This is a genomic window from Nitrospirillum amazonense, assembly GCF_007828035.1.
Classification (GTDB): domain Bacteria; phylum Pseudomonadota; class Alphaproteobacteria; order Azospirillales; family Azospirillaceae; genus Nitrospirillum; species Nitrospirillum amazonense.
In genome coordinates, this window is record NZ_VITV01000004.1 from 71,460 (window position 1) to 515,989 (window position 444,530).

The window sequence follows — 444,530 nt, forward strand, 5'->3', positions numbered from 1 at the left end:
CACAGCCGGCCGTGGACCAGCACCGCCTTGTCCGGCACGATCAAGCGGCGGCGGGGGGCGGACTGCAGTTCCCGCAGCTTGGCATCCGCCTCGGCGCGGGTGGCGCGCAGGGCGGCGACCGCCTCCTCCAAGCCGGCGACCTCGCGGGCGCTGCCCTCGGCCGTGGCCTTGGCCTCGTTGGCGGCGGCGGTGGCGTGGCCCAACTCCTCCTCAAGCCGACCCAAGCGGCGTTCCCGCACGCGGCGATCATCCTCGATGTTGCGCGCCGTCAACGCGAACTGGATCAGGGAATAGAGCAGCAGGATGATGAGGCCGATATTGGCGAGAAGGGCTGCCGACATCAGGAGGCCACCGCCTGCTGGGCGGCACCATCCGGCGCCGGCAGCATGCTGGACAGGATGAAGCCCGCCAACTCGGGAAAGGCTTGGCGGGCCAGGCGCATGGCCTCCGCCTGGTTCTCGGCCCACACCTCCACCACGTGGGGACAGCCGCGCAGATGGCTGTGGGTGGTGGCCGTCTGATTGATGGTCAGCGTCGGGCCCAGGGCCAGGCTGCCGGCGTACAGACGGCGGCCGGTGCCCGGCTCACCCACCTCATGGATCAGTTCGAAATTATCGGCCTGGGCGGCGATCAGCCGGCGCTGCGCTTCCGCCAACTGGTTCTGGATCATGCGCCGCTCCTCCGCCAGGTCGCGGCCCCGGGCCAGGTTCTGGTCGTGCGCCTTCACCGCCTGATCCAAGGCGGTGCGCGTCCTGGCCACCTTGCCCTCAAGTTCCGCCACCGCGTTGCGGGTAGCGTAGAGCAGGGTCTGGCGGAACAGCACCATGGCCACCATGCCGACCGCGCCGAGCAGCGCGATCACGAACAGGCTGATGCTGAATTCCTCAAGCACGACCGCGGCGATCCTTTCGGCGTTCCCATAGAGCCTAGCATTGCCGACAATTTTCCACAAATTGTCGATGGCACCGCCAAGCCGATCCGCCGAGCATAAGAGGCCGGCCGTTCACAAATGGTTATCATCGGTAACGATACAGGTCGACTAGGCCAAAAGCAACCTAGGCGGGAGATTATAGTATTACCTCACGCAGCGCTTTGTGAGAATCCCCGCCCCGCGATCTCCCTCAGGAAGGCGCGGTCCACGGCGGGATAGCGTGAGGGCATCTCCCGCTCGATCGTATCAAGCAGTGTGCGCGCCGCGTCACGGCCGTTGATCTCGGCATACAGCAGGAACCAGGCGGCATAGGTGCGGCCCAGGCCCACGGCGGCCGGGCCGACGGCGACGTCACTGTCCGTCGGCATGACCCAATAGCCCAGGGCGCCGTCGCGGCGCAGCCCAACGAAGGGCAGCTTGGCCAGTGGCAGCCGGGCCGGGGTGCCAGAAGGGGGGGCGGCTTTGGACGGGGGTGGGACGGGGGCCATCGCTTGCCATGACAAGGAATGGTTCAGGCCCCAAGAATTGAGGTGCGGAGCCAGAGAACCTACTTGCCCTGGTATAACGTGGCGAGTCGTGGCCCGCTATCGATGCGGAAGAATAGGTCCCCGCGCCAGGCGGCCGGACAGGGCCGGCGCCCTGGCGCGTGGAAACCGGGCCGGTCGGCCTGACCGGGTGGCGGCCCGACCGGTGGCGGCCGGCTTAGTGGCCGTGGCCGGCGTGGGCCTTGCCGGCCTCGGACAGGACGAAATGGCGGCCGCAATAGGGGCAGTCGATCTTGCCTTCCTTTTCCATGGTCAGATAAACTAGCGGATGGCCCAGGGCGCCGCCCCCGCCATCGCACCCGACGGACGGGGTGTCGACATAGATCGTCTCAATCGGCTGCATGGCCTGCGGCGCTCCATAATAAAGGTCCAGGGCGGGACGAACGTCCCGCCGACGCCGGATCATAGCCAAGCGCGCCGCCGGATCAAGCGTGAGGCGCGGCGCCCGGTTCCCCCTTGGGCGGACCTCCTTGGTGGGGGTGTGACGGCCGTGGTTGACCGTGGTCAAGGCGGGGGTGTACGCCTTTTTGGCCCCGGCTTTCCCGGGCTTTCCCCTTTTTCGGGCCCGCATGTTTCCCGGCCCCGTCATCATGGACCGTCCCGACCCCCATGCCCGACACGCGCGCGCCCGACACCCATCCCGCCCCGTCCGCCTCCGGCGGCAGCCCGCCCGAGCTGGCGATCGAGCTGCGGGGGCTCACCAAGACCTACAAGGCCTCCGGCAAGGCCCCGGCCAAGCTGGCGCTGAAAGGAATCGACCTGGCCATCCCTCGCGGCTCGGTCTATGGCCTGCTGGGCCCTAATGGCGCCGGCAAGTCCACCATGATCAACATCCTGGCGGGCCTGGTGACCAAGAGTGGCGGCACCGCCAAGATCTGGGGCATCGACATCGACCAGGATCCGCGGGCCGCCCGCGCCGCCATCGGCGTGGTGCCCCAGGAACTGAACATGGACCCCTTCTTCACCCCGCGTGAGCTGCTGGACCTGCAGGCTGGCCTGTACGGCGTGCCCAAGCGCGAGCGGCAGACCGACCGCCTGCTGGAAGCGGTGGGCCTAAAGGACAAGGCCAACGCCTACGCCCGCACCCTGTCGGGCGGCATGCGCCGCCGCCTGATGGTGGCCAAGGCCATGGTGCACACCCCGCCGGTGCTGGTGCTGGACGAGCCGACGGCCGGTGTGGACGTGGAACTGCGCCAGTCGCTGTGGGCCCATGTGCGCGAGCTGAACCGCGCCGGCACCACCGTGGTGCTGACCACCCATTACCTGGAAGAGGCGCAGGAGCTGTGCGACAGCATCGCCATCGTCAACCACGGCCAAGTGGTGGCGTGCGACAGCACCGACCGCCTGCTGCGCACCCTGGACCGCAAGGATCTGGTGGCGGTGGTGGACCAGGATCTGACCGAGGTGCCCGGCACGCTGGCCGGCTTTGAGGTCACATTGAAAGGCCGCCAGCTGACGGTGCAGTACCCGCCCAGCCGCGTGAAGGTGGGGGAGGTGCTGAACGCCATCGCCGCCGCCGGCCTGACCATCGTGGACCTCAGCACCAAGGAATCGGACCTGGAGGACATCTTCCTGCAGCTGACCCGCGCGCCCGCCGCCGGCAATGGCGCAGGCTGAGGAAAACGCCCTTTCCCCCACCGCACCGCGCTGGCGCCCCCGCTGGCTGGCGGCGGTAGCACTTGGCCTGTCCGTCACGGCCTGCGCCCCCACCGCCCGGGTGGCCGGGCCGCCGGTGGTCGTCACCCCTCAGCTGACGACGGCGGGGATCACCGCGCGCGACGGCGCCGTCCTGCCCACGCAGTCCTGGCTGCCCGCGGAGGGTCCGCCGCGCGCCGTCATCCTGGCCCTGCACGGCTTCAATGACTACGCCAACTCTTATGACGCCCCCGGCCGCTGGTGGGCGGAGCATGGCGTGGCGACCTACGCCTATGACCAGCGGGGCTTCGGCCGCAACCCCCACCCCGGCGTATGGGCTGGCAGCGACGTCATGGTGCGCGACATGTGGGACGCCGCCGCCGCCCTGCACGACCGCTATCCCGACACGCCGCTGTTCCTGACGGGGGAAAGCATGGGCGGGGCCGTGCTGATGACAGGCCTGGCGGGGCACGCCCTGCCGGCGGGCTTCAAGGGCGTCATCCTGACCGCGCCGGCCGTGTGGTCGCGCGGCACCATGCCCTTTTACCAGCGCTGGGCCCTGGCCATCGCCAACTGGACCGTGCCCTGGCTGAGCCTGACGCCGCCGCGCGGCCTGATCCATGTGCAGGCGTCGGACAACATCCCCATGCTGATCGCCCTGGGCCGCGACCCCCTGGTGGTGAAGGCCACCCGCGTGGACGCGCTGGAGGGCCTGACCGACCTGATGGATGCCGCCATGGATGCCGCCCCGCGCTTCAAGGTGACGTCGCTGGTGATGTACGGCCAGCATGAGGAGCTGATCCCGCGCGAGCCCATGTGCAAGGCCCTGGCCCGGCTGCCGGACACCAGCCAGGGCGGCCCGCGCATCGCCTTCTACCCCACGGCCTGGCATATGATGCTGCGCGACCTGCACGCCCAGATCGTCTGGCAGGACATCCTGGCCTGGGTCACCGACCCGGCCGCCCCCCTGCCCAGCGGCATGGACACCAACCCGGAAATCCCCACGCTGCTGGCCGAGGGGCGCACGCCATGACCGCGACCATTGTTCTGAACGCCGACGACTACGGTTTGTCCCCCGGTGTTTCACAGGGCATCCTGGCCCTGATCCGCCAGGGGCGCCTGTCGGGCACCAGCTGCATGACCGCCACGCCCTTTTGGCCGCAGCACGCGCCCTGGCTGGCGGAGGTGGCGGACCGGGCGGACATCGGCCTGCACCTGACCCTGACGGACCAGGAACCGGCCGGCCCCTGCCCGGCCCTGGCACCCAGTGGTCGCTTCGGCAGCGTGGGCGACCTGATGATGCGGTCCCTGACCGGCCGGCTGATGGACGCTGCATCCCAAGCCGACCTGAAGGCGGAGATCGGGCGCCAGCTGGACCTGTTCGAGGCCCATGCCGGCCGCCCGCCCTCGCATGTCGATGGGCACCAGCATGTGCACCTGCTGCCGGGCGTGCGCGGCCTGGTGCTGGACGCCGTGGCCCGCCGCTACCCCCGCGGCGGCGTCTATGTCCGCGATTGTTCCGAACCGGTGGCCGCCGTGCTGGCGCGCGGGGTGGACAGCGTGAAGGCCCTGATCATCGCCAGCCTGGCGCGGGGCCTGCGCGCCGCCGCCGCCAGGCGCGGCATCCCCACCAACAGGGGCTTTCGCGGCGTCTATGACTTCGGCCCCGGCCGCGATTTCCCGGGGCTGATGGCCAGGTTCCTCGCACCCGCCCAAGACCGGGCCCTGGTCATGGTGCACCCGGCCCTGCCGGATGAGGTGCTGGCCGGGCTGGACCCGGTGGTGGCCAGCCGGCAAGTGGAACAGGCCTATCTGTCGGGCGACGCCTTCGCAGCGCTGCTGGACCGGACCGGTGTGCGGCTGGGCCGCCTGCTGGGTTGACACAAAACGGGTTGACCCCACAAAGCCCCGCGCGCTTCATGCGGCCCCATCACAGCCATTCGCGATCGAGGACCAGGGATGCCGGACCCCCGCAGCGCCAAAGGGCCGTCCAAGGCCGCCCCCAGCAAGCCCGTCCCCGCCGAAGGCGCGGTGGGCGAGAACACCCGGCGCAAGACCTTCCGCATCCTGGGCCTGCCGGCGGTGGCCGCCCTGTTCGCGCGCGACCCCGGCCGGGTGGAGCGGCTGTTCTTCGATGACCGCATGAAGGAAAAGGTGGGCGCCTACTGCGCCGGCCTGGCGCAGGCGCGCAAGGTCTATCGCCTGCTGCCGGCGGAGGAGATGGAGAAGGTGGCGGGCACGCCCCTGCATGGCGGCGTGGTGGCCGTGGCCGCTCCCCGCCCCGTCCTGCCCCTGGATATCGACGAGGCGGCGCGATGGGCGGCGGCGGGCGAGCCGCTGATGATCCTGGACGGCGTGGGCAACCCGCACAACCTGGGCGCCATCGTCCGCACCTGTGCCTTCTTCGGCATCAACCGCCTGGTGCTGTCCGACCACGCCGAGCAGGCCCTACCCTCCGAGGCCGCTTACCGCGTGGCCGAGGGCGGGTTCGAGTATGTGACGCTCCACCAGCTGCCGCGCTTCGCCCAGAGCCTGCGCCACCTGCGCGCCCATTACCGCATCGTCGGCACCGCGCTGGGCGACCATCCCGACCCGGCCGCCGCACTGTCGGCGCCGAACGCCAAGCCCGCCGCCCTGATCCTGGGCAACGAGGAGGTGGGCCTGCCCGCCACCACGCTGCAGGCCTGCCACCAGCTGGTGACCCTGCGGGGCAGCGGCCAGGTGCAGTCGCTGAACGTCTCGGCCACCGCCGCCATCCTGGTGCACGCCCTGGCGACCCCTGGGGCGGCGCCCCCCGGGACCCGGCGGGGCTGATATGCCCCGGCTGATCCTGTTCAACAAACCCTATGACGTGCTGTCGCAGTTCAGCGATGACAGCGGCCGGGCAACGGTGAAGGACTACGTCGACGTACCGGGCGTCTATCCGGCAGGTCGGCTGGACCGGGACAGCGAGGGCCTGCTGGTCCTGAGCGACGACGGCCCCTTCATCCACCGCATCGCCGACCCCAAGCACAAGCTGGCCAAGACCTATTGGGCGCAGGTCGAGGGCGTGCCGGACGAGGCGGCGCTGGCGGCCCTGCGTCGGGGCGTCATGCTGAAGGATGGCCCCACCCTGCCCGCAGGCGCGCGGCTAATGGAGGAACCGGCCGCCCTGTGGCCCCGCGACCCGCCCATCCGCTACCGCGCCGCCATTCCCACCAGCTGGATCGAACTGACCTTGAGGGAGGGGCGCAACCGCCAGGTCCGGCGCATGACGGCCGCGGTGGGTTTCCCCACCTTGCGCCTGGTGCGCTGGTCCGTGGGCGATTGGACGCTGGACGACCTGGCGCCCGGCGCGTGGCGCGACGCGCCATTCCCGGCGGCACCGAAGGCCGCGCCGGTCAGGGCGTCTCGACGATCAAGGTGACGCGCCGGTCGGCGGCGCGGTCATGGTCCGGCGCGTTCGGGTCGGTATTGGCCCCCGGGGGCGACACATGCGGCCGGGTGTCGGCATAGCCCACCGCTCGCAGGCGGTTGGCCGGCACGCCGTCGCTGATCAGCATGCGCACCACCGCGGCGGCGCGGGCGGCCGACAGTTCCCAGTTGCTGGGGAAACGGGCGGTACTGATGGCGTTGCTGTCGGTGTGGCCTTCCACCGTCACCATACCCTTCAGCGATTGCAGAACCGGCACCAGGCGCGACAGGATCTGCTGCCCCTCGTCACCCAGGTCGGCGCGGCCGGAGGCGAACAGCACCCGGTCCTTGATCTCGATGGACAGGCCCTTGCCCCGGGGCGTGACCTGCACATCGGGCGGCAGGTCCTGCGCCTCCAGATCCTGGGCCAGGCGCTTGGCCTCCTCCGTCGGTTCCTCCGCCGGGCCAGCCCCAGGTAACGTATCGGGGGGCAGGGCATCCTGGGGCGGGCGCTGCGGCGGGTAGGGAGGTACCTGCGGTAAGGTGGGGCTGGACATGGACGCCGCCGTCGGGTTCTTCGCCATGTCGCGGGCGGGGGCGCCCACCGGATTGGCCGAGACGGCCACGCGGCCGGCGCCCGGCTGATTGTTGTCGGACTTCAGCTTCAGCCGGCCGTTGATGCCCAGGATGGCCACCATGCCCAGGAACACGATCATCAGCAGCGTGACCATGTCCATGTAGCTGATGACCCACTCCTCCGACTCCTCCGCCGGTTCGCCGGGCATGCGGCCAGGGACGGTGCGGTGCTGGGTTGGGCGGCCGCCGCGGGCATGGCCTCGGACATGCCCGCCCGGGCGGCCGGCGGGCTTGGCCGGAACCGGCGGCGGCACGGTGGCGGTGCCCGGCATCACCGGCGGCGGTACGGGAAGGCCGGAGGCATAGACGCGGGCGGTGTGCCGGGGCTTGGGCGGCGGAGGGGGATCGCCGCCACCGCCGGCCCCGCCACCGGACTGGTCACTAGGCGCCACCCCAGTCCTCCTCCCGCGCGTCGCGCAGGTAATGGTCCAGGCTGTCCTGGATGATGGTGGGGGAGCGGCCGAGGTGGGTCAGCACCACTCCCTCCAGCAGCACGTTCATCAGGGCGACCCGGCGGCCGGTGCGCTGTTCCAGCTTGATGGCGATGGGCTTGAACACCAGGTTGGCCAGCACCAGACCATAGAGGGTGGCCAGCATGGCCACCGCCATGCTGCCCCCGATCAGGCCGATATCGCCCTCGCCCAGGTGCTTCAGCATGCCGACCATGCCGGCCAGCGTGCCCAGCAGGCCGAAGGCGGGGGAGAAGGTGGCCAGGGTGCGGAAGAATCGCGACTGCCCGGCCTCCAACTCCATCTGTTTCTGGATGCGCCAGTTCATGACCTGCAGCAGGTCTTCCAAAGGCTGGGCGTCCACCACCATCTGCAGGCCCAGCCGCAGGAAGGGGTGGGCCACGCGCTGGGCCCGTTCGTCGGCCGCCTGGATGCGCTTCTCATGCAGGTGGCGGGCGACCTCCATCAGTTCGGCAACATCGGCGCGGATGCTGTCGCGGTCGCGCACGATGCCGACCAGGGCGCCCAGGGCGGCGCGGATCTCATCCCCGCGGAAGGCCAGCAGCGCCACGCAGACGACGCCGCCCAGCACGATCAGCAGGCCCTCGGGATTGTAGTAGAAATGCCAGTTGCCGCCGGCGGAGACGACGAACCCCAGCAGGGCGACAGTGGCCAGCACACCCGCCAGCGTCGTGCCGATGAAGCGGGAGGTGACGCCCCCCTTGGCGGGTCCCCGATTGCCGGGCCCGCGATTGCCAGACCCGGGCCTGGCGGCCGGTGCGCTGCGCACCGGGCGCGCGCCGCGTTCATTCACAGTCACGCCCTTGCCCCTAATAACAACGGTATAGGTGCCGCCTGCCCCGGCGGTGCTAGCCACACATTAACCGAGTGGCTCCGGCGAAAACACCCCGCTCAGAAGATCAAGGATTTAGGCGGCAAAACGGCAACGGCCCCGCCCGGGAGATCCAGGCGGGGCCGTATGGTCAGCCGAACCGGTGTGGTTGTTGGGGCGGGATCAGCGGCCCTGGATGGTGATAGTGAGGGTGTCGGTGTAGCTGCCGGCGATGGCCTGGGCGTTGGCGGGGACGGTGACGGCGACGGTGGCGGTCTTGTTGAACTGGGCGGAGGAGCGGACGACGTTGACGCTGCTGCCGCTGGACTGGCCGTCGTAGATGGGGGTGTAGCTGATGGGCTGGGCGCCGGTGGCGGAGGACTTCAGGGTGCCGCCGTTGGCGGAGGAGACGCTGATCTGGTAGCCGGCGCCGTCGTTGCAGGTCTCGACGACGCTGCCGACGGTGACGGCGTTGGAGCCGGTGAGGATATTCAGCTGGGTGCCGGCGTCGGTGACGGCGACGGAGCAGGTCTGGGCGACGGTGCTGTTCAGCTGGATGGTGCCGGAGGCGGCGGCCGTGGCGGCGAGGGCGGGGGCGGCGGCCAGGGAGACCGCGGCGACGGTGGTGGCGGCGATCAGGGAGGCGGCGAAGCGGATCATGACGAAGGGTCCTATCGGTTCGGCTGGGCTTGTTGCCCGATTGCTTTGATGTGAGATGTAACAGCAATCGCGGTGCCAGAACCGGGGCCGGGACGGCATTAATCCGTTAACCAATTGACAGCATTGATTTATCTGACTTATCGCCACGAAGGCGGGCCAGGGCACACCGGTACACCGTTGCGCCATGCACCATGCGAAAGGTTAGGAATTCAGCTGAATCAATGCATTAGGATTTGCAGTCCGCCAGATGGCGGACACGCGAAAGGGCGCCCCGGCGTGGGGCGCCCTCTTCCGAACCTTGGTCTGAGGTGACCGTCGCTGGCGGCTTACTTGCCGGCGATGGTGATGGTCAGGGTGTCGGCATAGCTGCCGGCGATGGCCTGGGCATTGGCGGGCACGGTCACGGAGACGTTGGAGGTCTTGTTGAACTGGGCGCTGGAGCGGGTGACGGCGAAGCTGGCGCCGGAGCCGTTGGTGCCGTCGTAGGTGGTGGTGTAGCTGATGGCGCTGGCACCGGTGGCGGACGACTTCAGCGTGCCGTTGTTGGAAGAGGCAACCGTGATGGTGTAGCCGGCGCCGTCGTTGCAGTTCTCGACCACGCTGCCGACGGCGACGTTGCTGGAGCCCGACAGGATGTTCAGGGTGGCACCGGCATCGGTGACGGCCACGGTGCAGGTCTGGGCGACGGAGCTGTTCAGCTGGATGGTGCCCGACGCGCCGGCGGCGGCGAAAGCGGGGGCGGCGGCGAACAGGGCGACAACAGCGGCGGCGGCGGCGATGCGGATCATGATGAGGTTCCTATCGGTTCGGTGGGGGCTTCAGCGGCCCGGTTGGTTCATGCCTGGTTATAAGCACCCGCCGTGCCAGCGGAACGGGGCCGACACCGCACCGTCACTAAAACTCAATGAATTCAATGTATTATTGGAAAATACCTGACCAATGACGGTCATAGGCCTTTTTGCATAGGCCCTTTCCGCCGCCATCAGTTGCTTACCGCATCGCACCCTTGGGATAGGGTCTTTTATTTGTGCATTGCATTACGCAACAACCCCTATATCGCCCGCCTGAGCCTCGCCCGCCGATGGCGGCACTTCTTCTTTCGACGCTCCCCATACGGGTGGGTGATGGGCGAGAACCAAGACTCGTGCTAGGGTCCCGCGGGATATCACGCTCGTAAACACCCCGGTGGGTTCGCCCACCGCATCGCCAAGTACCCTCCGGAGACATGTTCCTATGGCCAAGGCCTCTGCCACCCCCGTCCTCGTTGTCGACGACTACGCCACCATGCGCCGCATCGTGCGCAACCTGCTGACCCAGATCGGCTTCACCCAGATCGAAGAGGCCGCCGATGGCGCGGAGGCCCTGGGCAAGCTGCGCGGTTCCAACGTCGGCCTGGTCATTTCCGACTGGAACATGGAGCCCATGACCGGCCTGCAGCTTCTGAAGGAAGTGCGCGCGGACGTCCGCCTGAAGAGCACGCCCTTCATCATGGTCACCGCCGAATCGAAGACCGAGAACGTCGTTGCCGCCAAGGAAGCCGGCGTCAACAACTACATCGTGAAGCCGTTCAACGCCGAAACGCTGAAAAAGAAGATCGAGAGCGTCCTCGGCACGCTGGAGTAACCCGCATGGGCCAGAAGACGGGTGTGGTTGAAACGGCGGCCATCACGGCCGCCGATTACACGGCCATTGAGGCCGAGCTGCTGAACGATCCGCGGACCCGCGCCTTTCTGGAAAAGCGCGACGCCCACATGCGGAACGTGGGCGCGTCCACCAGCGGGGATTTGCTGGGCATGCTGCGGGCCGAGGTCGGCAAGCTGCAGTCCATGAGCCATCAGCTGAGCGACGGCAGCATCGCCATCGCCGGCCAGCATCCGCATATGCACATGATGCGGCAGGAATTGCGGCAGCTGTCCTCGCATATCGAGCAGACCAAGCAGGAAATCGCCCAGATGGTGCCCAAGGATTCGGCCAACAGCCGCATCCTGGCCGCCACCTCGGAACTGGACGCCATCGTCACCGCCACGGAACGGGCGACCAGCGACATCCTGTCCGCCGCGGAGGCCATCCAGGCCACCACCGAACGTCTGGCCCGCACCGGCCACATCGACGTGATCGAAATCGCCACCGATATCGAAAACCACGTCATGTCCATCCTGCTGGCCTGCAGCTTCCAGGACATCACTGGCCAGCGCACCACCAAGGTGGTGAACACGCTGCGCTATATCGAGCATCGCGTGGCGGCGATGATCGGCATCTGGGGGGTGGAAGGCAACGGCGACCCGATGATGTCCACCAAGCCCGGCGACACCCGCCCGGACGCCCACCTGCTGAATGGCCCGGCCCTGACGGACGTCAGCCAGGACAACATCGACGCCCTGTTCAACGCCGCCGGTGGCGAGGCGCCCAAGCCGGCCAAGCCCGCCGGTCCCAGCAGCCAATCGGACATCGACGCCCTGTTCGATTGAGCCTGTCGCCGCCGGGCGGCACGCCAGCGCCTGAAAGTGGTGAAAGCGGTCCTTCAAAGGCCGCTTTCGCATTTTCGGGCCTTGCGATTTCATCGCCTCGGGCACACCCTGCGACTTGACCATTTGGTCAGGTTATGGCGGTGTCCCCATGCCACTCTGCTGGTACCGCCCTATCCCGCCTTCCGCCCCCGGATCAGGAGACGCCGACGGCCATGACCGCCACCCCGCCCGCCCCGGCCCCCACCCCGGCCCCCACTGCTGCCGTGCCCGAGCTGTTCGCCGCCGCCGCTGCCGCGCGCGGCCATGCCCACGCCCCCTATTCCCGTTTCCTGGTGGGGGCGGCACTGCGCACGCCGGACGGCGCCGTCTTCGCCGGCGGCAACGTGGAAAACGCGGCCTATCCCCAGGGCCAGTGCGCGGAGGCCAGCGCCATCGGCGCCATGGTGGCGGGTGGAAAGAAGCGCATTGCCGAAATCGTGGTCATCGGCGCGCCGGCCGACCCGTCCGCCGACACGTCGGGCCTGTGCACGCCCTGCGGCGGCTGCCGCCAGCGCCTGCGCGAATTCTCCACCCCCGACACCCTGATCCATGTGGCCGGGCCGGAGGGGGTGCGCGCCACCTTCACCATGGACCAGCTGCTGCCCTTCTCCTTCGGGCCGGACAACCTCAGTTTCTAATCTGGTAGCGCCATGACCGATCCCCAGTCGCCAGAAGGACAGGCCCTGGCCCGCCGCGCCCTGCCGCTGCTGGACCTGACGAGCCTGAACGAGGAAGAGGACGAGGCCACGACCGACGCGCTGTGCGCCCGGGCCGTCAGCCCGGCGGGCCGCGTAGCCGCCGTCTGCCTGTGGCCCAGCTTCGTCCCCCAGGCGCGCGCGCGGCTGGCCGGCACCGGCGTGCGCATCGCCACGGTGGTGAACTTCCCCGGCGGCAGCCTGTCACCGGAAAAGGTGGCGGAGCAGACGCTGGCCGCCTTGGCCGACGGCGCCGACGAGATCGACGTGGTCATCCCCTATCACAGCATCATGCACTACCCCAACAGCACCCAGCCGGATGAGGTGCTGGCCGCCACGCGCGAGGCGGCGGGCGATGCCGTCATGAAAGTCATCCTGGAAACCGGCAGCCTGGCCAAGCCCGTCTTCATCGAAAGGGCGGTGGAGATCGCCGTGCGCAACGGCGCCGATTTCCTGAAGACCTCCACCGGCAAGGTGCAGATCGGCGCCACCCTGGGGGCCGCCCGCATCATGCTGGAGGCCTGCCGCGACAGCCTGAAGCCGGACGACGACGGCAATCCTCGCCGGCCCGTGGGCTTCAAGGCCTCCGGCGGCATCCGCGACCTGGATGGGGCGCGGGACTATCTGGCGCTGGCCGACAAGATCTGCGGCCCCGGCTGGGTCAGCCCCGCCACCTTCCGCTTCGGCGCCTCGGGCCTGCTGGACGCCCTGCTGGCAGCCCTGGGCCAGGGCGACGGCCGGTCGGCGACCACCAGCGGGTATTGAACCCCTTTCATCGACCCTTCCCGCGCCGCCCCTCCGGCGGACGCCCCCATATGCGAACGGACCATTCCATGCTTCCCCAAGAAATCATCCGCCAGAAGCGTGACGGCGGCCGCCTGGCCGCTGCGGACATCACCGACTTCGTACGCGGCCTGACCGACGGCCGCGTCACCGAGGGCCAGGCCGCCGCCTTCGCCATGGCCGTCTATTTCCAGGGGCTGGAAATGGAGGAGCGCGTGGCCCTGACCCGCGCCATGACCCAGTCCGGCACGGTGATGGAATGGCGGTCGCAGAACCTGCCGGGCCCCATCCTGGACAAGCATTCCACCGGCGGCGTGGGCGACAAGGTCAGCCTGCTGCTGGCGCCGCTGGTGGCGGCTTGCGGCGGCTTCGTGCCCATGCTGTCCGGCCGGGGCCTGGGCCACACCGGCGGCACCTTCGACAAGATGGAAAGCATCCCCGGCTATGTCGTGCAGCCGGACCTGGAGAGGCTGCGCCAGGTGGTGCGCGAGGTCGGCTGCGCCGTCATCGGCGCCACGTCCGACTTGGCGCCGGCCGACCGCCGCCTCTATTCCATCCGCGACGTGACCGCGACGGTGGAAAGCATTGACCTCATCACCGCCAGCATCCTGTCCAAGAAGCTGGCCGCCGGGCTGGACGGCCTGGTCATGGACGTGAAGTTCGGCAGCGGCGCCTTCATGGCCCAGTACGATGACGCCCAGGCCCTGGCCCGCAGCATCGCCACCGTGGCGCGCGGCGCCGGCCTGCCCACCGTGTCGCTGCTGACCGACATGAATGAGGTGCTGGGCACCACCGCCGGCAATGCGGTGGAGGTGGCGGAGTGCGTGGCCATCCTGAAGGGTGAAGCGCCGGAGGCCCGCCTGTGGGACGTGACGCGGGAGCTGACGGCCGAGCTGGTGCTGCTGGGCGGTCTGGCCGCCGACCTGCCGGAGGCGCGGGCCAAGGTGGACCGGGCCCTGGTCGACGGCAGCGCCGCCGACCGCTTCAGCCGCATGGTGACCGCCCTTGGAGGCCCGTCCGATTTCCTGGAACGGTCGGACACCTACCTGGCGGCGGCACCGGTGGTGCGCGACATCCATGCGGCGGAAGCGGGCATCGTCACCGCCGTGGACACCCGCGCCGTCGGCATCGCCGTGGTGGCCCTGGGCGGCGGCCGCACCCGGCCGCAGGACGGCGTGGACCATCGCGTCGGCTTCACGGGCATCGCCGGCCTGGGCGATCAGGTCGATCCCGCCGGCCGTCCGCTGGCGCGCGTGCACGCCGCCACCGAGGCGGACGCCGATGCCGCCGTCGCGGCTTTGCGCCAGGCCTTCACCCTGGGCGCCGGACCGGCCACGCGCGGCCCCACGGTGACGGAACGCATCCCCGGCTGATCGCCTGACCGATGCCCCGGCCATCATTGGCTAAAGCGGCCGCCGCCCCGTGGCACCCATGTATCAGGGGGCGTGACCGTCCCCTGATTTCAGAACTCGCCGACGAGGAATACCAGCGGGTCTTGGCGGCTTGACGCCACTATCGGGGGCATCCTTTCGGATCCGGCCGCCTGTTCTCGCATTTATTGCATTCTTGACGGTAAACGGCCATGATTCGCCCGCGTCGTTGGGCTGTCGGAATGGCCACCCGCGACTCGCCCCCTGGTCCCCTGAGACGCCGGCCCGCCGGCCCTCGCCGCCTTGAAGTCCGCCGCTCCCATGGCCACCGATCTCAGCAAGATCCAGACCCTGCTGGTTGATGCCGACCTGAACACCCGGCGCATCCTGCGCGCCATGCTGGCCCGCATGGGCATGGACAAGGTGACGGAACACGCCAACCTGACCGACGCCGCCGGCAGCCCGGCCACCATAGACCTGGTCATCCTGGATGCCGACCAGGCTGAGGGAGCCGCCCTGCGCTGGATCCACGCCATCCGCCACGGCCTGACGACGCTGAATCCCTTCGTGGGCGCCATCGTCATGACCTGGAACCCCACCCAGCAGATGATGATCCGCTTCGCCGGTTCCGGCGCGGACGACATCCTGGTGAAGCCCTATTCGCCCAAGCAGGTGCAGGATCGGCTGGTCAACCTGATCGAGAACCGCAAGAAGTTCGTCGTCACCAGCGACTATATCGGGCCGGACCGCCGCCGCAGCCCCCGCGAGGGACAGGTGGTGCAGCTGATCGACGTGCCCAACCCCCTGCGCCTGAAGTGCACGGGGGAGTTCGACCGCGTGAACATCCATGAGCTGACGGCCCACGCCGCCCAGGTCATCGATTCGGAAAAGGTCATCCGCCACGGCTTCCAGGTGGCCTTCCTGGTGGAATTCGCCCTGCCCGGCCTGTCGGTACACCCGCCGGAAAAGCGCGGCGTGGACCACGCCCTGCGGGCGGCCCATGTGCTGGAAGACCTGGAGCGGCGCCTGCCCCCGGGGGATCTGCGCCTGGAGGCCACCACCCACATCCGCCGCATGGAAAACCTGCTGGGCATCCTGAAGACGCGCGGCGCCCTGCCCGCCGACGAGGTGGAGGCGCTGCGCCGCGAGGCCCACGCCCTGATGGGGCTGACCAGCCGGGTGGACGATCCGGAAAAGCGCATGAACGAGGTGCTGGCCGCCGTCGTCGGTTATCGCACCCGGCTGGACCAGCTGACCCTGGCCAAGACCACCGAGGCGGCGGCCTCCGTCGGTGGCGCCGGCGCGTAGCCGCCCTGCGGCCCCCGGAACCCCTGCGGCATAAGCCCGCCGGGACCCAAGCCGGTGGCGCCCCTGGGCCCACCCACGCTATGGTTGCCGCCCGCCCCCATCCCCGAGCCGTCCCCGAACCCATGGCCCCGCACGACCACGACCATCCCAAGTCCGCCCCGGCGCAAGGCCATGACCATGAACATGGCGGACATGAACACGGGCATGACCACGGCTGCACGGGGCATGACCATGGGCACGACCACCACGACCACGGCCCCGGCGGGCATGATCATCACGGCCATGACCATGACAACCATGACGGTCATGACCATGGTCATGACCACGACGGCCACGGTCACGACCACCATGGCCACAGCCATGGGCTGGGCGGCCACCACCACGCCGCCCCGGCCGATGCCGGCACGGCCTTCGCCATCGGCATCGCCCTGAACCTGGCCTATGTCGGGGCGGAGGCATTCTATGGCTTCGTCAGCAACTCGCTGGCCCTGCTGGCCGACGCCGGCCACAATCTGTCCGACGTGCTGGGGCTGGCCGCCAGCTGGGTGGCGGTGATCCTGGCGCGGCGCCGGCCGTCCAGCCGCTACACCTATGGGCTGGGCGGCAGCTCCATCCTGGCGGCGCTGGCCAACGCGGTGGCCCTGCTGCTGGTCACCGGGGGCATCGCCTGGGAAGCCGTGCGCCGTTTCACCGAACCCGAGCCCGCCGCCCCCACCATCATGATGTGGGTCGCGGCCGGCGGCATCCTGGTCAACGGCGGCACGGCCCTGCTGTTCATGCGCGGGTCGGAGCATGACCTGAACCTGCGCGGCGCCTTCCTGCACCTGGCGTCGGACGCCCTGGTCACGCTGGGCGTGGTCATCGCCGGCGCCCTGATCCTGTGGACGGGATGGAATTGGCTGGACCCGGTCATCAGCCTGGTCATCAGCGTGGTCATCGTGCTGGGTACCTGGTCGCTGCTGCGCGAATCGCTGAACCTGGCCCTTGACGCCGTGCCGGCAGGGGTGGACCTTGCCGCCGTGCGCGCCTACCTGACGGCCCTGCCCGGCGTGGCGGAGGTGCACGACCTGCACGTCTGGGCGCTCAGCACCACCGACACGGCCCTGACCGCCCACCTGGTGCGCCCCGACAATCGCGACGGCGACCAGTTGCTGGCGCAAGTCTGCCGCGAGCTGAAAACCCGTTTCCGCATCAACCACGCCACCGTCCAGGTGGAAACCGGCCACGGCGAACCCTGCGCGCTGGCCCCGGACAGCGTGGTGTAAGCGGCAGCGCAACGACCCAGGACGCGACTGCGTCCGCCGCAGGCTTCCGGGAAGCGAAGCGGACCGGAAACCGAGGACAGCCAAGGGCAGGACGGCCCGCCGACGCCTGAGGCAACGGAAAAACTAATCCTCATTCTTATGGCACGACGCCTTGGTCGTGCCGCCAGCCTCGCACAGCATACCGGTGGAGGATCGGAAGTTGCCGCCGGCCACGCGCCGCATGCTGACGCCGTTGCTGAACTGCACCCAGCTGCCGGCCCCCCAATGGGCGGTGATGCCGTTGGAGAAGGACAGGTTGCCATCGGGCTGGCGGGAGACCACCACGCCGTTGTCGTAGTGGATGAGGCCCTTTTCCTCCGTCGCCGACAGGCCGTTGGTGCATTCCACCACCACCGAGGCCGCCACCGGGGCCGCCGCCGCACCCTTCTGCTCGCAGAAGAATTGGGTCTTGCCGCCGGTCAGAACCAGGGCGTAGACGGCGACCTCAAGGACGGTCATGGGGCCTCTTGCGGGAAGAAAGGAAATGGATGCGCTATTTTCCGCCCATCGCCGTTTCCCGTCAATTTCAGCCCGTTAAATTCAGGAAGCCCGGGTGGCCACGATGAACAGCCGGCGGAAGGGGAACAGGGTGCGGCCGTCGGCGCGGCGCGGGTAGGCGGCGGCCAGGGCGGCGCGGTAGCGCTCCGTGAAATCCGCCAGTTCCGCCCCCTGCAGCGTTTCCAGCACCGGCAGCATGGCGGTGGCCTTGGTCCATTCCAGGACGGGGTCGGGGCCATCGAGAACGTGCAGGTACTCTGTCTCCCACACATCCACGTGGGCGGCGATGGGGGCCAGCCAGTCGTAATACTGGGCGGGGTCGTGCACCGGCGCCTCGCGCAGCTTGCCCGCCAGCGCCGCCGCCCAAGGCCCATCCTCCGCCACCTGGCGCAGCAGGGTGTGGGAGGGGGAGGCGAAGTTGCGCGGCATCTGCACCGCCATCACCCCGCCGGGCGCGACACCCCTGAGCAGCCGGGGAAACAGGGTCCCGTGCCCCTCCACCCACTGCAGGGCGGCGTTGGAAAACAGCACATCCACCGGCGCCTTGGGGTTCCAGTGGCGGATGTCGCCCAGTTCCCAGGCGACACGGGCGTCCAGCAGCGCGGCGCGGCCCAGCATGGCGGATGAGCTGTCGATGCCCGCCACCTCCGCCGCCGACCAGCGGTTGGCCAGCGCCATGGTCAGCTTGCCCGCACCGCAGCCCAAATCCACCACGGTGGCGGGCTTGCACGGCGGCAAGGCCGCGATGAGGTCATGCCCCGGGCGGGCACGCGCCGCCTCGAACAATCCATATTGCGCGGGATCCCAGGCCATCGGCGGTTCCTCCTTCTTCTTGGTGCCTCTCTTATAAGTGGGGCTTAATCGCCGAAACGCGACTCACCGGATCACGACTCAGCCCCCCGCCGCCAATGGCGAATCGCCACCGGCACCAGGGCCAGCAGCACCAGCAGGACCAGGGGGCCGCCCACGTCGGGCCGCAGCACCAGCCCCAGGCCCGGCCGCTCCCCCGCCGCCAGCAGCGCCGGCAGCCGCGCGCCCAGCAAGGCATAGAGGAATTGCGGGGGGTAGGCGCCCAGGCCGGTGCCGATGATGAAGATGGGGACTGGCATGCGAATCGCCGCCGCCAGCACGTTGATGGCGGAAAACGGCATGATCGGCAGCAGGCGCAGCACCAGGATGACGGCCCAGGGCCGGTCCGCAACCGGCCGCAGCCAGCCAGGAAGCCGCCCCGCCACCCCACCCACGCCGGCCCGGCGCAGGGCCAGGAAGACCAAGGTGCCGCCAAGGGTGCCGCCCGCCACGGAGAGCAGCGCACCCAGGCCGGCGCCGAAGGCGTAGCCCGCCGCCAGGCTCACCACCGTGGCCGCCGGCAGGGACAAGGCCGCCACCCCCAACGCCACGCCGAACACCGCCGCCGCGGCCCAGGCGGGATGGCCGGCGACCAGGGCGGAGAGATCGCCCAAGCGCCCGGTCAGAGCCTCCACCGTCAACCAGTGGTGCCCGCCGGCCGCCAACACCACAATAAGCCCCACCAGCAAAAGGCCAAGGGGCGCCAGCCGCCCTGTCCAAGACACCAGCGGGCGGGCTGGACGGTCGGCGCCAGAGCTTTCATAATCCTCGGACGCCCTCTCCACAGGCAATGCGGCCATCCTTTCGACGTGGAACAGGCGCATTGACTCTGCGCCGGGCCGCCACTATACAACGCCCTTCCATTTTCCAGTTTTATATCCGGAGTATCAGTCGTGAAGCGTACGTTCCAGCCGAGCAAGCTCGTGCGTGCCCGCCGCCATGGCTTCCGCGCCCGCATGGCGACCCCCGGCGGTCGCAAGGTGCTGGCCCGCCGTCGCGCCCAGGGCCGCAAGCGTCTCTCCGCCTAAGGCAGGGAGATGGCGCCCCGGCGCATAGCCGTGGTGGGGCGCCTCTTGAAACGGTCGGAGTTTCTGGCCGTTGCCGGGGCGCGCCGTAAATGGGCAACCCCCGGCCTGATTTTGCAAGCCCGTGCCCACGACGATCGCCAGCGGCCAGCCGCCGGCGACGTTTTGGTGCGCGTGGGCTTCACCGCCAGCAAGAAGGTCGGCAACGCCGTCAAGCGCAACCGCGCCCGGCGACGCCTCCGCGCCGCCGTCCGTGCCGTGCTGGCCCTTCATGGCAAGCCCAACACCGATTTCGTCGTCATCGCGCGCAGCGAAACCGTGACCCGGCGCTACGCCGACCTGTTGGCTGACCTGACCCTGGCCTTGAAAAAGCTGGGCGCCTGGACCGAGGGCGCCCGGGCTTTCGCCGTGTCCGCAGGCCAGCCAGCCTCGCCGGACGCCGGCCCGGCGGCGTCATGAGCCCCCTGGCCCGGCTCCTGCGCTTGCCCATCCATCTCTACCGGCTGTTGCTGGCGCCCCTGCTGGGCCCACGCTGCCGGTTCGAGCCCAGCTGTTCGGCCTACGCGCTGGAGGCGTTGGCGGTGCACGGCGGGCTGAAGGGCGGCTGGCTGGCGGTGCGGCGCATCGCCCGCTGCCATCCCTGGAGTGACGGGGGACTGGATCCGGTGCCGCCAGCGGACCATATGCCGCCCAAATCATCGCATTTCCGGCGTCATTCGCCTGACATTCAATGCTGCCATATGGACGGGGGACGCGCGGCCCGTTAGGGTCCTGCCGCCGTTTGTTTCCAGAGTTGCCGCCGTGGCCGGCCCGGGTCGTGTGGGAAGTGAATACATGAGCGATCAGAAGAACCTGTTCATCACCATCGGCCTGTCGGCCGCCATCCTGCTGGGCTTCCACTTCTTCTATGAGGCGCCGCGCCAGCGCGCCCTGCAGGAGGCGAAAGCCAGGCAGGAAGCGGCGCAAGCCCTGGCCGCCCCACCAGCCCCCGGGGCCGCCCCCACGGGCGCGCCCGGCGCCGTCGCCTCCGGCGGTGTGGCCGACGCCCTGCGCGACCGCGCCACGGTGCTGGGCGAAGGGCAGCGCATCACCATCCGCACCCCCCGCCTGGCCGGCAGCCTGAACCTGCGCGGCGGCCGCTTCGACGACCTCAGCCTGCAGGACTACCGCGAGACGGTGGACAAGAGCAGCCCGGCCGTCACCCTGCTGTCGCCCAGCGGCGCCCCCGGCGCCTTCTTCGCCGAATACGGCTGGACCGCCAACGGCGCCGCCGTCCCGGGCCCCACCACCGAGTGGCAGGCCGCCGACCAGGGTGATCTGACGCCCGAGCATCCCATCACCCTGCGTTGGGACAACGGCCAGGGCCTGACGTTCGAGCGCACGGTGGCCGTCGACGCCAATTACATGTTCAGCATCACCCAGAAGGTGACGAACAACGGCGCCGCCGCCGTCACCCTTTACCCCTACGCCCGCATCGCGCGGGCCAGCCACCCGACGCTGGTCGGTTCCTACATGCTGCACGAGGGCCCCATCGGCCTGATGGACGGCACGCTGAAGGAGATCAGCTACAAGGATGTGGCGGGCGAAACCTCCAAGTCCTTCGACACCAAGGGCGGCTGGCTGGGCATCACCGACAAGTACTGGCTGGTCAGCCTGGTGCCGGACCAGGCCAAGAGCCTGACGGCCCACGTCACCCATCAGGAAAAGGGCGACCTGTACCAGACCGACTATGCCGAGCCGTCGGTGACGCTGGAGGCCGGGCAGAGCACGGAGAGCAGCGAACGCCTGTTCGCCGGCGCCAAGGAGATGAAGCTGCTGGACAGCTACCAGGATGACCAGCACATCCCGCTGTTCAACCGGGCCATCGACTTCGGCCACCTGTGGTTCCTGACCATGCCGTTCTCGCTGGCGCTGGACTTCTTCGGCCGCCTGCTGGGCAACTTCGGCCTGGGCATCATGCTGTTCACCATCTGCCTGCGCACGCTGATGTTCCCGCTGGCGCAGAAGCAGTTCCGCAGTGCGGCCAAGATGAAGAAGCTGCAGCCGCAGGTGGAGGCCATCCGCAAGCGCGCCGGCGACGACAAGCAGAAGGCGTCCATCGAGATGATGGCGCTGTACAAGAAAGAGGGCGCCAACCCCATGACGGGCTGCCTGCCCGTCCTGATCCAGATGCCCATCTTCTGGTCGCTGTATAAGGTGCTGTCGGTCACCATCGAGATGCGGCACGCGCCCTTCTTCGGCTGGATCCATGACCTGTCGGCGCCTGATCCGACCAGCCTGTTCAACCTGTTCGGCCTGCTGCCCTTCGCCCCGCCCGCCTTCCTGCACCTGGGCGTCTGGCCCATCCTGCTGGGCGGCACCATGTTCCTGCTGCAGAAGATGACGCCCACCCCGGGCATGGATCCGACGCAGCAGAAGGTGATGATGACCATGCCCCTGGTCTTCACCTGGATGATGGGCTCCCTGCCCGCCGGCCTGGTGATCTACTATGTGTGGTCCAACCTGTTCAGCGTGACGCAGCAGTACGTGCTGATGCGCCGCATGGGTGTGAAGCCGACTTAAAGGCGCCCTCAAGCGCCGGGCGGCCGCATCCGCGGCCTTGGCTTCCTCGCTCCGCCCTGCGGTACTCGCTCCGGCGGACGCACTTGCGTCCTACAACGGCATGCGGCGTGGCCGCACACCGTTGATGTAAGACCTGTTTTCATACGGCCGGGGGCATGGGACAAGGTTCCATGCCCCCGCGCCATTTCCAGATCGTGAGAGAGTACGGCCCATGGCCATCCAGCTGCCCCCCCTGCCCGCCCTGACCCCCATCTCGCCCGAGGCGCTGGAGCAGGGACGCCTGCTGTTCGCCAAGGAGTGCGAGTTCAAGTGGGGTGCTTCGGCCAAGGACAACCTGCCGCCGCAGGGCTTGCCGGAAGTGGCCTTCGCCGGCCGGTCCAACGTGGGCAAGTCCAGCCTGGTGAACGCCCTGACCGGCCGCAAGACCCTGGCCCGCACCTCTCACACGCCGGGCCGGACCCAGCAGCTGAACTTCTTCGACCTGGGCGACCGGCTGTCGCTGGTGGACATGCCGGGCTACGGCTACGCCAAGGAAAGCAAGGACAAGGTGGAGGCGTGGAACGAGTTCGTGCGCGCCTATCTGAAGGGGCGGGTGACCCTGCGTCGCTGCTGCCTGCTGATCGACAGCCGCCACGGCTTCAAGCCCATCGACATGGAGGTCATGGGCATGCTGGACAATGCCGCCGTCGTCTACCAGGTGGTTCTGACCAAGACCGACAAGCTGACGCGCCAGGCATTGAACCACGTGCACGCCGCCACCCAGGCCGCGATCAAGAAGCACCCCGCCGCCCATCCCGAGGTGCTGTTCACCAGCAGCGAGACGGGCCAGGGCGTGCCGGAACTGCGGGCCAGCCTGGCGGCTTTAGCCAATCCGTAACACGCACGGACGGCCGGCACCGCTATGCTGGTCCCCATCGCCGCACCGGCCGTAACGGGGGATTGCCCCAGGGCCGGGTCGGGTATAGATACGAACCGCCCTTCCATTCCCGTGACACGGATCCCGAGCCGATGACCGCTGCCACCGCCGCTTCCTCCTCCCTGGCCGCCTCCCGTGAGGAGTGGCTGGGCAAGGCCCTGACCCTGTCGGAAGCGCTGCCCTACATGCGCCGCTACGCCGGCCAGACCTTCGTCGTGAAGTATGGCGGCCACGCCATGGGCGACGAGCGCCTGGGCGAGATGTTCGCCCGTGACATCGTCCTGCTGAAGCAGGTGGGCATCAACCCCATCGTGGTGCACGGCGGCGGGCCGCAGATCGGCCAGATGCTGGACCGGCTGAAGATCAAATCGGAATTCATCGACGGCCTGCGCGTCACCGACAAGGAGACGGTCGAGATCGTCGAGATGGTGCTGTCCGGCTCCATCAACAAGCAGCTGGTGCAGCTGATCAACGACCAGGGCGGCCAGGCCATTGGCCTGTCGGGCAAGGACGGCAACCTGATCGAGGCCCGCAAGGTCATGCGCACCAAGCGCGACCCCGACAGCAACATCGAGCGGGTGCTGGACCTGGGCTTCGTGGGTGACCCCTTCAACGTCAACCCGGGCATGATCCGCCGCATCCAGGACGCCGGCCTGATCCCGGTCATCGCCCCCATCGGCTTCGGCCCGCATGGTGAGACCTTCAACATCAACGCCGACACCGCCGCCGGTGCCGTGGCCGCCGCCATGAACGCCAAGCGCCTGCTGCTGCTGACCGACGTGGCCGGCGTGCTGAACAAGGACAAGGCCCTGATCCCCGAGCTGTCGGTGGAACAGGCCAAGACCCTGATCGCCGACGGCACCGCCAGCGGCGGCATGATCCCCAAGATCGAGACCTGCGTGCAGGCGGTGGAAAAGGGCGTCGATGCCGCCGTCATCCTGGACGGCCGCGTGCCCCACGCCATCCTCATGGAAATCTTCACCGAGGGCGGCGCCGGCACACTCATCGGCCACAAGTAAGCGCCCCCACGGTCCTTGAAGCGTGAAACGCCGGGTGGAGTGATCCGCCCGGCGTTTTGCATTTTGAATAGGCAGCGGCTCAGAATTCCGCCCCCTCGCCTGTGGATAAAGCTCTGCCGTTGCATACAATCAACGGATGAGCTCTGACATCTTTGACTCTCCTCGCCGCAACCCTGTCGCGGAGCTGCCTTTGGAAAGGCTTGAGAGGGCCATGGCCTTGCGCAATGGCCTCATCTCTCTATGCGAAGGGCAGGGGAAAATGGTCGACGAGGTTTATCGGGTCCTTCGTCTAGAATTTATGAATGACCCAACAACAAAAACTTTAGTTCCTCAATTCGTACGGTCAGCCCACGACACGGGATCTATGTGGGCATTCCTGAAATCTCATTCCGGCCAGTGGGCGCCACGCCGCCAATTCGTCCGCGATCAGTTCGTAAGCCTAATCAACTATTTGGAATCCGGTGCGTCTCCTGCGGATTTCCTAATTTCAGACACGCTCATCAGTTTTGACGCTCAAGGCGTTACTGACGCATGGCAGAAGGCACTATCGAGGCGCGAAACTGACCCTAGTGGAGCAGTTACCTCCGCGAGGACGCTTCTAGAAAGTGTATGCAAGCACATACTGGAGGATGACACGGGTGCCGCTCTGTACAGCCCGAATGACGATCTGCCTAAGCTTTACAAGTTCGCATCAGAACGGCTGAATATCGCGCCATCTCAACACTCAGAAGAAGTGTTCCGGCGTATCTTAGGAAGCGTCTCGAGCGTCGTTGAAGGACTCGGCGCACTACGTAATAAGATCGGTGATGCGCATGATCCAGGTAGGAAGCGATTCAAGGTAGCTCCTCGACATGCTGCGCTCGCTGTAAACCTTGCTGGCAGCATGGCGTTATTCTTGGTCGAAACCGCCAACGCTCGCAGTCAGCGCAGCTAGCCGATCACTCAACCCCAAAAAATTCCAGCTGCCACTTCATCTCGTCGTCCGTCATGGGGTATTTGGTACCCTCGCGGGCGTTCAGCACATTGGACGGGGGGATCTGGGCCAGGCGCATCTGCACCTGGCGGGCGGCGCGCATGGTCAGCTTTGCCTTCCAGCACAGGGCGGTGACGCCGCGCGGGCTCTGGCCGGCGATGATCTTTTCCACGATGGGCAGGGGCAGGCCGGACAGCAGCGCCAGCGAGGCCATGACGAAGCCGCGGTCGCCTTGGCCCAGGGCCATCGTCACCGTATCCTCCGTCAGCTTCTTTTCCTTGTGCAGGCGCCGGGCCCGGTCGGCCGGGCGCTCCTTGGGGGCTTCCTCCTCATCCACCAGCCCGTTGCCGGTCGCGTTGCCCGCCTTGGCGGCGGGCAGGCGCTGGCGCACGGCCTGGGTGATCGCCTGGCGGGTTTCCGCCGGCAGGTCGCTGCGGCTTTCCAGCACCTTGACCAGGCTGTCGGTGACGAAGCCGGCGATGCGCGCGGCCGCCGCCGGCGGCAGGTGGGGGCGGCGCACCAGGGGGGCGTGCCAGGGCTCATGCTTGGGTGCGAGATCCAGGATGCGGTCCAGTGTCTCTTCCCGGATCTGGGCGCTGGCGTTGCCCAAGAGGCTGGCCACCGCCGCCTCGCGCTCCGTCTGCACGATGGCGTCGGACACGGCGACGCTGACGTCGGCACGCTCGGCGATGGCGCACAGGCGCTCATCCTCCGGCGCCCCGGCGATGATCTCCAGCAGGTCGTCGTCGGTCAGGATGGGGGAGTGGCGCAGGACGGGACCGGAGATGGAGGCATCCAGGTCGCGGGCCAGCTGCTGGATGACCGTGGGCGGGGCGTTGGGCATGTCCTTCAGCGCCGCCACCATGACGCCGCGCACCGCCACCGCCCGGTCGCGGGCCAGCGTCTCCAGGATCTGCAGGGTCATGCGCTCGATCTGCCCAACCCGGTCGGCGGACAGCGTGGGCACCAGGGCCGCGATCTTGGAGGCCAGGCCGCTGCGCACGCCCTCGTCCACGTCGGTGGACAGCATCATGTCCGCCTGGCGGGGCGTGGAACTGTTCAGCGCGATCTCCCGCCGCACCTCGGCGCTTTTGTCGGTCGCCAGCAGGTACAGGATTTCCGGCTGGGTCTCGGCGCGCGAGGCGACGAAACGCCGGTCGGCCGCGTCGCCGGTGGCCAGCTTCTTGGCGGTATCGTAGTCCAGTCCGCCCATCACTCGTCCTTTTCCCCGGGACCCTCTTTCCCGGTGTCGTCACTATAGGCGGGCGACAGGCAGCGATGGCCCTTGCCCAGACGTTTGGCGGCGTACATGCCCTGGTCGCCGCGGTCCACCAGGCTTTGCACCGGCTCGCCTCCCCCGCCCAGGTGGACGGCCACGCCGATGGAGACGCCCAGCGGCTTCTCCGGGCCGGCCGACAGGGGGCGCAGGAATTCCGCAGCCTCGCGCAGCAGGCGGTCGGCCACCGACAGGGCCTGGGCCTCGTCCACGCGGTCGACCCACAGCACGAATTCATCGCCGCCCAGGCGCCCCGCCAGGTCGCCCGGCCGCGCCATGCGGCGCAGCAAATCGCCCACGGCGCGCAGCACGTCGTCCCCGGCGGTGTGCCCCCGCAGGTCATTCACCGCCTTGAAGTTGTCCAGGTCGAAATACAGCAGGGCCGAGGCGCCACCGGTCTTGGCGCCCAGGCGCTGGCCCAGCAGTTCCATGACCGTGCGGCGGTTGTACAGGCCGGTCAGGCCGTCGCGCTCCGACAGGGTTTTCAGCCGTTCCTGGTAGCGGGCCTGGGCGATGGCGGCGCCGACATGGTCGGCGATGGTGCGGGCCATGGACAAATCGTCGGCCGACCAGCCACCCTCTTTCGCGCCCACCCCAGGCCCATTGTCGGGAACCGTTTCGGGTGTGGGCCGCCATACCAGGACGGCGCCGTTGACCTCATGGCGGAACAGGGTGCGGGCGGCCAGCACGTCATAACCGGCGGCGGTGACCGTCACCGGCCCCTCGCTTTCCGCCGCCCGGTGGGGCAACTCGGCCAGCGTCGCCTCCAGCTCCGCCGGAATGTTTTCCGCCACGCCCACGGGGACGTAGTTGTCCGCCCCTTCGACCCGGGCGCGCAGGGCGGAGCCGGCGGCGCCGGTGGCGTTCACCGCCACGCCGGCCGCGATCTCCAGCGTGCGGGCGGGGTCGACGTCGTCACGGGTGGAGGAGACGATGTAGCCCAGGTAGCGCTCGCGCAGGCGCACCTGGGCCAGTTCCATGGCGCGCAGCCGGGCGTCGGTGATGTCGCGGCAAGCGCCGCGGGCCCCGACCCATTGCCCGTCCGGCCCCGTCAGCGGCAGGGCGGAGGAGATGAGGCAGGCGGGGCGGCCATCCGCCGCGCGCAGCCAGACCTCCACCCGCTCGATGGCGTCCCGCGCCTCGAACGGCGACAGGCCGTCGTCGAACTCCGGCAACAGGAAGTCGTTGGGGTGGCGCCCCACCAGGTCGTCCGGCCGATAGCCGATGGCCCCGGCGGGTGAGACGAAGGCGAAACGCCCGTCCGGCCCGGTTTCCCAGGCGAAGTCGCTGGAGATTTCCACCAGGTCCTTATAGCGCTGGCGCGACTCCGTCAGCGCCTGGCGCAGGCGGCGTTCCAGGGTGGCCATGCGCCCCAGCAGCAGGTACTGCGCGCGGCCCGCCCCGTCAGGGGGCAGCGACAGCGGCGTCCATTCCACCACCTCCTGGTCCGGCAGGGGGCTGGAGTGGGTGCCGGGCTGCAGCACGCCGCCATCCGCCACCCAGCGCGACAGCAGATCCAGCCAGCCGTCGTCACGCAGCAGCAACTGGGCGCCCATCGGATTGGCGGCGGTGACCCGGCCCTCGGCATCGACCGCCAGCCCGGGACCGGCCCACCCCGTCAGCAACGCCTGGCCATCGATCAAATCGGAACCCATGCCCCCGCCTCGCGCGCCCAACAGCCGCCCGCGCCCGCCAAGTCCTTGGGCTCAAATACCTGGACCGGCAAGCCCGCCTCCCCAAAGGAGTAGCTTACTCCCCGGATGGCGGCAACTGGCCCGGACGGGCACCCCGTGCCGCGTCAGGATAGGGTGCGGGCCCCGCCGGTGGTCAGTCGCGGCTTGCCCGGAACGGCCGGCGGGCCCATGGTGGGGGCCATGATGACCGACACCGCCGCGCCCCTGACCGTCACCCCCGCCGACCATGCGCCCATGGGCAGCCCCTTCGCCCATGTCGACACCTGGATCTTCGACCTGGACAACACGCTGTATCCGGCGGCGTGCAACCTGTTCGCCCAGGTCGATGTGCGCATCGGCGCCTATATCGCCGAGGCCCTGGGCCTGGACGCCGACGCGGCCAAGCGCCTGCAGAAAGACTATTTCCGCCAGTACGGCACCAGCCTGCGCGGCCTGATGCTGAACCATGGGGTGCAGCCCGAACCCTTTCTGGACTATGTCCACGACATCGACGTCAGCGCCATTCTGCCGCAGCCGGCCATGGCGGAAAGCCTGGCGGCCTTGCCGGGGCGCAAGATCATCTACACCAACGGCTCGGCCGGCCATGCGGAGAACGTGATGCGGCGCCTGGGCGTGGCCGACCAGTTCCACGCCGTGTTCGATATCGTGGCCGCCGACTTCACCCCCAAACCGACCCCCGCCCCCTACGCCACGCTGATCCAGCGCCACGGCATCGACCCCACCCGCGCCGTGATGGTGGAGGACATCGCCCGCAACCTGGAACCGGCCCGGGCACTGGGGATGGCCACCGTGCTGGTGGAGACGGACTCGCCCTTTTCCCTGCCCAACCCCGACGCGCCGCCCGCGGCGTTGCCCTATGTGCAGCACCGCATCACCGACGTGCCCGCCTGGCTGGCCCAGGTGGTGGCTGACCTGGCCGGTCCCAAGTAGGCCCGCCCACGCAAGAATATGTCCGGGAGAGGCTGCTAAAGTAGGGTCTGGCCTGCCGCCGGGGGCGTTGACAGGGGTCGAAGCCCCCCGCCATTGTCCCCCCGCTTAATCGGACACCTCCGCCCCCAAAGCCGCCGACCAGGCGCCATCCGGACGACGCCCCATGACCGCTTTCACCGACCTGCAGAGCCATATCGAGCAAGCGTGGGAAACCCGCGACACCCTGAACGCCAGCACCACCGGCGCCACCCGCGACGCAGTGAACGAGGCGCTGTCGGCCCTGGACCGGGGTGACCTGCGGGTGGCGGAAAAGGTGGATGGCGCCTGGGTGGTGAACCAGTGGCTGAAGAAGGCCGTTCTGCTGTCCTTCCGCCTGACGGACAGCGCGCCGATGCCCGGCGCGCCGGGGGGCAGCACCTGGTTCGACAAGGTGCCCACCAAGTTTGAAGGCTGGGACGACGCCCGCTTCCGCGCCGCCGGCTTCCGCGCCGTGCCCGGCGCCATCGTGCGCCGCAGCGCCTACATCGCCCCCGGCGTGGTGCTGATGCCCAGCTTCGTCAACATCGGCGCCCGCGTGGGCAAGGGCACCATGGTCGATACCTGGGCCACGGTCGGCTCCTGCGCCCAGATCGGCGCCAACGTCCACCTGTCGGGCGGTGTGGGCATCGGCGGCGTGCTGGAGCCGTTGCAGGCCGGCCCGGTGATCATCGAGGACAACTGCTTCATCGGCGCCCGGTCCGAGGTGGTCGAGGGCGTGGTGGTCGAGGAGGGCGCCGTCCTGTCCATGGGCGTCTACATCGGCGCCAGCACCAAGATCATCGACCGCGCCACCGGTGAGGTCTTCATCGGCCGCGTGCCCGCCTACTCCGTCGTCGTGCCCGGCAGCATGCCTGGCAAGCCCCTGCCCGACGGCACCCCGGGCCCCAGCCTGTACTGCGCCGTCATCGTCAAGCGCGTGGACGAGCAGACCCGGGCCAAGACCTCGATCAACGACCTGCTGCGGGACTGATCCCCATGGCCGCCAGACCCCTTTCCACGCCGCTGGACGCCACCGACCCGGTGGCGCTGACCCAGGCGCTGATCCGTTGCGCCAGCGTCACGCCGGCCGACGCCGGCGCCCTGGGCGTGCTGGAAGGGGTGCTGGGCGCCCTGGGCTTCACCTGCCACCGCCTGCCCTTCACGGAAGAAGGGACAGCGCCGGTGGAGAACCTGTACGCCCGGCTGGGCGACGCCGGCCCCAACTTCTGCTTCGCCGGCCACACCGACGTGGTGCCGGTGGGGGATGAGGCGGCGTGGACGGTGGCGCCCTTTGCCGGGGACATCATCGACGGCCGGCTGTTCGGCCGGGGGGCATCGGACATGAAGGGGGCCATCGCCGCCTTCGTCGCCGCCGTGGCCCGGCACAAGGCCGCCGGACTGCCCATGGTGGGCAGCCTCAGCCTGCTGATCACCGGGGATGAGGAAGGCCCGTCCATCAATGGCACCCGCAAGGTGCTGGGCTGGCTGGCGGAGCGGGGCGAGGGCCTGGACGCCTGCCTGGTGGGCGAACCCACCAACCCGCAGCGCCTGGGCCAGATGATGAAGATCGGCCGGCGGGGCAGCATCACCTTCACCATCACCAGCCTGGGCGCTCAGGGCCATGTGGCCTATCCCCACCTGGCCGACAATCCCCTGCCCCGCCTGGCCCAGGCCCTGGCCCGCCTGTCGGGGGAGCCGCTGGACCAGGGCACGCCGCACTTCCAACCCAGCAGCCTGCAGATCACCACCATCGACGTGGGCAACCCCACCACCAACATCATCCCGGCCAAGGGCACGGCGGTGTTCAACATCCGCTTCAACGACCTGCACAGCCCGGCCAGCCTGGAGGCCCACGTGCGCGGCGTCCTGGCCGACGTGGGCGGGGCGTGGGACGTGAAGGTGACGGTCAGCGGCGACGCCTTCCTGACGCCGCCGGGGCAGCTGAGCGGTATCGTTTCGCAAGCGGTCCAATCCGTCACAGGGCTGGAGCCGGAGCTGAGCACCAGTGGCGGCACCTCCGACGCCCGCTTCATCAAGAACCACTGCCCGGTGGTGGAGTTCGGCGGCGTGGGCGCCAGCATGCACAAGGTGGATGAGCACATCGCCGTGGACGACCTGACCCGCCTGACCGACATCTACGCCCGCGTTCTGGCCGACTGGTTCGCGGCCCACGGCGCCGCCGCGTGATGGGGGAATTGGGCCGCAGCCTGGCCGGCGCCCTTCGTCTGGTCTTCCTGGACAAGACGGCCGCCGCCCGCTTCCCGGCCGACCGCGCCGGGGCGCTGCGCAGCTTCTGGGTATTCCTGGCCCTGCTGCCGGGCCTGGTGGCGCTGGACACGGTGGAGCGTTGGATGGGCCACCCCTTGGTCCTCGTCGGAGAAGCGCCGCCAACCGCACCCATGGCTCCCCTGGCGCGGGCCATCCCGTCCCTGCTCCTGACCTATACCATCAGCACCCTGGCCTATTTCCTGATGGTCGAGCGCATTCTGCATCTACAGGGCAACGGCGCCTTGTTCCCCCGCCTCGTCGCTGGCTTCAACTGGAGCGGGGTCGTCGCGCTGATTGTCGTCTTGCCGCTTGCCGCCCTGGCCCATACCGGTTGGCTGTCCACCCCCATGGCGCTGTCCATCGTGTGGGTGAGCTATTTCTGGAACCTGTTTTACGAGGCTTATGTCGCCCGCGCCGTCCTGGGTACGGGTTGGATTACCGCCACCGGCTTCGTCTTCCTGGACGTTGTCACCACGGAGTTGGCCTCCAACTTGGTGCGCGGGCCTCTCATGGCGGCGGTGGGCTAGACGCGCTTCAGTTACGGGTGGGCTCTACTCGTACCAGGCTTCGGTGAAATACAGCCCGTCCGGCGGGGCGGTCTGGCCGGCGGCGGCGCGGTCGCGGGCCTCCAGCGCCCGGGTCACGTCATCGGGCGTCCACTTGCCCTCGCCCACCAGGCGCAGGGTGCCGATCATGTTGCGGATCTGGTGGTGCAGGAAGGACCGGGCGCGGGCCACCATGTGGATCTCTTCCCCAACCCGGCTCACCGTCAGCAGGCTCAGCGTCTTCACCGGGCTCTTGGCCTGGCAGATGCTGGCGCGGAAGCTGGTGAAGTCGTGGTTGCCCACCAGGCGCTGGGCGCCTTCGTTCATGGCGTCGGCATCCAGGGCCATGGGCACGTGCCAGGCGCGGCCGACGTCCAGCGCCAGCGGCGCCCGGCGGTTGACGATGCGGTAGAGATAGGCGCGGCCCTTGCAGGACAGGCGGGCGTGGAAGTCGTCCGCCACCGCCTCCGCCCTCACCACGGCCACGGGCTCCGGCCGCAGGTGGAAGTTCAGGGCGTCGCGCACCGTGTCGGCCTTGGTCGGCTTTTCCAGGTCGAAATGGCAGACCTGGCCCAGGGCGTGAACGCCGGCATCGGTGCGGCCGGCGGCATGCACCCGCACCGCCTCACCCGAAAACCGGCGGATGGCCTCCTCCAGGCAGGCCTGGACGGAGGGGCCGTGCGGCTGCAACTGCCAGCCCTGGTAGGGCCGGCCGTCATATTCGACGGTGAGCTTCCAGCGCGGCATGGGGTCAGACGGCGGCGATGGGCTTGCCCACCGCGTGTGGGAAGCCGCGCAGGAAGGCCGCCCCCTCGACCGGGCCCTTGCCCGGGCGCTGCACGGTGGTGAGGCGCAAGGCGCCCTCGCCGCAGGCCACGGTCAGGTTGGCATCCAGCAGGGTGCCGGGGGCGCCGGTGCCGGCCACGGGCTCGGCCGCCAGCACCTTGATCTTCTCAATCGCACCACCCTCAAGGGCCGCCTCGAACCAGGTGCCGGGCCAGGGGGTCAGCGCCCGCACCTGGCGATCCAGATCCGCCGCCGGCTTGGTGAAGTCCAGCAGCCCTTCCTCCTTGGTCAGCTTGGCGGCGTAGGTCACGCCTTCCTCCGGCTGCACCGTGGCGGGCAGGTCGCCGGCCGCCAGGCGGTCCAGCGCCGTGACGATCAGGCGGGCGCCCAGGACGGAGAGGCCGTCGTGCAGCTGGCTGGCGGTCATGCGCGGGGTAAGGGCGATGCGCTCCTCCAGCAGCATGGGGCCGGTGTCCAGCCCGGCCTCCATCTGCATGATGGTGACGCCGCTCTCGGCGTCACCGGCCAGGATGGCGCGCTGGATGGGCGCGGCGCCGCGCCAGCGGGGCAGCAGCGAGGCGTGGATGTTGAGGCAGCCCAGGCGCGGCGCGTCCAGCACCGCCTGCGGCAGGATCAGGCCATAGGCGACCACCACCGCGACATCCAGGTTCAGCTCCCGGAACTCCGCCTGAGCCTCCTCGTTGCGCAGGGTGCGCGGCGTGCGCACCGGGATGCCCAGCGCCTGGGCCCGCGCGTGCACCGGCGTCAGCTGCTCCTTGTGCCCGCGCCCGGCGGGGCGGGGCGGTTGGCTGTAGACGCAGGCGACCTGATGCCCGGCCGCGACCAGGGCGTCCAGCACCGGAACGGAAAAGTCGGGCGTGCCCATGAAGGCAAGGCGCAGGCGGGTCATGGCTGCCTCCAACCAAACAAGTGAACCAGGCCTGCGACCGCGGGCCCCGGAGATTTCCGGGGAGCGTAGCGGACTGGAAATCGAGGATAGCCAAGCGGCCGGACGGCCGCGCCCGGCGCCTGAGGGAACAGCGTCAGCGAGCCGCCTTGGTCACCTTGCGCATGATCATGTTGCGCTTCAGCGAGGACAGGTGGTCGATGAACAGCACGCCGTTCAGGTGATCAACCTCGTGCTGGATGCAGCGGGCCAGCAGGTCGTCGCAATCGCGTTCCTGCACGCTGCCGTCGCGGTCGACGTAGCGCACGCGGATCTGCTTGGGCCGCACCACGTCGGCGTAGATCTCGGGGATGGAAAGGCAGCCCTCGTTGTGCACGCAGGTCTCATCCGACAGCCACAGCAGCTCCGGATTGGCCATGGCGATGGGTTCCTTGGCGCCTTCCTTATGCTCGGACACGTCGACGACGATAATGCGCTCCAGCAAGCCGATCTGCGGGGCGGCCAGGCCGATGCCGGGCGCCTTGTACATGGTCTCCAGCATGTCATCCATCAGCTTCACCACGCGGCCGTCGACATTGGCGATGGGCGCGCACTTCTTCTTCAGGCGGGCGTCGGGAACGGTCAGGATGGGCAGGAGGGCCATGGGTGTCGTGTCCGGATCAGGCGGCTGGTGAATGAGGGCGGTGAGTATAAACGCTCGCCCATCTGCGAGATAGGGGAAGCCGGCCGCCAGGGCAAGGCCCGGTTGCGTAGCGGGGGGTATGCGGGTGGATGTGCAGGGGGCGTTCATGGGCGCGGCGCATGCATCCCACCGGTTGCTTCACGATCCTGTTTATTCTAACGCTAAGGCCATGCGTGAACGGGGGAGACGCGCTTGACCATCCAACACCGCCGTTGCGGACACCTGCTCGCCGTCTTGTGCCTGGTTCTGATGCCGGCCGCCGCCGGAGCGGCCGACCAAACCGCCCAACCCGACCCGGCCAAGCCGCGCCTGGACCTCGCCTCGTTCAAGCAGCCGGACTATCCGCCAGAGTCGGCGCACGCGGGCGAGGAAGGCCGTGTGGGCGTCAGCGTCCAGTGCCAGGCGGACGGAAGCGTCACCGATCCCCAGGTGGTGGAGCCCAGCGGCTACGCCCGGCTGGACAATGCCGTGCTGTCGGTCGTGCCTGGCCTGCGCTGCTTCCCCGGCCACGATGCCCAAACCGGCGAGGTCGTCACCGGCCCGGCCAAGTTCCGCTATAACTTCAAGCTGCGCACGCCACCGCCCCCCGCCAGCCTGCACCTGACGTCCGAGGACATCCGCGACCTGGTGGCGGCCGCCCGCGCCGCCAACCCCGGCGTGACCATTCCCGAGCCCACGGACAGCAAGAGCCAGCAGGTCATGTGGAACCTGGCGCTGGACGCCAAGCTGGCCCCCGGCGCCTTCAGGCGCCCCGCCTATCCGGCGGCGGCCCTGGCGCAGCGCGAGGCCGGCACGGTGGCCATCGCCTTTCTCTGCGGCGCGGACAGCCACGTCACCGCCACCCGCGTCATCAACAGCGCTGGCAGCCCCCGCCTGGACGCGGCCCTATCCGACGCCGTGCCTCCGGGCACCGCCTGTCAGCCCACCACCACCGGCGCAGACCATACGCCGGTGGCCTCCTGGGGCTTCGTCGCCCACGCCTTCGTGCCGCCCGAGGCGCCAGTGGGACCCCCGCCAGCGGGCACCCAGCCTTTCTAAGGACCATGGTGCCGACCGCCATCAATTCCGTAACCATCGTCTTGGCAACAACCCGGAGAGAGACATGGCAAGGTGGTATGCCCACATCGGCAGGCTATTGTTTCTCAGCATGATGTATGACGCCTGGACCATGGAGGCCCACGCCATCCCTGCGGACTCGCCATCACCAGCTGGCTCCCCGGTCAAGCTGGACGCGAAGTCCTTCTTCGACGCGCAACCCATCTATCCTCCGGACTCCATTGCCGCGCAGGAGGAAGGACGCCTCGTCTTCATCGTATTGTGCGACGTCGACGGCACCGTCAGCGACGCCGTGATCATGGAAAGCAGCGGCCACGAGCGGTTGGACCAATCCTTGCTGACCGCCGCCCGTGCCCACCGGTGGGGGTGTGCCATCCATGACGCCAACGGCGACCCGCCAGACGGCATTCGGCGGGCCATTTGGGGCAGCACCAAGATAGCGTATCGCTTCCAGCTGCAGATGAGCGATGGAAGCCGCCCCACGCCAAACCGGCCACCACCTCCGGAAGCAGCGGTACAGCTGGAAACGGTGACGCCGCCGGTCTATCCGGCTGCCGCACGCGCCGCCGGGGAGCAAGGCCGGGTCGACCTGCGCTTCCTCTGCCAACCCGACGGCCGGCTGAGTGACATCACGATCGACCATTCCTCCTCACACGCGGATTTGGACCAAGCGACCCTGGCCGCGGCGCAGAGCGGGAAATGGCGTTGCCAGCTGCCGGCGGATAGCCGAGAGGCCACGGTGGGGTCATACAGCCACACGTTCCGCCTCTCCCCGGTGCCGCCGCAGCCAATCCCGCCCCCTCCGCCACCGCCGTCAAAGCCGATGCCGTTCTGGGAACGACAATTCTTGCCGCAGTTGCCGGTTGAGATCAGCAGCGCTGCCCTACCGCGCCTTCCAGTGCCGTATCCCCCTGAGTCCGTAAGACTGAAAGAAGAGGGCCGGGTTCGCTTCACAGCCTTTTGCAACGACGCTGGGATGTTCACGTCCGCGCACATCCAGTCGTCCAGCGGCTATAAAAGGTTGGACGATGCGCTGCTGGCCGCCGTGGACTCTCATCGCTGGCGATGCGCGAATCCCAAATCGGCCAAGCCGCCGCTCACCTCCCTCGTCGAGGCCGAGTATCTGTTCCGACTACCCGCGCGGCAAAAGGGCGGCCCGCGCGTTCGTGACAAGCCACTGCCGAAACCTTGAGCTGCGACAACCCTCTTTCACTTCTGCAACGTTTATCTCTTGGGGATGAGAAGGGGGACTTCATGCGGACTAGCGGAAGCCAGGCGGTCATTAGCGGCATCCTGGTTGCGGTAGCTTGTTGGCCGTTAACTCAAATGTCATCGTTGGCTGAACCACCGGAGAGGGTCTTCAGGCCGGCATGGTCGTCAATAATATCCGACTTTCCTTTCGCGCATGATGAATCGTTCTACTTCGGCTTTGCCGCCATCCCCCAGGGTGCCGCACTCGATGTCCCGTCTTTCCGCCGCTTCCCTCCGGTTTATCCCTTGGAGGCGGTGAGACTGAAGAACCAGGGCCGGGTTAACTTCATCGCGCTCTGTGATGCGAAGGGTGTTGTCACCTCCGCCGAGATCCCGCGGAGCAGCACACATCCTGAATTGGACGATGCCGTACTGGCGGCTGCCCAATCCGGCCAGTGGCGCTGCAAACCAGCTCTCGTAAATGGACTGCCTGAAACCTCATGGGCGAAAGCGAGTTTCCGCTTCCGTCTCAGCGACGTTGGGAAAGCCCGCGCACACCAGGCGGCCGCCGTCCGCACCCCCTCACCCCAGCGTCCGCCGCGCCCGTAACGCCGCGGTCAGCGTGCCGTCGTCCAGGTAGTCCAGCTCGCCGCCCACGGGCACGCCGTGGGCCAGGCGGCTGATGGCGACGTTCAGGCCGGAGAGGCGGTCGGTCAGGTAGTGGGCGGTGGTCTGGCCGCCGGCGGTGGCGTTCAGCGCCAGGATGACCTCGCGCACGGCCACGCCGTCCGTGCCTTGGGCCACGCGGGCCAGCAGGCCGGGGACGGCCAAGTCGTCGGGGCCGATGCCGTCCAGCGCCGACAGGGTGCCGCCCAGCACGTGGTAGAGGCCGCGATAGGCGCCCGTGCGCTCCAGCGCCCAGAGGTCGCCCACTTCCTCCACCACGCACAGGATGGTGCGGTCGCGGGAGGCGTCGCGGCAGACGCCGCAGGGGTCGATCGTGTCCAGGTTGCCGCAGACGGGGCAGGTGCGGATGCGGGCGGCGGCCCCGGCCAGCGCCTCGGCCAAGGGATCCATCAACTGCTCGCGCTTCTTGATCAGGTGCAAGGCGGCGCGGCGGGCCGAGCGCGGGCCCAGGCCCGGCAGGCGCGACAACAGCTGTATCAGGCGGTCGATTTCAGGGCCGATCATGGCCCCAAGATAGGGGCTGTGCCGGCTTTGTTCCAGCCCGGCTTTGTTCCAGCGGGAAAATGAAAACGCCGGGCCCGTCGCCAGGCCCGGCGTTCAAAACCACACCCTGAAGGGCGGCGCCGATCAGAACGGCAGCTTCATGCCCGGCGGCAGCTTCAGGCCGCCCATGAGCTTGTTGGTCTCTTCGGCGATGTGCGCCTCGACCTTGCCCTTGGCGTCGTTGAAGGCGGCGACCAGCAGGTCCTCCAGCACCTCGATGTCCTCGGGGTCGACGACGGACTTGTCGAGCTTCACCTTCTTCAGCTCGCCCTTGCCGTTGACCACGACGCGGACCATGCCGGCGCCGGACTGGCCGTCGGCCTCGATCTCGCCCAGCTTGCCCTGCATTTCCTGCATCTTGGCCTGCATCTGCTGGGCCTGCTTCATCATCTGGCCGATGTTCTTCATGGCCTAAAAATCTCCTTCCCAGTCGCCGTCGCTCATGTCGGGCGGGGCGTCGAAATACGGGTTGTCGGGGGCATCCATACCGCCATCCTCGTAAGAAGGGAAGGCGGGGGTGAGGGCGGCCTCTTCGGCGGCGGCCTTGGCGGCCGCCGCGGCCAGCTGGTCCAGGTCGCGCACCGCCGCCATCCTGGCGCCGGGGAACGCGGCCATCAGGGCCTGCACCAAGGGGTTGGCCGCGGCCTGTTCGCGGGTGCGGTTCTCCGCCGCGCGGTCCTGGTCGCTGAGCGTGGGTTCGCCAGGCGCGCTGGAGACCGTGACGATCCAGCGCCGGCCGGTCCATTCCGTCAGCAGCTGCCCCACGCGGCCGGCCAGGTTGGGCACGGCCATGGCGGTGGGCCGCAGCTCGATCAGCCCCGGCTCGAACTTCACCAGGTGGACCATGCTCAAGAGGTTACCCTGTAGCATGCCCTCGCGCCGGGCGCCGAACAGCTCCGCCACCTCGCGGAAGGATTTGGGATCGGCCGGGGGTAGATCCGGAACGGGCTCCATCACAGGGGTGGGGGCGACCACGGGAGCCGCCTTCACCGCACCGGCCAGGCCGCCGCGCAGGACGGCCATGGGGGCGCCATTCGGGCCGCCGCCGCCGGCCATGGCCATACCGCGCGCCGTGGCGCCGCCGCCCCCCATGGTGCCGCCGCCCATCGGCGCGCCGCCGCCATTCCCGCCCGTGGTGGGCACACCGCCCTCCATCACCTTGCGCACCAAATCACCCGGGCTGGGCAGGTCGGCGGCGTAGGCCAGGCGGATCAGCACCATTTCCAGGGCCTGCATGGGTACCGGCGCCTGCTGCACCTCGCCCAGGCCCTTCAGCAGGATCTGCCAAGCACGGGCCAGGGCCGGCATGCCCAGCTTGGCCGCCAGGTCGCCGCCGCGCACCCGCTCCATCTCCGGGATGCCCTGGTCCTGGGCCGTGCCGGGAACCACGCGGGCGCGGGTGAGGAAATGGGTGAAGTCCAACAGGTCCTGGGCGATGACCACCGGGTCGGCGCCGCGCTTGTGCAGATCGTCCAGCACGGCCAGCGCGTCGGCCGGCCTGCCCGACAGGGTCGACTCGAACAGATCCACCACCAGGGTGCGGTCGGCCAGGCCCAGCATGTCGCGGACCTGCAGGCCGGTGACCGTGCCGCCGCCCAGCGCTATGGCCTGGTCCAGCAGCGACAGGCCATCACGCACCGAGCCATCGGCAGCGCGGGCGATGAGGCTCAGCGCCTCCGCCTCCACCGGCACCGACTCCTGCGCCGCGATACGACCGAAATGGGCCTGCAGCGTACCCTGGTCCACCCGGCGCAGGTCGAAGCGCTGGCAGCGCGACAGCACCGTCACCGGCACCTTGCGGATCTCGGTGGTGGCAAAGACGAACTTCACATGGGGCGGCGGCTCCTCCAGCGTCTTCAGCAGCGCGTTGAACGCGCTGCGCGACAGCATGTGGACCTCGTCGATGACGTAGACCTTGTAGCGGGCACCAGCGGGGGCGTAGCGCACGCCCTCGATGATCTCGCGGATGTTGTCGACCGAGGTGTTGCTGGCCGCGTCCATCTCGATGACATCGACGTTGCGGTCCTGTGAGATGGACACGCACTGCTCACACACGCCGCAGGGGCTGACGGTGGGGCCGCCCTGGCCATCCGGGCCGATGCAGTTCAGGGCCCGGGCGATGATGCGGGCGGTGGTGGTCTTGCCCACGCCGCGCACGCCGGTCAGCATGTAGGCTTGGTGGATGCGCCCCGACTGGATGGCATTGCGCAGGGTGCGCACCAGCGCGTCCTGACCGATCAGCTCATCGAAATTGCGGGGGCGGTACTTGCGGGCCAGAACCCGGTAAACGGCATTACCGGCGGCGGTGTCGGAAGCGGAGGAAAGCGGGCTTTGATCGGTCACGGGATCGCTCAACCCTTCCGGCGCTGGCAGGGACAGGGCGCGCCGGCGGCTAGCGCCGGGTGCCCGCCTAGGGGCTTCTCATTTTATGAGGTGGGAGGCTGGACATGCGACCCGCGCCGAAACTCGTTACGGCTGCTTCCTTCCGGACCTGACCGGGTTGGCGAGGGACACGTCCGCCGCCAACCTCCCGCCGCCATATATCGGCATCGACCCGCCCCATAGCAAGTGAAAAGGCGGCAGGGCCGACCCGCCCCTTCCGATGCGCCGCATGACGAGGGGTGGCCTTGCCCGCTCCGGCCCCATCATGAGACGAATGGTGATCATGACGAACCGGTCCCAGAAAAACTTCTACACCGGCGCCGGCCTGGACCGCGCCACCATCGCCCGCAAGCAGGCCGACTGGCTGGCCCAGCGCCTGGCGGCCCCCGAAAGCCGTTTCCTGGCCGTCTGGCGCGGCCTGTTCCTGGTGGCATCACCGCCGCAAGGGACGCCAGAGGAAGCGTCGGTTCAGCCCGTCTATCTGGACCCAGCCAGCCCGTGGTGGCGCGAGGCCGCGACCCTGGCCCCCGCCTTCCTGGGCGTGGAGGGGGACGTCGCCCACTTCGCCGTCGACTTGTCGGGGCTGGAGGAAGGCCATCCGGACCTGCTGGGCCTGGGCACACCGACGGAGCTGCGCACCTTGGCTCATCAGGTGGACCGGTCCACGGCCAGCCTGCTGGCCTATGTGCGCGGTCTGCTGGGCTGGCATCAGCGTCACCGCTTCTGCGGCGTCTGCGGCACGGTGACAGAGGTGATCGAGGGCGGGCATGTCCGCCGCTGCACCAACCCCGACTGCAAGACGCTGCACTTCCCCCGCACCGACCCGGCCGTGATCATGCTGGTGCACGATGGCGACCGCTGCGTCATGGGCCGGCAGGCCCGATTCGGCCAAGGCATGTATTCCACCCTGGCCGGCTTCGTGGAACCGGGCGAAAGCCTGGAGGAAGCGGTGGCGCGCGAGGTGATGGAGGAGGCCGGCATCCAGGTGACGGACGTGCGCTACCAGTCCTCCCAGCCCTGGCCCTTCCCCTCCTCCCTCATGCTGGGCTTCCACGCCCGCGCCGTGACCACGGAGCTGAAGGTGGATTTGGAGGAGCTGGAGGACGCGCGCTGGTTCACCCGGGAGGAGGTGCGCGAGGCCAGCCTGCGCCGCGGCCCCCTGGACGGATCCTTGCGCCTGCCCCCGGCCGACAGCATCGCCCGCCGCCTGATCGAGGATTGGCTGGAGGGCGAGGTTTAGGCTATCGACCAAATCGGGGGAGGAACCATGTCGGGGGAAACGCAGACCAGCACCTGGCCGCTGCCCAAGTTCTATTTCTCGGTCCAGCTGGGCAACGGCGTCGCCGCCACGTTCCAGGAAGCAGCGGGACTGGATACCGATGCCCAGCCCACCCCGGCATCAGGCCCGCTCGGGAACGTGACCCTGCGTAAGGGCGCCGTCACCAACGGCAGCGCCCTGTGGGACTGGTTCAACCAGATCAAGCTAAACACGATCGCCCACCAGACAGTGGTGATCAACCTGCGGGACGAGGCCGGCGCAGTGGCGATGGGCTGGACCTTGAACAACGCCTTCCCCACCAAGATCACCGGCGCGGACCTGAAGTCCGAAGGCAACGAGGTGGCCGTGGAGTCGCTGGAGGTCGCCTTCGAAACCCTGGTGATCACAGCACCTTAAGGCGTGGTGCAAGAACCCCCATAAGCGTCGGCATAGGGCTTGCCAAAGCAGGCCAACAGGCCATCGACGATTCCCATGTTCATGGGCCAGCTCAGCATCATCATGGAATCGCCTGTGGTGTCCGATTCCAGTGGCGGCCGTGGAACATGGCTCAGGCGATCCCGCGCCGCCTGCAACGCTGGCCGGTCGTGGCGCAGGAAGGCCAAGGTCGCGTCGACGTACGCATTCCACGCCTGGGCCCGGGATGTGTCGCGCGAATCGTGAGACTGTTCCATCAACGTGAGGGCGGCGGTGTCGCCGGCGAGGGCCCGCACCTGTCCCTCGTGCCAGTACAGGATACGTGCCGGCTCCTGCGGATGGGCGGCCCGGTAATCGCGCAGCAGGTCGGCCGCCGCCATCAGACAGCCCGGCTTCTCCGCGATGGGGCGCCATCCCCCGGTGAGATCCTGGTCGAACGCCTGCCCGTCCAAGGCCAGCAGCGCGGCCCGGTCAGGCACGCAGGCATCAGCCGCCAGCGCTGACACGGCAGCAAGGGACAGAGAAACCAGCAGCACGGCCGGACACCACACCTTCATGGGCACACCACCATCGCGATTGACGGGTGGGATGCTAACCCAAAAAGTGTCAGCCGCCCATGATGGCCAGCGCCTGGGCATGCGCGCGGGCGTCGCCGGACGCCACCACCTCACCCACCGCCCCCAGCACTAGGTCGCGGCCCTGCCAGTCGGTCATGCGGCCACCGGCGCCCTCGACCACCGGCACCAGGGCCGCCCAGTCCCAGGGCGCCAGGTCGCGCTCCACCGAGATGTCCAGCCAGCCGTTGGCCACCTGGGCGTAGCCGTAGCAGTCGCTGCCGTAGACGACGTAGCGCGAGGCGGCTTTCAACTGGGCGAAGCGTTCCGCCTCCACGCCCTTGAACATGTCCGGGCTGGTGGTGGTTACCGTCGCCTCCGCCAGGGTGGCGCAGGCGCGGGTGCGAACGGGCGTGCCGTTGAAGCGGGTGGGACGGCCCACGCCGCCGATCCAGCGTTCCCCCAGGATGGGCTGGTCGATGACGCCCAGCACCGGACGGCCGTGGCGCAGCAGGCCGATCAGGGTGCCGAAGATGGGCCGGCCGGTCATGAAGCTCTTGGTGCCGTCGATGGGGTCCAGTACCCAGACATACTCCCGGTCCAGGCCGTGGGTACCCAGCTCCTCGCCCAGGATGCCGTCGTCGGGGCGCTCGGCCGCCAGCAGGGCGCGCAGCGCCTCTTCCGCCTGGCGGTCGGCGATGGTGACCGGCGTCAGGTTGGACTTGGCGTCGATCTCCACATCCGCCCGGAAATAGCGGCGGATGACGGCGCCCGCCGACTCGGCCATGCGATGGACCAGGGCGATGAACTCTTCTGGAACGGGCGTCGTCATGGGTTCTTCCTGGGCTGCGGGACATGCAAAGAGGGGCGGCCCCGGCCGGGACCGCCCCTGCTTTTATACCGGAGAGACCGCCGCCTCAAACCCAAGGCGGCCGGCTATTCCTTAAGCGCACCCGCTTGTCACGGCAGCGGGGCCGGGCTGTCGGCCTGGGCCCGCAAGTAGGCGATGACGTCGGCGCGGTCCTTGACGGACTTGAAGCCGGCGAAGGTCATCTTGGTGCCCGGGGCGTAGGTCTTGGGGCTGGCCAGGAACTCGTTCAGCTTTTCGTAATCCCAGGTGCCACCCAGCTTCTTGATGGCGTCGGAGTAGGCGAAGCCCTCCATATGGCCCTGCTTGTTGCCGATGATGCCCCACAGGTTGGGGCCCACCTTGGCCGGGCCGCCTTTGTCGAAGGTGTGGCAGGCCTGGCAGACCTTGGTCAGCTTGGCGCCGTTATCGGCGCTGGCAGCGGCCAGCAGCGGGCTGACCGGGTCCGGCTTGGCCGGCGCCGCCGGTTCGCCACCCGCGGCCGGGGCCGCCTCCACGCCTTCGATCTTGTACACGTTCTCGGTCAACATCGTCGGGTGCACGGCCTTCTTGGCGATGAACCCCGCCAACAGGGCGATCAGCGCGCCCAACAGAATGGCCATGGAAATCTTGTTGAAGAAGCTACCCGCCATCAGATCAAGCCCTCATGTCCCACGCTGTTTGCCGTTCGCGTGCTGGTTATGGTTCCTGCGCGTCCAGGTTAACGCCAGGTGGTGACGCTTGTCGATGCCCGGGGCCGTTATGGTCCGGCCATCATTCTCCCAAATTCCGGGCGACGATAAGCGGCCTGTTCAACCAGGGCAAGATAGTTCGGCGCCCTGCCTGCAAACCGGCTTGACCATGGGAGGTAAATGTCGCACGCCTGCCCCAGCCATGAGCCAAATCAAATCGTAGGCCGAAGCCCCATGTCTTCAAGCCCCGCCGCCTCGCCGTTGGGCGCGCCCAAAGCCCCCATCGTGATCATTCCGGCGCGGATGGCCTCCACCCGGCTGCCGAACAAGCCGCTGGCCGACATCGGCGGCGCGCCCATGATCGTGCAGGTGTGGCGGCGCGCGGCGGAGGCCGACATCGGCCCGGTGCTGGTGGCGGCGGCGGAAAAGGAAATCGTCGAGGCGGTGCGGGACGCCGGCGGCCAGGCGGTGCTGACCAACCCCGACCACCCCTCCGGCTCCGACCGCATCCACGAGGCGCTGCGCCTGGTGGACCCGGAGGGGCGGCACGACGCCGTGGTCAACGTCCAGGGCGACTTGCCGACGGTGGAGCCGGCCACGGTGCGCGCCGCCTTCGGCCCGCTGGCCAATGGGCAAGTGGACATCGCCACCCTGGCGGTGGAGATCACCGTGGAGGAGGAGCGGCACAATCCCAACGTGGTCAAGGCGGTGATCGAGCTGGCGCCGGGCGCCCGCGTGGGCCGCGCCCTGTACTTCACCCGCACCACCACCCCCTGGGGTGCCGGCCCGCATTATCACCACATCGGCCTTTACGCCTATCGCCGCGAGGCCCTGGCCCGCTTCGTCGCCCTGCCCCCCGCCGCCCTGGAGCAGCGGGAAAAGCTGGAGCAGCTGCGGGCGTTGGCCAACGGCATGCGCATCGACGTGGCGGTGGTGGACGCGGTGCCCCTGGGCGTGGACACGCCGGAGGATCTGGAACGGGCGCGGGCCCTGATCGGCAGCATGACGGCCCCGTAAAACAAGCGGCATGAGCCATGGGTCATGCCGTTGTAGGCTGCGACCCCGATATACGGGAAAGGGCCGCCGGAGCTTTCCGGGAAGCGAAGCGGACTGGAAAGCAAGGAAGCCAAGGCTACGCACGTGGCCGCCCGGCGCTTGAGGGGGAAAAGAATATGTCCGACGCCGCCGAGAACAGCATCGCCTACCAGGGGGCGCCGGGCGCCAATTCCGACATGGCGTGCCGGCAGGTGTTTCCGGACATGGTCCCCCTGCCCTGCCATTCATTCGAGGACGCCTTCGCCGCCGTGACGGAGGGCCGCGCCCGCCTGGCCATGATCCCCATCGAGAATTCGGTGGCCGGCCGCGTGGCCGACATGCACCACCTGCTGCCCCAGGGCGGCCTGCACATCATCGGGGAGCATTTCCAGCGGGTGGTCCATTGCCTGGTGGCGCCTAAAGGGGCCACGATCGAGGGCCTGAAGCAGGTTCATTCCCACATCCAGGCGCTGTCGCAATGCCGAGGATACCTGCGCACCCATGGCATGGCGCCTGTCACCCACGCCGACACGGCCGGTGCCGCCGCCGACGTGGCCAAGTGGGGCGACCTGACCCAGGGCGCCATCGCCTCGGAACTGGCGGCCCAGATTTACGGGCTGGAGGTGCTGGCGCGCGGCATCGAGGATGCGGAGCACAACACCACCCGTTTCCTGATCCTGTCGCGGGAGCCCAAGCCGGCGACGCGCGGGGCAGGCCCCGTCATCACCAGCTTCGTCTTCCGCGTGCGCAGCGTGCCGGCGGCCCTGTACAAGGCCATGGGCGGCTTCGCCACCAACGGCGTCAACATGACCAAGCTGGAAAGCTATATGGTGGGCGGCCGCTTCACCTCCACCCAGTTCTACGCCGACGTGGAAGGCCACCCCGAGGACCGCCCCCTGCGCCTGGCGCTGGAGGAGCTGGACTTCTTCGCCCGCGAACTGAAAATCCTGGGCGTCTACCCCGCCCATCCCTTCCGTTCCGAAAGCAGCCAGCGCGACGACGGGCAGGATTAAGGAGTCTTCCCGATGGCCCTGCTGTTCGTCTCCGCCCACGACCACGCCGCCGACTGGGTGAACGAGCTGAACGCCCAATTGCCTGAGCTGGACGTGCGGGTATGGCCGGAGGGCATGGGCGACCCGGCGGAGATCGACTACGCCCTGGTCTGGAAGCCGCCGGCGGGCCTGCTGGCCAGCCTGCCCAAGCTGAAGGTCATCTTCTCGCTGGGCGCCGGGGTCGATGCCCTGCTGGCCGACCCCACCCTGCCCGACCTGCCGCTGGTGCGCATGGTGGAGCCGGGCCTGACCGAGGGCATGACCGAATATGTCTGCCTGCATGTGCTGCGCTGGCATCGCGACGCCCCCCTGTTCGAGGCGCAGCAGCGGGCGGCGCAGTGGAAGCAGCTGACCCACCAGCACCTGGCGCGGGAACGCAGGGTGGGCATCCTGGGCCTAGGCGCCCTGGGCAGCGACGCGGCGCAGGCCCTGAGGGCCCTGCGCTTCGACGTGGCCGGCTGGAGCCGCTCAGCCAAGCACCTGGACGGCATCGCGACCTATCATGGGGCCGGGGGCTTGGCGCCCTTCCTGGCGCGCACGGACATCCTGGTCTGCCTGTTGCCCCTGACGCCGGACACGGAGAACATCCTGGACGCGGGCCTGTTCGCCCAGCTGCCCCGGGGTGCCGTGGTCATCAACGCGGCCCGGGGGCGCCATCTGGTGGAGGAAGATCTGCTGGCGGCGCTGGACAGCGGCCACCTGGCGGGTGCCACCCTGGACGTGTTCCGTACGGAACCGTTGCCGACTGACCATCCCTTCTGGACCCACCCCAAGGTGACCGTCACCCCCCACGTCGCCGCCATCACCCAGGCGCGCACGGCGGTGGAACAGGTGGTGGGCGGGCTGAAGCGGCTGGCCGCCGGCCAGCCGCTGATCAACCTGGTGGATCGGCGTCTCGGCTATTGAACGAGGCCGGACTGGCCGCCGCCTTCGGACAAGTCGACCAAGGCCTCGATATCCACCAGTTCCACCATCTGATCGGGCAACAGCCGGATGAGGTGGGTGGTCTTGAGCTTGGTGAAGGCGCGAGAGACCGTTTCCATGGTCAGCCCCAGGAAATCCGCGATGTCGGTGCGGGTCATGGGCAGCGGGATGCGGCAATGGTCCTGAGGCTCGGGCGTCACCCGCCGGGCCTGGCGCAACAGGAAGCTGGCCAGCCGCTCCGGCGCGGTCTTGCGCCCCAACAGCAACATCTGCTCCTGTGCCACCTGCAGTTCGGTGGCGGTGGCCGCCAGCAGGCGCAGGCGCAATTCCGGATCCCGGTCCAGCAGCGTGTCGAACTGCGTGCGGGACAGGCGCCGCAGGGTCACGGGCGTGACGGCCTCGGCGGAATAGAGATAGGTGCCGCCTGGGGCCAGCCCCAGCATGTCGCCGGGCTGCAGGAAGCCCACGATCTGCCGCCGGCCGTCGGCCATCATACGCAGGATGCGGACCATGCCGGAGGTGATGATGCGCACGCTGCTGGCCGTATCGCCTTCCGAGAAGATCACCTGGTCCCGGCTGTAGGCGGAAGCCTCGTCCGCCCAGGGGGCGAATGGGCCGGCCGATGCGGCCCGGCTGGCGGACGGCGCCGGCAGGACGGTGAAGACGGCCGGGCTGGGCTGGCGGGGGGCGGTCGGGGCGGTGGCGAGCGATGGCGTCATCTGGGGGCTCCCGTTCATGTCGGGCCTGAACCAGCCCGTCGTCGTTCCGTGAGAGAACCCTAGCGCCCAGCGTTCCACCTGATGAGTTCGGTCTTCTACCTACGTAAAACCCCTTATGGGCGCAAAGCCCCTATGGACGCAAAACCAGGGTCCGTCAGGCAGGGCCGCCCAGCAGCCGCCGCAATTCATCCAGCAGCCGGCCGGTATCGACGGGCTTGTCCAGGAAGCCGGCCACCCCCGCCCGAAGGGCCCGGTCGCGCGTCTCCGCCTCCATGTTCGCGGACATCATCAGGACAGGCACGTCGCGCAGCAGGGCGCGATGCCCCTCGACGAACTCGACGCCCGTCATGCCGGGCATATGCTGGTCAAGCAGCAGGCACCCCGGACCGCCATCGAAATCGGCGGCGAAGTCCTGGCAGGAGGCGTAAAGATCGACCTCAAAGCCGTACAGCCGCAGCAGGAACTTTAGGGAGTCGCGGACGGACTCGTCGTCATCAACGACATGGATCCGTCCCGCCGCGATCTCGGCCACATCAAATCTCCTAGAGGCGTTACACCGGCGGCGGTGATGCCAACCCCGCCGACCCATTGAGGTTAAGGTGTCGACGCCTACAGGAGTAATAAGGGTTTCCCCGTATTCCGGGCGGGTTTGACGCGGATCAACCCGCGTTCGGGCGAATACCTGCCGCCAGCGCCAGCCGCACCAGGTGGGACAGGCTGCTGGCGCGCATCTTTTCCATCACCCGGGCGCGGTGGATTTCAACGGTGCGCGGGCTGATGGACAGGTCGAAGGCGATAATCTTGTTGGGCTTGCCATCGACCAGCCCCTGCAACACATCCAATTCCCGCGGCGTCAGCGCATCCAGGCAGGCCAGCGCCTCCGGCGACGGCGTCTCCGTCCCGGTGGAAGGGGGAGACGCGTCGGCCACGGCACGGGGCCGGGACAGCGCCGCCTGGAGGGACGTGAGCAGCGTCTCCTCCTCGAACGGCTTTTCGATGAAGTCCAGGGCGCCGGCCTTCATCGCCGCCACCGCCAGGGGGACGTCGCCATGGCCGGTCATGACGATGACCGGAAGGGTGGACCCACCCGCGACCAGCCGTTCCTGGACCTCCAGCCCCGTCAGGCCGGGCATGCGCACGTCCACCACCAGGCAGGCGCAGCGTGCGGGCGCGTCGGAGTCCAGGAACTCCAGGGGTGAGGAAAAGACCGCGACCTGGTAGCCCGACGCCATCAGCAACAGCCGCAGCGAATCCCGCACGGCGGCATCGTCATCCAGCACGGCGATGATCGGCTCAGGCGTCATGGTTTCTCTCGGTCTCAGGCAGCAGGGGTAGCGTGAAACGGAAGGTCGCGCCGCCGTGTTCGTTACGTTCGGGCCATAGCCGCCCGCCATGGGCCTCGACGATGGACCGGCTGATCGACAGCCCAACCCCCATGCCCCGTTCCTTGCCGGAAACGAAGGGCTGGAACAGGCGGGCCATGGCGGCCTCATCCAGCCCATGGCCGGTGTCGGCCACCGCGATCTCCATGAACCCCGCGCCATCCGGCATCGCCGTGATGGACAGGATGCGTTCCGGCCGCCCCTCCATCGCCTCGACCGCGTTGCGGATGAGGTTGAGCAGCACCTGCTGGATCTGGATTTTGTCGATGACGGCGCGCAGGTCCTGCCGCTGCAGGCGCAATTCCATGCGCACACCGCTTTCGCGCGCGCCGACCAGGGCCAGGGCGGCCGCCTCCTCGATCAGGCCATCCAGGCTTTCCGCACGCCGGTCGGTACCGCCCTTGGCGATGAAGTCGCGCAGGCGCCGGATGATCTGCCCGGTCCGCAGGGCCTGCGCCGACGCCTTTTCCATGGCCTCCCGCGCCAGGGGCATGTCGATGGCTTCCGGCCGCTCCAGCAGCCGCAGGGACGCCTTGATGTAGTTGACCACCGCCGTCAGCGGCTGGTTCAGCTCATGCGCCAGGGCCGACGCCAGCTGCCCCATGACGCTGACCCGGCTGACGTGCAGCAGTTCCGCCTGCAGCTGCTGCAGCCGCCGCTCCACCGCCTGGTGTTCCGTCAGGTCGTGGATGAAGCCGGTGAACAGACGCTCGCCCTCCAGGTCCACGGCACCGACCGCCAGTTCCATGGGGAACACGGTTCCGTCGCGGCGCTGGCCGGAGACGATGCGGCCCACGCCGATGATCCGCTTCTCCCCTGTGGCGAGATAGCGGGCGATGTACTGGTCGTGCTGCTCCCGGTAGGGCGAGGGCATGAGCATGCTGACGTTCCGCCCCTGCACCTCGGCCTCGGCATAGCCGAACAGGCGCTGGGCGGCCGGGCTGAACGAGCGGATCAGCCCCTGGCCGTCGATAACGATAAGGGCGTCCGGGATGGTCTCAATGATGGAAGCCAGGCGCGCCTCGCGGTTGCGCAGGGCCTGTTCCGCCGCCCGCCGGTCGCTGATGTCGCGGATGATGCCGATATAGGCGGGGGGCCCGTCCTGCAGCGCCTCGCCCACCGACAGTTCCATGGGGAAGGTGGTGCCGTCCCGGCGCAGGCCTGTGACCTCGCGGCCGATGCCGATGATCCGCTTTTCCCCGGTGGCGCGGTAGCGGGCCAGATACTGGTCGTGCTCTTCCTGGTAGGGGGCGGGCATCAGCATCTTGACGTTACGGCCCACCACCTCCGCCGCCGTCCAGCCGAACAGGCGTTCGCAGGCGGGGTTGAAAGACTGAATCGTGCCCTGGCCATCGATGACGATCACGCCATCGGGCACGGTATCCATCAGCGCGCGGAAATGGGGTGAAAGCATGGGGGTCTCCCGTCCGTTCCACCATATGTCGTGGCACAAACGTTTCCCATACCAAACTAATCAAGCCCTACGTCAGGTTGATCTTTTCCGACTGCCCACCCGAGAAACACGAGGCGCCTGACCGTCCGATGCCCTCACCCCAGCCGCTTGACCGCGCTGACGCCCTTGCCCGCCGCCATCCGCGCCAGGACATCGGCCAGGGGTTCGCGCACCGTGGCCATGTGATGGGCATTGGCGTGCACCAGGTGGGTCTCATCCGCCATGATGCCGACATGGCCGGGGAAGAACACCAGGTCGCCGCGCTGGTAGGTGTGGCCGGCGCCATCGGCCGAAACCACGGTACCCAGGGCCGCCTGCTGCTGGTCGCTGTCGCGCGGGCACGGCAGGCCCGCGGCGTCCAGCGCCAACTGGATCAGGCCGGAGCAGTCGATGCCCACGCTGGTGCGCCCGCCCCACAGATACGGCGTGCCCAGCAGGCGCAGGGCGGTGTCCACCGGGTCGGCCTTCACGGTCCCGATCTCCGCCACATGCACCAGGGGGACCCAGCCACCGCCCGCCACGCCGGCGAAGCCGTTGGCCTCTTCCACCACGCACAGCGGCGCGCCCAGGCTGATCATGTCCAGCGGCGGGGTCTTCAGGTCCGGCTCGGGATGGAAGAAGCTGCGCAGGGCCGTCAGCTTGTGCGTCGGCTCCGCCAGCTCGTCATCCAGGGCCTCCAGCTGCAGGTAGCCGACATAGCCGTCGGTGGCGTTCTGGCCCCAGACCCAGCCGTCCTTCTCCTCGAACACCGTGAAGACCTCGCCGAACAGCAGCTGGCTGGACTGGCGGGCGGTGAAGGTGGGTTCTTCCTTCAGGCTGACGTAGCCGGCGCGCACCTGGCAGGGCACGCCGTCGACATAGCGCTCGGCCGTGACCTTGCCGTAAAGGTGGGCGGAGGCGAGGTCGGAACGATAAGGGTTCACGCGCGGGTCGAGAACCGGCGTGGTCTTGGGCTTGCTGGACATCTCACATCATACCGGTGCGGAAACCGGCTCCGAAGCTGACGGGGGGGCGACGGGGGTCGCGGCGGCCGGCCGGGGTGCCGCGACACGTGACCCGTCCAATGCGCCCTGCACGGCGCCCGCGTCAATCACCATCTGCCCGAACTCATGCAGGAAGACGGAGCCCTTGACCGTGCGCTGGACCAGGACGTTGCGCCGATCCTCCGCGTCACGCTTGCGCTTGGTGAAGCCCAGGCGGCCCAGCCGGTCCAGGGCGCGGGTGATGGCGGGCTTGGACACGTTCAGCGTCGCCGCCAGGCCGCGCACCGTGTGGGGCGGCGGGGTCATGTAGACGGTCAGCAGCAAGGCCAGCTGGCGGGCCGAGAGGTCCGGGCTGGCGGCCCGCACGCTGGCCACCAGCGCGCCGCGCCAGAGTTCCAGGGCTTCGAGATTACGCGACATGATGCCCCCCGCACCCGGAAACGTTCATCCGGCCCGCCCGTTGTTCCGGCCCCGCCGTCATTCCGACAGCGTATCGGCCAGCCGCAACTGTCGGGAGTGTGCCGAAAGTCCCGCCCAGCGGCAAGGGCTTGCCACCCCCGAAGGGGTAGCGGAACGCTACATAATTATTTTTTATCCAAGCCGGTGCCTCCCGGTCGTTTCCCGGGAGGCGTCGGTGATTTCAGTCCTTGGCCGGGTACCGGCGGCTCAACATGGCGAAGGCGGCGCGCAGGCCCATGGCCTCGCCCCCCTCCGGCCGGCCGGGCTTGGCGCTGGCATTCCAGGCCATCAGGTCGATGTGGGCCCAGGGCGTGCCCTTGGTGACGAAGCGCTCCAGGTACAGGGCCGCCGTGATGGCGCCGCCATAGCCGCCGCCGGGCGCGTTGTTCAGGTCGGCGATCTTGCTGTCCAGCTGCTTGGCGTAGCCCTGCCACAGCGGCATGCGCCACAGCGGATCACCCGTTTCCTTGGCGGCGGCCAGGATGTCGTCGGCCAGCTGGTCGTCGTTGGCGAACAGGGCCGGCAGCTCGGTGCCCAGCGCGATGCGGGCGGCACCCGTCAGGGTGGCGAAGTCCAGGATCAGGGCGGGCTTGGCACTGTCGGCTTCCGCCAGGGCGTCGCATAGGATCAGCCGGCCCTCGGCATCCGTGTTGCCGATCTCCACCGTCAGGCCCTTGCGGGTGGTGATGATGTCCATGGGACGGAAGGCGTTGCCGGAGATGGCGTTCTCCACCGCCGGCACCAGCACGCGCAGGCGCACCGGCAGCTTGGCCGCCATGACCAGGCGCGCCAGGCCCAGCACATGGGCGGCACCGCCCATGTCCTTCTTCATCAGCAGCATGCCGCCCGCCGCCTTGATGTCCAGGCCGCCGCTGTCGAAGCACACGCCCTTGCCCACCAGGCAGACCAGCGGGTTGGCGGCGTCGCCCCAGGTGAGGTCGATGAAATGGGGCTTCTTGTCCGCCGCCCGGCCCACGGCATGGACGGTGGGGTAGTTGTGGGTCAGCAGGTCGTCGCCGACGATGACCGAAACCTCGGCGCCGAACTCCGCCCCCAGTTCCTTCGCGGTGGCGGCCAGGTCGGCCGGCCCCATGTCCTCCGCCGGGGTGTTGATCAGGTCGCGCACCAGGTAGACGGCACGGGCCATGCTGTCCACAGCCGCCGCGTCCGCGCCGGCGGGCAGCACCAGGCGAGGCAGATCCTTCGTCGCCTTGCGATAGCGGGTGAAGCGGTAGCTGGCCAGCGCCCAGCCGGTGGCGGCGGCCGTCGCCTGCTGGGGCGTCAGGCTGTCGTCCAGGGCGTAGCTGGCGCCAGCCCCTTTTGCCCCGGCGGGCAGCGTCGTGGGCAGGCCGGCGAAGCTCCACAGATCCAGCGTCTCGCCCACACCCACAAGCACCCGGTCCAATTGGCCGTCAGCCGAGGGCAGCAGCGCGGTGGCGCCAGGCTCGGCCGTGAAGCCGACGCTGCGCACCCAGGCGGCGGTGGCGGCCGGGGCCCTTTCCAGCCAGGCGTCCAGCCCGTCTTTACGCATGGGGATCAGGGTGACGGTGTCGGCGGCCTTCTGGGCCAGGAAGCAGGACAGCACGGGCGGAACCTTTCGGCTTCGGAAAGTCAGGCGCGCAGGGTTCCACATCCGGGTCCCGGTTTCAAACGCGGCGGCGTCACACCGGCGGTGACACCGCTGGCGCGAAGGGGCAACCCCCGCTACCCTCACCCGCCCGTCGCTACCGTTCCCGAGGGACCAGCCCCATGTCCGCCGACCTCACCCTGATCCTGGGCAGCAAGACCTATTCCTCCTGGTCGCTGCGCCCCTATCTGGCGCTGCGCCATGCCGGCCTGGCCTTCGAGGAGGTGGTGATCCCCCTGCGGCAGGCGGACAGCAAGGCGCGCATGCTGGCCCACAGCCCGGCGGGCAAGGTGCCGGCCCTGGTCCACCACACGGGGCCCCACCGCGCCGCCGGCGGCGACATCACGGTGTGGGATAGCCTGGCCATCTGCGAATACGCCGCCGAGCTGGCGCCTGAGGCCCGGCTGTGGCCGCAAGACGCCGCCGCCCGCGCCCATGCGCGCTCCATCAGTGCCGAGATGCACTCCGGCTTCATGGACGTGCGCCGCAACCTGTTCATGGATCTGGGCCGCACCATCGACCGTCCGGAGCGCCTGGCCAAGGCCGCCGGCGACATCACCCGCGTCCAGGCCATCTGGGCCGACTGCCTGGACCGCTATGGCGGCCCTTTCCTGTTCGGCGCCTTCACCATCGCGGATGCCATGTACGCCCCAGTCGTCACCCGCTTCCAGACCTGGAAGGTACCGCTGAGCGAAGCGTCCCAGGCCTATGTCGACGCCATCGAGGCCCTGCCCTCCATGAAGGATTGGCGTGCGGACGCCGCGAAGGAAACCGTCGTCCTGGACATGCTGCTGGATTAAGGGGTCAACCCGACGTGGGTCAGCCCGACGTGGCCAGGGTCACGTCGAAACCCTGCTCCCGGTAATAGCGTGCGGCCCCCGGGTGCAGGGGCACGGCCAGGCCGGTCAGCGCCGCTTCCTTGCGGATGCTGTCGCCCCGGGGGTGGCCCGCCACCAGCAGGCGGTGGGTATTGGGATGCCACAGCGCCTTGACGATGCCGTAAGCCAACTCATCCGGCAGGGCGGTGGTGGCCAGCCATTGGGCGCCCACGCCCAGGGTCTTGGTCTCCGGCACGCCGACATAGGCGCCGTCGCCGCCGATGGTGGTCTCGGTGAACAGGGGCAGGCCGGGGCTGAGACGCGGCAGGCGGGCGTCGATGATGGAGATGAGGCGCACGGGCAGGCGCGCCGCCACGTCGGCCACCGCCGGCAGGGGGTAGCCGCCAATGATGAAGAAGGCGTCCAACTGGCCGGAGGCCAGGCGGTCCCCCGCCGTGCCGGGGTTGAGGTAGAAGGGCTGCACCGTCTTTTCCGACAGGTCGTGCGCCTGCAGGATCAACAGCGCGGTAGGCAGGGTGCCGGAGCCCTTCTCGCCCAGGGCCACACGCCGGCCCTTGAGGTCGTTCACCGTCTTGATGGGACTGTCGCCCCGCACCACCAGGTGCACCGTCTCGCTGTACAGGTTGGCGAGCGCGCGCAGCTCGGTGAAGGGCGGCTTGCCGGCATAGGGGCCCTTGCCCTTATAGGCCAGGAAGCCGATGTCGGCCTGCACCAGCCCCGTCTCATACCGGGCGGTGCGCAGGGCCTCGATATTCTCCACCGCGCCGGAAGTGGTCTGCGCCACGGCGATGACGCCGGGAATGCCGCAGCTGCCGCCCCGGTCACAGCCCGGGCTGCCCGGCGGGTTGCTGATGGCGTTGGCCAGGATGCCGCCGATGGGGAAGTAGGTGCCGCCGGTGGTGCCGGTGCCGATGGTCAGGAAGCGGATGGATTCGGCGTGGCCACCGCGGCCGCCGCCGCCCCAGCCCAGCCCAACCGCCGCCAGGGCGCCCAGTCCCCCCACCAGCAGACGCCGCCGCGAGGGGGCGCCGGAGGGTGGAACAGCCCCCACGCGCCCCACCCCTGGGCCCTCCCCTGATGACGGGACGGGATGCCGGCTGTCGGGGACCTCGGACACGGGAAAACATCCTTTGGCGGATGGCGCGGCGGCACCGGGAAACGGGGCACGCTCGGGTAATTATTATCGCGCCCGAGGCAGGTCCCGCGCAACGTTCGAATGCCGCGACCGCACGCTTCCTTCGGCCACTGTGGCCTTAAAGCGCCACCAGCCGCAGCTCGCGCCGCAGCAGGCGGGCGCGATCCTGGAACACCCGCAACCGTACCTTGAAGTTCTCCGGCGTCGGCTGGTAGTGCATGACGATGGCCAGCCGGTCCAGGCTGCCGTCGGCGCCCTGGAAGGGCAGGCCGATGCGGGGCACGTGGTACATCACGCCCTCATCCGTGCCCACCTGGTCCTGGCCGAAGATGGGCTGGGCGTCGCGCACGATGGCCGCCTGAAAGCCCAGCGCCGCCTCCAGCATGTCGGGCGGATAGAATTCGTCAAAGTACCGGCCCGTGGGGTCGCTGCCGGCGGCCAACGCGGAGAGGGAGCCGCAGAACACCACCCGCACCCGGCCATCGGCGCGGAAGGCCGTGGTCACCGCCAGGTGGGGCAGGAAGCTGTCCGGCACCGCCGCCAGATCTAGCGCCGCCGAGGGCGGCGGCACGGCCCCGCCCCCCAGCCCCCGCCACCACGCGTAGGCATGGGCGATGGGACCGTCGGGCAATTCATCGGCACCGATGAAACCCGCGATATCCGGCAAGGGTTGGCAGGCATTCAGTGGCATAATGGAACGACCATACCGTCCAGCCCCGCTGACCGCCAGCCGCAAGACCATCATGCCTGGTCCACCTTTACGGTTAGAGGAGACAGCCCTTGAAACTTTATGGCGCCGCCCTGTCCCCCTACACCGCCCGCGTCGTGCTGGCCATCCGCGCCAAGGGCCTGGAAATTCCCCTGGTGGAGCCTCCGGGTGGCCAGAAATCGGCCGCCTTCCAGGCCATCAACCCGCTGGGAAAGACCCCGGTGCTGGATGCCGATGGCGCCCACATCCTGGAGTCCGCCGTCATTTGTGAATTTTTGGAGGATGCGTTCCCCAAGCCAGCGCTACTGCCGGCCGATCCGGTGGCGCGGGCAACCCAGCGCACGGTGGCGCGCCTGCTGGACCTGTACGTCCTGCCGCCGCTGCTGTCGCTGATGGCCCAACGGGCGACGCCCCAAAGCGGCGACGCCGCCGGCGGCGCCAACCGGGTGGCGGAGCTGACGCGGGGGCTGGACGCGCTGGAGGTGGTGGTGGATCGGGGGCCCCTGCCGGCCCCCTCGCCGGACACGCTGAGCTTGGCCGATTGCGCGCTGGCCCCCACGCTGATCTTCCTGGCGCGATTCCTGCCCCGTTATACGCCGCAGGACATGCTGGAAAAGCGGCCGGCGCTGGCGGCCCTATGGACCGCCTATGCCGCCCACCCCCTGGTCACCCCCATCGCGCGGGACATGGAGGACGCGCTGGAGGCGTTCCGCCAGCGGCGGGGCTGACGCCCCGACCGCCATTGGAGAGCGTTACTTCGCATTCATGCGCACGGCGCCATCCAGGCGAATGGTCTCGCCGTTCAGCATGACGTTGCGGACGATGGTCAGGGCCAGTTCCGCGTATTCCTCCGGCTTGCCCAGGCGCTTGGGGAAGGGGATGGAGGCCGCCAGGCTGTCCTGCACCTCCTGTGTGAAGCCCGCCACCATGGGGGTCCAGAAGATGCCGGGGGCGATGGTCATGATGCGTACGCCCACGCGGGCCAGTTCGCGGGCGATGGGCAGGGCCATGGCGTGCACGCCGCCCTTGGACGCGCTGTAGGCGGCCTGACCCACCTGGCCGTCGAAGGCGGCGACGGACGCGGTGTTGATGATCACCCCGCGCTCGCCGTCCTCCAGCGGGTCCAGCGTGCTCATGTCGGCAGCCGCCAGGCGCAGGATGTTAAAGCTGCCGATCAGGTTGATCTCGATGACCTTGCGGAAGGCGTCCAGGGCCAGCGGGCCCTCTCGGCCCAGCACGCGGCCAGCGGTGGCGACGCCAGCGCAGTTGACGGCGATGCGGGCCGCGCCATGGGCCTCGCGCGCGGCGGCGATGGCGGCGGCGGCGCTGTCGGCGCTGGTGACGTCGCAGCTGAGCGCCAGGCCGCCGATCTCGGCGGCCACCGCTTCCGCCGCGGCCAGGTTCACGTCCAGCAGGGCGACCTTGGCACCCTCGGCCGCCAGCCGGCGCGCCGTGGCGGCGCCCAGGCCCGAACCACCGCCGGTGATGATGGCGGCAACACCTTGAACCTGCATGCTTCTCTCCCAATGGTTAGGCGGGTGACCAGTCTCTCCCGGCTTTTACCCGCCTTTCTGGCAAGGATGGGCCCCCGCGTCCAGCGGGCATCCGGCACGCCGGCTGTGCGCGGGACCGCATGCGACATGGCCCATGCGTACGCACGGTTGAAGAAACCCCTTGCCATTCCGTACGGCACGGCGCAAAGGCACCGATGGGGAATCAAAGCGCGACGACGGCGATGGGGAAGGTGCCATGCGGGTTTTCAGCATGCGGCGACGCATGGCGGCGGCCTTGGCCGGCCTGGGCTTGCTGGCGGCCACGGCACGGGCGGCCACGCCCGCCCCCTTCCCCGCGGCGCAGACGCCCGAGGTGGTGCGCCTGCTGGACCAGAACTGGCCGCAGTCGGTGCGCCAAGGCTTCTACACCACCAGCCAAGGCTCGCAGCTGATGCCGTATAGCTGGTTCAAGGCGCTGGAGCGGCCGGCCTCGACCGAGCTGTTCTTCGCCGACCGGCTGGCACGCTTCAACTATCTGCCCAACGACGTCTCGGCGCAGAACCCGGAGGGGCTGCCCGTGGGCTTCGCCCTGGACCGGGGCACCGGCCCCACCTATATCGGCATGACCTGCGCCGCCTGCCACACCGGGCAGATCACCTACAAAGGCACGGCCCTGCGCGTGGACGGCGGCCCGGCCGACGCCGACTTCCAGGGCTTCCTGGTGGAGCTGTCGGCCGCCCTGGCCGATACGGTGTCGGACCCGGCCAAGTTCAACCGCTTCGCCACCCGCGTCGGCGGCGACAAGGCCGCGTTGAAGGCCAGCCTGGCCGCCTTCTCCACCGCCTGGGGCGGGTTCTTCAGCGCCGCCCTGGACGGTCAGGCGTGGGGCCCGGCGCGGCTGGACGCCTTCAGCATGATCTTCAATCGGCTGACCGGCCTGGATTTCCGCGTGCCGTCCAACGTGCTGCCGGCCCATGCCCCGGTCAGCTACCCCTTCCTGTGGAACGCCCACCAGCAGGACGCGGTGCAGTGGAACCTATCCGCCCCCAACGGCAACTACATCAAGGCGCTGGCCCGCAACGCGGGTGAGGTGCTGGGCGTGTTCGGGGCGCTGAACGTCTGCGTCGCCGGCAAGGACATCGCGGGGCAAAGCTGCCCGGGCGACCGGCGGCGCTTCGCCTCTAGGCTGTTCCCCCACATCCCCTTCTACGACAGCTCGGTCAGCGTTCCGGGCCTGATGAAGCTGGAATGGGCCATCACCCAGCTGGCGCCGCCCGCCTGGCCGTCCACCGTCTTCGGCGCCATCGACGCCGGCAAGGCGGAACAGGGGCGCCAGCTGTTCAACGAGGTCTGCGCCGATTGCCACCACATGACCCGGGCGGCCCTGAGCCAGGACGTCTGGCCCGTGATGGACCAGCGCCCCACCGACACCGACCCCACCACGTACCGCAACGCCCTGCGCTGGGCGAAGACCGGGCCGCTGCAGGGCACCCGCGCCCTGCTGTTCGGCGACGGCGGATCGGTCAGCGTGGGCGACATGCCGGCCGACGCCCAGGCCGTCAGCGTCCTGACCAACGGCGTCATCGGCAGCGTGGTGGACGGCCTGCTGAACCAGAAGGGCGGCAAACTCAACCATGACGACTACGCCAACCTGGGCCTGACGCCGCTGAGCCTGATCAAGCTGGCCATCGACCAGAAGACCGGCTCGGTCAACGACGTCGAGCAGGCCATGGGCCCGGCCTTCAAGGCCGTGCCGCCCGCTGGCCCGCCGGCGCACAAGACGTCCTGCGTCACCAGTGACGGCGCGGCGGGCGACCAGACGCCACCGGTCTATGAGGCGCGGCCCCTGTTCGGCATCTGGGCCACCGCCCCCTACCTGCACAACGGGTCGGTCCCTACCCTGTGGGGGGTGCTGAAATCCTCGGCCCGGCCCGACGCCTTCGCCGTGGGCAGCAGGGAGTTCGACCCCGTGCAGGTGGGCTACGTCAGTGCGGTGGGCACGCCGGGCACCTGGGTCTTTGATACCCGCCTGCCCGGCAACTGCAACCAGGGCCACGACGATTATCGCCGCGCCGACGGCAGCCAACTGACGGATGACCAGCTGTGGGCAGTCCTGGAGTTCCTGAAGATGCTGACCACCAAGGATCAGCTCTGGACCAGCGTATACTGAGGATAAGGGTGCGCCGTCGGGCCCTATGCCGGGCGGCTTACCCCTGAGGAAAAGCCCCTCCTCCGGCCCCTTTCCGTCCCCCGTCGCCGCCTTAGTTCATCCGCCGTAAGCGGCTGAACCAGAGGCGGGAGGGGCGGTGCCTGACAGTTTCTCCAGTCACGCGCCCTTCGCGGCGGCGCCCGGCCAAGCGATGCGCGGCTGGGTCGAGGCCGCCATCCCCGAAGGCCGGCTGCTGATCGGCCCCACCCTGGCCGTGCCCGCCGGCATGCGCCGCTATGCCATCACCCAGCCCTTCCGCCCCTGGCAGGACAACCGCGTCATCCACGCCCTGAACAACCTGGATGAATTCGGGCGCCAGCGGCTGCGCCTGGTGGTGGACGGCGTGGACCATCGCTGCAGCACCGGGCAGCTGATGGGCCGGGTCATGGCCGACTTCGCCAACGGCAGCCTCAGCGCCTATCTCATCCCCCACGCCACGCCGCCCATATCCCCGCCCACCACGCCTCCGCCCCACTCCGGCGCGTATGGACAGCAGGACGGCGACCCACCGGGCCAGCCGGCGCAATGGTCGATGATCGAACGCGTGGTGGGCATGCTCCGCCGCAGCATCCCCTACCTGCCGCGCGACATGCAGCAGGCGGCGAGAAGCCTGTTCACACTGGAGACGCTGTACTGGCTGGCGGGTTTCCTGGCCGCCTGGGCGGTGGGCCACGCCGCCGGCTATGGCGAGGCCATCGACGTCATCCTGCTGGGCGTGGGCTATGCCATGGTGGGCTGGTCGGTGTTCGGCGGCCTGAACGACCTGGGCCACGGCGTGGCCATGGCCACCACCGCCAAGACCGAGCATGACCTGGACGAGGCCGCGAAACGCACCGCCGCCGGCCTGACCGTGCTGACCATCAACGCCCTGATCGCCCTCATCGCCAAGGTGAAGCCGGCCTCCGGCGGCAAGCGCCCGCCGGTGGTCGAGGAAGAACCGCCACCTCCTCCGCCGCCGCCGCCGCCGGACCCGCCAGTGAAGCCGGTTGAGCCGGCGCCCAAGGCCCCAGTTTACCCTGAAAAGCCCACAGCCTATAGCGTGGCTTATGAAATGAAGCTGGACCCTAGCGACTTTGGCAAAAGCCGCTCAGTGCAGTTCAACCGAGCCAATGCGGCGCTGGACAACGCCCTTAAGAGCGATCCTGAATTCGCGGGGCAGATGGAGGAATTGATCCCCGGCGTGCAAAAGAGCGTCTCTTCCGTAGGTGGTAGGGCGACCCCGAAGGATTGGGTTTGGGAACACGCATCGACATCTACCGCCTCGGGACAACAGGGGGTCATGAGACTGGTGCCTGATTTCCAACACACCCCTGGGTCACCTTGGTGGCGCGTCCTGCATCCTGACCCTGGCGCCTCCGGTGGCTATTCCGAGTGGGCGATTCCCAATGGTGCGCCAAAGAACTAAGGATAGGTCATGGATATCAAACGCCTGAACGTCAACTTTGGTGGCACCCCCTCCCCTGGCTATCAGGGGGGCGACGCCGCTTTCAATGACGTGGCGGCGCTGGTTCATAGCGCGCTGCCCTCCAGCTACATCGATTTTATAAAAGAAGCGGATGGTGGCCATCCGGAAATCGGAAGCTTCGCGCCAGTGGGCGGTGATGCCGGCAATCTGTTCGACATCGACCTGTTCTATTCATTCGGCGATAGCCCGGGGATGAACATCAAAGCCGCTCTCGCTCGTTGGGGCAGTATCCTTGGTCAGAACGCTCTTCCCATTGGGCGGGACGGGGGCGGCAATCAAATTTACATCGATCTGACGAATGGCGGCCAATCGGTCTGGATTTTTCTGCACGACGAAGAAAATCATAGACTTAAGATAGCCAATGATTTTGAAGCCTTTATTGACCTTCTGCAGGAAAATCCGGACTTCATCTAGAGGAAGACGATGGACAGGTACACCGGCAAGCCGTTCCTACGCCTGATCGAGTGCTACATTCTGGATCTTATCGACCAGCTTGAAGACAAGCAGCGGGCGACGTTGAAGGCGATGGAGCCCAACCTGCAAAAGACCTACAGCGCGCAAGGAACGTGGCAGGAAATCGTCGCCGCTCAAATGGCGTTTACCGAGTCATTCAACGCACAAGTTCGCACGTTCTGGAACGGATATCTAAACCATGCGAGGGCCAACCACGCCTCCGTACATCCGGAGGAGTTCGTAATCTCCCTAGTCGATCAGAACTTCAACTCTGATCAATCACCCCGCTGAAACGGCGCCCCCGAATGACGACAGAGGGTGATCAATTCCAAGTCTGGCTGATGGATATGAGTGATGCGATCGAGCGCTTCCTTCAGTCCGTCCCCACGCAGGTCGCTACGCGGCTGGACTACTCGGCCGAATCGCTGAACGTGATCGAAAAGTACATTCTGGACAGATACTCCACGATCGACGACATCAAAAAGCAGAGCGAAGCCAAGATCATCGACGGCATGGCGCGCTATGTCGGCCAAGTATTTCGCAAGCACTTCGGCGGGAAATGGATCATCGATTTTTCCGACAAGAAGAATGCGTTCTACGGCCTTCCTCAGTTGTCGGGCATGCAAGAACAGCGGACGGCGTCTTGCCCGCTGACCCTGGTGACGGCGTCCACCGACCGGCGGACGGGGAAATTCATTCGGACCGTCTTTGAAAACTATCGCCAGCGGATCGCCCAGGCCCCGAAATGAACGACGCAGCATCGGCGCTGGTCATCGACCTCGTACAGGAATTCATCACCTTCCTGAACAGCCACAGCCCCGGCTGGATCAAAGGCTATTACCGGTTTCGGGCGGAGGAGGCCCGGCATGGCGCCAACGCCTCCTACACCACCGCTTCGGACGTCCAGCTCATCGGCGCGGTGAAGGCCAGCCCGCTTTACGCGGCGATGAACGAAACGGGATCTGCGCTGCTCCGCGCCCTGGGGAAGGAAACGGGTGTCTTCCTACTGACGGTGGATACCGGCGCTCAATACGACATCCGGTTCGATTGGGATGATCTGGACCGGTGGCGAATCACCAAGCTGGACGGCGGCACGGGTTTGCCAGCGGGGGCGTGACGCCCCCGCCCCTCAGCTCGGGTCCTCGATAAAGGCGATCAGCGGGGCCCAGTCCTGGCGCAGGTCGGCCAGGCGCTTGGCCTTCTGGTCGAACAGGCTGAGGCCGGCGGCGGCCGCGTCGGGGTAGGCCTGGCTGTCGCGCAGGCGGGTCACCACGCGATGGCCCACCGTGCCCAGGAAAGTGTCCAGCCGGTCGGCGGCGCGGGTGCGGGCGCGCACGCGGTTGCCCACCACCGCCACGGCCTTGCGGCTTTTGCGGATGGGCTTCAACTCGTCCAGCTTCTTCAGGAAGCGTTCCGTCGCCTGCTCGTCAAACGCGCCGGGCAGCAGGGGCAGCACGATCACGTCGGCCTCGGCCACCAGCTGTTCCACCTCCTTGGGCTTCAGGGCGGCGGGCGCGTCGATGACCAGCACCTCGGCCCCCTTAGGCACGCCGCCGATCTCCTTGGTCCAGTCCAGGGCGGCGATGACCGGGGCGGTGACCGGCCGGCGGGCCAGCCAGCCCAGGGACGACTTCTGCCGGTCCACATCGGCCAGGACGGTTTGCCGGCCGTCGGCGGCGAAGGCGGCGGCCAAGTGGGTGGCGACCGTGGTCTTGCCGACGCCGCCCTTGATGTTGGCCACGAGGATGGAAAGCATAGGGTGCCGGTTCCTTGAAATGCAGCAGTGAGGAGGGTCAGGAGGGCGGGTGCGGCCAGTGGTCCACCGGCGTCCAGAAGGGGTCAGCGTCCAGGAAGTCGTCCACCGCGCGGCAGAGTGCCTCCTCCCCCACCGCCATGTGGGCGGCGTGCCAGCCCAGCACCAGGCCGGCGCCCATGTCCCAGCCGGCGGGGCTCACGTCCTTGGCGGCGGCCAGGTCGGCCCGCAGCTCCCGGATCAGCGCGTCCATGGTGGCGACGTCGTTCAGGTGGCCCAGCCCGTCCTGCAGGCCGGACAGCCGTTCCAGATACTTGCGCACCGCCTTCTGCGGGTAGATCTCGCGGAAAAAGTCCACGGCGTAGCGCAGCTTCTTCATGGCGATGCGCAGGCCGTGGCGGGCGGGCGCGTCCAGCCGTTCGAAATGGCGGCTGCGCTTGGCGGCGCGGTGGCGCTGCCGGGTCAGCACGGCGTCGGCGAAGGGCAGCAGCGGCTGGCCAAGCCAGGCCAGGCGATCGGCCGGGGCATCATCGCGCCAGCAGCGCCCATCCACCCAGCGGCCCAGGGTCAGCAACAGCTCGGTATAGCCCGGGCCCGACACGGCGGCCCGCGCCGCCGTATGGCCCCGGCCCCGCGCCCCTTGCGCCGCCACAGCCAGCGCCTGCAGGCTTTCCTGCTCCGGCATGGCCGCCGCCACCGGCGTCAGCAATTCCTCCAGGAACACGTCCCAGGACCGGGCGGGGCCCACGGCATCGGCAAGGCCCTTCAGCGCCGTCTTCAGGGTGGTGGCCTGCGCCTCGGGCAGGATGGCCTTGAACAGGGTGAGGGCGGAGCGCAGGCGCCGCACCGCCACCCGCAGCTGGTGCACGCCCGAGGGATCGCCGGCCAGCACCGCGCCCTCGTTCGCCGCCATGTGGTGCAGGCAGGCGCGGGCCACGCCGGCCAGCGCCGCCTCCACCGTATCATCGGGATGGAAGTTCAGGGGGCCGGCCTTCACCGCCTTGGGCGCCGCCGCATCCCCCCGCGCCAGGGCGTAGCCACGCTCCGCCTTGGTGCGCAGTTCCAGGCGCAGGGGCACGGCGCGGTGCAGGGCCAGCGCCAGGTCATAGAGCACGCGGCGGTCCTGGCCCTCGGCCAGTTCAAGCTCCAGCTCCGCGATCGGCTCTTCCCGGCCGTCGGCCGCGCGGGTGACGCCCTGGTCCACCGCCACGTCCACCGCCAGGCCGGCGACGAGCGGGAGGGTGCGGGTCCAGCGCTTGACCTCGTTGCTGAAGACGGGTCCCAGGCGGCGCAGATCGACACCGCCCAGCAGGGCCTGGGCGGCGGCGTCGGTGAAGGCCTGGGGCACCAGATGCCCATCCGGCGCCGGGATTTCCCATTCCGACCGGGCCAGGGCCATGCCCCCACCGGCCGCCGGCCCCTTCAGGGTCTGCAGCACCTTAGCACCCGAGTGGCGCAGGCGCAGGCTGACGCCCCGGGCGGCAAGGTCGCCCTCCGGCGTGTCGAAATAGGTGTTGCGCAGCGTCTTGGTGACGGCGCGCGGGCCGGCCAGAACCGGCGCCGTCTTCAGCCGGCCGAGGTGCCGGGGATCGACCGCGAGCTTGAGCTCGATCTCCTGCGGGGCGGCCGCAGGCACGGAAACGGGCGCACCCTCCGCCGGATTGGCGGGGGGAACGGATGACGTCGACGGGGATTCGGGCATCTAGGCGGGGTCCGGCATTGCCAGGGGCGGCGGCCGCTTGGGGGCGCGCCCTTGTCCCCCAACGCTATAGGACGCCCCGGGCGGCGACAATATGGTGAATGGTTAAACTTTAAGCGCTCACCGGTGCGCCCATTACAAGTGACCATGCCGCACGATGGCCAGGTTGATGGCCAGGTGCACCACCACCGTCAGCACGAACCACAAGGTCCGCGCCGCCGGATACGTCGCCCGCACCGCCCACAGCTGGCCGAAGGACAGCGCCACGTGCAGCAGGCTGGGCACCGACCGCGCCACCAGCACCGTGCCCAGGGCCAGCAAGGGCGGGAATCCCAGGCTGAGACAATGGACATTGCCGGCCGCGCACAGCGGCAGCATGCCGCGCGCCAGCGCCCAGACGGCCACGCCCAGCTCCCACGCCGCCCAGGCATAGCCGGCGCTGACCGCCGCCCGGGTGTCACGGTTGCTGAGCGACAGCAGCAGGTAGCGCCCCGCCTCCTCCACGCAGGCCCCCAGGATCAACAGCAGGGTCACGGGCCCGACATGGCCGCCGGACAGGCCCAGGGCGCCCAGGTCGTGGGCGAACCAATCCTCCATGGCGGTGACCCCGGGCAGGACCAGCAAGCCGGCGGCCAGCACCCGCCCCTCCAGCACGCCCCGGCGGGCCAGCACCAGGGTCACCAGGGCCAGGATGACCAGGAAGAGGATGTAATAGATCACGCGGGCGTTCCCATTTGTTCGAGCGCCAATGAGGTAAAGCGGGCTCCGCCTTTCGGCCAGAGTGGTGTAGCGGGGCGGCTTGTGCGGTTGCAACAGGGTCCCGCCTATGCTTCCTTGGCCCCCGTCTCACGCCATTCCACCTTGATACGGGCCGGGAACCGAAGCCATGACTTTCAAGACCCTAGACGATATCGCCCCCGCCAGCCGCACCGTGCTGGTCCGCGCCGACCTCAACGTCCCCGTGCAGGATGGCCAGGTGACGGACGCCACCCGCCTGGTCCGTCTGGTCCCCACCTTGAAGGAACTGGCGTCCAAGGGCGCCAAGGTCGTGGTGCTGTCGCATTTCGGCCGGCCCAAGAACGGCCCGGACGAGAAGAACTCCCTGCGCCAGGTGGTGCCGGCCCTGTCGGACGCCCTGGGCGCCCCGGTGGCCTTCGCCGGCGATTGCATCGGCAAGCCGGCGCAGGACGCCATCCGCGCCCTGGAAAAGGGCCAGGTGCTGGTGCTGGAGAACCTGCGCTTCCACGCCGGTGAGGAGAAGAACGACCCCGCCTTCGCCGCCGAGCTGGCCAAGCTGGGCGATATCTACGTCAACGACGCCTTCTCCGCCGCCCATCGCGCCCATGCCTCGACCGAGGCGCTGGCCCGCCTGTTGCCGGCCGCCGCCGGCCGCCTGATGCAGGCGGAACTGGTGGCCCTGTCCAAGGCGCTGGGCCAGCCGCAGCGGCCGGTGGCCGCCGTGGTCGGCGGCGCCAAGATCAGCACCAAGCTGGACCTGCTGCTGAACCTGGTGGGCAAGGTCGACATCCTGGCGCTGGGCGGCGGCATGGCCAACACCTTCCTCTACGCCCAGGGCGTGGACGTCGGCGCCTCGCTGGCGGAGAAGGACATGGCCGACCAGGCCCGCGCCATCCTGGCCAAGGCCGAAGCCGGCGGCTGCCAGATCCTGCTGCCCAAGGACGGCGCGGTGGCCAAGCAGTTCAAGGCCCACGCCCCCTCGCGCATCGCCGCCCCCGGCGATATCGCGGCCGATGAGATGATCCTGGATGCCGGCCCGGCCACGGTCGCCTATTACGGCGAGAAGCTGGCCACCGCCAAGACGGTGGTGTGGAACGGCCCCATGGGCGCCTTCGAGATCGAGCCCTTCGACGCCGCCACCAACGCCGTGGCCAAGATCGTGGCCGACCTGACCAAGGCCGGCACCGTCCTGTCCGTGGCCGGCGGCGGCGACACGGTCGCGGCCCTGGAGCATGCCGGCGTGGCCGACGCCTTCAGCTACATCTCCACCGCCGGTGGCGCCTTCCTGGAATGGCTGGAAGGCAAGGAGTTGCCGGGCGTAAAGGCGCTGGAAGAGTAACCCTCAATCGCCGGGCGGCGGCATCCGCCGCCTTGGCTTCCTCGCTTTTCAGTCCGCTGACGCTCCCCAAAAAGCTCCGGCGGACGCGGTCGCGTCCTACAGCGGCATGAGGCGATCTCATGCCGCTGGCGGGTTGAACACCCCTCCCCTATAAAATTAACCAAACCGGTGCAGCTTGGCGCCGTGCGCCTTAAGCCAGGCGCGCGGTTTGTCGACGTCACCGGCCAAGTCCGCGCACAGGGCCCAGAACTTGGGCCCGTGGTTCATCTCCTTGAGGTGCGCCACCTCGTGCGCCACGACGTACTCAACGATCTGCGGCGGGGCCAGGATCAGGCGCCAGGAATAGCTGATGCGGCCGGTGGCGGAGCAGCTGCCCCAGCGGCTGCGGGTGTCGCGCACGGAGACGCCGCTGGCACGCAGTTTGGCGCGGGCAGCCGTCTCGGCCGTCAGGGCCGACAGGTGGCGCCGCGCCTCCGCCTTCAGGAAATCGGTGACGCGGCGGTTCAGAAATTCCGCCTCCCCGCCCACGCACAGGTCCAGGCTGGCCGGTCCCTCGACCAGGCGGGCGCCGCCCCTACGGCCGGGGTCGTGGCGGATGACGGCCGACCGGCCCAGCAGGGGCACCGCCATGCCATCGATGAAGGGCTGGCGCGGCGGCAAGGCTGCCAGGCGGGCGTTCACCCAATCCAGGTGGCGGCCGACGAAGCCCGCGACCTCGGCATCGCCCACGCGCGGTGGAACGGTGACGCGCACGGTGTCGGTGGCGCCGTCGACCTTGAGCGAGAGGCGCCGGGCGCGCGGGCTGCGCCGCACCTCCACCGGCTGGGTTATGCCGGCCACGCGCAATTGCGACACCGTGGTCGGCGCCACCCGCGCCTTCGTCCTGGTTTTCGGCGCTGGCCTTGTCGGGGCCGTCAGCCCCATGCCGCGCAACAGGCCCATCAACCCCATTGGTCCCGGCCCCTCGACATCCTCCGGCGGCCAAACCATGGCCCGCCACTCACCTCTATATAAGGGGTCCCGGCACGAGGCGCACCCCCATATGCGCCGCCCGCCGGTGTGAACGGGACGGGCGGTGGATAATGATGGGTAGATGTCCGGGTAGGATGGGGCATCGGCGCGGCGGGGCCGCCCCCACAAAAGCGAACCCCCGTGCCGGTCAGGGCAACGGGGGTTCTGTTGGCTTCAGTGAAGCTCAGATAGTCCATCGAGCGATACACCGGTCAGTAACCGGCATCAGCAATCGCTATATGTGTGGAGCTGTCACACAGCTCATACAGTACGCATCGGTGGAGTCATGGTTTGACACACCCTCCTGGTTACGGGCAACACATCGAATACTGCATGCATTCGACGATTTACCTGATCTGGTGGGCTAATCTGGTTTCTGATGCCTCCTGAGTGCTTCGGTAAGACAGATGGTGCGCCTGTTACAGTTCGGCGTCAACCCCATTACGCACGCCTTTTCGCCCCCCTTCTGGATAGCTTTTTCCGACCCCGCCGTTGACAGGTCGGCCCCCGCGACGCACCGTCGGCGTACAGCGCACGGGGCAACCAGCGCCGTGATAACAAGACCCTGAGGGAGGGGCCCCGATGCCCGCCGACCTGATCCTGGCCATCGACCAGGGTACCACCTCCACCCGCGCCATCCTGTTCGACGCCAACGGCCGCCCCCTGGCCACGGCCCAGCGCGAGCTGCCGCAGCATTACCCGGCGGATGGCCAGGTGGAGCATGAGCCGGAGGACATTTGGCGCGACACGGTGGCGGTCTGCCGGGACGTGGTGGACCAGGCCGGGGTGGCTGCCGCCCGCGTGGCCGCCATGGGCATCACCAACCAGCGCGAGACCACGCTGGTGTGGGACCGGCGGACGGGGGAGGCGCTGCACCCGGCCATCGTCTGGCAGGACCGCCGCACCGCCGGCCTGTGCCAGGCCCTGCGCCGCGAGGGGGCGGAGGCCATGGTGCGCCAGCGCACCGGCCTGCTGCTGGACCCCTATTTTTCCGCCACCAAGCTGGCCTGGATCCTGGACACCGTCCCCGGTGCCCGTGCGCGGGCCGAGGCGGGGGAGCTGGCGTTCGGCACCATCGACTGCTTCCTGCTGTGGCGCCTGACGGGCGGCCAGGTGCACGCGACCGACGCCACCAACGCCGCCCGCACCCTGCTGTTCAACCTGGAAACCCTGGACTGGGATCCGGAGCTGCTGCGCCTGTTCGGCATCCCGGCGGCCGTCCTGCCCCGGGTGCTGGACAACGCCGGCGCCTTCGGCGTCGCCACCGCCGACCTGCTGGGCCGGCCCATCCCCGTGCTGGGCATGGCGGGCGACCAGCAGGCCGCCGCCATCGGCCAGGCCTGCCTTACACCCGGCATGATCAAGAGCACCTACGGCACCGGCTGTTTCGCCCTGATCAACATCGGCGACACCCCGCGCCCGTCCAACCACCGCCTGCTGACCACCCTGGCCTACCGCCTGGACGGCCGCGCCAGCTATGCGCTGGAGGGGTCGATCTTCGTGGCCGGGGCGGCGGTGCAGTGGCTGCGCGACGGGCTGAAGCTGATCCCGGACGCGGCGTCCAGCCAGGGCCATGCCGAGGCGCTGGCCGACACCGGCGGCGTCTATCTGGTGCCGGCCTTCACCGGCCTGGGCGCCCCCTATTGGGACCCCGACGCGCGCGGCGCCATCCTGGGCCTGACGCGCGACAGCGGCATCAGCCACATCGTGCGTGCGGCCCTGGAGTCCGTCTGCTACCAGACCCGCGACCTTATGGACGCCATGGCGGCCGACAGCGGCTGCGCCCTGACCGCCCTGCGCGTGGATGGCGGCATGGTCGCCAATGACTGGCTGATGCAGTTCCTGGCCGACCAGCTGGACCTGACGGTCGAACGGCCGGCGGTGACGGAAACGACGGCCCTGGGTGCCGCCTTCCTGGCCGGCCTGGCGGCGGGCCTGTTCCCCGGGCTGGACGCGATATCCACCCTGTGGCGGGAAGAACGGCGCTTCGAACCCGCCGCCGATCCGGCCGCGCGGGAGCGCCTGTATGACGGCTGGAAGCGGGCGGTCGGGCGGGTGCGGAGCGGCTGATTGCATGCGGCGTTTCGTCGCGGATTATCGCTATGCGTGCAAATTTTCGAGGAGATTCTTACACAATCATAGCATTCGATGGCGCCGCGCCAGCCCTGGGGCGAAGCCGGCATGGGCGGGGGCCCGGCCATCCTCAACAAGGTGGGGGCGGGTTTTGAGTCGTTTGTTGATGCGCATGGCGACCTTTACAGGAGTGGCCATGGCGGGGGCACTGGGTCTGGCGCTGCCCCCGGAAGGCGTCACCGCCCAAGCCGCGGACGCGCAATGCACCCTGGACCGGTGGATCGTCCCCGTCGTCATGGAAGGCAACCAGCCCCTTATCCCCGGCGAGATTAATGGAACGCCCGTCAAATTCCTGATCGACACCGGCGCCAACGACAGCTTTATCCTGCAAGGTGCGGCCAAGCGATTGAACCTGCCGAAAGGTCGGCTGAAGGGCTATGCCTATGGCGTGGACGGCAAAAGCGACATCAACGACACCATCATCAAGACACTGACCCTGAACGGCAGCAGCGCCAGCGATGTCCCCATTACCATCGCCGGCCAAGGCGACAATTTGGGTCACCCCGATGTCGTCGGCGTATTGGGAGAGCGCTTCTTCAGCCACTATGATGTCGAGCTGGATTTCGCCCATAGCCGGGTGGTGCTGTATACGCCCCATAATTGCGGCGACGCCGACTTGATGACTTGGCAGGGCAGCTACTCCGTGGCGAGTTTCCGCCCCATGACGTCCTTCCTGCCGCAGGTCATCATCGACTTGCAGATCAATGGCACTCCTATACAGGCCTTGCTGGACACCGGTGCTTATTTCTCGGTGCTTACACTGGATGCTGCGCAACGGCTGGGAATGACACCGGCCTCGCCCGACGCTAGACCGGTGGCACCCAGTGGCGGCGTCAACGGCAGGGCCGTTTCCACCTGGGTTGGAACTTTCGACAGCTTCACCCTGGGGGACGAAACTATCCGGCATCCGAAGATGCGCTTCGGCCTTCTGCGCAGTGGTTTCGAATCTTTCAATGCCCGGGATGCGACCACGGTGGCCGGAATGCAAATGCTGCTGGGGGCGGACTTCCTGCGCAGCCACCATGTGCTGATCGCCCATAGCCAGCATAAGCTCTACTTCAGCTATGTGGGCGGCCCGGTGTTTCAGACTGATGCGCCGCCCCCCGCCGTGGCGGCACCCGTCGCCCCGGCGGCCGAGCATCAAAGCGAATAGAACGCTGGCCGGCGCCGGACAGGCGCGCGCATAGTCACGGCAACGCGAAAAAAAAGATGAAGACGGGGGCCTCATGGGGATGATGAAGACGAAAATTCGCGCGGGCGTGTCGGCGCTCGCCCTGATGGCGCTGGCGCTCCTTCCTTCGGTGTCCGCCCAGGCGGCCTCCTCCTGCAAACTGGCCCAGGTCGCGGCCATTCCCCTGGAGATGGACGGCAACATCCTACTGGCCCGCGTCGCCATCAACGGCAAGCCCGCGCGCATGCTGGTCGACACCGGCGCCTGGATGTCGATCCTGACCCGGTCGTCGCTGGCCCCCTTAGGCCTGAAGGCGGTGGACGCGCAAGGTGAGATGATCGGCATCGACGGAACCAGCCGCCTGCTGCAGACCACCATGGACAGCCTGGAACTGGGTACCTGGCATGGCCGCGATGTCCGCGTCTATGTCGGCGGCTATGGGTCCTTGGGGGACAATGCCGTCGGCGCCCTGGGCATGGACCTGCTGGAACGCTACGACATGGAATTCGACCTCGCCCACAACCTGCTGAACCTGTTCAAGCCGGAGAAGTGCGACAACGATGTCCTGGCCTATTGGTCGAACAGCTACAACGTCACAGACATGGATGATGTGCGCGGCAACCGCTCCCGCATCCGCGTTCCCGTGCTGGTCAACGGCCAGACCGTGCACGCCGAACTGGACAGCGGCGCCAGCATCACCGTGCTGGATGAGGGCGTGGCCCGTCGCGTGGGCGTCGATGTCGTCGCCGGTGAGGGCGCGAAAGCCGGGACCCTGCAAGGCGCCAACGGCTATGCCGTCGAGACCCATATCGGCACCTTCGACAGCTTCAGCATCGGCGATGAGACCATCCGTCATGCCAAGCTGCGCGTGACCGACCTCTACAACCGCGTGGGCACGACCTATGTCGGCAGCCGCCTGAGCACTTCGTACGGCGACACCGACATGTACCTGGGGGCGGATTTCCTGCGCAGCCACCGCGTCTACATCGCGTCCAGCCAGCGCAAGGTTTATTTCACCTATCAAGGCGGCCCGGTGTTCCAGGTGGTGGGCCCGGCGCTGACCTCCGCGTCCCGCGGCGCCAAAGCGGACGAGGAGACGGAGCCGTCCGCCGCCGCCCCGACGAAAGCCCAAGGGCAATAGCGGCGGGGCCCGTTTCCCGTCGCGGCGCTTGATCCCTACACCGTTTGCGTGCACTCCTCTATGTGCATAAATGCGAACAACGATGTCGGGCAGGAGATGGGGAAGCGGATGCGCGTGCGATCGCGGGCTTTGCTTGCTGGGGTAGCCTTGTTGGCCCTGTCCATGGTCGCCGGAACGACGGCCTGGGCCGCCGACACCTGCCAGATGATCAAGTCGGATACCCTGCCGGTGGTCATGGATGGCAACCAGCCGCTGGTGAAGGTGGAGGTCAACGGCCACCCCGTCTATTTCCTGGTCGATACCGGCGCTGCCCTCAGCATGATTCTACGCAGCAAGGCGGAGGAGTTGGAGTTGCCAGGCTTCAGCGGCCGCAACGGCACGCTGAGTGGCGTGGGCGGGCGCAGCGACATCCAGACCACGCGCATCAAGACCTTCACCCTGGGCAGGCAGACGGTCACCGACATGGCCCTGAACCTGGCGGGGGAGCGGGCGCTCGGCCGCGAGGATGTGGTGGGCCTGCTGGGCGAGGATGTGTTCCGCAAGTTCGACGTGGAACTGGACCTGGCCCATGAGATCATCAACCTGTACCAGCCGCGCGGCTGCGAGAACGCCTTCCTGGGTTTCTGGGCTGACAACGCCATGACCGCTGACATCCACACGGTGAACCCGCAGAACCCTCATATCATCATGGACGTGACCCTGGGCGGCCAGGCGGTGCAGGCCATGCTGGATAGCGGCGCTACGCATTCCGTCCTATCGTCGCAGGCGGCGGCCCGCATCGGCGTGACGCCAGAGACGCCGGGCGTGGTCATGGCCAACGCCGCCCAGGGCCTGGGTGCCAAGACGGTGCAGGAATGGGTCGGGGTCTTCGATGGCTTCACCCTGGGCGATGAGACCATCAATCACGCCAAGCTGCGCTTCGGCGACTTGTTCGGCAGCGGAACCTACACCGACAGCGGGTCGCGCATCGCCCGAACCACCCAGGCCAGCACGGACATGCTGCTGGGTGCGGACTTCCTGAAAGCCCACCACGTGCTGATCGCCCACAGCCAGAACAGGCTGTACTTCACCTACAACGGCGGCCCGGTGTTCCAGGTAACGGGCCCCGCCCTGAAGCGCGCGGCGGGCGGCGACGGCGCCAACTGACCCACAAACAAAAACCGCCACCGGAATGCCTCCCGGTGGCGGTCGCGTTTTCCGGGGGGCGGTGACGGATGCCGGTCGGCACCCCCTCGCCCCCTCTCCTTCGTCCCTCTTCGTGGGGCTCCCTTCAGGGAAGACGCCCCGATCGAAACCGGGGCGCCCGAGTGGAAAAGGTTACTCGGTGCTGGCCTCTACTCCGCGCTGAGGGCCTGGGGCGGGACAACGGGCACCGCCAGGCGGTGCAGCATTTCCTTCGGCACGACCTGCCAGAAGTGGCCGCGCACCAGCGGCCAGTCGTTCAGCAGGGTCATGGCCCAGCGGCTCTGCGTCCGCGCCACGTGTTCCTCGATCAGGGACACCAGCATGTCCTCGTAATGCTGGACCTCGATGCGCTGGAAGATGACGCTGTCGGGGTTGATGTGCAGCGGCAGGGTACCCGTCTGGTCATAGACGAAGGCCATGCCGCCGGTCATGCCGGCCGCGAAGTTGTCGCCCACGCCGCCCAGGATGACCACCATGCCGCCGGTCATGTACTCGCAGCCGTTGGAGCCGCAGCCCTCCACCACCACCGTGGCGCCGGAGTTGCGGACGGCGAAGCGCTCGCCCGCCTGGCCGGCGGCGAACAGCTTGCCCGCCGTAGCCCCGTACAGCACCGTGTTGCCGATGATGGTGTTCTCGTTCGACTTCAGCGGCGTGGCCGTCATGGGCCGCACAATGATGGTCCCGCCCGACAGGCCCTTGCCGACATAGTCGTTGGCGTCGCCGAACACCTCCAGCGTCAGGCCCTGGACGGCGAAGGCGCCCAAGGACTGGCCGGCGGAGCCGCGCAGCCGCACCGTGCAGTGGCCGGGCTGCAGGCCGCTCATCCCGAACTTGCGGGTGATCATGGCCGACATCCGGGTGCCGATGGCGCGGTGCGTGTTCTGAACGTTGTAGGCCAGCTGCATCTTCTCGCCATCATCGAACAGCTGACGGGCGTCGCGGATCATCTGGGCGTCCAGCGTGTCCGGCACCTCGTTGCGGCCGACCTGGGTGCAGTACCGGGCGCTGTCGCCGGCGGGGTCGGCCTGGGCCAGCAGCGGGTTCAGGTCCAGGTCGTCCAGGTGAACAGCACCGCGGCTGACCTGGTGCAGCAGGTCGGTGCGGCCGATGACCTCCTGCAGCGAGCGGAAGCCCAGGCTGGCCAGGATCTCGCGCACCTCTTCCGCCATGAAGCTGAACAGGTTCACGACCTTTTCCGGGGTGCCCACGAACTTCTGCCGCAGGCTTTCATCCTGCACGCACACGCCCACCGGGCAGGTGTTGCTGTGGCACTGGCGCACCATGATGCAGCCCATGGCGATCAGGCTGGCGGTGCCCACGCCGAACTCCTCGGCCCCCAGCATTGCCGCCATGACGATGTCGCGGCCGGTCTTCAGGCCGCCGTCGGTGCGCAGGGTGACGCGATGGCGCAGGCGGTTCAGCGTCAGCACCTGCTGCACCTCGCTGAGGCCCATTTCCCACGGCAGGCCGGCGAACTTCACGCTGGTCTGGGGCGAGGCGCCGGTGCCGCCGACATTGCCCGACACCAGGATGACGTCGGCGCCGGCCTTGGCCACGCCGGCGGCGATGGTGCCGATGCCCGAGCGGCTGACCAGCTTCACGCAGACCTTGGCGTCCGGGTTGATCTGCTTCAGGTCATAGATCAGCTGCGCCAGATCCTCGATCGAGTAGATGTCGTGGTGCGGCGGCGGGCTGATCAGCATGACGCCGGGCGTGCTGTGCCGCAGTCGGGCGATCAGGTCCGTCACCTTGAAGCCGGGCAGCTGCCCGCCCTCGCCGGGCTTGGCGCCCTGGGCCACCTTGATCTCGATCTCGCGGCACTGGTTCAGGTACTCGGCGGTGACGCCGAAGCGGCCCGACGCCACCTGCTTGATGGCGGAGTTCCAGTTGTCGCCGTTGGCGTCCGGCTTGAAGCGTGCCGGATCCTCCCCCCCCTCGCCGCTGTCGGACTTGGCGCCGATGCGGTTCATGGCGACGTTCAGCGTGCCGTGCGCCTCGGGGCTGAGGGCGCCCAGCGACATGGCCGGGGTGATGAAGCGCTTGCGGATGGCGGTGATGCTCTCCACCTCGTCCACCGCGACCTTGCCCTTTGAGGGGCGGAAGTCCAGCAGGTCGCGCAACTGCAGCGGCGGGCGCTTGTGCACACCTTCGGAGTAGCGCTTGAAGGTGGAATAGCTGTCGTTGGACACCGCCTGCTGCAGCAGGTGGATCAGGCCGCCTTCCCAGGCGTGGCGATCGCCGCCCTTGCGGAACTTGTAGAAGCCGCCGATGGGAAGGGCCACGACCTCCTCGTTCCAGGCCAGCGCATGCTGTTCCAGCACGTCCTTTTGGATGCCGACCAGACCCAGTCCCGAGATGCGGCTGATCATGCCGGGGAAGTGCTCGGCCACCAGCGAGCGGGACAGGCCCACCGCCTCGAAGTTCAGGCCGCCGCGATAGCTGGAGACGATGGAGATGCCCATCTTGGACATGATCTTCAGCAGGCCTTCATTGATGGCCTTCTTGTACCGCTCCAGGCACTTTTCCAGGGGCATGTCGCCGAACAGGCCGCGCCGCTGGCGGTCGGCGATGGCCTCCTGCGCCAGGTAGGCGTTGACCGTGGTGGCGCCCACGCCGATCAGCACGGCGACGTAGTGCACGTCCAGGCACTCGCCCGCCCGCACGTTCACCGAGGTGAAGGTGCGCAGCTGCTGGCGGATCAGGTGGGTATGGACGGCGCCCGTCACCAGGATCATGGGCAGGGCGGCGCGGCCGGGGCCCATGGCCTCGTCCGTCAGGATCAGGTGGGTGGCGCCGCCGCGCACCGCGTCCTCCGCCTCCTGCCGCACGCGGCGCAAGGCGTCGGTCATGGCGAACTCACCACCGTCGGGATCGAAGGTGCAGTCGATCTCCGCCGCCGTGTCGCCCATGTAGCGGCGCATGGCGATGAATTCCGCCGTCGTCAGGACGGGAGTCTCCAACTGCAGCAGGCGGGTCTGGCTGTCATCCTCGTCCAGGATGTTGCCCAGGTTGCCCAGGCGGGTCTTCAGGCTCATCACCCGCTGCTCGCGCAGGCTGTCGATGGGCGGGTTGGTGACCTGGCTGAAGTTCTGACGGAAATAGTGGTGCAGGCCCCGGTAGCGGTCGGACAGCACGGCCAGCGGGCTGTCGTCGCCCATGGAGCCCACGGCCTCCTTCGCGTCCTCCACCATGGGGTGCAGGATGGTCTCCACATCCTCCATGGAGATGCCGTAGGCCACCTGGCGGCGGCGCAGCTGGTCGCGGCTGAGCTCGGCCGTGGCGGCGGGCGCCCCCTTCACCAGGTCGTCCAGCGCCGTGATGTGGCGCACCCAGCTGCCGTAGGGCTTGCTGGCGGCCAGGGTGTCCTTGATCTCGCGGTCCTTGTAGAGGCGGCCTTCGGCCAGGTCCAAGGCGATCATCTGCCCGGGCCCGAGGCGGCCCTTTTCCTGCACCGAATACTCCTCGACCTTGGTCATGCCCGTCTCGGAACCGGCGATCAGCAGGCCGTCGCCGGTGACGACGTAGCGCATGGGGCGCAGGCCGTTGCGGTCCATGCCGCCCACGACCCAGCGGCCGTCATACATGGCCAGCGCCGCCGGGCCGTCCCACGGCTCCATGACCGCGTTGGCGTAGCTGTACAGGTCGCGGTGGTTCTGCGGCATGGTCTCGCGATCGGACCAAGCCTCCGGCACCAGCATGGTCTTGACCATAGGGGCGGAGCGGCCGGAGCGCACCAGCACCTCGAACACGGCGTCCAGGCAGGCGCTGTCCGACCCACCGGCGGGGATGATGGGCTTCACGTCTTCGATCAGGTTGCCGAAGATCTCGTGACCCATGCGGGTCTCGTGCGCCTTCATCCAGTTGACGTTGCCGCGCAGCGTGTTGACCTCGCCGTTGTGCGCCAGCATGCGGAAGGGCTGGGCCAGCCACCAGGTGGGGAAGGTGTTGGTGGAGTAGCGCTGGTGGTAGATGGCGAAGTTGGACTCGAAGCGCTCGTCCAGCAGGTCCGGATAGAAGGACGTCAGCTGCTCGGCCAGGAACATGCCCTTGTAGATGATGGAGCGGCACGACAGCGTGCAGATGTAGAAGTCGCTGATGCTCTCCGCCTTCACCGCCTTCTCGATACGGCGGCGGATGACGTAGAGGTCACGCTCCAGCTGGTCTTCCGGGATGTTGCGCGGGTTGCCCACCATGATCTGCTCGATCTCGGGGCGGGTGGCGTTGGCCTTCTCGCCGATGATCTCGATGTTGATGGGAACCTGGCGCCAGCCATAGATGGTGTAGCCGAACTTCAGGATTTCCGTCTCGACGATGCAGCGGCAGCGCTCCTGCGCCTCCATGTCGGTGCGGGGCAGGAAGACCTGGCCGACGGAGATCAGGCCGTCCGGCGGCAGGTGGCCGCTGCGGGCCACATGCTCGCGGAAGAAGCTCTGCGGGATCTGCAGGTGGATGCCGGCGCCGTCGCCGGTCTTGCCATCGGCGTCGACGGCGCCGCGATGCCACAGGGCGCTGAGCGCCTCCACCGCCTTCTCCACGACGGAGCGGCGGGGCTTGCCGTCGATGGCTGCGACGAAGCCAACGCCGCAGGCGTCATGCTCCATCTCCGGGGACCAGACGTGCGCCGCTTCCAGGCGGGCGGCGCTGGCGCGGTAGCGCTCGACGAACTCGGCGCCGGTCCCGGTTCCATTGGAAACGGAAAGGGGGCTGCCGTTTTCGATCATCTCGCTCATCTCAAATCCCCCTTACTCGGCGGCCAGCGCGGCGGCGGCGCGGGCGGTGATATAGTTATGGATGCCGGCGGCGGCGTCGCGGCCGTCGCGGATGCCCCAGACGACCAGGGAGGCGCCGCGCACGATGTCGCCGGCGGCGAACACGCCTTCCAGGTTGGTCATCAGGGTGCGCGGGTCGGCCATGACGGTGCCCCAGCGGCTGACCTTCAGGCCCGGCTCACCGAACAGGGTGGGCAGCGGCTCGGGATCGAAGCCCAGGGCCTTGATCACCAGATCGGCCTCCAGCGTGAAGGCGGAGCCCTCGATGGGCTGCGGCGTCTGTCGGCCTGAGGCGTCTGCCACACCCATGTGCATGCGGTGGGCGCGCACGCCCGTCACCTGGCGGTCGCCCAGGAAGGCGTCCGGGGCGGCCTGCCACACGAACTCCACGCCCTCTTCCTCGGCATGGGCCACCTCGCGCTGGCTGCCCGGCATGTTGGCGCGGTTGCGGCGGTACAGGCACTTCACCGACTTCGCCCCCTGGCGGATGGCGGTGCGCACGCAGTCCATGGCGGTGTCGCCGCCGCCGATGACGACGACGTTCTTGCCCTTGGCGTTCAGGCGGCCGTTCTCGAAATCCACCACCGTGTCGCCCAGGCCGGTGCGGTTGCTGGCGGTCAGGTAGTCCAGCGCCGGGACGATGCCGTCCACGCCGCTGCCCGGGCCTTCCAGTTCACGCGCCTTGTAGACGCCGGTGGCGATCAGGATGGCGTCGTGCTGTACCCGCAGCTGGCCCAGCGTGGCGTGGCGGCCGACCTCGAAGCCCAAATGGAAGACGACGCCGGCGTCGGCCAACAGCTTGGCCCGGCGCTCCACCACCTCCTTCTCCAGCTTGAAGCCGGGGATGCCGTAGATCAGCAGGCCGCCGACGCGGTCGTAGCGGTCGTAGACATGCACCTGATAGCCCTTGCGGCGCAGCTGGTCGGCCGCGGCCAGGCCGGCGGGGCCGGCGCCGATGATGCCGACGCTCTGCGGCCGCTCGCGCACTGGGGCGGCCGGCTTCACCCAGCCGCGTTCCCAGGCCGTGTCGGTGATGTACTTCTCGACGGCGCCGATGGTGACGGTGCCGTGGGTCGACTGCTCGATGGTGCAGTTGCCCTCGCACAAACGGTCCTGCGGGCAGATGCGCCCGCAGATCTCGGGGAAATTGTTGGTGGCCTGCGAGACCTCATAGGCCTCTTCCAGGCGGCCCTCGGCCGTCAGCTTCAGCCAGTCGGGGATGTTGTTGGAGACGGGGCAGTGCACCTGGCAGAAGGGCACACCGCATTGGGAACAGCGCGAGGCCTGGGTGGCTGCCTGATCGTCCGCGAAACGGGCGTAAATCTCGTCGAAATCCTGCCGGCGCAGCGCGGGCTCGCGTTTGTCAGGCATTTGCTGGTCCGTGTGGACGAACTGGAGCATCTGCTGCTTCTGCGCCATGGCCTTGATCCTTCGTGCTCTGCCCCGACGACCCGTGCGGTGGCCGGCGGAGATGTTCCCCGTCTCGCCCGCGCCGCGGCAAGGCGCCGGGTCACGGGCTTGCGCACAAGCGGGTGCGCCGAGTTCATATAAGTCGTTATGCCCCACCGCTCCAGCACTTTTTTCACGTTATGTCAGCTTAACTGTCCTATTGCACATCAAGCACGTGACTCGCGTGTGGAAAAGCGGTGACCGGTCCATTCGCACCCGCGGTAAATAGTACCAATTTGTTTACTATATGCACTCATATCGTTGATTTTGCTACAAACGCGGAATGAGAATTCCTGTCACGCGACAGCATCCGCTTTCCCAAGCCGCTGTCGCCGCCCGGCGCGACCGCTGCTATAAGCAGGCTGCCATCCAGCGGTCGGGTCCCGTCCGGCCGCCAATCGCCCCTAGACGTTGAGGCGCCATGTCTTTTTTGCAGACCCTGATCTTCGCGATCATCCAGGGCATCACCGAGCTTTTCCCCATCAGCAGCGTCGCCCACGGGGTGCTGACGCCCTTCCTGCTGGGGTGGGGCCTGGACCAGGCCTTTCTTAAGGAACACTTCCTGCCCTATCTGGTGATGCTGCACCTGGGCACGGCGGCGGCCCTGCTGGTGTTCTTCTGGCGCGATTGGGTCAACCTGCTGGCGGGTGTGGTCAAGGGGGGGCCGGACCGCCGTGTGCTGGCCCTGCTGGTTGTCGGCACCATTCCCGCCGCCATCCTGGGCCTGGCCTTCGAGAAGGTGCTGCGCGCCGCTTTCAGCGATCCGTTCAACGCCGCCATCTTCCTGATCGTGAACGGCTTCCTGCTGTTTTTCGGCGAGCGGCTGCGCGGCCGGGGTGAACGCACCCTGGCGGAATTGAGCTTCGTCCAGGCCCTGCTGATCGGCCTGGCGCAGTCGCTGGCCCTGATCCCCGGCTTCTCCCGCTCCGGCGCCAGCATGGTGGCGGGCTTTTGGGCCGGCCTGAAGCATGAGGAGGCCGCGCGCTTCTCCATGCTGTTGGCCACCCCCATCATCGCCGGCGCCAGCCTGCTGGTGGTGCCCAAGATGCTGCGCCAGGCGGAGGGCGATGTGATCCAGAGCGCGCTGGTGGGTGGCGCGGTCTCTGGCGTTTGCGCCCTGGTCGCCGTCTGGGCGCTGATGCGCTGGTTCAAGCGCAACGAGATCGACGCGATGCGCCCCTTCGCCTTCTACTGCTGGGCCCTGGGCGCAGTGGTGCTGGGGATGATTTATATCGGATAAGGAGCGCCTTCCGGGCGTCGCCGAATCGGCAACGAAAAGGGCGCCTCCCGGCCGGGAGGCGCCCTTATTCTTATTCGGCATCAGCCACAAATGGCTCAGGTCAACGGCTTGAGGACTGTCTTATGCCGTTGTAGGACGCGACTGCGTCCGCCGGACCTTTGCGGAGAGCGAAGCGGACCGCAAAGGGAGGAAGCCAAGCCCGCGGATGCGGGCGCCCGGCACCTGAGGGACGCAATCAATAATGCGTGCCGTGGGCGTCGATCTTGGTCAGCGCCGGCAGGGACGGCCCCTGGCGATGGCTGTCGTAACGGCCGGCCAACTGGAAGCGATCCAGGTAGGTCGGCAGGATCACCTCGGCGGCGGTGGGCGTGACACCCAAGTCGGCCAAGCCCGGCAGCTTACCGGACAGGACATTGTCGCTCTTCAGCAGGGTCACCTGGTCGCGGGTCAGCGGCTTGCCGGGCACCATCTCCAGAAAGGTGGCCTGCAGGCTGGCCAGGCCCCAGGGCAGGGACACCAAGCGGGTCTTACGGCCGGTCAGGTCCAGGACCAGCTGGATCAGTTCGCGGAAGCTGTAGGCGCGGGGGCCGCCCAGCTCGAAGGTCTTGCCCTCGGCGCCGGCGCGGGTCACGGCGTTAATGATGGCATCGGCCACGTCACCGACATAGACGGGCTGGAAGCGGGTGGCGCCGCCGCCGATCAGCGGCACGAAGGGCAGCGTCTTGGCCATCCCGGCGAAGCGGTTGAAGAAATTGTCCTCAGGCCCGAAGACGACGCTGGGACGCAGGATGGTCGCCTCGGGGAACACGGCGCGGACCGCCTGCTCCCCCGCCGCCTTGCTGCGGGCGTAGGCGGAGCGGGAATTGGCGTCGGCGCCCAGGGCGGAGACGTGCACCAGGCGGGCGACATCGGCCCCCTTGGCCAGGCGGGCGATGCGGCCGGCGGCCTCGGCATGCACCAGGTCGAAGCGCTGGCGCCCGCTTTCGGCCAGGATGCCCATCAGGTTGATGACGATGTCGGCGCCCTGGATGGCGCGGGCGACGGAGGCGTCGTCGGCGATGTCCACGGCCATGGGGACGATCTGGCCCACGGCGCCGTTCATCTTGAGGAAGGCGGCCTCGCCCGGGTGGCGGGCGGGCACGCGGATGACGCAGCCCGTCTTGGCCAGGCGCCGGATGACATGGCGGCCGATGAAGCCGGCCCCGCCGAACACGGTGGCGATACGAATGCTAGTGCCCATCCTCTTAGACCCTCTGCCCACTAAACGAATGACCCGCCGGACCTGTTGGTTCCGACCATACCCGCATGCGGGGGGTGACCGGGGCCGGCGGCGGCCGGAGACCCAAGCTTATAGCGAAGCCCGCGGGCGAGGGCTAGGCGCTTGGCCAAGGCCTGAAATGCAAGGAGAAGGACGCGCCCATGCACATGCGTGGGCGCGCGCAGCAGGGCGGCGGACGCCCCTTCACAAAAAACGAAAAGGGCCGAAAGAAGAGTATTGACAGGCCCCGGCCATGATCGTAATTAGGCGGCCCGCGCTGCCCAGGTGGCGGAATTGGTAGACGCGCAGGTTTCAGGTACCTGTGGCAGAGATGTCGTGGAAGTTCGAGTCTTCTCCTGGGCACCAATTACAGCGCGGGTTCAACGCAGGGCCGCCGTGTTCCAAATGGAACCGGCGGCCCGCGGCGTTTCTGGGGTCCGCTGACGCGTCGAACAGCGCCATCCTTCCCATCGAATACCTGACTGGTCGCCCCGTCCCCCCCCTCGACCTGGACGGGCGGGATCGGCGCCGTGCATGGGACCATCCCAGCGCCTGGCGCCACCGTCAAAAAAATTCAAAGGCGCCAAAAGAAGGGTGTTGACAGGCCCCGGCCATAATCGTACTTAGGCGGCCCGCGCTGCCCAGGTGGCGGAATTGGTAGACGCGCAGGTTTCAGGTACCTGTGGCAGAGATGTCGTGGAAGTTCGAGTCTTCTCCTGGGCACCAATTCAGCGCGGGTTTAAGGTCGCAGGGCCGCCGATGTTCCGATGGAACGCCGGCGGCCCGCGGCGTTTCTGGGGTTCGCTTTCGCGGGATGCCCCGGCGCCGGCGGGCCTTCCTCGGCAGCCCCTCCAGCATGAAGGACCGGTTTGATGCCCATCGATCTCTATGACGGCGATTTGCCCGACGGCCTGGACCTGGGCCCGGTGGTGGCCATCGACACCGAAACCATGGGGCTGAACCCGCACCGCGACCGCCTATGCCTGATCCAGCTGTCGTCCGGCGACGGGCGCTGCCACCTGGTGCAGCTGCACCAGGGCCAGTACGACGCCCCCAACCTGAAGCGCCTGCTGACCAATCCGGAACAGCTGAAGCTGTTCCACTTCGCCCGCTTCGATATCGCCGTGCTGAACCAGTATCTGGGCATCGTGACCGCCCCGGTCTACTGCACCAAGATCGCGTCCAAGCTGGTGCGCACCTATACCGACCGCCATGGCCTGAAGGATCTGTGCCGCGATCTGCTGGGCGTGGAGCTGTCCAAGCAGCAGCAGTCGTCCGACTGGGGTGCGGAGGAGCTGACGGCAGAGCAGCTGAAGTACGCCGCCTCCGACGTGCTGTACCTGCATGACATCAAGGCGAAGTTCGACGCCGTGCTGGCCCGCGAAGGCCGCACCGAGCTGGCCGAGGCCTGCTTCCGCTTCCTGCCGCACCGCGCCCTGCTGGACCTGAGCGGCTGGGACGAACCGGATATTTTCGCCCACTGAGGCGCCTTTCGGGGAAGGGGTCGCCCCCCTTCCCCCGGGTCCCGCGCGGGCGCGCCGCATGGGTGGGTAGCGCGCCGTCCCCCTGGAAAAAGGGACGGCGCATGACGATTTGACCGTGGAATCACTGCTCAGTTAGATTGGGCCTCAACCGGTGGCGGCAGCCGCCGGACATGCCTGCGCCACAATTGGCGGCCAAACCCCGTGGAACCATGACCCTGCCCCCCCCTTCAGAAAACCCCGGCGCCGGCACCGGCGACGCGGGCGGGATTCGGCAGCCGGCACCCCCGGCCGGTTCCGCGCCCCCTTCCGGCCACCTTTCGGATCAGCGTGCCCCGGACCCGCGCGGTCAGGACCCGCGCGGCGAGGAGCAACGGGGCCGGGGCGCCAGCGCCCGGCACACCCGCCGCGTCAACCAAGCCAAGGTGGTGTTGCCCACCCTGGCCGGCCTGACCATCGCGGCCATCGCGCTTTGGCCTCTGATCAAGGAAACCACCAATCCCCGCCCCGCCGACCCCGGCACCGGCCAGTTGGAAATGCTGGACGCCCATTTTCTGGGAACGGACAAGACCGACCGGCCCGTGGAAGTACGTGCCGACCGGGCCATGCAGGAAAGCAATCAGGACAACCTGATCGATCTTGTTTCGCCCGAGGCGGAGATCACGCTAAAGAATGGGCAGTGGGTGACCCTGAACGGGGACACCGGGCGGTACGACAAGCAGTCTGGCCACCTGACGCTGGAGGGGAGGGTCACGCTGTTTCACGATCACGGCTATGAGTTCACCACCGACAAGGCGGAAGTGGACACCAGCAAGAACATCGCCTGGGGCAACGCGCGCGTGGCCGGCCAGGGCCCGTTCGGCGACATTGACGCCGGCGGCTTCCGCATGACCGACAAGGGCAGCACCATCGTCTTCACCGGCAAGGCGCGCCTGCGCCTGGTGGAGAAGGAGCACCACGCCGACGGCGCCACGCCCGCCGGTCCCATCCCTGCACCCCCCATCATGGCACCCCCCATCACGGCACCGTCGCGGACCGGAGGCAAGAAACCTTGAGTATCCGGTTCACAAAGACGGTCCCGGCGGTGCGGACCCTGATGCTGAGCGGCCTGGCGGTTGCGGCCACGGCCCTGGTCGCCTTGGCCCCATCCTCCCGCGCGGAGGAAGCGGCGGGGGCCAAGCCCGTCGCCGGAAAGCCCGCTGGCGAAAAAGTCGCCAAGGCCAAGAAGCCCGCCGCTCAGCCGGCGCAGAATACCGCCGTCCCCGGCGAGCCTGGCCTGCTGCCTTTCACCCCCGCCGAGGTCACGGCCTCCCCCCCGGGCGCCATCGACATCACCTCGGACGAGACAATGGAGTGGCACAACGACCAGCTGGCCGCCGTGGCCCGGGGCCACGTCATCGTGACGCGGGGGGAGGACACCCTGCACTGCGACACCCTGGTGGTGTACTACCGCAAGGCCAATGACGGCTCGACCGAGATGTACCGCATGGCCGCCGACGGCCAGGTGGTCATGACCTCGCCCAGCCAGCAGGCCTATGGCGACCACAGCGTCTACGATGTGGACCAGGACGTGACCGTGCTGACCGGCGACCATCTGCACCTGGTCACGCGCAGCGACACGGTTTACGCCCGCGACACCCTGGAATACTGGCGCCAGCAGCAGTTGCTGGTCGCGCGCGGCAACGCCATTGCCATCAATGACAAGGGCGACCGCATCCGCGCCGACGTGCTGGTGGGCATCATGGAAGAGAATGCGACTAAGCAGTTGGAGATGACGCGCATGGATGCCAAGGGCAACGTGCTGATCGTCACCCCCAAAGATATCGCGCGCGGCACCGAGGGCACCTATAACGTGAAGACGCGCATCGCCATCCTGACGGGCGATGTGAAGCTGACCCAGGGTCAGAACCAGGTGAACGGCCACCGGGCCGAGGTCAACAACGCCACGGGGGTCAGCCGCATGCTGCCCGACGAGACCGTCAAGGGGGGGCGCGTGCATAGCGTGCTGATACCCAAGAAGTCCGATCAGCCGGCCGCCCCTGCCGCGCCGCCCGCTGGCGGCGCCAAAACCCCCGGCGGCGGAGCGCAGCCATGAGCAAGACATCCGAACCCGCGAAGGCGCCGGCGGCGCCCAGGGAACCCAAAGCGGGAGGCCCGCGCCTGGTGTCAGACAACCCCAACAGCGGCCTGACGGCCACCAAGCTGGGCAAGAGCTATAAGGGCCGCCCGGTGCTGCGCGATGTCAGCGTCAGCGTACGCCGGGGCGAGGTCGTTGGCCTGCTGGGCCCCAACGGCGCCGGCAAGACCACCAGTTTCTACATCATGACCGGGCTGATCATGCCCGATTACGGCACCATCACCCTGGACGGGCTGGAGGTCACCGAACTGCCCATGTACCGCCGCGCGCGCTTAGGGATAGGCTACCTGCCTCAGGAGGCCTCGATCTTCCGCGGCCTGACGGTGGAAAACAATATCCGCGCCGTGCTGGAGGTGGTGGAGCAGGACCGCGACAAGCGTGAAGCCACGCTGGATGAGTTGCTGGCCGAGTTCTCCATCAGCCATCTGCGCCGCACCTCGGCCCTGGCCCTGTCGGGCGGTGAACGCCGCCGCGTGGAAATCGCCCGGGCCCTGGCGTCCCAGCCCAACTTCATCCTGCTGGACGAGCCGTTCGCCGGCATCGACCCCATCGCCGTCAACGACATCCGCGAACTGGTCAGTCATCTGCGCGAGCGCGGCATCGGCGTCCTGATCACCGACCACAACGTCCGCGAAACCCTGGACATCGTTGATCGCGCATACATTCTTCACGATGGTATGGTATTGATGGAGGGTGAACCGTCCGAGATCGTGGCCCACAAGGATGTGCGCCGCGTATACCTTGGCGAACGGTTCAGTCTGTAACTAAGTATAAGCGCGTTCTGCGCAATTCCATTTCGGGCCACTGTTCTTATTCGGGCGGGTGATGGCGCTTCAACAACGCCTTGATCTTCGGCAGACCCAGGCGCTGGTGATGACTCCCCAGCTGCAACAGGCGATCAAGCTGTTGCAGCTGTCTAACCTGGAGTTGGCCGACTACGTCGATCGCGAGATGGAGCAGAACCCGCTCCTGGAACGCGATGATGGCGACCGTAACCGCGATCCCGCCCCCGATGGGGTGGATCGGGAGGAGGTGGTCGCGCGTGGCGACGACCTGCCCATGCGCGACACGGCCGACCTCACGTCTTCCGACCACATGGGCTCCTCCAGCGACGCGCCGCTGGACACGGACTTCGAGAACGTCTGGACCAATTCCAGCGCGGTCGACATGGCGGCCGACGGCATGGGCGAGGGCGGCGAGGCCTTCGGCAACTGGTCGGGACGCGGCGGCAGCTTCGAGGATGACGAAAACTCGTTCGAGCAGACGCTGTCCGGCAGCGTCTCGTTGCGCGACCATCTGACCGAACAGATCACCATGGACATCGCCGATCCCCTGGATCGGATGGTGGCCTTCGCCCTGATGGACTACCTGGACGAAGCCGGCTATTTCACCGGCGATGTCGCCCTCGTGGGGGATCAGCTGGGATGCACCGAATCCCAGGTCGTTTCGGTTCTGGAACGGTTACAGCGCCTGGACCCCGTGGGCATTTTCGCCCGGTCGCTGAAGGAATGCCTGGCGCTGCAGCTGCGGGAGCTGGACCGGCTGGACCCCTGCATGCAGGCCCTGCTGGACAACCTGCCCCTGCTGGCCGCGCGCAACGTTCCGGCGCTGCTGAAGGTCTGCCAGGTGGATGCCGAGGATCTGGCCGACATGGTCGGCGAGATCAAGGCGCTGAACCCCAAGCCGGCCCTGGCCTTCGATCATGAGCCGGTGCAGACGGTGGTGCCTGACATCGTCATGCGCGCCCAGCCCGGCGGCGGCTGGCTGGTGGAGCTGAACAGCGACACCCTGCCCCGTGTGCTGGTCAACCAGCGCTACTACGCCCGCATCCAGGGGGCCGCCCGGAACAAGCAGGACAAGGAGTATCTGACCGAGCAGTTCCAGTCGGCCAGCTGGCTGGTGAAGTCGCTGCACCAGCGCGCCAACACCATCCTGAAGGTGGCGACCGAGATCGTGCGCCAGCAGGACGCGTTTTTCCTGCACGGCCTGCAGTTCCTGCGCCCCCTTATCCTTCGGGATATAGCGGAGGCGATCGGCATGCACGAATCCACCGTCAGCCGCGTGACGACCAACAAGTTCATGGCCACGCCCCGTGGCCTGTTCGAACTGAAATACTTTTTCACATCAGCCATTTCCGGGGCGGATGGCCAGGCCGCGCACTCGGCCGAGGCGGTGCGTTACCGCATCAAGGTGCTGATCGACGCGGAAAAGCCGGACGAGATCCTTTCGGATGATCGCCTGGTCGAGATCCTTCGGGATGAGGGGATCGACATTGCACGGCGGACGGTCGCCAAGTATCGTGAAGCCATGAAGATCCCTTCCTCAGTCCAGCGTCGCCGGGAGAAGGCCCTTGGGATCTGAACCATGCGCCCGATGGATGGCGCATGACGGCTGGCCTTCCCAGCAGCAAAAGGCCGGCCGCGGGCTATTGTAAAGGCCGACGGCAAGGCACAACGCCGCCGCCACTCCTGGCTTCCAACCAAGCGAGACGGACAGGCCATGCATATAATCGTCAAAGGCAAGCAGCTAGACGTTGGCGAGTCCCTGCGCACCCATGTCGAGACCACACTGACAGGGTTGGTGGAGAAATATTTCAGCAGTCCACTTGAGGCGACCGTCGTGCTGTCGCGCGAGGCGCATCTGTACAAGGCGGACATCCAGGCCCACGTCGGCCGCGGCATCCTTCTGCAAGCCTATGCCGAAGCCACGGAACCCTATCCCGCCTTCGATGAGGCGGCGGAGCGCGTCGCCAAGCGCCTGCGACGCTATAAGCGCCGGTTGCGCGACCATCACCAGCGCGTGCATGGCGAGGCCGAGGCCGCCGTGCCGGCCCGAAAGTACATCATCAACGCCGACGCCCACGACGACGAGGCCGATGAAGGCGGTCAAGGGGCCGGCAGCCACAACGGGCACGCGGTGAACGGCAACGGTGCCGACCACCACCCCATGATCATCGCCGAGATGCAGACCAACATCGACATGCTGACGGTCAGCGAGGCGGTGATGCGCATGGACCTGGCGGATCTGCCGGCCCTGCTGTTCCGCAACCGCGCGCATGGCCATCTGAACATGGTCTATCGTCGGCCCGACGGGAACGTCGGCTGGGTCGATCCCTCCGACGGCAAGCCCACGGCCACCCACTGATCGGAACCTGCTGATCAGGATACGGCTTCCAGAGCTATCCCCGCCGACCTTGGCCCCATTGACCTCGGGGCGGGGATAGCCGAAGCTTGGAACCGGGGGTTGGGCGGAAAAGTTTGATAAACCTTTCCGCCCTATAAAACTTCAAGCGAAATGCCCGTGTAAGCGAGTGTGGTGGCAATGCCGTCCCAGTTTTTGTTGACGCCGATGGTCGAGCTTCTGAAGCCGGACGGCATTGTCGCCAATCTCAAGGCCTCCTCCAAAAAGCAGGTACTGCAGGAACTCGCCAAACGGGCCGCCGACCTGACGGGTCAGCATGAGCGGGCCATCTTCGACGTGCTGCTGGAGCGGGAGCGCCTGGGCACCACCGGCGTGGGCCGGGGCATCGCCATCCCCCATGGCAAGCTGCCCACCTTGCCCAAGGTCTGCGCCCTGTTCGCCCGCCTGGAACGGCCGGTGGATTTCGATTCCATCGATGAACAGCCGGTGGACCTGATCTGCCTGCTGCTGGCACCGGAATCGGCCGGCGCCGATCACCTGAAGGCCCTGGCCCTGGTCTCGCGCATGCTGCGCAACCCGCTATTCTGCGAGAAGCTACGCGGCGCCGACACCGCCGACGCCATCTACGCCCTGCTGACGCATACGGAAGCCAGCAACGCGGCGTAGGTCGTTTTCCTCAAGCGCCGGCAGGCCCGTCCGGGCCTTTGGCTATCCTCGATTTCCAGTCCGCTGCCGCTCCCCGGAAATCTCCGGCGGCCGCAGTCGCGGCCTACGGCGGCATCTGATCATGCCCCCGCTTGGGCGGTATTGACTGCCTGGGCCGTGTTGCCTATTGGCCGCTGGTTGCCTCAGCGGCTGGCCCAGAGCAGGTAGTTGACGTCCAGGTCGCGGGCGTCCAGGCGGAAGGTGTCGTTGAAGGGGCTGTAGACCAGGCCCATGACCTCGCGCACCGTCAGGCCGGTGGCGCGCAGGCCGGCGGCCAGTTCCGACGGCTTCAGGAATTTGCGCCAGTCGTGGGTGCCGCGCGGCAGCCAGCGCAGGACGTATTCCGCGCCGATGATGGCCATCAGATAGGATTTGGGCGTGCGGTTCAGCGTCGCCATGACCAGCAGGCCCTCGGGCTTCATCAGGGCGGCCAGGCTGTCCAGGAACAGCGGCACGTCGGCCACGTGTTCCACCACCTCCAGCGACAGCACCGCGTCGAACGTCTCGCCGGCGGCCACCAGATCCTCCGCCGTGGTGTGGCGGTAATCGACGGTAGTACCCGTCTCCATCGCGTGGGTGGCGGCGGTCTTCACGTTGCGCTCGGCGGCGTCGATGCCCACCACGTCGGCCCCCATCCGGGCCAGCGGTTCCGACAGCAGGCCGCCGCCGCAGCCGATATCGACCAGGCGCAGGCCCTGCAGCGGCTGGGGTGCCAGTGGATCGCGGCCGAAATGGGCGCAGATGCGGTCGCGCAAATATTCCAGGCGCACCGGGTTCAGCTTGTGCAGCGGCCGGAACTTGCCCGCCTCGTCCCACCATTCGGCGGCGATGGCGGAAAAGCGCTGGATTTCCCCGGGATCGACGGTGGTCGTGGCGGTCTGGCTCATCGTAGGCACCCTTGAACGGAACGCACCCCAATGGGGAGCGCGGCGGAGTATGTGCCGCCCTCGCGGTCAACTCAACCGCGCCGGCTGAATGGCTGCACCCGGCCGGGCTCGCAGAAAGGCGGGGGACGCGACCGCGTCCGCGGGAACGTTTCAGGGGGCGTCGGCGGGCTGAAACGGGAGGATAAACCCTGCCCGGCGGATGCCGGCGCCCGGCGTTCAAGGGGGGCCATGACCACGAAATAGAAATGCTCTGTCGCCCGGTTTACGCAACCCTGACCTTTTATTGCCCATTTATTGCCTGGACGCGCCCGACAGGGTAAGGATAGCGCGCTTTCCGGAAAGCCTCGCGCCCGGGAGCCCCCTTGCATCCACCGGCTGGCGCCTGCCGGCCTCTCACAAGGCAGACACGGGTTATGGCACGCCTCGTTTTGAAGTTCGGCGGGACATCGGTCGGCACCATCGACCGGATCAAGAATGTCGCCCGCAAAGTGAAACAGGAGGTCGACGCCGGCCATGAGGTGGCGGTGGTCGTCTCCGCCATGTCGGGCGTGACCAACCAGCTGGTGGACTATGTGAAACAGGTCAGCCGCCTGGCGGACGAGCGCGAGTACGACGCCGTGGTCGCCTCGGGCGAGCAGGTGACCAGTGGCCTGCTTGCCATCGCCTTGCAGGAGATCGGCATCCCGGCCCGGTCGTGGCAGGGCTGGCAGATCCCCCTGATCACCGACGATGTGCACGGCAAGGCCCGCATCGAGCGCATCGAGTCCGGCGACCTGGTGGCCCGCATGGCCACCGGCGAGGTGGCCGTGGTGGCGGGCTTCCAAGGCGTGTCCAAGGATGGGCGCATCGCCACCCTGGGCCGCGGCGGCTCGGACACCTCGGCCGTGGCCCTGGCGGCGGCGGTCCAGGCCGAGCGCTGCGATATTTACACCGACGTGGATGGCGTCTACACCACCGACCCGCGCATCGTGACCAAGGCCCGCAAGCTGGGCCGCATCACGTACGAGGAAATGCTGGAGATGGCGTCCCTGGGCGCCAAGGTCCTGCAGACCCGGTCGGTGGAAATGGCGATGAAGCACCGGGTGCGTGTCCAGGTGCTGTCGACCTTCGAGGAAGCGGCCGGCAGCGCGTTGCCGGGAACTCTTGTCGTTGATGAGGACGAAATCGTGGAACAGGAACTGGTCAGCGGCATCGCCTACAGCCGGGATGAGGCGAAGGTGACCCTGGTGGGGGTGGAAGACCGGCCGGGCGTGGCCGCGGCCATTTTCGGCCCGCTCACCGACGCCGCCATCAACGTCGACATGATCGTGCAGAACGTGTCGGAAGACGGCACCACCACCGACATGACCTTCACCGTCACCAAGGCCGATCTGGACCGCACCGTGCAGGTGCTGGAGGGCGCCAAGGACGATTTGAAGTTCCGCCGCCTGATCGCCGACAGCAACGTGGTCAAGGTCTCGGTCATCGGCGTCGGCATGCGCAGCCACGCTGGCGTGGCCCAGCGCATGTTCAAGGCCCTGGCCGACCGCGGCATCAACATCCAGGTCATCTCCACCAGCGAGATCAAGGTCAGCGTCCTGATCGCCGAGGAGTACACCGAACTGGCGTTGCGCGCGCTGCACACCGCTTACGGCCTGGACCAGGCATAAGCATCTGAGCGACACTCTGCCCCGGGGGACTGGAGAGCGTCCCCCGGGGCATTGTTGTTTTCAGGGGTTGTTTAGGTTAGGGATCGGCGTCGTTCCCCGCCGCGGGGCACCGGCCGCCGCATCACGGGCGCGGGTGATACATTTTTTCCGCCAAAAGGAAGCGTTTTTGATGTCGACCACCACCACGATTGGAACCGCTCGCGACAAGCTGGACGCGCTGTGGGCCCGTGGGCGCGATTTCCTGGGCACGGAGCTGGCCGTCATGGGCGGCGCGATGACCTGGGTGTCGGACGCCGGCCTGGTGGCCGCCATTTCCAACGGCGGCGGCTTCGGCGTGCTGGCCTGCGGCGCCATGACGCCCGAGATGCTGGCCCAGGAGATCGACGCCACCCGGGCGCTGACGGCGAAGCCCTTCGGCGTCAACCTCATCACCATGCACCCGCAGCTGGACACGCTGGCCGCCGTTTGCCTGGACCACGGCGTGCACCATGTCGTCCTGGCCGGCGGCCTGCCCCCGGCACCGGTGATCAAGCAGCTGAAGGACGGCGGCGCCAAGGTCGTGTGCTTCGCGCCGGCCCTGATCCTGGCCAAGAAGCTGGTGCGCATGGGCGTGGACGCCCTGGTGATCGAGGGCATGGAGGCCGGCGGCCATATCGGGCCCGTCGCCACCTCGGTCCTGGCGCAGGAGATCCTGCCGGAGATCCGGGACGTGCCCGTGTTCGTGGCGGGCGGCATCGGCCGGGGCGAGGCCATCGTGGCCTACCTGGAGCTGGGGGCCGCCGGTGTACAGCTGGGCACCCGCTTCGTCTGCGCCACGGAGTCCCGCGCCCACCCCAATTTCAAGCGCGCCTTCATCCGTGCCAGTGCCCGCGACGCCATGCCGTCCGCCCAGCTGGACAGCCGCTTCCCGGTCATCCCGGTCCGCGCCCTGCAGAACGAGGGCACCCGCCGCTTCATGGATTTCCAGCGCGAGGTGGTGGAGCGTTTCAACCGCGGCGAGGTGGAGCAGAAGGACGCCCAGCTGGAGATCGAGCATTTCTGGGCCGGCGCCCTGCGCCGCGCCGTCATCGACGGCGACGTGGAGAACGGCAGCCTGATGGCCGGGCAGTCGGTGGGCATGGTGACGCGGGAGCAGCCGACGGCCGAGATCCTGGCCGAGCTGGTGGCCCAGGCGGAGGACGCCCTGGCCGGCCGGTACGGCCATGCCAAGGACACAGGGGAAGCGGGACCGGCGCTGGCGCTGGCGGGAGCGGCAGGCTAGTGGCACCGCATTCCGGAACTCCCCCCATTCTCATCGACCCGGGGCTTGAGGTTCCGGAAACCGGTTCCATCACCACTGATACCGCTACCGAACGCCGCCGGTCCGCCGACGCGGCGGGTGGCGCCCGGCGCCTGCTGGCCCGGCTGCGCGATGTCATGGCCGCCGGCGGCACCGCCCAGTCGCGGCTGGACAAGATCGTCATGCTGATCGCCGCCGAAATGGGGGCGGACGTCTGTTCCTGCTATGTCATGCGGGCGGGCGAGGTGTTGGAGCTGTTCGCCACCATCGGCCTGAACCTGGACGCCGTGCACAAGACGAGGCTGAGGGTGGGTGAGGGCCTGGTGGGCGACATCGCCGCCCACGCCCGGCCGGTGGCCCTGGCCAACGCGCCCAGCCATCCCAATTTCGCCTACCGTCCGGAAACGGGCGAAGACCCGTTCGACAGCTTCATGGGCGTGCCCATCCTGCGCGGCGGCCGCGTGCGCGGCGTGCTGGCCATCCAGCACATCGCGCGCCGCGCCTATGACGAGCAGGACGTGGAGACGCTGGAGACCATCGCCATGGTGGTCGCCGAGCTGGTGGCCACGGGCGAGCTGGTCGACAATCGCGAACTGCAGGTGGCCAACGACCTGGTGCTGCTGCCGTCCCGCCTGGACGGCGTCAGCCTGAACCGGGGCATCGCCATGGCCGTGGCCGTGCTGCACCGGCCGCAGCTGACCATCCGCCAGATGGTGGCCGACGATCCGGAGCTGGAGCTGCGCCGCCTGCGCGAGGCGGTGGACAGCATGCACTCCGCCATCGACCGGCTGCTGATCCTGTCGGGCGAGGCCGGCGGCGAGCATCACGAGATCATCGAAACCTACCGCATGTTCGCCACCGACCGGGGCTGGCTGTCGCGCATCCGCGAGGCCATCCGCACCGGCCTGACGGCGGAGGCGGCGGTGCAGCAGGTGCAGAACGACAACCGCGCCCGCATGGCGTCGGTGACCGACAGCTATATCCGCGAACGCCAGCTGGACCTGGACGACATCACCAACCGCCTGCTGCAGCATCTGGCCGGCCGCCAGGACAAGGCCGACGGCGGCACCCTGCCGGACGAGTTCGTGCTGGTGGCCCGCAACCTGGGGCCCGCCGAGCTGCTGGACTATGACAGCACCCGCCTGCGCGGCCTGGTGCTGGAGGAGGGGGCGGCCTACAGCCATGTGGCCATCGTCGCCCGCGCCCTGGACATCCCGGTGGTGGGCCAGTGCACCGGCGTGCTGAACCGCATCGACCCGCTGGACTTCGTCATCGTCGACGGCGACCACGGCCAGGTCTTCGTGCGCCCGGCGGAAGACATCACCGAGGCCTTCCTGAAAAGCATCGAGGTGGGCGAGGAGCGCAAGCGCGAATTCGCCGCCGCCCGCAAGCTGGAGTCGGTGACGCGCGACGGGGTGCCCGTGCGCCTGATGCTGAACGCCGGCCTGCTGATCGACCTGCCCCACCTGCACGCCACCGGCGCCGACGGCATCGGCCTCTACCGCACCGAAATCCCCTTCATGGTGCGGCACACCTATCCCGACACCGCCGTGCAGAAGGAAACCTACGCCAAGGTGCTGGACGAGGCGGGGGACAGGCCCGTCACCTTCCGCACCCTGGATGTGGGCGGCGACAAGACCCTGCCCTACTTCCCCGATCTGGGCGAAGAGAACCCGGCCCTGGGCTGGCGCGCCATCCGCATCGGCCTGGACCGTCCGGCCATGCTGCGCAAGCAGCTGCGGGCCCTGCTGTGGGCGGCCTCGGGCCGCGACCTGCGCCTGATGTTCCCCATGGTGGCCGAGGTGTCGGAGTTCATCCGCGCCCGTCACGTGCTGGACCTGGAACTGCGCCGGCTGGAGCAGGGCGGCGTGGCCCGCCCCCGGGACCTGAAGGTGGGCGTGATGATGGAGGTGCCGGCCCTGCTGTTCCAGCTGGACGCCCTGCTGCCCCACATCGACTTCATGTCCGTGGGCTCCAACGACCTGCTGCAGTACCTGTTCGCCAGCGACCGCGGCAACCCCATGCTGAACAACCGTTACGACCTGTTGTCACCGGCCATGCTGTCGGTGCTGCGGATGCTGGTGTGGCGGTGCGACGCGGCCGGGGTGCAGCTGTCGCTGTGCGGCGAGATGGCCAGCCGCCCCCTGGACGCCATGGCCCTGCTGGGCTGCGGCTTCCGCACCCTGTCGATGAGCCCTGGCGCCTTCGGCGAGATCAAGACCATGATCCGCTCGGTCGACGTGGGCGTGCTGCAGCGCTTCCTGGACAGCCTGCTGGGGCGCCCCGACCGGTCGTTGCGCCAGCACCTGCTGGCCTTCGCCCGCGACCACGGCGTGCGGCTCTAGCCAATCTAATTAATTCTGACGGCACGATGGTTGCGGTACCGCGGCGCCCTTGATAAGACTCCCCCGTCAACGACGGTTGGGTAATATTCGAACCGGCGGTTGGGACAATTCAAATACGAATTCCGGGTGCCCTCTGGGGCCTTCTGTGCTGGGACCGCCGTCATGACTGAACGCCGCGACCGTTATCGGGACATGATCGACGCTGGCCGCGCCGCCGAACCACAGGCGCCGCGCGAAACCGTGGGCGACATCCTGCGCATGCGGCGCGAGGAACTGGGCTATGACCTGACGGGCGTGGCCAACGTCCTGCGCATCCGCCGCCCCTATCTGGAAGCCATCGAGGACGGCCGTTATGGCGACCTGCCGGGCCAGGCCTACATCCTGGGCTTCCTGCGCAGCTACGCCGACCTGCTGGGCATCGATTCGGGTGACCTGCTGAACCGCTTCAAGGATGAGACGGCGGGCCACGTCCGGCCGGCGGAACTGTACCTGCCCATCCCAGTCAGCGAGAACCGGGTGCCCAGCGGCGCGCTGATCGTGGGCGCCGTCGTGCTGGCCGCGGCCCTCTATGGCGGATGGTACCTCTATTCCTCCGCCGACCGCAGCGCCCTGGACCTGGTGCCCAAGCTGCCGGAGCGGCTGGCCCACCTGACGGGCAACAGCGACGCCTCCTCCCCGCCGCCGGCCAACGTGCTGCCGGCCCCCGCAGTGCAAGCCCTGCTGAACCAGGCGCAGCCCACGGCGCCGGAGGTGGGGGCCGCCCCCGACGCCACCGCGCCGCTGCCCGACGCGATGCCCGGCCCCGTGCCCGCGGCCCCCGCCAATGCCCAGGTCGCCCCGCAGGCGCCGGCGACCAATGCCCCCGCAGGCCAGGGGACCGCCGCGCCGACCGCCGCGCCGGGCAAGATCGCGACGGCGCCGCAGCCGGCCGCGCCCCAGCAAACAACCTCGGCACCGGTGGCGTCCGAGGCGCCGGATGACGAGGCGCCGCAGATGCCCGACCTGGGCCAGCCCAAGACCGCCGCCGCCGATCCGGATACCGCCCCGGCCGACGCCAGCATGCGCCCCGACACCACCGCCCCCGGGACGGCGCCGGCCCCCGCCAAGGGCCGCGTCTTCGGCCAGACCGGTCCCGCCCGCGTGGTGGTGCGCGCCACGGACGAAAGCTGGATCCAAGTGCGCGACGCCAAGGGCACGCTGTGGGCGTCCCGCGTGCTGCACCCGGGCGACAGCTTCCGCGCCCCCGACGTGCCTGGCCTGACCCTGGAAACCGGCAACGCCGGCGGCGTGGTCGTCAGCCTGGACGGCAAGGACCTGGCCGCCCTGGGCGCCAAGGGCCAGGTGGTGCGCAGCTATCCCCTGCAACCGGATGATCTACAGGCTCGGGTGACTCACTGATGGCTTCCCTGTTTCGCAGCAAGGCGGCCGTCGCCGCCTGTCTTTCCGCCTGCGTGGCCCTGGCCGTGGGCGTGGGCCTGGCACCCCAGTTGGCCCAGGCCGAAGGCCGCACCCGCCAGGTCGAGGTGGACGTGGCCAAGGCGACCCAGCCACTGGACCGCTTCTACGACCTGTCCGTCGGGTCCGACTACCCGGGCACCCTGATGCGGCCGGACAGCATGGCGCAGCTGAAGACCACCCAGGACGAGCTGGGCTTCCGCTACATCCGCTTCCACGCCATCTTCCACGACGTGCTGGGCACGGTGAAGGCCGAGAACGGCACCATCACCTATGATTGGAGCAAGATCGACCAGCTGTACGACGACCTGAAGGCGCGCGGGCTGAAGCCTTTCGTCGAGCTGGGCTTCACGCCCAAGGCCATGGCGACGTCGGAGAACAAGATCTTCTATTGGGAGGGCAACACCTCCCACCCCCGGCCCAACGCCTGGCGCGACCTGATCACCGCCTTCGTCCAGCACATCGAAGCCCGCTATGGCCAAGCCGAGGTGCGCAGCTGGTTCTTCGAGGTGTGGAACGAGCCCAACCTGTCCGGCTTCTGGGAAGGCGGCGACCAGCAGGCGTATTTCGCCCTGTACGACCTGACGGCCAACACCATGAAGGCCATCGACCCGGAATTGCGCGTGGGCGGCCCCGCCACGGCCGGCGCCGCCTGGGTCCCGGAATTCCTGGACCATGTGGCCAAGAGCGGCGCGCCCGTGGACTTCGTCACCACCCACACCTATGGCGTGGACGGCGGCTTCCTGGATGAGGCGGGCAAGGCCGACACCAAGCTGTCACCTTCCCCCGACGCCATCGTGGGCGACGTGCGCAAGGTGCGCGAGCAGATCGCCGCCTCGCGCTTCCCCACCCTGCCGCTCTATTTCACGGAGTGGAGCACCAGCTACACCCCGCGTGACCTGGTGCATGACAGCTACGTCAGCGCGCCCTACATCCTGGCCAAGCTGAAGGCCAGCCGGGGCATGGTCCAGGGCATGAGCTACTGGACCTACAGCGATCTGTTCGAGGAACCCGGCCCGCCCACCGCCCCGTTCGAGGGCGGCTTCGGCCTGATGAACCGCGAGGGCATCCGCAAGCCGGCCTACTTCGCTTACAAGTACCTGCACGCCCTGCAAGGCCAGGCGGTGCCGGTGACGGACGGCCAGGCGATGGCGTCCACGACGGAGGGCAAGGCCGCCGCCCTGGTGTGGGATTTCCAGCAACCGCACCAGCCCGTCAGCAACCGGTCCTTCTACAGCAAGATCGTCCCAAACAAGGCCGCCCCGTCGGTCAAGGTCTCGTTCCGGGGCCTGAAGCCCGGCAGGTACCGCCTGGCGGTGCACCGCACCGGCTTCCGCGCCAACGACGCCTATTCCGCCTACATTGACATGGGCGCGCCCAAGTCCCTGTCACCGGAACAGCTGGCCAAGTTGACCGACCTGACGCGCGACCTGCCGGAGGCGGACAAGACCGTGACCGTGGGGGCCGACGGCCGCTTCGCCACCACCCTGCCCATGCACAGCAACGACATCATGCTGGTCACGCTGGACAGGCCCGCCGGGGACCAGGCCGCCGGCGGCAAATAGGTCAACCGCGTCGGCCGCTTAACCATTATGCACCGCGCCGTCCCGCACACGGCGCGGTGAAGCCTTGTGCGATGGCCTCTTGATCCCGGGGCCTTCCGGCAGCACTTTACCGATCAAATTCCCCCATGAGGCCAGTTCCCATGTCCACCTCCCATCGTGCGTATCGCCAGATCCTGCGCCGGACCTCCCGTCAGATTCGTGTCGGCAACGTCCTGGTCGGTGGCGACGCGCCGATCTCCGTCCAGACCATGACCAACACCCTGACCGCCGACGCCAAGGCGACGATCGAGCAGGTGTTGCGGGCAGAAGAGGCCGGCGCCGACATGGTCCGCGTCTCCTGCCCCGACGAGGAATCGACGGCGGCGCTGAAAGAGATCGTGAAGGCGGTGCACGTGCCCATCGTGGCCGACATCCACTTCCACTATAAGCGCGCCATCGAGGCCGCCGAGGCCGGTGCCGCCTGCCTGCGCATCAACCCCGGCAACATCGGTTCCGCCGACCGGGTGCGAGAGGTGGTGCAGGCCGCCAAGGACCATGGCTGCGCCATGCGCATCGGCGTCAACGCCGGCTCGCTGGAGCGCGAGCTGCTGGAGCGCTATGGCGAGCCCTGCCCCGAAGCCCTGGTGGAAAGCGCCCTGACCCACGCCAAGATCCTGGAAGACCATGACTTCCGGGAGTTCAAGATTTCCGTGAAGGCCTCGGACGTATTCCTGGCCGTGGCCGCCTACCAGGGTTTAGCCGAGGCCTGCGACTATCCCCTGCACATCGGCATCACCGAGGCCGGCGGCCTGCGCGCCGGCACCGTGAAGTCCTCGATCGGCCTGGGCATGCTGCTGTGGTCGGGCATCGGCGACACCATCCGCGTGTCGCTGTCCGCCCCCCCGGAGGAGGAGGTCAAGGTCGGCTTCGAGATGCTGAAGTCGCTGGGCCTGCGCCGGCGCGGCGTCACCGTCATCTCCTGCCCGTCCTGCGCCCGCCAGCAGTTCGACGTCATCAAGACGGTCGAGGTGCTGGAGGAGCGGCTGGCCCACATCACCACCCCCATGACCGTGTCGGTCATCGGCTGCGTGGTGAACGGCCCGGGCGAGGCCACCATGACCGATATCGGCTTCACCGGCGGCGGCAAGGGCGTGCACCAGGTGTTCCTGGCGGGCCAGCCAGCCCACCGCCTGAAGGACGAGAGCATCGTCGACCACCTGGTGTCGCTGGTGGAAAAGAAGGCCGAGGAGATCAAGGCCGCCCAGGCCGCCGAAGCCGCCGCTGCCGCCGAGTAACATGGAAGTGTGCGGCATGGGCTTTTGCTCATGCCGCTAGGCCCCAAGTGGGGCCGCCGGAGCTTTTTGGGAAGCGAAGCGGACTGAAAAGCGAGGAAGCCAAGCGGCCGGATGGCCGCGCCCGGCGCTTGAGGGCTTTAGTCAGCCCGGACACGGGATGACGGAACAACCATGACCACCACATTGGAAGAACGGTTCGGGGACACGCTGGCCAAGCTGTCGGCCCGGCATGACGAGCTGCGCGACGCCCTGGCAACGGGCACGCTGGCGGCCGACGCCTACACCCGCATGAGCAAGGAATTCGCGGAGCTGACGCCGGTGGCCGAGTCTATCGCCGAGCTGCGCCGCGCCCGGTCCGACCTGGCCGAGTTGGCCCGCATGGCGGAAGCGGAGTCCGATCCAGAGATGCGGGAGCTGGCGCAGGAGGAACTGATCCAAGCGGAGAAGGCCCTGCCTGGGCTGGAGCGCCAGGTCATGCTGGCCCTGCTGCCCAAGGATGCCGCCGACGACAAGAACGCCATGTTGGAGGTGCGCGCCGGCACCGGTGGCGACGAGGCGGCCCTGTTCGCCGCCAACCTGTTCGACATGTACCGCCGCTACGCCGCCATCCAGGGCTGGCGTTTCGAGGTCATTGAGATCTCGGAGACCGGCCTGGGCGGCTACAAGGAAGCCATCGCCAGCATTTCCGGGCGGGGCGTGTTCCGCCGGCTGAAGTTCGAATCGGGCGTGCACCGGGTGCAGCGCGTGCCGGCGACCGAGACTCAGGGCCGCATCCACACCTCCGCCGCCACCGTGGCCGTGTTGCCCGAGGCGGAGGAGGTGGACATCCAGATCGACGAGAAGGACCTGCGCATCGACGTGTTCCGCTCGTCCGGTCCCGGCGGCCAGTCGGTCAACACCACCGACAGCGCCGTGCGCATCACCCACCTGCCCACCGGCCTGGTGGTCAGCCAGCAGGACGAAAAGTCACAGCACAAGAACAAGGCCAAGGCCCTGCGTGTGCTGCGGTCCCGCCTGTATGACCTGCAGCGCAGCGCCCTGGACGCGGAACGCGCGGCCAACCGCAAGAGCCAGGTGGGCAGCGGCGACCGTTCCGAACGCATCCGCACCTACAACTTCCCCCAAGGCCGGGTGACCGACCACCGCATCAACCTGACGCTCTACAAGATCGACAAGGTCATGGCGGGCGAGGCCCTGGATGAGGTGGTGGAGGCGCTGATCGCCCAGGACGAGGCGGAGCGCCTGGCCGAACTTCAGTGAGCGGTCCCCTTCTCCTCCGTGATGTCTTAAAAACGGCCGAGGAACGCCTCGCCGCGGCCGGCTGCGCCAGCCCCCGGCTGGACGTGCGCCTGCTGGCGGAGGAGGCGCTGGGCTGGTCGCGCACCGCCCTGCTGCTGGACGGTGATCGACCGGTATCGGCCGAAGCCCAGGCCGCCCTGGCCACCCTGGTCGATCGTCGCGCCGCACGGGAACCGGTGTCGCGCATTCTGGGCAAGCGGGAGTTCTGGAGCCTGGAGTTCCGCCTGGCGCCGGACACGCTGGACCCCCGGCCCGATACCGAGACCCTGGTGGAAACCGCGTTGCGCCACCTGCCCGACGGCCAGCGCCCCCGGCGCCTGCTGGACCTGGGCACGGGCAGCGGCTGCATCCTGCTGGCGCTCCTGTCCGAGCTGCCAGGCGCCTGGGGCCTGGGCGTGGACATCGCCCCCGGCGCCGCCCGTGCCGCCGCGGCCAACGCAAAGGCCCTGGGATTCGCCAGCCGCAGCGCCTTCCTGGTCGGCAGCTGGACAGACGCGCTGGGTGCGGGAGCGCGCTTCGACGCCATCGTGTCCAACCCGCCCTACATCCCGGCCGCCGACATCGCCGGCCTGGAGCCGGAGGTGCGGACCTTCGATCCCATGCGCGCGCTGGACGGCGGCGCCGATGGGCTGGACCCGTACCGTCACCTGGCCGCTGTGGCCGGCGACCTGCTGCTGCCCAGCGGTCTGCTGGCGGTGGAACATGGCGCCGGCCAGGGGGCCGACGTGGCGGCCCTGTTCGCCGCCGCGGGCCTCGAGGTGCTGGAACGGGTGGACGATTTGGCCGGGCACGACCGGGTGGTCGCCGCCCGGCGGCTTGGCTGATTCCCCAAAAGACCAAGGCTCTGACCACTTGCGCCAACCGCGCAGGGCGGCATCGCCAAAAAAAATGTTGGATTAGCGGGATTCAGCGTTTAGGGTCATTTTGCGTGGTGGAGGCCGAAGGGGCGACGCGCCAGGTTCGAAACGGGGGACACCGTTATAGGGGCCGGGCTAGCGTTCATGGGCCGATGATGATCACCACGGCATGCCAGTTTGCCCAGCATGGTCGATCCGGTTTCCTTCCGGGTTACGGTGTGGATTCCGGGATCGGATGCGGTGGCGCGGATGATGATGTCCGCCCCCTTGGCACGGCATGCATCGAACTCCAACGGGGCTAGAGCAGCAGTCGGATGAGACAGGGACCGAACTCCAGGCGTTCGCGTGGACGCGGCGGTAACAACGGTGGCAATGCCGGCGGCAACGGCGGCGGCAATGGCGGTGGCAACAACGGTGGCGGCAATAACCGCCGCCAGAACGTGCCCCTGCGCCATCAGACCTTTGACAGCAACGGCCCGGATGTGCGCATCCGCGGCAACGCCTTCCAGGTGCATGAGAAGTACTTGGCCCTGGCCCGTGACGCCCAGTCGTCCGGCGACCGGGTGGCGGCGGAAAACTATCTGCAGCATGCGGAGCACTATTTCCGCATCATCACGCAGATCAACGAGTCCGAACAGCGCCAGCGCGGCGGCGAGCCCAGGGGCTACCAGCCCCAGCCGGGCTACGACGACGCCGAGGGCGGCGATACGGCCGACGACGGCGAGGGCGATGCCCAGGCCGAAGACGAGCGCGAGCCGCTGAGCGCTTGATCTTAAAAAGCCCCGCCTGACAGCGGGGCTTTTTTGTTGTCTCAGGCGCCGGCGGCGCATCCGCGCCTTGGCTTGTCCTCGTTTTGCAGTCCACTGCGTTCCGCGCAAAACTCCGGCGGACGCGGTCGCGTCCTTGTCGCTTCGCTCCGAAAAAGGAGGGGCCCTGGAAGGGACGGGACATAGGCCCTATGCGGCCACAGCGCGAGCCGCCCCTTGTCCGCGACAGGACCGGTCGTTATTCTGCGCCTCCGTGAAACAAAAAGACCCGCCGCACGGGTTTTGGTGTTTCGGAAATGTCGGTCCGCATCAGAGTGAAGATCCATGGGCAAGCCGCGCACCCTCTATGACAAGATCTGGGACAGCCACGTCGTCCACCGCCAGGAAGACGGCACCTGCGTGCTCTACATCGATCTCCACCTCGTGCATGAGGTGACCAGCCCGCAGGCCTTCGAAGGTCTGCGCATGGCCGGCCGCAAGGTGCGCCGCCCATCCGCCACCCTGGCCGTTGCCGACCACAACGTTCCCACCAGCCACGACCGCCTGGCCGGCATCAAGAACGAGGAAAGCCGCATCCAGGTGGAGCAGCTGGCCATCAACACCAAGGAATTCGGCGTCGACTACTACGACATGTCCGACATCCGCCAGGGCATCGTCCACGTCGTGGGGCCGGAGCAGGGACTGACCCAGCCGGGCATGACCATCGTCTGCGGCGACAGCCACACCGCCACCCACGGTGCGTTCGGCGCCCTGGCCTTCGGCATCGGCACGTCGGACGTGGAACACGTGCTGGCCACGCAGACCCTGCTGCTGAAGCCGTCCAAGAACATGCGCATCAGCGTGGATGGCGAGCTGCCCGTGGGCGTGACCGCCAAGGACGTGGTGCTGGCTATCATCGGCAAGATCGGCACCGCCGGCGGCACCGGCCACGTCATCGAGTTCGCCGGCTCCGTCATCCGGGGCCTGTCCATGGAAGGCCGCATGACGGTCTGCAACATGGCCATCGAGGCAGGGGCCCGCGCCGGCCTGATCGCCCCGGACGAGACCACGTTCGCGTACCTGAAGGGCCGTCCGCAGGCGCCCAAGGCCGCAACCTGGGAGCAGGCCGTCAACTGGTGGAAGAGCCTGCCCTCGGACGAGGGTGCGGTGTACGACCGCGAGGTCGTGCTGAAGGCCGAGGACATCGCCCCCATGGTGACCTGGGGCACCAGCCCGCAGGACGTGCTGCCCATCACCGCCGCCGTGCCCAACCCCGCCGACGAGGCGGATGAGCACCGCCGCGCCGCCATGGAACGCGCGCTGAAGTACATGGGGCTGGAAGCCGGCACCCCGCTGGACGCCATCCCCGTGGACAAGGTCTTCATCGGCAGCTGCACCAACAGCCGCATCGAGGACCTGCGCGCCGCCGCCAAGGTGGTGGAAGGCCGCCATGTGAAGGATGGCATCTACGCCATGGTGGTCCCGGGGTCCGGCCTGGTGAAGGAACAGGCCGAGTCCGAGGGCCTGGACAAGGTGTTCACCGCCGCCGGCTTCGACTGGCGGGAGCCCGGCTGTTCCATGTGCCTGGCCATGAACGACGACAAGCTGAAGCCGGGTGAGCGCTGCGCCAGCACCTCCAACCGCAACTTCGAGGGCCGCCAGGGCCCCGGCGGCCGCACCCATCTGGTGAGCCCCGAGATGGCAGCCGCCGCGGCATTGACCGGCAAGCTGACGGATGTGCGCACGCTGAACTGAGCGAACGCATCGGTGCGATGTGAGCGACGGCGCGGAGCTCCAGAGGGTCCGCGCCGTTCGCTTACGTAAAGGTTCCCTCAGTCACCCGGCGGCCACATCCGTCGCGTTGGCTTCCTCGATTTCCAGTCCGCCATGCTCCCCGGAAAGCTCCGGCGGATGCGGTCGCATCCCACAGCGGCATGCTCATGTCGCTGGCGTCGTTCGGCTGCGATAACGGTAGCTGCGCCAGCCCAGCCGCAGCTGGTCGGTCAGCAGGGCCAGCGCAGGCGAGATGTCCGGCTTGGCCGGCTGCCCACGGCCCAGGCGGCGCAACTGGGCCTTCACCACCGCCATGGTGCCCATGGCCGCCAGGGTCTTGCGTTCCCAGCGGATGGGCGGCAACGCCGCCTCCACCCCCTGCCCGCGCTGCCAGGCGCGGGGTAGGCCAGGGTTCAGCGCCAGGGCGGTGGCCATGCCAGCCATGGCCACGCCGCTGTCCACCACCCGGGCCGCCACCTCCACCCGGCGGATGCCGCCCGTCACCATGAGCGGCATCCGCGCCACCTGATTGATGTCGGCGGCGAATTCCAGGAAATAAGCCTCGCGCGCCAGCGTCCGGCCGTCGCGGGTCTTTTCCGATGTCCCTGGCCCCTGCATGGCCGGCGCCTCGTAGGAACCGCCCGACAGTTCCACCAGATCGACGGCCAGGTCGTTCAGCCAGGCGACCACTTGGCGCGCCTCCTCCGGCGCGAAGCCGCCACGCTGGAAATCGGCGGAGTTCAGCTTCACCGCCACGCAGAAGCCGGGGCTGATGGCGGCGCGCACCGCCCGCACCACGTCCAGCAGCAGCCGCGCCCGATTCTCCAACGGCCCGCCCCAGCAATCGTCACGCCGGTTGGTCAAGGGCGACAGGAACTGGCTCAGCAGATAGCCGTGGGCGGCATGGATCTGCACGCCGGTGAAGCCCGCCTGTTCCGCCAGTGCTGCGGTCTGGGCGAAGCGGCGGGTGACGTCAGCGATGTCCGCCTCGGACATGGCGCGGGGCACCGCGAACAGCTTGGAGTAGGAACCGAGGTCCAGGGCCACGGCGGATGGCGCCACCGTTTCCTGGCCCAGGCTGGCGCGCATCTGCCGGCCGGGATGGTTGATCTGCATCCACAACTGCCCGCCGCCGGCTCGCCCGGCCTCCGCCCACTGTCGGAAGGGGCCCAGGTCGGCCCCCTGCTCCAGCACCACGCCGGCGGGGCCGGTCATGGCGCGGCGGTCGATCATGACGTTGCCGGTGATCAGCAGGCCGGCCCCGCCCTCCGCCCAGGTGCGGTAGAGGCGGATGAGGGTGGGCGACGGGCGATGGTCCGCTGTCGCCATGTTCTCCTCCATCGCCGCCTTGGCCAGGCGGTTGGGGATGATGGCGCGGTTGGGCAGGACCAGGGGCTGGAAAAGGGTGGGGACGGGCATGGCTGCGACGGTCATTCGGTTGACGGTCCCCCGACCCTAAGCTTAAAGTGAACTTTAAGGTCAATAGCTGTTTCGAGGCCATCATGCGCATCGGTGAACTGGCGCAACGCAGCGGCCTCTCCCCCTCCCGCCTGCGATTCTATGAGTCCGCCGGCCTGATCGGCCCGGCCGACCGGGGAACAAACGGCTATCGCGCCTTCCCGGCGGAAACGCTGACGCGGCTGGAACTGATCACCGGGGCGCAGAGGGCCGGCTTCACATTGGATGAAATCCGTGGCCTGCTGCCCGGCTGCGATAATGACGCCATCGGCCACGGCCCCCAGATCGCCGAGGCCCTGCGCCGCAAGGTGGGGGAGATCGAGGCGCTGCAACAGCGGCTGGAAACCAGCAGAGCCCGCCTGCTGGCCATCATCGACAGCCTGGAGAACGGCCCCCAGGACCTGGGCTGCGCCGCCAACACCCGCCGGGTGCTGGCGGAGATCAAGCTGACCGACATCAAGGAAACGGCGGCCAAGGAGGCAGCGGAATGAGCGACGGCAAAGTGGACGGCGTCACCGGGGGCTGCCAATGCGGCGCCGTGCGCTATCACAGCACCATGGCGCCGGAGGGCGTGCATTTCTGCCACTGCCGCATGTGCCAGCGGGCCGTGGGCAACGTCTTCGCCGCGCTGGCGGGGGTGCGCAAGGACACGGTGACCTGGAGCGGGACGGGGCGGCCCACCTTCTACGCCTCCTCCTCGGTGGCGGAGCGGGGCTTCTGCGCCCAGTGCGGTACGCCGTTGACCTTCGCCTACCCCGACAGCGACTGGATGAGCGTCACCATCGGCAGTCTGGACGACCCCGAGGCGGTGGTGCCGGAGGTGCACTGCGGCGTGGAAAGCCGGCTGTCCTGGCTGCACGTACAGGACGGCCTGCCGGAGGAATACACCGACCCCAAGAGCGACCGCCTGCGCGACATGGTCAGCCACCAGGTATATTTCTGATCGTGGAGGGAGGGAGGCGCCCTACAGCCCATCCACCGGATTGGTCGCCGGGGCGAAGGGCTGGCCGGCATGGATGAGGTCCCGCCGGGCCTCGTATTCGCGCAGCGCCCAGTCCACACTGGGAAAGGCCAAATCGGTCCAGGGAATGTCATCCCAGGCGAACAGCGCCACCTCCTGGCTTTCCGGGCCGGCGGCGATGTCCGGGCTGGTCAGCCGCGCCAGGTAGATCAGCTGCACCTGGCTGATGCGGGGAATGTTGTAGACGGCCAGCAGCGGGCCGATGGCCAGTCGCGCCCCCGCCTCCTCCCACGCCTCGCGGGCGGCGCCGTCCTGGGAGGTTTCCCCCAATTCCATATAGCCGGCCGGCAGGGTCCAGTAGCCGATTCGTGGCTGGATGGCGCGGCGGCACAGCAGGATGCGGTCCTGCCACAGGGCGACCGAGCCCACCACGATCTTGGGGTTGTCGTAGGCGATGTAGCCGCAGTCCGGGCAGACCAGCCGCTCCCTATCCTCCCCCGGCGGCACCGTCACCACGCGGGGACCGAACGTCGGCACGGGGTCGGACATCGGCGCTCTCCCTCGCTGCTTTGCCGCCACTATAGCCGCCCCGACGCCCCTTGGCTTGCGGACGCTTCAAGGTGGCGAACGCCCCTCAACCATCATGCTTGGGCACCCAGGGGATGCGGGCGAAGGTCACGCCCTCATCCTCCAGCTCCGCCGCTTCCTCGTCGGTGGTCTCGCCGTAGATGGCCTTGGCCTCGGCCTCGCCATAGTGGATCTTGCGCGCCTCTTCGGCGAAGCGGTCGCCCACATGGGTGGCGTTGGCCTCGACCTGGCGGCGCATCTCGCGCAGCAGGGACATCACCGCCGCCGGACCCTGGGCCGCGGCCTCCGCCACCGCCGCGGGCGTCACCTCTGGTGCCGGCTGCGGCGGGACCGGGACGGGTGCCGGCGTCTCTTCCACGCGCGCGCCCCGGCCCTTGGCGATGCGGGGCGCCATGGGGGCCTTGCCCACCTTGTGGTCGCCGCAGACCGCGCAAGCGACCTCACCCGCCGCGACCTGCTGGTCGCAGGCGTCCGCGTTGCGGAACCAGACGTCGAAGGTGTGGCCTTGGCCACATTTCATTTCGTAAAGGATCATGGGGGATGCGGCGACGATGGATAACGGCCCGTCCAGTTCGGCCAGGAAAATGTCATATACAGTCTGGATGTGGGTGGGGAAAGCCACCCCGGCAATGAGCATGCCCCGCATGCCCCGTATCCGCACACCCACCTCTGGGAACGCATAAGGCCACGCCATGATCCCCACGCCCCATCACGACCCCCGAGGCCAGGCCAGCGCGTGGGTGACCCGTTTCGCGCCGCTGGTGGCCCGGGGTGGCGCCGTGCTGGATCTTGCCTGCGGCGGGGGGCGCCACGCCCGGCTGTTCCACGGGGCAGGCCATCCGGTGACGGCGGTGGACATCGACACGCGCGGCGTGGCCGATCTGGAAGGCCGAGCCGGCGTCACCGTCCTGCAGGCGGACCTGGAGGGGGGCGTGTCGCTAGATCCGGGCGGAGTGGACCTGGGCGGCCCCTACGCCGGTATCGTCGTCACCAACTATCTGCACCGGCCGCTGCTGCCTCGCCTGCCCGGTCTGCTGGCCCCTGGCGGGGTCCTGCTGTATGAGACCTTCGCCCAGGGCAACCAGCGCCATGGCCGCCCGTCCAGCCCGGCCTATCTGCTGCGCGCGGGCGAGCTGCTGGCCCTGGCCCACGACACCGGCTTGCACGTTGTGGCCTTCGAGCAGGGGGAGATCGCCCTGCCCCGCGCCGCCGTGGTGCAACGCTTGGCGGCGGTGCGGCCCCTGGCGGCGTCCGACCTGGGCGGCGACCCGGAGCCGCGGCCGCTGCCGCTGGCCTGAAACAGGAACGGCCCCGACCGCTGAGGCCGGGGCCGTCCTGGTAGACGGATGGGGAAGGTCGGGCGCGCTTAATTCTTGGGCGCGGCCGCCTCGGTGGTCTTGGCCACCTCGGCCTTGGCCTTCTTCACATGATGGTGGGCGACCGTCTTGGTCTCGGTCTTCGCGCCCTCAGCCTTGGCTTCGGTCTTGGCTTCCGTGGCCTTCACCTCGGTCTTCACCGCCGCACCCTTGGCTTCCACCGCCGGCTTGGCGGCTTCCGTGGTCTTGGCGACGTCGGCCTTGGCGGCCGTGGCGGCGGCCTCGGGAGCCTTCTGCACCGGGGCGGCCGTGGTCGCGCTGACCTGGGTCGCGGCGGCCTGGGCGGCAGGGACCGGGGCGGCGGGGGTATCCGCCGCGAACGCCCCGGCGGAGAACGCCACTGGCACCATCACGGCCGCGGCGGTAGCGAGGGCCAGCAGGGGACGGCGGTGGGCGAACATGCTCATGGTCGTGATCCTTAATTTGATCGGGCGTCCCACCATCGGGGCGCAGGGTCATAGTCCCAAGGGAAGGGGGCCGCCGTTCGACCGGATTGTGGCGAAGGCGGGATATGATCGCGGCCTTTCCGCCGAACTTCTTGCTGGAAGGTTAAGACTTTCCTCCGCCCTTCCCCCAGCCTGGCGCGGCCGTGCACGCGTCCCGACGGACGGGAAAACGGCCCCTTCGCCGGACGGCGGAGGTCCGCTTAAGCCTTCCGGCCGCCGCCCATTTTCCACGGAACCCGCCAAAACCGCCGCCGTTAACCCAGCGCATCATCTCTTGAGGCGCCGGCATGACGACCGACAACGAACAAGCCAATCGCGAGCAGGTGGCGAAGCTGGTCCGCCTGCTGGGTTCGGATTTCGAGGGCGAGGCGGTGACGGCGCTGGCCAAGCTGCGCCGCCTGCTGCCCAAGCGGGGCCTGGGCTTCAACGATGTGGGCCAGTGGATCCAGTCCCCGGCCAAGGTGGTCTATCGCACGGCCCCGCCCCCGCCGCAGCCTGACACCCGGTCGCTGGAGGACCGCATCCTGGCCTTGGAGCGCCAGCGGGAGGAAGCCTTGCGTGCCCTGCGCGTGGCCCAGGCCCGCGCCGACGAGGCGGAGGACCAGGCAGGCCAACTGGTCAGCGAGCTGGTAGCGGCCCGCCACCAGGCCGGTGCCGCCGCCAAACCGGCCCGCTCGCCCAAGATGAAGCCGCGCGGCCGCTGGCGCGGCTACGTCTTGGCGGCCCTGGTGGGTGTCGCCGCGACCGTGGCGACGCGCGCCTATATACCACCCGCCGGCGCCACGGGCACCGACACCGGCCAAGCCCTGCTGGCGCGTGCCGCCCTGCTGCTCACCCCAGCCAAGGCGCATGTCACCGTAGCGGGGCGCAGCGCCTTCCTCTACCCGGCCCCCACCAACCAGCAGGCGGCCGTAGCCCTGCTGCCGCCGACCACGGAGTTGGAGGTGCTGGCGGAAGACGTGCCGGCTGGCGGTGTGCCCGGCGGCTGGGTCAAGGTGCGCGCCCGGACCGAGCAGGGCACGACCGTGGGCTACGTCGAGCGGCGGCGGCTGGGTCAAGCCACCGAAGTCGCGGTTCGCCGCGTCCCGGGTTAAGGCCCTTCAGACAAGGCCGGTCATTGACCCTTGGGCTTGTCCTCGGTCTTGGCATCCGCCTTCGGCGCCTTGCCCGGCGCGTCATCCTTCATCGGATCCTTGCCGTCCAACCGGGCCAGGTTGTCCTGGGCCGCAGCGCCGGCGGCACTGTCGCCCGCGACCTGCACGGCGTGGGTCCAGTCGGCCTTGGCACCCGGCTTATCCCCCCGGTCGGCCTTGATGTTGCCGCTGAGCAGCAGGCCCTGGGCGTTATCCGGATCCAGCGAGAGGGCCATGCGCAGATCACGCCCGGCCTCCACGTCACGACCCAAGCGGTGCTTGGTCTCCGCCCGCATGACCATGGCATCGACGCGGCCGCCATCCAGGCTGAGCGCCCGGTCGAGGTCGCGCAACACATCCCACCAGCGCTCCGCCCCCGCCCGTTCCGTGGCGCGATCGATCAGCAGGTCGGGGTCCTCGGGCTGCAGGCCGATGGCCTTGGTGTAATCGGTGTCGGCCTTGGCGTGTTCCTTGGCGTTGAACCAGGCCCAGCCGGCCTTGCCCCACAAACCGGCCGTCACCTTGGGCGGCAGGCCCAGGACGGGGATCACCGCCTCCAGCGCCACCGCCGATTCCTTGTATTCCCCCCGGAACAGCTGGGCCATGGCCTGGCACAGGCGGGCGTCGTTGCCGCCACCCTTCTTCTCCCACAGCTGGGCCTCGGCATAGGCGAAGTCGGGCAATTCCTTGGCCCGCTGCAGGCAGGTGTCACGGTTCAGCGCCACGGGCACGGCGCCGGCGCCGGTGGCGATACCGCAGAGGATGGTGCCGCCGAGGATTGTGGTGGCGGCCAGAACACGGCTGGAAAGGTGGGGAAGCTTGAGGGTAATCATCATGGCGCCTAGAGTCCCGAATGGCGGATGGATCGCAAGTGCTTTCATCCCGGGCCATCCCTTTGCAGGCGCGGCCTCGGGTTGCAGGATAGCACGGGCGGGCCCCGCCCCGGCAGGCGCGGGTCCCTGCCATCCCGATGGTGCGGGGGTCGCACATCCGCGCCCCACTGGTTAAATGGAGCCTGGTTCGCATGCCGCAATCCCCCACTCCCGGCCGCATGTTCTGCTTCGGCCTGGGCTTCAGCGCCACGGCCCTGGCCCACCGCCTGCTGGACGCCGGCTGGCAGGTGGCCGGCACCTGCCGCACGGCGGAGAAGGCAGCGGCCCTGCGCGCCCAGGGCATCGAGGCCCATGTGTTCAGTCCCGACCAACCGCTGGAGCGGGGCGCCCTCGCCGGCACCACCCATCTGCTGGACTCGGTGCCGCCCACGGCGGAAGGCGACAGGGTGCTGGCGGCCCTCACGCCCGATATTCTGGCCCTGCCCAACCTGCGCTGGGTGGGCTACCTCTCCACCACCGGCGTCTACGGCAACAAGGACGGCGGCTGGGTGGACGAGTCGGCGCCGGTGCAGCCCAGCACGGAACGGGGCAAGGCCCGCGCGGTGGCGGAGGCGCAGTGGATGGCCCTGCACGACGCCCACGGCCTGCCCGTCCATCGCTTCCGCCTGCCGGGCATCTACGGCCCCGGACGCAGCGCCCTGGACCAGATGCGGGCGGGCACCGCCCGGCGGGTGGACAAGAAGGGCCAGGTGTTCAGCCGCATCCACATCCACGATTTGGGCAGCGCGATCATCGCCAGCATGGGGCGGCCCAACCCCGGCGCCATCTACAACGTGGCCGACGATCACCCCTGCCCCTCGCCCGACGTGGTGACCTACGCCGCTGAGCTGCTGGGGATGGAGCCGCCGCCGCTGGTGCCGTTCGAGCAGGCCGAGCTGTCGCCCATGGCCACCAGCTTCTATGGCGAGAACAAGCGCATCTCCAACGCCCGCATCAAGGCGGAACTGGGGGTGACCTTGCGCTATCCCAGCTACCGCGAAGGGCTGGCGGACCAGTTGGCGGCTGAGCGCCAGGTTTAGCGCCCGGCAGGGGCCGCCGGCGCGTAGGCCGAGAAGGTGACGTGGGCCGTCTGCGTCGCCTTCTGCGCCACGTCCAGCCCGCCGTCCTCAGCCGGGGCGGCATCGGCCATCTTGGCCATGGCCATCACCGGCGCGCGCCGCATGCCGCCGCTCATCACCGGGGCGTTGAAGTCCACGCGGCCGACGCGGAACTCGCGGCCGGGGAAGGCGGCGTTCAGGCCCTTCATCTCCTCGGTCACACGGCGGTACAGCGTCTCGCGCAGGCGGGTGCGCACGGCCTCCTGCTCCGCCAGGGTGGGGGTGAAGTCCACGCCTTCCACCCGGATCTGCAGGCCGGCGCGGCTGGCCTGGCGGGCGCGGTCGGCCAGGCCGCCCAACTGCGCTTCCGGCAGGCGGGCCTCAAGCGCCGCCCGCCAATGGTCCAGGCCGGCGGCGTCCTGCTGGCGGTCGAAAGAAACCACGCGCCACTCGCCCTTGTCCGACACGGCCTGCGCCGCCTTCAGCACGTCGGCGCGGGCGGAACCGGCGTTGCCGCCGCCGGCATCCACCGTCAGCGACACGCGCGCCGTGTCGGTCTTCACCCAGTCTTCCGCCGTCAGGGTCAGGGTCACCTGGTCCTGCACCGGCTGCGCCGCCATGACCTGCGCCGTGGCGGGGGCGGCGGCCAGGGGTAAGGCCAAGCTGGCGGTCGCGATCAGGGAGGCGGCAATCAGGCTACGCATCGGGGTCCACCCATCGTTCCTCGGCCGAAGCGGAATGCCCCGGCGGTCCCCCCGCTTGTGGCAAAGGGTCGCGGCGGATTTATGGCGGGAACGACGCCCCGAACGCTCCCCCCCCAGCGGCATCTCATGCCACTGTAGGCCCCGACCGGGGCCGCCGGAGCTTTCCGGGGAGCGTAGCGGACTAGAAAGGGCGAATGCCCGCGCCCGCCGTCTGAGGGAAGTCAGAAATCCAAATCCGCGTAATGCTTGGGCGGTGGGGCGCCCGGCAGGTGGTCACCCAGCAGGGGGCGGAAGCTGGGACGGCACTTGATGCGCATGTACCAGTCCTTGGCCTCAGGATGCTGGTCCCAGGGCACGTCGCCCAGATAGTCGATGGTCGACAGGTGCGCCGCCGCGGCGATGTCGGCCAGCGAGAAGTCGTCCCCGGCCAGCCATTTCCGCCGGTCCGCCAGATAGGCGATGTAGTCCAGGTGGTAGTGGATGTTGGCGAGGCCGGCGCGGATGGCCTGGGCATGCGGCGTGCCGGAACCGGAGAAGCGCTTGATCAGCTTCTCCCCCACCAGGTTTTCCGTCACCTCCTGGTTGAACTTGACGTCGAACCAGGCGGCAAGGCGCCGCACCTCCGCCCGCAGCAGGACCTCGCGGCCCAGCAGCGTGGGGGCGTGGGGGTAGGCCTCTTCCAGGTAATTGCAGATGGCGGCATGTTCCACCACCGTCGCCCCGTCATCCTCGACCAGCACCGGCAATTCGCCAGCCGGATTCAGCGCCAGGAACTCCTCACGGCGTTCCCAGGGCTTTTCGACCTCGAGTTCGACCTCGAGGCGCTTTTCCGCCAGCACGACGCGGACCTTGCGCGCGAAGGGGGACAAGGGATGGTGGACAAGTGTACGCATGTGGGCCGGCAATCTAACGTAAGCGCGTGGATTTCAATAGAGCCTAAAGGCCTTAAGCGGAGATCACCCTATGGCCATGCCCGAGTCACCCCGCCCAGAAATTAAGATAGAGCCCATTGGCGCCAATGACGAGGCCGCATGGCGCCCCCTATGGGATCAATACTGCGCTTTTTACCAGGTCAGCGTGGATCCGGGCGTGACAACCACGTTATGGGCGCGCTTGCACGATCCAAATTCGGCCCTGAAGGCGCTGGTGGCTCGCGACGCGGAGGGGCGCGTCCTGGGCTTCTGCCACTACGTCCTGCACCCCAACACCTGGGGCACCAGCCTGATCTGCTATCTGGAGGATCTGTTCACCGACCCGGCGTCGCGCGGCCAGGGCGTGGGCCGGGCCCTGATCGGGCGCTTGGCCGAACTGGGCCGCGAACATGGCTGGGGCCGCGTCTACTGGCACACGCACGAGACCAACGCCACCGCCCGCCGCCTGTACGACAGCGTGACCGACGGCGCGGACGGCTTCGTGCGCTACGTCATCCGGCTGTAGCGCATGCGTCAATCCGACGCGGGGCGCATCCCGAGCCACGACCGGTGTTTTACTGACAGAAATGCCACCGATCACCCCTCAATCCTCCTGATATTGGGGCCAAGTCATTGGTTCGCCACAGCGGGCAAGTTGATTTATGCATAGATGGGACGGGGAAATGCTTCCTGGAAAAATGAAGACGGCCATCACCATGGCCGCGCTGCTTGGCATCTGTGGCTGCACCTCCAGCAGCACGAGCCAGTCCAGTAAATCGCCACAATACACGGCCGCCCTCACGAAACTGTTCGTGATCACCAATATGGGCAACGGCCTGCGCACGACGTTCGGCGATGAAACCGACGATTTCATCACGCTGACCAAGGCCAGCCTGGACAGCTGCGGCGTCAAAGCGGAATTCCATACCAGGGACCCACTGGCGCTGAAGGACACCCTGCCCCAGCAGGTGGCCCAGTTCGGCCCCGACGCCGTCTTGGAGCTGTCCTGGAGCAAGGATGTCTCGGGCCGGACCACGCACGTCATCGACTACACCGCCAACCTCTACGACCCGAAGAGCCGGTCGGTGGTGTGGACGGCAACCATCACCCTGAACCAGCACTACAAGGCCGGGGCGGAAATGGCGGGTACCCTGATCGGCCAGATGAAAAAGGATGCGCTGCTGGGCGCCTCCTGCCAGGCGCCCAAGGCGTCGTGACGGGCGGCCAGACAATCAACACGTGTGGGATGGGGATCATGACTTCCAGGAAAATCCTGACGGCCGCCGCCGTAGCGGCCCTACTGTCCGTCTGCGGGTGCGTTTCCAGCACCAAGGTCGAATCGAACCGGGCGGCCGACTATACCCCCAACATCAAGAAGCTGTTCATCCTGCCCAACCTGGGAAAGACGCTGATCACTGTTGACGGCAACGAGACCGGGCACGTCCTCGCCCTGCTGAAGGCCGGGTTCGAGGGATGTGGCATCACCGCCACGGGCTATGCCGTACAGGCCCTGGCCACCCCCAAAGCCATCGATGACGCCGCTCCCGACGCCGTCCTGGACATCGCCTGGACCAAACAGACGCAACAGGGTTACGACAACACCGTCGATTATCTGGTGTCCCTGTACGACAGGCACGGCAAGGCCATCGTCTGGAAAGCCACCATTGAACTCAATCAGCACCTGAAGGCGGCGGAGGAACTGTCCTACGCCATCACCAGCCGCATGCAAAAGGATGGCCTGGTCGGCGCCGCCTGCGTGACGCCTAAGCCCAATCTGTGATCCGTCCGGAAGCCGGCAGATAAAAGGGCGGCCCACCGGGACCGCCCTTCCATCTCAGCGCATCATCGGTCGATCAGACGGCGGTCCCCCGGCGCGGCTTGGCCACGGCCACGCGGTCATGGCTGCGGATGAAGTCGCGCACGCGCGGCATGATGTGCTCGCGCCAGCGGCGGCCGTTGAAGATGCCGTAGTGGCCGACACCGGTCTGCAGGTGGTGCCGCTTCATACCATCCTCCAGACCGCTGCACAGCGCGTGGGCCGCCACCGTCTGGCCGGGGGCGGAGATGTCGTCCAGTTCACCCTCGACCGTGAACAGCGCCGTCTTCTTGATGGCCGACGGGTCGACGCGCATTCCGCGGTATTCCAGGGTGCCCTTGGGCAGGTCGTGATCCTGGAACACGATCTTGACCGTCTGCAGGTAGAACTCCGCCGTCAGGTCCATGACCGAGAGGTATTCATCGTAGAAGCGGCGGTGGGCCTCCGCACTCTCGCCATCGCCGCGCACCAGGTGCTTGAACAGGTCGACGTGGGCGCCGACGTGCCGGTCCAGGTTCATGGACATGAAGCCGGTCAGCTGGATGAAGCCCGGGTAGACGTGGCGCATGGCGCCCGGATAGTAGACCGGGACCGAGGTGGTCACCGTGCGTTCGAACCAGCCGATGTCACGGGTTTCGGCCAGCTGGGTCACCTGGGTGGGCGATACGCGGGTGTCGATAGGGCCGCCCATCAGGGTCATGCTGCGCGGCTGGCAGGTATCTTCCATCTGCGCCATGACGGCCGCGGCCACCAGGACCGGCACGGCCGGCTGGCAAACGGCGATTACATGGGTGTCCGGACCCAGGAAGCGGATGAAATCCATGACGTATTCGACGTAGTCGTCGAAGTCGAAGCGACCGCGTGACAGGGGCACCAGCTTCGCATCCACCCAGTCGGTGATATAGACGTCGTGGGAGGGCAGCAGCGCCTCCACCGTGCCGCGCAGCAGAGTGGCGTAGTGGCCCGACATCGGCGCCACCACCAGCACCTTGGGATCACTGTGCGGCGTGGCGCGCTGGAAATGACGCAGGACGCAGAAGGGCTTGCGCAGCGCCGCCTCTTCCGTCACCGCGACCTCGCGGCCGTCGATGTGGGTGATGTTCAGGCCGAATTCCGGCTTGCCCCAGCGGCGCGTCGTGCGCTCGATCAACTCACCGGCGGCGGCCATGGCGCGGCCCATGCCGGTGTAGGAGGCCGGGACGAAGGGATTGCGGAAGGTCGCCTGCGTCGCCTCCGCCACGAGGCGGAGCGGGGTCAGGGCGGCATGGTGCATGTCAAACAGCTGGTACAGCACGCGGATCATCCTCGTCATTGGACGTGGCGGCGCCGGACATCCCTTGCGGTGGGTTGGGCGGCGTCTCGGGGACACGAAGGCTTGCCGCGATGGCGGCCCCAGGCGCGCCGCTTACCCAACTGCCGGCCCCGGACCTATATCCGAGGGGGTAGGCGGCCATTCAACTACGCCTCGTCCCTTATCCTACGTAGGTAAGGATGAAAAGGCCCTTAATGAAGGGGGCGAACGATACCGGTCACATTCTCGCAATGAAAGACCGATTTCTTCAAGCCGTCTCGTGATCCTGGCCTCTCCTCAAAAAGAAGGACGGCGGTCCCGCGCCGGGTGGTCCATCCTTAAACCGCCGGCGTTCCCGCGATGTTCCGGCCATGATGGCGAAAGCCACAGGAAGCAGTGGACAGCGACCCTGCGGGGCCCCTAGATATGGGCTTATCCTAGCTCCGCACCGCTATCCCTGGCCCTGCCTGCGCCTTACGGCGGGCCATGCCCCAGAGCCGTCATGTCCCACGCCCGGCCCCTTTCCGTCAGCCTGTTCGATCAGGAGCCTGATTTTCCGGACACCGGTTATCCGGATGCCGGCTTCCATGACTCCGGGCATCCGGAGGCCGGTGACTTCGTGCCCGACCATTACGGCGACGCGCCGGAGCCCAGCATCATCCACGGCGACTGGCCGGAGGATGATGCGCCGCAGGGCACGCGGGACCCGGTGGCGACGGCGCGGGACATCCTGAAGCGCGTCTACGGCTATTCCGCCTTCCGCGGCAACCAGGAAGACATCATCACCCACGTCATCCAGGGCGGCGACGCCCTGGTGCTGATGCCCACCGGCGGCGGCAAGTCGCTGTGCTTCCAGATCCCGGCCCTGGCGCGGCCGGGCGTGGCCATCGTCGTCAGCCCCCTGATCGCCCTGATGCGCGACCAGGTGGACACGCTGCGCCAGGCCGGCGTGCGCGCCGCCTACCTGAACTCCACCCTGGACTGGCGCGAGGCGCTGGACGTGGAGCGGGCGTGCGAGCGGGGCGATTTGGACCTGTTGTACGTGGCGCCGGAGCGGCTGGTCACCCCGCGCTTCCTGGAACTGCTGGATAGGTCCCGCATCAGCCTGTTCGCCCTGGACGAGGCGCACTGCGTCAGCCAATGGGGCCACGACTTCAGGCCGGAATACCTGCAGCTGTCGGTGCTGCACGAGCGTTTCCCCACCGTGCCGCGCATCGCGCTGACGGCCACGGCGGACGCGCAGACCCAGGCCGACATCGTGGAACGCCTGGCCCTGGGCGAGGCGCGGCAGTTCGTCTCCAGCTTCGACCGGCCCAACATCACCTATCGCGTGGCGCCCAAGGATAATGAGCGCCGGCAGCTGCTGGACTTCATTCGCCGCCACCATGCGGAGGACGCGGGCATCGTCTATTGCCTGTCGCGCGCCCGGGTGGAAGCGCTGGCCGACTGGCTGAAGGAACAGGGCCTGGACGCCCTGCCCTACCACGCCGGGCTGGATGCGTCCGTGCGCCAGGCCAACCAGGACCGCTTCATCAAGGGCGAGGGCGTGGTGGTGGTGGCGACCATCGCCTTCGGCATGGGCATCGACAAGCCCAACGTCCGATTCGTGGTGCATATGGACGCGCCCAAGAGCCTGGAGGCTTATTATCAGGAAACCGGCCGCGCCGGCCGCGATGGCCTGCCCGCCAACGCCCTGATGCTGTACGGCCTGCAGGACGTGGTCATGCTGCGCCAGATGATGGACGCCTCGGACAGCAGCGCCCAGCACAAGCGGACGGAGCGGCGCAAGCTGGACGCCTTGCTGGGCTTCTGCGAGACCGCCCATTGCCGCCGCCAGGTGCTGCTGACCTATTTTGGCGAGGAGCATCCCGGCAACTGCGGCAACTGCGACACCTGTTTCGAGCCGGTGGAGACCTGGGACGGCACGGTGGCGGCGCAGAAGGCGCTGTCGGCCGTCTATCGCACCGGCCAGAAGTTCGGCGTGGGCCACCTGATCGACGTGCTGCGCGGCGGCGCCACGGAGAAGGTGGTGCGTTTCGGCCATGACCAGCTGAAGACCTTCGGCTGTGGTGCTGAAATTTCCAAGGGCGACTGGCAGACGGTGTTCCGCCAACTGGTGGCGCTGGGCCACCTGACCGCCGACCCGGAGGGACACGGTGGCCTGATGCTGACCGACCAGGCGGCATCGGTGCTGAAAGGGCAGGAGACGGTGCGCCTGCGCCGCGATCGCGCCGTGCTGTCAGGCGACGGGCGCCGCGGCGGCGGCCGTGCCGGCGGCGGACGCGCGGGCCCCTCGCTGGCCCCGCCGGATGACAAGCTGTGGCACAAGCTGAAGGCCGTGCGCCTGGAACTGGCCAAGGCCCAGGGCGTGCCGCCCTACGTCATCTTCCACGACAGCACGTTGATGGAAATGGTGATCAGCCGCCCGCGCGACCTGACCGGCCTGGGCCTGCTGCCCGGCGTGGGCGTGCGCAAGCTGGAGCGCTATGGCGCGACTTTCTTGGACGCCATCCTCTCCGAGGCTGACTAGCGCTCCCTCAAACGCCGGGCGCCGCCATCCGGCGGCTTGGCTTCCTCGCTGCCCCCTGCGGTGCTCGCTGCGGCGGCCGCGGTCGCGGCCTAGCCCAGTTCCATGAGAACTGGGCCTCATGCACCCTGGCCGAGCGGGCGCACCTGGAGCGTAGCGACAAGGACGCGACCGCGTCCGCCGGAGATTTCCGGGGAGCGTAGCGGACTGGAAATCGAGGACAGCCAAGGGGCGGATGCCCCGCCGGCGCCTGAGGCAAACTAAATAGACTCAAAACCTCACCGCGCTGTTGCCATCCGCGTTTCGGTCTGCTAATACCCCCCTCCATTCCAAGGGGCGCCCCAATAGCTCAGTGGTAGAGCAACCGCTTCGTAAGCGGTAGGCCGTTGGTTCAAATCCGACTTGGGGCACCATCCTTCCCATCATCCCCGCATCATCGGTCTGACGAACGTCCAGCTGGGCGCGGAATTGCCATCCCCTGCGACGCACGGTCGCACGATTGCAATATGATGACGGTATGGTGGCGCCACCCTGGTTTCCACCCATCGCTGGATGCACCGCCCATGTCCGAGCAGTTGCCCCGTCACATCGTCACCTCCTACGAAAACGAGCTGCAGCGCCTGGACGCGCTGCTGGCGGAAATGGGCGGCCGGGCCGAACAACAGCTTCAACAGGCGACCCGCGCCGTGCTGGAGCGCGACGACGCGCTGGCGCGTGAGACCGTGGCGCAGGACCAGGTGCTGGACGCGCTGGAGCATGAGGTCGAAAGCCTGATCATCCGCCTGCTGGCCCTGCGGCATCCCATGGCCATCGACTTGCGGCACACCCTGGCCGCCCTGAAGGCCGCCAACGCGCTGGAACGCGTCGGCGACTATGCGAAGAACATGGCCAAGCGCGCCCTGGTGCTGAACAGCGTCCCCGCCATCAGCGCCACGGCCTCGGTCGGGCGCCTGTCGGACCTGGCCCGCAAGCAGCTGGCCGGCGCCATCGAGGCCTTCACCCGCCGCGATACCGCCTTGGCCGCCGAAGTCTGGCGCCGTGATGCGGAGTTGGATGACATGCACGCCGGCGTGACGCAGGAGATTTTCGCCTTCGTCGCCAAGGATGCCAGCCTGATCGAAGCCTGCACCAGCCTGCAGTTCATCGCCAAGAACCTGGAGCGCGTGGGGGATCTGGCCACCAACATCGCCGAGATGGTGCAGTTCGACGCCACCGGCACGCTGGTGGACCCCGGCCGTCCGCGCGGCGGCGAGGCGCACTGATCAACTGACCGCTTGTACCGGCCGGGGCCAGACGGTTCCGGTTCCCGGTTGACGGCCTCCCGGGCCGCCGCTCCCCGTTCCCGAGTCTGGCGGCCCGGCGTTTTTGCACGGCCGTCCCGCGCGAGCCGGCGCCAGACGGCGCGCGCCCTTGATCCACCAACGCCCGATGGCGGCCCAGGACGCGGCTGGCCGGCTGTAGGGGGACTACCCCTATCGCCTAGTTTCAGGTTCCCGGGAGGCGTGTGTCCCCACAACTTGCCCACATCTGCTTTTTCTTTTCCCGCGAGGCGCTTAGCCGAATTTCGCGACGCCGAGACCTGTCACGGTTGCCAAATCAACCCCAACCACAGGTTCGGATTATATGAATTAACCCGTTCATCATTTGGGTGATGAGCTACGATCTTAGGAAAGGATTTGAAAACGCGGCGTCGCGTAAAAGAATACATATCCTTTTGCTACCGGTTCATTGCTTGACATCTTTTACGCCATGAGCTTTAGGTAATGTGTCCTGTATCACAGAGCAGGACCCAACTGCCAAAACTCTCGGCCCGCCACTTCTTGAAGTGTGCGGGCCGTATTTTATCCAAAATACACTTCACCACCCCCGGTCGTTTCTGAACGGCGCCGCAACCACGTCAGGTAAAGCACACGGTGACTTGGGCCGTTGCGCCTCCGGTTCGGCCAAGACCGGATGTGATCCAGCGCGCGCTTATGCCGCAGCCGTGTTATGAAGGGTCGATCCATGACCGGAACGGCTGCCTTCCCCATGCTGCTTGCTGAATTGACCGCCCTGATCCAGGTGTTGCTGATCGACCTCGTCCTGGCAGGGGACAACGCCCTGGTGGTGGGCATGGCGGCCAGCGGCGTGCCGCTTGAAAAGCGCCGCAAGGTCATCTTCTGGGGCATCGGGGTGGCCGTGCTGATGCGCATCGGCTTCGCCCTGCTGGCGACCCGCCTGCTGGACATTATCGGCCTGACCCTGGCCGGCGGCATCCTGCTGCTGTGGGTGTGCTGGAAACTGTGGCGCGAACTGCGCCAGCACGGCAAGGAACAGGCGGAAGCGACCGAGGGGGAACCCCACATCCCGTCGCTGGCGGGGAAGAGCGTGGGCACGGCCATCCGGCAGATCGCGCTGGCCGATGTCTCCATGTCGCTGGACAATGTGCTGGCCGTGGCGGGCGCCGCCGAGGACCACACCTGGGTCATGGTGCTGGGCCTGGTGCTGTCCGTCGCCCTGATGGGTGCGGCCGCCACCCTGATCGCCCGCCTGCTGGCCCGCTATTTCTGGATCTCCTATATCGGCCTGGCCATCATCGCCTATGTCGCCTGCCACATGATCTGGGACGGCGGCACGGAGGTGGCGCCCTTCGCCCAGCCCTTGATCGACATGATCCGCCGCATTTGACGCCCGACAGTGGGCGTCGCCTGACGGCGGCGCCGGGCTCCCAGGTTGTTCCGTCAACGCGCCGGGGAATCTCGGCAGGGGAGGCATGCGATGTCGCCCCCGCCGCAACCGTCCGGGCATTTGATCGCAGGCGCAAAAAGCGGTAAACCTCGCGCGCGCGCCTTTCCGCGCAAGCCTTCGATCACGCACGTCACCAGCCCGGTATTCCTATTTCATAAGGGCTTCATAAGGGGCGTCACGAAGGGTGTCGGAATGGCCGTCCGCATCGTTGGCCATGACACCCGCTGAAGGGTGCCAGCGACGCGGTACCATCCCCTTCCCCTAGGAGGCCACTCCTGTGTCCACGATCACCGGTCACGACACGCTGAAAACCCGCCGCAGCCTGAGCGTCGGCAGCAAGAGCTATGACTACTTCAGCCTCAAGGCGGCTGAGGAAGCCGGCCTGGGCGACCTGTCCCGCCTGCCCTACAGCCTGAAGGTGCTGCTGGAGAACCTGCTGCGCTTCGAGGACGGCCGCACCGTCAGCGTCGACGACGTGAAGGCCGCCGCCCAGTGGCTGGTCGACCGCCGCAGCGACCGTGAGATCGCCTACCGCCCCGCCCGCGTGCTGATGCAGGACTTCACCGGCGTTCCCGCCGTGTGCGACCTGGCCGCGATGCGCGAGGCCATGGTGGGCCTGGGTGGCAAGCCGGAGCGCATCAACCCGCTGACCGCCGTCGACCTGGTCATCGACCACTCGGTGATGGTGGACTACTTCGGCGGCCCCGACGCCTTCCAGAAGAACGTCGACGTCGAATTCCAGCGCAACGGCGAGCGCTACGCCTTCCTGCGCTGGGGCCAAAAGGCCTTCAACAACTTCCGCGTCGTGCCGCCCGGCACCGGCATCTGCCACCAGGTGAACGTTGAGTACCTGGCCCAGACCGTGTGGACCGACGGCGACCAGACCGGCGCCACCGTCGCCTACCCCGACACCCTGGTCGGCACCGACAGCCACACCACCATGGTGAACGGCCTGGGCGTGCTGGGCTGGGGCGTGGGCGGCATCGAGGCTGAGGCGGCCATGCTGGGCCAGCCCATCTCCATGCTGATCCCGGAAGTCATCGGCTTCCGCCTGACGGGCAAGCTGAAGGAAGGCGCCACGGCGACCGACCTGGTGCTGACCGTCACCCAGATGCTGCGCAAGAAGGGCGTGGTGGGCAAGTTCGTGGAGTTCTTCGGCCCCGGCCTGGACGCCCTGACCCTGGCCGACCGCGCGACGATCGCCAACATGGCCCCGGAATACGGCGCCACCTGCGGCATCTTCCCGATCGACGCCGAGACCATCCGCTTCCTGAACTTCACCGGCCGTGACGCCGACCGCGTCGCCCTGGTGGAGGCCTATGCCAAGGCCCAGGGCATGTGGCGCGACGCCAACAGCCCGGAGCCGGTGTTCACCGACACGCTGGAACTGGACCTGAACAGCGTCGAGTCCTCGCTGGCCGGCCCGAAGCGCCCGCAGGACCGCGTGCTGCTGTCCAACGCCAAGACCGAGTTCGAGGGCGTGTTCGCCAAGGACTATGCCGGCAAGCCCGCCAGCAACCCGGCCAAGGTCGCCGGTGAGGACTTCACGGTCGACCACGGTGACGTGGTGATCGCGGCCATCACCAGCTGCACCAACACCTCCAACCCCAACGTGCTGGTCGCCGCCGGCCTGCTAGCCAAGAAGGCGGTCGAGGCCGGCCTGGCCACGAAGCCGTGGGTGAAGACCTCGCTGGCCCCTGGCAGCCAGGTCGTGACCGACTACCTGAACGCCGCCGGCCTGACCCCATACCTGGACAAGCTGGGCTTCAACCTGGTCGGCTACGGCTGCACCACCTGCATCGGCAACTCCGGCCCGCTGCCCGAGGCCATCGGCGCCGCGGTGGACGCCAACGACCTGCTGGCCTGCTCCGTCCTGTCGGGCAACCGCAACTTCGAAGGCCGCGTGAACCCGCAGGTGAAGGCCAACTACCTGGCCTCCCCGCCGCTGGTCGTGGCCTACGCCCTGGCTGGCACCTTGCGCAAGGACCTGACCACCGAGCCGCTGGGCAAGGGCAAGGACGGCAAGGACGTCTTCCTGAAGGACATCTGGCCGAGCAGCGCCGAGATCGAGGACGCCATCTCCAAGTCCCTGACGCCGGAGATGTACCGCTCGCGCTACGCCAATGTGTTCCTGGGCCCGCAGCAGTGGCAGTCCATCGAGACCGCCACCGGCCTGACCTACAAGTGGGAAGACGACAGCACCTATGTGAAGCTGCCGCCGATCTTCGAAGGCATGACCACCACCCCGGGTGCGGTGCATGACGTGAAGAAGGCCCGTCCGCTGGCCATCCTGGGCGACAGCATCACCACCGACCACATCTCCCCCGCCGGTTCGATCAAGAAGACCAGCCCCGCTGGCACCTACCTGATCGGCCACGGCGTGGAGCCGGTGGACTTCAACGGCTATGGCGCCCGCCGCGGCAACCACGAAGTCATGATGCGCGGCACCTTCGCCAACATCCGCATCAAGAACGAAATGGTGCCGGGCGTCGAAGGCGGCGTGACCAAGTACATCCCCACCGGCGACGTCATGTCGATCTACGACGCCGCCATGAAGTACCAGGCCGATGGCACCCCGCTGGTGGTGTTCGCCGGCCAGGAGTACGGCACCGGCTCATCCCGTGACTGGGCGGCCAAGGGCACCCGCCTGCTGGGCGTCCGCGCCGTGGTGGCCGAGAGCTTTGAGCGCATCCACCGGTCCAACCTGGTGGGCATGGGCGTGCTGCCCCTGCAGTTCAAGGACGGCGCCAGCCGCAAGACCCTGGGCCTGGACGGCACCGAGGTCATCGACATCACCGGCGTCGAGGCCGGCCTGAAGCCCCGCATGGACCTGACCCTGACCATCACCCGTGCGGATGGCAAGGTCGACACCGTGCCGGTGCTGTGCCGCATCGACACCCTGGACGAGGTCGACTACTTCAAGCACGGCGGCATTCTGCAGTACGTGCTGCGCAACATGCTGAACCAGCCGCAGGCGGCCGAGTAAGCAGACGTATTGGTTCCCGGCGGTCTTCGGATCGCCGGGGCCAAAAGGAAAGGGGCGCAACCCGGCCGGGCTGCGCCCCTTTTTTCATGACCGCACGAACGGAAATGGATCAATCAAACTGCAGGTCGCTGACGGCACCGCCCACCTCGGAGACCGGCAACAGGCCGGCCGCCGTCAGGTCGCCCGCCGCCACCAGCAGGGTGCGGCCGGCGGCGCCGGGGATGCCGGCGGCCTGGGCCAGGCTGGCCAGGGCCTCGCGGGTCGGCGCCTGGCTGATGACGCCGTTGCCGTAGATGAGGATGGATACGGCCAGGGTGCCCGGCCGGCTCTTTTCCACCAGGGCCGCCGCGTTCATCAGGCCGCGCAGGGTGGAGACGCGGGGGAAGCCGCTGTCGCTGAGGGTGTCGCCCGCCTCATCCAGCACCCAGTGGCGGCCCACCAGGTCCTCCACGCCCACCAGGATGGCCAAGGGCATGCCCCGGTGCCGGCCCGTGGCCACGGCCACCAGGCCGCCGTCCTGCGGCGTCTGCGGCAGCTGCACGGTGCCCCCCAGGATGTGCTTCACGCTGTCCAGCACCGAGGCCACGGCCTGGGCCAGCGCCTCCGCCCCCGTGGGCCGCATCAGGCTGGGCCAGGCGCCAAACACCAGGGAGGCGAGGCCGGCGGTGCCGCCGTCGGCCCGGTCCCCCGGGGCGGACGCGGGCGCACGGCGCAGCTTTTCCTCCACGGCGTCCAGCCGGCCGGCCAGAGCCTGGACGGTGCCGGCGTCGCCGGCCGCCCTGGCGGTGTCCGGGGCCTTGGCCTCACCGCCGGTGGGTGGCGGCAGGGCGGGGAGGCCGCCCTTCACCTGGTCGCGCAGGTCGCGCAGGTCCAACTGGGTGGTGCGCACGGCGTTGACCACGCGCAGCAGCGATTCATGCAGATGGTCGACCAGGCCACTGAGCTGTTCCGGCAGGGGGCCGGGGGGCAGGTCGGGCAGGCGCACGCCGTTCACCGCCTTGGCGTGGCTGAGCCAGTTTTCCAGGACGCCCACGCGCTGGGTCACATCTTCCAGAGTATGCTTCAGCTCGCCCATGCCCCGGGACAGGCGCTCCGCCTCTTCCGCCGGCCGGCCGGCATGATGGCTGACCACCCCCGTCAGATGGGCCACGCGTTCACGCAGTTCCTGGATGGACTGGCCCAGAGCATTGATGCGCATCGTTTCCGGTAGCGAAACGACGGCGGAGTGCATGGCCGTTAGATCGTTACGCAGGTCGCGCAACCGGCTGCCGACATGCAGCGCCAGATCGCGGACGATGGATTCGGCGTAATCGAAGGGATCGACGCCCTCTTCGATTTCACCCTCCCGTGCGCCCCCTTCCTGCACAGCCGGCGTCACGACCTCGGCGTCCATGATAGGCGCATCGCCGGCCGGCGCATCAGCGGCGGGCGCACCGGGGGACGGGCTATGGGTACCCGGACCGGCGTCGCCATCGGGGCCTGGGGCGTCACGGTGCTCGTCGGTCATGGCATCGCTCACGAGGATCGGGGAAAAGGGACTGGCGTCTAGAGATCGCCGGCAATGGCTTCTAGCAGACGGGCACGGCGCTTGTCCGCCTGTTCGCGTGGTAGACGCGGTACGGCTGTGGCCGGGCGCCGCGACACTGGCGGCTGGGGCGGCGGCACCGGCGCGTCGGAGGAGGCCTGGGGCGGAGTCTGCACCACCACCGGTGTCACCAGCGACGGCGCCTCGGCCGTCTCCGCCACCGGGGAAGGAGGCGGGGGCGCGGGCGGGACGGGTGCCACCGGCGCGGGCTGGGCCGGCGTCGACTTGAACGAATGCAGCGTCACCCGGGCCGCGGTAGCGGGGGCGGAGGCCATGCGGATCGCCCCGGGCACGGTGACGGCAGCGGCAGGAACACGCGGCGGCACCGGCTGGCTGGGCGTGGACAGGGGACGGGCCGGCAGGGGGGCGGCGACGGCCGACGGGCGCACGGGCGTTGGCGGAGCGGCGCGGAGCGACATGGCCCCCGGCACGCGGGGGGTGGGCGTGGGTACGGCCCGCATCTCCGCCTGGCCGGCCGAAGCGTCGCGGCCCTTGGACGCCAGGCTGGTGAACAGCGGCCCGGCGCGTGACGGCTGCGGCCCGGGCACGGGCTGGGCCGCGGGGGCCGGGGCCGGCTGGACGGGGACCGACAGGGGGGCGGTGCCCACGGCGGCGCTGGGCGGCGCCGGCGGGGCGATGGGCGCTGGGGCCGGAGACATCTCCGCCTCCGTCCGGACGGCGGGGGCCGGTGCGGGCGCCGGGGAGGCGGTCGGGGTTTCATTCGGCCCCCTGACGCCATCGCTGACGTCGGTCAGCAGGCGGCGCAGCACCGTGGCGGCGGCGGAGCGCGGTTCCCCCACCCGGTCAAGCGCCTTGGCGGTGAGGGCCGGATCGATACTGATCTGCAGGAAGCCGAATTGTTCGCTCGACAGCGACTGGAGCTTGCGGGTTAGGCCCTCGGCCTGTTCCTCACCCGCGACATAGCGGCGGATGGTCTCAATGGTGGAAGTGACGACAGCGGCGTCGCGCACGGCGCGGGAAGAGAAGACGGGGCTGCGGCCCCCATCGGATCGGCCGCCCCCATCGGATCGGCCAATGTCCATGCGCGCAGGCTCCGCCCCGGCGCCCGCTTGGCCGGACGCCCCGGGTCCATGCGATGCATCCCGCCCGGACGTTTCCCCCTGGGGCCCGTTGCCGTCAGGCCCGTTGGTGGGAAGGAGAGCATCCGGCGAGGCGGACGCATCATCCCCCTTGCCGGCGATCCAGCCCATCACCTTCCGAAACATGCCACCCTGCCCCCTGCAAGAGACCGGATTATGACCCCGCGGGTCCCGGCACGGCAAACGGTTTGCACCGGCCGTAAGTTCTCGACGGACTAATGGTTACCACGGCCTGTCAGGCCGATTCAATTTTCCATCCCCAGCGAATTCTTCGGGCTCTTGAGCCCTGTAATGCAAGAAAAAAGGCGTCTTCTGCCGAGCTTCATCCCATTTCTCCGCGCTGGCGTGACAAGTGGGGGACAGCAATCGTGGATTGATCCATCCAACACCCGGATTCCACTTATCCCCGGGGGCGCGGGCGGAGCGGCGCCGGACCGAATTATAAAATTTTAGGGATTTTGTCTGTCCGATAATTACGCGGTCCATTCGCAAATATGATTGGCCGATTCCCACCGCCGTCGTACAGTCCGCGCGGGGAATGGGTCCTGGCTGCTACCTAATCAGGGATCAGGTCGGCTCCCGCGCCCCATGTGGCGGTGGACCAGTTGGCAGTGGCCCACTTGGCTGTTGAATCGCCGGCGCCAAAGCCGGCGGATCGATCCGGATCGGACTACGGGGTAACCGGACGTGCGGCGCTTGAAACGGGGATTGCGGCGAAGGGACCGCCCGCTGGTGGGGCGTCCCCCCTCTGGCGGCCGCCGTGCCGACCCCTTGGAAGCCCTGGGCCGCCGCGCCGAATCCGTGCCGCGTGGGCAGCTGATCGAACTGGGCCAACTGATCCTGATGGCCCTGAACCATCGCGAGGACGCGTGGCTGGTGCCGGTGCTGACGGTGGTGGTGGCTGGCGGTGCCGCCACCTGGGCGCCCTGGCCCGCCGTCGCCGCCTGGGCCCTGCTGTCGGTCGCGACGGTAGGCGTGTCACAGCTGGCCCTTCATCGTTTCCTGACCCAGGCCGACCACGTGACCGATTCCCGCCCCTGGCTGCGGCTGCTGGCGACCGCCCGCCTGCTGCCCTCGGTGGTGTGGAGCCTGCTGCCCCTGTTCGCCTGGCCGGGCGACCACATGGCCGGCCGCTTTTTCCTGATCCTGGTGCTGGGTGCAGCCATGGCCCTGCGCACCAGCGGCACCGCCCCCCATCCCCTGGTGCTGCGGCTGCAACTGGTGCCGCCCGCCCTGGCGCTGCTGGTCCTGACGGGCACCGCCCTGGCAGGCCCCCGCGCCAGCGTCAGTGCGGACGCGCCGGGCCTGGCCCTGGTCCTGAGCAGCCTGCTCTATCCCGTGTTCCTCTACCGCATGGGGCGGCAGACCTGCCTGCGCATGCGCCACATGCTGGAACTGCAGCTGGACCTGACGGCGGCCAAACGCGCCGCCGACCAGGCCAACGGCGCCAAGTCCAGCTTCCTGGCGACGCTGAGCCATGAAATCCGCACTCCCATGACCGGCATCCTGGGCCTGACCCAGCTGCTGCTGGAAACAGGCCTGTCGATGCGCCAGCGCGACTATGTCCGCACCGTGCACGAGTCCGGCGAATCCCTGCTGGCCATCCTGAACGACGTGCTGGATCTGTCGAAGGTCGAGGCCGGCAAGCTGGAGATCGAGCGGACGGCCTTCGACACCGGCCCGCTGCTGGACGGGGTGCGCAACCTGATGGCCGGCCGCGCCGCAGAAAAGGGGCTGGACCTGCAAATCCGCAAGGGCCCCGGTTTCCCCGAACGCCTGATGGGCGACCCCTTGCGCCTGCGCCAAGTGCTGCTGAACCTGGTGGGCAACGCTATCAAGTTCACCGAGCGGGGTTGGGTGCGCATCAGCGCGTCGGCCGACCGCCTGGCCGACGGCCGGCTTCAGTTCGGCATCATCGTGTCCGACACCGGCGTCGGCGTGCCGGAGGCGGCGCAGGGCCGACTGTTCGAGACCTTCGGCCAGGCCAGCGCCGAGGTCACCCGCCGCTACGGCGGCAGCGGCCTGGGCCTGGCCATCGCCAAACAGCTGGTCCAGGCCATGGGCGGGGAGATCGGCTTCCACAGCCGGCCGGGGGATGGCAGCCATTTCTGGTTCACCATCCCCACGGCGGAACCGGAGGCGGGCACCGCCACCGGCGCGATGGACCCCCAGGCCACCGCCATCGCCCTGCCGCCGCTGGCGGTGCTGGTGGTGGAGGATGTGACCGCCAACCAGGTGGTGCTGGACGCCCTGCTGCGGGCGCGGGGACACAAGGTCACCGTGGCCGCCGACGGCGCCGCCGCCGTCCGGCTGGTGGCCCGCGGCCGTTTCGACCTGGTGCTGATGGACATGCAGCTGCCGGGCATCGATGGGCTGGAGGCGGCGCGCCGCATCCGCGCCCTGCCCGACGCCACGCGCGCCCAGGTGCCGGTGGTGGCCACCACAGCCAACACCGACGCCGCCGACGGTGGCCGCTGCCTGGCGGCGGGCATGGACGGCTTCGTCACCAAGCCCCTGCGGCCGGAGGCGCTGGTCGAGGCCATGCACCAGGCGTGGGTGGCGCGCGGCGCGCGGGTCTGGCCGGAGGAGCCGGCGACGGAAGGCGCGGCCCAGCTGGACATGCGCCAGATGGACACCGTCGCCCAGGCCATCGGGCCTCATGACATGCCGGAATTCATCGCCATCACCGCCCGCACCCTGGTGGAGACGGCGGAACGCTTCCTGGAAAAGGTGTCGGGTGGCGACCTGCCAGGCGCGGGCCAGGCCGCCCACACCCTTTATGGCGTGGCCGCCAACGTGGGCCTGTCGGGGCTGTCGGCCGACGCCCGCCGGGCGCAGCAGGCCCTGCGCGACGACCACCCCGAAATCCAGCGCGCCCTGGCCATCCGCCTGCGGGACAACGCGGAAGAGGCGGCGGAGATGCTGGACCGCTGGCTTGGCGAATGGCTGGGCGGCCAGCCGACCGCCTCGCACAGCGCCGTCGCCTGACGAAAGCGGCCTTTGACCGGTCGCGATCAAAGGCCGCGCCTGTCAGTGCGGGGTCACCGGGGTCGCGGTGGGGGCCCGCGGCGTGAGGGGAATGCCGCCGTCATTGTGCGGCGTGGCCGCCGGATTCGCCGCCGGGCTGCCGGCGGGGCCCGGCCCGTCCGGGCCCTCATCGGGCGGCGGGGGCGGGCCATCGGGGAAGGGCGGATGATCGAAGCGACCCTCCGGCCATCCCGGCCCGCCCGGACCGCGCCCGTCAGGCCCGCGCCCGTCCGGACGGGGGCCATGCATACCGCCCAGGATGAAGGGGGCCTTCATCTCCGACAGCTTCTTGCGGCCTTCGGGCGACATCCGGGATAGGGCGTCGACCAGGGCCGACTGGCGCGACGCCTCGAAGGCGCGGCGGCTGTCCGCCACCTTGCGCAGGGCAGCGGCAAAGGCCTGGGCGTCGAAGGGCTCGGCCGCCAGCAAGGGCTGGATTTCGGCCCAGCTTTCCCGGGCCTGCTTCTCCAGCGCCTGGAAGTCGGCACGGTCGGGCGCCATGGCCTTCTGCAGCAGCTCGGCGTCCGCCGGCGGCAGGATGTCGGACAGCGGACGCGGCCGGTAGTTCAGGCCGGGCGCCGGCCCACGCTCCGGCCCCACCTCGTGGTGCCGCAGAAGATGGGGGACGAAGGTGCCGGCCAGGAACAGGTTCACACCGACCGACGCGATGAGCAGGGGCCCACGCCACCGGCTGGAAAACACACTCATCGGGCGTGGGTCTCCACGGTGTAGGAAGTGAACAGCAGGCTGGGCATGTCCGTGACGTCGGCCTGCGCCGTCTCCACCGCCGTTCCGGCCTGGGCCGTCGTGGTCTCCGCGCCGGACAGCGTGGCGGACGGCATGGTCATGACCCCCACCAGGATGCCCGCCACCGTGGCGCCCGCCAGCCACCCGGCCTGCGGCGCCCGCACGCTGAGCCACGACAGGGCCGTGCGCACCAGGTCGAAGGGTGAGGGCAGGAAGGTGTCCAGCTTGTGCGGCGCGGCCTTGGCCGCCGCCGGCGCGGTCACCGCGTCCAGCCGAGCCAGGGCGCCGGCCACCACGCTGTCCACCCGGGCGGCGGAAATCTCCGGCTCCGCCACCATGGACAGCAGGGCGTCCAGCCGCGCCTCGTTCACCACCAGCTCATGCGCGGCACCGTCCATGGCCAGCGCGCGCACCGCCGCAGCCCGGCGATCCGCCGGCCAACGGGCGGGGTTGCCGCCGTACACGGCCGTCAATGCCGCGATATCCTCCACGTCCACCGTGGACCATTCCCTGTCAGCCATGACCAACCCCCTAGACCTCACCCGTATCCTGAACCACACCGGACAGGCGCGCCCGCAACGCGCGCCGGGCCCGGGCCAACAGCGACTCAACCGCCGAAACAGACAGGGACAGGATTTGCGCGGCGTCGGCGGCGCTGCGCTCCTCGTAATAGCAGAGCGTGACGGCCAACCGCTGCCGTTCCGGCAGCTCCGCCAAGGCCTGCGACACCAATTTGGCCGTCTGTTGCCGCGCCATCACATTCACCGCGGATGGCGTCGGGTCGGGCGGCTCCGGTATTCCGTCCAAGCCGGCGAAGGCGGGACGCCGGCGCCGGTCCACACATAAGTTCACCACCACCCGGTGCAGCCAGGTGGAGAAGCGGGCGCGGCCGTCGGGGATCCAGTTCTTGGCCCCCGTCCACACCCGCAGCATCGCCTCCTGCACCACCTCGTCGGCGTCGGCCGCGTTGCCCAGGACGCGCTGAGCCAGTTTCATGGCCTTGGGCGCGTGGCGGGCGGCCAGCAGGGCGAAGGCCTGCCGGTCCCCCTGGGCGATGCGGGCCAGCAGGGCGTCATCGCCCGGCTCCGGCCCCAGCCCCATCAAGGTGCCGGCCGGGTTGCCCGCATATGGGGCGGCGGCGGAAGCCGAAGCCGTGCCCACGCGCGGCTGCGGCTGGACAGATTCGTCCATCAGTTCCCCTGAAGAGTGACCCGGGACGTCTATGTCGCGAAGAGCATACATGACCCCTTATACGGGCCATGGGCAATGCCCTGTCGGCGAGGATGCCGAATAAAATCTAGGCGGGCCGCAGACTGGATCCAAGGTTGGCGTCCGTAAAAGGTATGTCACGGGGGCGGTCCTGCCCCAAACCGCCGCCCCCGTGACGCCGGTCCCGCCAGCCCCGATTGGGCGGGACCATGCGGATGCGCGCCCCCGCACGCATCCCGGCGCCGCCCCCGACCTACCGCGATTGCAGCCCCGCCCGCGGAACAGAGGTCGGGGGCGGATTTGCCCGTGACCCCGCCCGGATCGCTCAGCTACCATCGCGCGCAATAATCACAAGGGCCGGCACCGACCGGCCCGGCAATCAAAGGGCCGGCGAAGACCAGCCCGCAAACGCGGTGGAGAGAGAACGTATGGCTGATACCGAGAAGCGCGTCACCGACGCCGAGGCCCTGCATCTGCACGCCAGCGGCCGTCCGGGCAAGCTGGAGGTCACGCCGACCAAGCCCCTGACGACCCAGCGCGACCTGTCGCTGGCCTATTCGCCCGGCGTGGCGGTGCCGTGCCTGCGCATCCATGAGGATCCGGCCACGGCCTACGACTACACCGCCAAGGGCAACCTGGTGGCCGTCATTTCCAACGGCACCGCCGTGCTGGGATTGGGCGACCTGGGGGCGCTGGCCTCCAAGCCGGTCATGGAAGGCAAGGCCGTCCTGTTCAAACGCTTCGCCGATGTCGACGGCATCGACCTGGAGGTCGACACCCGCGACGTGGATGAGTTCATCAATTCCGTGCGCTACCTGGGGCCCAGCTTCGGCGGCATCAACCTGGAAGACATCAAGGCGCCCGATTGCTTCATCATCGAGCAGCGCCTGCGCGAACTGATGGACATTCCCGTCTTCCACGACGACCAGCACGGCACCGCCATCATTGCCGCCGCCGGCCTGATCAACGCCCTGCATCTGACCGGCCGCAGCATGACCGACGCCCGCCTGGTGGTGAACGGCGCCGGTGCGGCCGCCATCGCCTGCGTGGAATTGATCAAGTCCATGGGCGTGCCGCATGAGAACGTGACCCTGTGCGACACCAAGGGCGTCGTCTACCAGGGGCGCACCAACGGCATGAACCAGTGGAAGTCGGCCCACGCCATCACCACCGACGCCCGCACCCTGGCCGAGGCGGTCAAGGGCGCCGACGTGTTCCTGGGCTTGTCGGTCAAGGGGGCCCTGACGGCCGAGATGGTGGCCACCATGGCGGCCAAGCCCATCATCTTCGCCATGGCCAACCCCGATCCGGAAATCACGCCGGAAGAGGTGAAGTCGGTGCGTGACGACGCCATCGTCGCCACCGGGCGGTCGGACTATCCCAACCAGGTGAACAACGTCCTAGGCTTCCCCTACATCTTCCGCGGCGCCCTGGACGTGCGGGCCAGCACCATCAACGACGCCATGAAGATTGCCGCCGTCAACGCGCTGGCCGAGCTGGCGCGCGAGGACGTGCCGGATGAGGTCGACGCCGCCTATTCCGGCCGGCGCCTGCGCTATGGCCCGGAATACATCATCCCCGTGCCCTTCGACCCGCGCCTGATCGTGAAGGTGCCGGCGGCCGTGGCCCAGGCGGCCATGGACACCGGCGTCGCCAAGCGTCCCATCACGGACATGGAGGCTTATGGCCGGGCCCTGCGCCTGCGCCTGGACCCCACCGCCGACAGCCTGCAGCAGATCTTCGACAAGGTGAAGGCCAACCCCCGCCGCGTCGTCTTCGCCGAGGGTGAGGAGGAGCGGACGATCCGCGCCGCCTTGGCCTTCCGCTCCGCCGGCTATGGCACGCCCATCCTGATCGGCCGTGAGAAGGTGGTGGCGGACCAGATGGCCGCCCTGGGCCTGCCCCAGGGCAGCGCGCCGCTGGAGGTGCGCAACGCCCGCCTGTACCAGTCCTCGGAAAACCAGCGCTACACCGATTTCCTGTACGCGCGCCTGCAGCGCAAAGGCATGCTGCACCGGGACTGCCAGCGCCTGGTGAACCAGCACCGCAACGTCTTCGCCGCCTGCATGGTGGCGCTGGGCGACGCCGACGCCGTGGTCACCGGCCTGACCCGCGACTTCTTCACCTCGTACGAGGAGATCGGCCACGTCATCGATCCGCGCGAGGGCGCGCCCGCCTTCGGCCTGTCGGTGCTGGCGCTGCGCAAGCAGACGGTGTTCATCGCCGACACCACGGTGCATGAGCGCCCGACCGCCCAGCAGCTGGTCCACATCGCCGAGGGGGCGGCCCGCATGGCCCGCCAGATGGGGCACGAGCCCCGCGTGGCCTTCCTGTCCTTCTCCAACTTCGGCCAGCCGATGCGGGAGCGGGCGCAGCATGTGCGCGACGCCGTGGCCCTGATGGACCAGCGGGGCGCCGACTTCGAGTATGAGGGCGAGATGTCGGTGGACGTGGCCCTGGACCACGACCTGATGAAGCGCCTGTACCCGTTCAGCCGCCTGTCCGGCCCGGCCAACGTGCTGATCATGCCGGCGCTGCACACCGCCAACATCGGCGCCAAGCTGCTGCAGAAGATGGGCGGCGGCACGCTGATCGGCCCGCTGCTGATCAACCTGGAGAAGCCGGCGCAGATCGTGCAGATGGGCGCCACGTCCAACGAACTGCTGACCGCCGCCGTCATGGCGGCCCACGACAGCCTGCACACCGCAGGCTGATCGGGGGCAGGCTGACCGGGGGCAGGCTGATTGCGGCTGGCGGGACGGAAAAAAGCGTATCCAGTATACATACGCCGCCGGCCATGGCCGGCGGCGGTGCTTAAGTAAAAAAGGGCCATGGCTGGCGGGGGAGTTCCCGATGGCCGTGGCCTTTTCTTATGAAGCGGGATAGCTCCACGGCCGGTCCCGGGATTAAACTTCCATGACGTGGGTTCCTGGCGCCATTCCTGCGCTATGTTCGGTGCAATGAACGGGAAGGCGCACTTTTGACCTGGCCTGTTTTGGCCGTGTCACGGGAATCAGCATGGGTGGGTTTGGGAGATGAGTCGTTTGGAAACGCGCCCCGATCGTTTTGTCGCCATCGCCGTGCTGATGCTGGCGCCGACGGCGGCGCTGCTGGGCGCGCTGGTGATCGCCGGGCGGCTCAACATCCTGCTGGCACTGGCGGCCTTCGCCCTGGTAGCCGCCGTGACCGCCGTCGCGCGCCACCTGGTGCTGCGCGACAGCCGGCTGATCGCCGCCTACCTGGACCAGGTGCGGGACCGCCGCACACCCCTGCCCCCGCCCCAGGCCCGCACCCTGACCGGCGCCGCCCTGCTGGAGGACATCGCCCAGCTGCACCAGAACTGGCTGCGCCACCGGGAGGAGATCGAGCATCGCCTGGCCGCCGACGAGGCGGTGGTGGAGGCCCTGCACGATCCCCTGATGCTGGTGGACGACAAGCGCAAGGTGGGCCGCGCCAACAGCGCCGCCCGCGCCCTGTTCGGCGACCGCATGCTGAACCGTGACCTGGCGGTCAGCGTGCGCAACCCCGACGTCCTGGCGGCGGTGGACGCCGTGCTGGCCGGCGGCGACAGCCGGCGGGTTGAATTCACCCTGCCCCTGCCGGTGGAGCGCGTGCTGGAGGTACGGGTAACGCCCTTCCGCCCCGCGGCGGAGGACGGCGCGCCGGAGCATGAGATCACCGCCATCGTCACCCTGCACGACATCACCGCCATCAAGCGGTCGGAACAGATGCGGGCCGACTTCGTGGCCAACGCCAGCCATGAGCTGCGCACGCCCCTATCCACCCTGGTGGGCTTCATCGAGACGCTGCGCGGGCCCGCCCGCGACGACGCCGACGCCCGCGACCGCTTCCTGGCCATCATGCAGGAGCAGGCCGGCCGTATGTCGCGCCTGGTGATGGACCTCCTGTCCCTGTCGCGCATCGAGCTGGATGAACACACCCACCCGACCGGCGAGACCAATGTCGCCCAGCTGGTGCACAGCGTGGTCGCCATGCTGGAGTTGAAGGCGGCGGCGCGCAAGATCACCATCCGCGTTCAGGGCGGCGAAGACCTGCCGCGCGTGCAGGGGGACGAGGACCAGCTGACCCAGGTGTTCCAGAACCTGATCGACAATGCCATCAAGTACGGGCGCGAGCAGACCGACGTGGTGGTGTCGCTGGAACGGGCCGAGGCGCCGCCGGCACCGGGCGCCACCGGCATCCGCGCCCGCCAGGCGCCGCAAAAGGTGGCCGGCATCAAGGTGTCGGTGACCGACAAGGGCGAGGGTATCGCCCGCACCCATCTGCCCCGCCTGACCGAACGCTTCTACCGCGTGGACGCCGCCCGCAGCCGCGCCTTGGGCGGCACCGGCTTGGGCCTGGCCATCGTGAAGCACATCGTAAACCGCCACCGCGGCCGGTTGACCATCGACAGCGAGGTGGGCAAGGGCAGCACCTTCACCGTGCACCTGCCCGGCGTGGAAAAGGCGGCGGAGAAGGCGGAAAAGCCCGTACCCCAATCTGCCCCGAATCTGTCACAGGAAGGCGGCCGGGGTGCCGCTTGAGGGTGGGCCGGCGCCGGGCATACCCGTGGTAGCGCTACCCCCGTATGAGATAAGCCACTGAGGTAGCATAGCTTTCAGGGCACAGCTCGCCCGGATGCGCCGTCATAAAACTGTCGCTTATCTGTAGCAATTCCATAGCGACCTGCCGCTATGGTCCACCCTGCCCGACCGGCGATGTGTCCCGCCGGCCGCCGTTTTTCATGCCCCGGCCAGGACCGCCGGGGGTGGGGTGGTAAGAAGATGCCGGCCGAGCATACGGTTAAGTCGTTCGAGCAGCAGCTGCAGCGCCTGTCCAACCTGATCACCCAGATGGGTGGCGTGGCCGAGGCCCAGGTGGACGGCGCCGTCCAGGCGGTGGTGCGCCGCGACGTGGACCTGGCCGCCCGGGTGATGCAGGCCGACCACCAGCTGGACGACTATGAACGCGGCATCGAGCAGGAGGCCGTGCGCATGCTGGCCCTGCGCCAGCCCGTGGGCAGCGACCTGCGCGAAATCCTGGCCGCCCTGAAGATTTCCGCCGACCTGGAACGCACTGGCGACTATGCCGCCAACATCGCCAAGCGCAGCATGGCGCTGGCCAAGCTTCCCGCCGTGCGGCCCGTCAGCGCCATCCCGCGCATGGGCAAGCTGGTGGAAAGCATGCTGAAGGACGTGCTGGACGCCTATATCGACCGCGACGTGGGCAAGGCCATCGACGCCTGGAACCGGGATGAGGAGCTGGACGACCTGTACACCAGCCTGTTCCGCGAGGTCCTGACCTATATGATGGAAGACCCGCGCAACATCACCCCTTGCACCCACCTGCTGTTCATCGCCAAGAATCTGGAGCGGGCGGGCGACCACGCGACCAACATCGCGGAGACCATCCACTTCCTGGTGCTGGGCCAGACGCTGACCTCCGACCGGCCCAAGCATGACCAGTCCAGCTTCGTCGTCGGCCCCACGGCCGATGTCGACCTGCACGGCAGCGGCCTGCACGGCGCCGACGCCGTGGACGATCTGTGAGCCCTTCCCCCCGGGCCGTTCCTCACGCCCGAGCCTATAGACGACTTAGACTTGCCACCGCTTACCCGACCCCGGACAGCCAGTTTTAGGGACACCCCATGAACGCCTCGTTGAAGCCCTTGGTTCTGATCGTCGAGGACGAAGCCGACCTCGTCACGCTGCTGAGCTACAACCTGGAGAAAGAAGGCTTCCGGGTGCTGACCGCCGGCGACGGCGAGGAAGCGCTGCTGCTGGCCGACGAGCAGGCGCCGCACCTGGTGCTGCTGGACTGGATGCTGCCGCTGATGAGCGGGCTGGAGGTCTGCCGCCAGATGCGCCGCAACCCCAAGACACGCGAAATCCCCATCATCATGCTGACCGCCCGGGGTGAGGAGGCGGACAAGGTGCGCGGCCTGAACTCCGGCGCCGACGACTACATCTCCAAGCCCTTCAGCCCGACCGAGCTGGTGGCCCGCATCCGCGCCGTGCTGCGCCGGGCCGTGCCCTCGCTGGCCGAGGAATTGCTGCGCTATGGCGACATCAGCATGGACCTGGCGGCCCATCGGGTGCGCCGCAACAGCCGCGACATCCACCTGGGCCCGACCGAGTTCCGCCTGCTGCGCCACTTCATGCAGCACCCGGGCCGCGTGTTCTCGCGGGAGCAGTTGCTGGACATCGTCTGGGGCCACGACGTCTATGTCGAACCGCGCACCGTCGACGTGCACATCCGCCGCCTGCGCAAGGCCCTGAACGAGGACACCGAGCTGGACATGATCCGCACCGTGCGCTCGGCCGGCTACGCCCTGGACATGAAGTCGGCTTGATATTTCCATATCGGCTGCGCGAGGGGAAACCACGTGCCGCTGCTTGGTACCCGCATCAGGCGGCGAGGGCGGCCGTCGCCAGATTCGCCGCCTCATCCGCCGTGGCGGCCACCTCCATCGCCACGCCGAAGGCCTTGACCGCCATGACGGCCTGGGCTTTGAAGGCGGCACGACGCACCGCATTCGGCTCCACCGTGATCACCGCGCGGCATAATCCCGCCAAGGTGTCGCGGTTGCGCTTCAGCCATAGGCCGCGCAGGCGCCGGTCTTCATGCGCCTCCCCCTCCGGGGGATCGCGCATGATGATGACGAAGGGCAGGCCCCGTTCCAGCAGGGCGTCCATCTCCCGTTCCCACTGCGGCGCGTAGCCAGGCCGGGTGGTACCGGGGCGGGTCGTCACCACGGGAAAGCGGCTGAGATCGTGTATCTCGAACAGGCTCATCCTCAATCTCCTTAAAACACATCCGCGAATAATGTTGCGGCGCCCACTTCCGAGAGGTGGATGGCGCGGGCGGCACGGGTGCGCATCTCCGCCTCATACTCCCGCGCCGCCGCCGTGGCCGATGGAATGCGAGACAGGCTGGCCGCCAGCACGGCGGCGTCGCGCAGCGTGACGTTGCCGCCCAAGCCGCCGGCGGGACTCATGGCATGGATGGAGTCGCCCAGGAAGGTGACGGGGGGCGGCGCCCAGCAGGGCCACGTGCGGGCCAGCCGCGCGCTGCGCACCGGCAGCAGTGCCATGCCCCTGGGATCGGCATGCCGGAACAGGCCGCGCAATTGGGGATGCCAGTCGCGCGCCAGATGATCCGCCACCACCGCCGGCGCGGCATCGGGGAAGCGCCCCATCAACCGGGTCTTGGGGCCAATCAGCGCCCAGTACAGATAGTCGTCCACGGGACTGAGCCCGCCCCGCTCGCCCTCCGTGGGGTCGAACAGCATGGGCTCGACGATGCCGGCATAGCCGTCGGCGAAGACCACGCTGGTACCGGCGCAGAGGTCGTCCCCCACCGCCGCCCGCACTTGGGATGTCAGGGTGGTGCGGCCGTAAAGGCAGACCGCGCCCACGTCCAGCGGTTCCGCCTGAGGCATCAACTGCCGGCGAACGGCGGAATTGATGCCATCGGCCGCCACCACCAGGTCGGCCCGCACCGACGTGCCGTCGGCGAAGGCGACGTGAGCCCGACCGTCCTCGCCCACGGCCACGGCCTGGAAGGCTGCGCCGAACCGCACCCGGTCCGCCACGCCGGTCAACAGGATCTCCCGCAGGGTCTGGCGATGGGCGCAAAGGTCGTCCGCCACCTCCCGGTTGGGGGCAACGTCATCAGCCGCGCTCCATACCGCCGGCGCCCGGCCGGTCACCGGCACCAGCCGACCGTCCAGGAAACGGGTGCGGGGAGCGGGCACGGCGCAGGTGCGCCGGAACAGGTCATATAGGGCCGGGGAAAGGCAGCGGGCCAAGGCATCGGCACCGTCCGCGTCGATGCGCAGGCGATAGCCCTGGGAGCGGCTGTCCACGCCCGCATCCCGTTCATACACCACGCAGTCGATTCCAGCGCGCGTCAGCGCCTGCGCCAGGCAAAGGCCACCCAGGCCCGCGCCGATGATCGCCACCTGCGTCCCGTCCATCTCGTCACCGTCCGCCAAAACTCCGCACTGGGGATTCGGTACCGTGAAACAGGACAAGCTTGATAACGACAGTCGGACGAAAAATAATGCGAAACGGCCAAACCGATCGCCAGCCGCCCGCCCAGCCATCCGCCCTTTGGAACGCCCATGCGCCACACCCACGACACCGCCCCCATGACCAAGGAAGCCTTCCTGGAGATGTGCGAGCGGACAGACGGCCCGCCCGTCGTGACCTTCTGGGGCAGCCATTCGGCGGAGGACCGGACCCACATGGGCACGCGGGAGATCGACTGGCACGCCCATCGGCGGGGGCAGTTGTTCTGCATCGCCAACGGCCTGATCCATATCCGCACCGCCCATGGGTCCTGGATGCTGCCACCGTTGCGGGCCGGGTGGATACCGCCCGGCATGATGCACAAGTTGACCATCAGCGGCGCGCTGTTCGGCTGGGGTATATTGCTGACGCCGGAGGCCAGCGCCGGCCTACCCGATCGTCCCTGCGTCATGGGCATCAGCGACCTGTTGCAGTCCCTGGTGCGGCGGGTGGCGGAATGGCCGCTGGAGGCGACGCTGACGCCGGAGCAGGAGCGGCTGCTGGCCGTGCTGCTGGACGAAGTCCGCCTGGCCCCGGATGAACCGCTGCACCTGCCCATGCCCACCGACCCCCGGCTGTTGCGCTTGGCCCTGCGCCTGCTGGAGACGCCGGACGACGACCGCACACTGGACGTGCTGACGCGCGACGCTGGCCTGTCGGAACGCACCGCCCGCCGCCTATTCGCGGCGGAAACCGGCCTGAGCGTGACCCAGTGGCGCCAGCAGGCCCGGCTGACCCTGGCCCTGGAACGCCTGGCGAAGGGGGAGGCGGTGGCGGAGGTGGCGGACGCCCTGGGCTATGCCACGCCCAGCAACTTCATCGCCATGTTCCGCCGGGCCTTCGGCGAGCCGCCCGCCCGCTATTTCGCCCGAAGGGGAGCCGCAGCCTGACCCTCCGCCCAGGGCTGCCCATCAAGCCCGCTACCGACCGAACCGGACATGATCCCACCGTGCGGTCGGCCGGCGACGCCCCGGGCATGGCGTCAGCGTGAGTTGCGGGTCGCGGGATGCGAACGCAACGGCGGCGACCCCAGCCGCCCTTGGCCTTTCCGGTATGTCTGACTTGTCCGCCGGCCCGTACCTGCAGCATGCTGTGGGCGGACCAGGCAGCGACCCCGGGCATATGGCGATTCCGATGAACCCGCTCGACGCCGCGTCGGCCCTGTTCCTGCAGCCTCACTACGACGACGTCGCCCTGTCCTGTGGCGGGACGGCGGCATTACTGGCGACGGGCGGGAAGCCGGTCACCATAATCACGGTCTGCGCCAGCGACATCGTGGCGACCATGGTGGATGACTTCGCCGCCTGGAAGCATGAGCGGTGGCGCATAAGCGATCCGGACGAAGTGGTCCGGATCAGGCGGGCGGAGGACCAGGCCTCCGCCGACGCGCTTGGGTGTGACTTGCGCTGGCTCGGCATTCCCGACGCGATCTACCGGGGCGAGCGCTACACCAGCGACGCCGATCTTTTCGGACCCATCCATGCCGAAGAATTGGAGATGGTGGACCACATGGCGGAAGAACTGGTCGGCCTACCGGAATGGCGGGAGGGAGATACGGTCTTCGTTCCGCTGGGCGTCGGCGGCCATGTCGACCACCGTATCGCCTTCGCCACGGGCGCCGCCCTGGCGGATCGCGGCGTGACGGTCTTCGCCTATGTCGATTGCCCCTACGCCATCCACACGCCGTCGGGCGTACCCGCCCGGCTGGCGGAGGTTGGCGATCGCCTGGGCAGCCCAGTGACCGTGCCGGTCGCAGACGAGGCTTTCGAGCGGCGGTTGGCGGCCATCGCCTGCTACACATCGCAGGTCCCCATCATTTTCCGTTTCACCGACGACTGGCGCGCCGCCGTGCGGCGCTTCGCCGAGGAAACCGGGGACGGAAGACCGGCCGAACGATTCTGGCGGGTGCGGCCGCGTTGAGGCTTGGCCGGCTTCTGGTCCCCCGCCGAATGGATAAGCCGTTTATCCTGCCACCTTTTCAGGGCAGGGCTGCCCACCAAGCCCGCTACCCAAGCGTCCCTGCCGACGCTATGGTGCCGCCATGGTCGACCATCCTACGCCCCCGCCCTTCACCGCAGACACCACCGCCACCGACGCCCTGACGGCGCAGGAGCGGGAAGCGCGATCCTTCGGTTTCCGCGCCATCAACCCGGCGGAGAAGGCGCCGCTGGTGCAGGGCGTGTTCTCCAGCGTCGCCAGCCGCTACGACATCATGAACGACCTCATGTCGGTGGGCATCCACCGGCTGTGGAAGGCGGATTTCGTCAGCCTGGTGAACCCCCGCGCGGGCGAGACCATCCTGGACGTGGCCGGTGGCACGGGCGACATCGCCTTCCGCATGGCGGCCAAGGCGCCCGCCGCCCGGATCATGGTCTGCGACCTGACGGAAGCCATGGTGCGGGTGGGCCGCGACCGCGGCATCGACAAGGGGTCCATGCCAGGCTGGGACCAGGCACCGGAAACGCGCGGCGGCCTACCCACTGGAGGGTTACAGTGGACCGTGGGCAATGCCGAGTCGCTGCCCCTGCCCAACCGCTCGGTCGACGCCTACACCATCGCCTTTGGCCTGCGCAACGTCACCCATATCGACAAGGCCCTGGCCGAGGCCTATCGGGTGCTGAAGCCCGGTGGGCGCTTCTACTGCCTGGAATTCAGCCAGGTGAACCTGCCCATCCTGCGGGAGCTGTACGACCGCTACTCCTTCGAGGTGCTGCCCCGCATCGGCCAGGTGGTGGCGGGCGACCGCGACAGCTATCAGTACCTGGTGGAAAGCATCCGCCGCTTCCCTGAGCGGGAGGCGCTGTGCCGCCGGCTGGAGGCCGTGGGCTTCAGCCAGGCCAAGGCCCGGCCGCTGACGGGTGGCGTGGCCGCCATCCATTCCGCCTGGCGCGTCTGACCATGCTCCGCATCCTGCGCAACCTGCGCCGCCTGTACATCATCGGGCGTACGCTGGGCCGGCATGGCGCCCTGTTCCCGGAGGAATTCCGCGACGTGGCGCCGGGCGTGGCCCTGGTGTTGCGCCTGATGAACAACAACCGGGCGCCCGGCCGCAAGGGCCAGCGCCTGGCCGCCGCCATCCAGGAGCTGGGCCCCAGTTTCATCAAGCTGGGCCAGGCCCTGTCCACCCGGTCCGACCTGGTGGGCGACGCCGTGGCCGAAGACCTGGCCCTGCTGCGCGACCGGCTGCCCCCCTTTCCCACGCCCCAGGCCGTGGCCATCATCGAGGAGCAGCTGGGCCGCCCGCTGGGTGAGATTTTCCAGAGCTTCGAGCCCGAGTCGGTGGCCGCCGCCAGCATCGCCCAGGTGCACTTCGCCGTGACGGCGGAGGGCAAGGAGGTGGCGGTGAAGGTGCTCCGCCCCGGCGTGGAACTGGCCTTCCGCCGCGACATCGACCTGATGTTCTGGCTGGCCGGCCTGGCCGTGCGTGTCCTGCCCCGCCTGAAGCGGTTGAAGCCGGTGGAGGTGGTGGAAACCTTCGCCGAAACCGTGCGCATGGAAATGGACCTGCGCATGGAGGCCAGCGCCGCCTCGGAACTGGCCGACAATTTCAAGGGCGACGTCACCTTCAACATCCCCAAGGTGGATTGGGACCGCACCAGCCAGCGGGTGCTGACCATCGACCGCATCCACGGCATCCCCGTGGATCAGGTGGACGCCATCCGCGCCGCGGGCTTCGACCCCGACGACGTGCTGCGCCAGGCGGCCAATTCCTTTTTCAACCAGGTGTTCCGCGACGGTTTCTTCCATGCCGACCTGCACCCGGGGAACATGTTCGTCAACATGTCCGGCCACCTGGCGCCGGTGGATTTCGGCATCATGGGCCGGCTGGACCGGCAGACGCGGCTGTATCTGGCCGACATGCTGCTGGGCTTCCTGAACCGCGACTATCGCCTGGTGGCCGACGTGCATTTCGATGCCGGCTACGTCCCCGCCCACCAGTCGCGCGAACTGTTCATGCAGGCCGCCCGCGCCATCGGCGAACAGGTGCACAACAAGCCGCTGCACGACATCTCCGTCGGCCGGCTGCTGGCCCAGCTGTTCGCCGTGACCGAGCAGTTCGAGATGGAGACCCAGCCCCAGCTGCTGCTGCTGCAGAAAAGCATGCTGACGGCGGAAGGGGTGGGCCGCGCCCTGAATCCCAAGCTGAACATGTGGGAAGTAGCACGCCCGCTGATCGAGGAGTGGATGCGGGAGAACCGGGGGCCGGAGGCGCGCCTGGCCGAGGCCGTGCGCAACCTGAGCGCCACCGCCCACAAGCTGCCCCTGCTGCTGCGCCATGCCGACCGCCTGGCGGAGCATCTGGATAACGGCGGCGTGCCCATAGATCCGCGCAGCATCGACGACCTGGCCACCCGCCTCAAAAGCGGGCGGGGCGGCTGGCAATGGGCCGCCATCCTCGCGCTGACGATCGCCGTCACGGTGCTGGCGCTGCGTTAACGCGTCCCTCAAGCGCCGGGCGCCGCCATCCGGCGGCTTGGCTTCCTCACCTTTTAGTTCGCCTTCGGCTCCCCAAAAAATTCCGGCGGACGCTGTCGCGTCCTACCGGCCTAAACGAGCCCGGCAACGGAGGGACGACATACGCAAACCCTAACCAAAACTTGCGCGGCGCGGCCTTGGCCACAAGGCAGCCCTGCGAGTCGTCCGCTTGACGCGGGTACGAAACGAACAAGAGGATGGCGCCTCTCGTTCCACATATTTCACCCTTCGTCTTTGAGGAATTAGGTCATGGCCTTGCCCGTCGTTGCCATCGTCGGCGCCACCGGTGCCGTTGGCGTCGAGCTGCTTGAGTGCCTGGAGCAGCGTGATTTCCCCCTGTCCGAGCTGCGCCTGCTGGCGTCGGCCCGGTCGGCCGGCAAGACCATGACCTTCAAAGGCAAAGAGATCACCGTCCAGGCCCTGGATGAGAACAGCTTCGACGGTGTCGACATCGCCCTGTTCTCCGCCGGCGGTTCCATCTCCAAGGTCTACGGCCCCATCGCCGTCAAGGCCGGTGCCGTCGTCGTCGACAATTCCAGCGCCTTCCGCCAGGACCCCAATGTCCCCCTGGTGGTGCCGGAGGTGAACCCCGAGGCGGTGAAGCAGCATCAGGGCATCATCGCCAACCCCAACTGCTCCACTATCATCGCGCTGGTGCCGCTGTGGCCCCTGCACGTGAAGAACCGCATCACCCGCTTCATCGCCGCCACCTACCAGGCGGCGTCGGGTGCCGGTGCCGCCGCCATGGAAGAGCTGCGCGAAGGCACGCGCGCCTATCTGGAGGGCAAGCCCTTCACCCCCACCGTGCTGCCCCACCCCTACGCCTTCAACCTCTTCAGCCACAACGCCAAGGTCGACCCGGCCAACGGCTATAATGAGGAGGAGATGAAGATGGTGAAGGAGACGTGGAAGATTTTCGGCGACGCCGACATCCGCATCTCCGCCACCTGCGTGCGGGTACCCGTGCTGCGCGCCCATTCCGAGGCGCTGACCGTGGAGTTCGAGCGGCCCATCACCCCGGCCGAGGTCAAGGACATCCTGGCCACGGCCCCGGGCGTGCGCATCGTCGATGACGTGGAGAAGAACTACTTCCCCATGCCGGTTGACGCGTCGGGTCAGGGCGACATCCTGGTGGGCCGCATCCGCCAGGACATCAGCGACCCCAGCGGCCGCTCCATCCAGCTGTTCGTCGCCGGCGACCAGTTGCTGAAGGGCGCGGCGCTGAACGCCGTACAGATCGCCGAGCTGCTGTAAGAAGAACCTGCCTAGACCATTCCAGGACCCGCGAGGCGACGAGCTTCGCGGGTCTTCTTCATGGGGAAAGTCCAAACGTCAGAGACAGTTGCCCCGTCCACATTCGATCGCCAGCATCACGGTGCCAATAACGGGGAAAAGAACGATCGGCGCGGTCGCCAGTAACCACCAGCGCCGTCGCCAGCGGATGACATTGATCACCGATATGGCCCAACCCAAGACCGTCCCCCAGAATAGGGCGGGGTGGCGGACAACCCCTTCAAGCCATCCGTATTGGGCCACCGCCATCCAGACAGCCATCGCCACGGCAATGGCGACCGCGACCCCGGTCATGGCGTTCTGCGCGGAAGGTGAATTGATGTCGATCACAGCAATGGTGCACCGCAGGTAATTGACACCATTGCAAAATATCAGTTCCCACGAAGCGGATTACAACCCGCCATCTTATTCCTTTTGAATTATGCCCAGATGGGCCGGCCGGCCCCCTCCCCCATCCCGATGGGAAAAATCGGCCGCAGGCCCAACTTTACGGTCGCGGAAAAGCCTCAATTGGTCGCAATATCCTGGTTGTCCGGGGTCGTTCCCGGGCGAACCCCAACCAGGGACCTCGCATGCATCCGCATGAGGCGACCGGAGCCCCCAATCCGGAACCCGGCATGGCCGCCGCCGTAATGGCAGCCACCCCCAGCACCCTTGATACCCCGCCGCCCCAGCCCCGTTCCTCCGCCGCCCCCGCCCGCCAAATCCTGGACGCGGTCACGCGCTTCCGGAAGATGGGGTGCCGCAACGTCAGCCTGACCCTGACCCGGTCCACGGACACCATCCTGGACGTGCAGGCCATGCTGACCCTGGCGGGCCTGGCCAGCGACGTGCAGCCGGCCGGCGGCGGCTGCTCCCGCCTGGTGCTGCGCAGCTAGCTAAGGCCGCTTCCGGATCGGCGCTGTTCCGCTTCCCCGTCCACCGGGTCGGGGAACGGGGAATACTTTTCCCCACCGGCAGCGAGATCGGACAAAGAATAAAGGCGCCCTCCCACCGGAAGGCGCCTTTTCATTTGGATCGGGGGCAGAGCTTACCCCAGGCCCTTCTGGCAGTCTTACCCCAGGCCCTTCTGGCCCATGCTCAGATACTTCTCGCGGCGACGGGCGATCAGGGTGCCGCCGTCCTGGCCACGCATGGAGTCCAGGCTGTCGTCGATGGCGTTGCCCAGCGCCAGGATGGTTTCCTCGCGCCGGCGGTGCGCGCCGCCGATGGGCTCCATGACGATGCGGTCGATGACGCCCAGTTCCTTCAGGTCCTGGGCGGTCAGGCGCAGGGCCGCGGCCGCGTCGGCGGCGTTGGTGTTGCTGCGCCACAGGATGCCCGAGCAGCCTTCCGGCGAGATGACGGAGTAGATCGAGTGCTCCAGCATCAGCACCCGGTCGGCCGTGGCGATGGCGATGGCACCGCCCGAGCCGCCTTCACCGATGATGGCGGAGACGATGGGAACGCGGGCGCGCAGGCAGGTCTCGATGGACTTGGCGATGGCTTCCGCCTGGCCGCGCTCTTCCGCACCCACGCCCGGATAGGCGCCGGCCGTGTCCACCAGGGTGATGACCGGCAGGTTGAAGCGGCTGGCCAGTTCCAGCAGGCGCTGCGACTTGCGGTAGCCTTCCGGCTTGGCCGAACCGAAGTTGTGGCGGATGCGCGTGTCGGTGTCGTGGCCCTTTTCCTGGCCGATGACCACCACCGACCGGCCGCGGAAACGGCCCAGGCCGCCGACGATGGCGCGATCCTCGCCGAACACCCGGTCCCCCGCCAGCGGCGTGAAATCGGTGATCAGGGCGTTGATGTAATCCAGGCAGTGCGGCCGGTTGGGATGGCGCGCTACCTGGACCTTCTGGGCCGGCGTCAGCTTGGCGTAGGTCGAGCGCAGCAGCTTGTCGACCTTGTCCTCAAGCTTGCGGACCTCGTCGGCGATGTTGAGACCGCCGCCATCGGACAGGTGGCGGAGTTCATCGATCTTGCCTTCGAGTTCGGCGATCGGCTTTTCAAATTCAAGGAAATGCATGGGTTCGGCTTACAACTGCTTGTAAGGGGTGCGGCACCGAGGAGCGGGTCGCACAAAGGTCGAAGGCGGCTGATTACCATGAGCGCGGGCCAGGGGCCAGCGCTATCGAAACCCGCATCTTGCGGCTACCCCTTGCGTGGGCCACGAACGCCAGGGTTTCCCTTGGCCCCCGGATTTTCTTTGGCCAGCGGGTGGTGGTCCTCCACCGTGCGGCGCAGGCGTTCACCCACCACATGGGTGTAGATCTGGGTGGTGCCGATGTCGGCATGGCCCAGCATCTTCTGGACGGAGCGCAAATCGGCGCCGTGGTCCAGCAGATGGGTGGCGAAGGCATGGCGCAGCACGTGGGGGCTGACCTTGGCCGGGTCCAGGCCGGCGGCCAGCGCCAGATCCTTCAGCAGCTGGCCGAAGCGCTGCCGGGTCAGCGTGCCGCCCGAACTACGCGAGGGGAACAGCAGGCTGGCCTGCCTGGCCTCGCGCCCCGGCGAGAAGAAGGCGGCGCGGTGGGGCAGGTAGGCCGCCAGCGCGTCCCGGGCCGGGGGGGACAGGGGCACCATGCGTTCCTTCCCGCCCTTGCCCTTGACCACCAGCACCCGGCCGTCGCGGCTGAAAGCCGACAGCGGCAGTCCCACCAGTTCGGAAACGCGCAAGCCCGTGGCGTAGAGCAGTTCCAGCAGGGCCGCCAGGCGCAGCCCCTCCGCCCCGCCCTGGGCCGCCGCCGTGTCCAGCATGCGGCCGACGTCGTCCTCGGACAAAATCTTGGGCAAGGGGCGGCCCAGGCGCGGGCCGTCCAGCACGGCGGCCGGGTCGATGTCGCGCCGGCCTTCCGACACCAGAAACTTGTAGTACTGGCGCAGGGCCGACAGGCGGCGGGCCACGGTGCGCACCGCCGCCTGGGTGCCGTCGCGGCCCAGATGGTCCAGGTAGGCGCGCAGGTCGTCGGTGCCCGCCCGGTCCAGGGCGGGACCCTTGCCGCCCTTCTGGCCGGCGATGAAGCGGGCGGCATCCACCAGGTCGCGACGGTAGGCGTCGCGGGTGTTGGCCGCCGCCCCCCGTTCCGCCACCAGCATGTCCAGGAAGGCATCCACCCCCGGGGGCAGCGCCAGGGTGGCGCCGCGCGGCCGGCCAGGGGAGCGCTTCTTGGGAGCGGCACCCCCGGTCGTGGCCTGATCCTTCGGGACGCGCGGCGCCATGACCGTTACGGCCCAGCCAGGACGGCCACCGCCTCCAGCGCCAGGCGCCGGGCGTCGTCCTTCAGACCAACGGCGGTCAAGGCCGACAGGGCATGGGCCGTGACTGTCGGCGCGGTGGCGGCGGGACCGGCATCCGCCAGTTCCGCCAGGGCCAGCACCGCCACCTCGCCCCGCCGGGGCACGGCGATCGACTGGTCCAGGCGCAGCCAGGACGCGGCGTCGGGAATCACCCCGGGCGCCTCGACCACCGGTGCCGTGCGGGCCAGCAGCAGCGGATCCACCTTTTCCCCCGCTGCGGTCAGCAAGGCCAGGATGGAGGCGGCACGCAGGCGGGACGGGGCGTCGGCATCCGCCTTCACCGCGTCCAGCCACTGGGCCCAGTTGGCGCCATCGCTGGGCAGCAGGCCGCCCAGCACGGCCAAGGGCACCAGGCGCAGGTAGGCCTGAAGGGGCTTGCCCTCAACCTTTCCATCTTTAGGGGCATCCTGCGCCGCCTGGCGGGCCAGCTCGAACCATGGCTGGGCCAAGTCGCGCCGGTTCTGCAGCAGCAGCAGACGGGTGGCGGCCGGGGCCAAATCCTTCAGCGCCGGCCCGGGGGCCAGCCCTTCCAGTTCCTGGGCCAGCAGATCGCCCCAGGCGCCGGCCAGCAGGGCCGGATCGCTGACGTCCACCGCCTTGGCCAGGATGGCGCCCTTCAGCGACGGGATCGTCTCCCCCGTCAGGGCCTGGTAGAGGATGGCGCGCTGGTCGGCGCCCTGGCGCTTGTCCGCCACGCCCACGGCGTTCTTCAGGTCGTTCGGGCTGACCTTGGCCGCCTTGTAGAGGGGGGCCAGCGCCGCCGACGGCAGGGTACCATAGCTGGCGGCGCGGTCGCCCGCCGCCAGCTTCAGCGCCGCCGCCGTGTCGGGCAAGTCGGCCACGGCCGCTGCCGCCGCCGGGTTCAGCGCCAGGATCTGCGCCGCCGGCACCTCCGCCGGCAGGCCCCGGTTCATGGCGCGGGCCAGCGCCACCGCCTCGGCCGACACGGCGGTGAAGCCCTTGAGGGCGCCCTTCTGTCCACCGGCCGCCACTTCGGCAAGGCGGGAGAAGCCGTCGTCCTTCACACCCTGTTCCCGCATGATGTCCAGCGAGAACATGATGTTGTCGGTGGACCCGCCGCGCACCTGGCAGACGACGCCCAGCATCTGGATCTCGCCGTCGTTGAAGCGCTTCTGCAGGTCGGCCATCTGGTCGCAGGCCGCCCCGTCGCCGGTCAACAGCGACAGGCGGGCCCAGGCTTCCGCCCCGCCGGCATCGTCCAGCGCCGTGGGCAGGGTGGCCATGGCATCGGCGTGCTTGCCATCCCCTAGCAGGGCCAGCCGTTCCAGCCGGAGGCCCAGGAAATTGCGCGCGTCCTTGCCCGCCTGAGGCGCGGTGCCGGAAGACATCAGCACCCGGCCCAGCAGGGCGCGCACGGCCGGCGAGGGGCTGGACTGCGGCAGCGAGGCCAGCGCCCGGTCAAGCAGGCCGCGCGGACTGTCCGCCCACAGCGCCTGGCCCAGGCCTCCCTGCCCCGCGTCCAGCAGTCCGCCCCCGTCCGGCGTGACCGCCGCCAGGGTCTTGACCTCAAAGGAGGAGGCGCGTGGCGGGGGCGGCGTGTAGGCCCCCCCCAGGGGCGTAGGGCCGGGAGTAGGACCGGGCGCGGCCGTGTCGGTTCCGGCTGGGGGCGCGACCGTAGGGGAGGTCGCCGGTCCCTGTGGCCAAAGCGGCGTCGGCCCGCTGGAGGTTTGCGCGAACGCCACCGGCGCCGTCATCAGGCCGGTGATCAGCGCCAGGCCCCAAAACGCCTTACTGCGGGAAGCGGTCATTGGAGATCACCCGTTCGGTGGGCGCGGACGGCGCCGGGGAGGTGGTGGCGGCCACGACCAGGGCGGCGCCGGCACCGCCGAGGACAACCAGGGCGATCAGGATCAGGAGGAGCTTTTTCATCGTGGGATCGGCATCAATCGCTGATAGGGAAGGGCGAATTCAGAAAGAAAGTTGCGAGACCATGTCGGCTCAAGCAAGGCCGCAGTGCGCGAGCCCCCGGTGGAGTTAAGGGACAGGCGGGGTCGACTGTGTTATGCAGTCCCCCCGAACCGTTTCCCCCTGTGGTGGCGCCCACCAGACTGGCACGGGAAAACGGGGCCTGACAGTCCGCCTGAAGCCGCAGGGCCAGGGGGACGGCCGGGTCTAGGGATGAAGAACAACCCCCGGAACGGGGCACGGCTTTCAGGTCTCGGCTGGAATGGATGACACGGCAAACATGGTGTTAGCGCTCGGCACTGTAGCGTCCGCCCCCCCGGCGCGCAACGCCACCCCGACCCGCCGGGTGCCCGCCCCCGCGCTGCGGGGGGACCGGTGATGCGTCCCATGCTGCGCCAGCGCCCGCCCCGCACCCTGGTCCTGGTGGGCCTGATGGGGGCCGGGAAGACCAGCATCGGCCGCCGCCTGGCCGCCCGCCTGGGCCTGCCCTTCGTCGATGCGGACCAGGAGATCGAGCGCGCCGCCGGCTGCAGCATACCCGAATTCTTCGAGCGCTATGGCGAGCCCGCCTTCCGCGAGGGGGAACGCCGGGTGATCGCCCGCCTTCTGGACCAGCCGCTGCAGGTACTGTCCACCGGCGGCGGCGCCTTCATGGACGCCGACACCCGCGCCCTGGTGCGCCAGCGCGCCCATTCCATCTGGCTGCGGGCGGAGTTGGACCTGCTGGTGCAGCGGACGGCGCGGCGCGGCAACCGCCCCCTGCTGAAGGACAGCGACCCGCGCGAAACCCTGCGCAAGCTGATGGAATTGCGCCACCCCTACTATGCCCAGGCCGACATCACCGTGGACAGCGGCGACCGCCCGGCGGAGGACACCGTGGACCGGGTGGTGGAGTCCCTGCAGGCCTATCTGGACAACCAAGCGGATACCCAAATCCCGGAGACGCGGGCCCAGCCGGCCGCGGTGCAATCATGAGCAAGACCCTGTCCGCCAGCCCCGTCCGCGTGAACCTGGCCGATCGGTCCTACGACGTGCTGGTCGGGTCCGGCCTGATTGAGGGGGCTGGATCACTGGTGGCGCCCATCGCCGGCAAGCGGCCGCTGATCATCCTCAGCGACGAGACCGTGGCGCCCCTGTACCTGGGCACCCTGACCCGCTCGCTGGAGGCCGCCGGCGCCCGCGTGCTGGACCCCATCGTCGTGCCGGCGGGCGAGGCCACCAAAAGCTTCCACCATCTGGAAGCCGTCCTTGAAATCCTGCTCTCGCGCGGCATCGAGCGGGGCGCCATGCTGGTGGCCCTGGGCGGCGGCGTCATCGGCGACCTGGGCGGCTTCGCGGCCGCCATCGCCCTGCGCGGACTGGACTTCATCCAGGTGCCCACCACGCTGCTGTCGCAGGTGGACAGCAGCGTGGGCGGCAAGACGGGCATCAACAGCCGCCAGGGTAAGAACCTCATCGGTGCCTTTCACCAGCCGCGCCTGGTGCTGGCCGACATCGGCGCGCTGGACAGCCTGCCCCGGCGCGAGGTGCTGGCGGGTTATGCCGAGGTGGTGAAGTACGGCCTCATCGACCGTCCGGATTTCTTCACCTGGCTGGAGGAAAACGGCCCGGCCCTGGTGGCCGGCGACGCCGCCCTCCGCACCGCCGCCGTGAAGGAGAGCGTGGCCGCCAAGGCCGCCATCGTCGCCCAGGATGAGCGCGAGGGCGGTGTGCGCGCCCTGCTGAACCTGGGCCATACCTTCGGCCATGCCCTGGAGGCGGAGATGGGCTATAGTGGTGAGTTGCTGCATGGCGAGGCCGTGGGCATCGGCATGGTCATGGCGTTCGACCTGTCGGTACGCCTGGGCCTGTGCCCGCCGGACGACTTGGCCCGCATGCGCCGCCACCTGGTGGCCGTGGGCCTGCCGACGGGTGCCGCGTACCTCAGCAAGGGCCGCTGGACCGTGGACGCGCTGATGGCCCACATGGCCAAGGACAAGAAGGTGAAGGACGGCGGCATCACCTTCATCCTGGCGCGCGGCATCGGCCAGGCCTTCACCGCCCGGGACATCGATCCCGAGCCGGTGCGTGCCGTGGTGGCGGCGGCGCTGGCGGCGTGAGACGCGGGTTTCTTGACCGGGGTGAGGGCCGGCGCCCATGATGCGCTCCGCGTCCGTGACCTCGCTTTAAAAGTACCCTTGCCCCATGCCCCTACCCCCCGCCGCCGAGCGCACGCCGCTGCACACCCGCCGCGTCACGTGCCAGGGATACGAACGCACCGACGGCCTTTGGGATATCGAAGGCCACATCACGGACGAGAAGCACTACGCCTTCGACAACGAATGGCGCGGCATCATCCAGCCCGGCCAATTCCTGCATGAGATGTGGGTGCGCCTGACGGTGGACGACACGCTGACCGTGCGCGCGGTGGAGGTGTCGACCGACAACTCCCCCTTCCCGCATTGCCCCGCCATCCTGCCCAATTTCCAGCGCCTGGTGGGCCTCAGCATCGCGTCCGGCTGGACCAACGCGGTCAAGCAGCGCCTGGGCCGGACGGAGGGCTGCACCCACCTGGTGGAGCTGCTGGGCCCCGTGGCCACCACCGCTTTCCAAACCCTGGCGCCGGTGCTGAGCGCGCGGCGCAACGGCGGCAAAGGCGGCCCGCCGCCCGTGCTGAACACCTGCCACGTCATGGCCAGCGACGGCCCGGTGGTGAAGCGCTGGTTCCCGGAGCATTACACCGGGGCGCCCGAGACCGGGTCGGCGGAACCCGAAGGCGTCTAAGCCGCCTCTTCCGGCGTTAGGGTCTTGACCGACAGGGCGTGGACGCGCTCGGCCAACTCATCCTTCAGGATGTCGTAGACCAGGCGCTGGCGGGCGACCCGTGACTTGCCGGCGAAGGCGGCCGAGACCACCGTGACCTCGAAATGGGTCTCGCCACCCGGGGCGGCGCCGCCATGTCCGGCATGGGCGGCGGACTGGTCGTCGACGATCAGCGTCACGGGCGCCAGCGCCTGGGTCAGCTTGGTGTGGATGCGGTCGGCGTAGCGCATGGAAAATGCCCGGAATGGAGGGAACGTCCTATCCCCCTGAGGTGCGATGCCGGGGCGGCGCTGTCAATGGCTGGAAGGTGATTTCCAGCACCCGGGACAGCAGCCCAGCTTTGCCGCCGCAATGGTGGCGCGGGCGACCCGCCGCGCTTGTCACGGCCGGGGCCTGACCCCATACTTTCGCGATGCAGAAACAGCGCCCCGGATTCTCTTTCTCGTTCGACGATCCGCCGCAGGTCCAGGTCAGGGCCTGCGACCATCCCGGCTGCGCCGAGGTGGGGGAGTACCGCGCGCCCAAGAATCGCAGCCAGCTGAACGATTATTACTGGTTCTGCCTGGACCATGTGCGGGCCTACAACAAGGCCTGGGACTATTACCAGGGCATGAGCACGGAAGAGATCGAGCGCGCCATGCGCTACGACACCACCTGGCAGCGCCCCACCTGGCCCATGGGCGACTGGCGCACCCGGGAACGGAATCTACGCGACAGCATGAGCCGGGGCCATAGCTTCGGCGCCGACTGGGAAGCCGGCACGTCGCATCGTCCGCCTCCGCCCTCCCCCCGCACGCCGGAGGATGAGGCGCTGGACGTGCTGGGCCTGAAGGCGCCCATCGGATTCGCCGAGGTCAAGCAGCGCTATCGCGAGCTGGCCAAGCAGAACCACCCCGACACCCACGGCGGCGACAAGGACGCGGAGGAGCGTCTGAAGCGCATCAACCAAGCCTACAACGTGCTGAAAGCCGCCTATGCCGACCACGGCTGAGGCCGCACCGTTAACGCCAAGCCATTGAAACAATAACCAAGACCAACCGTTCTGTTCGATCTCGCAGGAAAGCCGACCGTCCCATGTCCCAGGAACCGACACCGATGAACGCCGCCTCGCTGCCCGACATCAAGATCTCCGTCCGCCAGACCTTCGGGATCGACAGCGATATGCAGGTGCCGGCGTTCAGCTCCCCCACGGAACATGTGCCGGAGATCGACAGCACCTATCGTTTCGACCGTGAAACGACCATGGCCATCCTTGCCGGCTTCGCCTACAACCGCCGCGTCATGGTCCAGGGCTATCACGGCACCGGCAAGTCCACCCACATCGAACAGGTGGCCGCGCGCCTGAACTGGCCCTGCTTGCGCGTCAACCTGGACAGCCACATCAGCCGCATCGACCTGATCGGCAAGGACGCCATCGTCCTGCGCGAGGGCGTGCAGGTGACGGAGTATCGCGAGGGCATCCTGCCCTGGGCCCTGCAGCATCCCTGCGCCATTGTCTTCGACGAGTACGACGCCGGCCGCCCGGACGTGATGTTCGTCATCCAGCGCGTGCTGGAGGTCGAGGGCAAGCTGACCCTGCTGGACCAGAACAAGGTCATCCGCCCCCACCCGGCCTTCCGCCTGTTCGCCACGGCCAACACCATCGGCCTGGGCGACACCACCGGCCTCTATCACGGCACGCAGCAGATCAACCAGGGCCAGATGGACCGGTGGAACATCGTCTCCACCCTGAACTACCTGCCCCATGACGCCGAAGTGAAGATCGTCCTGGCCAAGGTGCCGAGCTACGACACCGATGACCGCCGCGTGCTGGTCAACGCCATGGTGCGCCTGGCGGACCTGACCCGCGCCGGCTTCATCGCCGGCGACATCTCCACCGTCATGAGCCCGCGCACGGTCATCACATGGGCGCAGAACGCCGACATCTTCGGCGATGTCGGCTTCGCCTTCCGCGTCACCTTCCTGAACAAGTGCGACGAGGTTGAGCGCGCGGCGGTGGCCGAGTACTACCAGCGCTGCTTCGGCACCGAACTGCCTGAGAGCGGCGTGCGCGCCACCCTCGCCTGACGCGGGGGAACGAGCCCATGTCTTCCGACCGGGAATCGCCGCTGGAGGCGTTCAAGCGGGCCACCGGCGCAGCCGTCCGGGCCATCGCGGAGCGCGGTGACCTAACGGTGGGGTTTTCCGCCGAGCCGCCGGGCTACTCCGGCACGCGGGTGCGGGTACCCCTGCCTACGCGAGACCTGAACGTGCGTGACGTGGCGCCGGTGCGGGGGGCCGCCGATGCCGCGGCCCTGCGCCTGCGCCATCACGACGCGTCCGCCCACGCCCGCCTGTTGCCCACCGGCGACACCGCCCGCCTGGCCTTCGACGCGCTGGAACAGGCGCGGTGCGAAGCCCTGGGCGCCAACGCCATGGCCGGCGTGGCCGACAATCTGACGGCGGCGCTGGAGGAACGGTTCCGCCGCCAGGGCCTGGACCGGGCCACGGCGCGGGACCAAGTATCGCTGGCCGACGCCCTGCGCCTGATCGCCCGCGAGGCCCTGACCGGCGCCCCCGCCGCCCCCGCCACCCAGGCGGCGCTGGATTTGTGGCGCCCCTTCATCGAGGAAAAGGCGGGCGCCGACCTGGCCCAGCTGAAGGCCGCCATGGCCGACCAGCAGGCCTACGCCCGCGAGGCCCGCCGCATCCTGGCCGACCTGGACCTGGAGGTGGGCGGCGAGCCTGAGACGTCGGAAGAGGAGGAGACCGCCGAGACCGGCGACGCCCAAAGCCCCGAGGGCGCCGACAATGACGAAGCCGGCGGCGGCCAGTCCGACGATGCCGAGCCGGAGGCGACGGGGGAGCAGCAGCAGGCCGGCGGCCAGACGGAAGAAACCGCCGGCGCCGCCGAAAGCAGCGAGGGCGAGCAGCAGGAGATGGAGGGCGCCGGGGCCGAGCAGTCGGGCGAGCCCGGCGAGCCGTCCCGCCCCGATTTCGGCCGCAACAGCCTGGACAGCGGCAATTACCGCGCCTTCACCACCGAATTCGACGAGGTGGTGGGGGCCGCCGACCTGTGCGACGCGGACGAACTGGCCCGCCTGCGCATGATGCTGGACCAGCAGTTGCAGCATCTGCAGGGTGTCATCGCCAAGCTGGCCAACCGCCTGCAGCGCCGGCTGATGGCCAAGCAGACGCGCGCCTGGGTGTTCGACCTGGAGGAAGGCATTCTGGACGCGGCCCGTCTGGCCCGCGTGGTGGCCAACCCGGTGTTGCCCCTGTCGTTCAAGCAGGAGAACGACACCAATTTCCGCGACACCGTCGTCACCCTGCTGATCGACAATTCCGGGTCCATGCGCGGCCGACCCATCACCATCGCCGCCATGAGCGCCGACATCCTGGCGCGCACCCTGGAACGCTGCGGTGTGAAGGTGGAGATCCTGGGCTTTACCACCCGGGCGTGGAAGGGCGGGCAGAGCCGCGAGCGCTGGCTGGCCAGCGGCAAGCCCGCCGCCCCCGGCCGCCTGAACGACCTGCGCCACATCGTCTACAAGGAGGCCGACGCCCCCTGGCGCCGGGCCCGGCGCAACCTGGGCCTGATGCTGCGCGAAGGCATCCTGAAGGAGAATATCGACGGCGAGGCCCTGCTGTGGGCCCACACCCGCCTGATCGCCCGGCCAGAGCAGCGGCGCATCCTGATGGTCATTTCCGACGGCGCGCCGGTGGACGACAGCACCCTGTCGGTCAACAGCGGCAGCTATCTGGAAAAGCATCTGCGCAGCGTCATCGAGTACATCGAGACCCGCAGCCCGGTGGAGCTGATCGCCATCGGCATCGGCCACGACGTCACGCGCTATTACCGGCGCGCCGTCACCATCGTGGATGTGGAGCAATTGGGCGGCACGGTCATGGAGAAGCTGGCCGAACTGTTCGACGAGGACGACCGCCGCCCCGGGTCCGCCCGGCGCCAGGCGCGGGGCGGCCGCCGTTAGACCTGGCTCGCGCAGACGCGATAAGGGCCGCCAGGCGGACGCCGGGCGGCCCAAATCTTTTTGGAAAGGCTTACTTGCCGGCGGGCTTGGCCGCCGGCGCCGGCGCCGCAGGGGCCGGTGCGCCACCGGTGCGGGCCTTGAACACATGCAGCTGTTCGTTAAAGCGGGCGGCTAGGATTTGCATGTTGGTCACCACCGCGTCCTGCACGCTGGTCAGCTGCAGGAACTTCGCCACCGTCACCTTGTCCGGGTGCTGGGCCACCAGTTGGTCCACGCAGGAAATAAAGCCCTGGCCGCTGTTGACGTAGGACTGCATCTCCTCATGCGCCTTGCGCATGTCGGCCTCGGGCGCGGTCTTGCCGTCGGGAATGGTCGGCACCTTCTTGGGGAAAGGACAGGTCCAGCCGTCGTCGTCATCGGCCTTCGCACCGGCTTTGGCGCCAGCGGCCGGAGCAGCGGCAGCGGGAGCCGACGGTTTGGCCGCCGATGGCATGATGGGTGTGGAACCGGGCGCCGGATTGGCCGCCTGGGCCCAGGCGGGCGCAGCGCCGACGACCGCGAGGGCTGTCGCCGAGGCGAGGACGGGCAGGATCATCAAGGACCGGCGGACGGCGACACGCAGGCTCACGGGCAAAGTTCCTCAAAGACGAAGGGGTAACGGCGTCAGCATAAAGGACGGGCGCACTAAGGCATAGCCGACATGCAATGGCAAGCAGGGGCGGCAACCGGCCGCAACGCGGTTGCCGCCGCCCCGGCGGATCGTGCTAAACCGGTGATGACGGGTGCGCCTACGCCCCCTAAGCGAACGGTGCGGTTGCGACGATGATCGGCGTTTTCGATTCAGGCCACGGCGGATTGACGGTGTTGCGCGCCCTGGCCGACCAGATGCCTGACCGCCGTTTCGTCTACCTGGGCGACCACGCCAACGCCCCTTATGGCAACCGCACGCCGGAGGAAATCTACCGCTACACCGTGGCGGGGGTGGAACGGCTGTTCGGCCTGGGCTGCCCCCTGGTCATCCTGGCCTGCAACACCGCCTCAGCCCAGGCGCTGCGCCGCCTGCAGCAGACTTGGCTGCCCGCCGCCTATCCCGAGCGCCGGGTCCTGGGCGTGCTGGTGCCGATGGTGGAGGCCATCACCGGCGTGCCGTGGATGGCCGACGTGGCCGCCGGGTCGCGCGCGGGCGAACCGCGCACCGTCGCCATCTTCGCCACCCAGCACACGGTCAGCAGCGGGGCCTACCCCACCGAGATTGCCAAGCGCGCGCCGGAGGTGCGGGTGGTGCAGCAGGCCTGCCCCGACCTGGTGCGCCTGATCGAGGCCGACGCCCCGGTTGAGACCATTCGCGCCGCCATCGAGGGCTATGCCGGGCAGTTGATGGCCCAATTGGATGGCGTGCCGCCGGATGCGGTCGTGCTGGGCTGCACCCACTATCCCCTGGTGGCGGACCTGTTCGCCCAGGCCCTGCCCCCCGGCGTGGAAATCCTGGACCAGCCCGACCTGACGGTCAGCAGCCTGCGCGCCTATCTGGAACGGCACCCGGAATATGAGCTGCCCAGCCGGGCGCGGGAGCAGGGCGGGGTCGAGGCCTTCCACACCACCGGCCCGGCGGAACCCATCACCCGCCTGGCCAGCCGCTTTTTCGGCGGTGAGGCGCGGTTCCACAGCGTGGGCCCGGATCCCATCCCTGAGAGCCTGAGGGGCTGAAGGCGCCCCCCTCACAAACTCTCGAAATCCAGCCCGATGTCGAAGTTGGTGACGGAATGGGTGAGCCAGCCCAGGGAGATCAGGGTCACGCCCGTCTCCGCCACCGCCCGCACCGTCTCCGGCGTGATGCCGCCGGAGGCCTCGGTGATCAGGCGGCCGGCCACCATGTCCACGGCCTGGCGCAGGGTGGGCGGGTCCATGTTGTCCAGCAGCACGGCGTCCACCGGCAGGGTCAGCAGCTCTTCCAGCTGGGCCAGGGTGTCGACCTCCACCTCGATCTTCACCATGTGGCCGACGTGGGCGCGGGCGCGCTCCACGGCGGCGCGCAGGCCGCCGGCCGCCACCAGGTGGTTGTCCTTGATCAGGACGGCGTCATCCAGGCCGAAGCGGTGGTTGCTGCCACCGCCCACGCGCACGGCGTATTTCTCCAGTGCGCGCAGGCCGGGCGTAGTCTTGCGGGTGCAGACGATGTGGGCGCCGGTGCCCTCGATGGCCTGGACCAGTTCCGCCGTCTTGGAGGCGATGCCGCACAGGCGGCCCAGCAGGTTCAGGGCCGTGCGCTCCCCCGACAGGATGGGGCGGGCCGCCCCTTCCACCACCGCCACCGCCTGGCCCGGGGCCACGCGGGCGCCGTCGGCCACCAGGGTGCGCACCGACAGGGTGGGGTCCAGCAGGGAGAAGGCGGACAGCGCCGGGGCCAAGCCGGCGATCACCCCGGCATGGCGGGCCTGGAACAGGGCGCGGGCCTGGGTTTCCACCGGGATGCAGGCGTCGGCCGTGACGTCGCCCGCCCGACCCAGGTCCTCCAGCAACGCGGCACGGACCAGGCCTTCGTACATCACGGGATAAAGCGGGGCGACAGGCGTGCTCATGGACGGGTTTCCCGGGTGGTGGCGGGCTCAACCTCAGCCACGCGGCCAAGGTCGGAATAGGTCAGGATCTGGTGATGGCGCCAGGCGTCGCGGGTTTCCGGATGATCCGCCCGGGTATGGGCACCCCGGCTTTCCTCCCGGCGCTTGGCAGCCTCTACCACCAGGCGGGACAGCAGAAGGCGATTGCGCAGTTCCAGGCCGGCACGGATGCCGGCGTAGTCGCGGGCCGGCACCAGGCGCTCCGCCGCCAGGGTCAGGCCCTGCAGGCGCTCCGCGGCCTCGGCCAGGCCCAGGCCGTCGCGCACCAGACCCACCTTCTCCGCCATCAGCAGCTGGGCCTCGGCCGCCAGATTGGCGGCGGCGGTCCCGCCGGGCACCAAGGGAGCGTCGGGTACCGCCACCGGCTGGGGGGCGGCCGGTTCGGCCATCAGCGCCGCCGCCACGCGGCCGGCGAACACCACCGCCTCCAACAGCGAGTTGCTGGCCAGGCGGTTGGCGCCGTGGACATGGGTGCAGGCGACCTCACCCGCCGCCCACAATCCCGGGATGGAGGTGCGACCATCGGCATCCGTCAGCACGCCGCCCATGTGATAGTGCGCGGCAGGCGCCACGGGCACGGGGGCGGCGGCAGGGTCCAGGCCAGCCTCGGCACAGATGCCGGCCACGGTGGGGAATTTTTCCGACTTTCCAGCCGCCCACAAGGGCCGCAGGTCCAGGAACACCTTCTCGCCCCGCGCCACGCGGCGGCCGATGGCACGGGCCACCACGTCGCGGGGCGCCAGTTCGGCATCGGGATGCTCATCGGCCATGAAGGCGTGGCCGCCGGCGTCCAGCACCTTGGCCCCGGCGCCACGCAACGCCTCGGTCAGCAGGGGCCGACGGCCGGGCGGGCCGGCGACGGCCAGGGCGGTGGGATGGAACTGCACGAATTCCAGGTCGGCCAAATGGGCGCCGGCGCGGGCGGCCAGGGCCAATCCGTCGCCCGTGGCCTCCGGCGGGTTGGTGGTCACGGCCCACAACTGGCCGGTGCCGCCGGTGGCCAGCACCACGTGCGGGGCGACGTGCAGCACCCAGCCGACACCGTCCTCATAGGCCAGAACGCCCTGCGCCCGCCGCCCGCGCCCAGTCTCACGCACGACCAGGTCGGCGGCGGCAGCGCGGGTGTGGATGCTGATGCCCGGGGTGGCGCGCACGCGGTCGGCCAGGAAGGTCACCAGGGTGCGGCCGGTGGCGTCGCCCCCGGCATGCAGGATGCGATGGCGGCCGTGCGCGGCCTCGCGCCCCAGCAGGGGCTTGCCATCCGCCCCCCGGTCGGCGGGCAGGCCGGCCTCCAGCAGGGCCGACATCTCGACGATGCCCGCCTCGGCCAGCAGGCGGGCCATGCCGGGATCCGTCAATCCCGCCCCGGCGGCCACCGTGTCGGCGGCATGGTCGGCGGCGCTGTCGCCGGCGCCCAGCGCCACGGCCACGCCGCCCTGGGCCCACAGGCTGGACCCGCCGGGCAGGTCATCCGTCTTGGTCAGCAGGCGGATCTTTCGCCCGGCCTGGGCGAGGGCCAGGGCGGCCGCCATGCCGGCGGTGCCGGACCCGACCACCACCACGTCGCTGTGGACAACCTGCACAGGCGATACCGGATAAGACGCGCCATCCATGGCATCAGGCTCCGTCACCAGGGGAACGGGAAGGAAGGCCGGCCCGATGCCGGCCTAGCAGGAAAAGCCGCGGGCGATCAGCGGCCCACGGCCAGCATGCGCTCCACCGCGAGGCGGGCGCGGGCGGCCACGGTGGGGTCGATCTCCACCTTGGGCTCCATGGTCCGCAGCGACTCCAGGATGTTGGAGAGGCTGACCCGCTTCATATGGGGGCACAGGTTGCAGGGGCGGATGAATTCCACGTCCGGATACTCGGTCGCGACGTTGTCGCTCATGGAGCATTCGGTGACCATCAGCACCCGGTTCGGCCGCGCCTCGCCCACATACTCCACCATGCGGGCGGTGCTGCCGACGAAGTCGGCCTCGGCTAGCACCTCGGGCGGACATTCGGGATGGGCGATGATGGTCAGATCCTTGAAGCGGGTGCGGTAGTCACGCAGTTCCGCCCCCGTGAAGCGCTCATGCACCTCGCAGTGGCCCTTCCACTTGATGATCTTTTTCTTGGTCTGGGTGGCGACCCAGCTGGCCAGGTATTCGTCGGGCAGGAACAGAACGCTGTCGCTGTCCAGCGATTCCACAATCTCCACCGCGTTGCCCGAGGTGCAGCAGATGTCGCTTTCCGCCTTCACCTCGGCCGAGGTGTTGACGTAGGTCACCACCGGCACACCGGGGTGCGCCTCGCGCAGCAGGCGGATGTCGGCAGCGGTGATGCTGTCGGCCAGCGAGCAGCCGGCGCGCATGTCGGGCATCAGCACCGTCTTGGACGGGTTCAGGATCTTGGCCGTCTCGGCCATGAAGTGCACGCCGGCCATGACGATGACGTCGGCGTCCGTCTGCGCCGCCTTGCGCGCCAGCGCCAGGCTGTCGCCCACGATGTCGGAAACGCAGTGGAAGATTTCCGGCGTCTGATAGTTGTGCGCCAGGATGACGGCGTTGCGTTCCTTCTTCAGCGTGTTGATGGCGTGCACCAGTGGCGCATGGAAGGGCCACTCCACCTCCGGGATCACCTTGGCCACCCGCTCATACAGGGGACGGGTCGCGGCGGCGACGGCGGGGGTGTATTCGAGATCGAGCTCGGCAACGGACATCGGGACACCTGGCAAGCGAACGCGCCCACGAACGACATCGGCCGGCATGGCCGGCCCCCGCGGCGCGACAAGCGGGGGCGTCTTCCCTGTAACCTCACCCTTATGCTCTATTTGAGCATTAGGGTGACTAATGCTCGCTCGGAGCATAAGGGGTGTCAAGCCCGCTTTAAGGACCTATTCATGTAACTGTCACAGGGGTGCCCCGGGTCCACCGCATCGCTGCACCTGCGAGGAACAAGGCCCCAAAAATGGAAAAAGCGGCTGAAACCAGCCGCTTATCCATCAACATTCCTGCCGCGCCCACACGCCGGGCGCCCGCCAAAACGAAGCGCTGACTTAATCCAGGGCGAACACTTCCGCCTTGAGGTAGGCGCTTTCCGGCAGCAGGGGATGCACCGGGTGGTCCGGGCCGGCGCCGGAGAAGCGCAGGATGCGCCCCTGGCGGCGGGCATCGCCCAGGCCCTTGGCCACCAGTTCGGCAAACAGCTCGGGCGGCATGTTGTGGCTGCAGCTGGCCACCAGCAGAATGCCCCCGGGGGCGGTGATCTGGGCGCCCAGCTTGGCCAGCTTGCGATAGGCGCGGCTGCCGTTGGCCAGGTCCTTCTTGGACTTCACGAAGGCCGGCGGATCGCAGATCACCACCTCGAAGGTTTCACCGGCCTCGGCCAGGCGTTCCAGTTCGGCGAAGGCGTCGGCCTTGCGCAGTTCCACCGTGTCGGCGACGCCGTTGGCCGCCGCCGCCTTGCCCGCCAGCTCCAGGGCGCCGGCCGAGCGGTCGACCAGCACGGTGCGCGCGGCGCCGCGCGTGGCGGCCAGCACCCCGAACCCGCCGCAATAGCTGTAGAAGTCGATGACCGAGCGGCCTTGCGCCAAGCTGGCGACGAAGGCGCGGTGGTCGCGCTGGTCATAGAACCAGCCCGTCTTCTGACCGCCCGCCGGATCGGCGAAGAAGGTGGCGCCATTTTCTTCCACCTTGATGGGGCCATCGACCGCGCCCACGGCCACGCGCACCTCTTCTTCCACACCCTCCAGGCCGCGGGCGGCGCTGTCGTTGCGCAGGATGATGGAAGCGCCGGGGAACACCGAGGCAAGGCCGTCCAGGATCTGGGGCAGCAGGCGGTCCATGCCGGCGGAGTTGGCCTGCACCACCAGCACGTCGCCATAGCGGTCGACGATCAGCGCCGGCAGGCCGTCCGCCTCCGCATGCACCAGCCGATAGTAGGGCCGCCCGATCATCCGGTCGCGCAGCGCCGCCGCCGTGCGGAAACGCTCGGCGAAGAAACCGGCGTCGATGGTCACCGACAGGTCGCGGGTCAGCACGCGCGCCGCGATCAGGGTGTGGGGGTTGAAGGTGGCGATGCCCAGCACGCCGCCACCGGCGTCGGCCAACCGCACCAGCCCGCCCTTGGGCAGGGCCTTGGCGGCGGCGTCCATCTGGATCTCGTTGGAATAGGCCCACGGGTGGCCACCGGCCACGCGCTTGTGCCGGCCCGCCTGGAACAGCAGGGTGGGAAGCTTTTCAGTCATGGGCCGGAGCATAGCGCGCGGCCCCGAAGGCACAACGGCAAAGGGCGCAAGGGATCCCGTCGCCGGAAACGCATCTCGCCCTCAGGCCGGCGCGGCCATGGGTTCAGCCTGCAGGTGCTTGCACAGGCGCCGCCCCTCGGGCAAATGGCCCAGGGCGCGGAAGCGCGCCAGCGACGGATGGGCCTTCACCTGGCTGTCCGGCAGGGTGATGTGGATGGCGTCGCAGCCATGCCGCCGGGCGATCCGGTCCATTTCCGCCAGCAGGGCGTCCCCCGCCCCTTCCGGATCGAAAAGGTCCAGCGCCACGAACACGTCCACCTGCAACCCCAGGCGATGGTCGAGGTCCGGCACCAGCAGGTAGGAGAACAGGCCGTGCATGTAGCGGTGGTCCAGCTGCACCGTGACGATACCGCCGCGGCTGCCGGGCGCCAGCAGGGCCTGGGCATGGTCGCGCCAGCGCTCCACCGTCAAGTCCGGATAGAACGGGCGCATCAGCGCGTAGGCCTGATCGATCTGTCGGGCGTCCAGCGGACGGGTCACGAAGGTGGGCATGAAGGCGCAAATCCGAGACTGAGGGATAGCCATCCTGATGCTAGGTGCCGAACCGCCGCCATGACATGGATCAAAGAATAAACGCGGGGATGGAGTAAGCCAGTCATCGCCATGTCTAGGCTTTTCCTCAGTCGTTTCCTGGCTATATGCTGATCTCGCGGCACTGATTGGGGAACGAAAGACCGGCCGCATCCCTCCGACCGCGATCCGCGCGGGCTCCGGGGGTGACGGCTGACAGCGGAGTGCGGCGATGACCCACATCGATTTTGCCTATCCCAGGGATTCAAACACCCAAACCAACGGGAAGACCGACCCGGCGGGCGAAATCCACCCCTGCAGCGCCTGTACCGTCCGTACCCTGACCGTCTGCGCCGCCCTGGAGGCGGAGGAACTGCGCCGCTTGGCCGAGATCCTGCAGACCACCCGCTTCGACGCCGGCCATACCGTGTTCGGGGAGGGCGACCCGGCGGAAACGCTGTACAACGTCACTTCCGGCACGGTGAAGGTCTACAAGCTGCTGCCCGACGGACGGCGGCAGATCACCGGCTTCCTGCTGCCGGGCGACTTCTTCGGCCTGTCGGTCAACGACAGCTACGCCTACACCGCCGAGACGGTGACGCCCGTGTCGCTCTGCCGGTTCCCCCGGCGCCGCATGGAGGCGCTGCTGGATGAATTCCCCAAGATGCAGCGCCGCCTGTTCTCCATGGCGTCGAACGAGCTGGCGGCGGCGCAGGACCAGATGCTGCTGCTGGGCCGCAAGACGGCCAAGGAGAAGATATGCTCGTTCCTGCTGCTGCTGTCACAGCGGGCCAGCCGGCGCGGCCACAAGACCAACCCGGTGCACGTGCCCATGAGCCGCGCCGATATCGCCGACTATCTGGGCCTGACCACCGAAACCGTCAGCCGCACCTTCACCCAGTTGAAGACCAGCCGGGTCATCAGCCTGCTGGAAGGCAACAAGGTGCAGATCCAGGACATGGACGACCTGCTGGATCTGGCCGAGGGCGCCTGAGTCAAAAGGGGAAACAGCCCTAAGCGGGCGATTTAGGCTTCGATCCTCTTTTCTCGAAGAACCCATGGAAGTTCGTTGTTTCTCGGGGTTAGAATTATGTCGTTCCGACCGACGGAATCGCAATAAACAAACGCCCACCGTTACTTAATCAATTAAACTTATAATTAGCCTATCTTTTGAATTTTCCGCCCTATCCGCTTGCATTAGCGTGGTTTTTTGAGAAAAGCGGAAGATGGGGCCGATGAATCGATTCAGAATCCTGCATCGTGTGGTGCTGGCGTTGCTGGTGCCGTCGCTGGGCCTGCTGCTGGCCGCCGCCCTCATCCTCGCTGAAAAACAGGCGACGGTGTCCCAGATGCGGACGCTGTCACGGTTGACGCAGCTCGCCACGACGGTGGGCGACCTGGTGCATGAAATGCAGCGCGAGCGGGGCGCGTCGGCCGTGTTCCTGGGCAGCAAGGGGGCCCAACTACAGCGCGAGTTGCCGGAGCAGCGGGCCCGCACCGACCAGCGTCGGCGGGCACTGGAGGCGGCTCTGAAAAGCGATGTCAGCGCCTCGGCCGGCAGCGCGCTGAACCAGATCCTGGCGGACGCCACCCGGCGGCTGGCGCAACTGGACGAGATGCGGCGCAAGATCGATGGCCTGCAAATCCCTGCCGCCGAGTCGAGCGCCTATTTCACCGCGACGATCCTGCGTCAGCTGGACGTCGATATCGAAGTTTCCAAGTCGGTCACGAACCCGGACGTGGCGCAGGCGCTGTCGACCTATGTCAACTTCACCCAGGCGAAGGAGCGCGCGGGAGAAGAGCGGGCGAACGGCGCCCCGGCCTTCGCCGCCGGCAAGTTCGACGTGGTCCAATACCGGCGCTTCCTGAGCACGGTCGCGGAAGAGGCCACGTATTTCCGGCTGTTCGCCGCCAGCGCCTCCCCCGACGACCAAGCCTTCCTGGAACGCACGGTGACCGGCGAGGCGGTCAGCGAGGTCGAGCGGATGCGCAAGGTCGCCGTGGAAACCGCACCCGGCGACACGCTGGGCGGAATTGACGGCGCCTATTGGTTCAAAATGGCGACCGCGCGCATCGACATGATGAAGACGGTCGAGGACCACCTGTCCCACGCTTTGCTGGCACAAGGGGAGCGTGTCCGGGATGATGCCAAGGGCGTGCTATGGACGGCGCTGGCGGCCACGCTGGCGCTGTTCGGCATAACGGGCGTGCTCAGCACCGTTATCGTGCGCGACATCACCCGGCCGGTGGCTGGCATGACCGCCGCCATGAACCGCCTGGCGGGCGGCGACCAGTCCGTCGAGGTGCCCGGTGTCGGCCGCGGGGACGAGATTGGTGACATGGCGGCGGCGGTCCAGGTGTTCAAACACAAGATGACCGAGGCGGAACGGCTGCGCGCCGAGCAGGAGTCGATGAAGCGTCGGGCCGAGGAGGAGAAGCGCGCGGCGATGACCAAGCTGGCCGATGAGTTCGAGGCCAGCGTCAGGGGCGTCGTGGCCACCGTGTCCTCCGCATCGGCGCAGCTGCAGTCCACCGCGCAGTCCATGTCGTCCACGGCCGCCCAGACCAGCCTGCGTTCCACCACCGTGGCGGCGGCGGCCGAGCAGGCGTCGGCCAATGTGCAGACGGTCGCGGCGGCGGCGGCCGAGCTGTCCTCCTCCATCGGGGAGATCAGCCGGCATGTGGCGGAGTCGACCCGCATCGCCAGCCAGGCGGTGACCGATACCGCCCGGACGAACACGCAGGTGCAGGCCCTGGCATCCGCCGCGCAGAAGATCGACGAGGTGGTAAAGCTGATCAACGACATCGCCGGGCAGACCAACCTGCTGGCCCTGAACGCGACCATCGAGGCGGCGCGCGCCGGCGAGGCGGGCAAGGGCTTCGCCGTCGTCGCCTCCGAGGTCAAGCTTCTCGCCACCCAAACCGCCAAAGCGACCGAGGACATTTCGGCCCAGGTCAAGGCCATCCAGCAGGCCACCGCCGATTCGGTGCATGCCATCGACGGTATCACCGGCACGATCACGCGGATCAACGAGATCGCGACCACGGTGGCCTCGGCGGTGGAGGAACAGGGGGCCGCCACCCAGGAAATCGCCCGCAGCGTCCATCAGGCCTCCTCCGGCACGGCGGAGGTCGCAACCAACATCACCGCCGTCACGCAGGCGGCGGGGGAGACGGGGGCCGCCTCCAGCCAAGTCCTGACGGCGGCGGCGGACCTGTCGCGGCAGTCCGACGCGCTGCGCGCGCAGGTTGACGCCTTCATCTCCAGGGTGCGCGCGGCGTAAAGGCATCAGGCCCGGCGGGCGAACGCCCCCATGTCGGCGTCGAAACGGCGGGCCGCCTCAAGGAACGGGGCGTGCCCGACGCCGTCGTACAGATGCACCTGCGCCTGTGGCAGGGTTTCCGCCAGCCAGCCGGCCATGGTGGGCAGGATCACCGGGTCCGCCCGGCCATGGACCACCAAGGCGGGACGGTCGAACGCCGCCAGGGCGGCGCCGTTCATCTGGCGGCGCATCATCGCCCGCCGCGCCGCCAGCGGTACCGACAGGGTATCGGCCACCGCCGCATCCGCCTCATTCCGCTCACCCAGCGCCTCAGCCAGCGCGCGGGCACCGGCCTCTTGTGCTACCAGGTCGTCGGAGAGGATGGGCGGGAAATGGGCCTTGGCGGCGGGCCCCAGATGAGGGGCGGCCGCCTTGCCCAAGCGCGGGCAGGCCCCGGCGAAAACCGCGCCGGCGATCCCCTCCGTCCCATACGCCGCCACATGGTCGGCCAGCACGGCACCGCCGTAGGACCAGCCCACCAGGATCACATCCGTCAAGCCCAGGGCGTGGCGTACAGCCATGACATCGCCGCCCCAGTGGGGGCCGTCGCCGTAGGCGGCCGGATCCTGCGGCCGGCCGGACCGGCCATGCCCCCGCAGGTCCAGCGCCAGGAGGCGGAACTCCGCCGCCAGGGGACCGTCGAACTGGGCGCGGAAGGCGCGATGGCTCTGGCCGAAACCATGCAGGAACAGGATGGGCCTGCCCCAGGGCACGCCGCCCTCCGCCACCGCCAGAAGGGTCCCGTCCGCCGCCGTCACCTGATGCAGGATCATGGCCCTTGCCTCCCAGATCTTATGTTCCCCACCCGCGATAGCGGCGTCTGACCCCGCACGCAACCCCGCCCCGCGCATTTTTCCCGAGTCCCCCCTTTGACTCGGGGGCCGATCTGCCCCATCTATCGCCGCCATGGGCGTGGAAAATCACATGAAGGAATTCGCCCCGCCGCCTCCTCGGGCGGACGGGCGGGTGAACCTGGTCGGCCTCTCGCGGGACGATCTGGAGGCTGAGGTCGCGAAGGCCGGGCTGGAGCGCTTCCGCGCGCGCCAGCTGTGGCACTGGATCTACCATCGCGGCGCCACCGATTTCGCGGTGATGAGCACGCTGGCCAAGCCGGTGCGCGAGAAACTGGCCGACCTTTACGTCATCGACCGGCCCACGGCCGTGAAGGACCTGAAGAGCGAGGACGGCACGCGCAAGTGGCTGGCCCGCATGCCCGACGGCCAGGAGATCGAGACCGTCCACATCCCCGAGGAAGACCGCGGCACGCTCTGCGTCTCCTCCCAGGTGGGCTGCACCCTGACCTGCCGCTTCTGCCACACCGGCACCCAGCGCCTGGTGCGCAACCTGGACGCCACCGAGATCGTGGGCCAGGTCATGCTGGCGCGCGACCACCTGGACGAATGGCCGGCCCCGCCCGACGGGCGCATGCTGAGCAACATCGTCATGATGGGCATGGGCGAGCCGCTGTTCAATTACGCCAACGTCGCCAAGGCGCTGAAGATCGTCATGGATGGCGAGGGCATCGCCATTTCCAAGCGGCGCATCACGCTGTCCACCTCCGGCGTCGTGCCCATGATGCGCCAGTGCGGTGATGAGCTGGGCGTGAACCTGGCCGTCAGCCTGCACGCCGTGAATGATGAGCTGCGCGACCGCATCGTGCCGCTGAACCGCAAGTACCCCATCAAGGAACTGATGCAGGCCTGCCGGGACTATCCGGGCCTGAGCAACGCGCGCCGCATCACCTTCGAATACGTCATGCTGAAGGGCGTGAACGACAGCCTGGCCGACGCGCGCGAGCTGGTGCGCCTGCTGCGCGGCATCCCGGCCAAGATCAACCTGATCCCCTTCAACTATTGGCCGGGCGCGCCCTTCGAGTGCTCGACCGATGAGCAGATCACCAAGTTCGCGGACTTCGTAAACAACGCCGGCTATGCCTCGCCCGTGCGCACCCCGCGCGGCCGCGACATTCTGGCCGCCTGCGGCCAGCTGAAGAGCGAGAGCACCAAGCCCACCGCCCAGGCCCGCATCGCGGCCCTGGAGGCGCACAAGGCCCTGCAGGCCGAGTACGCCGCCCAGGTGGCGGAAAAGGAAGCAGGTTTGGCGGCCACGGGGACTCTTTAAAGGTTCCCTCAAACGCCGGGCGCGGCCATCCGGCCGCTGGGCTCATCCTCCCTTTTCAGTCCGCTGCCGCTTCCCGAAAAGGTCCGGCGACCGCAGTCGCGGTCTACAGCGGCATGAGGACTCATGCCGCTGGTGCGCTTTCCATCCCAGCCCCTGAGCCATCTCAAGGCGGGGGAAACCCCACCCTGTAATCCCTGCGGCGCTTTGGCTATCATCCGTCGGACAAGGACAAAGGGACGCGCGCTTTGGATCTCGGTACCGATCTCGTCAACAGCCTGATAATCCACCTCGGCGTCACGGCCCTGCTGCTGTGGCCGGCCCATCGGCTGGTGGTGCGCGCCGGCCTGCCCCGCCGCTGGCCCCTGTGGCTGGCCCTGCCGCTGCTGGGCCCCGTCATCTTCCTGGTGCTGCTGGCCAGGACACCCTGGCCCGTCCTGCCTGCCCGCCAACCCAAGATGCACCCGCGCGAACGCCTGAAGCGCGAGCGGGCGGCCGCCCAGGCCGCCGCGTCGGAGTAAGCGCCCATGCTGCCCCTGGCCTACGCCCCCGCCCTCGGCCTGCTGCTGCCCAACTGGGCCGCCCTGCTGATTGTCGTCATCCTGGCCACCGTCGCCGTCTGCGCCGCCGGCCTGGTGCTGGCCAAGGTGGGCCGCAACCCCTATTGGGCGCTGCTGCTGTACTTCCCCGTCCTGGGCATCCCCGCCCTGTGGTACCTGGCCTATACCCGCTGGCCCCGGCAGAGGGGAAACGGCTAAGCCCCCACGCCCATGAAGGCTGGGGATGCGGTCGCGGCAGGCGCACTAATCTTGCCAGGCGGGCGGCCGGGGGATAACGTCCGGACGCATTCCACCCTGACCTTTAGCGGGCGTACAGTCATGAGCGTCAAGAAAGTTGTCCTCGCCTACTCCGGCGGCCTCGACACCTCCGTCATCCTGAAATACCTGCAGGAGACGTATAAGTGCGAGATCGTGACCTTCACCGCCGACCTGGGCCAGGGTGAAGAGCTGGAGCCCGCCCGCAAGAAGGCCGAGCTGCTGGGCGTGAAGCCCGAGAATATCTACATCGACGACCTGCGTGACGAGTTCGTGCGCGACTTCGTGTTCCCCATGTTCCGGGCCAACACGCTGTATGAGGGCGTCTACCTGCTGGGCACTTCCATCGCCCGCCCGCTGATCGCCAAGCGCCAGATCGAGATCGCCAAGGCCGTCGGCGCCGACGCCGTGGCCCACGGCGCCACCGGCAAGGGCAACGACCAGGTGCGGTTCGAGCTGGGCTATTACGCCCTGAAGCCGGACATCAAGGTCATCGCCCCCTGGCGCGAATGGACCCTGAACAGCCGCACCGCCCTGCTGGAGTTCGCCGAGAAGCACCAGATCCCCATCGCCAAGGACAAGCGCGGCGAGGCGCCGTACAGCACGGACGCCAACCTGCTGCACATCTCCTACGAGGGCAAGGCGCTGGAGAACCCGTGGGAAGAGCCTGACGAGGACATGTACACCCGCACCGTCGCCCCGGAAAAGGCGCCGGACACCCCGACGTACGTTGAGATCGAGTTCGAGGGCGGCGACCCGGTGGCCGTGGACGGCCAGAAGCTGGGCCCGGCGGCCCTGCTGACCCGCCTGAACGAGCTGGCCGGCGCCAACGGCATCGGCCGCCTGGACCTGGTGGAGAACCGCTATGTCGGCATGAAGAGCCGCGGCGTGTACGAGACCCCCGGCGGCACCCTGCTGTCGGTGGCCCACCGCGCCATCGAGAGCCTGACGCTGGACCGCGGCGCCATGCACCTGAAGGACGAGATCATGCCGCGCTATGCCGAGCTGATCTACAACGGCTTCTGGTTCAGCCCGGAGCGCGAGGCCCTGCAGGCCCTGATCGACCAGACGCAGAAGCGCGTCACCGGCGTCGTGCGCCTGAAGCTGTACAAGGGCTCCGCCCGCGTGGTCGGCCGCCAGAGCCCGAACTCGCTGTACCGCCTGGACTACGTCACCTTCGAAGCCGACAGCGTCTACAACCAGAAGGACGCCGAAGGCTTCATCAAGCTGAACGCCCTGCGCCTGCGCCTGGGCGCCATGGCCGGCAAGCAGTAAGCCCTACCGCTCCAAGGAAGCCCCGTTCGGGAAACCGGGCGGGGCTTTTTTGTTGGGCGCTGTCCGAGCGTCTGGCATCAGCATATCCTTCTCATCCCCTGAGCCAGACATAAGAGGCTTTCCGTCATGACGGATCGGACCCTGTCGCCATCGGACATAACCCCGGTGTCCCCACCCGGGCCGCACAGCGCGGATGACCAGCCAACGGACGCCCCTGTCCGAAACGCCTACGCTTATGCCATGGCGGCCCTTCCTCCGATTGCCGCACTGATCGAGTACGCCCTTCTCCAGATTCACAGCGCACCGCGCCATGATGCCGAGATGGTCGGCAGCGTTATTGCGGGCATCGCGTATTTGGTAATGGCTGGACTGGACAGGGGAGCCATCCGTCCAGCGTTAAACCGGTTGGGCCGGGACTTCTCTTTCTTCTGGGTGCTTTTCATACCCGCCTATCTGTGGCAGCGAACTACCTGCCTGAACCAGTCGCGCCGGATATTCTGGATCTGGTGGCTTGGTTTCGGCATCAGCGTGGTACTGGACGCACTGCTGAATAATAGCTAAGGGCCGCGATTGGCCTCTAATCCCTGGCCGACGCGCGCACCACCGCCAGCAGTGCCTCCGCCTCCCCCGCCACCTCCACCACCTTGTTGCGGTCGGTCAGGCCGGCGACGATGGTGAGGCTGGATTTGGGGACGCGCCAGGTCTTGGACAGCAGCTTCAGCACGGCCTCGTTGGCCTTGCCGTCCTCAGGCACGGTCGTGACGGCCACCTTCAGCAGCTGGCGGCCCTCCGGCCCCTCCATGAGGCCCTGGATGGCGGTGCGGGAGGCGCGGGGGGTGACGCGCAAGTACACGCGCACCCCGCCGGGGATCACCTCGGCGGCCGGTTTTCCCTCGGCCACCGCTTCAGCGGAACATCAGGGAACTGAACATGTAGTTCTGGATCAGCCGTTCCAGCGCCCAGATGATCAGCATCAGCACGATGAAGGAGATGTCCACGCCACCCAGGTTGGGCACGACGTTGCGGATCGGACGCAGCAGCGGTTCCGTCAGGCGGTAGGTGATGTCCATCAGGGTGGCGACGAAGCGGTTGCGGGTGTTGATCACCCCGAAGAACACCAGCCAGCTCAGGATGGCGCTGATCATCAGCACCCACCAAGCCAGGTTCAGAACCACGAGCAGCAGTTCCAGGATGGTGCGGATCAAAGGATCCATAGCAGGTCCGTCCCCAATGGTTTCAACGGCATGGGCGCCACCCTACGGGCGGGGCGCCCCCTTGTCCAGCGCGGGCCCGCACTGGACAGGGGCGCCAACGCCGAAGCGGCCCCACCACCGGAAGCACCCCGGCCCCCGCATGCCCCGCATTCCGTTCTTTTCGCGGAATGGCCGCTTGACATGCCCGGTCGCCCTGAGCATTATCCCGCCCACTTCAGGCGCCCGGGACTATGCCCGCCGCCGGATTTGAGTGTGGGGCCGTAGCTCAGCTGGGAGAGCGACGCGTTCGCAATGCGTAGGTCGGGAGTTCGATCCTCCTCGGCTCCACCAAATCCTCCCTTCCAAGACAATGATGACGCGATATGGGACGGACCGGTTGGTACCGGCCATTTGCCGCGCCTTGAAGCATCCCAAAGGGAAGCGGCGCGGAAGTGCCCCTTCCGCGCCGCGCCCCTCACCACCCATTGATCAGGATCAGAGGGCGAAGCTGTAGTAGGCCACCAGGTTGTTGGCGCCCGGGTTGACCGTACGGGTGCGCGGGGTGCCGGGGATGGTGACGGTCTTGCCCAGCTCTGCGTTGGAGATGTGGCTGAGGGCGATGGAGAAGCGGTCGCCGTTGGTGAAGCGGTAGCCGGTCTCGATCTGGGTGCGGAATTCCAAGGGGTAGCCCATGTCCTTGCCATCGCCATGGGCGTAATAGCCGGCGGCGGCGCTGGGCGTGATGAAGAAGGGCCCCCAGGTGAAGTCGGCCTGCAGGCCGCCATAGCCGTAGAAGCTGCCCTTGAAGGTCTGAATCACGCCCACCAGAGGCTTGATGGCGAACCAGTCGTCCACCTTCACCAGCGACCAGCCGAAGCGGTATTCGGCGGTGACGAACTGGGTGCGGTCGTGGGGGGTATCCGCGTCCACCTGGAAAAAGGCGGGCGGATCGATCCACGACTGGTCATAGATGCCGACGCCCAGGGCCAGCAGGTCGGGATCCCGGTCGGCGGCCAGGGCCGGGGCGGCGATGCCCGCCAAGGCGCCGGTCAACAAGGACGTTGCCAACAGGGAAGTGGCGGCGCGCAAACCACGGCCGCGCAGGGCCTTGCGATGGGTCTTCGTCATGATCCTGCTTGGGAGAGTAAAGGCGGAGGGGTTTCCGCCTTTATGCAGAGCAATCCCGCGCCAACTCAAGGGGAAATGGACAACATTGTCCAAGGTGCGACGGCATAGACCTGACGCCCCGCGTTCCTATTACCTTTTTACCGGGGTCAGCCGCCGCTCCGCCAGCTGGACGCCCCGGGTGATGAGGAAGCTCATCCCCAGATATACGGCGCCGGCCAGGCAGAAGACCTCAATGGGCTGGAAGGTGCGGGCCGCGACAGCCTTGGCCACGCCGGTCAGTTCCATCAGGGTGATGGTGCTGGCAAGCGCGCTGCCCTGCAGCATCAGGATGATCTCATTGCCATAGGCTGGCAGCGCCAGGCGGAAGGCCTGGGGCAGGATGATGCGGCGGAACAGCAGGCCGCCGCCCATGCCGCAGGCGCGCGCCGCCTCCACCTGGCCATGGGGCACGGCCTCGATGCCGCCGCGCATGATCTCCGCCGTGTAGGCGCCGGTGTTCAGCACGAAGGCGATGATGGCGCACCAGTACGGTTCCCGCAGCAGGGGCCACAGCACGCTCTGGCGCACGGCGTCGAACTGGCCCAGGCCGTAATAGATCAGGAAGATCTGCACCAGCAGGGGCGTGGAGCGGAAGACGTAGATGTAGCCGCGCGCCACCCACGACAGCGGCGCCAGGTGCGACAGCCGCATCACGGCGACCAGCGTGGCCAGCACTAGCCCCACCAGCAGCGACAGGGCCACCAGCTGCACCGTCAGCCAGGTGCCGGTGACGAACTGAGGCAGGGCCGCCATCAGGGCGGTGACGAGGGGGGAGTTCATCGGGCGGCCCTCCGCACGCCACGCCCGGCCCAGCCCTCCGCCCGGGCGAACAGGCGGCCGGACAAGCCGGCCAAGGCCAGATACAGCAAGCCGGCGGTGGTGAAGAACAGGAAGGGCTGGCGGGTGGCGCCCTGGGCCAGATAGGCCACGCGCATCAGCTCCACCAGCGCCACCACGGAAACCAGCGAGGTGTCCTTCAGGGTCAGCTGCCAGACGTTGCCCAGGCCAGGCAAGGCATAGCGCAAGGTCTGGGGCAGCATGACGTGGCGGAAGGTGAGCCAGCGGTTCATGCCCAAGGCCTTGGCGGCCTCGACCTGGCCATGGGGCACCGCCAGGGCGCCACCGCGCAGCACCTCGGCGGAATAGGCGCCGGACACCGTCCCCACCGCCAGGATGCCCACGGGCAGGGCCGACAGTTCCACCGGCCCGTTGAAGCCCAGCAGGCTGACGACCCAAGTGGCCGCGCTGTTGCCGCCGAAGAACAGCAGGTAGATGACCAGCAATGAGGGCACACCGCGCACAATGGTGGTGTAGACATCCGCCGCGACCCGGCCGCCCCGATGGCCGGACAGCTTCAAGGCCGCCGCCGCGCCGCCCAGGGCCAGGCCCCACAGATAGGCCGACACCGCCACCAGCAGGGTCATCCCCATGCCCTGCAGCAGCTGCAAGCCCCAGCCCCGGCCCCCAAAGCCCAATAGGTCTATCATTACCGTGCCAATTCCTCAGACGCCGGCGGGGCATCCGCCCCTTGGCTTGTCCTCGATTTCCAGTCCACTGCGTTCCCCGGAAATCTCCGGCGGCCCCGGTCGGGGCCTAGTCGCTACGCTTGTATCTCATGCCTCAGACGCCGGCGGGGGGCATCCGCCCCTTGGCTTGTCCTCGATTTCCAGTCCACTGCGTTCCCCGGAAATCTCCGGCGGCCCCGGTCGGGGCCTAGTCGCTACGCTTGCCTCTCATGCCTCAGACGCCGGCGGGGCATCCGCCCCTTGGCTTGTCCTCGATTTCCAGTCCACTGCGTTCCCCGGAAATCCCGGCGGCCCCGGTCGGGGCCTAGTCGCTACCAGCGGCCCGCTAAGGCCCTAGGCCGCGACCGCGGCCGCCGGAGCGAGTACCGAAGGGCGCAGCGAGGATAGCCAAGGGGCGGATGCCCCGCCGGCGCCTGAGGCAACCCAAGACTCGGCGCTTGAGGGAAAAATCACTTCGCCGATGCGTCGAAGTGGAACCACTGTTCTGCCAGCTTCTTCATGGTGCCGTCTTCCTTGGCGGCGGTGATGGCGTTGTTCAGGGCGTCCAGCAGGCGGCCGTCGCCCTTGCGCAGGGCGGCGGCGATGCCGGGGCCGAGCAGGCCGCCGGTGATGCCGGGGCCGAAGGTGGCGGCGTTCTGGCCGTCGGTGCCCTCGAGGAAAGGCTGCCAGCCGGTCATGTCGGCCAGGCCGGCGTCGACACGGCCGGTCGCCAGGTCCAGCGACAGGTTCTGCAGCGTGTCGTAGCGGCGGACGGTGACGGTGTCGCCCAGGTAGGTGTCCAGGAAGTTGGCATGGATGGTGGCCACCTGCACGCCCACGGTCTTGCCCTTCAGCGCCGCCTTCAACTTGTCCATGGCCTGGGTGGAGGCCTCGTCCATGTTGGAGATGTCCAGCCGCTGCAGGCCGAAGTCGATCTTGGTCAGGGGGCTGTCCTTGGGGGCCACGAAATAGGCCGGGGTCACCACGTAGGGAACGGTGAAGTCCACGGCCTGCCGGCGGTCTTCCGTCACGGACATGCCGGCCAGGATGACGTCATACTTGCCAGCCTGCAGGCCGGGGATGATGCCGTCCCACGCCTGGGCGGCGATCTCGCACTTCACGCCCAGGCGCCGGCACAAATCCTTGGCCAGGTCGATCTCGAACCCCTTCAGCGTGCCGTCGGGCTCCGCCACGTTGAAGGGCGGGTAGGCCCCCTCCGTCGCCACGCGCAGGGGATTGGGCACCCCCTGGTCGGTCACGGTGGGCGCGCCGGTGCCGGACGGCGTGCGGTGCGTCGCCAGGTACGCAGCCCCGGCGACCACCGCCACCGCGATCAGGCCCAAGACCAGCTTCTTCATGAAACCCCCTACGAAACCAATGACGGGACGGTCCGCATCAACACCCGGTGTCCGATCGGCCGCCGCTCTTTGTTGTCCAGTATGCCTTAAGCGGGCCGGGCCAGGAATTGCCGGCAGCGGTCGCTGCGGGGGTTGCCGAACACCTCGTCGGGCGTCCCCTCTTCCTCCACCCGGCCCTGGTGCAGAAACAGCACGTGGGAGGAGACGTCGCGGGCGAAGGCCATCTCATGCGTCACGATCAGCATGGTGGCGCCCTCGTCCGCCAATTGGCGGATGACGCGCAGCACCTCGCCCACCAGCTCCGGATCCAGCGCCGAGGTCGGCTCATCGAACAGCATGACGCGGGGCTGCATCGCCAGCATGCGGGCGATGGCGGCGCGCTGCTGCTGCCCGCCTGACAACTGGCTGGGATAATAATCCTGCCGCTGGCCCAGGCCCACCTTGTCCAGCAGGGCCTTGGCCCGGTCCATCGCCTCGGCCCGGGGCACGCCCAGGACATGCACCGGCGCCTCGATCACGTTCTCCAGCACCGTCATGTGGGTCCACAGGTTAAAGCCCTGGAACACCATGCCGAGGCGCTGGCGGATGCGGTCCACCTGTTTGCGGTCAGCCGGCACCGCCGCGCCGCGGCGGTCGCGCCCCATGCGGATCAGCTCGCCATTCACCCAGACCTGGCCCTCATCCGGGGTCTCCAGCAGGTTGATGCAGCGCAGCAGCGTGCTCTTGCCCGAGCCGGAGGACCCGATGAGGGAGATGACGTCGCCGTCCCGCGCCGTCAGGGAGACGCCCTTCAGCACCTCCGTCTCGCCGAAGCGCTTGTGCAAGTCCCGCACAAGAATGGCGGTGTTGGCTTGGTCGGCCACGGCGACAGCCGGCGATTGCGTCATAGGACCCCGAAATTCGTCCGGACCCATCCGGACCAGAAAGCGCACCCGGCCGGCGCGGCGATGGGGGCCGCGCGCCAGCCGGTGACCGTGAATGACCGTGGGACGTTTCCTTGGAAGAAAACCCCGAAGCCGGCAAAACTACCGTGCGCCGCCCGGGACGGAAAGAGGTTTCCTGTCACGGCCCAAAGCGGGGACTGCAGGCCTTGACGGCACCCAGGGCCGATGCAGCCCCCGCCAAACGTGGTAGTGTGGCCTGGCACCCCGACGCCCGGCGGCGATGGGGCGCCGTCGTTCATCATCCGGAACCGTCCAGCGCCCATGAGCACAGGCATCCAGCCCGCGGCCAACCGCAGCACGCACTTCCTGTTCGACCACAAGGTCTTCACGGTCGACGGTTGCCGCTTCATCCTGTCCAAGACGAACGATGAGCCGGTGATGTGCATGAAGCTGGGCAAGCTGGACGTCGAGGTGCCCATCGAGAAGATCTGCACCGAGTTCGGCATCCAGCCCAAATCCTTCGACGGCCAGCTGCTGACCATGGCGGCCAAGGGCCTGCGCTATGTGCGCGAAATCCGCCCCGGTGACACCATTCCCAACGAGCTGATCGACGGCACCGCCAGCTGGCGGGTGGACGAGCGGCATTACAATGTGGCCAAGGGCCGCCTGACGGTGCAGCTGGTCACCTGGCTGACGGGCGGCGAGACCGTGGTGTCCAGTCCCGAGCAGCTGGAACAAGTGGTGGAAGACCCCGGGACCAAGGCCCGCGTCCACGAGGCCTTCCGCATGATCGCCAACCGGCTGTCGCTGGCCGGCGATCCGGAGGAGGAGATCGGCCTGCACATCGACATGCTGGCCAAGGAGCTGTCCTATATCGAGGCACTGCGCGAGCGGTCCCTGGCCCTGCACAAGGTCCGCCAGGGGCTGGAGACGGCCCACCGCATCTACAAGGCCGAGCGCATGGTCAAGGAAGAGATCGTGCGCATGCAGACCTTGTCGCTGCCGCCTATCGCCGACCTGGAATCCCGATTCGCCCAGGTGGACGCCCAGACGGGTGAGATCCTGGCCATGCTGCGCAAGTTCGACCAGAACATCAGTTACATCCGGGAGATGCGCGACGATTTGCACCAGTCGCTGCTGCCCTGGGACGAGGTGCTGGATGGCTGGCTGACCGTGACGGTGGAGAAAAGCCCGGAACTGGAGGCCCTCATGAAGCGGACCTACCACTTCCTGGCCAAGCGTTACAGCCAGGCCACCCAGTGGCGCTTGGCGACGCGGCCCGCGCCTAAGTAAGGCCCCCTCAGACGCCGGCCGCCGGCATCCGCCGGCTTGGCTTGTCCTCGCGTTTCAGTCCGCTGCGCTCCCCAAAACGCTCCGGCGGCCCCGGTCGGGGCCTAGAGCGGAACAGGTTAAGAGCAAGATGCGATCATGACTGATCGCATCTTGCTCTAGGCTGGCGTTGCCAGCCCCTGTCTTCCCGGTTTGTAAGGGGTCAGCCGCCGCAGTTGCAGCTGTCGGAGCCGCAGGGGCCCGGCGCCTTGCCGGCCGCCAGCTGGCGGCGGCGGAGGACGCGGCGGATGGTGGGTCGCAGGACCCAGGCCAGCGCGGCCACCACGATTACCCCCACGATCGCTTGCTGAATCATGGTGTCCTCCTTACGCCCACCCCAGGCTGGCGGCGATGTGGTAGGTCGCGAACGAGGCCAGGTAGGCCAGGGTCAGCATGTAGCCGAACATGATGAGCGGCCATTTCAGGGAGTTGGTCTCGCGCCGTACCACGCCTAGGGTGGAGGCGCACTGGGGCGCGAAGACATACCAGGCCAGCAGCGACAAGGCCGTGGCCAGCGACCAGCTATGGCCCAGCGTATCCATCAGCGCCGTCACGTTCTCCTCGCCCCCACCCACGGCGTAGACGGTACCCAGGGCCGCCACCGCCACCTCGCGCGCGGCCATGCCGGGAATGAGCGCCACGGTGATCTGCCAGTTGAAGCCGATGGGGGCCACCAGCGGCTGCAGCCAATGCCCGACCATGCCGGCGATGGAATAGTCGATGGCGGGATCGGTCGCCCCCGCCGGCGCACCAGGGAAGGAGCTGAGGAACCAGATCAGGATCATGATGCTGAGGATGGTGGTGCCGGCCCGCTGCAGGAAGGCCTTGGCCCGCGTCCAGACGCCCATCACCAGGTTCTTCGCGTCCGGCACCTTGTAGGCCGGCAGTTCCATCAGGAAGGGTTCCACCGTGCCGCGCCACACCAGGCGCCGCATGACGAAGGCGACCAGCAAGGCACTCAGGATGCCGGCAGCATAAAGCCCGAACATCACCAGCCCCTGCAGGGCAAACACACCGCCCACCGTGCGGTCCGGCACAAAGGCGGAGATGATCAGGGTGTAGACCGGGATGCGGGCGGAACAGGTCATCAGTGGCGCCACCATGATGGTCGCCAGCCGGTCGCGCCGGTTGTCGATGACGCGGGTTGCCATGATGCCGGGAATGGCGCAGGCGAAGCTGGACAGCAGTGGGATGAAGGCGCGGCCGTGCAGGCCCGCCCCGCCCATGATCTTGTCCATCAGGAAGGCCGCCCGCGGCATGTAGCCGAAATCTTCCAGCAGGATGATGAAGGTGAACAGGATGACGATCTGCGGCAGGAAGACGACGATGCTGCCCACGCCGGCGATGACGCCGTCGGTGATCAGGCTGCGCAGGATGCCATCGGGCATGGCGCCGTTGATCCAGGCGGCCAGGGCGTCGAACCCGGCCTTGATGCCGTCCATCGCCGGCTGCGCCCAGGTGAATACCGCCTGGAACATGAAGAACAGCACGGTCAGCAGGATCAGCAGCCCCGCCACCGGGTTCAGCAGCACGGTGTCCAGCCGGGTGGTCCAGGTGTCGGGCTTCGTGGGCGGACGCACCGCCAGCTTGATGATGCGGTCGGCCTCGCGGTGGGTGGCGCGCACCTCTTCCGCCGAAGGCTCGTGCCAGGTGTTGGCGCCGGCGGTGGCGGCATCCGCCAGCTCCACCGCCGCGGTGTCGATGTGCTTCAGCAGGTCGACCGTGCCGGCCTTGCGTACCGCGACGGTGGGCACCACCGGCACCCCCAGTTCGGCCGACAGGCGGGCGATGTCGATCTCGATGCCGCGATGCCGGGCGATGTCGAACATGTTGAGGGCCAGCAGCAGCGGCCGCCCCACCTGCTTCAGCTCCAGCACCAGGCGCAGCACCAGACGCAGGTTGGTGGCGTCGGCCACGCAGACCAGCAGGTCGGGCTCCGCCTCGCCCTTGAAGCGGCCCAGCACAACGTCGCGCGTCACCTCCTCATCCGGGCTGCGGGCGCGCAAGGAATAGGTGCCGGGCAGGTCCAGGACCTGGATGCGCCGGCCCTCGGGCGTGGTGAAGCTGCCTTCCTTGCGCTCCACCGTCACGCCGGCGTAGTTCGCCACCTTCTGCCGGCTGCCGGTCAGGGCGTTGAACAGCGCGGTCTTGCCGCAATTGGGGTTGCCCACCAGGGCGATGCGGGGGGCCGTCTGCAGGACGGGGGCGATGGCGTTCATGACCGGCGGTCTTTGGCGATGGCATCTGCGGCGAGGGCATCTGCGGCGATGGCGCGTGGGGCGGCGCCCGACGCGGCCGGCTGTTGCCAGGCGGTAATCAGGATGGCCTCGGCCTCGCGGCGGCGCAGGGCCACGCGCATGTCGTCCACCTTCACAGCGATGGGATCGCGGCCGAACAGGCCCTCATGCAGGATTTCCACCCTGGCCCCCTCGACGAAGCCGATCTCCAGCAGCCGGCGCTCCAGCTCATCCGGGTCCAGGCTGTCGTGCAGGGCACCGTCCAGGCCCACGCGGATCACCCGGCCCACCTCCCCCTTCGCGGCCCGGCTCAGGGGGCGGGCGTCGGCGGGAAGGGCGTCCGGACCGGGGGCGGGCGCGTCCGAAACGGCGGGGCGGGAGGAGAGATGCATCCGAATACGCCTCAGGCCCCGTCGCCGGAGCCCGTCGAAAGAGGGCTGTCCCGGGAACCGGCCCGGGGCGTCCCGGAAATTAATAGTTATTCTCACGCCTCTGTACAAGGGACGCGCGCCAAGCCGCCGCATGCGGCGGGGGCTAGCGCCTCAGGCACCCGTCCAGCCCATCGCGGCCGACGATGGCGGCGCGCTGTTCCAGCACGCCGATGCGCCGGGCGACGTAAGGGCCGGGATGCCGCGCGTTCCACTTGCGCGGGCTGGGCAGCACGGCGGCCAGCGCCGCCGCCTGCGCAGGCGACAGGGCCGACGCCGTCACACCGAAGTAGGAGCGCGCCGCCGCCTCCGCTCCATAAAGGCCGTCGCCCCATTCCACGATGTTCAGATACATCTCCATGATACGGCGCTTGCCCCAGATCAGCTCGATCAGCTCGGTGAAGCCGAACTCCACACCCTTGCGCAGCCAGGTGCGGCCGGGCCACAGGAAGGCGTTCTTGGCCGTCTGCTGGCTGATGGTGCTGGCGCCGCGCAGCTTGTGGCCTTCCTCATCCTCGTCCATGGCGGCGTCCACCGCCTGCCAGTCCACGCCGTGATGGCTGCAGAAGCGGCTGTCCTCCGCCCCGATGACGGCGCGCTGAAGGGCAGGCGCAATGCGGTCCAGCGGCACGGGCGTCCAGCCCTGGGTGGGCACGCCCTGCATCCGGCGGATGAGCATCAGGGGCGTGCCCGGCGGGTCCATCACAGCATAGAGGCAGACCCAGCCCAGGGTGAGCACCACCCCCGCCAGCAGCACGACTTGCGCCCAGCGGAAGGCCCGCCGTAGCATCGCGCGCCGTTCAGGCCGCCGGCCCGCGCCGGCCTTTATCGAGTTGGCTTTCTCTTGGGGGGATCCGTCCATGGCCTACACGCTGTTCTATTTCCCGGGAAATGCCAACCTGGCGCCGCACATGGCGCTGGAGGAAATCGGCGTCCCCTACGAGCTGGCGCTGCTGGACCGCGCCAATGCCGAGCATAAGGCGGCCCCCTACCTGGCCCGCAACCCCACCGGCCGCATCCCCACCCTGCTGGCCCAGCAGCCGGACGGCACCGAGGAGACAGTGTTCGAGACGGCCGCCATCCTGCTGCACCTGGCGGACAGGCACCCCGAGGCCAAGCTGGCGCCCGCCCCCGGCGCGGCCGGCCGGGGCCGCTTCCTCACCTGGCTGTTCCACCTGACCAACACCATTCAGCCGGAATACCGCGTCTTCTATTATCCCGAGCAGCATGTGACCGACCCCGCCCACATCGCCGACGCCAAGGCTACGGCGGAGCGGCGCCTGTGCCAAATGTTCGCCCTGGTCGACCGCGAACTGGCCGCCCGCCCCTACATCGCCGCCGATCACATCACCGTGGCCGACTTCCTGCTGCTCATGCTGGTGCGCTGGGGTCGTAATTTCACCCATCCGCCCCGCGACCTGCCCCAGGTGGGCCGCCTGTGCGCCGAGCTTCTGGCCCGCCCGTCGGTGCAACGCGCCTTCGCGCAGGAGGGGCTGGCGGCGCCGTTCATTTAGGCGGGGGCAGCCGTTCCGCCCAAGCATTGGCCCAAGCATTGGCCCAGGCATTGATGGTGTGCAGCAGGTCCGCCAGATCGGGGTCGATGGTCTCGACCTCGCGGGCCGCTTGGACGCCAATGACGATGTCGGTGAGCCGCGACCGGTCGGCCGCCGGATCGGTCGCGACCTCCAGAAGATAGTCGAGCTGGCGGTGGACCGAGGCGAAGGTGGCGATGTCCGGCCACTGCCCCCGCAGCCGCCGGCAGCGGGCAAGGGCGTCCCGTATCAGGTCCGGGATGATCGCCCCTTCACGAAACGTCATTATCGTCACTCAAGCGCACCGGCATCCCATCCGCGTCATGGCTTAAGCCCCTTGCCCATCCGCGTGGCAATGGCCTGCGCGGCCATCAGCGCCGCCGCCAATTCCGGATCGCTCTCAGCGAACTCACGGACGGCGTAATGCCCCATCATGCCTCCAATTTTCCATCGAGCCATTTCTACGGGATTGGACAACAGCCCTCACGCAATTCAATTATTTGCGCTATGAGTTATTCCAGCTTGGGGACAGGAAAAGAAATTGCGACCTTTTTATCATCATCAGTGAATCCTATTTCCGCATTATTATGAGGTGTTGCTTCCGTCTTCCAAACACGAAGTCGACTATCTTGAGTAAGTTTTGCATACAGTCCTGCCGTTATCGGGCCACGCATGTAAACAACCTCCCTTACCTTACTCCATCCCGTGGTAATGTCAGCTACCGCATTTCCATCATTTTTGGCCAATTCAATCACATCATCGATTATGGTTGAGTAGGTCATTTTATTCTCCCAACTGTATTTCACGCACCAAGCGTAGATTGTCGGCGTAGTCGCTGATAAAATATTGGCTTCCACCACCGTCACCTAGACCAGGATTTGCCTTCACTGTACCGAACGGCACTCGCGCATCGTTAATTACCTCGTATTCGCCAACCTTAGGCCGGTATCCAAATTCTGGGTGCTCTTTGACTTGCAGACTCTGGAATAGATCTGTTCTACTTCCTCCGGCATTTTCCAAAGTCTGTATATCTGTGTAATAAGCAGACTGGCCTGGCAGACCACCATATACCTTGTCACCTGCCTTAAGATCCTTCATCTCCCACTCGTCGGCTGCGTATCCCCATTTAACCTGGTCAGCTTTGGCTTCATCAATCGCCAGTCGATCTTGGGCCGATAATTTTGGTGGTTTAGGCACTTCCTTAAGCGGAGGCGATAGTTCCTTCGGCGGTAACGGCGGGTCGGCCGGCGGCGGGGGCGGTTCCTCGACCACCGGGCGCTTGCCGCCCGACACCGGCTTCACCTTGGCGATCAAGGCGATGATTGCGTTGATGGTCAGGATGGTGAGGCCGGCGGCGGTGCGTTTGGCAGCTTCGTCCAAATCGTGCTGGGTCTTGGCGGTGGTGGCCAGGGCGATGCCGTGGCCCAGGTCGTTCAGGCCCTGGAACACCGACCAGCCCACCATGGCGTAGCCCACGCCCAGCAGGATGACGTCGATGGCCTCGCCATAGCCCGCCAGGTGGCCGCCGGCCCATACCACCAGGAAGCCGGCCAGCCAGTACAGCGTCTCGCGGGTGAACAGGCTTTTGGCCGCCTGCTGCATCTCGCGCGGCAGCAGGGGCACGCAGCGGCGCAGGGTGGCGACGACACGGTCGGTCACCGACCATTGCGCGGGCTGGCCGGGCGGGTCCTCATCCCCCTGGTCGGGCCGGGGCGGGTCCACGGGTGGGGGCGAGAGCGGGGCGACGGCGCGGGGGATGAGGAAGGCGCTGAGGCTGCCCATGGCCAGGTCGCGCATCGCCTGGTCGATGAGTTGCGTGTCGCTGACGCGGAAGTCCACCCCCTGCACCACCCGGCGCAGGCGCAGGCGGCCGATGGTGTCCAGGCCATGCAGGTATTTGATGACGCGGGCGTCCCGCCAAATGGGGCTGCAGGTCGGCCCGCCCAGGGCATAGCGCCGCATGCCGGCGGGAATGGCGCGCGTGGGGCCGATCAGCAGGCGGCCCTCGGGAATCTCGGCGTCCATCCAGTCGGCCATGGACAGGCCGGCCGCGCCGCCGCCGCTGATGAAACTGTCAGGCACCGTCCCTTCCCCTGCGTTCAATCCAGGCCGCCGCGCGGCCCAGGGGGTGAAGTAAGACGATCCCTTGCACGGGAAAGGGGCATATCCAGACAGGCCAGGCCTCGGCCGCTGTCCCCGAAAAGGACCGACGCAGCCGTACCGCTTTTGTTCATGAAATGCCGCGAGTCGCCGTCTATACTCCGGCCCGTCCAACGCTGAAGCCCCGATGACCGATCCGTTTCAACCACCCGCCGCCCCGAAGCCGCCGCCCAGCCTGGTGTCCGCCCCCACCGGGCCGCGGCGCCTGCTGGTGCCGGACGCGCCAGCCCTGGTGCCGGGTGCCCGCCAGGCGGTGTGGCTGAGCCCCGATGGCGAGGTGGAGATCATCGACAAGGCGGAGGCGGTGCGCCGCGCCACCCGTCAGCCGCACCTGCTGTGCCATGCCCGCGCCACCGCGCGGCGCCTGGGCACCGACAAGCTGATCCAGGGATATGACCTGCTGGAGCTGTACGCCTTCGTGCGGCCCGCCACCTTCTGCCTGCCCACGCCGCGGGGCCTGGCGCAGGCGCTGGACCTGCCCCGACCGGCGGATGCGGAGGCCGAGGCCCTGACCCTGGTGCGCGCGGCCGAGGCCCTGCTGCGCGAACTGATGGGCCCGGTCGACGACCAGCGCTCCGATCCCGTCGGCCTGGCCTGGGCCATGGGCGCCGAGGGCCAAGGGGACGGCCATGGGGGCGTCCAAGGGGGTGGCGGCTGGCTGTGGTCGCCCCTGGTGCTGGCCGCCTTGGGCGCGCCCGCGGGGCCGGAGAAGTCGCGTTGGCGCGGCGGCGCCATCCGCGCCTACCAGGTGTGGGCCGGCATGAAGGAATGGCAGGCGGACGCGCCGGAGCCGCCGCCCGGCCATTTGCCGGTGGAGCCGGCCGAGGCCCGCCGCCGCCTGGCCGACCTGGTGATGAACGGCAGCCAGGCCGAACCCCGGCCGCAGCAGTCGGACTACGCCAGCGCCGTCTCCACCGCCTTCACCCCCCGCGACGTGGAGGGCGAACCCAACCTGGTGCTGGCGGAGGCCGGCACGGGCGTGGGCAAGACCCTGGGCTACCTGGCGCCGGCCACCGTGTGGGCGGAGAAGAACAAGGGCCCCGTCTGGATTTCCACCTACACCCGCCAGCTGCAGCACCAGATCGACAAGGAGATGGACCGCCTGCACCGCGACCCCGCCACCAAGGCGCGCAAGGTGGTGATCCGCAAGGGGCGGGAGAATTACCTGTGCCTGCTGAACCTGGAGGAGGCGGCCGGTGTGGCCACCGCCAACCCTCAGTACGCCGTGGCCATCGGCCTGATGGCGCGCTGGGCCGCCGCCACCCGCGACGGCGACATGCAGGGCGGCGACTTCCCCGGATGGCTGGTCGACCTGCTGGGCAAGGGCCGCACCTTGGCGCTGGCCGACCGGCGGGGCGAATGCGTCTACAGCGCCTGCAGCCACTACACCAAATGCTTCATCGAGAAGAGCGTGCGCCGGGCGCGGCGGGCCGACATCGTCATCGCCAACCATGCCCTGGTCATGATCCAGGCGGCCCTGGGCGGCGGGGACGATGCCTACATCCCCACCCGCTATGTCTTCGATGAGGGCCACCACGTCTTCGACGCCGCCGACAACGCCTTCGCCGGCCACCTGACGGGGTTCGAGACGGCGGAGCTGCGCCGCTGGCTGCTGGGCGCCGAAAGCGGCGGGCGCAGCCGGGCGCGCGGCCTGCGCCGCCGGGTGGAGGATCTGATCGGCGGCGACGACCACGCCAGCCGCCTGCTGGACGAGATCGCCCGCGCCGCCCGCACCCTGCCGGGCGAGGCCTGGCCGCAGCGCGTGGGCGGCGGCGAGCCGGTGGGCCCGACGGAGGCCTTCCTGGCCCGGGTGCGCGCCCAGGTCTATGCCCGCGCCCATGGACCGGACAACCCCTACAGCCTGGAGGTGGAGGTGCAGCCCCTGGTGGACGGGGTGCTGGAGGCGGCGCAGGCACTGTCATCCGCCCTGGGAGAGCTGTCCGCCCCGCTGGAAGCCCTGGCCGACCGGCTGCGTGAGCGGCTGGACGACGAGTCGGATGAGCTGGAGAGCGACACCCGCCGGCGCATCGACGCCATCGCCCGCAGCCTGAAGCGCCGCTCCGCCAACGAGATCGGCGGCTGGCGCCAGATGCTGGCGGCCCTGGCCGAGGAGACGCCCAGCCGCTACGTCGATTGGTTCGGGGTGGAGCGCCAGGACGGCCGCGACCTGGACGTGGGCATGTACCGCCACTGGGTGGACCCTACCTGGCCGCTGGCCCAGATCCTGGGCGCGCAGGCCCATGGCCTGGTCATGACCTCCGCCACCCTGACGGACGGCACCGGCGATGTGGAGGCGGACTGGCAGGCGGCCCACGCCCGCACCGGCGCCATCCACCTGCCCCGCCCCGCCCTGCGCGCCCAGGTGCCGTCCCCCTTCGACTACGCCAGCCAGACGCGGGTGCTGATCGTCAACGACGTGCGCAAGGACGATTTGGCCCAGGTGGCCGCCGCCTATCGCGAGCTGTTCCTGGCCTCAGGCGGCGGCGCCATCGGCCTGTTCACGGCGGTGCAGCGCCTGCGCGCCGTGCATGAGCGCATCGGCGCGCCGCTGGAGGCCGCCGGCCTGCCGCTGCTGTCTCAGCACCTGGACGGGCTGGACGTGGCGACGCTGGTCGACATCTTCCGGGGGGAGGACAACGCCTGCCTGCTGGGCACCGACGCGGTGCGCGACGGCGTGGACGTGCCCGGCCGGTCCCTGCGCCTGATCGTCTTCGACCGCGTGCCCTGGCCGCGGCCGGACATCCTGCACAAGGCGCGGCGCGATTATTTCGACCGCACCGCCCGGCGGCGGCATTACGACGACATGATCACCCGGCTGCGGCTGCGCCAGGCCTTCGGCCGGCTGGTGCGACGGGCCGACGACACCGGCGTGTTCGTGTTACTGGACCCCATGATGCCCAGCCGGCTGAAGGGCGCCTTCCCGGGCGGGGTGGAGCCGCAGCGCGTGGGCCTGGCCGAGGCGGTGCGCATCACGCGCGACTTCCTGCATGCGCCGGGCCAGGGGCCGGATCTCACCCTGCCGCCCCTGACGAGACCCGCGCCGTCAAGGCTGTCATCACCGCACGAGGATCCGTGGGGGGACGAGCCCTTTCATCTGCAGGGCTTCGACCTGGAATGACCTCCACCAGCCTCAGGCTGGCTTGAGCATCCCTGTCGGCGTTAAGCCGACTTCAGCATAGACGTGTAGATGGCCCAGGCGGTGGCGACGCTGACGCCGCCGGCGCGGGCACCGGCAGCCAGCATCTCGGTCGTGGGCTTCAGCGGCACGGGGGTGTGAGTCATCACCGGATCCGCCAGCGCGGTGCGGCCGCCGCCCACCGTCAGGAAACCGGCGCTCAGGGTTTGGTCATCACGGTGCGGCGCGTCCAGCAGGCTCATCGTTCCATTCCCCTCGATTGCAGGTGTGGAGGCGGTTCGACGCAAGACTGATGCCATCGCAGCCGTCGCCTATTTCCGACGGGTAGATCCGGCGCTGCCCTAAGGAACAGGCCGCTTTCCGTTTGCGTCCGGGTACCGGTCACAAAATTTCAACGTCGGCGCGTTGTCATTTTGCGACGAGACCTGCGGCATTCGTCTCAATTTGCGACTCCCACATTTTCCCATCCTGCTGCACAGCGAAATGCACTAGGGTCGGCGCCAAGATGGGGGCGACAGCATGAGCGATGTGATTTTCCATATGTGCCGCGCGGACGAATGGCTGGCGGCCCTGGCGGCCGGCGTCTATCCGGGATCCTCGCAGGACCAGGCGGATGGCTTCATCCATTTCTCCACCGCCAGCCAGGTGGTGGAAAGTGCCGCCAAGCACCGCGCCGGCCAAACCGGCCTGCTGATCCTGACGGTGGACACGGCCCCCTTGGGCGAGGCCCTGAAGTATGAGCCGTCACGCGGCGGACAGCTGTTTCCCCACCTGTATGGCGGCCTTCCGGTGAGCGCCGTCCTGCGCGCCGACCCGCTGCCGCTGGGCGATGATGGCCGCCATGAGTTCCCGCCGCATGTCCTTGAGGGAACGGTCTGATGAGCCTGGCCTATCGCCTCGCCCGTCCCATCCTGTTCGCCATGGATGCGGAGCGGGCGCACGACCTGACCATCAACCTGCTGAAGGTCGGCGCCCTGCCCCCCGCCCTGTTCGGTGCCGGCGGCCCGGATGACCCGGCGCTGAGCCAGACCGTGTTCGGCCTGACCTTCCCCAACCCGGTGGGCCTGGGCGCCGGCTTCGACAAGAACGCCCGGGTGCCGGACGCCATGCTGGCCCTGGGCTTCGGCTTGGTGGAAGCCGGCACCGTCACCCCCCGGCCGCAGCCCGGCAACCCCAAGCCCCGGCTGTTCCGCGCCGTGGAGGTCGAGGGCGTCATCAACCGCTTCGGCTTCAACAACGAGGGGCTGGAAACCTTCGCCCGGCGGCTGGAGGACCGGCGCGGCCTGGGCCGCACCGGGATCGTCGGCGCCAACGTCGGCAAGAACAAGGACACGGCGGACGCGGCGTCCGACTACATCATCGGCATCCGCCGCCTGGCGCCCCTGGCGGATTACCTGGTGGTCAACGTCTCCTCCCCCAACACGCCGGGCCTGCGCTCGCTGCAGGGGCGCCAGGCGCTGACCGACCTGCTGGCCGCCTGCCTGGCGGCGCGGGGAAGCCATCGCACGCCCCTGTTGCTGAAGGTGGCGCCGGACCTGACCGAGGATGACAAGGTAGACGTGGCGGAGGTGGCGCTGGCCAGCGGCATCGACGGCCTGATCGTGTCCAACACCACGCTGGATCGGCCGGACGGCCTGACCCCCGCCCACCGCGCAGAGGCCGGCGGCCTCAGCGGACAGCCGCTGTTCGACAAGTCGACCTCCGTGTTGCGCGATTTCTACCGCCTGACGGGCGGCAAGATTCCCCTGGTGGGCGTGGGTGGTATCGGGTCCGGTGCGCAGGCCTACGCCAAGATTCGCGCCGGGGCCAGCCTGGTGCAGGTCTATTCCGCCTTGGTCTACCAAGGCCCCGGCCTGGTCGCCGTCATCAAGCGCGACCTGGCCGACCTGCTGCGCCGCGACGGTTTCACCAACGTGGCCCAGGCGGTAGGGGCGGGTCACAAGTAACGTACAAGGTTCCAGCAACTGCCAGGCCCGCAAGCGCGGGCCCCGGAGTGTGTACCGAAGGGCGGAACGAAGGACCTGAACATGCACGTGCTACGTCACATCATCTTCGCCGCCTGCTATGTCGCCGTGGCGGTGGCCGTGGCCTTGGCCCTGCCGCTGGCCGGCGTGGGCGTCGATCGGTCCTATGGCCTGCTGCTGGGCCTGGTGGTTTTCGTCTTCGGCGGCCTGCTGCATGAGTTCTATGCCCGCATGGAGCAGGCGGAACGGATGGAGCACCGGCTGGACCGCCTGCTGGACCGCCAGCGCGACGTGCTGGCCGCCCTGGACCGGCTGATGCGGCCCGGCACCGAGGCCGGCGGCGCGGTCGCCGCCGTGGTCAGCGACGCCCGCATGCTGCGCACCCTGGCCGACCAGATGCCCGCGGGGCCCGCCACCGCCATCGAACCCGCCCCGCAGGCGCCGCCGCCCCAAGTCGCCCCGGCGGCGGCCCACGCCGCCCGCGCCACCAGCGTGCCCAGCCTGGGCTCCGCCTATGGTCCCCTGCCTGGCGAGGCGCCGGCGGCGGAGGACGACGGCCCGGTGATGAACGGCATTCGCGAGGCGCTGCGGTCGGACCGGGTGGACATCTTCCTGCAGCCCATCGTCAGCCTGCCGCAGCGTAAGCACCGCTTTTACGAGGTGTTCTCCCGCATCCGGCTGGAGGATGGCAGCTATCTCACGCCCGACCGCTATCTGGGCGTGGCGGCCCGCCACAACCTGATGGCACCCATCGACAACCTGCTGCTGTTCCGCTGCGTCCAGTTGCTGCGTGAGACGGAGAAGCGGCACCAGAACGTGGGCTTCTTCTGCAACATCTCCGCCGCCACGCTGAACGACGGCACCTTCATGCGGGAATTCGTCCAGTTCATGGGCCAGCATCCCAACCTGGTGCAGAAGATCATCTTCGAGCTCAGCCAGGCCGACCTGATGCAGGGCGACATCTTCGCCACCGGCTTCCTGGACGGGCTGCGCAGCCTGGGCTTCCGCTTTTCCATGGACCAAGTCGATCGCTTCGACGTCGACTGGGACCAGCTTGCAGCGCACGAAATCCGCTTCGTGAAGCTGGACGCTGCCCGCCTGCTGGACCCCGACGGCCGCTTCGCCAACCCGGACAAGGTGACGCTGCTGAAGCGCCAGCTGGACCGCAACAACATCGACCTGATCGTGGAAAAGATCGAAACCGACCAGCAGCTGCTGGACCTTTTGGATCTGTTCATCGACTTCGGCCAAGGCTACCTGTTCGGTGAGCCGCGTATGGCCCGCCGCCTGCCTTCCTGAGAGTAGATTGTTCCCCTCATGAGCCCTGCCATTCCCTTATTTACCGGCCTGTCGCAGCTGGCGGACCGCTACGACGGATTCGTCCTGGATTTGTGGGGGGTCGTGCATGACGGCATCGCCCCCTATCCCGGCGTGCCCGAATGCCTGAAGACGCTGCGCGCCCGAGGCAAGCGCGTCTGTCTGCTGTCCAACGCCCCCCGCCGCGTGGATGCCGCCGCCGCCCGGCTGACGGAGATGGGGCTGACCCCCGACCATTACGACGCGCTGCTGACCTCGGGCGAGGCGACGCACGACGCCCTGCGCGATCCGCCGGACGCCTGGCACCGGGCCCTGGGGCCCAAGCTGCTGCACATCGGCCCCGACCGCGACGCCGGCGTCTACCTGGATCTGGGGGGCCGCTTGAAGGTTGACCGGCCGGAGGAGGCCGACTTCGTCCTGAACACCGGCATCGTCGATTTCAGCGAATCGCTGGCGGATTACGAGCCCACCCTGGCCGCCTGCGCCGCGCTGAAGCTGCCCATGGTCTGCGCCAACCCGGACCTGGTGGTGCATGTCGGGCCGCAGCTGGTGATCTGTGCCGGGGAACTGGCGCGGCGGTATGAGGAGCTGGGTGGCGATGTGCGCCAGCACGGCAAGCCTTATCCCAGCGTCTACGCCCGTTGCTTCGACCTGCTGGGCGGCATGGCGCCGGACCGCATCCTGGCGGTGGGCGACAGCCTGCGCACCGACATGGCCGGCGCCAACGCCGCCGGCATCGACGGCCTGCTGATCGCCGGCGGCATCCACCGCGAGGAACTGGGCGTGGCCGATCCGCTGACCGACCTGCCCGATTTGGACCGGCTGGCGGAAATCGCGGCCCAGGCCGGCCTGCGCATCAGCGCCGTCATGAACCGCCTGGGTTGGTAAGGCGCGGGGGCGCGCACCTGCCCCGGAGGTAAACCGCCTGCGCGCCTCACCGCCCCTGGCGGTCGTGTAACAGGCGGGTTAAAAGTGTAACGGTTAGGCAAACACTGCGGACAGGCGGGACCAAGTGGCCAATAGTCGGGGGAATTCTACGATGTCGCGCAGGGTGCGCCCCATGGAAACCAGTGTCGCCTCCCCCCGTCCCCGCCTCACGCCCGGCATACCCGCCGGCGGCGTCATCGCCGCCCTGGTCGCTGTCGGCTCGCTGGGCTTCATGCTGCTGGGCAGCCATGGCCACGGCTCGTCGCATTCGGTCAAGGTGGTGAAGATGGATGGCGTCATTCCGCCCATTCCCCCCATCCCGCCGATTCCGCCGATAGCGCCTGCGTCCCCCGCGTCGCCCACCGCCCCCATCAGCCGGGCCGACGCCGACCAGATCCGCCGCGATGTGGAAGAGGCGATGCGCGGGCTGGACGTCGAGTCCATCAAGCAGGAGGCCAAGGCCGCGGCGATGGCCGCACGGGCCGCCGCCCGGGATGCCCGGGCCCTGAGCGACAGCACCCAGGAATTCCCGGCGCAGCAGGTGGTGAACCTGTCCAACCTGTCCGGCAACACCATCATCCGCCCGTCCAGCAGCGCCACCACCATCGGCATTTCCGCCAGCGGCGGGGCGGTGCGCGCGGCGGCGGAGGACGGCGCCCTGCAGGTGTCGGGCAGCGGACGGTCGACCGAGCTGACCATCACCGTGCCGGCCAAGACCAAGCTGGTGGCTGCCGGCCTGTCCGGCGAGCTGACCGTGGATGGCGAACTGGACGGCGACGTGGTGCTGGACCTGCGCAAGGCCCAGGTGTCGCTGAAAAAGGTTAAGTCGCTGCAGGCCAACATCGTCGAGAGCGCTGAGATCAGCGTGGACGAGGTGGCGGAGTCGCTGAAGTTCGTGATCGCCGGCCATGGCGACCTGCATGTGGGCCGCGCGTCGGAGGCCGAAGTGCGCGTCATGGGCCAGGCCGACCTGTCGCTGGGCACCATCGACAAGGCGCTGCGCCTGGCCGTCTATGGGAACGGCGACATCTCCGCCGACCGGGTGGATGGCGTCATCGAGGCCGTCATCAACGGCAAGGGCGACGTGCACATCAACGACGGCAATGCCAGCGCCCTGAAGGTGGCCGTCCTGGGGCAGGGCGACTTCACCTTCGACGGCACCGCCAAGGATCCCAACCTGTTCATGGGCGGCAGCGGCACCATCACGGTGGCCAAGCACACCGGCACGCCGCGCATCGGCAAGTCGGGCAGCGGCGAGGTCGTGCTGGGCGGCGAATAAGCGCCCCTCTTCCCTATCCTGGCCTTCCGCTGATTGCGCCGGACCGTTGCCCGTGCCTACAGTATGTCCATTGGTAAAACCCAGCCGGCCAAGCACCTGACCTTTCGGGGCAGCGGCCCGCGCCGGTAAAAAGGACGGGACCCAGGGTGCGGTTGGGGGCGGCAACACGGATTTGCCTGGGCTACGCCTTGCTGGGCGGGTCGTGGGTCCTGGGTTCCGACATCGCGCTGGACATGATGCTGGGTCCTGTCCACGCGGCATGGGTGGGGCCGGTCAAGGGCGTGGGATTCGTCGTGGTCACGGCGCTGTTGCTGCACCGCGTGTTGGTGCGGGCCCTGGCCGCTGACGCGCGCAAGACCCGGGAGCTGGCCCTCAGCCAGGCACGCTACAACGCGTTGGCCGACATGGCGCCCGTGGGCATTTTCCATGTCGATTCGACGGGCCAGATCACCTACCGCAATCCGCGCCTGCGCGAGATCACCGGCATGCCGGCGGAGTTGGAGCCGGGCGGTAGCTGGGAATGGTGGCTGATCCATCCCGAGGATCACAAGCGCGCACAATCCCGCTGGCTGGCGGCCACCCAGCAGGGGGAACGCTATGCCGAGGAGTTCCGCATCTGCCGCCCCGACGGCCGCATCGTGTGGGTGCTGTGCGAGGCCTTGCCCGTGACGGCGCGCGAGGGCGAGCGTCTGGGCTATGTCGGCATGGCCATCGATCTGACGGCCCAGCATCAGGCAGCCGAGACCATGCGCCAGGAAAAGGAACGGTACGAGCTGGCGACCGGCGGCTCCGCCGTCGGCATCTGGGACTGGCATCTGGGCGACGGCAGTCTGCACTTGTCCGGCCAAGCCCAGACCCTGCTGCGCCTGCCGGCGGGCAGCCAGGGCCCCCGCCGCGTGCTGGGCATGATCCCCAAGGCGGAGCGGGCGCGGGCCTTTTCCCACGTGCGCAACCACCTGCGCCTGCGCCAGCCCTTCGACCTGGAACTGCCCATGGTCTGCGCCGACGGGGTCACCCGCTGGTTCCACGTGCGCGGCCAGGGCGTCTGGCCGGCGACGGACACCGGGGACGCGCCCCCTCGACCGGCCCGCCTGCTGGGCTCGCTCATGGACATTACCGTGCGCAAGGAGACGGATGGCCAGTTGGCCCGCGCCCGCCACGACGCCGAAATGGCCAGCCGCAGCAAGAGCGCCTTCCTGGCCAGCATGAGCCACGAGTTGCGCACGCCGCTGAACGCCATCATCGGCTTCAGCGAATTGATCACCCAACAGACCTACGGCCCGGTGGGAGACGCGCGCTACGCCGACTATGCCGAGGACATCCGTGTCAGCGGCCTGCATCTGCTGGAGCTGGTGAACGACATCCTGGACGTGGCACGCATGGAGGCGGGCCGGTTCGAGCTGGAGGACAAGGTGGTGGACATCGCGGCCGAGGTCGCGGTGGCGGTGCGCCAGATCCAGGCCGGCAACCTGCAGCGCAAGATCGAGATCACCGTGGTCGGCGCCGCCGGCCTGCACGCCATGCTGGACCCCACGGCCCTGCGCCAGGTGCTGTTGAATCTGCTGGGCAACGCCGTGAAGTTCACGCCCGACGGCGGCCGGGTGACGGTGTCGGCCGACATCCGGCGCGAGGGGCTGGCCCTGTCGGTCATCGACACAGGCCCCGGCATCTCCCGCTACGTGCTGGAGAACCTGGGCACTCAGCCCTTCCTGCAGGCGGAGCCCTCGCTGCGCCGGCGCCACGGCGGCAGCGGCCTGGGCCTGTTCATCGTCCGCCGCCTGATGGACCTGCACGGCGGCACCCTGATGGTGGAATGCCCGCCCGGCGGCGGCACCCACGTCACCGTCATTTTCCCGCCCGACCGCCAGGTGCCGCCCGGCCCGGCGCTGGCGATGTTGCCGTGACCGGGGCATGATGGGGCCGTTCCGGTCCCCGTATCCCGAGGGCGCCCCCCATGTCCCCGTTCAAACGGCCGTCCAAGCCGTTGTCGACCAAATCCAAAGGTGCTGCCCCCACCTCGGCGCCCACTTCGGCTGGGACGGCCGAGGTGCCGTCCACCCTGGACGACGTCCTGGCCGCCGGCGCCCGGGACGGCCTGCGCCGCGACCGGGGTTACGCCCGCTTCCGCGCCCAGGCGGACAAGGCGGCGGCCGCCGCCGACAAGGGCGACGACCGCGCCTACCGCCTGCTGGCCGAAGCCATCCGCCAATTGCTGAACGACAGGCGCTGACAGGTGACGGCCGTCGCTGCGCCACGGCCGGACCGCCCGCAATCACATAGCCGCCCCGCCCTACCCCATCCGCCCCGCCGCCCCATCTAGTGCTGATGACCCAGACCGCCATCCCCACCCATCCGTCACCCGCCGCGCCGGAACCCCGGCCCACCCGTCCGCAGATGGGGGAGGGCAAGGCGTTGGCCATGCTGCTGCCCTATGTCTGGCCCAAGGGCGAGTGGGGCACGCGGGGGCGGGTCATCCTCTCCATGCTGCTGTTGCTGGGTGCCAAGGCGGCCAGCGTCACCATCCCCGTCTTCTATAAGCATGCGGTGGACCAGCTGGGCGAGGGCATCAAGGCCAACGCCGCCGTGGTGCCGGTGCTGGCCATCCTGTCCTATGGCCTGGCGCGCGTGCTGTCGCTGGCCTTCGGCGAACTGCGCGACAGCGTGTTCGAGCGGGTGGCCCAGCGCGCCATGCGCAAGGCGGCGCTGAGCGTCTTCCGCCACCTGCACGGCCTGTCGCTGCGCTTTCATCTGGAACGGCAGACCGGCGGCCTATCCCGCTCTATCGAGCGGGGTACCAAGGCCATCGAGACCCTGCTGTCCACGGCCCTGTTCAACATCCTGCCCACGGTGCTGGAGATCCTGCTGGTCACCGGCATCCTGTGGCGCCTGTTCAACATCTGGTTCGCCCTGGTCACCTTCGTGGCCGTGGGCGGCTACATCGCCTTCACCGTCGTCATCAGCAACTGGCGCACCCGCATCCGCCGCCAGATGGTGGAAAGCGACACCAAGGCCAGCGCCCGCGCCATCGATACCCTGCTGAACTATGAGACGGTGAAGTACTTCGGCAATGAGGAGCACGAGGCCCAGCGTTATGACCGCGCGCTGAAGGTCTATGAGCAGGCGGCGGTGCGCACCCAGACCTCGCTGTCCATCCTGAACGTGGGCCAGAGCTTCATCATCGCCGTGGGCCTGGTGATCGTCATGTGGATGGCGGCCAGCGGTATCGAGGCCGGTACCCTGACCCTGGGCGATTTCGTCCTGGTGAACACCTATATGCTGCAGCTGTACCAGCCGCTGAACATCTTCGGCTTCGTCTATCGCGGGGTGAAGGAAGCCCTGATCGACATGGAGAAGATGTTCGTGCTGCTGGCCGTGGACCGCGAGGTGGCCGACGCGCCGGGGGCCAAGCCCCTGGCCATCGGCGGCGGGGAGGTGCGGTTCGAGGACGTGTCCTTCGGCTATGATCCGCGCCGGCCCATCCTGAAGGGCATCAGCTTCACCGTGCCCGCCGGCCGCACCGTGGCCATCGTCGGGCCCAGCGGCGCCGGCAAGTCCACCCTGTCGCGGCTGTTGTTCCGCTTCTACGACGCCAACGGCGGCCGCATCCTGATCGACGGGCAGGACATCAGCCAGATCACCCAGGCCAGCCTACGCGCCGCCATCGGCATCGTTCCGCAAGACACGGTGCTGTTCAACGACACCATCCGCTACAACGTCGCCTATGGCCGCACTGAGGCGACGCAAAGCCAGGTGGAGCATGCGGCGGCGCTGGCCCACATCGACGGTTTTATCGCGGGATTGCCCGACGGCTGGGACACCACGGTGGGCGAGCGCGGCCTGAAGCTGTCCGGCGGCGAGAAGCAGCGCGTGGCCATCGCCCGCACCATCCTGAAGAACCCGCCCATCCTGATGTTCGACGAGGCCACCAGCGCCCTGGACACCCATACCGAGCGGGAAATCCAGCGCAACCTGCGCGAAGTGAGCCGCGGGCGCACCACCCTGGTCATCGCCCATCGCCTGTCCACCGTGGTGGACGCCGACGAGATCATCGTGCTGGAGGAAGGCCGCGTGCGGGAGCGCGGCCGCCACGCCGACCTGCTGGCCCTGGGCGGCGCCTATGCCGACCTGTGGGCGCGGCAGCAAACGGCGGATCCGGTGAAGGAGGGGGGTGTGGCTGCACCACATACCGTCTCAACTGAGACCGTTCCAGGGTGATGGGCGCGTGCTACACTGCACATACCGTGTAACACATGAGGCGGTCCCATGACCGAGACGACCTTCACCTTCAGGGTGGATGAGACGCTGAAAACCGCCTTCGCCGAGGCGGCCAAGTCCCATGACCGTACGGGCGCCCAGCTGTTGCGCGACTACATGCGTGATTTTGTGCGACAGCGGCAGGAGGCCGCCGATTACGATGCTTGGTTCCGGGCCGAAGTCCAGGCCGGGATCGATGAAGCCAATGCCGGTGACACGGTATCAGCGGAAGAAGTGGAGGCGGAAGCGGAAGCGTGGCGGGCAGAAGCACGACGCAAATTGGCCGGCTTCGCCTCGTGAGGCTGGTTTGGACGCGTTCCGCGACCATCAATCGCAATCGCATTCGAGAGTATATTGCCCAAGAGGACTTGGTCGCAGCTTTAGCTTTGGATGAGCTTTTCTCTAAACGGGCCGTTCTCCTGGTAAAGCATTATGGGGTGGGGCGGCCAGGCCGCGTCGCCGGAACGCGTGAGCTGGTCATCCACCCCAATTACATCATGATCTATGAGGTGATTGGCGGCACCGTGCGGATACTCCGCCTGCTGCATGCTGCCCGCCAATGGCCACCTAGGCGATAGCCCCCAACTCGCAGCTTTTTGACATCGGCAATCGCCCGGACCAAAGTTCTGGGGTATGGACCGTCGAAGGACCCTTTGCCTGAGGCCGGCTGCGTCATGATCGCCGATACTCCCCTGCACCCCGAGTCGCCTGCTGATCCGACTGGCTTGGCGGAACCGCTGCTGGCGGGGGACCGGCGGGCCCTGGCGCGGGCCATCACCCTGATCGAATCGACCCGCGCCGACCATCGCGCCCAGGCCGACGCCCTGCTGGCCCGGCTGCTGCCCCATGCCGGACGGTCGGTGCGGGTGGGCATCACCGGCGTGCCGGGCGTGGGCAAGTCCACCTTCATCGAGGCCTTCGGCCTGCACGTCATCGGTCGGGGCCACAAGGTGGCGGTGCTGGCCATCGACCCGTCCAGCCAGCGCACCGGCGGCTCCATCCTGGGCGACAAGACCCGCATGGAGCGGCTGTCGCGCGATCCGGCGGCCTTCATCCGCCCCTCACCCGCCGGCAGCACCCTGGGCGGCGTCGCCCGGCGCACGCGCGAGGCCATGCTGCTGTGTGAGGCCGCCGGCTTTGACGTCATCGTGGTGGAGACGGTGGGGGTAGGCCAATCGGAAACGGCGGTGGCCGACATGGTCGACCTGTTCCTGCTGCTGCTGCTGCCGGCCGGCGGCGATGAGTTGCAGGGCTTGAAGAAGGGCATCGTGGAACTGGCCGACCTGGTGGTGGTGAACAAGGCGGACGGCGACCTGGTGGCCCAGGCCCGTCATGCGGTGGCCGAGTACCGCCATGCCCTGGCGTTGCTGCGGCCAGCCACGCCGGACTGGACCGTGCCGGTGCTGAGCTGTTCCGCCATCACCGGAACGGGCGTGGACGGAGTGTGGGACACCATAGGGCGGTTCCGCGACGCGCAGGCCGCCAGCGGTCGGCTGGAGGGGCGCCGGGCGGATCAGGCACGCGCCTGGATGTGGAACGAGATCCGTGAAAACCTGCTGTCGGCCTTCACCCATGACCCGGCCGTGCGCGACCAGCTGCGGGACGCCGAATCGGCGGTGACGGCCGGAACCCGGACGCCCGCCATGGCCGCCCGCAGCCTGCTTGCCCAATTCCGCCGTGAGGAATGAGTATGCGCCGCCCCGCCATCGCCCTGCTGTCCCTATTGGTGTCCACCCCCGCCTGGGCGGAGGATTGCAGCCTGGAAGGCCTGCATTGGCTGCAGGGCGCCTGGGGCAACACCGCCGTTGACACGGCGGGGGAGGAGCGCTGGGTGCTGCTGCCCGGCGGCGCCTTGGCCGGCAGCGCGTGGGAGACGGCCAAGGACGGCACGCCCCATTTCGTGGAAGCGCTGAGCCTGTCGCTGACCGATGGCAAGGTGACGCTGCGCATGCGCCACTTCGACGGCACGCTGGCCCGGGCGTGGGAGGACAAGATGACACCGGTCACCTTCACCGCCACCCGGTGCGGCCCCGGCGACGTGGTGTTCGAGGGCGTGGGCGGCCACGCTGGCGAGCGCATCACCTATGCCCGCACCAAGGACAGGCTGAGCTTCGTCGGTGAGTTCATCCACAAGGGCAAGCCGCACCGCGTCGATCTGGAGATGTCCCGGACGGGAGATTGAGTCCAGCGAATAACCCCAAGAAAAAGCGGCCGAGCATTGACTCCCGCATGCCGACTGGTCATCAGTGGCGCCCATGGTCGCCGGCCCCTGTTCTACGCCTGATTCTCCATCAGGCCATGGCAGGGATGCCGACGACTGGCCCCTGAATTCTCCAGGGGCGCCCTTGACTCTCCGCCGCCCCTTCGGTTATATCGCCGCTTCCCTCCGGAGCGGTGTGCGCCCGGGGTTGTCATTCTAGTTATTCCGTGAAGGTGCTCCAATGGCCCGCAAGTGCGATGTGACCGGCAAAGGTCTGCAGTTCGGCAACAACGTTAGCCATGCCAACAACAAGACCCGCCGGCGTTTCCTGCCCAACCTCCAGGAGACCTCGCTGCTGAGCGACGCGCTGGGCACCATGGTCCGTCTGCGCCTGTCCACCAAGGGCATCCGCACGATCGAGCACAAGGGCGGCCTGGACAGCGCCCTGCTGGACATGAAGGACAGCGAGCTGTCGCTGGATGCGCGCCGCGTGAAGCGCCGCATCGCCAAGGTCCTGGCCGCCAAGGCCGCCGCCTAAGCATCGCACGCCTTCCGGGAATGGGGCGGCTCCATGGGTGCCGCCCCGATCCTTGTGAGGGAATGCGGTTAGACGGGTCCGCCCGCGGCCTATCAGCATTCCCTGCGTGACGATCGCCTTGCCTGCGGGCTGGGGCCTCACATCCATGACGCTCTCGCCCGCCGCTCTCGTCGATTTCCTGAACGGCCTGCCGCCAGCCGCACTGCTGGTGGGCCAGATGCTGTTCTGTTTCAGCGCCATCCTGGCGCTCGCCCGGCTGTTCGGACAGTCCGGCCTCTACATCTACATCATCGTCGCCATCATCGGCGCCAACGTCGAGGTGTTGAAGGCGGTTCAATTCCCCTTCTATGAACACCCCGTGGCCATGGGCACGATCCTGTTCAGCTCCACCTATCTCGCCACCGACATCCTGACCGAGCATTACGGTCGGAATGCTGCGCGGCGCGGCATCTATCTCAGCTTCGCGGGCTATTTGCTGTTCACGCTGATGATGCTGATCACCCTGGGTTTCCGCCCCATGACGGCGGAACAGGCGGGCGATGACATGGCCTGGGCGCTGTCGACGCAAGACCATCTGGCCGCATTGTTCCTGCCGGCCCCGGCGCTGTTCCTGTCCGGCATGGCCTCATACCTGGCCAGCCAGCTGTGCGACGTCTGGATCTATCAGAAGATCCGGGGCGCCACGGGGCAGCGGCACCTGTGGCTGCGCAACAACGGTTCCACCATGGTATCGGCGCTGATCGACAACACCGTCTTCAGCCTGCTGGCCTGGCGCGTCTTCGCCGAGACGCCGGTGGACTGGCACGCGCTGGTGTTCACCTACATCCTGGGCACCTATCTGATGCGGGTGGCCGCCAGCCTGCTGGACACGCCGTTCATGTACCTGTCGCGCCGCGCGCTGAAACCGCACCTGCCAGCCAAGGCGACCGCCTGACCGGCCCTACATCCCTTTTGTTTCCCCTCATCCCTTTTGTTTCAGAGTCCGTCCCCATGTCCGACCTGCCGACCTCATACCCCGGGTTCTCGTTCGAGATCACCCACAAGGCCCCCGACAGCCGGGCGCGCCTGGGCCGGCTGACGACGCCGCACGGCACCATCTCCACCCCAAACTTCATCTTCTGCGGCACCAAGGCGTCCATCAAAGGTGTCACGCCGCAGCAGATGCGGGCGGAGAAGACAGACATCATCCTGTCCAACACCTATCACCTGATGATCCAGCCCGGTGCGGACATCGTCGCCAAGATGGGCGGCCTGCACCGCTTCATGGGCTGGGACGGCCCCATGCTGACCGATTCGGGTGGCTTCCAGATTTTCTCCATGGGCCACGGCTCGGTGGCGGACGAGATCAAGGGCCGCCGCACCCAGACGCGCGACACCACCCTGCTGAAGATCAGCGAGAAGGGCGCCACCTTCCGCAGCTACATGAACGGCGAGAAGCTGTTCCTGTCGCCTGAGCTGTCCATCGACATCCAGCGCAAGCTGGGCGCCGACCTGATCGTGCAGTTCGACGAATGCACGCCCTTCCATGTCGACCGCGCCTATACCGCCAAGTCCATGGCGCTGAGCCACCGCTGGGGCGATCGGTCCTTGAAGGAATTCGCCAAGGGCGGGGGCATGAGCTACAACGGCCTGCCCCAGGCCCTGTACGGCATCATCCAGGGCGGGGTGTATGAGGACCTGCGCAAGGAAAGCGCGACATACACCAAGGACCGCCCCTTCTTCGGCACCGCCGTGGGCGGCAGCCTGGGCGCCAACACCGCGCAGATGGATGAGGTGGTGGCCATGACCATGCCCCACACCCATCCCGACCGGCCGGTGCATCTGCTGGGCATCGGTGGCATCCGCGACATCTTCGCCGGCGTGGTCCAGGGCATCGACACCTTCGACTGCGTCAGCCCCACCCGCATCGCCCGTCACGGCTGGGCCCTGGCGCCCAAGGCGAAGGGAGAGCGGCTGAACATGCGCAATTCCCGCTTCCGCGAGGATCCGCTGCCCATCGATCCGGCCTGCGACTGCTACGCCTGCAGCAATTTCAGCCGCGCCTACATCCACCACCTGCTGAAGGCGGGTGAGTTGCTGGCCATGCAGCTGCTGTCCATCCACAACGTCGCCACCATGAACCGCCTGCTGCGCGACGTGCGCGAGGCCATCGCCACCGGCACCCTGCCCGAGGCGCGCCAGCGCTGGGTGTACGATCCCCAGGAGCAAGAAAATGGCGAGGGGGAACCGGCAGCGCAGGGCGGGGCCGCCTAGACCCCGGATTGACCGTATTCCTGGCAGCGCCTAGGGTGCCGAGCCCGACTCGGCACTGGTGTGGAGCCGGGCGTTTTCCACATCCGAATTGACGTGAGTGACCGCGATGGCGACGGAACAGGAACTGGCACGCGAGGCGAAGGCTTGGCCGTTTGAGGAGGCGCGCAAGCTGGTCGCGCGCTACGGCGACAAGGCCCCGCCCAAAGGCTACGTCCTGTTCGAGACCGGCTACGGCCCCTCGGGCTTGCCCCACATCGGCACCTTCGGCGAGGTGGCCCGCACCACCATGGTGCGCCAGGCCTTCCAGCGGCTGGCGCCGGGCGTGCCCACCCGCCTGTTCGCCTTCTCCGACGACATGGATGGCCTGCGCAAGGTCCCGGACAACATCCCCAACCGGGAGATGGTGGCTGAGCATTTGGGCAAGCCGCTGACCAAGGTGCCGGATCCCTTCGGCACGCATGAGAGCTTCGGCCACCACAACAACGCCCGCCTGCGCGCCTTCCTGGACAGCTACGGCTTCGAGTACGAATTCCAGAGCAGCACCGACTGGTACACCTCGGGCCGCTTCGATCACGCCCTGCTGGCCGTGCTGCGCCACTATGACGAGATCATGGGCGTGATGCTGCCGACCCTGGGCGAGGAACGCCGGGCGACCTACAGCCCCTTCCTGCCCATCAGCCCCAGCACCGGCCGCGTGCTGCAGGTGCCGATGCTGGAGATCAACCCGGATGCCGGCACCGTGGTGTTCGAGGATGAGGACGGCAAGAAGGTCGAGACCCCCGTCACCGGCGGCCATGTGAAGCTGCAGTGGAAGCCCGACTGGGGCATGCGCTGGTTCGCGCTGGGCGTCGATTATGAGATGGCGGGCAAGGACCTGATCCCCTCCGTCGAGCTGGCCAGCAAGATCTGCCGCATCCTGGGCGCCCAGCCGCCCGAGGGCTTCAATTACGAGCTGTTCCTGGACGACAAGGGCCAGAAGATCAGCAAGTCCAAGGGCAATGGCCTGACGATGGAGGAGTGGCTGCGCTACGCCCCGCCGGAAAGCCTGGCCCTCTACATGTTCCAGAAGCCGCGGGCCGCCAAGAAGCTGTTCTTCGACGTCATCCCGCGCGCCGTCGACGACTATCTGACCTTCGTCGAAAAGCTGAAGAGCGAGGAGCCGGCCAAGGCACTGGAGAACCCGGCTTGGCACATCCACAACGGCCAGGTGCCGGCGTGGGCCACCGCTGCGGACCAGCTGAAGACCAACCTGTCCTTCGGCATCCTGTTGAATCTGGCGGGTGCCGCGAACGCCGAGAACGCGGACGTGATGTGGGGCTTCATCAGCCGCTACGCCCCGGCCGCCACCCCCGCCAACAGCCCCTTCCTGGACCGGCTGGTGGGCTACGCCGTCGCCTATTACCAGGACCGCGTGAAGCCCACCAAGGTCTACCGCGCCCCCACCGATGTGGAGCGGGCGGCCCTGGAGGAACTGCGGGCGGCCCTGGCCCGGTGGCCGGCCGATGATCTCACCAATGCCGAGTCCCTGCAGAACGAGGTCTATGAGATCGGCAAGCGCCATCCCTTCCCCGAGCTGCGCGCCTGGTTCCTGACCCTGTACGAGGTGCTGCTGGGCCAGAGCACCGGCCCCCGCATGGGCAGCTTCATCGCCCTCTACGGTGTCGCCGAGACCAAGGCCCTGATCGACCAGGCTCTGGGCGACGGCATCAAGTAAGCAGCTTGTCACGGGCGGGAATGGACAAAAGCCGTTCCCGCCCGCCTATAATTCGGCATGACCCAGCGCATCGACACGCAAGATGCTCCCGCCCCGTCGGAGCAGTCGGAACTGGAAGCGCTCCGTGCCGCCATCAAGCTTGGTGCGGATGAGGCGGATGCCGGCCTCTTTTCTACCCGCAACGTGGAAGAGATTATTGCCGAGGGCATCGCCCGGGCCCGCCGACGCGATAACGGCTGACGGCCATTTGACGCGCCGCCTCTCCGATCCCGTCTCCGTCCTTCTGTGGTAAAGATCGCCGCGCCGTTGGCTGACTTCGCCTGAAAGGACCTTTCCCATGATCCGCTACGATTTCCGCAGCGACACCGTCACCCGTCCCTCGCCCGCCATGCGGCAGGCCATGGCGGATGCCGAGGTGGGCGACGACGTGTTCGGCGACGATCCGACGGTGAAGCGGCTGGAGGAGACGGCGGCGGCGATGCTGGGCAAGGCGGCGGGCCTGTACCTGCCGTCGGGCACCCAGTCCAACCTGGCGGCGCTGATGGCCCATTGCGGCCGGGGCGATGAGTACATCGTGGGCCAGATGGCCCATTGCTATCGCTGGGAAGCGGGCGGGGCTGCGGTGCTGGGCAGCATCCAGCCCCAGCCCATCGCCCACCAGGCCGACGGCACCCTGGCCCTGGCCGACATCCAGGCCGCCATCAAGCCGGACGACCCGCACTTCGCCCGCACCCGATTGCTGGCGCTGGAGAACACGCTGGGCGGCCGCGCCCTGCCGCTGTCCTACATGAAGGACGCCGTCGCCCTGGCCCGCCGCCACGGCTTGGCCGCCCACCTGGATGGTGCCCGCGTGTTCAACGCCGCCACGGCCCTGGGCGTGCCGGCGGCCGAGGTGGCGGCCGGCTTCGACACCGTATCCGTCTGCCTGTCCAAGGGCCTGGGTGCGCCGGTGGGCAGCGTGCTGGTGGGCGAGGACGACCTCATCACGCGCGCCCGGCGCATCCGTAAGATGCTGGGCGGCGGCCTGCGCCAGGTGGGCATCCTGGCCGCCGCCGGCCTCTATGCCCTGGAGCACAACGTCGGCCGGCTGGCCGATGACCACGCCAACGCCCGCCGCCTGGCCGGGGGTCTCTCGGCCTTCCCCGCCCTGACTGTCACCCCGCCCGACACCAACATCCTGTTCGTGGCCGTGGCGGCCGACGTGGCCGACGCCTTCAATGCCCACCTGAAGGCCCACGGCGTCGCCGTCACCAGCACCTACGGCATGCAGCGCTGGGTGACCCACCTGGACGTGGATGGTGCCGCCGTGGACGCGGCGCTGGAGACCGTGGCGGCGTTTTTCCGTTGAGGAACCGCACGCTGAGCGGTTGAAGCGCCGCCACCGCCAACGCTACTCTGCCCCCAAGCCGCGACTGGGCGCGGGCATGGTGCGGGGGTGGCCTTGGATTTATCATCGTTCGTGGCGTCGTGGCAGGAATACAGCAAGTTCGTCATCGCGCTGTTCGCCATTCTGACCCCTTTCGCCGCCATCCCCATCTTCCTGGGATTGACCGAGGGCCGCAGCCAGCGGGAGCGTAACCTGATCGCCCAGCAGGCGGTGCTGACCGTGGCCACCGTCCTGATCGTCTCGGCCCTGGTGGGCGACCTGGTGTTGCGCCTGCTGGGCACCAGCCTGGACAGCTTCCGCGTGGGCGGCGGCCTGGTGCTGCTGCTCATCGCCCTGTCCATGCTGAACGCCAACGTTTCCGCCATGAAGCAGACGGAGGGTGAGGCCAGCGAGGCGGAGGGACGCAGCGCCATCGGCGTGGTGCCCTTGGGCCTGCCCCTGCTGGCCGGCCCCGGCGCCATCACCGCCGTCATCATCCAGATGCAGAAGGGCCACGGCCCCATCCACGGGGGCCTGATCATCGGCTGCATCGTCTTTGTCTGCCTGTTGCTGTGGGGGTCCCTGCGTCTGGCCGGCCCCATTGGCAACCGCCTGGGCCAGATCGGCCTGAACATCATGAGCCGCCTGTTCGGCCTGCTGCTGGCCTCGGTCGCGGTGGAAACCATCGCCACCGGCCTACGCAACCTGTTTCCCGGCCTGGCCGGCGGCGGCTGACTTCCCCTCATCGCCGCCATGGCGCACACTGCCTGACTGGCGCCACGGCCCGAGGCCACGTCTCGGGCCTAGGACGCGACCGCGTCCGCCGGAGCATTTCGGGGAACGCAGTGGACTGAAATGCGAGGATAGCCAAGGCCACGGACGTGGCCGCCCGGCGCCTGAGGGAACAAGGGAAAACTCCATGATCGAGCCGGATGAGGTTCCCCCCACCGCCCGGGGCACCAACCTGTACATCGCCGACATCAACCTGCAGCGCCTGCTGGAACGGCGCGCGTCGGAGGAATTGCAGCGGCATGAGGATCGGTTGGCCGATTTCGGCGCCTGGGCCGGCGGCCCGCTGGATGAGCAGGCGGAATACACCGACCGCTACGCCAACCCACAGCACGTGCCCCAGCCCTACGGTCCCAATGGCCCTCAACCCGGCCATATCGTCTTCAACCCCCGCTACGTGGCCTGCCATGCCGAGGCCTATGCCCGGGGTGCCGTCGGCCTGCCCTATCAGAAGGGCGCATCGGGCCGGCACTTGGCCTGCTTCACCATGGGCTATCTGCTGAGCCAGGCGGACGTGTCCATCCATTGCCCTGTCACCATGACGGGCGCGGTGGCGCATGTGCTGAACACCGTGGCGCCCGAGGACCTGCGGAAGCGCTTCCTGCCGCAACTGACCCGGATGGACGGCCAGGCGCTGTCCGGCGGTACCTGGGCGACGGAGTTGCACGGCGGATCGGATGTGGGCGCCACCACCACGCGCGCCGTGAAGACGGACGAAGGCTGGGCCCTGCACGGGCTGAAATGGTTCACCAGCAACGCGGGCTCCGGCCTGGCCCTGGCCACCGCCCGTCCCGATGGCGCGCCTGCGGGGAGCCTATTGAGAGGAGGCAGGGGCCTGGGCTGCTATCTGGTGCCCAGCCACCTGGAGGAGGGACGCCCCAACGCCTACAGCGTCCGCCGCCTGAAGGAAAAGGTGGGCACACGCGGCCTGGCCACGGCGGAGTTGGACCTCAATGGCGCCACCGCTTTCGAGGTGGCGGGACCGGGCGAGGGGCTGAAGGTCATGATGGCCGCCCTGGAGTACAGCCGCATCCACAACGCCGTCGCCTCTGCCGGCCTGCTGCGCCGCGCCTTCGTCGAATCGCTGGGATGGTCGGCGCACCGCGCCGCCTTCGGCCAGACCGTCATCCATTACCCCATGGTGCAGGACCAGCTGCTGGACATGCAGATGGAATTGGAGGCGGCGGTGGCGCTGTCCTTCGAGTCGGTGTTCGCCTTCGACGCCCTGGCGACGGGGGACAGCGATCCGGAACAGGGCGGCGATTGGCTGCGCCTGGTGACGGCGCTGGCCAAGTACCGTACCGCCGACCAGGCGGTGAAGGCCTGCCGCAATGCTGTCGAGATGGTGGGTGGCAACGGCTACACCGAGGAATTCCCCACTGCCCGGCTGTACCGCGATTGCCTGGTGACCGCCGTGTGGGAGGGGCCGGCCAACATCCAGGCGCTGGAGCTGCTGCGCCTGGTGGCGGGCAAGCGGCCCGGCGACCAGATCTTCCTCGGCCGCGTGGGGGCCGCCCTATCCGACCTGCCCCCGCAGGCGGGCGATACCGCCGGGTTGCTGGAAGGCGCCCTGGAGGAATGCCGGGCCGCCCTGTCCCACCTGCGCCGCAACCCGGACCAGGCGCCCCGCCACGGCCGGCGCCTGCTGGACCTGTTGTCCGACACCCTGGCCACGGCCCTGCTGTGCGAGGAGGCAGTGGCCGACCTGAAGCTGGGCGACAGCCGCAAGATGCTGGTGGCCAACCGCTTCGCCAACCGCGTCCTGGCCCACCACAACCCCATCGCCACGGAGATGGAGCCGGCCCTGGCGGCGTTCGAGGATGTGATCCTGTATCAGCCGGTGGGGTGAGAAGCGCCCGCCAAGGCGCGGATGCGCCGCCGGCGCCTGAGGAACCCCAAAACTACTGCTCTTTCTTCAGCTTGTTCAGCAAGTCGCCGATGGGGTCGGGCTTGTTGGACGGGGTCTGGTCGGGGACGTCCTTGTCGTCGTCCTGGTCCTCTTCCTTCTGCACCGCCTCAGGCTTGACCTGACCGGTGGTGTCGACCGTTGGGACACCGGGGGCTGGCGTGGCGGCGGCGGTGGGGGCCCCGTCCAGGGGCACGGTTTCCACCGTGGGCAGGGGCGGCACGGCCGGGCCGTCGGGGGCCTGGTCCTGAACGGCGGCGGGCTGCAGCGGAATCAGGTCGCGCACGGGCAGGCCCTGCTCCAGGTCGGTCATGATGGCCTTCCACAGCTTGGCCGGCAGGGTGCCGCCGGTGATGCGCTTCATCTCGTCGCCATCGTCGTTGCCCAGCCACACGCCGGTCACGTAATCGGCGGTGAAGCCCATGAACCAGGCGTCGCGATAGTCCTGGGTGGTGCCGGTCTTGCCGGCGATGGGGCGGTCGGCCAGCTGGGCCGATTTGCCCGTGCCCACCTGCACCACGCCCATCATCATGCGCACCAGGTTGGCATCCTCCGCCGCGGCGATGGCATAGCCGGCGCCGCTGCCCTTGCGCTGGTACAGCACGCTGTCGTCGGCGTCGCGGATCTCGGTGATGCCGTAGGGGAAGACGGCGCGGCCGCCATTGGCGATGGCGGTGTAGGCGCCCGTCAGCTCCAGGGGCGTCACCTCGCTGGTGCCCAGGGCCAGCGACAGGTCGCGCCGCAGCGGTGCCGTGATGCCCAGGCGGCGGGCGACGGCGATGGCCCGGTCGATGCCCACGCTCTCCAGCAGGCGGATGGTGGCCGTGTTGACCGAGTGGGCCAGCGCCGTGCGCAGCGGAATCTCACCCATGTAACCGGGCTCGTAGTTCTTGGGCTCCCACTTGCCGCGCTTGTAGGGGGCGTCCAGGATCAAATCGTCCGGCGTGCGGCCCGCCTCCAGCGCCGCCAGATAGACGAAGGGCTTGAAGGAGGAACCGGGCTGGCGCAGGGCCTGGGTGGCGCGGTTGAACTGGCTTTCGTCGTAATCGCGCCCACCCACCATGGCCTTCACCGCCCCATCGGGCGCCATGATGACCACGGCGGCCTGGTGGACGTTGGCGGCGGCGCCAGGGCCGTTCAGGATCTCCGCCACATGCGCCGTGGCGGCGCGCTGCATCTTGGCGTCATAAGTGGTGTGCACCACCAGGTCGCCATGGTTGGGACCGATGAAGGCGTTGACCTGGTCCGCCACCCAGGCGGCGAAGTAGCGGCCGTCGCCTTCCACCGAGGGGTTGGCGCGCGGCTGGGCCGGCTGGTTCACCACCGCCTTGGCCTGTTCCACCGTGATGTAGCCGGCGTCCACCATGGTGGCCAGCACCACGGCCATGCGCTGCTCGGCCCGTTCGTTGTTGGCGCTGGGCGAGTATTTGGAGGGCGCCTTCAGCAGGCCGGCGATGATCGCCGCCTCCCGCAGGTTCACCTCGGTCGCCGACTTGTCGAAATAAGTGCGCGCCGCCGCGTCCACGCCGTAGGTGCCGGAGCCAAGATAGACCCGGTTCAGGTAGGCGCCCAGGATCTGGTCCTTGGTGTAGCGGTGCTCCAGCATCAGGGCCAGCATGGCCTCCTGCACCTTGCGGCGCATGGTCTTGGCCGGCGACAGGAACAGGTTGCGCGCCAGCTGCTGGGTGATGGTGGAGGCGCCCTGGCGCATGTGGCCGGTACGGTAATCGGTCCAGGCGGCACGGGCGATGCCGATTGGATCGACACCGAAATGACTGTAGAAGCGCCGATCCTCCACCGCCAGGACGGCGTGGACCAGGTCCGGCGAGATCTCCGACACCTCCAGCGTCTCGCCGCGCATGTCGCCGAAGCGGGCCAGCTTGCTGCCGTCGGCCGCCAGCACGGTGACCGCCGGGCGGCGCTGGAACTGCGCAACCTGGCTGATTTCCGGCAGGTCGTAGGCGAAATAGGCCACGACGCCGGCCAGGACCATGACGCCCCAGATGCCCAGCACCACCAGCGTCTTCAGCCACCACGGCATGCGCGGACCGCCGGAGCGGCGTTTGGGCGCCGGGCGCCGGCCGGGCGGCGGACGACGGCGCGGCGGCTGTCCGCCACCACCATTGCCGCCACCGGCACCACCGTCCCCCTCATCGGGGCGCGGACGTGGCGCCACACGGGGGGTGGCGGCCTTGGCCGGGGCGGTGGGCTTGCGGCGCGGCGCCGGCTGGCTGCCCACGGGGCGGAAGGCACGCAGCGAGGTGTCGGTGTCGTCAGGGCTCAAGGCGGCGACTCAACTAAGGCGTCCCTTTGGGAGCGCCGGTCATCGGGGAAAAGGCAGGCGGTGACAGGCCCTATCTAGGGGATGGGTGACCCTGCGGAAAGCGCCGGCTGGTCAACCCTGACCTCTTATCCCTTCGCCATCCCCAGGCGCTGCGTCCGCCCGGTGGTGCGGGCGGCCCCATCGGCCCTGATCCAGCGGTAGAGGGCAAAAAGGGCGTTTTCAGGGCGGCGTTTGGTCGCATGTCTTACGGGCTCCCTCAGGCGCCGGGCGGCCGCAGTTGCGTCCCAAATCAAAAATCCAGATCACTCCGCGGCGCTGCGGCGGTCCAGCAATTCATATTTGCGCAGGTAGCCGCGGAACTGGTGGTAGTTCAGGCCCAGGTCGGCGGCGGCGCGTTTCTGGTGGAACTGGTTGCGCTCCAGCGCCGCGCGCAACAGCGCCTTCTCGAAATCCGCCACCTGCTCCAGGAAGTTGCAGGGACCACTCGACGCCGTCGTTGCGGGGCCGGGCGCGGTGGGGCCCGGCGTGGTGGAGGAGGCGGGCGCCGCCTCGGCCTCCGCTTCCGCCGGTGCCGGGCCGGCGCGCCGATCGCCAGGCATGGCCACGGGGCGGAAGGGGGAATCGAAGGGATCGAAGATGACCTCGTCGATGGGCCGCTCCGCCCCCTGCGCGCGATAGACCGCCCGCTCCACCACGTTCTTCAGTTCGCGGATGTTGCCCGGCCAGGGATAGGCCAGCAGTTGGCTCATGGCCTTGGGCGCGAAGCCGGGAAAGAAAGGCCGCCCCAGTTCGCGCGCCATGGCGATGCCGAAATGGTCGACCAGCATGGGGATGTCGTCGGCCCGCGCCCGCAAGGGGGGGATGGTCACCACGTCGAAGGACAGGCGGTCCAGCAGGTCGGCGCGGAACTTCCCGGCCATGGCCATCCTGGGCAGGTCGGCGTTGGTGGCGCCCACCACGCGCACGTCCACCGACACCGTCTGGGTGCCGCCCACGCGCTCGAACTCGCCATACTCGATGACCCGCAGGATCTTCTCCTGCACCGAGGCGGAACTGGTGGCGATCTCGTCCAGGAACAGCGTGCCGCCGTCGGCCAGTTCGAAGCGGCCGACATGGCGCTTGGCCGCCCCGGTGAAGGCCCCCTGCTCATGCCCGAACAGCTCCGTCTCCAGCAGCGTCTCGGACAAGGCGGCGCAGTTCAGCTTGATGAAGGGCTTGTCCCATCGGGACGACAGGTAGTGCAGGCGGGCGGCCACCAGTTCCTTGCCCGTGCCGCGTTCACCGATCACCAGCGTCGGGCGGTTCAGCGGCGCCGCCCGCGACACATGCTCCATCAGCTGCAGGAAGGACGCGGCCTGGCCGACCAGGGACGGCGGGGTAGCGGAGGAGGCCATGGGTGATTCGCTCGCGGGGCGGAAACTACCGCGTAAGGGGGGCGTTCTGGCCGATCATGGCACCGGTTGGCGAAATTCGCCACATAATCGTGGATTTGGATAAGTCGCCCGGCTCCGCCCAGAGCGCCGTCTGGTGTGTTTTGTTTATTTTCAATATCTTACACTCGCCAGATACAATTGGCACGCCCCTTGCTGATGTAGGGACACACGATCGAATGCAAGGAACTCATCGAAGGGGAATGCAGCGATGACCGACCACACGATCCACGACAAGGCCGGCGATGCCGGCTTCTTCGCCAGCCGGGCCCAGAGCCAACTGGCCATGTTGGCGGACGATTTCCGCGCCGTGCCGGCTGAAGCTTGGATCATCCTTGCGGTCGCCACCGTGTTGAGCAACCTTTTCATCGCCCTTGCCTGAAGGAGACCTGACTCATGGGCATCTTTTCGCGCCTCAGCGACATCATCAATTCCAACCTGAACGCCATCCTGGATCGCGCCGAGGACCCGGAGAAGATCATCCGTCTGGTCATCCAGGAAATGGAAGACACGCTGGTCGAGGTTCGTTCCTCCGCGGTGAAGACCGTGGCGGAGAAGAAGGAGATCGAGCGCCGCCTGGTCGAACTCCGCCGCGAGGCCGAGGAATGGCAGCGTAAGGCCGAGCTGGCCCTGTCCAAGGACCGTGAGGACCTGGCCAAGGGCGCCCTGATGGCCCGCGCCAAGATCGCCGAAGCCGCCGACGGCCTGACGACCGACCTGGGCCGCCTGGATGAGGCCCTGGCGAAGACCAACGACGATATCGGCCAGTTGCAGGCCAAGCTGCAGGACGCCAAGACGCGGGAACGCGCCATCGTCGCCCGCCAGAAGACCGCCACGGCGCGTCTGAAGGTCAAGACCCAGCTTCATGACGACCGCATCACGGACGCCTTCTCGCGTTTCGACCAGATCGAGCGCAACCTGGATGTCCTGGAAGGCAAGGCGGAAGTCCTGGACATGGGACGCAAACGCAGCCTGGCGGACGAGATCGCCGAGCTGGAGAACAACGACAAGGTCGAATCCGAGCTGCAGGCCCTGAAGGCCAAGCTGGCGACCAAGAACCAGGGGTAATCTGTCCATGGACCTGGACGCACTTGTCGCCGTACCCATCATCTTCATGGTCATCGTGGCGCCGGTGTGGATCATCGCCCACTATGTGACCAAATGGCGGGTCGCCAAGACACTGTCGGTCGATGACGAGCGCATGCTGTCGGACCTGTGGCACAGCGCCACTGAAATGGACAGCCGCATCCAGCAGCTGGAGAAGATCCTGGATGCGGAGGCCCCGGGCTGGAGGGCACGGCAATGACTGGTAGAGGCTCTAACCCGCCGCCCTTCCCCGGGCGGCGGCCCCCCGGCGGAACCTCCGGTGGCGGTTCGGGCGGGTATGGCGGCGGCAGCCGCTGGACCAACCCCGCCGCCGGTGCCCAAGGCGGCACCTACGGGGGCGGCGGCACCTTCGGCAGCCCCAACCCCCACCGCCTGTATCGCAACCCCCGCGCCGGCAAGGTGGCTGGTGTCTGCGCCGGCGTCGCCGACTACTTCAGCGTTGACGCCTGGCTGGTGCGGCTGGGCATGGTTCTGGGCTTGGTGTTCTTCTTCCCGGCCACGATCATCGCCTACATCGTGCTGGCCGTCGTGCTGAAGCCGCAGCCCCAGGGGCTGTACGGCAGCAACGAGGAAGAGGTGTTCTGGCGGTCAGTCACCACCCGCCCCGACCAGACCCTGGCCGGCCTGCGCGCCAAGTTCCGCGACCTGGATCGCGAGATCGGCGCCATGGAGACCGCCGTCGCCTCTCGCGAGTTCGACCTGCGGCGGCAGTTCAAGGACCTGGAGAAGTAGGTCTCCAGGTGTGCACGGGGGAATGCGGGGAAGGCCCCTTCGGTCCCCTTCCCCGGCGGCGGCCACCCCGGCCGTTTATTGCGGCAGCCCATCCCAATGGTTGCCAGGGCCTGTCACCAGGCACAAAATAATCTAAGATTGCGTGGCCTGACGGGACCGGCCCGGTCCCGTCGACGCCCCAGGTTTACCCGTCACACGACCCTTAGCAGGTGGCCTTCCCCATGTCGCCGATACTCGTCCCCCTCTTGGCGCTGTGCATCCCCATCGTGGCCATCGTCTTGCGGGCGATGCAGAAGCTGCAGGATATCGAGGCCATGGCCCAGGCGCGCCGCGGCCAGCAGGACCAGCGCTTCCGCTGCTATGATGATCTGGAGCGCCGCGTGACCCAGATGGAGCGGCACGTCACCAGCCCCGAATTCGACCTCAACCGCAAGCTGAGCCAGCTGGCCCAGCGCTGATAGGACGAAGCCCCATGTCCCCCCTGCTGATCCCCCTCGCCGCCCTGATGATCCCCATCGTGGCCCTGGTGACCCGTTACATGATCCGCGCGCGCGAGCTGCAGGCCCAGGGCCTGTCGGATCATGCCGCCGGCGACCTGCTGGCCCGCGCTGATCGGCTGGAGCAGCGGGTGCAACAGCTGGAACGCCTGCTGGACGCCGAATCCCCCGGCTGGCGCGCCCGCGCCTGACCCTTTCTCCTATCCCTTCGCCCCGCCACGGCGCGCTTGAACGGCACCGCGGCGGGGCCTTAGATGGGAAGATCGTCATCTTCCCCGCGATAGGACACCCAGCCCCCGTGCCGCGACCCACCCTTGCCGGGGCTGTCTTGCTGATCACGGCCGCTGTGGCCGGCTTGGCGGCGTTGTTTTCCGATGACGCCGGCGCCCAATCCCCCACCGGCCAATCCCTCACTGGCCAATCCCCCACCGGCCTGCCCGCCGCCCTGGTCTTCGGCATCCTGGAAACGGAACAGCCGCCCCTGGTGGACCTGCGGAACGGCGAAGTGGCCGGCGGCCTGATCAAGGCCATTGGCGACGAGATCGCCCGGCGCACGGGCTTCAAGCCCCTCTATCGCCTGGTCCCCCGCAACCGCCTGGAGGCCGACCTGGCCGACGGCCTGATCGACCTGGCCTGCGGCTACAGCCCCGATTGGCTGCCCAAGGTGGCCATCACCCGCTTCTCACCCCCCATCCTGGTCAGCCACAGCGTGCTGGTCGTCCGCCGGGCCGACAGCGAGCGCTTGCGCACCCTGGGCGACCTGGCCGGGCGGCCCATCGGTGCCATCCTGGGTTTCCGCTACCCGCGCGAGGTGGAGGCGGCCTTCATCGACGGCACCTGGCAGCGGGAGGACGCGCCGTCCGCAGAAAGCAATTTCCTGAAGCTGCGCAACCAGCGGGTGGACGCCATCCTGACCACCGACCTGGAGGCCGACTACCGTCAGACGGTGGACAAGACCTGGGCCCGGGCGCTGACCGTCCTGCCCCAGACGGTGGGCGATCATGAGGAACGCTGCGCCAACGCCCCCCGGTCGCCCTTGGCCATGGAAACGCTGGACGCAGCCATCGAGGCCATGCGGGCCGACGGCACGCTAACCCGCCTGCGCCTGGCCGCCACCGGGCGGGCGGCGAGCTGAGTCTTTCCAGCCCTCAAGCGCCGGGCGCCGGCATCCGCTGGCTGGGCTGATCCTCGCTTTCCGGTCCGCTTGCGCTCCCTGGAGAGCTCCGGCGGCCCCAGCGGGGCCTCCAGCGGGGCCTATAGAATAACAAACGGGCCGCCCCCGAGGGGACGGCCCGCTGCCCATCAAGCGACAAGTCGACGTCTTAGAGGCCCGGCCCCACCTTGAACTCCGCCTCAGTCTTCTGGCGGATCTCGTCCACCGTCACGCCGGGGGCGACCTCGGCCAGGGTCAGGCCGCTGCCGCCTTCCTTGTCGACCTGGAAGACGCCCAGGTCGGTGATGATCATGTCCACCACCTTGGTGCCGGTCAGCGGCAGGGTGCAGGCCTTGAGGATCTTGGGCTCCAACGCGCCGGTCTTCTTGTCGACGGCGCAGTGTTCCATCACCACGACCACCTTCTTGACGCCGGCCACCAGGTCCATGGCGCCACCCATGCCTTTGACCATCTTGCCCGGGATCATCCAGTTGGCGAGATCGCCATTGGCCGCCACCTGCATGGCGCCCAGCACGGACAGGTCGATATGGCCGCCACGGATCATGGCGAAGCTGTCGGCGGAGCTGAAGAAGCTGCTGTAGGGCAGTTCGGTGATGGTCTGCTTGCCGGCGTTGATCAGGTCCGGATCCTCCTCCCCCTCATAGGGAAAGGGGCCCATGCCCAGCATGCCGTTCTCGCTCTGCAGCGTGACGTGCACGCCGTCGGGGATGTAGTTGGCCACCAGCGTCGGGATGCCGATGCCCAGGTTGACGTAGAAACCGTCGCGCAGCTCTTTCGCAGCGCGGGCGGCGATGTCCTCACGGGTCCATGCCATAGGTCAGCTCCTTCACGCGCGCGGACGGGTGGTGCGCTGCTCGATGCGCTTTTCGAACTTGGCGCCCTTGATGATGCGCTGGACGAAGATGCCGGGGGTGTGGATGTGGTCGGGGTCGAAGCTGCCCGGTTCCACCAGCTCCTCGACCTCGACCACCGTCACCTTGCCGGCCGTGGCCATCATCGGGTTGAAGTTCCGCGCCGTCTTGCGATAGACGAGGTTGCCCTCGGTATCGCCCTTCCAGGCCTTGACGATGGACAGGTCGGCGACGATGCCGCGCTCCATCACATAGGTCTCGCCGTCGAACTCGCGCAGCTCCTTGCCCTCGGCCACCAGCGTGCCCACGCCCGTCTTGGTGAAGAAGGCGGGGATGCCGGCGCCGCCGGCGCGGATGCGCTCGGCCAGGGTGCCCTGCGGGTTGAATTCCAGCTCAAGCTCACCGGACAGGTACTGCTGGGCGAACAGCTTGTTCTCACCCACGTAGCTGCTGATCATCTTCTTGATCTGCTTGGTTTCCAACAGCACGCCCAGGCCGAAGCCATCAACACCGGCGTTGTTGGAGACGACCGTGAGCCCGGTCACGCCCGAGAGGCGGATGGCCTCGATCAGGTTTTCCGGGATGCCGCACAGGCCGAAGCCGCCGGCCATGACGGTGATGTCGTTGCGCAACAGCCCGGCCAGGGCGGTTACGGCGTCGGGGTAGACCTTCTTGCTCATCGTGTCTCCGGACGGCCCCCTAGGATGTTTGGATTTCCGGTGCCTGCCCCTCTCCCGGGCACTATGCACCGCAGCATTGCTTACGGCCCCGATGGGGGTTAAGTCAACTTGAACGACCCTTCAACTTCGGCAGCCCTGCCCCTTGCCAGCCGCCGCTTGCAGCAGGCGCCCCAACGCGCTAGACCCTGAGGGGTCTGCCGGGACGCCCGCGACCCCTGGGTCCTGCCTCCCACGGCCTACTCCTTTTCCTCAGGCCCGTCCTCCCGTGCTGGACCTCATCCTCACCACCGCCGTCGCCCTGTTCGTCACCATCGATCCCGTCGGGCTGGGCCCCATGTTCGTGGGCCTGACGGCCGGCATGGACCAGCGCTACCGCCGGCGCATGGCCATCAAGGGCACGGTGATCGCGGCCCTGATCCTGTTCTTCTTCGCCTTCGCCGGCGACCTGCTGCTGCGGGCTCTGGGCATCGGCTTCGCCGCCTTCCGCATCGCCGGCGGCGTGCTGCTGATGCTGGTGGCCATCGACATGGTCTTCGCCCGCGAAAGCGGCGTGCGCACCGCCACGGCGGATGAGCGGGAAGAGGCGCGCCACCGCGCCGACATCTCCGTCTTCCCCCTGGCCATCCCATTGATCAGCGGCCCCGGCACCATGACCACCATCGTGCTGTTCATGGGCCGCGCCCACGGCGACTTGGCCAAGCAGGCCGTGGTGCTGGGCGTCCTGGCCGGCATCCTGGCCCTGACCCTGTTCGTGCTGATTTTCGCCACCAAGGTCAGCCGCATCCTGGGCCGTACCGGCATCACCGTGCTGAACCGCGTGCTGGGCATCCTGCTATCCGCCCTGGCCTGCCAATTCGTGATCGACGGAATTTTGGCGAGCGGCTTGATTCATACGAGTTAGCTTCAGGCGCCAGCGCCGCCATCCGGCGGCTCGGCTTCCTCACATTTCGGTCCGCTGCGCTCCCCAAAATGCTGCGGCGGCCGCGGTCGCGGCCTTGTCGCTGCGCTCCGTGGCGCTCCAAGGGTGTGTTTGGGCGGAGGTAGGCCGCCTGCTTCAGCCGCAGCCCCCACCGGAGCCGCAGCTGGGGCCGTGGCGGTGGGGGGCGGTGTCGCGGTTGAGGCCCTGGGCCTCCAGCTCGGATAGATAGCGGGCCCAGCGCTCGTCGTACTCCATGCCCAGCTCGTACAGGTATTTCCAGGAGAAGATGCCGGTGTCGTGGCCGTCGTCGAAGATCAGGCGGACGGCGTAGTTGCCGATGGGCTCCAGCTCCGCCACCGCGACGGTGCGCTTGCCCGGCACCGTCTGCTTCTGATCCGGGCTGTGGCCCTGCACCTCGGCCGACGGGCTTTCCACCCGCAGGTACTCGGCCGGCAGGGTGGCGCGGGCACCGTTGTCGAAGGTGATGACCAGTTCACGCTCCGCCCGCTTGTAGCGGATCTCGGTCGGCCAATGCTGGGTGCCGTGGGCGTCGGTCGCGAAGTTTTCCTGGGTCATGACTGTCAGCCTCAGTCGTCGAGAGACCGGGCCTCGTCCACCAGCATGATGGGGATGCCGTCGCGGATGGGATAGGCCAGGCGCGCCTGCTGGCTCACCAGTTCCTGGCGCTGGGCGTCGTAGCTGAGCGGCCCCTTGGTCAGGGGGCAGACCAGGATCTCCAACAGCTTGGGATCGACCTTGGCGGTATCGGACATGGCGGCAAAACCTTGCGAAAAAGGAAGTCATAGCAGCGGCATGAGATTTTGCCTCATCCCGCTATCGGATGCGACCGCATCCGCCGTAGCGAGCACCCTCTCTTATACAGAAAAGGGGGCGCGGAGCGAGGAAGCCAAGCCGGCGGATGCCGGCGCCGGCGCTTGAGGGGGCATTTGAGCGGTTACGATCACATGCCCGTAGTATCAATGCCGCGCGGCATCGCCGTCCGCCGATTCATGCACCGCCATCTGCACCAACGCCAGCAGCATCGACGCGCGACCGATGAAATCCGGTGCCTCCAGCAGGGCCTGCTTCTCGGCCGGTGTGAAAGGGCACAGCATGGCGATGGTGGCGACCAGCTGTTCATCCGACGCCGTCTCAAGCGCCTGCCAGTTCACCGTCAGCGACCGCCGGGTGAAATAGGGCCTCAGCGCCGCCATCAGGCCGGCCCGGTCGAAGCCGCCATCGGCCGGGGCGACGAAGTCGCCGGCGAAGGGCGACCAGTCGGCCATGACGCGGCGGTAGCCTCGCATGGTCGACACCTCTTCCCGGATGCGAAAGCGGCAAAGGCCGGACAGGGTGATGAGATAGCGGCCGTCGTCGGTCTCGGCGAAGGCTGTCAGCCGGCCGCAACAGCCTACGCCGGCCAGCGGCGGATCAATGCTGCTGTCCGTTTCCGTTCCCGGTTCCACCGGCTGGATCATGCCGATCAGCCGGTCACCGGCCAGGCTGTCCTGGACCATGGCCAGGTAGCGCGGCTCGAACACATTGAGCGGCAGGCGGGCCCGGGGCAGCAGCAGCACCCCCGTCAGGGGAAAGACGGGGATGCTGGCCGGCAGCTGCTCGAAGGTGGGGGTGAAGGGGCTCATCACACCGTTACGATAGCGAAATCACTTAGGCGAACAGGACGGAAGAGAGCTTGCGCCGCCCCGCGATGGCCAGCGGGTGCTTGAAGCCCAGGGCTTCGAAGAACTTCACCAACTGCTTGCGGGCCGCCTGCTCGTTCCATTCGCGGTCGCGCTTCACGATGTCCAGCAGGTGGTCCACCGCCGCCTCCTGCTGGCCGCCGGCATAGAGGGCCAGGGCCAAGTCATAGCGGGCCTGGTGGTTGTCGGCGTCGGCCGCCACCGCGCGCTCCAGATCGCCCACCGGGCCCATGTCCGCCGCCTGGCGGGCCAGGTCCATCTGGGTGCGCAGGGCCACGATCTCCGGCGCCTTGGCCAGGGCCGCCGGCGCCTGGTCCAGCATCTCCTGCGCGGTGTCCGCCTGGTCGGCGGCCAGCAGGCAGCGGATCAGGCCGGCGTAGGCCGCGGCGTTCTCCGGCTCCTCACCCAGCACCTCATTATAGAGGGCGGCCGCCGTCTGGGCGTCGCCCGACTCCAGCAGCTGGCCCGCCTCCTCCAGCACGGCGGCGATGTCGGCGGCGCCGGGCACGCCGCCCGCGGCCTGCACCAGGCGGTCGATGAACTGCTTCACCTGGCTTTCAGGCAGGGCGCCGGTGAAGCCGTCCACCGGCCGGCCCTGGAAGAAGGCATAGACGGCCGGAATGGACTGGATGCGCAGCTGGCCGGCAATGGCCGGGTTCTGGTCGGTGTCGATCTTGACCAGCTTCACCGCCCCCTTGGCGGCCAGCACAGCCTTTTCGATGATGGGGCCCAGGGTCTTGCAGGGGCCGCACCACGGCGCCCAGAAGTCCACGATCACCGGCACCTCGCGTGAGGCTTCGATGACGTCGGCCATGAAGGTGCGGTCGCTGCCGTCCTTGATCAGGTCGGACTTGTCCACCGGGGCGTTGCCACCGGGGGCGGCGTTGGTCGGAAACTGCATGGCCTCGTATATCCCTTCTCAGCCGCAGGAGCCGGCTTCCACCAGCCGCCGCCCACCTGGGCACGGCATGGGGGGCCCCGCGCATAGGTCCCTGAAATGAGCCCGCCGGGCCGCCGCCGCAAGGGGCACGCGCGCCCCACGCGCCGTCGGGGCGGGTGACCGGTCCCTTATAGCCGCCCCCGCGCGGGGAAAAAAGACACCCGATTTTTCCCTGAAAAAAGCGCTTGCATTCGATCCGCACCTGCATATTATCCGCGCTCACCGCCGGGGGGCACCGATCGCAGGGTCGGCGCCAGACGTCGGGATGGAGTGCGGGCGTAGCTCAGGGGTAGAGCACAACCTTGCCAAGGTTGGGGTCGAGGGTTCGAATCCCTTCGCCCGCTCCAGTCTTCCTCAGGGAAGAACAAGCGAGAAAAGGCCGGGCCGGCTGGTTCGGCCTTTCGCTTTTAGGTGAGCCTTCGACGTGAAGGCGGAGAGTCGGGTATGCGGGCGTAGCTCAGGGGTAGAGCACAACCTTGCCAAGGTTGGGGTCGAGGGTTCGAATCCCTTCGCCCGCTCCAGTCTCTCCAGAACACGGCAAAGACCGCAAAAGCATCAAAGGCGCCCCCCCGGGCGCCTTTTGCGTTTCCGGCGTCACCTTTCCTCCCCCTCTCTGCATCGATGTGCCGGCGCCGGCGAAAGCCGCTGGCAGGCGGGGCCCTCTCCTGCTTTCCTGAGGCCTGGGCATTGGCGGGGCTTTGGGGGCCTGGGGGAGCGATGGCGGCGTGGGGGCGGTCACGGGTGGGATGGTCAATGGGCGGCAGATCGCTGGGCCCTCAGTTCAATTGGCTATGGACGGCCTACGCCGTCAGCGTCGCGGGCACCTGGCTGGCCTGGGGCGGCTTTCCCCTGATCGCGGTCACGGTGTTGCACTGCGGCCCCGCCGCCGTGTCCCTGATGATGGCGGGGGGCCTGGCCGCGGGGGCGGTCGCCGCCATTCCCATGGGGCCCTGGGCCGAGTTCCGAGCCAAGCGGGGCGTGCTGATCACCATGGACCTGGTCCGCTTCGCCGCCATGATCACCGTTCCCATCGCCTATCCGCTGGGCTGGCTGAGTTATGCCCAGTTGCTGGTCGTCTCCATCATCGTCGCCACCGCCAACATCACCTTCACGGCGGCCAGCGGCGCCTACATCAAGGCGCTGGTCCCCCGCGAGGACCTGATCACCGCCAACGCCGTGCTGGAATCCACCAGCTGGGTCGCGACCATCGCCGGGCCTCCCCTGGGCGGGATGGCCATCGGGCTGATGGGTCCCGTGGCGACCATCCTGGTCGACGCTGTCAGCTATCTGCTCTCGGCCCTGGGCATCGGCATGATCGAGGGGCGGGAGCAGCCGCCGACGCGGCCCGCCGGTCCCAGCCGGCGGCTGGCTGAATTGCTGGACGGCTGGCGTTTCATCCTGGCGCACCCAACGCTGTGGCGGCTGTTCCTCAACACCGTGTTGGTGAACGCCATGATCATGGTCAGTGCGCCGCTGATGGCCTTCCTGATGCTGGGGCCGCTGGCCTACACGCCCTGGCAGTATGGCCTGGCCTTCGGCCTGCCCTGCGTCGGCGGCCTGATCGGGTCGCGCCTGGCGCGGCCGCTGGCGGCGCGCCTGGGCCAGCGCACCACCATTCTGGTGACGGGGACCCTGCGGGCCGGGTGGTCGCTGGGCCTGGCCTTCATCGGCCCCGGTACGCCCGGCCTGGTCCTGGTCATCGCCGTACAGTTCGGGCTGGTGCTGTGCTGCGGCGCCTTCAACCCGGTCATGGCCTCGTTCCGCCTGGAACAGCTGGCCGCCGACCGCGTCGCCCGCACCCTGTCCGCCTGGTCGGTCACCAACAGCCTGACCACAGCGGCGCTGATCGCCCTGTGGGGCCTGCTGGCCGACATGACCAGCCCCCGCATCGCCATAGCCATCGCCGGCATCCTCATGCTGGCGACACCCATCCTGCTGCCCTGGCGCCAGATGCGACCGGCCGCCAGCCTGGCCCCAGGCCTGCCGTCCTGACCCCGTGGCGGGGACGGCGGTCAGCCGTCCGCCGGCAGCCCCAGTTCATCCCGGATGGTGTCCAGCAGGATACCGGCCAGACGGGCGGCGGCGGGGGACGGATCCGCCTCCGTCCGGTGGAGGGCCAGGGGCACGCGCGGCAGGGGCGGCAAGCCGGTGGCGGCGGGGTCCAGCACCGACAAGGTGCGGGGCATAGTGACAGTGGTGCGCACCGTCAGGCCCAGCCCCCCCTCCGCCGCCGCCCACAGCCCGGACAGGCTGGGGCTGGTGAAGGCCAGGCGCCAGGGCAGGCCGGCACCATCCAGCGCCGCCACCGCGGCGGAACGGAAGGCGCAAGGGGCCGGCAGCACGGCCAGCGGCAGAGGCTCCCCCGCCAAGGCCGCCATGCCGGGCCAGTCAGGCCGCCCGATCCAGGCGATGGGCAGGTCGGCCACCTGCCGGGCATAGGGCGTGCCCCGGCCGTCACCCCAGATGAGCGCCAGGTCAAGTTCGCCCTTCACCGTTTTTTCCGTCAGGGGGGTGCTGCGGTCCACCTGCACCTCCACCCGCACCTTGGGATGCGCCCGGTTGAAACGGTTCAGCACACCGGGCAGCCAGGTCTCGGCGAAGTCCTGCGGTAGGCCCAGGCGCACCCAGCCCGCGACCTCGGCCCCCCGGATGCCGTCCACCGCCTCGTCGTTCAAGTCCAGAAGGCGCTTGGCGTAGCTCAGCAGGCTTTCGCCGGCGGGGGTCAGCGCCAGGCCGCGCCCGGATTTCTGCACCAGGGGCCGGCCGATCTGATCCTCCAGCTTGCGCAACTGGGTGCTGATGGCGGATTGCGACCGGCCCAGCCGTTCCGCCGCGCGGGCGAAGCTGCCCAGCTCGAAGCCAGTCACGAAGGTCCGCAGCACATCCATGTCGAGGTTGACGCGCGCCATCAACGCCGAGCTCCGATAGTTCGATTCTGTGGATGTATCGGTTCATAAGTTTCAAATTTTCGGAATTATTCTGCGCTCTTACCTTCAAGGTCGTCAAGCGGGTCCGCCCGCCCTTTTCGAAGAACGGAGCGTATCATGCCCCTCGTCCGCATCTCCCTGATCAAGGGCAAACCGGCCGCCCATATCCGCGCGATCGCTGACGGCGTCCACCAGGCCTTGACCGAGACCTTCGGCGTGCCAGCCGACGACCGCTTCCAGCTGATCGACCAGCATGAGCGGGACACCTTCCTCTACGACGCCGATTACCTGGGCGTGCGCCGCACCGACGACCTGGTGATCATCACCATCCTGGCCAGCAACCGGCGCGACACCGCGCAGAAGCAGGCTCTGTACCGCGCCATCGCCGAAAATCTGACCCGCGCCCCCGGTCTGCGACCGGAGGACGTGATGGTGGTGCTGGCGCCCAACCAGCGGGACGACTGGTCCTTCGGCAACGGCCTCGCCTCTTACGTCAACCCCACCTGAACCCTTACATGCAGGAGAACCATCATGAACGCCCTCGCCCATGACAGCCTGGCCCGCGAGGCCTATGCCCGCAGCCCCCTGGCCAATTCCCCCTTCGCCCGCCTGGGGCCGCTGGTCCCGCCCCTGTCGTCCATCGCCGGCGGCCTGGCCCTGGTGGCCTTGCGCCATAATCCGCACGGCGCGGGCGGTGTGGAAATGGCCGCCTGTGCCATCGCCGCCCTGGCCGGGCTGGCGGCCACCCGCCAGCGGCTGAGGGGGGCCGGCCTGTTGCTGGCGGCCCTGGCCCTGCTGCTGGCGGCGGCCGCGGCGCTGGTGGGCATGGCGCTGGACGGCGCCGCCTTCCTGCCCGCGGGCGCCAGCGCCCTGGCCGCCCTAGCGCTCGGGTCGTTGGCGGCCGGGGCCGGTCTGGGGGCAGGTCAGCGCTGACCTTGGGCCGCGGCCGAGACCTCCGCCCATTCCTCCCACGCCGCCAGGCGGCGGGCATAGACTTGGCGGATCAGGGGCAACGGCCCCGTGCCCAGCAGCAGGCGCAGGGGCGGGGTCTCGGCATCCACCACCTTCAGGATGGCATCCGCGGTGGCCTGGGGATTTCCGGACATCTCCGGCTTGAAATTGGCCATCACGGCCGCGCGCACGCCGTCATAATCGGGCATCGCCGGCGCGAAGGCGATGGAGGCGCGGAAATCGGTGGCGAAGCTGCCGGGCTCGATGATGGTCACCTTGATGCCGAAGCCCGCGACCTCTCCGGCCAGGGCCTCGCTCAACGCCTCCACCGCATGCTTGGTGGCGGTGTAGACGCCGGCGGTGGGGAAGCTGACCACGCCGCCGATGCTGGACACCGTCAGGATATGGCCATGCCCCTGGGCCCGCAGCAACGGCACGGCCGCCTGGATGACGGACAGCGTGCCGAAGACGTTGGTGTCGAAATTGGCGCGCGCCGCCTCCGCCGTCATCTCCTCCACAGCACCCATGCAGCCATAGCCGGCGTTGCTGAGCACCACGTCCAGCCCGCCGAAATGCGCGTGCGCCCGCGCCACCGCCCGGAACACGCCGTCGCGGTCGGTGACATCCAGGGCCAGGGGTGCCAGCCGGTCGCCATGCTCGGTGGCCAGGTCGGCCAAGGCCGCGATGTCGCGCGCGGTGGCGGCCACCCGGTCGCCCCGCCGCAGCGCCGCCTCCGCCCAGATACGGCCGAAGCCGCGGTTGGCACCGGTGATGAACCAGGTCTTCGTCATCTGCCTCTCCAATAAATTTACACCGTGCGCGAATTCGCACTGAGTGCGATATCAAATATCGCACCGGGTGCGATATTTCAAGAGAAGGCCATTCATGCGATAAGGGGCCCATGGATACCGCCCCCCCATCACCCGCGACGCCGGGCAAGACCGAAGGCCTGCGCGACCGCAAGCGCCGGGAGACGATGCAGCGCATCGCCGAGACCGGCCTGAGGCTGTTCATGGAAAATGGGTTCGAGGCGACGACCCTGGACGCCATCGCCGCCGCCGCCGGCATCGCCCGGCGCACCTTCTTCTATTATTTCAAGTCCAAGGAGGACGTACTGCTGGCCTGGCAAGGCAGCGGTTTCGTGGAGGCCATCGGCCCGGCCCTGCTGCAGGAACCAACGGACCAGTCTCCCTTGGCCGCGGCGCGGCACTGCCTGCTGACCTTGACCGCCCGCTTCGAAACCAAGGCGTCCATCGCCGCCGACACCCTGCTGCGCTCTACCGAGACGCTGCGCGCCCGTAAGCTGGCCAAGATGGTGGATATGGAACGCGACCTGGCCCAGGTGATGGCGGAACGATGGCCCGACCGCGCGGCGGAGGAACTGCGGGTTGCGGCCATGCTGGCGATCGGCGCCCTGCGCCTGGCGCAGGAGGAGTGGCGTCTGGACCACGCGGCCCATCCAGACACAGCCCGCCCCCTGGCCGAGCACCTGAAGGCCACGTTCGCCCTGTTGGACCGGCAGGTGCCGTCCACGGCCTAGGATCGCCTAGAACAGCCGGCGCCAGTGCAGCACCACCAGGGACACCAGGATGGTGAAGACCATGACGCCGCAGACCCACATGAAGCCGGCGTCGTGGCCGCTCCACGGCAGGCCGCCCACGTTCATGCCGAAGATGCCGGTGATCAGGTTCACAGGCAGCAGGATGGTGGTGACGATGGACAGGATATAGAGGTTGCGGTTGGTGGCCTCGCTGAAGCGGTTGGACAGCTCGTCCTGCAGCAGGCGGGCGCGTTCCTGCACCAGATCGAGATCCTGGCCGACGCCGTCCAGCCGGTCGATGCCCTGGCGCAGGCGGGCCTGATCCTCCCCCCCGCACCAGCCGGGCAGGCGGCCCAGCGCCACGTTCAGCGCCGTGCGCTGCGGGCCGATGTGGCGGCGCAAGCGGGCGGAGGTGCGGCGGATGCGCCCCAGCTTCTCCCCCTCATCCTCCAGCCGGTCGGCCAGCAGGGCGTCCTCCACATCATCGACATCGTTGGCCAGCTCACTGACCTCCGCCGCCACCGTGTCGGTTAGGTGGAACATGAGGTGGGCGATCAGGTCGACGGCGCTGGTGGGCGCCAGGCCTTGGCTGATGGCGCGGCGCAGCTGGTCCACCGCCATCAGCGGCTGGCGCCGGGCGGTGATGACCAGGTGGGAATCCATATACAGGCGCAACTGGCCCAGGCCGCCGGCAGGGTCATCGAAGCGGTGGTGCAGGTCGGCCAGAACGCCGGTGAGGCCGTCGCCCACCGGTTCCAGGCGGAAATGACTGTCCTGGCCCAGCAGCGCCTGGCGGGCGCCCCGCGGCAGGGTGGGCATGGCCTCGATCCACTGCCGCGCCCGCACGTCCACCAGGTTGAAATGCAGCCAGAGCAGGCCGCCGGGTTCCGCCATGGCGTCGTTGATGCCGGGCCAGGGGACTGGCGCCACCGTTCCGTTGCGGATCAGGAATCCGCAGATCAGTCCGTGTTCCTCGCTGATGTCCGACGCCGCGCGCGTGCCCATGGCCCCTCCGCCTATCGGGGCGGCCCCAACGCCGCCGCCCCTTCCCTGTGATGCCGGGCGGAAACGGCCAACGTCAATGCCTTGGAATCTTACGACTTTGTGACAGGACCGCCCCAGGCCCTGCGACGCGATGGCGTGCGTCGCTTTGCCGCAAGAAAGCGCGACGATCAGAAGGGCTTGCCGATCACCAGGACCAGGATGCCCACCACCGCCAGCACGATCAGGGCGGGCATGAAACGGCCCAGGGCGGTGCGGCGGCGCCCCTCCCCGGCCGCCAGGCGGCGCAGGGCGCCGGCCTGGGCGCCGTGCAGGCCCGACAGCGCCGTGACCAGCGCCAGCTTGGCCCACAGCCAGCCGGCGGAGGGCAGCCAGCCGCCCTGGACCGCCAGGGTCAGGCCCAGGCCCCAAACCAGCAGGATGGCCGGTCCCGTCACCCAACGATGCCAGGCCCGCGCCGCGCGCCAGAAGGCGGGCGACAGGGCATCGGCGCTGGGCACGAAGGCCAGCAGCAGGGCCGCCGCCAGCAGGCCCGCCACGAAGGTGACGGCCGCGGCGGCGTGCAGCGATTCCAGCCAGAGGTAGGGCATGGGTCCGGGTTCCCGATCTTAAGTCCGCCCCCTTGATACACCAGCCGCCAGCCTGCCGGATGGGGCCAATTTGACCAAGCGGAACGGCCCCGGATCGCTCCGGGGCCGCCAACCGCATCATCTTGCGACGTCTTAAACCTGGGCCAGGCCGCCGTCGGCGAACAGTTCGGCGCCGGCGACAAAGCTGCTGTCGCTGGAGGCCAGGAACAGGGCGGCCTTGGCGATCTCCTCCACCTCGCCCACGCGGCCCAGGGGCACCTGGCTGGCCATGTAATCCAGCAGGCCCTGCTGCTGGGCGGCGTCCGGGCCGGCCAGTTCCACCAGGCCCGGCGTGCGGATGGGGCCGGGGCTCAGCACGTTGACGCGGATGCCGCGTTCCTTCAGGTCCAGGGTCCAGCTGCGGGCCAAGTTGCGCACCGCCGCCTTGCTGGCGCTGTAGACGCTGAAGGCCGGCGTGCCGGTGCTGCCGGCGGTGGAACCGGTCAGGATGACCGAGGCGCCGTCCACCAGCAGGGGCAGGGCCTTCTGCACCGTGAACACCACGGCCTTCACGTTGCGGCCGAAGATGTCGTCGTAGTGTTCCTCGGTGATCTGGCCCAGGGGCAGCATGGTGCCGCCACCGGCGTTGGCGAACAGCACGTCGATGCGGCCGGCCTGGGCCTTCACCTGTTCATAGAGGCGGTTCAGGTCTTCCGCCTTAGCGCTGTCGGCCTGGACGCCGGTGGCGTTGGGGCCGATGGCCGCCACCGCCGCCTGCAGTTCCGGGGCGCGGCGGCCGGTGATGAACACCCGGGCGCCTTCGGCGGCGAAGGCCTTGGCGGTGGCGAGGCCGATGCCGCTGGTGCCACCGGTGACGACCGCGACCTTGCCTTCGAGTTTGCGAGCCATTTTATCTTTCCTTTCAGTGCCTTGGTTTGTGCCGCCCGTCTCTGTCCGTGGTGGGCGGCGGCTGATGGACAAAAGATGTCGCCAAACCCGAATTTCTAAAATAGAAAGGATTGAAAATTATCGTTGCAGGTTTGATGCGATGACCAAGGTGCCGGATTTTGAAGGCCTCGCCATGTTCGCCAAGGTGGCGGAGGAACGGTCCTACGCCGCCGCCGCCCGGGCCATGGGCGTGTCGGTCGCCACCGTGTCGCGCGGCGTCAGCCGACTGGAGGACAGGCTGGGTGCCCGCCTGTTCAACCGCACCTCGCGCCGCCTGGCCCTGACCGACGTGGGCGCCGCCCTGGCCGCCCGGGCGTCCCAGCTGTATGCCGAGGCCGAGGCGGTGGAGGACGCGGCGCGGGAGCTGTCCAGCCGGCCGCGCGGCACCATCCGCCTGGCCGTGCCCATGTCCTTCGGCGTGCGCTGGGTGGCGCCGCTGTTGCCGGCCTTCCTGCGCGCCTATCCCGAGATCACCGTCGATTTGCACCTGAGCGACGCCACGGTGGACCTGATCGGCGAGGGCTTCGACGCCGCCCTGCGCATCGCCGTGCTGACCGACAGTTCTCTGGTGGCGCGCCAGCTTTGCCCCATCGCCCGGCACATCGTGGCCGCCCCGGCCTACATCGCCCGCTACGGCCGCCCCCGGCATCCGGGCGAACTGGCGGCCCATCACTGCCTAGGCTACGCCTACCGCGCCCGCCAGGACGTCTGGCGCTTGATCAACACCGATGGGGAGGAGGTGGCCGTGACGCCCACCGGCCCCTTGCGCGTCACCAATGGGGAAGCGCTGCTGCCCACCGTGCTGGACGGCCTGGCCATCGCCGAGTTGCCGGAGTTCCTGGCGGCTGAATACCTGGCCGACGGCCGGCTGGTGGATCTGTTGGACGGCTGGTCGATGCCCCTGGGCGGGCTGTACCTGGTGACCCCCACTACCCGCGCCCGCCCCGCCAAGGTGGAGGCGCTGGCGGATTTTTTCATCAAGCACATGGCCCGCCCCGCGTGGCGCCAGCCGCGATAGGAATCCCCGCCTGCCGCCAGCCGCGAAAGGAACCCCCGCGTGGCGCCAGCCGCGAGAGGAACCCAAGCCACTGCCCGGGGTTCACACCCGGGGTTTACAGCGGCAACCGCGGGAGACGAGACATGACCGAGAAAGCGGAGTTTCCAGTGTCCAAGGTGCGCCGCTATCTGGAACCGGGCCCCATCGTGCTGCTGTCCAGCGCCCATCGGGGGCAGCGGGACATCATGGCGTTGGGCTGGCATACGATGATGGAGTTCACGCCGGCATTGGTGGGCTGCGTCATCGCCGCCGGCAACCACAGCTTCGAGCTGGTGCGGAGCAGTGGCGAATGCGTGCTGAACCTGCCCACCGCCGCCATGATCGACACCGTGGTGGGCATCGGCAACACCAGCGGGACGGAGGTCGACAAGTTCGAGCATTTCGGCCTGACGGCAGCCCGGGGGGTGAATGTGGACGCCCCGCTGATTCGCGACTGTCCCGTCAACCTGGAGTGCCGGCTGGCCGACGCCAGCCTGGTGGAGCGCTACAACTTCTTCATTTTCCAGGTGATGAAGGCCCACGCGGTGCCGCAGCCGGAACACCATGAGACCCTGCACTACACCGGCGACGGCGTGTTCATGGTGGCAGGCGGGACCGTCAGCCGCCGCGACCAGTTCCGGCCTGAACTGTTGGACTGATACCTGCCGTCGCAAAGTCGCTCTACAGCCGGGGCGCGTCCGGCATTAGGGTCGCCCTCCCAAGGATGATGACCCGGCACGTTTCATGTCGCCCCGCCTGTACCTGACCTTTCCCTTGCTGGCCGTGCTGATCTGGACCGGCAACAATCTGGTGACCAAGGCGTCGGCCGGGGCCATCCCGCCCAGCGTCATCGCTTTCGACCGCTGGCTGCTGGCCTTCGCGCTGCTGACGCCGTTCTGCCTGCGCGGGGCCTGGGCGCGGCGGTCCGTCATCCGCCAGCACCTTCCCCAGATCGCCATCCTGGGTCTGCTGGGCATGGCCTTGTATCAGGGGTTGGCCTACTACGCCGCGGCCAGTACCAGCGCCACCAACATCGGCATCTTCGTGGCCCTGGTGCCGCTGCTGACGCTTGGCCTCAGCAGTGTCTGGCTGCGGCAGAAGCACGGGCCCCTGGCCCTGGTGGGCGGGGTGGTGTCGCTCGCCGGCATCCTGTTCGTGCTGGGCCAGGGCGATTACGGCCGCCTGCTGTCGCATGGCGTGGGCCGGGGCGACGCCTTCATGCTGGGTGCCTGCGTCGCCTATGCCGGCTATGGTGTCTGCCTGAAGCGCTGGCCCCTGCCGCTGCCGGTATGGACGGCGCTGTACGTCCAGGTGGCGGCGGCGCTGGTCTTCCTGCTGCCGGGTTACCTGCTGGCGCCGCCGGCACCGGTCACGGCGGCCAACGCGGCGCTGGTCCTGTACGCCGGCATTCCGGCCTCCATCGTGGCGCCGGTGTTCTGGATGCAGGGGGTGAAGCACCTGGGACCGGGCCGCACCGCCATCTTCATGAACCTGCTGCCCATCACCACCGCCGTGCTGGCGGCCCTGCTGCTGGGCGAGGTGCTGCACCCCTATCATCTGGTGGGCGGCGGCCTGGTGGTGTTGGGCATCGTGCTGGCGCAACGCCCCACCCGCCCGCGACCGGCCGCCACTCAGCCCTGAACGGCCTCATCCCCCCGTGTAGAGGCGGATGAGGGCGGAGACGTTCTCGGCGCCATGGCCGGCCTCCCGCGCGCGTTCCAGCACCCCCAGTGCAACGTCAGCGACGGGGGTGTCGGCCTTCAGCGCATCCGCTGCCTGCGTGGCATAGCGGAAGTCCTTGGCCATCAGATCCACGGGGAAACGCACGGCGAAGTCCCCGGCCTGCATCAGGCGGGCATAGCCAGCGGCGGCCGGGCTGGCCACCGGCAGGGTGGTCAGGACATCCAGGGCGGCGGCACCGTCGAAGCCGGCCTTGGCGAGGAAACCCATCATCTCCGCCCAGGCGGCCAGCTGGATACCCAGCAGGCCGTTCACCGCCAGCTTCATCGCCGCCCCCCGGCCCACCGGGCCGACGTGGCGGACGGCCGCCGCAAGGGGCGCCAGCACCGGCTGCGCCCGGTCGAAGGCCTCACGCCCGCCCCCAGCCAGGACGATCAGCTTGCCATCCTGCGCCTGGGGCAGGCTGCCCACCACCGGCGCCTCCAGGAAGCCCGCCCCGGTGGCGGTCACCGCCGCCGCCAGCTGGGTGGCCCAGGCGGGGGAGACGGTGCTGCACTCGATGGCGACAGCGTCCTTGCCTAGGCCCCCCAGGGCGCCGGTCGTGTCATCCAGCCACACAGCCCGGGACGCCGTGTCATCGGCCACCATGGTGATGACGAAGTCCGCCCCCGCCGCGGCTGCGCGCGGATTGGCGGCAGCGGTGGCGCCGAGCGCTGTCAGGTCCGCCGTCGCGGCGGGCGAGCGGTTCCACACCGTGACGGCGTGACCCGCCCTGACCAGGTTCGCGGCCATGCGGGCGCCCATGGCGCCCAGGCCCAGGAATGCGACCTTGCTCATGTTTTCAATGCTCCTTGAAGGGCGGCTCACCAGGGAACCGTCGCGCCCGTGTAATCCAGATACTGCAGGCCAGGCTTTCCAGCCTGGGCGGTCACCACATCGACCACGCGGGGAATGCTTTCCGACACATCCAGGCTGGCGGCCGGCCCGCCCATGTCGGTGCGCACCCACCCGGGGGCGATGACCAGCAGGGTACGGCCGTGCGCCGGCTGCCGGGCGGCGTAGGAGCGCATGAGGGTGTTCAGCGCCGCCTTGCTGGCGCGATAGACCTCCCACCCGCCGCTGAGGTTGTTGGCCACGCTGCCCAGGCCGGAGGACATGACGGCGATGGTGCCCTTGGGCGTCACCAGCTGGCCCAGCACCTCGACACAGCGCATGGGCGCCAGGGCGTTGGTCACCTGGATGCGGACGAATTCCTCGGTCGACACCCCGCCGATGGTCTCTTCCGGGTTGTTGGTGACACCGGCGTTGACGAACAGCACGTCGACCCGGCTGCCTTCGAGGCGCCGGCGCAGGGCTGCGATCTGGTCGGCATGGACGATGTCCACCGTTTCCACCGTCAGGCGGCCCTGCGCCTCGCCGGCCAGTTCATGCAGGGGCCCCGGCTCGGCACCGGGACGGACGGTGGCGATAACCTGCCAGCCGCGGGTCAGATACTCCTGGGCCAAGGCCAGGCCCAGGCCACGGGAGGCGCCAACGATGAAGGCGGTGGGGGAAGCGGACATGGGAGGGGACCCTTTCTGCTAGGGGCGCCGGCCGCCCCGGTGCACGCCGGGATCGGGCCATGAGGAAGAGGAGACGCCTGATATGGGGCGGCCCCGGCGAAAGTCAGGGGGCGAAAGTCTCCGGGGGCCTGGGAATAAGCATGCCGCAGCGCGCCCGACGCGCGCGATTGACGATGAGTCATCAGGCGGCTGACCCGTCGTCATAGCCACCAGGCTTGACCTCATTTTACCCGGGTATTATATCTCCCGCCAGGATATCACCCGGGTGAAACAGGATCGCGCCATGCAGAGCCAGGACAGGAAGACGGCCATCGCCGACTACAAGAAGCGAGAGGATGAGCCCGGCATCTACGCCCTGCGCTGCGCCGCCCTGCCGGACACCGTGTGGGTGGGGCCGACGCCGACCCTGGACACCATCCGGAACCGGCTGTGGTTCAGCCTGCGCCACGGCGGCCACACCCACCGGGGCCTGCAAGCCGCCTGGAACACCCACGGGGCCGACGCCTTCACCTTCGAGGTGCTGGAACGGCTGGAGCCGGAGGAAAGCCCCTATCTCGCCCGCGCCCAACTGAAGGACCGCGCCGCCCACTGGCGGGCGGCGCTGAAGGCGGAAGGGATTTGATCCACGCCGCATTTGATCTCAACCGATCAAATGCCCTTCAAACGCCGGGCGCCGATATCCATCGGCTTGGCTTATCCTCGCCTTTCAGTCCGCTAACGCTTCCCAAAAGGCTCCGGCGGCCGCAGTCGCGGCCTACGGCATGAGCGGAAGCTCATGCCGTCAGCTTCCGCCTCACCCTGGCCGCTTCGGGATATCGAGGCCCCGCTGCACCGCCGGACGCGCCAAGCCGCGTTCCAGCCAAGCCGGAACGTTCTTGAGGCTGTCGTAGTCGACCAGCTCACCCGCGCCGTAGAAGCCCACCAGGTTGCGCACCCAGCCCAGGCAGGCGATGTCGGCGATGGTGTACTCCTCGCCCATGATCCAGGGGCGGTCGGCCAAGCGGCCCTCCAGCACGCCCAGCAGGCGCTTGGATTCGTCGGCGTAGCGCTTCAGGGGGCGCTTGTCCTCATAGTCCTTGCCGGCGAATTTGTGGAAGAAGCCCACCTGGCCGAACATGGGACCGATGGCCGCCATCTGGAAAAACACCCATTGCAGGGTCTCATAGCGGGCGGTCGCGCCGGCGGGCAGGAACTTGCCCGTCTTTTCCGCCAGATAGACCAGGATGGCACCGGACTCGAACAGGGCGATGGGCGTGCCCTCCGGCCCGTTGGGGTCGATGATGGCCGGGATCTTGCCGTTGGGGTTCAGCGACAGGAATTCCGGCGTCCAGCTCTCGTTCTGCATGATGTTGACGAGATGCGGCTCGTAGGGCAGCCCGGTCTCCTCCAGCATGATGGAGACCTTCACGCCGTTGGGCGTGGGCAGCCCATAAAGCTGGATGCGGTCGGGATGCTGGGCCGGCCAGCGGCGGGTGATGGGGAAGGCGGACAGGTCAGTCATCGGGGCTTCTCATCAGTCGGCTCAGGATGCGGCATTGAACCGCCAATCGGCCCCCGCTTCAACGCCCCCGCTTCAACGCCCTCGCTTCAACGGCCGCGGTCACAACGCGAAAGAAAAGGGCGGCCACCCGCGACCGCCCTTTCCCATGACCTTGGATGCCGGCCTTACTTGGCCTGGACCACGTCCACCACCTTGGCGTCGGGCTCGCTCCAGCCCTTGGCGCCGGTATGGCCCAGGCTGTGGCTGGCCTCAGACCAGCTGAGTTCGGTGACGTTGCCGCCGCCCTGCTCATAGGCGTAGGTGAAGCCGTCGTCCTGGAACAGGGTGAAGCGGCCATCGGCCCCCGGATAGACCTTCACCTTGGCGATGGTCTGCTTCTGGTGCGTGTTCTCGATGGGGGAGCCCAAGGGCAGGATGGACCCGGCCTTCACGAACACCGGGATGCGGTCGATGGGCGCCGCCACCGTCACCGTCTGGCCGCCGGTGTAGCGCTTGTCCGTCCAGAAGTCGTACCAGTCGCCGCCTGCCGGCAAGTACACCTGCTTGGTCGTCGCCCCCTGCTCCGTCACCGGGGCCACCAGCAGGGCGGGGCCGAACATGTATTCGTCCCGCATGTCGGTGACGGCCGGGTCGTTGGGGAAGTCCAGCGGCAGGGCCCGCAGGAAGGGCGCGCCCGTCTTATAGGTCTTGTAGCCCAGAGAATAGATGTACGGGATCAGCTGGTAGCGCAGCTTGACGTACTTTTCCAAGATGGCCTGGGCGTCGGGCCCATAGGACCAGATCTCGTTGGCCGGGCGGCTGCCGTGGGTGCGCAGCACCGGCAGGAAGGTCGCGTACTGGAACCAGCGGGTGTACAGCTCGGGATAATCGTCATAGCCGCCGACGACGCCGCGCGCCGGCGTCGGGTCAAGCAGCGGCGCCTTGGCGGGCTTATGCTCTTCCGGCAGGTACTGCCAGCCGCCGGTGTCGTTGCTCCAGTAGGTGATGCCGCTGGCGGCGAAGTCCAGGCCCGTGGGCACCTGGCGCTTGAACGCGTCCCAGGTGGGGGTGATGTCGGAGGACCAGACGATGGCGCCGTTGCGCTGCACGCCCAGATAGGCGTCGCGCGACAGGATGACGGTGCGCTTGTCCTTGAAGTCGCGGCGGAAGCCGTCATACAGCGCGCTGGTGTGGAACAGCGGGTAGACGTTGAAGTACTTCGTGCCCGGCCCGATGTGGTAGTAGCTGCCGTTGGGCGGCAGGTCCGGCTCCGTCTCGTCCGACCACAGGCTGTCGAACCCCTGGCTCAGGATGTTGTCGCGGATGGTGTTCCAGTACCACTTGGCGGCGTCGGGGTTGGTGGTGTCGATGTCCGACCCGGCCTTGTCATAGGGCAGGCCGTTGGTGGGAGTGCCGTCGGCCTGGGACAGGAACCAGCCGTTCTTCTTCAACAGATCGTAATAGCGACCGTCGGATGTGAAGCGCGGCCACACGCTGATCATGGTCTCGAACCCCATGTCGTGCAGTTGCTTGTTCATCGCCTTGGGGTTCGGCCACAGCTCCGGCACGAAATCGAACTGGCCCATGATGGTGTAGTAAAACCAGTCCACCACCAGCACGTCGGCCGGGATGTGGCGCTCACGATAGCCCTTGGCGACGTCCAGCACCTCCTGCTGCGAACGGTAGCGCTGCTTGGACTGGATGTAGCCGTAGGCCGACTTGGGCAGCATGGGGGTGGCGCCGGTCAGCTGGCGGTAGCCGGCGTAGATCTCGTCCGGCGTCTTGCCGGAGATGACGAAGAAGGAGACGCGGTCGCCCACCTCGGACGTCCAGCGGGTGACCTCATTGAAGCCCGGCTCGATGGTCGTCTTGGACGGGTTGTCCCACAGCAGGCCGTAGCCGTAGTTGGTGATCATGAAGGGCACGCAGGTGCTCTGCCCGCCCGAGGCGTTGTAGTCGTTCCAGCAGCGCACCACATGGCCGCGATGGTCCAGGAAGCCCTCCTGGTTCTGGCCCAGGCCGTAATAGTGCTCATCCGCCGGCGAGGCGAAGGTGCCGTTCACGGTGTAAAATTGCTCATCCGTGGGCCGGCGGTCGTGCAGCAGCTGGCTGTTGCCATCCTTGAAGTTGGGCACGCCCATGGACCAGCCGGTGAAGTCCAGGATGGTCTTGCCCGCCGCGTCCTTGAACAGGATGTGGGCGCCATTGGTGGTGCCGCCGAAATAACGGCTGATGTCCACGGCGGTCTGCTGCGGCGCCACGGCGTGCGGCGGCGGGTGCCAGCCGACGATGGTGGCCGACATCTGGCCGGACTTCAGCACGGTGTCCCCGCGCTCATCCTGGCCTTGCGTCCAGCCGGCGGTGTTGGTGCCGGGGATGATGCCGTAGCCGGGGCCGGCCAGGGCCGCGTCCTTCTTCAGGCTGAGGGTGACGCGGATGATGTTGGGGCCGTAGGGCTCCAGCACCAGGGTCTGTTCCTGGGTCTTGGTCGACTGGTCCACCACCACGGCGGCGGTAACATCCCTGTCGGCCGCGAGCGCGGGCGCGGTCAGGGCCGAGGCGGCGGCGCCCAGGCCCATGGCCAGTGCCAAGCCCCGGTAAATCAACATGGATTTCGGTGTGGCGCCGCGCGTGGGCTGCCCCTGCGTCTTCATGGTCCGGATTCCCCCTGGAGGATTCTTATAAATCATATGATAGCGGTACCATCGGCCATGCCCAGGCCGGGGTCAACCCGAAACTCCCCGTCCCAGCTCCCGGTCCCGCCGTGGTCCATCGTTCCGGCACAGCAACAGTCCGTGCCGCCGTTATGCCCTATCGCGCGGGCCCGCCACCGCTTAGATGTAGGACGATGACGGGTGCGCCGATGCCGCGCCCCGGTGAGATTTGCCCGGAGGGACCGGCCGATGAGCCCGCTGAAGACTCTGAAACGCCTGCACGCGGCCTATCGCGACGACATCGCGGACCTGACGACGCGCCGCCCCCTGCCCGGGCCCGCCCTGCCGCAGCTGAGCCCCTTCCTGCTCCTGAACCACCATGGGCCGCAGGTCTATCCGCCCAATAACGGCGGCCTGCCCTTCGGCCCTCACCCCCACCGGGGTTTCGAGACGGTGACCTTCATCCTGGAGGGGGAGCTGACGCACGCCGACAGCGCCGGCCATGAAAGCGTTATCAGGGCTGGCGGCGTGCAGTGGATGACGGCCGGGCGCGGCGTGGTGCATTCGGAGCTGTCGCCGGCCGAATTCCGCCGCAAGGGCGGGCCGCTGGAGATATTGCAGCTGTGGGTGAACCTGCCGGCCCGGCTGAAGTTCTCGGACCCCGGCTATACCGGCCTGCAGCGCGACGCCATCCCGGCCCTGCCCACCCCCGACGGGCGCGGCACCGTAAACCTCATCTCCGGGAACTGGGGCGGGATGAGCGGCCCCGTCACCTCACTGACCGGCGTGTTCATGAGCACGGTGACCTTGAGCGCCGGCGGTACCGTGCGCTTTGACGGCGCCGCCGGCCGCAATGTCTTCCTTTACGTCGTGCGCGGCGCGATCAGCGTGGGCGGCGGCACCGCTCCCGCCCACCAGCTGGTGGAACTGAGCCTGGAAGGCGACGCGGTGGAGATCACGGCGCAGGAAGACGCGGTGCTGCTGTTCGGCCATGGCGAGCCCATCGCCGAACCGGTGGTGGCCCATGGCCCCTTCGTCATGAACACCCGGGAAGAGATCATCGCCGCCATCCGCGATTACCAGGCGGGATTGTTCGAGTAATCCCTCAGGCGGCGGCCCCGGTCGGGGCCTATGGCGGCGTGGGACTCATGCCGCCGGGCGGTGGGGATTGGTGAAGATCGCCTCCACCGGCAGGCCGAACAGCGCAGCGATGCGATAAGCCAGGTCCAGCGACGGGTCGTGCTTCTCCGTCTCCAGGGCGTTGACCGCCTGGCGGGACACGCCCAGCCGCTCGCCCAGATCGCTCTGCGTCCAGCCGCGCTCGGCCCGCAGGACCTTCAACGTGTTCCGCATCAGCGCGTACTCCGGATGAAGGGCGAGACGATGCAGAAGGCCACCCAGAAGATGGCGTAGACCATGTAGCCCGGCAGGTGGTCCACCCGCGCGAAGGTTTCCAGGAAGCCCCAGGCGCTGGCGACGATGAAGGCCAGGCAGGCGGCGATGATGAAGCGCCGGGCCAGCAGTGCCCGCATGAACTCATCCACCTGGGTCATGAGCCTTAGCGTCGCCCACAGCTGCACCGCGATGCAGCCCACCGGCACCAGGATCGCCGCCCACAGCAAGGGCCCGTCCAGCTGCGATTGGCCCCAGCTGATGGCCTTGATGGACAGGACGTAGAGGACCGCGGTGGCGATCGAGGTGAAAATGTAGCGCCGCGAGGCGGGAGGGAAGAGAACGGCGACGGACATGATGTCATGATCTCCTGACGTTTTGTCAGGTAAACATGACTCCATTTTTATGTCAGGTCAACCTGACTTTTGACTCCTCAGAATCTACTACGCGCCTTCCCCCGAGTCGCGCCCCGGCACATCCGGCATAGGGGTGCGCATCCCCGCCTTTCGGATAGGGTCGCCCGATAAGAAAGCCTTAAGGAAACCGCCTTAATATCCCGCATACCAGGTGGGACAAGACTCAGGCCTTCCCTTAGGACGGCCGTGCTAGACTAAATAACCCGCCCGGTTTTGAACCGTGAACCGTTGCCGTCCCAGTATTCACTTTGATCCCAGCACTAGCGCTGGCCACAGGAACTCGCCCCGGAATGACCCGCGACGATGAACGCCTGCCCCGTGACCGCCGCCGCGGCGCCATGCTGCGTGGCGTGCTGGCCGGCGCCTTCCTGGCGCTGGCGGCCGCCACGGCGCTGCCGCAGGCGGCCTGGGCCGGCGAAGGCGGCGGTCAGAAGTCGGAAGATCCGGAGGTCCTGCGCAAGATCAAGATGAGCCCCATGCTGCTGCCGGGGAAGGACCGCTTCTCCTACGTCCGGCTGCAGGTGATGCTGGTCGTGCGCATGAGCAAGCATCTGAATGAGGACGTCGACCTGGTCACCAACCTCAAGCCCCGCATCAATGGCGAGCTGACCGAGGCCCTGACCGTCGACCACCTGACCCATAACCGCCTGAACACCGCCGACGTCCAGGCCCTGAAGGGCCGCATCATGGAAGTGGCCAACGAGGCCGTGGGCAAGCCCCTGGTGGACGAGGTCCTGATCGTCAGCCTGCTGGTCGGCTGATTGAATTCCGGACGCCCGAGCCTTGCGCGCCCCGGGGCTGTGCAAGCCGCCCAAACCTGCTATAACCCGCCCCGGCGTCTCCGTAGCTCAGCAGGATAGAGCACAGGATTCCTAATCCTGGGGCCGTGGGTTCGAATCCCGCCGGGGACACCATTCCCCCGCCCTCATAAATCTGTGCCCAGGCGAATGCCCGCCACCGTGATGGCGCACCCAGTGCTCGCCCTTGTCATTACTTGAGGGGAGCAAGCACCGAAGGTGGCAGCGCCATCAGTGATGCGAGATGCGCCATTTCCTGACGCTGTTCTTGGTTTAACAGCAGTTCCATATCCGAGATCGTTTCTATCAACTCTTCGAAGGCGATACCGAATTCGTTGTGGTCGATATAGTCCCGCATGGATTCTCGCTTAATGTCAGGTAGACCGGCGATCGACATCACCAAGGAACCCAGGTGTTCCTCCAGGATTTCCCACAGCGCTAAAAAGTCCGTCGTCGCCATCCATCCTCCCCCGCCTACAAAAAGGGGCAGAGACTTCTCCCCGCCCCTTCGGCTCTTCAAGCGCTCGCCCTCACTTCAAATTGTCGATCGTCACCCCCGGCAGGGTGTCCGCCGGCGTGAAGCCGAAGATGCGGCCGTAGAAGTACAGCTCCGCCTCCTGCGCGCGGATGATGCTGTCGGCCTTGCGGAAGCCGTGCTGCTCGCCCTCGAACTCGATGTAGGAGACGGGCACGCCCTTGGCCTTCAAGGCATTGACGATGCTGCGCGACTGCGCCGGGGGCACCACCGCGTCCTCCGACCCCTGGAAGGTGATGAGCGGGGCGGAGAAGCCGTCTAGGTGCTGCAGGGGGCTGCGGGCGTCGTAGACGGCCTTGCCTGCTGGGTAGGGGGCCACCAGGCTGTCCAGGTAGCGGCTTTCGAACTTGTGGGTGTCCTTGGCCAGGGATTCCATGTCCGACACGCCGTAATAGTTGGCGCCGGCCTTGAACACCTTGGTGAAGGCCAGGGCCGCCAGGGTGGTGTAGCCGCCGGCGCTGCCACCCCGGATGGCGGCGCGGTTGGCGTCGGCCAGGCCGGCCTTGTCCAGGTAGGCCACCACGGCAGTGGCGTCCTGCACGTCGGTGATGCCCCAGTTGCCGCGCAGGCGGTTGCGGTAGGCGCGGCCGTAGCCGGTGCTGCCGCCGTAGTTCACATCCACCACGGCGAAGCCGCGGCTGGTCCAGTACTGCACGCTCATGTCCATTGAGGGCTTGGCCGCGCTGGTGGGGCCGCCATGCACCTTGACCAGCAGGGGCGGCTTCTCCCCCGCCGGGGCCTGGAAGGCGGGGTTGGTGGGGGCGTAGTAGAAGGCGTGGGCCGTCCGCGCCTGGCCGTCCGGACCGGGCGCGGTGGGGAATTCGATGGGCCGGGCGCGCGACACCAAGCCGGCCTCCAGGCCTTCCGGCGCCGGGCGGCGCAGCACGGCGTGGGTGCCGGTCGACAGGTTGACGGTCACCACCGCCGGGGTGGCATCGGCGAAGCTGGCGATCATGACCGCCTGGTCGGGTCCCAGCAGCCGCACGCCGGTGATGCCGACGAAAGGCAGGTCCAGATCATGCGCCTTGCCCGTCTTCAGCTCGATGACGGCCAGCCTGTCCAGGCCCTGGCTGCTGTAGCGCGCCACCGCCTGGCCCCGGCCCGTCAGGGCATAGGTGGTCAGGCCCAGGTTCCACAGGGGACCACCGAACTCCGCCGTCTTGGCCAAGACGGGGCGGGTGGCGCCGTCGTGCCAGGCGTACAGGTTCCACCAGTCGCTGCGGTCGGAGATGAAGTAGAGGGTGCCGTCGGCATCCCACTGCGGTTCCAGCACCGATTCGTCATGGCCGCCGGCCACCGCCGTCGGGTTGCCCAGACCCTGGGGCGTGACGTCGGCAACGTAGAGCGTGGTGGTGTCCCAAGGCATGTTGGGGTGGGACCAGGCGATCCAGGCCAGGCGCTTGCCATCGGGGCTGGGGCGCGGATACGCCACGAAGTCGGTGCCGCCGAACAGCACGGTACCGGCATCACCCGGCCGGTCCACCGCCAGGCTGACGATGGCGTTCTTGGCCTCCCCCGGGGCGCTGTGGTCCTCGCGGACGCAATAGAGGTGGCCGGGCGCGCCCGCCACGCAATCGGCATAGCGGTAGCCCTCCGGCGTCAGCGGCTGCGGCGCGCCGCCCGCCTCGGGCACGGTGTACAGGCGCTGGTCGGCGAAGTTGCTGAAGTACAAGCGGCCGCCGGCCAGACCACCGCCAACGGCCAGCAGGGCGCCGCCGCCATATTCATGGACGCGGGTGCGGGCGTTGACCTCCGGCCCCGTCAGCTCGCGAATGCCGCCTTGGCCGTCGGGGGTCACGATGGCGTAGCGGCCCTTTTCCGCGGGGCGGCTTTCCAGCCAGTAGGGCACACCGCCGTCCACCATCAGGTCACCCAGGCGGATCTCGCTGCCGGCCAGGCGGGCGGCGGTGATGGGCGAGGCCCAGGTGCCGTAAGCGGCGGTCTTCTTCTCGGCGGCGGTCGCGTCCGTCATGCCAGTCACCAATCCCATCAGCATCGCCGCCACCGCGGCCCGTTTCAGCCCCATGCCCCTTATTTTCATTCGCCCTGGCCCCATCTGCCTGGTTATCAAAGGGATGCCCCCGCATCGCCGGGCAGTGTGCCCCAAGCGCGGCGCCCGCGCCAACGCCGATGCGGGGGGCCCATGCGGGCGGGCCGCTTGACGACGAGGCGCCCAAGGTCGATCTAAGCCCCTGTTCCATCATTCCACGCACCGCCAGGGAGAGGCCCCATGGGCATCGCCGTTCGCCAGCTCGCCCCGCGCAAGGCCCCCATCCGCACGGCGGATGGTCTGGTCCAGGCCGGACTGGCCGAGGCGTCGGCCCTGCCTGTGCTGGAACAGGTGGCGGCCAGCTTCGCCGTCTCCGTCACCGACCAGGTGGCCGGCCTGATCGACCCCACCGACCCGAACGACCCGGTGGGACGCCAGTTCATTCCCAGCGGGCACGAACTGGAAACCACCCCGGGTGAACTGGCCGACCCAATCGGCGACGGGCCGCACAGCCCGGTGAAGGGCATCGTCCACCGCTATCGCGACCGGGTGTTGCTGAAGGCCGTCAACGTCTGCCCGGTCTATTGCCGCTTCTGCTTCCGGCGGGAGATGGTGGGCCCGGGCAGTGAGACCCTGGACGGCGCGGAACTGGACGCCGCCCTCGCCTATATCGCCGAACACAAGGAAGTGTGGGAGGTCATCCTGACCGGGGGCGACCCGCTGATCCTGTCGCCCCGCCGCCTGGCCGAGATCGTCACCCGTCTGGATGCCATCCCCCATGTCGGCATCGTCCGCTTTCACACCCGCGTGCCCGTGGTGGACCCCGACCGCGTGACGCCGGAGCTGGTCGCCGCCCTGAAGGGCAAGCGCATCGCCAGCTGGCTGATGCTGCACGCCAACCATTGGCGCGAGCTGGACGACACCGCGCGCGGCGCCATCGCCCGCCTGGTCGACGCCGGCATCCCGCTGCTGTCGCAGACCGTGCTGCTGAAGGGCCTCAACGATGACGCCGAGACCCTGACCCGCACCTTCCGCGCCCTGGTCCAGGCGCGGGTGAAGCCGCACTACCTGCACCAGGGGGACCTGGCCAAGGGGACGGGCCATTTCCGCACGACGATCCAGCGCGGCCGCGCCCTGATGCGCGAGTTACGCGGCGATGTCTCCGGCCTGTGCCAGCCCACCTATGTGCTGGACATCCCCGGCGGCCACGGCAAGGTGCCCCTGACCGCCGACTATCTGGTGCCGGATGGTGAAGGCGGCTGGACCGTCACCGACCCGCGCGGCGGCCGGCACGCCTATAGCGAAGAGGGTGAGTAGGGTCTGGCGCTAACCGGCATCCCCGAATAGCCCCGCATACCACCAAGCTGTGGGCCGGCGGAGCCATTCACGGTTGGCATCCGTCTCGAACTTGGCCAACTGCCGTGCCTTGACACCGTAGCGATGGCATAAAGCGAGCAGCTGCATCAGTTCATCGTCGTTGGGTGCGTGCTTGAGTTGGACGACAAGGCCGCGCGCGCCGTCACCGAAGAACTTCCCCACACAGGTGATGCTGGCCAGCCAGTGAAAGAACACCCGTTCGTCGCTGTCATCCAGGTAATGAACCCCGCTGTCCATTTGGGTCAGGGTCAGGAAATCGTCTTTCATCATCCTCAGCCCCCTTCCGGCGGCTGCGGCTGGCGGCGTTCCGGCAGCACCATGCGCACCGCCGTGCCGAAGCGGCGCACGGCGTGGAAGGCGCGGGAATGGAAGTGGCGGCGGACCAGCACCACGATCACCAGGGTCGTGGAGGCCATGAAGGCCAAGGGGTGGACGAACCAGCCCAGGGCAGCGAAGCCGAAGTAATAGGCCCGCACCCCGGCGTTGAAGCTCTGCACCGCCAGGGACAGCAGGGCCGCCGCCGCGTCCGCCGCCTCTTCCACGTCCACACTGGGCGGATGGTTGGTGGCGTCAGGCATGGCGCCGATCAGGGCGCAGGTATAGTTGTACTGCCGCACCGCCCAGGTGAACTGGAAGAAGGCGTAGACCAGCACGCCCAGCAGCAGGAACAGCTTCACCTCGATCAGGGCGCCGGATGCAGTGCTGGCCACGTGCATCTTGTCCACCAGGGCCGCCAGCCGGTCGGCGTTCACCAGGGCGCTGAGGTCGCCGGCGATCAGCAGCACGGTGGTGGAGGCGAAGAAGGAAACGCTCTGGATCAGATGGCCCAGCAGCTGGCCGTCCAGCAGGCGGGTGTCGCGCGCCTGCATGTTGCGCATCCACACCTCGCGGACCGTGCGCATGTGCAGGTTCAGGCTGGCCGGCGCCCCCGGCAGGCGGAAGATGACATTATAGCCGCCCCACAACACGAAGAAGGTGGTGACGGCCAGAAGGTCCAGCGGCGCCAGGTCAAAGGGCATGGGCGGGGCTGCGATCAGAGAGGGATGGAAGGCCCCGCATCATGCCTTGAGCCCGCCCGCCAGGCGAGCGGAAGCTTGAGGCCCTCGCGCCGTCAGGCCGCGGGCGGCGCGTCGGCCTGGCGGTCGGGTGCGGCGTCGGCGAAGGCCGGCAGGGCCAGGCAGGCCTGGTCGATGGCCACCAGGGTGGGACAGGCCGACAGGTCGGCGTTGAAGCGCCGGGCGTTGAACATCTGCGGCACCAGGGTCAGGTCGGCCATGCCTGGTGTGTCGCCGAAGCAGAAGCGCCCGGCGTGGGGCCTCACCATCGCCTCCACCGCCGCCAGGCCGGTTTCCATCCAGTGGCGCACCCAGCGGCCTGCCCGCTCCTCATCCACGCCCATCTCACCCTTCAGGTACTTTTGGACCCGCAGGTTGTTGATGGGGTGGATGTCGCAGGCGATGGCCAGGGCCACGGCGCGCGCCTGGGCCCGGACGATGGGGTTGGCCGGCAGCAGGGCGGGAGTAGGGTGAACCTCGTCCAGGTATTCCACGATGGCCAGCGACTGGGTCAGCAGGTGGCGGCCGGTCGCGTCGTCCACCGCCAGGGTGGGCAGCTGGCCCTGCGGGTTCAGGGCCAGGTACTCCGGCTTCAGCTGTTCCCCGCCGTCGCGCAGCAGGTGCACGGGCACCTGCTCGGCCGTCAAGCCCTTCAGGTTCAGCGCGATGCGCACACGGTAGGCGGCGGAGGAGCGGAAGTAAGTATAAAGGGCGAGCGAGGCCATGGGACAGGCGGGTCCTGGAAGGGGGATGGTCAGAGGACGGGGGCCGGAACGGGCTCGGGCGCCACCGGCTGGGGCCGGTATTCCGCCACCGTCTGCTCGATGGCGCCGAAGATGCTGGCGCCGGCCGCGTCCCGCATCTCGATGCGCACGCTGTCGCCGAAGCGCAGGAAGGGCGTCTTGGGCTGCCCCTGCAGCAGGGTTTCCACCGTGCGCACCTCGGCCAGGCAGGAATAACCCACGCCGCCTTCCGTGATGGGCTTGCCCGGGCCGCCGTCCGGCCCCCGGTTGGACACGGTGCCGGAGCCGATGATGGTGCCGGCGACCATCGGCCGGGTGCGGGCGGCGTGCGCGATCAGCTGGCCGAAGTCGAAGGTCATGTCGACCCCGGCGTTGGGCCGGCCGAACGGCTGCCCGTTGATGAAGGACAGCAGGTCCAGGTGCAGCTTGCCGTCGCGCCAGGCGTCGCCCAGGGCGTCCGGCGTCACCGCCACGGGGGCGAAGGCGCTGGACGGTTTGGATTGGAAAAAGCCGAAGCCCTTGCCCAATTCCGCCGGTATCAGGCCGCGCAGGGACACGTCGTTGACCAGCATGACCAGGCGGATCAGGCCGCGCGCCTCCGCCGCCGACACGCCCATTGGCACGTCGCCGGTGACCACCGCCACCTCCCCCTCCAGATCGATGCCCCAGGCCTCGTTGGCCATGAGGATGGGATCGCGGGGCCCGAGGAAACTGTCGGACCCGCCCTGGTACATCAGGGGATCGGTCCAGAAGCTGGGCGGCATGTCGGCGCCGCGCGCCTTGCGCACCAGTTCCACATGGTTGACGTAGGCCGAGCCGTCCGCCCACTGATAGGCGCGGGGCAGCGGCGCCATGCAGGCGGCCTCGTCGAAGGCCTCGAACGGGGCGATGCCCTCATCCAATTCGGCCGCCACCTCGGCCAGGCGCGGCGCCACCTCGGCCCAGTCGTCCAGCGCCTGCTGCAGCGTGGCGGCGATGCCCGGCACGGCGCGGCAGCGCGCCAAGTCGGCCGACACGACGACCAGGATACCGTCGCGGCCCACCTTGGCCTGCAAGGCGGCGTCCAGCGTGCGGTCCAGCGATTTCAGGGTAGCCAGCTTCATGGGGGGCCTTTCCTATCGATCCTTTCGCCCTTACGGGGTCGGCAGGAAAAGGGGCGCCCTCAAGGCGGCCGGCCATTCCAGGGGACGGCGGCGCCTTGAGACCACGAAAAACGGGGCTGTTTCCTCCCAACCCGTCTTCCACCCCCGGGGGCGCTGCCCGTTAAGGACAACCCCAATGACAGGATGGACAGCGGTCGGTTTTATCGTTTCAAATGAAACGTTATAAGTACAGTAGGCCGCGCGGGTTTCCCTGTCAAGCCGCCCCGCCACCGCCACCAACCTGTCACAGGGTGAGCCCCCCATGCCCCCCGATCTGCAGCTGAACCGCTTCCTGCCCTACCGGCTGAACATCCTGTCGAAGAAGGTCAGCCTGGCGCTGGCCACGCGGTACCAGGAACGCTTCGGCCTCAGCATTCCGGAATGGCGGGTGTTCGCCACCCTGGGCCAGGAACAGCCGCTGTCGTCCAACGACATCGTGGAGCGCACGGCCATGGACAAGGCCAAGGTCAGCCGGGCGGTGAACCGCCTGGTCGCCGCCGGCCTGCTGGACCGCCAGCCCCACCCCCGCGACCAGCGCCTGCTGCGCCTGTCGTTCAGCCACAAGGGCCGCGACCTTTACGCACAGGTGGCGCCAGAGGCTCTGGCCTGGGAGGGCCAGCTGCTGTCGGTCCTGACCGACGCCGAGCGCGCCCAGCTGTGGGCACTGATGGAAAAGCTGGAACAGCGCGTGGCGCAGGAGATCCCGGAGTCGGTGCCGCTGTCGGATAGTTTGGATTAGTTTTTTGTGTCCTCAGGCGCCGGCAGGCCCATCCGGGCCTTTGGCTGTCCTCAGTTTCCAGTCCACTGCGTTCCCCGGAAACTTCCGGCGGATGCAGTCGCATCCTACAGTGACGTGGGACTAGTCCCACGTCACCGCTTGGCACTTAAGTGTTTGAGAATAGTACTTAGACGCTAACCGACCCGGCGAAGGGCAGGTCGCGGATGCGCTTGCCGGTCAGGGCGGCAATGGCGTTGGCCACCGCCGGCCCCAAGGGCGGCACACCCGGTTCGCCGACACCGGTGGGCGGGTTGGCGCTGGGGACGATATGCACCTCCACCTTGGGCATCTCATCGATGCGCAGGCAGCGGTAGGTGTCGAAGTTGGACTGGTCGACCACGCCGTCCTTCATGGTGATGGCGCCGTACATGATGGCGCCCAGGCCATAGCCGATGCCGCCCTCCATCTGGGCCTTGACCACGTCCGGGGTGACGGCAATGCCGCAATCGACGGCGCAGACCACGCGCTCCACCTTGATGCGGCCCTTGTCATCCTGCGACACCTCGGCCACGTGGGCGACGACGGAACGGAAGCTTTCCGCCACCGCCACGCCCCGCGCCCAACCCTTGGGCAGGGGCTTGGTCCACTCGGCCTTTTCCACCGCCAGGTTCAGCACCGCCAGGTGGCGCGGATGCTTTTCCATCAGCTTGCGCCGGAAGGCCACCGGATCCTGCTTGGCCTCCGCCGCCAGTTCGTCCAGGAAGGTTTCCACGGCGAAGGCGGTGTGGGTGGACCCCACCGACCGCCACCACAGCACCGGCACGGGCGAGGTGGTGGTGTGCAGGTCGACCAGGCGGTTGGGGATGGTGTAGGGGATCTCCGCCGCCCCCTCGACCGAGGTGGCGTCGGGCTTGCCCGGCTGCTCGAACGGGCCGCCGGCCATGATGCTCTGACCAACGATGCGGTGCTGCCAGGCCAGTACGCTGCCGTCGGCACCCAGCTTGGCCTCCATGCCGTGGACATACAGGGGGCGGTAGCGGCCGCCGCGGATGTCATCTTCCCGCGACCAGATCAGCTTCACCGGCCGTCCGGCCAGCTTGCCGCCCTGCACCTTGGTGTCCGACAGCGCCTTGGCGATGGCCACGCCCTCGACAATGTAGTCGGACTCGATGTTGGCGCGGCGGCCGAAGCTGCCGCCGGCGTAGACGGTGTGGATGGTCACCTGCTCGGGCTTCAGGCCGGCCGTCTTGGCGGCGTTCATCTGGTCGATGGTCTGGAACTGGTCGCCCGCCCAGATCTCGCAGCCTTCCTTGCCCAGCTTGACCACGCAGGTCAGCGGCTCCATGGGCGCGTGGGCCAGGTAGGGGAAGGTGAATTCCGCCTTCAGGGTCTTGGCACCCTTCACCGCGTCGACATCGCCTTCCTTGGTCACCAGTTGACCGGGCTTGGGCAGCAAGGCCTTGTAATCGGCGATGATGGCGTCGGTGCCGCGCTTCTCGGCGTTGGTTTCGTCCCAGGTGACCTTCAGCGCCTCACGCCCCTGGTGCGCCGCCCAGTAGGAGGTGGCCAGCACGGCCACGCCGCGCGGGATCTCCACCACCTCGACCACGCCCTTCACCGCCTTCGCCGCCTTGGCGTCGATGGCCTGGGCCTTGGCACCGAAACGGGTCGGGCGCTGCACCACCGCCACCAGCATGCCCGGCTGGACGACGTCGATGGCGAAGATGGCCTTGCCCGTGGTCTTCTCAGCGCTGTCCTTGCGCGGCAGCTTCGTGCCCACCAGGGTAAAGTTCTTCGGATCCTTCAGCGGCACGTCGGCGGGCACGGGCAGGGTGGCCGCCTTGGCCGCCAGTTCACCGAAGCCGGCCTTATGCGTACCGGAGGAAACCACGCCCTTGGAAACGGTGATGTCCGACGCGGGTACGCCCCAGGTCTGGGCGGCGGCGGCCACCAGCAGAGCGCGCGCCGTGGCGCCGGCTTGGCGCAGCTGGGTCCAGGAGTTATAGACGGAGGTGGACCCGCCCGTGCCCTGGATGGGGCCGAAGGCGGTGTTGTTGTACAGCTTGGCGTTGGCAGGGGCGTGTTCCGCCCGCATCTGCGCCCAGTCGGCGTCCATCTCCTCCGCCACGATGGCGGTCAGGCCGGTAAAGACGCCCTGGCCCATCTCCAGATGCTTGATCAGCACGGTGACGGTGCCATCCGGCGCGACCTTGACGAAAGCATTGGGCTCGAAAGCCTTGCCGGCGACGGCGGCGGCCGCCTCTGCCCGGCGGCTGGTGCCGGTCCAGGTGAAGCCCACCATCAGGCCCACGCCGGCGCCGCCGGTGACCTGCAGGAAACGACGGCGGCTGGTATCGCTCATGTGTCCATCCGGCATGATCAGATCTCCAACGCCTTGGCCGCCTCGTGGATGGCGGCGCGGATGCGGACATAGGTGGAGCAGCGGCAGAGGTTGCCGCTCATGGCGCTGTCGATGTCCTGGTCGGTGGGCTTGGCATTATCGGTCAGCAGGGCGACGGCCGACATGATCTGACCCGACTGGCAGTAGCCGCACTGGACCACGTCCAGCTTGACCCAGGCGTCCTGCACGGCCTTGGCCACCTTGCCCTCGATGCCCTCGATCGTGGTCACCTTGGACCCGGCGATGGAACCGATGGGGGTGGAGCAGGCGCGCACGGGCTGGCCGTCGACATGCATGGTGCAGGCGCCGCACTGGGCGGCGCCACAGCCGAACTTGGAGCCCGTCTTGCCCGCGATCTCGCGCACCGCCCAGAGGAGCGGCATGTCGGGATCGGCGTCAACCGACCAGGGCTTTCCGTTGAGGGTGAGTTTGATGGGCGGCATGGATCTCAATCCCGGGGGTTCGTCGTGTAGGGCATCCCCATTCCGGATGGCTGCACCAGGCGGCACCCGGCACAGTCCCGGTCTATCCGATGCGGGCGGACAGGCGGCAAGACACGCCTTACGGAATACGGACGCGGAACGGCGGGCAACCCCATGCCCGCCGGAAGTCATGGATGTACCACGATCGTGTAGAAATGGCCAACTTGGCCAAATGGTGGACTTGCGAAATCGTCGGTTTCTTCCCATATGGTGGGCTGACGCGACGCGAGACCGTGTTCATTACTTGTGTCCCTCCGTTATTTCCAGTCAAATATAGCGTCTGTTTCGACGCGACGAATGATCAACCCCATTGTTATGGCCGGCGGAATCCATCGTGGGAGCACTAGGCGCCCGCGCGGGGCTTTTGTATCTTGTGATAACCCGTGACGACCCCTTGGCCACCAAACGGTTAACGCCCAAGGCCGGTCGCGCGGGAGCGAGACTTCGGGGTGACGTGGGGCGGGTCATGGGGCACAGGATGCGGCGCGGCTGGATGCGCCCGGCGAAGACTGTGGTGCTGGGCGTGGCGCTGGGCCTGGCCCTGGCGGCCGGCGTCCTGACAACGCCCGCCCAGGCGGCCACCCCCGGTCCCGCCAAAAGCGGCGGCACGCTGGAGCAGGTGCGCCAGCGCGGCACGCTGCGCTGCGGCGTCAACACCGGCCTGCCGGGATTCGGGGCACCGGACAGCCAGGGGGAATGGACGGGCCTGGACGTGGATATCTGCCGCGCCGTGGCCGCCGCCGTGCTGGGCGACGCCCGTAAGGTGCAGTTCATCCCCCTGAGCGGCCGCCAGCGCTTCAGCAGCCTGCTGTCGGGGGATATCGACCTGCTGTCGCGCAACACCACCTGGACCCTGAGCCGCGATGTGCAGGGCATGGACTTCGCCCCGCCCGTCTATTACGACGGCCAGGCCTTCATGGTGCGGCGGTCCTTCCGGGCGCGCAGCGTGCGCGAGCTGAACGGCGCTACCATCTGCGTGCAGCAAGGCACCACCACCGAACTGAACCTGGCGGATTACTTCCAATCCACGGGCATGAGCTACAGGCCGCTGGCCATCGAGGACTTGAGTGAGTTGGTGGCCGCCTTCTTCAGCGGCCGCTGCGACGCCTATACCACCGACGCCTCAGCCCTGGCCGCCACCCGCGCCGCGCAGACGGTCAGCGCCGACGATTATCTGATCCTGCCGGAGCTGATCTCGAAGGAGCCGCTGGCACCCGCCGTGCGCAAGGGCGACGAGCAATGGTTCGACATCGTGAGATGGACCGTCTTCGCCTTGATCGAAGCGGAGGAGCGGGGCGTCACCAAGGCCAACGTGCGCGACAACCTGGGGTCCGCCGCGCCAGGTGTGCAACGCCTGCTGGGCGTGCAGACAGGGGCCGGCCTGGGCAAGTCGCTGGGCCTGGACGATGAATGGGCCGTGCGTATCGTTTCCCAGGTGGGCAACTATGGCGAAGTGTTCGAGCGCAATGTCGGCCGCAATTCCGTGCTGCGCCTGGACCGCGGGCTGAACGCCCTGTGGAACCAGGGCGGCCTGATGTACGCCATGCCCATACGGTGATGGGAAACATAGCGATTCCGGTAGGGACCGCCCTTCCCGGCGAAAGCCGCCGTTGTATCGGCGCCGGTTTCAAGGCAAGTAGACAGCAACAGAAAATTTGACCGCGCCAAAATCGCCCCGGGTACGTCGGGGCGGCGGCACCGGCCATCGGGGGATAGGTTTCAATGCAGCAAAAGCGCTTCACGCTGTTCGTCCTGGGCGCGATGGTCGCCGGCATCGCGGTGGGCGCCGTGGGGCACAACCTGCCCGCGGCCGACGGGGCCTCGCTGGCCAGCACGCTGTCCATCCTGACGGACATTTTCCTGCGCCTGATCAAGATGATCATCGCGCCCCTGGTTTTCTCCACCTTGGTGGTGGGCATCGCGCATATGGAGGATGTGGCCGCCATCGGCCGCGTGGGTGTGAAGACCCTGGGCTGGTTCCTGCTGGCCGGCATCGTCTCGCTGATCCTGGGCCTAGTCATGGTGCAGATCCTGGAACCTGGCGTGGGCATGGCCCTGCCGGACCCCACGTCCGGCGGCAAGGCGCCCGACGCCGCCGTCTTCACCCTGAAGAACTTCATCGAGCACACGGTGCCGCGCTCGGTGATCGAGGCCATGGCCAACAACGAGATCCTACAGATCGTCGTCTTCTCCATCTTCGCGGGCATCGCCATCGCCTCGGTGAAGGAGAAGGTGCCGGTGGTGGTGCACCTGGTGGAACAGATCGCCACCGTCATGCTGAAGGTGACCAGCTATGTCATGATGTTCGCGCCCGTCGCCATCTTCGCGGCCCTGGCGGCCACGGTGACGACGCAGGGTCTGCAGGTGCTGGGCAGCTACGTGAAGTTCGTGGGCGGCTTCTACCTGGCCATGGCGCTGCTGTGGGTCGTGCTGCTGGCGGCGGCGGTGCCCTTCATCGGCGGCCGGGTTCGCGAGCTGGTCAGCGCCATCCGCCAGCCCGTGCTGCTGGCCTTTTCCACCGCCAGCTCCGAAGCCGCGTACCCGCGCACGCTGGAGCGCATGCAGGCCTTCGGCGCCGCCCGCAAGATCGTCAGCTTCGTCCTGCCGCTGGGGTATTCGTTCAACCTCGACGGATCGATGATCTACTGCACCTTCGCCACCATGTTTATCGCCCAGGCCTACGGCATCCACATCAGCATCGGCCAGCAGGTGGAGATGCTGGGCCTGCTGCTGCTGACCAGCAAGGGCATCGCCGGCGTGCCGCGCGCCTCGCTGGTGGTCATCGCCGCGGCCCTGCCCTTCTTCCACATCCCGTCGGAGGGCATGGTGCTGGTGCTGGCCGTCGATCACCTGCTGGACATGGGCCGCAGCGCCACCAACGTGGTGGGCGTGTCGGTCGCCGCCGCCGTCATCGCCAAGTGGGAGGGCCTGCTGGGCCCCGGTCATTTGGCCGATGGGGAAGAGGACATCTGACGCCGCCGCCATCTCCGAGCCATCGGGCTCCGGACATCATCGGCCCCGGAAATTATGGGGTGGCGGAAGGCCGCACCCCCACCAACGGCGGGCCCCCGGGTCCGCCGTTCGCGTTTGAGGTACCACGGGGCTGTGCGGCTAAGCGCCTGGCACGCCTGCCCTTTCCTTGGCCCCTGCGGCAGGGCGCCCTACCCCCATCGGCGGGCGACGATTCCCAGCTTCCGGCATCGTACAACCCACTGTACGGCAAGGGTATGCCGGATGGCCGCTGACATCGGCGGCCACAAACCCGACATGCCCCTGTCATAGCCGTCTGCCATGCTCATATATGCCCCATGGCGACGGATGGCTCATGCCCCGCCCCTTCTGAAGTGGGGACGGGGCCTGGAACCTCGAAGCCTGGAGCAGGCTTGGACAAAGCCCAAGAAGGGAGGGTGAGACACGATGATGGTGCACCACGAACCCCGCCTGACCGACATGCTGGAGGACCCGGTGGTCCGCCTGGTGATGGAGCGCGACGGCGTCTACCGCGATGATGTCCTGAAACTGATGGCCAGCGTGGCCCGCAAAGCCACCAAGCCCGCCGTGAAGGCGGCCGCACCCAAGGTTTCCGCAGCGGAACCGGCCCTGGCCGGCCACGCGTGAAATCAACCCTGCCGATCGGCCTTTTACATGGTTGATCTGACGATTGCCGCCCCCGGGGAGAAGATGCCGGGGTGCGGCCAGCGGAAATAGATGGAATTGGCAGGCGCCGCCTGTCCCCAAGTCCATGAATAAGATAAGCCCACAAATGAAAAAGGCGGCCGCAAGGCCGCCCGGTGAACAACCAACCCTGTTTCAGGCGTTATTGTTCGACCGGGGCCCCTGACATCTGGGCCGGTACCTTGGCCGGGGCGGCGTTGCTTTCGCCTGAGGACGACCAAGCCGCCAGCAGGATCATGCCCACGGCGGTCAACGCCAGCAGCAGCCAGCGGCCGGCGCTCTTGTCGCCAGCGGTCTTGTCCCTGGTCTTGGCCTCCGGCAGTGGCAGGTCCGCCACCGTTTCCATTGCATCGCCGTTCATCTTGCCCCCGGATGTCGAGTTCCTGGGTTGATCCTGTACGGGAACAATAAAGTTACCCGCAGGGGCCATGAAACCCCTCTTAAGGTATAAATAGTCTATCTTTTCATTAAAGGGATTCTCTGTGTCATAGATCACACACTTCGATCCCAAGGGAAATTTAAGTCGAATTATCTGTTAATGGATTAAAAGGACAAGACACCGCTGTCTGATGCCAGGATGGCGATGCCATGGCCCCGGCGATCCGGGCGCGGCATGGGCGGCGGCCAGGCCGAAAAAAAGGCGGCATGCACCCGCCTAGCACTAAATTAGTAGTCGCTGCGCCGCCGGCGCAGCAAAAAGGGCGACCCGCAGGGGGCCGCCCTTCCCTGGTCATCACGGTTGGCACTTACAGGATGAATTTGCTGAGGTCGGCGTTCTTGGCCAGGTCCGACACCTTTTCCCGCACATAGGCGGCGTCGATGGCCACGGCGCTGCCGGCCTGGTCGGCGGCGGTGAAGCTGATCTCCTCCAGCAGGCGTTCCAGCACCGTGTGCAGGCGGCGGGCGCCGATGTTCTCCACCGTGCTGTTGATCTGCACCGCCAGGCGCGCCAGCTCGTCGATGGCGTCGTCGGTGAAGCTGAGAGCCACCTCCTCGGTCTTCAGCAGCGCCACGTACTGCTTGATCAGGCTGGCCTCAGGCTCCGTCAGGATGCGGCGGAAGTCTTCCTCGGTCAGGGGCTTCAGTTCCACGCGGATGGGCAGGCGGCCCTGCAGCTCGGGCAGCAGATCGGACGGCTTGGCCACGTGGAAGGCGCCGGACGCGATGAACAGGATATGATCGGTCTTCACCGCGCCATGCTTGGTGTTGACCGTCGTGCCCTCGATCAGGGGCAGCAGATCGCGCTGCACGCCTTCGCGGCTGACATCGCCGCCGCCCCGGTTTTCGGAACGGGCGGTGATCTTGTCGATCTCATCCAGGAAGACGATGCCGTTCTGCTCCACGGCGTGGATGGCTTCGGCCACCACCGTCTCGTTGTCCAGCAGCTTGTCGGATTCCTCGGCCATCAGCACGGTGTGGCTTTCGGCCACCGTCATGCGGCGGGCCTTGGTACGGCCGGCGAAGGCTTTGCCGAAGATGTCGCCCAGGTTGATCATGCTCATGCTGCCGCCGGGCATGCCAGGGATGTCGAAGGCCGGGGCGGACGCGGCGTTGTCCTGCACCTGGATTTCGATCTCCTTGTCGTTCAGCTGGCCCTCGCGCAGCATTTTGCGGAATTTCTGCCGCGTCTCGGATGACGCCCCCTCGCCCACCAGGGCGTCCAGCACCCGCTCCTCGGCGCGCAGTTCCGCCTTGGCCGCGACCTCCTTGCGCAGGCGCTGGCGGGTCAGGGTGATGGCGATCTCCACCAGGTCGCGGACGATCTGTTCCACGTCGCGACCGACATAGCCGACCTCGGTGAACTTGGTCGCCTCCACCTTCAGGAAGGGGGCCTGGGCCAGCTTGGCCAAGCGGCGCGCGATCTCGGTCTTGCCCACGCCGGTCGGGCCGATCATGAGGATGTTCTTGGGCAGAACCTCCTCCTTCAAGCCGTCCGGCAATTGCTGGCGGCGCCAGCGGTTGCGGAGCGCGATGGCCACGGCGCGCTTGGCGTCCTTCTGGCCGACGATGTAGCGGTCCAGTTCCGAGACGATTTCGCGGGGGGAGAACGAGGTCATCGCCGGGCTCACAGCTTTTCCAGGGTGATGTTGCGGTTGGTGTAGACGCAGATGTCGGCGGCGATGCCCAGCGCCTTGCGAGCGATGGCCTCCGCGTCCAGGTCCGGCAGGTCGATCAGGGCCCGGGCGGCGGCCAGGGCATAGGCGCCGCCGGAGCCGATGCCGATGATGCCGTCCTCCGGCTCCAGCACGTCGCCGTTGCCGGTCAGGATCAGGCTGGCGGTCTTGTCGGCCACCGCCATCATGGCCTCCAGCCGGCGCAGGTAGCGGTCGGTGCGCCAGTCCTTGGCCAGTTCCACGGCCGCGCGGGTCAACTGGCCCGGATACTGTTCCAGCTTGGCCTCCAGCCGCTCGAACAGGGTCATGGCATCCGCCGTGGCGCCGGCGAAGCCGGCCATGACGGACCCGCCGGCCAGGGGACGGACCTTGCGGGCGTTGGACTTCATCACCGTGTTGCCCACCGACACCTGGCCGTCGCCGGCCACCACCACCTGCCCGTTCTTGCGGATGGAAAGGATGGTGGTGCCGTGCCACTGGATGGGGTCGTGGGTCTTGCCGTAGTCGGACATGGGAAGCGGTTCCGGTTGGAAACGGGAAATCGGATGAGGGCCCACGGTATGTGGGATGGCGATGATGCGGGTCAAGCCATGCGCCAAAGTCGGTGCTCCGCCCCTTTCACGGTAACAGCCTTGCTGCTAAGTAGTGCTTATGGACAGGAATGAACCAGCAGGCGCCCGCAGCAGCACTGTGGAGCGCAAGACCAAGGAAACGCAGATCAGCGTGACCGTGGATCTCGACGGTACCGGCCGTTACGACGTGTCGACCGGCATCGGCTTCCTTGACCATATGCTGGAGCAGCTGTCGCGCCATTCGCTCATCGACCTGACGGTGCGCGCGGTGGGCGACCTGCACATCGATTTCCACCATACGACCGAGGATACGGGCATCGCCATCGGCGAGGCGGTGGCCAAGGCCCTGGGCGACCGGCGCGGCATCAACCGCTATGGTCACGCCTACATCCCCATGGATGAGACGCTGACCCGCGCGGCCATCGACCTGTCCAACCGGCCCTATCTGATCTGGAAGGTTCATTTCACCCGCGACAAGCTGGGCGAGATGGACACGGAACTGTTCAAGGAATGGTTCCAGGCCTTCGCCTTCGCCGCCGGCGCTACCCTGCACATGGAAAACCTGTACGGGGAGAACAACCACCACATCGTGGAGAGTTGTTACAAGGCCCTGGCCCGGGCCCTGCGCGCCGCCATCGAGATCGACCCGCGCAAGGCCGACGCCGTGCCCTCCACCAAGGGTGTGCTGGGCGGTACGCTCTGATCCTTTCTTTCCGTCACAGGGTCCGCCTGCCATGACCGCGACCTCTTCCGCCTCCGTGGCGCTCATCGACTACGGCTCCGGCAACCTGCGCTCCGCCGCCAAGGCGGTGGAACGGGCGGCGCAGGAGGCGGGGCGTCTTGGGCTGGCGGTCACCGTCACGGCCGACCCGGACGCCATTGCCCGGGCGGACCGCGTCATCCTGCCGGGCGTGGGCGCCTTCGCCGACTGCATGGGCGGCCTGCTGGCCGTGGATGGGCTCAAGGACGCGCTGGAAGAGGCGGTCATCCGCCGCGGCCAGCCCTTCCTGGGCATTTGCGTCGGCATGCAGCTGATGGCGCGCGAGGGTCGCGAACATGGCGTGCACCCAGGCCTGGGCTGGATCGATGCGGTAGTGGAACGATTGACCCCGGCCGATCCCGCCCTGAAGATTCCGCACATGGGCTGGAACGAGCTGGTGCTGGACCAGGCGGACCATCCGCTGCTGGCCGGCATCGAGGCCGGATCCCATGTCTATTTCGTCCATTCTTACGGCCTGAAGGTGGGCGACCCCGCCCTGCTGAAGGCCCATGCCGACTACGCCGGATCCATTCCCGCGCTGGTGGGCCGCGACAACCTGGCGGGCACCCAGTTCCATCCGGAGAAAAGCCAGGCCACGGGCCTGAAGCTGATCGCCAATTTCCTGGCCTGGACACCCTGATCACCCCCTGTCCTACGCGTTATCGTTCCCGCCGCCACGCTTCGAGGTTCCCCATGTCCGGTGCGCATCAGCCGGCCGCCCCCAGCGCCCAGATCACCGTGGAGGTGGTGGAACGCATCCGCCCCGGCGACATGGACGACCTGTGCGACGCCGCCGACCTGGCCATCCGCGACGGCGGCGGCTTCGGCTGGGTGGCGCCCCCCGTGCGGGAGGCCATGGAGCGTTATTGGAAGGGCGTGATGGTGGTGCCGGAGCGCACCCTGCTGGTGGGCCGCCTGGACGGGGTCATCGCCGGATCGGCCCAGCTGGTGCGCCCCACCCGCAACAATGAGGCGCAGAGCTTCGCCTGCACCCTGACCACCAGCTTCGTCGCTCCGTGGGGGCGCGGCCATGGCCTGGCCCGGGCGCTGACCCTGGCGGTGGAGGAGGAGGCGCGCAAGGCCGGCTTCCGTATCCTGAACCTGGACGTGCGCGCCACCCAGGGTGCCGCCATCGCGCTGTACCGCGCCTTGGGCTACATCGAATGGGGCCACCATCCCCATTATGCGCGGGTGGACGGGCGGGATATCCCGGGCCTGTTCTTCTACAAGGATCTGACGGAACCCAGCCGGCAGGAAGACCGGCCTCAAGACAGCAAGCGGGATTAGGGCGAACCATGATCATTTATCCGGCCATCGACCTTAAGGACGGCGCCTGCGTGCGCCTGGTGCGCGGCGACATGGACCAGGCCACGGTGTTCAACACCGACCCGGCCGACCAGGCGGCGCGCTTCGCGGCGCAGGGCTTCGAGTGGCTGCATCTGGTCGACCTGAACGGCGCCTTCGCCGGCCGGCCGGTCAATGGCGACGCCGTGGCCGCCATCCTGAACCGGGTGAAGCTGCCGGTGCAGCTGGGCGGCGGCATCCGCGACATCGCCACCATCGAGGATTGGCTGAAGCGCGGGGTGGAGCGGGTGATCCTGGGCACCATCGCCGTGCGCGACCCCGAGCTGGTGAAGCAGGCCTGCCGCCTGTTCCCCGGCCGTGTGGCCGTAGGCATCGACGCCCGCGACGGCCGCGTGGCAGTGGAGGGCTGGGCCGAGGCGTCCGACATCACGGCCCTGGACCTGGCGCTGAAGTTCGAAGACGCCGGCGTGGCCGCCATCATCTATACCGACATCGACCGGGACGGCGCCCTGGGCGGGGTGAACGTGGAGGCGACGGCCGACCTGGCCTCCCACCTCACCACGCCGGTGATCGCTTCGGGCGGGGTGTCCAGCATCGCCGACTTGGCCGCGCTGAAGCGGCAGGAGGACACGGGCATCACCGGCGTCATCTGCGGCCGCGCCCTGTATGACGGGCGTATCGACCCCGTGGCGGCGCTGAGCCTGCTGAACCGACCCAGGGAGATGCTGTAATGCTGAAACGCCGCATCATCCCCTGCCTGGACGTGAAGGACGGACGCGTGGTCAAGGGCGTCAACTTCGTCGACCTGGTGGACGCCGGCGATCCCGTCGAGCAGGCGCGTCTGTATGACGCCGCCGGGGCCGACGAGCTGACCTTCCTGGATATCACCGCCAGCCATGAAGGCCGCGACACCATCTTCGACGTCGTGCGCCGCACGGCCGAACAGGTGTTCATGCCCCTGACGGTGGGCGGCGGCGTGCGCACGGTGGAGGATATCCGCAAGCTGCTGCTGGCCGGTGCCGACAAGGTGTCGATCAACAGCGCCGCCGTCAGCCGGCCCGAATTCGTGCGCGAGGCGGCGCAGAAGTTCGGCGCCCAATGCGTGGTGGTGGGCATCGACGCCAAGCGCGACGCCAACGGCCGCTGGGGCGTGTACACTCACGGCGGCCGCAAGGAAACGGGGCTGGACGCGGTGGACTGGGCCCGGCGCATGGCGGAATACGGCGCCGGCGAAATCCTGCTGACCTCCATGGACCGGGACGGCACCAAGAGCGGGTTCGACCTGGAGCTGACGCGCGCCGTGGCCGATGCCGTGCCCGTGCCGGTGATCGCCTCTGGCGGGGTCGGCACACTCGACCATCTGGTGGACGGCGTCACCCAGGGCCATGCCTCGGCCGTTCTGGCCGCCAGCATCTTCCACTTCGGCACCTATTCCATCGCCCAGGCCAAGGCCCACATGGCCGCCGCCGGCATTCCGATGCGCGGGGTGTGATGCCATGGCGGACAAGACCAAGAGCGATCCGCCGGCCAGCCACCTGGCCAACCACCTGAAGGATCTGTACGCCACCATCCTGGCCCGCAAGGGCGCCGATCCCGAAACCTCGCACACCGCCCGGCTGTTCAGCCGCGGCACCGCCAAGATCGCCCAGAAGGTGGGGGAAGAGGCGGTGGAGGCGGTGATCGAGGCCATGCGCGGCGACCGCGACAAGCTGGCCTCGGAATCCGCCGACCTGCTCTATCATCTGCTGGTGTTGTGGGCCGATGCGGGGCTGACACCGGATGACATCTATGCCGTGCTGGCCGCCCGCCAGGGCATCAGCGGCATCGAGGAAAAGAAGAACCGCAAAGCGTAACACACCATAAAACTGGGCTATATCAGGCTGGCGACCGCCAGCCCCACAGTGAGCACCGAAGGACGGAGCGAGGATAAGCCAAGGCCACGGACGTGGCCGCCCGGCGCTTGAGGGAGAAATCAAAAATGTCCTATGACACGAACAACATCTTCGCCCGCATCCTTCGCGGCGAAATCCCGTGCAAGAAGGCCTATGAAGACGACCATGTCCTGGCCTTCCACGACATCCACCCGCAGGCGCCCACCCACATCCTGGTGATTCCGAAAGGGGCTTACGTCAGCGCCGCCGATTTCGGCGCCAAGGCCAGCGATGCCGAGATCGCCGCCTTCACCCGCGCCGTCAGCCGTATCGCCGCCGAGGCGGGGGTTGAGGGCTCGGGCTATCGCCTGATCTCCAACCACGGGCCCGACAGCCACCAGGAAGTGCCGCACTACCACGTCCACATCCTGGGCGGCCGCCCGCTGGGTCGGCTAGTGACACCGCTTTAACCGTCGTCACGACAGACGCGAAAAAGGCCGCCGAGGGGTTTCCGGCGGCCTTTTTCATGCGCGAATTTCATGTCCCAGGCGTCGATGCACCCTTTAAAGATGTATTTGACATGCGACGTTCGGCCAAGCACAAATACATTCATCAGAAGTGAATGTTATATCCCGCTGCCACAGGAGCTTGAAATGCCCACGCCGCTGAGCTCGGAAACCATCGCGTTGGTCAAGGCCACGGTGCCGCTGCTGGCCGAACACGGCCCCGCCATCACCAAGGCCATGTATCGCCGCCTGTTCCAGGACGACCACATCCGCGCCCTGTTCAACCATGCCAACCAGGGCGAGGGCGGCGCCCAGGTGCATGCCCTGGCCGCCGCCATCCTGGCCTACGCCCGCAATATCGAGAACCTGGGCGCGCTGACCCCGGTGGTGGAGCGCATCGCCCACAAGCATGTCGGCTATCACATCCTGCCGGAACATTATCCCTATGTGGCGACGGCCCTGCTGGGCGCCATCAAGGAGGTGCTGGGCGACGCCGCGACGGACGCGGTGCTGAACGCCTGGGGGGAGGCCTACTGGTTCCTGGCGGAGGTGCTGAAGGCCCGCGAGGCCGTGCTGCGCGACGGGATCGAGTCGCAGCAGGGCGGCTGGACCGGGTGGCGCAAGTTCACGGTGGCCGGCAAGGTGCGGGAAAGCGCGGTCATCACCTCCTTCATCCTGCGGCCGGCGGATGGCGGCGTCGTGCCGCGCCACAAGCCGGGGCAGTACCTGACCTTCCGCTTCCCTCTGGCGGACGGGACCGAGGTGAGGCGCAACTACTCCATCTCCTGCGCGCCGCAGGATCGGCAGTACCGCATCTCCGTGAAGCGGGAGGCCAACGGCAACGGCGGCTCACGCCACCTGCACGACCATGTCCAGGTGGGCGACATCATCGAGGCGACGCCGCCCGCCGGCGACTTCTTCCTCGATGAGGCGCCAGCGCGGCCCGTCATCCTGCTGTCGGGCGGTGTGGGCCTGACCCCCATGGTCAGCATGGTGGAGGAGATCGCGGCCAGGCACCCGGGCCTGGAAACCCACTACATCCACGGCGCACTGAACGGCACCACCCACGCCATGGACGCCCATGTCCGGGCACTCGCCGCCCGCCACCCCACCATCAAGGTCGCCACCTTCTACAGCGATCCGCACCCGCAGGACCGGCTGGGCGTCAGCCACGATGGCGAAGGCTTCATCAGCATCGACTGGCTGCGGGAGAACACGCCCCTGCACCAGGCGGACATCTACCTGTGCGGGCCCAAGCCCTTCCTGCGTACGTATCTCAGCGGCCTGGCCCTGGCCGGCGTCGCCGCCGACCGCGTCCATTACGAATTCTTCGGCCCGGCCGATGACCTGATCGCCGCCTGACGTCGCGGGCAAAAGGAAAAGGCCGCCGGGATCATTTCGTGGCGGCCTTATTCTTTCCCGTGTCCTATCAGCGCTCGTCCGCCTTGATCCATTTGGTCACGGCCGGCGGCTCATAGGCGCGCAGCTTGTCCAGGAGATCCTCCGCCGTGTCGGCCGTTACCAGCATGTCGCGGTGGTTCTGCTTCATGAAGCCGGAGGCCACCACGCCATCCAGGAAGGTGGTCAGGCCATCGTAGAAGCCGGCGACGTTATAGATGGCGCAAGGCTTCTGGTGATGGCCCAGCTGGGCCCAGGTCCAGACCTCGAACAGTTCCTCGAAGGTGCCGATGCCGCCGGGCAGGGCGACGAAGCCGTCCGACAGCTCCGCCATCAGGGCCTTGCGCTCGTGCATGGAGGCGACGACGCGCAGGTCGGTCAGGCCGGCGTGGGCGATTTCCTTCTTCTTCAGCGATTCCGGGATGACGCCGATGACCTGGCCGCCCGCCTCCAGGACGGCATCGGCCACAGCCCCCATGAGGCCGACAGAGGCGCCGCCGTAGACCAGCCCGATGCCGGCGCCGGCCAAAGCCCGGCCCAGGCCGCGCGCGGCCTCAAGATGGCGAGGGTCGAAGCCGGGGCTGGAGCCGCAGAAGACGCACAGACGCTGCATGATTTTCCCCAAAAGAAAACGCCGGCGCGTCACCCCCAAAAACCTGGGACGGAGGCGGCGCGCCGACGCGATTCAACAACCCTTATTCCTTCAGGTCGGCCCACAGCTCCTTCACCTTGGCGAAGAAGCCTTCCGATTCGGGGTGGGTGCCGCCCTTCTCTTCCCCCGCCTTCTCGAACTCGCGCATCAGCTCCTGCTGGCGCTTGGTCAGGTTAACCGGGGTTTCGACCAGGGCCGTCACATACATGTCGCCGCGCTGGGTGCTGCGCAGGACGCTCATGCCCTTGCCCTTCAAGCGGAACTGGTGCCCGCTCTGCGTGCCCGGCGGGATGGAGACGCGGGCGCGGCTGCCATCGATAGTCGGCACCTCGACCGTGCCGCCCAAGGCCGCCGTGGTCATGGGAATGGGCACCCGGCACTGGATGTTGGCGCCGTCGCGGATGAACAGCGCGTGCGGGGCGATGGCCAGGAAGATGTACAGGTCGCCCGGGGGAGCCCCACGGGCCCCGGCCTCGCCCTCGCCCGTCAGGCGGATGCGGGTGCCGTCCTCGACACCGGCCGGGATGTTGACCTGCAGGGTCTTTTCCTTGCGCACGCGGCCGTGGCCGCCGCAGTTGCGGCAAGGATCCTTGATGACGCGGCCGGCGCCGGAGCACGCCGGGCAGGTGCGCTCGATGGTGAAGAAGCCCTGCTGCGCCCGTACCTTGCCAGCACCGTTGCAGGTGGGGCAGGTGACCGGCTGAGTGCCCGACTCGGCGCCGGTGCCGTTGCAGACGTCGCAGGCGACGGAGGTCGGCACGCGCACGTTCGTGGAGGTGCCCTTGAAGGCGTCTTCCAGCGAGATTTCCAGGTTGTATCGCAGGTCGCTGCCACGGCCTGGGCCCTGCCCGCCACCCCGGCGGCCGCCCATGAAGTCGCCGAACATCTCTTCGAAGATGTCTGCGAAGCCGCTGCCGAAATCGAAGCCGCCGGCGCCGCCACCGGCCCGGCCGCCGCCGTTCTCGAAGGCGGCATGGCCGAAGCGGTCGTAGGCCGCCCGCTTCTGCTCGTCCTTCAGGACCTCGTACGCTTCGCTGACTTCCTTGAATTTCTGCTCGGCCGCCTTGTCACCCTGATTGCGATCGGGGTGATATTGCATGGCCAGCTTGCGATACGCCTTTTTCAGGTCGTCGGCCGAGGCGGTCTTCGCCACGCCCAGAAGTTCGTAATAATCCTGCTTCGCCATGTTTGGCCCTAAGCCCTTTCAGGGAATTGCCGGAACCCGGGCCCCACCAGGCCCCGAGGGGCCTGCGGCCTGACGGACAGGCCCCTGATGGGGCTCAGGCCCGCCCCCCGGATTTCACCGGAGAACGGGCCCGATACCTAGTCAGTCATTGCCCGGATCGTCTTAAGAAAGACTTAGGCGGACTTCTTTTTGTCTTCGTCGACTTCCTCGAAGTCGGCGTCGACGACCTTTTCCGACCCTTCGCCATGGGCGGCGCCGTGGTCTTCACCGCCGGCGGCCGAGGCGTCCTGGCCGGACTTGTACAGCTCTTCACCCAGTTTCATGGAGACCTGGGCCAGGGCTTCGGTCTTGGCCTTGATGTCGGCCGCGTCCTCACCCTCCAGCGCCGTCTTCAGCTCGGCGATGGCCTTCTCCGCGGCAGCCTTCTCGGCGGCCGGCAGCTTCTCCGCATTCTCCTTCAGCGTACGCTCGGTGGAGTGCATCAAGCCGTCGGCCTGGTTGCGGGCTTCCACCAATTCCTTACGCTTCTTGTCCTCGGCGGCGTGGCTCTCGGCTTCCTTGACCATGCGCTGGATGTCGGCGTCCGACAGGCCGCCGGAGGCCTGGATGCGGATCACCTGCTCCTTGCCGGTCGCCTTGTCCTTGGCCTGGACGTTGACGATGCCGTTGGCGTCGATGTCGAAGGTGACCTCGATCTGCGGCACGCCGCGCGGGGCCGACGGGATGCCGACCAGGTCGAACTGGCCCAGCATCTTGTTGTCCGCCGCCATCTCGCGCTCACCCTGGAAGACGCGGATGGTGACGGCCGTCTGGTTGTCCTCGGCCGTGGAGAAGGTCTGGCTCTTCTTGGTCGGGATCGTGGTGTTGCGGTCGATCAGGCGGGTGAACACGCCGCCCAGGGTTTCGATGCCCAGGGACAGCGGGGTCACGTCCAGCAGCAGGACGTCCTTCACCTCACCTTTCAGCACGGCACCCTGGATGGCGGCGCCGACGGCCACCACCTCGTCCGGGTTCACGCCACGGTGCGGCTCGCGGCCGAAGAACTGCTTCACCGTCTCGATGATCTTGGGCATGCGGGTCATGCCGCCGACCAGGATCACCTCGTCGATCTCGCTGGCCTTCAGGCCGGCGTCCTTCAGGGCCGCCTTGCAGGGCTCGACCGTGCGGGCCACCAGATCCTCGACCAGGGCTTCCAGCTTGGCGCGGGTCAGCTTGACGTTCAGGTGCTTCGGACCGGTCTGGTCCGCGGTGATGAACGGCAGGTTGACTTCCGTCTGCATGGCGGAAGACAGCTCGATCTTGGCCTTCTCGGCCGCTTCCTTCAGGCGCTGCAGGGCCAGACGGTCCTTGCGGAGATCGATGCCGTTCTCCTTCTTAAACTCGTCGGCCAGATAGTCGATGATGCGGGCATCGAAGTCCTCGCCACCCAGGAAGGTGTCGCCATTGGTGGACTTCACCTCGAACACGCCGTCGCCGATTTCCAGCACGGAAACGTCGAAGGTGCCGCCGCCCAGGTCGTAGACCGCGACGATGCCGGAACCCTTCTTCTCCATGCCGTAGGCCAGCGCCGCGGCCGTGGGCTCGTTGATGATGCGCAGCACTTCAAGACCGGCGATGCGGCCGGCGTCCTTGGTCGCCTGGCGCTGGCTGTCGTTGAAGTAGGCGGGCACGGTGATGACGGCCTGGGTCACCTTTTCGCCGAGGTAGTTCTCGGCCGTTTCCTTCATCTTCTGCAGGATGAAGGCGGACACCTGGCTGGGGCTGTACTTTTCGCCATGGGCCTCGACCCAGGCGTCACCGTTGTCGCCCGAAATGATCTTGTAGGGCACCAGGCCCTTGTCCTTCTGGGTCAGCGGGTCGTCGTAACGGCGGCCGATCAGGCGCTTGATCGCGAACAGCGTGTTCTCGGGGTTGGTCACCGCCTGGCGCTTCGCCGGCTGGCCGACCAGGCGTTCCCCGCCCTGGGTGAAAGCGGTCATGGACGGCGTGGTGCGCGCGCCCTCGACGTTCTCGATCACCTTGGCCGACGTGCCTTCCATGACGGCCACGCAGGAATTGGTGGTGCCGAGATCGATACCGATGACTTTGCTCATAATTCTAACCCTTCCAATGTGGCAGACGCGCGACGGCCCTTCCGGCACCGGAGCGGTCCCCCTGTTAAAACGGGACACGTTCAACACGATCATGGCGCGGCACCCGGTGGCGCCCGTCATGGCACGGCCCTCCCCATCCTGAAACGGGAGCGACCGCATCGCCACGCAGATATAGGCAGGGCGGCGCCCGGCTGCAACCGGCTTTGCGGCGCCAAGCCCCGCTAAAAGCGCCCATTCCACCCCTGGCATATGTCCCGCTATCCCATAGCGCGTAAGCGGCATCATCCGCCGCCTCGCCAGCCCTGGGGGTGGTGTTGGCTCCCCCCCACCACCGCTTGGCGCGGGAAGGTCGGCTGGCGGCTACCCGATTTTCCATCCATCAAGTTACAATTTGTCAGAAATTGCCGGCGCCAAGTGAATGTCGTGTGAATACCGGCGTAATCCGCCGGATATGGAATTAACATGGGATTAACGAGCCGATTTACAGCCGGTTATTGCTGCAAAATTATAACTTATTGCCTTGTACAACCAGATTGGCAGGGCGCGAGGTAGGATGGTGTATCGCTAGTTGAGATTTTATTCTTCCTGTTGACTTGGCGCCCCAGATCTGTGCTGTAATTACTTCAGGGGTCGCTTGGACCCCCGGGCGAGGGGTCGCCCGCATCCTTGGGGCACAAAGTCATGACCGACACGCGCCGCACTACCGCCATTGCCATCAAGCATTGCCTCGACAATCTGGCGCTGGACGCCCGCCGCAATAACATGGGGGAACTGGTCCACCTCCTGGGCCTGGCCTCCCTGGCCGCGGAAGACGCCGCCAAGGCCGCGGACAGCCGCACCGTGGGCCTGCAATCGCTGCTCGACCGCACCCCCCAGGGGCGCTGCTGACAGAACGCTGCTGACAGGGTCATAAGCCCCCTCTGTGAACGGGGCGGGGCGGATGGATCACGCATGGAACGGATGACCGGAACGACGGCCGTGCGGGCCGCCTTTCGGGTTCATCCGTTTTTTTTTGGCGGAGTTTTGAAAGAATGGCCGCCGACGCGCCGCGTCAGTTCTTGGCGGGGTCGTCGCCCTTGCGGCGGCGATAGCCGTCATCCTCTTCGTCCGAGTCGAGGGGACCATCCCCGTCCTCGTCGAAGTCATCCTCGTCATCCAGCAGGGCGTCGCCCTCATCCCAGCTGCCGGCGTTCCAACCGCCGGCGGGCCAATCCGGCGCCATGCCGGGCGGCAGGCCGTCGTCACCGTTGCCGGAGGCGTCGCCGACGGGTAGCGATTCATAGCCGCCAATCTGGGCGCGGCGGATTTCCCGTTCCAGCATGGCGACCGCATCCGCCGCCAGGGGTGAGCCCTGCAGCCCCTCAGGCAGGCCGTAGGAGAAGACGGCCAGGGTCGCCCGTCCGCCCACCACGGCGCCGCGCAGCCACAGGTGGCAGCGCCGGCGGCGCCCATCCTCCACCGCTGTATGGGTGAAGCGGGCCAGCACCTCGTCATCCGCCAAGGTATCGACGCTGCCCATGCCCACCTGGCCGTCCGGCCCGTCGGCGAACTGGGCGGCGATACGCCGCAGCAGCACGGCCGGGGGCAGGCCGTCACCTTCCTCCGACGTGATGGCTTCCCAGTCCAGGCCGGCGGCGAGCGCCGATTCCAGGGCGGACTCCGGTTCCATGTCGTCAGGCGGCGGATAGTCGTGCACCACGACCCGCAGGGTCTCGTCAGCCTCGGCGTCGTCCGGGCGGCGGAAGTGGCTGGTCTCGGGCCCGCCCAGGTCGTCCTCATCCTCGTCGCTGGTCCGCCAATCCCAGGGAAGGCGGAAGCGCAGGACATCGGCATGCACGATGTTGCGCATGGTGACGGCACTGACGGGGCCCTGGTCGGCGGGTCCGAACTCCATGCGGCCAATCTCGTCGCCGAGGCGGTCCAGCAGGGCGCCGAGGCCGGGCACCCAGAATTCCTCGCCCGGCACGTACAGTTGCAGGGTGGCGACGCGCACCCGGTCGGGCGGACGGAAGTCCGCCATCTTCCACACGAAGATCTGCGCCTCGGGAACGCGGGCGGCGGCGGCCTGCTCCAGTGTCTGGCCCGGCTGCGGCGGCGCCGGCAGGGCGGCGCAGTAGGCGATCCAGCGGCGGTCGCCCGACGCCATGGCGGTCACGCCCGGCGGCAGCAGATGGTCGCGATCCAGGTACTGCAACGCGTCTTCGGCATCCACGCCGTATTCATTGGCGTAGGTGGTGACGGAAACCAGCAGGTCCAGCGGGTGACCGCCCACGGGCCGTCCGTCGGTGGCCGCCCACAGCACCGGCGACTGCAGGGCCAGGCCGCCGTCGTCACGGTAGACGCGGGTCCACGTCGCGGGCAGGCAGATGCGCACGGCCCCGCCATGCACGGCCATCCACTGCCAGTCGCCGCTGGCGAGGTCTATGTCCAAAGTCCGCTGTCCCATGGCGCGGCACTCTAGGCAAGCCGGCCCGTGGTTGCAAACCCTCCGCCAGCAGGCCAGCCAGTACAGTTGCGCCCCTAGCACATGGCTGGAGCGGTCATTCCGCTAAAATCCCCGCCGCGCCAAGGACTTATGGTCCCAGGCCCGTGTTCTTTCGGGGAATATCAATTCCGCAGGCGGTAGCCGCGGTGCAGCAGGGTACCGGCGATGGCCAGCAGCGCGACGTTCACGGCCACCAGCACCAGGACGGCCAGCGCCGCCTGGTCCTGCCCCTGCCCCAGGAAGCCGATACGCACGCCATCGATGGCGTAGTAGATGGGATTGGCCTGGACGATGGCGCGCAGCACCCCCGGCATGCCCGCCACCGGAGCGAACAGGCCGGACAGGAAGATCAAGGGCGTGAAGACGAAGGTCATGGCCGCCGACAGATGGTCCCACTTCACACTGATGAGGCCGGTCAGCACGCCGAAGGTGGCCATCATGGACGAGCCCAGCACCACGAACAGCAGCACCAACGCGGGATCGGCCATGGGCGCCTGCCAGAAGACGAGGAACCCCACCCACACGGCGGCCCCGCTGGCCACACCGGCGGCCATGGCGGAGAGGACATAGGCGGCCAGCATCTCGGCCGCGCCCACCGGCGCCATCAGCTGGTCCAGGATGGCGCCCTCCATCTTCGCGTAAAGGATGGAGAAGGAGGGGATCTGCACCGACTGTGTCAGCAGGGACAGGGTCACCAGGCCGGGCACCAGGAAAGCCAAGATGGCATCGCCCTCGGGCGTGCCGCGCTTGTCGCCCAGGCCGAAGGCGAAGACGGTGAAGTAGAGGGCGGCGGACAGGCCGGGCGCCACCAGGAACAGCATGGCCAGCTTGCGCAGGCGCTTGATCTCCCGCCCCAGCAGGGTCAGGAAGCCCAGGGTGTTGAAACGGCCATGGTGACGGCGGCGGTCGGGCCGGTAGGCCCCGGCCGGCAACGGCGTTTCGGCACCCACCCCGTCCACCGGCATGTCCATGGCGTCAGGCCTTCAGCTTGTAGCCGGTGGAAACCATGCGCAGGGCCACCAGCCAGAGGACGAGGTTGATGCCCAGCATCACGGCGATGCCGGTGCCCAGCGTGCCGTCGGTGCGGCCGATGAAGCCGTAGCGGAACCCGTCGATGAAATAGAAGAAGGGGTTCACATGGGCCACGGTGTGGAAGAAGCGCGGCGCGCTGTCCAGCGTGTAGAAGGTGCCCGACAGGAAGGACAGGGGCGTGATCACGAAGTTGGTGATGGCCGCCATGTGGTCGAACTTATCCGCCCAGATGCCGCCGATGAGGCCCAGCAGCGACAGCAGCATGGAGGCCATCACGGCATGGAACAGGACGTAGAAGGGCGCGTGCAGGCCCAGCGGCACCACCAGCTGGATGACGATCCAAGTAACGAGACCCACCATCAGCCCACGCACGATGCCGCCGGTGACGAAGGCGGACACGAACTCGAACGGCGACAGGGGCGGCATCAACACATCGACGATGTTGCCCTGAACCTTGGACACGAGCACGGAGGACGAGGTGTTGGCGAAGGCGTTCTGCGCCATGCCCATCATGATCAGGCCCGGGCCCAGGAAGCGCAGGAAGGGCACGTCGCCCACCATGCGCACCACGCCGCCCAATGCCAAGGCGAACACGGAATAGAACAGCAGCGTCGTCACCACCGGCGCGGCGATGGTTTGCACCCAGACCTTCAGGAAGCGCCGTATCTCCCGCTTCGTCAGGGTGGTGAAGCCCACCCAGTTGATGGCGCCCAGGGCCCGGGGAGCCGGGACGGGCGTCGCGGCGGCGATGCCGGACAAGGGGGACTGCTGCAGCATGGTCATGGATTTAAGGCGCCCGTGCGGAAGGGTCCGGGGATGTGCCCCGGCAAGGCTGGGCCCGACCTTAACGCCGCGCCCCCCATCCGGCAATATGAGCGGCATCACAGGGGCCGGCACAACGATGGCGTGGCGGCGTTCCTCGGGGCTACCATGGCCGGCATGACCGACGATCTTTTCGACCCGCCCGCCCGCCCTGCCCCTCGCCAGCCCGCCCAGCGCCGGGGCCCGAGGCGGGTCAGCGCCGCCTATCTGGAGCGCGCCGCCCTGCATTACCTGGAGCGCTTCGCCGCCTCCACCGCCGCGCTGCGCCGCGTGCTGATGCGCAAGGTGGACATGTCGGCAGCCGCCCACGGCACAGACCGGGCGCAAGGGGCGGAGTGGGTGGAGGCGCTGATTTCCCGTTACCAGCAGAGCGGCCTGCTGAACGACCGCGTCTACGCCGAGGGCCGCGTGGCCAGCCTGCACCGCCGGGGTGGATCCACCCGCACCATCCGTCAGAAGATGGCGGCCAAGGGCGTGGACGCCGATCTGGTCGATGCCGCCTTGGGCGAACTCGCCCGCGATCTGGGTGATGCCGAGGAAGGCTCGACAGACCTGCGTGCCGCCCACGCCTACGCCCGCCGCCGCCGGCTGGGCCCCTTCCGACCTGAGGCGGAGCGGGAGGCCAGGCGCGACAAGGACCTGGCCACCCTGGCCCGCGCCGGCTTCGATTTCGACACCGCCGCGCGTATCGTGGACGCGGCCGATCCGGACGAAATCCTCGGGTGACGCCGCCCCTCTAACCGGGAAGGGCCTCAGACCGGGAAGGGGATGCCCTCGGCGTCGAAGCGCAGCTTCAGGCGGCGGTTGAACTCGCGGCCCACGGCCAGCTGGCGGCGGGGGCGGGTCTTGATGCGGAACTTGATCTTCACCGCCTTCTCGGCGAATTCGCTGACGCCCAGGATTTCCAGGGGCGCCAGGATGGCGGGGCCGAACAGGCTGTCGCTTTGCAGTTCCTCGCCGATCTCGGTCATGATCTGGGTGGCCCGGTTCAGGTCGGTGGCGTAGGCGATGCCGAAATCGGCGGTGAAGTAGCTGTAGTCCTTGGTCAGGTTGGAGATGCCGGTGACGGCGCTGAACGGCACGGTATGGACCGCACCGCTGTCGTCGCGCAGGCGGATGGTGCGGATGGTCAGTCCTTCCACCGTGCCGGTGTAGCCGGCCAGCGTCACGGAATCGCCGACGGAGATCGTATCCTCGAACAGGATGAACAGGCCGGTGATGACGTCCTTCACCAGGGACTGCGAGCCGAAGCCGATGGCGACGCCGATGACGCCGGCACCGGCCAGCAGCGGGGCGATGTTGACCCCGATCTCCGCCAGCACGGTCAGCCCCACCATGACCAGCAGCATCACCAGCACGGCGTTGCGCACCAGGGGCAGCAGGGTGCGGATGCGGGCGCTGCGCTCCACCAGGCGGCCGTGGCGGTCGGTGGTGTTGAGGTAGCGTTCAATGCCGCCGCTGACCAGTTCCCACACGATCAGCGCGAAGATGACCATGAGGACGATGGTGAGAAGGGAGGCGCTGGCCCGCTGGCCGAAGGGGGTGCTGAGCCAGCCGAAACTGTCCACGCCCCAGGCCTGCAGCACGGTCAGCAATCCCGCCAGCCACACCACCACCTTGGCGCCCCGGTGCAGGATGGGCAGATAGCGGTTGGCGCGGGATTCCAGCAGCGGATACTGGCGCTTCAGATCATCCGGGATGGCGAAGCCGCGCCGGATCAGGCGGTCTATCCCCTCCATCAGGAGGCGGGCCACGATCAGGGTGACGACGCTGATCAGGGTGGCGCGGGAAACGAAGCCGAAGCCGCCCTTCACCTCCAGCGCCCAGATGCCGTAGATGGCCACCAGATAGACGATGGCCAGGATGTGCCAGACTTCCGCCAGGCGGCGCCGGACCAGCCCCCAGGCGGTCGGCGCGGGCGGGGGGGTGGCGACCATGGGGCTGTCGCCGGAGATTTCGGCCGCCAGTTGCGCCTCAAGCGCGCCGTCATCATGCGGGTCTTGCGGCAGCAGGGGGTCCCGGCCCCGGATCCAGTCCGCCACGCTCTGCCGGTTCTGCAGCACCAGGATTACCAGCATGATGCCGACGATCAGGCCCACCACCTTCAGCAAGGCCATGTAGGGGCGATAGGGCAGGCCCAGCTGATAGGCCACCTGCGCCACGAAGTAGCCATAGACGGCGGTCAGGGCGATGCGGCGCACCCAGATGTAGATGTAGTGCGCCGTCTCATCCCCCACGGGGAGCAAGCGTAGGGAAGGGGCGCCCGGCGACAGCAGGAAGCGGGCCGCCAGCGTCGCGCCCTGCACCAGCAAGCTGGACACGATGATGCCCAGCGCCGCCGTGGAGGCGGGCTTGGGCGGATGGGTCAGGGTCTGCACGCCATAGGCCGCCAGGGCGAAGGCCACCATGGGCACGATGTCCAGCAGGGTGCGGGTCAGCAGCAGGCCCAGGCGCACGCCCCAGTTCCGGGGCTGGCGATGTTCCAGACCCCGGCGCGGGCGCGCCAGCAGCCAGAATGTCGCCAGACGGGCGACATAGCCGGCGATGACCACCAGCAACACCTCACCCAGCAGGATGCCCCACTGCACACGCAGGCGGGGATCGGACATCTGACGGTCCAGCCAGCGGTAGGCCTTGGGCAGATCCAGCAAGGCCTGGCCGGCGGCCGCGATCTCCTCGCTGAATTCCTCGATGCGGTCTGACAGGGCGTCCAGCATGCGGGCACCCAGCGCTTCCACCTCCGACTCCTGCGCCGGCGCAGCAGGAGTGGCTGCCGCGGCAGGAGCCGTGACGGGGGCCGTGACGGGAGAAGGGGCTGGGGTGGAAGCTGGGGCGGAGGTGGCACCGGGGTTCGCGTCGGCCAACAGCTTCAGCTGGGCGATCAGGGCATCGCGGCGCTGGGGGTCTTGCAGGGTCTGGAGCAGGGCAGCCGCCTGGGAAGAAGCGGCAGCCGAAACGGCATGGCTGGCGGGGGGCGAAACGGGCACCGGCACGGGAACGGCCACCGGCTCCTTGGCCGCTTCCCCGTGCGGGGTCTGCGCGTCATCCCGCGCTTTCCCATCCGCGTCCCCACCCGCATCCGGTGGCCGCTGATCGGTCGGCGGCTGGTGGGCCTGGGCCAAGTCGGTGGAGGATGGGTCGGGCGAAGATGGGTCGGCGGGCGCGGCCGCGGGCGCGCCCTGCGCCGCCCGGGCGGGCGGCATCGCGGGCGACAGCAGCAGGGACGCCAGAAGCGCCAGGGAAACGGCAAAAAGGGCTTTCCGCATCATCCGCAACAATCGGGTGGGTGTATCAAGGGCCGGGGACCAGGGGTCCAAGGATCAAGGAAGGGGCCGAACGTTAACCTTAAAGGGTAGGACTGCCAACGGCCGGACGAGGGATGTTGCCGTAAAGCATAGGTCCCGAAGCACAGTTCCCGCCAAAATTGCCGCTGCATGGTAGGCAGGCGGGGCGGGGCGCACTATCCTTAAGATTGTGGCGGCGGCGCGGCATGTGGACCCGGCGCCCACGATTTGACACAACGTTTCCCCGTGATTCCCGCGGGCACCCGGCCAATTCCCGGCCGCCCCCGGCTGATTATGTGAGTAACCCGGCGCATGGCCACGGACAGTCCCGACGACACCATACCGGATGCCGCCCTGGGCGCCGATGACCACAAGACCCCTGAGAGCAAGTTGGTGGCGACCAAGCGCGCCTGGGCGCGCGACGGCCGGCTGCTGACCGGCGCCCAGGCCGACCGGGACCGGACCGACCCTGCGGCGGCCCGCCCGCGCCTGCCACCGGGACAGCGCCTGGTGACCAACTGGCCGGTGCTGGACCTGGGCATCCTGCCGGACGTGGGCACCGACGACTGGACCCTGACGGTGGACGGGCTGGTGGACCATCCCCTCACCTGGCGGTGGGCGGATTTCCAGGATCAGCCGGCGTTCAGCGACACGTCCGACATCCACTGCGTCACGTCCTGGTCGCGTTATGACAACCAGTGGCGGGGCGTTTCCGCCGACCACATCGTGGCGCTGGCCCGGCCCCAGGCGGACGCGGCCCATGTCCTGCTGCACAGCTATGACGGCTACACCACCAACCTCAACCTGGCGGCGTTCAGCGCGCCCGATGTGCTGCTGGCCACCACCTGGCAGGGCCAGCCCCTGACGCGGGAACATGGCGGGCCGGTACGGCTGGTGGTGCCCCAGGCCTATTTCTGGAAGTCGGCCAAGTGGCTGCGCCGCATCCAGTTCGTCAACGACGACACGCCAGGGTTCTGGGAAGTGCGGGGGTACCATAACGAGGGCGATCCCTGGACCGAACAGCGGTACGGTTGAGACCTGTAGATGAGCCAGAACAGTTTTCCCCGCATGGCCCCCCGCGCGGCCGATCGCACAGCCTCTTTCGCGCCGCCCCCGCGCGCCCCTTCCAATTCCCAGGTCAGGCCCATGGAGCAAACGAAGACGCGGGAACGGCTGAACGCCCACAGCTTCACCTTTCCCAGCCTGACCGGGGATGGAACCATACCGCTGGGCGCCTTCAAGGGCCGACCGGTGCTGGTGGTGAACACGGCGTCGGCCTGCGGCTACACCCCGCAATATGCCGAGCTGCAGACGCTGTGGACCCGCCTGCGCGGCCGGGGCCTGGTGGTGGTGGGCGTGCCGTCCAACGATTTCGGCGGGCAGGAGCCTGGCAGCCCGGCGGAGATCGCGCAGTTCTGCGCCACTACCTACGGCGTGGATTTCCCCCTGACGGCCAAGCAGACCGTGATCGGCCCCAACGCCCACCCCTTTTTCCAGTGGGTGGTCAGCAGCGTGGGGGAAGCAGCGGGCCGGCCGCGCTGGAACTTTCAGAAGCATCTGATCACGCCCGACGGGCGGCTGGCGGAAATCTGGCCATCCCCCGTGCGCCCCATGGCCGACGTGGTGCTGGAAAGCATTCTCGGTCTGCTGAACAAAGCCGGGCTCTGAGCGCTACGGCCCCCGCCGGTGCGGGTCCCCGGTGACGGGACCGGTGACGGTCAGTTCGCCGCGGCCACCAGCCCGATGTCCGGCCACACCCGGTCGGCGGGCATGATGACACGGGCGATGGTGCCGGTACCGGGCTCGCTCTCGATCTCCAGCTTGCCGTCGTGCAGTTCCACCAGGGCACGCACCAGGGGCAGGCCCAGGCCGGCGCCGCCGGCGGTGCGGGTCAGCGGGTTCTCGATCTGGCGGAAGGGTTCCAGGGCGCGGCCGATGTCTTCCGCCCGCATGCCGATACCCGTATCGGCCACGGTGATGACCAGGCGGCCGTCGCCGTCGACCACGGCGCCCAGGGTGACGGTGCCGCCCTTCAGTGTGAATTTCACAGCGTTGGCCAGCAGGTTGGACAGCAACTGCTTCAGCGCCACCTCGTCCGCGCGCAGGCGGGGCAGGAAGTCGGCATAGTCGGTCTGCAGATGGATGCCGCCGCGGATGGCCCGTTCCTTCACCACCCGCAGGCAGGAGGCGAAGACGCGCGGCAGATCCACCATGTGCTCGTTCAGCTCACGCTTTCCGGCCTCGATCTTGGACAGGTCCAGGATGTCGTTGATCAGGTCCAGCAGCATGCGACCGCTGTCGTGGATGTCCTTGGCGTATTCGGCGTAGGCGGGGTTGTCGATGGGGCCCAGCGACTGGCTGCCGATGATCTCGGAAAAACCGATGATGGCGTTCAGGGGCGTGCGCAGCTCATGGCTCATGTTGGCCAGGAATTCGGTCTTGGAGCGGCTGGCGAATTCCGATTGCTCCTTGGCCAGACGCAGCGCCACCTCTGCCCGGCGGCGGTCGGTGATGTCGTCGGCCGTGCCCTGTATGGCGTAGGCGCGGCCCGCCCCATCCAGCAGCACCCGGGCGGACAGGGATGCCCAGAGGGTGCTGCCATCCCGGCGGCGGATCTCGGCCGCGAAATCCTGGATGGCGCCACGGTCCATGACCTCCCGGGGAAATTCCACCCGGGGGCGCGGATCGACGAACAGCTGCGTCCAGGCGTCGGTCAAGGTGGTCGCCAGATCCTCTTCCGAGGCATAGCCCAGCATGCGCACCAGGGCGGGGTTGGCCGACAGGATGGCGCCCCCGACGGTGATGGTGAACATGCCCTCAACCGCGTTCTCATAGATGTCGCGGTACTTCCGCTCGCTGGCATGCAGCACGGCGTTGGCCTGTTCCAGGCTGCCCATCAGCACGGTGCGGTCATGGGCGCGGCGGCGGCTGACCATCAGCACCAGGCTGACGCCGAAGGTCAACGCGAAGCCGAAGACCAGCACGGCCTCCACCTCCCACGACTGGCGGGCCAGGCCGGCCACCAGGTCGCCCGTCATGTCCAGCCACCATACCCCGTCGCCGATGGAGAGGGCGCGGCTGAATTCGGAGGTGGCGGTGGCGGTATGCCCCGTCTGGACGAAGGCGGCCTCGCCCCCGCGCGACCGCAGGCTGAGCCGGGTCCATAGGGCAGGATCGGCCTGCCCCTCCATGCGCAGGGTCAGCAGGTCGCGCAGGTCGATGCGGGCCACCAGCGCCATCCCACCACTGGGCGCGCCACTAGACGCGCCGCTGGGCGCCACCCCGGATGTGGACCGCGCCAGCAACAGGTTGGCGCCATCGGCGCTCAGGCGCACGGTGACGCCCTCGGGCGAAAGCGGGAGGTCGGCCATGTCGGCCGGCGCGATTTCGGCCCCTATGGGACCAGTGCGCAGTATGCGACCGCCCGGCCCCACCCAGGACACGGCCCGGATCTCGGGCCGGAGGTCGATCAGCAGGGCCACCTGGCGGTCGAATTCCGCCGGGGAGGGGTTGGCGGTCAGGAAGTCGCCCTCCGCGCCTAGGGTGGCGGCGATGCGGTCCAGGCGTTGCTGCACGTGGCGGCTGCGGGCGTCGGCCTCATCCGCCAGCCGGGCCTGGGCCACGCCCGACAGCATGGAATGGACGTAGAATGCGGCCAGGACGGTCAGGACAATACCGGAGAGGGCGGCCAAAATCGGGCCGCGGGTCAGAAAAAAGACGGCCGGGCGGCGACGCCGCGCGGTCTCCAACACCGACATCCTGGCAATACCTCTCCGCTTCCCCTTGGGGCCACATCCCCTGCGTCCCCTGGGCGCCCCCGGCGGCTTCGCAAGCGCGCAGGATAACCCTATTCCTAACCCCAAAGATACAACGGCGGGTTAACATCCTGTCAGAAAGTGTAGGATGGCGTAGGAAAGGCGGCCATGGGAAAGGGCGACACGATACGTCCGCCGCCGCTATATCTGACATTCCCGCAACCGACCGGCGCCGACACCGTGACCGATAGCCCCATCCCCTCCACCGGCCCCGATCCCAGGGTTCCCGATCCGGACGATTACGTGGCCAGCCCCTGCACCCGGGTCTGCCGCATCGACGCGCGCAACGGCTTGTGCGCCGGTTGCCAGCGCACCTTGGAAGAGATCACCTTGTGGGGCGGGATGACGCCGGACCAGCGGCGCGCGGTGCTGGCCACCCTGCCGGAGCGACGCAAGGCCAGGCGCACCATGGTCCGCTGGCGCCACGGCAGCCAGCCGGGGACGTAAACGTAAGGGACGGGTCAGTCCGTCCGGTTATCCGGATCGTCGCCTTCGGCGAAAGCGCGGGCGCCCCACATGAGGCGTTCGATCTCACGGATACGGTCGCCCTGGCGACGCAACCGTTCGGCATTGACGACATTGCCGCCCGGCGCCCCATCGGGGCCCGAGCCCCTGGAAGCCCTGGGTGCCCGCTTGGGGCTATCCTCCCCGCCGAGATCGTCCGCGCCAGCCATCGACCGCCTCATCGACCGGACGCCGATGCCGTGCCACCGGCGCCCTCTGGTTCATGCAAGTATCACGAAGCGTATCATGGCCCTGGGCGACCCGCATCCCGGAAAGCCCGCCAAATCGTTCGGACAGGGTGATAATAAGTAGACGGTGTGACCTGATTTCAACGGTCCCCCGACCCCTATTTCCGCAGTGGGCTGCACCTGGCGTTTCCAGCGGCGGAAATGTCACACCAACGCCGCCGAGCCACCCGCCGCCCGAGCCACCCTGGGCCCCATGGCTTCACCGTGACGCGGCGTACCGCCGCTCGATGGCGTCCCACAGAGTGGACTCGATGGCGCCGCCGTTCAGACGGTTGATCTCCTGGATGCCGGTGGGGCTGGTCACGTTGATCTCGGTCAGGTAGTCGCCGATGACGTCGATGCCCACGAACACCAGGCCCTTGTCGCGCAGCACCCCGCCGATGGTGGCGCAGATTTCGCGTTCGCGCTGGGTCAGGTCGGTCTTGGCGGCGCTGCCGCCGGCGTGGAAGTTGGCGCGCGCCTCGCCCTCCTGCGGCAGGCGGCTGACGGCGCCCACCGGCTCGCCATCCACCAGCAGGATGCGTTTGTCGCCCTGGCGGATTTCCGGCAGGTACTTCTGCACGATGACGGGCTCGCGATAGAGCTGGGTGAAGGTCTCCAGCAGGGCGCCCAGGTTCTCGTCATCCGGCTTCACATGGAAGACGCCCGACCCGCCGTTGCCGAACAACGGCTTCACGATGATGTCCCTGTATTCGCGACGGAAGGCCAGGACCTCGTCCTTGGCGCTGGTGATCAGCGTGGGCGGCATCAGGTCCGGGAAGTGGGTGACGAACAGCTTTTCCGGCGCGTTGCGGACGGAGGCTGGGTCGTTCACCACCAGGGTCTTGGGATGGACGTGTTCCAGCAGGTGGGTGGCCGTGATGTAGGCCATGTCGAAGGGCGGGTCCTGGCGCATCAGCACCACGTCGACGCTGGCCAGATCCAGCGTCTCGGCCGGGCCGAAGGTGTGGTGGTTGCCCCGTTCCCGCCGCACCTGCAGGGGCCGGGCGGTGGCCACCAGGCGGCTGTGGCGGAAGGCCAGATCCTGGGGCAGGTAGTGATAGAGGGTGTGCCCCCGCCGCTGCGCCTCCAGCGCCATCATGAAGGTGCTGTCGGTATCGATGTTGATGGAGTGCATCGGGTCCATCTGAATGGCAACGGACAGGCTCATTCTCATCTCCCCCACCCCGGCGGTCCGGCGGTGCTTGGCTGGCAAAGGATAGGATTGTCTCCCGCATGGATCGGCCCGGCTGCGGCGCCAATCACACGGGGGGTGAATAAAGGTCGGCTCAATTCAGGCGATTGCGCAAATGCTGCACCAAGGTGGCCGCCTGGTCCAGCAACTGGGCGGAGGTGCCGGCGCGGGTTCCCAAGTCCAGGAAGGTCTCGAACGCCGAGATGGCGGTGGTGATATGGCCCAGCTGGGCCTGCAACAGGCCAGATTCGCGCCACAGGGCCACTTGGCCCGGGGCCATCAACAGCATGGCCTCCACCGCCTCGGCCGCCAAATCGGGCCGTTCGCCGCGCATGTGCAGCAGCTTCACATTGTTATGCAGGCGCAGGAGGACATCACGGTTGCCCACGGGGGCGTAGTGGTCCGGTTCCAGTTCCGCCGCGGCGCCCGAGGTCTGCTTGATCAGGTCGCGCAGGTCCACCACGCTCAACACCCGGCCGCCGCCGAAGGGATCGATGATGGCGCGGTCGCCACCGTGATCGAGGCGGATGAGGAAATGGCCGGGGAAATTCAGGCCCACCATGTGCCAGCCCTGGGCGCGGGCGGCATGCATGTAAAGGATGCCCAACGCCACCGGCAGGCCCCGGCGCCGATCGATGACCCGCGCCAGGTTGGCGTTCTGCAAATCCTCATAGGTGGCGCTGTCGCCCTCATAACCCATGCGGTCCACCAGGGCGCCGCGCAGCGCGTCCAGGCACTCGTCCAGGGTCAGCGCCTCCGGCGCGCGGCCGGCCGTCAGCCTGGCCACGGCGGCCGAGAGAGCGGTGAGATGCCGGCGGTAAGGCGCCAGGGCGGTGTCGCCGCTGGACAGGGTCGCCAGCGCCAGGGCAGTTTCCGCCAGGTCGATATCCTCATCACGCATCTGGCCCACGGCGCGCAGCAGCGCGCGGGCGTGCGCCTGGCCCTTGCCGGCGCGGGTGCTGCGATTCTGGGACCCCTGGCTGGTCACGGATTGGATGCTCCCTCCGGCATCGGCCCTGCGGCGCCGGGCTTTGGGGAGCCAGGCTTTTGGGGAGATAGCGCATCGCCGGGGCCGGTGTCGACCACCAATGCCGCCGGACCCTTCAATGACCCGGTATGGAACGCGCCGTCAGGAGGGCCGCCAGGCATCCGGCTGATGCAGCGGCCAGCGCCGGGGCCGGACGATCATGAGGTCGAAGCGGATGGCGTGGCGCGCCAGCCGGGGCCGGGCGGCGACGTAGAGGCCGGCGGCCCGTTCCAGCCGGCGCCATTGCGCCAGGCTGACGGCCAGGTGGCCCAAGTCCTCCGTCGGACGCGCCTTGACCTCGACGATGGCCAGCAGCTCGCCCCTGGCCGCCACGATGTCGATCTCCCCCGCCGGGGTGCGGCAGCGGCTGGCCAGCACGCGGTAGCCCTTCAGCCGCAGGGCCAGGCGGCACCACGCCTCCGCCCAGCGGCCCAGGCGCTCGCCGGAGCGGCCCTTCAGCGTCTTTCTTGCCAGCCGCTCAGCCCGCGTCATCTTTCGAAATCTCGAGCGCCCGTTGGTAGACCTGCTTGCGGGGGGCGCCGCTGGCCTCCGCCACCGTGGCGGCGGCGTCGCGGACGCTGAGGGTGCGCAGGGCGGCGCGCAGCAGGCCGTCGATATCGACCTCTTCGCCGGCGGCGTCAAGCGGCGGGCCAATGACCACCACCACCTCGCCCTTGGGCGGGCCGTTCTCGGCATAGTGGGCGGCGAGCCCAGGCAGGGTGCCGCGCCGCACCTCCTCGAACAGCTTGGTCAGTTCGCGCGCCACCGCCACCTCGCGCCCGCCCAGCACCTGGGCGGCGTCGGCCAGCAGATCGGCCAGGCGCTGGGCCGACTCGAACAGCACCAGGGTGACGCGCACCGGCGCCAGTTCCTCCAGCGCGGCCCGGCGGGCGCCGGTCTTGTTGGGCAGGAAGCCCGCGAACAGGAAGCGGTCGGAGGGCAGCCCCGCCAGCACCAGGGCGGTCAGGGTGGCGCTGGCACCCGGCAGATGGGTGACGTAAAGGCCCTGGTCGCGCGCCTCGCGCACCAGCTTGTAGCCGGGGTCGGAGATCAGCGGCGTGCCGGCGTCGGACACCAGGGCGATGGCCTCGCCCGCCGCGATGCGGGCCAGCAGCTGGGGCCGCATGCGGGCGGCGTTGTGCTCGTGATAGGGCAGCAGGGGCTTGCGCACCTGGTACCGGGCCATCAGCTTGGCCGTCACACGGGTGTCCTCGCAGGCGATGGCATCGACGCCCTTCAGCGTTTCCAGCGCGCGCAGGGTGATGTCGCCGGCGTTGCCGATGGGGGTGGCGACGACATGCAGGCCAGGCGGCGGTTTACGCGCGAGGGCGCTGCCGCTAGGCTCTGCCCCGTCCCCGTCCGGCGGGATGTCCCCGTCCGACGGAACGTCATCGTATGGATCGTTGCCGACGTCGACATCATCGACAGGGCCGGCGTCGACATCGTCGACGGGGCCGGCAACGATATCGTCGACAGGCGGTTGCTGCGGTTTCATGGGATCAACGGGTGGGTTTGCGATGAAGTATGCCGGGATGTCCGCCACGACGGCGGCGGCCAGGACCGCAGCGACGCTGCTGACGCTGGCCTTGCTGGCGGGCTGCGCCAGCCAGCCCACGGTAACGGCCCCGCCGCGCGCCGCGCAAGCGCCGCAGCAGGCGCCCCAGCCGCAGGCAGCCCAGCCCCAGCCCGAGGCGGCCCCGGCCCAGACGGAAGCGGCCCCCGCCCCGGCCACGGTGCCCGCGGATGAGACGGTGCGCGTGGCCCTGTTGCTGCCCCTGTCGGGCAAGGCCGCCAGCCTGGGCGAGGCCATGCAGCAGGCGGCGCAGATGGCGCTGTTCGACACGGCCGACAGCCATTTCCAACTGCTGATCCGCGACACCAAGAGCACGCCAGAGGGATCGGTGGCCGCGGCGCAGGACGCGCTGGCCGCCGGCGCCACCCTGCTGATCGGCCCGGTCTACGGCGTGGACGCCAAGGCGGTGACGCCGGCGGTGGGCACGGTGCCGGTGCTGAGCTTTTCCAACGACGCGACGGTGGCCGACACGCGCGCCCCGGCGGGCGGCACCTGGGTGCTGGGCTTCCAGCCGCAGGACCAGGTGGCCCGCGTGGTCAGCTACGCCGCCAGCCGCGGCCTGACCCGCCTGGCGCTGCTGGCCCCGGTGGGCAGCAACGGCGACATGGTGGAGCAGGCCATGCGCGACGCCGCCGCCAAGGCGGGCGCCGACGTCACCCGCGCCGCGCGCTATCAGCCCACGCAGAAGGACGTCAGCGACACCATCAAGCGGCTGTCCAACTTCGATCAGCGCCACGCCCAGATGGCGGCGGCGCGCGAGGCCACCGCCAGCAAGGACGGAAAACCCGGCCCCGCGGTGGAGGATCTTTCCTTCCAGGCCATCCTGATCGCCGAGGGCGGCCAACGACTGAAGGAGGTGGCGCCCCTGTTGCCCTTCTTCGACATCGACCCCGGCCCCGTGCGCTTCCTGGGCACCGGCCAGTGGGATGAGCCCGGCATTGGACGCGAGCCGGCCCTGGTGGGCGGCTGGTACGCGAGCGCCGCCCCCGACGCGCGCCAGGGTTTCGAGAAGCGGTTCAACGACGTGTACGGCCAGCGCCCGCCGCGTCTGGCCACCCTGGCCTATGACGCGACCGCCCTGGCCGCCGTGCTGGCCAAGGGCCACAAGGCCTATGTGCGGGAAAACCTGACCGACCCCAACGGGTTCGCCGGCATCGACGGGGTGTTCCGCCTGCTGCCCACCGGCCAGGTGGAGCGGGGCCTGTCCGTACTGGAGGTGACCAAGACCGGCGTGACCGTCGTGGATCCGGCACCCACCAGCTTCACGCCGGCGGCGGCCCCGGCGCCCAGCCCGAACACCGGGTCATAAATCGCTTACCGGGACGCCTTTACCGGGATGCAGTGCGCGGCGCGTCCATATCCAGGTAAAAGCCGTCCAGGTCGGCGCTGTCCAGATCGGGAAGACCGAGGTCGGCGGCCAAGTCCTGGGCCAGGGATCGTCGGGTGGCGGCGGCGGCCAGTTCGAACCAGGCGAGGCGGGCCACGCGGCTGGCGGCCGAGTGGTCGGTGTCGCGGCGCAGTTCCCCGGCGATGAAGCCTTGGCTCATTGAGCCGGCGGACGCCTGCGCATAACCGGCCTTCATGCCGGCGGGGGAGAACCGATCCAAACCATGCTCCATCGTCATGTCTGCCACACACCAGGTGGGCGTCGGTTCACGTGCTGTTAATTAGATAGTGACCGAAATGACGCGGCGCGGGTAGAAAAATTATGCTTAAAAATTAGTTAAAACGGTGTGCGACCGCGAACACGGCACCACCTGCGGTGGCCGGCGACTTTCTCAACGGGTCCCGCCCCTTGGGAAAAGCTGGGACAGGAGGAACAACGCGGCCGCAGCAACCACCACCGCCGGTCCCGCCGGCAGGTCGGCGCGGAAGGAGGCGCCCAGGCCGCCGCAGACCGACAACGCGCCGATGGCAGCGGCCAGACCGGCCATGATTTCCGGCGTACGGGCGAATCGGCGGGCGCAGGCGGCTGGGATGATCAGCAAGGCGGTGATCAGCAGCACGCCCACCACCTTCATGGCCAGCGCGATGGTGGCGGCCATCAGCATCATGAAGCCCAGCTGCGTGGCCAGCACGGGCACGCCCTCCACCCGCGCCAGATCCTCGTTCACCGTCATGGCCAGCAAGGGGCGCCACAGCCAGGCCAGCAGGGCCAGCACCACGGCCCCGCCACCCCAGATCCAGGCCAGGTCGCCACCGCTGACGGCCAGGATGTCGCCGAACAGATAGGACATGAGGTCCACCCGCACCGTCTGCAGCAGGGCCACGGCGATGAGGCCCAGGCTGAGCGTGGTGTGGCTGAGCAGGCCCAGCAGCGTATCGGTGGCCAGCTTGCGCTGGCGCTGCATCAGCACCAGCACGCCGGCCAGCGCCAGTCCCACCAGCGCCACCGCCAGCATTAGGTTGATGCCGGCGACGAAGCCCAGCGCGATGCCCAGCAGGGCGGCATGGGACAGGGTGTCGCCGAAATAGGCCATGCGCCGCCAGACGACGAAGCAGCCCAGCGGTCCCGCCACCAAAGCGACGCCGACGCCGCCGGCCAGGGCGCGCAACAGGAAATCATCCATGGGGGTGCTGGTCCTTGGGGGGGGACCTGTCCTTGGGTCCGGGCTCGTGCGTGTGCTGGCAGCCGGGCGTGGCGGCGCCATGGCTGTGCGGCCCGGCGGCGGACAGCCAGGCCGGCATGGCCAGCGGATCGATACCGAACAGGGCCTGGAAATCGGGATGGCGGCGCACATCCTCCGGCCGGCCGGCGCAGCAGACGTGGCCGTTCAGGCAGATCAGGCGGTCGGTGCCGGAAATGGCGTAGCTTAGATCATGGCTGACCATCAGCACGCCACAGCCGTGGCGGCGGCGGATGGCGTCGATCAAGGCGTACAGGGTGGCCTGGCCGGCCACGTCCACAGCCTGCGCCGGTTCGTCCAGCACCAGCAGGTCGGGCCGGCGCAGCAGGGCGCGGGCCAGCATAACCCGCTGCGTCTCCCCGCCCGACAGGGCCTGCACCGGGCTGTCGGCCAGGCTGGCGGCGCCCACCTCGCTCAACGTCTCATCCACCGCCGCGTCGGTCACCGGGCCCCAGAGAGCCAGCAGCCGCCGCACGGTCAGGGGCAGGGTGGCGTCCACGGCCAGGCGCTGGGGCATATAACCGATGCGCAGGCCAGGCTTGCGCCACACCGTGCCGCCGCTGGGCCGCTGCAGCCCCAGCACAGCGCGCAGCAGGGTGGACTTGCCGGCGCCATTGGGCCCCACCAGGGTCACGACCTCGCCAGCCGACACCGCCAGGTCCACCGACTGCAGCACCGTGCGCCGGCCGAACTGCACCGTCAGGCTGGTGGTCTTGATAAGCGCCGCCTCGGGCGACATCTCTGGAAACTCTGCGTCGGACGGCATGGGCCCTTCCTGGCGGGGGAACCGGTCCCAGGTTCCAAGACGCCTGCGACACGGGTATGCGTGCCCCCCGGCTTTACGGCATCCGGACCGACTTGACAAATGTTATAGTATAACATTGCATGTTGGGGCGCTCGTGTCCCCGGCGCCTATCACCCGGTTGGTATTCCATGTTCCCCTTCCGCATCCTGTCCCTGGTCGCCCTGCTGTGGCTGGCGTTCACCGTCCCGTCGCGGGCGGACGCGCCCACGGCGCCCAAGGTGGTGGCGAGCGTGAAGCCGGTGCATTCCCTGGCGGCGGCGTTGATGCAGGGGGTCGGCCAACCCAAGCTGTTGGTCGACGGCACAGCCAGCCCGCACAGCTTCAGCCTAAAGCCCTCGGACGCCGGCGCCCTGTCCCAGGCCGACATCGTGTTCTGGATGGGACCGACCTTGGAGCCCTTCCTGGTGAAGCCGCTGGCCAGCCTGGCCCGGGGCGCCCACATCGTCACCCTGATCGAGGCGCCGGGCCTGCGCCCCCTGGCCCTGCGCAGCGCCGGCGCCTGGGCGGATGGCGAGTCCCACCAGGATGGCCACCCCCACTTGGTGCCCGCCGCCGTGGGTGGGGCCGCCGACAACCAGATCGATGGCCACGCCTGGCTGGATCCCGCCAACGCCAAGGCGATGGCCCGCGCCATGGCCGACGCCCTGATCCAGCGCGACCCGGCCGACGCCGCCCGCTATCGCGACAACCTGGCCGCCCTGCTGCGCAGCCTGGATGCCTTGGATGCGGAGATCGGCGCCATCCTGGCGCCCGTGAGCGCCAAGCCCTTCGTCGTCTTCCACGACGCCTTCCATTACCTGGAGGCCCGCTACCGTCTGGACGGCGTGGGCGCCATCACCTTGAACCCAGAGGTGCGGCCGGGTGCCGCCCGCCTGAGCCAGCTGCGCGCCCGCATCCAGGCCTCCGGCGCCACCTGCGTCTTCGCCGAGCCACAGTTCGAGACGGCGCTGATCGGCGCCCTGATCGACGGAACCCAGGCCAAGCGCGGCGTGCTGGACCCCGAAGGCGCCCTGCTGCCCGCCGGGCCGGACCTCTACGCCACCCTGATGCGCGCCAACGCCCATGCCCTGGCGGGGTGCCTGGGCGGGTAAGCTGTGTTAAGACCGCCCCACGGAATTTCTGGCGGGTGGGGATGACATCATGCGGATCGGGATCGTGGGCTGCGGCGGCCGGATGGGCCGCATGCTGATGCGGGAGGTGCTGGGCACCCCCGGCGCCACGCTGTCCGGGGGCACCATGCGCCCCGGCAACCCCGACCTGGGCCGCGACCTGGGCACCCTGTCGGGGCTGGACCCCGCCGGCATCGTCTCCACCAGCGATGTGGACGCCCTGTTCGCCGCCAGCGACGCGGTCATCGACTTCACCACCCCCGCCGGCACGGCCGTCCACGCCGCGCTGGCCGGCCGCCACGGCACCGCCCTGGTGGTGGGCACCACTGGCCTGGCGCCCGACCAGCAGGCCGCCATCGACGCCGCGTCCAAGACGGCCGCCCTGGTGCAGGCGCCCAACATGAGCCTGGGCGTGAACCTGCTGCTGGCCCTGGTGGAGGACGTGGCGCGCACCCTGGGGCCCGATGTCTGGGATATCGAGATCGTGGAGATGCACCACCGCCATAAGGTGGACGCCCCCTCCGGCACCGCGCTGGGCCTGGGCCGCGCGGCGGCGGCCGGTCGCGGCGTCGACCTGGCGGCCGTGTCCGACCGGGTGCGCGACGGCCACACCGGCGCGCGCGAGGCCGGGCACATCGGCTTCGCCACCCTGCGCGGCGGCGATGTGGTGGGCGACCACACCGTCATCTTCGCGGCCGAGGGCGAACGTATCGAGCTGACGCACAAGGCCGGCAGCCGCGCCATCTTCGCGCGGGGTGCCGTGCGGGCCGCGATCTGGGCCGGCGGCAAGGCCCCCGGCCTGTACACCATGCGCGACGTGCTGGGCCTGTAATGACCGACGCCGCCGCCGAGCTTTCCGCCCCATCCAGCCGCTGGGCCCACCCCGGCCTGAGGGGAGCGTTCTGGGGGCTGCTGGCGGTGGCGGTGTGGGCGGGGTCCTTCGTCATCACCCGCATGGGCGTGAAGGCCGGCCTGAACGCCTTCGACCTAGTGGCCCTGCGCTTCGCCACCGCCGGCGCCCTGATGGTCCCCATCCTGCGCCGCCGGGGCCTGGCCTTCGACCGGCTGGGCCTGGGCGGCCTGGTCCTACTGGTGGCGGGGTCGGGGGCGCCCTATGCCCTGATGCTGGCGGCCGGCGCCCGCTACGCCCCGGCCTCGCACGCGGCGGCCCTGACCCCCGGCCCCATGGCGGCCATGACCGCCCTGCTGGGCGCCCTGTTCCTGCGCGAGCGCCTGCCGGTCATCGGCTGGGCCGGCGTGGGCCTGATCCTGGGCGGCAGCGCCTTGATCGGCGGGCCCAGCCTGTTCAGCGGGTCGGGTGAAGGGGCGGCCCTGGGCCATGCCCTGTTCCTGGGCGGGGCGCTGGTGTGGGCCATCTACGTCATCGTCCTCAGGCGCAGCGGCGTGGGCCCGCTGCATGCCACCGCCATCGTCGCCACCGGGTCGGCCCTGCTGTACCTGCCGCTCTATCTGCTGGTGTTGCCCAAGGGCGTGGGCCAGGCGGCGATGCCCGACATCGCGTTGCAGGCCATCTACCAGGGCTGCTTCACCACCCTGGTGGGCCTGGCGGCCTTCAACCGCGCCGTGGTCCTGCTGGGCGCCACCGGGGCCGCCGCCCTGCCGGCCCTGATCCCCGTGGTCACGCTGGGCCTGGGCGCCCTGATGCTGGGCGAGGCGCCCAGCCTGGCGGAGACGGCCGCCACCCTGCTGATCGGCGGCGGCGTGCTGGTCACAACGCTGGCGCGCAATCGCCGTCCACCACCCTCAAAAACTTAAAGTCTCAAAGACTTAATTGACCGCCCCGGATCGCGGCGCGACAGTCGGGGCGGGAGAAACCACCGCCTCGGATGCCATGCCGTGAAGGAAAAAGAATTGCGCATGGCCCTCGTCTGCTACGGCGGGGTGTCGCTGGCCGTGTACATGCACGGCGTCACCAAGGAACTGCTGAAGCTGGCCCGCGCCTCGCGCGTTTTCCACGGCACCCACGATCCCCGGCTGCGCAACACCGGCAGCTACCAGGCATTGCAGGACGACCTGGCCCGCCGCATCGGCTACAGCAGCGGCGCCAGCCTGGACGGCGGCGCCCAGACCCCGGACACGGAGGAGGTCTACGTCGCCCTGCTGCAGGAGGTGGGCGCCCATATCGACCTGCGCATCGTCATCGACGTCATCGCCGGATCGTCCGCCGGCGGCATCAACGGCGTGCTGCTGGCCCGCGCCCTGGCCCACGACCTGGACCTGGACGCCCTGACCGAGCTGTGGCTGGACGGCGCCGACGTCACCAACCTGATGGTGGAGGACGGCCGGGCGACGAAATGGAGCAAGTGGTTCCTGAAGCCCTTCCTGGCCTACGGCCTGGGCCGGCTGATGCGGCTGGCGCCGGATGACGAGATGCGCTGGAAGCTGTCCATGTTCGTGCGCTCGCGCTGGTTCAAGCCTCCCTTCGACGGCATGCGGCTGATGGAGATGCTGCTGGACGCGGCCGCCGCCATGGGCCGGCCGGTCAGCCCCTATGCCTCGCTGCTGCCGGCGGGGCAGTCCCTGTCCCTGTTCGTCACCGTCACCGACTTCCACGGCTTCCTGCAGCGCATCCCCGCGCACGACCCGCCTTCGGTGGAGGAGCGGGAGCATCGCCACGTTTTGAAGTTCCACTACCGCCGCTGGCCCGGCGGCCGGGTGGACACGGATTTCGGCGAGGGCGCCATCCCCGGCCTGGTGTTCGCCGCCCGCGCCACCTCCTCCTTCCCCGGCGCCTTCACGCCGGCGCACCTGCGGGCGCTGGACGGGCTGCTGGCCCGGCGGGGGCAGGGCTGGCCGGAGCGGGAACGCTTCCTGAAGCGCAACTTCCGCCGCTACACCGCCGCCGGCGTTGACCCGGGGCGCATCAGCTTCATCGACGGCAGCGTGCTGAACAACAAGCCCTTCGCCGAGGCCCTGCGCGCCATCTCCGGCCGCCCGGCCTATCGCGAGGTCGACCGCCGGCTGATCTACATCGACCCCGACCCCGCCCACCTGAAACGGGTGGCCAAGGCGGAAACGCCGGGCTTTTTCCGCACGCTCAAGGGGGCATTGTCGGACATTCCGCGCAACGAGCCGGTGCGCGACGAGCTGGTGTCCATCGACCGTAACAACGCCCGGGTGCGCCAGCTGCGCTCCGTCATCGATGCCGCCCGCCCCGGCATCACCCAGCTGGTGCATGAGGTGGTGGGGGGTGAGCCCCCGGCCGAACTGACCTATGCCCAAATCCATGACTGGCGGGAAATCGCCAACGGCCGCGCGGCCCAGGAGGCGGGCTTCGCCTATGAGGCCTACGTCCGCCTCAAGCTGACCTCGGTCCTGGACGCCATGGGCCGGCTGGTGGCGGTGGGCTGCGGCTACCAGCCGGGCACGGCCGCCGCCCGCCAGGCCACCGAGGCGCTGCACGCCTGGGCGCGGGCCACCGGCATCACCCCCGACCAGGTGACGACCTGGAGCCTGGAGCGGCGGGAGGACGGCCTGCCGGGTGGCGACGCGCCACCCTGGGTGCGCTTCCTGCTGGCCTTCGACGTGGGCTTCCGCGGCCGGCGCCTGCGCTTCGTCATCCGCGCCCTGAACGAACTGTATGCCCGGCTGGAGGAAGACGAGTTCACCGACGTCGCCGCCCGCGACCTGGATGAGATCAAGGCCAATCTCTACGACTGCCTGGAGCGGCTGCGCGTCTACGAGTCCGGCGCCTTCCTTAGCGCGGACGAGCGCGAGGCCTTGGCCGTGCCCTTCGTCGAGCCCCTGGCCATGGGCCGCCAGCCGGACGTGGCGGCGGTGGACCAGGTGATGTGGGATCTGGCACGGCGCATCGACCTGAACGCCATCAACCAGCAGGTGGACGAGATCTTCGCCCTGATGGGTCTGAACATGCTGGGCGTGGCGGCACGGCGGGAGCTGTTCGTGGCCTATGTCGGCTTCGCCTTTTGGGACGTGCTGACCTTTTCCATCAGCGGCTGGCGCGAGCTGGACGATTTGGAGGAGGTGCGGGTGGACCGCATCAGCCCGGACGACGCCCGCTTCTGCCAGGCCATGGGGGGCGCCATTCCCCTGAAAGGGCGGGAGATCAACCACTTCGGCGCCTTCTTCAGCCGCGTGCACCGCGAGAGCGATTATCTGATGGGCCGCCTGCATGCCGCCGACCGGCTGGTGGATCTGGTCCTGGACGCCGCCGGCCGCCCGCCGGGCGTGGATGGTCCCGGCCTGAAGCGCCGCCTGTTCGCCGCCATCGCCCGGACGGAGCGCCAGCGCCTGGGTGACAAGTCACCGGCGTTGCGCTGGCTGGAGACCATGCTGGCGGAAGGGTGAGGCCACCCACCGCGAAGGAGCGAAGCGACAAGGCCGCGACCGCGGCCGCCGGAGGTTTCCGGGCAGCGGAGCGGACTGGAAACTGAGGATAAGCCCAAGCCAGCGGATGCTGGCGCCCGGCGCCTGAGGGACGCTAAACCAAGCCTTGGCGATGTTTCGCCAGGGCTTGGTTGAGGACGCTGGCCACCTGCACCCGTTCCTCCATGGGGAGGAAACTGCCCACCACCAGACGCCTGCCGTGGCTGGTCAGCACCACCTGGCTGTCGTGTTGGGCGGGATCGTCCATGTGGACGCGCAGCCAATAGGGGATGAAGGACCAGCTGCGGCTGGGGCGGCGGGGTTCCACCCGCTCCACCGTCAGGGCCTGGTCGGTCAGTTCCACCCGCTCATACAGCCGGGCGGAGCGGTAGCTGGCGCGGAAGGCCAGGTAGATCACCAGCACATCCACGCCGCAGAAACCGATGACCGGCCAGGCGCCGCGCAGAAAGAAGACCAGGCCCACGCCGAAGCTGACCGCCGCCACCAGCCCCATGAGGATGCGGAACCCCTTCGGCGACAGGCTGCGGTGGGGCCGCAGGATGACGCTGAGCCAGGTCTGCCTCAGGGTGGTTTCGTCATGGATCATGGACAAAACAGTAGGGCGGCCTCACCACCTGGTAAAGGCCGCCCCGTGCGGGGCGTCAGGCCCCGGTCATGCTGTCCGCGCTGGGGTGCGCGCGCCTTAGCTACGGGTGATGGAGATACCGCCGTCCACCAGCTGGGCCGTGCCGGTGACGAAGGACGAGTCGTCCGACGCCAGGTAGAGGACGGCGCGGGCCAGTTCTTCCGGCTGGCCCGCGCGGCGCAGGGCGTGGGCGTTGTTCACCCAGTCACGCTTCTCCGCCGTGTCGTTGGCGGCGTGGTACATCTCGGTCTCCACCGCACCCGGGAGCACGGCGTTGACACGCACGCCCTGTGGGCCGAACTCGGCGGCCAGCGCCTGGGTCAGGCCGATCAGGCCGGACTTGCTGGCGGCGTAGGCGGCCAGGCCGGGGAAGGCGAAAGTGTGGCCAACGAAAGTGGAGGTGAAGACCACCGAACCGCCGCCGTTCTTCACCATCTGGCCGATCTGGTGCTTGGCACCCAGGAAGGGGCCGGTCAGGTTCACGGCCAGGGTGTTGGCCCAGCCGGCCTCGCTCACGCCGGTGCTGGGGCCAGCCTCACCCAGGGTACCGGCGTTGTTGAAGGCGATGTCCAGGCGGCCGAAGTGTTCCACCGCCAGGGCCACCAGGGCCTGGTTATAATCCTCATGCTGGACGTCGCCGGCCAGCGCCACGGCCTGGCCGCCGGCGGCGGTGATCTCAGCCACCAGGCTGTCCAGTTCCGCCTGGCGGCGGGCACCGACCACGACCTTCGCGCCCTCCGCCGCGAACAGCTTGGCGGTGGCGCGACCGATGCCTGAGCTGGCGCCGGTAACGAGGGCGACCTTGTTCTGCAAACGAGCCATTTTCTCTCTCCGATGCTGGGTCGGCGCGACGACCGCGCCGCTGACAGACAAAGATTTACCTTTCAGCAGCACTTGCATCGATGGGGCGAAAGTGAGCTTATGATTCATCTTTCCTGAATAATGGCAAGGCTGCCCCATGGACAGGCTGCGCGCATTCGAGGTGTTTTCCACCGTGGTGGCCCGGGGCGGCTTCGCCAAGGCGGCGGACGCGCTGAACACCTCCCCCGCCAACGTCACCCGCTATGTCAGCGAGCTGGAGACCTACCTGGGCAGCCGGCTGCTGAACCGCACCTCGCGCCGGTTGTCGCTGACCGAGGCGGGCGAGGCGCTGTATGAGCGCGCGCAGACCATCCTGGAAGAGGTGGCGGAGGCGGAGGCGCTGGCATCCGCCACCACGTTGAAGCCCCGGGGGCGGCTGCGGGTGAACGCGCCGCTGAGCTTCGGCATCCGGCATCTGGCGCCGCTGTGGCCCCGCTTCATGGCGCAGTATCCCGACGTGCTGCTGGACATCGCCCTGACCGACCGGGTGGTGGACATGGTGGAGGAGGGCTTCGACCTGGGCATCCGCATCTCGCGCGGCGGGTCGCCCACTTACGCCGCGCGCAAGCTGGCCACCTCACGCAACGTGCTGTGCGCGGCGCCCGACTACCTGGCCCGCCACGGCGTGCCAAAGACGCCGGACTGCCTGGCCAGCCATGTGCGCATCGCCTACAGCTACACCGGCGTGCCGGAGGACTGGGTGCTGCTGGACCCGGAGGGCAAGCCCGTCACCGTGCGCATTCCCATCCGCCTGGTGACCAACAACGGCGATACCGCCCGCGCGGCCGCCCTGGCGGGACAGGGCATCATCTGGCAGCCCACCTTCCTGATTGGCGACGACCTGCGCGCCGGCCGCCTGGTGCCGGTGCTGCCGGAGCATCGCATCCCCGACATCGACATCCTGGCCGTCTATCCCAGCCGCCGCCATGTCAGCGCCAAGGTCCGCGCCTTGATCGACTTCCTGGCCGACGCCTTCCACGGCACCCCGGCTTGGGAGTGCGCCCCTTGATCCGCCCGCCTTGCCACCCGTAGATTTGCCGGCCACATGCCCCGTAGTGCACCCCTCTACCCCAGGCCGCGACCGCGGCCGCCGGAAGTTTCCGGGGAGCGTCAGCGGACTGGAAACTGAGGATAAGCCAAGGGGCGCATGCCCCGCCGGCGCTTGAGGCCCCGAACATGAAACGCGCGAACATCCAGGAATTTTTCCGCAGGCTGGCGGAGCGGGATCCGGAGCCGAAGACAGAACTGGAGTATGTGAACCCCTACACCCTGCTGGTGGCGGTGGTGCTCTCGGCCCAGGCCACGGACGTCGGCGTGAACAAGGCGACCAAGGCGCTGTTCAAGATCGCCGACAACCCGGCGGCCATGGTGGCGCTGGGGGAGGCCACGGTGCGGGACCATGTGAAGACCATCGGCCTGTACAAGACCAAGGCCGCCAACGTCATCCGCCTGTCGGAAATCCTGCTGGAGAAACACGGCGGCCTGGTGCCGCGCAAGCGTGAGGATCTGGAGGAACTGCCGGGCGTGGGCCGCAAGACGGCCAACGTGGTGCTGAACGTGGCCTTCGGGGAGCCGACCATCGCCGTCGACACCCATATCTTCCGCGTGTCCAACCGCACCGGCCTGGCGCCGGGCAAGACGGTGGAGGCGGTGGAGGAGAAGCTGGTGAAGGTGGTGCCCAAGGCCTACCGCCTGCATGCCCACCACTGGCTGATCCTGCACGGCCGCTATATCTGCAAGGCGCGCAAGCCGGATTGCGCCGTGTGCAGCGTCATCGATCTGTGCGCCTATGAGGCCAAGACGGCGCTGACAGCCTAAGTCGTTCCGGAAATGAAATGGGCCAGTCCCGTAAAGGACTGGCCCGTAAAAAACCAGGTGGCGGCGAGGCTTACTCTTCAGTGCCCGTAGCCACCACGGCCTCGACTTCCTTTACCGGTCGGGCGCGGGATTCGCCGGTCAGCGTCTCGATGGTGCCGATCAGCAGGCCACCCTGTTCCACTTCCAGCACGCCGTAGCGGATGTTGCCCTGGATGCGGCCGGTGGAGCGGACGCGCAGGGTGCCGCGCACGGAGATATCGCCTTCGAAACGACCGCCGATGTCGGCCTCGTCGATCTCGACCGAGCCCTTGAACAGGCCGCTGTCGGTCACCTCGATGGCGCGGCCCTCGCGCAGCTTGGCCTCCACCGTGCCTTCCACCACCAGGATGTCGCAGGCGGCGATTTCACCGGACAGGGAAATCTCACGGCCGACGATCAGTTTGCGCATGTCGTTGGTAGGCAAGGGGGCATTTCCTTCAGTACCGGTGGGGGCGACGCGCCGGGGCGGCGTGCCGGGAATTTCCACGACACGACGGGGAATGTCACTACGAAAACCACCGGTGGCCGCGCCGGCCGGTGCCGGGGTCGCGGGCGTGGCCGGCACCGGCGTGGCGCCGGCGCCCAGACCGCCGCCACCCCCAAGGCCGCTGTTCCCCAGGCCAAGCGAAGGCTGACCCGGCGTCGGTGTGGGGCCGGGCGTCGGCGTCTTGAACTGCATATCGATCCCCTTGTCTGAGGGCCCCCTGCTGGCCGCGGCCAGATTGGACGAGGGCTCCGGTTCGGAAACGGGTTCCACGGCCGGGGAGGCCGGGGGCGTGGGCTCAGCCACCGGAACAGGCGTGCGAAGGTCGGCCGGCTTGGCCGGGTCGCCGCCAACGGGGCCCAGGTTCGGTCGGTTACGTCGGAACATCGGCGTTGTCCCCAAATCTTCGTGTCGCGCGGCCAGCCTGGCCCGTTCGGGGCCTGGACCGGTCGTTGAAGGTCGTTCTTTTTATGAGTTCGCCCGGGGTGCGACCGGCAGCGGACTTCGCGTTCCGCCTGTGGGCAGGAACCCGCCGAACAGGTGGAGCATGAAGGCCGTCGCCAGAACCGGCGCGAACAGATTCACAACAGGCAGCAAGGAAATAAAGGCAATAATGAGGCCCGCGCAAAAAATTCGCCCCCTATAGCGCAGACGGAGTAGGCGCACCTGGTCGGAGGGCATGCGGCGCACCGCCACTTGGTCGAAATACTGGCGTCCCAGCAAGAAACCGTTGGCCAACGGATAGGCCACGGCACCCACCGGCGGCAAAAGCCACAGGGGCAGCACGGCGACGTTGACGATGATCAGCAGGGCTGTGAACCGCAGCGCGATGGCGGCCTCTTCCACCACACCGGCGTCGCGCGGCGGCGGCAGGGTGGGGTACCACCGACGCTCTACAGCGCGGGCCACGGGTTCCAGCAGCATGCCGGCGATGGCCGCCACCACAACCAGGAAGAAGTACCAGGCCAGCGCCACGACACCGAGGGCGCCCGCCACCGTGATCAGGGGATCCAGCCAGGCCTTGCCCGTGGGATGCAGGCGGTCCAGCCCCCAAGAGACGGCGACCCCCAGCACGATGAAGGACAGCAGCGTCAGGATAAAAGAACGCGCCATCACCCGCAGCAGGGCGGGATCGAAGGCCTGGGCAAGGGTGCGGAACAGGGCGCGGATCATCTCAGCATCCTAGGTAGTATGCCCCCGCGCTTGCCGCAAGCGGCCCTATCTCTATACTGCGGCCCCAAGTTTTTGCCGATCCGGAGGATTTTAAGTGACGGCTGAATTGGATGTGGTTGGGATCGGCAACGCGATCGTCGACGTGATCACGCAGACGACCGACGTTTTCCTGGCGGACAACCGCCTGGACAAGAACAGCATGCGCCTGATCGACACGGCCGAGGCCGAGGCGCTGTACGCCAAGATGGGCCAGGGCATGGAGATGTCGGGCGGTTCCGCCGGCAACACCATGGCCGGCATCGCCATGCTGGGCGGCAAGGGCGCCTTCATCGGCAAGGTGGCGGGCGACCAGCTGGGCCAGGTCTACCGCCATGACATCGAGGCGGTGGGCTCGCGCTTCGTCACCACCGACCTGGACGACGGCACGCCCACCGGCCGCTGCCTGATCCTGGTGACGCCGGACGCCGCGCGCACCATGAACACCTATCTGGGCGCCGCCGTTCGCCTGACCCCGGCCGACATCGACGAGGCGCTGATCGCCTCGGCCCAGGTCACCTACATGGAAGGCTACCTCTGGGATCCGCCGGCCGCCAAGGAAGCCTTCCTGAAGGCGGCGTCGGCCGCCCATGGCGCCGGCCGCAAGGTGTCGCTGTCCCTGTCCGACGCCTTCTGCGTGAACCGCCACCTGGACAGCTTCCGCGACCTGGTGGCCGGCCATGTCGACGTGCTGTTCGCCAATGAGGCGGAGATCACCGCGCTTTACGGCACCGACTTCGATCAGGCGGTACAGGCGGTGCGCGGCCAGGTGGCCGTGGCGGCGCTGACCCGCAGCGAGAAGGGTGCCGTCATCGTCACGCCGGATGAGATCGTCACCGTGCCGGCCGCCCCGGTGGCCAAGGTGGTGGATACCACCGGCGCGGGCGACCTGTTCGCCTCGGGCTTCCTCTACGGCTACACCCGGGGCCGCGACATGGCCGCCTGTGGCGCCATGGGCGCCATTTGCGCGGCCGAGATCATCAGCCACTACGGCGCGCGCTCGCAGGCCGACCTGCGCCAGCTGGTGGCTGGCATCTAGGCGCCCCCACTTTCCAAGGGAATGGCGGCGCCGGATGGGCGTTCCCGCATGGGCGCCCATCCGGCGCCGCTATCCTTTGCCCGCTTTTTTTCGCAGGTGCACTCGCATAGACTGCGCCGCGCCGGGCACCCCTTCGGGCCCCGAACCCATCATCACGGTTCAACCGTTTGTCGTGACGCAAAGGCAACTTCCATGGACATGAGCAAGATCCCGGTCGGCAAGAACGCCCCGTGGGACATCAACGTCGTCATCGAGATCCCGCAGGGCGGTCAGCCGGTGAAGTACGAGGTGGACAAGGACTCGGGCGCCATCTACGTCGACCGCTTCCTGCACACCGCCATGTATTATCCGGCCAACTACGGCTTCGTGCCCCACACCCTGTCGGGCGACGGCGACCCGGCCGACGTGCTGGTGGTCAGCAACACCCCGGTGGTTCCGGGCGTGGTGCTGCGCTCGCGCCCCATCGGCGTGCTGCTGATGGAGGACGAGGCCGGCATGGATGAGAAGATCCTGGCCGTGCCGGTGGACAAGCTGCACAGCTTCTACACCAACGTCAGCAGCTACAAGGACCTGCCGGAGATCCTGGTGGAGCAGATCGCCCACTTCTTCGAGCACTACAAGGACCTGGAGAAGGGCAAGTGGGTGCGCATCGTCCGCTGGGGCGACGCCGACGAGGCCGCCAAGATGATCAGCGACGCCATGGAGCGCTACAACGCCCAGAAGTAAGCGTTCCACGTCGATCTTCGATCGTGTTTTTGCTGAGCCGCCGGAAGCAATTCCGACGGCTCAGCTGTTTCTGGTGCGCTCATTCGCAACCTCGTCACGAGGATATGCATTGGGGTAGTATCCAAGGAAAGACATGCCATATGAGTCCGGTAAGGAGATGACCATGGCTGGCAGCAAGGCAGCGGCATCGCGGACATCACAAGCTGGCGCGACGCAGCGCCAGTTCGCGCATGAGGCTGAGCTGCTGCGCGAAGGTCTCGAGGATATGGCCACCGGTCGCTTTATCGAGGATGATGAAGTGGATGCTTGGCTTGACCGTCTCGTCCAAGGTGAAGACCTGGATATTCAACCACCACAAAAGCCGCTGAAACGCCGCTAAGGCCGCAGCCTCACCGTGGTGCCTTCTTCCCGAAGAAAACTTATCATGACTTACGCCGCAAATCGGGATTTGGCGGCTGCCCGCGATTGGCTACAGCAGCCGGGAGCCGGTGTCGCAGCCGAGAACCAGCTTATCCGAATCAGCGCCGCCATCAAGGAACTGAAGACCGCTCCCTGCCGATGGCCTGTGGGCGATCACGCTGGCATCCGCGAGCGTCCGGTGGAGGGCTATTTGGTGATGTATCGGGTCGAACCTGATACGGACAACAATCAGACGGCCGGCAACGTTTGGATCCTGCGTGTTTTCGGTCCCTTCCAAAATCGGGAAGCCACCTGACCTATCGCCAAGGAGTGCCGCACCAGCCTTGGTCGGGGGCGCCGTTGCGGCTAGGCTGGCGGAAAGCTTGAGACATGTCATGGCCGTGCCACCGGGCGCTGCTATGGTCGGCCCCCAAGCCCAACCGGCATCGGGGAACGGCAGAGGACAGAAGGAAGGCCATATGACCATCCGCAACCTGCACCACCTGTTCAAGCCGTCGTCCATCGCCCTGATCGGCGCCAGCCGCCGCCCCCATACCGTGGGCGCAGTGGTGGCCCGCAACCTGTTCGCCGGCGGTTTCGACGGCCCCATCATGCCGGTGAACCCGCAGGAACGCTCCATCGAGGGGGTGCTCACATATCCCGACGTGGCGTCGCTGCCCGTGGTGCCGGATCTGGCCGTCATCTGCACCCCGCCCTCCACCGTGCCGGAACTGATCCGCCAGCTGGGGGAGCGCGGCACCAAGGCCGCCGTGGTCATCACCGCCGGCTTCGCCGAGCTGGGGGAGGCGGGCAAGGCCCTGCAGCAACAGGTGCTGGACGCCGCCAAGCCGCACCTGTTGCGCGTTGTTGGACCCAACTGCCTGGGCGTGATGGCGCCGGGCAACGGCCTGAACGCCAGCTTCGTCCACGTGCCGCCGCTGCGGGGCGACATCGCCCTGCTGGCGCAGAGCGGCGCCGTCGTCACCTCGGTCGTCGACTGGGCCACGCCGCGCGGCATCGGCTTTTCCCACCTGGTGTCGCTGGGCGGCATGGCCGACGTCGATTTCGGCGACCTGTTGGACTTCATGGCCCAGGACGGGCATACGCGCGCCATCCTGCTGTATGTCGAGGCCATCGCGCATGCCCGCAAGTTCATGTCGGCCGCCCGCGCGGCGTCGCGATCCAAGCCGGTCATCGTCATCAAGGCCGGCCGGTCGGACGAGGCGGCGCGCGCCGCCAGTTCCCACACCGGCTCGCTGGCCGGGGCCGACGCCATCTACGACGCCGCCTTCCGCCGCGCCGGCATGTTGCGCGTGGGGGAATTGAGCGAACTGTTCGACGCGGTGGAGACGCTGGCCACCGGCGTGCAGATCAAGGGCGACCGCCTGGCCATCCTGACCAACGGTGGCGGCATGGGCGTGCTGGCCGCCGACAGCCTGATCGAGCAGGGCGGCCGCCTGGCCCAGCTGTCGCCCGAGGCCATCGCCAAGCTGGACAACCTGCTGCCTCCGACCTGGAGCCATGGCAACCCCATCAACCTGTTGGGCGACGCCAACGGCAAGCGCTATGCCGACGCCCTGGCGGTGCTGCTGGAGGAGAAGGGCTGCGACGCCATCCTGGTGATGAACTGCCCCACCGCCGTCGCCGACAGCGGGGAGACGGCACGCGCCGTCATCGAGACCCTGCGCGGGAAGCGCTTCCCCGTGCTGGCAAACTGGCTGGGCGAGGGGGCGGCGGTGGAGGCGCGGCGCCTGTTCGCCGCCAACCGCATCCCCAGCTACCAGACCCCGGACGAGGCCATCCGCGCCTTCATGCACCTGGTGCGCTACCGCCGGAACCAGGATGAGCTGATGGAGGTGCCGTCCACCGTGCCGGACCAGTTCGTGTATGACGGTGTGGCGGCCCGCGTCCCCATCGAGCAGGCCCTGGCCGAGGGACGCGCCTGGCTGTCGGAGTACGAGGCCAAGCAGGTCTTGCGCGCCTATGGCATCCCGGTGGTGGAGACGGTGACCGCCGCCGACCCCGAGGAGGCGGAGGCGGCCGCCCGCCGGCTGGCCATGCCGGGCCGGAACAGCCGGCTGGCCCTGAAGATCCTGTCGCCCGACATCACCCATAAGTCGGACCTGGGCGGCGTGGCCCTGAACCTGGCGCCCGACGAGGTGCGGCTGGAGGCGGAGGCCATGCTAGCCCGCATCCGCGCGGCGGCCCCCGGCACCCGCATCGAGGGCTTCACCGTGCAGCAGATGGCCCACATGCCGGGGGCGGTGGAGCTGATCGTGGGCATGACCGACGACCGGCTGTTCGGACCCGTGCTGGTCTTCGGCCAGGGCGGCACGGAGGTGGAGGTAGTGCAGGACAAGGCGCTGGCCCTGCCGCCGCTGAACATGAACCTGGCGCGCGACATGATGGCCCGCACCCGCGTGCACAAGCTGCTGCAGGGCTATCGCCACCGCCCGCCGGCCGATCTGACGGCCATCGCCCTGACTCTGAACAAGGTGTCGCAGCTGGTCATCGACTTCCCCGAAATCCAGGAACTGGACATCAACCCGCTGTACGCTGGGGCGGACGGCGTCATGGCCCTGGACGCCCGCATCCGCGTGGCGCCCCCGCCGGAGCCAGGGGCGGTGCGCCTGGCCATCCGCGCCTATCCGAAGCGGCTGGAGCAGCATGTCCAAATCCATGACGGGCGTGAATTCCTGATCCGGCCCATCCGGCCGGAGGATGAGCCGCTGATCCACGACATGATCGCCCGCACCGCCATCGAGGACATCCGCCTGCGCTTCTTCGCGCCCATGCGCCGCCTGTCGCGCGCCATGGCCGCCCGCCTGACCCAGATCGACTATGACCGCGAGATGGCCCTGGTGGCCATCGCCCCCGACCCGGCGCCGCCGGTGGCCGAGGGGTCGGACCTGCGCCCGGGCGACGAGGCCATCTTCGGCACCGTGCGCATCACCGCCGACCCGGACAACGAGAAGGCAGAGTACGCCGTGCTGGTGCGCAGCGACATGAAGGGCAAGGGCCTGGGCTATCTGCTGATGACCCGCATCCTGGACTATGCCCGTACCCGGGGCATCCGCGAGGTGTTCGGCGAGGTGCTGCGCGAGAACGTCACCATGCTGCAGATGTGCCGCGACCTGGGCTTCAAGCAGACCGACTATCCGGACGACCCCGGCATTGTCGAGGTGCATTACACATTTGGCTGAAGCGTGACCGCCCGAAGACAAGGAACAGACATCAAATTAAGTAAAATTGTCTGTAGTCCAAGTCGTCGCCACCATAGGACTCGGCGCGCTGCTGCATGACTGCCCGGTTATTTACGCCGTCGGTGCGTATTGACTCATCCTTGAGGAAAGCGTTGAGTCGTTCGCATGATTGTCCCGCCCATCACCGCCCAGGCCGTGCCGACCCCGGTACTGACGCCGCAGCAGCAGTCGCCGACGCAGAACCCGTCGTTCCTGGCGGCTGTCGCGGGCGCGCAAGGGGCGGCCAAGCCGGTGGCGACGCAGACGGCCAACGCGGCCCAGCCCACCGGCAAGTCGGAAGCCGGCAAAGACAACCGCAGTGGCACCGACACCGGCCAGGCGACCGACACCGGTGCCAACGCCGTCCGCGCCCGCAGCAGCGCCCACCCCTGGCGCGGCCAGATGCTGGACGTGACTGTTTAGTTTTTAGTTTTCCGTGTTCCCTCAGGCGCCGGCGCGGCCATCCGGCCGCTTGACTATCCTCGCTTTCCAGTCCGCCTGCGGCTCCCCAGAAAGCTCCGGCGGCCGCAGTCGCGGCCTACGGCCGTTTTATGCCGCCTCAGACAGATCAATCATCACCGGCACATGGTCCGATGGCTTGGGGCCCCAGCCGCGCGCCTCGCGCAGCACGGTGTAGCCCAGCAGCCTGGGCACCAGGGCTGGCGTGACCCAGATGTGGTCCAGGCGGCGGCCGCGATCGGACAGGCCCCAGTCGGCGGAGCGGTAGGACCACCAGGTGTACAGCCTCTCCGTGGCCGGCAGGAAATGGCGCACGGCGTCCACCCACTCCCCCGCCCGCATCATGGCGTCCATCTTCTCCACCTCGATGGGGGTGTGGGAAATGACGTTCAGCAGGGCGCGGTGGGACCAGACGTCGTTTTCCAAGGGCGCGATGTTCAGGTCCCCCACCAGGATGCGGGGCTTGTGCCGGTCTTCCAGCCCCTCACCCCAGGCGGTCAGCTCATCCAGGAAGCGCAGCTTGTGCCGGAACTTGTCGTTCAGGTCGGGGTCGGGGATGTCGCCGCCGGCGGGAATGTAGAAATTGTGCAACTCGATGCCGCCCGGCAGTTCCGCCTGCACATGGCGGCAGTCCTGCCGTTCACACCACAGTGCACCGCCCGTGCCGGACAGCGGCAGGCGGGAGAGGATGGCGACGCCGTTATAGCTTTTCATCCCCCGCACATGGGTGTGGACATAGCCCCGATCCGCCAGCGCCTTCAGCGGGAAGGCGTCGTCGATGACCTTGGTTTCCTGCAGGCAGAGGACATCGGGGCCGTAGTCGTCGACCAGGCGCAAGACCATGTCCAGGCGCAGCCGTACCGAGTTGATGTTCCAGGTAACGATGCGCACAATAACCTTCTTCTATTTTTAGTAGATAAGCCTAAAGAAATAAGCTAAAGTTTAGCTTACCATTTTGAGGAATTAAATATGCCCCTCTCCATGAATAGGCGAACATTAATTCACTCACTGACATTATATATTTCCGCAACATTTAATCTAGCAAAAGGAGCAGATGTCGAAATGTTCGAGCCATATCTTTGATGGAGAACGTAGCTTATTGCACTACAAAGATAATAGGTGTTGGAGAAGGAAGAAAACCCATTAATACGGGAACAGGTTTCATATTCGGATATGATTCTGGAAGTAACGGCTCAGTCCCGGTGTTAATTACAAATAAGCATGTCGTTGAAGGGACGAAGGAAATAGCCATAAGGTTGCACACAGCCAAGAAAGGCGAAAAGAAGCCAAGTGGAAGTGTAAATGCGCTTATACCCGGAGGTGGGTCTGGTCAGTGGTATTTTCATCCAGATCCCAACGTTGATATATGCGCTATTATAATAGGTCAAGTATTAGGTAGTGATAAAGTGAATGCATTTTACAGAATGATAAAAGAAGAAAATATTCCAACTCAAACTCAGCTAGAATCTCTTGATTTATTAGAAGACGTCATAATGATGGGATATCCGATAGGTTTGTCCGACGAATTAAATAATTATCCAATTATCCGTAGAGGAATCACCGCATCACATCCAGCTGTTAGGTTTAATGGAAAACCTATAGTGGTTGTCGATATGGCATGTTTTCCAGGATCTTCAGGATCTCCCATATTCATCTATAATAGAGGTTTCTATACAGACAAAAATCGTAACACTACAGCAGGACAGGATCGCTTATTCTTTTTAGGCATTTTGGCATCCGGTCCTGTAATGAAGTCATCTGGCGAAATAACGATGAGGGAAATCCCCACAGCGTTAACGCCAGTACCGTTGATAGATACGATGATTAACTTAGGATATGTGTTTAAGTCGAGCGAAATTCTGAATATGAAACAAGGCATTTTTCAAAAATATGGCCTCAAGACGACTCCCTAACGTCGTGCCATCCTCGCGGCAACCCGCGCCCGCACCGCGTCGCCGAAAGCCTTGAACAGCGCGACCGAGGCCGGGTCTTCCCAGAAGCGCCACTCGGGGTGCCACTGCACGGCCAGGGCGAAGGTGGCGCCCTCGACCCGCACGGCCTCGATCAGGCCGTCTGGGGCCGTCGCCTCCACCACCAGGCCAGGGGCCAGGCGGTCTATGCCCTGCTGGTGCAGGGAGTTGACGGTCATGCGCTCGCGCCCGGTGACGCGGGCCATCAGGCCATCAGGGGCCAGGTCCACGGCGTGGGCGCCGCCGTACTGCACCTCCAGCGGCTGGCTTTCGTCATCGCGATGGTCCATCAGGCCGCGCACGTCCTGCACCTTCTGGTGCAGGGTGCCGCCCAGGGCCACGTTCAGTTCCTGCAAACCGCGGCAGATGGCGAACATCGGCAGGTCGGCGTCCAGCGCGGCGCGGTACAGGGGCAGGGTGGTGGCGTCGCGCGCCAGGTCGTGCAGGGTACCGGGTTCCGACAGCGGGCCCTGGTAGCGGTCGGGATGGACGTTGCTGGGGCTGCCGGTGAACAGCAGGCCATCCAGGCGGGACACCACCTCCGCCGCGTCATACCGGTCACCCAGGGCCGGCAGCAGCACGGCCAGGGCGTGGACGCCGTCCGACACGGCGCGCACATACTTGTCGCCCACGACATGGAAAGGGTGGCGCCCCAAAGTGCGGTAGTCGGCGGATACGCCGACAATGGGTAATCCAGTACGGGGAAGGCTGGTCATCGCTGAACCCTCCTTTGCTTCAGGGCCGCCGGCGCGGCCTTATGCGAATGGCATTTGATCGTGACCAATCAAATGCCCCCTCACGCGGCGGGCGGACGCATCCGCGTCCTTGCCTCATCCTCGATTTCCAGTCCGCCTTCGGCTTCCCGGAAATCTCCGGCGCCCGCAGTCGCGGGCTACAGTGGCACGAACCAACATCCCGTGCCGCTGATGTCAGTCGCGTTCCTTGCGGCGGCTGGGATCGCGGAAATAGAACTGGTTGTCGTCCAGGCTGACGCCCGTCTGCGTATCTAGCAGCGCCACCTCGGTGGTGGTCCCCTGGGCGTCCAGCACCCGCCACTTCTTCAGGCCGAAGGGCTGTTCCTGGAACATCAGGGTCAGGCGGCCCAGGCCGGGATCCTTGGTCTGGACCAGCGTCACCTCCAGCACGCCGGCGCTGTCGTCCATGGAGGTGACGGTGACGTCACCGGACAGGTGCAGATCGGGCCGCAGAATGAAGTCGGCCATGGTGCTGCCGATGGGGGCGTTCGACTGTTCCTTGGACTCGGCGTCCCAGAAATAGACGAAATGGCCGTCGGCCACGATGAAGTTCTTGTTGGGCGGATCATAGTCGATCCGCATCTTGCCCGGCCGCTTCAGCTGGAAGGTGCCGCGCACCAGGCTGCCGTCGGGGTTCACCTGCTGAAACTGCGACTTCAGCGTCTGGATGCCGTTGAGGTAGGTCTCCACCTGCGTCAGCTTGGCCTTGTCCTCATCGGTGAACTGGGTGGGCGGCTTGGCGGCGGCGATCCCGGGAAGGGCCAGGGGAGCGACGGAAGCGAGCGCGATGAGGGCGGCGAGGGCGGTGCGGCGGATCATGGTGCCTTCAGGATAGACCGCGCTTTAAGGCGGAATTTTGGTGGCGATAACAATGTGTTGAAAAATCGGCCCGGAAGGGGAGGGGGCGTACGTCGCGCGTACACCTGCCCCCTTGCACCTTCCCTGGCCTCAGTTCACGCGCTCATGATCATCGATGTTGCGCGCCAGCACCTCGCGCTTGCCGACATGATTGGCGCGGCTGACCACGCCTTCCTGTTCCATGCGCTCGATCAGGCGGGCGGCGCTGTTGTAGCCGATGCGCAGGTGACGCTGGATGAAGCTGGTGCTGGCCTTGCCCTCGCGGCAGACCACGGCCACCGCCTGGTCATAGAGGTCGTCGCCCGAGCTGCCGTTGCCACCGGCGCCGCCACCGCCCGACCCGCCATCGTCGTCGAAGGGGCTGGCGTCGTCTTCCTCCGTCACCGCGTCGACGTAGTTGGGCTCACCCTGGGCCTTCAGGAACTTCACCACGTCCTCCACCTCCTGGTCGCGGACGAAGGGACCGTGGACGCGGGTGATGCGGCCGCCGCCGGCCATGTAGAGCATGTCGCCCTGGCCCAGCAGCTGTTCGGCACCCTGTTCGCCCAGGATGGTGCGGCTGTCGATCTTCGAGGTGACCTGGAAGCTGATGCGGGTGGGGAAGTTGGCCTTGATGGTGCCGGTGATGACGTCCACCGAGGGGCGCTGCGTCGCCATGATGATGTGGATGCCGGCGGCGCGGGCCATCTGGGCCAGGCGCTGGATGGCGGCCTCGATGTCCTTGCCGGCCACCAGCATAAGGTCGGCCATCTCATCGACGATGACGACGATATAGGGCAGTTCCGTCAGGTCGATGGGCTGGTCCTCGAACACCGGCTTGCCGGTGTCGGGGTCGAAGCCCGTCTGGATGCGGCGGGTCAGCGTCTCGCCGTTCTGGCGCGCCTCGCGCAGGCGCATGTTGTAGCCGTCGATGTTGCGCACGCCCAGTTTAGACATGGCGCGGTAGCGGTCCTCCATCTCACGCACCGTCCACTTCAGGGCCACCACCGCCTTCTTCGGGTCGGTCACCACCGGCGCCAGCAGGTGGGGGATGCCCTCGTAGATGGACAGTTCCAGCATCTTGGGATCGACCATGATGAAGCGGCATTTCTCCGGCGGCAGCCGGTAGAGCAGCGACAGGATCATGGTGTTGATGGCCACCGACTTGCCCGAACCGGTGGTGCCGGCGACCAGCAGGTGGGGCATGCGGGCGAGATCGGCGATCACCGGCTGGCCGCCGATGTCCTTGCCCAGCACCAGGGCCAGCTTGTGCTGGCTGCGGTCGTAGGTATCCGCCTCCAGCAGTTCGCGCAGGTAGACGGTTTCCCGCTTGGCGTTGGGCAGCTCCACGCCGATGACGTTGCGGCCAGGCACCACCGCCACGCGGACGGACACGGCGCTCATGGACCGGGCGATGTCGTCGGCCAGGCCGATGACGCGGGACGACTTGGTGCCCGGCGCCGGTTCCAATTCATAGAGGGTGACGACGGGGCCGGGGTGGACCTTGCCGATCTCACCCTTCACGCCGAAGTCGTCCAGCACGCCTTCCAGCAGCTGGGCGTTCTGGCGCAGGCCTTCCTCGTTCACGCCCGGGCTGCGCACCGACAGGTCGGGCAACTGCAGCAGGTCCACCGGCGGCAGTTCGTATTCGCTGGGCCCATCGGGTTCCAGGTCCAGGCTGGACTGCACCGGTGCCGGCGCCTTGCGCGCGATCTCCACCGGCTTGGCCTTGGGCGGCACGACGGTCGCCAAGGGCCGGCGGGGGGCGGCCTCGCCTTCGACCGCCAGCTCTCCGTCACGCGGCGGCTCACGGTCGGCGGGGCGATCTAGCGGCGGGATGGACAGACTGGGTTCACGGCGCGTGCCGTCGCCGAAGCCGGGTTCCCGGCGGGGCACCGGCGCGGCCCGCTTGGGCGCCGACAGGCCCCTCAGCGTATCGGCCAAGCCACCCTTGAGACCGCCGGCGATGCCGCTGAGGCCACCGATGCCGCCCCCCAGCGCGGAACCGGCGGCGGCGCGGAGGCGCCCTGCCAAGCCAGCGGCGGGGACGGCCGTTTCCTCCACGTACTCCTCATACGCCTCGTCCTCCGGCTCATAGGTCGGTTCGGGCGCGCGGCGGACGGAGGCGGGCTTGGGCTTCAGGACGGGGCGCCACTGGCCGGCCCGGCGAATGAGGCCATAGGTGGCGCCCACGGCGGCGAAGGCCTGGTAGAAGGGCACGCCCAGGGCCACGACGATCAGCGCCACGGTGGCGAAGGCCATGACCAGGCCCAGCACCACCGGGCTGCTCCACCCCACATGGCTGGCGATGAAGCGATCGACCAGGGTGACGATGACGCGGCCGGCGTTGCCGCCGGCGCCACCGCCGAAGGGGGCAGAGATGCCGCCCAGCGACACGCCGGCCAGGGTGATGGCGAACAGGCCGGCGGCGATGCGTCCGGCCCAGAAGCTGGGCGGGTCGTGGCGCAGGATGCGCACGCCCCAGCCGGCGATGATGACCGCCAGCAGATAGGCCGCCAAGCCGAAGGACTGCACCAGCACGTCGGCGGTGTAGGAGCCGAAGGCCCCCGCCACGTTGTGCACGACCGTGTGCGGGCCGGCCGTGTTCCAGGAGGGGTCGTTGGGGTCGTAGCTGAACAGGATGGCGGCCAGCGCCAGGGCCAGCAGCACGACACACAGGCCGCCCACCTCGGTGGCCCGGCGCATCAGGAACTGCGACGCGCCCTCAGGCAAAAGGCTGCCCCGCCGGCGCTTGCCCGGGCCGGTGGGCGCGGGGCCAGAGGACAGGGGATCGCGGTTGCCCCGGGAACCGGGGGTGGAGGCAAGGCGGGTCGTCATGGGCCGTCGCTCGTTCCTGAAAACTTACGGGCGTGGGTCAAATGTCGGAATCGGTGCCGTTACCCGTTCGGGCGGCGGGCCGATTCCAGGAAGTAAACACGGTATCAGGCAACTTTATGTCAGGCCGAAAACCGGGTGTGCCGGGGTGGTGGTCATCCCAACACCCGGGCTATCGTCTCACAGGCGCAGGCCACCGTTTCGGTGTCGTGCACCAGGGCCACGCGGATATAGGGGTGGCCGGCGTTGCTGCCGTCCGGTTCCGATCGCGTGAAGTACGCGCCGGGCAGCACGCGCAGGCCCGCCTCGCCCCACAGCCGGCGGGTGGCGGCTTCGCCGTCGCCCACCTCCAGCCAGAGGAAGAAGCCGCCGGCCGGGCGGTAGAAACCGTAGCGGCCCTTCAGCGCCGCCTCCGCCGCATCGATCTTCTGGCGGTAGAGGCGCCGGTTCTCCTCCACATGCGCGTCGTCACTCCACAGCGCGGCGGCCGCGGCCAGCGCCGGCAGGGCGTTGCCGGCCAGGGCGTAGCTGCGCAGGCGGGTGAACGCCTGGATCAGGGCGGGATCGCCGGCGATGAAGCCGGACCGCAGGCCGGCGGCGCTGGACCGCTTGGACAGGGAGTTGAACACCAGCAGGTTGGCAGTTCCCTGGCCCGCTTTCCCCTGGCCGGCCCCATCGTTTTCCAGGGCCAATGCCGCCTCGAACCCGCCGGGGGGTGGGGCCTTGTCCCAGATCTCGGCATAGCATTCGTCCAGCGCCAGGACGAAGCCGTAGGCGCGGGCGAGGCCAATGGCCTTCTTCAGGTACGCCAAGTCCGCCACCGCCCCTTGCGGGTTGCTGGGCGTGCACAGATACATCAGCGCCGTGCGGGCCAGCAGGTCGGGCGACAGCGCGTCCAGGTCGGGCAGGAAGCCGGTTTCACGGGTGGCCGGCATGAATACCGGCTCGGCCCCCGCCAGCGCGGCGGCCCCCTCGTACACGGCGTAGAAGGGGTTGGGGATCAGCACCGCGGGCTGGCGACCGTCTTTCCGCTGCGGCGTTGCCAGCAGCGCCACCTGGAACAACGCCTCACGCGTGCCCGTGGCGGGCAGGATGCCCTTGTCCACGTCCACGAAGCCCGCAGGCAGACCGTAGCGGCGGCAGAGCCAGCCGTACACGGCGGCACGGAAGGGGGCCGTGCCGATGGTGGGCGGATATTTGCCCCAGTCGGCCAGGGGGGCCGCGGCCAGCGCCTGCGCCAGCAGGGCGGGCGGTTCGTGCTGCGGCTCGCCGATGGACAGCATGAGCGGGGTGGTGTTGCTGCGCGGCGTCACGTCCGCCAGCAGCGCGCCCAGCCGGGTGAAGGGATAGTCCGACAGCCCGCCCAGGCGGCCGTTCAGGGACGGCCCCACGGTCGGGCCCCCAACAACCGGGTGCGTCGTGACGGAAAGCCGGGAGTCGGCCGCCAGTTCCATGGGAAAAATCGTGTCCGGACATATCGGGAAGACGGCCCGATATTAGCCGCCGGACCCCGCCCCCACAAGGCCCACAGCGTTTCATCACCCCCAGCCCCGGCCCGGAAAGCGCCTTAGAATCCGTGGATTTGCCCCTAAATGCTTAGAAACCCGATGAAAAGCGGACCAAGGCGCCCCGGGGGCGTCACGGCATATTCATAAGGCGGGCTGGCCCCGCTCGCCCGTACGGATGCGCACCGCGTCGGCGATGGTCATGACGAAGATCTTGCCGTCGCCGATGCGGCCGGTGTTGGCCGTGGCCTGTATCGCCTCGACCACGCTTTCCATCTGGTCGTCGGGCACCGCCACCTCGATCTTCACCTTGGGCAGGAAGTTCATGGCGTATTCCGCCCCCCGGTAAATCTCCGTCCGGCCCTGCTGCCGGCCACAGCCCCGCACCTCGCTGACCGTCACGCCCAGATGCCCCATGTCCGCCAAGGCCTCACGCACTTCATCCAGCTTGAACGGTTTCAACACCGCCACCACGAGCTTCATCGGCAGTCCTCGAAGGCCGGGGCTCCGGAGAACCCCCGTGTAGGGTAGGCGGCGCCGGTCGGCGGGCCCTGTTGGGCGCCCGGTTCTTCAAGAAGCGTGCCGTATTCACAAGATTGTCGCGCCTAACCCCAAAGGAGCGCGCGCATGGAAGGCGGCGGGGCGGTAATCCGCCGTGCCGCCGCCACTTTTTGGCGCACAGCCTGCCAAAGGATGATGCCAAATGCGGTTCACCGCCCACGAAGCGGGGGCAATTGCATAAATTATAGGCAATCCAGGCCTGGTTAAAGGGCATGAGCGTGGCACTGGACAAGCGCCAGTGGGCTCGCGATGCTGCGCCCTTGGTTCCCGCGTGTTCCCCTGTCCCTTGCCTATACCCCCTGCCCCGAGGCATCGCCGATGTCCACCGAAGCGCCAGCGCCCACCACCGACACCGATCTTATCGCTGACGTCGCCATCGTAGGCGGCGGCCTGGCCGGCCTGTCGCTGGCGGCGGCGCTGGGCACGGCCGGCGTGCGCACGCTGTGCATCGACCGCGACAGCCCGGCCCACCAACTGGGCGCCACCTTCGACGGCCGCACCACCGCCATTTCCCACGGCAGCAAGAAGATCCTGGAGGGGGCCGGGGTGTGGGCCCACCTGAACGGCGACGCCGGCCCCATCCTGGACATCCGCGTCACCGACCAGAACCGCCCGACCTTCTTGCATTACGACCACCGGGAGGTGGGCGACCAGCCCTTCGGCTACATCGTCGAGAACATCGTGCTGCGCCGGGCGCAGTTCGCCCGCCTGGCGGAGCTGCCGTCCGTCACCCACCTGGCGCCGGTGGAGGTGACGGCCCTCGATCGCGGCCCCACCATGGCCACCATCACCCTGGCGGACGGCCGGCGCGTACGCGCCCGCCTGGTGGTCGGCGCCGACGGGCGGGGCAGCCTGTGCCGCAAGGACGCCGGCATCGCCCTGGTCGGCGGCAGCTATGACCAGACGGCCATCGCCGTGACGGTGGAGCATGAGTTCCCCCACCACGGTGTGGCAGTGGAAATGTTCCTGCCTAGCGGGCCGTTCGCCATGCTGCCCCTGACCGGCAACCGCACCTCCATCGTCTGGTCGGACAAGAGTGCCGCCGTGCCCCACTACATGGGCCTGGACGAGGTGGCCTTCACCGCCGAGTTGCAAGCCCGCATCGGCGACTGGCTGGGGGCGGTGCGGCCCATCGGCGGGCGCTACATCTTCCCCCTGTCTTGGCAGCATGCCCAGCGCTATATCGACCGCCGCCTGGCGCTGATCAGCGAGACCATCCACGCCATGCACCCCATCGCCGGGCAGGGCCTGAACATGGGCCTGCGGGATCTGGCGGCCCTGGCGGAGGTGATCGTCGACGCCTGGCGCCTGGGCCTGGACGTCGGCGGTACGGCGACGCTGGAGCGCTACCAGCGCTGGCGCCGCTTCGACAACGTCAGCCTGCTGGGCGTGACCGACGGCCTGACCCGCCTGTTCTCCAACGACATCGCCCCCTTGAAGGTGGCGCGCGGCCTGGGCTTGGCGGCCGTCAACTCCGCCCCGCTGATGCCGCTGAAGAAGCTGTTCATGCGCCACGCCATGGGCATCGTCGGCGAGCTGCCGCGCCTGGTGCGGGGGGAACCGCTGTAAACCCGTGACGCCGTTGGACTTGTTGCCATCGGCGGACACATTGGACGAGAATGCGCCGCCGCCAGGGCGGCGGGCCCCAGCGGCCCTGCATCAAGAACAGGGCCTGAGGCATGGGGACAGGAATGGAAGCGAAGACCGACCGCCGCACCGGGCGCCGGGTTCTGGCATGGCTGGGCGGGATCGCCGGCGTGGTGGTGGTCGGGGTCGCGGGGCTGGTCGGCTGGGTGGCATGGAGCCTGAACGCCAGCCTGCCCCAGCTGGAGGGCACCGCCGCCATCCCCGGCCTCTCCGGCCCGGTGACGGTGGAGCGGGATGAGAACGGCGTGCCCACCCTGACGGGCCCCGACCGCGTCAGCCTGATGTACGGCCTTGGCTTCCTGCACGCTCAGGAACGCTATTTCCAGATGGACCTGATGCGCCGCAGCGCCGCCGGCGAATTGTCCAGCCTGTTCGGCCCGCTGGCCGCCAAGTTCGACACGCCGCGCCGCCTGCACCGGTTCCGCGACCGTGCCCACGCCGCCGTGGAACGCTCCAGCCCCGAGCAGCATGCCATGCTGGCGGCCTACACCGCCGGCGTGAACGCCGGGCTGGACGGCCTGAAGTTCGCCCCCTTCGAGTACGCGCTGCTGCGCCAGCACCCCCAGCCTTGGAGCCTGGAGGACACGCTGCTGGTGGTGGACGCCATGTATTTCGACCTGCAGTCTTCCGACGGATGGGATGAGCGCCGCCTGGAGCTGGCCATGGACCAGCTGGGCCCCCTCATGGCCAACTTCCTGTATCCCAGGGGAACGGAACTGGACGCGCCGCTGGACGGCAGCACCCTGCCCGAGCCGCCGATGCCGGCCAGCTACACCCCCGCCATCAAGATGGGCCAGGCGGCGCCGCGGCAGGACGGGGCCTCCGACAGCGAGGCCCCTGGCAGCGAGGCCCCTGACAGCGAGGCGATCCCCGGCAGCAACAACTGGGCGGTCAGCGGGGCCCTGACCGGCACCGGCGCCGCCATGATGGCCAACGACATGCACCTGGGCCTGCGCACACCCAACACCTGGTACCGCGCCCGGCTGGTGGTGAAGCCCGCTGGGTCGGACACGCCCACCCTGGACCTGGTCGGCGTCACCCTGCCCGGCAACCCGCTGCTGGTGGTGGGCAGCAACAGGCACGTGGCCTGGGGCTACACCGACGCCTATGTCGACACCGGCGACGTGGTCATCCTGGAACCGGTGGACGGCGACCCCGACCGCTACAAGACACCGGACGGGCCGAAGACCCTGGAAAAGCACCGGCAGGTACTGTGTCCCGCGCCGACCTGCCCCAGCATCACCATCGAGGACAGCGACTGGGGCCCGGTGATCGGCACCGACGCGCAGGGTCGCAAGCTGGCCTATCGCTGGGTGGCCCATGACGTGGGGGCGGAGGTGATGACGGCGGGCGCCGCCCTGGAGCAGGCGGGGTCGGTGGAGGAGGCGGTGTCTATCGCCCACCGCCTGCCCATTCCCAACGAGAACATGATGGTGGTCGACACCAAGGGCAACCTGGCCTGGACCGTGGTGGGCCTGGTGCCCCGCCGCTTCGGCCACGACGGCACCCTGCCGACCAGCTGGGCCGACGGCAAGGCGGGCTGGAACGGTTATCTGTCCCCGGCGGAGGTGCCGGTCATCGTCAATCCCCAGAATGGCCGCCTGTGGACCGCCAACACCCGGGTGGTGGGCGGCGACGCGCTGGCCAAGCTGGGCTTCGGCGACTATGCCCTGGGCGGCCGAGCCGGCCAGATCCGCGATGATCTGCTGGCCAAGGACGCCTTCACTGAAAAGGACCTGCTGGGCATCCAGCTGGATGACCGCGCACCCATGCTGGATTTCTGGCAGCGCCTGATGTTGCAAGCCCTGGGTGAACGGGCGAGCGACCAGGCGCTGGCCAACCTGGTGGCGCCGGTTGAAAGCTGGGGCGGCCGCGCCGCCATTCCCTCCGTGGGCTATCGCCTGGTGCGCACCTTCCGCAGCGCTCTGGTCGATCGGCTGTATCAGGCCTACACCGCCCCGATGGCGGGGCCCGCCGGCGATCACGCCAATGACCTGGTCAGCCATCAGGCCGAAGGGCCGGCGCGCCGCCTGCTGACCGCCCGGCCCACCGGCCTGGTGCCCCCGGGCTACAAGAGCTGGGACGCCCTGATCGACGCCGCGCTGAAGGACGTGCGCGAGCGTATCGCGCAGAATGGCGGCGACATCGCCCATTTCACCTGGGGCGACCGCAACCGCCTTGCCATCCGCCACCCCATTTCGAACATCCAGCCGCTGCTCAGCCCCTATCTCGACCCGCCAGGGGAACCGGTGGCCGGCGACCTGTACCAGCCGCGCGTGACCGCCCCCAGCTTCGGCGCCTCTGAACGCCTGGTGGTGTCGCCGGGGCATGAGGACACGGGCCTGTTCCACATGCCCACGGGCCAGAGCGGCCACCCCCGTTCCCCCTATTACAACAAGGGGCATGAGGACTGGGTGGAGGGCCGCGCGACGCCGCTGCTGCCGGGCCCGACCCGCTGGCGCATGACGCTCGAGCCAGCCAAGGGGGCACCAGCGCCCTGATGTAAAATGCATGACGTCGCTGCTGTCAGTGCTGTCATGCAATCGGCAATTCCTGCCTGCATTTTGCAAGGAAGTCGGCAGGGTTTTCCAGCGTTGGCTCTTTTCAAATTTGCCGTTGACGCACTAATGCATTGATTCTTCTGTGATCAATGCCTGGCCCGCCTTGTGCTTAGTCAACCCCGGCTTCATTTGCGGGGTGCCTGCATCATGGATGGTGGCGTTGTTTCCGGCCTGAACTCGACCGACCCCATGTCCAGCGGCCTTGGGCTGGAGACGGAGGCGCACACCGGCTCCTTCGCCCGGGCGTACCAGGAGGCGCACGCCGCCGCCGGCATCCAGCGCCTGGCGGTGACGCCGGTGCTGGAGATGATGGACATGGCGGGCGACCCGGATGCACTGGACGCCTACCTGGCCCGCGCCCATGCCGACCTGCCCCTCAGCAGCGACAATGTCGACCGGCTGAAGGGCAACATGCACCTGGTTTTCCTGTTCCGTGACTTCCGCCGCCCCCTGGCCCGCGCCATGGAGCGGATGAAGGACACCGGCTCCGGCCCCTTCGCCGCGCTGCCCACGTGGATGAGCGCGCATCATCGTTTCGGCCTGCTGCGCACCGCCGGCTGCCTGGGCCTGAACAAGGAACTGGACGACTGGATCGCCGATTTGGAGGCGCGCGGCGCACCCGAGGCCCCCATCGCCTGCCCCTTCGGCCGCATGGCCCGCGCCGCCCGCCGCTTCTTCGCCGGATCCGCTCTGTACAAACGCGCCGACCATTCGGTGCTGAGCATCGCCAAGACCGGCAGCAACACCGCCCTGCACGTGTGCTGGAGCCTGGTGGAGGCCGCCTATTACCTGGGCGTGGACCTGCCGCCGGCGGAGTGGCGCGCCATGCTGTGGCGCTCGCGCAAGGAAATCGCCACCCTGGCCTCCGGCAGCCTGGGCATGATCGTCACCTTCCTGGAAGCGGCCCACCTGCATCCCCATGGCGACTCCGCCGTGAACCCCACCACGCATGAGGGGTCGCCCTTCCGCCTGGTGGGCGAGGGCGCGGACCGCCGCCTGGACCTGCGGCTGGACGGCATCACGCCCATGACCACCGGCCACGACCGGCTGTTCACCGGCTGCCCGGCCTTCCATGTCGGCGGCATGATCGACACCTATCTCAGCTGGGTGCTGGACATCGCCCTGCACCACGGTCTGAACCGCCAGCCGGCCGCCGCCCCTGTTCTCGGCAGCATGCTGGGCGCCACGGTTTCCCCGCTGGGTCAGGCCCCCCTGGGCGCCGGCCGCGCCATGGTGCAGCAGGTGGCTGCGGGCCCGGCGCGCGACCCCTGACCTTGATCGGCGGGTCCTGACGGGGTAAGGCCTGGGGCGAGCGCCGCGCGCGCCCTGAAGGACCCTATCGCCATGAAGCCAGAAGACATCCAGGCCCGCGTGCTGTACCGCGACGCGCTGATGCTGATCATCGACAAGCCGGCCGGCCTGCCCGTACACGCCGGCCCCGGTGGCGGCGACAACCTGGAACGCCATTTCGACGCCCTGCGCTTCGGCTTGCCGCGCGCACCCACCCTGGCCCATCGCCTGGACCGCGACACCAGCGGCTGCCTGATCCTGGGCCGGCATCCCAAGGCGCTGCGCAAGCTGGGCAAGCTGTTCCAGGAGGGGCGCGTATCCAAGACCTATTGGGCGGTGGTGGCGGGGTCGCCCCCGGCGGAGGAGGGCCATATCGAGGCCAGCCTGTTCAAACGCACCAACAAGAACGGCTGGAAGATGGAGGTGGTGCCCGACGGCACACCAGACAGCCAGGCCAGCGTCACCGATTATCGGGTGCGCGGCCGCGCGGAGACGCCGGACGGCCCCATCACGTGGGTGGAGCTGTACCCCCGCACCGGCCGCACCCACCAGATCCGCGTGCACATGGCCCATGTCGGCTGTCCCCTGCTGGGCGACCCGGCCTATGGCGGGCCCGCCGGCCAGCCGCTGCATCTGCATTCCCGCGGAATCACACTGCCGCTTTACCCCAGCCGCGACCCGGTGGGTGCCGAGGCCCCCGTGCCGGCCCATCTGCGCGCGGCGCTGAAACGCTGCGGCTGGACGGGGGAGTAGAGCCTCACAGCCAAAGCGGATCGATGGGGAAACGGGTGCGGACGACCTTGCCTTCCGGCTGGGCCAGCATCCAGGTGCGCCACGCCTGGAAATAGGCGCCGGCGTAATGGGCGTCCAGGGCGGCCTGATCCTCGAACACCTCCCACACGTAATAGACGCCGGGTTCGTCCTTGGCCGCCGCGAAGTCGAAGCGGCGGCAGCCCGGCTCCAGCCGCGTCTGCTCGACATTGACCTGCTGCAGGGCAAGCGCCTGCGCCCGCAGTTCGGGGGCGATTTCCAGGCGGATCAGCTGGGCGATCATAACGGGGTCCTTTGAGCGGGATCAGAAAGTGGGCTTGGTGACCATCAGCCAGATGATGCCCAGCATGGCGAAGAAGGCAGGAAAGCCGAAGACGAACCAGACCCGGAACAGGCGGAAGTACGCAGGCGGCAGGGGCTGGCCCGCGCGCGCCGCCACCCGCGCCAGATCGCGCAGGCAGATCTGTATCCACACCACCGGCAGCCAGAAGGCGCCGGTGACGCCGTACAGGATCAGGCTGAGGCCGATCCAGCCGCTGAATATCGGGAATCCGGCCAGATGGGCCAGCGTGCCGCCGGTCAGCGGCTGCGCCACCACGGCGGATGCGGTGAAGATCGTGTCGGCCACCACCACGATCTGGGCGGTGTGGGCGACCAGGGCGGGGTCACGCGTCCGGTGGGCCATCAGCATGAAGAAGGCGATGCCGGCGCCGGTGCCGAACAGTACGGCGGCGCCGATGATGTGGGCCACCTTCACCAGGGTGTAGAGATCCATCAGCGCTCGTCCAGCAGGGCCAGGGCGGCCAGCGCCAGCATCGCCGCCGGCAGGGTCTTGAGGAAGGGCCCCATGGGATCCAGCCACAGATCCGGCCGCCATAGCGTGCCCCCCAGCATGTACGCGCCCGACACCGCGACCATGCCCAGAAGGGCCGCCTTGGTCCGCCGACGGAAGACGACGCCCACGCCCAGGGCCAAGTCGATGGCCGATCCCAGCAGCACGAACAAGGTGGCGGGCGTCTGCGCCATACCCGCCCTTGTCAGAACGGCGGTGGCCTCCGGCACGCGGCAGAAGCCGACCACGCCTGAGAGAGCCCAAAAGAACGCCAGCATTGCCAGCATCGCTGGCTTCAGGAAATAACTTTTGGCGAACCAGCGCTCCTGCACGCCGGCCGGATAGGCCACCAGCATGTCCGCCAGCGACAGGGGCCTGATCGCCAATTCGCGTTCCATCGCCCGGCCGTCGCCAGCAATGCCGCCGCGCAGCTGGTCCAGGGTTGCAGTGCGCAAGGGGCTGCGCCAGCCGGCCCAGGCCAGGGCGTCGGCCCCCTTGGCGGCCAGCCGGGCGACGCCCGCAGGCACATGCCACAGGGGGACAGGCGGCAGGCCCAGCCAGCGGCGCAAGGAAAGCACCACACCGGCCAGGGTCACGGGCTCATCATGCACCAGATCGATGGAGCGGCCCGCCGCCGTGCCGGGCAGCACCGCCCTGGCCACTGCCAAGGCCACGTCGGTCGCGGCCACCACCTGCACGGTGGCATCGGCATGGACCACAGGCAGCACGCCGGGAAGGGCGGCCAGGCCGCGCAGCAGGGCGCTGCCGCCATAGGCCGCCGGCGCCAGGACCAGGCCGGGCCGCAGGATGATCCAATCCAGACCGCTGGCGCGCAGCAGCGTCTCGGTCGCCAGCTTGGTGTCGTTGAAGCGGTCGCCCTGGGCGCCCAGGCCACGATCGGCGGCCACCCCCGCTGCGGAAACGTGGACCAGGCGCCGTACGCCGGCCTGTACGCATGCCGCCACAAGGCGGCCAACCCCATCGCGGTGTACCGCCGCCAAGTCGTCGCGCGGGCCGTCCTGCAAGGCGCCGGCGCAGTTCACCACCGCCTGGACATCCGATAGCAGGGGGCGCCAGTCCTCCACCGCCGCCGTGGCCATGTCGAGACGGGCCCAGCGCACCTGAGGCAGCGATCGCGCCGCCGCCGCGACATCACGGCCAACGCCGGTGACGGCGTGCCCCTCGGCCAGCAGCCGCGCCACCACATAACCGCCGATCAGCCCATAAGCCCCGATGACCAGGACGCGCATCCCCATCCCCCCGACGATCCTGTCCCTAGAGGCCCGTCCCCTGTCAGAGGATGAACCGGTCCCGCTGTTCCGGGGCCGGAAGGTAGCAGACCTCCCGTTTGCCGAACCAGCGCAAGCGGTTGCGGGCGACGATCGCATACAGCGCGTCCCGCAGCGGCCGGGGCAGCAGCCGGGCGGCCGCCATCAGCGACCAGGGAAATCCCAGGAGTTCGAACACACGGATGGAGCTGTCGGACTTCACCCGCACCAGGCCGTCCTCAAGCACCAGGTTGGTCTGATAATCCACCGGATCCAGGCCGTAGTGCCGGTACAGGGCCGCGCCCAGTGGCGTCTGCGCCGCCATCAGGCGAAGGCGCCCGTCACGGTCATGGCGCATGACGAACTGGGCGAAGCCGGAGCAGAGGACGCAATGGCCGTCGAAAATGATGATGGGCCTGTCATCCGGAAACGCCGGCACCGAGGGATCATCACGATAGCTGTACGCGGCCATGGGTATCGTCCTGGCAGGCTGAATGCGCCACTTTAGCCGTCTATTAGACCCCAAGCCAACGGAGCCCGCCCGGTAAATCATCCGCGGCGTAGTCGACCTGCAGCACCCTGCGGTGGCGGGGCCGGACGGCGGCGGCGGAGGCGTGCAGGATCAAGGTAGCGTAAAGCCAGACATCGCCGGCCTCCGCCAGGCAGGCCACCTCGCCGCAGCGGCGCACGACCCCCTCGACGTCGCCCGCCGCCACCCGGCCCAGGCGATGGGATCCCGGCGCTACCAGCAGGGGCGCGTTATGCGCGTCCACAGGGTCGAGATGGATGCGCAGGGTAACCATGCCGGCCAGCAGCTCAGCCGGCGGTGCCACATGGATCAAGCCGTCCTTCACGCTCCACGGGCCATAGCCGGGCACCTCCACCCGTGAAGGTCATCACGGCGTCTTGCTTCCCTTCGCCAGGCGCAGGAGGGTCCCGTTGTGATCCTCCGTCACCAGCACGCTGCCGTCGGGCAGGCGGGCCAGGGACACGGGCGTCCCCTGGGGGTGGTCGCCGGTGACGGCGTCCCATCCCCAAATTACGTCCGTGGGCGCGCCCGTGGGACGGCCCTGGGCATCGACGGGCAGGGCCACCACGCGATGGCCGGTATCGCGATAGCCGTGCAGGGTCATCAGCAGGGTGCCGGCTAGGCCGGGCAGCGGGCCGTCGGTATAAGGCAACAGGCTCAAGGGTGCCGCATGGGGCGGCAGCAGCAGGGTGGGCGCCTGCTTGGCCTTGCAGTCCGCATCCTTGTAACGGCTGCGATATTCCGGGCTGGGCACGCCCTGGTCATAGCAATAAGGCCAACCGTAATCGGCGCCCTGCTTGAGGATCAGGTACAGGTCGTGCGGCGCATCCTCGTCCGCCAGGGCCGGGTCGGCGTCGGAGATGTTGTCGCGGGCGTTGGTGGCGGTCACCACCTGGTTGCCCGCCAGCACCGCCAGCGCCACGGCGTTGCGCAGGCCCCGGGCATAAGGCTGCAGACCGGCGACGTTCACGGGTGTCGCACCGGGCGTCACATGCAGGATGACGCCCCGGGGCGTAGCGCCCACGGTTTCAGGGCAGGGGACGTCGGCGCGGGGTGGCGTGTCATCGCCCTTCTTGCCGCCCGGGGTTTCGCAATGGTCGGTGCCGGAGCCCACGTTGATGAACAGCGACCCGTCCGGCACCACCGCCAGCGCCGCCAGGGGGTGCAGCCCTTCCTTGGGCAGGCCCGTGATCACGTCGCGCACGCTGGCCGCCACGTCGGCGGCATTGGGATCCAGGCTGACGATGCGGCCCAGCACGCTCATGTACAGGCGCCCATCCGGGGCCGGCGCCAATGCGTGCGGCTCATCCAGGCCGGTCAACAGCACCTCGGGCGCCGCCCGGCCGCCATCCTTCAGGCGCAGCAGCCGGCCATGGTCGTGGCGCCAGCCGCCGCCCAGGTCGACGACATAGACATCGGTGCCCAGCACCGCCACGCCCCGGGCGAAGCCCAGCTGGCTGGCCACCAGACCCACGCACAGGCCCGGCGCCGTCTTCAGGTTCACCGCCGGGAAGCCATCGCATTGGCCTTGGGTGGTATAGCCTATACGCACCCGGGCCGCGGCCGGCAGGGATGCCACCAGCAGGGCCAGGCCCAACAGTCGGCCAAGCTTGCGGATACGCCCGATGGGCATCGCGCCCTCCCCCCTTGTGATCTATCCGCAGAGACTATAGGCGGGCGGGATCAATCGGCCAGCGGCGGACGCTGTTCCGCCCAGGCGAGCAGGGAGTCCAACGCCGGGCACAGGGCCTGGCCCCAGTCCGTCAGGCCGTATTCCACCTTGGGCGGCACCTGGTGATGGACGATGCGGCGCACGATGCCGTCCCCCTCCATCTGGCGCAGCTGCTGGATCAGCATTTTCTGCGAGATGTCCGGAAGCGCGCGCTCCAGGTCCGAGAAGCGCCGCAATTGGCCGCCGAACAGGTGGAACAGGATCAGCAGCTTCCACCGCCCCTCCAGCATGCGGAAGGCCTGTTCCACGCCCTCGGCCGCCGTGGCGGCGGTATGGTCGGGGCTGCTGAGACGATGACTTACCAAAAGGTGAGTACCTTACTTTTTTGTCGGTTCTTGTCCTTTTATCAGTCTATGGACACCTTCCTTTCAGCGCAACCAAGCTGAAGGAGGGGAACGCCATGTCCCTGACCCTGCCATCCCCCATTGCCGCCTATTTCGCGGCGGACAAGGCCGGCGGCGACGCCGTGGCGGCCTGCTTCACCGACACCGCGGTGGTGAAGGACGAGGGCCACACCCATCGGGGCCGCGCCGCCATCGCCGCATGGAAGACGGCCATCTCGGCCAAATACACCTATACCAGCACGCCCGTCGCCGTGGACCAGGCCGATGGGCGGGTGGTCGTCACCAGCCACGTCGCCGGCAATTTCCCCGGCAGCCCCATAACCCTGCGCTATGCCTTCGCCCTGGAGGGCGACAAGATCAGCGGGCTGGAGATCAGGCCATGAGCTTCGATCTGAACTTGACCGGGCGCCGCGCGCTGGTCACCGGGGGCACCAAGGGCGTGGGCGCCGCCGTCGTCGCCACCCTGCGGGACAACGGCGCCCAAGTATTGACCACCGCCCGGACCGTGCCCGAGACACCGGAGGGGGGCGTGCTGTACGTCGCGGCCGACATCACCACGGCGGCGGGTTGCGCCACGGTGGCCCAGGGCGCGCTCGACCGGCTGGGCGGCGTGGACATCCTGGTCAATGTCGTGGGCGGGTCGACGGCACCGGGCGGCGGCTTCGCCGCCCTGGACGACGACATCTGGATGCGGGAGCTGAACCTGAACCTCATGGCCGCCGTGCGCCTGGACCGGGCGCTGCTGCCCGGCATGATCGCGCGCGGCGATGGCGTCATCATCCACGTCACCTCCATCCAACGCGTCCTGCCCCTGCCGGAATCGACCACAGCCTACGCCGCCGCCAAGGCCGCGCTGTCGACCTACAGCAAGAGCCTGTCGAAGGAGGTGACGCCCAAAGGCGTGCGCGTGGTCCGCGTCTCCCCCGGCTGGGTGGAGACGGAGGCCGCCGTGGCCCTGGCCGAGCGCCTGGCCCACGACGCAGGCACGGATTACGAGGGCGGCAAGGCCATCATCATGAAGGCTCTTGGAGGCATCCCCCTGGGGCGTCCGAGCACGCCGCAGGAGGTGGCCGACCTGATTGCCTTCCTCGTCTCATTCCGTGCCGCCGCAATCAGCGGCACGGAACACGTCATCGACGGCGGCACGGTGCCGACCGCCTGAGGCATCAGCCGGCGATGGCGTCCAACTCGGCCATCACCTCATCCGTCAGCTGCAGTTCCGCCGCGGCCAGATTCTCCCGCAGATGGGCCACCGATGAGGTGCCGGGGATCAGCAGGATGTTGGGCGAGCGGCGCAGCAGCCAGGCCAGGGCCACCTGCATCGGCGTGGCGCCCAGACGGGTCGCCACGTTGGACAGGGCGGAAGACTGCAGCGGGCTGAAGCCACCCAGCGGGAAGAACGGCACATAGGCGGTGCCGTCGCGGGCCAGGTCGTCGATCAGGGCGTCGTCGGCGCGGTGGACCAGGTTGTAAAGGTTCTGCACACAGGCGATGCGGCAGATGCGCCGGCCCTCCGCGACCTGGGCCGCCGTCACGTTGCTGAGCCCGATGTGGCGGATCAAGCCCTGGGCCTGCAACTCGGCCAGCACCGTCAGGGGCGCCTCGATGGAACCCTCGGCGGGACCGTGCACGTCGAACATGGCGCGGAAGTTCACCACCTCCAGCACGTCCAGCCCCAGGTTGCGCAGATTGTCGTGCACCGCCTGGATCAGCTGCTCGCGTGAGAAGGCGGGATTCCAGGAGGCGTCGGCCCCCCGTAGGGCGCCGACCTTGGTGACGATCACCAGATCGTCGGCATAAGGGTGTAACGCCTCGCGGATCAGCTGGTTGGTGACATGGGGGCCGTAGAAGTCGCTGGTGTCGATATGGTTGACGCCGGCGCCCACGGCGGCGCGCAGCACGGCCAGCGCCGCATCACGGTCCTTGGGCGGGCCGAACACGCCGGGCCCAGCCAACTGCATGGTGCCGTAGCCCAGGCGGTTCACGGCGCGGGTACCGAGGGTATAGGTGCTGTTGCTCACGATCGGCATCCTGATTGAGGTGAAGATGCCGTAGAGATAGGCGCCGCTTGCCTGTACGATAATCCAGCATAGTCGGAACAGGTTGTTCGGGAAAGCGAACAATGAAAATCGACCTTGGGGACCTGAACGCCTTCGTCACGGTGGCGCGCGCCCGCGGCTTCCGCGACGGTGCGCGGGCCAGCGGCGCCAGTGCCTCCGGCCTTAGCGAGGCCGTTAGCCGATTGGAGACGCAGCTGGGCGTGCGGCTGCTGAACCGCACGACGCGCAGTGTGGCACCCACCGAAGCAGGACAGCGCCTGCTGGAACGGCTGGGTCCCGCCCTGACCGAGGTGGAAACGGCGCTGGACGTGGTGAACAGCTTCCGCGACCGGCCGGCCGGCACCCTGCGCCTGAACGTGCCCATCAGCGCCGTGCGGCTGGTGCTGCCTGCCATCGTCCCGGGCTTCCTCGCCGCCTATCCCGACATCGAGCTGGAAGTGATCGCGGAGGAGACCTTCGTCGATGTGCTGGCGGCGGGCTGCGACGCCGGCATCCGCTATGGCGAGCGGTTGGAGCAGGACATGATCGCCGTGCCCATAGGGCCTCGCGTGCAGCGCTTCGCCACCGCCGCGTCCCCCGCCTACCTCGACTGCCATGGGCGGCCGGACCATCCCCGCGACTTGTTGAACCACGCCTGCCTGCGTGGCCGCTTCACCCACGGGCCCGCGCCGCTGTGGGAGTTCGAGCGGGAGGGGGAGACCGTGCACGTCGATCCCAAAGGCCCCCTGCTGGTCAGCATGGGCACCGCCACGGATTTGGCCGTTGACGCCGCCGTTGCCGGGGCCGGCGTCATCATGCTGTTCGAGGATTGGCTGCGCCCGCATCTGGACAGCGGCGCCCTGGAAGCGGTGCTGGAGCCTTGGTGGCTGAGCTTTCCCGGGCCGTTTCTGTATTACCCCGGGCGCCGCCTGGTGCCGGCGCCCTTGCGCGCCTTCATCGACCACGTCAAGTCGGCCGAGAAGTGGCCATAACCACGCCGCCGGCATCGGCGGCGGTTTGCATGGTCATGGTCGAATTTTACAGGGAAAATGGCGGAGGGGATGGGATTCGAACCCACGATACGGTTTTGGCCGTATACCCGCTTTCCAGGCGAGCGCCTTCAACCACTCGGCCACCCCTCCGTCCGGAATGGGGCGGGACCATATAGAGACACGCGCCCCTCGGCAAGTGCCTTTTCATACCATCCCGCGCAAGGCTGATTTTCCCGGGATGGCTCAGCCTTCCGCCGCTTCGGCCCCTTCCTGGACCGGCTTCACCCGCTCCCCGAACAGGGCGGTGCCGACGCGCACCTGGGTGGCGCCCATGCGCACCGCCAGGTCGTAATCGCCGCTCATGCCCATGGAAATCTCGGACAGGCCCGCCTTGCGCGCCAGGTCGACCAGGAGCGCAAAGTGCATGGCCGGCTCTTCCTCCGCCGGCGGGATAGCCATCAGGCCGGCGATCTCAAGCCCGTGGGCATCGCGGCACGTGGCCAGGAAGGCGGGCACGTCGGCGGGGGCGATGCCGGCCTTCTGCGGTTCCTCACCCGTGTTCACCTCCACCAGCAGGCGCGGTAGTCGGCCCTGGCGCTTGCCCTCGGCGGCCAGCGCCTCGGCCAGGCGCTCGCGGTCCACGGTCTGGATGACGTCGAACAGGGCCACGGCATCCTTCACCTTGTTGGTCTGCAGCGGGCCGATCAGGTGCAGTTCCACGTCGGGGTACTCGGCCTTGAGGTCGGTCCACTTGGCCTTGGCCTCCTGCACCCGGTTCTCGCCGAATACCCGCTGGCCGGCCTCAAGCGCCGCCCGGATCTTCTCCACCGGCTGCACCTTGGACACAGCCACGAGGCTGACGGCGGCCGGATCGCGGCCCACGCCGCGGGCGGCACCGTCGATGACGCCGCGCACGGTGGCGAGGCGGGTGGCGACGTCGGCATCCACGGGCGGGGCGGGCGGGGCGGGGGGCTTGCTGGCGCGGGTCATGATGGGGCCAAGGTTGTGTATGGGCGGTTGTGCGCGGACGGGATCAACGGTAAAGCGTGCCCAGGCATGATCCAGGGACCGGTCGGGCCCGGGCACGCGCGACTTTCCTGCGCCGCGCCGGCCAAGGCAAGGCTCCCGTGTCGGCAAACGCCGCCTATATCACTTGTCCCCGCCGCATTCAGGACACGGAAGCCATCGATGACCCGCTGCATCCCCGTCGCCCTTGGCATCTCTCTCGGCGTCCCCCTCTGCGCCGCCGTCGCCCTGCTGGCGCCCTTGCACGCGGCCCGGGCCGAAGTCGACTACCACCTGTCGGGCGTGGCCCAGGGCGGCGTGGTCGGCACGGACAGGCCGGCGGCGGGCGACGGCCATTGGGATGCGGTCGGCGCCTATGCCGTCACCGGCAGCGTGGAAACGGTGACTGATAGCGGCGTCACTTATGGCGCCCTGCTGCGCGTCGGCTCCGGCAACACCGGGCGCAGCACGGACCGGCCGGGCAATGCCGACCGCCAGGGGATCGGTATCGACCAGGCCTACGTCTACGCCTCCGGCGGCTGGGGCAAGGTGCGCCTGGGCCAGAGCTGGGGCGCATCGGAGCGGGCGACCGACCTGTTGCCCCTGCTGGTGGGCGGGGAGATGGATGGCTTCTGGACGCAAAGCGCCCGGGTGCGGCCGCCAGGCATGGCCCTGGGCCGCGCCTATGCCGCCCGCGACAGCGACGATGCCGCCAAGGTGGATTACGAGACGCCCCGCCTGTTCGGGGTGAAGGCCGGCTTTTCCTACGCCCCCGAGCGCCGGGCCTTCGGCCAGGACATCGTGGCCGCCAGCGCCGTCCCGGCGGAGACGAACTTCTGGGAAGGGGCGGTCAACTACCGTGGCGATTGGGGACCCACCCAGTATGAGGTGGGCGTGGCCTACAACCACGCCAACGCCGCCCACAGCTGGCTCACGGACACATCGACCGTCACCCTGGCCGGCGGCCTGACCTATGGCGGCTTCACCGTCGGCGCCGTGCTGTTTGACGACGGTGACAGCGGCCTGCCGCACGACCGCGCGGCCAACGCGCCCGGCGAGACCCGGGGCGCCACCCTGCAGGGCACCTATGAGAATGGCCCCTATGGCCTGACCCTGTTCTGGCACGGCAGCGAAACCGAGAATTGGACCACCTATCGCGCCTATGGCCTGGGCCTGTCATGGAAGGTGCGGGGCGACACCACCCTGGGCCTGGACCTCATTCACTGGACGGCCGACCTGGAAAGCGGCAACCAGAGCGCGATGTCGGGCCAGTCCAGCCCCCGCCCGACAGGTAACGTGGCCACCGCCGTGGTAGAATTCCGTTTCTAGGTTTTTCGTCCACCGCCGCCAGTCCTGCCGCGCGCCGATGTTACACTTGGCCGCCCCGTTTGGCCGGCCTTGCGTCCCAGCGGCTTTTTTGATCTAAGGAACCGTTCTCGTGACCCTGGGTGACAATCACATGCCGTCGCGCTCCGCTTTTCTCATTGGCCGCTCCCTCCTGGTTGCCGGACTTCTGCTTTCCACGTCCGCTTGCTCCTGGCTGGGCTGGGGCGATGACGACGACGCGAAGGCCGCGCCCAAGCCCGTCTCGATCCTGATGCGCCAGAACACTTCTGGCCCGGTCGGCACGTCCAACACCGCCGTGCAGGCGGTGGGCCCGACGGTCAACGCCTTCCTGTGGCGCGCGTCGCTGGACACCATCGGCTTCCTGCCGCTGATTTCGGCCGACCCCTACACCGGCGTGATCATCACCGACTGGTACAGCCCACCCAGCACCCCGGGCGAGCGGTTCAAGATCAACCTGTACGTCCTGGACAGCACGCTGCGCGCGGACGGCGTGCGCGTGACCGTGTTCCGCCAGGTCGACCAGAACGGCCAGTGGCGCGACGCCACCGTGGCCGCCGAAACCAACAGCCAGCTTGAGGACACCGTCCTCACCCGGGCGCGGCAGCTGCGCATCCAGCAGGGCCCCTCCAAGTAAGCTGATTCATCGCCGGCGGGCGACTGTCTCCTCTCGCAACGCCCCGGCGCCCGCCGGGAGGGGGTGACGCCCCGGCCCCTTCGGGCTGATGGCCGGCGCGACACCCGAGAGAAGGCGGTTTTTCCATGTCCCGGTACAATGTCAGGGAAAACGAGGCGAAGTGGCAGTCGGCCTGGGCCGACCGGAACAGCTTCGCCGTTTCCGCGGACCCTGCCCGGCCGAAGTATTTCGTCCTGGAGATGTTCCCCTATCCCTCGGGGCGCATCCACATGGGCCACGTCCGCAACTACACCATCGGCGACGTGATCGCCCGCTACAAGCGGGCCAAGGGCTTCAACGTCCTGCACCCCATGGGCTGGGACGCCTTCGGCCTGCCGGCGGAGAACGCGGCGCTGGAGCGCAACGTCCACCCCGGCAAGTGGACGTATGAGAATATCGCCACCATGCGCGGCCAGCTGCAGTCCATGGGTCTGGCCATCGACTGGAACCGCGAAATCGCCACCTGCCGTCCGGAATATTACCGGCACGAGCAGAAGATGTTCCTGGACTTCCTGAAGGCTGGCCTGGCCTACCGCAAGGAAAGCTGGGTCAACTGGGACCCGGTCGATAACACCGTTCTGGCCAACGAGCAGGTGGTGGACGGTCGTGGCTGGCGCACCGGCGCGCTGGTGGAAAAGCGCAAGCTGTCACAGTGGTTCCTGAAGATCACCCACTTCGCCGACGATCTGCTGTCGGCCCTGGCCACGCTGGACCGCTGGCCGGAAAAAGTGCGGATCATGCAGGAGAACTGGATCGGCAAGTCCACCGGCCTGCGTTTCCGCTTCCAGCTGACCGCCCCCGAAGGCGTGACCCCCAACGTGTTTCAGGGCGAGCCTGAGGTCGAGGTGTTCACCACCCGGCCCGACACGCTGTTCGGCGCCAGCTTCGTCGGCATCTCCCCCAACCATCCCATCGCCTTGGCGTTGGCGGAGAAGAACCAGGCCGTGGCCGAGTTCATTGCCGACTGCAACCGCGTTGGCACCTCGGAAGAGGCCATCGAGACGGCGGAGAAGAAGGGCTATGACACCGGCATCACCGCCGAGCACCCCTTCGTGCCCGGGTGGAAACTGCCAGTCTACATCGCCAACTTCGTGCTGATGGAATACGGCACCGGCGCCATCTTCGGCTGCCCGGCCCATGACCAGCGCGACCTGGACTTCGCCCGCAAGTACGGCCTGAAGGTCACCCCCGTGGTGGTGCCCGAGGGTGAGGACCCGGCGACCTTCGACGTGGGCACCGAGGCCTATACCGGCCCGGGCCTGCTGCGCAACTCGCAGTTCCTGGACGGCATGGACGTGGAGGCTGCCAAGCAGGCGGCCGGCGAGCGCATGGAGGCCATGGGCCGTGGCCAGCGCACCACCATCTTTCGCCTGCGCGACTGGGGCGTGTCGCGCCAGCGCTACTGGGGCTGCCCCATCCCGGTCATCCATTGCCCCAGCTGCGGCCTGGTGCACGTGCCGGAGGACCAGCTGCCCGTCACCCTGCCGGACGATGTGACCTTCGACCAGCCGGGCAACCCGCTGGATCGCCACCCGACGTGGAAGCATGTGGCCTGCCCCACCTGCGGCACGGCGGCGGTGCGCGAGACCGACACCTTCGACACCTTCATCGAGTCGAGCTGGTATTTCCTGCGCTTCGCCAGCCCGCGCGTCGAGAACCAGGCCTTCAACCGGGAGGAGGCCGCCTACTGGCTGCCGGTCGACCAGTACATCGGCGGCATCGAGCATGCGGTGCTGCACCTGCTGTACGCCCGCTTCTGGACGCGCGCCCTGGCGCATGTCGGCTACACCGACCTGAAGGAACCATTCGAGGGCCTGTTCACCCAGGGCATGGTGACCCATGCCACCTATCAGGACGCCGAGGGCAAGTGGCTGCTGCCGTCCGACGTGGACGTGGTCGACGGCAAGTCGGTCCAGCGCGAGGGCGGCGGCCCGGTGACCGTCGGCCCCATCATCAAGATGTCGAAGTCCAAGAAGAACGTGGTGGACCCGGCGCACATCATCGACACCTACGGTGCCGACGCCGCCCGCCTGTTCATGCTGTCCGACAGCCCGCCGGACCGCGACCTGGAATGGACCGAAGCCGGCATCGACGGCGCCTGGCGCTTCATCAACCGCCTGTGGCGCCTGGTGACGGAGCCGTCCGTGGCCCTGCCGGCCGCCGGCACGCCCATCCCGGCCGAGCTGTCGCCGCTGGCCACCGATGCGCGCCGCATGGTGCACAAGACCGTGGCCGCCATCGGTGAGGATCTGGAACGCTTCCGCTTCAACAAGGCCGTGGCCCGCATCCGCGAGCTGTCCAACGCCCTGGAGAAGCTGGATGCCAAGGCGGGCGCCGACGAGAGCGACGCCGCCGTGCTGCGTGAGGGGCTGGAGGTGCTGGTGCGCCTGATCGGTCCGATGATGCCGCACCTGGCTGAGGAGTTGTGGTCCGTGCTGGGTCATGACACCCTGCTGGTCGATTCGGTCTGGCCGGTGGCGGATGAGGCCCTGGCCACCGAGGACACCGCCACCGTGGCGGTGCAGGTCAACGGCAAGCTGCGCGCCACCCTGCACCTGCCCAAGGACATCGCCAAGGAAGAGGCCGAGGCGCTGGCCCTGGCGGAGCCCAACGTGCAGCGCGCCCTGGAGGGAAAGCCCGTGCGCAAGGTCATCGTCGTGCCCAACCGGGTGATCAATGTTGTTGTCTGACGGCGTCCTCAAGACCGCCGTCCGCAAGGCGGTGCTGGGTGCGATCCTGGTGACGGGGCCCCTGGCCCTGTCCGCCTGCGGCTTCCACACCGTCTATGGCGACCACAGCCTGTCGGGCAAGCCCTCGACGCGCGCGCAGATGGAGTCGGTGTCTATCGACATCATCCCCGACCGCATCGGCCAGGTCCTGCGCAACAACCTGATCGACCGGTTCTACCAGGACGCCGGTCGGCCGGCGAAACCCGACTACCGCCTGAACGTGCGCCTGAACTCCTATAAGGAAGATCTGGGCATCCAGCGCGACGCCACCGCCACCCGCGCCCGCCTGCACGTCCTGGCCGATTACCAGCTGATCGACAACAAGACGGGCAAGACGCTGTACCGCACCTCCAGCCGGTCCATCGTCAGCTACGACATTTCCGAGGCGCAATACTCCACCATGGTCACCGAGCAGGACGCCTATGACCGCGCCCTGACCGAGGTGGCGGAGGAGATCACCACCCGCCTGGCGCTGTACTTCGACCGCGGGTCGGTGGTCCAATCGGCCAAGGACCAGTAAGCCCATCAGTCTCGCTCGCGCTTATGGGCCGCCCCCGGCAGGGGCGGCCTTTTTCACTCCCGGGAGGCGCCCGTGAAGGTTCAGCCCCGCAACGCCGATGGCTTCTGCAAAAACCCCACGGCCGGCATCATCGCCGTGCTGGTGTACGGCCCCGACACCGGCCTGGTGCGCGAACGCGGCCAAGCCCTGTCGCGCGCCATCGTCAGCGACCTTCAGGACCCCTTCCGCGTCAGCGAGCTGAAGGCCGACCAGATCAGCGGCGACGGCGCCCGCCTGAACGACGAGATGGCCGCCATGGCCCTGACCGGCGGCCGCCGGCTGGTGCGGGTGCGCGACGCCGACGAGTCGGTCACCGTGGCCTTCCAGTCCCTGCTGAAGCAGCCACCCAGCGGCGACACCCTGTGCGTGGTGGAGGCGGGCGACCTCGGCAAATCCAGCAAGCTGCGCGCGCTGTTCGAGTCGGACGATAAAGCCGCCGCCATCGCCTGCTATGTGGAGGAGGAGGGAGAGCTGGCGGTCACCATCGGCCGCATCCTGGGGGAGCATAAGCTAACCATCGACACCGATGCCCGCGACTGGCTGGCCGCCAACCTGGTGGGCGACCGCGCCGTGGCCCGGGGGGAGGTGGACAAGCTGGCCATCTACATGATGGGCGCCAGCCGCGTGACGCTGGAGGACGTGCGCACCGTCATCGGCGACAGCGCCGCCCTGGACATGGATGAGCCGGCCCTGGCCGCCGCCGACGGCGACATCGCCAGCATCGACCGGGCCCTGGGCCGTTTGTTCGCGGAGGGGACCAGCCCAGTCCCCATCCTTCGCAGCGCCCAGCGCCACTTTCAGCGCCTGCAGATGGCCGTCTACCACACCACCCGGGGCCAGACGGCGCAGCAGGCGGTGAAGGCCCTGCGGCCGCCGGTGTTCTTCAAGATGGAAAACCAGATGACCAATCAGGTCCGGCGCTGGAATCTGCCCAACCTGGCCCTGGCCCTGGACCGCCTGATGGATGCGGAGGCCGACTGCAAGCGCACCAACATGCCGGATGAGACCCTGTGCGCCCGCGCCTTCTTCCAGGTGGCGCAGCTCGCCCGCAGGTCGGGCGGCTGATTGCGATGCCAAAGAAAAAGCGCCGGCAGTGATAGCACTGCTGGCGCTTTTTGTTCCTGGGACCGCCCGCGTGGATGTCAGTGCTGGTGCTTCAGCCGCGCTAGCAGGCCGTCCAGTTGGTCGAGGTTGCTATAGTGCACGGTAAGGCTACCGGCTTGCCCCTTGGCCTTCAACGCCACTTTCAGGCCCAGCTCGGCCGCCAGTTCCTTTTCCAGGGCCAGGGTGTCGGCCGTCTTGGGGGTGGGGGCGGGACGGGCAGCCGGATTGGCGGCGTCCTTCACCAGCTGTTCCGTCTGGCGGACGTTCAGGCCGCGTTTCACCACTTCCCGCGCCAGGGCGAGGGGATCAGCGGCCGTCAACAGGGCGCGGGCATGGCCCATGGTCAGGCTGCCGTCCTGCACCAGCGCCTTCACACCATCGGGCAGGGCCAGCAGGCGCAGCATATTGGCCACGTGGCTGCGGCTCTTGCCCACGGCGCGGGCCAGATCCTCCTGCGTATGCTGGAACTCGTCCATCAGGCGTTGGAAGCCCTCGGCCTCTTCCAGGGGCGTCAGGTCCTGGCGCTGGATGTTTTCCACCAGCGCGATTTCCAGGGCCTCGCGGTCGGTCAGCGACCGCACCACCACCGGCACCTCGTGCAGGCCGGCCAACTGGGCGGCGCGCCAGCGGCGCTCACCCGCGATAATCTCGTAGCGGGCGTTGCCGCCGGGTGCCGCTTCCTCGACTTTGCGCACCAGGATGGGCTGCAGCACGCCGCGCTCGCGGATGCTGTCCACCAGGCTGCGGATGGCCTCTTCATCGAAGTGGCGGCGCGGCTGATAGCGGCCGGGGTGCAGCAGTTCGATGGGCAAAGTCCGGGGCGGACGTCCCTTTTCCACCGGCTCCTGCTCGTCCGCCACCTCGGCAAACAGCGCGGACAGGCCGCGCCCCAGGTTGCTGCGCTTCTTCATCTCATCCATGGACTGACTGCCGGTTACGCTCACGCTTCAAAACCTCTCCCGCCAAATGAATATAGGCCTGGGCACCCGCCGACTTCAGGTCGTAGAGCAGCACGGGCTTGCCGTGGCTGGGCGCCTCGGAGACGCGGACATTGCGGGGAATGACCGTCTCATACACCTTCTCGCCGAAGAAGCCGCGCACGTCGGCGGCCACCATGTCGGACAGGTTGTTGCGCCGGTCGAACATGGTCAGCACCACGCCCTGGATTTCCAGGGCGGGGTTGAAGGTGCGCTTCACCCGCTCTATGGTGCGGATCAGCTGCGACAGGCCCTCCAGCGCGTAGAACTCACATTGCAGCGGCACTAGTACCGAATCGGCCGCCGCCAGGGCGTTCAGGGTCAGCAACCCCAGGGCTGGTGGGCAGTCGATCAAGATGTAGTCATAGTCGGCGGTGGCGCCGACCAGGGCGTCGCGCAGGCGGAACTCCCGCCGCTCCAACTCCACCAATTCCAGCTCCGCGCCCGACAGGTCGGCGGAGGCGGTGACCACGAACAGCTTGGGGATGCTGGTGCCGCGCACCGAAGCCTCCACCGTCGTCTCGCCGAACAGCAGCTCATAGGTCCCTGTGCCGCGTTCGGTACGCCCGATGCCCAGGCCGGTGGAAGCGTTGCCCTGGGGATCGTTGTCCACGATCAGCACGCGCTTGCCGGTGGCCGCCAGGGCCGTGCCCAGGTTGATGGTGGTCGTGGTCTTGCCCACGCCGCCCTTCTGGTTGGCAAGGGCCAGGATGCGCGCACGCTTGGGCGCGGGGGTAGGGGCGTCAGCGGGCACGGGCAATCTCACCAAGGATAAGGATGGTCCCCGACGGATCGGTCATGCTGGGGACTTGGGAGACGGTCATTGTCCAGGATTGGGCGGCGAGGGTCAATTCCTCGGGGGCCGTCCTGCCCTTCAGGAAGAGGCACTTGGCCCCCGGCTTCAGGAAGCGGTAGCCCCAGTCCAGAAGTTCCGGCAGCGCGGCTAGGGCGCGAGCCGTGACCACGTCGGCCGCGATCTCCGGCGCCTGTTCGATGCGCTGGGCATGCACGGTCACCGGCGTTCCCGTCGCCCGGGCGACCTCACGCAGGAAGGTGGCCTTGCGCGTATCGCTCTCTATCAGGTGGATATCGGGCACGCCCAGGATGGCCATGACCAGGCCGGGGAACCCGGCGCCGCTGCCCATGTCCACCTGCGTACGCGTGCCCGGGGGCAGCAGGGCGTACAGCTGGGCGCTGTCCGCCATGTGGCGTTCCCAGACATCCGCCACGGTGGATTTGGCCACCAGGTTGATGGCGGGGTTCCACTTGGCCAGTAACTGGGCATAAACGATGAGCCGGTCCAATGTTTCACGTGAAACACGGAACCGGGCAGCGAAATCGGCTGGGGTCATGCGGCACTCGTGGTGTTGGCGGTGCCAGGGGCCAAGCGGGCAGGGCGCTTCTTTACGTGGCGCAGCAAGGCGGTCAGCGCCGCGGGCGTCATGCCGGGTATACGGGCGGCGGCCCCCAAGGTGGTGGGACGCACCTGGCGCAGCTTGGTGCGGATTTCCGCGGACAGCGAGGCGATAGCGTCCACGTCAAGGTCCGCCGGCAGGGCTAGGGCCTCATCCCGGCGGAAGGCGCGGATGTCAGCCTCCTGCCGATCGAGATAGCCGGCGTAGCGCCCATCGATCTCCACCTGCTCGGCGATCTCCGGCGAAAAGTCGTTCAGTTCCGGCCAGATGGCACCCAGGCGGGGCAAGTCGATGTCGGGATAGCGCAGCAGGTCGGCCACGCTACGGCGGACGCCGTCCTGGTTGATGGTCAGACCGTGCTTGGCCAGTTCATTGGGCGTCGCGGACAGGGTGCCGGCCAGGTCACGGGCATGGTCCAGGGCTGCCAGCTTGGCACCAAAGGCAGCAGCGCGCACCTCACCCACGCAGCCCAGGGACAAGCCGCGCGGCGTCAGGCGCTGATCGGCATTATCGGCCCGCAGCAGCAGGCGGTATTCCGCCCGGCTGGTGAACATGCGGTAGGGCTCCGACGTACCGCGCGTGATCAGGTCGTCGATCATCACGCCGATGTAGGATTCGGCACGGTCCAGCACGAAAGGCGCCGACCCTGATACGGTCAGAGCGGCATTCAGGCCGGCCACCAGGCCTTGGGCCGCCGCCTCCTCATACCCCGTGGTGCCGTTGATCTGGCCCGCCAGGAACAGGCGGGGCAGGCGGCGCGTCTCCAGCGTCGGGCCCAACTCCCGCGGGTCGACGTAATCGTATTCAATGGCATACCCCGGCCGCAGCATGGTGACATGCTCCAGCCCTGGGATTGCCTTCAGGATCTCCAGCTGCACATCACGGGGCAGGGAGGTGGAGATGCCGTTGGGATAGACGGTATCGTCGTCCAGGCCCTCCGGCTCCAGGAAAATCTGGTGCCGTTCCTTGTCGGCGAAGCGGACGATCTTGTCCTCCACCGACGGGCAGTAGCGCGGGCCAATGCCCTCGATCTGCCCGGAATACATGGGCGCGCGGTGCAGGTTGGCGCGGATGACCTCGTGCACGCGGGCGCTGGTCCAGGTGATGTGGCAGGGCACCTGCGGCGTGGTGATCTTATCCGTGAGGTAGGAGAAGGGCGGGGGCGGATCATCGCCCGGCTGCACCTCTAGGCTGGCCCAATCGATGGTACGGCCATCAAGACGCGGCGGCGTGCCGGTCTTGAGTCGACCGAGGGGAAAGCCCACGCGCATCAGCGTATCGGACAGGCCCAGGGCCGGTGCTTCACCCACGCGGCCGGCGGGGATCTTCTCCTCACCGATGTGAATCAGGCCGCGCAGGAAGGTGCCGGTGGTCAGGACCACGGCCCCGGCCATGACCGTCTCACCAGTGGCAGTGACGATGCCGGCCACGCGGCCATGGGCGTCAATCACCAGGTCCTCGACGGCGGCGGCCACCAGCGTCAGGTTTTCTTGCTCGGCCAGGATGGCTTGTATGGCCTGGCGGTACAGCTTGCGGTCCGCCTGGGCCCGCGGACCGCGGACGGCCGGACCCTTGGATTTGTTCAGCACGCGGAACTGGATGCCGGCACGGTCGGTCACCCGGCCCATGACGCCGTCCATGGCATCGATCTCACGGACAAGGTGGCCCTTGCCCAAACCGCCGATGGCCGGGTTGCAGCTCATCTCCCCGACCGTGTCGAGGCGATGGGTGTACAGGGCGGTGCGGGCGCCCAGCCGCGCGGCGGCGGCAGCCGCCTCGCAGCCGGCATGGCCGGCGCCAACCACGATGACGTCATAAGTGTGCATGGCGCCGGACTTTAGGGGCGGGGGCCGGGCGAGTCAAAGGGCACCAGCGGATAACCGCCATGAATCCATGTCTGGTCGATGTTTCACGTGAAACATCGCACCGGTGGCGTTCACTTCCCGATGCAGAAGTCCCGGAAGATGACGTCCAGCAGGTCCTCCACGTCCACCCTGCCGGTGATACGGCCCAGGGCCCGGGCGGCCAGGCGAACATCCTCCGCCGCTAATTCCGGCAGGTCGGCCCTCAGCGCACGGGCCAGGGCGGCGCGGCAATCCTCCAGGGCCTGGCGATGGCGGGCACGGGTGAGGGACGGAGCGGCACCCGGCGTCAGGCGATCGCCAACGATGCGCTCCAGGGCCGCCAACAAATCCGCCAGACCTTCGCCAGTGGCGGCCGACACGGCGATGGCGGTGCGGCCGGCGACCATGGAGGGCACGTAGGTGCACAGGTCGCGCTTGTTCAGCACCACCAGCGCGTCGCCGTCGGCCAGGGCCAGCGTCGCCTCCGCCATGTCGCCGATGTTCCACGTGGAACAATCCAGCACCAGCAGCTTCAGGTCCGCCTTTTCCGCACGCGCCAGCGCGCGACGGATGCCCTCACGCTCGATCTCATCGGCGGCGTCGCGCAGGCCGGCGGTATCGGCCAGAATGACGGGAAAGCCGCCCAAGTCCAGGTTGACCTCGATGACATCGCGCGTCGTGCCCGCAGTGGAGGAGACGATGGCCGCGTCCCGCCGCGCCAGGCCATTCAGCAGGCTGGACTTGCCGGCATTGGGCGCGCCCAGGATGGCGATGGAAAAGCCGTCGCGCAGCCGCTCCCCCCGATGACCATCGGCCAGGTGGGCGCCGATTTCCTGGTATAGGCCGGTCAGGACCGGGACCACCGCCGGCGCCAGGCCATGAGGCAAATCCTCATCCGGGAAATCAATGTCCGCCTCCAGGTGGGCCAGCGCCCGCACCAGGCGATGCCGCCAGCCCTCATATAGGGCACCCAGCGCGCCTTCCATCTGGCGCAAGGCCTGGCGCCTCTGGGCCGCCGTCTCGGCATCGACCAGGTCGGCGATGGCTTCCGCCTCGGTCAGGTCCAGTTTACCGGCCTCAAAGGCACGGCGGCTGAATTCCCCCGGTTCCGCCACGCGCAGGCCCTGGCCGGTCAGGGCCTCGCTGGCGGCGGCCAGCACGGCGCGGCCGCCATGCAGATGCAGCTCCGCCACATCCTCACCGGTGAAGCTGTCCGGCGCCGGAAACCACAGCACCAGCGCCTGGTCGAAGACCTCGCCATCCTTGCCCCTCAATCGGGCCAGGGTGGCGCGACGGGCCGGGGGCAGGGGCCGCCCGGTCAGCGCGGACAGCGCCGGCCCCGCCATCGGCCCGGACAGGCGGATGACCTGGACGCCGCCCCGTCCGGGGGCGGAGGCCAGGGCGAAGATGGTATCGGTGCTGTAAAGGGACATGGGGTGCGGAGTCAGTCTGCGGCAGCGGCTTTGCGGGCGCGATGCGCCGGCACTTTCTCATCCGGATATAGCATCAAGCGGTCCACCCGGCCGCCCTCCACCAGGTGAGTCTTCACAATTTCATCGACGTCGCTGGTGGTGGCACAGGTGTACCAGACCCCCTCCGGATAGATGACCAGCGTCGGCCCCAGTTCGCACCGGTCCAGGCAGCCGGCGGCGTTGACCCTGACCTTCTTACCCAGGCCCGCCTCCTTGGCGGCGGCCTTCATGTGGTCGCGCAGGGCCTCGGAACCCTTCTCCTTGCAGCATCCCCGGGGATGGCCCGGCGCGCGCTCATTGGTGCAAAAGAAAACGTGACGGTCGAAATAGGGTGCGGGATCGGTCACTTCGCGTCCTTGCCCCCGCCCATGGCGGAGGTCATCTGGTTCCACATCATTTTCTGCATCTGCTCGAACCCCTGGATGCCCACGGGCAGCCAGGTCTTCAGCAGGGCATCCGGGTCCATGGCGGCCAGGTTGGCGCTCATGCGGTCCTGCATCTGCCGCATCAGGGCGTCCTGCATGGGCTTCACGTCCGGCAGGCCCAGGAAAGCACGGGCCTCTTCCGGGGTGCAATCAACGTCGACGGTGATTTTCATGGGGGCAGACCTTCCTGTTCGGTTGGACTCTAAAGGCGCATGGTGGAGGGGCTAACAGGGGTATACGCCCGAAATAACGCCTCTTTTTTCTGACCTTCACTGTAGCGGAGGCTACAGTGGGGGCAAAGCGGCACTGGACAGTCAACGACCGCATCATTCAGCCAAAAGAGCGTGACCCCCCATGGCGGCATCCGATACGACACAAGCGGCAGCGAACCTGTTGGTTCACGAGACCAGTCCCTACCTGCTGCAGCACAAGGACAACCCCGTGCACTGGCGCGCCTGGGGGCCGGAGGCCTTCGCCGAGGCCCAGGCGGCGGGCAAGCCCATCCTGCTGTCCATCGGCTATGCCGCCTGCCATTGGTGCCACGTCATGGCCCATGAAAGCTTCGAGAATGAGGCCATCGCCGGCCTGATGAACGAGCTGTTCATCAACATCAAGGTGGATCGGGAAGAACGGCCGGACGTGGACCAGGTCTACCAGCAGGCGCTGTCCCTGCTGGGCCAGCAAGGCGGCTGGCCACTGACCATGTTCCTGACACCCAAGGGGGAGCCGTTCTGGGGCGGCACCTATTTCCCCCCCAGTGGCCGCTATGGCCGTCCCGGATTCCCTGATGTGCTGCAGGGCGTGGCCGAGACCTACGCCCAAGACCCCGGCAAGGTCAGCCGCAACGTGAAGGCCCTAGGTGATGCACTCGCCCGGCTGTCGCGCGGCAACCCGGGTGAGGCGGTCACCGTGGGCGCCCTGAATGCCGTGGCCGACCGCCTGGTGCGTGAGGTCGACCCCTTCCTGGGCGGCATCAACGGTGCGCCCAAGTTCCCGCAGCCCAGCATCTTCGACCTGCTGTGGCGGGCGCATCTGCGCACCGGGCGGACCGACCTGCGCGACGCCGTCACCACCACCCTGACCCACATGGCCAACGGCGGCATCTACGACCATCTTGCCGGTGGCTTCGCCCGCTATTCCACGGACGAGCAATGGCTGGTCCCGCATTTTGAGAAGATGCTCTACGACAACGCCCAGCTGGTGGCGCTGATGACCCAGGTGTGGCAGGGCACACGGGATCCCCTGCTGGAGGTCCGCGTACGCGAGACCGTGGGCTGGGTGCTGAACGAGATGAAGGTGCCCGGCGGTGCCTTCGGCGCCACCCTGGACGCCGACAGCGAGGGGGAGGAGGGCCGCTTCTACGTCTGGACCAAGGCGGAAATCGACCGCCTGCTGGGTGAGGATGCAGAGCTGTTCTGTGCCCACTATGACGTGACCGAGCTGGGCAACTGGGAAGGCCATACCATCCTGAACCGGCGCACACCCCTGACACCGGGCAGTGCCGAGGAAAACCGCCTGGCCCATGCTCGCGCCCGCCTGCTGAAGGCCCGGGCGTTGCGTATCCGCCCCGGCTGGGATGACAAGGTGCTGGCCGACTGGAACGGCCTGATGATCGCGGCCTTGGCCCGTGCCGGCTTCGTCTTCGAGCAGCCGGGCTGGATCGAGGCCGCCATCGACGCCTACCGCCATGTTGTAACAAGCCTGGGCCATACTGACCCGGACGGGCTGGATCGCCTGTACCACAGCGGTCGCGGCGGCAGGGCCCGCCACGCCGGCCTGCTGGAAGACTACGCCAACATGGGGAAGGCCGCCCTGACCCTGCATGAGATCACCGGTGACGTCGCCTTCCTGGATCAGGCCGCGCGCTGGACGGACACCCTGGACCGTCATTTCTGGGATGAGGCGGACGGCGGCTATTACACCACCGCCGACGACGTGGGCGACCTGCTGATCCGCCCGCGCAACGCCCATGACAACGCCGTGCCCGCCGGCAACGGCACCCAGCTGGGCAATCTCACGCGCCTGTGGCTGCTGACCGGCCAGGATCGCTACCGTGTCCGGGCCGACACTCTGATGTCCGCCTTCAGCGGAGAACTGGGCCGCAACTTCTTCCCGCTCTCCACCTTCCTCAACATGGCCGAGACGCTGCTGAACGGCGTACATGTCGTCCTGGTGGGCGAGGGCGACGACCTGGAACCTTTCAACGCCGTCCTGCACGCCCAGTCGCGCCCAACACTGGTGGTCAGCCGCCTGGCGCCGGGACAAAATCTGCCGGAACCGCATCCGGCGGCGGGCAAGGCCATGGTGGATGGCCGGGCCACGGCCTATGTCTGTCAGGACATGCGGTGTTCCTTGCCCGTGACCACGCCGGAAGCGCTAGCCGATCTGCTGGCCGCTAGCGCTTCCAGCCAGTGAGGTGCCATAGCGTCCTAGTGACGGACGTCACGGTGACAGGCCCCCGCCCAATCGTTACTATGGGTCGATTAAGAAACGACGCGTGTTTTAACCATAAGCATTCGACAACTAAATCAAAGGGGTAGCGCAGCATGACCACCGTGACGATCAACGCCACCGATGGCGGCAGTTTCGACGCGTACCTGGCGATCCCGGCCGGCGGCAAGGGCCCGGGCCTGGTGCTGATCCAGGAGATCTTTGGCGTCAACGCCAACATGCGTGCGCTGTGCGACCACTACGCCGCCCTGGGCTATACCGCCATCTGTCCCGATCTGTTTTGGCGCCAGGAACCTGGCGTGCAGCTGACTGACCAGACCGAGGCCGAATGGCAGCGGGCCTTCCAGCTGTACAACGGCTTCAGCGAAGCCAGTGGGGTGGAGGACCTGATCGCCACCGTGGACTTCCTGCGCGGGCATGAGGCGACGGGCGGCAAGGTGGGCACCCTTGGCTACTGCCTGGGCGGCAAGCTGGCCTTCCTGATGGCCACCCGGTCCGACGCCGACGCGAACGTCAGCTATTACGGCGTGGGCCTGGACGGCGCCCTGGGTGAAATCAGCGCCATCACCAAGCCGCTGATGCTGCACACCGCCGGCAAGGACAAATTCTCCTCCGACGAGACCCGGGCCAAGGTGAACGCCGCCATCGAGGGCAACCACCTGATCATCCAGTACGTCTACCCGGAGCAGGATCACGCCTTCGCCCGCGTGGGTGGCGAACACTACGACGCCAAGGCGGCCGACCTGGCCAACCAGCGCACGGCGACCTTCCTGAAGGAAACGCTGTCCTAAGCGGTTCCTTCGTTACCCCTCAGGCGCCGGGCGGCGGCATCCGCCGCCTTGGCTATCCTCGCTTTCCAGTCCACCGCGTTCCGTCCCCTCATCAGGAGCCAACCATGGTCCACGCCATCCGCATCCATCAGACCGGCGGTCCGGAGGTGATGAAGTGGGAGGAGGTGGCGGTGGGGGAGCCGGGCCCCGGCCAAGTTCGGCTGCGCCAGACGGCCGTGGGCCTGAACTACATCGACGTCTATGTCCGCACCGGTCTCTACAAGAACCCGCTGCCCCTAATCCCGGGCATGGAGGCCGCCGGCGTGGTCGAGGCCGTGGGGCCGGATGTTTATGACTTCAAGGTCGGCGACCGTGTCGGCTATTGCACCGGGGGCACTGGCGGCTATGCCGAGGCGCGGCTGTACCCGGCGGAGCGCCTGATCCACCTGCCGGACGGCATCGACGACCAGACGGGTGCGGCCATGCTGCTGCAGGGCCTGACCGCGCACTACCTGCTGCATCGCACCTTCCCGGTGAAGCCTGGGCAGACCATCCTGCTTCACGCCGCCGCCGGCGGGGTGGGGCTGATCGCCTGCCAGTGGGCCAAGGCCCTGGGCGCCACCGTCATCGGCACCGTCGGTTCGGACGAGAAGGCCGAATTGGCCCGTGCCCACGGCTGCGACCACACCATCGTCTACACCCGCGAGAACTTCGTGGAGCGGGTGAAGCAGATCACCGACGGCCAGGGCGTGCCCGTCGTCTACGACAGCATCGGCAAGGACACCTTCTACCAAAGCCTGGATTGCCTCAGCCGCCTGGGCACCATGGTCAGCTTTGGCAACGCCTCCGGCCCCGTGGGTGCCGTCGATATCAGCATCCTGAACACCAAGGGCTCACTGTTCCTGACCCGGCCCTCCCTGGGCGGTTACGTCGCCACCACCAAGGAACTGCGCGACAGCGCCAACGCCCTGTTCACCGCCGTGCTGTCCGGCAAGGTGAAGATCGACGTGCGCCAAACCTATGCGCTGAAGGATGCCGCCCAGGCCCACATCGCGCTAGAAGCCCGCCGCACCACCGGTTCCACGGTGCTGCTGCCGTAAGATCAGCTATGATGCGGGTGGCCTTGAGATGATTGGAGGCATCCGCCATGCCTGATTCCCGAAACTCCCTCTATGACCAAGACTTCTACGCCTGGGCGACGGAACAGGCTGCGCTGCTGCGGGCCGGCAAGGTGGCGGACGCCGACATCGCGCACATCGCGGAGGAGATCGAGAGCATGGGCCGGACCGAAAGGCGTGAGCTGGTCAGTCGCCTGACGGTCCTGCTGCTGCATCTCCTGAAATGGCAGTTCCAGCCTACCCACCGAGGTCCGTCCTGGCGACTTTCTATCGCCGACGCCCGCGATGACCTGACGGACCATTTGGCAGACAACCCCAGCCTCAAGTCTCAGCTGGATGCGTCGATCACCTCGGCTTACCGCCGGGCGCACCGTCAGGCATCGGTGGAGACAGGGTATCCGGAGAACCGTTTCCCCGAGTCATGTCCCTGGACGTTCAGCCAGTTCATGGCTGAGGATTTTTGGCCGCAATCGGAAACCGAATAAGGGTGGTCACTGGGTGATTCAGCCGGCGGTCGCCGCCGCCGTTTCCTCACCCGCCAGCCACAGCGGCGACTTGATGGCCTTGAGGAAGGCGGCATGGGCCTCCAGTTCTTCAGGCGAGGCGGCGTGGGGGCGGGGAGCGCGGAAGGTTCGGGTCTCCTCGACCACCACCAGGCCCACGTCCGCCGTCTTGACGACGGTGGCGCCCAGCACCAGATCGGGCTGCCGGCCGCCCATCAGCTCCAGATAGACTTCAGCCAGCAGTTGGGCGTCGAGAAGAGCGCCGTGGTAGGTACGGCCGGAATTGTCGATGCCGAAGCGGCGGCACAGGGCGTCCAGGCTGGCCGGCGCGCCGGGGAAGCGCTTGCGCGCCATGGCCACGGTATCGACCGAGCGTGCCATGGGCATGGTCTTCAGGCCCAGGCGCGTGAACTCCGCGTTCAGGAAGCCCATGTCGAAGCTGGCGTTGTGGATGATCAGCGGACTGTCCTGAATGAAATCCAGGAAGTCGCCGGCCACGGCGGCGAACACCGGCTTATCCGATAGGAAGGCGGCCGACAGGCCGTGCACCGCCTCCGCTTCCGCCGGCATGTCCCGTTCCGGGTTGATGTAGGCGTGCCAGCTGTTGCCGGTGGCCACGTGGTTCAGCAGTTCCACGCAGCCGATTTCCACCACGCGGTCACCGCCCAAGGCATTCACGCCGGTGGTTTCGGTATCGAGAACGATTTCACGCATGGGAACGGGTTACCTGGCTCTACGGATCGATGACGGGCGAGGGCGGGGCGGCCACACCCGGCCGCGCTGCCCGGACAGCAGTGTGACGATGGCGGCCAGCCGCCGCAAGGTCAGCGCGCGGCCCAGGCCCGTAGGCACGACGAAATCCGCCCGCCGCCGCTTTTCGGCATCCGGCATCTGCCGGCGCAGAATGGCGTCCAGCTTGCCTGGGCTCATGCCCGGCCGGGCCAGCACCCGGGCGCGCTGCAGGCTGCGGGGGGCGGAGACGACGGCGACACGGTCGCAATGGGCCTGCCCGCCGGTTTCGAACAGCAGGGGCACGTCCAGCACGGCCACCTTGGCGCCGCTGGCGGCGGCACGGCGCAGGAAACGGTCGCGCGCCTGGCCCACCAAGGGATGGACGATGGCCTCCAGCCGCTTCAAGGCCGGGGTGTTGCCCATGACTTCCGCCGACAGCAGCTGCCGGTCCACCGCACCATCACGCACCACGCCCGGGAACGCCCGGCCGATGGGGCCCACCGCCGCGCCACCCTTGGCATACAGGCGATGCACCGTGGCATCGCTGTCGTGCACCGGACAGCCCAGCCGGCGCAGCATCGCCGCCGCCGTGGACTTGCCCATGCCGATTGACCCGGTGAGGCCCAGCACGATCATCGGGACACCGCCATGCGCTGTTCAGTCCCCGAAGACGGCGGCATAGAGGGTGCCGGTCACCTGCGGCACCCGGCCGAACCAGGCCTCGAACCCCGGCCGGCCCTGGTGCAGCAGCATGCCCCGGCCGTCCACCGCGACATGGCCCCGGGCCTTGGCCGCCGCCAACAGGGGGGTTTCCACGGGCGTATAGACGATGTCGGTCACCACCGCCTCGCGCGGCAGGGCGTCCAGCGCCAGGTCCAGAGGCGGGTGCCCCATCATGCCCTGGGTGGTGGCGTTGGCCAGCAGCTGGGCACCGGCCAGGGCCTCCCCCCGCTCCTCCCATGCCACCGCCCTCACCGGGCAGGCGACACCCGGGCCCAGATCCGCCACCAGTTCTTGCGCCCGGGCAAACGTACGATTCACCAGGCGGATTTCCGGCACGCCGGCGTCGGCCAGCGCCACTACCAGCGACCGTGCAGCCCCGCCGGCGCCAACGATGACCGCCGGGCCCTGTCCTGTCGTCCAGGCCGGCGCGCCGGCCTTCAGGTTCTCCAGAAAGCCAAAGCCATCGGTGTTGCGGCCCTCCAGCGTGCCGTCGTCATGGACGATGACGGTGTTGACAGCCCCCATGCGGCGGGCGGTCTGGTCCACCCGGTCCATGATGCGGAACGCCGCCTCCTTATGCGGAACCGTGACGTTGCAACCCACCAGGCCCAGGGCGGGCAGGGCGCGCAAGGCCTGCTCGATACGGTCCGGCGGCACCGCCAACGGCACGTACGCGCCGTCGATGGCGTACTCTGCCAGCCAGTGCCCGTGCAGGCGCGGGCTGCGGCTGTGCCCCACCGGCCAGCCCATGACACCAGCCACACGCGCCTTACCGGTGATGCTCATGATGGCAACACACCCCGCACGCGCAGGAAGCCCAGCAGGGGCAGCAGCGGCAGGCCCAGAATGGTGAAATGGTCGCCTGCCACCCGGGTGAACAGCTGGGCACCCAGGGCCTCCAGCTGATAACCGCCGACGGAGGTCATCACGGCGTCGCCGGCGGCATCCAGATAGCGCTCGATGAAGTCTTCGCTCAGGGATCGCATGGTCAACTTGGCCTGGTCGGTCTGGTGCCAAACACGGCTGTTGTTGTGGAACAGCACGGCGGTGGTCACCAGGCGATGGGTACGGCCGGACAGGGCGCGCAGCTGTTCGGCGGCACCGGCGCGATCCTCCGGCTTGTCGAACCAGCGGCCTTCGCACTCCAGCATCTGGTCGGCGCCGATGACATAGGCGCCCGGCACCTTGGCGGCCACGCGCGATGCCTTCAGCTCCGCCAAGGCCTCCGCCGTTTCTTCCACCGTCAGGCCGCCCGCCTTGCACGACAGCTTGACCTCTTCCTCATCCACGCCGGGCCGGTGGGCCACGACCTCCAGCCCTGCACCGCGCAGCAGGGATAGGCGCGTCCGGCTGCCGGACGCCAGCACCACCGGTTGTGTGGACAAGGCCGGTGGAAAATCTTCAGACGACATGCAGGAAACTCACATTCCGGAATGGGGCGGGCGGGGGGACAGGCGCGGACCTTCCGCGGGCTCCCCCACGGGGTTGATGGGCTCGGCCCCCGCTGGACGCCGGCGCGCCAGCAGCATGAGGATCTCGGCCGCCGTCTCCTCGATCGACCGGCGGGTGACATCGATGACGGGCCAGCCCTTGCGGCTGTACAGCCGCCGCGCTTCCGACAGTTCCGACCGGACCTGCTCGGGATCGACGTAGCTGGTTTCCTCCCCCTGGTTCAACAAGCGCAGGCGGTTGCGGCGGATCTGGATCAGCCGCTCGGGGTCCTTGGTCAGGCCCACCACCAGGGGGCGCGACACCTGGTCCAGTTCAGGGGGCAGGGGGCAACCGGGGACGAAGGGAATGTTGGCCGCCTTGATGCCGCGGTTCGCCAGATAGATGCAGGTCGGCGTCTTTGAGGTGCGTGAAACGCCCACCAGAATGACGTCAGCCTGGTGCAACTCCCACGCCGTCTGACCGTCGTCATGGCCCAGGGCGAAATCCATGGCGTCGATGCGGCTGAAATACTCCGCATCCAGGGCATGCTGACGGCCCGGCTGGCTCTGGCTTTCCAAGCCAAGGTAGGCGGCCAGCGAATTGATCAGATGGTCCAGTACCGGCACGCAGGGAATGCCGATCTCGCGGCAGGTGTCCTGCAGGCGTCGGCGCAGGCGCTCGTTCACCAGGGTGAACATGACCAGCCCCGGATTATCGCGGATGCCGTCGATCACCATCTCCAGCTGCCGATCGGTACGGACCAGGTTCCAGAAATGCTCGATGGGTTCGACATGGTCGAACTGCGAGACGCAGGCGCGCGCCACGGAATTGATCGTCTCGCCGGTGGCGTCGGACACCAGGTGCAGGTGGAATTCCTTGGTTTGGGGCGTCTGGGGCAAGGGCGTCGCTCCGGCAACGGACATGGGGATGGTCTGGGAAGATGCGGACTGGATGCCTATGGACTGAATGCCTGTGAACTGAATCTGGGGACAACCGGCGGACAATCCGGGAAAAATCCGTCGTTCCGGGATCCCATTTCCTTTCCATACAGGCTTCCTGGGATCCCACGCAGAGGGAATCCCGCATCGGGATAAAGGTCCGTCACCTCTTGGAACAACGGGGGGCGATGACCGGCGCCGCCCACTTATCCCCAGGATTCCCAGACCTGATGGAATCTATAACATTCCAAAGGTCTGGCCAGAAACCCCGCAGCATCATCCACATCCTGAAGAGCCGGCGCGGGATCCCGTGAACGCTGTGGATGAAATACGGATGATCTTGAATTCCCGTTATCCACAGGGCCAACTACCACCCCATTCCTTTTTCAAATTAGATCAGAGTAGAAAAAGGGGCCTGTGGGAAAACGTCGGGCCCGGCCGCCATCGCGCCGGCGCCCCTATGGAGACCGCCTTGTCCCAGATCCAGCCCCAAAGCCGGCCGGACCGCCTGCTGCTGCGTACCCTGAAGGGTGAGACCGCCCCCCGTCCGCCCTTCTGGCTGATGCGCCAGGCCGGCCGCTACCTGCCCGAATACCGTGAGGTGCGGGCCCAGGCCGGCGGCTTCCTGGACCTGTGCCTGAAGCCGGATCTGGCGACCGAAGTGACGCTGCAGCCCATCCGGCGCTATGGCATGGATGCCGCCATCCTGTTTTCCGACATCCTGATCCTGCCGCACGCCCTGGGGCAGAAGGTGTGGTTCGCCGAAGGGGAGGGGCCGCGCCTGGATCCCATCCGCGACCAGGCCGGGCTGGATCGCCTGGACGTCGCCCGCCTGGAAGAGCGGGCGGAACCGGTCTATGAGGCTGTCCGGCGTATCCGGGCGGCGTTGCCGGATCCGGTGACGCTCATCGGTTTCGCGGGCAGCCCCTGGACCGTCGCGACCTATATGGTTGAGGGGGCCGGCTCCAAGGAGTTCCTGCACGCCAAGGGCTGGGCTTACCGGGATCCGGCGGGATTTCAGCGCCTGATCGATTTGCTGGTCGAGACCACCGTCACCCACCTGTCTGCCCAGATCCGGGCGGGTGCGGAGGTGGTGCAGCTGTTCGACAGCTGGGCCGGTGCGCTGGCGCCGGCGGAATTCGCCCGCTGGTCCATCGCCCCCACCCGGACCATCGTGCAGGCTCTGAAGGACAGGCATCCAGGGGTGCCCGTCATCGGCTTTCCGCGGGGGGCGGGGATCGGTATCCAGGCGTATGTGGAGCAGACGGGGGTGGACGCCGTCAGCCTCGACACCAGTGTTCCGCCGGACTGGGCCGCCAGCGCCCTGCAGAGCCGCGTGCCCGTCCAGGGCAACCTGGATCCCCTGGCCCTGGTGGCCGGCGGCGACGCGCTGCACCATGCCGCCACGGACATCCTGTCGACACTGGGCAAGGGACCCTTCATCTTCAACCTGGGCCACGGCATTGTGCAGCAGACCCCACCCGAGCATGTCGCGGAACTGGCTCGCTTGATCCAGGAATGGCCGTCCTTAAATCAGGGATGATCTGTTTCGTACGATGATCCGAGGCGCGCGGGCGACCGTATCCGCCCGCGCCGACACGACCCGCCGACCGCTACCGAGCCCCCATGAGCCCGCTGCCCCTTCCTGAGATCACGCCCGACACCCCGGCGGCGCCCAAGGCCGCCCGCGCCCGCCGCATCGCCGTCGTCCTGTTCAATCTCGGCGGGCCGGACAGGCTGGAGGCGGTGCGGCCCTTCCTCTACAACCTGTTCCGCGATCCGGCCATCATTGGTCTGCCCGCCCCTTTCCGCCAGCTGGTGGCGCACCTGATCTCCAGCCGGCGGGACAAGGTTGCCCAGGGCATCTACCAGACCCTAGGTGGCGGTTCGCCCCTGCTGCCCAACACCCTGGCTCAGGCCCAGGCGCTGGAGCAGCAGCTGTGGGACGCGGGCACGGTGCGGGTGTTCGTCAGCATGCGCTATTGGCACCCCTTCAGCGACGCCGTGGCGCATGACGTGAAGGATTGGGAACCGGATGAGGTGGTACTGCTGCCCCTCTACCCCCAGTTTTCCACCACCACCACCGCCTCCAGCCTCAAGGATTGGCAGCGGGCCGCCAAGGCGGCGGGACTGACGGCGCCCTCGCGCTCCATCTGCTGCTACCCGGATGAGCCGGGCTTCGTCGCCGCCGTGGCCAAGCTGATCCGTGCCGGCCTGGAAGAGGCCGCCCCCCATGGCAAGCCGCGCGTCCTGTTCTCCGCCCATGGCCTGCCGGAGAAGGTGGTGAAGGGTGGCGACCCTTATCAGTTTCAGTGCGAGCGCACGGCCCAGGCGGTGGTGAAGTCCCTGCGCGTCGAGAACCTCGATTGGGTCTCCTGCTACCAGAGCCGGGTCGGCCCCATGAAGTGGATCGGCCCCTCCACGGATGAGGAGATCCGCCGCGCTGGCCAGGACAGGGTGCCGGTGGTGGTGGTGCCCATTGCCTTCGTCTCCGAACACTCCGAAACCTTGGTGGAGATCGAGCACGAGTATCGCCACCTGGCGAAGGAGGTGGGCGTTCCCCACTTCGTGCGCGTACCGGCGGTGGGCGTGGAACCGTCCTTTATCCTGGGTTTGGCCGGCTTGGTGCGTCAGGCGCTGATCCGCACCGCCGGCGGGCCGGTGATGTGCGGCACCGGCCTGCGCCTCTGTCCGGCGGGCAAAGCCGGTTGCCCCCAGCCCGCCTCGGGGGCATAAGGGGCGCCAAGACCTCAAAGACAGGGCAGGGCGCATCCCCATGTACCTCTGGATCAAGGCCATCCACGTCATCGCCGTCATTTCCTGGATGGCGGGGCTTTTCTACCTGCCGCGGCTTTTCGTCTACCACTGCGACGCGCCCGCCGGATCCGCCCAGTCCGAGACCTTCAAGGTCATGGAGCGGCGTCTGCTGCGCGTCATCATGAACCCGGCCATGATTCTGACCTGGGCTTGCGGCTTGGCCATGATCACCCTGGATCCAGGGTTGCTGAAGGGGGCTGGCTGGTTGCACGCGAAGCTGTCGCTGGTGGTGCTGATGACCGTCATGCACATGGCCATGGCCCGCTGGCGCCGCGCATTCGCGGAGGATCGCAACACCAAATCCCCGCGCTTCTTCCGCGTGGCCAATGAGGTGCCGACCCTGCTGATGATCCTGATCGTCATCCTGGTCATCGTCAGGCCGTTCTGACCGGCCATGACGGGTGCGGCCCGTTAGCGGCGCGTTTAAGTTCCAGCGTATACCTGGGATATTTAGCCCTAGGTCGAATGCGCCCTGGGGATTCGGGTCTTTTTGCTTTGACTTGGGCTCGGGTCCTGTACTAATCCTGAAACAGGTCAAGGCCCGTAACGTCGGGATGATTTCGAGTCGCCCCGTCATCCGGGCGCCTGACTCGTGAGGCATCCCCGCCCCCCTCCCCGGGATGGGCGCAGTGAGGCCAATTTCCCCGAACTTCCCCTCCCGGTGTCGCCGTCCTTTTTCCCCGGTGATGCCATCCTTCCACCCTACACACCCTATTCCATGAGTCCGGGACCGGCGGCCAAGCCGTCGTCATCATTCCCAGGGCTCTCGACAGGACGAAGATGAATCTCCAAGAGTTAAAGGCCAAGTCGCCCGCCGAGCTGCTGGCGTTCGCGGAAGAGCTGCAGATCGAGAACGCGGGCACCCTGCGCAAGCAGGACATGATGTTCGCCATCCTGAAGCAGCTGGCCGAAAACGACGTCCCGATCTTCGGCGAAGGCGTGCTGGAGGTTCTGCAGGACGGCTTCGGTTTCCTGCGCTCGCCCGAGAGCAACTATCTGCCGGGCCCCGACGACATCTACGTCAGTCCCAGCCAGGTGCGCCGCTTCGGCCTGCGCACGGGCGACACGGTGGAAGGCCAGATCCGCTCGCCCAAGGACGGTGAGCGCTACTTCGCCCTGCTGAAGGTCGGCTCGATCAACTTCGACCACCCCGACAAGGTGCGTCACCGCATCAACTTCGACAACCTGACCCCGCTCTATCCGGAAGAGCGGCTGAAACTGGAAATCGAGGATCCGGTCCGCAACAAGAAGGACATGACCACCCGGGTCATCGACCTGGTGGCCCCGCTGGGCAAGGGCCAGCGCGCCCTGATCGTGGCGCCGCCCCGCACCGGCAAGACGGTGATGTTGCAGAACATCGCCCACTCCATCGCCACCAACCACCCCGAGGTCTACCTCATCGTCCTGCTGATCGATGAGCGTCCGGAAGAAGTGACCGACATGGCCCGCTCCGTCCGGGGCGAGGTCATCAGCTCCACCTTTGACGAGCCGGCGACCCGCCACGTCCAGGTGACGGAAATGGTGCTGGAGAAGGCCAAGCGCCTGGTCGAGCATAAGCGCGACGTCGTCATCCTGCTGGACAGCATCACCCGCCTGGCCCGCGCCTACAACACCGTGGTACCGTCTTCCGGCAAGGTGCTGACCGGCGGTGTGGACGCAAACGCCTTGCAGCGGCCCAAGCGCTTCTTCGGCGCCGCCCGCAACATCGAGGAAGGTGGCAGCCTGACCATCATCGCCACCGCGTTGATCGACACCGGCTCGCGCATGGACGAGGTCATCTTCGAAGAGTTCAAGGGCACCGGTAACTCGGAAATCGTCCTTGACCGCAAGCTGTCGGACAAGCGCGTCTTCCCGGCCATCGACATCCAGAAGTCGGGCACCCGCAAGGAAGAGCTGCTGGTGGAAAAGGGCACCATGGCCAAGATGTGGATCCTACGCCGTATCTTGAACCCGATGGGTGCCACCGATGCGGTGGAATTCCTGATCGACAAGCTCAAGCAGAGCAAGCAGAATTCTGAATTCTTCGAGAGCATGAACCAGTAAGAAGAATTCCAGTATTGATATCAAGGGTGCCATTGCTGTGCGATGGCACCATTTTTTATTATCAGTAAAAACACTGTTTTGGAAATGAACTGCGCATTAACCAAGATCCACGGTTTTCCGTGGTTTCATCGGCTTAATTGAGAACTGGTCACATTCCATTACGTTCGATAAGAAATTTCTGCTTGCGCAACCCTTGCCGACGCTGAAAAAAGGTTCAAATAGCAGGGGTTATTGGTCTATCCTTTTGGATAGAGCAACCGCGGGGGTCGTCTCACATGCGCTTATTGATTGCCGATGACCATGGTCTGGTGCGCGACGCGTTGTCTTCTCACATCGAAAGACAGGCGCCGGGCGCGGTCGTCGTAGGGGCCGCCAGCGTGGACGAGGCCGTCGCCGCCCTGCGGCAGGACAAGGCCATCGACCTGCTGATCCTGGACCTGCGCATGCCGGGGATGAACGGACTGGACGGCCTGCAGCGCGTGCGCACCGAATTCCCCCTGCTGAAGGTGGCGCTGATGTCGGGCCTGGCCCGGCCGGATGAGATCCGGGGCGCCTTTACCCGGGGTGCCGTCGGTTTCCTGCCCAAGACCCTGAGTGCCACGGAATTGCTGTCCGCCATCCAGACCATGCTGGCGGGAGAGCGCTTCATCCCGGCCGACGTCAACACCGCCGACACGGCCGACGGCGCCAGCTTCACCCGGCGTGAGCGCGAGGTGCTGGACTACCTTCTGCAAGGCCGCTCCAATAAGGAGATCGCGCGTTCGCTGGAACTGGAAGAAGTGACGGTGAAGCTGCACGTGCGGGGCATCTGCCGCAAGCTGGGCGCCAAGAACCGCACCCAGGCGGTGATGCGCGCGGTGGAGATGGGTATTGCCAGCTGACGGCAAGGGGGATGCCGATGGCCGGGTGGTTCCCGCCACCTTCCTGCATGACCTCAACAACCTGCTGACGGCCATCCACGGCTATTCCACCCTGCTGGCGGCGGACCTGCCCGCCGGCGGACAGGAACAGGACTTCGCCGCCCGTATCCTGGCCGCGGCGGAAGAGGCGCGGCAACTGGTGGCCAGGGTGCCGCGCAAGCGCCCCGTCTCCACGCTCCGGGTTCTGCTGGTTGGTGGCGCGCTGGCCCGTCTGGCCGGCGCCTTGGAAACCCTGGGGCTGGAGGTGACGCTGGCCGCCACGGCGCGCGAGGCGCACGGCGCGCTGAAGGCCAGCACCAGCGATTGGGATGTGGTGGCCGGCACGGCCGAAACCCTGTCCAGCCTGGGCGCTTACGGCCTGCCCCTGGCGGCCGTACCCGCCGGCGCCGACGCCGTGACGGTGGACGCGCTTATTCGCGCCGCGCGCGGCTGAAAGCCCAAAAGAAAACCGCCCGGGCCGTGGGGCGCCGGGCGGCTCTCCTGGTCAGTGACTGGCCTTGGGATCAGGCCTGGGCCATGTCTTCCGGCTTCTCCGACGCCAGCACCTGGCGGCGATAGAGATCCACGAAGTCCAGGGGCTGCAGCATCAGCGGCGGGAAGCCGCCATCGCGAACGGCATCCGACACGATGGAACGGGCGAAGGGGAACAGCAGGCGCGGCGCCTCGATCAGCAGCACGGCGCGGGTCTGGTCCAGCGGCATGGGCGGCATGGAGAAGATGCCGGCGTACGACAGCTCGACGATGAAGGCGGTGCGGCCTTCGTGGCTGGCCTCGGCACGGATGTTCAGCGCCACCTCGTGCACGTTCTCCGCCACGTTGCGGGCCTGCACATCGACCTGCAGGTCGACCTTGGGCTGCTGGGCGTTCATCAGGCTGGCGGGGGCGTTCGGGTTCTCGAACGACAGATCCCGGACGTACTGGGCATTGACCACCAGCGGCAGCATGCCGGCGCCTTCAGTGGCGGTGGCGCCATTGCCGCCGTCGGTGCTCCCATTGGGGGCGGCGCCGTTCAGGCTGGTCTCATCGGACATAGGTCTGGGACTCCCGGTAAAAGCAAATCAGCTATTCCGCCGACGCGGACTGACGCGCGCGGGACTAGCACGGAAGCGGCCGGCCGGCAACCGGGCATTATGGCCCCAGTGCCCCCGGGGCGCTTCCAGACGCCCCAGGCAAACCGCGTCCTGCTGGTGTAATCGGCCGCCGCCCCGGCCGTTCCCTGGACCGTGCGCCAAGCCGCCCGGCGCATTGTCGCGATGACAAGGTGGCCGTTGACGCTTGCCCAGAGGCGGGCCTAAAACCGATCCACGTGGTGATTTGCTGACCGGCTTGCAGGCCACGCTAAATAAGCTGCTAAAAGGTCGGGCCGTACATAAGGTACACCGACCACGCTGCCGCCCTTTGCCGGTCGCGGTTGCCTTATCGGAGTGACGGCCATGGGCCAGACGCCTGACAATCCCAGTTCCCCGGCCACCTTGCGCCCCCGTACCCAGTTGGTGCACGGCGGCACCCGCCGCAGCGGCTTCGAGGAAACCTCCGAAGCCCTGTTCCTCACCTCGGGTTTCATCTACGGCAGTGCCGAGGAGGCCGAGGCCGCCTTCGTCAACGACGGCTCGCGCTTCGTCTATTCCCGCTTCCGCAACCCCACCGTGGCCATGCTGGAGGAACGGCTAGCCGGCTATGAGGGGTTTGCCCGCTGTATCGCCACGGCCAGCGGCATGGCGGCCGTCAACCTGGCGGTCATGGGCCTGCTGAAGGCCGGTGACCGGGTGGTGGCGCCGCACGCGCTGTTCGGCTCCTGTCTCTACATCATCAAGGATCTGGCGCCGCGCTACGGCATCCAGTGCACCCTGGTGGAGGGCACCGACCTGACGCAGTGGGAAGAGGCGCTGTCGACCCCGGCTACCGTCGTCTTCCTGGAAAGCCCCAGCAACCCCACCATGCAGGTGGTGGACGTGGCGGCCGTGGCCGAACTGGCGCACAAGGCCGGCGCCCGCGTGGTAGTCGACAACGTCTTCGCCACTCCGGTGCTGCAGCGCCCCAAGGACATGGGCGCCGACGTGGTCGTCTACTCCGCCACCAAGCATATCGACGGCCAGGGCCGCTGCCTGGGTGGTGCCGTGCTGTGCGATGACGAGGTGGCGGCCCTGATCTCCCCCGTCCTGCGCCACACCGGTCCATCCATGAGCCCCTTCAACGCCTGGGTGCTGCTGAAGGGCCTGGAAACGCTGGAACTGCGCGTCAATGCCCAGGCGGCGTCCGCCCTGGCGCTGGCCCACTTCCTGGAAAGCCACCCGGCGGTGGAGACGGTGCTGTACCCCGGCTTGCCCAGCCACCCGCAGCATGAACTGGCCATGCGCCAGATGAAGGCCGGCGGCACCCTGGTCACCTTCGACGTCAGGGGCGGGAAGGCGGCTGCGTTCCGCCTGCTGAACGCGCTGAAGATCATCAAGATCTCCAACAACCTGGGCGACGCCAAGAGCCTGATCACCCACAACGCCACCACCACCCACCAGCGCCTGACCGATGAGGAAAAGGCCAAGGTGGGCATCAGCCCCGGCACCCTGCGTTTCTCCGTGGGACTGGAGGACGCGGACGACCTGCGCGACGATCTGGCCGCCGGTCTGGCCGCCGCTGTCGGCTGAGGTACTGCCCAAGTGGGCGGCGGTGCGGGTTTTGCCCCGTGCCGCCCTTACACCGGGCGGCCGATACTCTACCCCGTAGCGGTCCTTAGACTTTGGATCGAGGGCCGGTTCCCACTTACTTTATGGACGCGGCGAAGCGTTTCCCATAATGTTGCAGCGCACTATCGCGGCGCAACATAAGGGAGCGCTCACCATGCCGGATCGGCATATCCCTTACCCCACCGCCCCGCGTCCGGCCAAAAGGGCGGGCAAGGGGCGCATCGGCATGGTCATTCCCGGCACGCCGGAGGCCATGCATTTGAAACGGGCCCAGGTGGAACTGGACCGGGTGGCGACCCGGGTGCATGAGACCGCCTTCGCCTCCGCCCACACCATCACCGCGCGGCTGGGCCTGCTGGCCCAGACCGGTGGCGACCCGGTGGCGCTGGGCACCAATCCCGAATTCGAACGCATGGGCCGCGAAAAGGTCGAGGCCTTCACGGACTCCGCCTTGGCCCTGGTGGGGGGCATGCGCGCCTTCCACGACGCATGGTGGCGCTGGCGCGACCATCAGGTCGACGCGCTGGGTGAATTCGCCCGCGCCGCCTGGTCATCCTGGCATCCCGGGGACTGGGTGACGGCGGAGCGCCGCCTGGTCACCTCCACCCTGCGCGCCGCCACCGGCGCCTTCACCCGTTTCAGCCATGCCACCAGTCGCCTGGGCGGTCTGGGCCTCGCGCCCATCCACCGCGCCGCCTCGGCCAACGCCCGCCGTTTGTCGCTGGTGCCGCGACTGCTGCCGCGCCGGGGCATGGAGGGGGCAGGATAAACCGGCGTAAAGCGTGCGCCCGAAGACAGGGAGGGGCGCGCGTCAGGACCAAGTCAGCCTGAAGCCTGAAAACGGAACAACAATATCCGGGAGGCCGCCATGGGACATATGGGCAGGGGTGGGGGCACATCGGGAACCGATGACGCCGCGGTGATCGACGAGAAAAAGGCTGGGCCCGGAAAGGAGTCCGGGGGCAAACGGCTAGCGAAGGCATCGGGCCGCGCATGGGGTGATGCGTGGGAAAAAGTTTGTGCCATACTCCCGGTCCGTCCCGGGAGCCGCGGTGCTGGTACCCCGACCCTGGATGGTGCCCGCCCGGCCGGCCCGAACCGCCGGGCTTTGTCAGAGATTCGCCGCGCCATGTCCCCTGTCGCCAAAACCGCCCCGACCCCGCTGGATGACGCCGCCTTGCCGGAGGCACTGCCCACGGCCGAGGTGCTGACCACTCGTATGGCCAACCTGGCGGATGGCAACCTGCGGCCGGACGCCCTGCGCGCCGGCATCCTGGCCCTGATGCGCCAGACGCTGGACCAGGGCCGTGCCCTCATCCGCCGCCGGCTGGAAAATGGCGGCCGGGGGGAGGTTTGCCTGCGCGAGGCCACGGCCCTGACCGACGCCATCGTCGTGTCGCTGGCCGACTTTGCCCTGCACCGCGTCTTCCCCACCGCCGGCCCGACGCGCGGTGAGCAGTTCGCCGTGGTGGCCACCGGCGGCTACGGCCGCAAGGAGATGGCGCCCTTCTCCGACGTCGACCTGTTGTTCCTGCTGCCCTACAAACGCACGCCGCGCATCGAGCAAGTGGTGGAATACGTCCTCTACCTGCTGTGGGACATGGGGCTGAAGGTCGGCCACGCGGTGCGTTCGGTGGATGAATGCGTGCGCCAGGCCCTGGCCGACATCACCATCCGCACCAGCCTGCTGGAGGCCCGCTTCCTCTACGGTGACGACAAGCTGTACGCGGAGTTTCGCAAGCGCTTCACCAAAGAGGTGGTGGCCAACACCGGTCCCGCCTTCATCGAGGCCAAGCTGGCCGAGCGCGACAGCCGCCACCTGAAGTTCTGCGACAGCCGCTATGTGCTGGAACCGAACGTGAAAGAGGGCAAGGGCGGCCTGCGCGACCTGCAGACCCTGTTCTGGATCGCCAAGTACGTCTATCAGGTCGACAAGGTGAAGGATCTGGTGGCCAACGGCGTGCTGCTGGCCGAGGAGGCGCAGCGCTTCGCCAAGGCGCAGAACTTCCTGTGGACCTGCCGCTGTCACCTGCACTACCTGACCGGCCGGGGCGAGGATCGCCTGACCTTCGACGTGCAGGGTGAGATGGCGCGGCGGCTGGGCTACACCGACCACGCCGGCACCAGCGACGTCGAACGCTTCATGAAGCACTATTTCCTGATGGCCAAGGACGTGGGGGATCTCACCCGCATCCTCTGCGCCACACTGGAACAGGAAAGCCAGCGGCCGCCCCGCTTCGCCTTCCTGCGGCGTCTGAAGCCCAGCGAGCTGGAAGGCTTCGTCATCGACAACGGTCGCCTCAGCATCCGCGACGAGCGACATTTCCGCGACAAGCCGGTGGACATGGTGCGCCTGTTCCGCGTGGCGCAGTGGCACAACCTGGACATCCATCCCAAGGCGTTGCGGGCGCTCGCGCGCTCCATCTCCACCCTGGGCCCCAAGGTGCGCAACGATCCGGAGGCCAACCGGCTGTTCCTGGAAATCCTGGGCTCGCGCAAGGACCCCGAGGTCACGCTGCGCCGCATGAACGAGGCCGGGGTGCTGGGCCGTTTCCTGCCGGATTTCGGCCGGGTCGTGGCGCAGATGCAATACGACATGTACCACATGTTCACCGTGGACGAGCACACGCTGTTTGCCATGGGCATCCTGCACGACATCGACAAAGGCAACCTGAAGGACGAGGTGCCGCTGGCCTGCGAGGTCATCCATACCCTCAGTTCCAAGCGTGCCCTGTCGGTGGCCCTGCTGCTGCACGACGTGGCCAAGGGCCGGGGCGGCGACCATTCCATACTGGGCGCCAAGGTGGCGGAAAAGCTGTGCCCGCGCCTGGGCATGACGGAGGAGGAGACGGAGACGGTGGCCTGGCTGGTGCGCCAGCACCTGACCATGTCCATCGTCGCCTTCAAGCGCGACCTGGATGACGAGAAGACCATCCGCGATTTCGTCGACATCGTGAAGTCGCCGGAACGCCTGAAGCTGCTGTTGGTCCTGACCGTGGCCGACATCCGCGCCGTGGGTCCCGGCCGCTGGAACAACTGGAAGGCCACGCTGCTGCGTCAGCTGTACTGGCGGGCGGAGGAAATGATGTCCGGCGGCGTCGTTGGCGCCGATGGCCGCGAGGCGCGCATCGCGAACGCGCAAGCGGCTCTGCGCGCGCAGCTGCCCGACTGGACCCCGGCCGACATCGACCATCACCTGGCCCTGGGCTATCCCAACTACTGGCTGGCCTTCGACCCGCCCACCCTGGCCCAGCACGCCCGCCTGATCCACGACGCGGAAACCAGGCAGGCGCCGCTGACCATCGAGACCCGTTACGACCCCGGCCGCTCGGTGACCGAGGTGACGATCTACACCGCCGACCATGCCGGCCTGTTCTCCCGCCTGGCGGGGGCCATGGCGCTGGCCGGCGGCGACATCGTCGACGCCCGCATCACCACCATGACCAACGGCATGGCGCTGGATGTCTTCTCCCTGCAGGGGGCCGGGCCCAGCGGCGCCCGCTTCGACAGCGGGGAAAAGCGCACACGGCTGAAGTCTTCGGTGGAAAAGGCGCTGGCCGGCGACATCAAGCTGGCGCCGGAATTGGCCAAGCGCGCCTCGCCCCTGCCGTCGCGCACCCGCGTGTTCCGGGTGCCGCCACGCGTGCTGGTCGATAACAAGGCCAGCGCCGGCTACACCGTCATCGAGGTCAACGGCCGTGACCGGCCGGGCCTGCTGTATGACTTGACCCGGGCCCTGACAGCGCTGAACCTGCAGATCGCCTCGGCCAAGATCTCGACCTACGGCAACGCGGCCGTCGACGTCTTCTATGTGAAGGACATCTTCGGCCTGAAGGTGGCGCACGAGGCCAAGCTGACCCAGATCCGTAAGGAACTGCTGGCCGTGCTGGACGACCCCGATCCGGCGGCGGAACAGCCCAAGGCCAAGCCGGCTGCCCGGCGCCGCACCGCGGCGGCGGCTGAGTAAGGCCCTCCAGGCGGTGTCTCTTTTTCCAATAGGCCCCGACCGGGGCCGCCGGAGCTTTTCGGGGAGCGTCAGCGGACTGAAAGGCGAGGAAGCAAAGCCGGCGGGTGCCGCCGCCCAGTGCCTGAGGGAACATGAAAACTGGCGCCTGCGCCTGTTTTCGGATAATGCGCCAGCACCATGAGCTTCGCGCGCGCTACCGCCACCGTCGGCGGCCTCACCCTCATCTCCCGCGTCGGCGGGTTCATCCGTGACCTGCTGACCGCCTGGGTGCTCGGCGCGGGGGTGTCGGCCGACATCTTCATCGTGGCGCAGCGCCTGCCCAACTACTTCCGTTCCATGTTCGCGGAGGGGGCCTTCACGGTGTCCTTCGTGCCCATGTACTCGGCCGACCTCAAGGCGCGGGGGCGGGGGCCGGCGGACCGGTTCGCCGACCAGGCGCTGTCCTTCATGGTGCTGGTGCTGCTGCCCATCACAGCATTGGTGATGATGGCCATGCCCTGGGTGATGCTGGGCTTGGCCAGTGGCTACGCCGACCAGCCGCAGCACTTTTCTCGCTTGGTGGAGCTGGGGCGCATCACCTTCCCCTACCTGATGTTCATCTCCATCACCGCCCTGCAGACCGGCGTGCTGAACGCCCTGGGCCGGTTCGCGCCAGGGGCGGCGGCGCCTATCGCCTTCAACATCTGCATGATCGCGGCCCTGGGCTGCACCGTCTGGCTGCATCTGGAGGCCAACCTGGGCCAGGCCTGGGGCCTCACCATTTCCGGCATGGTGCAGATGATCTGGCTGGCGGTGTCCTGCCATCGGGCGGGGGTGGCGCTGCGCATCACCTGGCCGCGCCTGACGCCGGACCTGAAGCGCCTGTTCCGCCAGATGGTGCCGGGCGCCATCAGCGCCAGCGTCATCCAGATCAACCTGATCATCGGCACGCACGTCGCCTCGCTGCTGCCCTCGGGTTCGATCTCCTACCTTTATTATGCCGACCGCCTGAACCAGCTGCCGCTGGGCGTCATCGGCATCGCCATCGGCACCGCCCTGTTGCCCACCCTGTCCCGGCATGTCCAGGGCGGGGAGCGGGACGCCATCGACCACCATGTCAGCCGGGGCATCGAGTTCGGCCTGTTACTGGCCCTGCCGGCGGCCTTCGCCCTGGGTCTGGTGCCGGAGCCCATCTATAAGGCGCTGTTCCATGGCGGCCGCTTCGGCCTGGCGGAGGCGCACCAGACCGCTCTGGCGCTGGCCGTCTACGCCCCCGGCATCCCGGCCTATGTCGCGTCCAAGGTGCTGACGGCCATTTATTTCGCCCACCAGGACACGCGCACCCCCATGCGCATCGCCATCGCCACCCTGGTGGGCAACATGGTCCTGGCCACGGTGCTGGCGCTGTACACGCCACTGGCCCATGTCGGCATCGCGCTCGCCAGCACCATTACTGCCTGGGGCAACATCAGCCTGCTGGCCCTGTCGCTGGCCCGGCGTGGCTGGCTGCGGCTGGACCGCCAGCTGCTGACCCGGGCGCCGCGCATCCTGGCGGCCAGCCTGGTCATGGCGGGCTGCCTGATCCCCCTGGCGACGGTGCTGGATCCGTATTTCGTGGACAGCGTCTGGGTGCGCGTGCCGGCGCTGGCGGCGCTGGTGACGGCGGGCCTCGTGGTCTACGGCATCGCCGTGGTGGCCCTGCGCGGCGTCGTCATTTCCGACTTCCTGGCGCGCCTGCGGCGTAGACGGAAGTAAGGGGGCGGAAGTGAGGGAGCGGAAGTGAGGGGTCCGCCCGGCCCGGCTTGACCGCCAGGGGGCCGGGGCCCTACTTTCGCCATCCGGTTTTATCTTCCTGCCAAGGCCATATCCATGAACCGCATCTTCTCCGGCATGCAGCCGACCCGCCTGCTCCATCTCGGCAATTACCTGGGCGCGCTGCGGAACTGGGTGGCCTTGCAGGACCAGTATGAATGCATCTTCTGTGTCGTGGATTTGCACGCCCTGACGCTGCCGCAGGACGCGCCGACGCTGACGAAGAACATCCGCGCCGTGGCCGCCGCCTACATCGCCGCCGGCATCGATCCCGACCGTAATCTGATCTACAACCAATCGGCCGTGTCGGGCCATTCCGAATTGGCCTGGATCTTCTCCTGCCACACCCCCATGGGCTGGCTGAACCGCATGACCCAGTTCAAGGAGAAGGCGGGCAAGCAGAAGGACATGGCGGCCCTGGGCCTTTACGCCTATCCCGTGCTGATGGCCGCCGACATCCTGCTGTACAAGGCGACCCACGTGCCGGTGGGCGAGGACCAGAAGCAGCACCTGGAACTGGCCCGCGACATCGCCGGCGCTTTCAACCGCTTCTATGAGAAGGACGTGTTCCCCCTGCCGGAACCGCAAATCCTGGGTGAGGCGACCCGGGTGATGAGCCTGCGCGACGGCACCAAGAAGATGAGCAAGTCGGACGAGTCCGATTACAGCCGCATCAACCTGACGGACGACGCCGACGCCATCGCCCTGAAGATCCGCAAGGCCAAGACCGATCCGGAGCCGCTGCCGGCCACGCTGGAGGAATTGGCCAAGCGGGCCGAGGCCGACAACCTGGTCACCATCTACGCGGCGCTGGAGAACATCTCCAAGCAGGACGCCCTGTCCCGCCACGCCGGTGCCACCTTCTCCGCCTTCAAGGCCGATCTGTGCGACCTGGCGGTGGCCAAGCTGTCACCCATCACGACCAAGATGAACGAGCTGCTGGCCGACCCGGCCGAGCTGGATCGGATCCTGCGCAAGGGGGCCGACAAGGCCAACGAGATCGCGGCCCGGACCATGGCAGAAGTGAAGGACATCGTGGGATTGCTGCGGCCCTAAGCCGCGCAGAGGTTCCGGTGCTTTGAGATCAACGGCATGGGGCCCGTTCCCCCGTGCCGTTTTTCTTTGGGCGCGGCGGCAAGGCCCATGGCCCGCGTGCCGCCGCTCGGGTAGAGTTGGACCCGTGGCCGGCACGCCTTAAGGGTCCCATGCAAATCTATCTGCCGATCGCCGAGATGTCGGTCAACGTCTTCTGGGTCCTGGGCTTGGGGGCCATGGTCGGCTTCCTGTCGGGCCTGTTCGGCGTGGGCGGCGGCTTCCTCATGACGCCGCTCTTGATCTTCATCGGCGTGCCGCCGGCGGTGGCGGTGGGCACCCAGGCCAACCAGCTGGTGGGGGCCGGCGTCTCCGGCGTCATGTACCATTGGCGCAAGCGCAACGTGGATGTGAAGCTGGGCCTGGTGATGCAGGCCGGCGGCATCGTCGGCACCGTGCTGGGCGTCATGCTGTTCGGCATGCTGCAGCGGCTGGGCCATATCGACCTCGTCATCTCCCTGTCCTACGTCATCTTCCTGGGCGGCATCAGCGGGCTGATGCTGATGGAAAGCGTGCGCGCCCTGTTCCGTGGCCGGCGCAAGGGGGCGACGCGGGGCAAGCTGCACCACCATACCTGGCTGCACGGCCTGCCGTTCAAGATGCGCTTCCCCCGCTCGCGCCTGTACATCAGCGTGCTGCTGCCGGTGGGCATCGGCTTCATCGGGGGCGTGCTGGTGGCCATCATGGGCATCGGCGGCGGCTTCCTGCTGGTGCCTGCCATGATCTACATCCTGGGCATGCCCACCACCCTGGTGGCCGGTACCTCGCTATTGCAGATCATCCTGACCACGGGCGTGGCGGCCGTGCTGCAGGCCGCCACCAACCACACGGTCGACATCCTGCTGGCCATGATGCTGCTGATCGGCGGCGTGCTGGGGGCCCAGCTGGGCTCGCGCGCCAGCGGCTATCTCAAGGGTGAACAGGCCCGCGCCCTGCTGGCCCTGACCGTGCTGGGGGTGGCCGTCAAGCTGGCGGTGGACCTGGTGCTGACGCCGGACGACCTCTATTCCATCACCACCACGGCGGGCCCGAAATGAGGGCGCGGCGCTGGGGCGGGGCGATGGCCGTGCTGGCGTTGCTGGCAATTTGGACCCCGGTGCGGGCCCAGACCCTGGTGGCCGACCTGTCCAGCCACTTGATCGCCATCACCACCGGCTTCACCGGCACCGACGTTGTGCTGTTCGGCGCCATCGACCAGCCGGGCGATGTCGCCGTGGTGATCGAGGGGCCGGAAACCTCGCAGACCGTGCGGCGCAAGGACCGCATGGCCGGCATCTGGATCAATAATGAGACCCTGAAATTCTCCCATGTCCCCGGCTTCTACGGCGTCGCCAGCAACAAGCCGCTGGATGCGTTGCTGCCGCCGGCGGTTGCCCAGCGCCACGAAATCGGGCTTGATCATGTGCGCATGCTGCCGCGCGCCGATGTCGACGCGGCCACGGTGGCGGAATTCCGCGCCGCCCTGATCCGCAACAAGCAGCGCGAGGGGCTGTACGGCACCGAGGTGGGGGAGGTGGTCTTCCTGGGCCAGCGCCTGTTCCGCACCTCGATCAGCTTTCCGGCCAACGTGCCGATCGGGTTGTACACCGTCAGCGTCTACCTCATCCGCAACCAGGACGTGGTGGGGGCTCAGACCACGCCGCTGGCCGTCAGCAAGATCGGCTTCTCCGCCGACATCTTCGACTTCGCTCAGCACAACGGCCTGGCCTATGGCCTGCTGGGCGTGCTGTTGGCGGTGGGCGCCGGCTGGCTGGCCGGCAGCGTCTTCCGCAAGGGCTGAGGCCCATTCTTTCAACCGTTGAGCAGAGGGGTGCCGCGTCCCATGTCCACCGAAGATCCCACCTCCGCGCCTAGCGCCGCTCCCGCCGCCTGCCAGACCCGCATCTTCCTGGTGGTGGTGGACGAAACGGAAGAAATGACCGTCGCCCTGCACTACGCCGCCCGGCGGGCCCGCAGCACTGGCGGCCGCGTGGCCCTGATGCACTGCATCGAGCCGGGCGACTTCCAGCACTGGGCCGCGGTGGAGGACCTGATGCGCCAGGAACGGCGGGAGGAGGCGGAGCAGCTGCTGCAGCGCTTGGCCCGCGACGTGGTGGACATCTGCGGCTCCCCCCCGGCGATCTATCTGCGCGAGGGCGACACCCGCGACGAGCTGCTGGCCCTGATCGCGGAGGAACCCACCATCTCCATCCTGGTGCTGGCTGCCGGCACCGGCACCGCCGGGCCCGGCCCCCTCATCACCTATATCGTGGGCAAGATGTCCGGCACGCTGCGCATCCCCATCACCATCGTTCCCGGCTCGCTGAATGACCTGCAGCTGGATTTGATCACCTGAGGCGCGGCCGATATTCTTGCGTTTGCGATATGGGCGGGCGGCCTGTTTTAAAACTGTGACCAGGATTTTTAAAAGCGGTGATGGCGGTCATTCCGCTTTTGAAAATCCGATCTTTTAAAATCCGCCGGCGCTCGCAATCGCGGGCGCGGCCTCGCGTCGCCAGGGGCACTAATTCCGGCCATTTCCGAGGGTTTTCGCGGCTTGTTTTGCGGCCGTGCCAGTCCCGGCGCGGGGTCGCGCAGACCGGGTCTGTGACGGGACGCCTTGATATTGGCGGACAGTCGCCCCATTTTGGCTAAAATGCTGGTGCACATACGGCGCGCTGCCGTATTTTAAATCCGCATTTCCGTGTTGTCTTTCAAGGTTTTCCGAATGTTCATCCAGACCGAGGACACCCCCAATCCGGCCACCCTGAAGTTCATTCCGGGCCGGGAGGTGTTGGCGCGGGGAACGGCCGATTTCGCCGACCGGACGGCCGCCGACCGCTCTCCGCTGGCGCAAGCGCTGTTCGATGTCGACGGCGTGGAACGGGTCTTCCTGGGCGGTGATTTCGTCACCGTCACCAAGGGTGGGAGCCAGGATTGGTTCACGCTGAAGCCCCAGATCCTGGGCCGGATCATGGAACATTTCGCCGCCGAACGCCCCGTCCTGCTGGACGAAGCGGAAGACGGCCACAGCGAAGGCGAAGAAGAAGATTCCGAGATCATCACCCAGATCAAGGAATTGCTGGACACCCGCGTGCGTCCGGCCGTGGCGCAGGATGGTGGCGACATCACTTTCCACGGTTTCGACAAGGGCGTGGTCTACCTGACCATGAAGGGTTCGTGCGCGGGTTGCCCCAGCTCGACCGCGACATTGAAGGCCGGCATCGAAAACATGCTGCGTTACTACATTCCTGAGGTTGTCGAAGTGCGCGCTGCCCGCTAGTATGCGCGCCGCCCACCCCCCGGATCGGAACGGGGAGGATGTTTGGTGGGCGGCACCTGATGGGATTTGGGACCGACAGAGACGCGTCCCCCCGACGGTGTAAGTTGCCGTGCAGCCATGCCGGCCTGGAGAATGGCCCACATAGTGGCGGGCCCATTGGGTATGGCTGAACGGATTATCCCGGATTTGATTTCCGGCAGCACAAACGTCCCATGGACGCGTACCCCGATCGCCCTATGTCCCTGAGCTGTGGACGCGATCGATGGGGCGGGCGTCTGGACGTTCCTCGGTAACTGTTCGGAGCATTCATTAATGGCGAAGGTCGACACTGCGGGGATTCCCGCGCAGCGCTGGCTGGCTATTGGTTCCGTGCTCGTGATGGTTTTCGCGGTGTTCCCGTTAACCCTCGCTGAGCTGGCGTCCGGAAGCGGTCCGCTTCTGGCACCCACCGGTTTTATCATTCCCGTGACCCGCCCGGCCGCCCCGGCCGTGGCCCAGGTGCAGCAGCCCGTGACCGTCCAGCCCAAGCTGGACGCGCAGAATCTGCTGGCGCTGTTCAAGGAAAAGAATTTCACGCTGGACGAGGTGCGCACCGGCGAGCGTCCCGTGCCCCGCATCGTGCTGGCGGGCCTGCCCCGCGACCTGGGCAAGATGGACAGCGTGGATGACCGCAAGCAAATCTTCGTGAACACCATGCTGCCCCTGCTGCTGCTGGTGAATGAGGAGATCGAGCGGGACCGCGCCCGCCTGATGGCGCTGCGCGACAGCATGAAAGGCCTGCCCGCCGATGCCGCCGCCAAGGCGGCCGCGCCCGCCGCTCCGACCCCCGGCCCGACCCCCGGCCCGACTCCGGCCAATGCCCCCGTCGGCGGCACGGTGGTGACCGCCGCCGTTCATACCCCGGCCGCGGGTGTGACGCCCCACGATGCCGGCGACCCGGCCCAAACCGCCGCGACGCCGACCCCCGGCGCCGCCATGTCGCCGCTGGACCAGGTGTGGGTGGCGCGGCTGGCGGCCCGCTACGGCATGGATCCGGCCCGCAAGATCGACCTGGACGCCCTGCTGCGCCGGGTGGATGTGGTGCCGGTGTCCATGGCGCTGGCCCAGGCGGCCGAGGAAAGCGGCTGGGGCACCTCCCGCTTCGCCCAGCACGGCAACGCCCTGTTCGGCCAGCTGACCTGGTCGGAAGAGGAGAAGGAGGGCATCACCCCCCGCAACCGCCACCCCGGCGATACCTCGCGCTTCCGCAAGTTCGAGGATCTGCTGGAGTGCGTGCGCGTCTACATGCAGAACCTGAACACGCACGACGCCTACGCCCAGTTCCGCGCCACCCGCGCCAGCCTGCGCCGGCAGGGCAAGCCGCTGGACACCATGCTGCTGCTGAACACGCTGGATAAGTATTCCGAACTGGGCCCGGTCTATGTGAAGGCGGTGCGCTCCCTCATCCGCACCAACAACCTGCGCGATTTCGACCAGGCGGTTCTGCACAACGAGCCGCAACAGATCGTGGTGCAGGTGAAGCGGGCCAGCTGACGCGCCCACTTGCACGGGCCCGCCCGCTCTCTTGACGGTTTCTTGATTTTCCGGGCGCCGCGAAGCCGGCAGTCTTGCGGCGCCCCGGACCCCCCGGCATGCTTCGGGGTGCCCACCCGGACAATCACAGGCAGGAAACCGGATCCCATGAGCGAACCCTTGACCGAGGCAGGCAAGGACCTGCTGTTCCGTACCGCGCGCACCCAGAACGGCTGGATCGACAAGCCGGTGCCCGAGGCGCTGCTGCGCGAACTCTATGACCTGTTCAAATTCGGCCCCACCAGTGCCAACTGCAGCCCGGGCCGCATCGTCTTCGTGACCTCGGCCGAGGGCAAGGAACGGCTGAAGCCCGCCCTGTCCGGCAACAACACCGAAAAGACCATGAAGGCGCCGGTCACCGCCATCATCGGCCACGACCTGGCCTTCTATGACCAGCTGCCCCGGCTGTTCCCCCATGCCGACGCCCGGTCCTGGTTCACCAGCAGCGAGGAGCTGGCCCGCACCACGGCCTTCCGCAACGGCACCCTGCAGGGCGCCTACCTGATGCTGGCCGCCCGTTCCCTGGGATTGGACTGCGGCCCCATGTCCGGCTTCGACAACGCGAAGGTCGATGCCGAGTTCTTTCCCGACAGCACGGTGAAGTCCAACTTTCTGTGCAACATCGGCTACGGTGATCCGTCCAAGGTCTTCCCCCGCCTGCCGCGGCTGGAGTTCGAAGAAGCGTGCAACATCGTTTGAGGTTTGACCGGATGGCCTGGGCGGCTGGCTCGGGCCGTCACCCCCGGGCTGAAAGGCGGGGTCCCAGCGCGCCGTCGTCCACCAGCGGATAGCGTTGGGCGTCGGGTAGCTGGTAGTGCCACCACTCCGACATGTAGTGCGTCCACCCTGCCACGGCCATTATGCCCAGCAGCAGGGCGCGGTTGCGCTGGACCTCCGCCGGCACCGTGTCGTCGGTGTGGTAGGCGCGCGGGCTCATGTCGTCGAAGCCCGTACCCATGTCCAGCGGCGTGCCGTCGCCTTGAGCCAGGGTGAGATCCACCGCCACGCCGCGCGTGTGGTTCGAGCCCTCGCGTGGGTCGGCGATGAATATCGGATCCGGCAGGGCCCCCCACAGCGCCCACTGCGCCTGCGGCGGGCGATAGGCATCAAAGATGCGTAGCCGCAGGCCCAGCGCGCCGGCGCGGATGACGGCCCGGGCCAGGCAGGCGGCGGCGGCCGGATGCAGCAGGCAGGTGGGCCGGCGATACAGAGGGCTTCCCGTCAGGTTGTCGGCCGTGGCATAGCGAAGATCCAGGTCGACGTCGAATCCCGTCCCTGGGGCGATGGTCATGAAATGCGGCTGGCCGTTGGGCGCCATGGTCGCGTGCTGCCTCGTCTTGGTATGTCTTGGGTTCGGGAACGTTCTAGGGAAACCGCCATATGGGCCAAACCAGCGCCAGCTCATCGGCCGACGCCTTCCTGCCGGGGCCCACGATAGCATTGGGCATCGATACCGCCACCAGCGTCTGCGCCGTGGCCCTGTGGCGGGTGGATCCCGCCACAGGGCAGTCCCGCGCCCTGGTGGCCAAGGCGGAGGCGCTGGCCCGGGGCCAGGCCGAGCGCCTGCTGCCCCTGGTCGAAGAGGTGCTGGCCGAGGCCGGACTGGATTACGCCGCCGTAGACCGCTACGGCGTCACCATTGGCCCTGGCGCCTTCACCGGCCTGCGCGTGGGCTTGGCGGCGGCGCGCGGCCTGGCGCTGGCCGCCGGCCGTCCGCTGATGGGCGTCACCGGCCTGCAGGCCTTCGCCCACGCCGCTGTTCATGGCCTGGGGGGCGCCGTGCCCGACCGCCGGCCCCTGCTGGTCGCCATCGACAGCCGGCGCGATGACGTCTACCTGCAGGCGTTCAGCGCTGCCGGCATGCCCCTGTCCGAACCGGAAGCGGTGCTACCGGCCGATGTGCCGGCCTTCGCCGCCCGCCTGGGGGATATGCCACTGCTGCTGGGCGACGCGGCGCCGTCGGTGGCGACGGTGTTGAGCAATGCCGGCTGTGACCATTTGGTGGCCACACTCTCCGCCGAGGGGCCGGCGCTGGCGGTGGCGCGCATGACGGCGCTGGCCATCCCGGCCGTGTTGGCCGCTCATCCGGCCAACCCCCTCTACATCCGGGCGCCCGATGTCACGGTGGCCCCGGGGAAACCGGCCTGATGGCGGCCGCCTGGCGGATCCGCCCCGCGCTGGCGGTCGAGGCCGAGGTGTTGGCGACGGTGCACGCCCTGTGCTTCGCCGATCCCGACGTGGCCGGATCGGCCTGGTCCGCCCAGGCCATTGCCGATCTCATGGGCCTGCCCGGCGTCGCCGCCCTGATCGCCCAGGATGAGCAGGAACCGCTGGGCATGGCCCTGATCCGCACCGTGGTCGACGAGGCCGAAATCCTGACCATCGGGGTTACCCCTCAGGCTCGGGGCCGGGGCCTTGGCGCCGCCCTGACCCGGGCCTGCGTCGATGCGGCCGCCACCGCTGGCGCCGCCGCACTTTATTTGGAAGTGGCGGAGACCAACGCGCCGGCTCGCCGTCTTTACGCCGCCACAGGCTTTGAACCTGTGGGCCGCCGGGCGAATTACTACCACCTGGGCGGCCAGCCGGTGGCGGCGCTGCTGCTGCGCCGCGCAGTGGTTGCCGATGCTGAGCGGTAAAGCCGCGCGTCCCGCCAAGGAAACAAAATAAGCGGGTGTATTTTACTTTGTTACACGTATACGATGTATGCCTTCCGGCTGGTCAATCCGCTCCGGTCCGCGCATCTCCACTGTATAGCCGTGCTCGGTCAATGACCTTGGAACGTTCTGAAGCGGCTCACCGCTGTTAAGCCGAATTTCCAGCGTTTCACCTGGCTTCAGCTTTTCCACCGCAAGCTTGGCTCTCACAAAGGTAATAGGGCAAACCTGCGTCGTTATATCCAAAAGACTGGGTATAGGCGTCTCGGTTATCAATCTGTCCTCACGCGATGGACTTGAACGTTATTGCCATGCCTATGGTTTAGACTTATACAAGTCAGGTACTGAATCCTTGGAGTAAGGAAAATGACCGGTCCGTCCGCGGCGAGTGAGTTGTTATCCCTGACCACGGAAATTGTTTCCGCCCACGTCTCCAATAATACAGTGCCCCCGGCCGACCTGACGGCGCTGATCGAACAGGTCTACAAGACCCTGACCAACATCGGGCAGGATCAGCCGGTGGCGGTGGAGAAGCCCCAGCCCGCCGTTCCGATCAAGCGGTCGGTCACGCCTGAATACATTGTGTGCCTTGAGGATGGAAAAAAGCTGAAAATGCTGAAGCGCCATCTGAAGACGGCCTACAACATGACGCCCGAGGAATACCGCGAGAAGTGGTCACTGCCGACGGATTACCCCATGGTGGCCCCGAACTACGCCAAGCAGCGCTCGCGCCTGGCCAAGGAAATCGGCCTGGGCACCCGGGCGCGCGGCGACGCCTGACACCCCCGCGCGGGCCTCGGCGCGGTCGGCTTGGCCTACTGGCCGAGCCGAAGCGCCGGATCGGGCCGGCCGCAGGGCAGGGCTGCGCCGCGACCGCCCCGCGTTCCTGCGGCTTCCAGAATGATCATGCTGGCCACCTCTCGGCCATGGGCGCGAACTGGGACCCGCGAGGATTGGGGATCGACCGCCCCCGACCCGTTTTCCAAGCGATGCCGCCAGTCGCGGCCCCCTCCACCATCGATTTCTGGCGTGCCGGACAGGCCCCGCCGCGACCCGAGTGCCGGGCGTTTCCGCAGCTTTGGCGAAACCGTGGGAATTGTTTCTTCGACCTAACAGACGCGTGAATCTTTCGTGACCCGGTGGGGTTCACCCGCATGAGTCGGTTGACCGCCCCGCGCCGCTTTGTGGTATGCCAATGTCGGAAGCGTCCTCCCGGGGGGTCGTAAGCCCGGCTTCGAACAGGCCAGGACTTCGAACGGGAACGCGTCACGCAAATCGCGACCGCCTCTGGCGCCGCTCAAGGACCGCGAACGAGAGCATGGCTGACATCACGATCGACGCTCTGACCTCTGGCGATCTTCGCATGGGGAGCCTGGAGGTCCGCCTCGCCGAAACCAAGGCTGAGGTCGAGGCCGCCCAGGCCATCCGCTACCAGGTCTTCTACGAAGAGATGGAAGCGCACCCGACGCCGGAGATGCTGCGCCTGCGCCGCGACTTCGATGATTTCGACCCGCTGTGCGACCACTTGCTGGTCATCGACCACGCCCGTGGGGCCGGGGCCGCCGGGGTGGTGGGGACTTACCGCCTGATCCGCCGCGCCGCCGCCGCCCGCGCCGGCTCCTTCTACTCCAGCGATGAATACGATATCGCGCGCCTGGAGGAATACCGGGGCGAGATCCTGGAACTGGGCCGCTCGTGCGTGGACGCCGCCTACCGCAGCCGGCACGCGATGCAGCTGCTGTGGCGCGGCATCGCGGCTTATGTCGCCGTGCACGACATACACCTGCTGTTCGGTTGCGCCAGCCTGCCCGGCACCGACCCCAAGGCGCTGGCCCTGCCGCTGTCCTACCTGCACTATCATCACCTGGCCCCGCCGGCCCTGCGCCCGGTGGCCCTGCCGCACCGCTACGTCGACATGCGGCTGATGGAAGAGCATGATGTGGACCCGCGCCGCGGCTTGGCCATGGTGCCGCCGCTGATCAAGGGCTACCTGCGTCTGGGCGGTTTCGTGGGCGATGGCGCCGTGGTTGACCATCAGTTCAATACCACCGACGTCTCCATCGTGGTGAAGACTGACATGATCACCGACAAGTACCTGCGCCATTACGAGCGGCGCGGCTCGTCCCTGATCTGATCCTGTCCGCTTCCCCAGCATCCGCAACCTCGTTCGGAGGAGGGCATACCATGGCGATCGGCTCCACCCGTGCCGGTTTCCTGCGCTTGGCCCTCTACATGGCGTGGACCTTCCTGTGCATTCCGGTGCAGGCGGCCCTGGTGTCGCTGAACCTGCCGGGGCAGGCGCGCTTCCCCCGGTTCTACCACCGGGTCTGTTGCCGGCTGATGCTGGCGCTGGACGTGGATGTGGTGGGTGAACCCTCCGTCGGCCGGCCGACGCTGTTCGTCTCCAATCATTCCTCCTACCTGGACATTCCGGTCCTGGGGTCCCTGATCGACTGCTCCTTCGTGGCCAAGTCCGAGGTGGGCTTGTGGCCCCTGTTCGGTTTGCTGGCCAAGCTGCAGCGTACCGTCTTCGTCAACCGCGCCAACAAGCGCGAGGCCGGGAAGCAGCGCGACGACATGGCGGGCCGCCTGATCGGGGGGGATAGCCTGGTGTTGTTCCCCGAGGGCACCAGCAGCGACGGCAACCGCGTCCTGCCGTTTAAGACCGCCCTATTCGCCGTGGCCAACACCCAGGTGGACGGCCATCCGGTGGCGGTGCAGCCAGTCAGCGTGACCTGCACCCACCTGGACGACCTGCCGCTGGGTCATGAGCTGCGCCCCTTGTACGCCTGGTATGGCGACATGGAGCTGCCGCCCCACCTGTGGCAGATGATCGGTGCCGGCCGCCTGCGCATCCGGGTGGAGTTCCACCCCGTGGTGTCGCTGGAGGACTTCTCCTCCCGCAAGGCCCTGGCCGATCATTGCTGGCAGGTGGTGGCCGCCGGTGTGGACCGCGCCGTGTCCGGGCGCTGGTCCCGGGCCCTGGCGCCCGCCCGCCCCGCATCATCCGCACCGGCGGGCATCACGCCGGAAGCGGCGACCGGGGCGGCCTGACCACCGACATGACGGAATCCGCCCCGCTTGCCGCCCAGGCCTGCCCAGGCCGAACCCCGCCTTGACTACTGCCCTCGGCCGCCTAATGTTACGGCCAGCGCGCCAGCCCGGGGCCGGCGCGCCTTTTCCTGTTCGTGCGGTGCCCGCGGCCGGTGATCCGGCGCGGCGAGGAGTTCGGTGTGGCGACGTCGCGTAAGAAGCTGTTCATCAAGACCTACGGCTGCCAGATGAACGTCTATGACAGCGGCCGCATGGCCGACGTTCTGGCGCCGCTGGGCTATGAACCGGCGGAGGAGGCGGAGGGGGCCGACATGGTCATCCTCAACACCTGCCACATCCGGGAAAAGGCGTCGGAGAAGGTTTATTCCGAACTGGGCCGGCTGCGCCTGCAGCAGCAGGAGAAGGCGGCGGCGGGCGAGCGTATGATCATCGCCGTGGCCGGCTGCGTCGCCCAGGCGGAGGGCGCCGAGATCATGGCCCGCGCCCCCCATGTCGACATGGTGTTCGGGCCGCAGACCTATCACCAGCTGCCGGAGATGGTGACCCGCGCCGTGCGCGGCGCCGGCGGCGTCATCAACACCGATTTCCCGGTGGAGAGCAAATTCGACCTGCTGCCTGGCGAGGGCGCCACGCCCCAGGGCCCGTCGGCCTTCGTCTCCGTCCAGGAAGGCTGCGACAAGTTCTGCACCTTCTGCGTCGTGCCCTACACGCGGGGCGCGGAATATTCCCGCTCCGCCGCGCAGATCCTGGAAGAGACGCGCCGCATGGTGGCCAACGGCACGGTGGAGATCACCCTGCTGGGCCAGAACGTCAACGCCTACCACGGCGAAGGGCCGGACGGCCGGACCTGGGGCCTGGGCCGGCTCATCCGCGAACTGGCGGAGATCGATGGGCTGCGGCGGATCCGCTACACCACCTCCCACCCCCGCGACATGGACGACGACCTGATCAGCGCCCACGGCCAGGTGCCACAGCTGATGCCCTTCGTCCATCTGCCGGTGCAAAGCGGGTCGGACCGTATCCTGGCGGCCATGAACCGCAAACACACGGCCGACGACTACCGCCGCATCGTCGACAAGCTGCGCGACGCCCGGCCGGGTCTGGCACTCAGCAGCGACTTCATCGTCGGCTTTCCTGGTGAGACGGCGGAGGATTTCGCCGCCACCCTGCGGCTGATCACCGACGTGACCTACGCCAGCGCCTATTCGTTCAAGTACAGCGCCCGCCCCGGTACCCCCGCCGCCGCCATGGCCGAGGGCCGCCTGACCGAGGACGACAAGTCGGCGCGGCTTGAGGCGGTGCAAAACCTGCTGGCCGAACAGCAACGCGCTTTCAACGCCGGCCTGCTGGGCACGGTGCAGGAGGTGCTGTTCGACCGCCGGGGCAAGCATGCCGGCCAATTGCTGGGCCGCAGTCCCTATATGCAGGCCGTCCACGCCACGGCACCCGACCGCCTGCTGGGCCAGGTGGTGCCCGTGCGCGTCACCGCGGTGTCGGCCAGCAGCTTGGGCGGCGAGGTCGTGACCACCGAAAGCGTGCATGGCGCGGCCCAGCAGGGCGCGGCCGCCCGCCCGCCCTTCATCAGCCCCGATATCAAGGCCAATCATCAGGAGATGACGGCGTGACCCAAGTGTCCGGAACGGACCAGCGTATCGATCTGCAGTTCGATGACAATCGCCTGCTGCCCCTGCTGTTCGGGGAACATGAGCAGTATCTTAGCCGGGTCGAGCGCCAGCTGGGCGTCAACCTGATCAGCCGCGGCAACTGCCTGACGATCACCGGACCCGAGGATGCCACCGGCGCCGCCCGCGCCGCCCTGGACGCCCTGTGGGAACGGCTCAAGCGCGGCATGCCCGTTGGCCCGGCCGAGGTCGATGCCGCCATGCGCATCGCCACTGGCGTAGACGCCGAAAGCCGGGGCCGGGCCTTGGCCTCGATCACCCGGCCGGAGGCGGTGCTGAAGACCCGCCGCCGCGACATCACCCCGCGCTCCCCCACCCAGGCGGCCTATCTGAAGGCGCTGGCGGAGAACGAACTGGTGTTCGGCCTGGGCCCTGCGGGCACGGGCAAGACCTATCTCGCTATGGCGCAGGCCGTGTCGCTGCTGATCACCGGCCGGGTGGACCGTATCGTCCTGTCCCGCCCGGCGGTTGAGGCGGGGGAAAAGCTGGGCTTCCTGCCTGGCGACATGCGCGAGAAGGTCGATCCCTATCTGCGGCCGCTCTACGACGCCCTGCACGATATGCTGCCGGCGGAGCAGGTGGCTAAGCGCCTGGTGTCGGGCGAGATCGAGGTGGCGCCCTTGGCCTTCATGCGTGGCCGCACCCTGGCCAACGCCTTCGTCGTGCTGGACGAGGCGCAGAACACCACGCCCATGCAGATGAAGATGTTCCTGACCCGCCTGGGCGAAGGCAGCCGCATGGCCATCACCGGCGACCTCAGCCAGGTGGACCTGCCCAGCGGCGTGAAGTCCGGCCTGCGCGAGGCGGTGGAGGTGCTGGAGGGTGTGGAGGGGGCGGCCTTCGTCCACTTCTCCGCCGCCGATGTGGTGCGGCACCCCCTGGTCGGCCGCATCGTCGACGCCTATGACCGCGCCGACGCCCGCAGGAAGCGCCTCGCCGACAAGGCCAAGGCACCGGTGGAAGCCGGAGAATGATCATGGGCATGGCTCGGGCCGACACCCTGGAGATCATCGTCGAGATCGAGGCTGGCGGCTGGGAAGCCAGCATTCCCGGCGTGGAGCATCTCGTGACCGCCGCCGCGCGCAAGGCCCTGGCCCGGGCGCTGGCGGTGGATGCCGACGCCCTGCCGGAAGGTGAGGGCGAGGTCTCCATCCTGCTGTCCGACAACGCCGCCGTGCGGGTGCTGAACCACCAGTACCGGGGGAAGGACAAGCCCACCAATGTCCTGTCCTTCCCCATGCTGGACCAGGACGACGACGAGGACGGGTTTGAGCTGCCGGAAGGGATGGAACGCCCGCCCTACCTGCTGGGCGACATCATCCTGGCGTATGAAACCTTGATGACGGAGGCGGCGGAACAGAACAAACCCGTCGCCAACCACTTGACCCACCTTGTGATCCATGGCGTGCTGCACTTATTGGGCTATGATCACATTGAGGACGCCGAGGCCGAGACCATGGAACGGCTGGAGACGGCGATCCTGGCGGACATGGGCATCGCCGATCCCTACCGGGACGGTGCCGGCCCCACCCGCGAAGACCCTCAGAGCGAAGAGACCACGCACTAACCGATGGCCGATCTTTCCGACAGTCGAACGCCCCGTGAAGACGGGGCCGAAGATCACGGGTCACTGACCCAGCAATTCCGGGGCTGGCTGCGGGCCGCCCTGGGCGGGCGCGTGGATCCCACGCTGCGCGACACCATTGAAGAGCTGATCGAGGAGAGCAGCGCGGACGAGACGTCCGTGGGCGGCAATGAGCGCACGCTGCTGGCCAACATCCTGAAGCTCCGGGGGCGCACCGTGGTCGACATCATGGTGCCGCGCGCCGATATCCTGGGCATCGAGGCGTCGATCAGCCTGCCCGACCTCATCCGCCGCTTTTCCGAGGACGCGCACTCGCGCATGCCGGTCTACCGCGAGACCTTGGACGACGTGATCGGCATGGTCCACATCAAGGACATTCTGGCGGTGGTGGCGGACCAGCGGCCCTTCGACCTGGAATCCATCGTGCGCGAGGTGCAGATCGTGGCACCCAGCATGCCGGTGCTGGACCTGCTGCTGCACATGCGCCAGGCGCACCAGCACATGGCCCTGGTGGTGGATGAGTTCGGCGGCATCGACGGTCTGGTGACCATCGAGGATCTGGTGGAGGAGATTGTCGGCGAGATTGAGGACGAACATGACGACGCGGTGCAGCCGCGCATCATGGAACGGCCCGACGGCACCCTGATCGCCGACGCTCGCCTGCCGCTGGAGGATTTCGAGGCGCGCGTCGGCGCCGTCCTGGATGACGAGGAGCGGGAGGAGGTCGATACCCTGGGCGGCCTGGTGTTCTCGCTGGCCGGCCGCATCCCGCGCCGGGGCGAAACGTTGGTCCATCCCTCGGGCATCGAGTTCGAGGTGGTGGACGCCGACCCCCGCCGCATCAAGCGGCTGCGCGTCCGCAATCTGCCCCAGGCGGCCGGCCAGGACATGCCGGTGGCGACCGGCTCCTGAACGTCCCGACGCTGCCCGTAATCGGAGACCATCTCTATCGTGAGCCTGCCTGACCGTCTGGCCCGCCTCGCCACCCGCATGCGCGGGAGCGGACGCTGGCGCCGCCTGGGTTTGGCCGCCCTGCTGGGTGGCCTCGCCACCCTGGCCATGCCGCCCGTCAACGCCGTGCCCGTGCTGTGGCTGGCCTTCCCCGGGCTGATCTGGCTGTTGGACGGGGTGGAGCGCCCGGCCGCCGCCTTCTGGACGGGCCTGGCGTTCGCCTTCGGCCATTTCGTGCTGAGCCTCTACTGGGTGGGCGAGGCGCTGCTGGTCTTCCCACGCTTCTGGGCCTTGCTGCCCTTCGCCGTGGCCGGCCTGCCCTTCCTGCTGGGCTTGTTCGTGGGTACGGGCACGCTGGTGTGGTGGGCGCTGGTGCGTCGCTTTCGGATCGGGGGTGTCGCCCGCTGCCTGCTGTTTGCGGTGCTGTGGACGGTGGTGGAGTATGTGCGCGGCCACGCCTTCACCGGTTTTCCCTGGAACCTCATGGGCTATGTCTGGGTGGGGCTGCCGGGGCCGGCGCAGGTGGGCTCGCTCATCGGCGTCTACGGCCTGTCGCTGCTGACGGTGCTGCCCGCCAGCCTGCCGGCGGTCCTGGCCGATGGCGGGCGGCGGCCCTGGACGGCGCCGGTGATGGGCCTGGGTCTAATCATCCTCATGACCATCTACGGCGTTGTGCGCGTGCCGGCGGGTGAGGCGCCGCTGGTGCCGGGTGTCATGCTGCGCCTGGTGCAGCCCAACATCGCCCAGACAGATAAGTGGAACGCGGATGCGGAACTGGATCATGTCCGCCTGCTGCTGGCGCTGTCACGCCAGCCGCAGCCGCCGGGCCAGGCGCCCGTCACCACCCTGGTCTGGCCGGAGACGGCCGTGCCCTATCTGCTGGAGGACGAGCCGGAGCTGCTGAAGGCCGTGGGCCAAGTGACGCCGCGCGGGGGCCTGACCCTGACGGGCAGCCTGCGCCTGACGCCAGCCGGCACACCCGGCGCGCAGGACGGCACCGACACCTACTGGAACAGCCTGGTGGTGGTGAACGATGAGGGCCAGGCGCTGGGCCATTACGACAAGGCCCACCTGGTGCCGTTCGGCGAATACACCCCCTTCCGCCGCTGGCTGCCCCTGCGCGCGGTGGCGCTGGTGTCGCCGGGCAACTCCATCCTGGGGTCGGGGCCGGGGCCCCGTACCCTGGACCTGCCCGGCCTGCCGCCGGCCAGCCCGCTGATCTGCTACGAGGTCATCTTCCCCGGCATGGTGACGGCGCAGGAGGCGGGGACCGGCCCCGGAGAAAACCAGAACGGAAAGGGGGATGCGACAAAGGATCGCCCCTCACCGGAACGTCCAAGGTGGTTGCTCAATGTCACCAACGACGCCTGGTTCGGCCGCACGGCCGGGCCGCATCAGCACCTGGCCATCGCCACCATGCGCGCCATCGAGGAAGGTTTGCCCCTGGTGCGCGCCGCCAATACCGGTATCTCCGCGGTGGTAGATCCCTATGGGCGCGAACTGGGTCATTTGGCATTGGGCTCCCGGGGAGTTCTGGACCTTCCGCTCCCGCAGTCTACGCCCTGGCCTACACCTTATGCCCGATGGGGTGATGGCCCCTTGGCCGCTTTACTCTTGGCTGTATTGGGCGTTATCTATTTTTTCACGCTTCGGATGTATCAGGGTAGGCAGTGCCCTTGAGATGTCCATGACCGGATGTCCGTAACCGGGCGCCGAAGGGACCCGTGGCGGAGCCGTCGGGGTCAATGACCCCGCGATTGTCACCAGGACCAGGCGCCGGCTTGTGGTCGTATGGATCACGCCCCCATATGAGGTTGGCGGACCGAACAAGGGCCGGGGAGCGGGACGGTGGGATGCGGGCGGCGTGCCTTGACCACCCCTGAACGCTTGGCTTAGGGTCGTAATCGATCCGTAACGTGAGGATTTGGATCATGGAGAGTGTAATTGGGGCCCGCCGTTCCACCGGTGGGCGGCCTCGGATCGGAAAGCCCAACCCGATCGACGTTCACGTCGGCAGCCGCGTGCGCCTGCGCCGCACCCTGCTGGGCATGAGCCAGGAGAAGCTGGGCGAGGCCATTGGCCTGACCTTCCAGCAGGTGCAGAAGTACGAGCGCGGCGCCAACCGCATCGGCGCCTCGCGGCTGTTCGACCTGTCGCGCGTGCTGGACGTGCCGGTATCCTTCTTCTTCGACGACATGGCCGGCGACACGCCGAACGACGTCGTGGATGAGGCGCTGTCGCCCGATATGGGCTTCGACGCCGACCCGATGGCCAAGCGTGAGACCCTGGAACTGGTCCGCGCCTACTATCGCATCTCCGATCCCGCCGTGCGCAAGCGCCTGTTCGAACTGACCAAGGCCGTCGCCAATTCCGGTGTGGAATCTGTGTCTGACGTGGCGTGATAGGGTCTGCCCCTTGACCGTTCTGTAGAAGCCTGCGAAAAAACGCCGCCTGGCTGCGAAAGCCCGGGCGGCGTTTTTTGTCGATATCACATCACTCCGCCGTAAATAGCCGTCGTTAATTTAGCCGAGGCGTCCCGTGGCCCAGTCCAATTACATCTTCACCAGCGAGTCCGTTTCCGAAGGTCACCCGGATAAGGTCTGCGATCAAATCTCCGATGGCGTGGTCGATCTCTTTCTGGCCCAGGACCCCTACGCCCGCGTGGCGTGCGAGACGCTGGCCACGACCAACCGCATCGTCATCGCCGGTGAGGTGCGCGGGCCCGAAGGCCTGCTGAAGGAGATCGAGGGCGTCGCCCGCGACACGGTGAAGGCCATCGGCTACGAGCAGGAAGGCTTCCACTGGCAGACGGCCGAAGTGCAGTGCTACCTGCACGCCCAGTCCGCCGACATCGCGGTCGGCGTCGACGCTGCCGGCAACAAGGACGAGGGTGCGGGCGACCAGGGCATCATGTTCGGCTACGCCTGCCGCGAAACCGACGATCTGATGCCGGCACCCATCCATTACGCCCACCGCATCCTGAAGTCGCTGGCCGATGCGCGCCACGGCGGCGTATCGGCGTTGGGCCCCGACGCCAAGAGCCAGGTCAGCCTGCAGTACGTGGACGGCAAGCCCGTCCGTGCGACGTCGGTCGTCGTGTCCACCCAGCATGCCGATGGCCTGGACCAGGAAGCCGTGCGCGAGATCGTGCGCCCGCATGTGCTGAAGGTCCTGCCGGAAGGCTGGATGTGCGATGAGGCACACTTTTACGTGAACCCGACCGGCCGCTTCGTCATCGGCGGCCCGGACGGCGACGCCGGCCTGACCGGCCGCAAGATCATCGTCGACACCTACGGCGGTGCCGCCCCGCACGGCGGCGGTGCCTTCTCCGGCAAGGACCCGACGAAGGTGGACCGCTCGGCCGCCTACGCCGCGCGCTACCTGGCCAAGAACGTGGTGGGCGCCGGCCTGGCCGACCGCTGCACCATCCAGCTCAGCTACGCCATCGGCGTGTCGCACCCGCTGTCGGTGTACATCGACACCGCCGGCACCGGCCGGGTGGATGAGGAGAAGCTGTCCGACGTGCTGCGCCAGCTGATGAACCTCAGCCCCCGCGGCATCCGTGAGCACCTGAAGCTGAACCGCCCCATCTATGCCCGCACGGCGGCCTACGGCCACTTCGGCCGCACGCCGGACGCCGACGGCGGCTTCTCGTGGGAAAAGCTGGACCTGGTGGACGAGCTGAAGCGCGCGTTCTAAGGTTCCACCGTCCTGACGCCCGGGGCCCTGGCCGATCGACGGATTGGCCAGGGCCCTTGGCTTTTCTGCCCTAGCTGTTTCTGATCGCACCATGACGGACGATACTCCCGCCCAGCACCGCGCCCTGCTTTACGGGCGTCGTCGCGGCCGGCCGCTGCGCCAGCACCGCACCAGCCTGATCGAGGGGCTGTTGCCGCGCCTGCAGCTGGATCCGCCGGCGGCGGGGGGGATCATCGATCCCGCGACCCTGTTCCCCACTCCCAAGCGCGACCTGTGGTTCGAGGTCGGCTTCGGCGGGGGGGAGCATCTGGCCCAACAGGCGGCCGCCAACCCCGAGATCGGCTTCATCGGGTGCGAGCCCTTCATCAACGGCGTCGCCAACCTGCTGCAGCATGTCGAGGCGCAGAACCTGTCCGGCAATATCCGCGTCTGCCCGGATGACGCCCGGCCCATCCTGGACGCCCTGCCCGAGGCCAGCGTGGGCCGCGTCTTCGTGCTGTTCGCCGATCCCTGGCCCAAGCTGCGCCACGCCGAACGCCGTTTCATCGGCCCCGCCAACCTATCCCGCCTGGCCCGCGTGCTGCGCGACGGCGCCGAACTGCGCCTGGCCACCGACGACCAACAGCTGTGCCGCTGGATGCTGGAGCATACCTGGCGCCATCCCGATTTCGAATGGCTGGCCGACAGGGCGTCGGACTGGCGCGTGCCGCCGGCCGACTGGGTCCAGACCCGCTACGAGCAGAAGGCGCTGGAGGCGGGACGGGTGCCGGTGTACCTGCGCTTCCGCAGGCGGGATCGTTAGTTCCTCAAGCGCCGGCGTGGCCATCCGGCCACTCGGCTGTCCTCAGTTTCCAGTCCGCTTGCGCTCGCCGGAAACTTCCGGCGGCCCCGTCGGGGCCTGCGGCATGAGGTGGTGCCTCATGCCGTCTTTGGCGCGTTGATCGAGTCAGGCGCGAGGGGTCGCGCCCAGCAGTGCGTCGGCGAACTGGTCCATGGTTTTCTGCGACAGGGCGGTGTTGTTCATCAGTACCACGGTGCGCCGGCCGTCCAGCCGATGGCCCAGCACCAGGCGATAGCCCGCCGTGCGGCCCGTTTCCCAACCCGCCGGCACAGTCCGACCCTCGATGGTCAGGCGGCGCACCCGGCCGCCCAGGGCGTAGTCCTCGGCGGGCACCTCCACATGCGTCAACTGGCGGCGGGACTCCCCCGTGAGGAAATCCGTGTCGAACACCAGGTGGGCGGCGCGCATCAGGTCGGGGGCCGTGCTGGCATAGCCGCCGGAGGCGGCCAGATAGGGCCGGCGATCATTGCGCCAGCGGTCGGGCGGGTTGGTGGCGCGGTACGAGGGCGCCGCCGCCGCCAGCATCGCGTCGGTGGCCCCCGTCGCCTTCAGGCCCAGCGGGTCCAAGGTGATGGAGCGTACCGCCGCCTGGAAGGGCATGCCGGTCACCCGCTCCACCGCCGCGATCACCACGATCCAGTTCACCGGGTGGTAGTCGAACCGGGCGCCCGGTTCGAACGCCAGGTCGCCCTGGCTGAAGCGGGTCAGGGCCTGGGCGGTGGTCAGGTCGGTCTGCAGCAGGGTGGGGTCGGCCTTGGCCTCGGCGATGAACAGGTTGGGCAGGCCGCTGGCGTTGCACAGCAGGCGCCGCAACGTCAGCCTGGCGCCGGTGTCGGCGCGATAATCGGGCAGGGCTCGGGTCAGCGGCGCGTCCAGGTCCAGCAGGCCGCGCTCCATCAGCTTCAGCACGGTCACCGCGGTCAGCCATTTGCTGATGGAGGCAATGGCGTAGGGGGTGTCGGCCTTGGCCGGCACCTTGGCCTCGATATCGGCATAGCCCACGGTGCGGACGTAATCGGCCTTGCCCGCACGGCCCAGCATGACCACGCCCTGGAATCCGGCATCACGGACGAAGGCATCGACCACCGTGTCCGGATGATGGGCGGCGAAAGCGGACGTGGACAGCAGCGGCAGGCCGGCCCCGGCCCGCAGCACGGCGCGGCGGTTCAGCATGGCAGCAACTCACCCACCTGGTGGGTGATCAGGTCCAGATCCTGCGGCCGGGACAGGCGGTGGTCGCCGTCCTTCACCAGGGTGATGCGCACATCGTCATGGGTGATGGCTGCCGCCAAATCCAGGCTGGTCTGCCAGGGCACGTCGGGGTCGCGCTGGCCGTGGATCAGGCGCACGGGCACGGGCGGCAGCGCCAGGGGCTGGTCCAGCAGCAGGTGCCGCCGGCCATCCTCGATCAGGGCTTTGGTGATGGGATATCCCGCGTCGTCATAGAGTGAGGGCTGGCGCCATTCGCCGTCACGCTCCAGCGTGGCGCGGGCCTCGGCGTCCATCCGCGCCCACATCAGCCGTTCGGTGAAGTCCGGCGCCGGGGCGATACCCACCAGCGCGCGCAACCGGTCCGGCCGGGCCAGGGCCGCCAGCAGCATGATCCAGCCGCCCATGCTGGACCCCACCAGGATCTGCGGACCCTCCGTCACCGCGTCCAGCACCGCGACGGCATCCTCCGCCCAGGTGCCGATGGTGCCGTCGCGGAAATCGCCGCTTGAGACGCCGTGACCCTGGTAGTCGAACCGGACGAAGGCGTGACCGCGCTCCTGGGCGTAGGCTTCCAGCGCGGTGGCCTTGCTGCCCGTCATGTCGGACTTGAGCCCGCCCAGAAAGACAATTCCGGGGCTGCGGCCGGGGCTCCGTCGATAGGCTATGGTGGCGGGCCCCCGCTGTACGCTATGTATCGACGTCCCCGCCATGCTTGCCTTCCCCAGATGACCCTGATTCACACCCCCGGCACCGTAACGGCCTCGACCGATACCGGCAATCCCGCGCCGGCCCCCGATGGGGCCAGTTCCGATGGGGCCGCCGATGGAACCACCGTCGCCGGCTGGTTCGGCGGCGGTCGGCCCGTGGTACTGCAGGTCATCCCCAACCTGGTCACGGGCGGGGCGGAGCGGGGCTGCGTCGACATGGCGGCGGCCCTGATGCGCGCCGGCGGCACCGCCCTGGTGGCGTCCGGCGGCGGCCCCATGGCGCGGGAGCTGGAACGGTACAAGGCGGAACACATCACCCTGCCGCTGGCCTCCAAGAACCCCTTCACCATCTGGCGCAACGCCAGCCGGCTGGAAGCCCTGATCCGCGAGCGCGGGGTGGACATCATCCACGCCCGGTCCCGCGCCCCGGCGTGGAGCGCGTGGATCGCCGCACGGCGCACCGGCATTCCCTTCGTCACCACCTTCCACGCGCCCTACAACTTCAAGGGTGAGATGAAGCGCCGCTACAACGCGGTCATGGGCAGGGGCGACCGGGTCATCGCCGTCTCCCGTTTCGTGGCGGAGCATGTGGCCAGCCAGTATGGCGTGGGGCCGGAGCGGCTGCGCACCATCCCGCGCGGCGTCGACACCGTGAACCTGGACCCCGAGCGGGTCAGCCAGGAGCGGCTGATCAAGCTGGCGCGCGACTGGCGCCTGCCCGAGGACCAGCGCATCGTCCTGCTGCCCGGGCGCCTGACGCGCTGGAAGGGTCAGCTGGACCTGATCGAGGCCATCGCCCGGCTTAAGCGCGACGACGTGCGCGCCGTGCTGGTGGGGTCCGACCAGGGCCGCACCGAGTACCGGGCGGAACTGGTGGCGCGCATCCGCGAACTGGGCCTGGAAGGCCAAGTCACCATCGCCGACCACTGCAACGACATGGCCGCGGCCTATCTGCTGTCCGACGTGGTGGTCAGCGCCTCATCCAGGCCGGAGGCTTTCGGCCGCGTGATCGTGGAAGCCCAGGCCATGGGCAAGCCGGTCATCGTCACCAACCACGGCGCCGTGGCGGAAACGGTGATCGATGGCGAAACCGGGCTGGTGGTCCCGCCGGGCGACCCCGCCACCATGGCCGCCGCCATCGCCGAGGCCCTGGCCCTGGACAGCCTGCAGCGCCGGGCGCTGGCGGCCGACGCCCGCCGCTTCGTGCTGCAGAACTACACCCGCGAACGCATGTGCGACGCCACGCTGGCCGTTTATGCCGAGCTCCTGCACCTGCGCGCCACCGTCGGCATGGCGGCCTATCGCAAGGCGGGTTCGTGACCGTCGCGGCGGCCCCAGACGCCCAGCGCGTCCTGGTCATCCGCCTGGGCGCGCTGGGTGACCTGGTGCAATGCTTCGATGCCTTTCAGGCCATCCGCCGCCGTCACCCCCAGGCCCATGTCACCCTGCTGACCGGGCCGGCCTTCGTCGGCTTCGGCCGGGCCATGCCCTGGTTCGACGACGTCTGGGCCGATCCGCGCGGCCGTAGCCCGCTGGCCTATTGGCGCTTGCGCCGCCAGTTGCGCGCCGGCCGCTTCGACACCATCTATGACCTGCAGAACAAGCCGCGCACCGCCCGCTACTACTGGCTGATGGGGCCGGGGCGCCGGCCGCTGTGGTCGGGCGCCGCCCCCGGGGCCGCCTTTCCGCTGCCCGACCTCAAGGGCCTGCACAACCACGACCGCTACCGCGTCCAGCTGGAGGCCGCCGGCATCCCCGACACCGGCCCCGCCGACCTGGGCTGGCTGGCTGGTGATGTGGAGGGGCTGGCGCCGGAGGGGCCTTTCGTCCTGCTGGTGCCGGGTTGCTCACCGCACCTGCCGCACAAGCGCTGGCCTGCCGAGCGCTATGCCATGCTGGGCCGGCGCCTGGCCGACCGGGGCCTGACCCCGGTGGTGGTGGGCACCGAGGCCGACCGCGACGCGGCACGGGCCATCGTGCGCGACTGCCCCTGGGCCGTCGATCTGGTGGGCCGCACCAGCCTGGGCCAGCTGGCCAGCCTGGCGCGGCGGGCCGAGGGGGCGGTGGGCAACGATACGGGCCCCATCTTCCTGACGGCGGCCCTGGGCTGCCCGACGCTGATGATCATGTCGCACCATACCGATCCCGGCCGCTCCGCCCCCTGGGGGCCGGACGCCGCCTGGATCAAGGTGCTGGACCTGGCCGACCTGGGGGTGGACGCGGTTGAGACCGCGCTGCGCCTGCGGCCCAAGCCCGATGTGGCCCCAGAGGGGGAGCCGGATGGGGAGAGGGACGGGGCAAACACCCCGGTTTAGGCCGATTGTTCCACTTGTTGCGCGCGCCTGTGCCCGGGGGGACACAGCCATGCGGCGCTTATGCCCCGCCAGCCGGCTTACCACCGGGCCCAACGCTTGACAGTTCCGCCCCCGCTACCCAAAGTCGCCTTTCTTCAATTTGGACAAACCCTGAACGCCATGACGACCGCTGAAAACCTTGACCAGCCCCAGATCGCGATCACGTTGCCCGACGGCAACGTGCGAACTTACGCGGCGGGCGTCACGGGCTTGGAGATCGCGCAGTCGATCTCCAAGAGCCTGGCCAAGGCGGCGCTGGCCGTTACGGTGGACGGGGAGGAGCGCGACCTGTCGCGCGCCATCGAGCATGACGCCAAGGTCGCCATCCTGACGCGCGACGCGCCGTACGCGCTGGAGCTGATCCGCCACGACTGCGCCCACATCCTGGCGGAGGCGGTGCAGCAGCTGTACCCCGGCACGCAGGTCACCATCGGCCCGGCCATCGCCACGGGCTTCTATTACGACTTCGCCCGGGATGAGCCGTTCACGCCCGACGATCTGGTGAAGATCGAGAAGCGCATGCACGAGATCGTGGATGCGGACAACCCCTTCACGCGTGAGGTTTGGGACCGGGACGAGGCCATCGCCCACTTCAAATCCATCGGCGAGCATTACAAGGCCGAGATCATCGGCGACATCCCGGCGGGTGAGAAGATCACCATCTACCGCCAGGGTGGCTGGTACGACCTCTGCCGCGGCCCGCATCTGCCGTCCACCTCCAAGATCGGCCACGCCTTCAAGCTGATGAAGGTGGCGGGCGCCTACTGGCGCGGCGACAGTCGCAACCCCATGCTCCAGCGCATCTACGGCACCGCCTGGCGCACGGAGAAGGAGCTGGCGGAGCACCTGCACCAGATCGAGGAAGCGGAGAAGCGCGACCATCGCAAGCTGGGCCGCGAGATGGACCTGTTCCATCTGCAGGAAGAGGCGGCGGGCAGCGTCTTCTGGCACCCCAAGGGCTGGACCCTGTGGCAGGCGCTGGAACGCTACATCCGCGCCAAGCTGAAGGAAGCGGGATACCTGGAGGTGCGCACGCCGCAGCTCTACGACAGCAGCCTGTTCAAGGCGTCCGGCCACTGGGACATGTATGGCGACAACATGTTCAAGATCCGGGAGTCGGTGGACGACCAGGGACGTGAGAAGTTCCTGGGCCTCAAGCCCATGAACTGCCCGGCCCACGTCCAGATCTTCCGCCAGGGCCTGAAGAGCTACCGCGACCTGCCCATGCGCCTGGCGGAGTTCGGCGCCTGCCACCGCAACGAGCCCTCGGGCGCGCTGCACGGCATCCTGCGCGTCCGCGCCTTCACCCAGGATGATGCCCACATCTTCTGCACCGAGGACCAGGTGCCGTCGGAGGCGGCGGACTACTTCAAGCTGCAGCTGGGCGTGTACAAGGATCTGGGCTTCGACAAGATCGCCGTGAAGCTGGCGCTGCGCCCCGACGTGCGCGCCGGCAGCGACGAGGTGTGGGACAAGGCCGAGCAGGGGCTGCGCGACGCCCTGACCGCCAACGGCCTGGAGTTCGAGGAACTGCCCGGCGAGGGCGCCTTCTACGGCCCCAAGGTGGAATTCCACCTGACCGACGCCATCGGCCGCACCTGGCAGTGCGGCACCCTGCAGCTGGACTTCGTGCTGCCGGAACGCCTGGACGCCAGCTACATCGGCGCCGACGGCGCGCGCCACCGGCCGGTGATGCTGCACCGGGCCATCCTGGGTTCGTTCGAACGCTTCATCGGCATGATGATCGAGCATTACGCCGGCAAGTTCCCGCTGTGGTTGTCGCCCGTCCAGGCCACGGTCTGCACCATCACGTCCGAGGCTGACGCCTACGCCGAGGACGTGGCCAAGGTGATGGCCAAGGCTGGCCTGCGGGTGGAGGTCGACACCCGCAACGAGAAGATCAACTTCAAGGTTCGCGAGCATTCGCTGGCCAAGGTGCCGGTCCTGGTGGTGGTCGGCGGCCGCGAGGCGGAGAACCGCACCGTGGCCCTGCGCCGCCTGGGCGGCAAGGACCAGGAGCTGCTGTCGCTTGACGACGCGGTGGCGGCGCTTAAGCTTGAGGCACAGGCCCCTGTCCCTTCGGAGGGAGTGACGGAGGCCGCGTTCTGAGGATAATTATGGTCTGACCAGCGCCCAACGGGGCTGTGGAGAGAAATCCGCAGTTGCGCGGCGCTGGCTTTTCTTACAAGTACACATCCACGTCTTTTTATCCGGTGATGCCGCCCGCCCCGTCCCGGGGCACCCACCCACCTCGCGGCCACCGAAACCAGGGAGAAGGTTCCATAGCCAGGCCCAGCCAAGAGTCGGCCCCCACCCGTGAGGGGCCGCGCGTTAACCGGGAGATCAACGCTCGTTCCGTCCGCCTCATCGACGCCGCTGGCGAGATGGTTGGCGTCGTTAGTCTGCGCGATGCACTGATCGCCGCCGAAGAGGCCGGCCTCGACTTGGTCGAGGTCTCGCCCAACGCCGAGCCCCCCGTCTGCAAGATCCTCGACTACGGCAAGTTCAAGTACGAGGCGCAGAAGAAGGCCGCGGAAGCGCGCAAGAAGCAGAAGATCATCGAAGTCAAAGAGATCAAGCTGCGTCCCAACATCGACGACAACGACTACGACGTGAAGATGCGCAGCGCGCGCCGCTTCCTGGAGGAAGGCGACAAGGTGAAGGTCACCATGCGCTTCCGTGGTCGTGAGATGGCCCACCAGGATCTGGGCATGAACGTGCTGGTCCGCGTGAAGGACTTCCTGGAAGACCTGGCCAAGGTCGAGCAGATGCCGAAGCTGGAAGGCAAGCAGATGATCATGATCCTGGCGCCCCGCTGAGCGCTAAGATCGATCTTCTGATTGCGGCGACCGCAACGGACACCATAGGCCCTCGGAACCACCGGTTCCGGGGGCTTTGTTGTTTTTGCATGTCCTCAGGCGCCCAGCCTACGGCACGGGCCAAAGCCCCATGCGACTGGTATAAGGGGCGAAACGGGATGAGAGAGGGGGAGCCTCATGAAGGTGGCGGGCGAGGTGATGCGGACCATCTGGGTGGAGCCGGACGGACGCACCGTCGGCATCATCGACCAGACGCGGCTGCCCTTCCGGTTCGAGACCGTGGCGCTGTCCGACGCGGCGGCCATGGCCACGGCCATCACCACCATGCAGGTGCGGGGCGCCCCCTTGATCGGGGCCGCCGCCGCCTACGGCATGGCGCTGGCGATGAGGGTGGGTCTGGAGGATGGCGATGTGGAACGGGTGCATGCCCTCCTCATGGCCACGCGGCCCACGGCCGTCAACCTGCGCTGGGCCCTGGACCGCATGCGCGAGGTGCTGCTGCTGACCCCGCCGGGTGACAGGCTGGATCGCGCCTATGCCGAGGCCGCCGCCATCGCGGACGAGGATGTGGAGATCTGCCGCGCCATCGGCCGCCACGGCCTGCACCTGATCCGCGCCGCCCACCAGCGCAATCCGGACCGGCCGGTGCGCATCCTGACCCACTGCAACGCCGGTTGGCTGGCCACGGTGGACTGGGGTACCGCCACCGCCCCCATCTACCTGGCGCATGAGGCCGGCATCCCCCTGCACGTCTGGGTGGATGAGACGCGGCCGCGCAACCAGGGCGCCTTCCTCACCGCCTGGGAACTGGGGCAGCACGGGGTGCCCCACGCCGTCATTCCCGACAACACCGGCGGGCATCTGATGCAGCATGGTCTGGTGGACCTGGTCATCGTCGGCACCGACCGCACCACCGCCAAGGGCGACGTGGCCAACAAGATCGGCACCTATCTGAAGGCCCTGGCGGCCAAGGACAACGACGTGCCCTTTTACGTGGCCCTGCCGTCCAGCACCATAGACTGGACGCTGGAGGATGGCGTCGCCGGCATCCCCATCGAGGAACGCTCAGGGTACGAGGTGGCGTGCATCACCGGGCTGGCCAGCCATGGCGACCTGGAAACCGTGCGCCTGGTGCCGGAAGGCAGCCCGGTGGTGAACTACGCTTTCGACGTCACCCCCGCCCGCCTCATCACCGGCCTCATCACCGAACGCGGCGTGTGCAGTCCGCAAGACCTTGCCCAGCTCTTCCCCGACCACCAGCCGCCGGAACGGATGGCCCAGGTGGCGGTGAATGATGAGTAGGGGCGCTTGCGGCCCCGGCGGCAGGCATGCCCGCCGCCGGGGGACATCTGATACGCGCGGCATTTGAACGTGACCGTTCAAATGCTCCCTCAGGCGCCGGGCGGCGGGCATCCATCCGCCTAGGCTTGTCCTCGCTACGCCCTGCGGTGCTCGCTCCGGCGGCCCCGGTCGGGGCCTACAGCGGCACGAGTCACCATCTCGTGCCGCTGGTATGATATTACAGCGCGTCCAACCCCAGTCCGCGCTTGTCGATCGGGCCCACCGCCGTGACGGTCCGGCGCACGTGGCGGGCGGCTTCGGTCACGGACTTGATGGTGGGATAGCGGCCGGTTTCCACCATCAGCGACCGGGCCAAGGCCAGGCAGCGGGTCTCGCACAGGGCGCGCATGTCGGGGTCGGCGATCTTCTCCAGGTCGATGTTGTGGGCCAGGCCCAGGATGCGGCGGGTGATCTTGGCGCCGGCATAGCCCAGGGCGTCGGTGAACAGCCGATCCAGATAGGCGCGGCGTTCCGTCTCCAGGCAGGCGGTGCCCTCGGGGCCGGCGAACAGCGCGGCGGGGTAGGCGTCGCCCTCGCCGCTGGTGCGCCACAGGTGCAGGAACTTGGCGCGGAACAGGGTCCACAACTCCTCCACCGTTTGCAGCACCCAGTCCTGGTAGGCGTCGCGGGGGTGCTCCTCCGTGGCATGCCCATCCTGGGACAGGTAGTTCAGCAGCAGGTTGCCGATGATGGCGCCGACGTCGAAGCCCATGGGGCCGAAGAAGGCGAACTCCGGATCAATGACCCGCGTATCCGTCTCCGTCACCATGATGGATCCGGTGTGCAGGTCGCCGTGGATCAGCGCCTCGGGGCTGGCCATGAACTTCAGCTTCAGCCGGCTGGCCGCCAGCTTCCATGCCGTATCCGCCTGCACCGCCTTGGCCGTCGCGTCCAGCTGCGGGCTGGTCCAGCGGTTGTGCGGATGGGTCATGTAGGGCTGGGTGAAGATCACATCCTCCGTCAGGCGGCAGAGGGCGTCGTTGGCGGTGAAGGCCGCCACCAGAGGCCGCTTCTTGGAGGCCGGCAAGGCCAGGTCGCTGGTGGCGTAGAGCGTGCCCGCCAGATAGTCGCTGACATGCTCCGCCAGGCGGGGATAGCGGATACCCTGCACCAGGCCACGCCGCAGGATGATGTGGGGGGACAGCCGCTCCATCACGATGGCGTACAGCGTGGGGTCGTAGTGCAGCAGGGCGGGCGCCCGGCCGGCGGCGCCGGCGGCATGCAGGGCCATGGCGCGCTGCTCGAACCAGGCGCGGTTGAGATCCAGGGGCCAGCCTTCGCCGACCAGGCGCAGATAGGGCAGGGACTGCTTGACGCACAGGCCGGCGGGTTTGCCGTCGTGGCCCGGCCCTTCCACCAGGAAGACCAGGTTCAGGTTGCCGTCGCCCACCTCGGTCACCCGCCAGTCGGCGGGGGAACCGCCCAGGCGCGTGGCCAGGGCCGGCACGGCGGCCAGGAAATCGGGCAGGGTCGCATCGCTCAGCGGGGCATAGCCCGGCGGCGTCTCCAGGGTCATGAGTGGCGCACTCCCAGTCGTTTCACCGCCGCCTCATCGGGCGGCGCTGGGAGGTAGTGTGAGCCCGAACGGAAGCATCCGTCCAGGCGCGCATCAGGGGAGCTTTTCGGGAAACTCCAGCGCCTGCGGCGTGCCGGGCGGCAGGTCCTTGGGCTGGCGGCCATAGGTCGCGAAGCGGCGCAGCACCTCGGCCATCTCTTCGTCGTCCAGGATGACCGGCGTGCCCATCATGCGCGCGTGCCAATACTGGCGGGCCAGGCTTTCCACCTCTACCGCCAGGTCCAGGGCGCGGCGCAGGTCGGCGCCGAAGGCGATCATGCCGTGGTTGGCCAGCAGGCAGGCGCGGCGGGATCCCAGTGCCGCCATCATGGCATCCGACAGGGCCGCCGTGCCGAAGGTGGCGTAGTCCGCCACCTCGATGCGGGTGCCGCCGGCCACGGCCACCATGTAGTGGAAGGCCGGGATGGGCTCACGCAGGCAGGCCAGGGCCGTGCAAAAGGTGGAATGGGTGTGCACCACCGCACCGGCCTGGGGCCGTTCCTGATAGATGGCCAGATGCATGCGCCATTCGCTAGACGGTACCATGGTACCGCGATAACGGCCCTGGAGGTCCATGAAGACAATAGCGTCCGGCGTCAGGGCCTCATAAGGCACGCCCGAGGGCGTCACCAGGAAGCCGCCGTCGCAGCGGGCGCTGACGTTGCCGCTCTTGCCCTGATTGATGCCCAGCGTGTTCATGGCCTGGGCGGTGGCGATCACCGCCTGGCGCAGCGCCTGGTCATCCTCCGGCGGCAAGGTCGTGCCCATCACTCGCCCACCTCTTCCTTGGGGTAGACGCCCCAGACCTCGTCGCGCTGCAGCCAGCCGCGGAAGCCGCCCACATCCACCTGGCACCACGGACCCTTGCACTTGCGCAGCTTGGCGATGACGCCGGGATCCAGCTGGGCCACGGCTTCTGAGGCGGACGCGGCGTCGCGCCGCAGGGTGCGCGATTGCTGGCCGATGACGATGATGCCGCGCCGACCGGACAGGGTGCTCTGATGCACCCAGCCTTGCGTACCCTCCACATCCCGGATGCGGCGCCACGTGTCGAACTCCGCCGTGATCTCCACCGGCATGCCGGCCTTCACGAACACCCACTCCACGGGATAGCGCACGCCGGGGCCGGTGCGGACATTGACCTCGTTGGACCGCAAGGTGACGAAGCGCGGCACGGGCAGGCCGCTGCGCACCACCGCGTCGGGGTGGGCGGCGTCGCTTTGCGGCTCCCCCTCCTGCTGGTCGCTGGCGGCACCGGTGCCGTCGGTGCCGGTGTGGGTGGGTGGGGCGGCCAGGGCGGTGGCGGTGGCGAAGGCGAGGACGATCGCGGCGCAGGGCAGCACCTGCCGGAAAAAGCGGACCATGGGCGACCGTTTCAAAGGCTGTCCCCGTTGATGGGAAAGAAGGATGGGGCGACGTTTCGGTCCCCAATAGAAATCGCCCATCCGCCGGGGTCAAGCGTCGGCCCTGTTACGGTTATCATCGCGCCGGGGGGTGGGCATGCGCCCCTGGGTGGCTGGACAGCGGCGCCCCTCGCTGCTATGGCAAGAACGCTATCTCGGGAGGAACCATGTCCGAGCGGAAAAAGCCCCTCGTCATCGTGACGCGCAAGCTGCCCGATGTCATCGAGACACGGATGATGGAGCTGTTCGATACACGGCTCTCCACCGACGACCATGCCATGACGCCCGCCGAACTGGCGGAGGCGGTCAAGGTCGCCACCGTCGTCGTCCCCACCGTGACCGACCGCCTGGACGCCACCGTCCTGGCCCACGCCGGCCCGCAGCTGAAGCTGATCGCCAACTTCGGCAACGGCGTCGACCACATCGACCTGAAAGCGGCGCGTGAGCGCGGCATCATGGTCACCAACACGCCGGGCGTCCTGACCGAGGACACGGCCGACATGACCATGGCCCTGATCCTGGCGACCGCCCGGCGCGTGGGCGAGGGCGAGCGGCTGATCCGCGCCGGCCAGTGGACGGGCTGGGGCCCCACCCTGATGCTGGGCACGCGCATCTGGGGTAAGCGCCTGGGCATCGTCGGCATGGGACGCATCGGCCAGGCGCTGGCCCGTCGCGCCCGGGGCTTCGGCCTGTCGGTGCACTACCACAACCGGCACCGCGTCCATCCCGAGATCGAGCAGGAGCTGGAGGCGACCTATTGGGAAAGCCTGGACCAGATGCTGGCGCGGATGGACATCATCTCCATCAACTGCCCGCACACGCCGGCGACCTACCATCTGCTGTCCGCCCGCCGGCTGAACCTGCTGCGTCCCAACAGCATCATCGTCAATACCGCGCGCGGCGAGGTGATCGACGAGAACGAGCTGACGCGCAAGCTGGCCAAGGGCGAGATCGGCGCCGCCGGCCTGGACGTGTTCGAGCAGGAACCGGCCATCAACCCCAAGCTGCTGGCCCTTTCCAACGTGGTGCTGCTGCCGCACATGGGCTCCGCCACCATCGAGGGGCGCCAGGACATGGGCGAGAAGGTCATCGTCAACATCAAGACCTTCGTCGACGGCCACAAGCCGCCCGACCGGGTTATCGAATCCATGTTCTGACGCTCGCGAAAAGATGTTCCGGCGGCCTTGATCAGGGGCGCTGGACATCTTGACGGGGGCTCTTTTTCACACCATATGGGGTTGACTGGCGTTTTATGGCACCAGGAATGGTGGGGGCTGTGACAACCGGCGGCGACGCTGGCCTGCATCCCTTCCGGCACATGGCGGATGGCGCATGAAAACCCTTTGCGCAAAACGCCGTGGCGACTATGATCCGCCGCAGCAATCCTCATAACGATCCGGCCATCGACAATCTGGTGGCTGGCTGGAACGCTTTGCGGGTGGGCCATTGGCCCACTTTTTTTATTATCTGGGGTCGGCGATGTCAGGCGGGCAAGTTTCGCCCCATAACCGTCCCCAAGCGAAGGCGGGGACGGCCCGATCGGCCGTTCCCTGGATAGAGATCGATGGACGTACAGGAACGCATCGCCGGTATCATCGCCCCCTCGGTTGAGGCCATGGGCTACGACCTGGTGCGCGTGTCGCTGACGGGCAACGCCCGCCCGACGCTGCAGATCATGGCGGAGCGTGTGGACGGCGCCGCCATGACGGTGGATGACTGCGCGGAGATCAGCCGCGCCGTGTCGGCCCTGCTGGACGTGGAAGACCCCATCGATGTCGCCTACACGCTGGAGGTCAGCAGCCCCGGCATCGACCGGCCGCTGACCCGGCCCAAGGATTTCGAGCGCTTCGCGGGTTTCGAGGTGCGGGTGGAGACGTCGCAGCCGGTGGATGACCGGCGCCGCTTCATCGGCATGCTGAAGGGGATCGAGGACGGCAAGGTGCTGGTGGAAATGCCCACCGGTCCGGCCGCCGTGCCGTTCGACCTGATCCTGCGGGCCAAGTTGGTGATGAACGACGCGCTGCTGAAGGCGGCCGCCGAGGGCAAACACCAGCACTGACCCCGTTTCCCCCAAGTCGCTCCGCATCATACCAACAGTCGTTCTTACTGACGTAACAGAAGGCAAGGTTCGCTTCGATGGAACTTCTTCAAGTCGCTGACGCCGTCGCCCGCGAAAAGAACATCGAGAAAGAGCATGTGCTCGAGGCGATGGAAGAGGCCATCAAGAAGGCTGGCCGGTCCAAGTACGGCCACGAGCACGACATCCGCGCCCGCATCGACCGCAAGACCGGCGACATCCACCTGATGCGCTATCTGGAAGTGGTCGAGACGGTCGAGGACGAGGCGACCCAGGTCTCCGTGGCCCAGGCCAAGCGCAAGCGCCCGGATGCCAAGGTCGGCGACTTCCTGATCGACCCGCTGCCGCCCATCGACTTCGGCCGTATCGCCGCGCAGACCGCCAAGCAGGTGATCGTGCAGAAGGTGCGCGAGGCCGAGCGCGACCGTCAGTATGACGAGTACAAGGACCGCATGGGCGACATCGTCAACGGTCTGGTCAAGCGCGTGGAATACGGCAACGTGACCGTGGACCTGGGCCGCGCCGAGGCGGTGCTGCGCCGCGACGAATGCCTGCCGCGTGAGCACTTCAAGAACGGCGACCGCGTGCGCGCCTACATCTACGACGTGCGGCGCGAGCCGCGCGGCCCGCAAATCTTTCTTTCGCGCACCCATCCGGCCTTCATGGCCGGCCTGTTCAAGCAGGAAGTGCCGGAAATCTACGACGGCATCATCGAGATCAAGGCCGTGGCCCGCGACCCGGGCAGCCGCGCCAAGATCGCCGTCATCAGCAATGACAGCGCCATCGACCCCGTGGGCGCCTGCGTCGGCATGCGCGGCAGCCGCGTCCAGGCCGTGGTCGGCGAGCTGCAGGGCGAGAAGATCGACATCATCCCCTGGAACCGCGATGCCGCCACCTTCGTGGTGAACGCGCTGGCCCCGGCCGAGGTCGCCAAGGTGGTGCTGGACGAGGAGACCAAGCGCATCGAGGTGGTGGTGCCCGACGACCAGCTGTCGCTGGCCATCGGCCGCCGCGGCCAGAATGTCCGCCTGGCGTCCATGCTGACCGGCTGGGACATCGACATCATGACGGAGCAGGAGGAATCCGACCGTCGCACCGAGGAGTTCAAGACCCGGTCGCAGATGTTCATCGAGGCCCTGGACGTTGACGACGTGATCGCCCATCTGCTGGTGGCCGAGGGCTTCAGCTCGGTGGAGGAAATCGCCTACGTCGATACCGAGGAACTGACCTCGATCGATGCCTTCGACGAGGACGTGGCCGAGGAACTGCGGGAACGCGCCCGCAATTTCCTGGAAGAGCAGAACAGCCGCCTGGAAAACCGCCGCAAGGAACTGGGTGTCACCGACGAGGTGGCGGCAATCGAGGCGCTGACGGCCCCCATGCTGGTCAAGCTGGGCGAGAAGGGCGTCAAGACGCTGGACGACTTCGCCGACCTGGCGGGCGACGAGCTCATCGAAATCCTGGGCAAGGACTCGATGAGCGAGGACGAAGCCAATGAGCTGATCATGGCGGCCCGCGCCCACTGGTTCGCGGACGAAGAGTCCGGCGCGGACGCCTGAGGGGGGCCTGGTTCATGGTCTCCCCGCAGGTCTCGGGACCGGCGATGACACCGGACCCCGACGCGCCGCTGCTGCCGGAAGGCGAGGCGGAGGCGGTCGGGGGGGCCAAAAGCCCACTGCGCCGGTGCATCGCCAGCGGGGTGGTGGGAGAGAAGGACGGGATGATCCGTTTTGTCGTCGGACCCGACGGCACGGTCGTCCCCGATGTGGAGGAAACCCTGCCCGGACGCGGGCTGTGGTTGACGGCGGACCCCGCCTTGGTTGAAAAGGCGGTCGCCAAAGGTTTGTTCGCCAAGGCGGCGCGCCGGTCGGTGCGCACCCCGGCGGACTTGGGGGCCCAGGTGTCGGGCCTTCTGCGTCGCCGTTGTCTGGACCTGGTCGGGCTCGCCCGGCGGGGCGGCCAGGCGGTGGCGGGGTTTGAGAAGGTGGCTGCGGCGCTGCGCGCCAAGGCCATCGGTACGCGGTCAGGCATTGGGCTCAGGCTGGAGGCGTCCGATGGGGCTGCCGACGGCCGGTCCAAGCTGGACGCGCTGTCCCCCGGCATCCCGGTGGTCGATATCTTCGACCGGGGGGAGCTGGGCATGGCGCTGGGCCGCGATGACGCGGTGCATGCCGTGGTGGGTGCCGGACCGCTGGTCCAGCGCCTGCAGCGGGAGGCGGACAGGCTACGCGCCCTCTCCAAGGGGCGTTAGGCCCAGCGCTGGGTAAGGGATGGCCTTGGGGCATCGGCCCCGGGGCGACAACGATGAAACAGTCGGAAATCGTATGACTGACACGAGCGACCAGGACCGCAAGAAGTTGAGCCTTACCGGTCGAGGCAAGCTGGAGCTGAAGAAGACGGTGGACGCGGGATCCGTGCGCCAGAGCTTCTCGCACGGCCGCACCAAGACCGTTGCGGTTGAGGTCAAGCGCAAGCGAACCTTTGAACAGGGCGCCCGTCCCGGCGTGGCCGATGGCGGCGCCGCCGCCCGCGCCGCCGCCGAGGGCCGTCCCGCGCAGGGCGGTGGCCGTGGCCAGCCGCCGCGTGGCGGCGCCCCGCGCCAGCTGACCGACAGCGAGCGTGAAGCCCGTTTGCGCGCCTTGCGCGCCATGGGCGAGAACCCTGCCCAGGAGGACGTGGCCGACGAGCTGCTGGACGAGGTGGACGCCGACGACCTGCCGATGGCCGACGAGGCCCCGGCCGAGGCCGCGCCCGCGCCTGAGCCCGTGGTCGAGGAGCCGGTCAACGACGGTCCCCTGGACGACGAAACCCTGCGTCGCCGCGAGCTGGAAGAGCTGCGGATGATCCAGGAAGAGGAAAAGCGCGTCGCCGCCGAGGCGGAGAAGCGCCGCCAGGAGGAAGAGGCCAAGCGCAAGGAGGCCGAGGCCGCCCGCAAGGCCGAAGAGGCCCCGCGCGCCGCCCGCCCCGCCGCCGGCAACACCGCGTCGACCACGACCGCCGCCACGGACGCCGCGGCCCCGCGTGGCCCCCTGGCCCCGCGCGCCGTCGATGACGAGGATGACGAGGGTGGGCGCCGCCGCGCCGGCCCCGGTGGTGCGGCGAAGACCGCCAGCAAGGTGGCGGCCCCGGCCCCGGCCAAGGCCGCCAAGGGTGGCGAGCGTCGCCGGAACGCCGGCAAGCTCACCATTTCGCAGGCGCTGAGCGACGAGGGCGGTGGCGCCCCGCGTGGCCGCAGCATGGCCGCGCTGCGCCGCGCCCGTGAACGTGAAAAGCAGCGCCTGAGCGGGCGTCAGGATACGCAAAAAGTGACCCGCGACGTCATCATCCCCGAAGTCATCACCGTGCAGGAACTGGCCAACCGTATGGCCGAGCGCGGTGCCGACGTGATCAAGGCGCTGATGCGCATGGGCGTGATGGCCACCATCACCCAGAACATCGACACCGACACCGCCGAGCTGATCGTGACGGAATTCGGCCACCGCGCGCACCGCGTGTCGGAAGCCGACGTCGAGGTGGGTGTGAAGGGCGACCTGGACCGCAGCGAGGACCTGCTGCCGCGTCCGCCGGTCGTCACCGTCATGGGCCACGTCGACCACGGCAAGACCTCGCTGCTGGACGCCCTGCGCCACACCGACGTCGCCAGCCGCGAGGCCGGCGGCATCACGCAGCACATCGGCGCCTACCAGGTGCAGTTGGCGGCGGGTTCGCGCATCACCTTCATCGACACCCCCGGCCACGCCGCCTTCACCGAGATGCGCGCCCGCGGCGCCAACGTCACGGACGTGGTGGTGCTGGTGGTGGCCGCCGATGACGGCGTCATGCCGCAGACGGTCGAGGCCATCCAGCACGCCAAGGCGGCCGAGGTTCCGATCATCATCGCCATCAACAAGTGCGACCTGCCCGGCGCCAAACCGGACCGGGTGCGGCAGGAACTGCTGCAGCACGGCCTGGTGGTCGAGGCCATGGGCGGCGACGTCCTGGACGTGGAAGTGTCGGCCAAGACGGGCAAGGGCCTGGACAAGCTGGAGGAAAACATCCTCCTGCAGGCCGAAATCCTGGAGCTGAAGGCCAACCCCGACCGCACGGCCGAAGGCGTCGTCGTGGAAGCCAAGCTGGAGCGCGGCCGTGGTTCCGTGGCCACCATGCTGGTGCAGCGCGGCACGCTGAAGGTGGGCGACATCGTCGTCGCCGGCAGCGAGTGGGGCCGCGTGCGCGCCCTGGTCAACGACCGTGGCCAGAATGTCGAGAACGCCGGTCCCGCCACCCCGGTGGAGGTGCTGGGCCTGAACGCCACGCCGCTGGCCGGTGACGAGTTCTCGGTCGTCGAGAGCGAGGCCCGCGCCCGCGAAATCACCGAATTCCGTCAGCGCAAGAAGCGGGAGGCCCAGGTCGCCCAGTCGGCGCGTGGTTCGCTGGAACAGATGTTCAAGCAGATCCAGGCGGGTGAGGTGAAGGAACTGCCGCTGGTCATCAAGGGCGACGTGCAGGGTTCCATCGAGGCGATCTCCGGCACGCTGGAAAAGCTGGCCGGCGACAATGCCGAGGTCAAGGTGCGCGTCCTGCACTCCGGCGTGGGCGCCATCAACGAGAGCGACGTCACGCTGGCCAACGCCTCGCGCGGCATCATCATCGGCTTCAACGTCCGCGCCAACCCGCAGGCCCGTGAAATGGCCAAGCGGGACAACGCGGAGATCCGCTACTACTCGGTCATCTACGACATCATCGACGATGTCCGTGCCCTGCTGACCGGTATGCTGAAGCCCGTCCTGCGCGAACGCTTCCTGGGCAACGCGCAGATCCTGGAGGTGTTCAACATCACCAAGGTCGGCAAGGTCGGCGGCTGCCGCGTGACGGAAGGCATCGTGAAGCGCGGCGCCGGCGTGCGCCTGCTGCGCGACAACGTCGTCATCCATGAGGGCACGCTCAAGACGCTCAAGCGCTTCAAGGACGAAGTCAAGGAAGTGCGCGAAGGTTACGAGTGCGGCATGGCCTTCGAGAACTACGACAATATCCAGGCGGGCGACGTCATCGAAGCCTACGAGATGGAAGAGGTGGCCCGCGCCCTGTAAGGCGCGTGCCACCCGGCCGTCTCGGCTGGATCAGAGTTTCTGCCTGACAACCCGGCCGTCCGGTCCAACCCCGGACGGCCGTTTTGGCTCTTACCCGAGCCCTTTGGGCCCGGCGCCGTTCCCGTGATGGGACGGGCGGGCCGGCCCCACCCCCGAAGATGGGGGCGGAGCCCATTTATTAGGATAACGACCCATGAGCCGACATGGTGACGCCGACCTGCGCGCCGGCAAGGCCCCCTCTCAACGTCAGCTGCGCGTGGGCGAGGAATTGCGCCACGCTCTCGCCGACATCCTGCGCCGGGCCGACTTCCGCGACCCCGACCTGCATGACCTCAACGTGACGGTCAGCGAGGTGCGCATCAGCCCCGACCTGAAGAACGCCACGGCCTTCGTCATGCCGCTGGGTGGCGGCCATCCGGAGCAGATCAAGGCGCTGAACCGCGTTTCGGCCTACCTGCGCAGCCAGGTGGCCAAGGCCATGCGGCTGCAGCACGTGCCACGCCTCAGCTTCCAGGTCGACGTGTCCTTCGACTACGCCCAGCGCATCGACCAACTGCTGCACCGCCCCGACGTGCAGCGCGACCTCGATCATGACCATGACGGTCATGAGGACGCCGACGACGGCGCTGACGAGGGCGCGGAGGAAGGCACGGAGCGCCACGATGGCCCGTAAGCGCAAGGGCCGGCCGCTGCACGGCTGGCTGGTGCTGGACAAGCCGCCGGGCATGACCAGCACCCAGGCCATGGCCAAGGTGCGCTGGCTGATGCAGGCGGAAAAGGCGGGCCACGCCGGCACGCTGGACCCCATCGCCACCGGCATCCTGCCCATCGCCTTCGGCGAGGCCACAAAGACCGTGTCCTACGCCATGGACTGCGGCAAGACCTACCGCTTCACCCTGCGCTTCGGTGAGTCCCGCACCACCGACGATTTGGCGGGGGAGGTGACGGCCACCCACGACCACCGTCCCAGCGACGAGGCCATCGAGGCGGCGCTGGAGAGTTTCCAGGGCGAGATCAGCCAGGTGCCGCCGCAGTTCTCCGCCATCAAGGTGGCGGGCGAGCGCGCCTATGATCTGGCGCGGGAAGGCGAGCGGGTGGACCTGGCGCCGCGCATCGTGCGCGTGGACAGCTTCCTGCTGACCGGCCGCCCGGATGCCGACCACGCCGAGTTCGAGGTGGAGTGCGGCAAGGGCACCTATATGCGCTCCCTGGCACGGGACTTGGCGCTGGCCTTGGGTACGGTGGGGCATGTGTCCGTCCTGCGGCGTTTGCGGGTCGGGCGGTTCACCATGGACCAGGCGATTTCGCTTGACGAATTGGAACGGGTGGCGCAGACACCCACGGTCGAAGGACTTCTGCAACCGATCGAGACCGCGCTGGACGACATCCCGGCGCTGGCCCTGGCGGAAGCGGAAGCGCACCGACTGAGACACGGACAAACGGTGGCGCTGCTGCGCCGTCATGATCTGGAACGGCTGGACGCCATTCACGATCAGTTGGCGGGCGGGGAGCCCATCGCGCTTGCCATTTCAGGTGGCAAGCCGGTGGCGTTGGTCCATGTCGAGGGGGCGGAGGTCCGTCCGGTGCGCGTTTTGAACCTCTAAGTGATGGAGACGACGATGTCGATCACTGCCGAGCGCAAGCAGGCGCTCATTGCCGAGTACAAGACCGCCGAAGGCGACACCGGTTCGCCCGAGGTGCAGGTCGCGATCCTGACGGAACGCATCACCAACCTGACCGACCACATGAAGTCCCACAACAAGGACTTCCACTCCCGCCGTGGCCTGCTGGTCATGGTGAGCCAGCGCCGCAGCCTGCTGGACTACCTGAAGCGCAAGGACGCCGCCCGCTACACGTCGCTGATTCAGCGCCTGGGCCTGCGTCGCTAAGGGTATGGTCCGGACGGCGCCGCCGGCGCAAGCGACCGCAGTGACCGGTGGTACCGGCCACCCGCCTTCCAGCGGGACCGGCGCCCCGACGCTGCCGTTCCGCGCGCAGAACGCGGTCCGGATGATCCAAAAGCGGATGAGTGCGGTTATTGAGTAGTGCAGATGGCCAGCCGGGGTGGACCCGGCTGGCCATCTGTCATTTAAAGGTTTCTAATGCGGGTGCTGCCGATAGGGCCCCGGCTCGGCCGTCCAATCCGGGACGTGATCCGAGTATCGGATGGAAGGAAGAAAGATATGTTCAAGGTTTTCCGTAAAGAGATGGAATGGGGCGGCCGCAAGCTGGTCCTCGAGACGGGCAAGGTCGCCCGCCAGGCTGATGGCGCTGTCATCGCCACCTACGGCGACACGGTCGTGCTCTGCACCGCCGTCGGCGCCAAGTCCGTGAAGCCGGGCCAGGACTTTTTCCCCCTGACCGTCAACTACCAGGAAAAGGCGTTCGCCGCCGGCAAGATCCCGGGCGGCTTCTTTAAGCGCGAGGGCCGTCCGACCGAGAAGGAGGTGCTGACCTCCCGCCTCATCGACCGCCCCATCCGCCCGCTGTTCGTCGATGGCTTCCGCAACGAGGTGCAGGTCGTCTGCACCGTGCTGAGCCATGACCTGGAAAACGATCCCGACATCGTCTCCATGATCGGCGCCTCCGCCGCTCTGACGCTGTCCGGCCTGCCCTTCCTGGGCCCCATCGGCGGCGCCCGCGTCGGCTACAAGGATGGCGAGTTCATCCTGAACCCGACGCTGGAGCAGATCGAGACCACCGACCTGGACCTGGTGGTTGCCGGCACGCAGGAAGGCGTGCTGATGGTCGAATCGGAAGCCAAGGAGCTGTCCGAGGAGATCATGCTGAAGGCCGTCATGTTCGGCCACACCGCCTTCCAGCCGGTGATCAACATGATCATCGACCTGGCCGAGCAGGCCGCCAAGGATCCGTGGGATTTGCCGCCGCCGGCCTATGACAAGGCCGCGCTGAAGGCCAAGCTGAACGAACTGGTGGGCGCCGACATCCGCGCCGCCTACACCCTGACCGTGAAGCAGGAACGGTATGAGGCCATCTCCACCGCCAAGAAGAAGGCGGTCGAGGCTCTGACGGTGGACGCGGCCTACACGGCGGAAGCCGTCGGCAGCACCTTCAAGGATCTGGAGGCCGACGTGCTGCGCGGCACGGTCCTGGAGACCGGCAAGCGCATTGACGGCCGCAGCACCGTCGATATCCGTCCCATCGTGGCGGAAGTGGGCGTGCTGCCCCGGGCCCACGGTTCGTCCCTGTTCACCCGCGGCGAGACCCAGGCCCTGGTGGTCGCCACCCTGGGCACCGCCCAGGACGAGCAGATCGTGGACGCGCTGGAAGGCGAATACCGCGAAAACTTCATGCTGCACTACAACTTCCCCCCGTACTCCGTGGGTGAAGCCGGCCGCATGGGCAGCCCGGGCCGCCGCGAGATCGGCCACGGCAAGCTGGCCTGGCGCGCCGTGCACCCGCTGCTGCCGTCCAAGGAAGCCTTCCCCTACACCCTGCGCCTGGTCTCCGAGATCACCGAGTCCAACGGCTCGTCCTCCATGGCCACCGTCTGCGGCACCTCGCTGTCGCTGATGGACGCCGGCGTGCCGCTGCCGCGTCCTGTGGCCGGCATCGCCATGGGTCTGATCAAGGAAGATACCGGCGTCGCCGTGCTGTCCGACATCCTGGGTGATGAGGATCATCTGGGCGACATGGACTTCAAGGTGGCCGGCACCGAGGCGGGCGTGACCGCCCTGCAGATGGACATCAAGATCACCTCGATCACCGAGGACATCATGAAGGTCGCCCTGGCGCAGGCCAAGGACGGCCGTCTGCACATCCTGGGCGAGATGGCCAAGGCCATCGGTGGCGCCCGTGACGCCGTGAACCAGAATGCCCCGCGCATCACCGTGATCAACATCCCGAAGGAGAAGATCCGCGACGTGATCGGCTCCGGCGGCAAGGTGATCCGTGAGATCGTGGAGCAGACCGGCGCCAAGATCGACATCGAGGACGACGGCACCGTGAAGGTGGCGGCCGTGGACAGCAAGGCGTCCGACGCCGCCATCAAGTGGATCAAGGGCATCGTCGCCGAACCCGAGGTGGGTGAGATTTACGTCGGCAAGGTCGTGAAGGTCATGGACTTCGGCGCCTTCGTGAACTTCCTGGGCGCCCGTGACGGCCTGGTCCACATCTCCGAACTGGCGCCGCAGCGCGTGGCCAAGGTGACCGACGTGGTCAACCAGGGCGACGAGGTGAAGGTGAAGGTCCTGGGCTTCGACGATCGCGGCAAGGTGAAGCTGTCGATGAAGGTCGTCGACCAGGCCACCGGCGAGGACCTGAGCAAGAAGGACAAGGCCGAGGAGGCGTAAGCCCCAGGGCCGGACTTTTGCCCCAGCGGCAGGGGGCTCCTTGCCGCTGGTAGCCCGCAAGGGCGGGCGCCGGAGTTTCGCGGGCAGCGTCAGCGGACTGCAAAACGAGGAAGGCCAGCGGGCGGATGCCCGCGCCCGCCGCTTGAGGGGGACCTATAATAAGCCCGAGGCATCCGGCCGCAGCCGATGCCTTTGGTTAAGGATTAAGCCGCCCAGGGTAGCTTGGGCGGCTTTTTCTATGTCCGCCGCGTGCCGACAACGATCCATTTGTGGCGAAGTCTGGGCACTAATTCGGTCTAGCCATGAAATAAGGGCTTAGTATTGATTTCCAGCCGTGCGCTGAGGGCATGGAAAGTGTGACGATCCTCACAGGTTATGACCGTCTCGAGGGCGTAATGAATCGGTCATCCATCAGTAGTTACCCGCAATAGTAGCGCGATGGACTTGAAGGTGGTGACGAAACATCGCCGGAACACGCCCAAGATTTATTGCTTGCAGCAATGAAATTGTGGCGAATTAGGGACCTTGAAGGAGAGTTACCATGTCGCATTTACGGACTATTGTCTTGGCCGCTTCGGCTCTGGTCGCGGTTGCCGCGACGCCGGCCCTGGCGCAGAGCACGTTCGATGGCGGCTATGTTGGTGCCAACGCCGGCTATGACTGGTTCAACGCCCATCAGCGGGCCACCGTCGGCGGCCAGCAGAGCACGCCCAGCCATGAGACCCAGGGTTTCAACGGCGGCCTCTTCGCCGGCTACGGCCAGACCGTTTATGACAACATCTATGTCGGCGCCGAAGGCGAAGCCAATTTCTATACCGGCGACCGGACCTACAGCGACGCCCTGGGCAGCTACCGCGTGCAGCCCAACTACAGCGCCGGCGTCAGCGCCCGCCTGGGCTACGTGGTCCAGCCCGACCTGCTGCTGTTCGGCCGTGTGGGCTATCAGCACACCTCCATCGATACGACCAACGCCCTGACGGGTGGCGCCTCCCGCCAATACGCTCAGGACTATGACGGTGTGAAGTACGGCGTCGGCGCCGATTACGCCATCGATGAGCACCTGTTCACCCGCATCGAGTACGACTACACCGACTACTCGCACTCCACGCGGGATCTGGCCGGCGGCCAGCTGCGCACGACCCCGGACGAAAGCCAGGTCCGCGTCGGCGTCGGCATCCGCTTCTGATAAAAGCGCGCCTCTTGAGGAAAAGGCCCGGGCTCATCCCCGGGCCTTTTTCATGTTCGAACGCCCTTTTCTCAGGATGCGACCGCCTTACGCAAACCAGTCATCGCGTGGAATACGTCGCCCAGGTGCGCACGGGCCCCGTGTCCACATGGGTGTGGCCGCTGCCATCGTAGAAGGCGGCGCCGCCGCGCTGCATGGTCTTTGCGATCTCGGTGATGGCGTCGCCCTTCAGCGCCGGGATGCGGATGTCGGCGGCGCGGCCCTGCATGTGGAAGCTTTCGCGGGCGGCGTTGCGGTTGACCTTGACCAGGGCGGCATTGGTCTCGGGTGAGCGGTAGCCCGACAGGATGTCCACCTGCGTGGTCGGCGGCAGGCTGGATCGCAGGATGACGCCGCTGATGAAGTCCATCAGCGCCGGGTCGATGTCATGGGTCTCGCCGGTATGGCGATCGCGCATGATGTGCGCCACCTCGGCCATGGCGTGGGCGTCATAGGCGCCGTCATGCCAGTAGATGACGTCCACCTTCTCCTTGCTAGGCGGATGCACCAGCACGACGCGGCGGATGGCGGCGGTATTTGCCGGCGGCAAGTCGGCCTCCGCCGGGGGCACGGGGAAGGGCTTGGGCGCGCCGCCGCCGCACGCCGCGACCACGGCCAGCATCAGGGAAAGGGATGCCGCCCGGGCGAACCGGAAAGGGGGTTTTGTCATGGGGCCAGCCGATATCCGCCGGGTTCGGTCACCAGCAGGACGGCGTTGGCCGGGTCCCGCTCTATCTTCTGTCGCAAGCGATAGATATGGGTTTCCAGGGTGTGGGTGGTGACGCCTTCGTTATAGTTCCACACCTGGTCCAGCAACTGCTCCCTGCTGATGACCGCGCCCTCGGCGCGGTGCAGATAGGCCAGGATTTGCGCTTCCTTGTCGGTCAGCCGGGTTTCGGCGCCGGTGCCGTCCTCCCGCAGGGTGCGGGCGACCGCGCGGAACTCATAGGGGCCGATGCGCAGGGCGGGGTCGTCGCCCGTGGGCCGGGCATGCTGGCGCAGCTTGGTCAGCAGCGTGCCGATGCGGAACGGCTTCACCAGCCGGTCGCTGCAGCCCGCCACGTCGGGTTCCCCCTCCGCCGCCATCAGCAGGATGGGGCAGTCCACACCGGCCTGGCGCAAGGCGGCGCAGACGGCGGCCCCGTCCATGTCGGGCAGGCGGCTGGCCAGCAGAATGGCCTCGAACGAAACCTCCTGCGCGGCGGCCAGCGCCGTGGCGCCATGGGCGGCCTGCCGCACGTCGAATTCCTCCAAAGCCGTCAGCTGTTCGGCCAACAGGTGACGCAGGGTTTCGTCATCCTCAACCAGCAACAGTTTCTTGGAGCCTGGGGTCGTCATAGGCCTGGACTAGGGCAACGGGGACGGAGGCGGACGGACAGTCTTGTCGTCTTCTTACCATGGGTGCGGATCGTTCGCACGGGAGTCCATGGGCGCATGCCCCATGGGTTGAGCTTCCTCTCTATCGCCTGGCCAGGATGTCGGCGTGGCCCACGATCAGCTCCACCCGCATGACGGCGGCGCGGCGGCGCTCGCGCCAGGCGCCGATGCGGTCGGCCATGGCGGGATCGCGTGCTTCCGCCTGGGCGGCCAGAATGTCCACCAGGTCCAGGTGTGCCTGTCGGGCGCGCAGGCCAGACAGCCGCCAGTCCGACCGGGCGCCGTCCAGGCGATAGCCCGCGGCCTCCAGCCTTTCCACCAGAACCGGGGAGGCCTGATCGCCCAGCGGCGGGCCGAAGCCATAGTCGCGCTGGGCCGCGGCCGTCGCCAGTTCCACCACCATCCCATCGTCCGGATCCTCTGGCCGCCAGAGCAGCCGGCCATCCTGCACCCCAGTGGCCAATACGGGCGGCAGGCCGCTGGCCGCCAGTTCGACAACGAAATGGTCCAGCCATTCCGCCGATACGCGATCGAAGAAGGCATTGCCGGTAACGCCGTCATGGCGCTGGATGCCCAGGTCGTGCAGGTCGGACGACATGTCCTGTTGGATCAGGGTCAGGCGGCTGCGCATGTCGTCGCCGAACAGGATCAGCTCGCCCACCGCACCCGGTGTCCCGGCTTCCGGCGGGTTGCGGGCCATGCCCCAGCCCAATTCATGCGCCCAGCGCTGCATCCGCTCCGCCACGCCGCCCAGGACCGTGGCGTCGGTGTCCATCAGGGTCCAATCCTGGATCATGCGCCCCAGGCGGGGCAGCAGATGGCGGACGTTGGCGCCCAGGCCGGCGCCCAGATCCAGGACATGGGGGCGCGACGGCACCATGCGGGCGAATTCCCAGGCCAGCTCGATGGCCCGCGCCTTATCGTCCAGCGGCTCGCGCAGGGCCTGCCAGTCGCTGTCGATGATCTGCGGCTGGATCATGCGTCGCCTCCGCGACCACCGCCGGGGGGCGGGCCGGAAGAGGGGGCTGAGGCCGGGGCGAAGGCACGGAACATCCCGTTAGGGTCCTGACGTGACGGGGTCGGCGCAGGGGCCGGAAACAAACGGAAACGGGGCGGGAAACACCGTTGCATCAGCGGGTTACCGGGGTGTCCGCCACACCGTCGGCCCACCGCCCGATGGTCGGATGCGCCACTTACTCTGGTGTTTCCCGCCCGGAAAAGCCATGGCGCGATCGGTCATATCGGCTGGCCGCCCGGCGCGGGGCTGGCGGGGCGAGCGACGCGGCGTGGGATTTATTCCGCACGCCGTCCCACCGCCGGGCTGGGGACCCATGCAACGCTAGCGCTTCGCCCGCGCACCGGGGACCGATACCGTGTGATTTGGGCGGAAGTGGTTGTGCCGGGCGGGCCAAATGACCATTTGCTGCCCATGCGCCGGTGCCCATTTTTCGTGCCGTCCCTCAGCCTAAGTCCCAAGGCCCCGTGCCGTTCTCCCGTGTCGCCTGGATATACCCGCATGTCGCTCGCCGCCGAACCCATCTCGCCCCTGCTGCGGACCGCCAGCCGCTCCGTCCAGCGCGCGGTGTCCGAGCTGCGCCGCGGCGATCTGGTGATGCTGCAGGGCGGTGACGACCGTGTCCTGCTGGTGCGCGCGGCAGAGATGGCGGACGCCCCGGCCCTGGCCCTGGTGCGGCAGGCGGCGGCCCAAGGCGGCGGGGGCGAGCCCGCCCTGGTGGTGACCGACAAGCGCGCCATCGCCGCGGGCCTGCTGACCCGGGCGGTGGAGCCGGCGCAGGCCGACCCCATGGGGGCCGGCACCGTGGTCATCGCTCCGGCTCCGGGCCCGTCGAGCCAAGGCACGTCGGGTCAAGGCCTGACGCCCGACCTGGTGCGCCTGCTGGCCGACCCCACCCGCCCGGGCCACGCCACCCCCGGCATCACGCCCATCGTCCGCCCCTTCCCCTCCGCCGAGGGCGAGGCCCTGCTGCTGGTCAAGCTGGCGCGCCTGCTTCCGGCCGTCGTGGTGGCCGAGGTGCCGGCCGCCCGCGCCGCCGAGGTGGCGGCGCGCAATGACCTGCTGACGGTGCGGGGCGCCGACGTCCAGGCCTACCAGGCCGCCGGCGAGTCCACTCTGCGCCAGGTGGTGGAGGCTTCCGTCCCCCTGCTGGATGCGGAGGACACGCGCCTGATTGCCTTCCGCGCGCCCGACGGCGGGGTGGAGCATCTGGCCATCCTGATCGGCAATCCCGATCCGGCGCAGCCGGTGCTGGCCCGCCTGCATTCCGAATGCTTCACCGGCGACCTGCTGGGCTCCTTGCGCTGCGACTGCGGCGCCCAGCTGCGCGGCGCCATCCGCGAGATCGCGGCCCAGGGCAGCGGCGTGGTCCTGTACCTGGCGCAGGAGGGCCGCAACATCGGCCTGATGAACAAGCTGCGCGCCTACCGCCTTCAGGACGCCGGCGTCGACACGGTGGACGCCAACCTGATGGTGGGCTTCGAGGCGGACGAGCGCACCTACCTGCCGGCGGCCACCATGCTGAAGGCCCTGGGCTTCACCGCCGTGCGGCTGATGACCAACAACCCGGACAAGCTGTCCCAGCTGGCCCGCTGGGGCGTGCAGGTGGTGGACCGCGTCCCCCACATCTTCCCCGCCAACGGCCACAACATCGCCTACCTGCGCACCAAGGCGGAAAAGGCCGGCCACCTGCTGTGATGGGCAGGGCTGGCCAAGGCCGGCAAGTCCGGCTGGCGCCGCCCGGTTGAATCTGCCGATGGGCGGTTTCGCATGACCGCGGATGCCGGCTAATACACTGAAAATATTAAATATTCAGACTGGCATATCGCTTGCTTTGGATTGTGGGTGCAGGAGAAAGCCCCATGACCCCCAGCGTCCAGTCTGCCCTGTCGCCGTCCTACCCCGATCCCGCGCTGGTGGGTGGCAACGCCACGGCCGCGACCGCCGGCCAGGCGGGGGTGACGGGTGACTTCCAGGACCAGCTGGGCCAGCAGGTGGCGCAGGACGCGACGCAACAGGCGGGCGCGTCGCCGGGTCAGGTAGGTGCCGCCCCGGTGGGTACTGCGGCTGCGGTCCAGGCCCAGGCGGCTGCCCATAAGGACAGCCACATGTCCTTCTGGGACGTGGTCGACATCATCAATCCCCTGCAGCACATCCCTGTCATCAGCACGATCTATCGGGAGATCACGGGCGACACCATCAAGGCCCCGGCCAAGATCCTGGGCGGCCTGCTCTATGGCGGCCCCATCGGCATGGCGCTGGCCACCGGCGACGCCATCATCGAGGAGGAAACGGGCGAGGACGTGGGCGCCCACGTCATGGACGCCCTGGGCCTGGGGCACCACAAGACCGGCACGGTCACACTGGACCCCGACGAGGATCAGGGCGGCGGCAAGGGACGCCAAGGCGGCCACGGGCGCGGCCAGGGAGACGGCCAGGAGCAGCCGGACCACGCCCCCACCGCTGGCCGCGCGCCCGTGGCCAAGGTCGAGTCCCTGGTGCTGGCGCCCCAGACGGAAGGTGCGGCCCCGGCGGTGGCGCAGGCGGCGCCGGTTCCGGGCCAGATGGTGCGCACCAGCTCGGTTCCCGCCGGCGCCGTGCCCGGCCTGGCCACGCCGGCCACCACGGTCAGGTCCCAGGGCCAGGCCTTCCCCAACCTGGCGGCCGTACCCGCCATGGCCGTGCCCCCCATGGCCGTGAACGCTCCCGCCATGGCGTCCCCGGGGGCCGTGCCCGGCGCCAACCCCACCCAGGCCCTGGCGCAGCAGGCCAGCCAGATCACCAATGCCACGCAGGCGATGGCCCAGGCCGCGAACGCCGCCGCCAACATCGGTGTCGGCACCCAGTCCATGCCCATGGCCGCCGGACCGCAGCTGATGCCGGCCCAGGCCGCCGCCATGGCCAACACCGCCAGCAATGAGGCGGGCGCCCACCTGGGGCAGAAGCAGGCACACGGCCTGACCCTGGCCAACTACCGCGCCATGGCGGGCGCCGGCGCGGGCGCCCCCACCGGCCGCACCCTGGTGGCCCCCAGCTACGTCCAGAACATCAAGTCCGCTACCGCCGGCCCCACGGTGCTCCAGACCGGTGCGGTCCAGGCCAACGCCGCCCAGTCCCAGGCCGCCCAGTCCCAAGCAGTGATGGCCGCCGCCTCCCACCCGGCCATGATCCAGGTGATGGACGGCGGCACGGCCACTACCGCGCAGCCGCAGCGCACCCCAGTGCCCCAGGCCATCCAGGCCTACACCAATGCCATGGGCCAGGACACGGCCACCCTGTTGGCCCAGGCCACCGCCGCGTCGGCCAGCGTCAACGGTAGCCAGGCGCCTGCCGGCGCCCAGCCCGCGATGCCGCAGCAGCCCGCCAGCGGCGGCACCCTGTCCGCCAGCGCCATGCCGCCGGCCGGTGCGACCGACAGCCAGGCCGCATCCCGGGGTGGCGCCGTCCAAACCGGGGCCGCGGTCATCAGCAATGCCACCGGCGGCCCGCCCCCGCTGCCCAAGCAGTTCATCGCCGACATCATGATGGCCAACCTGGCCAAATATCAGGCCATGAAGGACGCCCAGGGCGCGCCTCATTAAATCGCCGCCTCACTGGGCCGCCGCTTTGACGCGGCCCAATTGATCGGGACGCCGGTTGGGGTATAGAGGGGGGATGGACATCCACCTGATCCCAGATGCCACCCTTCCAGCGACGCCCGGTTCCGGTGCCGGCTACCGGCTGCGCTGGCAGGACGGCCAGGGCCGGGCCCATGAGGCCGCCTGCATTATCGGCCGGGGCGGGATCATCGCCGACAAGCGGGAAGGGGACGGGGGTACCCCCGTGGGCCGCTTTCCCCTCCGCCGCGTGCTCTACCGCCCGGATCGCCTGCCGGCGCCGGAGACCGCCCTGCCGGTGGCGGCCCTGGCACCGGATGAGGGCTGGTGCGACGACCCCACCCACCCCGACTACAACCGCCCGGTGACCCTGCCGTTTCCCGCCAGCCATGAGGTGATGTGGCGGGAAGACCACGTCTACGACATCGTCGTGGTGCTGGGGCATAACGATGACCCGCCGGTGCCCGGCCTGGGCAGTGCCATCTTCATGCACCTGACGCGGCCCGACCGCACCGCCACGGCCGGCTGCACCGCCCTGGACCTGGACGATTTGCGCCGCCTGCTGTCCCATTGCCAGCCGGGGGACCGGCTGTGTGTTCCTGATCAAGGACCGATGCCATGAGCAACATCCTGCCGTTGGGCCCTTTGCCCCGCCTGATTGGCCACCGGGGTGCCGCCCGGCACGCGCCGGAGAACACTCTGTCCAGTATCCGGATGGCGGCGACGCAAGGCGCCAAATGGGTGGAGGTGGACGTCAAGCTGACGGCCGATCTGGTGCCGGTGCTGATGCATGACGACGATCTGGACCGCACCACCGACGGCAAGGGGCCGGCCAAGAACCTGACGCTGGACGCCCTGCGCCAGCTCGACGCCGGGTCCTGGTTCTCCCCCGCCTTCCGGGGCGAGAAGGTGCCGACCTTGGTGGAGGTCATCCAACTGGTGCTGGCCCTGAACCTGGGGCTGAACCTGGAGATCAAGCCTTGCCCGGGTCGGGAGGAGGAAACGGCCGGCGTCGCGCTGACCCTGGCCTATTCTCTGTGGCCGGACGACCGGCCGCCGCCCCTGGTCTCCTCCTTCGCCGACGCGTCCCTGGACATGGCGCGCCAGGTGGTGCCGCGCTGGCCCCTGGGCTACCTCATCGACCGGCGGCCGGCCAACTGGCGCCAGCGGGTGGAGCAGTTGAACGTCAGCACCATCAACGTCAACGCCCGCAGGGAGGACGCGGCCAGCATTCGGGAGTATAAGTCCACCGGGCGGCCGGTGCTGGCCTACACGGTCAACACGGTGCCCATGGCGCGGGAGGTGTTGGGCTGGGGCGTTTCATCGGTATTCACCGACACGCCCAGCGGGCTCATGGAAATCGCGGGCTGAAAAGGCGGGCCGGGCGGGCAAAAACATTGGGCGCAGTCCACGTCAAGCGGACGAGGGGCCTTTCGCGCGCCCCGGTTTTCCTATATCCAGCCTGCGATATGTTAGCGGCCGCCCGCCGCCACCCTATATGTATTGGGGACCCGAACCATTCCGGTAACCCCGCATGGGGGCACGGGTTGACGCAAGGTCCGGTTTTCAGGAGACGTGAGTTGAAGGCGCTGCGGCCATTGGTGATGTCCGGTAAGGAAGTGCTGCCCGTCGTCGAGGGTGGCAAAGGCATCTCCGTTTCCAACGGCGAAAGCTCCGGCGCGTGGGCGTCGGCCGGCGGCGTTGGCACCTTCTCCGGCGTCAACGCCGACGCCTACGACGATAAAGGCCAGCTGATCCCCCAAGTCTATCATGGCAAGACTCGCCGTGAGCGGCATGAGGAACTGATCAAGCATTCCATCCGCGGCGGCATCTACCAGGCCCGCGTTGCGCACGAGACGGCGGGCGGCGAAGGCCGCATCCACATGAACGTGCTGTGGGAAATGGCGGCGGCCGAGCAGATCCTGCACGGCGTACTGGAAGGGGCCCAGGGCCTGATCCACGGCATCACCTGCGGTGCCGGCATGCCCTACCGCGTGGCCGAGATCGCGGTGAAGCACGGCGTGTACTACTACCCCATCGTCTCGTCCGCCCGCGCCTTCCGCGCCCTGTGGCTGCGCGCCTACAACAAGTTCCGGGATTTCCTGGGCGGCGTGGTTTACGAGGATCCGTGGCTGGCGGGCGGCCATAACGGCCTGTCCAACAGCGAGGACCCGCTGAAGCCCGAGGATCCCTATCCCCGCGTGAAGGCCCTGCGCGAGATGATGAACAGCTTCGGCCTGAACGAGACGCCCATCATCATGGCGGGCGGCGTGTGGTGGCTGTCGGAATGGGACCACTGGCTGGACAATCCGGAGATCGGGCCCGTCGGCTTCCAGTTCGGCACCCGTCCGCTGCTGACCAAGGAAAGCCCCATTTCCGACGCATGGAAGCAGCGGCTGTTGACCCTGAAGAAGGGTGACGTCTACCTGAACCACTTCTCCCCCACCGGCTTCTATTCCTCGGCCGTCAGCAACCCCTTCCTGGAAGAGCTGAAGGGCCGGGCCGAGCGGCAGGTGGCCTATTCGGTGGAGCCGGTCGGCGACCTGACCGCCGAGTTCATGGTGGGCCCGCGCGGCCGCCCGGTGTACCTCACCGAACATGATCGCGAGCGGGCGCAGGGCTGGGTGGCCGGCGGCAACAGCGTGGCCCTGAGGACCCCGGACACCACCCTGATCTTCGTCGATCCCGCCCAGGCGGAGGTCATCCGCCAGGACCAGATCGATTGCATGGGCTGCCTGTCGGCCTGCAATTTCTCCAACTGGGCGCAGAACGAGGAAGGGACCACGGGCCGCAAGGCGGATCCGCGGTCCTTCTGCATCCAGAAGACCCTGCAGAACATCAGCCATTCCGAGGATGTGGAGCACCAGCTGATGTTCGCCGGCCACAACGCCTATCGCTTCGCCAGCGACCCCTGGTACCAGAACGGCTTCGTGCCGACGGTGAAGCAGCTGGTGGAGCGGATCGCGACCGGGTACTGAGCGCGGATCGCGACCGGGTGCACGACGCGGGATCATCGCAGGGGAAGGGGGCCGGTTTCGGCCCTCTTTTCGTTTGGCCGGCTGCCCCTTTTTGTTTGGTCGACTGAATGATGGCCGCCATCAACCTTTTCCCCGGGCGCAGTCCAGGCCAGCGCCTTTAAATCTGGATTCATTCCAAATTTCATGGCTGAATAGCGGAAATCCTTGAGGATCGGGTCTTTTCCGGTCCCCGTTCTTGCCCATATGCAGATCATGACCGACCTCACCCCCGCCCCCCTCACCGCTGAAGACTTCGGCAGCGAAGCGATGGCCATCCAGGCGACGGATCGCCTGGCGCGTGCGGGCCTGCGCCCGACCCGCCAGCGGGTGGCCCTGGCCAAGCTGCTGTTCGACGGCCATGACCGCCACGTGACGGCGGAACAGCTGCATGGCGAGGCGTCGACCGCCGATATGCGGGTGTCCCTGGCCACCGTCTACAACACCCTGCACCAGTTCACCGAGGCGGGCCTGCTGCGCGAGGTGGTGGTGGAGGCCGGGCGGTCCTACTTCGACACCAACGTGTCGGACCATCACCACTTCTTCTTCGAGGGCAACGGCCACCTGATCGACATCCCGGGCGACGCCCTGGCTGTCAGCGGCCTGCCCGACGCGCCCGCCGGCACCCGGGTCGCCCGCGTGGACGTCATCATCCGCCTCAGCGACGGAAACTGAACGGCGGACGGCATCCTCCCCATCCTTCAAACGGTTCCCTTCCGGGCGAAGCGATAGTTTAGAATTTCTCTAGACGAATTGCCCCGCCGGCTTGGGCGTGGCATGATCATCGCCCGCATGAAAGGCCACCGCAGATGGCCGCTGAAGGTTTGCGTGAACCCTGTCGTGGAGGACTGTTGCCATGTCGCTCAAGGGTACCAAGACCGAAAGCAACCTGAAGGAAGCGTTCTCGGGCGAAAGCCAGGCCAATCGCCGCTATCTCTATTTCGCGCAAAAGGCCGACGTCGAAGGCTACAACGACGTCGCGGCCGTGTTCCGCTCCACCGCTGAAGGCGAAACCGGCCATGCCCATGGCCACCTGGAATTCCTGGAAGAGGTCGGCGACCCGGCGACGGGTGAGCCCATCGGCTCCACCGACCTGAACCTGAAGGCCGCCATCGCCGGTGAGACGCACGAATACACCGACATGTATCCCGGTATGGCCCGCACCGCCCGCGATGAAGGTTTTGATGAGATCGCCGACTGGTTCGAGACGCTGGCCAAGGCGGAGAAAAGCCACGCCGGCCGCTTCCAGAAGGCGCTGGACCAGCTGAACAGCTGACCACGGCCCCCGGTAAAGCCTGATCTTCCCCAGCCCTATCCCGACGCCGTTTCTTGGATGCAGGCCGGCGTCGGCGGAGGTGCGCCCATGCGCGAAGGCAGCCTGGAGGCCCCCGTCCGCCACCCGGTGGATTGGCAGAACCCGGACTTTTATGACGAGGCGCTGCTGGATGCGGAGATGCGGCGCGTCTTCGACGTCTGCCATGGCTGCCGCCGCTGCTTCAACCTGTGTGACAGCTTCCCCCGCCTGTTCGACCTGGTGGACCATTCCCCGTCGGAAGAACTGGATACGGTGGAAAGCAAGGATTTCGCCAAGGTCGTGGACGCCTGCACCCTGTGCGACATGTGTTTCCTGACCAAGTGCCCCTATGTGCCGCCGCACCCCTTCAACCTGGATATCCCCCATCTGATGCTGCGCTATCGCGCGGTGCAGGCGCGCAAACACGGCGTCCCCTTCGCGGTGGACCAGATGACCCGCACCGACCGCAACGGCCGTGTCGCGGGCAAGGTGGCATCCCTGGTGAATTGGGCCACAGCCACCGGCAACCGGTTGACGCGCCGCGTGATGGAAAAGGTGGCGGACATCGATGCCGCGGCCAGCCTGCCCAAGTTCCAGGGCCGCAGCTTCGTCGCACGTGCGGCCGACGACCCGCCGGCGGTCAACCCGATGGGTCCGGCCGCAGGGCGCAAGGCGGTGTTCTACGCCACCTGCTTCGTCAACTTCAGCAACCCCGGCATCGGCCAGGCGGCGCAGTCCGTCCTGGCGCACAACGGGGTGGCGACGGACGTGGCCTATCCCGCCTGCTGCGGCATGCCCCAGCTGGAACAGGGGCGTATCGAACAGGTGGTGGAAAACGCCGGCCTGGTCGCCCGTCACTTCAGCCGCTGGATCGACCAGGGCTATGACGTCATCGCCCTGGTGCCGTCCTGCGCCCTGATGCTGAAATTTGAATGGCTGCACCTGGTGCCGGCGGACCATCCCGACCGCGCGGCGGTGGAGCGGTTGTCCAAGGCCACCTTCGACATCGCGGAATACATCGTCGACATCGCCCAGAAGGAAGGGCTGGCCCCTGGCCTGCGCCCGCTGGAGGGCGGTGTGACCCTGCACATCGCCTGCCACGCCCGGGCGCAGAACATGGGGCAGAAGGCGGCGGAGATGCTGCGCCTGATCCCCAGGGACGCCGAGGGCGGGCGGATGGGCCCGGCCGAGCTGAAAGTGGTGGAACGCTGCTCCGGCCATGGCGGCAGCTGGGGCGTCATGAAAGGCAATTTCGAAACGGCGCTGAAGGTGGGCAAGCCGGTGGCCAGCCAGGCCGTCAAGAACGCCAAGCATTACCTGGCATCCGAATGCCCGCTGGCGGGCGAACACATTCGCCAAGGGGTGGAGCGGCTGGATCCGGCGCGGGCGGCATCCCTGGAGCAATTGCACCCCGTCGAAATCTTTGCCCGGGCCTATGGGCTGTAAGACCTTTGGGGCATAGTCCGGGCGCGTTCAGGAGACCCCATCATGACCCAGGCCCCCTCTCCCGTTTCCAGCCGGCGGCACGCCATCGGCCGGGACGACATCATGCCCATGGACGAGTACGGCCGGATACGGGCGGAGCGCCGCCGCGCCCTGGTGGCTGTGAAGCGTAACCGCCGCCTGGCGGTGGGGCCCTACGCCACCTTCCATTTCGAAAGCTATGAGACCATGTGGTCCCAGGTGCATGAGATGCTGTTCATCGAGCGTGGCGGCGAGGCCCAGATCGAGGATGAACTGCGCGCCTACAACCCGCTGATCCCCAAGGGGCGGGAGCTGGTGGCCACCATCATGTTCGAGATCGACGACCCCCTGCGGCGCAAGGCGCTGCTTGGGCGGCTGGGCGGGGTGGAGAACACCCTGTGGCTGGAGTTCGCCGGCGAAAAGGTGCGCGGCCGGCCCGAGGCTGACTTGGACCGCACCTCCGCCGCCGGCAAGGCCTCCAGCGTGCAGTTCGTCCACTTCCCCTTCACCGACGCCCAGGTGGCCCTGTTCCGCCAGCCGAGCACGCGGGTGGTGGTGGGCGTCGACCATGACCAGTACCCGCACATGACGGTGATGCCCGAGGCTGTGCGCGCCGCCCTGGTCGGCGACTTCGATTGACGGGCATGAAAAAGGCCGGCGCCCTGGCGGGGGCCGGCCTTTTGTCCTGATGGGATTGCGTTGCCTACCTGACGGTTTCCAGCGGCCTCACCGGCGCTTTCGCGCCCACAGGTGGATAGGGGCTTTCGGTGTCGAACATGTCGATGCTGTCAGGATCGTAGGGGAACCAGTTGGTGGGCTTGTCGTCCGACCCCGGCGTTCCCGGCGGCACAGGCGCCAGGCTGTGGCCGGAGGGTTTGCCCGGGCCACTCTTCGCCACCACCTGGTGCAGGCCGTAGATGGCGGCCAGGCCCAGGGTGGGCCCCAGGATCATCAGGCTGGCCCCCCAGGCCAGGATGGCGATGTCCATCTTCAGGCCCAGACCGGGCAGCAAGAGCTGGGCGGCGCCGTACACGGCCAGTTCGGACATGCCGAAAACCAGGCCAAGGCCGATCGCGTTGAAAGCAGGCACATCCTGAAGGATCTGAGCGTCCTTTTTCATAGCAGCCTCCCTATTTATTACAGGAATGATGCGCTCACTTTTTCGATTCCGCCACTACCCATTTGGACGTCTGAAAAAGACAGTCCCAGTCTTTCGCAATTGCGAAATAAACCTGGTTCAAACCGGCACCTCTTTCCTTAACGCCCAGATCCCGTGTTAAGGTCCCGCGATTTCGCGGTTTGGGTCGTTCGGCTTTCAAGGATGGGCGGGCATGGATCAGGCGGGTGGTTTGCGGGTTTTGCTGGTCGGGGGGACGGGCCTGGTGGGCGCCCATGCCCTGACCATGCTGCTGGAGTCGCCCAAGGTGGCCCAGGTGGTCAGCCTGGTGCGTACGCCCACCGGCCTGCGGCATGCCAAGCTGCGCGAGCTGGTGGTGGACTTCGCCACCCTGACCGACCTGCCGCCCGACGTGCAGGTGGATGCCCTGCTGTGCGCCCTCGGCACCACCCGCAAGGATGCCGGCAGCGACGCCGCTTTCCAGGATGTGGACCTGAAGTATGTGGTGACGGTGGCCAAGGCGGCGCGCCGTGCCGGTGCCACCTTTTTCGGCGGCGTCTCCTCCGTCGATGCCGACTCGACCTCCCATCGCCTGTATTTGAAGACCAAGGGCATGATGGAGGATTACGTGGCCACCCTGGGCTTCACCTCCCGCCACTTCCTGCGCCCCTCGCTGCTGCTGGGCAAGCGCAGGCAGGACCGGCCGCTGGAACGGTTCTTCCAGCTGCTGGCGCCCGTGGTCGGCCCTTTCCTCAGCGGGCGCCTGGAAAAGTACCGGCCCATCCCGGCCAAGGTGGTGGCGGCGGCCCTGGTCACCACCGCCAGCCAGCCGGCCATCGGCGGCGTGCGCACTCATGAATACAGTGCCATCCGCTCCCTGGCGGGGATGTGACTTAGGCCATCAGATCAGCGGCACTCAGCCAATGGATGCGGCCGAAGCCCGCCACCAGGTGGACCTGGGCTATCTCCAGCCGCCAGAAGCGGAAATCGGGGAAGTCGGCATAGAGCGCGGCGCTGGGATGGCGGTCCAGGTAGACCGCGCGCGCGGCCTCCGCCGCCTCCCCGGCCAGGGCTTCCGCCCGCCCCATGACGGACAGGCGCGGGCCGGTCAGCGGGTTTTCCCGGCCGGCGGTGTCCTCGAACAGCAGGGCGGCGCGGCCGTCCTGGCGCAGGTTGCGGGTGTGCAGCGCCAGTTCCGACAGCAACAGCAGGGGCCGGCCGCCGCCATCCAGCGCCACCAGCACCAGGGACGGGTAGGGCCAGCCGGCCATGGCCGCGGCGTCATCGGCCGAGCCCGCGACCAGGGTGGTCAGCGTGGCCTGCGGCCGGGTGGCCAACAGGTCCAGGGCGGTTTGCCGCGCCTCGGCCGGGGCGCCGGCGGGGCCCGCTTGCGGGGGTATGTCGGGAGGCATTGTCACCGGCGTCACTCCACCCATTTCTTTGGAACCGCCCCGCCCCTTGCGGACTATTCCTCAAGTGGCAGGGGCGGCTGCATACTTCGCCGTAATCATGCCATAGTGCCAGGCAATCTGGTGAACTGGGGCTGTCCCCCGACTTTAGTCGGGATGGGACGGCCGGGGCAAAGTGGGAAGAGGGGAAAACTCCGTGGTTCAGACCATCGCGCTGGTTGACGATGACCGCAACATCCTGACCTCCGTCTCTATCGCGTTGGAGGCCGAAGGGTACGAGGTGCGCACCTACACCGACGGGGATGAGGCCCACCGCGCGCTCAGCTCGCGGCCGGTGGACTTGGCCGTGCTGGACATCAAGATGCCGCGCATGGACGGGATGGAGCTGCTGCAGCGCATCCGCCAGAACTCGGCCATGCCCGTCATCTTCCTCACCTCCAAGGATGATGAGATCGATGAGTTGCAGGGCCTGCGCATGGGCGCCGACGACTACATCAAGAAGCCCTTTTCCCAACGTCTGCTGATCGAACGCATCAAGGCCCTGCTGCGGCGCGAGGTGTTGAACGCCGGCGGCGGCAAGGGGACGGTGGAGCCGGGCTCCGTCATGGTGCGGGGCGAGCTGGTGCTGGACAACGCCCGCCATTCCTGCACCTGGAAGGGGCAGGAGATCGACCTGACGGTGACGGAATTCCTGCTGGTGAAGGCGCTGGCCCAGCGTCCGGGCCATGTGAAAAGCCGCGACCAGCTGATGGACGCCGCCTATGGCGAGCACATCTACGTCGACGACCGCACCATCGACAGCCACGTGAAACGCCTGCGCAAGAAGTTCAAGGTGGCCGACGCGGACTTCGCCCAGATCGAAACCCTGTACGGCGTGGGCTACAAATACCGCGACGCCTGAGGCAAGGTAGATGCTCAAGGATATGCTGGGACGACGTGCGGCCCCCGCCGGGGGGACCGCGGTGGCGCAGGAGATGGCGGCCGCGCCCCTGCGGCGCGGCGCCCAGGCGGAGGCGGACGGTGACGCCAAGCCGGTGGTGCGCGCCCGCCGGCGCCGGTCCTATGGCGTCATTTCCCCTCTGACGCGCCACATCCTGACCGTCAACCTGCTGGCGCTGGCCTTGCTGCTGTCAGGCCTGCTGTATCTGGAGCGCTATCAGGACTGGCTGGTGCAACGCCAGCTGGACATCCTGACGACCGAGGCGCGCATCTTCTCCGGCGCCCTGGGCGAAGGCGCCATGGAGCCCAGCAGCGATGAGTTCAACGAGCCTGCGGGCACGATCTCCTGGACGCTGGCGGCCCAGATGGTGCGCCGCCTGGGCGACACCACCGACACCCGCTTCCGCCTGTACGATCCCAAGGGCAAGCTGCAGGCCGACAGCCGGGTGCTGAGCCTCGCCAAGGGCACCCGCGTGCAGATCGAGGAACTGCCGCCCCTGCCGGACGGCAATCAGCTGACCCAGCTGGGCATAGACCTCTACAACGCCATCGTGCGGGCCCTGCCCACCCGTGATCATTTGCCGGTCTACGCGGAGAACCGGGCGGCCGACGGCAGCCATTTCCCCGACGTGCAGAAGGCCCTGAACGGCGAGGCGGCCACCCACGTCTGGCGCGTGGCCGGCGATGCCGGCAAGCAGGACATGGTGCTGACCGTGGCCGTGCCCATCCAGCGCTATAAGCAGGTGCTGGGCGCCGTGCTGATCAGCCGCAGCGGGTCTGAGATCGATACCGAGGTGCGCGAATTCCGCGTGAACATCCTGAAGGTGTTCGGCGGCGTCATCGTGCTGACGGTCCTGATGTCCATTTATCTCGCCAGCACCATCGTGCGTCCCATCCGCCGGCTGGCGGCGGCGGCCGACGACGTGCGCTACGGCCATGGCCGCCAGGCGGTACTGCCCGACTTCTCCGGCCGGCATGATGAAATCGGCGACCTGTCGCAATCGCTGCGCGCCATGACATCGGCCCTGTGGGACCGCATGGACGCCATCGAGCGCTTCGCCGCCGACGTGGCGCATGAGATCAAGAACCCCCTGACCTCCATGCGCAGTGCTGTGGAGACGGTGCAGCTGGTGAAGGATGAGACGCGGCTGCGCAAGCTGCTGGGCATCATCGCCGACGACGTAGGCCGCCTGGACCGCCTGATCAGCGACATCTCCAACGCCAGCCGCCTGGATGCGGAGCTGAGCCGCGCGGAGGCCAACTCCGTCGACCTGCGCCGCATGCTGACCATGTTCAAGGATATCCATGAGAACACGCTGGGCGCCGCCCCAGACGGGGGGGAGGAGGATGGACCGCCGCCGGTGACGGTGGACGTGGAGCTGCCGCCGGCCAGCCGCAACCTGGTGGTCCCGGGCATCGAGGGCCGCCTGACCCAGGTGTTCCAGAACCTGATCTCCAACGCCCTGTCCTTCTCCCCGCCCGGGGGCAAGGTGGTGCTGGCGGCCAAGGTGGTGGGCGACAGGGTGGAGATCACCTGTACCGACGACGGTCCCGGCATCCCGGCCGGCAAGACCGAGGCCATCTTCGACCGCTTCTATACCGAGCGGCCGGCGGGCGAGAAGTTCGGCACCCATTCGGGCCTGGGCCTCTCCATCTCCAAGCAAATCGTCGAGGCCCACAACGGCCGCATCTTCGCCACCAACCGCACGGACGCGACCGGCAAGGTGTTGGGTGCGGTGTTCACGGTGCAGCTGCCGCGGGGCTGAAATCTCTCGTACGCGCAATTAAGTTGCTGGATCACGGGCCATTGCGCATGGCGGGCATCAGGGCGCGGCGGCGCGGCCGGTCTTGAAATCGCCGCCAGGGCCGGTATCGTCGGCGGCCTACTCGCCCTTGGGTCCAACCGGGGTGAGCCCAGCTGACATGAGAGCGCCGCCCCATGAGCTTGAACACCTACCGCGCCGGTCCAGACGAGCACGGCCATTTCGGTATCTACGGGGGGCGCTTCGTCGCCGAAACCCTGATGCCCCTGATCCTCGACCTGGAAAAGGCGTACACCGCCGCCAAGGACGACCCGGCCTTCAAGGCCGAGATGGGCTATTACCTGAACCAGTATGTCGGCCGGCCCAGCAAGCTGTACTTCGCCGAACGGCTGACCAATGAACTGGGCGGCGCCAAGATCTATCTGAAGCGCGAAGAGCTGAACCACACCGGCGCGCACAAGATCAACAACTGCATCGGCCAGATCCTGCTGGCCAAGCGCATGGGCAAGACCCGCATCATCGCCGAGACCGGCGCCGGCCAGCACGGTGTCGCCACGGCCACCGTCTGCGCCCTGTTCGGCCTGCCCTGCACCATCTACATGGGCGAGGTCGACATCGCCCGCCAGCAGCCCAACGTCTTCCGCATGAAGCTGCTGGGCGCGGAGGTGAAGCCCGTCACCTCCGGCTCGCGCACGCTGAAGGATGCGATGAACGAGGCGCTGCGCGACTGGGTCACCAATGTCGGCGACACCTTCTACATCATCGGCACCACCGCCGGCCCGCACCCCTATCCGGCCCTGGTGCGCGACTTCCAGTCCATCATCGGCCATGAGGTGCGTGAGCAGATGATGGCCATGGAGGGCCGCCTGCCCGACACGCTGGTCGCCTGCATCGGCGGCGGGTCCAACGCCCTGGGCCTGTTCCATCCCTTCCTGGACGATGCCGAGGTCGCCATGGTGGCGGTCGAGGCCGCCGGCCACGGCATCGAGACGGGCGCGCACGCGGCTTCCCTCACCGGTGGGCGGCCCGGCGTGCTGCACGGCAACCGCACCTACCTGCTGCAGGACGGGGATGGGCAGATCCTGGAGGGGCATTCCATCTCCGCCGGCCTGGACTATCCGGGCATCGGGCCGGAGCATTCCTGGCTGCACGATGTCGGCCGCGTCACCTATGTCAGCGCCACGGACACGGAGGCGCTGGGCGCCTTCCAGCGCCTGTCGAAGGTGGAGGGCATCATCCCGGCGTTGGAATCCGCCCACGCCCTGGCCGAGGTCATCCGCCGCGCGCCCACCCTGCCCAAGGACCACCTGATGGTCGTGAACCTCAGCGGCCGGGGCGACAAGGACATCTTCACCGTCGCCCGCGAACTGGGGGTCAGCCTGTGAGCAACACGAATTCCCGCATCGATCGCCGTTTCGCTGCCCTGAAGGCGGAGGGCCGCGCCGGCCTGGTCGCTTTCATCACTGCCGGCGATCCCGACCACGATACCTGCCTGGGCCTGCTGAAGGGTCTGCCGGGCGCCGGCGCCGACCTGATCGAGCTGGGCATGCCCTTCACCGATCCCATGGCGGACGGCCCGGCCATCCAGGCCTCCACCCTGCGGGCGCTGGCCGCCGGCGCCCGCATGACGCGCACGCTGGACCTGGTGAAGGCCTTCCGTGAGGGTGATGCCGACACCCCCATCATCCTCATGGGCTATTACAATCCCGTCTACGCCTATGGCGTGGACCGCTTCCTGGCCGACGCCAAGGCGGCCGGGGTGGATGGCCTGATCGTCGTCGACCTGCCGCCGGAGGAGGATGGCGAGCTGTGCCTGCCGGCCCAGGCCGCGGGCGTCAACTTCATCCGCCTGGCGACGCCGACCACGGACAAGGCCCGCCTACCGGCTGTGTTGGCCAACACCTCGGGCTTCATCTACTACGTTTCCATCGCCGGCATTACCGGTGCCGGTTCGGCCACCAGCGACGCCATCGCCGCCGCCGTGGCCCATCTGAGGACGGGGACCGACCTGCCCGTGGCGGTGGGTTTCGGCATCACCACCCCGGACGGGGCGGCCGACGTGGCCCGGGTGGCGGACGCCGCCGTGGTGGGCAGCGCCATCGTCCGCCGGCTTGAGGCCAACCTGGACGCGGACGGCAAGGCCAAGCCCGGCCTGGTGCCCGACGTGCTGGGTTTCGTGGGGGAGTTGGCGGCCGGGGTGCGCGGCGCGCGGAAATAGGCTACAAGATCGGCTTTCACCTGTCCCGGGGGCGCGCCATCAGGCGCCGCCCCCGCTGGTGTTTGTCAGCGCCGGCCCTGGCCAGGCGAATGTCTTTAAGGTTAAGCACATGAACTGGCTCACTAATTTCGTCCGCCCCAAGCTTCAGGCCCTGGTGTCCAAGAAAGAGGTGCCGGATAACCTCTGGCACAAGTGCCCATCCTGCGGCGCGATGATCTTCCACCGCGACTTGGAAGAGAACCTGCACGTCTGCCAGCACTGCGGCTTCCACATGCGCCTGGACCCCATGCAGCGCCTGAAGATGACGCTGGACGCCGGCTTCCAGACCATCGAGCTGCCCAAGCCGGTGGTGGACCCGCTGAAGTTCCGTGACCAGAAGCGCTACACCGACCGCCTGAAGGACGCGCAGTCCAAGACCGGCCGCCCCGACGCCATCGTCGTGGCCCACGGCCGCATCGACGGCCGCCCGGCGGTGGTCGCCGCCTTCGACTTCACCTTCATGGGCGGCTCCATGGGCATGGCGGTGGGCGAAGGCCTGCTGGCCGCGGCCAAGCTGGCCGTGCTGCAGCAGGCGCCCCTGATCGTGGTGCCGGCTTCCGGCGGCGCCCGCATGCAGGAAGGCATCCTGTCGCTGATGCAGATGCCGCGCACCATCATCGCGGCCGAGATGGTGAAGGAGGCGGGGCTGCCCTATCTGGTCATCCTGACCGACCCGACCACCGGCGGCGTCACGGCCAGCTTTGCCATGCTGGGCGACATCCACATCGCCGAGCCCGGCGCGCAGATCGGCTTCGCCGGCGCCCGCGTCATCGAAAGCACCATCCGCGAGACCCTGCCGGAAGGCTTCCAGCGGTCGGAATACCTGCTGGAACACGGCATGGTCGACATGGTGGTGCACCGGCGCGAGATGAAGGGCATGCTGTCCCGCCTGATCGACCTGCTGCGCAGCCCCGGCCCCGGTGCCGACGTGGTGCGCATCCCCACCGAGCCGTCGCGCCCGCGCCCGGTGCCGGTGACCAGCCGCTAAGGCTGCGGCTTGAACGGAGGGGGGCATCCCGTGTCGGATCTGGACCAGGTGCTGGCCCGGCTGGGCCAGCTGCATCCCAAGGTCATCGACCTGTCGCTGGACCGCGTGAAGCGCCTGCTGGACCGGCTGGGCCGGCCGCAGGACCGCCTGCCCCCCGTCGTCCACGTCGCCGGCACCAACGGCAAGGGCAGCACCATCGCCTTCCTGCGTGCCATGCTGGAGGCGGCGGGCCACCGGGTACATGTCTACACCAGCCCCCATCTGGTCCGCTTCAACGAGCGGGTGCGCCTGGCCGGCCGCCTGGTGGATGACGCGGCCCTGGTCACCCTGCTGGAACGGTGCGAAGCCGCCAACCAGGGCGACCCCATCACCATCTTCGAAATCATCACCTGCGCCGCCTTCTTAGGGTATTCCGAGGTGCCGGCCGACGTGCTGCTGCTGGAGACGGGGCTGGGCGGACGGCTAGACGCCACCAACGTGGTGGACCGGCCGGCGGCGGCCGTCGTCACCCGAATCTCTTTCGACCACACCCAGTTCCTGGGCGACACGCTGGCGGCCATCGCGGGCGAGAAGGCCGGCATCTTCAAGGCCGGCTGCCCCGCCGTGGTGGGCCCGCAGGCGCCGGACGTGCCCCTGTCCGTCTTCCGTGACCGCGCCGCCGCGCTGGGCGCGCCGCTGGCCGTCGCCGGTGCGGACTGGTCGGCCCTACCCACCGCCGTCGGTTTCCGCTTCGAAGGCTTTGGCCGCACGCTGGACCTGCCCATGCCGGGCTTGCTGGGCGCCCATCAGATCGGCAACGCCGGCACCGCCATCGCCGCCTTGCAGCACCTGCCCCTGACGGTGCAGGACGCCGACATCGTCACGGGCCTGGCCACGGTGGAGTGGCCCGGCCGCCTGCAGCGCCTGACGCGCGGGCCCTTGGCCCAGCTGCTGCCCGGCACGGAGCTGTGGCTGGACGGCGGCCACAACGACTCGGCGGGCGAGGTGCTGGGTGTGCAGGCGGGGCGCTGGACCGGCACCGGGGAGGTGCTGGATCTGGTGGTGGGTATGATCACCAGCAAGGTGCCGGCGGACTTCCTGCGGCCCATCGCCCCCTACGTCCGGCGCCTGGCGGCGATATCCATCCCGGGCGAGGACGCGACCCGTCCCGCCGCCGACATCGCCGCCGCCGCCCGCGCGGTCGGCATCACCGACGTGACCGAGGCCGGCAGCGCCGCCGAGGCCATCGCCGGGCTGGCGTCCCGGGGGGCGGCCCCGCGCACCTTGATCTGCGGGTCGCTCTACCTCGCGGGTTCCATCCTGGCCGACAACGGCTGACGCGCCGCCGTCACCAATGCACCTCCAGCGTGCCGCCGATGGTGCGCGGCGCGCCCAGGATGGCGCGGTTCTGGGACGTCAGGACGTACTGGGCGTAATGCTCGTCCGTGAGGTTGTTCACGAACAGGTAGGCGCCCCAAAGCCCCGTGTCGTAGCCCACGCGGGTGTTGGCGATGGTGCGGGCACCCACACGGTATTGGCCCTGCGTCGCGCCCACGGCGGTGAAGACCGCATCGCGCCAGTTGGCGTTGAGGTTGGCGACGAAGCCGCCGCCGAAATGCAGGTTCACGCCGCCCGCCACCGTCCAGTGCGGGGCATAGGGAAACTCGGACCCCGTCAGGTCCACGGTGGCGCTGCCGCCATTGGGTATGTGCAGCTCATCGAACTTGGTGCGCAGATAGCCGACGGAGGCGTACCAGTCCACCACCGGGCTGATCTTGTGCGTGGTTTCAAGCTCAACGCCGTAGAGGTGGGATTTGCCGGCGTTGACGGTGTTGTAGTCGTAGACGTTGTCGCTGAAGCGGGCGGTGACCTGCTGGTCGCTCCAGTCCGTGTAGAAGGCGTTGGCGTTCACGGCCAGCGACCCGTCCAGCCAGGTGGAGCGGACGGAGCCCTCATAGTTCCAGCTGTATTCCGGATCATAGGGCACCAATGCCGCGTGGGCGGCGTTCTGGCTGGATCCGCCGGAACGATAGCCCCGCTGCACCGTGAAGGCCGTCACCAGGTCCGGCGTCCAATCCATGGAAACACCCGCCTTGGGCAGGAAGGCGTCGAAGGTGCGCTGGTTCGACGCGGTGGCCGAGGCCGCCTGGGCGACGATGCCGGCCACCCCCCGGTTGATGGCCTGGACGGCCAGGTTCAGCGGCGTCCCGGCGGCGCCGAAGGCGGCGGGGTCGGGATAGGTGCCGGTGAACTGCGTGGCCGTGCCGGCGCCATACCGGTTCTGCTCATGGTCGTAGCGGAATCCGGCCAGCAGCGACAGCCGGTCGGTCAGGCGATAGCGCCCGTCGCCGAACAGGGCCGCCGTCTCCACCTGTTGCGGTTGGTGGGCCTGGTAGTACACCGGGATCACGGGCAGGACCTTGCCATAGGCGGCGCTGATGGCGCTGGCGGTGGCGGCTGGGAAGCCGGCGCCCCGCAGCAGGTTGGTGATGGTCGTCAGCGGCGTGGTGACGGTGACGTGGCTGTCGGCGTCGACGGCCAGGTCGCGGTTGTAGTACCACCCGCCCAGCAGGCCGCTGAACCGGTCGCCCGCATAGTTCAGGCGCAGTTCCTCGGTGTAGGTGGTGGCCTTGGTCTTGTTGTCGACCACCTCAATGTCCGCCGGGGTGCCGTCGCTGTCCTGGCTGGCGTCCTGACGCAACCGGTTCCAGGAGGCGACGTTGGTGATGGTCAGCGCGTCGCTCAGCTTATAGGACAGGTTCAGGGTGGCGATGTCGGTATCCACCTTGCCGATGTTGGGGCGGTTGGAGAATGAGGTGCGGTGGTCGTAATAGTCCGGCACATCGGTGCGGACATATTGGTAGAGATAGCCGCCGTCGCGCCGCGTGCGGTCATAGCTCAGCACCGCCGTCAGGTCGGGCAGGGCCTTGGGCGTCCATTTCAGCTTGCCGCGCAGGTTCAGGGACCGTAGCGCGTCCTCGCGGTCGCCCAGCACCTTGTTCTCAATGATGCCGTCGTTGACGCGCCGCTCCGCCGCCACCCGCAGGCCCAGTTCATCCGCTACCAGCGGTCCGCCGGCCGCGGCGGAGAAGGTGCGCTCCTGCTGGTCGGTCCATTGCACGCGGGCGTCGCCGGCCCAATAGTCGGCGGCAGGGTCGCGGGTGGTGATGACCACGGCGCCGGCCATGGCGTTCAGACCCTGGATGGTGGACTGCGGCCCGCGCAGGATTTCCACCTGCGCCACGTCCCACATGTCCGTCGGCCCGCCGAACAGGGCGGCGCCGGGTATGGGGGCCCCGTCGACATAGACGGTGGCCGCGTCGGCGTTGCCGGCATTGGACACGCCGGTGTTGCCGATGCCGCGGATGGTGAAGCCGGCGGCGCCGTAGGTCTGCGCGACGTTGGCCGTGCGGTCGTAGATGTCCTGGATGGTCTGGATGTTTTCCTGGGCGATGCGCGCCGGCGTGGTGACGGCCACGCTGGTCGTCGTCTCCTTCAGCGTGCGGTTGGCCTTTTCACCCGTGATGATGATGTCGTCCAGCGCCTCGCCCTCCGCGAGGGCATCCCCTGGGGCGGCGGCAGGCGTGGCCTCAGCGGCCAGCGCGGCCCCTGAAGGCGGCCAGGACAACGCGATCATGGCCAATAGCAGGAAGGAGTAGGTTGTTTTCGCTCGCATTTTCGTCCCCGTCTTTTGTCGGGACCGTAAATGCTATGAAACTAAGAATCAATATCATTATTAACAAGATTTTTAGACGTGGGTTGATGCGCTTCCCGGGAAGGCGGGCCTCAAGATGTGGCCCCGTGCGAAGCGCAAAGAAGAAGGCGGGCGCCCCGGGGACGCCCGCCTCTCTCTACCCGGCACATCCCGACCCCGGCGGGCCGGTTCAGATCACAGGTTGGACTTGACCCAGTCGGTCAGGGCCTGCTTGGGCAGGGCGCCGACCTTGGTGGCGACCACTTCGCCGTCCTTGAACAGCATCAGGGTCGGCACGCCGCGCACGCCATATTTGCCCGGGACGTTGGGGTTGTCGTCGATGTCCAGCTTGGCCACCGTCAACTGGCCGTTCAGCTCTTCGGCGATGGACTCCAGGGACGGGGCGATCATCTTGCAGGGACCGCACCAGGTGGCCCAGAAATCGACCAGCACCGGGCCGCCGGCCTTCAGCACGTCGGTCTCGAAGCTGCTGTCCGTCACCTTCACCGTATTCTCGCTCATAACGCTATCCTTGGCTGCTAGGGCCCCAGGGCTTGGGGGTTCCTATGGTGGCCCTACCTAGTGCGGGTAGGTGCGCGGCGATTCCGCGCCCAGTTTCACCGATAAATGTAGGTGCCCTGGGCGGGTATGGTCAAGGCGGGCCCGGATGGGGGTCAGGGCGGTGGCGGGGGCCCCTTGAAAAGCGGCAATACCTTCCCCTCTCGGTCCTAAAACGCAGAAAATGCCCAGTCGAAGACGGTGCGGGCTCAAGGTCATGGTATCGGGCCCGCGTACGCCGGGCCGCCAACGGCGGCGGGCCATCCTTGAAGACGGGGACGTTGGGCCATGGCCCGGTTGTTATGCCATCCTTGCTCGGTCTCTTTTCCGAGTCGTTTGAACTATTTTAACGCGACATCTATAGGCTTCTTTCCCTGGAGGCACGCGGGACGCACGTCCATCATGGGGGACGTGGCGCTGGCCCGGGATTTGCTTACAGAATTGTCCAGGGCCAGGTCGTGGCAGACTGGGTGGAATTGGGTTTCATCACGTCCCGTCACAATTAATCATTTGTCTGGCATATTTCCTTTGGATAGGAGAGGCTGGGGTTCGCCCCCCCAAAATGGGGGAGCGGGCGGGGCCCGGGGGACAGCGGGGGGCGGCGGTTTCTGGGATGAGCCAAGCGAAAAGTCTGGATATTTCGCCGGGTACGTTTGGTGAGCGGGGAATTTCCATTCCCTTCACCACCCCGATGCTGAGTCAGGCCCGCATGCGGCCCACCCGCCAGGGCGAACCGGAATTCCTGCTGCCCAGCTTCAACGGCGGCAAGGGCATGTACATCATGCCCTGGCGCTCCCTGCCGGCGGTCATGACCGTCACCCTGCATGACAGGCTGTTGTACGACGCCCTGCTGGAACTGAAGCAGTATTCGCCCGACACCGTGCGCCAGGCGGTATTGGCCGTGCAGGCGACGGGCGTGGCCGGCGGCGACGCCTCGCTGGCGGCGGAAAAGACCCTGGCGCTGGATGCGGGTTATCAGGCGCTGACCCAGTTCACCCTGGTTATCGAATTGCTGAAGCTGGCGCGCATGGACCCGGGCGAGCTGCTGGCCACCGGCATGACCGGTTCCGAAAGCCGGCGCCTGATGCGCGCCGCCCTGGGGCAGTTGGGCCAGCGGGCCAGCCTGCCCGTGGAAGAGATGGTATCGCGGGTGGAGGCTCTGGCCACGCTGATTGCCCCCGTGGGCCTGCCGCAGTGCCAGCAGCTGGGACGCCTGCGCATGGCGGTGGGCGAACTGGAGCGCACCCGCGCCAGCCTGCAGCGCTGGGGCGCCACCGACTTTTCCGAGGTCTCGCAGCTGGCCGATTTCGTGGCCGAGACGGCCAAGGCGGCGCTGGACATGTCGCGCGACCGGCTGGCTCGGCTGGACGCCCGCTGCCGCGACCTGGGCGCCATCGCCGGCGATTTTCGTGCACTGCGCACCGCGGTGGCGGAGGATGTGACGCGGCTTGGCTGGCTCATGGACGGCTGGCCCTTCCTCATCCGCCTGTGGGACAGCGTGTCCGACAGCCCGCTGGAGACGCAGCAGTCCACCATGGGTGAGCTGTTCCGCCTGGCCCCCCTGATCCCGGTGGGCGAGGGTGGCAAGGAGCCGTCGGCCTACGACCTTGAGGTGCTGGGGAAGATACAGACGCGCTGGCTGCGGATGGGCGAGGACTGGCGCACCGGCGCCCTCGACATGACGGCGGTGATGCGGATCGAAGCCTTGAAGGCGACGCTGTCATGACCGACGCGGCCATCGCCCAGTGGCAGACCCTGGCGCGTGATGCCACGCGGCTCAGCGACGCCAAGTTCCTGCAAATCTACGCCCTGCTGGAACAGCTGGGGGACAAGCCCGGCATCGCCGGCGCGTTCGACGCCATGCGCCCGCGCCTGACCCAGCTGCGCCCGCCCCGCCGGCCCACCGTCTCGCGCCTGTTCTTTCGACCGGCGGAGGATCTGTTCGACGACCCCGGCGTCTATACCCGCCGGCTGCAGCGGGTATCGCGCGGCACCTTGCCCACCGCGTGGAAGCTGGTGCGGGCACGGCTGGACGGCGGCATGGTGGATGGCGTCGCCCAGGGCATCCTGAAGGCCGATCCGCGCGATCCGCGTGTGATGGCCCGCGTCGCGGCCCCCCTCTGGGAAGCGGGCGCCCAGGCGCTGGCGGCCATCGCCGACGAGGCGGAAAACAACCTGCGCTTCATGGTCGACAATTTCGGCCGCGACGACGACGTGCTGCGGCAGATCCAGACACTGCGCGACGTGCTGCTGCTGGGCGGCGTCATCGAGGATTTGAAGCAACGCCTGCCGGAACGCCCCATCGGCGACCTGGCGGAAAGCCATGTCGAGGCCATCAAGGGCGTCATGGCGCAACTGGGCGGGGCGGAAAGCCCGCAGGCCGCGGCGCCCGTGTTGCTGGTGCTGACCGCGCGCATGCTGCGCCCCGGCGTGGTCCTGAAGATGCTGACCGACATGCGCGTGACCGGCAACAGCCAGGCGCAGCGCGACGCCCTGACGCGCGACCTGTCGGGCGTGGTCGTGGGCAACCTGCTGCGCCAGACCGGCACCATGGCCAAAGCGCCGGAGCCGACGCCGGGCGCCGCCCCGCCTTCCAAGGATCCGGTGCAGCAACTGGGCTCCCTGGCCGCGGTGGCGGAGCGGCTGACCGATGGCCTCACCTCGGTCAACGACAGTGTCGCCATCCTGCGCGACAAGAAGATCGTCGATCGCGTGGCCGCCGCCCGCAGTGAGATCGGCGAATTCGTGCTGACCACTGTGCTGGGCAACGTGGAAAAGACCCTGGCCGGCCTGATGTATTCCGCGGGCGGCGTCTCCACCCCGCCCGACGAGATGAAGAAGGCGGAGGCCACGGTTCTAGCGCTCAAGCGCTCCGCCAAGCTGGCGGGGCACCTAGGCATCCAGCGCGAGGTCGCCGCCAAGATCACGGAAATCCGGCGGGAGATCGAACGCCAGGCTGACCGCATGATGGCCGCGCCCGGCGCCCGGGGCGATCCCGAGGTTCGCCGCCAGATGTTCAACAACCTGCGCCTGGTCGAAATCCTGGCCGGCTCGGACGAGGCGGAGCGGATGTACCGCGAGTGGAACCGCCGGTTGACCTGACGCCAGTTGATCTGACGCCAGTTGATCTGACGCCAGTTGATCTGACTGGGGCCCGCCGGCCGCCTCAGCCGTTGACCGCCCTCTTCAACGATTTCTCGATCTGGCCGCCGCAATAGCTGTCGCCGTAGCGCCTGACCGACTCCTTGTCCCAGGCGGCCAGGGCCGGCGTCTGCCAGACCCGGCGGCTCAGGGCCGCTATCCCCGGGGCCGTCTCGTCCAGGATCGCGCCGATGCGGGGGAGGACCCGGCGCAGGGTGGACCACAGGGTGGCGGTGACAATGTCGGCGACGCCAATGGCGTCCCCGCCCAGCATCAGGCCATGGTCGCGTTGCAGGCCGTGGCGCTGGCCGGTCGCCTCGAAGATCGACATCCAGCGCCGCAGCCGGGGGACGAAATCCGCCCATGTCGCGGGTGTCCACATCTCCCGCCCGCCGTTCAGGGTGATCTCGTCGATCACGTCGTTGGCGTCGGCCACGATCTTGAGGGTCATGGCCCGGCCCTGCGGCGAGGGCGGCAGCAGACCCAAGGTATCGCCCAGGTAAAGGGCGATGGCCGGCATCTGCGACACGGTGAAATCCGCAGCAGCGTCCACCAGCACGGGCGGACCCATGAAGGGCGCCGGTTGTTCACCCGCGGCGTCTTCCATCACCGCCACCAGAGTGCTTACCTCGGGTTCGTCCCAGGTCTTGCCCGCATGGGCCAGGATGGCGCGGATGAACTCCCCCCGAAAGGGGACGGGCCAGTAGTACAGGGTATAGTCAGACATCGTCAGGGCTCCTCCGGTAGGCTGGCGGGCCAATGACCCAGTTATCCCCCCTCTTGGGTAACTCCCGGCGCGCGATAAGGTTCAGCCCAAAATGACGGCGTCCATGCGGGCGGGATCGACCTCGGTGATGAAGGGGCCGTCGGTCCACAGCAGCAGACAGCGGATGGCCAAGTCCGGATAGATGCGCCTCAGGGCATCCCGGTAAGCCGCCATCTGCGAGACGTACAGGCCGGGAATATCCTCCGCCGTGCGGGGCGGCGGGCGGTTGGTCTTGAAGTCGACGATCTTGACTTCCGTCTCCGTCACCACCAGCCGGTCGATCTGGGCCGCCAGGGGGCGCGTGCCCACCGTGCCCACCAGGGGGACTTCCGACCGGCTGTCGGGACCGAACAGGTCGGCGAATTCCGGATGGTCCAGCACGCGCAGGGTTTCCGACCAGATTTCCTCCCGCGCGGCTTCGTCCAGGCCATGGGCCGGACGGTCCAGCCAGCGGCGGGCGGCCCCGGGCCGGGACGCCACCGGCATTTCCGGCAACAGCTGCAGCAGCTTGTGGATCAAGGTGCCGCGCTTGAAGCGGCGGGCCTCTTTCGCCTCGCCATCGCCCAGGGGCGACCGCACCGCCGGTTCCTCCCCATCCGGGCGGGAGGGGGCCAGCGGACGCGACGGTGCGGGCTCGGCCGCCGGCGGGGCCAGCAGCCAGGCGGGGGCGGGGGGCACCGCCTCGGCACCGTCGCGCGCGGCGCGTTGGGGGGGCGGGGGACGAGTCTGCGGCTCCGACAGCACCCGGCCGTCGCCGGCCCATCCCTGGCGTGACACGGCGGTCAGGTCGAAGGCCCGGCTGGGCGCTACGGCGGCCAGCGCCCGTTCCGTCAGCCGGAACCAGGTGTCGTCGCTGGTGGCCGTCTTGCCCTCATAGCCGCAGATATGCAGCCGGTCCTCCGCCCGAGTCAGGGCCACGTACAGTAGGCGGCGATATTCCTGGTCGCGCCGGCGATCGGCGGCGGCCCGGGCGGCCCGAGCTTTGGCGTCCTCCTGCTCCCGCCGGGGGGCGTACAGGGGAACGCCGGGGGCGGAGCCGCTCCCGGCGTCGCCTTCTTCGTTTCCGTGGGGCCACAGGATGCGGGGGCTGGTCACCGGCTTGCGCGTCGTATCGGGCAGGATAACCACCGGCGCCTGCAGGCCCTTGGAACCGTGGACGGTCATGATGCGCACCTGCCCGCCCTCCGGGCCGCGGTCCTTGGCGCCCGTGTCCAGCTCGCGCTTCACTTCCGTCTTTCCGGCGGCCAGCCAGTGCAGGAAGGTCTGCAGGGACGGCGGATGGGCACGGTCAAATCCCAGGCACAGGCTCAGGAACTCATCCACCGGGTCGATGGCCTCCGCCCCCAGGCGGCCCAGCAGGGCGCGCCGGCCGCTGACCGGATCGGCCGGGCAGGGACGGGTCAGCAATCCTGCGAACAGCTCATAGGGGGCGGTGTAGTCGACCTCGCCCAGCAGGCGGCGCAGCCAGGCATAGGCGGGCTGGAAGCGCGGGTCCGTTTCCGCCCGCTTCACCAGGGCCGGCCACAGGCGGCCGCCGCGCCCGTGCGCCAGGGTGAACAGCGCTTCCTCATCCAGGCCGATGAAGGGGCTTTTCAGCACGGTGGCCAGGGTCAGGTCGTCTTCCGGCATCAGCAAGAATTGGCCCACCGCCATCAGGTCCATGACGGCCAGCTGCTCGGTCAGCACCATGCGGTCCACGCCCGCCACCGGCACCCGCCGTTCCTTCAGCGCGCGCACCAGCTGCTGGACGAAGGCGTTGCGGCGGCGGACCAGCACCAGGATGTCGCCGGCGGTCAGGGGCCGGCCGCGCGCCTCCAGCACCTCCCCTTTGGCGATCCAATGCGCAATCTGGTCGGCGATAACGGTGGCCAGGCGGGCCTGGGGCCTGTCCTCCGGCTCATGGTGCAGGGGCGGGGACCAGGCCGGCGTGTCCGCCCCGTCGCCGGGCCGCACGAGGGGCCACAGCTCCACCGTGCCCGCCATGCCCTGGCGGAAGGGACGGTGACGGATGGCCTGGGCCGATACGCCGTCCCGGGCCTCCTGCTGCGCGAACACCGTATCCACCGCTTGCAGCACGGCGCCGACGGACCGGAAGCTGGTTTCCAGGTCAACGATGGCCCAGGGGCGTTCCGCCTGCTGCACCCGCGCCTGGAAGGTGCGGCGCATCCGGGCGAACTCCGCCGGGTCGGCCCCCTGGAAGCTGAAGATGGATTGCTTCTCGTCGCCCACCACGAACAGGGTGCGCCGGGCCTGCGACTGGCCCTCGCCGGCGAAGAACTCCTCCGCCAGGGCGCTCACCACGCGCCATTGCTCCGGGTTGGTGTCCTGCGCCTCATCGATCAGGATGTGGTCCAGGCCGCCGTCCAGCTTGTACAGCACCCAGGCGCAGGCCTGGGCGTCGCCGGTCAGCAGGGCGCTGGCCGCCAGGATCAAATCGTCGAAGTCCAGTTGCGCCCGGCTGTCCTTCCAGCGCTGATAGCCTTCCAGCATGCTGCCGGCCAGCGTCAGCAGGCTGGCGGTGGAATGGGCGACCGTCACGGCGCGCAGGCGCTCCTGCAGCGCCACCAGGCGCTGGCCTTCCTGGGCCAGGATGTCGGCCGTGCGCGGGTTGGCCGCCAGCGCGCCCTTGGTGGCCAGGCGGGAGCGCACCATGCCGTCGGCCGTCAGGAACAACTGGCGATAGGCCGCGATGTCGGTCAGGCGGCGCTCGATCTGGTCCAGCCACAGCTGGATGCCCTGGCCGCGCTCCACATCTGTCGCGGTGCCCATGGCCAAGGCGGAGCAGGCGGCGCGCAGGCCGGGGAGGTCCAGCACCTCGTCCCGGCAACCGGCGGCCAGCACGCTTCCCTCCGTCTCGCCCGGATCGACCTCCAAATGGCGGAACAGGGCGGCGACGGTGCCGTCCAGCCCGCCATGTCCTTCCAGGATGCGGCGGATGCGGCCGCGCTGGGCCACCAGGTCGGCCAGCAACTCGGCGAAGCTTTCCTCGTTCAGGGCGCCGGCCAGGCGCTTCAGGGCCCGGCCCAGGGGCGTGTCCGGCCGGTCCTGGGCGGACGCCAGCATGTGGGCCTGCGCCTCGGCCAGTGCTTCCGCCGCCGTGCGATCATCCATGACCTGGAAATTGGGGGGCAGCCGCGCCTCCAGCGGGAAGCGGCGCAGCAAGGACTGGCAGAAGGCGTGGATGGTCTGGATCTTCATGCCGCCCGCGGTGTCCAGCACGCGGGCGAACAGGCGGCGGGCGATCAGCACCTCATCCCGCGTGGGCGGGCGGCCGTTCAGGTCGGCCAGGGCCTGCGTCAGGTCGCCATCCGCCATGACCGCCCAACTTGCAAGGCGTTCTGCAATGCGGTTGGCCATTTCCGCCGCAGCCGCCTTGGTGAAGGTCAAGCACAGGATGCGGCCGGGCTCGGTGCCGGCCAGCATCAACCGCACCACCCGGTCGGTCAGCACCTTGGTCTTGCCGGTACCCGCCGAAGCCCCCACCCAGACCGACGTATCGGGGTCCGAGGCCTGGCGCTGCTTGACCGTGGGGTCGATCGGGCGATCCTGGGGGCGCGCCTCGCTCATGCTTCACCCCCGTCGCCCACCGACCACTCGGCCACGCGCGCCAGGTGCAGATAGTCGGAATAGCGCGGCGCCATGCCGGGCCGGGGCTGGGAGCGGTAGGGGGTGGATTCCTGGTCGAACAGGTCGATCAGCTGGCGCAGGCCTTCCACCGCCTCCGCCGCCAGGCGGGCGGGGTCCAGTTTCAGGGCCACCACCTGCCCGGCGGGCTCACCCCCCGTCAGGCGCCAGAAGGCCAACTGCTCCACCACCGGCGCCCGCAGGCCGAAACCGCCGGACAGGGCGATGGCGGCTTCCAGCGGCAGCTGCGGGGCGAAGCCCAGCTCCACGTCCTTGGCCCGGGGCGGGGTGCCGGTCTTGTAGTCGATGATGGCGACGGACCCGTCGGGGTGGCGGTCGATGCGGTCGGCCTTGGCGATGATCTCGAACGGCTTGTACGCCGTCTCCAGGGTGAGGATGCCCTTGGCCTCGGTCGCCAGGGGCTGGACACCGCCGGCCCGCCGCTCCCGCTCCAGCGCCAGGAACCAGTCGGCGATGCGCTCGAACCTGGGCCACCAGAAGGTCTCCAGGCTGGGCTGACCGCTGTAGGGGGCGAAGGCCAGGCGGCCGAAGCGCAGCAGCTGCTCGCGCGCGTCCTCGGGCAGCAGGGTGCCGGGGTTGGCCTTGATGAAGTCGTCCAGCGCCTTGTGGATCATCGTGCCGCGGTCGGCCGCCCCCGGATCGGCATCCAGCGGGTCCAGCGCCTCCAGGCGCAGGACGTGGCGGGCGTAAAGGGCGTAGGGGTCGCGCATCCAGGTCTCGATCTGGGTGACCGACAGGCGGCGCGGCCGGGCGGCCACGGGCGGGCGCGGTTCCGGCGGGGCGCAGGGGCGCACGGCCGCCGGCGTGTCCATGGCCTCCGCCCAGGCGGTCCAGCGGCCCATGGTGATGCTTAAAGCGCGGGGGCGGCCCAGCGCCTTCAGCACCGTGTCCAGCCGCAACAGCCAGCGCGAGGGCACGGTGGGCGTGCCCTCCACCCGTTCCGACCGGGTCAGCACCACGGTGGCGGCGCCGCAGGCCTGGGCGAAGTCGTGCGCCGTCTGGCCCAGGTGCCGTTCCGGCGTGGGCAGGCCGAAGCGCTGGCGCATGGGGCGCGACAGCCAGGGGTCGGCCTTGGGCTGCGGCGGCCAGGTGCCCTCGTTCAGGCCGCCCAGGATCATGACGTCGAACTGCTGCAGCCGCGCCTCCAGCAGGCCAAGGATGTAGAGGCGCGGGTGCAGGCCATAGCGGGGGCGCACCGCCCGGCCCACCATCAGGGCGCTGATGACGGCGGCATAGTCCGGCCCGCCCAGCTCGGGGAAATCGTGCCCGGCGTCCTGCAACTCGTCCACGAAGGCCGCGGCGGCCTCGCCATCATCCAGGCGCCACAGGCGCTCGGCGCCCGATTGCGTGTCGCTGGCGGCCAGGGCCTCCGCCGTGCGGGCATGCAGGTCCAGCCAGCCGGCCAGGGCCTTGCCCGTGCCGCTCATGGCCGCCAGCAGGGGCCGCAGGATTTCCTCCAGCCCGTCGATGAAGGCCGACAGGCGGGCGCGATGGGCGTCCGGGTCGCCGTGGCTGTCGAAGCGCCGGGGCTCCGCCTGGGCCAGGGCCAGGCGCAGGCCCTCGAAGCCATCGGCCGGCCGGGGGCCGCGCAGCACGGCCCGTTCCAGGTCGCGCACCTGGGCGCGGAAGAAGGATGGGTTCTGCCCGCCCGCCGCCAGGGGATGCTTCAGCAGGGACAACAGTGCCAGGGGGGCCGGCTCCGCCGCCCAGTCGGCCAGCAGGCGCAGATAGCTGCCCACGGCACTTTGCGTCAGTGGCAGGCCGGCGCTGTCGTTGACGGCGATGTCCCAGCGCTTCAGCGCCAGGGCCACGCGGCGGGCCAGGTCGCGGTCGGGCGTCACCAGGGCCGCCGTACGGCCCGGCGTCTCCAGCACCTCGCGCATCATCAGGGCGATGGCGCCCGCCTCTTCCTGCGGGGTGGCGGCATCCAGGCGCGACAGGCCGGCCAGGGCCTGGTCGGTCACCGCCGCCAGGGCGCTGGCGGACAGGTCCTGCCAGGCCTCCGTCGTGCCGGCGGGGCGCAGGGCCTCCGCCACCAGGCGGGCGCGGGCGGGGGCGCTGCGGCGGTGGGTCATGACCTCCGGCAGCGGGTCGGGCAGAGGCCAGGGCCGCACCGCGCCCCGGCGGATCTCCAGCCGTTCCAGCAGGCGCTTCAGCCCGTATTGCGGGTGGGCCTCGTCCAAATCCTGCCAGGTGGCCTCATCGCAATCGAGGTCCAGGCCGGGCAGGACGACGGCGCCCTGGGGCAAGGCCGCGACCACCGCCAGCAGGTCGGCGGTGGCGGGGATGCTGCCGGTGGAGCCGGCGGCGATGACGGGGCCGGGCGGCGGCTGGGCGCGCCAGGTTTCGGCCAGGGCCTTCAGCCGCAGTTCGCGTTCCTTGGCAGGATCGACACCCCCCTCGTCCGCCAATAGCGCCGGCCAATGCTGGGTGATGATTTCCAGGAAGCGCAGGGTCACCTGCCAGTGCTGGGCGTAGTCGTCCGGCACCAGGCGGGCCAGATCCTCGAATTTGCAGCCCTCGGTCTGCACCTCGTCCAGCAGGCGCGCCAATTCACCCGCCAGGCTCACGGCCTGGGCGGGGGTGGCGGCTAGGTCGGGGGCGCGCATGACCAGGCGGGCCAGCAGCAGCTGCCGGCGCAGGGCGGGCACGGCCTGGGGCAGCTCTGTGCCACCCTGGGTGAACACCACCTCGTCCGTATCCACGTCGCCCAGGGGCGACAGGCGGGGCAGCAGGATGGGCTTGCCGCCCGACAGGCGCAGGAAGGCTTCCCGCAGGGAGCGTACGGCGCGCACCGTGGGCAGCAGGACGGTCAGCCGCGACAGGGCCAGCGGGTCATCGCCCACCCGCGCCAGGATGCCGGCCGCCAGCGCGTCCACGAACGGCAGCCCCGGCGCGATGGTGAACAGGGATGTGCCGGTCTCTTCCCCCGATGCGGCAGGCCACGTCATAGGGTCAGGGCTCGGCCTTGCGCGGCTGGCTCAGCTTGGCGTCGTGCAGGATGGGGTGGCCCAGCAGGGTGTTCACCTCCTCCACCGCGTCGGGCGTGCCGACATGGAACCAGACGCCGTCGTGGCGCATGCCGTACAGGCGCCCCGCCTCCTCCGCCTGTTGCCAGAGCCTGAGGTTGGAGAAACGGTTTTCGGTGATGGCGTGGTACAGCTCCGGCTTCACGATGTGCACGCCGGCGAAGACGAAGGGCGCCAGTTCGCCCTCGGCGCGATAGCGCAGGCGGCCGTCGGCTTCCATGTGGTAATCGCCGGGGCCGTCATAGCCGACGGCGGCCACGGTTGGCATCATCATCAGCAGCACGTCCATGACCGCCGGGTCCCAGGTGGCGGCCAGCCGCTTCAGCGCCGGAATGGGCCCGTCCAGCCACAGGATGTCGGCGTTGACGACGAAGATGGGATCGGCGCCCAGGTGGGGCAGGGCGTGGCGTACGCCGCCGCCCGTCTCCAGCAGGTCTGCCTCGGGCGACAGGGTGATGGCGGGGCTGGACCGGCCCGCCAGATGGCTTTCGATCATGGCGCCCAGGTGATGGGTGTTCACCACCGCGCGTTCCACGCCGCTTTCAGCCAGCCGGTCCAGGGCGTGGTCCAGCAGCGGGGCGCCGCCCACCTCCACCAGCGGCTTGGGCCGCGTCAGGGTCAGCGGTCGCATGCGCAGGCCCAGGCCGGCGGCCAGTACCATGGCGGTGTGGGGGACGGAGGCGGCGGGGGCGGGGTTGGCAGCGGCGGCGATAGAGG

At 68.2% G+C, this 444,530-nt stretch carries 431 protein-coding genes, 8 tRNA genes, 1 other RNA gene and 1 riboswitch (2 of these 441 cut by a window edge); of the genes, 258 read left to right on the forward strand and 182 right to left on the reverse strand.

What is annotated here, in order from left to right; genetic code table 11:
* The 4 genes from FBZ87_RS11730 to FBZ87_RS11745 form a co-directional block, all read right to left on the reverse strand.
* On the reverse strand, positions 1 to 341 hold the 5' portion of the coding sequence (locus FBZ87_RS11730) for a hypothetical protein (protein ID WP_145610530.1). Its footprint begins 199 nt before the window's first position; 341 of the gene's 540 nt are visible here — the first part of the coding sequence; it begins with the start codon at positions 339 to 341; the stop codon falls past the left edge of the window.
* Positions 341 to 892 carry a hypothetical protein gene (locus tag FBZ87_RS11735; RefSeq protein ID WP_145610531.1) on the reverse strand — a complete coding sequence of 184 codons (552 nt, stop codon included), beginning with the start codon at positions 890 to 892 and terminating at the stop codon, positions 341 to 343. The genes FBZ87_RS11730 and FBZ87_RS11735 overlap by 1 nt, the downstream gene beginning before the upstream one ends.
* A 188-nt stretch (positions 893 to 1,080) precedes the next feature.
* A complete protein-coding gene (locus FBZ87_RS11740) occupies positions 1,081 to 1,419 on the reverse strand; it encodes a hypothetical protein (RefSeq protein ID WP_145610532.1) in 339 nt (112 codons plus the stop codon).
* Positions 1,420 to 1,633: 214 nt separating this feature from the next.
* Positions 1,634 to 1,819 carry a zinc-finger domain-containing protein gene (locus FBZ87_RS11745; RefSeq protein ID WP_040848315.1) on the reverse strand — a complete coding sequence of 62 codons (186 nt, stop codon included), beginning with the start codon at positions 1,817 to 1,819 and terminating at the stop codon, positions 1,634 to 1,636.
* Between the two features lie 266 nt (positions 1,820 to 2,085).
* Here FBZ87_RS11745 and FBZ87_RS11750 point away from each other — a divergent pair, with 266 nt between their 5' ends.
* The 5 genes from FBZ87_RS11750 (at position 2,086) to FBZ87_RS11770 (ending at position 6,517) form a co-directional block, all read left to right on the forward strand.
* Positions 2,086 to 3,093, forward strand: coding sequence for an ABC transporter ATP-binding protein (locus FBZ87_RS11750; protein ID WP_145610533.1), 1,008 nt, complete (start codon positions 2,086 to 2,088; stop codon positions 3,091 to 3,093).
* On the forward strand, positions 3,080 to 4,144 hold the full coding sequence (locus tag FBZ87_RS11755; protein ID WP_145610534.1) for an alpha/beta hydrolase: 1,065 nt from the start codon (positions 3,080 to 3,082) through the stop codon (positions 4,142 to 4,144). The genes FBZ87_RS11750 and FBZ87_RS11755 overlap by 14 nt, the downstream gene beginning before the upstream one ends.
* A complete protein-coding gene (locus tag FBZ87_RS11760) occupies positions 4,141 to 4,992 on the forward strand; it encodes a ChbG/HpnK family deacetylase (protein ID WP_145610535.1) in 852 nt (283 codons plus the stop codon). Before FBZ87_RS11755 ends, FBZ87_RS11760 begins: the two co-directional genes overlap by 4 nt.
* 78 nt (positions 4,993 to 5,070) lie before the next feature.
* Positions 5,071 to 5,925 carry a TrmH family RNA methyltransferase gene (locus FBZ87_RS11765; protein ID WP_145610536.1) on the forward strand — a complete coding sequence of 285 codons (855 nt, stop codon included), beginning with the start codon at positions 5,071 to 5,073 and terminating at the stop codon, positions 5,923 to 5,925.
* A 1-nt stretch (position 5,926) separates the two neighbouring features.
* A complete protein-coding gene (locus FBZ87_RS11770) occupies positions 5,927 to 6,517 on the forward strand; it encodes an rRNA large subunit pseudouridine synthase E (RefSeq protein ID WP_145610537.1) in 591 nt (196 codons plus the stop codon).
* Here the strand turns inward: FBZ87_RS11770 and FBZ87_RS11775 are convergent.
* The 4 genes from FBZ87_RS11775 to FBZ87_RS11785 form a co-directional block, all read right to left on the reverse strand.
* A complete protein-coding gene (locus FBZ87_RS11775) occupies positions 6,492 to 7,532 on the reverse strand; it encodes an OmpA/MotB family protein (protein ID WP_145610538.1) in 1,041 nt (346 codons plus the stop codon). The two genes, FBZ87_RS11770 and FBZ87_RS11775, sit on opposite strands and share 26 nt — an antisense overlap.
* Positions 7,522 to 8,409 (reverse strand): motility protein A, encoded by an 888-nt coding sequence (locus tag FBZ87_RS11780; RefSeq protein ID WP_246134368.1) that lies wholly within the window; start codon positions 8,407 to 8,409, stop codon positions 7,522 to 7,524. Before FBZ87_RS11780 ends, FBZ87_RS11775 begins: the two co-directional genes overlap by 11 nt.
* A gap of 195 nt (positions 8,410 to 8,604) precedes the next feature.
* Entirely contained in the window at positions 8,605 to 9,081 is a 477-nt protein-coding gene (locus FBZ87_RS29160) for a spore coat protein U domain-containing protein (protein WP_186454722.1), read from the reverse strand.
* A 326-nt stretch (positions 9,082 to 9,407) separates the two neighbouring features.
* Positions 9,408 to 9,869, reverse strand: a complete 462-nt coding sequence (locus FBZ87_RS11785) for a Csu type fimbrial protein (RefSeq protein ID WP_145610539.1) — start codon at positions 9,867 to 9,869, stop codon at positions 9,408 to 9,410.
* 445 nt (positions 9,870 to 10,314) lie between these two features.
* Here FBZ87_RS11785 and FBZ87_RS11790 point away from each other — a divergent pair, with 445 nt between their 5' ends.
* The 7 genes from FBZ87_RS11790 (at position 10,315) to FBZ87_RS11820 (ending at position 17,009) form a co-directional block, all read left to right on the forward strand.
* Complete coding sequence (locus FBZ87_RS11790) at positions 10,315 to 10,704, forward strand: response regulator (RefSeq protein ID WP_004272313.1); 390 nt, start codon at positions 10,315 to 10,317, stop codon at positions 10,702 to 10,704.
* A 5-nt stretch (positions 10,705 to 10,709) separates the two neighbouring features.
* Positions 10,710 to 11,549: a protein phosphatase CheZ gene (locus FBZ87_RS11795; RefSeq protein ID WP_145610540.1), complete on the forward strand. Its 840-nt coding sequence runs from the start codon at positions 10,710 to 10,712 to the stop codon at positions 11,547 to 11,549.
* Positions 11,550 to 11,761: 212 nt separating this feature from the next.
* Complete coding sequence (cdd, locus tag FBZ87_RS11800; RefSeq protein ID WP_145610541.1) at positions 11,762 to 12,226, forward strand: cytidine deaminase; 465 nt, start codon at positions 11,762 to 11,764, stop codon at positions 12,224 to 12,226.
* Between the two features lie 12 nt (positions 12,227 to 12,238).
* A complete protein-coding gene (gene deoC, locus FBZ87_RS11805) occupies positions 12,239 to 13,048 on the forward strand; it encodes a deoxyribose-phosphate aldolase (protein WP_145610542.1) in 810 nt (269 codons plus the stop codon).
* A gap of 68 nt (positions 13,049 to 13,116) precedes the next feature.
* On the forward strand, positions 13,117 to 14,439 hold the full coding sequence (gene deoA / locus FBZ87_RS11810; protein WP_145610543.1) for a thymidine phosphorylase: 1,323 nt from the start codon (positions 13,117 to 13,119) through the stop codon (positions 14,437 to 14,439).
* 318 nt (positions 14,440 to 14,757) lie between these two features.
* Positions 14,758 to 15,744, forward strand: coding sequence for a response regulator (locus FBZ87_RS11815; RefSeq protein ID WP_145610544.1), 987 nt, complete (start codon positions 14,758 to 14,760; stop codon positions 15,742 to 15,744).
* A 122-nt stretch (positions 15,745 to 15,866) separates the two neighbouring features.
* The gene (locus tag FBZ87_RS11820) at positions 15,867 to 17,009 is read left to right on the forward strand and encodes a cation diffusion facilitator family transporter (protein ID WP_145610545.1); all 1,143 of its coding nucleotides are present in this window, start codon (positions 15,867 to 15,869) and stop codon (positions 17,007 to 17,009) included.
* 123 nt (positions 17,010 to 17,132) lie between these two features.
* Here the strand turns inward: FBZ87_RS11820 and FBZ87_RS11825 are convergent, their stop codons facing one another.
* The 3 genes from FBZ87_RS11825 to FBZ87_RS11835 all read right to left on the reverse strand — a co-directional run bounded on the left by FBZ87_RS11825 (position 17,133) and on the right by FBZ87_RS11835 (position 19,078).
* Complete coding sequence (locus FBZ87_RS11825) at positions 17,133 to 17,507, reverse strand: hypothetical protein (RefSeq protein ID WP_145610546.1); 375 nt, start codon at positions 17,505 to 17,507, stop codon at positions 17,133 to 17,135.
* Between the two features lie 81 nt (positions 17,508 to 17,588).
* Complete coding sequence (locus tag FBZ87_RS11830) at positions 17,589 to 18,359, reverse strand: methyltransferase domain-containing protein (protein ID WP_145610547.1); 771 nt, start codon at positions 18,357 to 18,359, stop codon at positions 17,589 to 17,591.
* A gap of 71 nt (positions 18,360 to 18,430) precedes the next feature.
* On the reverse strand, positions 18,431 to 19,078 hold the full coding sequence (locus FBZ87_RS11835; protein WP_186454723.1) for a TVP38/TMEM64 family protein: 648 nt from the start codon (positions 19,076 to 19,078) through the stop codon (positions 18,431 to 18,433).
* A gap of 210 nt (positions 19,079 to 19,288) precedes the next feature.
* Here FBZ87_RS11835 and rpmH point away from each other — a divergent pair, with 210 nt between their 5' ends.
* The 7 genes from rpmH (at position 19,289) to FBZ87_RS11870 (ending at position 24,851) form a co-directional block, all read left to right on the forward strand.
* A complete protein-coding gene (gene rpmH / locus FBZ87_RS11840; protein ID WP_044558639.1) occupies positions 19,289 to 19,423 on the forward strand; it encodes a 50S ribosomal protein L34 in 135 nt (44 codons plus the stop codon).
* 9 nt (positions 19,424 to 19,432) lie between these two features.
* Entirely contained in the window at positions 19,433 to 19,879 is a 447-nt protein-coding gene (gene rnpA, locus FBZ87_RS11845; protein ID WP_145610549.1) for a ribonuclease P protein component, read from the forward strand.
* The gene (gene yidD / locus FBZ87_RS11850; protein ID WP_145610550.1) at positions 19,876 to 20,187 is read left to right on the forward strand and encodes a membrane protein insertion efficiency factor YidD; all 312 of its coding nucleotides are present in this window, start codon (positions 19,876 to 19,878) and stop codon (positions 20,185 to 20,187) included. The genes rnpA and yidD overlap by 4 nt, the downstream gene beginning before the upstream one ends.
* 67 nt (positions 20,188 to 20,254) lie before the next feature.
* Positions 20,255 to 21,982, forward strand: a complete 1,728-nt coding sequence (gene yidC, locus FBZ87_RS11855; RefSeq protein WP_145610551.1) for a membrane protein insertase YidC — start codon at positions 20,255 to 20,257, stop codon at positions 21,980 to 21,982.
* 211 nt (positions 21,983 to 22,193) lie between these two features.
* Positions 22,194 to 22,859 carry a ribosome biogenesis GTP-binding protein YihA/YsxC gene (gene yihA / locus FBZ87_RS11860; protein WP_145610552.1) on the forward strand — a complete coding sequence of 222 codons (666 nt, stop codon included), beginning with the start codon at positions 22,194 to 22,196 and terminating at the stop codon, positions 22,857 to 22,859.
* A 131-nt stretch (positions 22,860 to 22,990) separates the two neighbouring features.
* Positions 22,991 to 23,917, forward strand: coding sequence for an acetylglutamate kinase (gene argB / locus FBZ87_RS11865; RefSeq protein WP_145610553.1), 927 nt, complete (start codon positions 22,991 to 22,993; stop codon positions 23,915 to 23,917).
* Between the two features lie 136 nt (positions 23,918 to 24,053).
* Positions 24,054 to 24,851 (forward strand): abortive infection family protein, encoded by a 798-nt coding sequence (locus tag FBZ87_RS11870; RefSeq protein WP_145610554.1) that lies wholly within the window; start codon positions 24,054 to 24,056, stop codon positions 24,849 to 24,851.
* Between the two features lie 4 nt (positions 24,852 to 24,855).
* On the opposite strand, the gene FBZ87_RS11875 is transcribed toward FBZ87_RS11870, so the two are convergent.
* Both FBZ87_RS11875 and FBZ87_RS11880 read right to left on the reverse strand, forming a co-directional pair.
* Positions 24,856 to 26,103, reverse strand: coding sequence for a DUF2336 domain-containing protein (locus FBZ87_RS11875; protein ID WP_145610555.1), 1,248 nt, complete (start codon positions 26,101 to 26,103; stop codon positions 24,856 to 24,858).
* Entirely contained in the window at positions 26,103 to 27,821 is a 1,719-nt protein-coding gene (locus FBZ87_RS11880; protein WP_145610556.1) for a sensor domain-containing diguanylate cyclase, read from the reverse strand. The genes FBZ87_RS11875 and FBZ87_RS11880 overlap by 1 nt, the downstream gene beginning before the upstream one ends.
* Positions 27,822 to 28,040: 219 nt before the next feature.
* On the opposite strand from FBZ87_RS11880, the gene FBZ87_RS11885 reads away from it, so the two are divergent.
* From FBZ87_RS11885 to FBZ87_RS11900, 4 genes are all read left to right on the forward strand, one after another.
* Positions 28,041 to 28,790 (forward strand): pyrimidine 5'-nucleotidase, encoded by a 750-nt coding sequence (locus tag FBZ87_RS11885; protein ID WP_145610557.1) that lies wholly within the window; start codon positions 28,041 to 28,043, stop codon positions 28,788 to 28,790.
* A gap of 163 nt (positions 28,791 to 28,953) precedes the next feature.
* Positions 28,954 to 29,799, forward strand: coding sequence for a 2,3,4,5-tetrahydropyridine-2,6-dicarboxylate N-succinyltransferase (gene dapD / locus FBZ87_RS11890; protein WP_145610558.1), 846 nt, complete (start codon positions 28,954 to 28,956; stop codon positions 29,797 to 29,799).
* 5 nt (positions 29,800 to 29,804) lie between these two features.
* Complete coding sequence (dapE, locus tag FBZ87_RS11895; RefSeq protein ID WP_145610559.1) at positions 29,805 to 30,995, forward strand: succinyl-diaminopimelate desuccinylase; 1,191 nt, start codon at positions 29,805 to 29,807, stop codon at positions 30,993 to 30,995.
* The gene (locus FBZ87_RS11900; RefSeq protein WP_145610560.1) at positions 30,992 to 31,603 is read left to right on the forward strand and encodes a hypothetical protein; all 612 of its coding nucleotides are present in this window, start codon (positions 30,992 to 30,994) and stop codon (positions 31,601 to 31,603) included. Before dapE ends, FBZ87_RS11900 begins: the two co-directional genes overlap by 4 nt.
* A gap of 24 nt (positions 31,604 to 31,627) precedes the next feature.
* On the opposite strand, the gene truA is transcribed toward FBZ87_RS11900, so the two are convergent.
* From truA to def, 3 genes are all read right to left on the reverse strand, one after another.
* On the reverse strand, positions 31,628 to 32,368 hold the full coding sequence (gene truA, locus FBZ87_RS11905) for a tRNA pseudouridine(38-40) synthase TruA (RefSeq protein ID WP_145610561.1): 741 nt from the start codon (positions 32,366 to 32,368) through the stop codon (positions 31,628 to 31,630).
* A gap of 4 nt (positions 32,369 to 32,372) precedes the next feature.
* Positions 32,373 to 33,317 (reverse strand): methionyl-tRNA formyltransferase, encoded by a 945-nt coding sequence (gene fmt / locus FBZ87_RS11910; RefSeq protein ID WP_145610562.1) that lies wholly within the window; start codon positions 33,315 to 33,317, stop codon positions 32,373 to 32,375.
* A 133-nt stretch (positions 33,318 to 33,450) separates the two neighbouring features.
* On the reverse strand, positions 33,451 to 33,957 hold the full coding sequence (gene def, locus FBZ87_RS11915; RefSeq protein ID WP_145610563.1) for a peptide deformylase: 507 nt from the start codon (positions 33,955 to 33,957) through the stop codon (positions 33,451 to 33,453).
* A gap of 231 nt (positions 33,958 to 34,188) precedes the next feature.
* Between def and FBZ87_RS11920 the strand changes: the two genes are divergently transcribed.
* The 3 genes from FBZ87_RS11920 to FBZ87_RS30215 all read left to right on the forward strand — a co-directional run bounded on the left by FBZ87_RS11920 (position 34,189) and on the right by FBZ87_RS30215 (position 36,852).
* A complete protein-coding gene (locus tag FBZ87_RS11920) occupies positions 34,189 to 35,034 on the forward strand; it encodes a TonB family protein (RefSeq protein ID WP_145610564.1) in 846 nt (281 codons plus the stop codon).
* A 64-nt stretch (positions 35,035 to 35,098) separates the two neighbouring features.
* The gene (locus FBZ87_RS11925) at positions 35,099 to 36,244 is read left to right on the forward strand and encodes a TonB family protein (RefSeq protein WP_145610565.1); all 1,146 of its coding nucleotides are present in this window, start codon (positions 35,099 to 35,101) and stop codon (positions 36,242 to 36,244) included.
* Positions 36,245 to 36,378: 134 nt separating this feature from the next.
* The gene (locus FBZ87_RS30215) at positions 36,379 to 36,852 is read left to right on the forward strand and encodes an energy transducer TonB (protein ID WP_186454724.1); all 474 of its coding nucleotides are present in this window, start codon (positions 36,379 to 36,381) and stop codon (positions 36,850 to 36,852) included.
* On the opposite strand, the gene recR is transcribed toward FBZ87_RS30215, so the two are convergent.
* The 4 genes from recR to ffs all read right to left on the reverse strand — a co-directional run bounded on the left by recR (position 36,826) and on the right by ffs (position 40,004).
* Positions 36,826 to 37,434, reverse strand: coding sequence for a recombination mediator RecR (recR, locus tag FBZ87_RS11935; protein ID WP_145610567.1), 609 nt, complete (start codon positions 37,432 to 37,434; stop codon positions 36,826 to 36,828). The genes FBZ87_RS30215 and recR overlap by 27 nt on opposite strands.
* Positions 37,435 to 37,557: 123 nt before the next feature.
* A complete protein-coding gene (locus tag FBZ87_RS11940; RefSeq protein WP_088870677.1) occupies positions 37,558 to 37,881 on the reverse strand; it encodes a YbaB/EbfC family nucleoid-associated protein in 324 nt (107 codons plus the stop codon).
* Positions 37,882 to 37,884: 3 nt separating this feature from the next.
* Positions 37,885 to 39,816 carry a DNA polymerase III subunit gamma/tau gene (locus tag FBZ87_RS11945; RefSeq protein WP_246134369.1) on the reverse strand — a complete coding sequence of 644 codons (1,932 nt, stop codon included), beginning with the start codon at positions 39,814 to 39,816 and terminating at the stop codon, positions 37,885 to 37,887.
* Between the two features lie 90 nt (positions 39,817 to 39,906).
* An RNA gene (ffs, locus tag FBZ87_RS11950) (signal recognition particle sRNA small type) lies at positions 39,907 to 40,004 on the reverse strand.
* A 134-nt stretch (positions 40,005 to 40,138) separates the two neighbouring features.
* On the opposite strand from ffs, the gene nudC reads away from it, so the two are divergent.
* Both nudC and FBZ87_RS11960 read left to right on the forward strand, forming a co-directional pair.
* On the forward strand, positions 40,139 to 41,095 hold the full coding sequence (gene nudC / locus FBZ87_RS11955; protein WP_338424071.1) for an NAD(+) diphosphatase: 957 nt from the start codon (positions 40,139 to 40,141) through the stop codon (positions 41,093 to 41,095).
* A 27-nt stretch (positions 41,096 to 41,122) separates the two neighbouring features.
* On the forward strand, positions 41,123 to 41,530 hold the full coding sequence (locus tag FBZ87_RS11960) for a phage tail protein (protein ID WP_145610570.1): 408 nt from the start codon (positions 41,123 to 41,125) through the stop codon (positions 41,528 to 41,530).
* On the opposite strand, the gene FBZ87_RS11965 is transcribed toward FBZ87_RS11960, so the two are convergent.
* The 3 genes from FBZ87_RS11965 to FBZ87_RS11975 form a co-directional block, all read right to left on the reverse strand.
* Entirely contained in the window at positions 41,527 to 42,111 is a 585-nt protein-coding gene (locus FBZ87_RS11965) for a hypothetical protein (protein WP_211106936.1), read from the reverse strand. The two genes, FBZ87_RS11960 and FBZ87_RS11965, sit on opposite strands and share 4 nt — an antisense overlap.
* A 43-nt stretch (positions 42,112 to 42,154) precedes the next feature.
* The gene (gene hisN / locus FBZ87_RS11970; RefSeq protein WP_145610571.1) at positions 42,155 to 42,934 is read right to left on the reverse strand and encodes a histidinol-phosphatase; all 780 of its coding nucleotides are present in this window, start codon (positions 42,932 to 42,934) and stop codon (positions 42,155 to 42,157) included.
* Positions 42,935 to 43,062: 128 nt separating this feature from the next.
* Positions 43,063 to 43,602: a c-type cytochrome gene (locus tag FBZ87_RS11975; RefSeq protein WP_145610572.1), complete on the reverse strand. Its 540-nt coding sequence runs from the start codon at positions 43,600 to 43,602 to the stop codon at positions 43,063 to 43,065.
* Between the two features lie 273 nt (positions 43,603 to 43,875).
* Between FBZ87_RS11975 and FBZ87_RS11980 the strand changes: the two genes are divergently transcribed.
* The 3 genes from FBZ87_RS11980 to FBZ87_RS11990 all read left to right on the forward strand — a co-directional run bounded on the left by FBZ87_RS11980 (position 43,876) and on the right by FBZ87_RS11990 (position 46,634).
* Positions 43,876 to 44,658, forward strand: coding sequence for a 3-deoxy-manno-octulosonate cytidylyltransferase (locus tag FBZ87_RS11980; RefSeq protein WP_145610573.1), 783 nt, complete (start codon positions 43,876 to 43,878; stop codon positions 44,656 to 44,658).
* Positions 44,659 to 44,813: 155 nt separating this feature from the next.
* Positions 44,814 to 45,689 carry a prephenate dehydratase gene (locus FBZ87_RS11985; RefSeq protein WP_145610574.1) on the forward strand — a complete coding sequence of 292 codons (876 nt, stop codon included), beginning with the start codon at positions 44,814 to 44,816 and terminating at the stop codon, positions 45,687 to 45,689.
* A 12-nt stretch (positions 45,690 to 45,701) separates the two neighbouring features.
* A complete protein-coding gene (locus FBZ87_RS11990; protein WP_145610575.1) occupies positions 45,702 to 46,634 on the forward strand; it encodes a 2-hydroxyacid dehydrogenase in 933 nt (310 codons plus the stop codon).
* On the opposite strand, the gene FBZ87_RS11995 is transcribed toward FBZ87_RS11990, so the two are convergent.
* The 7 genes from FBZ87_RS11995 to FBZ87_RS12025 all read right to left on the reverse strand — a co-directional run bounded on the left by FBZ87_RS11995 (position 46,628) and on the right by FBZ87_RS12025 (position 53,233).
* A complete protein-coding gene (locus FBZ87_RS11995; protein WP_186454725.1) occupies positions 46,628 to 47,371 on the reverse strand; it encodes a cyclic nucleotide-binding domain-containing protein in 744 nt (247 codons plus the stop codon). The genes FBZ87_RS11990 and FBZ87_RS11995 overlap by 7 nt on opposite strands.
* 154 nt (positions 47,372 to 47,525) lie before the next feature.
* Positions 47,526 to 47,903 carry a response regulator transcription factor gene (locus FBZ87_RS12000; RefSeq protein WP_246134370.1) on the reverse strand — a complete coding sequence of 126 codons (378 nt, stop codon included), beginning with the start codon at positions 47,901 to 47,903 and terminating at the stop codon, positions 47,526 to 47,528.
* A 127-nt stretch (positions 47,904 to 48,030) separates the two neighbouring features.
* Entirely contained in the window at positions 48,031 to 48,675 is a 645-nt protein-coding gene (locus FBZ87_RS12005) for a response regulator transcription factor (RefSeq protein WP_186454726.1), read from the reverse strand.
* Positions 48,665 to 50,167, reverse strand: coding sequence for a PAS domain-containing sensor histidine kinase (locus tag FBZ87_RS12010; protein ID WP_145610578.1), 1,503 nt, complete (start codon positions 50,165 to 50,167; stop codon positions 48,665 to 48,667). Before FBZ87_RS12010 ends, FBZ87_RS12005 begins: the two co-directional genes overlap by 11 nt.
* Before the next feature lie 134 nt (positions 50,168 to 50,301).
* Positions 50,302 to 51,171: a C40 family peptidase gene (locus FBZ87_RS12015; protein WP_145610579.1), complete on the reverse strand. Its 870-nt coding sequence runs from the start codon at positions 51,169 to 51,171 to the stop codon at positions 50,302 to 50,304.
* 6 nt (positions 51,172 to 51,177) lie between these two features.
* Positions 51,178 to 51,609, reverse strand: coding sequence for a MarR family transcriptional regulator (locus tag FBZ87_RS12020; RefSeq protein WP_145610580.1), 432 nt, complete (start codon positions 51,607 to 51,609; stop codon positions 51,178 to 51,180).
* Positions 51,610 to 51,829: 220 nt separating this feature from the next.
* Positions 51,830 to 53,233, reverse strand: coding sequence for a leucyl aminopeptidase family protein (locus FBZ87_RS12025; protein WP_145610581.1), 1,404 nt, complete (start codon positions 53,231 to 53,233; stop codon positions 51,830 to 51,832).
* A 164-nt stretch (positions 53,234 to 53,397) separates the two neighbouring features.
* Between FBZ87_RS12025 and FBZ87_RS12030 the strand changes: the two genes are divergently transcribed.
* On the forward strand, positions 53,398 to 54,075 hold the full coding sequence (locus tag FBZ87_RS12030; RefSeq protein WP_145610582.1) for a glutathione S-transferase family protein: 678 nt from the start codon (positions 53,398 to 53,400) through the stop codon (positions 54,073 to 54,075).
* A gap of 19 nt (positions 54,076 to 54,094) precedes the next feature.
* Here FBZ87_RS12030 and FBZ87_RS12035 read toward each other — a convergent pair whose 3' ends face one another.
* Together FBZ87_RS12035 and FBZ87_RS12040 are read right to left on the reverse strand one after the other, a co-directional pair.
* Positions 54,095 to 55,231 carry a TAXI family TRAP transporter solute-binding subunit gene (locus tag FBZ87_RS12035; protein ID WP_246134371.1) on the reverse strand — a complete coding sequence of 379 codons (1,137 nt, stop codon included), beginning with the start codon at positions 55,229 to 55,231 and terminating at the stop codon, positions 54,095 to 54,097.
* Between the two features lie 136 nt (positions 55,232 to 55,367).
* Positions 55,368 to 55,916 carry a PAS domain-containing protein gene (locus tag FBZ87_RS12040; RefSeq protein WP_145610583.1) on the reverse strand — a complete coding sequence of 183 codons (549 nt, stop codon included), beginning with the start codon at positions 55,914 to 55,916 and terminating at the stop codon, positions 55,368 to 55,370.
* A 113-nt stretch (positions 55,917 to 56,029) separates the two neighbouring features.
* On the opposite strand from FBZ87_RS12040, the gene FBZ87_RS30055 reads away from it, so the two are divergent.
* Entirely contained in the window at positions 56,030 to 56,686 is a 657-nt protein-coding gene (locus tag FBZ87_RS30055; RefSeq protein WP_145610584.1) for a glutathione S-transferase family protein, read from the forward strand.
* Positions 56,687 to 56,710: 24 nt separating this feature from the next.
* Here FBZ87_RS30055 and FBZ87_RS12050 read toward each other — a convergent pair whose 3' ends face one another.
* Entirely contained in the window at positions 56,711 to 57,472 is a 762-nt protein-coding gene (locus tag FBZ87_RS12050; protein WP_145610585.1) for an SDR family NAD(P)-dependent oxidoreductase, read from the reverse strand.
* 235 nt (positions 57,473 to 57,707) lie between these two features.
* Between FBZ87_RS12050 and FBZ87_RS12055 the strand changes: the two genes are divergently transcribed.
* From FBZ87_RS12055 to FBZ87_RS12080, 6 genes are all read left to right on the forward strand, one after another.
* On the forward strand, positions 57,708 to 59,621 hold the full coding sequence (locus FBZ87_RS12055; protein WP_145610586.1) for a di-heme-cytochrome C peroxidase: 1,914 nt from the start codon (positions 57,708 to 57,710) through the stop codon (positions 59,619 to 59,621).
* Between the two features lie 136 nt (positions 59,622 to 59,757).
* Positions 59,758 to 61,065 (forward strand): hypothetical protein, encoded by a 1,308-nt coding sequence (locus tag FBZ87_RS29165; protein WP_186454727.1) that lies wholly within the window; start codon positions 59,758 to 59,760, stop codon positions 61,063 to 61,065.
* A 9-nt stretch (positions 61,066 to 61,074) separates the two neighbouring features.
* Positions 61,075 to 61,539 carry an SMI1/KNR4 family protein gene (locus FBZ87_RS12065; protein WP_145610587.1) on the forward strand — a complete coding sequence of 155 codons (465 nt, stop codon included), beginning with the start codon at positions 61,075 to 61,077 and terminating at the stop codon, positions 61,537 to 61,539.
* A 9-nt stretch (positions 61,540 to 61,548) separates the two neighbouring features.
* The gene (locus FBZ87_RS12070) at positions 61,549 to 61,869 is read left to right on the forward strand and encodes a hypothetical protein (protein ID WP_145610588.1); all 321 of its coding nucleotides are present in this window, start codon (positions 61,549 to 61,551) and stop codon (positions 61,867 to 61,869) included.
* 14 nt (positions 61,870 to 61,883) lie between these two features.
* Positions 61,884 to 62,327 (forward strand): hypothetical protein, encoded by a 444-nt coding sequence (locus tag FBZ87_RS12075; RefSeq protein WP_145610589.1) that lies wholly within the window; start codon positions 61,884 to 61,886, stop codon positions 62,325 to 62,327.
* Entirely contained in the window at positions 62,324 to 62,695 is a 372-nt protein-coding gene (locus FBZ87_RS12080) for a hypothetical protein (protein ID WP_145610590.1), read from the forward strand. Before FBZ87_RS12075 ends, FBZ87_RS12080 begins: the two co-directional genes overlap by 4 nt.
* A gap of 12 nt (positions 62,696 to 62,707) precedes the next feature.
* On the opposite strand, the gene FBZ87_RS12085 is transcribed toward FBZ87_RS12080, so the two are convergent.
* The 3 genes from FBZ87_RS12085 to FBZ87_RS12095 form a co-directional block, all read right to left on the reverse strand.
* Positions 62,708 to 63,334: a ParA family protein gene (locus FBZ87_RS12085; RefSeq protein ID WP_145610591.1), complete on the reverse strand. Its 627-nt coding sequence runs from the start codon at positions 63,332 to 63,334 to the stop codon at positions 62,708 to 62,710.
* A gap of 37 nt (positions 63,335 to 63,371) precedes the next feature.
* On the reverse strand, positions 63,372 to 65,033 hold the full coding sequence (locus FBZ87_RS12090; protein WP_145610592.1) for a CYTH and CHAD domain-containing protein: 1,662 nt from the start codon (positions 65,031 to 65,033) through the stop codon (positions 63,372 to 63,374).
* A 132-nt stretch (positions 65,034 to 65,165) separates the two neighbouring features.
* A complete protein-coding gene (locus tag FBZ87_RS12095; protein ID WP_145610593.1) occupies positions 65,166 to 65,750 on the reverse strand; it encodes a hypothetical protein in 585 nt (194 codons plus the stop codon).
* A gap of 166 nt (positions 65,751 to 65,916) precedes the next feature.
* On the opposite strand from FBZ87_RS12095, the gene FBZ87_RS12100 reads away from it, so the two are divergent.
* On the forward strand, positions 65,917 to 67,107 hold the full coding sequence (locus FBZ87_RS12100) for a phosphoglycerate kinase (RefSeq protein ID WP_145610594.1): 1,191 nt from the start codon (positions 65,917 to 65,919) through the stop codon (positions 67,105 to 67,107).
* 156 nt (positions 67,108 to 67,263) lie between these two features.
* Here FBZ87_RS12100 and FBZ87_RS12105 read toward each other — a convergent pair whose 3' ends face one another.
* Positions 67,264 to 67,977 (reverse strand): M48 family metallopeptidase, encoded by a 714-nt coding sequence (locus FBZ87_RS12105; protein WP_246134372.1) that lies wholly within the window; start codon positions 67,975 to 67,977, stop codon positions 67,264 to 67,266.
* 723 nt (positions 67,978 to 68,700) lie between these two features.
* On the opposite strand from FBZ87_RS12105, the gene glpK reads away from it, so the two are divergent.
* The 4 genes from glpK to FBZ87_RS12125 all read left to right on the forward strand — a co-directional run bounded on the left by glpK (position 68,701) and on the right by FBZ87_RS12125 (position 73,709).
* Positions 68,701 to 70,188: a glycerol kinase GlpK gene (glpK, locus tag FBZ87_RS12110; RefSeq protein ID WP_145610595.1), complete on the forward strand. Its 1,488-nt coding sequence runs from the start codon at positions 68,701 to 68,703 to the stop codon at positions 70,186 to 70,188.
* Positions 70,189 to 70,357: 169 nt separating this feature from the next.
* A complete protein-coding gene (locus tag FBZ87_RS12115) occupies positions 70,358 to 71,404 on the forward strand; it encodes a retropepsin-like aspartic protease (protein WP_186454728.1) in 1,047 nt (348 codons plus the stop codon).
* 79 nt (positions 71,405 to 71,483) lie between these two features.
* Positions 71,484 to 72,563, forward strand: a complete 1,080-nt coding sequence (locus tag FBZ87_RS12120; RefSeq protein WP_186454729.1) for a retropepsin-like aspartic protease family protein — start codon at positions 71,484 to 71,486, stop codon at positions 72,561 to 72,563.
* Between the two features lie 108 nt (positions 72,564 to 72,671).
* Positions 72,672 to 73,709, forward strand: a complete 1,038-nt coding sequence (locus FBZ87_RS12125) for a retropepsin-like aspartic protease (RefSeq protein ID WP_186454730.1) — start codon at positions 72,672 to 72,674, stop codon at positions 73,707 to 73,709.
* A gap of 188 nt (positions 73,710 to 73,897) precedes the next feature.
* On the opposite strand, the gene gltB is transcribed toward FBZ87_RS12125, so the two are convergent.
* Both gltB and FBZ87_RS12135 read right to left on the reverse strand, forming a co-directional pair.
* Entirely contained in the window at positions 73,898 to 78,469 is a 4,572-nt protein-coding gene (gene gltB, locus FBZ87_RS12130) for a glutamate synthase large subunit (RefSeq protein ID WP_145611088.1), read from the reverse strand.
* 21 nt (positions 78,470 to 78,490) lie between these two features.
* A complete protein-coding gene (locus FBZ87_RS12135; RefSeq protein ID WP_145610599.1) occupies positions 78,491 to 79,936 on the reverse strand; it encodes an NAD(P)-dependent oxidoreductase in 1,446 nt (481 codons plus the stop codon).
* A gap of 451 nt (positions 79,937 to 80,387) precedes the next feature.
* Between FBZ87_RS12135 and FBZ87_RS12140 the strand changes: the two genes are divergently transcribed.
* Positions 80,388 to 81,206, forward strand: a complete 819-nt coding sequence (locus FBZ87_RS12140; RefSeq protein WP_145610600.1) for an undecaprenyl-diphosphate phosphatase — start codon at positions 80,388 to 80,390, stop codon at positions 81,204 to 81,206.
* Positions 81,207 to 81,441: 235 nt separating this feature from the next.
* Here FBZ87_RS12140 and FBZ87_RS12145 read toward each other — a convergent pair whose 3' ends face one another.
* Positions 81,442 to 82,446, reverse strand: coding sequence for a complex I NDUFA9 subunit family protein (locus tag FBZ87_RS12145; RefSeq protein WP_145610601.1), 1,005 nt, complete (start codon positions 82,444 to 82,446; stop codon positions 81,442 to 81,444).
* Between the two features lie 297 nt (positions 82,447 to 82,743).
* Between FBZ87_RS12145 and FBZ87_RS12150 the strand changes: the two genes are divergently transcribed.
* From FBZ87_RS12150 to ptsN, 9 genes are all read left to right on the forward strand, one after another.
* Positions 82,744 to 82,830: transfer RNA gene (locus FBZ87_RS12150), tRNA-Leu, on the forward strand.
* Between the two features lie 273 nt (positions 82,831 to 83,103).
* Positions 83,104 to 83,190, forward strand: a tRNA-Leu gene (locus FBZ87_RS12155).
* Between the two features lie 146 nt (positions 83,191 to 83,336).
* Positions 83,337 to 83,948: a ribonuclease D gene (locus FBZ87_RS12160; protein ID WP_145610602.1), complete on the forward strand. Its 612-nt coding sequence runs from the start codon at positions 83,337 to 83,339 to the stop codon at positions 83,946 to 83,948.
* A gap of 209 nt (positions 83,949 to 84,157) precedes the next feature.
* Positions 84,158 to 85,000, forward strand: a complete 843-nt coding sequence (lptC, locus tag FBZ87_RS12165) for an LPS export ABC transporter periplasmic protein LptC (RefSeq protein WP_186454731.1) — start codon at positions 84,158 to 84,160, stop codon at positions 84,998 to 85,000.
* On the forward strand, positions 84,997 to 86,040 hold the full coding sequence (locus FBZ87_RS12170; protein ID WP_145610604.1) for an LptA/OstA family protein: 1,044 nt from the start codon (positions 84,997 to 84,999) through the stop codon (positions 86,038 to 86,040). The genes lptC and FBZ87_RS12170 overlap by 4 nt, the downstream gene beginning before the upstream one ends.
* Entirely contained in the window at positions 86,037 to 86,846 is an 810-nt protein-coding gene (gene lptB, locus FBZ87_RS12175; RefSeq protein ID WP_145610605.1) for an LPS export ABC transporter ATP-binding protein, read from the forward strand. The genes FBZ87_RS12170 and lptB overlap by 4 nt, the downstream gene beginning before the upstream one ends.
* Before the next feature lie 61 nt (positions 86,847 to 86,907).
* Entirely contained in the window at positions 86,908 to 88,443 is a 1,536-nt protein-coding gene (gene rpoN, locus FBZ87_RS12180) for an RNA polymerase factor sigma-54 (protein WP_145610606.1), read from the forward strand.
* A gap of 138 nt (positions 88,444 to 88,581) precedes the next feature.
* Positions 88,582 to 89,226, forward strand: coding sequence for a ribosome hibernation-promoting factor, HPF/YfiA family (gene hpf / locus FBZ87_RS12185; RefSeq protein WP_088870641.1), 645 nt, complete (start codon positions 88,582 to 88,584; stop codon positions 89,224 to 89,226).
* A gap of 204 nt (positions 89,227 to 89,430) precedes the next feature.
* Positions 89,431 to 89,889, forward strand: coding sequence for a PTS IIA-like nitrogen regulatory protein PtsN (gene ptsN, locus FBZ87_RS12190; protein WP_040844426.1), 459 nt, complete (start codon positions 89,431 to 89,433; stop codon positions 89,887 to 89,889).
* Between the two features lie 182 nt (positions 89,890 to 90,071).
* Here the strand turns inward: ptsN and ubiG are convergent, their stop codons facing one another.
* On the reverse strand, positions 90,072 to 90,815 hold the full coding sequence (ubiG, locus tag FBZ87_RS12195) for a bifunctional 2-polyprenyl-6-hydroxyphenol methylase/3-demethylubiquinol 3-O-methyltransferase UbiG (protein WP_145610607.1): 744 nt from the start codon (positions 90,813 to 90,815) through the stop codon (positions 90,072 to 90,074).
* A gap of 413 nt (positions 90,816 to 91,228) precedes the next feature.
* Between ubiG and FBZ87_RS12200 the strand changes: the two genes are divergently transcribed.
* The 10 genes from FBZ87_RS12200 to leuC all read left to right on the forward strand — a co-directional run bounded on the left by FBZ87_RS12200 (position 91,229) and on the right by leuC (position 105,039).
* On the forward strand, positions 91,229 to 92,464 hold the full coding sequence (locus tag FBZ87_RS12200; protein WP_145610608.1) for an aspartate kinase: 1,236 nt from the start codon (positions 91,229 to 91,231) through the stop codon (positions 92,462 to 92,464).
* 169 nt (positions 92,465 to 92,633) lie between these two features.
* Positions 92,634 to 93,725: an NAD(P)H-dependent flavin oxidoreductase gene (locus FBZ87_RS12205; RefSeq protein WP_145610609.1), complete on the forward strand. Its 1,092-nt coding sequence runs from the start codon at positions 92,634 to 92,636 to the stop codon at positions 93,723 to 93,725.
* Positions 93,726 to 93,880: 155 nt separating this feature from the next.
* The gene (gene ptsP / locus FBZ87_RS12210; protein WP_145611089.1) at positions 93,881 to 96,088 is read left to right on the forward strand and encodes a phosphoenolpyruvate--protein phosphotransferase; all 2,208 of its coding nucleotides are present in this window, start codon (positions 93,881 to 93,883) and stop codon (positions 96,086 to 96,088) included.
* A 162-nt stretch (positions 96,089 to 96,250) separates the two neighbouring features.
* Positions 96,251 to 97,486 (forward strand): helix-turn-helix domain-containing protein, encoded by a 1,236-nt coding sequence (locus tag FBZ87_RS12215; RefSeq protein ID WP_145610610.1) that lies wholly within the window; start codon positions 96,251 to 96,253, stop codon positions 97,484 to 97,486.
* Positions 97,486 to 99,108 (forward strand): GH39 family glycosyl hydrolase, encoded by a 1,623-nt coding sequence (locus FBZ87_RS12220; protein ID WP_246134373.1) that lies wholly within the window; start codon positions 97,486 to 97,488, stop codon positions 99,106 to 99,108. The genes FBZ87_RS12215 and FBZ87_RS12220 overlap by 1 nt, the downstream gene beginning before the upstream one ends.
* A 140-nt stretch (positions 99,109 to 99,248) precedes the next feature.
* Positions 99,249 to 100,382, forward strand: a complete 1,134-nt coding sequence (gene ispG, locus FBZ87_RS12225; RefSeq protein WP_145610611.1) for a flavodoxin-dependent (E)-4-hydroxy-3-methylbut-2-enyl-diphosphate synthase — start codon at positions 99,249 to 99,251, stop codon at positions 100,380 to 100,382.
* Between the two features lie 171 nt (positions 100,383 to 100,553).
* Positions 100,554 to 101,642: a peptide chain release factor 1 gene (gene prfA / locus FBZ87_RS12230; RefSeq protein ID WP_145610612.1), complete on the forward strand. Its 1,089-nt coding sequence runs from the start codon at positions 100,554 to 100,556 to the stop codon at positions 101,640 to 101,642.
* Positions 101,639 to 102,505 (forward strand): peptide chain release factor N(5)-glutamine methyltransferase, encoded by an 867-nt coding sequence (gene prmC / locus FBZ87_RS12235; RefSeq protein WP_145610613.1) that lies wholly within the window; start codon positions 101,639 to 101,641, stop codon positions 102,503 to 102,505. Before prfA ends, prmC begins: the two co-directional genes overlap by 4 nt.
* 347 nt (positions 102,506 to 102,852) lie before the next feature.
* Positions 102,853 to 103,308, forward strand: coding sequence for a DUF4167 domain-containing protein (locus FBZ87_RS12240; RefSeq protein ID WP_145610614.1), 456 nt, complete (start codon positions 102,853 to 102,855; stop codon positions 103,306 to 103,308).
* A 321-nt stretch (positions 103,309 to 103,629) separates the two neighbouring features.
* Positions 103,630 to 105,039 carry a 3-isopropylmalate dehydratase large subunit gene (gene leuC / locus FBZ87_RS12245; protein WP_145610615.1) on the forward strand — a complete coding sequence of 470 codons (1,410 nt, stop codon included), beginning with the start codon at positions 103,630 to 103,632 and terminating at the stop codon, positions 105,037 to 105,039.
* Positions 105,040 to 105,222: 183 nt separating this feature from the next.
* Here leuC and FBZ87_RS12250 read toward each other — a convergent pair whose 3' ends face one another.
* Positions 105,223 to 106,491, reverse strand: a complete 1,269-nt coding sequence (locus tag FBZ87_RS12250; RefSeq protein WP_246134374.1) for an NADH:flavin oxidoreductase/NADH oxidase family protein — start codon at positions 106,489 to 106,491, stop codon at positions 105,223 to 105,225.
* A gap of 68 nt (positions 106,492 to 106,559) precedes the next feature.
* On the opposite strand from FBZ87_RS12250, the gene FBZ87_RS12255 reads away from it, so the two are divergent.
* Positions 106,560 to 107,006, forward strand: coding sequence for a MerR family transcriptional regulator (locus tag FBZ87_RS12255; RefSeq protein ID WP_145610616.1), 447 nt, complete (start codon positions 106,560 to 106,562; stop codon positions 107,004 to 107,006).
* Entirely contained in the window at positions 107,003 to 107,458 is a 456-nt protein-coding gene (locus FBZ87_RS12260; RefSeq protein ID WP_145610617.1) for a GFA family protein, read from the forward strand. The genes FBZ87_RS12255 and FBZ87_RS12260 overlap by 4 nt, the downstream gene beginning before the upstream one ends.
* A gap of 21 nt (positions 107,459 to 107,479) precedes the next feature.
* Here FBZ87_RS12260 and FBZ87_RS12265 read toward each other — a convergent pair whose 3' ends face one another.
* Complete coding sequence (locus FBZ87_RS12265) at positions 107,480 to 108,025, reverse strand: NUDIX hydrolase (protein ID WP_145610618.1); 546 nt, start codon at positions 108,023 to 108,025, stop codon at positions 107,480 to 107,482.
* Between the two features lie 85 nt (positions 108,026 to 108,110).
* On the reverse strand, positions 108,111 to 108,710 hold the full coding sequence (locus tag FBZ87_RS12270) for a DUF1178 family protein (RefSeq protein WP_342780911.1): 600 nt from the start codon (positions 108,708 to 108,710) through the stop codon (positions 108,111 to 108,113).
* 46 nt (positions 108,711 to 108,756) lie between these two features.
* Here FBZ87_RS12270 and FBZ87_RS12275 point away from each other — a divergent pair, with 46 nt between their 5' ends.
* On the forward strand, positions 108,757 to 109,362 hold the full coding sequence (locus tag FBZ87_RS12275; RefSeq protein ID WP_145610619.1) for a class I SAM-dependent methyltransferase: 606 nt from the start codon (positions 108,757 to 108,759) through the stop codon (positions 109,360 to 109,362).
* A 68-nt stretch (positions 109,363 to 109,430) separates the two neighbouring features.
* Here the strand turns inward: FBZ87_RS12275 and FBZ87_RS29170 are convergent, their stop codons facing one another.
* Positions 109,431 to 109,847, reverse strand: a complete 417-nt coding sequence (locus tag FBZ87_RS29170; protein ID WP_186454732.1) for an acid-shock protein — start codon at positions 109,845 to 109,847, stop codon at positions 109,431 to 109,433.
* 326 nt (positions 109,848 to 110,173) lie between these two features.
* On the opposite strand from FBZ87_RS29170, the gene FBZ87_RS12285 reads away from it, so the two are divergent.
* The gene (locus tag FBZ87_RS12285; RefSeq protein ID WP_145610620.1) at positions 110,174 to 110,980 is read left to right on the forward strand and encodes a hypothetical protein; all 807 of its coding nucleotides are present in this window, start codon (positions 110,174 to 110,176) and stop codon (positions 110,978 to 110,980) included.
* A 20-nt stretch (positions 110,981 to 111,000) separates the two neighbouring features.
* Here the strand turns inward: FBZ87_RS12285 and FBZ87_RS12290 are convergent, their stop codons facing one another.
* Positions 111,001 to 111,855, reverse strand: coding sequence for a tetratricopeptide repeat protein (locus tag FBZ87_RS12290; protein ID WP_145610621.1), 855 nt, complete (start codon positions 111,853 to 111,855; stop codon positions 111,001 to 111,003).
* A gap of 188 nt (positions 111,856 to 112,043) precedes the next feature.
* Here FBZ87_RS12290 and FBZ87_RS12295 point away from each other — a divergent pair, with 188 nt between their 5' ends.
* A complete protein-coding gene (locus FBZ87_RS12295; protein ID WP_145610622.1) occupies positions 112,044 to 112,931 on the forward strand; it encodes an SDR family oxidoreductase in 888 nt (295 codons plus the stop codon).
* Here FBZ87_RS12295 and FBZ87_RS12300 read toward each other — a convergent pair.
* The gene (locus FBZ87_RS12300) at positions 112,928 to 113,653 is read right to left on the reverse strand and encodes a hypothetical protein (protein WP_145610623.1); all 726 of its coding nucleotides are present in this window, start codon (positions 113,651 to 113,653) and stop codon (positions 112,928 to 112,930) included. The two genes, FBZ87_RS12295 and FBZ87_RS12300, sit on opposite strands and share 4 nt — an antisense overlap.
* A gap of 221 nt (positions 113,654 to 113,874) precedes the next feature.
* Entirely contained in the window at positions 113,875 to 114,546 is a 672-nt protein-coding gene (locus tag FBZ87_RS12305) for a glutathione S-transferase family protein (RefSeq protein ID WP_040844380.1), read from the reverse strand.
* Positions 114,547 to 114,622: 76 nt separating this feature from the next.
* Between FBZ87_RS12305 and FBZ87_RS12310 the strand changes: the two genes are divergently transcribed.
* From FBZ87_RS12310 to FBZ87_RS12320, 3 genes are all read left to right on the forward strand, one after another.
* Complete coding sequence (locus tag FBZ87_RS12310) at positions 114,623 to 115,090, forward strand: GNAT family N-acetyltransferase (RefSeq protein ID WP_145611096.1); 468 nt, start codon at positions 114,623 to 114,625, stop codon at positions 115,088 to 115,090.
* Positions 115,091 to 115,247: 157 nt separating this feature from the next.
* Positions 115,248 to 115,781 carry a hypothetical protein gene (locus FBZ87_RS12315; protein WP_145610624.1) on the forward strand — a complete coding sequence of 178 codons (534 nt, stop codon included), beginning with the start codon at positions 115,248 to 115,250 and terminating at the stop codon, positions 115,779 to 115,781.
* Between the two features lie 38 nt (positions 115,782 to 115,819).
* The gene (locus FBZ87_RS12320) at positions 115,820 to 116,344 is read left to right on the forward strand and encodes a hypothetical protein (RefSeq protein WP_145610625.1); all 525 of its coding nucleotides are present in this window, start codon (positions 115,820 to 115,822) and stop codon (positions 116,342 to 116,344) included.
* A gap of 73 nt (positions 116,345 to 116,417) precedes the next feature.
* Here the strand turns inward: FBZ87_RS12320 and FBZ87_RS12325 are convergent, their stop codons facing one another.
* Positions 116,418 to 117,683 (reverse strand): polyhydroxyalkanoate depolymerase, encoded by a 1,266-nt coding sequence (locus tag FBZ87_RS12325; RefSeq protein ID WP_145611097.1) that lies wholly within the window; start codon positions 117,681 to 117,683, stop codon positions 116,418 to 116,420.
* 490 nt (positions 117,684 to 118,173) lie between these two features.
* On the opposite strand from FBZ87_RS12325, the gene recQ reads away from it, so the two are divergent.
* The 5 genes from recQ to acnA all read left to right on the forward strand — a co-directional run bounded on the left by recQ (position 118,174) and on the right by acnA (position 125,911).
* A complete protein-coding gene (recQ, locus tag FBZ87_RS12330; RefSeq protein ID WP_145610626.1) occupies positions 118,174 to 120,201 on the forward strand; it encodes a DNA helicase RecQ in 2,028 nt (675 codons plus the stop codon).
* Between the two features lie 335 nt (positions 120,202 to 120,536).
* Positions 120,537 to 120,611 (forward strand) — tRNA-Thr (locus FBZ87_RS12335).
* Between the two features lie 150 nt (positions 120,612 to 120,761).
* On the forward strand, positions 120,762 to 121,460 hold the full coding sequence (gene phoU, locus FBZ87_RS12340) for a phosphate signaling complex protein PhoU (RefSeq protein ID WP_186454734.1): 699 nt from the start codon (positions 120,762 to 120,764) through the stop codon (positions 121,458 to 121,460).
* A gap of 742 nt (positions 121,461 to 122,202) precedes the next feature.
* Positions 122,203 to 122,865 (forward strand): TerC family protein, encoded by a 663-nt coding sequence (locus tag FBZ87_RS12345; RefSeq protein ID WP_145610628.1) that lies wholly within the window; start codon positions 122,203 to 122,205, stop codon positions 122,863 to 122,865.
* Positions 122,866 to 123,202: 337 nt separating this feature from the next.
* A complete protein-coding gene (gene acnA, locus FBZ87_RS12350; protein ID WP_145610629.1) occupies positions 123,203 to 125,911 on the forward strand; it encodes an aconitate hydratase AcnA in 2,709 nt (902 codons plus the stop codon).
* A 109-nt stretch (positions 125,912 to 126,020) separates the two neighbouring features.
* Here the strand turns inward: acnA and FBZ87_RS12355 are convergent, their stop codons facing one another.
* Together FBZ87_RS12355 and FBZ87_RS30060 are read right to left on the reverse strand one after the other, a co-directional pair.
* A complete protein-coding gene (locus tag FBZ87_RS12355; RefSeq protein WP_145610630.1) occupies positions 126,021 to 127,418 on the reverse strand; it encodes a hypothetical protein in 1,398 nt (465 codons plus the stop codon).
* A gap of 38 nt (positions 127,419 to 127,456) precedes the next feature.
* The gene (locus tag FBZ87_RS30060) at positions 127,457 to 128,539 is read right to left on the reverse strand and encodes a hypothetical protein (RefSeq protein WP_145610631.1); all 1,083 of its coding nucleotides are present in this window, start codon (positions 128,537 to 128,539) and stop codon (positions 127,457 to 127,459) included.
* Positions 128,540 to 129,328: 789 nt separating this feature from the next.
* Between FBZ87_RS30060 and FBZ87_RS12365 the strand changes: the two genes are divergently transcribed.
* The gene (locus tag FBZ87_RS12365) at positions 129,329 to 131,584 is read left to right on the forward strand and encodes an ATP-binding protein (RefSeq protein WP_145610632.1); all 2,256 of its coding nucleotides are present in this window, start codon (positions 129,329 to 129,331) and stop codon (positions 131,582 to 131,584) included.
* 42 nt (positions 131,585 to 131,626) lie between these two features.
* Here the strand turns inward: FBZ87_RS12365 and FBZ87_RS12370 are convergent, their stop codons facing one another.
* Genes FBZ87_RS12370 through FBZ87_RS12380 form a run of 3 tightly spaced genes read right to left on the reverse strand, consistent with a single transcriptional unit; the run spans position 131,627 to position 133,561 of the window.
* On the reverse strand, positions 131,627 to 132,331 hold the full coding sequence (locus tag FBZ87_RS12370) for a periplasmic heavy metal sensor (RefSeq protein WP_145610633.1): 705 nt from the start codon (positions 132,329 to 132,331) through the stop codon (positions 131,627 to 131,629).
* On the reverse strand, positions 132,328 to 132,891 hold the full coding sequence (locus tag FBZ87_RS12375) for a hypothetical protein (RefSeq protein ID WP_145610634.1): 564 nt from the start codon (positions 132,889 to 132,891) through the stop codon (positions 132,328 to 132,330). The genes FBZ87_RS12370 and FBZ87_RS12375 overlap by 4 nt, the downstream gene beginning before the upstream one ends.
* A gap of 10 nt (positions 132,892 to 132,901) precedes the next feature.
* On the reverse strand, positions 132,902 to 133,561 hold the full coding sequence (locus FBZ87_RS12380) for an RNA polymerase sigma factor (protein ID WP_246134376.1): 660 nt from the start codon (positions 133,559 to 133,561) through the stop codon (positions 132,902 to 132,904).
* Between the two features lie 446 nt (positions 133,562 to 134,007).
* Between FBZ87_RS12380 and FBZ87_RS12385 the strand changes: the two genes are divergently transcribed.
* From FBZ87_RS12385 to phoB, 4 genes are all read left to right on the forward strand, one after another.
* Entirely contained in the window at positions 134,008 to 136,293 is a 2,286-nt protein-coding gene (locus tag FBZ87_RS12385) for an NADP-dependent malic enzyme (RefSeq protein ID WP_145610635.1), read from the forward strand.
* Positions 136,294 to 136,614: 321 nt separating this feature from the next.
* Positions 136,615 to 138,123 (forward strand): ATP-binding protein, encoded by a 1,509-nt coding sequence (locus FBZ87_RS12390; RefSeq protein WP_145610636.1) that lies wholly within the window; start codon positions 136,615 to 136,617, stop codon positions 138,121 to 138,123.
* Positions 138,124 to 138,363: 240 nt separating this feature from the next.
* A complete protein-coding gene (gene phoU / locus FBZ87_RS12395) occupies positions 138,364 to 139,128 on the forward strand; it encodes a phosphate signaling complex protein PhoU (RefSeq protein WP_145610637.1) in 765 nt (254 codons plus the stop codon).
* A 98-nt stretch (positions 139,129 to 139,226) separates the two neighbouring features.
* A complete protein-coding gene (gene phoB, locus FBZ87_RS12400) occupies positions 139,227 to 139,931 on the forward strand; it encodes a phosphate regulon transcriptional regulator PhoB (RefSeq protein ID WP_004272237.1) in 705 nt (234 codons plus the stop codon).
* Between the two features lie 55 nt (positions 139,932 to 139,986).
* Here the strand turns inward: phoB and FBZ87_RS12405 are convergent, their stop codons facing one another.
* Together FBZ87_RS12405 and FBZ87_RS12410 are read right to left on the reverse strand one after the other, a co-directional pair.
* Complete coding sequence (locus FBZ87_RS12405; RefSeq protein WP_145610638.1) at positions 139,987 to 140,373, reverse strand: hypothetical protein; 387 nt, start codon at positions 140,371 to 140,373, stop codon at positions 139,987 to 139,989.
* Between the two features lie 11 nt (positions 140,374 to 140,384).
* Positions 140,385 to 141,557, reverse strand: coding sequence for an FAD-dependent oxidoreductase (locus tag FBZ87_RS12410; RefSeq protein WP_145610639.1), 1,173 nt, complete (start codon positions 141,555 to 141,557; stop codon positions 140,385 to 140,387).
* 147 nt (positions 141,558 to 141,704) lie between these two features.
* On the opposite strand from FBZ87_RS12410, the gene FBZ87_RS12415 reads away from it, so the two are divergent.
* The 5 genes from FBZ87_RS12415 (at position 141,705) to FBZ87_RS12435 (ending at position 147,381) form a co-directional block, all read left to right on the forward strand.
* A complete protein-coding gene (locus tag FBZ87_RS12415; RefSeq protein ID WP_145610640.1) occupies positions 141,705 to 142,541 on the forward strand; it encodes an AraC family transcriptional regulator in 837 nt (278 codons plus the stop codon).
* A gap of 244 nt (positions 142,542 to 142,785) precedes the next feature.
* Positions 142,786 to 143,571 carry a PIG-L deacetylase family protein gene (locus FBZ87_RS12420; RefSeq protein ID WP_186454735.1) on the forward strand — a complete coding sequence of 262 codons (786 nt, stop codon included), beginning with the start codon at positions 142,786 to 142,788 and terminating at the stop codon, positions 143,569 to 143,571.
* Between the two features lie 121 nt (positions 143,572 to 143,692).
* On the forward strand, positions 143,693 to 144,547 hold the full coding sequence (locus FBZ87_RS12425) for a class I SAM-dependent methyltransferase (protein WP_246134377.1): 855 nt from the start codon (positions 143,693 to 143,695) through the stop codon (positions 144,545 to 144,547).
* Positions 144,548 to 144,549: 2 nt separating this feature from the next.
* Entirely contained in the window at positions 144,550 to 146,088 is a 1,539-nt protein-coding gene (ubiB, locus tag FBZ87_RS12430) for a 2-polyprenylphenol 6-hydroxylase (RefSeq protein WP_145610642.1), read from the forward strand.
* 288 nt (positions 146,089 to 146,376) lie between these two features.
* Positions 146,377 to 147,381, forward strand: a complete 1,005-nt coding sequence (locus tag FBZ87_RS12435; RefSeq protein ID WP_145610643.1) for an aspartate-semialdehyde dehydrogenase — start codon at positions 146,377 to 146,379, stop codon at positions 147,379 to 147,381.
* Positions 147,382 to 147,459: 78 nt separating this feature from the next.
* Here the strand turns inward: FBZ87_RS12435 and FBZ87_RS12440 are convergent, their stop codons facing one another.
* A complete protein-coding gene (locus tag FBZ87_RS12440; RefSeq protein WP_145610644.1) occupies positions 147,460 to 147,750 on the reverse strand; it encodes a hypothetical protein in 291 nt (96 codons plus the stop codon).
* 287 nt (positions 147,751 to 148,037) lie between these two features.
* On the opposite strand from FBZ87_RS12440, the gene FBZ87_RS12445 reads away from it, so the two are divergent.
* A complete protein-coding gene (locus tag FBZ87_RS12445; protein WP_145610645.1) occupies positions 148,038 to 148,298 on the forward strand; it encodes a hypothetical protein in 261 nt (86 codons plus the stop codon).
* 176 nt (positions 148,299 to 148,474) lie between these two features.
* On the opposite strand, the gene FBZ87_RS12450 is transcribed toward FBZ87_RS12445, so the two are convergent.
* The 4 genes from FBZ87_RS12450 to FBZ87_RS29175 all read right to left on the reverse strand — a co-directional run bounded on the left by FBZ87_RS12450 (position 148,475) and on the right by FBZ87_RS29175 (position 152,589).
* The gene (locus FBZ87_RS12450; protein ID WP_088870580.1) at positions 148,475 to 149,428 is read right to left on the reverse strand and encodes an acetyl-CoA carboxylase carboxyltransferase subunit alpha; all 954 of its coding nucleotides are present in this window, start codon (positions 149,426 to 149,428) and stop codon (positions 148,475 to 148,477) included.
* Between the two features lie 125 nt (positions 149,429 to 149,553).
* Positions 149,554 to 150,621, reverse strand: coding sequence for a site-specific tyrosine recombinase XerD (locus FBZ87_RS12455; RefSeq protein WP_145610646.1), 1,068 nt, complete (start codon positions 150,619 to 150,621; stop codon positions 149,554 to 149,556).
* 5 nt (positions 150,622 to 150,626) lie between these two features.
* Positions 150,627 to 152,468 carry a hypothetical protein gene (locus FBZ87_RS12460; protein ID WP_145610647.1) on the reverse strand — a complete coding sequence of 614 codons (1,842 nt, stop codon included), beginning with the start codon at positions 152,466 to 152,468 and terminating at the stop codon, positions 150,627 to 150,629.
* Positions 152,449 to 152,589 carry a hypothetical protein gene (locus FBZ87_RS29175; protein ID WP_157999514.1) on the reverse strand — a complete coding sequence of 47 codons (141 nt, stop codon included), beginning with the start codon at positions 152,587 to 152,589 and terminating at the stop codon, positions 152,449 to 152,451. The genes FBZ87_RS12460 and FBZ87_RS29175 overlap by 20 nt, the downstream gene beginning before the upstream one ends.
* Before the next feature lie 414 nt (positions 152,590 to 153,003).
* Between FBZ87_RS29175 and FBZ87_RS12465 the strand changes: the two genes are divergently transcribed.
* The 3 genes from FBZ87_RS12465 to FBZ87_RS12475 all read left to right on the forward strand — a co-directional run bounded on the left by FBZ87_RS12465 (position 153,004) and on the right by FBZ87_RS12475 (position 155,388).
* Positions 153,004 to 153,600: a shikimate kinase gene (locus tag FBZ87_RS12465; RefSeq protein WP_145610648.1), complete on the forward strand. Its 597-nt coding sequence runs from the start codon at positions 153,004 to 153,006 to the stop codon at positions 153,598 to 153,600.
* Complete coding sequence (gene aroB, locus FBZ87_RS12470; protein ID WP_145610649.1) at positions 153,597 to 154,724, forward strand: 3-dehydroquinate synthase; 1,128 nt, start codon at positions 153,597 to 153,599, stop codon at positions 154,722 to 154,724. The genes FBZ87_RS12465 and aroB overlap by 4 nt, the downstream gene beginning before the upstream one ends.
* Before the next feature lie 85 nt (positions 154,725 to 154,809).
* Positions 154,810 to 155,388, forward strand: a complete 579-nt coding sequence (locus FBZ87_RS12475) for a DUF2889 domain-containing protein (protein WP_145610650.1) — start codon at positions 154,810 to 154,812, stop codon at positions 155,386 to 155,388.
* On the opposite strand, the gene FBZ87_RS12480 is transcribed toward FBZ87_RS12475, so the two are convergent.
* Positions 155,385 to 155,657 carry a BolA family protein gene (locus tag FBZ87_RS12480; RefSeq protein ID WP_145610651.1) on the reverse strand — a complete coding sequence of 91 codons (273 nt, stop codon included), beginning with the start codon at positions 155,655 to 155,657 and terminating at the stop codon, positions 155,385 to 155,387. The genes FBZ87_RS12475 and FBZ87_RS12480 overlap by 4 nt on opposite strands.
* 182 nt (positions 155,658 to 155,839) lie before the next feature.
* On the opposite strand from FBZ87_RS12480, the gene FBZ87_RS12485 reads away from it, so the two are divergent.
* From FBZ87_RS12485 to cobT, 3 genes are all read left to right on the forward strand, one after another.
* The gene (locus FBZ87_RS12485; protein WP_145610652.1) at positions 155,840 to 156,418 is read left to right on the forward strand and encodes a J domain-containing protein; all 579 of its coding nucleotides are present in this window, start codon (positions 155,840 to 155,842) and stop codon (positions 156,416 to 156,418) included.
* A gap of 83 nt (positions 156,419 to 156,501) precedes the next feature.
* A complete protein-coding gene (gene cobS / locus FBZ87_RS12490) occupies positions 156,502 to 157,494 on the forward strand; it encodes a cobaltochelatase subunit CobS (RefSeq protein ID WP_088870572.1) in 993 nt (330 codons plus the stop codon).
* Between the two features lie 17 nt (positions 157,495 to 157,511).
* The gene (cobT, locus tag FBZ87_RS12495; protein ID WP_145610653.1) at positions 157,512 to 159,398 is read left to right on the forward strand and encodes a cobaltochelatase subunit CobT; all 1,887 of its coding nucleotides are present in this window, start codon (positions 157,512 to 157,514) and stop codon (positions 159,396 to 159,398) included.
* A 70-nt stretch (positions 159,399 to 159,468) separates the two neighbouring features.
* Here the strand turns inward: cobT and FBZ87_RS12500 are convergent, their stop codons facing one another.
* The gene (locus FBZ87_RS12500; RefSeq protein ID WP_145610654.1) at positions 159,469 to 160,026 is read right to left on the reverse strand and encodes a hypothetical protein; all 558 of its coding nucleotides are present in this window, start codon (positions 160,024 to 160,026) and stop codon (positions 159,469 to 159,471) included.
* 194 nt (positions 160,027 to 160,220) lie between these two features.
* Here FBZ87_RS12500 and murI point away from each other — a divergent pair, with 194 nt between their 5' ends.
* The gene (gene murI / locus FBZ87_RS12505) at positions 160,221 to 161,105 is read left to right on the forward strand and encodes a glutamate racemase (RefSeq protein WP_145610655.1); all 885 of its coding nucleotides are present in this window, start codon (positions 160,221 to 160,223) and stop codon (positions 161,103 to 161,105) included.
* Positions 161,106 to 161,116: 11 nt separating this feature from the next.
* Here murI and nadC read toward each other — a convergent pair whose 3' ends face one another.
* The 5 genes from nadC to FBZ87_RS12530 form a co-directional block, all read right to left on the reverse strand.
* Complete coding sequence (nadC, locus tag FBZ87_RS12510) at positions 161,117 to 161,977, reverse strand: carboxylating nicotinate-nucleotide diphosphorylase (RefSeq protein WP_145610656.1); 861 nt, start codon at positions 161,975 to 161,977, stop codon at positions 161,117 to 161,119.
* A complete protein-coding gene (locus FBZ87_RS12515) occupies positions 161,974 to 163,629 on the reverse strand; it encodes an L-aspartate oxidase (RefSeq protein WP_145610657.1) in 1,656 nt (551 codons plus the stop codon). The genes nadC and FBZ87_RS12515 overlap by 4 nt, the downstream gene beginning before the upstream one ends.
* 77 nt (positions 163,630 to 163,706) lie before the next feature.
* Positions 163,707 to 164,717, reverse strand: a complete 1,011-nt coding sequence (gene nadA / locus FBZ87_RS12520) for a quinolinate synthase NadA (protein WP_145610658.1) — start codon at positions 164,715 to 164,717, stop codon at positions 163,707 to 163,709.
* 336 nt (positions 164,718 to 165,053) lie between these two features.
* Complete coding sequence (locus tag FBZ87_RS12525; RefSeq protein WP_145610659.1) at positions 165,054 to 166,244, reverse strand: class I SAM-dependent rRNA methyltransferase; 1,191 nt, start codon at positions 166,242 to 166,244, stop codon at positions 165,054 to 165,056.
* Positions 166,245 to 166,325: 81 nt separating this feature from the next.
* A complete protein-coding gene (locus tag FBZ87_RS12530; protein WP_145610660.1) occupies positions 166,326 to 166,796 on the reverse strand; it encodes a hypothetical protein in 471 nt (156 codons plus the stop codon).
* Positions 166,797 to 167,121: 325 nt separating this feature from the next.
* On the opposite strand from FBZ87_RS12530, the gene FBZ87_RS12535 reads away from it, so the two are divergent.
* Positions 167,122 to 167,808 carry a Crp/Fnr family transcriptional regulator gene (locus tag FBZ87_RS12535; protein WP_088872405.1) on the forward strand — a complete coding sequence of 229 codons (687 nt, stop codon included), beginning with the start codon at positions 167,122 to 167,124 and terminating at the stop codon, positions 167,806 to 167,808.
* Positions 167,809 to 168,049: 241 nt separating this feature from the next.
* Positions 168,050 to 170,098 (forward strand): methyl-accepting chemotaxis protein, encoded by a 2,049-nt coding sequence (locus tag FBZ87_RS12540; protein WP_186454736.1) that lies wholly within the window; start codon positions 168,050 to 168,052, stop codon positions 170,096 to 170,098.
* 5 nt (positions 170,099 to 170,103) lie between these two features.
* Here FBZ87_RS12540 and FBZ87_RS12545 read toward each other — a convergent pair whose 3' ends face one another.
* Positions 170,104 to 170,910, reverse strand: a complete 807-nt coding sequence (locus tag FBZ87_RS12545) for an alpha/beta fold hydrolase (protein ID WP_246134378.1) — start codon at positions 170,908 to 170,910, stop codon at positions 170,104 to 170,106.
* Between the two features lie 133 nt (positions 170,911 to 171,043).
* Between FBZ87_RS12545 and rlmN the strand changes: the two genes are divergently transcribed.
* The 5 genes from rlmN (at position 171,044) to FBZ87_RS12570 (ending at position 174,906) form a co-directional block, all read left to right on the forward strand.
* Positions 171,044 to 172,258: a dual-specificity RNA methyltransferase RlmN gene (gene rlmN / locus FBZ87_RS12550; protein WP_145610663.1), complete on the forward strand. Its 1,215-nt coding sequence runs from the start codon at positions 171,044 to 171,046 to the stop codon at positions 172,256 to 172,258.
* Between the two features lie 245 nt (positions 172,259 to 172,503).
* Positions 172,504 to 172,776, forward strand: coding sequence for a hypothetical protein (locus tag FBZ87_RS12555; protein WP_145610664.1), 273 nt, complete (start codon positions 172,504 to 172,506; stop codon positions 172,774 to 172,776).
* A 6-nt stretch (positions 172,777 to 172,782) separates the two neighbouring features.
* The gene (locus tag FBZ87_RS12560) at positions 172,783 to 173,013 is read left to right on the forward strand and encodes a hypothetical protein (protein ID WP_145610665.1); all 231 of its coding nucleotides are present in this window, start codon (positions 172,783 to 172,785) and stop codon (positions 173,011 to 173,013) included.
* A 120-nt stretch (positions 173,014 to 173,133) separates the two neighbouring features.
* The gene (locus FBZ87_RS12565) at positions 173,134 to 174,345 is read left to right on the forward strand and encodes an argininosuccinate synthase (RefSeq protein WP_145610666.1); all 1,212 of its coding nucleotides are present in this window, start codon (positions 173,134 to 173,136) and stop codon (positions 174,343 to 174,345) included.
* Positions 174,346 to 174,471: 126 nt separating this feature from the next.
* On the forward strand, positions 174,472 to 174,906 hold the full coding sequence (locus FBZ87_RS12570; protein WP_145610667.1) for a hypothetical protein: 435 nt from the start codon (positions 174,472 to 174,474) through the stop codon (positions 174,904 to 174,906).
* A gap of 16 nt (positions 174,907 to 174,922) precedes the next feature.
* Here FBZ87_RS12570 and FBZ87_RS12575 read toward each other — a convergent pair whose 3' ends face one another.
* On the reverse strand, positions 174,923 to 175,246 hold the full coding sequence (locus tag FBZ87_RS12575; protein WP_246134380.1) for a DUF167 domain-containing protein: 324 nt from the start codon (positions 175,244 to 175,246) through the stop codon (positions 174,923 to 174,925).
* Between the two features lie 4 nt (positions 175,247 to 175,250).
* The gene (locus tag FBZ87_RS12580; protein WP_211098507.1) at positions 175,251 to 175,559 is read right to left on the reverse strand and encodes a YggT family protein; all 309 of its coding nucleotides are present in this window, start codon (positions 175,557 to 175,559) and stop codon (positions 175,251 to 175,253) included.
* A gap of 254 nt (positions 175,560 to 175,813) precedes the next feature.
* Between FBZ87_RS12580 and FBZ87_RS12585 the strand changes: the two genes are divergently transcribed.
* A tRNA-Ala gene (locus FBZ87_RS12585) sits at positions 175,814 to 175,889 on the forward strand.
* A gap of 144 nt (positions 175,890 to 176,033) precedes the next feature.
* On the opposite strand, the gene FBZ87_RS12590 is transcribed toward FBZ87_RS12585, so the two are convergent.
* The 5 genes from FBZ87_RS12590 to FBZ87_RS12610 all read right to left on the reverse strand — a co-directional run bounded on the left by FBZ87_RS12590 (position 176,034) and on the right by FBZ87_RS12610 (position 180,455).
* On the reverse strand, positions 176,034 to 176,666 hold the full coding sequence (locus tag FBZ87_RS12590; protein ID WP_145610668.1) for an acyloxyacyl hydrolase: 633 nt from the start codon (positions 176,664 to 176,666) through the stop codon (positions 176,034 to 176,036).
* A gap of 129 nt (positions 176,667 to 176,795) precedes the next feature.
* A complete protein-coding gene (locus tag FBZ87_RS12595; RefSeq protein WP_145610669.1) occupies positions 176,796 to 177,485 on the reverse strand; it encodes an ABC transporter permease in 690 nt (229 codons plus the stop codon).
* Positions 177,482 to 178,192 carry an ABC transporter permease gene (locus FBZ87_RS12600; protein WP_145610670.1) on the reverse strand — a complete coding sequence of 237 codons (711 nt, stop codon included), beginning with the start codon at positions 178,190 to 178,192 and terminating at the stop codon, positions 177,482 to 177,484. The genes FBZ87_RS12595 and FBZ87_RS12600 overlap by 4 nt, the downstream gene beginning before the upstream one ends.
* 488 nt (positions 178,193 to 178,680) lie before the next feature.
* The gene (locus FBZ87_RS12605) at positions 178,681 to 179,568 is read right to left on the reverse strand and encodes a transporter substrate-binding domain-containing protein (RefSeq protein ID WP_145610671.1); all 888 of its coding nucleotides are present in this window, start codon (positions 179,566 to 179,568) and stop codon (positions 178,681 to 178,683) included.
* A gap of 86 nt (positions 179,569 to 179,654) precedes the next feature.
* Positions 179,655 to 180,455 (reverse strand): ABC transporter ATP-binding protein, encoded by an 801-nt coding sequence (locus FBZ87_RS12610; protein WP_145610672.1) that lies wholly within the window; start codon positions 180,453 to 180,455, stop codon positions 179,655 to 179,657.
* Positions 180,456 to 180,773: 318 nt separating this feature from the next.
* Here FBZ87_RS12610 and FBZ87_RS12615 point away from each other — a divergent pair, with 318 nt between their 5' ends.
* Positions 180,774 to 181,745: a hypothetical protein gene (locus tag FBZ87_RS12615; protein WP_186454737.1), complete on the forward strand. Its 972-nt coding sequence runs from the start codon at positions 180,774 to 180,776 to the stop codon at positions 181,743 to 181,745.
* Between the two features lie 199 nt (positions 181,746 to 181,944).
* Here FBZ87_RS12615 and FBZ87_RS29180 read toward each other — a convergent pair whose 3' ends face one another.
* From FBZ87_RS29180 to mtgA, 4 genes are all read right to left on the reverse strand, one after another.
* Complete coding sequence (locus tag FBZ87_RS29180) at positions 181,945 to 182,097, reverse strand: hypothetical protein (protein WP_186454738.1); 153 nt, start codon at positions 182,095 to 182,097, stop codon at positions 181,945 to 181,947.
* A 10-nt stretch (positions 182,098 to 182,107) separates the two neighbouring features.
* On the reverse strand, positions 182,108 to 184,000 hold the full coding sequence (feoB, locus tag FBZ87_RS12620) for a ferrous iron transport protein B (RefSeq protein WP_145610674.1): 1,893 nt from the start codon (positions 183,998 to 184,000) through the stop codon (positions 182,108 to 182,110).
* On the reverse strand, positions 183,997 to 184,410 hold the full coding sequence (locus FBZ87_RS12625; RefSeq protein WP_145610675.1) for a FeoA family protein: 414 nt from the start codon (positions 184,408 to 184,410) through the stop codon (positions 183,997 to 183,999). Before FBZ87_RS12625 ends, feoB begins: the two co-directional genes overlap by 4 nt.
* 142 nt (positions 184,411 to 184,552) lie before the next feature.
* Complete coding sequence (mtgA, locus tag FBZ87_RS12630) at positions 184,553 to 185,236, reverse strand: monofunctional biosynthetic peptidoglycan transglycosylase (RefSeq protein ID WP_145610676.1); 684 nt, start codon at positions 185,234 to 185,236, stop codon at positions 184,553 to 184,555.
* A gap of 70 nt (positions 185,237 to 185,306) precedes the next feature.
* On the opposite strand from mtgA, the gene FBZ87_RS12635 reads away from it, so the two are divergent.
* On the forward strand, positions 185,307 to 185,960 hold the full coding sequence (locus tag FBZ87_RS12635; protein ID WP_145610677.1) for a glutathione S-transferase family protein: 654 nt from the start codon (positions 185,307 to 185,309) through the stop codon (positions 185,958 to 185,960).
* Here the strand turns inward: FBZ87_RS12635 and FBZ87_RS12640 are convergent.
* The 4 genes from FBZ87_RS12640 to FBZ87_RS12650 all read right to left on the reverse strand — a co-directional run bounded on the left by FBZ87_RS12640 (position 185,953) and on the right by FBZ87_RS12650 (position 188,015).
* Complete coding sequence (locus FBZ87_RS12640) at positions 185,953 to 186,264, reverse strand: immunity protein Tsi6 family protein (RefSeq protein ID WP_145610678.1); 312 nt, start codon at positions 186,262 to 186,264, stop codon at positions 185,953 to 185,955. The genes FBZ87_RS12635 and FBZ87_RS12640 overlap by 8 nt on opposite strands.
* A gap of 35 nt (positions 186,265 to 186,299) precedes the next feature.
* Positions 186,300 to 186,413: an immunity protein Tsi6 family protein gene (locus tag FBZ87_RS29185; RefSeq protein WP_186454739.1), complete on the reverse strand. Its 114-nt coding sequence runs from the start codon at positions 186,411 to 186,413 to the stop codon at positions 186,300 to 186,302.
* 77 nt (positions 186,414 to 186,490) lie between these two features.
* The gene (locus tag FBZ87_RS12645; protein ID WP_145610679.1) at positions 186,491 to 186,760 is read right to left on the reverse strand and encodes a hypothetical protein; all 270 of its coding nucleotides are present in this window, start codon (positions 186,758 to 186,760) and stop codon (positions 186,491 to 186,493) included.
* A 1-nt stretch (position 186,761) separates the two neighbouring features.
* Positions 186,762 to 188,015 carry a hypothetical protein gene (locus tag FBZ87_RS12650; protein WP_186454740.1) on the reverse strand — a complete coding sequence of 418 codons (1,254 nt, stop codon included), beginning with the start codon at positions 188,013 to 188,015 and terminating at the stop codon, positions 186,762 to 186,764.
* A 250-nt stretch (positions 188,016 to 188,265) separates the two neighbouring features.
* On the opposite strand from FBZ87_RS12650, the gene FBZ87_RS12655 reads away from it, so the two are divergent.
* A complete protein-coding gene (locus FBZ87_RS12655; protein ID WP_145610681.1) occupies positions 188,266 to 191,256 on the forward strand; it encodes an ATP-dependent DNA helicase in 2,991 nt (996 codons plus the stop codon).
* Between the two features lie 41 nt (positions 191,257 to 191,297).
* Here FBZ87_RS12655 and FBZ87_RS12660 read toward each other — a convergent pair whose 3' ends face one another.
* Positions 191,298 to 191,516, reverse strand: coding sequence for a hypothetical protein (locus tag FBZ87_RS12660; protein ID WP_145610682.1), 219 nt, complete (start codon positions 191,514 to 191,516; stop codon positions 191,298 to 191,300).
* A 277-nt stretch (positions 191,517 to 191,793) separates the two neighbouring features.
* Here FBZ87_RS12660 and FBZ87_RS12665 point away from each other — a divergent pair, with 277 nt between their 5' ends.
* The 20 genes from FBZ87_RS12665 to FBZ87_RS12760 all read left to right on the forward strand — a co-directional run bounded on the left by FBZ87_RS12665 (position 191,794) and on the right by FBZ87_RS12760 (position 211,724).
* Entirely contained in the window at positions 191,794 to 192,153 is a 360-nt protein-coding gene (locus FBZ87_RS12665) for a DUF952 domain-containing protein (protein ID WP_145610683.1), read from the forward strand.
* Positions 192,153 to 193,220, forward strand: coding sequence for a quinone-dependent dihydroorotate dehydrogenase (locus tag FBZ87_RS12670; RefSeq protein WP_145610684.1), 1,068 nt, complete (start codon positions 192,153 to 192,155; stop codon positions 193,218 to 193,220). The genes FBZ87_RS12665 and FBZ87_RS12670 overlap by 1 nt, the downstream gene beginning before the upstream one ends.
* 81 nt (positions 193,221 to 193,301) lie before the next feature.
* Positions 193,302 to 194,537, forward strand: coding sequence for an EAL domain-containing protein (locus tag FBZ87_RS12675; protein WP_145610685.1), 1,236 nt, complete (start codon positions 193,302 to 193,304; stop codon positions 194,535 to 194,537).
* Positions 194,538 to 194,555: 18 nt separating this feature from the next.
* Positions 194,556 to 195,443 carry a TIGR01459 family HAD-type hydrolase gene (locus FBZ87_RS12680; protein ID WP_145610686.1) on the forward strand — a complete coding sequence of 296 codons (888 nt, stop codon included), beginning with the start codon at positions 194,556 to 194,558 and terminating at the stop codon, positions 195,441 to 195,443.
* A 172-nt stretch (positions 195,444 to 195,615) separates the two neighbouring features.
* Positions 195,616 to 196,761, forward strand: coding sequence for a DUF2807 domain-containing protein (locus FBZ87_RS12685; RefSeq protein ID WP_145610687.1), 1,146 nt, complete (start codon positions 195,616 to 195,618; stop codon positions 196,759 to 196,761).
* A 146-nt stretch (positions 196,762 to 196,907) separates the two neighbouring features.
* Positions 196,908 to 198,665, forward strand: coding sequence for a sensor histidine kinase (locus FBZ87_RS12690; protein WP_145610688.1), 1,758 nt, complete (start codon positions 196,908 to 196,910; stop codon positions 198,663 to 198,665).
* Between the two features lie 50 nt (positions 198,666 to 198,715).
* Positions 198,716 to 198,991, forward strand: a complete 276-nt coding sequence (locus FBZ87_RS12695) for a hypothetical protein (RefSeq protein WP_145610689.1) — start codon at positions 198,716 to 198,718, stop codon at positions 198,989 to 198,991.
* Positions 198,992 to 199,086: 95 nt separating this feature from the next.
* Positions 199,087 to 200,976, forward strand: a complete 1,890-nt coding sequence (locus FBZ87_RS12700) for an ABCB family ABC transporter ATP-binding protein/permease (RefSeq protein WP_145610690.1) — start codon at positions 199,087 to 199,089, stop codon at positions 200,974 to 200,976.
* A 48-nt stretch (positions 200,977 to 201,024) separates the two neighbouring features.
* Complete coding sequence (locus FBZ87_RS12705; protein ID WP_145610691.1) at positions 201,025 to 201,315, forward strand: CopG family ribbon-helix-helix protein; 291 nt, start codon at positions 201,025 to 201,027, stop codon at positions 201,313 to 201,315.
* Positions 201,312 to 201,593 (forward strand): type II toxin-antitoxin system RelE/ParE family toxin, encoded by a 282-nt coding sequence (locus FBZ87_RS30220; RefSeq protein ID WP_145610692.1) that lies wholly within the window; start codon positions 201,312 to 201,314, stop codon positions 201,591 to 201,593. Before FBZ87_RS12705 ends, FBZ87_RS30220 begins: the two co-directional genes overlap by 4 nt.
* Positions 201,594 to 201,689: 96 nt before the next feature.
* Positions 201,690 to 202,703 (forward strand): methylmalonyl Co-A mutase-associated GTPase MeaB, encoded by a 1,014-nt coding sequence (gene meaB / locus FBZ87_RS12715; RefSeq protein WP_145610693.1) that lies wholly within the window; start codon positions 201,690 to 201,692, stop codon positions 202,701 to 202,703.
* A gap of 2 nt (positions 202,704 to 202,705) precedes the next feature.
* Positions 202,706 to 203,197: a DUF6265 family protein gene (locus FBZ87_RS12720; RefSeq protein WP_145610694.1), complete on the forward strand. Its 492-nt coding sequence runs from the start codon at positions 202,706 to 202,708 to the stop codon at positions 203,195 to 203,197.
* Positions 203,198 to 203,456: 259 nt separating this feature from the next.
* On the forward strand, positions 203,457 to 203,753 hold the full coding sequence (rpmB, locus tag FBZ87_RS12725; protein ID WP_145610695.1) for a 50S ribosomal protein L28: 297 nt from the start codon (positions 203,457 to 203,459) through the stop codon (positions 203,751 to 203,753).
* Between the two features lie 145 nt (positions 203,754 to 203,898).
* Positions 203,899 to 204,687, forward strand: coding sequence for a queuosine precursor transporter (locus FBZ87_RS12730; protein WP_145610696.1), 789 nt, complete (start codon positions 203,899 to 203,901; stop codon positions 204,685 to 204,687).
* Positions 204,688 to 204,743: 56 nt separating this feature from the next.
* Complete coding sequence (tgt, locus tag FBZ87_RS12735; protein WP_145610697.1) at positions 204,744 to 206,006, forward strand: tRNA guanosine(34) transglycosylase Tgt; 1,263 nt, start codon at positions 204,744 to 204,746, stop codon at positions 206,004 to 206,006.
* Between the two features lie 106 nt (positions 206,007 to 206,112).
* Positions 206,113 to 207,720: a lysine--tRNA ligase gene (locus FBZ87_RS12740; protein ID WP_145610698.1), complete on the forward strand. Its 1,608-nt coding sequence runs from the start codon at positions 206,113 to 206,115 to the stop codon at positions 207,718 to 207,720.
* 57 nt (positions 207,721 to 207,777) lie between these two features.
* Complete coding sequence (locus FBZ87_RS12745) at positions 207,778 to 207,960, forward strand: hypothetical protein (protein WP_145610699.1); 183 nt, start codon at positions 207,778 to 207,780, stop codon at positions 207,958 to 207,960.
* Between the two features lie 97 nt (positions 207,961 to 208,057).
* Positions 208,058 to 209,068, forward strand: coding sequence for a low-specificity L-threonine aldolase (gene ltaE / locus FBZ87_RS12750; RefSeq protein ID WP_145610700.1), 1,011 nt, complete (start codon positions 208,058 to 208,060; stop codon positions 209,066 to 209,068).
* A gap of 93 nt (positions 209,069 to 209,161) precedes the next feature.
* Positions 209,162 to 209,821: a MarC family protein gene (locus FBZ87_RS12755; protein WP_186454741.1), complete on the forward strand. Its 660-nt coding sequence runs from the start codon at positions 209,162 to 209,164 to the stop codon at positions 209,819 to 209,821.
* Between the two features lie 184 nt (positions 209,822 to 210,005).
* Positions 210,006 to 211,724, forward strand: coding sequence for an acyl-CoA dehydrogenase family protein (locus tag FBZ87_RS12760; protein ID WP_145610702.1), 1,719 nt, complete (start codon positions 210,006 to 210,008; stop codon positions 211,722 to 211,724).
* A 52-nt stretch (positions 211,725 to 211,776) separates the two neighbouring features.
* On the opposite strand, the gene FBZ87_RS12765 is transcribed toward FBZ87_RS12760, so the two are convergent.
* Together FBZ87_RS12765 and pspF are read right to left on the reverse strand one after the other, a co-directional pair.
* Entirely contained in the window at positions 211,777 to 214,065 is a 2,289-nt protein-coding gene (locus FBZ87_RS12765; RefSeq protein ID WP_246134381.1) for a transglycosylase domain-containing protein, read from the reverse strand.
* Between the two features lie 302 nt (positions 214,066 to 214,367).
* Positions 214,368 to 215,459 carry a phage shock protein operon transcriptional activator gene (gene pspF / locus FBZ87_RS12770; RefSeq protein ID WP_145610703.1) on the reverse strand — a complete coding sequence of 364 codons (1,092 nt, stop codon included), beginning with the start codon at positions 215,457 to 215,459 and terminating at the stop codon, positions 214,368 to 214,370.
* A gap of 247 nt (positions 215,460 to 215,706) precedes the next feature.
* Between pspF and FBZ87_RS29190 the strand changes: the two genes are divergently transcribed.
* From FBZ87_RS29190 to FBZ87_RS12800, 7 genes are all read left to right on the forward strand, one after another.
* The gene (locus tag FBZ87_RS29190) at positions 215,707 to 215,877 is read left to right on the forward strand and encodes a hypothetical protein (RefSeq protein ID WP_157999463.1); all 171 of its coding nucleotides are present in this window, start codon (positions 215,707 to 215,709) and stop codon (positions 215,875 to 215,877) included.
* A gap of 14 nt (positions 215,878 to 215,891) precedes the next feature.
* Complete coding sequence (pspA, locus tag FBZ87_RS12775) at positions 215,892 to 216,563, forward strand: phage shock protein PspA (protein WP_004272574.1); 672 nt, start codon at positions 215,892 to 215,894, stop codon at positions 216,561 to 216,563.
* A 7-nt stretch (positions 216,564 to 216,570) separates the two neighbouring features.
* A complete protein-coding gene (gene pspB / locus FBZ87_RS12780) occupies positions 216,571 to 216,801 on the forward strand; it encodes an envelope stress response membrane protein PspB (protein ID WP_040845458.1) in 231 nt (76 codons plus the stop codon).
* A complete protein-coding gene (gene pspC, locus FBZ87_RS12785) occupies positions 216,798 to 217,334 on the forward strand; it encodes an envelope stress response membrane protein PspC (RefSeq protein ID WP_145610704.1) in 537 nt (178 codons plus the stop codon). The genes pspB and pspC overlap by 4 nt, the downstream gene beginning before the upstream one ends.
* Before the next feature lie 221 nt (positions 217,335 to 217,555).
* Entirely contained in the window at positions 217,556 to 217,792 is a 237-nt protein-coding gene (locus tag FBZ87_RS12790; RefSeq protein WP_138918615.1) for a hypothetical protein, read from the forward strand.
* A 14-nt stretch (positions 217,793 to 217,806) separates the two neighbouring features.
* A complete protein-coding gene (locus FBZ87_RS12795; protein WP_040845461.1) occupies positions 217,807 to 218,022 on the forward strand; it encodes a hypothetical protein in 216 nt (71 codons plus the stop codon).
* A gap of 107 nt (positions 218,023 to 218,129) precedes the next feature.
* Complete coding sequence (locus FBZ87_RS12800) at positions 218,130 to 218,966, forward strand: substrate-binding periplasmic protein (RefSeq protein WP_186454742.1); 837 nt, start codon at positions 218,130 to 218,132, stop codon at positions 218,964 to 218,966.
* A 187-nt stretch (positions 218,967 to 219,153) separates the two neighbouring features.
* Here FBZ87_RS12800 and FBZ87_RS12805 read toward each other — a convergent pair whose 3' ends face one another.
* Together FBZ87_RS12805 and FBZ87_RS12810 are read right to left on the reverse strand one after the other, a co-directional pair.
* Positions 219,154 to 219,819 (reverse strand): 3-oxoacid CoA-transferase subunit B, encoded by a 666-nt coding sequence (locus FBZ87_RS12805; protein WP_145610706.1) that lies wholly within the window; start codon positions 219,817 to 219,819, stop codon positions 219,154 to 219,156.
* A gap of 12 nt (positions 219,820 to 219,831) precedes the next feature.
* Complete coding sequence (locus FBZ87_RS12810; RefSeq protein ID WP_145610707.1) at positions 219,832 to 220,536, reverse strand: CoA transferase subunit A; 705 nt, start codon at positions 220,534 to 220,536, stop codon at positions 219,832 to 219,834.
* A 265-nt stretch (positions 220,537 to 220,801) separates the two neighbouring features.
* Between FBZ87_RS12810 and FBZ87_RS12815 the strand changes: the two genes are divergently transcribed.
* Entirely contained in the window at positions 220,802 to 221,437 is a 636-nt protein-coding gene (locus tag FBZ87_RS12815; protein ID WP_145610708.1) for a MarC family protein, read from the forward strand.
* A 153-nt stretch (positions 221,438 to 221,590) separates the two neighbouring features.
* On the opposite strand, the gene FBZ87_RS12820 is transcribed toward FBZ87_RS12815, so the two are convergent.
* From FBZ87_RS12820 to FBZ87_RS12835, 4 genes are all read right to left on the reverse strand, one after another.
* Complete coding sequence (locus FBZ87_RS12820; RefSeq protein ID WP_145610709.1) at positions 221,591 to 222,031, reverse strand: gamma-butyrobetaine hydroxylase family protein; 441 nt, start codon at positions 222,029 to 222,031, stop codon at positions 221,591 to 221,593.
* A gap of 11 nt (positions 222,032 to 222,042) precedes the next feature.
* Complete coding sequence (locus FBZ87_RS12825) at positions 222,043 to 222,228, reverse strand: Trm112 family protein (protein ID WP_040845462.1); 186 nt, start codon at positions 222,226 to 222,228, stop codon at positions 222,043 to 222,045.
* Between the two features lie 204 nt (positions 222,229 to 222,432).
* Positions 222,433 to 223,098 carry an LON peptidase substrate-binding domain-containing protein gene (locus tag FBZ87_RS12830; RefSeq protein WP_145610710.1) on the reverse strand — a complete coding sequence of 222 codons (666 nt, stop codon included), beginning with the start codon at positions 223,096 to 223,098 and terminating at the stop codon, positions 222,433 to 222,435.
* Between the two features lie 25 nt (positions 223,099 to 223,123).
* Positions 223,124 to 224,056, reverse strand: coding sequence for a thioredoxin family protein (locus FBZ87_RS12835; protein WP_145610711.1), 933 nt, complete (start codon positions 224,054 to 224,056; stop codon positions 223,124 to 223,126).
* Positions 224,057 to 224,367: 311 nt separating this feature from the next.
* On the opposite strand from FBZ87_RS12835, the gene FBZ87_RS12840 reads away from it, so the two are divergent.
* The 3 genes from FBZ87_RS12840 (at position 224,368) to FBZ87_RS12850 (ending at position 226,087) form a co-directional block, all read left to right on the forward strand.
* Positions 224,368 to 224,442 (forward strand) — tRNA-Gly (locus FBZ87_RS12840).
* A gap of 99 nt (positions 224,443 to 224,541) precedes the next feature.
* Positions 224,542 to 224,616, forward strand: a tRNA-Gly gene (locus tag FBZ87_RS12845).
* 232 nt (positions 224,617 to 224,848) lie between these two features.
* A complete protein-coding gene (locus FBZ87_RS12850; RefSeq protein ID WP_145610712.1) occupies positions 224,849 to 226,087 on the forward strand; it encodes an MFS transporter in 1,239 nt (412 codons plus the stop codon).
* Between the two features lie 20 nt (positions 226,088 to 226,107).
* Here FBZ87_RS12850 and FBZ87_RS12855 read toward each other — a convergent pair whose 3' ends face one another.
* Positions 226,108 to 227,004 (reverse strand): LysR substrate-binding domain-containing protein, encoded by an 897-nt coding sequence (locus FBZ87_RS12855; RefSeq protein ID WP_211106937.1) that lies wholly within the window; start codon positions 227,002 to 227,004, stop codon positions 226,108 to 226,110.
* 135 nt (positions 227,005 to 227,139) lie between these two features.
* Between FBZ87_RS12855 and FBZ87_RS12860 the strand changes: the two genes are divergently transcribed.
* Both FBZ87_RS12860 and FBZ87_RS12865 read left to right on the forward strand, forming a co-directional pair.
* Positions 227,140 to 227,529: a tautomerase family protein gene (locus FBZ87_RS12860; RefSeq protein WP_145610714.1), complete on the forward strand. Its 390-nt coding sequence runs from the start codon at positions 227,140 to 227,142 to the stop codon at positions 227,527 to 227,529.
* 24 nt (positions 227,530 to 227,553) lie between these two features.
* Complete coding sequence (locus FBZ87_RS12865; protein WP_145610715.1) at positions 227,554 to 227,955, forward strand: hypothetical protein; 402 nt, start codon at positions 227,554 to 227,556, stop codon at positions 227,953 to 227,955.
* Here the strand turns inward: FBZ87_RS12865 and FBZ87_RS12870 are convergent.
* Positions 227,946 to 228,764 (reverse strand): SDR family NAD(P)-dependent oxidoreductase, encoded by an 819-nt coding sequence (locus FBZ87_RS12870; protein WP_145610716.1) that lies wholly within the window; start codon positions 228,762 to 228,764, stop codon positions 227,946 to 227,948. The two genes, FBZ87_RS12865 and FBZ87_RS12870, sit on opposite strands and share 10 nt — an antisense overlap.
* A 110-nt stretch (positions 228,765 to 228,874) precedes the next feature.
* On the opposite strand from FBZ87_RS12870, the gene FBZ87_RS12875 reads away from it, so the two are divergent.
* Positions 228,875 to 229,513, forward strand: a complete 639-nt coding sequence (locus FBZ87_RS12875) for a TetR/AcrR family transcriptional regulator (RefSeq protein ID WP_145610717.1) — start codon at positions 228,875 to 228,877, stop codon at positions 229,511 to 229,513.
* 6 nt (positions 229,514 to 229,519) lie between these two features.
* Here FBZ87_RS12875 and FBZ87_RS12880 read toward each other — a convergent pair whose 3' ends face one another.
* The 3 genes from FBZ87_RS12880 to FBZ87_RS12890 form a co-directional block, all read right to left on the reverse strand.
* Positions 229,520 to 230,518 carry a transporter gene (locus FBZ87_RS12880; protein ID WP_145610718.1) on the reverse strand — a complete coding sequence of 333 codons (999 nt, stop codon included), beginning with the start codon at positions 230,516 to 230,518 and terminating at the stop codon, positions 229,520 to 229,522.
* 167 nt (positions 230,519 to 230,685) lie between these two features.
* Positions 230,686 to 231,105 (reverse strand): CopD family protein, encoded by a 420-nt coding sequence (locus tag FBZ87_RS12885; protein ID WP_145610719.1) that lies wholly within the window; start codon positions 231,103 to 231,105, stop codon positions 230,686 to 230,688.
* A gap of 132 nt (positions 231,106 to 231,237) precedes the next feature.
* Complete coding sequence (locus tag FBZ87_RS12890; protein WP_145610720.1) at positions 231,238 to 231,993, reverse strand: SDR family oxidoreductase; 756 nt, start codon at positions 231,991 to 231,993, stop codon at positions 231,238 to 231,240.
* 139 nt (positions 231,994 to 232,132) lie between these two features.
* Here FBZ87_RS12890 and FBZ87_RS12895 point away from each other — a divergent pair, with 139 nt between their 5' ends.
* The 3 genes from FBZ87_RS12895 to FBZ87_RS12905 all read left to right on the forward strand — a co-directional run bounded on the left by FBZ87_RS12895 (position 232,133) and on the right by FBZ87_RS12905 (position 234,709).
* Positions 232,133 to 233,050, forward strand: a complete 918-nt coding sequence (locus tag FBZ87_RS12895; protein WP_145610721.1) for a LysR family transcriptional regulator — start codon at positions 232,133 to 232,135, stop codon at positions 233,048 to 233,050.
* Positions 233,051 to 233,172: 122 nt separating this feature from the next.
* On the forward strand, positions 233,173 to 233,727 hold the full coding sequence (locus FBZ87_RS12900; RefSeq protein ID WP_145610722.1) for a flavin reductase family protein: 555 nt from the start codon (positions 233,173 to 233,175) through the stop codon (positions 233,725 to 233,727).
* An 85-nt stretch (positions 233,728 to 233,812) separates the two neighbouring features.
* Entirely contained in the window at positions 233,813 to 234,709 is an 897-nt protein-coding gene (locus tag FBZ87_RS12905; RefSeq protein WP_145610723.1) for a DMT family transporter, read from the forward strand.
* Positions 234,710 to 234,715: 6 nt separating this feature from the next.
* Here FBZ87_RS12905 and FBZ87_RS12910 read toward each other — a convergent pair whose 3' ends face one another.
* Together FBZ87_RS12910 and FBZ87_RS12915 are read right to left on the reverse strand one after the other, a co-directional pair.
* Entirely contained in the window at positions 234,716 to 235,585 is an 870-nt protein-coding gene (locus FBZ87_RS12910; RefSeq protein WP_145610724.1) for an NAD(P)-dependent oxidoreductase, read from the reverse strand.
* A 26-nt stretch (positions 235,586 to 235,611) separates the two neighbouring features.
* Complete coding sequence (locus tag FBZ87_RS12915; protein ID WP_145610725.1) at positions 235,612 to 236,310, reverse strand: SDR family NAD(P)-dependent oxidoreductase; 699 nt, start codon at positions 236,308 to 236,310, stop codon at positions 235,612 to 235,614.
* A 265-nt stretch (positions 236,311 to 236,575) separates the two neighbouring features.
* On the opposite strand from FBZ87_RS12915, the gene FBZ87_RS12920 reads away from it, so the two are divergent.
* Positions 236,576 to 236,932 carry a GIY-YIG nuclease family protein gene (locus FBZ87_RS12920; RefSeq protein ID WP_246134382.1) on the forward strand — a complete coding sequence of 119 codons (357 nt, stop codon included), beginning with the start codon at positions 236,576 to 236,578 and terminating at the stop codon, positions 236,930 to 236,932.
* 171 nt (positions 236,933 to 237,103) lie between these two features.
* Here FBZ87_RS12920 and FBZ87_RS12925 read toward each other — a convergent pair whose 3' ends face one another.
* On the reverse strand, positions 237,104 to 237,811 hold the full coding sequence (locus FBZ87_RS12925; RefSeq protein WP_088870631.1) for a glutathione S-transferase N-terminal domain-containing protein: 708 nt from the start codon (positions 237,809 to 237,811) through the stop codon (positions 237,104 to 237,106).
* Positions 237,812 to 237,975: 164 nt separating this feature from the next.
* Complete coding sequence (locus FBZ87_RS12930) at positions 237,976 to 240,444, reverse strand: glycoside hydrolase family 31 protein (RefSeq protein ID WP_145610726.1); 2,469 nt, start codon at positions 240,442 to 240,444, stop codon at positions 237,976 to 237,978.
* Positions 240,445 to 240,693: 249 nt separating this feature from the next.
* Between FBZ87_RS12930 and FBZ87_RS12935 the strand changes: the two genes are divergently transcribed.
* Positions 240,694 to 241,545, forward strand: coding sequence for a pirin family protein (locus tag FBZ87_RS12935; protein WP_145610727.1), 852 nt, complete (start codon positions 240,694 to 240,696; stop codon positions 241,543 to 241,545).
* Between the two features lie 45 nt (positions 241,546 to 241,590).
* Here FBZ87_RS12935 and FBZ87_RS12940 read toward each other — a convergent pair whose 3' ends face one another.
* Together FBZ87_RS12940 and FBZ87_RS12945 are read right to left on the reverse strand one after the other, a co-directional pair.
* Positions 241,591 to 241,797: a helix-turn-helix transcriptional regulator gene (locus tag FBZ87_RS12940; protein WP_145610728.1), complete on the reverse strand. Its 207-nt coding sequence runs from the start codon at positions 241,795 to 241,797 to the stop codon at positions 241,591 to 241,593.
* Positions 241,797 to 242,192, reverse strand: coding sequence for a hypothetical protein (locus tag FBZ87_RS12945; RefSeq protein ID WP_145610729.1), 396 nt, complete (start codon positions 242,190 to 242,192; stop codon positions 241,797 to 241,799). Before FBZ87_RS12945 ends, FBZ87_RS12940 begins: the two co-directional genes overlap by 1 nt.
* 350 nt (positions 242,193 to 242,542) lie before the next feature.
* On the opposite strand from FBZ87_RS12945, the gene FBZ87_RS12950 reads away from it, so the two are divergent.
* Together FBZ87_RS12950 and FBZ87_RS12955 are read left to right on the forward strand one after the other, a co-directional pair.
* Positions 242,543 to 243,013 (forward strand): hypothetical protein, encoded by a 471-nt coding sequence (locus FBZ87_RS12950; RefSeq protein WP_145610730.1) that lies wholly within the window; start codon positions 242,543 to 242,545, stop codon positions 243,011 to 243,013.
* A gap of 76 nt (positions 243,014 to 243,089) precedes the next feature.
* Positions 243,090 to 243,166: transfer RNA gene (locus FBZ87_RS12955), tRNA-Arg, on the forward strand.
* A 76-nt stretch (positions 243,167 to 243,242) separates the two neighbouring features.
* Here FBZ87_RS12955 and FBZ87_RS12960 read toward each other — a convergent pair.
* Both FBZ87_RS12960 and FBZ87_RS12965 read right to left on the reverse strand, forming a co-directional pair.
* Positions 243,243 to 243,509: a MafI family immunity protein gene (locus FBZ87_RS12960; RefSeq protein WP_145610731.1), complete on the reverse strand. Its 267-nt coding sequence runs from the start codon at positions 243,507 to 243,509 to the stop codon at positions 243,243 to 243,245.
* 70 nt (positions 243,510 to 243,579) lie between these two features.
* Positions 243,580 to 245,556 carry a S9 family peptidase gene (locus tag FBZ87_RS12965; RefSeq protein WP_145611104.1) on the reverse strand — a complete coding sequence of 659 codons (1,977 nt, stop codon included), beginning with the start codon at positions 245,554 to 245,556 and terminating at the stop codon, positions 243,580 to 243,582.
* A 258-nt stretch (positions 245,557 to 245,814) separates the two neighbouring features.
* Between FBZ87_RS12965 and FBZ87_RS12970 the strand changes: the two genes are divergently transcribed.
* Positions 245,815 to 246,891 (forward strand): lysine-2,3-aminomutase-like protein, encoded by a 1,077-nt coding sequence (locus FBZ87_RS12970; RefSeq protein ID WP_145610732.1) that lies wholly within the window; start codon positions 245,815 to 245,817, stop codon positions 246,889 to 246,891.
* Between the two features lie 9 nt (positions 246,892 to 246,900).
* Here FBZ87_RS12970 and FBZ87_RS12975 read toward each other — a convergent pair whose 3' ends face one another.
* The 4 genes from FBZ87_RS12975 to FBZ87_RS12990 all read right to left on the reverse strand — a co-directional run bounded on the left by FBZ87_RS12975 (position 246,901) and on the right by FBZ87_RS12990 (position 249,852).
* Positions 246,901 to 247,221 carry a hypothetical protein gene (locus FBZ87_RS12975; protein WP_145610733.1) on the reverse strand — a complete coding sequence of 107 codons (321 nt, stop codon included), beginning with the start codon at positions 247,219 to 247,221 and terminating at the stop codon, positions 246,901 to 246,903.
* Positions 247,222 to 247,223: 2 nt separating this feature from the next.
* Positions 247,224 to 247,970, reverse strand: a complete 747-nt coding sequence (locus tag FBZ87_RS12980; protein ID WP_145610734.1) for a DUF599 domain-containing protein — start codon at positions 247,968 to 247,970, stop codon at positions 247,224 to 247,226.
* Positions 247,971 to 248,062: 92 nt separating this feature from the next.
* On the reverse strand, positions 248,063 to 248,731 hold the full coding sequence (gene maiA / locus FBZ87_RS12985) for a maleylacetoacetate isomerase (protein WP_145610735.1): 669 nt from the start codon (positions 248,729 to 248,731) through the stop codon (positions 248,063 to 248,065).
* Between the two features lie 29 nt (positions 248,732 to 248,760).
* Positions 248,761 to 249,852 carry a fumarylacetoacetate hydrolase family protein gene (locus tag FBZ87_RS12990; protein ID WP_246134383.1) on the reverse strand — a complete coding sequence of 364 codons (1,092 nt, stop codon included), beginning with the start codon at positions 249,850 to 249,852 and terminating at the stop codon, positions 248,761 to 248,763.
* 301 nt (positions 249,853 to 250,153) lie between these two features.
* Between FBZ87_RS12990 and FBZ87_RS12995 the strand changes: the two genes are divergently transcribed.
* Positions 250,154 to 250,630 carry a MarR family winged helix-turn-helix transcriptional regulator gene (locus tag FBZ87_RS12995; RefSeq protein ID WP_145610736.1) on the forward strand — a complete coding sequence of 159 codons (477 nt, stop codon included), beginning with the start codon at positions 250,154 to 250,156 and terminating at the stop codon, positions 250,628 to 250,630.
* Positions 250,631 to 250,796: 166 nt separating this feature from the next.
* Here the strand turns inward: FBZ87_RS12995 and FBZ87_RS13000 are convergent, their stop codons facing one another.
* Entirely contained in the window at positions 250,797 to 252,971 is a 2,175-nt protein-coding gene (locus FBZ87_RS13000; protein ID WP_211106938.1) for a xanthine dehydrogenase family protein molybdopterin-binding subunit, read from the reverse strand.
* Between the two features lie 17 nt (positions 252,972 to 252,988).
* Entirely contained in the window at positions 252,989 to 253,453 is a 465-nt protein-coding gene (locus tag FBZ87_RS13005; RefSeq protein WP_040849287.1) for a (2Fe-2S)-binding protein, read from the reverse strand.
* Between the two features lie 532 nt (positions 253,454 to 253,985).
* On the opposite strand from FBZ87_RS13005, the gene FBZ87_RS13010 reads away from it, so the two are divergent.
* From FBZ87_RS13010 to FBZ87_RS13020, 3 genes are all read left to right on the forward strand, one after another.
* A complete protein-coding gene (locus FBZ87_RS13010) occupies positions 253,986 to 255,050 on the forward strand; it encodes an amino acid ABC transporter substrate-binding protein (protein ID WP_145610738.1) in 1,065 nt (354 codons plus the stop codon).
* A 164-nt stretch (positions 255,051 to 255,214) separates the two neighbouring features.
* On the forward strand, positions 255,215 to 256,465 hold the full coding sequence (locus FBZ87_RS13015; protein ID WP_145610739.1) for a dicarboxylate/amino acid:cation symporter: 1,251 nt from the start codon (positions 255,215 to 255,217) through the stop codon (positions 256,463 to 256,465).
* Positions 256,466 to 256,909: 444 nt separating this feature from the next.
* Positions 256,910 to 257,110 (forward strand): hypothetical protein, encoded by a 201-nt coding sequence (locus FBZ87_RS13020; RefSeq protein ID WP_145610740.1) that lies wholly within the window; start codon positions 256,910 to 256,912, stop codon positions 257,108 to 257,110.
* Between the two features lie 199 nt (positions 257,111 to 257,309).
* Here the strand turns inward: FBZ87_RS13020 and FBZ87_RS13025 are convergent, their stop codons facing one another.
* The 3 genes from FBZ87_RS13025 to hslV all read right to left on the reverse strand — a co-directional run bounded on the left by FBZ87_RS13025 (position 257,310) and on the right by hslV (position 259,793).
* On the reverse strand, positions 257,310 to 257,528 hold the full coding sequence (locus tag FBZ87_RS13025; RefSeq protein WP_145610741.1) for a hypothetical protein: 219 nt from the start codon (positions 257,526 to 257,528) through the stop codon (positions 257,310 to 257,312).
* A 385-nt stretch (positions 257,529 to 257,913) separates the two neighbouring features.
* Positions 257,914 to 259,224: an ATP-dependent protease ATPase subunit HslU gene (gene hslU, locus FBZ87_RS13030; RefSeq protein WP_145610742.1), complete on the reverse strand. Its 1,311-nt coding sequence runs from the start codon at positions 259,222 to 259,224 to the stop codon at positions 257,914 to 257,916.
* 8 nt (positions 259,225 to 259,232) lie between these two features.
* A complete protein-coding gene (hslV, locus tag FBZ87_RS13035; RefSeq protein WP_145610743.1) occupies positions 259,233 to 259,793 on the reverse strand; it encodes an ATP-dependent protease subunit HslV in 561 nt (186 codons plus the stop codon).
* 139 nt (positions 259,794 to 259,932) lie between these two features.
* On the opposite strand from hslV, the gene hisB reads away from it, so the two are divergent.
* The 8 genes from hisB to hmpA all read left to right on the forward strand — a co-directional run bounded on the left by hisB (position 259,933) and on the right by hmpA (position 265,657).
* A complete protein-coding gene (hisB, locus tag FBZ87_RS13040) occupies positions 259,933 to 260,556 on the forward strand; it encodes an imidazoleglycerol-phosphate dehydratase HisB (RefSeq protein ID WP_145610744.1) in 624 nt (207 codons plus the stop codon).
* A gap of 31 nt (positions 260,557 to 260,587) precedes the next feature.
* A complete protein-coding gene (gene hisH / locus FBZ87_RS13045) occupies positions 260,588 to 261,253 on the forward strand; it encodes an imidazole glycerol phosphate synthase subunit HisH (protein WP_145610745.1) in 666 nt (221 codons plus the stop codon).
* A gap of 53 nt (positions 261,254 to 261,306) precedes the next feature.
* Positions 261,307 to 261,900, forward strand: coding sequence for a GNAT family N-acetyltransferase (locus FBZ87_RS13050; protein WP_145610746.1), 594 nt, complete (start codon positions 261,307 to 261,309; stop codon positions 261,898 to 261,900).
* Between the two features lie 8 nt (positions 261,901 to 261,908).
* On the forward strand, positions 261,909 to 262,649 hold the full coding sequence (gene hisA / locus FBZ87_RS13055) for a 1-(5-phosphoribosyl)-5-[(5-phosphoribosylamino)methylideneamino]imidazole-4-carboxamide isomerase (RefSeq protein ID WP_145610747.1): 741 nt from the start codon (positions 261,909 to 261,911) through the stop codon (positions 262,647 to 262,649).
* Positions 262,649 to 263,410: an imidazole glycerol phosphate synthase subunit HisF gene (gene hisF, locus FBZ87_RS13060; protein WP_145610748.1), complete on the forward strand. Its 762-nt coding sequence runs from the start codon at positions 262,649 to 262,651 to the stop codon at positions 263,408 to 263,410. Before hisA ends, hisF begins: the two co-directional genes overlap by 1 nt.
* 4 nt (positions 263,411 to 263,414) lie before the next feature.
* A complete protein-coding gene (locus tag FBZ87_RS13065; protein ID WP_145610749.1) occupies positions 263,415 to 263,771 on the forward strand; it encodes a phosphoribosyl-ATP diphosphatase in 357 nt (118 codons plus the stop codon).
* 125 nt (positions 263,772 to 263,896) lie between these two features.
* Entirely contained in the window at positions 263,897 to 264,259 is a 363-nt protein-coding gene (locus FBZ87_RS13070) for a histidine triad nucleotide-binding protein (protein WP_145610750.1), read from the forward strand.
* Between the two features lie 183 nt (positions 264,260 to 264,442).
* Positions 264,443 to 265,657: an NO-inducible flavohemoprotein gene (gene hmpA, locus FBZ87_RS13075; RefSeq protein WP_145610751.1), complete on the forward strand. Its 1,215-nt coding sequence runs from the start codon at positions 264,443 to 264,445 to the stop codon at positions 265,655 to 265,657.
* 67 nt (positions 265,658 to 265,724) lie between these two features.
* On the opposite strand, the gene FBZ87_RS13080 is transcribed toward hmpA, so the two are convergent.
* The 3 genes from FBZ87_RS13080 to dnaK form a co-directional block, all read right to left on the reverse strand.
* Complete coding sequence (locus FBZ87_RS13080; protein WP_145610752.1) at positions 265,725 to 266,306, reverse strand: LOG family protein; 582 nt, start codon at positions 266,304 to 266,306, stop codon at positions 265,725 to 265,727.
* A gap of 82 nt (positions 266,307 to 266,388) precedes the next feature.
* A complete protein-coding gene (gene dnaJ, locus FBZ87_RS13085; RefSeq protein ID WP_145610753.1) occupies positions 266,389 to 267,531 on the reverse strand; it encodes a molecular chaperone DnaJ in 1,143 nt (380 codons plus the stop codon).
* A 173-nt stretch (positions 267,532 to 267,704) separates the two neighbouring features.
* A complete protein-coding gene (gene dnaK / locus FBZ87_RS13090) occupies positions 267,705 to 269,624 on the reverse strand; it encodes a molecular chaperone DnaK (protein WP_145610754.1) in 1,920 nt (639 codons plus the stop codon).
* A 681-nt stretch (positions 269,625 to 270,305) separates the two neighbouring features.
* On the opposite strand from dnaK, the gene FBZ87_RS13095 reads away from it, so the two are divergent.
* A complete protein-coding gene (locus FBZ87_RS13095) occupies positions 270,306 to 270,512 on the forward strand; it encodes a hypothetical protein (protein ID WP_040849273.1) in 207 nt (68 codons plus the stop codon).
* A 163-nt stretch (positions 270,513 to 270,675) separates the two neighbouring features.
* Here FBZ87_RS13095 and FBZ87_RS13100 read toward each other — a convergent pair whose 3' ends face one another.
* From FBZ87_RS13100 to FBZ87_RS13110, 3 genes are all read right to left on the reverse strand, one after another.
* The gene (locus FBZ87_RS13100; protein ID WP_145610755.1) at positions 270,676 to 272,070 is read right to left on the reverse strand and encodes a hypothetical protein; all 1,395 of its coding nucleotides are present in this window, start codon (positions 272,068 to 272,070) and stop codon (positions 270,676 to 270,678) included.
* 161 nt (positions 272,071 to 272,231) lie between these two features.
* On the reverse strand, positions 272,232 to 273,080 hold the full coding sequence (locus FBZ87_RS13105) for an ABC transporter permease (protein ID WP_145610756.1): 849 nt from the start codon (positions 273,078 to 273,080) through the stop codon (positions 272,232 to 272,234).
* Between the two features lie 4 nt (positions 273,081 to 273,084).
* A complete protein-coding gene (locus FBZ87_RS13110; protein WP_246134384.1) occupies positions 273,085 to 273,924 on the reverse strand; it encodes an ABC transporter permease in 840 nt (279 codons plus the stop codon).
* A 156-nt stretch (positions 273,925 to 274,080) separates the two neighbouring features.
* Between FBZ87_RS13110 and FBZ87_RS13115 the strand changes: the two genes are divergently transcribed.
* On the forward strand, positions 274,081 to 274,689 hold the full coding sequence (locus tag FBZ87_RS13115) for a regulatory protein RecX (RefSeq protein ID WP_145610757.1): 609 nt from the start codon (positions 274,081 to 274,083) through the stop codon (positions 274,687 to 274,689).
* Positions 274,690 to 274,715: 26 nt separating this feature from the next.
* Here FBZ87_RS13115 and FBZ87_RS13120 read toward each other — a convergent pair whose 3' ends face one another.
* On the reverse strand, positions 274,716 to 277,232 hold the full coding sequence (locus FBZ87_RS13120; protein WP_246134385.1) for a mechanosensitive ion channel domain-containing protein: 2,517 nt from the start codon (positions 277,230 to 277,232) through the stop codon (positions 274,716 to 274,718).
* A 327-nt stretch (positions 277,233 to 277,559) separates the two neighbouring features.
* Between FBZ87_RS13120 and FBZ87_RS13125 the strand changes: the two genes are divergently transcribed.
* Positions 277,560 to 278,282, forward strand: coding sequence for a sulfite oxidase-like oxidoreductase (locus FBZ87_RS13125; RefSeq protein WP_145610758.1), 723 nt, complete (start codon positions 277,560 to 277,562; stop codon positions 278,280 to 278,282).
* A gap of 111 nt (positions 278,283 to 278,393) precedes the next feature.
* Positions 278,394 to 278,915 (forward strand): glutathione peroxidase, encoded by a 522-nt coding sequence (locus tag FBZ87_RS13130; protein ID WP_145610759.1) that lies wholly within the window; start codon positions 278,394 to 278,396, stop codon positions 278,913 to 278,915.
* Between the two features lie 50 nt (positions 278,916 to 278,965).
* Here the strand turns inward: FBZ87_RS13130 and FBZ87_RS13135 are convergent, their stop codons facing one another.
* Entirely contained in the window at positions 278,966 to 281,005 is a 2,040-nt protein-coding gene (locus FBZ87_RS13135; protein ID WP_145610760.1) for a sensor histidine kinase, read from the reverse strand.
* Positions 281,006 to 281,170: 165 nt separating this feature from the next.
* Between FBZ87_RS13135 and FBZ87_RS13140 the strand changes: the two genes are divergently transcribed.
* The gene (locus tag FBZ87_RS13140) at positions 281,171 to 281,509 is read left to right on the forward strand and encodes a DUF1289 domain-containing protein (protein ID WP_145610761.1); all 339 of its coding nucleotides are present in this window, start codon (positions 281,171 to 281,173) and stop codon (positions 281,507 to 281,509) included.
* A gap of 14 nt (positions 281,510 to 281,523) precedes the next feature.
* Here FBZ87_RS13140 and FBZ87_RS13145 read toward each other — a convergent pair whose 3' ends face one another.
* The 5 genes from FBZ87_RS13145 to rsmI all read right to left on the reverse strand — a co-directional run bounded on the left by FBZ87_RS13145 (position 281,524) and on the right by rsmI (position 285,510).
* Positions 281,524 to 281,736 carry a hypothetical protein gene (locus FBZ87_RS13145; RefSeq protein WP_040848069.1) on the reverse strand — a complete coding sequence of 71 codons (213 nt, stop codon included), beginning with the start codon at positions 281,734 to 281,736 and terminating at the stop codon, positions 281,524 to 281,526.
* Positions 281,737 to 282,013: 277 nt separating this feature from the next.
* Complete coding sequence (gene gshB, locus FBZ87_RS13150; RefSeq protein WP_145610762.1) at positions 282,014 to 282,964, reverse strand: glutathione synthase; 951 nt, start codon at positions 282,962 to 282,964, stop codon at positions 282,014 to 282,016.
* 118 nt (positions 282,965 to 283,082) lie between these two features.
* On the reverse strand, positions 283,083 to 283,976 hold the full coding sequence (locus FBZ87_RS13155; protein WP_246134386.1) for a SirB1 family protein: 894 nt from the start codon (positions 283,974 to 283,976) through the stop codon (positions 283,083 to 283,085).
* Between the two features lie 141 nt (positions 283,977 to 284,117).
* Positions 284,118 to 284,507 carry a YraN family protein gene (locus FBZ87_RS13160; RefSeq protein WP_145610763.1) on the reverse strand — a complete coding sequence of 130 codons (390 nt, stop codon included), beginning with the start codon at positions 284,505 to 284,507 and terminating at the stop codon, positions 284,118 to 284,120.
* On the reverse strand, positions 284,494 to 285,510 hold the full coding sequence (gene rsmI / locus FBZ87_RS13165) for a 16S rRNA (cytidine(1402)-2'-O)-methyltransferase (RefSeq protein WP_145610764.1): 1,017 nt from the start codon (positions 285,508 to 285,510) through the stop codon (positions 284,494 to 284,496). Before rsmI ends, FBZ87_RS13160 begins: the two co-directional genes overlap by 14 nt.
* Positions 285,511 to 285,547: 37 nt before the next feature.
* Between rsmI and FBZ87_RS13170 the strand changes: the two genes are divergently transcribed.
* A complete protein-coding gene (locus FBZ87_RS13170) occupies positions 285,548 to 286,897 on the forward strand; it encodes a penicillin-binding protein activator (protein ID WP_145610765.1) in 1,350 nt (449 codons plus the stop codon).
* Between the two features lie 19 nt (positions 286,898 to 286,916).
* On the opposite strand, the gene FBZ87_RS13175 is transcribed toward FBZ87_RS13170, so the two are convergent.
* The 3 genes from FBZ87_RS13175 to FBZ87_RS13185 form a co-directional block, all read right to left on the reverse strand.
* Positions 286,917 to 287,213: a hypothetical protein gene (locus FBZ87_RS13175; RefSeq protein WP_145610766.1), complete on the reverse strand. Its 297-nt coding sequence runs from the start codon at positions 287,211 to 287,213 to the stop codon at positions 286,917 to 286,919.
* Positions 287,214 to 287,366: 153 nt separating this feature from the next.
* Entirely contained in the window at positions 287,367 to 288,158 is a 792-nt protein-coding gene (gene znuB, locus FBZ87_RS13180; protein WP_088870477.1) for a zinc ABC transporter permease subunit ZnuB, read from the reverse strand.
* Complete coding sequence (locus tag FBZ87_RS13185; protein ID WP_211106939.1) at positions 288,151 to 288,981, reverse strand: ATP-binding cassette domain-containing protein; 831 nt, start codon at positions 288,979 to 288,981, stop codon at positions 288,151 to 288,153. The genes znuB and FBZ87_RS13185 overlap by 8 nt, the downstream gene beginning before the upstream one ends.
* Positions 288,982 to 289,148: 167 nt before the next feature.
* Here FBZ87_RS13185 and FBZ87_RS13190 point away from each other — a divergent pair, with 167 nt between their 5' ends.
* The 4 genes from FBZ87_RS13190 (at position 289,149) to FBZ87_RS13205 (ending at position 294,458) form a co-directional block, all read left to right on the forward strand.
* Positions 289,149 to 290,111 (forward strand): zinc ABC transporter substrate-binding protein, encoded by a 963-nt coding sequence (locus tag FBZ87_RS13190; protein WP_145610767.1) that lies wholly within the window; start codon positions 289,149 to 289,151, stop codon positions 290,109 to 290,111.
* Between the two features lie 49 nt (positions 290,112 to 290,160).
* The gene (dapB, locus tag FBZ87_RS13195; RefSeq protein WP_145610768.1) at positions 290,161 to 290,961 is read left to right on the forward strand and encodes a 4-hydroxy-tetrahydrodipicolinate reductase; all 801 of its coding nucleotides are present in this window, start codon (positions 290,161 to 290,163) and stop codon (positions 290,959 to 290,961) included.
* Positions 290,961 to 291,905, forward strand: coding sequence for a DMT family transporter (locus tag FBZ87_RS13200; RefSeq protein WP_145610769.1), 945 nt, complete (start codon positions 290,961 to 290,963; stop codon positions 291,903 to 291,905). The genes dapB and FBZ87_RS13200 overlap by 1 nt, the downstream gene beginning before the upstream one ends.
* Positions 291,906 to 292,007: 102 nt before the next feature.
* Positions 292,008 to 294,458 (forward strand): patatin-like protein, encoded by a 2,451-nt coding sequence (locus FBZ87_RS13205; protein WP_145610770.1) that lies wholly within the window; start codon positions 292,008 to 292,010, stop codon positions 294,456 to 294,458.
* Between the two features lie 133 nt (positions 294,459 to 294,591).
* Here FBZ87_RS13205 and FBZ87_RS13210 read toward each other — a convergent pair whose 3' ends face one another.
* Both FBZ87_RS13210 and FBZ87_RS13215 read right to left on the reverse strand, forming a co-directional pair.
* Positions 294,592 to 295,083 carry a DUF2244 domain-containing protein gene (locus tag FBZ87_RS13210; protein ID WP_145610771.1) on the reverse strand — a complete coding sequence of 164 codons (492 nt, stop codon included), beginning with the start codon at positions 295,081 to 295,083 and terminating at the stop codon, positions 294,592 to 294,594.
* Between the two features lie 96 nt (positions 295,084 to 295,179).
* Positions 295,180 to 295,944 (reverse strand): SDR family oxidoreductase, encoded by a 765-nt coding sequence (locus tag FBZ87_RS13215; RefSeq protein WP_145610772.1) that lies wholly within the window; start codon positions 295,942 to 295,944, stop codon positions 295,180 to 295,182.
* A gap of 136 nt (positions 295,945 to 296,080) precedes the next feature.
* Between FBZ87_RS13215 and FBZ87_RS13220 the strand changes: the two genes are divergently transcribed.
* Together FBZ87_RS13220 and nth are read left to right on the forward strand one after the other, a co-directional pair.
* Positions 296,081 to 296,992 (forward strand): LysR family transcriptional regulator, encoded by a 912-nt coding sequence (locus FBZ87_RS13220; RefSeq protein ID WP_145610773.1) that lies wholly within the window; start codon positions 296,081 to 296,083, stop codon positions 296,990 to 296,992.
* 167 nt (positions 296,993 to 297,159) lie between these two features.
* A complete protein-coding gene (gene nth, locus FBZ87_RS13225) occupies positions 297,160 to 297,801 on the forward strand; it encodes an endonuclease III (RefSeq protein ID WP_145610774.1) in 642 nt (213 codons plus the stop codon).
* Between the two features lie 70 nt (positions 297,802 to 297,871).
* On the opposite strand, the gene FBZ87_RS13230 is transcribed toward nth, so the two are convergent.
* Complete coding sequence (locus tag FBZ87_RS13230) at positions 297,872 to 298,711, reverse strand: bactofilin family protein (protein ID WP_246134387.1); 840 nt, start codon at positions 298,709 to 298,711, stop codon at positions 297,872 to 297,874.
* Positions 298,712 to 298,792: 81 nt separating this feature from the next.
* Complete coding sequence (locus FBZ87_RS13235) at positions 298,793 to 299,497, reverse strand: EI24 domain-containing protein (protein WP_145610775.1); 705 nt, start codon at positions 299,495 to 299,497, stop codon at positions 298,793 to 298,795.
* 94 nt (positions 299,498 to 299,591) lie between these two features.
* On the opposite strand from FBZ87_RS13235, the gene FBZ87_RS13240 reads away from it, so the two are divergent.
* The 6 genes from FBZ87_RS13240 to FBZ87_RS13265 all read left to right on the forward strand — a co-directional run bounded on the left by FBZ87_RS13240 (position 299,592) and on the right by FBZ87_RS13265 (position 305,362).
* On the forward strand, positions 299,592 to 300,572 hold the full coding sequence (locus tag FBZ87_RS13240) for an adenosine kinase (protein ID WP_145610776.1): 981 nt from the start codon (positions 299,592 to 299,594) through the stop codon (positions 300,570 to 300,572).
* A gap of 192 nt (positions 300,573 to 300,764) precedes the next feature.
* Positions 300,765 to 301,298 (forward strand): inorganic diphosphatase, encoded by a 534-nt coding sequence (gene ppa, locus FBZ87_RS13245; RefSeq protein WP_004271346.1) that lies wholly within the window; start codon positions 300,765 to 300,767, stop codon positions 301,296 to 301,298.
* Positions 301,299 to 301,461: 163 nt separating this feature from the next.
* A complete protein-coding gene (locus FBZ87_RS13250) occupies positions 301,462 to 301,677 on the forward strand; it encodes a hypothetical protein (protein WP_145610777.1) in 216 nt (71 codons plus the stop codon).
* 45 nt (positions 301,678 to 301,722) lie between these two features.
* Positions 301,723 to 302,013 carry a type II toxin-antitoxin system RelE/ParE family toxin gene (locus FBZ87_RS13255; RefSeq protein ID WP_145610778.1) on the forward strand — a complete coding sequence of 97 codons (291 nt, stop codon included), beginning with the start codon at positions 301,723 to 301,725 and terminating at the stop codon, positions 302,011 to 302,013.
* A 163-nt stretch (positions 302,014 to 302,176) separates the two neighbouring features.
* On the forward strand, positions 302,177 to 304,900 hold the full coding sequence (locus FBZ87_RS13260) for a bifunctional acetate--CoA ligase family protein/GNAT family N-acetyltransferase (protein ID WP_145610779.1): 2,724 nt from the start codon (positions 302,177 to 302,179) through the stop codon (positions 304,898 to 304,900).
* A 165-nt stretch (positions 304,901 to 305,065) separates the two neighbouring features.
* Positions 305,066 to 305,362: a hypothetical protein gene (locus tag FBZ87_RS13265; RefSeq protein ID WP_145610780.1), complete on the forward strand. Its 297-nt coding sequence runs from the start codon at positions 305,066 to 305,068 to the stop codon at positions 305,360 to 305,362.
* A gap of 126 nt (positions 305,363 to 305,488) precedes the next feature.
* Here the strand turns inward: FBZ87_RS13265 and xth are convergent, their stop codons facing one another.
* A complete protein-coding gene (xth, locus tag FBZ87_RS13270) occupies positions 305,489 to 306,289 on the reverse strand; it encodes an exodeoxyribonuclease III (protein ID WP_145610781.1) in 801 nt (266 codons plus the stop codon).
* A 191-nt stretch (positions 306,290 to 306,480) separates the two neighbouring features.
* On the opposite strand from xth, the gene FBZ87_RS13275 reads away from it, so the two are divergent.
* Positions 306,481 to 307,311 (forward strand): S1 family peptidase, encoded by an 831-nt coding sequence (locus FBZ87_RS13275; RefSeq protein ID WP_145610782.1) that lies wholly within the window; start codon positions 306,481 to 306,483, stop codon positions 307,309 to 307,311.
* On the opposite strand, the gene FBZ87_RS13280 is transcribed toward FBZ87_RS13275, so the two are convergent.
* From FBZ87_RS13280 to FBZ87_RS13300, 5 genes are all read right to left on the reverse strand, one after another.
* On the reverse strand, positions 307,308 to 308,084 hold the full coding sequence (locus tag FBZ87_RS13280) for a gamma-glutamyl-gamma-aminobutyrate hydrolase family protein (RefSeq protein WP_145610783.1): 777 nt from the start codon (positions 308,082 to 308,084) through the stop codon (positions 307,308 to 307,310). The two genes, FBZ87_RS13275 and FBZ87_RS13280, sit on opposite strands and share 4 nt — an antisense overlap.
* Before the next feature lie 213 nt (positions 308,085 to 308,297).
* Complete coding sequence (locus FBZ87_RS13285) at positions 308,298 to 308,942, reverse strand: LolA family protein (protein ID WP_145610784.1); 645 nt, start codon at positions 308,940 to 308,942, stop codon at positions 308,298 to 308,300.
* A gap of 129 nt (positions 308,943 to 309,071) precedes the next feature.
* Positions 309,072 to 311,798, reverse strand: a complete 2,727-nt coding sequence (locus tag FBZ87_RS13290; protein WP_145610785.1) for a DNA translocase FtsK — start codon at positions 311,796 to 311,798, stop codon at positions 309,072 to 309,074.
* 152 nt (positions 311,799 to 311,950) lie between these two features.
* Positions 311,951 to 313,249 (reverse strand): aminotransferase class I/II-fold pyridoxal phosphate-dependent enzyme, encoded by a 1,299-nt coding sequence (locus tag FBZ87_RS13295; protein ID WP_145610786.1) that lies wholly within the window; start codon positions 313,247 to 313,249, stop codon positions 311,951 to 311,953.
* A 195-nt stretch (positions 313,250 to 313,444) separates the two neighbouring features.
* Positions 313,445 to 313,783, reverse strand: coding sequence for a P-II family nitrogen regulator (locus tag FBZ87_RS13300; protein ID WP_004272636.1), 339 nt, complete (start codon positions 313,781 to 313,783; stop codon positions 313,445 to 313,447).
* 396 nt (positions 313,784 to 314,179) lie between these two features.
* On the opposite strand from FBZ87_RS13300, the gene FBZ87_RS13305 reads away from it, so the two are divergent.
* From FBZ87_RS13305 to FBZ87_RS13320, 4 genes are all read left to right on the forward strand, one after another.
* Entirely contained in the window at positions 314,180 to 315,430 is a 1,251-nt protein-coding gene (locus FBZ87_RS13305) for a UbiH/UbiF/VisC/COQ6 family ubiquinone biosynthesis hydroxylase (RefSeq protein ID WP_145610787.1), read from the forward strand.
* A 122-nt stretch (positions 315,431 to 315,552) separates the two neighbouring features.
* A complete protein-coding gene (locus FBZ87_RS13310; protein ID WP_186454744.1) occupies positions 315,553 to 318,009 on the forward strand; it encodes a penicillin acylase family protein in 2,457 nt (818 codons plus the stop codon).
* 207 nt (positions 318,010 to 318,216) lie between these two features.
* Positions 318,217 to 319,341 carry a hypothetical protein gene (locus tag FBZ87_RS13315; RefSeq protein WP_145610789.1) on the forward strand — a complete coding sequence of 375 codons (1,125 nt, stop codon included), beginning with the start codon at positions 318,217 to 318,219 and terminating at the stop codon, positions 319,339 to 319,341.
* Between the two features lie 72 nt (positions 319,342 to 319,413).
* Positions 319,414 to 320,112 (forward strand): RluA family pseudouridine synthase, encoded by a 699-nt coding sequence (locus tag FBZ87_RS13320; RefSeq protein WP_145610790.1) that lies wholly within the window; start codon positions 319,414 to 319,416, stop codon positions 320,110 to 320,112.
* A 4-nt stretch (positions 320,113 to 320,116) separates the two neighbouring features.
* Here FBZ87_RS13320 and FBZ87_RS13325 read toward each other — a convergent pair whose 3' ends face one another.
* From FBZ87_RS13325 to FBZ87_RS13355, 7 genes are read right to left on the reverse strand one after another with little or no spacing between them, the layout of a single operon-like run.
* Positions 320,117 to 320,413: a putative quinol monooxygenase gene (locus FBZ87_RS13325; protein ID WP_145610791.1), complete on the reverse strand. Its 297-nt coding sequence runs from the start codon at positions 320,411 to 320,413 to the stop codon at positions 320,117 to 320,119.
* A gap of 21 nt (positions 320,414 to 320,434) precedes the next feature.
* Complete coding sequence (locus tag FBZ87_RS13330; RefSeq protein ID WP_145610792.1) at positions 320,435 to 320,905, reverse strand: DUF2269 family protein; 471 nt, start codon at positions 320,903 to 320,905, stop codon at positions 320,435 to 320,437.
* The gene (locus tag FBZ87_RS13335; protein ID WP_211106940.1) at positions 320,905 to 322,218 is read right to left on the reverse strand and encodes an SDR family oxidoreductase; all 1,314 of its coding nucleotides are present in this window, start codon (positions 322,216 to 322,218) and stop codon (positions 320,905 to 320,907) included. The genes FBZ87_RS13330 and FBZ87_RS13335 overlap by 1 nt, the downstream gene beginning before the upstream one ends.
* 37 nt (positions 322,219 to 322,255) lie before the next feature.
* Positions 322,256 to 322,702 (reverse strand): thiol-disulfide oxidoreductase DCC family protein, encoded by a 447-nt coding sequence (locus tag FBZ87_RS13340; protein ID WP_145610793.1) that lies wholly within the window; start codon positions 322,700 to 322,702, stop codon positions 322,256 to 322,258.
* Between the two features lie 43 nt (positions 322,703 to 322,745).
* Entirely contained in the window at positions 322,746 to 323,114 is a 369-nt protein-coding gene (locus FBZ87_RS13345) for a phytanoyl-CoA dioxygenase family protein (protein WP_246134388.1), read from the reverse strand.
* A gap of 12 nt (positions 323,115 to 323,126) precedes the next feature.
* A complete protein-coding gene (locus FBZ87_RS13350) occupies positions 323,127 to 324,392 on the reverse strand; it encodes a PQQ-dependent sugar dehydrogenase (RefSeq protein WP_145610794.1) in 1,266 nt (421 codons plus the stop codon).
* Positions 324,393 to 324,442: 50 nt separating this feature from the next.
* Complete coding sequence (locus tag FBZ87_RS13355) at positions 324,443 to 324,796, reverse strand: winged helix-turn-helix transcriptional regulator (protein WP_277906941.1); 354 nt, start codon at positions 324,794 to 324,796, stop codon at positions 324,443 to 324,445.
* A gap of 95 nt (positions 324,797 to 324,891) precedes the next feature.
* On the opposite strand from FBZ87_RS13355, the gene FBZ87_RS13360 reads away from it, so the two are divergent.
* Entirely contained in the window at positions 324,892 to 325,218 is a 327-nt protein-coding gene (locus tag FBZ87_RS13360) for a nuclear transport factor 2 family protein (protein ID WP_145610795.1), read from the forward strand.
* Positions 325,215 to 325,997, forward strand: a complete 783-nt coding sequence (locus tag FBZ87_RS13365) for an SDR family oxidoreductase (protein ID WP_145610796.1) — start codon at positions 325,215 to 325,217, stop codon at positions 325,995 to 325,997. Before FBZ87_RS13360 ends, FBZ87_RS13365 begins: the two co-directional genes overlap by 4 nt.
* 4 nt (positions 325,998 to 326,001) lie before the next feature.
* Here FBZ87_RS13365 and FBZ87_RS13370 read toward each other — a convergent pair whose 3' ends face one another.
* Positions 326,002 to 326,856, reverse strand: coding sequence for an aldo/keto reductase family oxidoreductase (locus FBZ87_RS13370; protein WP_186454745.1), 855 nt, complete (start codon positions 326,854 to 326,856; stop codon positions 326,002 to 326,004).
* A 101-nt stretch (positions 326,857 to 326,957) separates the two neighbouring features.
* Between FBZ87_RS13370 and FBZ87_RS13375 the strand changes: the two genes are divergently transcribed.
* Complete coding sequence (locus tag FBZ87_RS13375) at positions 326,958 to 327,866, forward strand: LysR family transcriptional regulator (protein ID WP_145610798.1); 909 nt, start codon at positions 326,958 to 326,960, stop codon at positions 327,864 to 327,866.
* Between the two features lie 58 nt (positions 327,867 to 327,924).
* Here the strand turns inward: FBZ87_RS13375 and FBZ87_RS13380 are convergent.
* Both FBZ87_RS13380 and FBZ87_RS13385 read right to left on the reverse strand, forming a co-directional pair.
* Positions 327,925 to 328,016 (reverse strand) — tRNA-Ser (locus tag FBZ87_RS13380).
* 93 nt (positions 328,017 to 328,109) lie between these two features.
* On the reverse strand, positions 328,110 to 328,856 hold the full coding sequence (locus FBZ87_RS13385) for a YggS family pyridoxal phosphate-dependent enzyme (RefSeq protein ID WP_145610799.1): 747 nt from the start codon (positions 328,854 to 328,856) through the stop codon (positions 328,110 to 328,112).
* A 198-nt stretch (positions 328,857 to 329,054) separates the two neighbouring features.
* On the opposite strand from FBZ87_RS13385, the gene FBZ87_RS13390 reads away from it, so the two are divergent.
* The 5 genes from FBZ87_RS13390 to holA all read left to right on the forward strand — a co-directional run bounded on the left by FBZ87_RS13390 (position 329,055) and on the right by holA (position 335,244).
* Positions 329,055 to 330,200, forward strand: coding sequence for a porin (locus tag FBZ87_RS13390; RefSeq protein WP_186454746.1), 1,146 nt, complete (start codon positions 329,055 to 329,057; stop codon positions 330,198 to 330,200).
* 109 nt (positions 330,201 to 330,309) lie between these two features.
* Positions 330,310 to 330,852 (forward strand): DUF3576 domain-containing protein, encoded by a 543-nt coding sequence (locus tag FBZ87_RS13395; protein WP_246134389.1) that lies wholly within the window; start codon positions 330,310 to 330,312, stop codon positions 330,850 to 330,852.
* Positions 330,853 to 330,977: 125 nt separating this feature from the next.
* The gene (gene leuS, locus FBZ87_RS13400; protein ID WP_145610801.1) at positions 330,978 to 333,581 is read left to right on the forward strand and encodes a leucine--tRNA ligase; all 2,604 of its coding nucleotides are present in this window, start codon (positions 330,978 to 330,980) and stop codon (positions 333,579 to 333,581) included.
* A complete protein-coding gene (gene lptE / locus FBZ87_RS13405) occupies positions 333,574 to 334,140 on the forward strand; it encodes an LPS assembly lipoprotein LptE (RefSeq protein WP_246134390.1) in 567 nt (188 codons plus the stop codon). Before leuS ends, lptE begins: the two co-directional genes overlap by 8 nt.
* A 72-nt stretch (positions 334,141 to 334,212) precedes the next feature.
* Positions 334,213 to 335,244 (forward strand): DNA polymerase III subunit delta, encoded by a 1,032-nt coding sequence (gene holA, locus FBZ87_RS13410; protein ID WP_145610803.1) that lies wholly within the window; start codon positions 334,213 to 334,215, stop codon positions 335,242 to 335,244.
* 77 nt (positions 335,245 to 335,321) lie between these two features.
* On the opposite strand, the gene FBZ87_RS13415 is transcribed toward holA, so the two are convergent.
* The 7 genes from FBZ87_RS13415 to FBZ87_RS13445 form a co-directional block, all read right to left on the reverse strand.
* A complete protein-coding gene (locus tag FBZ87_RS13415; RefSeq protein WP_145611118.1) occupies positions 335,322 to 336,203 on the reverse strand; it encodes a ParB/RepB/Spo0J family partition protein in 882 nt (293 codons plus the stop codon).
* A complete protein-coding gene (locus tag FBZ87_RS13420) occupies positions 336,196 to 337,014 on the reverse strand; it encodes a ParA family protein (RefSeq protein WP_145610804.1) in 819 nt (272 codons plus the stop codon). The genes FBZ87_RS13415 and FBZ87_RS13420 overlap by 8 nt, the downstream gene beginning before the upstream one ends.
* Positions 337,004 to 337,612 carry a 16S rRNA (guanine(527)-N(7))-methyltransferase RsmG gene (rsmG, locus tag FBZ87_RS13425; RefSeq protein ID WP_145610805.1) on the reverse strand — a complete coding sequence of 203 codons (609 nt, stop codon included), beginning with the start codon at positions 337,610 to 337,612 and terminating at the stop codon, positions 337,004 to 337,006. The genes FBZ87_RS13420 and rsmG overlap by 11 nt, the downstream gene beginning before the upstream one ends.
* The gene (gene mnmG, locus FBZ87_RS13430) at positions 337,609 to 339,501 is read right to left on the reverse strand and encodes a tRNA uridine-5-carboxymethylaminomethyl(34) synthesis enzyme MnmG (protein ID WP_145610806.1); all 1,893 of its coding nucleotides are present in this window, start codon (positions 339,499 to 339,501) and stop codon (positions 337,609 to 337,611) included. The genes rsmG and mnmG overlap by 4 nt, the downstream gene beginning before the upstream one ends.
* Before the next feature lie 110 nt (positions 339,502 to 339,611).
* Complete coding sequence (gene mnmE / locus FBZ87_RS13435; protein WP_145610807.1) at positions 339,612 to 340,952, reverse strand: tRNA uridine-5-carboxymethylaminomethyl(34) synthesis GTPase MnmE; 1,341 nt, start codon at positions 340,950 to 340,952, stop codon at positions 339,612 to 339,614.
* A gap of 11 nt (positions 340,953 to 340,963) precedes the next feature.
* Complete coding sequence (locus FBZ87_RS13440) at positions 340,964 to 341,338, reverse strand: (2Fe-2S) ferredoxin domain-containing protein (protein WP_145610808.1); 375 nt, start codon at positions 341,336 to 341,338, stop codon at positions 340,964 to 340,966.
* Complete coding sequence (locus FBZ87_RS13445; RefSeq protein ID WP_040843426.1) at positions 341,335 to 341,589, reverse strand: DUF6489 family protein; 255 nt, start codon at positions 341,587 to 341,589, stop codon at positions 341,335 to 341,337. Before FBZ87_RS13445 ends, FBZ87_RS13440 begins: the two co-directional genes overlap by 4 nt.
* Before the next feature lie 181 nt (positions 341,590 to 341,770).
* Here FBZ87_RS13445 and FBZ87_RS13450 point away from each other — a divergent pair, with 181 nt between their 5' ends.
* From FBZ87_RS13450 to FBZ87_RS13465, 4 genes are all read left to right on the forward strand, one after another.
* Complete coding sequence (locus FBZ87_RS13450) at positions 341,771 to 343,831, forward strand: thioredoxin domain-containing protein (protein ID WP_145610809.1); 2,061 nt, start codon at positions 341,771 to 341,773, stop codon at positions 343,829 to 343,831.
* A gap of 131 nt (positions 343,832 to 343,962) precedes the next feature.
* Positions 343,963 to 344,658, forward strand: coding sequence for a dienelactone hydrolase family protein (locus tag FBZ87_RS13455; protein ID WP_145610810.1), 696 nt, complete (start codon positions 343,963 to 343,965; stop codon positions 344,656 to 344,658).
* A gap of 104 nt (positions 344,659 to 344,762) precedes the next feature.
* Positions 344,763 to 345,737 (forward strand): quinone oxidoreductase family protein, encoded by a 975-nt coding sequence (locus tag FBZ87_RS13460; protein ID WP_145610811.1) that lies wholly within the window; start codon positions 344,763 to 344,765, stop codon positions 345,735 to 345,737.
* Between the two features lie 47 nt (positions 345,738 to 345,784).
* Positions 345,785 to 346,240 (forward strand): DUF29 domain-containing protein, encoded by a 456-nt coding sequence (locus FBZ87_RS13465; RefSeq protein WP_145610812.1) that lies wholly within the window; start codon positions 345,785 to 345,787, stop codon positions 346,238 to 346,240.
* A gap of 18 nt (positions 346,241 to 346,258) precedes the next feature.
* Here FBZ87_RS13465 and dnaQ read toward each other — a convergent pair whose 3' ends face one another.
* From dnaQ to FBZ87_RS13490, 5 genes are read right to left on the reverse strand one after another with little or no spacing between them, the layout of a single operon-like run.
* Entirely contained in the window at positions 346,259 to 346,972 is a 714-nt protein-coding gene (gene dnaQ / locus FBZ87_RS13470) for a DNA polymerase III subunit epsilon (RefSeq protein ID WP_145610813.1), read from the reverse strand.
* Positions 346,973 to 346,981: 9 nt separating this feature from the next.
* Positions 346,982 to 347,626: a dephospho-CoA kinase gene (gene coaE, locus FBZ87_RS13475; protein WP_145610814.1), complete on the reverse strand. Its 645-nt coding sequence runs from the start codon at positions 347,624 to 347,626 to the stop codon at positions 346,982 to 346,984.
* A 21-nt stretch (positions 347,627 to 347,647) separates the two neighbouring features.
* Positions 347,648 to 348,499: a shikimate dehydrogenase gene (locus FBZ87_RS13480; RefSeq protein ID WP_145610815.1), complete on the reverse strand. Its 852-nt coding sequence runs from the start codon at positions 348,497 to 348,499 to the stop codon at positions 347,648 to 347,650.
* Positions 348,496 to 349,125 carry a Maf family protein gene (locus tag FBZ87_RS13485; RefSeq protein WP_145610816.1) on the reverse strand — a complete coding sequence of 210 codons (630 nt, stop codon included), beginning with the start codon at positions 349,123 to 349,125 and terminating at the stop codon, positions 348,496 to 348,498. Before FBZ87_RS13485 ends, FBZ87_RS13480 begins: the two co-directional genes overlap by 4 nt.
* 9 nt (positions 349,126 to 349,134) lie before the next feature.
* Positions 349,135 to 350,067, reverse strand: coding sequence for a pyruvate, water dikinase regulatory protein (locus tag FBZ87_RS13490; RefSeq protein WP_050897886.1), 933 nt, complete (start codon positions 350,065 to 350,067; stop codon positions 349,135 to 349,137).
* A 496-nt stretch (positions 350,068 to 350,563) separates the two neighbouring features.
* On the opposite strand from FBZ87_RS13490, the gene hemE reads away from it, so the two are divergent.
* The 6 genes from hemE to FBZ87_RS13520 all read left to right on the forward strand — a co-directional run bounded on the left by hemE (position 350,564) and on the right by FBZ87_RS13520 (position 356,295).
* The gene (gene hemE, locus FBZ87_RS13495) at positions 350,564 to 351,625 is read left to right on the forward strand and encodes a uroporphyrinogen decarboxylase (protein WP_425465730.1); all 1,062 of its coding nucleotides are present in this window, start codon (positions 350,564 to 350,566) and stop codon (positions 351,623 to 351,625) included.
* A gap of 83 nt (positions 351,626 to 351,708) precedes the next feature.
* Positions 351,709 to 352,818 carry a ferrochelatase gene (gene hemH, locus FBZ87_RS13500; protein WP_145610818.1) on the forward strand — a complete coding sequence of 370 codons (1,110 nt, stop codon included), beginning with the start codon at positions 351,709 to 351,711 and terminating at the stop codon, positions 352,816 to 352,818.
* A 40-nt stretch (positions 352,819 to 352,858) separates the two neighbouring features.
* Entirely contained in the window at positions 352,859 to 353,287 is a 429-nt protein-coding gene (gene hemJ / locus FBZ87_RS13505; protein ID WP_145610819.1) for a protoporphyrinogen oxidase HemJ, read from the forward strand.
* 392 nt (positions 353,288 to 353,679) lie between these two features.
* A complete protein-coding gene (gene rho, locus FBZ87_RS13510; RefSeq protein WP_004271485.1) occupies positions 353,680 to 354,942 on the forward strand; it encodes a transcription termination factor Rho in 1,263 nt (420 codons plus the stop codon).
* Between the two features lie 275 nt (positions 354,943 to 355,217).
* On the forward strand, positions 355,218 to 355,823 hold the full coding sequence (locus FBZ87_RS13515; RefSeq protein WP_145610820.1) for a response regulator transcription factor: 606 nt from the start codon (positions 355,218 to 355,220) through the stop codon (positions 355,821 to 355,823).
* Positions 355,813 to 356,295: a hypothetical protein gene (locus tag FBZ87_RS13520; protein ID WP_145610821.1), complete on the forward strand. Its 483-nt coding sequence runs from the start codon at positions 355,813 to 355,815 to the stop codon at positions 356,293 to 356,295. The genes FBZ87_RS13515 and FBZ87_RS13520 overlap by 11 nt, the downstream gene beginning before the upstream one ends.
* A gap of 70 nt (positions 356,296 to 356,365) precedes the next feature.
* Here FBZ87_RS13520 and secB read toward each other — a convergent pair whose 3' ends face one another.
* Positions 356,366 to 356,893 (reverse strand): protein-export chaperone SecB, encoded by a 528-nt coding sequence (gene secB, locus FBZ87_RS13525; protein ID WP_050897888.1) that lies wholly within the window; start codon positions 356,891 to 356,893, stop codon positions 356,366 to 356,368.
* 265 nt (positions 356,894 to 357,158) lie between these two features.
* A riboswitch (SAM riboswitch) is annotated at positions 357,159 to 357,236 on the forward strand.
* 59 nt (positions 357,237 to 357,295) lie between these two features.
* Here secB and metZ point away from each other — a divergent pair.
* The 11 genes from metZ to FBZ87_RS13580 all read left to right on the forward strand — a co-directional run bounded on the left by metZ (position 357,296) and on the right by FBZ87_RS13580 (position 370,926).
* Positions 357,296 to 358,504, forward strand: coding sequence for an O-succinylhomoserine sulfhydrylase (gene metZ, locus FBZ87_RS13530; protein ID WP_145610822.1), 1,209 nt, complete (start codon positions 357,296 to 357,298; stop codon positions 358,502 to 358,504).
* Between the two features lie 193 nt (positions 358,505 to 358,697).
* Positions 358,698 to 359,312 (forward strand): hypothetical protein, encoded by a 615-nt coding sequence (locus FBZ87_RS13535; RefSeq protein WP_050897889.1) that lies wholly within the window; start codon positions 358,698 to 358,700, stop codon positions 359,310 to 359,312.
* Between the two features lie 360 nt (positions 359,313 to 359,672).
* On the forward strand, positions 359,673 to 362,510 hold the full coding sequence (locus FBZ87_RS13540) for a [protein-PII] uridylyltransferase (RefSeq protein ID WP_145610823.1): 2,838 nt from the start codon (positions 359,673 to 359,675) through the stop codon (positions 362,508 to 362,510).
* 177 nt (positions 362,511 to 362,687) lie between these two features.
* Positions 362,688 to 364,244, forward strand: coding sequence for a murein biosynthesis integral membrane protein MurJ (gene murJ / locus FBZ87_RS13545; RefSeq protein ID WP_145610824.1), 1,557 nt, complete (start codon positions 362,688 to 362,690; stop codon positions 364,242 to 364,244).
* Positions 364,245 to 364,358: 114 nt separating this feature from the next.
* Entirely contained in the window at positions 364,359 to 365,357 is a 999-nt protein-coding gene (gene trpS / locus FBZ87_RS13550; protein ID WP_145610825.1) for a tryptophan--tRNA ligase, read from the forward strand.
* Positions 365,358 to 365,506: 149 nt separating this feature from the next.
* Entirely contained in the window at positions 365,507 to 366,430 is a 924-nt protein-coding gene (locus tag FBZ87_RS13555) for a sulfite exporter TauE/SafE family protein (RefSeq protein ID WP_145610826.1), read from the forward strand.
* Positions 366,427 to 367,173, forward strand: a complete 747-nt coding sequence (locus tag FBZ87_RS13560) for a TIGR02186 family protein (protein ID WP_246134391.1) — start codon at positions 366,427 to 366,429, stop codon at positions 367,171 to 367,173. Before FBZ87_RS13555 ends, FBZ87_RS13560 begins: the two co-directional genes overlap by 4 nt.
* A 42-nt stretch (positions 367,174 to 367,215) precedes the next feature.
* Complete coding sequence (locus tag FBZ87_RS13565; RefSeq protein ID WP_145610827.1) at positions 367,216 to 367,728, forward strand: universal stress protein; 513 nt, start codon at positions 367,216 to 367,218, stop codon at positions 367,726 to 367,728.
* Between the two features lie 372 nt (positions 367,729 to 368,100).
* Positions 368,101 to 368,655: a NifU family protein gene (locus tag FBZ87_RS13570; RefSeq protein ID WP_004271492.1), complete on the forward strand. Its 555-nt coding sequence runs from the start codon at positions 368,101 to 368,103 to the stop codon at positions 368,653 to 368,655.
* 465 nt (positions 368,656 to 369,120) lie between these two features.
* Entirely contained in the window at positions 369,121 to 370,188 is a 1,068-nt protein-coding gene (locus tag FBZ87_RS13575) for a glucosaminidase domain-containing protein (RefSeq protein ID WP_145610828.1), read from the forward strand.
* Positions 370,189 to 370,335: 147 nt separating this feature from the next.
* Positions 370,336 to 370,926 (forward strand): malonic semialdehyde reductase, encoded by a 591-nt coding sequence (locus FBZ87_RS13580; protein WP_145610829.1) that lies wholly within the window; start codon positions 370,336 to 370,338, stop codon positions 370,924 to 370,926.
* A gap of 37 nt (positions 370,927 to 370,963) precedes the next feature.
* Here the strand turns inward: FBZ87_RS13580 and ddpX are convergent, their stop codons facing one another.
* Positions 370,964 to 371,545, reverse strand: a complete 582-nt coding sequence (ddpX, locus tag FBZ87_RS13585) for a D-alanyl-D-alanine dipeptidase (protein ID WP_145610830.1) — start codon at positions 371,543 to 371,545, stop codon at positions 370,964 to 370,966.
* 62 nt (positions 371,546 to 371,607) lie between these two features.
* On the opposite strand from ddpX, the gene tsaB reads away from it, so the two are divergent.
* Together tsaB and FBZ87_RS13595 are read left to right on the forward strand one after the other, a co-directional pair.
* Positions 371,608 to 372,375 (forward strand): tRNA (adenosine(37)-N6)-threonylcarbamoyltransferase complex dimerization subunit type 1 TsaB, encoded by a 768-nt coding sequence (gene tsaB, locus FBZ87_RS13590; RefSeq protein WP_145610831.1) that lies wholly within the window; start codon positions 371,608 to 371,610, stop codon positions 372,373 to 372,375.
* Entirely contained in the window at positions 372,375 to 372,863 is a 489-nt protein-coding gene (locus FBZ87_RS13595) for a GNAT family N-acetyltransferase (RefSeq protein WP_246134392.1), read from the forward strand. Before tsaB ends, FBZ87_RS13595 begins: the two co-directional genes overlap by 1 nt.
* 42 nt (positions 372,864 to 372,905) lie before the next feature.
* Here the strand turns inward: FBZ87_RS13595 and FBZ87_RS13600 are convergent, their stop codons facing one another.
* Complete coding sequence (locus tag FBZ87_RS13600; protein WP_342780914.1) at positions 372,906 to 373,157, reverse strand: sulfurtransferase TusA family protein; 252 nt, start codon at positions 373,155 to 373,157, stop codon at positions 372,906 to 372,908.
* Positions 373,158 to 373,247: 90 nt separating this feature from the next.
* Between FBZ87_RS13600 and FBZ87_RS13605 the strand changes: the two genes are divergently transcribed.
* The 11 genes from FBZ87_RS13605 (at position 373,248) to trmB (ending at position 384,654) form a co-directional block, all read left to right on the forward strand.
* The gene (locus tag FBZ87_RS13605; RefSeq protein ID WP_088870415.1) at positions 373,248 to 373,661 is read left to right on the forward strand and encodes a Ros/MucR family transcriptional regulator; all 414 of its coding nucleotides are present in this window, start codon (positions 373,248 to 373,250) and stop codon (positions 373,659 to 373,661) included.
* A 538-nt stretch (positions 373,662 to 374,199) separates the two neighbouring features.
* Complete coding sequence (locus FBZ87_RS13610) at positions 374,200 to 375,015, forward strand: GNAT family N-acetyltransferase (RefSeq protein WP_145610832.1); 816 nt, start codon at positions 374,200 to 374,202, stop codon at positions 375,013 to 375,015.
* A gap of 50 nt (positions 375,016 to 375,065) precedes the next feature.
* Positions 375,066 to 375,935 carry a lysophospholipid acyltransferase family protein gene (locus FBZ87_RS13615; RefSeq protein ID WP_145610833.1) on the forward strand — a complete coding sequence of 290 codons (870 nt, stop codon included), beginning with the start codon at positions 375,066 to 375,068 and terminating at the stop codon, positions 375,933 to 375,935.
* Between the two features lie 179 nt (positions 375,936 to 376,114).
* Positions 376,115 to 377,560, forward strand: coding sequence for a tRNA (N6-isopentenyl adenosine(37)-C2)-methylthiotransferase MiaB (gene miaB, locus FBZ87_RS13620; protein WP_277906927.1), 1,446 nt, complete (start codon positions 376,115 to 376,117; stop codon positions 377,558 to 377,560).
* Between the two features lie 5 nt (positions 377,561 to 377,565).
* Positions 377,566 to 378,591: a PhoH family protein gene (locus FBZ87_RS13625; RefSeq protein WP_186454768.1), complete on the forward strand. Its 1,026-nt coding sequence runs from the start codon at positions 377,566 to 377,568 to the stop codon at positions 378,589 to 378,591.
* Complete coding sequence (gene ybeY / locus FBZ87_RS13630; RefSeq protein WP_145610834.1) at positions 378,588 to 379,184, forward strand: rRNA maturation RNase YbeY; 597 nt, start codon at positions 378,588 to 378,590, stop codon at positions 379,182 to 379,184. Before FBZ87_RS13625 ends, ybeY begins: the two co-directional genes overlap by 4 nt.
* Positions 379,185 to 379,187: 3 nt before the next feature.
* Positions 379,188 to 380,114, forward strand: coding sequence for a hemolysin family protein (locus FBZ87_RS13635; RefSeq protein ID WP_145610835.1), 927 nt, complete (start codon positions 379,188 to 379,190; stop codon positions 380,112 to 380,114).
* 39 nt (positions 380,115 to 380,153) lie between these two features.
* Positions 380,154 to 381,833, forward strand: a complete 1,680-nt coding sequence (gene lnt / locus FBZ87_RS13640; protein ID WP_145610836.1) for an apolipoprotein N-acyltransferase — start codon at positions 380,154 to 380,156, stop codon at positions 381,831 to 381,833.
* Between the two features lie 251 nt (positions 381,834 to 382,084).
* Positions 382,085 to 382,555: a helix-turn-helix domain-containing protein gene (locus FBZ87_RS13645; protein WP_040844755.1), complete on the forward strand. Its 471-nt coding sequence runs from the start codon at positions 382,085 to 382,087 to the stop codon at positions 382,553 to 382,555.
* Between the two features lie 136 nt (positions 382,556 to 382,691).
* Positions 382,692 to 383,852 carry a methionine adenosyltransferase gene (metK, locus tag FBZ87_RS13650; RefSeq protein ID WP_145610837.1) on the forward strand — a complete coding sequence of 387 codons (1,161 nt, stop codon included), beginning with the start codon at positions 382,692 to 382,694 and terminating at the stop codon, positions 383,850 to 383,852.
* A 91-nt stretch (positions 383,853 to 383,943) separates the two neighbouring features.
* Entirely contained in the window at positions 383,944 to 384,654 is a 711-nt protein-coding gene (gene trmB, locus FBZ87_RS13655; RefSeq protein ID WP_145610838.1) for a tRNA (guanine(46)-N(7))-methyltransferase TrmB, read from the forward strand.
* Positions 384,655 to 384,798: 144 nt separating this feature from the next.
* Here the strand turns inward: trmB and FBZ87_RS13660 are convergent, their stop codons facing one another.
* Positions 384,799 to 385,866: a serine hydrolase domain-containing protein gene (locus tag FBZ87_RS13660; RefSeq protein WP_145610839.1), complete on the reverse strand. Its 1,068-nt coding sequence runs from the start codon at positions 385,864 to 385,866 to the stop codon at positions 384,799 to 384,801.
* Positions 385,860 to 386,504, reverse strand: coding sequence for an alpha/beta hydrolase (locus tag FBZ87_RS13665; RefSeq protein ID WP_246134393.1), 645 nt, complete (start codon positions 386,502 to 386,504; stop codon positions 385,860 to 385,862). Before FBZ87_RS13665 ends, FBZ87_RS13660 begins: the two co-directional genes overlap by 7 nt.
* A 126-nt stretch (positions 386,505 to 386,630) precedes the next feature.
* Between FBZ87_RS13665 and FBZ87_RS13670 the strand changes: the two genes are divergently transcribed.
* From FBZ87_RS13670 to mtnA, 5 genes are all read left to right on the forward strand, one after another.
* A complete protein-coding gene (locus FBZ87_RS13670; RefSeq protein WP_145610841.1) occupies positions 386,631 to 387,932 on the forward strand; it encodes a glycosyltransferase family 4 protein in 1,302 nt (433 codons plus the stop codon).
* Positions 387,929 to 388,927, forward strand: coding sequence for a glycosyltransferase family 9 protein (locus tag FBZ87_RS13675; RefSeq protein ID WP_145610842.1), 999 nt, complete (start codon positions 387,929 to 387,931; stop codon positions 388,925 to 388,927). Before FBZ87_RS13670 ends, FBZ87_RS13675 begins: the two co-directional genes overlap by 4 nt.
* Positions 388,928 to 389,086: 159 nt before the next feature.
* On the forward strand, positions 389,087 to 391,075 hold the full coding sequence (gene thrS, locus FBZ87_RS13680) for a threonine--tRNA ligase (RefSeq protein ID WP_145610843.1): 1,989 nt from the start codon (positions 389,087 to 389,089) through the stop codon (positions 391,073 to 391,075).
* A 173-nt stretch (positions 391,076 to 391,248) separates the two neighbouring features.
* Positions 391,249 to 391,785 carry a translation initiation factor IF-3 gene (gene infC / locus FBZ87_RS13685; RefSeq protein ID WP_322957800.1) on the forward strand — a complete coding sequence of 179 codons (537 nt, stop codon included), beginning with the start codon at positions 391,249 to 391,251 and terminating at the stop codon, positions 391,783 to 391,785.
* 177 nt (positions 391,786 to 391,962) lie between these two features.
* The gene (gene mtnA / locus FBZ87_RS13690) at positions 391,963 to 393,087 is read left to right on the forward strand and encodes an S-methyl-5-thioribose-1-phosphate isomerase (protein ID WP_145610844.1); all 1,125 of its coding nucleotides are present in this window, start codon (positions 391,963 to 391,965) and stop codon (positions 393,085 to 393,087) included.
* Positions 393,088 to 393,304: 217 nt separating this feature from the next.
* Here mtnA and mtnK read toward each other — a convergent pair whose 3' ends face one another.
* The 3 genes from mtnK to FBZ87_RS13705 all read right to left on the reverse strand — a co-directional run bounded on the left by mtnK (position 393,305) and on the right by FBZ87_RS13705 (position 396,045).
* Positions 393,305 to 394,642, reverse strand: a complete 1,338-nt coding sequence (mtnK, locus tag FBZ87_RS13695; protein ID WP_145610845.1) for an S-methyl-5-thioribose kinase — start codon at positions 394,640 to 394,642, stop codon at positions 393,305 to 393,307.
* A 93-nt stretch (positions 394,643 to 394,735) separates the two neighbouring features.
* A complete protein-coding gene (locus tag FBZ87_RS13700) occupies positions 394,736 to 395,449 on the reverse strand; it encodes a class II aldolase/adducin family protein (RefSeq protein ID WP_145610846.1) in 714 nt (237 codons plus the stop codon).
* Entirely contained in the window at positions 395,449 to 396,045 is a 597-nt protein-coding gene (locus FBZ87_RS13705; RefSeq protein ID WP_145610847.1) for an SH3 domain-containing protein, read from the reverse strand. Before FBZ87_RS13705 ends, FBZ87_RS13700 begins: the two co-directional genes overlap by 1 nt.
* Before the next feature lie 206 nt (positions 396,046 to 396,251).
* On the opposite strand from FBZ87_RS13705, the gene FBZ87_RS13710 reads away from it, so the two are divergent.
* The 10 genes from FBZ87_RS13710 to FBZ87_RS13755 all read left to right on the forward strand — a co-directional run bounded on the left by FBZ87_RS13710 (position 396,252) and on the right by FBZ87_RS13755 (position 408,729).
* Complete coding sequence (locus tag FBZ87_RS13710) at positions 396,252 to 397,241, forward strand: 2-hydroxyacid dehydrogenase (RefSeq protein ID WP_040846616.1); 990 nt, start codon at positions 396,252 to 396,254, stop codon at positions 397,239 to 397,241.
* Between the two features lie 407 nt (positions 397,242 to 397,648).
* Positions 397,649 to 398,143: a ribosome maturation factor RimP gene (gene rimP, locus FBZ87_RS13715; RefSeq protein WP_040846615.1), complete on the forward strand. Its 495-nt coding sequence runs from the start codon at positions 397,649 to 397,651 to the stop codon at positions 398,141 to 398,143.
* A 77-nt stretch (positions 398,144 to 398,220) separates the two neighbouring features.
* A complete protein-coding gene (gene nusA / locus FBZ87_RS13720) occupies positions 398,221 to 399,720 on the forward strand; it encodes a transcription termination factor NusA (RefSeq protein WP_004272990.1) in 1,500 nt (499 codons plus the stop codon).
* 14 nt (positions 399,721 to 399,734) lie between these two features.
* Positions 399,735 to 400,412 (forward strand): RNA-binding protein, encoded by a 678-nt coding sequence (locus tag FBZ87_RS13725; RefSeq protein WP_246134394.1) that lies wholly within the window; start codon positions 399,735 to 399,737, stop codon positions 400,410 to 400,412.
* Positions 400,413 to 400,485: 73 nt separating this feature from the next.
* On the forward strand, positions 400,486 to 403,230 hold the full coding sequence (gene infB / locus FBZ87_RS13730) for a translation initiation factor IF-2 (protein ID WP_145610848.1): 2,745 nt from the start codon (positions 400,486 to 400,488) through the stop codon (positions 403,228 to 403,230).
* Positions 403,231 to 403,423: 193 nt separating this feature from the next.
* Positions 403,424 to 403,903: a 30S ribosome-binding factor RbfA gene (gene rbfA, locus FBZ87_RS13735; RefSeq protein WP_145610849.1), complete on the forward strand. Its 480-nt coding sequence runs from the start codon at positions 403,424 to 403,426 to the stop codon at positions 403,901 to 403,903.
* On the forward strand, positions 403,893 to 404,834 hold the full coding sequence (truB, locus tag FBZ87_RS13740) for a tRNA pseudouridine(55) synthase TruB (RefSeq protein ID WP_145610850.1): 942 nt from the start codon (positions 403,893 to 403,895) through the stop codon (positions 404,832 to 404,834). The genes rbfA and truB overlap by 11 nt, the downstream gene beginning before the upstream one ends.
* A gap of 15 nt (positions 404,835 to 404,849) precedes the next feature.
* The gene (gene rpsO / locus FBZ87_RS13745; RefSeq protein WP_145610851.1) at positions 404,850 to 405,119 is read left to right on the forward strand and encodes a 30S ribosomal protein S15; all 270 of its coding nucleotides are present in this window, start codon (positions 404,850 to 404,852) and stop codon (positions 405,117 to 405,119) included.
* 294 nt (positions 405,120 to 405,413) lie between these two features.
* Complete coding sequence (gene pnp / locus FBZ87_RS13750) at positions 405,414 to 407,543, forward strand: polyribonucleotide nucleotidyltransferase (RefSeq protein ID WP_145610852.1); 2,130 nt, start codon at positions 405,414 to 405,416, stop codon at positions 407,541 to 407,543.
* A 565-nt stretch (positions 407,544 to 408,108) separates the two neighbouring features.
* Positions 408,109 to 408,729, forward strand: coding sequence for an outer membrane protein (locus FBZ87_RS13755; RefSeq protein WP_186454747.1), 621 nt, complete (start codon positions 408,109 to 408,111; stop codon positions 408,727 to 408,729).
* Between the two features lie 100 nt (positions 408,730 to 408,829).
* Here the strand turns inward: FBZ87_RS13755 and FBZ87_RS13760 are convergent, their stop codons facing one another.
* The 3 genes from FBZ87_RS13760 to FBZ87_RS13770 all read right to left on the reverse strand — a co-directional run bounded on the left by FBZ87_RS13760 (position 408,830) and on the right by FBZ87_RS13770 (position 411,124).
* Complete coding sequence (locus tag FBZ87_RS13760; protein ID WP_145610854.1) at positions 408,830 to 409,438, reverse strand: YcbK family protein; 609 nt, start codon at positions 409,436 to 409,438, stop codon at positions 408,830 to 408,832.
* The gene (locus tag FBZ87_RS13765) at positions 409,435 to 410,106 is read right to left on the reverse strand and encodes a response regulator transcription factor (RefSeq protein WP_145610855.1); all 672 of its coding nucleotides are present in this window, start codon (positions 410,104 to 410,106) and stop codon (positions 409,435 to 409,437) included. The genes FBZ87_RS13760 and FBZ87_RS13765 overlap by 4 nt, the downstream gene beginning before the upstream one ends.
* A gap of 121 nt (positions 410,107 to 410,227) precedes the next feature.
* Positions 410,228 to 411,124, reverse strand: coding sequence for a hypothetical protein (locus FBZ87_RS13770; RefSeq protein ID WP_145610856.1), 897 nt, complete (start codon positions 411,122 to 411,124; stop codon positions 410,228 to 410,230).
* Positions 411,125 to 411,661: 537 nt separating this feature from the next.
* Here FBZ87_RS13770 and ribA point away from each other — a divergent pair.
* The 9 genes from ribA (at position 411,662) to FBZ87_RS13815 (ending at position 421,167) form a co-directional block, all read left to right on the forward strand.
* Complete coding sequence (ribA, locus tag FBZ87_RS13775; RefSeq protein ID WP_145610857.1) at positions 411,662 to 412,858, forward strand: GTP cyclohydrolase II; 1,197 nt, start codon at positions 411,662 to 411,664, stop codon at positions 412,856 to 412,858.
* 164 nt (positions 412,859 to 413,022) lie between these two features.
* Complete coding sequence (locus tag FBZ87_RS13780) at positions 413,023 to 414,741, forward strand: hypothetical protein (protein ID WP_145610858.1); 1,719 nt, start codon at positions 413,023 to 413,025, stop codon at positions 414,739 to 414,741.
* Between the two features lie 73 nt (positions 414,742 to 414,814).
* Positions 414,815 to 415,378, forward strand: a complete 564-nt coding sequence (locus FBZ87_RS13785) for a L,D-transpeptidase family protein (protein WP_145610859.1) — start codon at positions 414,815 to 414,817, stop codon at positions 415,376 to 415,378.
* Complete coding sequence (locus tag FBZ87_RS13790) at positions 415,375 to 416,127, forward strand: glycerophosphoryl diester phosphodiesterase (protein WP_186454748.1); 753 nt, start codon at positions 415,375 to 415,377, stop codon at positions 416,125 to 416,127. Before FBZ87_RS13785 ends, FBZ87_RS13790 begins: the two co-directional genes overlap by 4 nt.
* A gap of 233 nt (positions 416,128 to 416,360) precedes the next feature.
* Positions 416,361 to 417,734, forward strand: coding sequence for an NAD(P)H-dependent flavin oxidoreductase (locus tag FBZ87_RS13795; protein WP_145610860.1), 1,374 nt, complete (start codon positions 416,361 to 416,363; stop codon positions 417,732 to 417,734).
* A gap of 306 nt (positions 417,735 to 418,040) precedes the next feature.
* Positions 418,041 to 418,445: an iron response transcriptional regulator IrrA gene (irrA, locus tag FBZ87_RS13800; protein WP_145611130.1), complete on the forward strand. Its 405-nt coding sequence runs from the start codon at positions 418,041 to 418,043 to the stop codon at positions 418,443 to 418,445.
* Between the two features lie 181 nt (positions 418,446 to 418,626).
* Positions 418,627 to 419,046 carry a rubrerythrin family protein gene (locus FBZ87_RS13805; protein ID WP_145610861.1) on the forward strand — a complete coding sequence of 140 codons (420 nt, stop codon included), beginning with the start codon at positions 418,627 to 418,629 and terminating at the stop codon, positions 419,044 to 419,046.
* An 87-nt stretch (positions 419,047 to 419,133) separates the two neighbouring features.
* A complete protein-coding gene (locus FBZ87_RS13810) occupies positions 419,134 to 420,510 on the forward strand; it encodes a (Fe-S)-binding protein (protein ID WP_145610862.1) in 1,377 nt (458 codons plus the stop codon).
* Between the two features lie 42 nt (positions 420,511 to 420,552).
* A complete protein-coding gene (locus FBZ87_RS13815) occupies positions 420,553 to 421,167 on the forward strand; it encodes a DUF3501 family protein (protein ID WP_145610863.1) in 615 nt (204 codons plus the stop codon).
* A 64-nt stretch (positions 421,168 to 421,231) separates the two neighbouring features.
* Here the strand turns inward: FBZ87_RS13815 and FBZ87_RS13820 are convergent, their stop codons facing one another.
* Positions 421,232 to 421,648 (reverse strand): hypothetical protein, encoded by a 417-nt coding sequence (locus FBZ87_RS13820; protein WP_145610864.1) that lies wholly within the window; start codon positions 421,646 to 421,648, stop codon positions 421,232 to 421,234.
* Between the two features lie 211 nt (positions 421,649 to 421,859).
* Here FBZ87_RS13820 and FBZ87_RS13825 point away from each other — a divergent pair, with 211 nt between their 5' ends.
* Positions 421,860 to 422,537: an NAD(P)H-binding protein gene (locus FBZ87_RS13825; protein WP_145610865.1), complete on the forward strand. Its 678-nt coding sequence runs from the start codon at positions 421,860 to 421,862 to the stop codon at positions 422,535 to 422,537.
* 1 nt (position 422,538) lies between these two features.
* On the opposite strand, the gene FBZ87_RS13830 is transcribed toward FBZ87_RS13825, so the two are convergent.
* Positions 422,539 to 423,057: a pyridoxamine 5'-phosphate oxidase family protein gene (locus FBZ87_RS13830; RefSeq protein WP_145611131.1), complete on the reverse strand. Its 519-nt coding sequence runs from the start codon at positions 423,055 to 423,057 to the stop codon at positions 422,539 to 422,541.
* 193 nt (positions 423,058 to 423,250) lie between these two features.
* On the opposite strand from FBZ87_RS13830, the gene FBZ87_RS13835 reads away from it, so the two are divergent.
* The 6 genes from FBZ87_RS13835 (at position 423,251) to FBZ87_RS13860 (ending at position 430,318) form a co-directional block, all read left to right on the forward strand.
* Positions 423,251 to 423,955: a response regulator transcription factor gene (locus FBZ87_RS13835; protein ID WP_044561898.1), complete on the forward strand. Its 705-nt coding sequence runs from the start codon at positions 423,251 to 423,253 to the stop codon at positions 423,953 to 423,955.
* A 10-nt stretch (positions 423,956 to 423,965) separates the two neighbouring features.
* A complete protein-coding gene (locus FBZ87_RS13840) occupies positions 423,966 to 425,759 on the forward strand; it encodes a stimulus-sensing domain-containing protein (protein WP_246134395.1) in 1,794 nt (597 codons plus the stop codon).
* A gap of 173 nt (positions 425,760 to 425,932) precedes the next feature.
* Positions 425,933 to 427,141, forward strand: coding sequence for a tryptophan synthase subunit beta (trpB, locus tag FBZ87_RS13845; protein ID WP_145610866.1), 1,209 nt, complete (start codon positions 425,933 to 425,935; stop codon positions 427,139 to 427,141).
* Positions 427,138 to 427,974 carry a tryptophan synthase subunit alpha gene (gene trpA, locus FBZ87_RS13850; RefSeq protein WP_145610867.1) on the forward strand — a complete coding sequence of 279 codons (837 nt, stop codon included), beginning with the start codon at positions 427,138 to 427,140 and terminating at the stop codon, positions 427,972 to 427,974. The genes trpB and trpA overlap by 4 nt, the downstream gene beginning before the upstream one ends.
* A gap of 109 nt (positions 427,975 to 428,083) precedes the next feature.
* Positions 428,084 to 429,001 (forward strand): acetyl-CoA carboxylase, carboxyltransferase subunit beta, encoded by a 918-nt coding sequence (gene accD, locus FBZ87_RS13855; protein ID WP_088872364.1) that lies wholly within the window; start codon positions 428,084 to 428,086, stop codon positions 428,999 to 429,001.
* A gap of 30 nt (positions 429,002 to 429,031) precedes the next feature.
* Positions 429,032 to 430,318 (forward strand): bifunctional folylpolyglutamate synthase/dihydrofolate synthase, encoded by a 1,287-nt coding sequence (locus FBZ87_RS13860; protein WP_145610868.1) that lies wholly within the window; start codon positions 429,032 to 429,034, stop codon positions 430,316 to 430,318.
* Positions 430,319 to 430,328: 10 nt separating this feature from the next.
* Here FBZ87_RS13860 and FBZ87_RS13865 read toward each other — a convergent pair whose 3' ends face one another.
* Positions 430,329 to 432,656, reverse strand: a complete 2,328-nt coding sequence (locus tag FBZ87_RS13865) for a TonB-dependent receptor (RefSeq protein ID WP_246134396.1) — start codon at positions 432,654 to 432,656, stop codon at positions 430,329 to 430,331.
* A gap of 213 nt (positions 432,657 to 432,869) precedes the next feature.
* Positions 432,870 to 433,196 (reverse strand): thioredoxin TrxA, encoded by a 327-nt coding sequence (gene trxA / locus FBZ87_RS13870; RefSeq protein ID WP_088872363.1) that lies wholly within the window; start codon positions 433,194 to 433,196, stop codon positions 432,870 to 432,872.
* A gap of 745 nt (positions 433,197 to 433,941) precedes the next feature.
* On the opposite strand from trxA, the gene FBZ87_RS13875 reads away from it, so the two are divergent.
* Positions 433,942 to 434,958 carry a hypothetical protein gene (locus FBZ87_RS13875; RefSeq protein WP_145610869.1) on the forward strand — a complete coding sequence of 339 codons (1,017 nt, stop codon included), beginning with the start codon at positions 433,942 to 433,944 and terminating at the stop codon, positions 434,956 to 434,958.
* Complete coding sequence (locus FBZ87_RS13880; protein WP_145610870.1) at positions 434,955 to 436,334, forward strand: hypothetical protein; 1,380 nt, start codon at positions 434,955 to 434,957, stop codon at positions 436,332 to 436,334. Before FBZ87_RS13875 ends, FBZ87_RS13880 begins: the two co-directional genes overlap by 4 nt.
* 64 nt (positions 436,335 to 436,398) lie before the next feature.
* On the opposite strand, the gene FBZ87_RS13885 is transcribed toward FBZ87_RS13880, so the two are convergent.
* From FBZ87_RS13885 to FBZ87_RS13900, 4 genes are all read right to left on the reverse strand, one after another.
* Positions 436,399 to 437,100: a glutathione S-transferase gene (locus tag FBZ87_RS13885; protein WP_145610871.1), complete on the reverse strand. Its 702-nt coding sequence runs from the start codon at positions 437,098 to 437,100 to the stop codon at positions 436,399 to 436,401.
* 81 nt (positions 437,101 to 437,181) lie between these two features.
* Positions 437,182 to 440,706, reverse strand: coding sequence for a double-strand break repair helicase AddA (gene addA / locus FBZ87_RS13890; protein ID WP_145610872.1), 3,525 nt, complete (start codon positions 440,704 to 440,706; stop codon positions 437,182 to 437,184).
* The gene (gene addB, locus FBZ87_RS13895) at positions 440,703 to 443,735 is read right to left on the reverse strand and encodes a double-strand break repair protein AddB (RefSeq protein ID WP_145610873.1); all 3,033 of its coding nucleotides are present in this window, start codon (positions 443,733 to 443,735) and stop codon (positions 440,703 to 440,705) included. Before addB ends, addA begins: the two co-directional genes overlap by 4 nt.
* Positions 443,736 to 443,739: 4 nt before the next feature.
* A protein-coding gene (locus FBZ87_RS13900; protein ID WP_145610874.1) for a nucleotidyltransferase family protein crosses the window boundary here: on the reverse strand, positions 443,740 to 444,530 show its 3' portion. The gene runs 7 nt beyond the window's last position; 791 of the gene's 798 nt are visible here — the last part of the coding sequence; its start codon lies beyond the right edge, outside the window — the gene reads right to left on this strand; its stop codon occupies positions 443,740 to 443,742.

Excerpts from the sequence above, each read along its gene's own strand:
- FBZ87_RS13025 (WP_145610741.1), bottom strand. The coding sequence starts at position 257,528 with ATGAACGGCGATGCAATGGAAACGGTGGCGGACCTGCCACTGCCGGAG.
- dapD (WP_145610558.1), top strand. The coding sequence starts at position 28,954 with ATGACCGCTTTCACCGACCTGCAGAGCCATATCGAGCAAGCGTGGGAA.
- murJ (WP_145610824.1), top strand. The coding sequence starts at position 362,688 with ATGAGCTTCGCGCGCGCTACCGCCACCGTCGGCGGCCTCACCCTCATC.
- FBZ87_RS13605 (WP_088870415.1), top strand. The coding sequence starts at position 373,248 with ATGACCGGTCCGTCCGCGGCGAGTGAGTTGTTATCCCTGACCACGGAA.
- FBZ87_RS30060 (WP_145610631.1), bottom strand. The coding sequence starts at position 128,539 with ATGGACATTGGCCGATCCGATGGGGGCGGCCGATCCGATGGGGGCCGC.
- FBZ87_RS13330 (WP_145610792.1), bottom strand. The coding sequence starts at position 320,905 with ATGGATCTCTACACCCTGGTGAAGGTGGCCCACATCATCGGCGCCGCC.
- thrS (WP_145610843.1), top strand. The coding sequence starts at position 389,087 with ATGACGACCGCTGAAAACCTTGACCAGCCCCAGATCGCGATCACGTTG.
- FBZ87_RS13210 (WP_145610771.1), bottom strand. The coding sequence starts at position 295,083 with ATGATCCATGACGAAACCACCCTGAGGCAGACCTGGCTCAGCGTCATC.
- FBZ87_RS12385 (WP_145610635.1), top strand. The coding sequence starts at position 134,008 with ATGGCTGATACCGAGAAGCGCGTCACCGACGCCGAGGCCCTGCATCTG.
- ubiB (WP_145610642.1), top strand. The coding sequence starts at position 144,550 with ATGCTCCGCATCCTGCGCAACCTGCGCCGCCTGTACATCATCGGGCGT.
- hpf (WP_088870641.1), top strand. The coding sequence starts at position 88,582 with ATGCATATAATCGTCAAAGGCAAGCAGCTAGACGTTGGCGAGTCCCTG.
- FBZ87_RS13000 (WP_211106938.1), bottom strand. The coding sequence starts at position 252,971 with ATGAGCGATACCAGCCGCCGTCGTTTCCTGCAGGTCACCGGCGGCGCC.
- nadC (WP_145610656.1), bottom strand. The coding sequence starts at position 161,977 with ATGAGCACGCCTGTCGCCCCGCTTTATCCCGTGATGTACGAAGGCCTG.
- fmt (WP_145610562.1), bottom strand. The coding sequence starts at position 33,317 with ATGACCCGCCTGCGCCTTGCCTTCATGGGCACGCCCGACTTTTCCGTT.
- FBZ87_RS11820 (WP_145610545.1), top strand. The coding sequence starts at position 15,867 with ATGGCCCCGCACGACCACGACCATCCCAAGTCCGCCCCGGCGCAAGGC.
- FBZ87_RS11960 (WP_145610570.1), top strand. The coding sequence starts at position 41,123 with ATGTCGGGGGAAACGCAGACCAGCACCTGGCCGCTGCCCAAGTTCTAT.
- FBZ87_RS12275 (WP_145610619.1), top strand. The coding sequence starts at position 108,757 with ATGATCCCCACGCCCCATCACGACCCCCGAGGCCAGGCCAGCGCGTGG.
- rpmB (WP_145610695.1), top strand. The coding sequence starts at position 203,457 with ATGGCCCGCAAGTGCGATGTGACCGGCAAAGGTCTGCAGTTCGGCAAC.
- hisA (WP_145610747.1), top strand. The coding sequence starts at position 261,909 with ATGATCATTTATCCGGCCATCGACCTTAAGGACGGCGCCTGCGTGCGC.
- FBZ87_RS12580 (WP_211098507.1), bottom strand. The coding sequence starts at position 175,559 with ATGGATCCTTTGATCCGCACCATCCTGGAACTGCTGCTCGTGGTTCTG.
- tgt (WP_145610697.1), top strand. The coding sequence starts at position 204,744 with ATGTCCGACCTGCCGACCTCATACCCCGGGTTCTCGTTCGAGATCACC.
- FBZ87_RS12310 (WP_145611096.1), top strand. The coding sequence starts at position 114,623 with ATGCCCGAGTCACCCCGCCCAGAAATTAAGATAGAGCCCATTGGCGCC.
- gshB (WP_145610762.1), bottom strand. The coding sequence starts at position 282,964 with ATGAGCCTGTCCGTTGCCATTCAGATGGACCCGATGCACTCCATCAAC.
- recQ (WP_145610626.1), top strand. The coding sequence starts at position 118,174 with ATGTCCCACGCCCGGCCCCTTTCCGTCAGCCTGTTCGATCAGGAGCCT.
- pspA (WP_004272574.1), top strand. The coding sequence starts at position 215,892 with ATGGGCATCTTTTCGCGCCTCAGCGACATCATCAATTCCAACCTGAAC.
- FBZ87_RS13315 (WP_145610789.1), top strand. The coding sequence starts at position 318,217 with ATGGATGGTGGCGTTGTTTCCGGCCTGAACTCGACCGACCCCATGTCC.
- FBZ87_RS13805 (WP_145610861.1), top strand. The coding sequence starts at position 418,627 with ATGTCGCTCAAGGGTACCAAGACCGAAAGCAACCTGAAGGAAGCGTTC.
- FBZ87_RS12605 (WP_145610671.1), bottom strand. The coding sequence starts at position 179,568 with ATGAAGAAGCTGGTCTTGGGCCTGATCGCGGTGGCGGTGGTCGCCGGG.
- FBZ87_RS29180 (WP_186454738.1), bottom strand. The coding sequence starts at position 182,097 with ATGATTCAGCAAGCGATCGTGGGGGTAATCGTGGTGGCCGCGCTGGCC.
- FBZ87_RS13760 (WP_145610854.1), bottom strand. The coding sequence starts at position 409,438 with ATGACAAAACCCCCTTTCCGGTTCGCCCGGGCGGCATCCCTTTCCCTG.
- FBZ87_RS13535 (WP_050897889.1), top strand. The coding sequence starts at position 358,698 with ATGCCGGATCGGCATATCCCTTACCCCACCGCCCCGCGTCCGGCCAAA.
- FBZ87_RS13340 (WP_145610793.1), bottom strand. The coding sequence starts at position 322,702 with ATGGCCGCGTACAGCTATCGTGATGATCCCTCGGTGCCGGCGTTTCCG.
- FBZ87_RS12265 (WP_145610618.1), bottom strand. The coding sequence starts at position 108,025 with ATGTCCGACCCCGTGCCGACGTTCGGTCCCCGCGTGGTGACGGTGCCG.
- FBZ87_RS12515 (WP_145610657.1), bottom strand. The coding sequence starts at position 163,629 with ATGGATGGCGCGTCTTATCCGGTATCGCCTGTGCAGGTTGTCCACAGC.
- def (WP_145610563.1), bottom strand. The coding sequence starts at position 33,957 with ATGGCCCTCCTGCCCATCCTGACCGTTCCCGACGCCCGCCTGAAGAAG.
- deoC (WP_145610542.1), top strand. The coding sequence starts at position 12,239 with ATGACCGATCCCCAGTCGCCAGAAGGACAGGCCCTGGCCCGCCGCGCC.
- FBZ87_RS13795 (WP_145610860.1), top strand. The coding sequence starts at position 416,361 with ATGTCCGGTAAGGAAGTGCTGCCCGTCGTCGAGGGTGGCAAAGGCATC.
- FBZ87_RS12010 (WP_145610578.1), bottom strand. The coding sequence starts at position 50,167 with ATGCTTTCACCCCATTTCCGCGCGCTGATGGATACCGTGCCCGATGGC.
- FBZ87_RS13670 (WP_145610841.1), top strand. The coding sequence starts at position 386,631 with ATGACCCTGATTCACACCCCCGGCACCGTAACGGCCTCGACCGATACC.
- hmpA (WP_145610751.1), top strand. The coding sequence starts at position 264,443 with ATGCCCACGCCGCTGAGCTCGGAAACCATCGCGTTGGTCAAGGCCACG.
- FBZ87_RS13070 (WP_145610750.1), top strand. The coding sequence starts at position 263,897 with ATGTCCTATGACACGAACAACATCTTCGCCCGCATCCTTCGCGGCGAA.
- truA (WP_145610561.1), bottom strand. The coding sequence starts at position 32,368 with ATGCCGCGCTGGAAGCTCACCGTCGAATATGACGGCCGGCCCTACCAG.
- FBZ87_RS13100 (WP_145610755.1), bottom strand. The coding sequence starts at position 272,070 with ATGGGACAGCGGACTTTGGACATAGACCTCGCCAGCGGCGACTGGCAG.
- FBZ87_RS12240 (WP_145610614.1), top strand. The coding sequence starts at position 102,853 with ATGAGACAGGGACCGAACTCCAGGCGTTCGCGTGGACGCGGCGGTAAC.
- FBZ87_RS12625 (WP_145610675.1), bottom strand. The coding sequence starts at position 184,410 with ATGCATCTCTCCTCCCGCCCCGCCGTTTCGGACGCGCCCGCCCCCGGT.
- FBZ87_RS13770 (WP_145610856.1), bottom strand. The coding sequence starts at position 411,124 with ATGATCCAGCCGCAGATCATCGACAGCGACTGGCAGGCCCTGCGCGAG.
- FBZ87_RS12720 (WP_145610694.1), top strand. The coding sequence starts at position 202,706 with ATGCGCCGCCCCGCCATCGCCCTGCTGTCCCTATTGGTGTCCACCCCC.
- FBZ87_RS12530 (WP_145610660.1), bottom strand. The coding sequence starts at position 166,796 with ATGCCCACCTTCGTGACCCGTCCGCTGGACGCCCGACAGATCGATCAG.
- FBZ87_RS12390 (WP_145610636.1), top strand. The coding sequence starts at position 136,615 with ATGAGTCGTTTGGAAACGCGCCCCGATCGTTTTGTCGCCATCGCCGTG.
- FBZ87_RS13635 (WP_145610835.1), top strand. The coding sequence starts at position 379,188 with ATGGCCGATCTTTCCGACAGTCGAACGCCCCGTGAAGACGGGGCCGAA.
- FBZ87_RS29185 (WP_186454739.1), bottom strand. The coding sequence starts at position 186,413 with ATGATGGGGCATTACGCCGTCCGTGAGTTCGCTGAGAGCGATCCGGAA.
- FBZ87_RS12900 (WP_145610722.1), top strand. The coding sequence starts at position 233,173 with ATGACCGAGAAAGCGGAGTTTCCAGTGTCCAAGGTGCGCCGCTATCTG.
- FBZ87_RS12870 (WP_145610716.1), bottom strand. The coding sequence starts at position 228,764 with ATGACGAAGACCTGGTTCATCACCGGTGCCAACCGCGGCTTCGGCCGT.
- FBZ87_RS13290 (WP_145610785.1), bottom strand. The coding sequence starts at position 311,798 with ATGACGACCCGCCTTGCCTCCACCCCCGGTTCCCGGGGCAACCGCGAT.
- FBZ87_RS13705 (WP_145610847.1), bottom strand. The coding sequence starts at position 396,045 with ATGGTCCGCTTTTTCCGGCAGGTGCTGCCCTGCGCCGCGATCGTCCTC.
- FBZ87_RS12005 (WP_186454726.1), bottom strand. The coding sequence starts at position 48,675 with ATGACGCCTGAGCCGATCATCGCCGTGCTGGATGACGATGCCGCCGTG.
- FBZ87_RS13645 (WP_040844755.1), top strand. The coding sequence starts at position 382,085 with ATGGAGAGTGTAATTGGGGCCCGCCGTTCCACCGGTGGGCGGCCTCGG.
- FBZ87_RS11750 (WP_145610533.1), top strand. The coding sequence starts at position 2,086 with ATGCCCGACACGCGCGCGCCCGACACCCATCCCGCCCCGTCCGCCTCC.
- FBZ87_RS11975 (WP_145610572.1), bottom strand. The coding sequence starts at position 43,602 with ATGGCGGGTAGCTTCTTCAACAAGATTTCCATGGCCATTCTGTTGGGC.
- FBZ87_RS13365 (WP_145610796.1), top strand. The coding sequence starts at position 325,215 with ATGAGCTTCGATCTGAACTTGACCGGGCGCCGCGCGCTGGTCACCGGG.
- FBZ87_RS12965 (WP_145611104.1), bottom strand. The coding sequence starts at position 245,556 with ATGACGGACGCGACCGCCGCCGAGAAGAAGACCGCCGCTTACGGCACC.
- pspF (WP_145610703.1), bottom strand. The coding sequence starts at position 215,459 with ATGGCCTCCTCCGCTACCCCGCCGTCCCTGGTCGGCCAGGCCGCGTCC.
- FBZ87_RS13385 (WP_145610799.1), bottom strand. The coding sequence starts at position 328,856 with ATGACCCGCGCCAGCAAGCCCCCCGCCCCGCCCGCCCCGCCCGTGGAT.
- leuC (WP_145610615.1), top strand. The coding sequence starts at position 103,630 with ATGGGCAAGCCGCGCACCCTCTATGACAAGATCTGGGACAGCCACGTC.
- FBZ87_RS12825 (WP_040845462.1), bottom strand. The coding sequence starts at position 222,228 with ATGTCCGATACCGCCAAGGTCGATCCCAAGCTGTTGGAGATCCTGGTC.
- mtgA (WP_145610676.1), bottom strand. The coding sequence starts at position 185,236 with ATGCTACGGCGGGCCTTCCGCTGGGCGCAAGTCGTGCTGCTGGCGGGG.
- FBZ87_RS12860 (WP_145610714.1), top strand. The coding sequence starts at position 227,140 with ATGCCCCTCGTCCGCATCTCCCTGATCAAGGGCAAACCGGCCGCCCAT.
- FBZ87_RS11770 (WP_145610537.1), top strand. The coding sequence starts at position 5,927 with ATGCCCCGGCTGATCCTGTTCAACAAACCCTATGACGTGCTGTCGCAG.
- ptsN (WP_040844426.1), top strand. The coding sequence starts at position 89,431 with ATGGTCGAGCTTCTGAAGCCGGACGGCATTGTCGCCAATCTCAAGGCC.
- FBZ87_RS13230 (WP_246134387.1), bottom strand. The coding sequence starts at position 298,711 with ATGTTCCGACGTAACCGACCGAACCTGGGCCCCGTTGGCGGCGACCCG.
- nudC (WP_338424071.1), top strand. The coding sequence starts at position 40,139 with ATGACGAACCGGTCCCAGAAAAACTTCTACACCGGCGCCGGCCTGGAC.
- FBZ87_RS12685 (WP_145610687.1), top strand. The coding sequence starts at position 195,616 with ATGGAAACCAGTGTCGCCTCCCCCCGTCCCCGCCTCACGCCCGGCATA.
- mtnK (WP_145610845.1), bottom strand. The coding sequence starts at position 394,642 with ATGACCCTGGAGACGCCGCCGGGCTATGCCCCGCTGAGCGATGCGACC.
- FBZ87_RS12760 (WP_145610702.1), top strand. The coding sequence starts at position 210,006 with ATGATCGAGCCGGATGAGGTTCCCCCCACCGCCCGGGGCACCAACCTG.
- FBZ87_RS12295 (WP_145610622.1), top strand. The coding sequence starts at position 112,044 with ATGCCGCAATCCCCCACTCCCGGCCGCATGTTCTGCTTCGGCCTGGGC.
- FBZ87_RS13555 (WP_145610826.1), top strand. The coding sequence starts at position 365,507 with ATGCAAATCTATCTGCCGATCGCCGAGATGTCGGTCAACGTCTTCTGG.
- FBZ87_RS12460 (WP_145610647.1), bottom strand. The coding sequence starts at position 152,468 with ATGACCGCTTCCCGCAGTAAGGCGTTTTGGGGCCTGGCGCTGATCACC.
- FBZ87_RS12660 (WP_145610682.1), bottom strand. The coding sequence starts at position 191,516 with ATGAGCCTGCTGGACGCGCCGCACCGTGATGACCAAACCCTGAGCGCC.
- FBZ87_RS12450 (WP_088870580.1), bottom strand. The coding sequence starts at position 149,428 with ATGCATTTCCTTGAATTTGAAAAGCCGATCGCCGAACTCGAAGGCAAG.
- rpoN (WP_145610606.1), top strand. The coding sequence starts at position 86,908 with ATGGCGCTTCAACAACGCCTTGATCTTCGGCAGACCCAGGCGCTGGTG.
- FBZ87_RS13185 (WP_211106939.1), bottom strand. The coding sequence starts at position 288,981 with ATGCCGTCCGACGCAGAGTTTCCAGAGATGTCGCCCGAGGCGGCGCTT.
- FBZ87_RS12125 (WP_186454730.1), top strand. The coding sequence starts at position 72,672 with ATGCGCGTGCGATCGCGGGCTTTGCTTGCTGGGGTAGCCTTGTTGGCC.
- FBZ87_RS12855 (WP_211106937.1), bottom strand. The coding sequence starts at position 227,004 with ATGGCGCGCGTCAACCTCGACATGGATGTGCTGCGGACCTTCGTGACT.
- FBZ87_RS13615 (WP_145610833.1), top strand. The coding sequence starts at position 375,066 with ATGGCGATCGGCTCCACCCGTGCCGGTTTCCTGCGCTTGGCCCTCTAC.
- lptB (WP_145610605.1), top strand. The coding sequence starts at position 86,037 with ATGAGCAAGACATCCGAACCCGCGAAGGCGCCGGCGGCGCCCAGGGAA.
- FBZ87_RS12485 (WP_145610652.1), top strand. The coding sequence starts at position 155,840 with ATGCAGAAACAGCGCCCCGGATTCTCTTTCTCGTTCGACGATCCGCCG.
- FBZ87_RS13300 (WP_004272636.1), bottom strand. The coding sequence starts at position 313,783 with ATGAAGCTCGTGGTGGCGGTGTTGAAACCGTTCAAGCTGGATGAAGTG.
- nadA (WP_145610658.1), bottom strand. The coding sequence starts at position 164,717 with ATGTCCGTTGCCGAGCTCGATCTCGAATACACCCCCGCCGTCGCCGCC.
- pspC (WP_145610704.1), top strand. The coding sequence starts at position 216,798 with ATGACTGGTAGAGGCTCTAACCCGCCGCCCTTCCCCGGGCGGCGGCCC.
- FBZ87_RS12080 (WP_145610590.1), top strand. The coding sequence starts at position 62,324 with ATGAACGACGCAGCATCGGCGCTGGTCATCGACCTCGTACAGGAATTC.
- FBZ87_RS13660 (WP_145610839.1), bottom strand. The coding sequence starts at position 385,866 with ATGCTGAACCGCCGCGCCGTGCTGCGGGCCGGGGCCGGCCTGCCGCTG.
- FBZ87_RS12960 (WP_145610731.1), bottom strand. The coding sequence starts at position 243,509 with ATGGCGACGACGGACTTTTTAGCGCTGTGGGAAATCCTGGAGGAACAC.
- FBZ87_RS12260 (WP_145610617.1), top strand. The coding sequence starts at position 107,003 with ATGAGCGACGGCAAAGTGGACGGCGTCACCGGGGGCTGCCAATGCGGC.
- yidD (WP_145610550.1), top strand. The coding sequence starts at position 19,876 with ATGAGCCCCCTGGCCCGGCTCCTGCGCTTGCCCATCCATCTCTACCGG.
- rho (WP_004271485.1), top strand. The coding sequence starts at position 353,680 with ATGAATCTCCAAGAGTTAAAGGCCAAGTCGCCCGCCGAGCTGCTGGCG.
- FBZ87_RS13830 (WP_145611131.1), bottom strand. The coding sequence starts at position 423,057 with ATGCCTCCCGACATACCCCCGCAAGCGGGCCCCGCCGGCGCCCCGGCC.
- murI (WP_145610655.1), top strand. The coding sequence starts at position 160,221 with ATGATCGGCGTTTTCGATTCAGGCCACGGCGGATTGACGGTGTTGCGC.
- accD (WP_088872364.1), top strand. The coding sequence starts at position 428,084 with ATGAACTGGCTCACTAATTTCGTCCGCCCCAAGCTTCAGGCCCTGGTG.
- FBZ87_RS12645 (WP_145610679.1), bottom strand. The coding sequence starts at position 186,760 with ATGACCTACTCAACCATAATCGATGATGTGATTGAATTGGCCAAAAAT.
- FBZ87_RS13865 (WP_246134396.1), bottom strand. The coding sequence starts at position 432,656 with ATGCGAGCGAAAACAACCTACTCCTTCCTGCTATTGGCCATGATCGCG.
- FBZ87_RS13780 (WP_145610858.1), top strand. The coding sequence starts at position 413,023 with ATGACCCCCAGCGTCCAGTCTGCCCTGTCGCCGTCCTACCCCGATCCC.
- FBZ87_RS12745 (WP_145610699.1), top strand. The coding sequence starts at position 207,778 with ATGACCCAGCGCATCGACACGCAAGATGCTCCCGCCCCGTCGGAGCAG.
- FBZ87_RS13255 (WP_145610778.1), top strand. The coding sequence starts at position 301,723 with ATGACTTACGCCGCAAATCGGGATTTGGCGGCTGCCCGCGATTGGCTA.
- FBZ87_RS12600 (WP_145610670.1), bottom strand. The coding sequence starts at position 178,192 with ATGATAGACCTATTGGGCTTTGGGGGCCGGGGCTGGGGCTTGCAGCTG.
- rnpA (WP_145610549.1), top strand. The coding sequence starts at position 19,433 with ATGGCGCCCCGGCGCATAGCCGTGGTGGGGCGCCTCTTGAAACGGTCG.
- FBZ87_RS13810 (WP_145610862.1), top strand. The coding sequence starts at position 419,134 with ATGCGCGAAGGCAGCCTGGAGGCCCCCGTCCGCCACCCGGTGGATTGG.
- FBZ87_RS12015 (WP_145610579.1), bottom strand. The coding sequence starts at position 51,171 with ATGTCCAGCAAGCCCAAGACCACGCCGGTTCTCGACCCGCGCGTGAAC.
- FBZ87_RS11980 (WP_145610573.1), top strand. The coding sequence starts at position 43,876 with ATGTCTTCAAGCCCCGCCGCCTCGCCGTTGGGCGCGCCCAAAGCCCCC.
- FBZ87_RS13235 (WP_145610775.1), bottom strand. The coding sequence starts at position 299,497 with ATGATCCGCGCCCTGTTCCGCACCCTTGCCCAGGCCTTCGATCCCGCC.
- FBZ87_RS12610 (WP_145610672.1), bottom strand. The coding sequence starts at position 180,455 with ATGACGCAATCGCCGGCTGTCGCCGTGGCCGACCAAGCCAACACCGCC.
- FBZ87_RS12285 (WP_145610620.1), top strand. The coding sequence starts at position 110,174 with ATGACGACCGACAACGAACAAGCCAATCGCGAGCAGGTGGCGAAGCTG.
- ubiG (WP_145610607.1), bottom strand. The coding sequence starts at position 90,815 with ATGAGCCAGACCGCCACGACCACCGTCGATCCCGGGGAAATCCAGCGC.
- FBZ87_RS11745 (WP_040848315.1), bottom strand. The coding sequence starts at position 1,819 with ATGCAGCCGATTGAGACGATCTATGTCGACACCCCGTCCGTCGGGTGC.
- FBZ87_RS12300 (WP_145610623.1), bottom strand. The coding sequence starts at position 113,653 with ATGCGTAGCCTGATTGCCGCCTCCCTGATCGCGACCGCCAGCTTGGCC.
- FBZ87_RS12345 (WP_145610628.1), top strand. The coding sequence starts at position 122,203 with ATGACCGGAACGGCTGCCTTCCCCATGCTGCTTGCTGAATTGACCGCC.
- FBZ87_RS13665 (WP_246134393.1), bottom strand. The coding sequence starts at position 386,504 with ATGACGGGCAGCAAGGCCACCGCGCTGGAAGCCTACGCCCAGGAGCGC.
- FBZ87_RS12915 (WP_145610725.1), bottom strand. The coding sequence starts at position 236,310 with ATGTCCGCTTCCCCCACCGCCTTCATCGTTGGCGCCTCCCGTGGCCTG.
- rsmG (WP_145610805.1), bottom strand. The coding sequence starts at position 337,612 with ATGACCCCAGCCGATTTCGCTGCCCGGTTCCGTGTTTCACGTGAAACA.
- FBZ87_RS13050 (WP_145610746.1), top strand. The coding sequence starts at position 261,307 with ATGTCCGGTGCGCATCAGCCGGCCGCCCCCAGCGCCCAGATCACCGTG.
- nusA (WP_004272990.1), top strand. The coding sequence starts at position 398,221 with ATGGAACTTCTTCAAGTCGCTGACGCCGTCGCCCGCGAAAAGAACATC.
- cobT (WP_145610653.1), top strand. The coding sequence starts at position 157,512 with ATGTCTTCCGACCGGGAATCGCCGCTGGAGGCGTTCAAGCGGGCCACC.
- FBZ87_RS12415 (WP_145610640.1), top strand. The coding sequence starts at position 141,705 with ATGCGCCACACCCACGACACCGCCCCCATGACCAAGGAAGCCTTCCTG.
- rpsO (WP_145610851.1), top strand. The coding sequence starts at position 404,850 with ATGTCGATCACTGCCGAGCGCAAGCAGGCGCTCATTGCCGAGTACAAG.
- FBZ87_RS12850 (WP_145610712.1), top strand. The coding sequence starts at position 224,849 with ATGGGCGGCAGATCGCTGGGCCCTCAGTTCAATTGGCTATGGACGGCC.
- FBZ87_RS12145 (WP_145610601.1), bottom strand. The coding sequence starts at position 82,446 with ATGGGCACTAGCATTCGTATCGCCACCGTGTTCGGCGGGGCCGGCTTC.
- trmB (WP_145610838.1), top strand. The coding sequence starts at position 383,944 with ATGACGGACGATACTCCCGCCCAGCACCGCGCCCTGCTTTACGGGCGT.
- FBZ87_RS12215 (WP_145610610.1), top strand. The coding sequence starts at position 96,251 with ATGACTGAACGCCGCGACCGTTATCGGGACATGATCGACGCTGGCCGC.
- FBZ87_RS13710 (WP_040846616.1), top strand. The coding sequence starts at position 396,252 with ATGTCCGAGCGGAAAAAGCCCCTCGTCATCGTGACGCGCAAGCTGCCC.
- yidC (WP_145610551.1), top strand. The coding sequence starts at position 20,255 with ATGAGCGATCAGAAGAACCTGTTCATCACCATCGGCCTGTCGGCCGCC.
- FBZ87_RS11785 (WP_145610539.1), bottom strand. The coding sequence starts at position 9,869 with ATGATCCGCATCGCCGCCGCCGCCGCTGTTGTCGCCCTGTTCGCCGCC.
- FBZ87_RS12085 (WP_145610591.1), bottom strand. The coding sequence starts at position 63,334 with ATGCTTTCCATCCTCGTGGCCAACATCAAGGGCGGCGTCGGCAAGACC.
- FBZ87_RS12940 (WP_145610728.1), bottom strand. The coding sequence starts at position 241,797 with ATGCGGAACACGTTGAAGGTCCTGCGGGCCGAGCGCGGCTGGACGCAG.
- FBZ87_RS12030 (WP_145610582.1), top strand. The coding sequence starts at position 53,398 with ATGTCCGCCGACCTCACCCTGATCCTGGGCAGCAAGACCTATTCCTCC.
- FBZ87_RS11995 (WP_186454725.1), bottom strand. The coding sequence starts at position 47,371 with ATGACGCCATCGCTCGCCACCGCCCCGACCGCCCCCCGCCAGCCCAGC.
- FBZ87_RS13790 (WP_186454748.1), top strand. The coding sequence starts at position 415,375 with ATGAGCAACATCCTGCCGTTGGGCCCTTTGCCCCGCCTGATTGGCCAC.
- FBZ87_RS12925 (WP_088870631.1), bottom strand. The coding sequence starts at position 237,811 with ATGACTGACCTGTCCGCCTTCCCCATCACCCGCCGCTGGCCGGCCCAG.
- FBZ87_RS12465 (WP_145610648.1), top strand. The coding sequence starts at position 153,004 with ATGCGTCCCATGCTGCGCCAGCGCCCGCCCCGCACCCTGGTCCTGGTG.
- dapE (WP_145610559.1), top strand. The coding sequence starts at position 29,805 with ATGGCCGCCAGACCCCTTTCCACGCCGCTGGACGCCACCGACCCGGTG.
- FBZ87_RS12140 (WP_145610600.1), top strand. The coding sequence starts at position 80,388 with ATGTCTTTTTTGCAGACCCTGATCTTCGCGATCATCCAGGGCATCACC.
- FBZ87_RS11885 (WP_145610557.1), top strand. The coding sequence starts at position 28,041 with ATGATGACCGACACCGCCGCGCCCCTGACCGTCACCCCCGCCGACCAT.
- FBZ87_RS11990 (WP_145610575.1), top strand. The coding sequence starts at position 45,702 with ATGGCCCTGCTGTTCGTCTCCGCCCACGACCACGCCGCCGACTGGGTG.
- FBZ87_RS13205 (WP_145610770.1), top strand. The coding sequence starts at position 292,008 with ATGGCCCTCGTCTGCTACGGCGGGGTGTCGCTGGCCGTGTACATGCAC.
- FBZ87_RS13335 (WP_211106940.1), bottom strand. The coding sequence starts at position 322,218 with ATGGGGATGCGCGTCCTGGTCATCGGGGCTTATGGGCTGATCGGCGGT.
- FBZ87_RS13595 (WP_246134392.1), top strand. The coding sequence starts at position 372,375 with ATGGCGGCCGCCTGGCGGATCCGCCCCGCGCTGGCGGTCGAGGCCGAG.
- FBZ87_RS12090 (WP_145610592.1), bottom strand. The coding sequence starts at position 65,033 with ATGCCCGAATCCCCGTCGACGTCATCCGTTCCCCCCGCCAATCCGGCG.
- FBZ87_RS12950 (WP_145610730.1), top strand. The coding sequence starts at position 242,543 with ATGACCCGCGACGATGAACGCCTGCCCCGTGACCGCCGCCGCGGCGCC.
- FBZ87_RS12405 (WP_145610638.1), bottom strand. The coding sequence starts at position 140,373 with ATGAGCCTGTTCGAGATACACGATCTCAGCCGCTTTCCCGTGGTGACG.
- FBZ87_RS12615 (WP_186454737.1), top strand. The coding sequence starts at position 180,774 with ATGAGCACAGGCATCCAGCCCGCGGCCAACCGCAGCACGCACTTCCTG.
- FBZ87_RS13200 (WP_145610769.1), top strand. The coding sequence starts at position 290,961 with ATGACCGACGCCGCCGCCGAGCTTTCCGCCCCATCCAGCCGCTGGGCC.
- FBZ87_RS12290 (WP_145610621.1), bottom strand. The coding sequence starts at position 111,855 with ATGATGATTACCCTCAAGCTTCCCCACCTTTCCAGCCGTGTTCTGGCC.
- FBZ87_RS13390 (WP_186454746.1), top strand. The coding sequence starts at position 329,055 with ATGACCCGCTGCATCCCCGTCGCCCTTGGCATCTCTCTCGGCGTCCCC.
- FBZ87_RS12070 (WP_145610588.1), top strand. The coding sequence starts at position 61,549 with ATGGACAGGTACACCGGCAAGCCGTTCCTACGCCTGATCGAGTGCTAC.
- aroB (WP_145610649.1), top strand. The coding sequence starts at position 153,597 with ATGAGCAAGACCCTGTCCGCCAGCCCCGTCCGCGTGAACCTGGCCGAT.
- FBZ87_RS12065 (WP_145610587.1), top strand. The coding sequence starts at position 61,075 with ATGGATATCAAACGCCTGAACGTCAACTTTGGTGGCACCCCCTCCCCT.
- FBZ87_RS13265 (WP_145610780.1), top strand. The coding sequence starts at position 305,066 with ATGATTGTCCCGCCCATCACCGCCCAGGCCGTGCCGACCCCGGTACTG.
- FBZ87_RS13170 (WP_145610765.1), top strand. The coding sequence starts at position 285,548 with ATGTCCGCCACGACGGCGGCGGCCAGGACCGCAGCGACGCTGCTGACG.
- FBZ87_RS12820 (WP_145610709.1), bottom strand. The coding sequence starts at position 222,031 with ATGACCCAGGAAAACTTCGCGACCGACGCCCACGGCACCCAGCATTGG.
- pspB (WP_040845458.1), top strand. The coding sequence starts at position 216,571 with ATGGACCTGGACGCACTTGTCGCCGTACCCATCATCTTCATGGTCATC.
- FBZ87_RS12475 (WP_145610650.1), top strand. The coding sequence starts at position 154,810 with ATGCCCCTACCCCCCGCCGCCGAGCGCACGCCGCTGCACACCCGCCGC.
- FBZ87_RS12805 (WP_145610706.1), bottom strand. The coding sequence starts at position 219,819 with ATGGCATGGACCCGTGAGGACATCGCCGCCCGCGCTGCGAAAGAGCTG.
- FBZ87_RS13190 (WP_145610767.1), top strand. The coding sequence starts at position 289,149 with ATGTTCCCCTTCCGCATCCTGTCCCTGGTCGCCCTGCTGTGGCTGGCG.
- FBZ87_RS13460 (WP_145610811.1), top strand. The coding sequence starts at position 344,763 with ATGGTCCACGCCATCCGCATCCATCAGACCGGCGGTCCGGAGGTGATG.
- FBZ87_RS13480 (WP_145610815.1), bottom strand. The coding sequence starts at position 348,499 with ATGAGCATCACCGGTAAGGCGCGTGTGGCTGGTGTCATGGGCTGGCCG.
- FBZ87_RS13005 (WP_040849287.1), bottom strand. The coding sequence starts at position 253,453 with ATGCCGCCCATCAAACTCACCCTCAACGGAAAGCCCTGGTCGGTTGAC.
- FBZ87_RS13840 (WP_246134395.1), top strand. The coding sequence starts at position 423,966 with ATGCTCAAGGATATGCTGGGACGACGTGCGGCCCCCGCCGGGGGGACC.
- FBZ87_RS13285 (WP_145610784.1), bottom strand. The coding sequence starts at position 308,942 with ATGATCCGCCGCACCGCCCTCGCCGCCCTCATCGCGCTCGCTTCCGTC.
- FBZ87_RS12255 (WP_145610616.1), top strand. The coding sequence starts at position 106,560 with ATGCGCATCGGTGAACTGGCGCAACGCAGCGGCCTCTCCCCCTCCCGC.
- glpK (WP_145610595.1), top strand. The coding sequence starts at position 68,701 with ATGCCCGCCGACCTGATCCTGGCCATCGACCAGGGTACCACCTCCACC.
- trpS (WP_145610825.1), top strand. The coding sequence starts at position 364,359 with ATGAACCGCATCTTCTCCGGCATGCAGCCGACCCGCCTGCTCCATCTC.
- meaB (WP_145610693.1), top strand. The coding sequence starts at position 201,690 with ATGATCGCCGATACTCCCCTGCACCCCGAGTCGCCTGCTGATCCGACT.
- FBZ87_RS12055 (WP_145610586.1), top strand. The coding sequence starts at position 57,708 with ATGCGGGTTTTCAGCATGCGGCGACGCATGGCGGCGGCCTTGGCCGGC.
- FBZ87_RS12730 (WP_145610696.1), top strand. The coding sequence starts at position 203,899 with ATGACGCTCTCGCCCGCCGCTCTCGTCGATTTCCTGAACGGCCTGCCG.
- FBZ87_RS13320 (WP_145610790.1), top strand. The coding sequence starts at position 319,414 with ATGAAGCCAGAAGACATCCAGGCCCGCGTGCTGTACCGCGACGCGCTG.
- ybeY (WP_145610834.1), top strand. The coding sequence starts at position 378,588 with ATGATCATGGGCATGGCTCGGGCCGACACCCTGGAGATCATCGTCGAG.
- FBZ87_RS12935 (WP_145610727.1), top strand. The coding sequence starts at position 240,694 with ATGAGCCCGCTGAAGACTCTGAAACGCCTGCACGCGGCCTATCGCGAC.
- maiA (WP_145610735.1), bottom strand. The coding sequence starts at position 248,731 with ATGGCCTCGCTCGCCCTTTATACTTACTTCCGCTCCTCCGCCGCCTAC.
- ltaE (WP_145610700.1), top strand. The coding sequence starts at position 208,058 with ATGATCCGCTACGATTTCCGCAGCGACACCGTCACCCGTCCCTCGCCC.
- FBZ87_RS13490 (WP_050897886.1), bottom strand. The coding sequence starts at position 350,067 with ATGTCCGTTGCCGGAGCGACGCCCTTGCCCCAGACGCCCCAAACCAAG.
- FBZ87_RS13725 (WP_246134394.1), top strand. The coding sequence starts at position 399,735 with ATGGTCTCCCCGCAGGTCTCGGGACCGGCGATGACACCGGACCCCGAC.
- tsaB (WP_145610831.1), top strand. The coding sequence starts at position 371,608 with ATGGGCCAAACCAGCGCCAGCTCATCGGCCGACGCCTTCCTGCCGGGG.
- hemH (WP_145610818.1), top strand. The coding sequence starts at position 351,709 with ATGAGCCCGCTGCCCCTTCCTGAGATCACGCCCGACACCCCGGCGGCG.
- hemJ (WP_145610819.1), top strand. The coding sequence starts at position 352,859 with ATGTACCTCTGGATCAAGGCCATCCACGTCATCGCCGTCATTTCCTGG.
- FBZ87_RS12700 (WP_145610690.1), top strand. The coding sequence starts at position 199,087 with ATGACCCAGACCGCCATCCCCACCCATCCGTCACCCGCCGCGCCGGAA.
- FBZ87_RS12740 (WP_145610698.1), top strand. The coding sequence starts at position 206,113 with ATGGCGACGGAACAGGAACTGGCACGCGAGGCGAAGGCTTGGCCGTTT.
- mtnA (WP_145610844.1), top strand. The coding sequence starts at position 391,963 with ATGAAGGTGGCGGGCGAGGTGATGCGGACCATCTGGGTGGAGCCGGAC.
- hisB (WP_145610744.1), top strand. The coding sequence starts at position 259,933 with ATGGACAGGAATGAACCAGCAGGCGCCCGCAGCAGCACTGTGGAGCGC.
- FBZ87_RS13785 (WP_145610859.1), top strand. The coding sequence starts at position 414,815 with ATGGACATCCACCTGATCCCAGATGCCACCCTTCCAGCGACGCCCGGT.
- mnmE (WP_145610807.1), bottom strand. The coding sequence starts at position 340,952 with ATGTCCCTTTACAGCACCGATACCATCTTCGCCCTGGCCTCCGCCCCC.
- mnmG (WP_145610806.1), bottom strand. The coding sequence starts at position 339,501 with ATGCACACTTATGACGTCATCGTGGTTGGCGCCGGCCATGCCGGCTGC.
- FBZ87_RS12435 (WP_145610643.1), top strand. The coding sequence starts at position 146,377 with ATGGCCTTGCCCGTCGTTGCCATCGTCGGCGCCACCGGTGCCGTTGGC.
- pnp (WP_145610852.1), top strand. The coding sequence starts at position 405,414 with ATGTTCAAGGTTTTCCGTAAAGAGATGGAATGGGGCGGCCGCAAGCTG.
- FBZ87_RS13765 (WP_145610855.1), bottom strand. The coding sequence starts at position 410,106 with ATGACGACCCCAGGCTCCAAGAAACTGTTGCTGGTTGAGGATGACGAA.
- FBZ87_RS12995 (WP_145610736.1), top strand. The coding sequence starts at position 250,154 with ATGCCCCCCGATCTGCAGCTGAACCGCTTCCTGCCCTACCGGCTGAAC.
- FBZ87_RS11740 (WP_145610532.1), bottom strand. The coding sequence starts at position 1,419 with ATGGCCCCCGTCCCACCCCCGTCCAAAGCCGCCCCCCCTTCTGGCACC.
- addA (WP_145610872.1), bottom strand. The coding sequence starts at position 440,706 with ATGAGCGAGGCGCGCCCCCAGGATCGCCCGATCGACCCCACGGTCAAG.
- hslU (WP_145610742.1), bottom strand. The coding sequence starts at position 259,224 with ATGACCTCGTTCTCCCCCCGCGAAATCGTCTCGGAACTGGACCGCTAC.
- FBZ87_RS12370 (WP_145610633.1), bottom strand. The coding sequence starts at position 132,331 with ATGAGTGTGTTTTCCAGCCGGTGGCGTGGGCCCCTGCTCATCGCGTCG.
- znuB (WP_088870477.1), bottom strand. The coding sequence starts at position 288,158 with ATGGATGATTTCCTGTTGCGCGCCCTGGCCGGCGGCGTCGGCGTCGCT.
- FBZ87_RS12970 (WP_145610732.1), top strand. The coding sequence starts at position 245,815 with ATGGGCATCGCCGTTCGCCAGCTCGCCCCGCGCAAGGCCCCCATCCGC.
- FBZ87_RS12315 (WP_145610624.1), top strand. The coding sequence starts at position 115,248 with ATGCTTCCTGGAAAAATGAAGACGGCCATCACCATGGCCGCGCTGCTT.
- FBZ87_RS13010 (WP_145610738.1), top strand. The coding sequence starts at position 253,986 with ATGCGCCCGGCGAAGACTGTGGTGCTGGGCGTGGCGCTGGGCCTGGCC.
- FBZ87_RS29190 (WP_157999463.1), top strand. The coding sequence starts at position 215,707 with ATGACCGACCACACGATCCACGACAAGGCCGGCGATGCCGGCTTCTTC.
- FBZ87_RS11765 (WP_145610536.1), top strand. The coding sequence starts at position 5,071 with ATGCCGGACCCCCGCAGCGCCAAAGGGCCGTCCAAGGCCGCCCCCAGC.
- ribA (WP_145610857.1), top strand. The coding sequence starts at position 411,662 with ATGTCGCTCGCCGCCGAACCCATCTCGCCCCTGCTGCGGACCGCCAGC.
- FBZ87_RS12135 (WP_145610599.1), bottom strand. The coding sequence starts at position 79,936 with ATGGCGCAGAAGCAGCAGATGCTCCAGTTCGTCCACACGGACCAGCAA.
- FBZ87_RS12455 (WP_145610646.1), bottom strand. The coding sequence starts at position 150,621 with ATGGCGCCGCGCGTCCCGAAGGATCAGGCCACGACCGGGGGTGCCGCT.
- FBZ87_RS12680 (WP_145610686.1), top strand. The coding sequence starts at position 194,556 with ATGAGCCCTGCCATTCCCTTATTTACCGGCCTGTCGCAGCTGGCGGAC.
- FBZ87_RS11755 (WP_145610534.1), top strand. The coding sequence starts at position 3,080 with ATGGCGCAGGCTGAGGAAAACGCCCTTTCCCCCACCGCACCGCGCTGG.
- FBZ87_RS12570 (WP_145610667.1), top strand. The coding sequence starts at position 174,472 with ATGACGGATCGGACCCTGTCGCCATCGGACATAACCCCGGTGTCCCCA.
- FBZ87_RS12375 (WP_145610634.1), bottom strand. The coding sequence starts at position 132,891 with ATGGCTGACAGGGAATGGTCCACGGTGGACGTGGAGGATATCGCGGCA.
- feoB (WP_145610674.1), bottom strand. The coding sequence starts at position 184,000 with ATGAACGCCATCGCCCCCGTCCTGCAGACGGCCCCCCGCATCGCCCTG.
- FBZ87_RS12270 (WP_342780911.1), bottom strand. The coding sequence starts at position 108,710 with ATGCGGGGCATGCTCATTGCCGGGGTGGCTTTCCCCACCCACATCCAG.
- trxA (WP_088872363.1), bottom strand. The coding sequence starts at position 433,196 with ATGAGCGAGAATACGGTGAAGGTGACGGACAGCAGCTTCGAGACCGAC.
- FBZ87_RS13080 (WP_145610752.1), bottom strand. The coding sequence starts at position 266,306 with ATGCAGCGTCTGTGCGTCTTCTGCGGCTCCAGCCCCGGCTTCGACCCT.
- FBZ87_RS13360 (WP_145610795.1), top strand. The coding sequence starts at position 324,892 with ATGTCCCTGACCCTGCCATCCCCCATTGCCGCCTATTTCGCGGCGGAC.
- FBZ87_RS13450 (WP_145610809.1), top strand. The coding sequence starts at position 341,771 with ATGGCGGCATCCGATACGACACAAGCGGCAGCGAACCTGTTGGTTCAC.
- FBZ87_RS11870 (WP_145610554.1), top strand. The coding sequence starts at position 24,054 with ATGAGCTCTGACATCTTTGACTCTCCTCGCCGCAACCCTGTCGCGGAG.
- FBZ87_RS11875 (WP_145610555.1), bottom strand. The coding sequence starts at position 26,103 with ATGGGCGGACTGGACTACGATACCGCCAAGAAGCTGGCCACCGGCGAC.
- FBZ87_RS12100 (WP_145610594.1), top strand. The coding sequence starts at position 65,917 with ATGACTTTCAAGACCCTAGACGATATCGCCCCCGCCAGCCGCACCGTG.
- FBZ87_RS13445 (WP_040843426.1), bottom strand. The coding sequence starts at position 341,589 with ATGAAAATCACCGTCGACGTTGATTGCACCCCGGAAGAGGCCCGTGCT.
- FBZ87_RS13570 (WP_004271492.1), top strand. The coding sequence starts at position 368,101 with ATGTTCATCCAGACCGAGGACACCCCCAATCCGGCCACCCTGAAGTTC.
- FBZ87_RS12250 (WP_246134374.1), bottom strand. The coding sequence starts at position 106,491 with ATGACCGTCGCAGCCATGCCCGTCCCCACCCTTTTCCAGCCCCTGGTC.
- FBZ87_RS12790 (WP_138918615.1), top strand. The coding sequence starts at position 217,556 with ATGTCGCCGATACTCGTCCCCCTCTTGGCGCTGTGCATCCCCATCGTG.
- cdd (WP_145610541.1), top strand. The coding sequence starts at position 11,762 with ATGACCGCCACCCCGCCCGCCCCGGCCCCCACCCCGGCCCCCACTGCT.
- FBZ87_RS12075 (WP_145610589.1), top strand. The coding sequence starts at position 61,884 with ATGACGACAGAGGGTGATCAATTCCAAGTCTGGCTGATGGATATGAGT.
- FBZ87_RS12980 (WP_145610734.1), bottom strand. The coding sequence starts at position 247,970 with ATGCCCTTTGACCTGGCGCCGCTGGACCTTCTGGCCGTCACCACCTTC.
- FBZ87_RS12355 (WP_145610630.1), bottom strand. The coding sequence starts at position 127,418 with ATGACCGACGAGCACCGTGACGCCCCAGGCCCCGATGGCGACGCCGGT.
- FBZ87_RS13310 (WP_186454744.1), top strand. The coding sequence starts at position 315,553 with ATGGAAGCGAAGACCGACCGCCGCACCGGGCGCCGGGTTCTGGCATGG.
- FBZ87_RS12650 (WP_186454740.1), bottom strand. The coding sequence starts at position 188,015 with ATGGCCGACTGGATGGACGCCGAGATTCCCGAGGGCCGCCTGCTGATC.
- hisN (WP_145610571.1), bottom strand. The coding sequence starts at position 42,934 with ATGACGACGCCCGTTCCAGAAGAGTTCATCGCCCTGGTCCATCGCATG.
- FBZ87_RS13820 (WP_145610864.1), bottom strand. The coding sequence starts at position 421,648 with ATGAAAAAGGACGCTCAGATCCTTCAGGATGTGCCTGCTTTCAACGCG.
- deoA (WP_145610543.1), top strand. The coding sequence starts at position 13,117 with ATGCTTCCCCAAGAAATCATCCGCCAGAAGCGTGACGGCGGCCGCCTG.
- FBZ87_RS12975 (WP_145610733.1), bottom strand. The coding sequence starts at position 247,221 with ATGATGAAAGACGATTTCCTGACCCTGACCCAAATGGACAGCGGGGTT.
- FBZ87_RS13250 (WP_145610777.1), top strand. The coding sequence starts at position 301,462 with ATGGCTGGCAGCAAGGCAGCGGCATCGCGGACATCACAAGCTGGCGCG.
- FBZ87_RS12835 (WP_145610711.1), bottom strand. The coding sequence starts at position 224,056 with ATGCAGTTTCCGACCAACGCCGCCCCCGGTGGCAACGCCCCGGTGGAC.
- FBZ87_RS11985 (WP_145610574.1), top strand. The coding sequence starts at position 44,814 with ATGTCCGACGCCGCCGAGAACAGCATCGCCTACCAGGGGGCGCCGGGC.
- hisF (WP_145610748.1), top strand. The coding sequence starts at position 262,649 with ATGCTGAAACGCCGCATCATCCCCTGCCTGGACGTGAAGGACGGACGC.
- FBZ87_RS12200 (WP_145610608.1), top strand. The coding sequence starts at position 91,229 with ATGGCACGCCTCGTTTTGAAGTTCGGCGGGACATCGGTCGGCACCATC.
- coaE (WP_145610814.1), bottom strand. The coding sequence starts at position 347,626 with ATGATCGTGCTGGGCCTCACCGGGTCAATCGGCATGGGCAAGTCCACG.
- rbfA (WP_145610849.1), top strand. The coding sequence starts at position 403,424 with ATGAGCCGACATGGTGACGCCGACCTGCGCGCCGGCAAGGCCCCCTCT.
- FBZ87_RS12875 (WP_145610717.1), top strand. The coding sequence starts at position 228,875 with ATGGATACCGCCCCCCCATCACCCGCGACGCCGGGCAAGACCGAAGGC.
- FBZ87_RS12670 (WP_145610684.1), top strand. The coding sequence starts at position 192,153 with ATGAGCCTGGCCTATCGCCTCGCCCGTCCCATCCTGTTCGCCATGGAT.
- FBZ87_RS13325 (WP_145610791.1), bottom strand. The coding sequence starts at position 320,413 with ATGATCGCCCAGCTGATCCGCCTGGAAATCGCCCCCGAACTGCGGGCG.
- FBZ87_RS12540 (WP_186454736.1), top strand. The coding sequence starts at position 168,050 with ATGAATCGATTCAGAATCCTGCATCGTGTGGTGCTGGCGTTGCTGGTG.
- leuS (WP_145610801.1), top strand. The coding sequence starts at position 330,978 with ATGTCCCGGTACAATGTCAGGGAAAACGAGGCGAAGTGGCAGTCGGCC.
- FBZ87_RS13130 (WP_145610759.1), top strand. The coding sequence starts at position 278,394 with ATGGAGCAAACGAAGACGCGGGAACGGCTGAACGCCCACAGCTTCACC.
- cobS (WP_088870572.1), top strand. The coding sequence starts at position 156,502 with ATGTCCCAGGAACCGACACCGATGAACGCCGCCTCGCTGCCCGACATC.
- FBZ87_RS12885 (WP_145610719.1), bottom strand. The coding sequence starts at position 231,105 with ATGCCCTACCTCTGGCTGGAATCGCTGCACGCCGCCGCGGCCGTCACC.
- FBZ87_RS13160 (WP_145610763.1), bottom strand. The coding sequence starts at position 284,507 with ATGACGCGGGCTGAGCGGCTGGCAAGAAAGACGCTGAAGGGCCGCTCC.
- dnaK (WP_145610754.1), bottom strand. The coding sequence starts at position 269,624 with ATGAGCAAAGTCATCGGTATCGATCTCGGCACCACCAATTCCTGCGTG.
- FBZ87_RS29160 (WP_186454722.1), bottom strand. The coding sequence starts at position 9,081 with ATGATCCGCTTCGCCGCCTCCCTGATCGCCGCCACCACCGTCGCCGCG.
- dnaJ (WP_145610753.1), bottom strand. The coding sequence starts at position 267,531 with ATGGCGAAGCAGGATTATTACGAACTTCTGGGCGTGGCGAAGACCGCC.
- truB (WP_145610850.1), top strand. The coding sequence starts at position 403,893 with ATGGCCCGTAAGCGCAAGGGCCGGCCGCTGCACGGCTGGCTGGTGCTG.
- FBZ87_RS13275 (WP_145610782.1), top strand. The coding sequence starts at position 306,481 with ATGGAGAACGTAGCTTATTGCACTACAAAGATAATAGGTGTTGGAGAA.
- FBZ87_RS12480 (WP_145610651.1), bottom strand. The coding sequence starts at position 155,657 with ATGCGCTACGCCGACCGCATCCACACCAAGCTGACCCAGGCGCTGGCG.
- FBZ87_RS12705 (WP_145610691.1), top strand. The coding sequence starts at position 201,025 with ATGACCGAGACGACCTTCACCTTCAGGGTGGATGAGACGCTGAAAACC.
- phoU (WP_186454734.1), top strand. The coding sequence starts at position 120,762 with ATGTCCGAGCAGTTGCCCCGTCACATCGTCACCTCCTACGAAAACGAG.
- FBZ87_RS13560 (WP_246134391.1), top strand. The coding sequence starts at position 366,427 with ATGAGGGCGCGGCGCTGGGGCGGGGCGATGGCCGTGCTGGCGTTGCTG.
- FBZ87_RS13020 (WP_145610740.1), top strand. The coding sequence starts at position 256,910 with ATGATGGTGCACCACGAACCCCGCCTGACCGACATGCTGGAGGACCCG.
- FBZ87_RS12665 (WP_145610683.1), top strand. The coding sequence starts at position 191,794 with ATGAGCGATGTGATTTTCCATATGTGCCGCGCGGACGAATGGCTGGCG.
- FBZ87_RS29175 (WP_157999514.1), bottom strand. The coding sequence starts at position 152,589 with ATGAAAAAGCTCCTCCTGATCCTGATCGCCCTGGTTGTCCTCGGCGGT.
- FBZ87_RS13065 (WP_145610749.1), top strand. The coding sequence starts at position 263,415 with ATGGCGGACAAGACCAAGAGCGATCCGCCGGCCAGCCACCTGGCCAAC.
- FBZ87_RS13825 (WP_145610865.1), top strand. The coding sequence starts at position 421,860 with ATGGATCAGGCGGGTGGTTTGCGGGTTTTGCTGGTCGGGGGGACGGGC.
- nth (WP_145610774.1), top strand. The coding sequence starts at position 297,160 with ATGAAACGCGCGAACATCCAGGAATTTTTCCGCAGGCTGGCGGAGCGG.
- FBZ87_RS12020 (WP_145610580.1), bottom strand. The coding sequence starts at position 51,609 with ATGTCGCGTAATCTCGAAGCCCTGGAACTCTGGCGCGGCGCGCTGGTG.
- FBZ87_RS12655 (WP_145610681.1), top strand. The coding sequence starts at position 188,266 with ATGACCGATCCGTTTCAACCACCCGCCGCCCCGAAGCCGCCGCCCAGC.
- FBZ87_RS11795 (WP_145610540.1), top strand. The coding sequence starts at position 10,710 with ATGGGCCAGAAGACGGGTGTGGTTGAAACGGCGGCCATCACGGCCGCC.
- ppa (WP_004271346.1), top strand. The coding sequence starts at position 300,765 with ATGGACATGAGCAAGATCCCGGTCGGCAAGAACGCCCCGTGGGACATC.
- FBZ87_RS11940 (WP_088870677.1), bottom strand. The coding sequence starts at position 37,881 with ATGAAGAACATCGGCCAGATGATGAAGCAGGCCCAGCAGATGCAGGCC.
- FBZ87_RS13120 (WP_246134385.1), bottom strand. The coding sequence starts at position 277,232 with ATGATGCGGAAAGCCCTTTTTGCCGTTTCCCTGGCGCTTCTGGCGTCC.
- FBZ87_RS12160 (WP_145610602.1), top strand. The coding sequence starts at position 83,337 with ATGCCCATCGATCTCTATGACGGCGATTTGCCCGACGGCCTGGACCTG.
- ddpX (WP_145610830.1), bottom strand. The coding sequence starts at position 371,545 with ATGGCGCCCAACGGCCAGCCGCATTTCATGACCATCGCCCCAGGGACG.
- FBZ87_RS12305 (WP_040844380.1), bottom strand. The coding sequence starts at position 114,546 with ATGCGTACACTTGTCCACCATCCCTTGTCCCCCTTCGCGCGCAAGGTC.
- FBZ87_RS13610 (WP_145610832.1), top strand. The coding sequence starts at position 374,200 with ATGGCTGACATCACGATCGACGCTCTGACCTCTGGCGATCTTCGCATG.
- FBZ87_RS13465 (WP_145610812.1), top strand. The coding sequence starts at position 345,785 with ATGCCTGATTCCCGAAACTCCCTCTATGACCAAGACTTCTACGCCTGG.
- FBZ87_RS12425 (WP_246134377.1), top strand. The coding sequence starts at position 143,693 with ATGGTCGACCATCCTACGCCCCCGCCCTTCACCGCAGACACCACCGCC.
- FBZ87_RS13140 (WP_145610761.1), top strand. The coding sequence starts at position 281,171 with ATGGGAAAGGGCGACACGATACGTCCGCCGCCGCTATATCTGACATTC.
- FBZ87_RS13015 (WP_145610739.1), top strand. The coding sequence starts at position 255,215 with ATGCAGCAAAAGCGCTTCACGCTGTTCGTCCTGGGCGCGATGGTCGCC.
- FBZ87_RS11925 (WP_145610565.1), top strand. The coding sequence starts at position 35,099 with ATGGCAAGGTGGTATGCCCACATCGGCAGGCTATTGTTTCTCAGCATG.
- FBZ87_RS11815 (WP_145610544.1), top strand. The coding sequence starts at position 14,758 with ATGGCCACCGATCTCAGCAAGATCCAGACCCTGCTGGTTGATGCCGAC.
- hslV (WP_145610743.1), bottom strand. The coding sequence starts at position 259,793 with ATGTCCGACTACGGCAAGACCCACGACCCCATCCAGTGGCACGGCACC.
- FBZ87_RS13135 (WP_145610760.1), bottom strand. The coding sequence starts at position 281,005 with ATGTCGGTGTTGGAGACCGCGCGGCGTCGCCGCCCGGCCGTCTTTTTT.
- FBZ87_RS12880 (WP_145610718.1), bottom strand. The coding sequence starts at position 230,518 with ATGGGCACGCGCGCGGCGTCGGACATCAGCGAGGAACACGGACTGATC.
- FBZ87_RS13295 (WP_145610786.1), bottom strand. The coding sequence starts at position 313,249 with ATGGAACTGGCGGCCGACTCCCGGCTTTCCGTCACGACGCACCCGGTT.
- FBZ87_RS13305 (WP_145610787.1), top strand. The coding sequence starts at position 314,180 with ATGTCCACCGAAGCGCCAGCGCCCACCACCGACACCGATCTTATCGCT.
- ptsP (WP_145611089.1), top strand. The coding sequence starts at position 93,881 with ATGGCCGCCGGCGGCACCGCCCAGTCGCGGCTGGACAAGATCGTCATG.
- FBZ87_RS13350 (WP_145610794.1), bottom strand. The coding sequence starts at position 324,392 with ATGCCCATCGGGCGTATCCGCAAGCTTGGCCGACTGTTGGGCCTGGCC.
- FBZ87_RS13145 (WP_040848069.1), bottom strand. The coding sequence starts at position 281,736 with ATGGCTGGCGCGGACGATCTCGGCGGGGAGGATAGCCCCAAGCGGGCA.
- FBZ87_RS13220 (WP_145610773.1), top strand. The coding sequence starts at position 296,081 with ATGGACAGGCTGCGCGCATTCGAGGTGTTTTCCACCGTGGTGGCCCGG.
- FBZ87_RS13565 (WP_145610827.1), top strand. The coding sequence starts at position 367,216 with ATGTCCACCGAAGATCCCACCTCCGCGCCTAGCGCCGCTCCCGCCGCC.
- FBZ87_RS12115 (WP_186454728.1), top strand. The coding sequence starts at position 70,358 with ATGCGCATGGCGACCTTTACAGGAGTGGCCATGGCGGGGGCACTGGGT.
- FBZ87_RS12830 (WP_145610710.1), bottom strand. The coding sequence starts at position 223,098 with ATGAGCCCCTTCACCCCCACCTTCGAGCAGCTGCCGGCCAGCATCCCC.
- FBZ87_RS12865 (WP_145610715.1), top strand. The coding sequence starts at position 227,554 with ATGAACGCCCTCGCCCATGACAGCCTGGCCCGCGAGGCCTATGCCCGC.
- FBZ87_RS13880 (WP_145610870.1), top strand. The coding sequence starts at position 434,955 with ATGACCGACGCGGCCATCGCCCAGTGGCAGACCCTGGCGCGTGATGCC.
- FBZ87_RS13580 (WP_145610829.1), top strand. The coding sequence starts at position 370,336 with ATGAGCGAACCCTTGACCGAGGCAGGCAAGGACCTGCTGTTCCGTACC.
- FBZ87_RS12565 (WP_145610666.1), top strand. The coding sequence starts at position 173,134 with ATGAGCGTCAAGAAAGTTGTCCTCGCCTACTCCGGCGGCCTCGACACC.
- FBZ87_RS12545 (WP_246134378.1), bottom strand. The coding sequence starts at position 170,910 with ATGATCCTGCATCAGGTGACGGCGGCGGACGGGACCCTTCTGGCGGTG.
- FBZ87_RS11880 (WP_145610556.1), bottom strand. The coding sequence starts at position 27,821 with ATGGGTTCCGATTTGATCGATGGCCAGGCGTTGCTGACGGGGTGGGCC.
- FBZ87_RS12560 (WP_145610665.1), top strand. The coding sequence starts at position 172,783 with ATGCTGCCCCTGGCCTACGCCCCCGCCCTCGGCCTGCTGCTGCCCAAC.
- FBZ87_RS12930 (WP_145610726.1), bottom strand. The coding sequence starts at position 240,444 with ATGAAGACGCAGGGGCAGCCCACGCGCGGCGCCACACCGAAATCCATG.
- FBZ87_RS13815 (WP_145610863.1), top strand. The coding sequence starts at position 420,553 with ATGACCCAGGCCCCCTCTCCCGTTTCCAGCCGGCGGCACGCCATCGGC.
- rsmI (WP_145610764.1), bottom strand. The coding sequence starts at position 285,510 with ATGAAACCGCAGCAACCGCCTGTCGACGATATCGTTGCCGGCCCCGTC.
- FBZ87_RS11830 (WP_145610547.1), bottom strand. The coding sequence starts at position 18,359 with ATGGCCTGGGATCCCGCGCAATATGGATTGTTCGAGGCGGCGCGTGCC.
- FBZ87_RS12890 (WP_145610720.1), bottom strand. The coding sequence starts at position 231,993 with ATGGCTCGCAAACTCGAAGGCAAGGTCGCGGTCGTCACCGGTGGCACC.
- FBZ87_RS12410 (WP_145610639.1), bottom strand. The coding sequence starts at position 141,557 with ATGGACGGGACGCAGGTGGCGATCATCGGCGCGGGCCTGGGTGGCCTT.
- FBZ87_RS12525 (WP_145610659.1), bottom strand. The coding sequence starts at position 166,244 with ATGACTGAAAAGCTTCCCACCCTGCTGTTCCAGGCGGGCCGGCACAAG.
- FBZ87_RS12945 (WP_145610729.1), bottom strand. The coding sequence starts at position 242,192 with ATGTCCGTCGCCGTTCTCTTCCCTCCCGCCTCGCGGCGCTACATTTTC.
- irrA (WP_145611130.1), top strand. The coding sequence starts at position 418,041 with ATGGCCATCCAGGCGACGGATCGCCTGGCGCGTGCGGGCCTGCGCCCG.
- FBZ87_RS12640 (WP_145610678.1), bottom strand. The coding sequence starts at position 186,264 with ATGACGTTTCGTGAAGGGGCGATCATCCCGGACCTGATACGGGACGCC.
- dapB (WP_145610768.1), top strand. The coding sequence starts at position 290,161 with ATGCGGATCGGGATCGTGGGCTGCGGCGGCCGGATGGGCCGCATGCTG.
- FBZ87_RS13095 (WP_040849273.1), top strand. The coding sequence starts at position 270,306 with ATGACCGACACGCGCCGCACTACCGCCATTGCCATCAAGCATTGCCTC.
- FBZ87_RS12325 (WP_145611097.1), bottom strand. The coding sequence starts at position 117,683 with ATGATCCGCGTGCTGTACCAGCTGTTTGACATGCACCATGCCGCCCTG.
- FBZ87_RS12050 (WP_145610585.1), bottom strand. The coding sequence starts at position 57,472 with ATGCAGGTTCAAGGTGTTGCCGCCATCATCACCGGCGGTGGTTCGGGC.
- dnaQ (WP_145610813.1), bottom strand. The coding sequence starts at position 346,972 with ATGCGTGAAATCGTTCTCGATACCGAAACCACCGGCGTGAATGCCTTG.
- yihA (WP_145610552.1), top strand. The coding sequence starts at position 22,194 with ATGGCCATCCAGCTGCCCCCCCTGCCCGCCCTGACCCCCATCTCGCCC.
- trpB (WP_145610866.1), top strand. The coding sequence starts at position 425,933 with ATGAGCTTGAACACCTACCGCGCCGGTCCAGACGAGCACGGCCATTTC.
- FBZ87_RS29170 (WP_186454732.1), bottom strand. The coding sequence starts at position 109,847 with ATGAGCATGTTCGCCCACCGCCGTCCCCTGCTGGCCCTCGCTACCGCC.
- FBZ87_RS13885 (WP_145610871.1), bottom strand. The coding sequence starts at position 437,100 with ATGTCTGACTATACCCTGTACTACTGGCCCGTCCCCTTTCGGGGGGAG.
- FBZ87_RS12420 (WP_186454735.1), top strand. The coding sequence starts at position 142,786 with ATGAACCCGCTCGACGCCGCGTCGGCCCTGTTCCTGCAGCCTCACTAC.
- FBZ87_RS12810 (WP_145610707.1), bottom strand. The coding sequence starts at position 220,536 with ATGAGCAAGAAGGTCTACCCCGACGCCGTAACCGCCCTGGCCGGGCTG.
- FBZ87_RS13280 (WP_145610783.1), bottom strand. The coding sequence starts at position 308,084 with ATGACCAGCCTTCCCCGTACTGGATTACCCATTGTCGGCGTATCCGCC.
- gltB (WP_145611088.1), bottom strand. The coding sequence starts at position 78,469 with ATGATCGAAAACGGCAGCCCCCTTTCCGTTTCCAATGGAACCGGGACC.
- FBZ87_RS12905 (WP_145610723.1), top strand. The coding sequence starts at position 233,813 with ATGTCGCCCCGCCTGTACCTGACCTTTCCCTTGCTGGCCGTGCTGATC.
- FBZ87_RS30215 (WP_186454724.1), top strand. The coding sequence starts at position 36,379 with ATGTCATCGTTGGCTGAACCACCGGAGAGGGTCTTCAGGCCGGCATGG.
- FBZ87_RS13115 (WP_145610757.1), top strand. The coding sequence starts at position 274,081 with ATGACCGACGATCTTTTCGACCCGCCCGCCCGCCCTGCCCCTCGCCAG.
- phoB (WP_004272237.1), top strand. The coding sequence starts at position 139,227 with ATGAACGCCTCGTTGAAGCCCTTGGTTCTGATCGTCGAGGACGAAGCC.
- FBZ87_RS13485 (WP_145610816.1), bottom strand. The coding sequence starts at position 349,125 with ATGTCGTCTGAAGATTTTCCACCGGCCTTGTCCACACAACCGGTGGTG.
- FBZ87_RS13175 (WP_145610766.1), bottom strand. The coding sequence starts at position 287,213 with ATGACGATGGAGCATGGTTTGGATCGGTTCTCCCCCGCCGGCATGAAG.
- FBZ87_RS12320 (WP_145610625.1), top strand. The coding sequence starts at position 115,820 with ATGACTTCCAGGAAAATCCTGACGGCCGCCGCCGTAGCGGCCCTACTG.
- FBZ87_RS13415 (WP_145611118.1), bottom strand. The coding sequence starts at position 336,203 with ATGGATGAGATGAAGAAGCGCAGCAACCTGGGGCGCGGCCTGTCCGCG.
- FBZ87_RS11825 (WP_145610546.1), bottom strand. The coding sequence starts at position 17,507 with ATGACCGTCCTTGAGGTCGCCGTCTACGCCCTGGTTCTGACCGGCGGC.
- FBZ87_RS13110 (WP_246134384.1), bottom strand. The coding sequence starts at position 273,924 with ATGACCATGCTGCAGCAGTCCCCCTTGTCCGGCATCGCCGCCGCGACG.
- FBZ87_RS12795 (WP_040845461.1), top strand. The coding sequence starts at position 217,807 with ATGTCCCCCCTGCTGATCCCCCTCGCCGCCCTGATGATCCCCATCGTG.
- recR (WP_145610567.1), bottom strand. The coding sequence starts at position 37,434 with ATGATCGGCCCTGAAATCGACCGCCTGATACAGCTGTTGTCGCGCCTG.
- FBZ87_RS12120 (WP_186454729.1), top strand. The coding sequence starts at position 71,484 with ATGATGAAGACGAAAATTCGCGCGGGCGTGTCGGCGCTCGCCCTGATG.
- metZ (WP_145610822.1), top strand. The coding sequence starts at position 357,296 with ATGGGCCAGACGCCTGACAATCCCAGTTCCCCGGCCACCTTGCGCCCC.
- FBZ87_RS12590 (WP_145610668.1), bottom strand. The coding sequence starts at position 176,666 with ATGACGAAGACCCATCGCAAGGCCCTGCGCGGCCGTGGTTTGCGCGCC.
- secB (WP_050897888.1), bottom strand. The coding sequence starts at position 356,893 with ATGTCCGATGAGACCAGCCTGAACGGCGCCGCCCCCAATGGGAGCACC.
- FBZ87_RS12220 (WP_246134373.1), top strand. The coding sequence starts at position 97,486 with ATGGCTTCCCTGTTTCGCAGCAAGGCGGCCGTCGCCGCCTGTCTTTCC.
- FBZ87_RS12380 (WP_246134376.1), bottom strand. The coding sequence starts at position 133,561 with ATGGACGAATCTGTCCAGCCGCAGCCGCGCGTGGGCACGGCTTCGGCT.
- FBZ87_RS12205 (WP_145610609.1), top strand. The coding sequence starts at position 92,634 with ATGTCGACCACCACCACGATTGGAACCGCTCGCGACAAGCTGGACGCG.
- prfA (WP_145610612.1), top strand. The coding sequence starts at position 100,554 with ATGACCACCACATTGGAAGAACGGTTCGGGGACACGCTGGCCAAGCTG.
- FBZ87_RS11790 (WP_004272313.1), top strand. The coding sequence starts at position 10,315 with ATGGCCAAGGCCTCTGCCACCCCCGTCCTCGTTGTCGACGACTACGCC.
- FBZ87_RS12595 (WP_145610669.1), bottom strand. The coding sequence starts at position 177,485 with ATGAACTCCCCCCTCGTCACCGCCCTGATGGCGGCCCTGCCTCAGTTC.
- FBZ87_RS12990 (WP_246134383.1), bottom strand. The coding sequence starts at position 249,852 with ATGAAGCTGGCTACCCTGAAATCGCTGGACCGCACGCTGGACGCCGCC.
- FBZ87_RS12910 (WP_145610724.1), bottom strand. The coding sequence starts at position 235,585 with ATGAGCAAGGTCGCATTCCTGGGCCTGGGCGCCATGGGCGCCCGCATG.
- FBZ87_RS12635 (WP_145610677.1), top strand. The coding sequence starts at position 185,307 with ATGGCCTACACGCTGTTCTATTTCCCGGGAAATGCCAACCTGGCGCCG.
- FBZ87_RS13875 (WP_145610869.1), top strand. The coding sequence starts at position 433,942 with ATGCGGCCCACCCGCCAGGGCGAACCGGAATTCCTGCTGCCCAGCTTC.
- FBZ87_RS12895 (WP_145610721.1), top strand. The coding sequence starts at position 232,133 with ATGACCAAGGTGCCGGATTTTGAAGGCCTCGCCATGTTCGCCAAGGTG.
- FBZ87_RS12675 (WP_145610685.1), top strand. The coding sequence starts at position 193,302 with ATGCACGTGCTACGTCACATCATCTTCGCCGCCTGCTATGTCGCCGTG.
- phoU (WP_145610637.1), top strand. The coding sequence starts at position 138,364 with ATGCCGGCCGAGCATACGGTTAAGTCGTTCGAGCAGCAGCTGCAGCGC.
- FBZ87_RS13455 (WP_145610810.1), top strand. The coding sequence starts at position 343,963 with ATGACCACCGTGACGATCAACGCCACCGATGGCGGCAGTTTCGACGCG.
- FBZ87_RS13540 (WP_145610823.1), top strand. The coding sequence starts at position 359,673 with ATGTCCCCTGTCGCCAAAACCGCCCCGACCCCGCTGGATGACGCCGCC.
- FBZ87_RS13515 (WP_145610820.1), top strand. The coding sequence starts at position 355,218 with ATGCGCTTATTGATTGCCGATGACCATGGTCTGGTGCGCGACGCGTTG.
- FBZ87_RS13700 (WP_145610846.1), bottom strand. The coding sequence starts at position 395,449 with ATGGGCACGACCTTGCCGCCGGAGGATGACCAGGCGCTGCGCCAGGCG.
- argB (WP_145610553.1), top strand. The coding sequence starts at position 22,991 with ATGACCGCTGCCACCGCCGCTTCCTCCTCCCTGGCCGCCTCCCGTGAG.
- FBZ87_RS11760 (WP_145610535.1), top strand. The coding sequence starts at position 4,141 with ATGACCGCGACCATTGTTCTGAACGCCGACGACTACGGTTTGTCCCCC.
- FBZ87_RS13125 (WP_145610758.1), top strand. The coding sequence starts at position 277,560 with ATGGCCACGGACAGTCCCGACGACACCATACCGGATGCCGCCCTGGGC.
- ispG (WP_145610611.1), top strand. The coding sequence starts at position 99,249 with ATGTCCACCTCCCATCGTGCGTATCGCCAGATCCTGCGCCGGACCTCC.
- rlmN (WP_145610663.1), top strand. The coding sequence starts at position 171,044 with ATGGGCGTGGAAAATCACATGAAGGAATTCGCCCCGCCGCCTCCTCGG.
- lptC (WP_186454731.1), top strand. The coding sequence starts at position 84,158 with ATGACCCTGCCCCCCCCTTCAGAAAACCCCGGCGCCGGCACCGGCGAC.
- FBZ87_RS13260 (WP_145610779.1), top strand. The coding sequence starts at position 302,177 with ATGACCATCCGCAACCTGCACCACCTGTTCAAGCCGTCGTCCATCGCC.
- FBZ87_RS12445 (WP_145610645.1), top strand. The coding sequence starts at position 148,038 with ATGGCCGCCGCCGTAATGGCAGCCACCCCCAGCACCCTTGATACCCCG.
- FBZ87_RS12695 (WP_145610689.1), top strand. The coding sequence starts at position 198,716 with ATGTCCCCGTTCAAACGGCCGTCCAAGCCGTTGTCGACCAAATCCAAA.
- FBZ87_RS13105 (WP_145610756.1), bottom strand. The coding sequence starts at position 273,080 with ATGGACATGCCGGTGGACGGGGTGGGTGCCGAAACGCCGTTGCCGGCC.
- hisH (WP_145610745.1), top strand. The coding sequence starts at position 260,588 with ATGACCGCGACCTCTTCCGCCTCCGTGGCGCTCATCGACTACGGCTCC.
- infB (WP_145610848.1), top strand. The coding sequence starts at position 400,486 with ATGACTGACACGAGCGACCAGGACCGCAAGAAGTTGAGCCTTACCGGT.
- addB (WP_145610873.1), bottom strand. The coding sequence starts at position 443,735 with ATGACGTGGCCTGCCGCATCGGGGGAAGAGACCGGCACATCCCTGTTC.
- rimP (WP_040846615.1), top strand. The coding sequence starts at position 397,649 with ATGGACGTACAGGAACGCATCGCCGGTATCATCGCCCCCTCGGTTGAG.
- FBZ87_RS13375 (WP_145610798.1), top strand. The coding sequence starts at position 326,958 with ATGAAAATCGACCTTGGGGACCTGAACGCCTTCGTCACGGTGGCGCGC.
- FBZ87_RS13215 (WP_145610772.1), bottom strand. The coding sequence starts at position 295,944 with ATGGCTCGTTTGCAGAACAAGGTCGCCCTCGTTACCGGCGCCAGCTCA.